General features: G+C 59.1%; 429 protein-coding genes, 8 tRNA genes, 3 rRNA genes, 1 other RNA gene, 1 riboswitch and 3 other annotated features (2 of these 445 only partly in view). Of the genes, 161 read left to right on the top strand and 280 right to left on the bottom strand.

The window, feature by feature from the left end; all coding sequences use genetic code 11:
- Both ybbP and ybbA read right to left on the bottom strand, forming a co-directional pair.
- Positions 1–234 carry the 5' portion of a putative ABC transporter permease subunit YbbP gene (gene ybbP, locus EGY12_RS12455; RefSeq protein ID WP_123893864.1) on the bottom strand. 2,199 nt of this gene lie to the left of the window's left edge, so only the first 234 of its 2,433 coding nucleotides appear in the window; it begins with the start codon at positions 232–234; its stop codon lies beyond the left edge, outside the window.
- The gene (gene ybbA, locus EGY12_RS12450; RefSeq protein ID WP_004940192.1) at positions 231–917 is read right to left on the bottom strand and encodes a putative ABC transporter ATP-binding protein YbbA; all 687 of its coding nucleotides are present in this window, start codon (positions 915–917) and stop codon (positions 231–233) included. Before ybbA ends, ybbP begins: the two co-directional genes overlap by 4 nt.
- Here ybbA and tesA point away from each other — a divergent pair.
- The 3 genes from tesA to EGY12_RS12435 all read left to right on the top strand — a co-directional run bounded on the left by tesA (position 888) and on the right by EGY12_RS12435 (position 3,261).
- Positions 888–1,526 carry a multifunctional acyl-CoA thioesterase I/protease I/lysophospholipase L1 gene (gene tesA / locus EGY12_RS12445; protein WP_172962957.1) on the top strand — a complete coding sequence of 213 codons (639 nt, stop codon included), beginning with the start codon at positions 888–890 and terminating at the stop codon, positions 1,524–1,526. The genes ybbA and tesA overlap by 30 nt on opposite strands.
- A gap of 26 nt (positions 1,527–1,552) precedes the next feature.
- The gene (locus tag EGY12_RS12440) at positions 1,553–2,329 is read left to right on the top strand and encodes an SDR family oxidoreductase (RefSeq protein ID WP_060423505.1); all 777 of its coding nucleotides are present in this window, start codon (positions 1,553–1,555) and stop codon (positions 2,327–2,329) included.
- A 77-nt stretch (positions 2,330–2,406) separates the two neighbouring features.
- Entirely contained in the window at positions 2,407–3,261 is an 855-nt protein-coding gene (locus EGY12_RS12435) for a co-chaperone YbbN (protein ID WP_123893860.1), read from the top strand.
- A gap of 130 nt (positions 3,262–3,391) precedes the next feature.
- Here the strand turns inward: EGY12_RS12435 and cfa are convergent, their stop codons facing one another.
- Positions 3,392–4,543 carry a cyclopropane fatty acyl phospholipid synthase gene (gene cfa / locus EGY12_RS12430; protein ID WP_123893858.1) on the bottom strand — a complete coding sequence of 384 codons (1,152 nt, stop codon included), beginning with the start codon at positions 4,541–4,543 and terminating at the stop codon, positions 3,392–3,394.
- A 319-nt stretch (positions 4,544–4,862) separates the two neighbouring features.
- Here cfa and EGY12_RS12425 point away from each other — a divergent pair, with 319 nt between their 5' ends.
- Both EGY12_RS12425 and EGY12_RS12420 read left to right on the top strand, forming a co-directional pair.
- The gene (locus EGY12_RS12425) at positions 4,863–5,768 is read left to right on the top strand and encodes an SPFH domain-containing protein (protein ID WP_004940203.1); all 906 of its coding nucleotides are present in this window, start codon (positions 4,863–4,865) and stop codon (positions 5,766–5,768) included.
- Between the two features lie 2 nt (positions 5,769–5,770).
- Positions 5,771–6,232, top strand: coding sequence for an NfeD family protein (locus EGY12_RS12420; RefSeq protein ID WP_123893856.1), 462 nt, complete (start codon positions 5,771–5,773; stop codon positions 6,230–6,232).
- Here EGY12_RS12420 and cueR read toward each other — a convergent pair.
- Together cueR and EGY12_RS12410 are read right to left on the bottom strand one after the other, a co-directional pair.
- Complete coding sequence (gene cueR, locus EGY12_RS12415; RefSeq protein ID WP_047728634.1) at positions 6,229–6,630, bottom strand: Cu(I)-responsive transcriptional regulator; 402 nt, start codon at positions 6,628–6,630, stop codon at positions 6,229–6,231. The two genes, EGY12_RS12420 and cueR, sit on opposite strands and share 4 nt — an antisense overlap.
- 159 nt (positions 6,631–6,789) lie before the next feature.
- Complete coding sequence (locus EGY12_RS12410; RefSeq protein ID WP_123893855.1) at positions 6,790–7,611, bottom strand: AraC family transcriptional regulator; 822 nt, start codon at positions 7,609–7,611, stop codon at positions 6,790–6,792.
- A 202-nt stretch (positions 7,612–7,813) separates the two neighbouring features.
- Here EGY12_RS12410 and EGY12_RS12405 point away from each other — a divergent pair, with 202 nt between their 5' ends.
- From EGY12_RS12405 to ybaK, 4 genes are all read left to right on the top strand, one after another.
- Positions 7,814–8,251: a DUF2000 domain-containing protein gene (locus tag EGY12_RS12405; protein ID WP_123893853.1), complete on the top strand. Its 438-nt coding sequence runs from the start codon at positions 7,814–7,816 to the stop codon at positions 8,249–8,251.
- A gap of 206 nt (positions 8,252–8,457) precedes the next feature.
- Positions 8,458–11,169: a copper-exporting P-type ATPase CopA gene (gene copA, locus EGY12_RS12400; protein ID WP_123893851.1), complete on the top strand. Its 2,712-nt coding sequence runs from the start codon at positions 8,458–8,460 to the stop codon at positions 11,167–11,169.
- A gap of 133 nt (positions 11,170–11,302) precedes the next feature.
- A complete protein-coding gene (locus tag EGY12_RS12395; protein WP_123893849.1) occupies positions 11,303–12,109 on the top strand; it encodes a TraB/GumN family protein in 807 nt (268 codons plus the stop codon).
- A 228-nt stretch (positions 12,110–12,337) separates the two neighbouring features.
- Positions 12,338–12,817 (top strand): Cys-tRNA(Pro)/Cys-tRNA(Cys) deacylase YbaK, encoded by a 480-nt coding sequence (ybaK, locus tag EGY12_RS12390; RefSeq protein ID WP_123893847.1) that lies wholly within the window; start codon positions 12,338–12,340, stop codon positions 12,815–12,817.
- Between the two features lie 10 nt (positions 12,818–12,827).
- Here ybaK and dacB read toward each other — a convergent pair whose 3' ends face one another.
- A complete protein-coding gene (gene dacB, locus EGY12_RS12385; RefSeq protein WP_123893845.1) occupies positions 12,828–14,294 on the bottom strand; it encodes a D-alanyl-D-alanine carboxypeptidase/D-alanyl-D-alanine-endopeptidase in 1,467 nt (488 codons plus the stop codon).
- Positions 14,295–14,444: 150 nt separating this feature from the next.
- The gene (ushA, locus tag EGY12_RS12380) at positions 14,445–16,097 is read right to left on the bottom strand and encodes a bifunctional UDP-sugar hydrolase/5'-nucleotidase UshA (protein ID WP_123893843.1); all 1,653 of its coding nucleotides are present in this window, start codon (positions 16,095–16,097) and stop codon (positions 14,445–14,447) included.
- Positions 16,098–16,275: 178 nt separating this feature from the next.
- Here ushA and EGY12_RS12375 point away from each other — a divergent pair, with 178 nt between their 5' ends.
- Both EGY12_RS12375 and ybaL read left to right on the top strand, forming a co-directional pair.
- Positions 16,276–17,496 (top strand): MFS transporter, encoded by a 1,221-nt coding sequence (locus tag EGY12_RS12375; RefSeq protein ID WP_123893841.1) that lies wholly within the window; start codon positions 16,276–16,278, stop codon positions 17,494–17,496.
- 245 nt (positions 17,497–17,741) lie between these two features.
- A complete protein-coding gene (gene ybaL, locus EGY12_RS12370) occupies positions 17,742–19,433 on the top strand; it encodes a YbaL family putative K(+) efflux transporter (protein WP_123893840.1) in 1,692 nt (563 codons plus the stop codon).
- Positions 19,434–19,491: 58 nt separating this feature from the next.
- Here the strand turns inward: ybaL and EGY12_RS12365 are convergent, their stop codons facing one another.
- The 3 genes from EGY12_RS12365 to EGY12_RS12355 all read right to left on the bottom strand — a co-directional run bounded on the left by EGY12_RS12365 (position 19,492) and on the right by EGY12_RS12355 (position 22,844).
- Positions 19,492–20,796, bottom strand: coding sequence for an inosine/guanosine kinase (locus tag EGY12_RS12365; protein WP_123893838.1), 1,305 nt, complete (start codon positions 20,794–20,796; stop codon positions 19,492–19,494).
- Positions 20,797–20,886: 90 nt separating this feature from the next.
- Positions 20,887–21,849 carry a ferrochelatase gene (gene hemH / locus EGY12_RS12360; protein ID WP_004940253.1) on the bottom strand — a complete coding sequence of 321 codons (963 nt, stop codon included), beginning with the start codon at positions 21,847–21,849 and terminating at the stop codon, positions 20,887–20,889.
- Positions 21,850–21,968: 119 nt separating this feature from the next.
- Entirely contained in the window at positions 21,969–22,844 is an 876-nt protein-coding gene (locus EGY12_RS12355) for a LysR family transcriptional regulator (protein WP_216641499.1), read from the bottom strand.
- 130 nt (positions 22,845–22,974) lie between these two features.
- Between EGY12_RS12355 and EGY12_RS12350 the strand changes: the two genes are divergently transcribed.
- On the top strand, positions 22,975–23,961 hold the full coding sequence (locus EGY12_RS12350) for an MBL fold metallo-hydrolase (RefSeq protein WP_123893834.1): 987 nt from the start codon (positions 22,975–22,977) through the stop codon (positions 23,959–23,961).
- Positions 23,962–24,002: 41 nt separating this feature from the next.
- On the opposite strand, the gene EGY12_RS12345 is transcribed toward EGY12_RS12350, so the two are convergent.
- From EGY12_RS12345 to EGY12_RS12300, 10 genes are all read right to left on the bottom strand, one after another.
- Positions 24,003–25,151, bottom strand: a complete 1,149-nt coding sequence (locus EGY12_RS12345; protein ID WP_123893832.1) for a glycerate kinase — start codon at positions 25,149–25,151, stop codon at positions 24,003–24,005.
- 9 nt (positions 25,152–25,160) lie between these two features.
- Positions 25,161–26,426 carry a GntP family permease gene (locus tag EGY12_RS12340; protein ID WP_015376868.1) on the bottom strand — a complete coding sequence of 422 codons (1,266 nt, stop codon included), beginning with the start codon at positions 26,424–26,426 and terminating at the stop codon, positions 25,161–25,163.
- A gap of 119 nt (positions 26,427–26,545) precedes the next feature.
- The gene (locus tag EGY12_RS12335; protein WP_123893830.1) at positions 26,546–27,679 is read right to left on the bottom strand and encodes a sugar diacid recognition domain-containing protein; all 1,134 of its coding nucleotides are present in this window, start codon (positions 27,677–27,679) and stop codon (positions 26,546–26,548) included.
- Positions 27,680–27,844: 165 nt separating this feature from the next.
- On the bottom strand, positions 27,845–28,489 hold the full coding sequence (adk, locus tag EGY12_RS12330) for an adenylate kinase (RefSeq protein ID WP_004940261.1): 645 nt from the start codon (positions 28,487–28,489) through the stop codon (positions 27,845–27,847).
- 202 nt (positions 28,490–28,691) lie between these two features.
- Positions 28,692–30,557 (bottom strand): molecular chaperone HtpG, encoded by a 1,866-nt coding sequence (gene htpG, locus EGY12_RS12325; protein WP_172962920.1) that lies wholly within the window; start codon positions 30,555–30,557, stop codon positions 28,692–28,694.
- Between the two features lie 144 nt (positions 30,558–30,701).
- On the bottom strand, positions 30,702–31,307 hold the full coding sequence (gene recR, locus EGY12_RS12320; RefSeq protein ID WP_004940263.1) for a recombination mediator RecR: 606 nt from the start codon (positions 31,305–31,307) through the stop codon (positions 30,702–30,704).
- The gene (locus EGY12_RS12315; protein WP_004940264.1) at positions 31,307–31,636 is read right to left on the bottom strand and encodes a YbaB/EbfC family nucleoid-associated protein; all 330 of its coding nucleotides are present in this window, start codon (positions 31,634–31,636) and stop codon (positions 31,307–31,309) included. The genes recR and EGY12_RS12315 overlap by 1 nt, the downstream gene beginning before the upstream one ends.
- A gap of 41 nt (positions 31,637–31,677) precedes the next feature.
- Positions 31,678–33,636, bottom strand: a complete 1,959-nt coding sequence (gene dnaX, locus EGY12_RS12310) for a DNA polymerase III subunit gamma/tau (protein ID WP_123893827.1) — start codon at positions 33,634–33,636, stop codon at positions 31,678–31,680.
- Positions 32,281–32,345 (bottom strand) — a sequence feature (DnaX frameshifting element). (Overlaps the previous gene by 65 nt.)
- Positions 33,637–33,728: 92 nt before the next feature.
- Positions 33,729–34,280, bottom strand: a complete 552-nt coding sequence (gene apt, locus EGY12_RS12305; protein WP_019454166.1) for an adenine phosphoribosyltransferase — start codon at positions 34,278–34,280, stop codon at positions 33,729–33,731.
- A 278-nt stretch (positions 34,281–34,558) separates the two neighbouring features.
- Positions 34,559–34,939: a DUF454 family protein gene (locus EGY12_RS12300; RefSeq protein ID WP_123893825.1), complete on the bottom strand. Its 381-nt coding sequence runs from the start codon at positions 34,937–34,939 to the stop codon at positions 34,559–34,561.
- A 133-nt stretch (positions 34,940–35,072) separates the two neighbouring features.
- Here EGY12_RS12300 and priC point away from each other — a divergent pair, with 133 nt between their 5' ends.
- Complete coding sequence (priC, locus tag EGY12_RS12295) at positions 35,073–35,609, top strand: primosomal replication protein PriC (RefSeq protein WP_123893823.1); 537 nt, start codon at positions 35,073–35,075, stop codon at positions 35,607–35,609.
- Positions 35,610–35,714: 105 nt separating this feature from the next.
- Positions 35,715–35,894 (top strand): pleiotropic regulatory protein RsmS, encoded by a 180-nt coding sequence (gene rsmS, locus EGY12_RS12290; protein ID WP_004940278.1) that lies wholly within the window; start codon positions 35,715–35,717, stop codon positions 35,892–35,894.
- A gap of 31 nt (positions 35,895–35,925) precedes the next feature.
- Here rsmS and mscK read toward each other — a convergent pair whose 3' ends face one another.
- The 3 genes from mscK to acrR form a co-directional block, all read right to left on the bottom strand.
- Positions 35,926–39,318, bottom strand: a complete 3,393-nt coding sequence (gene mscK, locus EGY12_RS12285; protein WP_123893822.1) for a mechanosensitive channel MscK — start codon at positions 39,316–39,318, stop codon at positions 35,926–35,928.
- A gap of 100 nt (positions 39,319–39,418) precedes the next feature.
- Entirely contained in the window at positions 39,419–39,772 is a 354-nt protein-coding gene (locus EGY12_RS12280; protein WP_033647269.1) for a DsrE/DsrF/TusD sulfur relay family protein, read from the bottom strand.
- Positions 39,773–39,783: 11 nt separating this feature from the next.
- Positions 39,784–40,458 carry a multidrug efflux transporter transcriptional repressor AcrR gene (gene acrR / locus EGY12_RS12275; protein ID WP_049199913.1) on the bottom strand — a complete coding sequence of 225 codons (675 nt, stop codon included), beginning with the start codon at positions 40,456–40,458 and terminating at the stop codon, positions 39,784–39,786.
- A 142-nt stretch (positions 40,459–40,600) separates the two neighbouring features.
- On the opposite strand from acrR, the gene sdeX reads away from it, so the two are divergent.
- From sdeX to ykgO, 4 genes are all read left to right on the top strand, one after another.
- On the top strand, positions 40,601–41,788 hold the full coding sequence (gene sdeX, locus EGY12_RS12270) for a multidrug efflux RND transporter periplasmic adaptor subunit SdeX (protein WP_123893820.1): 1,188 nt from the start codon (positions 40,601–40,603) through the stop codon (positions 41,786–41,788).
- A gap of 17 nt (positions 41,789–41,805) precedes the next feature.
- Entirely contained in the window at positions 41,806–44,952 is a 3,147-nt protein-coding gene (gene sdeY / locus EGY12_RS12265) for a multidrug efflux RND transporter permease subunit SdeY (RefSeq protein ID WP_123893818.1), read from the top strand.
- A gap of 186 nt (positions 44,953–45,138) precedes the next feature.
- The gene (locus EGY12_RS12260; protein ID WP_004940303.1) at positions 45,139–45,393 is read left to right on the top strand and encodes a type B 50S ribosomal protein L31; all 255 of its coding nucleotides are present in this window, start codon (positions 45,139–45,141) and stop codon (positions 45,391–45,393) included.
- A 12-nt stretch (positions 45,394–45,405) separates the two neighbouring features.
- The gene (gene ykgO, locus EGY12_RS12255; RefSeq protein WP_073529259.1) at positions 45,406–45,546 is read left to right on the top strand and encodes a type B 50S ribosomal protein L36; all 141 of its coding nucleotides are present in this window, start codon (positions 45,406–45,408) and stop codon (positions 45,544–45,546) included.
- Positions 45,547–45,652: 106 nt separating this feature from the next.
- On the opposite strand, the gene EGY12_RS12250 is transcribed toward ykgO, so the two are convergent.
- The 3 genes from EGY12_RS12250 to EGY12_RS12240 are packed head-to-tail and all read right to left on the bottom strand — an operon-like array spanning position 45,653 to position 48,124.
- Entirely contained in the window at positions 45,653–46,531 is an 879-nt protein-coding gene (locus tag EGY12_RS12250) for a metal ABC transporter substrate-binding protein (protein WP_123893817.1), read from the bottom strand.
- 25 nt (positions 46,532–46,556) lie between these two features.
- Positions 46,557–47,414, bottom strand: coding sequence for a metal ABC transporter permease (locus tag EGY12_RS12245; RefSeq protein WP_123893816.1), 858 nt, complete (start codon positions 47,412–47,414; stop codon positions 46,557–46,559).
- Complete coding sequence (locus EGY12_RS12240; RefSeq protein ID WP_123893815.1) at positions 47,411–48,124, bottom strand: metal ABC transporter ATP-binding protein; 714 nt, start codon at positions 48,122–48,124, stop codon at positions 47,411–47,413. Before EGY12_RS12240 ends, EGY12_RS12245 begins: the two co-directional genes overlap by 4 nt.
- A 406-nt stretch (positions 48,125–48,530) precedes the next feature.
- Here EGY12_RS12240 and EGY12_RS12235 point away from each other — a divergent pair, with 406 nt between their 5' ends.
- The 3 genes from EGY12_RS12235 to EGY12_RS12225 all read left to right on the top strand — a co-directional run bounded on the left by EGY12_RS12235 (position 48,531) and on the right by EGY12_RS12225 (position 49,665).
- On the top strand, positions 48,531–48,884 hold the full coding sequence (locus EGY12_RS12235; protein ID WP_123893814.1) for a hypothetical protein: 354 nt from the start codon (positions 48,531–48,533) through the stop codon (positions 48,882–48,884).
- Between the two features lie 158 nt (positions 48,885–49,042).
- Entirely contained in the window at positions 49,043–49,411 is a 369-nt protein-coding gene (tomB, locus tag EGY12_RS12230; RefSeq protein WP_004940312.1) for an Hha toxicity modulator TomB, read from the top strand.
- Between the two features lie 50 nt (positions 49,412–49,461).
- Positions 49,462–49,665: an HHA domain-containing protein gene (locus EGY12_RS12225; protein WP_004940313.1), complete on the top strand. Its 204-nt coding sequence runs from the start codon at positions 49,462–49,464 to the stop codon at positions 49,663–49,665.
- A 308-nt stretch (positions 49,666–49,973) separates the two neighbouring features.
- On the opposite strand, the gene ffs is transcribed toward EGY12_RS12225, so the two are convergent.
- Positions 49,974–50,070, bottom strand: an RNA gene (ffs, locus tag EGY12_RS12220) — signal recognition particle sRNA small type.
- A 156-nt stretch (positions 50,071–50,226) separates the two neighbouring features.
- Here ffs and EGY12_RS12215 point away from each other — a divergent pair.
- Positions 50,227–50,541, top strand: a complete 315-nt coding sequence (locus EGY12_RS12215; protein ID WP_033642088.1) for an MGMT family protein — start codon at positions 50,227–50,229, stop codon at positions 50,539–50,541.
- A 64-nt stretch (positions 50,542–50,605) separates the two neighbouring features.
- Here the strand turns inward: EGY12_RS12215 and EGY12_RS12210 are convergent, their stop codons facing one another.
- Positions 50,606–51,097, bottom strand: a complete 492-nt coding sequence (locus EGY12_RS12210; RefSeq protein ID WP_016928846.1) for a YbaY family lipoprotein — start codon at positions 51,095–51,097, stop codon at positions 50,606–50,608.
- Positions 51,098–51,328: 231 nt separating this feature from the next.
- Here EGY12_RS12210 and tesB point away from each other — a divergent pair, with 231 nt between their 5' ends.
- A complete protein-coding gene (gene tesB, locus EGY12_RS12205; RefSeq protein ID WP_123893813.1) occupies positions 51,329–52,192 on the top strand; it encodes an acyl-CoA thioesterase II in 864 nt (287 codons plus the stop codon).
- Positions 52,193–52,284: 92 nt separating this feature from the next.
- On the opposite strand, the gene amtB is transcribed toward tesB, so the two are convergent.
- From amtB to EGY12_RS12180, 5 genes are all read right to left on the bottom strand, one after another.
- Entirely contained in the window at positions 52,285–53,571 is a 1,287-nt protein-coding gene (amtB, locus tag EGY12_RS12200; protein WP_123893812.1) for an ammonium transporter AmtB, read from the bottom strand.
- 36 nt (positions 53,572–53,607) lie between these two features.
- Complete coding sequence (gene glnK / locus EGY12_RS12195) at positions 53,608–53,946, bottom strand: P-II family nitrogen regulator (RefSeq protein WP_004940327.1); 339 nt, start codon at positions 53,944–53,946, stop codon at positions 53,608–53,610.
- A 278-nt stretch (positions 53,947–54,224) separates the two neighbouring features.
- Entirely contained in the window at positions 54,225–56,003 is a 1,779-nt protein-coding gene (smdB, locus tag EGY12_RS12190; RefSeq protein ID WP_123893811.1) for a multidrug efflux ABC transporter permease/ATP-binding subunit SmdB, read from the bottom strand.
- A complete protein-coding gene (gene smdA / locus EGY12_RS12185) occupies positions 55,996–57,771 on the bottom strand; it encodes a multidrug efflux ABC transporter permease/ATP-binding subunit SmdA (protein WP_123893810.1) in 1,776 nt (591 codons plus the stop codon). Before smdA ends, smdB begins: the two co-directional genes overlap by 8 nt.
- A gap of 92 nt (positions 57,772–57,863) precedes the next feature.
- On the bottom strand, positions 57,864–58,325 hold the full coding sequence (locus tag EGY12_RS12180) for an Lrp/AsnC family transcriptional regulator (RefSeq protein ID WP_004940330.1): 462 nt from the start codon (positions 58,323–58,325) through the stop codon (positions 57,864–57,866).
- 122 nt (positions 58,326–58,447) lie between these two features.
- On the opposite strand from EGY12_RS12180, the gene EGY12_RS12175 reads away from it, so the two are divergent.
- The gene (locus EGY12_RS12175) at positions 58,448–59,488 is read left to right on the top strand and encodes a PLP-dependent cysteine synthase family protein (protein WP_123893809.1); all 1,041 of its coding nucleotides are present in this window, start codon (positions 58,448–58,450) and stop codon (positions 59,486–59,488) included.
- A gap of 60 nt (positions 59,489–59,548) precedes the next feature.
- Here the strand turns inward: EGY12_RS12175 and cof are convergent, their stop codons facing one another.
- Positions 59,549–60,373, bottom strand: coding sequence for an HMP-PP phosphatase (gene cof, locus EGY12_RS12170; RefSeq protein ID WP_123893808.1), 825 nt, complete (start codon positions 60,371–60,373; stop codon positions 59,549–59,551).
- Between the two features lie 104 nt (positions 60,374–60,477).
- On the opposite strand from cof, the gene EGY12_RS12165 reads away from it, so the two are divergent.
- Both EGY12_RS12165 and queC read left to right on the top strand, forming a co-directional pair.
- Positions 60,478–62,193 carry an SgrR family transcriptional regulator gene (locus EGY12_RS12165; protein ID WP_123893807.1) on the top strand — a complete coding sequence of 572 codons (1,716 nt, stop codon included), beginning with the start codon at positions 60,478–60,480 and terminating at the stop codon, positions 62,191–62,193.
- A 115-nt stretch (positions 62,194–62,308) separates the two neighbouring features.
- Positions 62,309–63,007, top strand: a complete 699-nt coding sequence (gene queC, locus EGY12_RS12160; RefSeq protein ID WP_123893806.1) for a 7-cyano-7-deazaguanine synthase QueC — start codon at positions 62,309–62,311, stop codon at positions 63,005–63,007.
- A 35-nt stretch (positions 63,008–63,042) separates the two neighbouring features.
- On the opposite strand, the gene EGY12_RS12155 is transcribed toward queC, so the two are convergent.
- The 9 genes from EGY12_RS12155 to bolA form a co-directional block, all read right to left on the bottom strand.
- On the bottom strand, positions 63,043–63,456 hold the full coding sequence (locus tag EGY12_RS12155) for a thioesterase family protein (protein WP_004940344.1): 414 nt from the start codon (positions 63,454–63,456) through the stop codon (positions 63,043–63,045).
- 154 nt (positions 63,457–63,610) lie between these two features.
- Entirely contained in the window at positions 63,611–63,994 is a 384-nt protein-coding gene (locus tag EGY12_RS12150; RefSeq protein WP_123893805.1) for a helix-hairpin-helix domain-containing protein, read from the bottom strand.
- 138 nt (positions 63,995–64,132) lie between these two features.
- Positions 64,133–66,016: a peptidylprolyl isomerase gene (gene ppiD, locus EGY12_RS12145; protein WP_123893804.1), complete on the bottom strand. Its 1,884-nt coding sequence runs from the start codon at positions 66,014–66,016 to the stop codon at positions 64,133–64,135.
- Between the two features lie 177 nt (positions 66,017–66,193).
- Positions 66,194–66,466 (bottom strand): nucleoid-associated protein HU-beta, encoded by a 273-nt coding sequence (gene hupB, locus EGY12_RS12140; protein WP_004940351.1) that lies wholly within the window; start codon positions 66,464–66,466, stop codon positions 66,194–66,196.
- Positions 66,467–66,682: 216 nt separating this feature from the next.
- Positions 66,683–69,037, bottom strand: coding sequence for an endopeptidase La (gene lon / locus EGY12_RS12135; protein WP_033647305.1), 2,355 nt, complete (start codon positions 69,035–69,037; stop codon positions 66,683–66,685).
- Positions 69,038–69,231: 194 nt separating this feature from the next.
- Positions 69,232–70,503: an ATP-dependent protease ATP-binding subunit ClpX gene (gene clpX / locus EGY12_RS12130; RefSeq protein WP_004940354.1), complete on the bottom strand. Its 1,272-nt coding sequence runs from the start codon at positions 70,501–70,503 to the stop codon at positions 69,232–69,234.
- A 142-nt stretch (positions 70,504–70,645) separates the two neighbouring features.
- Positions 70,646–71,269 (bottom strand): ATP-dependent Clp endopeptidase proteolytic subunit ClpP, encoded by a 624-nt coding sequence (gene clpP, locus EGY12_RS12125; RefSeq protein WP_016928858.1) that lies wholly within the window; start codon positions 71,267–71,269, stop codon positions 70,646–70,648.
- Between the two features lie 438 nt (positions 71,270–71,707).
- Positions 71,708–73,012, bottom strand: a complete 1,305-nt coding sequence (tig, locus tag EGY12_RS12120; RefSeq protein ID WP_004940358.1) for a trigger factor — start codon at positions 73,010–73,012, stop codon at positions 71,708–71,710.
- A 367-nt stretch (positions 73,013–73,379) separates the two neighbouring features.
- Positions 73,380–73,694, bottom strand: a complete 315-nt coding sequence (gene bolA, locus EGY12_RS12115) for a transcriptional regulator BolA (protein ID WP_004940361.1) — start codon at positions 73,692–73,694, stop codon at positions 73,380–73,382.
- Positions 73,695–74,008: 314 nt separating this feature from the next.
- On the opposite strand from bolA, the gene EGY12_RS12110 reads away from it, so the two are divergent.
- The 8 genes from EGY12_RS12110 (at position 74,009) to EGY12_RS12075 (ending at position 82,916) form a co-directional block, all read left to right on the top strand.
- The gene (locus EGY12_RS12110; RefSeq protein WP_123893803.1) at positions 74,009–74,587 is read left to right on the top strand and encodes a lipoprotein; all 579 of its coding nucleotides are present in this window, start codon (positions 74,009–74,011) and stop codon (positions 74,585–74,587) included.
- A 51-nt stretch (positions 74,588–74,638) separates the two neighbouring features.
- Positions 74,639–76,117: a muropeptide MFS transporter AmpG gene (gene ampG, locus EGY12_RS12105; protein ID WP_123893802.1), complete on the top strand. Its 1,479-nt coding sequence runs from the start codon at positions 74,639–74,641 to the stop codon at positions 76,115–76,117.
- Positions 76,118–76,557: 440 nt separating this feature from the next.
- Positions 76,558–77,508, top strand: coding sequence for a cytochrome o ubiquinol oxidase subunit II (gene cyoA, locus EGY12_RS12100; protein WP_049199884.1), 951 nt, complete (start codon positions 76,558–76,560; stop codon positions 77,506–77,508).
- 3 nt (positions 77,509–77,511) lie between these two features.
- Complete coding sequence (gene cyoB, locus EGY12_RS12095; RefSeq protein ID WP_038876177.1) at positions 77,512–79,503, top strand: cytochrome o ubiquinol oxidase subunit I; 1,992 nt, start codon at positions 77,512–77,514, stop codon at positions 79,501–79,503.
- Positions 79,493–80,107, top strand: a complete 615-nt coding sequence (locus tag EGY12_RS12090; RefSeq protein WP_004940367.1) for a cytochrome o ubiquinol oxidase subunit III — start codon at positions 79,493–79,495, stop codon at positions 80,105–80,107. The genes cyoB and EGY12_RS12090 overlap by 11 nt, the downstream gene beginning before the upstream one ends.
- Positions 80,107–80,445, top strand: a complete 339-nt coding sequence (locus EGY12_RS12085) for a cytochrome o ubiquinol oxidase subunit IV (RefSeq protein ID WP_019454195.1) — start codon at positions 80,107–80,109, stop codon at positions 80,443–80,445. The genes EGY12_RS12090 and EGY12_RS12085 overlap by 1 nt, the downstream gene beginning before the upstream one ends.
- A 17-nt stretch (positions 80,446–80,462) precedes the next feature.
- Positions 80,463–81,353: a heme o synthase gene (gene cyoE / locus EGY12_RS12080; RefSeq protein ID WP_049199881.1), complete on the top strand. Its 891-nt coding sequence runs from the start codon at positions 80,463–80,465 to the stop codon at positions 81,351–81,353.
- Positions 81,354–81,551: 198 nt separating this feature from the next.
- Positions 81,552–82,916, top strand: a complete 1,365-nt coding sequence (locus EGY12_RS12075; protein ID WP_172962919.1) for an MFS transporter — start codon at positions 81,552–81,554, stop codon at positions 82,914–82,916.
- 34 nt (positions 82,917–82,950) lie between these two features.
- Here the strand turns inward: EGY12_RS12075 and EGY12_RS12070 are convergent, their stop codons facing one another.
- Positions 82,951–83,442 carry a YajQ family cyclic di-GMP-binding protein gene (locus EGY12_RS12070; RefSeq protein ID WP_004940373.1) on the bottom strand — a complete coding sequence of 164 codons (492 nt, stop codon included), beginning with the start codon at positions 83,440–83,442 and terminating at the stop codon, positions 82,951–82,953.
- Positions 83,443–83,624: 182 nt separating this feature from the next.
- Between EGY12_RS12070 and panE the strand changes: the two genes are divergently transcribed.
- Together panE and yajL are read left to right on the top strand one after the other, a co-directional pair.
- A complete protein-coding gene (gene panE, locus EGY12_RS12065) occupies positions 83,625–84,536 on the top strand; it encodes a 2-dehydropantoate 2-reductase (RefSeq protein WP_123893800.1) in 912 nt (303 codons plus the stop codon).
- Positions 84,499–85,089 carry a protein deglycase YajL gene (yajL, locus tag EGY12_RS12060; RefSeq protein WP_123893799.1) on the top strand — a complete coding sequence of 197 codons (591 nt, stop codon included), beginning with the start codon at positions 84,499–84,501 and terminating at the stop codon, positions 85,087–85,089. The genes panE and yajL overlap by 38 nt, the downstream gene beginning before the upstream one ends.
- Positions 85,090–85,155: 66 nt before the next feature.
- Here the strand turns inward: yajL and thiI are convergent, their stop codons facing one another.
- Entirely contained in the window at positions 85,156–86,604 is a 1,449-nt protein-coding gene (gene thiI / locus EGY12_RS12055; RefSeq protein ID WP_123893798.1) for a tRNA uracil 4-sulfurtransferase ThiI, read from the bottom strand.
- 160 nt (positions 86,605–86,764) lie between these two features.
- Between thiI and xseB the strand changes: the two genes are divergently transcribed.
- From xseB to EGY12_RS12035, 4 genes are all read left to right on the top strand, one after another.
- Positions 86,765–87,028, top strand: a complete 264-nt coding sequence (gene xseB, locus EGY12_RS12050; protein ID WP_015376838.1) for an exodeoxyribonuclease VII small subunit — start codon at positions 86,765–86,767, stop codon at positions 87,026–87,028.
- 5 nt (positions 87,029–87,033) lie between these two features.
- Positions 87,034–87,954, top strand: a complete 921-nt coding sequence (ispA, locus tag EGY12_RS12045) for a (2E,6E)-farnesyl diphosphate synthase (protein WP_016928868.1) — start codon at positions 87,034–87,036, stop codon at positions 87,952–87,954.
- A 34-nt stretch (positions 87,955–87,988) separates the two neighbouring features.
- Complete coding sequence (dxs, locus tag EGY12_RS12040) at positions 87,989–89,854, top strand: 1-deoxy-D-xylulose-5-phosphate synthase (RefSeq protein WP_123893797.1); 1,866 nt, start codon at positions 87,989–87,991, stop codon at positions 89,852–89,854.
- Between the two features lie 107 nt (positions 89,855–89,961).
- Positions 89,962–90,936 carry an aldo/keto reductase gene (locus tag EGY12_RS12035; protein WP_123893796.1) on the top strand — a complete coding sequence of 325 codons (975 nt, stop codon included), beginning with the start codon at positions 89,962–89,964 and terminating at the stop codon, positions 90,934–90,936.
- Positions 90,937–90,968: 32 nt separating this feature from the next.
- On the opposite strand, the gene pgpA is transcribed toward EGY12_RS12035, so the two are convergent.
- The 6 genes from pgpA to nrdR all read right to left on the bottom strand — a co-directional run bounded on the left by pgpA (position 90,969) and on the right by nrdR (position 95,084).
- Positions 90,969–91,463, bottom strand: a complete 495-nt coding sequence (gene pgpA, locus EGY12_RS12030; protein WP_004940382.1) for a phosphatidylglycerophosphatase A — start codon at positions 91,461–91,463, stop codon at positions 90,969–90,971.
- Positions 91,456–92,448, bottom strand: coding sequence for a thiamine-phosphate kinase (gene thiL, locus EGY12_RS12025; protein WP_123893795.1), 993 nt, complete (start codon positions 92,446–92,448; stop codon positions 91,456–91,458). Before thiL ends, pgpA begins: the two co-directional genes overlap by 8 nt.
- A gap of 51 nt (positions 92,449–92,499) precedes the next feature.
- Entirely contained in the window at positions 92,500–92,916 is a 417-nt protein-coding gene (nusB, locus tag EGY12_RS12020; protein WP_004940384.1) for a transcription antitermination factor NusB, read from the bottom strand.
- Between the two features lie 20 nt (positions 92,917–92,936).
- Positions 92,937–93,407, bottom strand: a complete 471-nt coding sequence (gene ribE / locus EGY12_RS12015; RefSeq protein ID WP_004940385.1) for a 6,7-dimethyl-8-ribityllumazine synthase — start codon at positions 93,405–93,407, stop codon at positions 92,937–92,939.
- Between the two features lie 107 nt (positions 93,408–93,514).
- On the bottom strand, positions 93,515–94,624 hold the full coding sequence (ribD, locus tag EGY12_RS12010) for a bifunctional diaminohydroxyphosphoribosylaminopyrimidine deaminase/5-amino-6-(5-phosphoribosylamino)uracil reductase RibD (protein ID WP_123893794.1): 1,110 nt from the start codon (positions 94,622–94,624) through the stop codon (positions 93,515–93,517).
- Between the two features lie 10 nt (positions 94,625–94,634).
- Positions 94,635–95,084 carry a transcriptional regulator NrdR gene (gene nrdR / locus EGY12_RS12005; protein WP_004940387.1) on the bottom strand — a complete coding sequence of 150 codons (450 nt, stop codon included), beginning with the start codon at positions 95,082–95,084 and terminating at the stop codon, positions 94,635–94,637.
- Between the two features lie 175 nt (positions 95,085–95,259).
- Between nrdR and EGY12_RS12000 the strand changes: the two genes are divergently transcribed.
- On the top strand, positions 95,260–95,820 hold the full coding sequence (locus EGY12_RS12000) for a DUF3251 domain-containing protein (protein WP_123893793.1): 561 nt from the start codon (positions 95,260–95,262) through the stop codon (positions 95,818–95,820).
- A gap of 66 nt (positions 95,821–95,886) precedes the next feature.
- Here the strand turns inward: EGY12_RS12000 and secF are convergent, their stop codons facing one another.
- From secF to queA, 5 genes are all read right to left on the bottom strand, one after another.
- On the bottom strand, positions 95,887–96,855 hold the full coding sequence (gene secF / locus EGY12_RS11995) for a protein translocase subunit SecF (RefSeq protein ID WP_019454209.1): 969 nt from the start codon (positions 96,853–96,855) through the stop codon (positions 95,887–95,889).
- A gap of 10 nt (positions 96,856–96,865) precedes the next feature.
- Positions 96,866–98,713, bottom strand: coding sequence for a protein translocase subunit SecD (secD, locus tag EGY12_RS11990; protein ID WP_004940390.1), 1,848 nt, complete (start codon positions 98,711–98,713; stop codon positions 96,866–96,868).
- Positions 98,714–98,737: 24 nt separating this feature from the next.
- Positions 98,738–99,070: a preprotein translocase subunit YajC gene (gene yajC, locus EGY12_RS11985; RefSeq protein WP_004940391.1), complete on the bottom strand. Its 333-nt coding sequence runs from the start codon at positions 99,068–99,070 to the stop codon at positions 98,738–98,740.
- Between the two features lie 156 nt (positions 99,071–99,226).
- A complete protein-coding gene (gene tgt, locus EGY12_RS11980; RefSeq protein WP_123893792.1) occupies positions 99,227–100,354 on the bottom strand; it encodes a tRNA guanosine(34) transglycosylase Tgt in 1,128 nt (375 codons plus the stop codon).
- Positions 100,355–100,426: 72 nt separating this feature from the next.
- The gene (queA, locus tag EGY12_RS11975) at positions 100,427–101,497 is read right to left on the bottom strand and encodes a tRNA preQ1(34) S-adenosylmethionine ribosyltransferase-isomerase QueA (RefSeq protein WP_016928878.1); all 1,071 of its coding nucleotides are present in this window, start codon (positions 101,495–101,497) and stop codon (positions 100,427–100,429) included.
- 119 nt (positions 101,498–101,616) lie between these two features.
- On the opposite strand from queA, the gene EGY12_RS11970 reads away from it, so the two are divergent.
- The 3 genes from EGY12_RS11970 to ggt all read left to right on the top strand — a co-directional run bounded on the left by EGY12_RS11970 (position 101,617) and on the right by ggt (position 105,027).
- Entirely contained in the window at positions 101,617–102,198 is a 582-nt protein-coding gene (locus EGY12_RS11970) for an ACP phosphodiesterase (protein WP_046688353.1), read from the top strand.
- A gap of 229 nt (positions 102,199–102,427) precedes the next feature.
- Complete coding sequence (locus EGY12_RS11965) at positions 102,428–103,030, top strand: peroxiredoxin C (protein ID WP_004940403.1); 603 nt, start codon at positions 102,428–102,430, stop codon at positions 103,028–103,030.
- Positions 103,031–103,263: 233 nt separating this feature from the next.
- Positions 103,264–105,027, top strand: a complete 1,764-nt coding sequence (ggt, locus tag EGY12_RS11960) for a gamma-glutamyltransferase (RefSeq protein WP_123893791.1) — start codon at positions 103,264–103,266, stop codon at positions 105,025–105,027.
- A 53-nt stretch (positions 105,028–105,080) separates the two neighbouring features.
- Here ggt and malZ read toward each other — a convergent pair whose 3' ends face one another.
- Positions 105,081–106,904: a maltodextrin glucosidase gene (malZ, locus tag EGY12_RS11955; protein WP_123893790.1), complete on the bottom strand. Its 1,824-nt coding sequence runs from the start codon at positions 106,902–106,904 to the stop codon at positions 105,081–105,083.
- A gap of 247 nt (positions 106,905–107,151) precedes the next feature.
- On the opposite strand from malZ, the gene EGY12_RS11950 reads away from it, so the two are divergent.
- From EGY12_RS11950 to EGY12_RS11935, 4 genes are all read left to right on the top strand, one after another.
- On the top strand, positions 107,152–108,408 hold the full coding sequence (locus tag EGY12_RS11950; RefSeq protein ID WP_123893789.1) for a mechanosensitive ion channel family protein: 1,257 nt from the start codon (positions 107,152–107,154) through the stop codon (positions 108,406–108,408).
- A 132-nt stretch (positions 108,409–108,540) separates the two neighbouring features.
- The gene (locus EGY12_RS11945) at positions 108,541–108,810 is read left to right on the top strand and encodes a hypothetical protein (protein WP_123893788.1); all 270 of its coding nucleotides are present in this window, start codon (positions 108,541–108,543) and stop codon (positions 108,808–108,810) included.
- Positions 108,811–108,895: 85 nt separating this feature from the next.
- Positions 108,896–109,174 (top strand): type II toxin-antitoxin system RelE/ParE family toxin, encoded by a 279-nt coding sequence (locus tag EGY12_RS11940; protein WP_019454217.1) that lies wholly within the window; start codon positions 108,896–108,898, stop codon positions 109,172–109,174.
- Positions 109,174–109,461: a HigA family addiction module antitoxin gene (locus tag EGY12_RS11935; protein WP_025160069.1), complete on the top strand. Its 288-nt coding sequence runs from the start codon at positions 109,174–109,176 to the stop codon at positions 109,459–109,461. Before EGY12_RS11940 ends, EGY12_RS11935 begins: the two co-directional genes overlap by 1 nt.
- 45 nt (positions 109,462–109,506) lie before the next feature.
- Here EGY12_RS11935 and proY read toward each other — a convergent pair whose 3' ends face one another.
- The 5 genes from proY to phoB form a co-directional block, all read right to left on the bottom strand.
- Positions 109,507–110,913, bottom strand: coding sequence for a proline-specific permease ProY (gene proY, locus EGY12_RS11930; protein WP_028128209.1), 1,407 nt, complete (start codon positions 110,911–110,913; stop codon positions 109,507–109,509).
- Between the two features lie 73 nt (positions 110,914–110,986).
- On the bottom strand, positions 110,987–112,303 hold the full coding sequence (gene brnQ / locus EGY12_RS11925; protein ID WP_015376824.1) for a branched-chain amino acid transport system II carrier protein: 1,317 nt from the start codon (positions 112,301–112,303) through the stop codon (positions 110,987–110,989).
- Between the two features lie 484 nt (positions 112,304–112,787).
- Complete coding sequence (locus EGY12_RS11920) at positions 112,788–113,750, bottom strand: PstS family phosphate ABC transporter substrate-binding protein (RefSeq protein WP_123893787.1); 963 nt, start codon at positions 113,748–113,750, stop codon at positions 112,788–112,790.
- 14 nt (positions 113,751–113,764) lie between these two features.
- Entirely contained in the window at positions 113,765–115,081 is a 1,317-nt protein-coding gene (phoR, locus tag EGY12_RS11915; RefSeq protein ID WP_004940434.1) for a phosphate regulon sensor histidine kinase PhoR, read from the bottom strand.
- A gap of 24 nt (positions 115,082–115,105) precedes the next feature.
- A complete protein-coding gene (gene phoB / locus EGY12_RS11910; protein WP_004940438.1) occupies positions 115,106–115,795 on the bottom strand; it encodes a phosphate response regulator transcription factor PhoB in 690 nt (229 codons plus the stop codon).
- 215 nt (positions 115,796–116,010) lie between these two features.
- Here phoB and sbcD point away from each other — a divergent pair, with 215 nt between their 5' ends.
- The 3 genes from sbcD (at position 116,011) to licT (ending at position 121,571) form a co-directional block, all read left to right on the top strand.
- Complete coding sequence (sbcD, locus tag EGY12_RS11905; protein WP_123893786.1) at positions 116,011–117,243, top strand: exonuclease subunit SbcD; 1,233 nt, start codon at positions 116,011–116,013, stop codon at positions 117,241–117,243.
- Complete coding sequence (sbcC, locus tag EGY12_RS11900; RefSeq protein ID WP_123893785.1) at positions 117,240–120,491, top strand: exonuclease subunit SbcC; 3,252 nt, start codon at positions 117,240–117,242, stop codon at positions 120,489–120,491. Before sbcD ends, sbcC begins: the two co-directional genes overlap by 4 nt.
- Before the next feature lie 231 nt (positions 120,492–120,722).
- The gene (licT, locus tag EGY12_RS11895; protein ID WP_123893784.1) at positions 120,723–121,571 is read left to right on the top strand and encodes a BglG family transcription antiterminator LicT; all 849 of its coding nucleotides are present in this window, start codon (positions 120,723–120,725) and stop codon (positions 121,569–121,571) included.
- A 157-nt stretch (positions 121,572–121,728) separates the two neighbouring features.
- Here the strand turns inward: licT and mak are convergent, their stop codons facing one another.
- Positions 121,729–122,643 (bottom strand): fructokinase, encoded by a 915-nt coding sequence (gene mak, locus EGY12_RS11890; protein ID WP_123893783.1) that lies wholly within the window; start codon positions 122,641–122,643, stop codon positions 121,729–121,731.
- A 216-nt stretch (positions 122,644–122,859) separates the two neighbouring features.
- Here mak and rdgC point away from each other — a divergent pair, with 216 nt between their 5' ends.
- Positions 122,860–123,771, top strand: coding sequence for a recombination-associated protein RdgC (rdgC, locus tag EGY12_RS11885; protein ID WP_004940461.1), 912 nt, complete (start codon positions 122,860–122,862; stop codon positions 123,769–123,771).
- A gap of 65 nt (positions 123,772–123,836) precedes the next feature.
- On the opposite strand, the gene ppnP is transcribed toward rdgC, so the two are convergent.
- The 7 genes from ppnP to EGY12_RS11850 form a co-directional block, all read right to left on the bottom strand.
- Positions 123,837–124,127 (bottom strand): pyrimidine/purine nucleoside phosphorylase, encoded by a 291-nt coding sequence (gene ppnP, locus EGY12_RS11880; RefSeq protein WP_004940463.1) that lies wholly within the window; start codon positions 124,125–124,127, stop codon positions 123,837–123,839.
- Between the two features lie 211 nt (positions 124,128–124,338).
- Entirely contained in the window at positions 124,339–125,016 is a 678-nt protein-coding gene (locus EGY12_RS11875; protein WP_123893782.1) for an AroM family protein, read from the bottom strand.
- A gap of 4 nt (positions 125,017–125,020) precedes the next feature.
- The gene (locus EGY12_RS11870) at positions 125,021–125,950 is read right to left on the bottom strand and encodes a DUF1177 domain-containing protein (RefSeq protein WP_123893781.1); all 930 of its coding nucleotides are present in this window, start codon (positions 125,948–125,950) and stop codon (positions 125,021–125,023) included.
- 34 nt (positions 125,951–125,984) lie between these two features.
- Entirely contained in the window at positions 125,985–127,541 is a 1,557-nt protein-coding gene (locus EGY12_RS11865) for an OPT/YSL family transporter (RefSeq protein ID WP_123893780.1), read from the bottom strand.
- A gap of 219 nt (positions 127,542–127,760) precedes the next feature.
- On the bottom strand, positions 127,761–128,534 hold the full coding sequence (locus EGY12_RS11860) for an IclR family transcriptional regulator (RefSeq protein WP_123893778.1): 774 nt from the start codon (positions 128,532–128,534) through the stop codon (positions 127,761–127,763).
- A 302-nt stretch (positions 128,535–128,836) separates the two neighbouring features.
- A complete protein-coding gene (locus EGY12_RS11855; protein ID WP_004940491.1) occupies positions 128,837–129,037 on the bottom strand; it encodes a YaiA family protein in 201 nt (66 codons plus the stop codon).
- Positions 129,038–129,084: 47 nt separating this feature from the next.
- A complete protein-coding gene (locus EGY12_RS11850) occupies positions 129,085–129,489 on the bottom strand; it encodes a nuclear transport factor 2 family protein (RefSeq protein WP_123893776.1) in 405 nt (134 codons plus the stop codon).
- Between the two features lie 96 nt (positions 129,490–129,585).
- Here EGY12_RS11850 and EGY12_RS11845 point away from each other — a divergent pair, with 96 nt between their 5' ends.
- Positions 129,586–130,329, top strand: coding sequence for an AraC family transcriptional regulator (locus EGY12_RS11845; protein WP_123893774.1), 744 nt, complete (start codon positions 129,586–129,588; stop codon positions 130,327–130,329).
- A gap of 36 nt (positions 130,330–130,365) precedes the next feature.
- Here EGY12_RS11845 and aroL read toward each other — a convergent pair whose 3' ends face one another.
- The 4 genes from aroL to EGY12_RS11825 all read right to left on the bottom strand — a co-directional run bounded on the left by aroL (position 130,366) and on the right by EGY12_RS11825 (position 134,803).
- The gene (aroL, locus tag EGY12_RS11840) at positions 130,366–130,890 is read right to left on the bottom strand and encodes a shikimate kinase AroL (protein ID WP_033642032.1); all 525 of its coding nucleotides are present in this window, start codon (positions 130,888–130,890) and stop codon (positions 130,366–130,368) included.
- 109 nt (positions 130,891–130,999) lie between these two features.
- Entirely contained in the window at positions 131,000–131,518 is a 519-nt protein-coding gene (locus EGY12_RS11835; protein WP_123893772.1) for a GNAT family N-acetyltransferase, read from the bottom strand.
- Positions 131,519–131,571: 53 nt separating this feature from the next.
- On the bottom strand, positions 131,572–133,695 hold the full coding sequence (locus EGY12_RS11830; RefSeq protein WP_123893770.1) for a TonB-dependent siderophore receptor: 2,124 nt from the start codon (positions 133,693–133,695) through the stop codon (positions 131,572–131,574).
- On the bottom strand, positions 133,688–134,803 hold the full coding sequence (locus tag EGY12_RS11825; protein ID WP_123893768.1) for an ABC transporter substrate-binding protein: 1,116 nt from the start codon (positions 134,801–134,803) through the stop codon (positions 133,688–133,690). The genes EGY12_RS11830 and EGY12_RS11825 overlap by 8 nt, the downstream gene beginning before the upstream one ends.
- A 213-nt stretch (positions 134,804–135,016) precedes the next feature.
- On the opposite strand from EGY12_RS11825, the gene EGY12_RS11820 reads away from it, so the two are divergent.
- Positions 135,017–135,478 (top strand): GNAT family N-acetyltransferase, encoded by a 462-nt coding sequence (locus EGY12_RS11820; RefSeq protein ID WP_123893766.1) that lies wholly within the window; start codon positions 135,017–135,019, stop codon positions 135,476–135,478.
- On the opposite strand, the gene EGY12_RS11815 is transcribed toward EGY12_RS11820, so the two are convergent.
- The gene (locus EGY12_RS11815; RefSeq protein WP_060423257.1) at positions 135,479–136,036 is read right to left on the bottom strand and encodes a class I SAM-dependent methyltransferase; all 558 of its coding nucleotides are present in this window, start codon (positions 136,034–136,036) and stop codon (positions 135,479–135,481) included.
- Between the two features lie 239 nt (positions 136,037–136,275).
- Positions 136,276–136,560, bottom strand: coding sequence for a YdgH/BhsA/McbA-like domain containing protein (locus EGY12_RS11810; RefSeq protein WP_038873191.1), 285 nt, complete (start codon positions 136,558–136,560; stop codon positions 136,276–136,278).
- A 308-nt stretch (positions 136,561–136,868) separates the two neighbouring features.
- On the opposite strand from EGY12_RS11810, the gene EGY12_RS11805 reads away from it, so the two are divergent.
- On the top strand, positions 136,869–138,044 hold the full coding sequence (locus EGY12_RS11805) for a low temperature requirement protein A (RefSeq protein ID WP_123893764.1): 1,176 nt from the start codon (positions 136,869–136,871) through the stop codon (positions 138,042–138,044).
- A 33-nt stretch (positions 138,045–138,077) separates the two neighbouring features.
- Here the strand turns inward: EGY12_RS11805 and EGY12_RS11800 are convergent, their stop codons facing one another.
- Complete coding sequence (locus tag EGY12_RS11800; protein ID WP_123893762.1) at positions 138,078–139,439, bottom strand: esterase-like activity of phytase family protein; 1,362 nt, start codon at positions 139,437–139,439, stop codon at positions 138,078–138,080.
- 426 nt (positions 139,440–139,865) lie between these two features.
- Here EGY12_RS11800 and aqpZ point away from each other — a divergent pair, with 426 nt between their 5' ends.
- A complete protein-coding gene (gene aqpZ / locus EGY12_RS11795; protein ID WP_004940529.1) occupies positions 139,866–140,561 on the top strand; it encodes an aquaporin Z in 696 nt (231 codons plus the stop codon).
- 57 nt (positions 140,562–140,618) lie between these two features.
- On the opposite strand, the gene EGY12_RS11790 is transcribed toward aqpZ, so the two are convergent.
- Positions 140,619–141,389, bottom strand: coding sequence for a class I SAM-dependent methyltransferase (locus tag EGY12_RS11790; protein ID WP_123893761.1), 771 nt, complete (start codon positions 141,387–141,389; stop codon positions 140,619–140,621).
- 117 nt (positions 141,390–141,506) lie between these two features.
- Between EGY12_RS11790 and EGY12_RS11785 the strand changes: the two genes are divergently transcribed.
- The 3 genes from EGY12_RS11785 (at position 141,507) to EGY12_RS11775 (ending at position 143,805) form a co-directional block, all read left to right on the top strand.
- The gene (locus EGY12_RS11785) at positions 141,507–142,292 is read left to right on the top strand and encodes a helix-turn-helix transcriptional regulator (protein WP_123893759.1); all 786 of its coding nucleotides are present in this window, start codon (positions 141,507–141,509) and stop codon (positions 142,290–142,292) included.
- 125 nt (positions 142,293–142,417) lie between these two features.
- On the top strand, positions 142,418–143,161 hold the full coding sequence (locus tag EGY12_RS11780) for a DUF2076 domain-containing protein (RefSeq protein WP_123893757.1): 744 nt from the start codon (positions 142,418–142,420) through the stop codon (positions 143,159–143,161).
- A gap of 95 nt (positions 143,162–143,256) precedes the next feature.
- Positions 143,257–143,805 (top strand): GNAT family N-acetyltransferase, encoded by a 549-nt coding sequence (locus EGY12_RS11775; RefSeq protein ID WP_123893755.1) that lies wholly within the window; start codon positions 143,257–143,259, stop codon positions 143,803–143,805.
- Here EGY12_RS11775 and EGY12_RS11770 read toward each other — a convergent pair.
- The 5 genes from EGY12_RS11770 to EGY12_RS11750 form a co-directional block, all read right to left on the bottom strand.
- Positions 143,796–144,047 (bottom strand): ABC transporter ATP-binding protein, encoded by a 252-nt coding sequence (locus EGY12_RS11770; protein ID WP_123893753.1) that lies wholly within the window; start codon positions 144,045–144,047, stop codon positions 143,796–143,798. The two genes, EGY12_RS11775 and EGY12_RS11770, sit on opposite strands and share 10 nt — an antisense overlap.
- A gap of 86 nt (positions 144,048–144,133) precedes the next feature.
- Positions 144,134–144,586, bottom strand: a complete 453-nt coding sequence (locus tag EGY12_RS11765; protein ID WP_123893751.1) for a thiol-disulfide oxidoreductase DCC family protein — start codon at positions 144,584–144,586, stop codon at positions 144,134–144,136.
- Positions 144,587–144,661: 75 nt separating this feature from the next.
- Complete coding sequence (locus tag EGY12_RS11760) at positions 144,662–144,991, bottom strand: hypothetical protein (protein ID WP_123893749.1); 330 nt, start codon at positions 144,989–144,991, stop codon at positions 144,662–144,664.
- A gap of 154 nt (positions 144,992–145,145) precedes the next feature.
- Positions 145,146–145,772 carry an isochorismate family cysteine hydrolase YcaC gene (gene ycaC / locus EGY12_RS11755; protein ID WP_049202321.1) on the bottom strand — a complete coding sequence of 209 codons (627 nt, stop codon included), beginning with the start codon at positions 145,770–145,772 and terminating at the stop codon, positions 145,146–145,148.
- Between the two features lie 117 nt (positions 145,773–145,889).
- Positions 145,890–146,771: a pirin family protein gene (locus EGY12_RS11750; protein ID WP_038873171.1), complete on the bottom strand. Its 882-nt coding sequence runs from the start codon at positions 146,769–146,771 to the stop codon at positions 145,890–145,892.
- Between the two features lie 125 nt (positions 146,772–146,896).
- Here EGY12_RS11750 and EGY12_RS11745 point away from each other — a divergent pair, with 125 nt between their 5' ends.
- Positions 146,897–147,805 (top strand): LysR family transcriptional regulator, encoded by a 909-nt coding sequence (locus EGY12_RS11745; protein WP_123893747.1) that lies wholly within the window; start codon positions 146,897–146,899, stop codon positions 147,803–147,805.
- Here the strand turns inward: EGY12_RS11745 and EGY12_RS11740 are convergent, their stop codons facing one another.
- Together EGY12_RS11740 and EGY12_RS11735 are read right to left on the bottom strand one after the other, a co-directional pair.
- Positions 147,806–148,189 carry a VOC family protein gene (locus EGY12_RS11740; protein WP_123893745.1) on the bottom strand — a complete coding sequence of 128 codons (384 nt, stop codon included), beginning with the start codon at positions 148,187–148,189 and terminating at the stop codon, positions 147,806–147,808. It lies immediately after the preceding gene.
- A 2-nt stretch (positions 148,190–148,191) separates the two neighbouring features.
- Positions 148,192–148,974 (bottom strand): DeoR/GlpR family DNA-binding transcription regulator, encoded by a 783-nt coding sequence (locus tag EGY12_RS11735; protein ID WP_123893743.1) that lies wholly within the window; start codon positions 148,972–148,974, stop codon positions 148,192–148,194.
- A 139-nt stretch (positions 148,975–149,113) separates the two neighbouring features.
- Between EGY12_RS11735 and EGY12_RS11730 the strand changes: the two genes are divergently transcribed.
- Entirely contained in the window at positions 149,114–149,803 is a 690-nt protein-coding gene (locus EGY12_RS11730; protein ID WP_123893741.1) for a transporter, read from the top strand.
- Positions 149,804–149,909: 106 nt separating this feature from the next.
- The gene (locus tag EGY12_RS11725) at positions 149,910–150,527 is read left to right on the top strand and encodes a hypothetical protein (protein ID WP_123893739.1); all 618 of its coding nucleotides are present in this window, start codon (positions 149,910–149,912) and stop codon (positions 150,525–150,527) included.
- 35 nt (positions 150,528–150,562) lie between these two features.
- Here EGY12_RS11725 and EGY12_RS11720 read toward each other — a convergent pair whose 3' ends face one another.
- The 5 genes from EGY12_RS11720 to EGY12_RS23360 form a co-directional block, all read right to left on the bottom strand.
- A complete protein-coding gene (locus EGY12_RS11720) occupies positions 150,563–150,826 on the bottom strand; it encodes a DUF333 domain-containing protein (RefSeq protein WP_049235155.1) in 264 nt (87 codons plus the stop codon).
- A 48-nt stretch (positions 150,827–150,874) separates the two neighbouring features.
- A complete protein-coding gene (locus tag EGY12_RS11715) occupies positions 150,875–151,363 on the bottom strand; it encodes a DUF2501 domain-containing protein (RefSeq protein ID WP_015376789.1) in 489 nt (162 codons plus the stop codon).
- 126 nt (positions 151,364–151,489) lie between these two features.
- The gene (gene pagP / locus EGY12_RS11710) at positions 151,490–152,080 is read right to left on the bottom strand and encodes a lipid IV(A) palmitoyltransferase PagP (RefSeq protein ID WP_049202316.1); all 591 of its coding nucleotides are present in this window, start codon (positions 152,078–152,080) and stop codon (positions 151,490–151,492) included.
- A gap of 207 nt (positions 152,081–152,287) precedes the next feature.
- Positions 152,288–152,716 (bottom strand): universal stress protein, encoded by a 429-nt coding sequence (locus EGY12_RS11705; protein WP_123893737.1) that lies wholly within the window; start codon positions 152,714–152,716, stop codon positions 152,288–152,290.
- Between the two features lie 308 nt (positions 152,717–153,024).
- Positions 153,025–153,162, bottom strand: a complete 138-nt coding sequence (locus tag EGY12_RS23360; RefSeq protein ID WP_172962918.1) for a hypothetical protein — start codon at positions 153,160–153,162, stop codon at positions 153,025–153,027.
- A 226-nt stretch (positions 153,163–153,388) separates the two neighbouring features.
- Here EGY12_RS23360 and EGY12_RS11700 point away from each other — a divergent pair, with 226 nt between their 5' ends.
- Positions 153,389–155,068: an alpha-keto acid decarboxylase family protein gene (locus tag EGY12_RS11700; protein WP_123893734.1), complete on the top strand. Its 1,680-nt coding sequence runs from the start codon at positions 153,389–153,391 to the stop codon at positions 155,066–155,068.
- A 52-nt stretch (positions 155,069–155,120) separates the two neighbouring features.
- Here the strand turns inward: EGY12_RS11700 and EGY12_RS11695 are convergent, their stop codons facing one another.
- Positions 155,121–156,224, bottom strand: a complete 1,104-nt coding sequence (locus tag EGY12_RS11695; protein ID WP_123893733.1) for a DUF1615 domain-containing protein — start codon at positions 156,222–156,224, stop codon at positions 155,121–155,123.
- A 178-nt stretch (positions 156,225–156,402) separates the two neighbouring features.
- Here EGY12_RS11695 and tehB point away from each other — a divergent pair, with 178 nt between their 5' ends.
- Positions 156,403–157,266 carry an SAM-dependent methyltransferase TehB gene (gene tehB / locus EGY12_RS11690; RefSeq protein WP_123893731.1) on the top strand — a complete coding sequence of 288 codons (864 nt, stop codon included), beginning with the start codon at positions 156,403–156,405 and terminating at the stop codon, positions 157,264–157,266.
- Here tehB and EGY12_RS11685 read toward each other — a convergent pair.
- A complete protein-coding gene (locus tag EGY12_RS11685) occupies positions 157,261–157,383 on the bottom strand; it encodes a 2OG-Fe(II) oxygenase (RefSeq protein ID WP_253722796.1) in 123 nt (40 codons plus the stop codon). The genes tehB and EGY12_RS11685 overlap by 6 nt on opposite strands.
- Before the next feature lie 233 nt (positions 157,384–157,616).
- On the opposite strand from EGY12_RS11685, the gene leuE reads away from it, so the two are divergent.
- Together leuE and EGY12_RS11675 are read left to right on the top strand one after the other, a co-directional pair.
- A complete protein-coding gene (gene leuE, locus EGY12_RS11680) occupies positions 157,617–158,255 on the top strand; it encodes a leucine efflux protein LeuE (RefSeq protein ID WP_049273897.1) in 639 nt (212 codons plus the stop codon).
- A 159-nt stretch (positions 158,256–158,414) separates the two neighbouring features.
- Complete coding sequence (locus EGY12_RS11675) at positions 158,415–159,914, top strand: aldehyde dehydrogenase family protein (protein ID WP_123893729.1); 1,500 nt, start codon at positions 158,415–158,417, stop codon at positions 159,912–159,914.
- 33 nt (positions 159,915–159,947) lie between these two features.
- Here the strand turns inward: EGY12_RS11675 and feaR are convergent, their stop codons facing one another.
- The gene (gene feaR / locus EGY12_RS11670) at positions 159,948–160,847 is read right to left on the bottom strand and encodes a transcriptional regulator FeaR (RefSeq protein WP_123893727.1); all 900 of its coding nucleotides are present in this window, start codon (positions 160,845–160,847) and stop codon (positions 159,948–159,950) included.
- 223 nt (positions 160,848–161,070) lie between these two features.
- Here feaR and EGY12_RS11665 point away from each other — a divergent pair, with 223 nt between their 5' ends.
- Complete coding sequence (locus tag EGY12_RS11665) at positions 161,071–161,793, top strand: phosphatase PAP2 family protein (protein ID WP_123893725.1); 723 nt, start codon at positions 161,071–161,073, stop codon at positions 161,791–161,793.
- A gap of 35 nt (positions 161,794–161,828) precedes the next feature.
- Here the strand turns inward: EGY12_RS11665 and EGY12_RS11660 are convergent, their stop codons facing one another.
- Together EGY12_RS11660 and EGY12_RS11655 are read right to left on the bottom strand one after the other, a co-directional pair.
- Positions 161,829–162,470: a DsbA family protein gene (locus EGY12_RS11660; protein WP_123893723.1), complete on the bottom strand. Its 642-nt coding sequence runs from the start codon at positions 162,468–162,470 to the stop codon at positions 161,829–161,831.
- Positions 162,471–162,577: 107 nt separating this feature from the next.
- Positions 162,578–162,982, bottom strand: a complete 405-nt coding sequence (locus EGY12_RS11655) for an Exc2 family lipoprotein (RefSeq protein WP_123893721.1) — start codon at positions 162,980–162,982, stop codon at positions 162,578–162,580.
- A gap of 194 nt (positions 162,983–163,176) precedes the next feature.
- Between EGY12_RS11655 and EGY12_RS11650 the strand changes: the two genes are divergently transcribed.
- On the top strand, positions 163,177–163,425 hold the full coding sequence (locus EGY12_RS11650; protein WP_016928938.1) for a hypothetical protein: 249 nt from the start codon (positions 163,177–163,179) through the stop codon (positions 163,423–163,425).
- On the opposite strand, the gene EGY12_RS11645 is transcribed toward EGY12_RS11650, so the two are convergent.
- Positions 163,422–164,189, bottom strand: coding sequence for an NAD(P)H-dependent oxidoreductase (locus tag EGY12_RS11645; protein ID WP_123893719.1), 768 nt, complete (start codon positions 164,187–164,189; stop codon positions 163,422–163,424). The two genes, EGY12_RS11650 and EGY12_RS11645, sit on opposite strands and share 4 nt — an antisense overlap.
- 84 nt (positions 164,190–164,273) lie before the next feature.
- Here EGY12_RS11645 and EGY12_RS11640 point away from each other — a divergent pair, with 84 nt between their 5' ends.
- Positions 164,274–164,654, top strand: coding sequence for a helix-turn-helix domain-containing protein (locus EGY12_RS11640; RefSeq protein WP_123893717.1), 381 nt, complete (start codon positions 164,274–164,276; stop codon positions 164,652–164,654).
- On the opposite strand, the gene EGY12_RS11635 is transcribed toward EGY12_RS11640, so the two are convergent.
- Positions 164,651–165,232, bottom strand: coding sequence for a flavin reductase family protein (locus EGY12_RS11635; RefSeq protein ID WP_123893715.1), 582 nt, complete (start codon positions 165,230–165,232; stop codon positions 164,651–164,653). The two genes, EGY12_RS11640 and EGY12_RS11635, sit on opposite strands and share 4 nt — an antisense overlap.
- A 174-nt stretch (positions 165,233–165,406) precedes the next feature.
- Between EGY12_RS11635 and EGY12_RS11630 the strand changes: the two genes are divergently transcribed.
- The 5 genes from EGY12_RS11630 (at position 165,407) to EGY12_RS11610 (ending at position 171,059) form a co-directional block, all read left to right on the top strand.
- Positions 165,407–167,008 carry an ABC transporter substrate-binding protein gene (locus EGY12_RS11630; RefSeq protein ID WP_123893713.1) on the top strand — a complete coding sequence of 534 codons (1,602 nt, stop codon included), beginning with the start codon at positions 165,407–165,409 and terminating at the stop codon, positions 167,006–167,008.
- Positions 167,009–167,301: 293 nt separating this feature from the next.
- On the top strand, positions 167,302–167,826 hold the full coding sequence (gene cybB / locus EGY12_RS11625) for a cytochrome b561 (protein WP_123895591.1): 525 nt from the start codon (positions 167,302–167,304) through the stop codon (positions 167,824–167,826).
- A 53-nt stretch (positions 167,827–167,879) separates the two neighbouring features.
- Positions 167,880–169,166, top strand: a complete 1,287-nt coding sequence (locus EGY12_RS11620) for a hypothetical protein (RefSeq protein WP_123893711.1) — start codon at positions 167,880–167,882, stop codon at positions 169,164–169,166.
- Positions 169,167–169,204: 38 nt separating this feature from the next.
- Positions 169,205–170,338 carry a hypothetical protein gene (locus EGY12_RS11615; RefSeq protein WP_253722956.1) on the top strand — a complete coding sequence of 378 codons (1,134 nt, stop codon included), beginning with the start codon at positions 169,205–169,207 and terminating at the stop codon, positions 170,336–170,338.
- A gap of 16 nt (positions 170,339–170,354) precedes the next feature.
- Entirely contained in the window at positions 170,355–171,059 is a 705-nt protein-coding gene (locus EGY12_RS11610; RefSeq protein ID WP_123893706.1) for a hypothetical protein, read from the top strand.
- Between the two features lie 3 nt (positions 171,060–171,062).
- Here EGY12_RS11610 and EGY12_RS11605 read toward each other — a convergent pair whose 3' ends face one another.
- Complete coding sequence (locus EGY12_RS11605; RefSeq protein WP_253722954.1) at positions 171,063–172,178, bottom strand: hypothetical protein; 1,116 nt, start codon at positions 172,176–172,178, stop codon at positions 171,063–171,065.
- Positions 172,179–172,662: 484 nt separating this feature from the next.
- Between EGY12_RS11605 and EGY12_RS11600 the strand changes: the two genes are divergently transcribed.
- Positions 172,663–173,196: a hypothetical protein gene (locus EGY12_RS11600; protein ID WP_123893704.1), complete on the top strand. Its 534-nt coding sequence runs from the start codon at positions 172,663–172,665 to the stop codon at positions 173,194–173,196.
- 51 nt (positions 173,197–173,247) lie between these two features.
- On the opposite strand, the gene EGY12_RS11595 is transcribed toward EGY12_RS11600, so the two are convergent.
- The gene (locus EGY12_RS11595; protein ID WP_015376761.1) at positions 173,248–173,466 is read right to left on the bottom strand and encodes a TM2 domain-containing protein; all 219 of its coding nucleotides are present in this window, start codon (positions 173,464–173,466) and stop codon (positions 173,248–173,250) included.
- Between the two features lie 351 nt (positions 173,467–173,817).
- On the opposite strand from EGY12_RS11595, the gene EGY12_RS11590 reads away from it, so the two are divergent.
- The gene (locus tag EGY12_RS11590; RefSeq protein ID WP_032748131.1) at positions 173,818–175,101 is read left to right on the top strand and encodes a tyrosine-type recombinase/integrase; all 1,284 of its coding nucleotides are present in this window, start codon (positions 173,818–173,820) and stop codon (positions 175,099–175,101) included.
- 22 nt (positions 175,102–175,123) lie between these two features.
- Here EGY12_RS11590 and EGY12_RS11585 read toward each other — a convergent pair whose 3' ends face one another.
- The 12 genes from EGY12_RS11585 to EGY12_RS23355 form a co-directional block, all read right to left on the bottom strand.
- Complete coding sequence (locus EGY12_RS11585) at positions 175,124–175,582, bottom strand: hypothetical protein (protein WP_032748134.1); 459 nt, start codon at positions 175,580–175,582, stop codon at positions 175,124–175,126.
- 65 nt (positions 175,583–175,647) lie between these two features.
- Positions 175,648–177,504, bottom strand: coding sequence for a hypothetical protein (locus EGY12_RS11580; protein ID WP_045330361.1), 1,857 nt, complete (start codon positions 177,502–177,504; stop codon positions 175,648–175,650).
- Positions 177,504–177,692: a hypothetical protein gene (locus tag EGY12_RS11575; protein ID WP_072050011.1), complete on the bottom strand. Its 189-nt coding sequence runs from the start codon at positions 177,690–177,692 to the stop codon at positions 177,504–177,506. Before EGY12_RS11575 ends, EGY12_RS11580 begins: the two co-directional genes overlap by 1 nt.
- Before the next feature lie 110 nt (positions 177,693–177,802).
- On the bottom strand, positions 177,803–178,843 hold the full coding sequence (locus EGY12_RS11570; protein WP_008321365.1) for a major capsid protein: 1,041 nt from the start codon (positions 178,841–178,843) through the stop codon (positions 177,803–177,805).
- 16 nt (positions 178,844–178,859) lie between these two features.
- Complete coding sequence (locus EGY12_RS11565; RefSeq protein WP_123893702.1) at positions 178,860–179,237, bottom strand: hypothetical protein; 378 nt, start codon at positions 179,235–179,237, stop codon at positions 178,860–178,862.
- A gap of 3 nt (positions 179,238–179,240) precedes the next feature.
- Positions 179,241–179,462, bottom strand: a complete 222-nt coding sequence (locus tag EGY12_RS11560) for a hypothetical protein (protein ID WP_003026872.1) — start codon at positions 179,460–179,462, stop codon at positions 179,241–179,243.
- 644 nt (positions 179,463–180,106) lie between these two features.
- The gene (locus EGY12_RS11555; protein ID WP_045330364.1) at positions 180,107–180,439 is read right to left on the bottom strand and encodes a hypothetical protein; all 333 of its coding nucleotides are present in this window, start codon (positions 180,437–180,439) and stop codon (positions 180,107–180,109) included.
- Positions 180,429–180,638 (bottom strand): hypothetical protein, encoded by a 210-nt coding sequence (locus EGY12_RS11550; RefSeq protein WP_003026879.1) that lies wholly within the window; start codon positions 180,636–180,638, stop codon positions 180,429–180,431. The genes EGY12_RS11555 and EGY12_RS11550 overlap by 11 nt, the downstream gene beginning before the upstream one ends.
- Positions 180,631–181,014, bottom strand: coding sequence for a hypothetical protein (locus tag EGY12_RS11545; protein WP_064547687.1), 384 nt, complete (start codon positions 181,012–181,014; stop codon positions 180,631–180,633). The genes EGY12_RS11550 and EGY12_RS11545 overlap by 8 nt, the downstream gene beginning before the upstream one ends.
- 109 nt (positions 181,015–181,123) lie before the next feature.
- On the bottom strand, positions 181,124–181,405 hold the full coding sequence (locus tag EGY12_RS11540; RefSeq protein ID WP_008321362.1) for a hypothetical protein: 282 nt from the start codon (positions 181,403–181,405) through the stop codon (positions 181,124–181,126).
- 8 nt (positions 181,406–181,413) lie between these two features.
- Complete coding sequence (locus tag EGY12_RS11535) at positions 181,414–182,247, bottom strand: winged helix-turn-helix domain-containing protein (protein WP_045330366.1); 834 nt, start codon at positions 182,245–182,247, stop codon at positions 181,414–181,416.
- A 102-nt stretch (positions 182,248–182,349) separates the two neighbouring features.
- Entirely contained in the window at positions 182,350–182,517 is a 168-nt protein-coding gene (locus EGY12_RS23355) for a hypothetical protein (RefSeq protein WP_165602410.1), read from the bottom strand.
- 1,966 nt (positions 182,518–184,483) lie between these two features.
- On the opposite strand from EGY12_RS23355, the gene EGY12_RS11520 reads away from it, so the two are divergent.
- The 3 genes from EGY12_RS11520 (at position 184,484) to EGY12_RS11510 (ending at position 185,709) form a co-directional block, all read left to right on the top strand.
- The gene (locus tag EGY12_RS11520; protein ID WP_227658507.1) at positions 184,484–185,155 is read left to right on the top strand and encodes a tyrosine-type recombinase/integrase; all 672 of its coding nucleotides are present in this window, start codon (positions 184,484–184,486) and stop codon (positions 185,153–185,155) included.
- 5 nt (positions 185,156–185,160) lie between these two features.
- A complete protein-coding gene (locus tag EGY12_RS11515) occupies positions 185,161–185,364 on the top strand; it encodes a hypothetical protein (protein ID WP_032750067.1) in 204 nt (67 codons plus the stop codon).
- A gap of 75 nt (positions 185,365–185,439) precedes the next feature.
- Positions 185,440–185,709, top strand: coding sequence for a hypothetical protein (locus EGY12_RS11510; protein WP_032748138.1), 270 nt, complete (start codon positions 185,440–185,442; stop codon positions 185,707–185,709).
- Between the two features lie 44 nt (positions 185,710–185,753).
- Here the strand turns inward: EGY12_RS11510 and EGY12_RS11505 are convergent, their stop codons facing one another.
- From EGY12_RS11505 to gpt, 10 genes are all read right to left on the bottom strand, one after another.
- A complete protein-coding gene (locus EGY12_RS11505; RefSeq protein ID WP_123893700.1) occupies positions 185,754–185,942 on the bottom strand; it encodes a hypothetical protein in 189 nt (62 codons plus the stop codon).
- A 121-nt stretch (positions 185,943–186,063) separates the two neighbouring features.
- On the bottom strand, positions 186,064–186,537 hold the full coding sequence (locus EGY12_RS11500; protein WP_077254484.1) for a DUF1643 domain-containing protein: 474 nt from the start codon (positions 186,535–186,537) through the stop codon (positions 186,064–186,066).
- A gap of 96 nt (positions 186,538–186,633) precedes the next feature.
- On the bottom strand, positions 186,634–186,894 hold the full coding sequence (locus EGY12_RS11495) for a hypothetical protein (RefSeq protein WP_032748139.1): 261 nt from the start codon (positions 186,892–186,894) through the stop codon (positions 186,634–186,636).
- Between the two features lie 110 nt (positions 186,895–187,004).
- Positions 187,005–187,163, bottom strand: coding sequence for a hypothetical protein (locus EGY12_RS23350; RefSeq protein WP_162934431.1), 159 nt, complete (start codon positions 187,161–187,163; stop codon positions 187,005–187,007).
- Between the two features lie 641 nt (positions 187,164–187,804).
- Positions 187,805–187,880 (bottom strand) — tRNA-Thr (locus EGY12_RS11490).
- Positions 187,881–188,069: 189 nt separating this feature from the next.
- Positions 188,070–189,323 (bottom strand): glutamate-5-semialdehyde dehydrogenase, encoded by a 1,254-nt coding sequence (gene proA, locus EGY12_RS11485; protein WP_172962917.1) that lies wholly within the window; start codon positions 189,321–189,323, stop codon positions 188,070–188,072.
- A gap of 9 nt (positions 189,324–189,332) precedes the next feature.
- Positions 189,333–190,436 carry a glutamate 5-kinase gene (gene proB, locus EGY12_RS11480; protein WP_033634090.1) on the bottom strand — a complete coding sequence of 368 codons (1,104 nt, stop codon included), beginning with the start codon at positions 190,434–190,436 and terminating at the stop codon, positions 189,333–189,335.
- Between the two features lie 116 nt (positions 190,437–190,552).
- The gene (gene crl / locus EGY12_RS11475; protein WP_123893695.1) at positions 190,553–190,954 is read right to left on the bottom strand and encodes a sigma factor-binding protein Crl; all 402 of its coding nucleotides are present in this window, start codon (positions 190,952–190,954) and stop codon (positions 190,553–190,555) included.
- A 60-nt stretch (positions 190,955–191,014) separates the two neighbouring features.
- Positions 191,015–192,262 carry an esterase FrsA gene (frsA, locus tag EGY12_RS11470; protein ID WP_123893693.1) on the bottom strand — a complete coding sequence of 416 codons (1,248 nt, stop codon included), beginning with the start codon at positions 192,260–192,262 and terminating at the stop codon, positions 191,015–191,017.
- Between the two features lie 141 nt (positions 192,263–192,403).
- Positions 192,404–192,862, bottom strand: coding sequence for a xanthine phosphoribosyltransferase (gene gpt / locus EGY12_RS11465; protein WP_123893691.1), 459 nt, complete (start codon positions 192,860–192,862; stop codon positions 192,404–192,406).
- A gap of 338 nt (positions 192,863–193,200) precedes the next feature.
- Between gpt and pepD the strand changes: the two genes are divergently transcribed.
- On the top strand, positions 193,201–194,661 hold the full coding sequence (gene pepD, locus EGY12_RS11460; RefSeq protein ID WP_123893689.1) for a beta-Ala-His dipeptidase: 1,461 nt from the start codon (positions 193,201–193,203) through the stop codon (positions 194,659–194,661).
- 41 nt (positions 194,662–194,702) lie between these two features.
- Here the strand turns inward: pepD and dinB are convergent, their stop codons facing one another.
- Positions 194,703–195,764, bottom strand: a complete 1,062-nt coding sequence (gene dinB, locus EGY12_RS11455) for a DNA polymerase IV (protein ID WP_033641978.1) — start codon at positions 195,762–195,764, stop codon at positions 194,703–194,705.
- A 183-nt stretch (positions 195,765–195,947) separates the two neighbouring features.
- Here dinB and EGY12_RS11450 point away from each other — a divergent pair, with 183 nt between their 5' ends.
- A complete protein-coding gene (locus EGY12_RS11450) occupies positions 195,948–196,841 on the top strand; it encodes a glycerophosphodiester phosphodiesterase family protein (RefSeq protein ID WP_123893687.1) in 894 nt (297 codons plus the stop codon).
- Positions 196,842–196,873: 32 nt separating this feature from the next.
- Here EGY12_RS11450 and nqrM read toward each other — a convergent pair whose 3' ends face one another.
- The 8 genes from nqrM to EGY12_RS11410 are packed head-to-tail and all read right to left on the bottom strand — an operon-like array spanning position 196,874 to position 203,980.
- The gene (nqrM, locus tag EGY12_RS11445) at positions 196,874–197,101 is read right to left on the bottom strand and encodes a (Na+)-NQR maturation NqrM (RefSeq protein ID WP_016928987.1); all 228 of its coding nucleotides are present in this window, start codon (positions 197,099–197,101) and stop codon (positions 196,874–196,876) included.
- Positions 197,102–197,108: 7 nt separating this feature from the next.
- A complete protein-coding gene (locus EGY12_RS11440) occupies positions 197,109–198,140 on the bottom strand; it encodes an FAD:protein FMN transferase (RefSeq protein WP_123893685.1) in 1,032 nt (343 codons plus the stop codon).
- Entirely contained in the window at positions 198,141–199,364 is a 1,224-nt protein-coding gene (gene nqrF / locus EGY12_RS11435) for an NADH:ubiquinone reductase (Na(+)-transporting) subunit F (RefSeq protein ID WP_123893683.1), read from the bottom strand. It abuts the gene before it with no gap.
- Between the two features lie 15 nt (positions 199,365–199,379).
- The gene (nqrE, locus tag EGY12_RS11430; RefSeq protein ID WP_015376732.1) at positions 199,380–199,976 is read right to left on the bottom strand and encodes an NADH:ubiquinone reductase (Na(+)-transporting) subunit E; all 597 of its coding nucleotides are present in this window, start codon (positions 199,974–199,976) and stop codon (positions 199,380–199,382) included.
- A gap of 6 nt (positions 199,977–199,982) precedes the next feature.
- Positions 199,983–200,612 carry an NADH:ubiquinone reductase (Na(+)-transporting) subunit D gene (locus EGY12_RS11425; RefSeq protein WP_004930232.1) on the bottom strand — a complete coding sequence of 210 codons (630 nt, stop codon included), beginning with the start codon at positions 200,610–200,612 and terminating at the stop codon, positions 199,983–199,985.
- Complete coding sequence (locus EGY12_RS11420) at positions 200,605–201,396, bottom strand: Na(+)-translocating NADH-quinone reductase subunit C (RefSeq protein ID WP_123893681.1); 792 nt, start codon at positions 201,394–201,396, stop codon at positions 200,605–200,607. The genes EGY12_RS11425 and EGY12_RS11420 overlap by 8 nt, the downstream gene beginning before the upstream one ends.
- The gene (locus tag EGY12_RS11415; RefSeq protein ID WP_123893678.1) at positions 201,386–202,627 is read right to left on the bottom strand and encodes an NADH:ubiquinone reductase (Na(+)-transporting) subunit B; all 1,242 of its coding nucleotides are present in this window, start codon (positions 202,625–202,627) and stop codon (positions 201,386–201,388) included. The genes EGY12_RS11420 and EGY12_RS11415 overlap by 11 nt, the downstream gene beginning before the upstream one ends.
- A gap of 3 nt (positions 202,628–202,630) precedes the next feature.
- The gene (locus EGY12_RS11410; RefSeq protein ID WP_123893677.1) at positions 202,631–203,980 is read right to left on the bottom strand and encodes a Na(+)-translocating NADH-quinone reductase subunit A; all 1,350 of its coding nucleotides are present in this window, start codon (positions 203,978–203,980) and stop codon (positions 202,631–202,633) included.
- A 553-nt stretch (positions 203,981–204,533) separates the two neighbouring features.
- Here EGY12_RS11410 and dpaA point away from each other — a divergent pair.
- A complete protein-coding gene (gene dpaA / locus EGY12_RS11405) occupies positions 204,534–205,301 on the top strand; it encodes a peptidoglycan meso-diaminopimelic acid protein amidase (RefSeq protein WP_123893675.1) in 768 nt (255 codons plus the stop codon).
- Here dpaA and EGY12_RS11400 read toward each other — a convergent pair.
- Entirely contained in the window at positions 205,236–206,039 is an 804-nt protein-coding gene (locus EGY12_RS11400; RefSeq protein WP_004930222.1) for a class II glutamine amidotransferase, read from the bottom strand. The two genes, dpaA and EGY12_RS11400, sit on opposite strands and share 66 nt — an antisense overlap.
- Positions 206,040–206,136: 97 nt before the next feature.
- Complete coding sequence (gene lpcA, locus EGY12_RS11395) at positions 206,137–206,718, bottom strand: D-sedoheptulose 7-phosphate isomerase (RefSeq protein ID WP_004930220.1); 582 nt, start codon at positions 206,716–206,718, stop codon at positions 206,137–206,139.
- 246 nt (positions 206,719–206,964) lie between these two features.
- Here lpcA and fadE point away from each other — a divergent pair, with 246 nt between their 5' ends.
- Positions 206,965–209,421, top strand: a complete 2,457-nt coding sequence (gene fadE / locus EGY12_RS11390; RefSeq protein ID WP_123893672.1) for an acyl-CoA dehydrogenase FadE — start codon at positions 206,965–206,967, stop codon at positions 209,419–209,421.
- 283 nt (positions 209,422–209,704) lie between these two features.
- On the top strand, positions 209,705–209,857 hold the full coding sequence (locus tag EGY12_RS11385) for a Hok/Gef family protein (RefSeq protein ID WP_123893670.1): 153 nt from the start codon (positions 209,705–209,707) through the stop codon (positions 209,855–209,857).
- Positions 209,858–209,930: 73 nt separating this feature from the next.
- Here the strand turns inward: EGY12_RS11385 and EGY12_RS11380 are convergent, their stop codons facing one another.
- The 10 genes from EGY12_RS11380 to mtnK form a co-directional block, all read right to left on the bottom strand.
- Positions 209,931–210,974 (bottom strand): HoxN/HupN/NixA family nickel/cobalt transporter, encoded by a 1,044-nt coding sequence (locus tag EGY12_RS11380; RefSeq protein WP_123893668.1) that lies wholly within the window; start codon positions 210,972–210,974, stop codon positions 209,931–209,933.
- Positions 210,975–211,014: 40 nt separating this feature from the next.
- Positions 211,015–211,992 carry an urea transporter gene (yut, locus tag EGY12_RS11375; protein ID WP_123893665.1) on the bottom strand — a complete coding sequence of 326 codons (978 nt, stop codon included), beginning with the start codon at positions 211,990–211,992 and terminating at the stop codon, positions 211,015–211,017.
- A gap of 19 nt (positions 211,993–212,011) precedes the next feature.
- Positions 212,012–212,959 (bottom strand): urease accessory protein UreD, encoded by a 948-nt coding sequence (locus EGY12_RS11370; RefSeq protein ID WP_123893663.1) that lies wholly within the window; start codon positions 212,957–212,959, stop codon positions 212,012–212,014.
- Positions 212,956–213,591 (bottom strand): urease accessory protein UreG, encoded by a 636-nt coding sequence (gene ureG, locus EGY12_RS11365; protein ID WP_019454316.1) that lies wholly within the window; start codon positions 213,589–213,591, stop codon positions 212,956–212,958. Before ureG ends, EGY12_RS11370 begins: the two co-directional genes overlap by 4 nt.
- 18 nt (positions 213,592–213,609) lie before the next feature.
- The gene (locus EGY12_RS11360) at positions 213,610–214,296 is read right to left on the bottom strand and encodes an urease accessory protein UreF (RefSeq protein ID WP_123893661.1); all 687 of its coding nucleotides are present in this window, start codon (positions 214,294–214,296) and stop codon (positions 213,610–213,612) included.
- Positions 214,293–214,889, bottom strand: a complete 597-nt coding sequence (gene ureE, locus EGY12_RS11355; RefSeq protein WP_047572557.1) for an urease accessory protein UreE — start codon at positions 214,887–214,889, stop codon at positions 214,293–214,295. Before ureE ends, EGY12_RS11360 begins: the two co-directional genes overlap by 4 nt.
- Positions 214,890–214,901: 12 nt before the next feature.
- Positions 214,902–216,617 (bottom strand): urease subunit alpha, encoded by a 1,716-nt coding sequence (locus tag EGY12_RS11350; RefSeq protein ID WP_049271934.1) that lies wholly within the window; start codon positions 216,615–216,617, stop codon positions 214,902–214,904.
- Between the two features lie 3 nt (positions 216,618–216,620).
- Complete coding sequence (locus EGY12_RS11345; RefSeq protein WP_123893659.1) at positions 216,621–217,067, bottom strand: urease subunit beta; 447 nt, start codon at positions 217,065–217,067, stop codon at positions 216,621–216,623.
- A 55-nt stretch (positions 217,068–217,122) separates the two neighbouring features.
- Positions 217,123–217,425: an urease subunit gamma gene (locus EGY12_RS11340; RefSeq protein WP_123893657.1), complete on the bottom strand. Its 303-nt coding sequence runs from the start codon at positions 217,423–217,425 to the stop codon at positions 217,123–217,125.
- 510 nt (positions 217,426–217,935) lie between these two features.
- Positions 217,936–219,135 (bottom strand): S-methyl-5-thioribose kinase, encoded by a 1,200-nt coding sequence (gene mtnK / locus EGY12_RS11335; RefSeq protein ID WP_123893655.1) that lies wholly within the window; start codon positions 219,133–219,135, stop codon positions 217,936–217,938.
- A gap of 146 nt (positions 219,136–219,281) precedes the next feature.
- Between mtnK and mtnA the strand changes: the two genes are divergently transcribed.
- Positions 219,282–220,310 carry an S-methyl-5-thioribose-1-phosphate isomerase gene (mtnA, locus tag EGY12_RS11330; RefSeq protein WP_123893653.1) on the top strand — a complete coding sequence of 343 codons (1,029 nt, stop codon included), beginning with the start codon at positions 219,282–219,284 and terminating at the stop codon, positions 220,308–220,310.
- A gap of 15 nt (positions 220,311–220,325) precedes the next feature.
- On the opposite strand, the gene EGY12_RS11325 is transcribed toward mtnA, so the two are convergent.
- Genes EGY12_RS11325 through EGY12_RS11315 form a run of 3 tightly spaced genes read right to left on the bottom strand, consistent with a single transcriptional unit; the run spans position 220,326 to position 222,165 of the window.
- Positions 220,326–220,868, bottom strand: a complete 543-nt coding sequence (locus EGY12_RS11325; RefSeq protein WP_123893651.1) for an acireductone dioxygenase — start codon at positions 220,866–220,868, stop codon at positions 220,326–220,328.
- Positions 220,865–221,554 carry an acireductone synthase gene (gene mtnC, locus EGY12_RS11320; protein WP_123893649.1) on the bottom strand — a complete coding sequence of 230 codons (690 nt, stop codon included), beginning with the start codon at positions 221,552–221,554 and terminating at the stop codon, positions 220,865–220,867. Before mtnC ends, EGY12_RS11325 begins: the two co-directional genes overlap by 4 nt.
- Positions 221,551–222,165, bottom strand: a complete 615-nt coding sequence (locus EGY12_RS11315) for a methylthioribulose 1-phosphate dehydratase (RefSeq protein WP_123893647.1) — start codon at positions 222,163–222,165, stop codon at positions 221,551–221,553. Before EGY12_RS11315 ends, mtnC begins: the two co-directional genes overlap by 4 nt.
- A 164-nt stretch (positions 222,166–222,329) precedes the next feature.
- Between EGY12_RS11315 and EGY12_RS11310 the strand changes: the two genes are divergently transcribed.
- The 3 genes from EGY12_RS11310 to EGY12_RS11300 are packed head-to-tail and all read left to right on the top strand — an operon-like array spanning position 222,330 to position 224,925.
- Positions 222,330–223,490 carry a pyridoxal phosphate-dependent aminotransferase gene (locus EGY12_RS11310; RefSeq protein ID WP_123893645.1) on the top strand — a complete coding sequence of 387 codons (1,161 nt, stop codon included), beginning with the start codon at positions 222,330–222,332 and terminating at the stop codon, positions 223,488–223,490.
- Complete coding sequence (locus EGY12_RS11305) at positions 223,478–224,251, top strand: amidohydrolase (RefSeq protein WP_123893642.1); 774 nt, start codon at positions 223,478–223,480, stop codon at positions 224,249–224,251. The genes EGY12_RS11310 and EGY12_RS11305 overlap by 13 nt, the downstream gene beginning before the upstream one ends.
- A gap of 38 nt (positions 224,252–224,289) precedes the next feature.
- On the top strand, positions 224,290–224,925 hold the full coding sequence (locus EGY12_RS11300) for a LysE family translocator (protein ID WP_123893640.1): 636 nt from the start codon (positions 224,290–224,292) through the stop codon (positions 224,923–224,925).
- On the opposite strand, the gene EGY12_RS11295 is transcribed toward EGY12_RS11300, so the two are convergent.
- Together EGY12_RS11295 and EGY12_RS11285 are read right to left on the bottom strand one after the other, a co-directional pair.
- Positions 224,922–226,166: an alanine--glyoxylate aminotransferase family protein gene (locus tag EGY12_RS11295; RefSeq protein WP_123893638.1), complete on the bottom strand. Its 1,245-nt coding sequence runs from the start codon at positions 226,164–226,166 to the stop codon at positions 224,922–224,924. The two genes, EGY12_RS11300 and EGY12_RS11295, sit on opposite strands and share 4 nt — an antisense overlap.
- A 426-nt stretch (positions 226,167–226,592) precedes the next feature.
- Positions 226,593–227,471: a siderophore-interacting protein gene (locus EGY12_RS11285; RefSeq protein WP_123893636.1), complete on the bottom strand. Its 879-nt coding sequence runs from the start codon at positions 227,469–227,471 to the stop codon at positions 226,593–226,595.
- Positions 227,472–227,700: 229 nt separating this feature from the next.
- On the opposite strand from EGY12_RS11285, the gene EGY12_RS11280 reads away from it, so the two are divergent.
- The gene (locus EGY12_RS11280) at positions 227,701–229,941 is read left to right on the top strand and encodes a TonB-dependent siderophore receptor (RefSeq protein ID WP_123893635.1); all 2,241 of its coding nucleotides are present in this window, start codon (positions 227,701–227,703) and stop codon (positions 229,939–229,941) included.
- Between the two features lie 107 nt (positions 229,942–230,048).
- On the opposite strand, the gene EGY12_RS11275 is transcribed toward EGY12_RS11280, so the two are convergent.
- Both EGY12_RS11275 and dnaQ read right to left on the bottom strand, forming a co-directional pair.
- Positions 230,049–230,125, bottom strand: a tRNA-Asp gene (locus EGY12_RS11275).
- A gap of 144 nt (positions 230,126–230,269) precedes the next feature.
- A complete protein-coding gene (gene dnaQ / locus EGY12_RS11270; RefSeq protein ID WP_123893633.1) occupies positions 230,270–231,013 on the bottom strand; it encodes a DNA polymerase III subunit epsilon in 744 nt (247 codons plus the stop codon).
- Between the two features lie 72 nt (positions 231,014–231,085).
- Between dnaQ and rnhA the strand changes: the two genes are divergently transcribed.
- Positions 231,086–231,553: a ribonuclease HI gene (gene rnhA, locus EGY12_RS11265; protein WP_033649910.1), complete on the top strand. Its 468-nt coding sequence runs from the start codon at positions 231,086–231,088 to the stop codon at positions 231,551–231,553.
- Here the strand turns inward: rnhA and EGY12_RS11260 are convergent.
- Entirely contained in the window at positions 231,550–232,269 is a 720-nt protein-coding gene (locus EGY12_RS11260; RefSeq protein ID WP_123893631.1) for a class I SAM-dependent methyltransferase, read from the bottom strand. The two genes, rnhA and EGY12_RS11260, sit on opposite strands and share 4 nt — an antisense overlap.
- A 44-nt stretch (positions 232,270–232,313) precedes the next feature.
- Between EGY12_RS11260 and gloB the strand changes: the two genes are divergently transcribed.
- The gene (gene gloB / locus EGY12_RS11255) at positions 232,314–233,069 is read left to right on the top strand and encodes a hydroxyacylglutathione hydrolase (protein WP_123893629.1); all 756 of its coding nucleotides are present in this window, start codon (positions 232,314–232,316) and stop codon (positions 233,067–233,069) included.
- 71 nt (positions 233,070–233,140) lie between these two features.
- On the top strand, positions 233,141–234,523 hold the full coding sequence (mltD, locus tag EGY12_RS11250) for a murein transglycosylase D (protein WP_049288128.1): 1,383 nt from the start codon (positions 233,141–233,143) through the stop codon (positions 234,521–234,523).
- A 52-nt stretch (positions 234,524–234,575) separates the two neighbouring features.
- Here mltD and EGY12_RS11245 read toward each other — a convergent pair whose 3' ends face one another.
- Positions 234,576–235,370 (bottom strand): endonuclease/exonuclease/phosphatase family protein, encoded by a 795-nt coding sequence (locus EGY12_RS11245; protein ID WP_025160092.1) that lies wholly within the window; start codon positions 235,368–235,370, stop codon positions 234,576–234,578.
- 329 nt (positions 235,371–235,699) lie between these two features.
- On the opposite strand from EGY12_RS11245, the gene yafC reads away from it, so the two are divergent.
- Positions 235,700–236,584, top strand: coding sequence for a DNA-binding transcriptional regulator YafC (gene yafC / locus EGY12_RS11240; RefSeq protein ID WP_123893627.1), 885 nt, complete (start codon positions 235,700–235,702; stop codon positions 236,582–236,584).
- Positions 236,585–236,630: 46 nt separating this feature from the next.
- Here the strand turns inward: yafC and dkgB are convergent, their stop codons facing one another.
- From dkgB to rluD, 9 genes are all read right to left on the bottom strand, one after another.
- Entirely contained in the window at positions 236,631–237,434 is an 804-nt protein-coding gene (gene dkgB / locus EGY12_RS11235; protein ID WP_123893625.1) for a 2,5-didehydrogluconate reductase DkgB, read from the bottom strand.
- Between the two features lie 213 nt (positions 237,435–237,647).
- Positions 237,648–237,724 (bottom strand) — tRNA-Asp (locus EGY12_RS11230).
- A gap of 94 nt (positions 237,725–237,818) precedes the next feature.
- A 5S ribosomal RNA gene (rrf, locus tag EGY12_RS11225) occupies positions 237,819–237,934 on the bottom strand.
- 98 nt (positions 237,935–238,032) lie between these two features.
- Positions 238,033–240,933 (bottom strand): 23S ribosomal RNA (locus tag EGY12_RS11220).
- 239 nt (positions 240,934–241,172) lie between these two features.
- Positions 241,173–241,248 (bottom strand) — tRNA-Glu (locus tag EGY12_RS11215).
- An 87-nt stretch (positions 241,249–241,335) separates the two neighbouring features.
- A 16S ribosomal RNA gene (locus EGY12_RS11210) occupies positions 241,336–242,875 on the bottom strand.
- Together the 16S, 23S and 5S rRNA genes with 2 tRNA genes alongside form the textbook arrangement of a ribosomal RNA operon.
- 512 nt (positions 242,876–243,387) lie before the next feature.
- Positions 243,388–245,961 carry an ATP-dependent chaperone ClpB gene (gene clpB, locus EGY12_RS11205; protein ID WP_004932446.1) on the bottom strand — a complete coding sequence of 858 codons (2,574 nt, stop codon included), beginning with the start codon at positions 245,959–245,961 and terminating at the stop codon, positions 243,388–243,390.
- A 130-nt stretch (positions 245,962–246,091) separates the two neighbouring features.
- On the bottom strand, positions 246,092–246,823 hold the full coding sequence (gene yfiH, locus EGY12_RS11200) for a purine nucleoside phosphorylase YfiH (RefSeq protein ID WP_123893623.1): 732 nt from the start codon (positions 246,821–246,823) through the stop codon (positions 246,092–246,094).
- Positions 246,823–247,800: a 23S rRNA pseudouridine(1911/1915/1917) synthase RluD gene (gene rluD / locus EGY12_RS11195; protein ID WP_123893621.1), complete on the bottom strand. Its 978-nt coding sequence runs from the start codon at positions 247,798–247,800 to the stop codon at positions 246,823–246,825. The genes yfiH and rluD overlap by 1 nt, the downstream gene beginning before the upstream one ends.
- Before the next feature lie 131 nt (positions 247,801–247,931).
- Here rluD and bamD point away from each other — a divergent pair, with 131 nt between their 5' ends.
- The 4 genes from bamD (at position 247,932) to pheA (ending at position 250,766) form a co-directional block, all read left to right on the top strand.
- Complete coding sequence (gene bamD / locus EGY12_RS11185; RefSeq protein WP_004932456.1) at positions 247,932–248,663, top strand: outer membrane protein assembly factor BamD; 732 nt, start codon at positions 247,932–247,934, stop codon at positions 248,661–248,663.
- A gap of 312 nt (positions 248,664–248,975) precedes the next feature.
- Entirely contained in the window at positions 248,976–249,317 is a 342-nt protein-coding gene (raiA, locus tag EGY12_RS11180; RefSeq protein WP_123893619.1) for a ribosome-associated translation inhibitor RaiA, read from the top strand.
- A gap of 122 nt (positions 249,318–249,439) precedes the next feature.
- Positions 249,440–249,566 (top strand) — a sequence feature (Phe leader region).
- Positions 249,441–249,488 carry a hypothetical protein gene (locus EGY12_RS11175; RefSeq protein ID WP_101428074.1) on the top strand — a complete coding sequence of 16 codons (48 nt, stop codon included), beginning with the start codon at positions 249,441–249,443 and terminating at the stop codon, positions 249,486–249,488. It overlaps the preceding feature by 48 nt.
- 42 nt (positions 249,567–249,608) lie before the next feature.
- Entirely contained in the window at positions 249,609–250,766 is a 1,158-nt protein-coding gene (gene pheA, locus EGY12_RS11170; protein ID WP_123893617.1) for a bifunctional chorismate mutase/prephenate dehydratase, read from the top strand.
- 55 nt (positions 250,767–250,821) lie between these two features.
- Here the strand turns inward: pheA and tyrA are convergent, their stop codons facing one another.
- On the bottom strand, positions 250,822–251,943 hold the full coding sequence (gene tyrA / locus EGY12_RS11165; RefSeq protein WP_016929015.1) for a bifunctional chorismate mutase/prephenate dehydrogenase: 1,122 nt from the start codon (positions 251,941–251,943) through the stop codon (positions 250,822–250,824).
- Positions 251,944–251,946: 3 nt separating this feature from the next.
- The gene (locus EGY12_RS11160) at positions 251,947–253,023 is read right to left on the bottom strand and encodes a 3-deoxy-7-phosphoheptulonate synthase (protein WP_123893615.1); all 1,077 of its coding nucleotides are present in this window, start codon (positions 253,021–253,023) and stop codon (positions 251,947–251,949) included.
- 507 nt (positions 253,024–253,530) lie between these two features.
- Between EGY12_RS11160 and EGY12_RS11155 the strand changes: the two genes are divergently transcribed.
- The 4 genes from EGY12_RS11155 to EGY12_RS11140 all read left to right on the top strand — a co-directional run bounded on the left by EGY12_RS11155 (position 253,531) and on the right by EGY12_RS11140 (position 255,558).
- Positions 253,531–254,295, top strand: coding sequence for a YdiY family protein (locus EGY12_RS11155; protein WP_148085319.1), 765 nt, complete (start codon positions 253,531–253,533; stop codon positions 254,293–254,295).
- Positions 254,296–254,540: 245 nt separating this feature from the next.
- A complete protein-coding gene (locus EGY12_RS11150; RefSeq protein WP_038871804.1) occupies positions 254,541–254,762 on the top strand; it encodes an HP1 family phage holin in 222 nt (73 codons plus the stop codon).
- Positions 254,746–255,261, top strand: a complete 516-nt coding sequence (locus EGY12_RS11145) for a lysozyme (RefSeq protein ID WP_123893612.1) — start codon at positions 254,746–254,748, stop codon at positions 255,259–255,261. The genes EGY12_RS11150 and EGY12_RS11145 overlap by 17 nt, the downstream gene beginning before the upstream one ends.
- Before the next feature lie 69 nt (positions 255,262–255,330).
- Complete coding sequence (locus EGY12_RS11140) at positions 255,331–255,558, top strand: ogr/Delta-like zinc finger family protein (protein WP_016929021.1); 228 nt, start codon at positions 255,331–255,333, stop codon at positions 255,556–255,558.
- Positions 255,559–255,700: 142 nt separating this feature from the next.
- Here EGY12_RS11140 and rplS read toward each other — a convergent pair whose 3' ends face one another.
- From rplS to ffh, 5 genes are all read right to left on the bottom strand, one after another.
- Entirely contained in the window at positions 255,701–256,057 is a 357-nt protein-coding gene (gene rplS / locus EGY12_RS11135) for a 50S ribosomal protein L19 (protein ID WP_004932484.1), read from the bottom strand.
- A 48-nt stretch (positions 256,058–256,105) separates the two neighbouring features.
- Positions 256,106–256,873: a tRNA (guanosine(37)-N1)-methyltransferase TrmD gene (gene trmD, locus EGY12_RS11130; protein WP_123893610.1), complete on the bottom strand. Its 768-nt coding sequence runs from the start codon at positions 256,871–256,873 to the stop codon at positions 256,106–256,108.
- A 52-nt stretch (positions 256,874–256,925) separates the two neighbouring features.
- Positions 256,926–257,474: a ribosome maturation factor RimM gene (rimM, locus tag EGY12_RS11125; protein WP_019455135.1), complete on the bottom strand. Its 549-nt coding sequence runs from the start codon at positions 257,472–257,474 to the stop codon at positions 256,926–256,928.
- A gap of 18 nt (positions 257,475–257,492) precedes the next feature.
- The gene (gene rpsP, locus EGY12_RS11120; RefSeq protein ID WP_004932501.1) at positions 257,493–257,741 is read right to left on the bottom strand and encodes a 30S ribosomal protein S16; all 249 of its coding nucleotides are present in this window, start codon (positions 257,739–257,741) and stop codon (positions 257,493–257,495) included.
- Positions 257,742–257,955: 214 nt separating this feature from the next.
- Positions 257,956–259,317 carry a signal recognition particle protein gene (gene ffh / locus EGY12_RS11110; protein WP_004932504.1) on the bottom strand — a complete coding sequence of 454 codons (1,362 nt, stop codon included), beginning with the start codon at positions 259,315–259,317 and terminating at the stop codon, positions 257,956–257,958.
- A 169-nt stretch (positions 259,318–259,486) separates the two neighbouring features.
- On the opposite strand from ffh, the gene EGY12_RS11105 reads away from it, so the two are divergent.
- Together EGY12_RS11105 and EGY12_RS11100 are read left to right on the top strand one after the other, a co-directional pair.
- The gene (locus tag EGY12_RS11105; protein WP_048232699.1) at positions 259,487–260,278 is read left to right on the top strand and encodes an inner membrane protein YpjD; all 792 of its coding nucleotides are present in this window, start codon (positions 259,487–259,489) and stop codon (positions 260,276–260,278) included.
- A gap of 41 nt (positions 260,279–260,319) precedes the next feature.
- Entirely contained in the window at positions 260,320–261,609 is a 1,290-nt protein-coding gene (locus EGY12_RS11100) for an HlyC/CorC family transporter (RefSeq protein ID WP_148085318.1), read from the top strand.
- A gap of 66 nt (positions 261,610–261,675) precedes the next feature.
- On the opposite strand, the gene luxS is transcribed toward EGY12_RS11100, so the two are convergent.
- The 13 genes from luxS to pncC all read right to left on the bottom strand — a co-directional run bounded on the left by luxS (position 261,676) and on the right by pncC (position 271,485).
- Entirely contained in the window at positions 261,676–262,191 is a 516-nt protein-coding gene (luxS, locus tag EGY12_RS11095) for an S-ribosylhomocysteine lyase (RefSeq protein WP_004932513.1), read from the bottom strand.
- 165 nt (positions 262,192–262,356) lie between these two features.
- Positions 262,357–263,919: a glutamate--cysteine ligase gene (gene gshA / locus EGY12_RS11090; RefSeq protein ID WP_123893606.1), complete on the bottom strand. Its 1,563-nt coding sequence runs from the start codon at positions 263,917–263,919 to the stop codon at positions 262,357–262,359.
- 82 nt (positions 263,920–264,001) lie between these two features.
- Positions 264,002–264,430: a YqaA family protein gene (locus EGY12_RS11085; RefSeq protein WP_004932520.1), complete on the bottom strand. Its 429-nt coding sequence runs from the start codon at positions 264,428–264,430 to the stop codon at positions 264,002–264,004.
- Positions 264,427–264,993: a fructose-1-phosphate/6-phosphogluconate phosphatase gene (gene yqaB, locus EGY12_RS11080; protein ID WP_123893604.1), complete on the bottom strand. Its 567-nt coding sequence runs from the start codon at positions 264,991–264,993 to the stop codon at positions 264,427–264,429. The genes EGY12_RS11085 and yqaB overlap by 4 nt, the downstream gene beginning before the upstream one ends.
- Before the next feature lie 170 nt (positions 264,994–265,163).
- Positions 265,164–265,240 (bottom strand) — tRNA-Arg (locus tag EGY12_RS11075).
- 190 nt (positions 265,241–265,430) lie between these two features.
- Positions 265,431–265,507, bottom strand: a tRNA-Arg gene (locus tag EGY12_RS11070).
- Between the two features lie 58 nt (positions 265,508–265,565).
- Positions 265,566–265,642: transfer RNA gene (locus EGY12_RS11065), tRNA-Arg, on the bottom strand.
- A gap of 3 nt (positions 265,643–265,645) precedes the next feature.
- Positions 265,646–265,738: transfer RNA gene (locus tag EGY12_RS11060), tRNA-Ser, on the bottom strand.
- Between the two features lie 310 nt (positions 265,739–266,048).
- Positions 266,049–266,234 (bottom strand): carbon storage regulator CsrA, encoded by a 186-nt coding sequence (csrA, locus tag EGY12_RS11055; protein WP_004091602.1) that lies wholly within the window; start codon positions 266,232–266,234, stop codon positions 266,049–266,051.
- Between the two features lie 252 nt (positions 266,235–266,486).
- Positions 266,487–269,114 carry an alanine--tRNA ligase gene (gene alaS, locus EGY12_RS11050; RefSeq protein ID WP_123893602.1) on the bottom strand — a complete coding sequence of 876 codons (2,628 nt, stop codon included), beginning with the start codon at positions 269,112–269,114 and terminating at the stop codon, positions 266,487–266,489.
- A 133-nt stretch (positions 269,115–269,247) separates the two neighbouring features.
- Complete coding sequence (recX, locus tag EGY12_RS11045) at positions 269,248–269,760, bottom strand: recombination regulator RecX (RefSeq protein ID WP_123893600.1); 513 nt, start codon at positions 269,758–269,760, stop codon at positions 269,248–269,250.
- 60 nt (positions 269,761–269,820) lie between these two features.
- Positions 269,821–270,885, bottom strand: a complete 1,065-nt coding sequence (gene recA / locus EGY12_RS11040) for a recombinase RecA (protein ID WP_004932541.1) — start codon at positions 270,883–270,885, stop codon at positions 269,821–269,823.
- 111 nt (positions 270,886–270,996) lie between these two features.
- Complete coding sequence (gene pncC / locus EGY12_RS11035; protein WP_123893598.1) at positions 270,997–271,485, bottom strand: nicotinamide-nucleotide amidase; 489 nt, start codon at positions 271,483–271,485, stop codon at positions 270,997–270,999.
- 244 nt (positions 271,486–271,729) lie between these two features.
- Between pncC and EGY12_RS11030 the strand changes: the two genes are divergently transcribed.
- A complete protein-coding gene (locus EGY12_RS11030) occupies positions 271,730–273,109 on the top strand; it encodes an MFS transporter (RefSeq protein WP_123893596.1) in 1,380 nt (459 codons plus the stop codon).
- A gap of 9 nt (positions 273,110–273,118) precedes the next feature.
- On the opposite strand, the gene chbG is transcribed toward EGY12_RS11030, so the two are convergent.
- From chbG to EGY12_RS11000, 6 genes are all read right to left on the bottom strand, one after another.
- Positions 273,119–273,880 carry a chitin disaccharide deacetylase gene (gene chbG, locus EGY12_RS11025; protein ID WP_123893594.1) on the bottom strand — a complete coding sequence of 254 codons (762 nt, stop codon included), beginning with the start codon at positions 273,878–273,880 and terminating at the stop codon, positions 273,119–273,121.
- 148 nt (positions 273,881–274,028) lie between these two features.
- Positions 274,029–274,877, bottom strand: coding sequence for a transcriptional regulator ChbR (gene chbR / locus EGY12_RS11020; RefSeq protein WP_123893592.1), 849 nt, complete (start codon positions 274,875–274,877; stop codon positions 274,029–274,031).
- A gap of 15 nt (positions 274,878–274,892) precedes the next feature.
- Positions 274,893–276,278: a glycoside hydrolase family 1 protein gene (locus EGY12_RS11015; RefSeq protein WP_123893590.1), complete on the bottom strand. Its 1,386-nt coding sequence runs from the start codon at positions 276,276–276,278 to the stop codon at positions 274,893–274,895.
- A gap of 20 nt (positions 276,279–276,298) precedes the next feature.
- Positions 276,299–277,660: a PTS N,N'-diacetylchitobiose transporter subunit IIC gene (gene chbC / locus EGY12_RS11010; protein WP_123893588.1), complete on the bottom strand. Its 1,362-nt coding sequence runs from the start codon at positions 277,658–277,660 to the stop codon at positions 276,299–276,301.
- 12 nt (positions 277,661–277,672) lie between these two features.
- Positions 277,673–277,990 carry a PTS sugar transporter subunit IIB gene (locus tag EGY12_RS11005; protein ID WP_004932561.1) on the bottom strand — a complete coding sequence of 106 codons (318 nt, stop codon included), beginning with the start codon at positions 277,988–277,990 and terminating at the stop codon, positions 277,673–277,675.
- A 417-nt stretch (positions 277,991–278,407) separates the two neighbouring features.
- Positions 278,408–279,301, bottom strand: a complete 894-nt coding sequence (locus EGY12_RS11000; RefSeq protein ID WP_123893586.1) for a LysR family transcriptional regulator — start codon at positions 279,299–279,301, stop codon at positions 278,408–278,410.
- A 169-nt stretch (positions 279,302–279,470) separates the two neighbouring features.
- On the opposite strand from EGY12_RS11000, the gene EGY12_RS10995 reads away from it, so the two are divergent.
- From EGY12_RS10995 to mutS, 4 genes are all read left to right on the top strand, one after another.
- Positions 279,471–280,208 carry an SDR family oxidoreductase gene (locus EGY12_RS10995; RefSeq protein WP_330113563.1) on the top strand — a complete coding sequence of 246 codons (738 nt, stop codon included), beginning with the start codon at positions 279,471–279,473 and terminating at the stop codon, positions 280,206–280,208.
- A 12-nt stretch (positions 280,209–280,220) separates the two neighbouring features.
- The gene (locus EGY12_RS10990) at positions 280,221–281,192 is read left to right on the top strand and encodes an aldo/keto reductase (RefSeq protein WP_123893585.1); all 972 of its coding nucleotides are present in this window, start codon (positions 280,221–280,223) and stop codon (positions 281,190–281,192) included.
- 29 nt (positions 281,193–281,221) lie between these two features.
- The gene (locus tag EGY12_RS10985) at positions 281,222–282,214 is read left to right on the top strand and encodes a hypothetical protein (protein WP_253722952.1); all 993 of its coding nucleotides are present in this window, start codon (positions 281,222–281,224) and stop codon (positions 282,212–282,214) included.
- A 310-nt stretch (positions 282,215–282,524) separates the two neighbouring features.
- Entirely contained in the window at positions 282,525–285,080 is a 2,556-nt protein-coding gene (gene mutS / locus EGY12_RS10980; RefSeq protein WP_123893583.1) for a DNA mismatch repair protein MutS, read from the top strand.
- Between the two features lie 79 nt (positions 285,081–285,159).
- Here the strand turns inward: mutS and rpoS are convergent, their stop codons facing one another.
- From rpoS to ftsB, 8 genes are all read right to left on the bottom strand, one after another.
- Entirely contained in the window at positions 285,160–286,158 is a 999-nt protein-coding gene (gene rpoS, locus EGY12_RS10975; RefSeq protein ID WP_004932578.1) for an RNA polymerase sigma factor RpoS, read from the bottom strand.
- A gap of 54 nt (positions 286,159–286,212) precedes the next feature.
- A complete protein-coding gene (nlpD, locus tag EGY12_RS10970; protein WP_048232682.1) occupies positions 286,213–287,211 on the bottom strand; it encodes a murein hydrolase activator NlpD in 999 nt (332 codons plus the stop codon).
- A 325-nt stretch (positions 287,212–287,536) separates the two neighbouring features.
- A complete protein-coding gene (locus tag EGY12_RS10965) occupies positions 287,537–288,163 on the bottom strand; it encodes a protein-L-isoaspartate(D-aspartate) O-methyltransferase (protein ID WP_123893581.1) in 627 nt (208 codons plus the stop codon).
- A complete protein-coding gene (surE, locus tag EGY12_RS10960) occupies positions 288,157–288,918 on the bottom strand; it encodes a 5'/3'-nucleotidase SurE (RefSeq protein WP_172962915.1) in 762 nt (253 codons plus the stop codon). Before surE ends, EGY12_RS10965 begins: the two co-directional genes overlap by 7 nt.
- Entirely contained in the window at positions 288,899–289,945 is a 1,047-nt protein-coding gene (gene truD, locus EGY12_RS10955) for a tRNA pseudouridine(13) synthase TruD (protein ID WP_123893577.1), read from the bottom strand. The genes surE and truD overlap by 20 nt, the downstream gene beginning before the upstream one ends.
- 4 nt (positions 289,946–289,949) lie before the next feature.
- Positions 289,950–290,423 (bottom strand): 2-C-methyl-D-erythritol 2,4-cyclodiphosphate synthase, encoded by a 474-nt coding sequence (ispF, locus tag EGY12_RS10950; protein WP_004932594.1) that lies wholly within the window; start codon positions 290,421–290,423, stop codon positions 289,950–289,952.
- Between the two features lie 10 nt (positions 290,424–290,433).
- The gene (ispD, locus tag EGY12_RS10945) at positions 290,434–291,141 is read right to left on the bottom strand and encodes a 2-C-methyl-D-erythritol 4-phosphate cytidylyltransferase (RefSeq protein ID WP_123893575.1); all 708 of its coding nucleotides are present in this window, start codon (positions 291,139–291,141) and stop codon (positions 290,434–290,436) included.
- Between the two features lie 3 nt (positions 291,142–291,144).
- The gene (ftsB, locus tag EGY12_RS10940; RefSeq protein ID WP_016929043.1) at positions 291,145–291,465 is read right to left on the bottom strand and encodes a cell division protein FtsB; all 321 of its coding nucleotides are present in this window, start codon (positions 291,463–291,465) and stop codon (positions 291,145–291,147) included.
- Positions 291,466–291,868: 403 nt separating this feature from the next.
- On the opposite strand from ftsB, the gene EGY12_RS10935 reads away from it, so the two are divergent.
- From EGY12_RS10935 to EGY12_RS10925, 3 genes are all read left to right on the top strand, one after another.
- Positions 291,869–292,639: a basic amino acid ABC transporter substrate-binding protein gene (locus EGY12_RS10935; RefSeq protein ID WP_123893573.1), complete on the top strand. Its 771-nt coding sequence runs from the start codon at positions 291,869–291,871 to the stop codon at positions 292,637–292,639.
- Between the two features lie 114 nt (positions 292,640–292,753).
- Positions 292,754–293,473: an amino acid ABC transporter permease gene (locus tag EGY12_RS10930; protein ID WP_123895586.1), complete on the top strand. Its 720-nt coding sequence runs from the start codon at positions 292,754–292,756 to the stop codon at positions 293,471–293,473.
- Positions 293,457–294,179, top strand: coding sequence for an amino acid ABC transporter ATP-binding protein (locus EGY12_RS10925; protein ID WP_123893571.1), 723 nt, complete (start codon positions 293,457–293,459; stop codon positions 294,177–294,179). The genes EGY12_RS10930 and EGY12_RS10925 overlap by 17 nt, the downstream gene beginning before the upstream one ends.
- A gap of 52 nt (positions 294,180–294,231) precedes the next feature.
- Here the strand turns inward: EGY12_RS10925 and EGY12_RS10920 are convergent, their stop codons facing one another.
- The 5 genes from EGY12_RS10920 to cysG form a co-directional block, all read right to left on the bottom strand.
- On the bottom strand, positions 294,232–294,558 hold the full coding sequence (locus EGY12_RS10920) for a DUF3561 family protein (protein WP_004932611.1): 327 nt from the start codon (positions 294,556–294,558) through the stop codon (positions 294,232–294,234).
- Between the two features lie 84 nt (positions 294,559–294,642).
- Positions 294,643–295,332, bottom strand: coding sequence for an adenylyl-sulfate kinase (cysC, locus tag EGY12_RS10915; protein ID WP_077791524.1), 690 nt, complete (start codon positions 295,330–295,332; stop codon positions 294,643–294,645).
- Entirely contained in the window at positions 295,271–296,698 is a 1,428-nt protein-coding gene (cysN, locus tag EGY12_RS10910; RefSeq protein ID WP_123893569.1) for a sulfate adenylyltransferase subunit CysN, read from the bottom strand. Before cysN ends, cysC begins: the two co-directional genes overlap by 62 nt.
- A gap of 11 nt (positions 296,699–296,709) precedes the next feature.
- Positions 296,710–297,618, bottom strand: a complete 909-nt coding sequence (cysD, locus tag EGY12_RS10905; protein ID WP_004932620.1) for a sulfate adenylyltransferase subunit CysD — start codon at positions 297,616–297,618, stop codon at positions 296,710–296,712.
- A 22-nt stretch (positions 297,619–297,640) separates the two neighbouring features.
- Complete coding sequence (cysG, locus tag EGY12_RS10900; protein ID WP_123893567.1) at positions 297,641–299,071, bottom strand: siroheme synthase CysG; 1,431 nt, start codon at positions 299,069–299,071, stop codon at positions 297,641–297,643.
- A 261-nt stretch (positions 299,072–299,332) separates the two neighbouring features.
- On the opposite strand from cysG, the gene EGY12_RS10895 reads away from it, so the two are divergent.
- Positions 299,333–300,403, top strand: a complete 1,071-nt coding sequence (locus EGY12_RS10895; RefSeq protein WP_123893565.1) for an aminopeptidase — start codon at positions 299,333–299,335, stop codon at positions 300,401–300,403.
- A 55-nt stretch (positions 300,404–300,458) separates the two neighbouring features.
- Here EGY12_RS10895 and EGY12_RS10890 read toward each other — a convergent pair whose 3' ends face one another.
- The 3 genes from EGY12_RS10890 to cysJ all read right to left on the bottom strand — a co-directional run bounded on the left by EGY12_RS10890 (position 300,459) and on the right by cysJ (position 304,772).
- Positions 300,459–301,193 carry a phosphoadenylyl-sulfate reductase gene (locus EGY12_RS10890; protein WP_123893563.1) on the bottom strand — a complete coding sequence of 245 codons (735 nt, stop codon included), beginning with the start codon at positions 301,191–301,193 and terminating at the stop codon, positions 300,459–300,461.
- Positions 301,194–301,254: 61 nt separating this feature from the next.
- On the bottom strand, positions 301,255–302,970 hold the full coding sequence (gene cysI, locus EGY12_RS10885; RefSeq protein ID WP_060442158.1) for an assimilatory sulfite reductase (NADPH) hemoprotein subunit: 1,716 nt from the start codon (positions 302,968–302,970) through the stop codon (positions 301,255–301,257).
- Positions 302,970–304,772 (bottom strand): NADPH-dependent assimilatory sulfite reductase flavoprotein subunit, encoded by a 1,803-nt coding sequence (cysJ, locus tag EGY12_RS10880; RefSeq protein ID WP_123893561.1) that lies wholly within the window; start codon positions 304,770–304,772, stop codon positions 302,970–302,972. The genes cysI and cysJ overlap by 1 nt, the downstream gene beginning before the upstream one ends.
- Positions 304,773–305,208: 436 nt before the next feature.
- On the opposite strand from cysJ, the gene queD reads away from it, so the two are divergent.
- Complete coding sequence (gene queD / locus EGY12_RS10875) at positions 305,209–305,568, top strand: 6-carboxytetrahydropterin synthase QueD (RefSeq protein WP_004932638.1); 360 nt, start codon at positions 305,209–305,211, stop codon at positions 305,566–305,568.
- A gap of 29 nt (positions 305,569–305,597) precedes the next feature.
- On the opposite strand, the gene queE is transcribed toward queD, so the two are convergent.
- The gene (gene queE, locus EGY12_RS10870) at positions 305,598–306,269 is read right to left on the bottom strand and encodes a 7-carboxy-7-deazaguanine synthase QueE (protein WP_123893559.1); all 672 of its coding nucleotides are present in this window, start codon (positions 306,267–306,269) and stop codon (positions 305,598–305,600) included.
- A gap of 322 nt (positions 306,270–306,591) precedes the next feature.
- Here queE and EGY12_RS10865 point away from each other — a divergent pair, with 322 nt between their 5' ends.
- From EGY12_RS10865 to EGY12_RS10850, 4 genes are all read left to right on the top strand, one after another.
- Positions 306,592–307,932, top strand: coding sequence for an aromatic acid/H+ symport family MFS transporter (locus tag EGY12_RS10865; RefSeq protein WP_123893558.1), 1,341 nt, complete (start codon positions 306,592–306,594; stop codon positions 307,930–307,932).
- A gap of 374 nt (positions 307,933–308,306) precedes the next feature.
- The gene (gene hutU / locus EGY12_RS10860; RefSeq protein ID WP_025159649.1) at positions 308,307–309,998 is read left to right on the top strand and encodes a urocanate hydratase; all 1,692 of its coding nucleotides are present in this window, start codon (positions 308,307–308,309) and stop codon (positions 309,996–309,998) included.
- Entirely contained in the window at positions 309,995–311,530 is a 1,536-nt protein-coding gene (gene hutH / locus EGY12_RS10855; RefSeq protein WP_039568876.1) for a histidine ammonia-lyase, read from the top strand. The genes hutU and hutH overlap by 4 nt, the downstream gene beginning before the upstream one ends.
- Positions 311,531–311,632: 102 nt before the next feature.
- Positions 311,633–313,027 carry an amino acid permease gene (locus EGY12_RS10850; protein ID WP_123893556.1) on the top strand — a complete coding sequence of 465 codons (1,395 nt, stop codon included), beginning with the start codon at positions 311,633–311,635 and terminating at the stop codon, positions 313,025–313,027.
- Positions 313,028–313,064: 37 nt separating this feature from the next.
- Here EGY12_RS10850 and EGY12_RS10845 read toward each other — a convergent pair whose 3' ends face one another.
- From EGY12_RS10845 to rlmD, 8 genes are all read right to left on the bottom strand, one after another.
- A complete protein-coding gene (locus EGY12_RS10845; protein WP_123893553.1) occupies positions 313,065–314,261 on the bottom strand; it encodes a methionine gamma-lyase in 1,197 nt (398 codons plus the stop codon).
- 29 nt (positions 314,262–314,290) lie between these two features.
- Positions 314,291–314,695, bottom strand: coding sequence for a hypothetical protein (locus EGY12_RS10840; RefSeq protein ID WP_123893551.1), 405 nt, complete (start codon positions 314,693–314,695; stop codon positions 314,291–314,293).
- Positions 314,692–315,882 carry an FAD/NAD(P)-binding oxidoreductase gene (locus EGY12_RS10835; protein WP_123895585.1) on the bottom strand — a complete coding sequence of 397 codons (1,191 nt, stop codon included), beginning with the start codon at positions 315,880–315,882 and terminating at the stop codon, positions 314,692–314,694. Before EGY12_RS10835 ends, EGY12_RS10840 begins: the two co-directional genes overlap by 4 nt.
- A 309-nt stretch (positions 315,883–316,191) precedes the next feature.
- The gene (eno, locus tag EGY12_RS10830) at positions 316,192–317,487 is read right to left on the bottom strand and encodes a phosphopyruvate hydratase (RefSeq protein ID WP_004932670.1); all 1,296 of its coding nucleotides are present in this window, start codon (positions 317,485–317,487) and stop codon (positions 316,192–316,194) included.
- Positions 317,488–317,568: 81 nt separating this feature from the next.
- Positions 317,569–319,206 carry a glutamine hydrolyzing CTP synthase gene (pyrG, locus tag EGY12_RS10825; RefSeq protein WP_004932674.1) on the bottom strand — a complete coding sequence of 546 codons (1,638 nt, stop codon included), beginning with the start codon at positions 319,204–319,206 and terminating at the stop codon, positions 317,569–317,571.
- Between the two features lie 348 nt (positions 319,207–319,554).
- Positions 319,555–320,349, bottom strand: a complete 795-nt coding sequence (mazG, locus tag EGY12_RS10820; RefSeq protein ID WP_123893549.1) for a nucleoside triphosphate pyrophosphohydrolase — start codon at positions 320,347–320,349, stop codon at positions 319,555–319,557.
- A 103-nt stretch (positions 320,350–320,452) separates the two neighbouring features.
- The gene (relA, locus tag EGY12_RS10815; protein WP_123893546.1) at positions 320,453–322,684 is read right to left on the bottom strand and encodes a GTP diphosphokinase; all 2,232 of its coding nucleotides are present in this window, start codon (positions 322,682–322,684) and stop codon (positions 320,453–320,455) included.
- Positions 322,685–322,693: 9 nt separating this feature from the next.
- Positions 322,694–324,043 carry a 23S rRNA (uracil(1939)-C(5))-methyltransferase RlmD gene (gene rlmD, locus EGY12_RS10810; protein WP_123893544.1) on the bottom strand — a complete coding sequence of 450 codons (1,350 nt, stop codon included), beginning with the start codon at positions 324,041–324,043 and terminating at the stop codon, positions 322,694–322,696.
- Positions 324,044–324,109: 66 nt separating this feature from the next.
- Between rlmD and barA the strand changes: the two genes are divergently transcribed.
- Complete coding sequence (gene barA / locus EGY12_RS10805) at positions 324,110–326,836, top strand: two-component sensor histidine kinase BarA (protein ID WP_123893542.1); 2,727 nt, start codon at positions 324,110–324,112, stop codon at positions 326,834–326,836.
- Between the two features lie 66 nt (positions 326,837–326,902).
- On the opposite strand, the gene degP is transcribed toward barA, so the two are convergent.
- On the bottom strand, positions 326,903–328,342 hold the full coding sequence (gene degP, locus EGY12_RS10800; RefSeq protein ID WP_123893540.1) for a serine endoprotease DegP: 1,440 nt from the start codon (positions 328,340–328,342) through the stop codon (positions 326,903–326,905).
- Between the two features lie 179 nt (positions 328,343–328,521).
- On the bottom strand, positions 328,522–330,039 hold the full coding sequence (dgt, locus tag EGY12_RS10795) for a dGTPase (protein ID WP_123893539.1): 1,518 nt from the start codon (positions 330,037–330,039) through the stop codon (positions 328,522–328,524).
- A 129-nt stretch (positions 330,040–330,168) separates the two neighbouring features.
- Here dgt and mtnN point away from each other — a divergent pair, with 129 nt between their 5' ends.
- From mtnN to EGY12_RS10775, 4 genes are all read left to right on the top strand, one after another.
- Positions 330,169–330,870, top strand: coding sequence for a 5'-methylthioadenosine/S-adenosylhomocysteine nucleosidase (gene mtnN, locus EGY12_RS10790; RefSeq protein ID WP_123893537.1), 702 nt, complete (start codon positions 330,169–330,171; stop codon positions 330,868–330,870).
- Between the two features lie 22 nt (positions 330,871–330,892).
- Positions 330,893–331,678: a vitamin B12 ABC transporter substrate-binding protein BtuF gene (gene btuF / locus EGY12_RS10785; RefSeq protein ID WP_123895584.1), complete on the top strand. Its 786-nt coding sequence runs from the start codon at positions 330,893–330,895 to the stop codon at positions 331,676–331,678.
- Entirely contained in the window at positions 331,678–332,292 is a 615-nt protein-coding gene (locus EGY12_RS10780) for a TRIC cation channel family protein (protein WP_038873529.1), read from the top strand. The genes btuF and EGY12_RS10780 overlap by 1 nt, the downstream gene beginning before the upstream one ends.
- A 215-nt stretch (positions 332,293–332,507) precedes the next feature.
- Complete coding sequence (locus tag EGY12_RS10775; protein WP_123893534.1) at positions 332,508–332,741, top strand: hypothetical protein; 234 nt, start codon at positions 332,508–332,510, stop codon at positions 332,739–332,741.
- Positions 332,742–332,797: 56 nt separating this feature from the next.
- On the opposite strand, the gene erpA is transcribed toward EGY12_RS10775, so the two are convergent.
- Both erpA and clcA read right to left on the bottom strand, forming a co-directional pair.
- Positions 332,798–333,142, bottom strand: coding sequence for an iron-sulfur cluster insertion protein ErpA (erpA, locus tag EGY12_RS10770; protein ID WP_004932708.1), 345 nt, complete (start codon positions 333,140–333,142; stop codon positions 332,798–332,800).
- 89 nt (positions 333,143–333,231) lie between these two features.
- Positions 333,232–334,671 (bottom strand): H(+)/Cl(-) exchange transporter ClcA, encoded by a 1,440-nt coding sequence (gene clcA / locus EGY12_RS10765; protein ID WP_123893532.1) that lies wholly within the window; start codon positions 334,669–334,671, stop codon positions 333,232–333,234.
- A 174-nt stretch (positions 334,672–334,845) separates the two neighbouring features.
- On the opposite strand from clcA, the gene hemL reads away from it, so the two are divergent.
- Entirely contained in the window at positions 334,846–336,135 is a 1,290-nt protein-coding gene (gene hemL / locus EGY12_RS10760; protein WP_123893530.1) for a glutamate-1-semialdehyde 2,1-aminomutase, read from the top strand.
- 60 nt (positions 336,136–336,195) lie between these two features.
- Here the strand turns inward: hemL and ampE are convergent, their stop codons facing one another.
- A complete protein-coding gene (ampE, locus tag EGY12_RS10755) occupies positions 336,196–337,050 on the bottom strand; it encodes a beta-lactamase regulator AmpE (protein WP_123893528.1) in 855 nt (284 codons plus the stop codon).
- Entirely contained in the window at positions 337,047–337,646 is a 600-nt protein-coding gene (ampD, locus tag EGY12_RS10750) for a 1,6-anhydro-N-acetylmuramyl-L-alanine amidase AmpD (protein WP_123893526.1), read from the bottom strand. The genes ampE and ampD overlap by 4 nt, the downstream gene beginning before the upstream one ends.
- An 84-nt stretch (positions 337,647–337,730) precedes the next feature.
- Between ampD and nadC the strand changes: the two genes are divergently transcribed.
- The 4 genes from nadC to hofC all read left to right on the top strand — a co-directional run bounded on the left by nadC (position 337,731) and on the right by hofC (position 341,891).
- A complete protein-coding gene (gene nadC / locus EGY12_RS10745) occupies positions 337,731–338,621 on the top strand; it encodes a carboxylating nicotinate-nucleotide diphosphorylase (RefSeq protein WP_123893525.1) in 891 nt (296 codons plus the stop codon).
- Between the two features lie 188 nt (positions 338,622–338,809).
- Positions 338,810–339,247: a prepilin peptidase-dependent pilin gene (ppdD, locus tag EGY12_RS10740; RefSeq protein WP_123893523.1), complete on the top strand. Its 438-nt coding sequence runs from the start codon at positions 338,810–338,812 to the stop codon at positions 339,245–339,247.
- 5 nt (positions 339,248–339,252) lie between these two features.
- Positions 339,253–340,695 carry a type II secretion system protein GspE gene (gene gspE / locus EGY12_RS10735; RefSeq protein WP_123893521.1) on the top strand — a complete coding sequence of 481 codons (1,443 nt, stop codon included), beginning with the start codon at positions 339,253–339,255 and terminating at the stop codon, positions 340,693–340,695.
- Complete coding sequence (gene hofC, locus EGY12_RS10730; protein ID WP_123893520.1) at positions 340,692–341,891, top strand: protein transport protein HofC; 1,200 nt, start codon at positions 340,692–340,694, stop codon at positions 341,889–341,891. The genes gspE and hofC overlap by 4 nt, the downstream gene beginning before the upstream one ends.
- Before the next feature lie 52 nt (positions 341,892–341,943).
- Here the strand turns inward: hofC and EGY12_RS10725 are convergent, their stop codons facing one another.
- Complete coding sequence (locus EGY12_RS10725) at positions 341,944–342,987, bottom strand: GMP reductase (RefSeq protein WP_123893517.1); 1,044 nt, start codon at positions 342,985–342,987, stop codon at positions 341,944–341,946.
- 362 nt (positions 342,988–343,349) lie between these two features.
- On the opposite strand from EGY12_RS10725, the gene coaE reads away from it, so the two are divergent.
- Genes coaE through yacG form a run of 3 tightly spaced genes read left to right on the top strand, consistent with a single transcriptional unit; the run spans position 343,350 to position 344,965 of the window.
- The gene (coaE, locus tag EGY12_RS10720) at positions 343,350–343,964 is read left to right on the top strand and encodes a dephospho-CoA kinase (protein ID WP_123893515.1); all 615 of its coding nucleotides are present in this window, start codon (positions 343,350–343,352) and stop codon (positions 343,962–343,964) included.
- A gap of 5 nt (positions 343,965–343,969) precedes the next feature.
- Complete coding sequence (gene zapD / locus EGY12_RS10715) at positions 343,970–344,722, top strand: cell division protein ZapD (RefSeq protein ID WP_025301579.1); 753 nt, start codon at positions 343,970–343,972, stop codon at positions 344,720–344,722.
- Between the two features lie 51 nt (positions 344,723–344,773).
- Positions 344,774–344,965: a DNA gyrase inhibitor YacG gene (yacG, locus tag EGY12_RS10710; RefSeq protein ID WP_049200292.1), complete on the top strand. Its 192-nt coding sequence runs from the start codon at positions 344,774–344,776 to the stop codon at positions 344,963–344,965.
- A 39-nt stretch (positions 344,966–345,004) separates the two neighbouring features.
- Here yacG and mutT read toward each other — a convergent pair whose 3' ends face one another.
- From mutT to secM, 3 genes are all read right to left on the bottom strand, one after another.
- Complete coding sequence (gene mutT, locus EGY12_RS10705; RefSeq protein WP_123893513.1) at positions 345,005–345,409, bottom strand: 8-oxo-dGTP diphosphatase MutT; 405 nt, start codon at positions 345,407–345,409, stop codon at positions 345,005–345,007.
- An 80-nt stretch (positions 345,410–345,489) separates the two neighbouring features.
- Positions 345,490–348,198 (bottom strand): preprotein translocase subunit SecA, encoded by a 2,709-nt coding sequence (gene secA / locus EGY12_RS10700; RefSeq protein WP_123893511.1) that lies wholly within the window; start codon positions 348,196–348,198, stop codon positions 345,490–345,492.
- Between the two features lie 82 nt (positions 348,199–348,280).
- Positions 348,281–348,811, bottom strand: a complete 531-nt coding sequence (secM, locus tag EGY12_RS10695) for a secA translation cis-regulator SecM (RefSeq protein ID WP_033641259.1) — start codon at positions 348,809–348,811, stop codon at positions 348,281–348,283.
- A 26-nt stretch (positions 348,812–348,837) separates the two neighbouring features.
- On the opposite strand from secM, the gene EGY12_RS10690 reads away from it, so the two are divergent.
- Positions 348,838–349,353 carry a DUF721 domain-containing protein gene (locus EGY12_RS10690; RefSeq protein WP_033637110.1) on the top strand — a complete coding sequence of 172 codons (516 nt, stop codon included), beginning with the start codon at positions 348,838–348,840 and terminating at the stop codon, positions 349,351–349,353.
- A 102-nt stretch (positions 349,354–349,455) separates the two neighbouring features.
- Here the strand turns inward: EGY12_RS10690 and lpxC are convergent, their stop codons facing one another.
- The 16 genes from lpxC to mraZ form a co-directional block, all read right to left on the bottom strand.
- Positions 349,456–350,373 (bottom strand): UDP-3-O-acyl-N-acetylglucosamine deacetylase, encoded by a 918-nt coding sequence (gene lpxC, locus EGY12_RS10685; RefSeq protein WP_004932754.1) that lies wholly within the window; start codon positions 350,371–350,373, stop codon positions 349,456–349,458.
- A 103-nt stretch (positions 350,374–350,476) separates the two neighbouring features.
- The gene (gene ftsZ / locus EGY12_RS10680; protein ID WP_004932757.1) at positions 350,477–351,631 is read right to left on the bottom strand and encodes a cell division protein FtsZ; all 1,155 of its coding nucleotides are present in this window, start codon (positions 351,629–351,631) and stop codon (positions 350,477–350,479) included.
- A gap of 74 nt (positions 351,632–351,705) precedes the next feature.
- On the bottom strand, positions 351,706–352,962 hold the full coding sequence (gene ftsA / locus EGY12_RS10675; RefSeq protein WP_004932758.1) for a cell division protein FtsA: 1,257 nt from the start codon (positions 352,960–352,962) through the stop codon (positions 351,706–351,708).
- The gene (ftsQ, locus tag EGY12_RS10670) at positions 352,959–353,810 is read right to left on the bottom strand and encodes a cell division protein FtsQ (RefSeq protein WP_004932761.1); all 852 of its coding nucleotides are present in this window, start codon (positions 353,808–353,810) and stop codon (positions 352,959–352,961) included. Before ftsQ ends, ftsA begins: the two co-directional genes overlap by 4 nt.
- A 1-nt stretch (position 353,811) precedes the next feature.
- Positions 353,812–354,732 carry a D-alanine--D-alanine ligase gene (locus tag EGY12_RS10665; RefSeq protein WP_123893509.1) on the bottom strand — a complete coding sequence of 307 codons (921 nt, stop codon included), beginning with the start codon at positions 354,730–354,732 and terminating at the stop codon, positions 353,812–353,814.
- Positions 354,725–356,200, bottom strand: coding sequence for a UDP-N-acetylmuramate--L-alanine ligase (murC, locus tag EGY12_RS10660; RefSeq protein ID WP_025301571.1), 1,476 nt, complete (start codon positions 356,198–356,200; stop codon positions 354,725–354,727). The genes EGY12_RS10665 and murC overlap by 8 nt, the downstream gene beginning before the upstream one ends.
- An 83-nt stretch (positions 356,201–356,283) precedes the next feature.
- A complete protein-coding gene (gene murG, locus EGY12_RS10655; protein WP_004932773.1) occupies positions 356,284–357,348 on the bottom strand; it encodes an undecaprenyldiphospho-muramoylpentapeptide beta-N-acetylglucosaminyltransferase in 1,065 nt (354 codons plus the stop codon).
- A 3-nt stretch (positions 357,349–357,351) separates the two neighbouring features.
- Positions 357,352–358,554 (bottom strand): cell division protein FtsW, encoded by a 1,203-nt coding sequence (gene ftsW, locus EGY12_RS10650; RefSeq protein WP_123893507.1) that lies wholly within the window; start codon positions 358,552–358,554, stop codon positions 357,352–357,354.
- The gene (murD, locus tag EGY12_RS10645; protein WP_123893505.1) at positions 358,551–359,870 is read right to left on the bottom strand and encodes a UDP-N-acetylmuramoyl-L-alanine--D-glutamate ligase; all 1,320 of its coding nucleotides are present in this window, start codon (positions 359,868–359,870) and stop codon (positions 358,551–358,553) included. The genes ftsW and murD overlap by 4 nt, the downstream gene beginning before the upstream one ends.
- A 2-nt stretch (positions 359,871–359,872) precedes the next feature.
- Positions 359,873–360,955, bottom strand: coding sequence for a phospho-N-acetylmuramoyl-pentapeptide-transferase (mraY, locus tag EGY12_RS10640; RefSeq protein ID WP_004932782.1), 1,083 nt, complete (start codon positions 360,953–360,955; stop codon positions 359,873–359,875).
- Positions 360,949–362,310, bottom strand: coding sequence for a UDP-N-acetylmuramoyl-tripeptide--D-alanyl-D-alanine ligase (gene murF, locus EGY12_RS10635; protein ID WP_123893503.1), 1,362 nt, complete (start codon positions 362,308–362,310; stop codon positions 360,949–360,951). The genes mraY and murF overlap by 7 nt, the downstream gene beginning before the upstream one ends.
- Entirely contained in the window at positions 362,307–363,794 is a 1,488-nt protein-coding gene (murE, locus tag EGY12_RS10630; protein WP_123893502.1) for a UDP-N-acetylmuramoyl-L-alanyl-D-glutamate--2,6-diaminopimelate ligase, read from the bottom strand. Before murE ends, murF begins: the two co-directional genes overlap by 4 nt.
- The gene (locus EGY12_RS10625; RefSeq protein ID WP_004932790.1) at positions 363,781–365,544 is read right to left on the bottom strand and encodes a peptidoglycan glycosyltransferase FtsI; all 1,764 of its coding nucleotides are present in this window, start codon (positions 365,542–365,544) and stop codon (positions 363,781–363,783) included. Before EGY12_RS10625 ends, murE begins: the two co-directional genes overlap by 14 nt.
- Before the next feature lie 42 nt (positions 365,545–365,586).
- Positions 365,587–365,907, bottom strand: a complete 321-nt coding sequence (gene ftsL / locus EGY12_RS10620) for a cell division protein FtsL (RefSeq protein WP_033651674.1) — start codon at positions 365,905–365,907, stop codon at positions 365,587–365,589.
- A complete protein-coding gene (gene rsmH, locus EGY12_RS10615) occupies positions 365,904–366,845 on the bottom strand; it encodes a 16S rRNA (cytosine(1402)-N(4))-methyltransferase RsmH (protein WP_123893501.1) in 942 nt (313 codons plus the stop codon). Before rsmH ends, ftsL begins: the two co-directional genes overlap by 4 nt.
- 2 nt (positions 366,846–366,847) lie before the next feature.
- A complete protein-coding gene (mraZ, locus tag EGY12_RS10610) occupies positions 366,848–367,306 on the bottom strand; it encodes a division/cell wall cluster transcriptional repressor MraZ (protein ID WP_025159638.1) in 459 nt (152 codons plus the stop codon).
- A gap of 862 nt (positions 367,307–368,168) precedes the next feature.
- Between mraZ and EGY12_RS10605 the strand changes: the two genes are divergently transcribed.
- Complete coding sequence (locus EGY12_RS10605) at positions 368,169–368,609, top strand: L-alanine exporter AlaE (RefSeq protein WP_043148147.1); 441 nt, start codon at positions 368,169–368,171, stop codon at positions 368,607–368,609.
- Between the two features lie 37 nt (positions 368,610–368,646).
- Here the strand turns inward: EGY12_RS10605 and cra are convergent, their stop codons facing one another.
- From cra to leuO, 5 genes are all read right to left on the bottom strand, one after another.
- Positions 368,647–369,651: a catabolite repressor/activator gene (cra, locus tag EGY12_RS10600; RefSeq protein WP_004932801.1), complete on the bottom strand. Its 1,005-nt coding sequence runs from the start codon at positions 369,649–369,651 to the stop codon at positions 368,647–368,649.
- A gap of 218 nt (positions 369,652–369,869) precedes the next feature.
- Complete coding sequence (gene ilvN, locus EGY12_RS10595) at positions 369,870–370,361, bottom strand: acetolactate synthase small subunit (protein WP_004932806.1); 492 nt, start codon at positions 370,359–370,361, stop codon at positions 369,870–369,872.
- A 2-nt stretch (positions 370,362–370,363) separates the two neighbouring features.
- On the bottom strand, positions 370,364–372,082 hold the full coding sequence (gene ilvI, locus EGY12_RS10590; protein WP_123893500.1) for an acetolactate synthase 3 large subunit: 1,719 nt from the start codon (positions 372,080–372,082) through the stop codon (positions 370,364–370,366).
- A gap of 316 nt (positions 372,083–372,398) precedes the next feature.
- The gene (locus EGY12_RS10585; RefSeq protein WP_123893499.1) at positions 372,399–374,207 is read right to left on the bottom strand and encodes a long-chain fatty acid--CoA ligase; all 1,809 of its coding nucleotides are present in this window, start codon (positions 374,205–374,207) and stop codon (positions 372,399–372,401) included.
- A gap of 463 nt (positions 374,208–374,670) precedes the next feature.
- Positions 374,671–375,618, bottom strand: a complete 948-nt coding sequence (leuO, locus tag EGY12_RS10580; protein ID WP_123893498.1) for a transcriptional regulator LeuO — start codon at positions 375,616–375,618, stop codon at positions 374,671–374,673.
- A gap of 873 nt (positions 375,619–376,491) precedes the next feature.
- On the opposite strand from leuO, the gene leuA reads away from it, so the two are divergent.
- The 4 genes from leuA to leuD are packed head-to-tail and all read left to right on the top strand — an operon-like array spanning position 376,492 to position 381,174.
- Positions 376,492–378,066, top strand: a complete 1,575-nt coding sequence (leuA, locus tag EGY12_RS10570; RefSeq protein ID WP_004932820.1) for a 2-isopropylmalate synthase — start codon at positions 376,492–376,494, stop codon at positions 378,064–378,066.
- A 2-nt stretch (positions 378,067–378,068) separates the two neighbouring features.
- A complete protein-coding gene (gene leuB, locus EGY12_RS10565; RefSeq protein WP_123893496.1) occupies positions 378,069–379,160 on the top strand; it encodes a 3-isopropylmalate dehydrogenase in 1,092 nt (363 codons plus the stop codon).
- Between the two features lies 1 nt (position 379,161).
- A complete protein-coding gene (leuC, locus tag EGY12_RS10560; protein ID WP_033631780.1) occupies positions 379,162–380,562 on the top strand; it encodes a 3-isopropylmalate dehydratase large subunit in 1,401 nt (466 codons plus the stop codon).
- A gap of 9 nt (positions 380,563–380,571) precedes the next feature.
- Positions 380,572–381,174 carry a 3-isopropylmalate dehydratase small subunit gene (gene leuD, locus EGY12_RS10555; protein WP_025159634.1) on the top strand — a complete coding sequence of 201 codons (603 nt, stop codon included), beginning with the start codon at positions 380,572–380,574 and terminating at the stop codon, positions 381,172–381,174.
- 37 nt (positions 381,175–381,211) lie between these two features.
- Here the strand turns inward: leuD and EGY12_RS10550 are convergent, their stop codons facing one another.
- From EGY12_RS10550 to sgrT, 3 genes are all read right to left on the bottom strand, one after another.
- On the bottom strand, positions 381,212–382,684 hold the full coding sequence (locus EGY12_RS10550; RefSeq protein ID WP_123893494.1) for a DASS family sodium-coupled anion symporter: 1,473 nt from the start codon (positions 382,682–382,684) through the stop codon (positions 381,212–381,214).
- 144 nt (positions 382,685–382,828) lie between these two features.
- Positions 382,829–384,025, bottom strand: coding sequence for a sugar efflux transporter (locus EGY12_RS10545; protein ID WP_123893492.1), 1,197 nt, complete (start codon positions 384,023–384,025; stop codon positions 382,829–382,831).
- A gap of 154 nt (positions 384,026–384,179) precedes the next feature.
- A complete protein-coding gene (gene sgrT, locus EGY12_RS10540) occupies positions 384,180–384,353 on the bottom strand; it encodes a glucose uptake inhibitor SgrT (protein ID WP_074188579.1) in 174 nt (57 codons plus the stop codon).
- A gap of 90 nt (positions 384,354–384,443) precedes the next feature.
- Here sgrT and sgrR point away from each other — a divergent pair, with 90 nt between their 5' ends.
- The 7 genes from sgrR (at position 384,444) to ilvN (EGY12_RS10505) (ending at position 391,884) form a co-directional block, all read left to right on the top strand.
- Positions 384,444–386,105, top strand: a complete 1,662-nt coding sequence (sgrR, locus tag EGY12_RS10535) for an HTH-type transcriptional regulator SgrR (RefSeq protein ID WP_123893490.1) — start codon at positions 384,444–384,446, stop codon at positions 386,103–386,105.
- A gap of 37 nt (positions 386,106–386,142) precedes the next feature.
- Positions 386,143–386,261, top strand: a riboswitch (TPP riboswitch).
- Positions 386,262–386,318: 57 nt separating this feature from the next.
- On the top strand, positions 386,319–387,305 hold the full coding sequence (gene thiB, locus EGY12_RS10530) for a thiamine ABC transporter substrate binding subunit (RefSeq protein WP_123893488.1): 987 nt from the start codon (positions 386,319–386,321) through the stop codon (positions 387,303–387,305).
- Positions 387,281–388,888: a thiamine/thiamine pyrophosphate ABC transporter permease ThiP gene (gene thiP, locus EGY12_RS10525; protein ID WP_123893487.1), complete on the top strand. Its 1,608-nt coding sequence runs from the start codon at positions 387,281–387,283 to the stop codon at positions 388,886–388,888. The genes thiB and thiP overlap by 25 nt, the downstream gene beginning before the upstream one ends.
- A complete protein-coding gene (gene thiQ / locus EGY12_RS10520; protein ID WP_123893485.1) occupies positions 388,875–389,579 on the top strand; it encodes a thiamine ABC transporter ATP-binding protein ThiQ in 705 nt (234 codons plus the stop codon). Before thiP ends, thiQ begins: the two co-directional genes overlap by 14 nt.
- A gap of 88 nt (positions 389,580–389,667) precedes the next feature.
- Entirely contained in the window at positions 389,668–389,781 is a 114-nt protein-coding gene (gene ivbL / locus EGY12_RS10515) for an ilvB operon leader peptide IvbL (protein ID WP_154747116.1), read from the top strand.
- Between the two features lie 111 nt (positions 389,782–389,892).
- Positions 389,893–391,587: an acetolactate synthase large subunit gene (gene ilvB, locus EGY12_RS10510; protein ID WP_123893483.1), complete on the top strand. Its 1,695-nt coding sequence runs from the start codon at positions 389,893–389,895 to the stop codon at positions 391,585–391,587.
- A 3-nt stretch (positions 391,588–391,590) separates the two neighbouring features.
- Positions 391,591–391,884 (top strand): acetolactate synthase small subunit, encoded by a 294-nt coding sequence (gene ilvN, locus EGY12_RS10505; RefSeq protein WP_123893481.1) that lies wholly within the window; start codon positions 391,591–391,593, stop codon positions 391,882–391,884.
- A gap of 27 nt (positions 391,885–391,911) precedes the next feature.
- Here ilvN (EGY12_RS10505) and EGY12_RS10500 read toward each other — a convergent pair whose 3' ends face one another.
- Entirely contained in the window at positions 391,912–392,682 is a 771-nt protein-coding gene (locus tag EGY12_RS10500) for a DedA family protein (RefSeq protein WP_123893480.1), read from the bottom strand.
- Between the two features lie 214 nt (positions 392,683–392,896).
- On the opposite strand from EGY12_RS10500, the gene EGY12_RS10495 reads away from it, so the two are divergent.
- From EGY12_RS10495 to rluA, 3 genes are all read left to right on the top strand, one after another.
- On the top strand, positions 392,897–395,263 hold the full coding sequence (locus EGY12_RS10495; RefSeq protein WP_123893478.1) for a DNA polymerase II: 2,367 nt from the start codon (positions 392,897–392,899) through the stop codon (positions 395,261–395,263).
- A 246-nt stretch (positions 395,264–395,509) separates the two neighbouring features.
- On the top strand, positions 395,510–398,416 hold the full coding sequence (rapA, locus tag EGY12_RS10490; protein WP_123893476.1) for an RNA polymerase-associated protein RapA: 2,907 nt from the start codon (positions 395,510–395,512) through the stop codon (positions 398,414–398,416).
- A 57-nt stretch (positions 398,417–398,473) separates the two neighbouring features.
- Positions 398,474–399,124 (top strand): bifunctional tRNA pseudouridine(32) synthase/23S rRNA pseudouridine(746) synthase RluA, encoded by a 651-nt coding sequence (rluA, locus tag EGY12_RS10485; protein WP_123893474.1) that lies wholly within the window; start codon positions 398,474–398,476, stop codon positions 399,122–399,124.
- 143 nt (positions 399,125–399,267) lie between these two features.
- Here the strand turns inward: rluA and djlA are convergent, their stop codons facing one another.
- Positions 399,268–400,089 carry a co-chaperone DjlA gene (gene djlA / locus EGY12_RS10480; protein ID WP_123893472.1) on the bottom strand — a complete coding sequence of 274 codons (822 nt, stop codon included), beginning with the start codon at positions 400,087–400,089 and terminating at the stop codon, positions 399,268–399,270.
- A 228-nt stretch (positions 400,090–400,317) separates the two neighbouring features.
- Between djlA and lptD the strand changes: the two genes are divergently transcribed.
- From lptD to apaH, 6 genes are all read left to right on the top strand, one after another.
- Entirely contained in the window at positions 400,318–402,681 is a 2,364-nt protein-coding gene (gene lptD, locus EGY12_RS10475) for an LPS assembly protein LptD (RefSeq protein WP_123893470.1), read from the top strand.
- Positions 402,682–402,746: 65 nt separating this feature from the next.
- Entirely contained in the window at positions 402,747–404,048 is a 1,302-nt protein-coding gene (surA, locus tag EGY12_RS10470; RefSeq protein WP_123893468.1) for a peptidylprolyl isomerase SurA, read from the top strand.
- The gene (gene pdxA, locus EGY12_RS10465; protein WP_371415426.1) at positions 404,026–405,027 is read left to right on the top strand and encodes a 4-hydroxythreonine-4-phosphate dehydrogenase PdxA; all 1,002 of its coding nucleotides are present in this window, start codon (positions 404,026–404,028) and stop codon (positions 405,025–405,027) included. Before surA ends, pdxA begins: the two co-directional genes overlap by 23 nt.
- Positions 405,020–405,838 (top strand): 16S rRNA (adenine(1518)-N(6)/adenine(1519)-N(6))-dimethyltransferase RsmA, encoded by an 819-nt coding sequence (rsmA, locus tag EGY12_RS10460; RefSeq protein ID WP_049198132.1) that lies wholly within the window; start codon positions 405,020–405,022, stop codon positions 405,836–405,838. The genes pdxA and rsmA overlap by 8 nt, the downstream gene beginning before the upstream one ends.
- A gap of 12 nt (positions 405,839–405,850) precedes the next feature.
- A complete protein-coding gene (gene apaG / locus EGY12_RS10455) occupies positions 405,851–406,228 on the top strand; it encodes a Co2+/Mg2+ efflux protein ApaG (RefSeq protein ID WP_016929119.1) in 378 nt (125 codons plus the stop codon).
- Positions 406,229–406,230: 2 nt separating this feature from the next.
- A complete protein-coding gene (gene apaH / locus EGY12_RS10450; RefSeq protein WP_123893465.1) occupies positions 406,231–407,082 on the top strand; it encodes a bis(5'-nucleosyl)-tetraphosphatase (symmetrical) ApaH in 852 nt (283 codons plus the stop codon).
- A 46-nt stretch (positions 407,083–407,128) separates the two neighbouring features.
- On the opposite strand, the gene EGY12_RS10445 is transcribed toward apaH, so the two are convergent.
- The 4 genes from EGY12_RS10445 to EGY12_RS10430 all read right to left on the bottom strand — a co-directional run bounded on the left by EGY12_RS10445 (position 407,129) and on the right by EGY12_RS10430 (position 411,086).
- Positions 407,129–409,018, bottom strand: coding sequence for a PhoX family phosphatase (locus EGY12_RS10445; RefSeq protein WP_123893463.1), 1,890 nt, complete (start codon positions 409,016–409,018; stop codon positions 407,129–407,131).
- Positions 409,019–409,198: 180 nt separating this feature from the next.
- On the bottom strand, positions 409,199–409,681 hold the full coding sequence (gene folA / locus EGY12_RS10440; RefSeq protein WP_123893461.1) for a type 3 dihydrofolate reductase: 483 nt from the start codon (positions 409,679–409,681) through the stop codon (positions 409,199–409,201).
- 143 nt (positions 409,682–409,824) lie between these two features.
- A complete protein-coding gene (locus EGY12_RS10435; RefSeq protein WP_033637072.1) occupies positions 409,825–410,289 on the bottom strand; it encodes a threonine/serine exporter in 465 nt (154 codons plus the stop codon).
- Positions 410,286–411,086, bottom strand: a complete 801-nt coding sequence (locus tag EGY12_RS10430) for a threonine/serine exporter ThrE family protein (RefSeq protein WP_123893460.1) — start codon at positions 411,084–411,086, stop codon at positions 410,286–410,288. The genes EGY12_RS10435 and EGY12_RS10430 overlap by 4 nt, the downstream gene beginning before the upstream one ends.
- Before the next feature lie 127 nt (positions 411,087–411,213).
- On the opposite strand from EGY12_RS10430, the gene EGY12_RS10425 reads away from it, so the two are divergent.
- Positions 411,214–411,828, top strand: coding sequence for a LysE family translocator (locus tag EGY12_RS10425; protein ID WP_015376619.1), 615 nt, complete (start codon positions 411,214–411,216; stop codon positions 411,826–411,828).
- Positions 411,829–411,863: 35 nt separating this feature from the next.
- Here EGY12_RS10425 and kefC read toward each other — a convergent pair whose 3' ends face one another.
- The 8 genes from kefC to pvcA form a co-directional block, all read right to left on the bottom strand.
- On the bottom strand, positions 411,864–413,717 hold the full coding sequence (gene kefC, locus EGY12_RS10420) for a glutathione-regulated potassium-efflux system protein KefC (protein WP_123893458.1): 1,854 nt from the start codon (positions 413,715–413,717) through the stop codon (positions 411,864–411,866).
- Positions 413,710–414,267, bottom strand: coding sequence for a glutathione-regulated potassium-efflux system oxidoreductase KefF (gene kefF / locus EGY12_RS10415; protein WP_038873389.1), 558 nt, complete (start codon positions 414,265–414,267; stop codon positions 413,710–413,712). The genes kefC and kefF overlap by 8 nt, the downstream gene beginning before the upstream one ends.
- A 172-nt stretch (positions 414,268–414,439) precedes the next feature.
- Positions 414,440–417,664 carry a carbamoyl-phosphate synthase large subunit gene (carB, locus tag EGY12_RS10410; protein ID WP_123893456.1) on the bottom strand — a complete coding sequence of 1,075 codons (3,225 nt, stop codon included), beginning with the start codon at positions 417,662–417,664 and terminating at the stop codon, positions 414,440–414,442.
- A gap of 16 nt (positions 417,665–417,680) precedes the next feature.
- Positions 417,681–418,829, bottom strand: a complete 1,149-nt coding sequence (carA, locus tag EGY12_RS10405) for a glutamine-hydrolyzing carbamoyl-phosphate synthase small subunit (RefSeq protein ID WP_123893454.1) — start codon at positions 418,827–418,829, stop codon at positions 417,681–417,683.
- 470 nt (positions 418,830–419,299) lie between these two features.
- Entirely contained in the window at positions 419,300–420,121 is an 822-nt protein-coding gene (gene dapB / locus EGY12_RS10400) for a 4-hydroxy-tetrahydrodipicolinate reductase (RefSeq protein ID WP_123893452.1), read from the bottom strand.
- A 263-nt stretch (positions 420,122–420,384) separates the two neighbouring features.
- Positions 420,385–421,644 (bottom strand): glycosyltransferase, encoded by a 1,260-nt coding sequence (locus EGY12_RS10395; protein WP_123895582.1) that lies wholly within the window; start codon positions 421,642–421,644, stop codon positions 420,385–420,387.
- Positions 421,645–421,668: 24 nt separating this feature from the next.
- A complete protein-coding gene (locus tag EGY12_RS10390) occupies positions 421,669–422,532 on the bottom strand; it encodes a TauD/TfdA family dioxygenase (protein WP_123893450.1) in 864 nt (287 codons plus the stop codon).
- Positions 422,533–422,627: 95 nt separating this feature from the next.
- The gene (gene pvcA, locus EGY12_RS10385) at positions 422,628–423,593 is read right to left on the bottom strand and encodes an L-tyrosine isonitrile synthase (protein WP_123893448.1); all 966 of its coding nucleotides are present in this window, start codon (positions 423,591–423,593) and stop codon (positions 422,628–422,630) included.
- A 192-nt stretch (positions 423,594–423,785) separates the two neighbouring features.
- Between pvcA and EGY12_RS10380 the strand changes: the two genes are divergently transcribed.
- A complete protein-coding gene (locus EGY12_RS10380) occupies positions 423,786–424,712 on the top strand; it encodes a LysR family transcriptional regulator (protein WP_123893446.1) in 927 nt (308 codons plus the stop codon).
- A gap of 273 nt (positions 424,713–424,985) precedes the next feature.
- Here the strand turns inward: EGY12_RS10380 and ispH are convergent, their stop codons facing one another.
- The 5 genes from ispH to ribF form a co-directional block, all read right to left on the bottom strand.
- Positions 424,986–425,939, bottom strand: coding sequence for a 4-hydroxy-3-methylbut-2-enyl diphosphate reductase (gene ispH, locus EGY12_RS10375; protein WP_073529710.1), 954 nt, complete (start codon positions 425,937–425,939; stop codon positions 424,986–424,988).
- Positions 425,920–426,390 (bottom strand): FKBP-type peptidyl-prolyl cis-trans isomerase, encoded by a 471-nt coding sequence (fkpB, locus tag EGY12_RS10370; RefSeq protein WP_123895581.1) that lies wholly within the window; start codon positions 426,388–426,390, stop codon positions 425,920–425,922. The genes ispH and fkpB overlap by 20 nt, the downstream gene beginning before the upstream one ends.
- 1 nt (position 426,391) lies before the next feature.
- Positions 426,392–426,901, bottom strand: coding sequence for a signal peptidase II (lspA, locus tag EGY12_RS10365; RefSeq protein WP_123893444.1), 510 nt, complete (start codon positions 426,899–426,901; stop codon positions 426,392–426,394).
- 13 nt (positions 426,902–426,914) lie between these two features.
- A complete protein-coding gene (gene ileS / locus EGY12_RS10360; RefSeq protein ID WP_123893442.1) occupies positions 426,915–429,731 on the bottom strand; it encodes an isoleucine--tRNA ligase in 2,817 nt (938 codons plus the stop codon).
- Positions 429,732–429,887: 156 nt separating this feature from the next.
- Positions 429,888–430,826 (bottom strand): bifunctional riboflavin kinase/FAD synthetase, encoded by a 939-nt coding sequence (gene ribF, locus EGY12_RS10350; protein WP_123893439.1) that lies wholly within the window; start codon positions 430,824–430,826, stop codon positions 429,888–429,890.
- A 390-nt stretch (positions 430,827–431,216) separates the two neighbouring features.
- Between ribF and rpsT the strand changes: the two genes are divergently transcribed.
- Positions 431,217–431,480 (top strand): 30S ribosomal protein S20, encoded by a 264-nt coding sequence (gene rpsT / locus EGY12_RS10340; protein ID WP_004932960.1) that lies wholly within the window; start codon positions 431,217–431,219, stop codon positions 431,478–431,480.
- A gap of 71 nt (positions 431,481–431,551) precedes the next feature.
- Here rpsT and nhaR read toward each other — a convergent pair whose 3' ends face one another.
- From nhaR to dnaK, 4 genes are all read right to left on the bottom strand, one after another.
- Entirely contained in the window at positions 431,552–432,451 is a 900-nt protein-coding gene (nhaR, locus tag EGY12_RS10335) for a transcriptional activator NhaR (protein WP_004932962.1), read from the bottom strand.
- Positions 432,452–432,643: 192 nt separating this feature from the next.
- On the bottom strand, positions 432,644–433,810 hold the full coding sequence (gene nhaA / locus EGY12_RS10330; protein ID WP_123893437.1) for a Na+/H+ antiporter NhaA: 1,167 nt from the start codon (positions 433,808–433,810) through the stop codon (positions 432,644–432,646).
- A 236-nt stretch (positions 433,811–434,046) separates the two neighbouring features.
- Positions 434,047–435,171, bottom strand: coding sequence for a molecular chaperone DnaJ (gene dnaJ / locus EGY12_RS10325; protein WP_004932969.1), 1,125 nt, complete (start codon positions 435,169–435,171; stop codon positions 434,047–434,049).
- Positions 435,172–435,277: 106 nt separating this feature from the next.
- Positions 435,278–437,191, bottom strand: coding sequence for a molecular chaperone DnaK (gene dnaK / locus EGY12_RS10320; RefSeq protein WP_123893435.1), 1,914 nt, complete (start codon positions 437,189–437,191; stop codon positions 435,278–435,280).
- Between the two features lie 324 nt (positions 437,192–437,515).
- Between dnaK and satP the strand changes: the two genes are divergently transcribed.
- Positions 437,516–438,115, top strand: a complete 600-nt coding sequence (gene satP / locus EGY12_RS10315; RefSeq protein WP_148085317.1) for an acetate uptake transporter — start codon at positions 437,516–437,518, stop codon at positions 438,113–438,115.
- A gap of 44 nt (positions 438,116–438,159) precedes the next feature.
- Here the strand turns inward: satP and EGY12_RS10310 are convergent, their stop codons facing one another.
- The 3 genes from EGY12_RS10310 to tal all read right to left on the bottom strand — a co-directional run bounded on the left by EGY12_RS10310 (position 438,160) and on the right by tal (position 441,284).
- Entirely contained in the window at positions 438,160–439,467 is a 1,308-nt protein-coding gene (locus tag EGY12_RS10310) for an MFS transporter (RefSeq protein WP_123893431.1), read from the bottom strand.
- A 124-nt stretch (positions 439,468–439,591) separates the two neighbouring features.
- Positions 439,592–440,179 carry a molybdopterin adenylyltransferase gene (mog, locus tag EGY12_RS10305; protein ID WP_038873345.1) on the bottom strand — a complete coding sequence of 196 codons (588 nt, stop codon included), beginning with the start codon at positions 440,177–440,179 and terminating at the stop codon, positions 439,592–439,594.
- A 151-nt stretch (positions 440,180–440,330) separates the two neighbouring features.
- Complete coding sequence (tal, locus tag EGY12_RS10300; protein ID WP_004932982.1) at positions 440,331–441,284, bottom strand: transaldolase; 954 nt, start codon at positions 441,282–441,284, stop codon at positions 440,331–440,333.
- Positions 441,285–441,667: 383 nt separating this feature from the next.
- On the opposite strand from tal, the gene EGY12_RS10295 reads away from it, so the two are divergent.
- Both EGY12_RS10295 and yaaA read left to right on the top strand, forming a co-directional pair.
- Positions 441,668–443,104: a sodium:alanine symporter family protein gene (locus EGY12_RS10295; RefSeq protein ID WP_123893429.1), complete on the top strand. Its 1,437-nt coding sequence runs from the start codon at positions 441,668–441,670 to the stop codon at positions 443,102–443,104.
- A 106-nt stretch (positions 443,105–443,210) separates the two neighbouring features.
- Entirely contained in the window at positions 443,211–443,987 is a 777-nt protein-coding gene (gene yaaA, locus EGY12_RS10290) for a peroxide stress protein YaaA (RefSeq protein WP_123893428.1), read from the top strand.
- Between the two features lie 46 nt (positions 443,988–444,033).
- Here the strand turns inward: yaaA and thrC are convergent, their stop codons facing one another.
- From thrC to EGY12_RS10265, 5 genes are all read right to left on the bottom strand, one after another.
- Complete coding sequence (gene thrC / locus EGY12_RS10285) at positions 444,034–445,323, bottom strand: threonine synthase (RefSeq protein WP_123893426.1); 1,290 nt, start codon at positions 445,321–445,323, stop codon at positions 444,034–444,036.
- A gap of 3 nt (positions 445,324–445,326) precedes the next feature.
- On the bottom strand, positions 445,327–446,256 hold the full coding sequence (thrB, locus tag EGY12_RS10280; protein WP_123893424.1) for a homoserine kinase: 930 nt from the start codon (positions 446,254–446,256) through the stop codon (positions 445,327–445,329).
- Between the two features lies 1 nt (position 446,257).
- Entirely contained in the window at positions 446,258–448,717 is a 2,460-nt protein-coding gene (thrA, locus tag EGY12_RS10275; RefSeq protein WP_064290781.1) for a bifunctional aspartate kinase/homoserine dehydrogenase I, read from the bottom strand.
- A 24-nt stretch (positions 448,718–448,741) separates the two neighbouring features.
- Positions 448,742–448,859: a sequence feature (Thr leader region), on the bottom strand.
- The gene (gene thrL / locus EGY12_RS10270) at positions 448,798–448,866 is read right to left on the bottom strand and encodes a thr operon leader peptide (protein WP_086581142.1); all 69 of its coding nucleotides are present in this window, start codon (positions 448,864–448,866) and stop codon (positions 448,798–448,800) included. (Overlaps the previous feature by 62 nt.)
- Before the next feature lie 212 nt (positions 448,867–449,078).
- Entirely contained in the window at positions 449,079–449,765 is a 687-nt protein-coding gene (locus EGY12_RS10265; protein ID WP_123893422.1) for a tRNA/rRNA methyltransferase, read from the bottom strand.
- Between the two features lie 630 nt (positions 449,766–450,395).
- Here EGY12_RS10265 and arcA point away from each other — a divergent pair.
- A complete protein-coding gene (arcA, locus tag EGY12_RS10260; protein WP_004933003.1) occupies positions 450,396–451,112 on the top strand; it encodes a two-component system response regulator ArcA in 717 nt (238 codons plus the stop codon).
- A gap of 52 nt (positions 451,113–451,164) precedes the next feature.
- Here arcA and creA read toward each other — a convergent pair whose 3' ends face one another.
- Positions 451,165–451,644, bottom strand: a complete 480-nt coding sequence (gene creA, locus EGY12_RS10255; RefSeq protein ID WP_049198090.1) for a protein CreA — start codon at positions 451,642–451,644, stop codon at positions 451,165–451,167.
- Between the two features lie 342 nt (positions 451,645–451,986).
- Between creA and robA the strand changes: the two genes are divergently transcribed.
- On the top strand, positions 451,987–452,856 hold the full coding sequence (gene robA / locus EGY12_RS10250) for an MDR efflux pump AcrAB transcriptional activator RobA (RefSeq protein WP_123893420.1): 870 nt from the start codon (positions 451,987–451,989) through the stop codon (positions 452,854–452,856).
- On the opposite strand, the gene gpmB is transcribed toward robA, so the two are convergent.
- The gene (gene gpmB / locus EGY12_RS10245) at positions 452,853–453,500 is read right to left on the bottom strand and encodes a 2,3-diphosphoglycerate-dependent phosphoglycerate mutase GpmB (protein ID WP_123893418.1); all 648 of its coding nucleotides are present in this window, start codon (positions 453,498–453,500) and stop codon (positions 452,853–452,855) included. The two genes, robA and gpmB, sit on opposite strands and share 4 nt — an antisense overlap.
- A 101-nt stretch (positions 453,501–453,601) precedes the next feature.
- Between gpmB and yjjX the strand changes: the two genes are divergently transcribed.
- Positions 453,602–454,120 carry an inosine/xanthosine triphosphatase gene (yjjX, locus tag EGY12_RS10240; RefSeq protein WP_123893415.1) on the top strand — a complete coding sequence of 173 codons (519 nt, stop codon included), beginning with the start codon at positions 453,602–453,604 and terminating at the stop codon, positions 454,118–454,120.
- Between the two features lie 11 nt (positions 454,121–454,131).
- On the opposite strand, the gene trpR is transcribed toward yjjX, so the two are convergent.
- Both trpR and sltY read right to left on the bottom strand, forming a co-directional pair.
- The gene (trpR, locus tag EGY12_RS10235) at positions 454,132–454,461 is read right to left on the bottom strand and encodes a trp operon repressor (protein WP_016929152.1); all 330 of its coding nucleotides are present in this window, start codon (positions 454,459–454,461) and stop codon (positions 454,132–454,134) included.
- A gap of 54 nt (positions 454,462–454,515) precedes the next feature.
- A protein-coding gene (gene sltY, locus EGY12_RS10230) for a murein transglycosylase (RefSeq protein ID WP_371415425.1) crosses the window boundary here: on the bottom strand, positions 454,516–455,615 show its 3' portion. The gene runs 829 nt beyond the window's last position; the window shows 1,100 of its 1,929 coding nt (coding positions 830–1,929); its start codon lies beyond the right edge, outside the window; it ends in the stop codon at positions 454,516–454,518.

The following is a 455,615-nucleotide window of genomic DNA, read 5'->3' as shown; positions in this document are numbered from 1 at the left end:
CACCTTCAGCCCCTGCTGCTGCGCGTCCAGCAACCAGCCTTCCGGCACTGGATGCGCGCTGCGCAGCACCCGATCGCCGGCGATAAAATCGCGGCTCTGTTGGCTAAGCCCTTTGTCCATGCGATCGCTGATGCTGCCCAGCGCCAGCACACAGGCGACGGAGAGCGTCAGCGCCAGCCAAACGATCAGCAGCGACGGCGAGCGCCATTCGCGCCAAAACCAGCGCCAGATCATGCTTCCTCCCACAGCTTGCCTTCGCGCAGCCGCAGCCGCCGCTGGCAGCGCGCCGCCAGGGTTTCGTCATGGGTAACCAGAATCAGGGTGGTATCAAAATCACGGTTGAGAGAGAACAACAGATCGGCGATGCGGTCGCCGGTCTGGCGATCGAGGTTGCCGGTCGGTTCATCAGCGAACAGTACCCGCGGCCGGCCGCTGAAGGCACGCGCCAGCGCCACACGCTGCTGCTCGCCGCCGGACAGCTGCGCCGGCAGGTGATCGAGCCGTTTGCCCAGCCCCAGCTGTTCCAGCAGCTGCACCGCCTGCTCGCGGCTCTGCCTGTCGCTCTCGCCGCGCAGCAGCGCCGGCAACTGCACGTTTTCCAGCGCATTCAGCGTCGGCACCAGCATGAACGACTGAAACACGAAGCCGACGTTCCTGGCGCGCAGCGCGGCGCGGCCTTCTTCGTCCAGCGCGGTCAGCGACTCGCCGAGCAGGCGCACCTCGCCCTCGCTGCCGTCATCCAACCCGGCCAAAATGCCCAGCAGGGTCGATTTCCCCGATCCGGATTCGCCGATCAGGGCGATCGTCTGCGCGGGTTTGACAAGCAGCTCGACTCCGGTAAGGATGGTGAGCTGATGCTCACCCTGACCAACGTGTTTACTAAGATGATGAACTTCAAGAACGTTTTCCGCTGGCATCTTCCCTTCCTTTTGCTGTTGGGATTATTCAGTTTACGCGCTGTCGCCGCCGATACCTTGTTGATTTTGGGCGACAGTTTAAGCGCCGGTTACCGCCTGCCGATCGAGCGGGCCTGGCCGACGCTGTTGGCCGAACAGTGGCAGAAAAAACCGGGCGCGCCACAGCTGGTCAACGCCAGCATCAGCGGTGACACCGCCGCGCAGGGGCTGGCACGGCTGCCCGCACTGCTGAAACAACATCAGCCACGCTGGGTTCTGGTTGAGCTGGGCGCCAACGACGGCCTGCGCGGCTTCCCGGCGCAGGACGTGCAGCGCGATCTTGGCCAGATCATCACGCTGGTGCAACAGGCCGGCGCGCAGCCGTTGCTGATGCAGATCCGCATCCCGCCTAACTACGGCCGCCGCTATACCGAGGCGTTCAGCGCCGTCTACCCGGCGCTGGCCAAGCAGTTCAACATTCCGCTGCTGCCGTTCTATATGGAACAGGTGGTGGTGAAGCCGGAATGGATGCAGGATGACGGATTGCACCCCAATGGGGACGCCCAGCCGTTTATCGCCTCCTGGATGGCGGAGCGCCTGGAACCGTTAGTAAAACATGAGTCTCACTAAATTAGGGTCGTACACTAGGTAAAGTTATGCAAAAAGCAGTATTGATAACCGGCTGCTCCAGCGGGATTGGACTGATTGCGGCACAGGATCTGCGCAACCGCGGCTACCGGGTGCTGGCCGCCTGTCGCAAGCCGCAGGACGTGGAAAACATGCGCCAGCTCGGGCTGGAAGGCATCGAGCTGGATCTGGACGACAGCGCCAGCGTCGAGCGCGCCGCCGCCGAGGTGATCGCGCTGACCGGCGGCCGCCTGTACGGCTTGTTCAACAACGGCGGCTTTGGCGTTTACGGCCCGCTCAGCCGCATTTCGCGCAGCCAGCTGGAACGACAGTTCGCCACCAACCTGTTCGGCACCCACCAGTTGACCCAGCTATTGTTGCCCGCGATGTTGCCGCACGGCGAAGGGCGCATTATCCAGACCAGCTCGGTGATGGGCCTGGTCTCCAGCGCCGGGCGCGGTGCCTACGCCGCCAGCAAGTTCGCGCTGGAGGCCTGGTCGGACGCGCTGCGCATGGAGCTGCACGGCAGCGGCATTCAGGTCAGCCTGATCGAACCGGGGCCGATTTCCACCCACTTTAGCCAGAACGTCAACCAGGCGCAGAGCGACAAGCCGGTGCACAACCCCGGCATCGCCAAGCGCCTGACGCTGCCGCCGGAGGCCATTCTGCCCAAGCTGCGCCACGCGCTGGAAAGCCCGCGCGCCAAACTGCGCTACCCGGTGACCCTGCTGGCGCACGCGATGAGCGTGCTGCGCCGCATTTTGCCCGGCCGCTGCCTGGATTGGCTGCTGCGCAGCAACGCTTAATTCGTCCGCCGGGGTTGAAGAATGGCGGCGCGCCCCCATTTACACCCCATGGCTCCGCACGATCAGAGAGAAAAAAGATGCTAGCTCAAGCTGTTGTTGATATTAACGAAACTAACCTGCACCAGACGCTGGAACAGTCGATGTCCATTCCGGTGCTGTTCTACTTCTGGTCCGAGCGCAGCCAACACTGCCTGCAGCTCACGCCTGTGTTGGACAAACTGGCGGCGGAATACGCCGGTCAGTTCATTCTGGCCAAGGTGGACTGCGACGCCGAACAGATGATCGCCTCCCAGTTCGGGCTGCGTTCCATTCCGACGGTCTACCTGTTTAAAGATGGTCAGCCGGTCGACGGCTTCCAGGGCCCGCAGCCGGAAGAAGCGATCCGCGACTTGCTGCAGCGTTTCCTGCCGAAGGAAGAAGATCTGAAACTGGCGCAGGCGCAGGAATTGCTGGCCGCCGGCAACGCCGCCGAAGCGCTGCCGCTGCTGAAAGACGCCTGGCAGAGCAGCCAACAGCGCAGCGACATCGGCCTGACGCTGGCCGAAACTCAGATCGCACTCAACCGCAGCGAAGACGCCGAATCGGTGCTGGCGACCATCCCGCTGCAGGATCGCGATACTCGCTATCAGGGCCTGGTGGCACAGATTGAACTGTTGAAGCAGGCAGCGGACACGCCGGAAATCCAACAGCTGCAACAGCAGGTGCAGCAACAGCCAGGCAACGTCGAACTGGCGGTGCAGCTGGCGCTGCAGCTGCATCAGGTCGGGCGTAACGAAGAAGCGCTGGAACTGCTGATGGGACATCTGAAGAAAGATCTGGCTGCCGCCAACGGCAACGCGCGCAAGACCCTGATGGACATTCTGGCCGCACTCGGCACCGGCGACGCGCTGGCCGGTAAATATCGCCGCCAGCTGTACTCCCTGCTGTACTGATATATTCTTCGTCTTCCCAGCCGCATCGTTGTTGGCTGCACGTTCGTCAGTCCCGGGAACTTACTCAAGTAAGCGACCGGGGCGCGCAAACGCAGCCAACACAGATGCAGCTTGAAATATAACGGGGATATCAGCGATAAACCCGCACCCCACCCTCCACGCCCGCCGGGCTGAACAACACCTGCCACAGCTGAATGTTGCGCGAACGGAACGCGCCGGCGCAGGCGTTCAGGTAATAAGTGAACATGCGCTCGAAGCGTTCGGAATAACCGCCCGCCAGATCCGGCCACGCCCGTTTGAAGTTTTCCAGCCATGCCATCAGGGTGCGATCGTAATCGGCGCCAAAGTTGTGCCAATCTTCCATCACGAAACGCCCCTCGCTGGCCTCGGCGATATGCCGCACCGAAGGCAGGCAGCCGTTGGGGAAAATGTATTTGTCTATCCAGGCGTCGACGTTGAGATCGGTCTGATTGGATCCGATGGTGTGCAGCAAGAACAGGCCGTCCGGCTTCAGGTTACGCGCCACGACGCTGAAATAGGTTTCGTAATTTTTCGGCCCGACATGCTCGAACATGCCGACCGACACGATGCGATCGAACTGGCGATCCAGATCGCGGTAATCCTGCAGCAAGATCTCAACGTCCAGCCCGGCACAGCGCGCCTGCGCCAGCTTCTGCTGCTCGGCAGAAATCGTCACGCCGTGCACCGAGACGCCGTAGTTTTGCGCCGCGAACTGCGCCAACCCGCCCCAGCCGCAGCCGATATCCAACAGCGTCATGCCCGGTTTCAGCTGCAGTTTTTCGCAGATCATCCGCAGTTTGGCCTGCTGCGCCTGTTCCAACGTCTGCGCCTCTTTCCAGTAGCCGCAAGAGTATTGCATATAAGGATCGAGCATCGCCCGGAACAGGTCGTTGCCGATGTCGTAGTGCTCTTTGCCCACCTGCCAGGCGCGCTTGCGCGATTGGCGGTTGAACAGCCGGGCATAGGCGATGCGCGCGATGTCGCTCAGGCTTTTCGGCAGCCGCTCATCGACGCCGGCCTGCAGAATGCGGGTGAACAACACGTCCAACCGTTCGCACTCCCACCAACCGTCCATATAGCCTTCACCAAAGCCGAGCGAGCCTTCCTGCAAAATGCGTTTGAACAGCGCCGGGTTGTGCACCCGGATATCCCAGGCGCGCGGGCCGTTGATGGCGATGCCGGCTTCCGCCAACATCTCCTCCACAATGCGATACCAGCGATCCTTCTTCTGGGCGAGTTCATCAACACTGAGCGAATCCATAACAATCCTTGGCCGAAATGTCATTTCAAAAAGCATAGTCGCAAATAGAAATGACAAATTTTTGACGATAAACACGGGGGTGTTTTTACTCTAGCCAAGGCGAGCAACATCATGAAATGAATAAAAATTATTGAAATCATGCCATTTAGGCATACTTATTTTTTAGCTGTGCCACACTTGTCGTGATAGCACTCTGTTCCAGACGCAAGATCCGCTGTTCGCCGGTTTGGTCAACGCTCTGGATTAAGTCGCGGTAACGGTAGGCATTTTTCCGGCGCTGACGTAATATCTGTTTACATATGTCTGACAGGAGGTTTGCATGCTTACTTTTATTCCCATCGTGATCGTCGTCGCACTGATTGTGGTGTTCGCCGGCGTCAAAATTGTGCCGCAGGGGTTCCAATGGACGGTAGAACGCTTCGGCCGCTACACCAAAACGCTGATGCCGGGCCTGAACCTGGTGGTGCCGTTCATGGACCGCATCGGCCGTAAAATCAACATGATGGAACAAGTGCTGGACATTCCTTCGCAGGAGGTAATTTCCCGCGATAACGCCAACGTCGCCATCGACGCGGTGTGCTTTATCCAGGTGGTCGATCCGGCACGCGCCGCCTACGAGGTCAGCAACCTCGAACAGGCGATCGTCAACCTGACCATGACCAACTTCCGTACCGTGCTCGGTTCGATGGAGCTGGACGAAATGCTGTCGCAACGCGACAGCATCAACAGCCGCCTGCTGCACATCGTCGATGAAGCGACCAATCCGTGGGGGGTGAAAATCACCCGTATCGAGATCCGCGACGTACGCCCACCGGCGGAACTGATCGCCTCGATGAACGCCCAGATGAAGGCCGAGCGTACCAAGCGCGCCGACATCCTCGAGGCGGAAGGGGTGCGTCAGGCGGCCATTCTGCGCGCCGAAGGGGAGAAACAATCGCAGATCCTGAAGGCCGAGGGCGAACGCCAGTCGGCGTTCCTGCAGGCGGAAGCGCGCGAACGCGCCGCCGAGGCCGAGGCGCGCGCCACCCAGCTGGTGTCCGACGCCATCGCCAGCGGCAACATTCAGGCGGTGAACTACTTCGTGGCGCAGAAATACACCGACGCGCTGCAGAAGATCGGTTCCTCCAACAACAGCAAGGTGGTGATGATGCCGCTGGACGCCAGCAGCCTGCTTGGCTCGATCGGCGGCATTACCGAGCTGCTGAAAGAAAGCAAAGGCAAATAATCATGCTCGAACTGATCGCGGCGAATCCGCTGTGGTTTTGGCTCTCCCTCGGGGGCGTATTGCTGGCGGCGGAAATGCTCGGCGCCGGCGGCTACCTGCTGTGGAGCGGCGTGGCGGCGCTGTTGGTCGGCGCTCTGATCTGGCTGCTGCCGCCGCTCTCCTGGGAGTGGCAGGGCGTAATCTTCGCCGTCCTGACCGTCGTCGTCGCCTACCTTTGGTGGTACTGGCTGCGCCGGCGCCCCACGGCCGCATCCGGCGGCTCGCCGGTGCTTAACCAGCGCAACCGTCAGCTGATCGGCACCCGCGCCACGCTGACGGAGCCAATGCACAACGGTATGGGGCGCATCAATATCGGCGACAGCAGCTGGCGCGCTCAGGCGGCGGAAGATCTGCCCGCCGGCACCGAAGTGGAAGTGGTGGCCGTGGAAGGCGTGACGCTGGTGATCCGCGCCATCAAGCGTTAATTAGAACGGCAACACCCCGCCAGGTTGTTGATGATGGGGCACTCCGCCCCCTCGTCGCCCGGGCATTGGTCGGCCAGCGCCAGCAGGCGCTGGCGCATTTCGCCCAGTTCGCTGATGTGCCTTTCGATCTCCGCCACCTTCTGCAGCGTGCGCGCCTTCACGTCGGCGCTGTGGCGGGCCGGATCGTTGAACAACGCCACCAGCTCGCGGCACTCGTCCAGGTTGAAGCCCACCTGCCGCGCCTGGCGCAGCAGCGTCAGCTCTTCAACGTGCCTGGCGGAATAGTGGCGGTAACCGTTATCGCTGCGAATCGGGGCAGTAATCAGCGCTTTCTCCTCGTAAAAACGAATCGTTTTGCTGGTTAACCCTGTTTTTTTCGCGACGTCGCTAATATTCATGTTTACTCCTTGTCTATCCCACTGACCGGAAGGAAAATTCCTGCCATCCGAATCAAGTGCTTCACAGACCAGATGCTCGTTTAACCGCATTCCTGTCCCGTCATCACTCAATAACGACAAGCACAGCGCAGTTGCAACTGCCACCAGCATACAACGTGTTTATGAAATCACCGCTTTTTGATATTGCCCCGGCGTGATGCCCATAAAACGTTTAAACCAGCGTGTAAAATGAGCCTGATCAGAAAAACCCGACACCTCCCCGGCATCGATGAGCGAGATACCTTGCCTCAACAGCTGCATAGCATAGCGCACCCGAGCTTGGCGCTGATATGCGTGGGGTGTCATTCCATAGGTACGTTCGAAGGCGCGAAATAATTTGTACTGTGGAAGCCCCACCTCCCCAGCAATTGCAATCAAGCTGATATTGTCACATAAGTGAGCATCCAAAAAATCTCTGGCCATCTTAACCCGATTCAACTCCTTGCCTTCTCTTGTCACAACGTGGCGATGCCTTACATGCCGCTCAAACAGTTTATCGGCAAAGGAGAGATACGCCTGATCCCTAAACAGACGGGAACCTTCAACTTCTGAGCAGTGATGCAACGAGTAAAGATCAGCAATCACCTCAGGATCTTTGATGATAGGGCCGGCAAGCATAGGCAGCTGTGCGCCATGCCCTTCTCTGACCAACTGACGTAAATAGCCGACATCAACATACAGCGTGCGCAATCGCCAGCCATTTTCGTCAATTGCCCAACCTGCATGCGGCTCTTCGGCATCAATGGCATAGAGCTCTCCCTTATGGGCGACGAACTCGCTCCCACGCATTTTAATGCGAATGCTGCCTTCTGTAAGCAAAGCGAAGCAAGCCGTTTCATGAGTATGCACATCATATGCATAGTCTACAAAACGCCCATGAATCAGCTCTGCCTGCAACTCAGAAGAGCGCCAGATACTAATGTCCGATTGAATTGGTGTCATTTGGCAAACTCCAAAACCGCAATAAGTAACGTTTTTGCAATAGCGTTCAAGACAGGTTATTTCGATTCTAGCATAGTGTCTATTAACTTTACGTCCGCTCGCCGTACAAATTAGATATCGCGTTAAAGCCCCTCAACAGAAATAGGTTTTAATAGCGCACTGATGATAACGCTTTCGTTGATAAATAACATGAGGATAAACCATGACAGAAAATAAAGTCACCCAGAATATTAGCCAGGAAAAATGTGTGATTATTCTTAACAATGATCTGCCGTTAGGCCAGGCAGCCAATGCCGCAGCGGTTATTGCCCTCACCATAGGACAGCGCCACCCGGAGTTGGTCGGTTCCCCCTTGATCGATGCCACCAATGTCTCTCATCCTGGCCTTATCCCAATAGGCGTCACCGTATTATCAACCTCCGTCGAGACGATGCGTAACGTGCGTGAAAAGGCATGCGAGTTGCTCCATATTGATTTGATTGATTTTCCTATCCAAGGACAACAAACCAAGGATTATGATGCGTTTCTGCATGCCGTTTCAAAAACTCCATTACCCGACATGATTTATTCAGGATTGGCGTTGGTCGGCAATAAAAAAGCGATATCAAAATTGGTCGCGAAATTAGATCTATTTGGATAGTTGTCCAAAAGACTCAATCGATAAATACCCCCTCAAGGAATAAGGTGTCATCGCAAATTAAACATGCGGTCGCTGAGTTATTTTCATTATTAAAGCGTAAAAACAATTTGACCTTACCCTTGCTGGAAGGTTTAAGCTCCATTCTTAGTGAAAACAGGTCAGGCGGTTAACCTTTAAACACCGCCTTCTAAGCAAGGAGTCCAATCATGTCACACACCACTATGCTGGCATTGCAGGGGCTGTCCTGCATGAACTGCGCGCAGCGGGTGAAAAAAGCCCTGGAAAGCCGCAGCGACGTCGAACAGGCGGACGTTAACGTGCATTACGCCAAAGTGACCGGCGACGCGCCGGACAGCGCGCTGATCGATAGTGTGATCGCCGCCGGTTATCAGGCCGAAGTCGCGCCGCACGCCGATACCGAACTGCAACTGAGCGGCCTGAGCTGCATGCACTGCGTCGGCACCACCCGCAAGGCGCTGGAAGCGGTGCCGGGCGTGTTCGCCGCCGACGTCGCTATCGACGGCGCGAAAGTGTACGGCGATGCCGATCCGCAAACGCTGATCGCCGCGGTGGAAGATGCCGGTTATCACGCCAGCGTAGCGGACGCCGTCGCCCCAAAAACTGAGCCGTTGACTGACGCAACACCTTCGTTGCCGGACGTTCAGCCAGCGGCGCAATCCTCTCTTCCGGCAACCGATAACACGGACGACAGCGTGCAGCTGCTGCTCAGCGGCATGACCTGCGCCAGCTGCGTCAATAAAGTACAGCAGGCGCTGCAGAGCGTTCCCGGCGTAGAGCATGCGCGCGTCAACCTGGCGGAACGCAGCGCGCTGATAACCGGCGCCGCCGATGCGCAGGCGCTGGTGGCGGCGGTAGAAAAAGCCGGCTACGGCGCCGAAATGATTCAGGACGAGACCGAACGCCGCGAACGCCAGCAGCAGACCGCACGCGCCAACATGAAGCGCTTTAGCTGGCAGGCGGCGCTCGGGCTGGCGTTGGGTATCCCGCTGATGGCCTGGGGACTGTTCGGCGGCAGCATGACGCTGACGCCGGAAACCCAGCGCCCCTGGTTGCTGGTCGGCGTCATCACCCTGGCGGTGATGGTGTTCGCCGGTGGGCACTTCTACCGCAACGCCTGGCGCGCGCTGATGAACGGCAGCGCCACCATGGATACCCTGGTGGCGCTCGGCACCGGCGCCGCCTGGCTTTACTCGATCGCCGTCAACATTTGGCCCGATTTCTTCCCGATGGAGGCGCGCCACCTCTATTACGAGGCCAGCGCGATGATTATCGGCTTGATCAACCTCGGCCATGCGCTGGAACAGCGTGCTCGTCAGCGTTCTTCGCAGGCGCTGGAGCGATTGCTGGATCTGACGCCGCCCACAGCGCGGTTGGTAACCGACGACGGCGAGCGCGATATCCCGCTGGCGGAGGTACAGCTCGGCATGACGCTGCGGCTGACCACCGGCGATCGCGTGCCGGTCGACGGTGAAATCGTGCAGGGCGAAGTCTGGCTCGATGAAGCGATGCTGACCGGCGAAGCGGTGCCACAACAGAAAGGCGCCGGCGATACGGTGCATGCCGGGACGGTGGTCGACGACGGCAGCGTGCTGTTCCGCGCCGCCGCCATCGGCAGCCAAACCACGCTGGCGCGCATCATCAAACTGGTGCGTCAGGCGCAGAGCAGTAAACCGGCGATCGGCCAGCTGGCCGACCGCGTCTCGGCGGTGTTCGTGCCGGCAGTGGTGGCGATAGCCTTGTTCAGCGCGGCGATGTGGTACTTCTTCGGCCCGCAGCCTCAGTTGGTCTACACGCTGGTGATCGCCACCACGGTGCTGATCATCGCCTGCCCGTGCGCATTGGGATTGGCAACGCCGATGTCGATCATCTCCGGCGTAGGCCGCGCGGCGGAGTTCGGCGTGCTGGTACGCGACGCCGACGCCCTGCAGCAGGCCAGCCAGCTGGATACCCTGGTGTTCGACAAAACCGGCACCCTGACCGAAGGGAAGCCGCAGGTGGTGGAGATCCTGACCTTCAATCAGGTCAGCGAGCAACAGGCGATCGGCTGGGCCGCCGCGCTGGAGCAAAGCTCCAACCACCCGTTGGCGCGCGCCATCATGGAACGCGCCGCCGGGCAAACGCTGCCGCAGATAGCGCAGTTCCGCACCCTGCGTGGCGCCGGCGTCAGCGGGGAAATCGACGGCGCGCAGCTGTTGCTGGGCAACGCCGCGCTGCTGGAACAGCATCAGGTCGCGACCGCCGAACTGGAAGCGCCGATGCGCGCCCAGGCTGAACGTGGCGTGACGCCGGTGCTGCTGGCCATTGACGGTAAGCCGGCCGCGCTGTTCGCCATTCGCGATCCGCTGCGCGAGGACAGCGTCGCGGCGCTGCAGCGCCTGCACCAGCAGGGGTATCAGCTGGTGATGCTGACCGGCGATAACCCGGTGACCGCCAACGCCATCGCCAAAGAGGCCGGAATCGATCGGGTGATTGCCGGCGTGCTGCCGGACGGCAAAGCGGCGGCGATCAAGCAGCTGCAGTCACAGGGCCGGCGCGTGGCGATGGTCGGCGACGGCATCAACGACGCCCCGGCGCTGGCGCAGGCCGACGTGGGCATCGCGATGGGCGGCGGCAGCGACATCGCCATTGAGACCGCCGCCATCACCCTGATGCGCCACAGCCTGCACGGAGTGGCGGATGCGGTGGAACTGTCGAAGGCCACGCTGCGCAACATGAAGCAGAACCTGTTCGGCGCCTTTATCTACAATACGCTGGGTATCCCGATCGCCGCGGGCGTGCTCTACCCGCTAACTGGCACGCTACTCAGCCCGGTGGTGGCGGGCGCGGCGATGGCGCTGTCGTCCATTACCGTAGTCAGCAACGCCAACCGGCTGCTGCGTTTTAAACCCAGGAAGTAATCTCCGGGGCGCCGTCATGGCGCCCCGCTGTTTTCCGGGCTTTCCTGCGCGGCGGATAGCGTTTAGCATGAATGACGATTTTTCCTCATCTTTCATGCTTAAACGCACGCCCGTCATCCAGGAGTCACGCCGTATGGGTCAACTGTTACGCCGCCTCGCCGCCTTTCTCGGCCTGATCTCGCCCAAACGATACGCTTATCCGGCGCTGGATATCACCCTGCCGGGCGATCGTCGGCTGCATCTGGTGGGCAGCATCCATATGGGCACCGTCGATATGTCGCCGTTGCCGCCCCGGCTGGCCGCCCGGCTGCAACAGGCCGACGCGCTGATCGTCGAAGCCGATATCACCGATTCCGCCTCGCCTTTCGACCACGCCGAGCTGCAGCCGGTACTGGAACAGCGCCTGTCCGCCGAAGAATATCAACGGCTACTGGCGCTGTGCCGTGAGTTGAACGCCGACCCGCACGCCTTCGCCACCCTGCCCGGCTGGCAGGTAGCGCTGATGATGCAGGCGCGCCAGGCTCAGCGTCTGGGGCTGCGGGCGGAGTATGGCGTGGACTATCAACTGCTGCAGGCCGCCCGGGCACAGGACAAACCGGTGATCGAGCTGGAAGGGGCGCAGCAGCAGTTGGCGATGCTGGAACAGCTGCCGGAAGGCGGCATTGCGCTGCTGCGCGATACGCTGGAGCACTGGCACACCAACGCGCGGCTGCTGCAAACCATGGTGAGCTGGTGGCTGGACGCCAAACCGCGCGGCACGCTGGACACCCTGCCCGCCACCTTCAGCGCGGGGCTGTACGACGTGCTGATGCATCAGCGCAATCGCGATTGGCGGCGTCAGCTGGAGGCGCTGCCGGCCGGTGACTATGTGGTGGCGGTTGGCGCATTGCACCTGTATGGCGAGGATAACCTGCCGGCGATGCTGCAGCCGCAGGGCTAAAAAAGAGGCCAATATCGCTATTGGCCAGTCAAAGAGGAATTTCTTGTATTTTAGTTATACGCATAGCAACCGTGTTAACGGTTACAGTAAATAGGGTAGCAACCCGGTGAATATCTTGGCAACCCGCTTTATGTAACAGCCGCTCAGGTTGCCGCGCTGGGCGGATTTTTGTATTTTTAAGGCTGGTTATCACCCTTTCCCCGCAGGGGACATTCTGGACAACACATCATGACGCCCGCAGTCGTTCTGCTTGAGAAACAAAAGATCGCCTTTACCCTTCATCCGTATCACCACGACAGCGACGAAACTAATTTCGGCGACGAAGCGGTGAAAAAGCTGGGGCTGGATGCCGATCGGGTTTACAAAACGCTGCTGGTGGCGCTGAACGGCGACGCCAAACACCTGGCGGTGGCGGTCACACCGGTCGCCACCCAGCTGGATCTGAAAAAGGTCGCCCGCGCCCTCGGCGCTAAAAAGGCCGAGATGGCCGATCCGCAGCTGGCGCAGCGCGTCACCGGGTACCTGGTGGGTGGAATCAGCCCACTGGGGCAGAAAAAACGGCTGCCGACGGTGATCGACAGCCCGGCGCAAGCGTTCGCCACCATCTACGTTTCCGGCGGCAAACGCGGGCTGGACATCGAGCTGGCCGCCGCCGATCTGTGCCGCCTGCTGGCGGGCAGCTTCGCCGACATCGCCAAACGCGACTGACGCCGCGCTCTCAGCGGCACACTACCGTGGCGTCACAGGCCGCCAGCGTCTCGACCAGGCGGTCTTCCAGCGCCTTCACCTCCGCGCCGGGCACCAGATAGTTGTTGCTGATGATGGCGAACGCCAGCGGCCGCCCGGTCGCCGAGTCGACATAGCCGCTGAGCGACGACACCCCGGTCATGGAACCGCTCTTGGCGTGGGCGCGGCCCGCCGCCGCCGTCTTCACCATGCGGCTCTGCAGCGTCCCGCCCACCAGCAGCCCCGGCTGGCCCGCAATGGGCAAGGCGTTATACCAGTCGGCGAACCACGGCTGTTTCCTGGCCGCCAGCAGCAGCGTCGTCAGCTGCTGCGGCGTGACCTGATTCATGCGCGACAGCCCGGAACCGTCCACCTGGCGGTACGCGCCGGCCTCGACGCCCTGGCTTTGCACAAACCGGCTAATCGCCTGCAGACCGGCGGCCCAATCCCCCTTGCCCTGCGTCTTTCGGCCCATCGCTTTGGTCAATATCTCGCCGTAACCGTTGTTGGACACCTTCAGGAAGGTGACGGCCAAGCGGGAGAGCGGCGGCGAGGTTTTTTCGGCCAGCCGCTGTGCGCCTGCCGGCGTCACGCCCTCTTCAACGTTGCCACGCAGCGTGATGCCGTGCGCGCGCAGGGCATTTTGCAATAAGGCGCCGATCACGCGGGCCGGTTGATCGACGGTGATCAATCGCGAGCGGGTCTCCGCCTGCGCGGCGATGGTGCCGCTGACCACGATCCGGTTACTGCCCGGCTGGCGATCGAACGTCAGTGCGGTGTCGCCGCCGGTGGTGGTGTGGTTGACCAGCGTCACCGCGTCATTGGCGGGATAGAAACTCACCTGCCCTGGCGCACCGGCGCGGGCGCCCGGCTGCACGTCCACCCGCACCACGTTGATATCGCCGCCGGGGGTAAAGGCGTAGTTCAGCGCCGAGATCGGCGCGGCAAAGGCGAAGGGTTCGTCGTCCCAGCTCCAGCCGGCGCCGAAGGGCGTTTGATCGAACGCGTTGGCGTCCAGGATCAGCCGCCCATGAATATGGCGAATGCCGCGCTGCGCCAGCGTGGCGGCGAAAGTGTCGAGATCGTCTGGATGCAACGTCGGATCGCCGCTGCCCTGCAGATAGAGATCCCCTTGCAAGGTGTCGCCACGCTGCTCGCCGGTGGCCAGCAGCCGGGTTTCAAACCGGTAATCCGCCCCCAGCACGCCGAACGCCGCCAGAGAAGTGAACATCTTCATGTTGGAAGCCGGCGCCAGGCGCTGCTCCGCATGCGCCTGATACAGCACGGTTCCGCTGTCGGCATCGCGCACCATCACGCCGCTCGACGCGCCAACCAGCGCCTTGTCTTGGCCGATGGCCGCCAGCGCCTGGCTGAGCGTTTGCTCATGGCGTTGGCCGGATGACGAACACCCCGCCAACGCCAGGATGGCGGGCAGCAGCCAGCCTGCGGTTTTCAACATGTCATCTCCCTGCTTGCGTTATCAGAACAAAATTGTTGCTCAGGCTATCATTGGAAGGCGGCGGCGGCGACTTTTGCGTGCGTTTGAAGGAGGGTTTTCGGCGGGAAACAGGCGGCCCACCCACAGGGGAGCAGGCCGCTGCGGTGGCGATTAGCGATAAACGATCTCGCCCTTTGGCTCATAGGCCGCCGCATCCAGCGGTGAGTGTTTCTCGATGTACTGCTTCAGCACCTCGGCATCGATAAAGCCGGTGTTGACGTAGCTCGGCAGCCCGTCCAACTTCGGATAGCCGTCGCCGCCCAGCGCGTTGAAGTTCAGCGTCGCCATGCGGTAGGTTTTATCCGCCTGCAGCGGCTGGCCGTTGATCTTCACCTCGCTGACGCCCTTGCCGTCCGCCACCAGGCTGACGTTGGCGAACTGGGCGTAAGCGCCGGAGTCCGGCTTCATGTTGGCTACCACTGCCAGGTACTGCTCAATCTCGCTGCCTTTCATATCGACATGCACCAGGGTGTTGCCGAACGGTTGTACCTTGAGCACGTTTTTGTAGGTAATATCGCCGCTTTCAATGGAATCGCGCACCCCACCGCCGCTCATCACCGCGAAGTCGGCATCGGCGCGCTCCATCTGCGCGGCCAACATCACCCGCGCCAGGTTAGTCTGCACGAAGCGAACCTTGCTGCGATCGCCCTCCAGCTTGCCGTTAACGCTGCCGATCTTCACGCTCAGCTGCTCTTTGCCCTTCTCCTGGAACGGCGTCAACAGCTTCATCATGGCCGGATCTTCCGCGATCTGCTGGGTGTAATACACGCGCTCGCTGGTGCCGTCCGCCTTCTCCACTTTCTTCTTCAGGTTCACCGGTATCAGCTGATAATGCACCAGCTTCAACTCACCGTTGCGGAATTCGAAGTCGGCGCGGCCCACGTATTTGCCCCACTCATGTGCCTGCACGATCCAGGTGCCGTTCTGGCGATCCGGCGAGCACGGCGTACCAGGCACATAATCGACCTGCTTGCGGTTGTCACCGGCCATGCACACCGGATCCTGCGAGTGGCCGCCGACGATCATGTCGAGATATCCGGCCGGCAGGCTGCGCGCCATCTCCACGTCGCCCGGCGCGTTGGAGCCGTGTTCGCCGTTGTCGTAGTGCCCCATGTGGGTAGCGGCGATGATCACGTCCGGTTTCTCGTCTTTACGCAATTGCTCCACCACGCGCTTCGCCTCCGGCGCCGGCACGCGGAATTCAATGTCGGTAAAATACTCCGGGTTGCCCATTTTCGCGGTGTCGTCGGTCGTCAGGCCGATCACCGCGATCTTGATACCCTGCTTGTCGAACAAGGCGTAAGGCTTGAACAGCCGCTGGCCGGTACTTTTCTGATAGATGTTGGCGGACAGCAGCGGGAAGGTCGCCCATTTTTCCTGCTGGCGCAGTACGCTCAGCGGGTTGTCGAATTCGTGGTTGCCGATCGCCATCGCGTCGTAGCCCACCAGGTTCATGCCGCGGAAGTCCGGCTCGGCGTCCTGCAGATCCGATTCCGGCACGCCGGTATTGATATCGCCGCCGGACAGCAGCAGCAGGCTGCCGCCCTGCGCCGCCACTTCCTGACGAATGCCGTCCACCAGCGTTTTCTGCGCGCCCAGGCCATATTCGCCGTGATCGTTCTGCCAGAAATGACCATGATGATCGTTGGTGTGCAGAATGGTGATGGCGTAGGTCTTATCCTTTTCCCAGGCACTGGCGGCCCCCGACAGCAACGTCAGGGAAACGGCCAACGCGCATGCGGTGGTTTTCAGCGAAAAACGCATGGCGGATCTCCGTGTATTAAATGGCTTTTATGATGAGGGCGAAATTGTAGCGCGAATTAATGACAGCTGATTTCAAATTTTTGCGATGTGAGTCTGATTATTTCAGATATGGTAAAAATTAAGCGCCCTGCCTAAGATGTCATCTCTGTGCTCAACAACTTATCAGGCTAATAATAATATGACCGACAGTAGCCAAAGCGCGATGCCGCCCGCCAAGGGCAGTGCGGTGAAGGGAACCGCCTTTTCCATCCTTGGCGCCATCAGCGTGTCTCACCTGCTCAACGATATGATCCAGTCGCTGATCCTGGCGATTTACCCGATCCTGCAAGCCGATTTTCACCTCAGCTTCGTGCAGATCGGCATGATTACCCTGACCTATCAGCTGACGGCCTCGCTGCTGCAGCCGCTGATTGGCTATTACACTGATAAACACCCGCAGCCTTACTCGTTGCCGATCGGTATGGGCTTTACCCTGTCCGGCCTGCTGCTGCTGTCGGTAGCGAGCACCTTCCCGCTGGTGTTGCTGGCAGCGGCGCTGGTGGGCACCGGTTCATCGGTCTTCCACCCGGAATCCTCGCGCGTGGCGCGCATGGCCTCCGGCGGGCGGCATGGTCTGGCGCAGTCGCTGTTCCAGGTCGGTGGCAACTTCGGCAGCTCGCTCGGCCCGCTGCTGGCGGCGCTGATCATCGCGCCCTACGGTAAGGGCAACGTCGCCTGGTTCTCGCTGGCGGCGCTGCTGGCGATCGTGGTGCTGCTGCAGGTCAGCAAGTGGTATCAACATCAGCATCGGGCAACTAAAGGGCTGCCCAAAAGCCCGTCGATGCTGAAACCGCTGCCAAAACGTACCGTAGTCTACTCGCTCGGCATCCTGCTGGTGCTGATTTTCTCCAAATACTTCTATCTGGCCAGTATCAGCAGCTATTACACCTTTTATCTGATACATAAGTTCGGCGTTTCGGTGCAGAACGCGCAGATACACCTGTTCGCCTTTCTGTTCGCGGTGGCAGCCGGAACCATTATCGGCGGGCCTCTCGGCGATAAGATAGGGCGAAAATATGTTATTTGGGGCTCTATTCTTGGTGCGGCACCGTTTACCCTTGTTTTACCCTATGCATCTCTGTACTGGACCGGCATTTTGACGGTGATCATCGGGGTTATTCTCGCTTCGGCGTTCTCCGCCATCCTGGTCTACGCGCAAGAGCTGATCCCGGGAAAAGTTGGCATGGTTTCCGGCTTATTCTTCGGTTTTGCTTTCGGTATGGGTGGGTTAGGCGCGGCAGTTCTTGGTTATGTCGCTGATTTGACCAGTATCGAACTGGTCTACCAAATCTGTGCTTTCCTGCCGCTGATCGGCATTATCACTGCACTACTGCCCAATATGGAGCATAAAACGCAATAACCCCGCTGGCTGCCCGGATGAAATTATTTATTCATCCGGGTTATCCCACGGATAAACCAATGTTATTTGGTCTATCTGACACAAAATCCCCTCATTGCCGCGTCTTAAGTGAAATCCTCTGCTTTTTTACAAAAAAGGCCAAATTAGCCAAGCAAGCCGCGAACAAATGCAATAAACTAAATGTATCTTTTCGTAACTTTGTTGCGTTTCTCCCGTGCCGCGATGCATAGCCAGAAGGAGTATGGATGCATAATTCAACACCGCTCATCACCACCATCGTCGGAGGGTTAGTACTCGCCTTCCTCCTCGGCATGCTGGCGAACCGCCTGCGCATCTCCCCTCTGGTGGGGTATCTGGCCGCAGGGGTGCTCGCCGGCCCGTTCACTCCCGGTTTCGTCGCCGATACCTCACTGGCGCCGGAACTGGCGGAAATCGGCGTTATCCTGTTGATGTTCGGTGTTGGCCTGCACTTCTCTTTGAAAGACCTCCTCGCAGTAAAATCTATCGCCATTCCCGGCGCCGTGGCGCAAATAGCCGTCGCGACCCTGCTCGGTATGGGGCTGTCCAAACTCCTCGGCTGGGATCTGATCTCCGGCCTGGTGTTCGGCCTCTGTCTCTCCACCGCCAGCACCGTGGTGCTGCTGCGCGCCCTGGAGGAACGGCAGCTGATCGACAGCCAACGCGGGCAAATCGCCATCGGCTGGCTGATCGTCGAAGATTTGGCGATGGTGCTGACGCTGGTATTGTTGCCGGCCTTCGGCAATATGCTGGGCAACGACAACGCCAGCAGCAGCCAGCTACTGATGGAGCTGGCGCTGACCATCGGTAAGGTCATCGCCTTCATCGCGTTGATGATCGTGGTCGGCCGCCGCCTGGTGCCGTGGATCCTGTCGAAAACCGCCAGCACCGGCTCACGCGAGCTGTTCACCCTGGCGGTATTAGCGCTGGCACTCGGCATCGCCTACGGCGCGGTGAAGCTGTTCGACGTCTCCTTCGCGCTGGGCGCCTTCTTCGCCGGCATGGTGCTGAACGAGTCCGAACTGAGCCACCGCGCGGCGCACGACACCCTGCCGCTGCGCGACGCGTTCGCGGTGCTGTTCTTCGTCTCGGTCGGCATGCTGTTCAATCCGATGATCGTGATTAACGAACCGCTGGCGGTGCTGGCGACGCTGGCGATCATCGTGTTCGGCAAATCCGCCGCCGCATTCCTGTTGGTGAAAATGTTCGGCCACTCCAAGCGCACCGCGCTGACCATTTCCGCCAGTCTGGCGCAGATCGGCGAGTTCGCGTTTATTCTGGCGGGCCTCGGCATCGCGCTCGGCATGATGTCGGAACACGGCCGCAATCTGGTGCTGGCCGGCGCCATTCTGTCCATCATGCTCAACCCGCTGTTGTTCACCCTGCTGGAGCGCTATCTGGCCAAAACCGAAACCATCGAAGAGCAAATTCTCGAAGAGGCGGTGGAAGAAGAGAAGCAGATCCCGGTGGACATGTGCAATCACGCGCTGGTGGTCGGCTACGGCCGCGTCGGCAGCCTGCTGGGCGGCAAACTGGCCGAGGCGGGTATTCCGCTGGTGGTGATCGAGAACTCCCGCCCGCGGGTGGAAGCGCTGCGCGAACAGGGCATCAAGACAGTGCTGGGCAACGCCGCCAATCCGGAAGTGATGGATCTGGCGCGGCTCGACTGCGCACGCTGGCTGCTGCTGACCATTCCCAACGGCTATGAGGCCGGCGAGATCGTCGCTTCGGCGCGCGCCAAGCGGCCGAACATCGAGATCATCGCCCGCGCCCACTACGACGACGAAGTGGCCTACATCACCGATCGCGGCGCCAACCAGGTGGTAATGGGTGAACGGGAGATCGCCAACAGCATGCTGAACATCCTGCAGCTGGACACCCTGAGCGAAGAAGAAAAAATGGGCGGCTGCCCGATCTGAAGCGCCACGGGCGCATAAAAAAAGGTCCGGCATGCCGGACCTTTTCTTTTTCAACGAGTTAACGCTCCCAGTAGGACTCTTCCAGGCTGTCTTCCCGCTCCGGCAGACCGCGGGTGAGGCGCGGCGAATGCTGGTTCAACACCTGGTAGCTGACGCGGTTGGCGTATTTGCACACCTGCGCCAGGGAGGAGTAAGTCAGGTAGCTGCGCACGTGCTTGCTGGAATTGGGCACGTTATGGCGGTGATAGCCGTTGGCGGCAATATCGTGCAGCAACGCCGACAGCGCGCCGTCGCCGGCGCCGTTGGTGTTCATGATCCTCTCGGGGCCGCCCATATAAGGCGCGATGTGCGAATAAACGCGCAGCGGATTTTCACAGTGTTCGCGGCGCATGGCGCGGCTGAATTCGTAGCGGTTGAACTCGGCGATATGCCCCGGCAGCAGCGGGTGCTGGGTCTGGCGCTTGTTGGCTTCTTCGGTGTAGCCCGCCATATACAGGCCGTTCGGCCCGGCGGTGCACAGCACCAGATCCACCCACTCCAGCGCCATGTCCGAGGCGGTCAACGGATCGCTCAGCCCGGTCAGCTCCAGCGCTTCGTCTTCGTTCATCGCCAGAATCGTCACGTTTTCCTTCAGGAACTCGCGCCACCACTGCGGGTTGTCGGCGATCACGTACTTGGTGCCCAGCGTCAACACCACCGGCACATCATGCTTTTTGGCGTATTCGATCGCCTGCAGGGTGGCGGCCTTCATCGGCTCCCCTTCCTTGCAGCGCACCAGATAAGAGCTCAGCACCAGCGCCGACGCGCCGGCGATCACCTCTTCAGGAATGCTTTCCGGGCGCAGCTGGTTCATCTGGCCTGGGTTGATGGCGAAGGTACGCTCGCCGCTTTCGCCAATCAGCGTGAAACAGCGGCCGATGGCGCCGTCTACGCCCTGCAGATAGTTAAGATCGGTACGGCTGGAGGTATTGCACAGATAACGATAGGCATAGCTGCCGATTTTCACGTTGCTGCACATCACGCCGAGCAGCACCGAGCGATCGTCTGCCAGCACCGAATAGTTGTGCATGGTATTGCCGATGGTGCCGCCGGCGAACTGATGGGTAACCAGGTTGTTTTCATTCAGTTCCTGATACAGCGCCTCGGCGACGTCGTCTTCGATCACCAGAGAGTGGCCCAGACTCAGGCCGTAGCGCTGGACAAAAGCGTCGTCCACCTTCGCCTCGATATCCACCAGCGTCTGGTCGATGCCGACGATATACGAGGTGCTGATTTCACTTTCGGGCTGGGCCTGCTGCAGAAGCGGATCGCGGGCGCTCACCGGGAAATAGTGTTTAGACTTGCGTTTACCAGGAAATTTCATGTGATTGGCGGTGGTGACGGTTTAACAAGCGGAGAATGTTAACACATTCCCGCCCGATCACGATGATTCTAATATACAGATTATGGATGATTAGAGGCGCTGCGCCACCAGCTGCTGCATCATATCGATATGCGCCGGCTCGTCGTTCAGCGCAGAGATATATTCAAACTTCTCGCCGCCGGCCTTGAGGAAGATCTCACGGTTCTGTTCTTTAATCTCTTCCAACGTTTCCAGGCAGTCCGCCGAGAAACCGGGGCAAATCAGCTGAATGTGCTTCACGCCCTGCGCCGGTAGCCCTTTCAGGGTCTCATCGGTGTATGGCGTCAGCCATGGCTCGCGGCCAAAGCGCGATTGGTACGTCATCATCACTCGCTCCGGTGCCAGCGGCAGCGTGGCGCTCAGCGCACGCAGCGTATCCTCGCAGCGCTGTGGGTAGTCGTCGCCCAGGCGCGCGTAGCGTTTGGGGATACCGTGGAACGACAGCACCAGCCGGTCCGGCTGGCCGTGCTCAGCGAACGAACGTTCCACGCTTTGCTGCAGCGCGGCGATGTAGGCCGGATGTTCGGCGTAATCGCGGATGAAGGCCACAGAAGGCAAACGGCGATAGCCTTTCAGCACCCGCGCCACGCCGTCCCATACCGCCGCGCTGGTGGAACAGGAATATTGCGGATAGAGCGGCAGCACCACCAGGTTGGTCACACCCTGCGCCAACAGCTTGTCGATGGCTTCCGCCAGGCTCGGCGAGCCATAGCTCATGCCCAGCTCCACCGGCGTATTCGGCATGCGTGCCGCCAGCGCCCGCTGTTGGCGACGGCTGTACACCAGCAGCGGCGAGCCCTCTTCCATCCACACCGACTGATAGAGCTTCGCCACGCGCGGCGAACGGATCGGCAAGATCGCGCCGTTGAGGATCGGCCACCAGATCAGCGGCGCCGTGTCGACCACGCGATCGTCACTGAGGAATTCCTTCAGATAGCGTTTGACCGCCGACGAGGTCGGCGCATCTGGCGTGCCCAGGTTCACCAGCAATACGCCGTGTTTCTCTTGCTTCATCTCAGTTCCCCTCATTTCCTTTCCGGCCGGCATTCCGTTCTGGGTCGGGATGTCAGCAGCCATTAATGCCGGCTATTGTAACGGAAAAGTCCTGCGTCGAAACCGATAACAGCAACAGGCTATGCCTCGTGACCGTCGTTGAAGCAGCCACACACATAATCCATAAAGCTTCGTAGCTTAAGCGGCATTTTTTGATCGGGTAAAAACAGCAGGCTGACCTCTTTGACCGGAATGCGGTACGCCGGCAACAGCGGCACCAACTCCCCATCGGCGATCAAGCCGCTCACCTGCGAGAGCGGCTGCAGCGTAATGCCGCCGCCATGCCGCGCGGCATTGAGCAACGCCAGCCAGTTATTGATCTTGAGGCGGCTGTTCACCTTAATGCGATGAAGCCGATCTTCCCCCTGAAATTGCCAGACTTCGTTCGCACTCCAGTTGCCGTGCAAGCACTGGTGATCGGCCAACGCCTCGGGGGTCAAAGGCACGCCGTGCCGCGCCAGATACTCCGGTGAGGCGCACAGGCAAAAAGACTCCGTTTTCAGGCGTTTGCTTACCAGCAGCTCATCCCCGGCGAGCGGCACCCGAATAACCGCATCGAACCCCTCCTCCGCAACATCGACCAACCGGTTGGAAAGATGCAGGTCGATGTGTATCTCGGGGTAGGCTTCAAGAAAGCGCGGCAACAGCGGGACCAATTGATGATGTCCGAAACTCAAAGGGGCGGCGATACGCAACTGCCCTTTAGGCCTGGCGGAGAGTTCCTGGGCGACGGCCTCCGCGGCTTCAACTTCCATCAGCACCGCTTTGCAACGCTCATAAAATCGCGCGCCGACTTCGGTCAGGCTTTGTTGGCGGGTCGTCTTATGCAACAACCTGGCACCCAACCAGTGTTCCAGGGAACGCACATGCTTGCCCACGCCCTGCGGACTGATATGCAACGTTTCCGCCGCGCCGGCGAACGACCCCGCCTCGACCGCGCTGACAAAAATAGCCATGCTGGTTATTCGGTCCATCGCTCCACCACCATTAGAAACCAAACGTTTCGAAATAAACGCTTTTCGCTACATTTATCATCCAAATCCGCTCCAGTAAAGTGATGCGTACCGCCCTTCAAGGAATACCAACATGAAATACCGCACGCTCCCACACGCGCTGTTTGGCCTGGCGCTCGCACTATCGGCCTGGCACGCCTCAGCGCAAACGGCAGTACCTGGCGCCGCCGAAAATGCCATACGCGTCACCCTGCTGGGCACCGGCAATCCGGTGCCGCGCATCGCGCGTGCGGGCAACAGTACACTGGTGGAGGCCGGCAAACAGAAGCTGGTGTTTGATTTTGGCCGCAATGCCAGCACCCGGCTGTGGCAAGTGGGTATCCCGCTGGGGCGAATCGACGCCTTCTTTCTGACTCACTTTCACTCCGATCACACCATCGGCTTCCCCGATCTATGGCTGACGGGGTGGCTGCAACCCGCCTATGGCCGCCGCGCCGTGCCGTTGGAGCTGCATGGCCCAACCGGCACCGTCGAGTTCGCCGCCGGGCTACGGCAAGCGTTCGCCAGCGATATTGCGACACGGCAAAAGGATGAAGGCACGCCGCTCGACGGCGTGACGATCAACGCCCATGACGACGCACCCGGTCTGGTCTACGCCAAAGACGGCGTGAAAGTCTTCGCCTTCAACAACGATCATGGCGTCAACATCAAACCGTCGTTCGGCTACCGCATCGAGTATCGCGGACGTTCGGTGGTGATCTCCGGCGATACGCGCTACAGCGCCGAAGTCGTGAAACAGGCGACCCATGCCGATATGCTGGTGCATTGCATCTCCATCACCTCACAAGCGCAGATGAAAGCCAACCCGGGTTATCGGGCAATTGCCGCCCACCTTTCCTCTCCCGACGACGTGGCGCGCGTGCTCAACGCGGCGCGCCCCAAGCTGGCAGTCTTCAGCCATATCGGGTTGAACGGCGACGTCACCACCGGCGATATCGTGCGGCAAGTCGGCGCAAAATATGACGGCAGCTTCGTGGTCGGTGAAGATTTGATGCGATTTGAAATTTCAACCCAACCGGAACATAACGGCATCAGAATGTGGCAGGTAGAAAACAAATAGTCGGTATGTGACCACCGCCTGGCGGTGGTCATCCGGTCTCATCACGCCTGCGCCAGCCGCCACACCGCCGCCACGTTGCGCGCCGTCACCTGCAGATTGCGATCGGCGTCCGCCAACGCTTCTTCCAGCGTTACGATGCGATCAAGCACCGAAAACGCCGCGTCTATGCCGTGTTGATGCACCACCTGGTAATCCGGCGTCAGGCTGCCGGCGATGGCGATTACCGGCACGCCGTGGCGCTTGGCCACCCGCGCCACGCCGATCGGCGTTTTGCCGTGGATCGACTGGCTGTCCAGCCGCCCTTCGCCGGTGATCACCAGATCGGCATCGCGCACCGCCTCATCCAGACGCAGGGTTTCGGTGACGATCTCGATGCCCGGCCGCAAACGTGCGCTGAGCATGCCGAGCAACGCCGCCCCCATACCGCCCGCCGCGCCCGCGCCCGGCTGGGTGAGCACGGTGCGGCCGGTTTCCCGCTCCAGCAGTTCGCCATAGTGATGCAGTGCCGCATCGAGCTGCGCCACTATCTCCGGCGTCGCCCCCTTCTGCGGCCCGAACACCGCCGAGGCGCCCTTTTCGCCGCACAGCGGGTTATCGACGTCGCAGGCGGCGGTCACGCTTACCCGCTGCCAACGCGCATCCAGCCCGGTGAGATCGAGATGTGCCAGCTGTGCCAAGGCCGCACCGCCCACCGGCAGCGGCCGACTGTCCTTATCCAGCAACTTCACGCCCAGCGCCTGCATCATCCCAGCGCCGCCGTCGTTGGTGGCGCTGCCGCCGATGCCGAGAATGATCGCCTTCACACCGCGCTCCAACGCCGCCAGCATCAGTTCGCCGGTGCCGTAACTGGTGGTGATGCGCGGATCGCGCCGGCCGGGCGGCGCCAGGTGCAGCCCGGAAGCGGCGGCCATTTCAATCACCGCGGTTTCGCCGTCGCCCAGCAGGCCATAGAATCCCAGCACCGGCTCTCCCAGCGGCCCGGTGACCGTCACCTGGACGATTTCGCCGCCGGTGGCCGCCACCATCGACTCCACCGTGCCTTCGCCGCCGTCCGCCATCGGCAGCTTCACATAGTGTGCCTGCGGATAAATTTGGCGGAATCCCCGCTCAATGGCGTCGGCGACGCCGAGCGCGCTCAGGCTCTCTTTGAAAGAATCCGGAGCTATAACCACTTTTTTCAGCGCTTTCATCACTGTTCCTTATCCCGCCAGGTTAAATACGCCAAACATCAGCGCCGAGATTGCCGCGATGGTGAATCCCACCAACGTTTCATACGGCAACAGCTTCAGCCGCTCGTGCACCGCCATATTGACGCTGCCGCCGGTGGCGTGGAAGAAGCTACCGTGCGGCAGGTGATCCAGCACCGTGGCGCCCGCATGGATCATCGCCGCGCCGGCCAACCCGCTCACGCCCAGCTCGAGCAACGTGGAGCTGAACACCCCGGAAGCCACGGCGGTGCCGGCGGTGGTCGACGCGGTCGCCATCGACATCAGCGCGCCGGACAGCGGCGCCAGCAGCCAGGCCGGCAGCCCGGTGTGCGTTAAGCCGTTAATCAAGACATCCTTCAGCGCCGAGTTGGCGATAATGCCCGCCAGCGTGCCGGTGCCGAGCAGCATGATCGCCACCGGCGCCATGCGCGACAGGCCGGAGACCATAAACTGATTGCACTGGCGGATACGCCCCATCAGCAGCGCGCCCGCCAACCCACCGGCCGGCAGCGCGATCAGCGGATCGACGGCGATACCGGCGATCGGCCGCAGCGACAGCAGCAAGATCGCCACCAGCGGTGCGCTGATTGCCGCAGCGAAGCCCGGCCGCGCCCCTTCGGCATGCTGAGTCAGCTCTTCGGCCATCACTTTGCTGCCTTTATCGCTCAGGCGACGCGCCAGCAGATAGGCCACCACCAGGCCACACAGCCCCGGCACGATGCCGGCCATCATCACCGAAGTGAGCGGCACGTGGAAGTTGTCCGCCGCCGCAATGGTGTTCGGGTTAGGTGACATCACGTTGCCGGCCTTGCCACCACCGATCATCGCCAGCAGGATCGCCGCGCGCGAAATGCCGGCCTTCTGGGCGATCGACAGCGCGATCGGCGCGACGGTAATCACCGCCACGTCGATAAATACCCCCACCGCCGTCAGGATCAGTGTAGCCACCGCCAGCGCCAACAGCGCGCGGGTTTCGCCCACCTTACGCACGATGGTTTCGGCGATGGTGTGCGCCGCGCCGGATTCGATCAGCACCCCGGCCAATACCCCCGCCGCCAGAATGCGCATCACGGCGTTGGTGATGCCCTGCGCCCCGCCGATCATCAGCGTTACGGTCTGCACCAGGTCGGCGCCGCCGCATAGCCCGCCTGCCAGCGCGCCGGCGATCATGCCGTAAGCCGGTGGCACCTTGCGTAGGATCAGGACGATGGCGACGGCTAACGCCACCAGCGCCCCCAGAGTGGATACGGTTGTCATTGTTGTTTTCTCCGTGGTTGATGTGCAGGTCAACATATCCCGCGCGCCCGGCGTTGGCCTGAGGGGAAACAACAAAAAAACGCCGGGGGAACGGCGTGGAATTTGTGGGTTGGCACAACTCAATCGTGCATCAGCATGCCGATATACAACCGCAGAGCGTCAGTTAATTGATTGATTTTCATGCCGGTTATCGCTTCGATGCGCTGCAGGCGATAGCGCAGGGTATTGACGTGGATATGCAGCTGCGCGGCGGTCTGCGTCTGATCACAATTCTGCGAAAAATAGTGGCGCAACGTACTGCGCAGCACGCCTTTTTCATCCTGTTCACCCAGCGTCCGCCAGGGGCGCCCCAGCTCCTGTGCGCGCCAGTCCTCCCCCAGATCGCACAACAGCGACGGCAGCGGGTAGTCGTGGTAAAACAGCGTGGCGTGACGCAGTTTCAGGCGCTGCGCCATCGCCTGAGTGGCGCGCGCCGTCAGGCTGGAACGGTAGGCGCTTTGCGGATCGTCATAAAAACCACCGACGATCAAGCGCACCCGAAAGCGGTGTTTGAGTTGATTTTGCAAACGCTGCGCCTGCTGGCGCTCCAGCTTCAAACTCCATTCGCCCTGCGCCATACAGGCCGGGCGCAGCAGGGTCATTTCATTGAAGCCGGTAATGGCGATCAACGCGTCGCGCTGGGTGGCCTCCAGCTCCGCCAGCAGCTCGCGCAGCAGGTGCGGCTGCGCCTCTTGCAGCTCGACGATCCACACGATGCGCGCCTGGCGCAGATCCAATCCCAGATAGGCCGCCATCGCTTGCAGCGACGCGGTGTTCGGCTGCGGCTGCAGCAGCTGGTTCGCCAGCTCTTCCCGGTAGCGCTTTTCCCACTGGTGCTGATCCAGCAGCGCCGCCTGCTCCACCATCAACTCCGCCGCCATCTTCACCAGCTCGGCGTAGGCGCGCACCTCGGCCGGTTCGCCGGAGATGCCGATCACCCCCACCCGCTGGTTGCGAAAGCTGAACGGCAGGTTGATGCCGGGCCGCACGCCCTTCAGGTGCTCGGCGGTGGCGCGGTCGATTTCCACCACCCGGTTCTCGGCCAGCGCCAGCACCGCGCCTTCATGGCGCTGGAACAGGCGCTGCGGGTTGCCGGAGGCGATGATCACACCGTTGCTGTCCATCACGTTGACGGAATGGCTGATGATGCCCATCGCCCGCTGGACGATCTGGCGCGCGGTGGCTTCCGCCAGAAGATTGGTCTGTCTGAGCATGCCCGGCTCCCTGCTGAGGGTGAAAACGCAGGCTTGTTATACGCCATTTGGTGCGGGCGATTAACGGGCACGGCTGCAACAAGCTGCCGCGATCACAATTTGGCGGGAAAACGGCAAAAAAAACGCCGGGCCACAGGCCCGGCGTCATGCACAACCCGCTTGCGATCAACCGAGGATGGTCGCCAGCTCTGCGCTCACTTCGGCGACCTTGCGGGTGCCGTCGATTTTGCGGTATTGGGTGTTGCCCGCTGCCGCTTCTTTGCTGTAGTAAGAGATCAGCGGCGCGGTCATCTGATGGTATTCCACCAGGCGCTTGCGCACGGTCTCTTCCTGATCGTCCTTGCGCGTGGTCAGCTCTTCGCCGGTCACGTCGTCTTTACCTTCCACCTGCGGCGGATTGAACTTCACGTGGTATACGCGGCCGGACGGCGCGTGCACGCGGCGGCCAACGATGCGGTCAACGATCAGCTCGTCCGGCACGTCGAACTCCAGCACGAAGTCCACGTTGATGCCGGCTTCTTTCATTGCGTCAGCTTGCGGAATGGTGCGTGGGAAACCGTCCAGCAGGAAGCCCTTGCGGCAATCTTCCTGAGCGATGCGCTCTTTGACCAGCGCGATCACCAGCTCATCGGTCACCAGCTTGCCGGCGTCCATGATCTCTTTCGCCTGCTTGCCCAGTTCACTGCCGGCCTTCACGGCTGCGCGCAACATATCACCGGTGGAGATTTGCGGAATGCCGTATTTCTCCATGATGAATTGAGCCTGAGTACCTTTACCAGCGCCCGGAGCGCCCAGCAGAATGATACGCATTGCGTAAATCCCCTTGCTATGTAGTTTTTATAAAATTGCGAAAACGCTCAACGATACCATTTCAGGGGGGGCAGGCTCAAGGCGCGCGAAGGAAATCGATTGCGGAATGTGCAAAAAAACGGACAAGCAAAAGGCGAGAAAATGCGGGGAAAAATCGACAATGCGCCCCTAACGGAGCCGTTAAGGGCGCATATCTACAGCTTTAGGCGGACAGCAACTTATTCATGCGACGGATGAACAGGTTCGGATCCTCCAGCGTGCCGCGTTCGGCCAGCAGCGCCTGATCCAATAACAGGTCGATCCATTCGGCGAAATGTTCGTTATCGCCCACGTCGGATGCTCGTTTGACCAACGCATGCTCCGGATTAAGCTCGAAAATGTACTTCACTTCCGGTGCCTGCTGACCGGCGGCGGCAAACAGCTTGGCCATCTGGGTGCTCATTTCATCGGCGTCGGTCACCACGATCGCCGGCGTATCGGTCAGGCGGTGCGTCAGGCGCACATCCTTCACACGCTCGCCCAGCAGGGTTTTCACGCGCTCGATGAACGGCTCCAGCTGCTTCTCGGCGGCCTTCTGCTCTTCGGTTTCATCCGCCAGTTTATCCAGCGTTTCATCCGCTTTGCTGACCGACTGGAACGGCTTGCCGTCGAACTCAGTCAGGTAGCTCATCATCCATTCGTCGATGCGATCGGACAGCAGCAACACTTCAATGCCTTTCTTACGGAACAGCTCCAGGTGCGGGCTGCTCTTGGCGGCGGCGTAGCTGTCGGCGGTGATGTAGTAAATCTTCTCCTGCCCTTCCGCCATGCGGCCGACGTACTCTTCCAGCGACACCGTCTGCGCCGAGCTGTCGCCGTGGGTGGAGGCAAAGCGCAGCAGTTTGGCGATCGCTTCCTGGTTGCCGTTGTCTTCCGCCGGGCCCTCTTTCAGCACCAGACCGAACTGCTGCCAGAATTTCTGGTAGCCTTCGGCGTCGTCTTTGGCCAGCTTATCCAGCATCTGCAACACGCGCTTGGTCAGCGCGCCGCGCAGGTTTTGCGTTACGCGGCTGTCTTGCAGGATCTCGCGCGACACGTTCAGCGGCAGATCGTTGGAATCGATCAGGCCGCGCACGAAACGCAAATAGTTCGGCATGAACTGCTCAGCGTCGTCCATGATGAACACGCGCTGCACGTACAGCTTCAAGCCGTGTTTGTGATCGCGGTTCCACATGTCCCACGGCGCCTGCGCCGGGATGTACAGCAGGCTGGTGTACTCCTGCTTGCCTTCTACCCGGTTGTGGCTCCAGCTCAGCGGATCGGTGAAGTCGTGGGCGATATGCTTGTAGAACTCTTTGTACTCTTCGTCCGTCACGTCAGCCTTGCTGCGGGTCCATAAGGCCTGCGCCTTGTTGATCTTCTCCCAGGTGACGGTATCGTCTTCTTCGTTTTTGCTTTCGATCTCCACCGGCAGTGCGATGTGATCGGAATATTTGCCGATTATCGAGCGCAGACGCCAGGCGTCGAGGTACTCATCTTCGCCTTCACGCAGATGCAGGGTGATTTCGGTGCCGCGAGTCTCTTTGGTGATGTCGGCAATGGTGTAGTCGCCTTCACCGGCAGACTCCCAGAACACGCCTTCGTCATCGGCGGCGCCGGCGGCGCGGGTGCGCACGGTCACTTTGTCCGCCACGATGAACGCCGAGTAGAAACCGACGCCGAACTGGCCAATCAGCTGGCTGTCTTTCGCCTGGTCGGAGCCGATGGACTCCAGGAACGCTTTGGTGCCTGACTTGGCGATGGTGCCGAGGTTTTCGATCACTTCGTCGCGGCGCATGCCGATGCCGTTGTCGGCGATAGTCAGGGTGCGCTGCTCTTTATCGAAGGACAAACGTACGCGCAGCTCGCCATCGCCGGCGTACAGTTCTGGCGCAGACAGGGCGCGGAAGCGCAGCTTGTCGGCGGCGTCAGAGGCGTTGGAGATCAGCTCGCGCAGGAAAATTTCTTTGTTGGAGTACAGCGAATGGATCATCAGATGAAGCAGCTGTTTTACTTCAGACTGGAACCCGCGGGTTTCTTGACCTTTCATACTCATTGATTACCTCAAAAGACAATGGCTACCAAAATCGAACAATGAGAATCAGATGAGGGTCAGGGTCTTGTTTTTCAAGCGGACGGCGGGAAATTTTTGGCAAAAAAGCGACGGGGCCGAATGGCCCCGTCCGGGAAAACATCAGAACTTGATGGCGTGGCGCCCGGCCAGCGAATGCGACAGCGTGGTGCCGTCGACCATCTCCAGCTCACCGCCCACCGGCACGCCGTGGGCGATGCGACTAGCGAGCACGCCATACTGGCCGCACATCTCAGCGATGTAGTTAGCGGTCGCTTCCCCTTCCACCGTCGGGTTGGTGGCGAGGATCACTTCGGTGATGCTTTCCTTTTCCAGCCGTTGCTCCAGGCGATCCAGACCGATATCGCCCGGCCCGATGCCGTCCAGCGGCGACAGATGGCCCATCAGCACAAAGTAGCGCCCGGCAAACTGGCCGGTCTGCTCGATGGCGTGGATATCCGCCGGGCTTTCCACCACGCAAATCTGGCCGTTTTGCTGGCGGCGCGGATTGGCGCAGATGGTGCAGACGTCCTGTTCGGTGAAGGTGCGGCAGTCGGCGCAGTGACCGATCTCCGACATCGCGCGCGTCAACGCCTGTGCCAGGCGCATGCCGCCGCTGCGATCGCGCTGCAGCAGCTGAAACGCCATGCGCTGCGCCGACTTCGGGCCAACGCCCGGCAGGCAGCGCAACGCCTCCATCAGGGATTCAAGGAGCGGGCTGGTTTGCATCAGAACGGCATCTTGAAGCCAGGCGGCAACTGCATACCGCTGGAGACGGAAGCCATTTTCTCTTTCTGGGTCTCTTCGATGCGGCGCGCGGCGTCGTTAAACGCGGCGGCGATCAAATCTTCCAGCATCTCTTTGTCGTCTTCCATCAGGCTAGGATCGATCTCCACGCGGCGGCAGTTGTGCGCGCCGTTGATGGTGACTTTCACCAGGCCCGCGCCAGATTCGCCAGTCACTTCCAATTTGGCGACTTCTTCCTGCATCTGCTGCATTTTTTCTTGCATTTGCTGGGCTTGCTTCATCAGGTTGCCCAGACCGCCTTTACCAAACATAGTCGTCTCTCGTCGCTAGGGCCGCGCACCTCGCGCGGCGTTTAAAGGGGGCGAATACTCTCTTCATCCAGATCCGCGTCGAAGAACCGGCACAGCGTCTGAATATGGGTATCCGCAACGATGGACTGGCGCGCCTGCGCCAGCTTTTCTTCATAGATGGCTTGTCGCCACTCCAGCGGGGTGCGCTCCGCCGGATTATCGTCCTCTATCACGGTCAGCTCGATCGGGCTGCCGTACAGCTCACCGAGCGCTTCGGCCAACGTCTTCTGCGCCGAAGGCGAATTCAGATGACGCTGCGAAGAGCGCAGATGGAGGCAAATCTTGCCCGCTTCCGGCTGCTGCTTGAAGGCGTTCAACGCCAGTTGCTGCACCAGTTTCGGGATCTTCAGCTTGTCGATTTCCGCAGCCCAGGCATCGCGCTCCAGCGACTCCACCACCAGTTTGGCGGCCAGCTCCGGCGTTTTCTCGTGCTCCAACGCCGTGCGCAGCGCTTTCGGCGTCGCCAGCGGTTCCGGCGCCGCTTCCGGCTCGGTCTGTGCGCGCCAGCGATAAGCTTCCGGCTTAGCCGGTTTTTCCGGCACCTTCTTCTCTGCCAGACGCTGCTGGCTACGCTCGGTCACAGAAGCCAAACGCCCCAGCGCCGAGTTTGCCGGCCGCGCTATTCCTGGCGCCGCCGGCTCATTCTTTTTTGGTGTGGATGCTCCCTGCTGCCGCTGCAGCTGGGACCGCGCTTTCAAGAGCTGGGCGGTGGCATCCGGTAATGGCGTCGATGATTGTCGCTGTGGCGCGGCCGGTTGCCCTAACGGCGGCGGCGCGTCCTGAAACTGTGGCGGCTGTTGCGGTGCGGCGGCCTGCGGCTGCGCCATCGGTGCCGGAGCTGTCGGCACCAACGCCACCGGCTCCGGGATCACCGCTTTCGGATGAAACGCCAGCGCACGCAGCAGGGTCATCTCAACCCCCATGCGGCGATCCGGTGCATAGGCCAGCTCTTTGCGGCCCACCAACAGCGTCTGATAATAGAGCTGTACATCCACCGGCGGCAGGGTGCGCGCCAGCTCGCGCAGCCGTTGTTCCACGGCGGCGTAGTGGTTGTCGAGCATCGAAGGCAGCAGTTGCACCATCGCAATGCGGTGCAGCAATGCCAGCGTCTCCACCAGCAGGTTTTCCCAGTCCACGCCGCGCGAAGCGGCCTGCGCGACCTGCGCCATCACCTTTTCTCCGTCGGCGCTGACCAGCGCTTCGAGTATCGCCAGCGGCTGCTCGTCATCGAGCGTGCCGAGCATCTGGCTGACGGTGGCGGCGGTCACCTGCCCCTGCCCCATGGCGATCGCCTGATCGGTCAGGCTCAGCGCATCGCGCATGCTGCCGTCGGCGGCGCGCGCCAGCAGCTGCAGCGCGCGGGCGTCGCTGGTGATCTGCTCCGCCGTCAGCACCGTTTCCAACTGCTGGCGGATCTGATCGACATCCAGCGCCTTGAGATGGAACTGCAGACAGCGCGAGAGAATGGTCACCGGCAACTTTTGCGGATCGGTGGTGGCCAACAGGAATTTGACATGCGACGGCGGCTCTTCCAGCGTCTTCAGCAACGCATTGAAGCTGTGACGCGAGAGCATGTGCACTTCGTCGATCAGGTAGACCTTGAAGCGGCCGCGTGCCGGTGCGTACTGGACGTTGTCCAGCAGATCGCGGGTATCTTCCACCTTGGTTCGGGAAGCGGCGTCGATCTCGATCAGATCGACGAAGCGGCCCTGCTCGATCTCGCGGCAGTTGTCGCATTGGCCGCACGGCGTGGCGGTGATGCCGGTTTCACAGTTCAGGCCTTTGGCCAGCAGGCGCGCGATGGTGGTTTTCCCCACGCCGCGGGTACCCGAGAACAGATAGGCGTGATGGATCCGCCCCAGCGAGAGGCCGTTGGCCAGCGCGGTCAGGACATGTTCCTGGCCGACCACGTCTGCGAACGTTTGAGGGCGCCACTTACGGGCGAGAACCTGATAGCTCATTAATACCGGAGAAGTCGAGGAATCTGGAGGGTCATGCTAACACAGCCCCGCGGCGATCCGCGAGGCCGTTGTGCCCAAGGGGCGATGCCGCCTCAATGGCCGGCGAAGTCCACCAGGCAGTAGCAGTCGATGCCCAGCTTGTTCAAACGCGCTTCCCCGCCCAGATCCGGCAGATTGATGATGAACGCAGCGTCTTTCACTTCACCGCCCAGGCGGCGGATCAGTTTGGTGGTCGCTTCGATGGTGCCGCCGGTCGCCAGCAGATCATCTACCACCAGCACTTTATCACCCGCGGTGATGGCGTCGGTGTGGATTTCCAGCTTGTCGGTGCCGTACTCCAGCTCATAGCTTTCGCTGAGCGTGGCGCGCGGCAGTTTGCCCGGTTTGCGCACCGGCACGAAACCGACGCCCAATGCCAACGCGACGGGCGCGCCGAACAGGAAACCACGCGCTTCGGTACCCACCACCTTGGTCACGCCCGCTTCGCGATAGCGCTCAACCAGCAGCTCGATGCTGGCGGCGTAGGCCAACGGGTTTTCCAGCAGGCTGGTCACGTCGCGGAACAGGATGCCCGGCTTCGGATAATCCGGGATGGTTTTGATACTGTCTTTAATAAACTGAAGCTGCTGCGCAGTAGCGGTCATAATTGTTGCCTGATAAAACTGCCTGAAAACCGGCGCGCCGCTCACCCGCCGCCCCCGGGTGAAACACACCGGAGAAGAAATGACAGGCGATCCGCGCACGAAAACGCCCAAATCTATGCAAACTGGCGGACAAATGCAACTCTCCCCTGCATCTTTCAACCCGCAGCGTTGTTGACTGCACGCATTCCCCCCGGTCACTTACCTAAGTAAGCTCCCGGGGATGCCTGCGTTTGTCGCCTAGCTGCGGCTTGAAAGCTATTGGGGAGTTTAAGGCACAATCAGCGTTGTTTTTGTTGCGACAGGTCAATAACCGGCAGGCGCAGCATAAAGGTCAGCAAAATAGCCAACATCAGCAGCAACAGCCCGCGCACCCACCAGATTTTCACCAGCCACAGCGAGCAGGCAAAGGTAAGCACGATCACCAGCACCGCCCTCCACTTCGCCCCCGGCGGCAACGCGCGATGCTGCTGCCAGTGGCGCAGATACGGGCCGAACCAGGAGCGGTGCAGCAGCCAGTGATGAAAGCGCGGCGAAGAGCGGGCGAAACACCAGGCGGCCAACAGCAGGAATGGCGTAGTCGGCAGCAGCGGCAGCACCACGCCCAGCGTCGCCAGCACCACCGCCAGCCATCCTAAAATGATCAATAACCCACGCGTCATGCGGCTCTTCGCTCCTCAATCGGTTGCGGCCTACTGTAGCATCGGCGCCACACCGGCGGAATATGCATGCGGCGCTTGTTTCACGGCGGCATCGCGGGCAAGCTTACGCCTGTTGAAATCAAGAGGAGCTTATGTGAGCACTCAGCGTCTATTACAGGTGTTGGCACAACAGATCGCGGCGCTGGCAGCCGAAGTGACACCGCGCGGCGATGTACCCATCCCGCAGGCGCGCTTCGACGCCGCCCTGTTCGCCAATCGCGGCACGCGGCTGCGCGACTACCTGGCCGAGGTGGAGAAGAATTTCACCCAGCTGCAAAACGCCGCCAACGACAGCCGCACCAGCCAGGTGGCCTTTCTGGCCGAAAAACTGGTGGCTCAGATCGCCGCCCTGCAGCGCGAGCTGGCAACCCAGGCGCTGCGGCGCAAGAACCAGCCGAAGGAAGCCCCCGAACCCGATCTTTACCACAAACTGGCCGAGCATCAGGACTACGAACGCCGACTGATCGCCATGATTCAAGATCGGGAAAGCCTGCTCGGCCGCCAGACCACGCTGGCGGCGCAGCAAAAGCTGCAGCACGAACTGGCGGCGCTGGAGGGACGCTTGATGCGCTGCCGTCAGGCGCTGGCGCGCATCGAGCGCAATATCGAGCGCAAAGAAAACGGTTTTTGAAGATTTATCACAATATTTTAATGATTATTCCCGGTTGCGCGCCGGGTTCACTATACTCTGCCGATACGTGAGTTATTCATCCAATTATTAATAAGCGCAGGTGCTATGTCTCTGGAAAACGCCTCACCCGAACTGCAGCTGGCGGTAGACTTGATTTACCTGCTGGAGTGCAACGAGATCGATCCGGTCACCGCGCTGGCGGCGCTGGATATCGTCAAACGGGACTATCAGGAAAAACTGCAGCGCGCCGGCGTCACCTCTCCCTATCTGCCTGCCGGACAGTAACCAGGGACAGCGACGCTGTCCCTTTCGCCTCTCATTGCTTATCCGCCGCCGTCTGGCCGCCTTCATCCGGCGACAACGTTCTTTTCACTTCCTGCACTTCATTGCCCTGCTGGTTATGCAGATACACCTCCAACTGGTTGAAGGCGATGTCGATGTCGTTTTCCCGACACAAACGATCGATTGAGCGGTTCAGTTCATCCACGGTGTAGCTGCGATCGCGCAGTTCGCGCACGTACAGCCGCAGTTCGTGATCCAGCGTACTGGCGCCGAAGTTGAGGAAAAACACCTGCGGCTCGGGATCGGTCATCACCCGCGGGTTATCGTGCGCCGCCTGCAGCAGCACCTTTTTCACCTTGTCGAGATCGGAACCGTAGGCCACGCCCACCTTGATCAGCACGCGGGTGATGGTGTCGGACAGTGACCAGTTGATCAACCGTTCGGTGACGAACGCCTTGTTCGGAATGATGACCTCTTTGCGGTCGAAGTCGGTAATGGTGGTGGCGCGAATGCGGATCTTGCTGACCGAACCGGAGAAGGTGCCGATGGTGATGGTATCGCCGATACGGATCGGGCGTTCGAACAGAATGATCAGGCCAGAGACGAAGTTGGCGAAGATCTCCTGCAGGCCAAAGCCCAGCCCGACCGTCAGACCGGCGGCCAGCCATTGCAGTTTGTCCCAGGAAACGCCCAGCGATCCCAATGCGACCACCGCGCCCACGGCGGTGATCAGGTAAGTGAGCACGGTGGTGATGGCATAAGATGCCCCCTGCCTCAGCTGCAGCCGCGACAGCACCACCACCTCCAGCAAGCCTGGCAGGTTGCGGGTGAGCACGTAGGCGACGATCACCGCAGCAATCGCCACCATCATGTTGCCCAGCGTCACCGCCTGCGACACGCTGCTGCCTGCCACGGTGCTGGTGTAATGCCACAGCGTGATGCTGTCCAGGTAAGCGATGACCGTCACCAAATCTGACCAAATGGCGTAGAAGGCGCTGGCGAAAATGGCGAACAAAACCAGGGTGGTCAGGCGCAGCGACTGCTGGTTGATCTGGTCGAGCGCCAACGGCGGCTCTTCCACCACCGGCTCGCCGCCTTCGGCCCCCTCCTTCGCCACATTTTGCCGCCGCGCCAACGCACGCCGGTAGGCCAGACGCCGCGCCGCCACGCTCAGGCCGCGCAGCGCGGTCAGGTACACGATGTTCCACAGGAAGAACAGATACAGGCTGTCTATCCAGCGGCTGGCCAGCCGCAGCGTAGTATAGAAGTAGCCGGCGAACATCAACCCCAGCAGGATCAGCGGCGTGGCGGCGAGCGCGGTGACTACCACCAGCCGCACGGCATGCGAGCCCTTTTCACGCCAGCTGTCGCGGCACAGCGGGAACACCAGCACCGTGAGCAGCGCCAGCGTCAACATCACCACGATCTGGCCGATGACGTCTTCGACCAGACGCAGCGGCGCTTTCTCGCCCAATACCGACCAGAAGATCAGCGGCTGCAACGCCAGCCCCAGCCGCAGCGTCTGGCGGCGGTAATGCGCGCACAGATTAGCGCCGAAGTTGAAATGCCGCTCGGCGATGCCGCCCGGCTTCAGCATGCGATAGCTGAAACCGAATACCAGCCATGACAGCGCCAGCTGCTGCGACAGCGCCCAGATAAAGTCGCTGATGCCGAAATCCGCACGATACATCCAGAAACCGACGCCGAGCAGCAGCGCGGCGCCGGGCAGCACCTTCAGCAAGGTCAGCGCGATGGCCTTCGGCGTGTGCAGCTGGCCGTCGCGTTTAAGCTGCCCCACGTCATTGGCCAGCTTTTGCAGATGGCCATCGATCAGCCGGTAGCGCCAGCGCAATACGCCTATCGCCAGCAACATCGGGATCAGGAACACCAGCGCATTCAAACCGCCTTGCAATAGCTTGCCGCCGTCAAACTTGATATCGAGCCCGGCGAGCTGATCGCGCACCGCCTCCGGCATCGCCTTCAGCCACGCCAGATCGACCGGCTTGTTGCTGTTGACCCAGAAAATCTGCTGGGTCAGCGTATCCTGCAATGAACCGTAGACGCTGGTCAGCTGCTGCTGGTTGATCTGCAAATTGATCGACAGCGACAGCTGGTTACTGAGCTGCTTGTTCAACTGATCCAGCAACTCGCGGCGCATGTCGACGATCTCGTTCAACGCGTCGAGCACTTCCGGGCCGGCCTTTTCCTTGCTTTCGGCCACCAGCTGGTTGATGTAATCCTCACCCTTGAACAGATCGTCGCGTTGCTGATTGATATCGAACTGCTCCAGCCGCAGATCGGCGATGCGTGTGTCTATATCCGCCAGCAGCGTGCCCTGCGGCAGGCTTTGCTGCTGTTGATACAGAATGCGCGACAGCACCAGGCTGCCCTTCAGGACCTGGATCTGCTCTTTCAGGTTACGTTCCGCCTGCAGGCCGCGATCGAGCCAGTTTTTGACCCGAATATTTTGCTGGAACAGGGTGTTGCTCTCTTCGGTGGCGGCGATCAGCTGCTGACTCAGCTGGCGGTTGACGTCCAGCTGCTTGCTGACCAACTGATCGTGCTGGATATCAGTGGCATCTTCCGGGTTCTGCGCCTCTTTGGCGGTTTTTTCAGACAGCGTCAGGCGCTTGCTGTTGACAAGTTCCTGCAGCAGCTGCACCGACCGATCCAGCGCGTCGATATGCGCCGTGGTGTAATCGCGCTGTTTTTGCAGCAGATCTTGTAGCGTGGTGTTGGCTTCCAGGCTCTTGCGCTGCAGTTCCAGCTGCGCGTTAAGCAGCGCCTGCTCGGTGTTCAGCATCACCTGCTGGCTGTTGCGCAGTGAATCTTGCCCCGGCGTCTGACCGCTGAGCTGGCTGCGGATCTCCTGCAGGCGTTGCGAAGCGGCGTACATCGTGCTCTGCACCCGCTCGGGCTGCGTTTGCAGCGACACCAGTTGGCTGTTGTAAGTGGAGAGGCTCTCCTGCGCGCTTTGCAGCTCGTCGAGCGTCTGATACAGCCGGCTTTCCAGCTGGCGCAGCGACAGCGGCAACAGCGCGGCGCGCGCCGCCGCGTCGTCCCTCGGCCGTTTCAACGCATCCAGTTCGGCGGTGACCTGACTGAGCTTCGCCGGCGCCTGCTGCACCTGCTGTTTAAGCTGTGCAGCGTCCTGTCGGTTGCGCTCGATGGCATCCAGCAGCTCTAGCGTACGGGTTAAATCCTGTTGGGAGAGCTTTTCGACCGGCGTCAGGGCTTTTTGCTTGTTCAGCGTTTCCAGCTGGCTTTGCACTTCGCTACGCTGCGGCAGATCGCCGCTCAGCGCCGCCTGTGCCGGCAAGCAGCACGCAAAAATCAGGAAAAGGAGTGTCGCGGCGGCGATGCGCCGCCGGCATGCGCCGACAAACGTGAGCGGCGCCGGAGAAGGCAGAGTCAACCAGCGATGCATGATTTAGCTTCGGATCGGTAAAGAAGTCTGAAGATTATCACGATAGCCGGCGGGCAACGAACAACAAAAGCGTTGCCGGTGATGTCCCGTTGTCGCGAAATCAGAAAGTCAGCACTTTCTCCGCCGCCAGCGTCCACTGCGCCAGTTCGACCAGCGTGCCGATCGCTACGCCGTCCGCCAGCGGCAAGCGGCTAACGCCGCGCGCGTCGGCGCAGGTTTTGCACAGCTTAACCGGCACCTGCTGCGCGGTGAGGATCTCCAGCATCTGCTGCAGGTGATACCCTTCGTGCGGCTGCTGCCCGGCCAGCCCGGCCACCACCGCGTCGGACATCAGAAACAGCCGCAGATCGAGACTGCTCTGCTGCTCTTTCATGGCGATGGCCAACCGCAGCGCATTGAACAAGGATTCATGGCCATAGGCGGCACCATTGGCGATGAGAACGATGGATGACATGAAATCTCTCCTTATAAAGGAAGGCGGTCGGCGTCAGGCGTCGCCGCATCGGGTTTGAGGCGCAAGGTGGGGCAAAACTGCAGCATGTCCAAGAACGCGTCCACCAGCGCTTCGGCTTCGGCCCGCAGATCGAAACTTTCCGGCATAAACAGCCAGTTTTCCATCAGGCCGGTGATATAACCGTGCAAAATGATCGCCGCGCGGCGGGTGTGCAGATCGTCAGGGAGCTGATGCTGATGCATACAGTCGAGCAAGATGGCTTCAATACGTTCATAGCCGGCAAGATACAGCACCTTGCGCGAGTCCAGCAGCGGCACCATTTCACCGACAAATTCACACTTGTGAAAGATAATTTCCAGTAACGCTCGCCGACGGCAGTCTTCTACCGTAGACGTCAGAATGTAAATCAGAATTTCCTTGAGAACCCGCAGTGGATTATCGGGGAAATTTGCCCGATACTCTGTCGAGAGTTCGTCTATTTTCGGTTCAGTAGATTCCCAAACTTCATTAAACAGGTCTACCTTATTCTTGAAGTGCCAGTAAATTGCTCCACGCGTAACCCCGGCAGCGGTGGCAATATCTGTCAGTGACGTTGCGGCAACGCCACGTTCAGAGAATTCTCTCACCGCAGCGTCAAGAATTTGACGTCGGGTTTCTTGCGCCTGCTGTTTGGTTTTTCGTGCCATGGCATTGTTATTTGGGGGGAGTGTGATTTACATACATTCGCGAATGTATGTACCATAGCACGCACATATAATTAACGCAGCAATGGGTTTTAAAGCTTGTGATCCATTGATCATTTTGAAATCGGACACTTGAGGTTTTTCTATGAACAAAAACAGAGGGTTAACGCCTCTGGCGGCCGTTCTGATGCTTTCAGGCAGCTTAGTGCTAACAGGATGTAACGATAAAGAAACCCAACAGCAAGGCGCCCACCAGCAGGCTCCTGAAGTGGGCGTGGTGACCTTGAAGGCCGAGCCTCTCAACATCACTACCGATCTTCCTGGCCGTACCGCTGCGTATCGTATCGCCGAAGTTCGCCCTCAGGTCAGCGGCATCATCCTGAAGCGCAATTTCGTTGAAGGCAGCGATATCAAGGCCGGGACGTCCCTGTACCAAATCGATCCCGCAACCTATCAGGCCAGCTACGACAGCGCAAAAGGCGATTTGGCCAAAGCGCAGGCCAGCGCTTCCATCGCGCGCGTGACGGTAAACCGCTACAAGCCATTGCTGGGTACCAGCTACATCAGTAAGCAGGACTATGACAACGCCGTTTCTACGCTGCAGCAGGCGGATGCCGCCGTCGTGGCCGCCAAGGCCGCCGTGGAAACCGCGCGTATCAACCTGGCGTACACCAAGGTGACCTCCCCGATCTCCGGCCGCATCGGCAAATCCGCCGTGACCGAAGGCGCGCTGGTCAGCAACGGCCAGGCGACCGCCCTGTCCACCGTGCAGCAGCTGGATCCGATGTATGTCGACGTCACCCAGTCGAGCACCGACTTCCTGCGCCTGAAGCAAGAACTGGCCAGCGGCGCGCTGAAGCAGGAAAACGGCAAGGCCAAGGTGAAACTGATGCTGGAAAACGGCGCTGAATACGCGCAGGAAGGCACGCTGGAATTCTCTGACGTCACCGTCGATGAAACCACCGGCTCCATCACCATTCGCGCCCTGTTCCCTAACCCGAACGATACGCTGTTGCCGGGCATGTTCGTGCGCGCCCGTCTGGACGAAGGCGTGCGCAGCGATGCGCTGCTGGTGCCTCAGCAAGGCGTTACCCGTAACCCACGCGGCGACGCGACGGCGTTGGTGGTAGGGGCAGACGACAAAGTTGAGCTGCGTACGCTGAAGGCAGACCAGGCGATTGGCGACAAATGGCTGGTTACCGATGGCCTGAAAGCCGGCGATCGCGTGATCGTCTCCGGCCTGATGAAAGTGCGTCCGGGCGCGCAGGTAAAAGTGCAGGAAGTTGACACTCAGGCGCAAAAACAGCCGCAGTCTGAAGCGCAGAAGTCATAAAAAGGAGCCTGTAATACATGGCTAAGTTCTTTATAGATCGCCCAATTTTCGCCTGGGTAATCGCCATCATCGTCATGTTGGCGGGGGTGCTTGCAATAATGAAACTGCCAATCGCGCAGTATCCTACTATTGCACCGCCGGCGGTAAGTATTTCCGCCAACTACCCGGGCGCAGATGCCAAAACGGTGCAGGATACCGTCACGCAGATTATCGAACAGAACATGAACGGTATCGATAACCTGATGTACATGTCCTCCACCAGTGATTCCTCTGGTAGCGTCACCATTACCCTGACGTTTGAATCCGGCACCGATCCTGACATCGCGCAGGTTCAGGTCCAGAACAAACTGTCGTTGGCCACCCCGCTGCTGCCGCAAGAAGTTCAGCAACAGGGCCTGAAAGTAGAAAAATCCAGCAGCAGCTTCCTGATGGTGGCCGGCTTCGTTTCCGACGATCCGAACATGACTCAGGACGATATTGCGGACTACGTGGCGTCCAACATCAAGGACCCGATCAGCCGTTCGTCCGGCGTGGGTGAAGTGCAGCTGTTCGGTGCCCAGTACGCGATGCGTATCTGGCTGGATCCGAACAAGCTGAACAACTACCAGCTGACGACCACTGACGTGACCTCCGCCATCACCGAGCAGAACAACCAGATCGCCGCAGGGCAACTGGGCGGCCTGCCGCCGGTGCCGGGGCAACAGTTGAACGCCTCGATCATCGCGCAGACCCGTCTGACTTCGCCGGAAGAGTTTGGCAAGATCCTGCTGAAAGTGAATACCGACGGTTCCCAGGTTCGCCTGCGCGACGTCGCTCATATCGAGCGCGGCGCGGAAAGCTACGCCGTTACCGCTCGCTATAACGGCAAGCCTGCCGCCGGTCTGGGTATCAAACTGGCTACCGGCGCCAACGCCCTGAACACCGCCAAAGGTGTGAAAGACGAGTTGGCGAAGATGGCGCCATTCTTCCCGCAAGGGATGAAAGTGGTTTATCCGTACGACACCACCCCGTTCGTTAAGATCTCCATCAACGAAGTGGTGAAAACGCTGATCGAAGCCATCATCCTGGTGTTCCTGGTGATGTATCTGTTCCTGCAGAACTTCCGCGCGACGCTGATCCCAACCATCGCGGTGCCGGTGGTACTGCTGGGGACCTTTGCTATCCTCGCGGCGTTCGGCTTCTCGATAAACACCCTGACGATGTTCGGCATGGTGTTGGCGATCGGCCTGCTGGTGGATGACGCCATCGTGGTGGTAGAAAACGTCGAGCGCGTCATGGCCGAAGAGGGGCTGCCGCCGAAAGAAGCTACCCGTAAATCGATGGGCCAGATTCAGGGCGCGCTGGTGGGTATCGCCATGGTGCTGTCGGCGGTATTCGTGCCGATGGCATTCTTCGGCGGTTCAACCGGTGCCATCTATCGCCAGTTCTCGATCACCATCGTGTCCGCGATGGCGCTGTCGGTGCTGGTGGCCTTGATCCTGACGCCGGCGCTGTGCGCCACCCTGCTCAAACCGATCCCGAAAGGCGATCACGGGGTTAAAACAGGCTTCTTCGGCTGGTTTAACCGCATGTTCGAGAAGAGCACGCATCACTATACCGACAGCGTGGGCAACATCCTGCGCAGCACCGGTCGCTATCTGATCATCTACCTGCTGATCGTGGTTGGCATGGGCCTGCTGTTCCTGCGCCTGCCCTCCTCGTTCCTGCCGGACGAAGATCAGGGCATCCTGTTGACCATGGTGCAGTTGCCTGCCGGTGCCACCGAGTCCCGGACCAACAAGGTGTTGGAAGAAGTCTCCGACTACTTCCTGAACAAGGAAAAGGACAACGTAGTTTCGGTGTTTACCGTCGCGGGCTTCGGCTTCAACGGTAACGGCCAGAACAACGGCCTGGCATTCGTCAGCCTGAAAGACTGGGGCGAGCGTCCTGGGGCCGGGAACAAGGTCGAGGCGATCGCCGGTCGCGCCATGGGCGCGTTCTCGCAGATTAAAGAAGGCCTGGTGTTCCCGTTCAACCTGCCGGCGATTATCGAACTCGGTACCGCAACCGGCTTCGACTTCGAGCTGATTGACCAGGGCGGCCTGGGGCACGAAAAACTGACCGAAGCGCGTAACCAGCTGTTGGGCATGGTTGCTCAACATCCGGACGTGCTGGTGGGCGTGCGCCCGAACGGCCTGGAAGATACGCCGCAGTTCAAACTGATCGTCGATCAGGAAAAAGCCAAGGCGCTGGGCGTCAGCATCACCACCATCAACAGCACGCTGAGCACCGCCCTGGGTGGTTCGTACGTCAACGACTTCATCGACCGCGGCCGTGTGAAGAAAGTGTACGTACAGGCCGAGGCGCCGTTCCGTATGCTGCCGGAAGACATCAACAAGTGGTACGTGCGCGGCACGAGCGGCCAGATGGTGCCATTCTCCGCCTTCTCTTCGGCGAAATGGGAATACGGCTCACCGCGTCTGGAACGCTATAACGGCTTGCCGTCGATGGAGATTCTGGGCCAGGCCGCACCGGGCAAGAGTACCGGTGAAGCGATGAACCTGATGGAACAGCTGGCGTCCAAACTGCCAAGCGGCATCGGTTACGACTGGACCGGCATGTCCTATCAGGAACGTCTGTCGGGCAACCAGGCGCCGGCGCTGTACGCCATCTCGATTTTGGTGGTGTTCCTGTGTCTGGCGGCGCTGTATGAAAGCTGGTCAGTGCCGTTCTCGGTCATGCTGGTATTGCCGCTGGGGGTTATCGGTGCGTTGCTGGCCGCGACGATGCGCGGCATGAACAACGACGTTTACTTCCAGGTGGGGCTGCTGACCACCATAGGCCTGTCGGCGAAGAACGCCATCCTGATCGTGGAATTCGCCAAAGACCTGATGGAGAAAGAAGGCAAAGGCCTGATCGAAGCGACGTTGGAAGCGGTGCGTATGCGTCTGCGCCCAATCCTGATGACGTCCCTGGCCTTCATCCTCGGGGTTCTGCCGCTGGTTATCAGCAGCGGTGCAGGCTCCGGCGCACAGAACGCGGTAGGTACCGGCGTAATGGGCGGGATGATCACCGCTACCGTCTTGGCGATCTTCTTCGTACCGGTGTTCTTCGTAGTGGTTCGTCGCCGCTTCAGCAAGAAGAACGAGGACCTTGAACACAGCCATCCGGTAGAGCACCACTGATCGCTCAGTGATGTGAGCTCCACCCGATAATCGAAAAGGCCGCGCATGCGGCCTTTTTCTTTTGCTTCAGTTGTTTAATGCAAACCGTTCTCATTAATTTACTCGTGGGTGCAATTTACGCTTGATCGTGATGCCAGGTCGGCGCATAATTATTGTTATAGTATAACATTACACGAGAGAGCCATTATGAAACCCGGCATCCATCCCGATTACCGTACCGTGGTCTTCCACGACGTCAGCGCCAATGCCTACTTCAAAGTGGGATCGACCATCAAAACCGATCGCACTATCGAACTGGACGGCGAAAGCTGGCCTTATGTCACCCTCGACGTCTCTTCCGCTTCGCATCCGTATTACACCGGCAAGCAGAAAGACTATTCCAAAGAAGGCAGCACGGCGCGCTTCCAGCAGCGCTTTGGCCGCTTTATCGGCAATAAGTAACAAGGAATTCCCATGCAGGTATTGAGTTCATTGCGTTCGGCGAAAAATCGCCACCCGGATTGCAAAATCGTGCGTCGTCGTGGCCGCATCTATGTGATCTGTAAAAGCAATCCGCGATTCAAAGCGGTACAGGGACGTAAGAAAAAGCGTTAACTCCCAGTGTCATCTGTCGCAAAGCCCCGTTGCTGCTCAACGGGGCTTTTTTTATGGCGAGAAAGTGCCTGCAAGCTGTCCCCCGCCGGCAGGCGGGGGACAGAGATTACTTCATGCTGCTCAGCAGCACATCGACATTGTGCTTAAACGCCTGCTCATAGGTCGCCGCCGGGCCGTTCGCGCGGGAGAGCGCTTCTGGATACAGCTCGCCGCCCGCCTTGGCGCCGGTGGCGGCGGCAATCTGTTTCACCAGCCGCGGATCGGTCTGGTTTTCGATAAAGTAAGCGTTAACCTTTTCCTGTTTGATCTGCTTAATCAGGCCCGCCACGTCGCTGGCGCTGGCTTCTGCTTCGGTGGAAAATCCGACCGGGGCAAGGAAGGTGACGCCGTACTCTTGTCCAAAGTAGCCAAAAGCATCATGACTGGTCAGTACCTTACGTTTCTGTGGCGGCACTGCAGCGAACTGGGTTTTGGCCCACAGATCCAGTTTTTGCAGCTGCTGAATGTATTCGGCTCCGCGCTGGCGAAAATAGTTGGCATCCTCGGGATCGGCGGCAATCAGGGCGTTCATCACATTGGTGGCGTACTGCACACCGTTTTTCATGCTGTTCCAGGCGTGGGGATCGGTAATCGGTTTGCCGTCTTCTTCCATCTGGCGGGTGCTGATGCCCTGTGAAGCAGTGATCACCTGCCCTTTATAACCCGAAGCGCTGACCAGGCGATCGATCCACCCTTCCAGCCCCAAGCCGCTGACGAACACCACATCAGCCTGAGCCAGCTTTTTGCCGTCCTGCGGCGAAGGCTCGAAGCTGTGCGGATCGCCATCCGGCCCCACCAGCGTGCTGACCTTGACGTGATCGCCTCCCACCTGTTTGACGATATCGCCAAGAATGGAAAAGCTGGCGACGGCGTCAACGGTCTTCGCCATCGCCCACGGACTGGCCAGCAGAGCAGCAACTGCCAGCGATATAGGTAAACGTTTCATACTTTCTCCTTGCAAATGGCACTTCTCAACGGCGCGCGAAAGCGTAAATGCCTCCGCGCGTTCCAAACAGGATCGAGACGAAAAAGATAACGCTGGCGCTGAGCACGATCGCCGGGCCGGCAGGCAGCAAAGCGTAATAAGACCACACCAGCCCCATCACGCTGGAAAGCGCGCCGATGCCCATCGCCGTCGCCAGCGTCTGCGGCAGATTGCGCGCCCAGAAGCGCGCGCTGGCGGCGGGCAGCATCATCAGCCCCACCGACATCAGGGTGCCGAGGATCTGGAATCCCGCCACCAGATTGACCACCACCAGCGCCAGAAACAGGCCGTGGATCAACGCCAATCGGCGCGGCGCGTTGACGCGCAGGAAAGTCACGTCGAAGGATTCGATCACCAGCGCGCGGTACAGTGCCGCCAGCGCCAGCAGCGAAACCGAGGCGATCCCACCGACCATCAGCATGGCCCGTGCATCCACCGCCAGAATCGAACCAAACAACACGTGCAGCAGATCCACGCTGGAACCGCGCAGCGAAACCAGCGTAACCCCCAGCGCCAACGAGCCCAGATAGAACCCGGCAAAACTGGCATCCTCTTTCAGCGGCGTGCGGCGGCTCACCAGACCGGACAACATCGCCACCGCCAGCCCGGCGATAAAGCCACCCACGCCCATCGCCACCAGAGACATGCCGGAGATCAGATAGCCGATCGCCGCCCCCGGCAACACCGCGTGGGACAACGCATCTCCCACCAGGCTCATGCGGCGCAGCAGCAGAAACACGCCTAGCGGGGCTGCGCTGAGCGACAACGCCAGGCACGCCATGAGCGCGCGGCGCATAAAACCGAAAGAGAGGAAAGGATCGATAAGCCCATGCCACAACATCATGGGGCCACCGCCCGCAGCTCAGGCTGCCGTTCGGCGACGTAATACTTCGGCACCTGTTCCAACACACGCTCGGCTGCCCCCCAATGACACGCCTGCGGGGTCAACAGCAGTACCTGTGGAAAATGCTCGGCGACCATCGACATATCATGCAGCACGGCGATCACCGTTTTCCCCTGCCGATGCAGTTGCGCAATCACCTGAAGGAGAATCTGCGTGGTGGTGCTATCGATGCCGGTAAAAGGCTCATCCAACAGGATCAGCGGCGCCTGTTGGACCAACAGGCGCGCAAACAACACTCGCTGCAGCTGGCCGCCGGACAGCTCGCCCACCGGGCTGCGCGCGAGCGCACTCATGCCAACGCTCGCCAACGCATCATTGACCTGGCTCACCGCACGCTTGTTCATGCCGCCGAACATGCCGCTTTGCGGCCAACACCCCATCGCCACCAGATCGCTCACCGCAATGGGAAATTGCCGATCCAACTCCGCCTGTTGCGGTAGATAAGCCCTGCGCGGTGGCTTTCCACCGCTAAAATTCAGGCTGCCATCCAATGGCGGCAACAATCCGGCGAAAGTTTTCAACAGCGTCGATTTGCCTGCCCCGTTGACGCCCACCACCGCGGTTAACGATCCGGCGGTAAACTGCCCGCTCAGCGGCGGAAAAAGCGGCGTGGCCCCATAGCCTATCGCCAACTGACGCAAAGTGATCATGGCAGCGACACCGCCCAAAAGATGCCGAGCCACAGCAGGGCCAACAGTACAACGGCACCCGCACAGCGCACGGCGGCGGAGGCAGTAAACAATGAATTCAGTGACGACGCAGCGTTATGTTGTGAAGTGGGAGTCAAAGTCGTGACCAGTGCGATGGAATTATAGTTACAATATAACATCACAATAACTGCAGTGTCTCAATCCCTGCCTTGCCAATAATGCAACGGAACGTAACAGAGCTCGCACGGCGGCCCTTCCACCGCCATCCCCCTTATCAACCTCAGGGATATTCCCGTTCGACGCAAATGTTAGCGGAAGGTGAAAAACAGCAGTAAATCGAAAAATTTACCGGCGCGAGTGGAAAAGGAGTAAGATAAGCGGATAACATTGTTGTTGGCCGAGATTAATGCTTGTTACCCTTGCCTGTAACCTGGAAGTCAACGCACTTTCTGTAAAAAAATTAAAGAAAGTGATTAATGACAATATTGCGGAGTTAGTGCCGACGCTGACCAGTGGACTCAGTTTTTATTCTGAAAGCGCACGCTATGCCGAGGATTCATTAGAAATACTTGATATAGTGCAACAAGGTGACAGCGATTATTCAATGAGTTATCGCTATAAGTGGGGCATTTTTAATGCCTGTCTGGATATCAATAGCGAAGATACCATCAATGATAGCGCCCGGTTCCAAGTGACCGAGCAGGGTTTAATCTTCGACATCATTGATAACTCACGCCCATCAACTGCGGATGAATTGTAAGTTTACGTAATAACTACAGGCCAAACGCGAAAAAATGATTTATATTCATTTTACGGGAAGTTTATTTAACCACCGTTAAGCTGCCTCCGTTCATGATGTAAATCAGCTTACTCACATAGTGTTATCACACCGCAATTAAGACTTACGGAGGGGATGATATGGATGAGTATTCGCCTAAGCGACACGACATTGCTCAGCTCAAATTCTTGTGCGAAAATTTGTATGATGAAGGTATCGCTACCCTGGGTGACAGCCACCACGGGTGGGTCAACGATCCGACATCCTCCGTCAACCTGCAGCTTAATGAGTTGATCGAACATATCGCTTCGTTTGTGATGAGTTATAAAATTAAATACATGGACGAATCCGACCTGTCGGAGTTAGTCGAAGAATATCTCGACGATACCTATACGCTATTCAGCAGCTACGGTATCAATGATTCCGACCTGCGCCGCTGGCAAAAAACCAAGGCGAGATTATTCAGAATGTTCTCAGGAGAGGACATCTGTACGACAATGAAAACTTAGGGGATAATTATTCCCGAGCTATTTTACGGTTATTAAACTAAAAGGCCATCATGACTAAAACCGACTATCTGATGCGTTTACGTAAATGCACCACGATTGATACTCTCGAACGTGTTATTGAGAAAAATAAGTACGAACTTTCCGATGATGAACTGGAGCTGTTTTACTCAGCTGCCGATCACCGTCTGGCGGAGCTCACCATGAACAAACTGTATGACAAAATCCCCACCTCCGTTTGGAAATATGTCAGATAATCAGCCCCCAACGCGTTGAGCCGATGTCTTTATCGGCTTCAATGTCCAAGTTGAATACGTATTTTTCCTATTGACAGTGAAATTTCATTTGCGTTCCCCTCTCAATAATAATGAGTGTAAAAAATTCTCTTTAAAATCGAGATAAGTTACCTCACCGCGCCTCATTAGCCACTAATGCATTATCCAGAAAATTGATAGCAGGCAGTAAAGACGGGTTTTGTCACTCTCTCTGACGGCAGAAACGGGTAATCGTTGAGTGGGATGTGAGTAGCGAAAACACGGATTGGGAAGGCCCAAATGGGTGGGGACCCTGCCAGCTACATCCCGGCACACACGTCACCTGCTGCGGCTGCTTCCTTCCGGACCTGACCGAGTTCACAAGTTAGTGTTGCGGGAGAACCAACAGGGCCCCCATTGACGGCTTCTGTACTCTGAAGCGGTGGGCATTATCGGCGATGCCCCATCAAATAGCAAGCCAACCGGGACCAACCGCTGTTTTCTTGCCCACCTGCATTGTGGCACACTCTTCGCCTGGGTTTTGACTCGCGCAGGAACAGCAACATGCAACCAGAAGACGCTTCTTTCAGCCAGCGGGTATTCCATATCGTGGCCGCTATCCCGTACGGGAAAGTCACCACCTACGGCGAAGTCGCCCGGCTGGCCGGTTCGCCACGTGCCGCACGCCAGGTTGGCGGCGTGCTGCGGCGTTTGCCGGAAGGCAGCACGCTGCCCTGGCACCGGGTGATCAACCGCCACGGGCAGATCTCGCAGCAGGGGGAGGATTTTCAACGGCAACGGCAAGCATTGCTGGCGGAGGGAATTATTTTCGGCCCGCACAGCACGGTCGACTTCGATCGTTATGGCTGGCGCTGGTAAAACAAAACAGCCTTTGGCCGAAGCGCAAAGGCTGTTGATTTGGTCTTGCTGTACCGCAGTATGATTACTGCATAGCGGTTGGCGCAGCCTGAATCGGCACACCCTGAACCGGAACCAGCAGCAGATCGGCACGAGTACCGTTGCGATTAACCACTTCCTGGATGGTGTCGGTAATAAACATCAGTCGCCCGTTGACCGTCACCGCCGCACTCAGAATGATACGCGCATTCGGTTGGATGTCGGACGGGTTGTACGGCAGCGTAAAGCTGAACGGCGCCTGTTGGCCTTCAGTACGTACCGCGCGCTGTGCAATCACTTTGGACGGCGCATCCGCCAGCGAGGCGTCAGAGAGGGTGACCGTCAGTACGGCGTCCGGCGGCAGCGCAATGCGCTGACGTATATTAACCGAACCTGTCACCGCCGGGCCCTGAATCTGCGTTTGCGCAGCCGCCGGGTTACCGGCCGCCTGTGTAGGCACATCAGCACTCTTTTGCGCGCATCCTGCCAGCGTGATCGTCAGTGCCGCGGCACCGCCTACGATTTGCCAGAGTTTCATGGATCGGTCTCCTTTTTTATTATCAACATGTTGGTGGCTTTCACCACCGCACCTATTAAACTTAGCACAAAACACTGATAAATCCACTTTGCTCCGCCTATTAATCACTTAGCCTGGCCAAAGCGCCCACGATTAAGAGCATTCTCATCGCCCCCTTAACGCAAGATGTTGACGCCGCGCCGTGATATTCCGCACACTGCGCAAAATGATTATTAGAAAGGTAACAACTTTATGAGCCAGGCATTGCAAAACCTCCTTGATCTGCTGGATCTGGAGAAAATCGAAGAAGGGCTGTTCCGCGGCCAGAGTGAGGATTTGGGGCTTCGCCAGGTATTCGGCGGCCAGGTTGTAGGCCAGGCGCTGTATGCCGCCAAACAGACGGTGCCGGACGAACGCAGCGTGCATTCGTTCCACAGCTACTTCCTGCGCCCGGGCGACAGCGGCAAACCTATCGTTTACGACGTAGAAACCTTGCGCGACGGCAACAGCTTCAGCGCACGCCGCGTCAGTGCCATCCAACATGGCAAACCTATCTTCTATATGACCGCCTCCTTCCAAAGCCCGGAAGAGGGTTTTGAGCACCAAAACCTGATGCCGGATGTACCGCCGCCGGAAGGACTGCTGTCTGAATCAGAGATCGCCCAGAAGCTGGCGCACATGCTGCCGGAAAAAGTGCGCGAGAAATTTATCGGCCAGAAGCCGATCGAAATGCGCCCGGTAAAATTCCACAACCCGCTGAAAGGCAGCGTGGAAGAACCGTACCGCTACGTATGGTTTCGCGCCAACGGCAGCATGCCGGACGACCAACGCATCCACCAATACCTGCTGGGCTACGCGTCGGACTTTAACTTCCTGCCAACGGCGTTGCAGCCGCACGGCGTCGGCTTCCTCGAGCCGGGCATGCAGGTGGCCACCATTGACCACTCAATGTGGTTCCACCGTCCGTTCCGCATGGATGACTGGCTGCTGTACGCGGTGGAGAGCTCCTCCGCTTCCGGCGCTCGTGGCTTTGTACGCGGCCAGATCTACACCCGCGACGGCGTATTGGTCGCCACCACCGTGCAGGAAGGGGTGATTCGCCAACGCGACGCCTGAGCCGCCACATAACGAAAGGGGCGATGTTTCCATCGCCCCTCTTTTAGCTTCATCATTATTTTAGTCTTTAGCGCACTGCCCTGCTTCGAGTCTTATTGGTTGTAGGCGCTCTCACCGTGGCTGTTGACATCCAGCCCCTCGCGCTCCTGCTCTTCCGGCACTCTCAGGCCCACCATGGCGCCCGCGATCTTAAAGGCGATAAAAGCGGCGACGCTCGACCACACCAGCGTGATCAGCACGCTCACCAGCTGGATCCAGACCTGATGGCCCATCGTCACCCCTTCGGCATAGCCGGTACCGCCCAGTGAAGAAGCGGTGAACACGCCGGTCAGCAGACAGCCGACGATGCCGCACACCCCGTGCACGCCGAACACGTCGCAGGTGTCGTCCACCTTCAGCCATTTCTTCAGCGTCACGACGCCCCACAGGCCGGCGACGCCGCCCACCAGGCCAATGATCAACGCTCCACCCACGCCCACGGTGCCCGCCGCCGGCGTGACCGCAACCAGCCCGGCGATCATGCCGGAGCAAGCGCCCAGCAGCGAAGGCTTGCCACGCAGCACCCATTCCGCGAAGGTCCAGGAGAGAATGGCACCCGCTGTGGCAACCACGGTGTTGAGGAATGCCAAGGCAGCAATGCCGTTGGCCGCGCTGGCGGAGCCGGCGTTGAAGCCGAACCAGCCGATATACAGGATGGACGCCCCGGTAAACACCATCGGCAGGTTGTGCGGTTTGAAGGCCTCTTTACCGAAACCTGCACGCTTGCCGATCAGGTAGGCGCCGATCAGCCCGGCGCTGGCAGCGTTGATGTGTACCACGGTGCCGCCGGCGAAGTCCAATGCGCCGTCAGTGGCCAGGTAGCCACCGCCCCACACCATGTGTGCGATCGGCAGATAAGACAGCGTGAACCACACAATCGCGAAGATCAGCACCGCCGAGAAGCGAATGCGTTCGGCGAAGCCCCCCACCACCAGCGCCACAGTGATACAAGCGAAGGACGCCTGGAAAGCGACGTGGATCATCTGGCTGATGCTGCCGGTGACGCTGTCGATGCCGATGCCTTTCAGCATCACCGTCTCGAATCCGCCGAACACCGCATTGCCCTCGCTGAACGCCAGGCTGTAGCCATACAGCACCCACAGCACACAGACCAGCGCGAAGGTGACGGTGACCTGCGTCAGCATCGACAGCACGTTTTTGCCGCGCAGCAGGCCGCCGTAAAACAGCGCGATGCCCGGCAGCGTCATGAACAGCACCAACGCGGTGCAGATCATCATAAAGGCGTTGTCGGCCTTATCAGCGACCGCCGGGGCGGCCAGGGCCAAAGAAGGAACCAGGGTTACCGAACTCAGGCCCAACATGGATAACAGTCTTTTCATTATCAATCCATCCCCATCACTTAACTGAGTTCGTGGTTACAGTGCCGATTCGTCGGTTTCGCCGGTGCGAATGCGGATCACACGTTGCAACTCGGCAACGAAAATTTTGCCGTCGCCAATTTTGCCGGTGTAGGCGGCTTTGCTAATCACATCAACCACTTCATCCAACTGATCGTCGGCGATGGCGATATCGATTTTGACCTTGGGCAGGAAGTTGACGTTATATTCGGCGCCGCGATACAGCTCGGCGTGCCCCTTCTGGCGGCCAAAGCCCTTCACTTCGGTTACGGTCAACCCCTGAATGCCCACGGAGGACAGAGCCTCGCGCACGTCCTCCAGCTTGAACGGTTTGATTACCACGGTCACCAGCTTCATATTGCCCCTCCACGAATTAAGCCCAAACTCACCCCTGGTACGCCTCATATGTAGCAAGGCCTGTGCCAGATTTGATTTTGCATGACGATTCAGCGGATTAGCGGGAACGCGGGTGTCATCAGGCCGCGGCGCCATACCGACACCCTGAATTGATTAAATATCGCGCACTGATTTGGTGCGCATCGCGTCGAAAAAGTGCAGAAAGGGGGCATGGCGCAGGCGGGTTGCCTGCTTGTGGTGCGTGGGAAAAAAAGAAGGGCCGCGATCGCGGCCCATGCTCAGGCGGGTTGGCTCTCTTCGCGTACCGCTTCCGCCAACTGCTCGCCCGCCAGCTGCAGCTGGTACATCTGGTAGTAGCGCCCCTGCTGCGCCAGCAGCTGCTGATGGTTGCCCTGCTCTACCGCCTGGCCGCGATGCAGCACCAGGATGGAATCGGCATCGACGATGGTCGACAGCCGGTGGGCGATCACCACCAGCGTGGTGTGCTCGCGGATCGCACGCAGCGCGCGCTGGATCGCCTGTTCGGTGCCCGAGTCGATATTGGCGGTCGCCTCGTCGAGGATCAGGATCTGCGGCGCCTGCACCAAGACCCGCGCCATCGCCAGCAGCTGTTTCTGCCCAACAGACAGGTTATTGCCCTGCTCCCCCAGCCGGGTCTGAATACCCTGCGGGAAGCCGCGCACCAGACTCGCCAGCTGCACCGTTTCCAGCGCCCGCCACACGGCGTCTTCCTCGATGTTGCGCCCCAGTGTGACGTTAGCCAGCACCGAATCGGCGATCACCACCGGATCCTGTTGCACCATCGCCACGCCCTGGCGCAGCGTGCGGTGCGACAGGCTGGAGATCGGGCGACCATCGAGGCGCACCTCCCCCTCGCTGACCGGGTAATACCCCATCAGCAGGTTGGCCAGCGTGCTCTTGCCGCTGCCGGTATGCCCGACCAGCGCCACGAAGCCACGCGAAGGCACCGCCAGCGAAATGTGCTGCAGTACCTTTTTGTCCGCGCGGTAAGCGAAGCTCAGATCGGTGATGTCGATGCGGCCACCGGCCAGCGGACGATCGTCGGCGCCGTAGCTCTGTTGGCTGCGATCCATCAGCTCGAAAATGCGTTCGCCGGCCACCACCGCCTGCTGCAAGATCGACTGCTGCGAAGTCAGCTCAATCAGCGGTTCGTTCAGGCGCCCAAGGTAGTTAATGAAAGCGTAAAGCACGCCGACGCCAATCACGCCTTCGCCGCTGAAGCCGAACAGCATCAGCAGCCCGCACAGCACCAGCGCCGAAAACAGGCTGAGCAGCGGTCGCAGCAGGAAACCGTCGAGCCGCAGGGTCTGCATGCGCGCCAGATAGTGCGACTGGCTGGCGGCGCTCATGCGTTCGCCGAAGCGCACCTGCTGGCGGAACTGCTGAATCACGCCCATGCCGTTGATCACTTCGTTGAAACCGTCGTTGATGTCCGCCAGATAGCTGCGCACCCGGCGCACGATCGGCGTGCTGTAGTATTGATAGATGCCCATCACCACAAATACCGCCGGGAAGATGCAGACCGCCACCAGCGCCATGCGCCAGTCGAGGCTGAACATTGCCACCAGCATGGCGCCGATCAGCGCGGCGCTTTTCAGCACCGTGGAGACCACCATCACGTACAGATCCTTGATCACCTCTGTGTCGTTGGTGACGCGCGAGATCAATTGCCCGACCGGCTGCGTGTCGAAGGCGCTGAGCGGTTGGCGCAGCGCGGCGTCCATCACGTCGGTGCGCAGCCGCTGTACCACTCCCACTGCCACTTGGTTGAACAGCAGCGCCTGGAAGTAGTGCAGCGCCGCCGCCAGCAGCTCCAGCAGAATGTAAGCCGCCGCCAGCCCGCCGACGATCATTAGCGGCAGCTGCCCTTTGGCGACGTAGTTATCAATAAAATAGCTCACCAGGATCGGCCCGGCGACTTCCGCCGCCGCCGCGATCCACAGCATCAGCACCGCCAGCCCCAGCGGTTTGCGGTACGGCGAGCCATAGGCCAGCAGCCGCTTCAGCGTCGGCCACAGCTTTTGCACTTTATTCATCGGCCAACGCCTCCTCGCTGTTTTCCGGCGCTTCGTCCAGCGCCGCTTCCAGCTGCTGATAACGGTACATATCGCGATACCAGCCCGGCTGCGCCGCCAGCGCCGCCGGATCGCCGCGCTGCGCTACGCCGCCGTGCTGCATCACCAGGATCTCGCTGGCTTCGGTCAAGGCCGACAGCCGGTGCGCGCTGATGATCACCGTGCGGTCTTGCCCCCAGCTGCGCAGGTTGTGCAGGATTTGGTGCTCGGTACGGCCGTCCACCGCCGACAGCGCGTCGTCGAGGATCAGGATCTCCGCATCCAGCAGCAGCGCACGCGCAATGGAGATGCGCTGTTTCTGCCCGCCCGACAGCATCACGCCGCGTTCGCCCACCTCGGTGTCATAGCCCTGTGGCAGCCGCAGAATGTCCTCATGGACGCTGGCCAACCGCGCCGCCTGTTCGATCTGCGCCTGCGTCGCTCCCGGATGGCCCAGCGCGATGTTGTTCGCCACGGTATCGGAGAACAGGAACGGCGTCTGGCTCACCACCGACAACCGCGATCGCCAGTCGTCGAGTTTGACCTGCGGCAACGGCAGACCGTGATAACGTATCTGCCCTTGGTCGACGTCGAACTGGCGCTGGATCAGCGACAACAGCGTCGACTTGCCGGCGCCGGTCGGCCCGCACAGCCCCAGCATCTGCCCCGGCTTTAGCGTCAGCGCCACGTCATGCAGCGCAGGGTGTGGATTTTCCGGATAGTGGAACGCGCGAATATCCACGTCCAGCACGCCGCGCCCGGCCGGCAACGCCTGCGGGCCGTCCTGCACCGCCGGCGCCTCATCGAGCAGGCTGCGGATGCGGCTGTAGGCCGCGCTGCCGCGCTCGACGATATTGAACATCCAGGCCAACGCCAGCATCGGCCAGATCATCAGGCCGAGGTACATCACAAAGCTGGTCAGTTGCCCGAGCGTCAGCGAACCGTTCACCACCATCCAGCTGCCGCCGCCGATGGCCAGCAGGTTAGAGGCGCCGATGGCGATATAAATGGTCGGATCGAAGCGCGCATCTACCCGCGCCACGTGCATGTTCTTGGCGCCGGTCTGCGCCGCTACTTCGGCGAAGCGGTTGGATTGATGATCCTCCAGACCAAAGGCCTTGATCATGCGGATGCTGGTCATGCTTTCCTGCGCCTGATCGTTCAGGCTGGAAAACGCCGCCTGCGCTGATTTAAAGCGCTGGTGTAGCTGGTCGCCGTAATACTTGATGGCGATCGCCATCAGCGGCATCGGGATCAACGCCAGCACCGTCAGCTGCCAGCTGATTTGGGTGCTCATCACCACCAGCACCACCAACCCCATCACCAGCGAATCCACCAGCGTCAGCACGCCTTCGCCGGCGGCGAACACCACGCGATCCACGTCGTTGGTGGCGCGCGCCATCAGATCGCCGGTACGATGGCGCAGGTAAAACGCCGGGTTTTGCCGGCTGAGCTGGCGGTAAAAGTTTTCGCGCAGCTCGACCGCCAACTGGTAAGACGCGCCGAACAGCAATACCCGCCACACATAGCGCAGCAGGTAAACGACGATCGCAGTGCCGATCATCAGCCCGAGCCAAGCCATCAGCACGCCCGTAGACATTTGTTTTTCGGTGACGCCGTCCACGATGATGCCGACCAGCTTAGGCGGCAGCAGTTGCAGGATGGCGATGACGATCAGCAATACCACCGCCCCGAGGTAGCGGCGCCACTCACGGCGGAAATACCAGCCGATTTGTGCAAATAATCTCACGCAGTTTGATTCCAGGGTTTTATGGGATTTGTCTCTTTTTCTGCTTCAGCAGAGCAGGATACCACCGTTGAGCCGCCCGTCTGGTGAACTTTTCACTCCGGCACCGGCAGCGCGGTGGTGTATTTGATTTTTTCCATGGCAAAGCTCGAGGTGACGTCGATGAGGCCCGGTACGCCGTTCACCAGGCGCTTATAAAAGCCGTCGTAGCTTTTCATGTCCGCCACTTCGACCTGCATCAGGTAATCGTACTCCCCCGCCATGCGGTAGAACGCCAGCACCTCAGGCATCTGACTGGTCAATTGCACAAACGCCTGATACCACTCGCTGCTGTGCTGCTGGGTCTTGATCAGCACGAACGCCGTCAGCCCCAGACCGAGCTTTTCGTTATCCAGCAACGCCACCCGGCCGCGGATATAGCCCTCGTCTTCCAGGCGCTTCAGCCGTTTCCAGCACGGCGTCGAGGTCAAATTGACCGCATCGGCCAGCGCCTGCAGCGACTGGGTGCAGTCTTGCTGCAGCATGCACAGCAGCTTACGGTCTGTTTTATCTAGCATAGCGGACACCAGGAGAAAAATTTTCTCTCATTAGGCGATTAAACAGGAAAAATGGCAATCCTTTTTTCCTGCCGACAGGCTATGCTACGCCATAAACCAGCCCCCTATTCTGAGGCCAAATCATGACAAACTCTTGGGTAAAATATGCTATCGGTGAAATAGAAGCGGATTTTCAGCGCTCCGCCGATACGCACCTGATTCGCCTGAACCTGCCGGCGTTTCCCGGTATCTGCCTGTATCTGAAAGATGAAAGCACCCACCCGACCGGCAGCCTGAAGCACCGTCTGGCGCGTTCGCTGTTCCTTTATGGCCTGTGCAACGGTTGGATCACCGAGAACACCACCATTATCGAGGCCTCTTCCGGCAGCACCGCGGTGTCAGAAGCCTACTTCGCTCGTCTGATCGGCCTGCCGTTCATCGCGGTGATGCCGTCCTGCACCGCGCGCCGCAAGGTGGAACAGATCGCCTTTTACGGCGGCCGCTGTCACTTCGTCGATCATGCCGCCCAGATCTACGCCGCCTCCGAACAGCTGGCGAAAGAGCTGAACGGACACTATATGGATCAGTTCACCTACGCCGAACGCGCCACCGACTGGCGCGGCAATAACAACATTGCCGACAGCATCTTCCGCCAGATGGCGCGCGAACCCTTCCCGGTGCCGAAACACATCGTGATGAGCGCCGGTACCGGCGGCACCTCCGCCACGCTGGGGCGTTATATCCGCTATCAGGGGCACGACACCCAATTGACGGTGGTCGATCCGGAAAACTCAGTGTTCTATGACTGCTTCCACCACGGCGATCGCACCCTGATCGGCAGCTGCGGCAGCCGTATCGAAGGCATCGGCCGCCCGCGCGCCGAGCCGTCGTTCATTCCTTCGGTGGTCGACAACATGCTGCGGGTGCCGGATGCCGCCAGCGTCGCCACCATTCACTGGCTGGAAGGCGTACTCGGCCGCAAGGTCGGCGCCTCCACCGGCACTAACGTCTGGGGCGCGCTACAGCTGGCGAAACAGATGCGGGAAAACGGCGAACAGGGGTCGATCGTCACCCTGCTGTGCGATAGCGGCGAGCGTTATCTGGATACCTATTACAACCCGGAATGGGTCAGCAGCAACATCGGCGACCTGCAGCCGTATCTGGCGCAGCTGGCGGATTTGTAACGCCAGGCTCCGGGTAAAAAAAAGCCGGGTAGTCATACCCGGCCGGCTGTAAGGAGAACCTCATTCTTCGGGGGAATAGGTGAGGCAAGGTGAACGCAGCCAATGTTGTAAATAGTGGGCCACCGCCTGCTGTTGGCAATGGCCGATAACCGGTAGCTGCGGCAGCAGGGATTTCAACTGCGGCAGGGCATTGCCCATCACCACGCCGTGCCCCACCGCCCCCAGCATCTCTTTGTCGTTCATCGCGTCGCCGAACGCCATGCAGTCGGCCATCGTCAGCCCCAGATGGCGGCTCAGCCGGTCCAGCGCCGTGCCTTTGTTGCAACCGAGCGGCAGCACTTCCAGACAGTCGTAAGCGGAAAAGCACAGGTCTGCCTCGTCGCCCAGCTGTGCCCGCAGCTGCACCTGTAAAGCCAGCAGCTCCTCATGCGGCGCGACAAAGCACACCTTGCTGTTGCCGAACGCCGGCAGGCGACGCACGTCGGCCAATTGAAAACGAAAGCCGCTCAGGTGGTGCGCCCGCAGCATCTCTTCCGGCACGGGAAACTCGGTCAGCCAACCTTCATCGCGGAACACATGCATGCTGGCGCGGGTGCGCCAATGATGATGCAGCACCTCTTCGGCGATCTCCGCCGGCAGATCGGTGGCGTGCAGCTGTTGGCCGCGGTTATCATACACTCGCGTGCCGTTGCCGGTGATCAGGTAGCCTTGCAGCCCCAGCTGCGCCATGATCGGCTGCGCGTCGAGGTAGTGCCGCCCGGTGGCGAACGTCACCACCATCTCCCGCTCCACCAGCTGGTTCAGCACCGCCAGCGTTTCCGGGCCAACCCGGTGATCCGGCATCAACAGCGTGCCGTCCATATCGAAAGCTGCCAGGCGATACATAAAGACCTCTTGAATGTGAACGCGATTACAATCCGTGCAGTATGGGATGGTATTTGCGGAAGTAATAGTGAACAATTTGAGAAAACTGTTCCGGATTTCTGCCCATGCGCCTGGTTCACCGTCTCAGCCAATATCAACGCCTGTACCAACAGCTCGGCAGCGCGCCGGTCGCCGTGACCATCGGCGAGCTGGCGGCGATGTTCTACTGCAGCGAACGGCACGCCCGCACGCTGGTGCAACAGCTGCAGGATCAGGGCTGGCTGAGCTGGCATTCACAGCCCGGTCGCGGCAAACGCGCCCGCCTGCACTGCCTGAAAACCCCGGATGAACTGCGCGCTCAGCTGCTGCAACAGCTGCTGCAACAGGGCAACCATCAGGGGGCGCTGGAGATGGCGCAGCTCGATCCGCAGCACCTGCAGGATCTGCTCAGCCCGCACCTCGGCGGGCAATGGCAGGCCGGCAGCCCGACGCTGCGCATTCCCTATTACCGCACCCTGGAAACGCTCGATCCGCTCACGTTGACCGGCCGTGCCGAGCAACATCTGGTATCGACCCTGCACGCCGGGCTGACGCGCCTGATGACCGGTAACCCGGAACCACAGCCCGATCTGGCGCACCACTGGCAGATTGGCGATCACGGCCTGCGCTGGCGCTTCTTTCTGCGCAGCCAGCTGCGCTGGCACAACGGCGAACCGTTAACCGGCCCACAGCTGCTGCAAACGCTGGAAAAACTGCAGCACCATCCGCGCAGCCAACCCAGCCTGGCCAACGTCGCGCACATCAGCCTGCCGCATCCGCTGTGCATCCAGTTCGATCTGCACCTGCCAGACTACTGGTTGGCCCACCGGCTGGCGGAGCTGCCTTGCCTGATGACGCACCCGGAGCTGCCGGGCATCGGCGCCGGCCCATTCAAGCTGGCGTTGAATGAACCTCAACTGGTGCGGCTGGAACAACACGCCGGTTACCATCTGCAGCACCCATATCTGGACACCATCGAATACTGGATCACCCCCGACCTGCCCACCGCCAGCACCGACACCAGTTGCCAGCATCCGGTGCGCATCACCATAGGTCAGCAAGACGATTTGGCGCAGGCCCGGCCGGTGCAGCGCAGCATGAGCCTGGGCTGGTGTTATTTGGCGCTGAATCTGCGCCACGGCGTGCTGAGCGAAGCCCAGGGGCAAAAACTGCTGATGCTGATCCAGCAGTCCGGCCTGCTGAGTCATCTGCCGATCCCCAACAGCGTGATCACCCCCAGCCATGAAATGCTGCCCGGCTGGCGTATTCCCAGCCAGCAGATTGAGGATGATGTCCCGCTGCCCGCTCGGTTGACATTGCTGTATCGGCCGCCGGTCGAGCTGGAGACAGTGACGGTCGCGCTGCAACGGCTGCTGGCGCAGCACGGCTGCGAGCTGGAGGTGCGCTACTATGCCGGCAAGCGCTGGCAAAGCGAGGAACAGATCGCCCAAGCCGATCTGCTGCTGGCGGACAACCTGATCGGCGAGGCGCCGGAGGCGACGCTGGAGAGCTGGCTGAGGCAGGATACGCTGTGGCGCGGCATCCTGACGGAAAGCCGCTGGCGGCAGCAACAAGACACGCTGCGACAGATCCAACAGCTGCAGGCGCAGCAACCGCGCTTCGCACAGCTGCAGGCTTATTATCAACGGCTGATGGCCGCCGCCATCATCACACCACTGTTTCACTATCAGTATCAGATCAGCGCGCCGCCGCGTATGCATGGCGTCACGCTGACCGCCCACGGCTGGTTCGATTTTTGCCAGGCGTGGCTGCCGCCGCCGCTGGACGACGCACCGGCCTGAGCCGAACCGCCCTGCGCCTGGCGGCCCTTTCTGCTACTATTGTCGCCGCAACGCAATTTTTATCCTGCCGCCCGAATGTGTATCGGGAGAGGCCAAAGCCCAAAAAGGTGATTTTATGAAGCGCGCGGTTGTCGTTTTCAGCGGTGGACAAGACTCCACGACTTGCTTGATTCAGGCATTGCAACAGTATGACGAAGTTCACTGCGTCACGTTCGATTACGGCCAGCGCCATCGCGCCGAGATTGAAGTGGCTCAGGAGCTGTCGGTGGCCCTCGGCGCCAAGGCGCACAAGGTGCTGGACGTAACGCTGCTCAACGAGCTGGCCGTCAGCAGCCTGACGCGCGACAATATTCCGGTTCCCGCCTACGATCCCAATCAGAAGAATGCGCTGCCGAGCACCTTCGTGCCGGGCCGCAATATCCTGTTCCTGACGCTGGCGGCGATCTACGCCTACCAGGTGGAAGCGGAAGCGGTGATCACCGGCGTATGTGAAACCGATTTCTCCGGCTACCCGGATTGCCGCGACGAGTTCGTTAAAGCGCTGAACCAGGCGGTGACGCTGGGTATCGCCCGCGATATCCGCTTCGAAACGCCGCTGATGTGGCTAAACAAGGCCGAAACCTGGGCGCTGGCGGATTATTACCACCAGCTGGATCGCGTGCGCCAGGATACGCTGACCTGCTACAACGGCATCAAGGGTGACGGCTGCGGCGAGTGCGCCGCCTGCAACCTGCGCGCCAATGGCCTGACGCAGTACCGCGCCAACCAGGCAGAAGTGATGGCGGCGTTGAAACAGAAGGCCGGTCTGGCCTGAGGCAGTGAGGGCGGCAGCCTCTGCCGCCCGAGAGATTACTGCGGATTATCCTTCAGCGTGAGCGCCTCCAGGTGCTCGCGCAATTCCCCTTCGATCGGCAGCGCACGCTGCGTTTTCAGATCGACGCACACGAAAGTCAGCAGCGCGTCGGCCACCGGCGTCCCCGCCGGATCCTGCGTCACCTTTTGGCTCAACACTCCGCTCTTGCCGTTGAGCTGCACCATCTGGCTGTCGATACGCAACTTATCCCCCAATACCGCCGGGCTACGATAATTGATATTGATGTTCACCACGATGAAAGCGATGTTGTTTTCCGTCATCCAGCGGAACCCGGCCTCGTTCTCCAGCCACTCCCAGCGTGCCTCTTCCAGAAACTCCAGATAGCGGGCGTTGTTAACGTGTTGGTAGACATCAAGGTGATAACCGCGAACTTTGATAAAGGTCTGCATAGGGAACGATCGCTCCTGCCTGGTGATTACAGAAAGAGGGAGCCGCGAAGGCTCCCTCGCCCGTTTGGTCAACGCGCCAAACTGGTAAGACCTGTAAAATGTAGCAGAGGAGTCACGGCTTCAGCGGCATTTTGCCACGCAGCCGCGACCGGGATCACATTTTCAGCCGGGTGCGGTTCTTCTCAAACAGCGCCGGCCCGATCCCTGGCACCTCCTGCAACTGCTCAACCTGGGTGAACGGCCCGTTCTGTTCGCGGTAGCGCACGATGCCTTCCGCCTTCTTCAAACCGACGCCGCTCAAAGCGGAGGCCAGCTGTTCGGCGGTAGCCTGATTGATGCTGACCGCCGCCTCTTCGGTTGCCTTGGTCATCATCGCTTGCCCGCCATTGCTCGCCGGGGTTGAGAGCATAGGCGCCGGCGCATCGGCTTTATCCACCGCGGCGGCCGGCCCCGCCAGGCATAGCAACAGCGCGGTCAGCGCAGCTTTCATATGATGCTGATAACCTGATAACGCTGATTTTTTCTCTGTATGTTGCATGCTGTATCCTCCTTGTGTGTGACAGCACGGCTACCTTGCCGCGGCGGCGGATATTCAGCAATCGACAGATATCAGATGTGGAAAAGGCCGCGAAAGCGGCCTTTGTTTGTTGCACTGCGTTGCAGAAAAATGCGGCGATTACTGAGGCTGTTGCTCAGCGGCGCCCATTTTGATTTTGGCTTCTTTACGCAGGCTTGCCAGCAGCGAATCGAAGGAGACGCCGGTCGCGCCCTCTTCCATCTTGCCCACGAAGGTTTTCATTTCGTCTTCCGGCAGCGTGCCCGGCTTCACCGCATCGAGTGCGATCAGCACCACGTTATCCTGGCGATCCTGCGACATGCCATACACCGGTTTACCGTCCTGCGGATGCGGCAACGCGAACACGCTCTCCACCAGTTGGCTGTCTTCCGGCGCACGCGCCATCTTCTGCACGGCACCAAAGTTCAGGCCGGCGGCTTTCATCGCCTCGTCGCCCTTGCCCTGCTTCAGCTCAACCAACAGCTTCTCGCCCTGCAGCTTCGCTTCCTGCACCGCCTTGTTGCGCTTCACCAGCTCCGCCACGCGGTCTTTCACCTGGTCGAACGGCTCGATGCCTTCCGGCTTATGGCCGCTCACGCGCACCACGAAGGCGCGATCGCCGTCTACGGTGATCACGTCTGAGTTGCTGCCCGGCGCGCCGTTCTCGCCGATCAGCGAGCCGTCGAAGATCGCCTGCACGACCGGCTTGAAGTTCAGCGCGGCAGGAATGTTGTCACGAGTGAACCAGTCGCTTTGCGCCGCTTTCACGCCGGCCGCTTCTTCAGCCGAGGCCAGCGATTCGTTGTCGCTGGTCGCCGCTTCGCTCACCTTCTGCTGCAGCGCGTAATACGCGTCAACCGCTTTCTCCTGCTGCACCTGCTTGGCGATGGCATCATGCACTTCGCTCAGCGGCTTCACTTTCTCAGGTTCGATATCGTTCAATCGCACGATCAGGTAGCCGACGGAAGATTTCACCACGCCGGACAGCTGCCCTTTCTCGGTCAGGTTAGCCTGCTTCAGCTCGTCGGCGGTGGTTTCCGGCTCCAGCCAGCCCAGCTCGCCGCCGGTACGGCGTGAAATGATGTCAGTGGATTTCTCTTTCGCCAGGGTGGCAAAATCTGCGCCCTTCTTCAGCTCGTCCAGCGCCGCGTTGGCTTCCGCCTCGGTTTTCAGCTGGATCACACTGTAGTTCTTACGCTCCGGCTGGCCGTAGCTGCTCTTGTGCTGGTCGTAGTAAGCGCTGATGTCCTCTTCGCTCACTTTCACCTTGTCCTGCATGGACGCCGCGTCCAGCGGGATATAGCTCACCTTCACCTGCTCCGGCGCGATGAAGCTGTTTTTGTTCTGATCGTAATAGGCTTTCAGTTCGTCGTCACCGGCGCTCTGTTTCGCCTGCAGCGCCTTCAGATCGATGGTCGCCAGGCGCACGTCGCGCTCCTGCAGCACCAGCGCCGCCATGGCTTGCGATTCGGACGGCAGCACAAAGCCGGATTCGCCGAAGGCCTGGATCAGCTGCTGATTGACCAGTTGCTGACGCATAGATTGCGCGAAGTTGTCGGCGGTGTAGCCCATGCGGCCGATCAGGTCGAGGTATTTGGCGTTATCGAACTGGCCGTTGGTCTGGAAATAAGGCGCCTTGCGGATGGCGTCCTTGATCTGATCGTCGCTGACCGCCAGCCCCAGCTTCTTGGCGTATTGGTCGAGCAGCATGTTGTCGATCAACTGGGACAACACCTGGCGGCGCATCTGCTGCATATAGCCTTCGTTGCCGGCCAGCGCAGAGAACTGGTCACCCAGCTGCTGCTGCATGCGGCTGCGTTCGCTTTGGAACGCCTGCTCCAGTTGAGCACGTTCGATCGCCTGACCATTTACTTTCGCAGCATAATCGCCGGAGCCGCCGATCAGGTAGTTACCCACCCCGGTCAGAACGAATGACAGGATGATCAGGGCCAGGATGATTTTGAGCACGACGTGATTGGCAGCCGCGCGTAAATTGTCCATCATAGTGTGACAACACTCCGCTGTGATGTGGATTAACAACCCTTGTGCAGGCGCGTTCCCTGCGACAAAAATAAAAAAAGCGCATCAGTCCGATGCGCCTTGTATCTTACCTTACCAGCACCGCTGCGTCAGGTGATTGTTTATTACAAAACCCTGTACGCTAAACGGTTAGACGCTAAATCAGTTTACAGCGTCTTTCAGCGCTTTCCCTGCACGGAAAGCCGGTACTTTGGCTGCCGCGATCTTGATCTCTTTACCGGTCTGCGGGTTGCGGCCGGTACGAGCCGAACGTTCACGCACGGTGAAGGAACCGAAACCTACCAGAGCCACGTCATCCCCTGCTTTCAGAGAGTCGGTAACGGAAGCGATTACTGCGTCTAAAGCACGTCCCGCTGCCGCTTTGGAAATATCAGCACCTGCGGCAATCTTGTCGATCAGTTGTGACTTATTCACTCTATCATCCCCTCTAGAATTCTATCGTCGCACCGAAAAATCCCTACGGTTGCGACAGCGCAGCTGTTATATCAATCCCATCGAACCTTAGCAAGCCACCGACTGGGTGGCAAAACGCGGGCCGACAGAGATCTAACTTAGCGGTACAAAAAAATACTGGCAAGTCCGAAATGGCTTGCCAGTATAAGTTTTATCAATGGTTTTTGCGATTCGTCACTATTTTGCCGCTACCGGCAGTGCGCCGAAGGCCGGGTTTTGTAACGCAATGTTCAAAACTTCATCGATTCGCTGCACCGGATGAATCTCCAGATCGGCGATAACATTATCCGGAATCTCTTCCAGATCGCGCTTGTTCTCGTAAGGGATCAGCACGGTTTTGATGCCGCCGCGATGCGCCGCCAACAGCTTCTCTTTCAAGCCGCCGATCGGCAACACCTGGCCGCGCAGCGTGATCTCACCGGTCATCGCCACATCGGCGCGTACCGGATTGCCGGTCAGGCAGGAGACCAGCGCGGTGCACATCGCGATACCGGCGCTCGGACCGTCTTTCGGCGTCGCCCCTTCCGGCACGTGCACGTGGATGTCGCGTTTCTCGTAGAAATCGGCGTTGATGCCCAATTTCTCCGCGCGCGCGCGCACCACGGTCAGCGCCGCCTGAATCGATTCCTGCATCACTTCACCCAAAGAACCGGTGTAGGTCAGCTTGCCTTTGCCCGGCACGCAGGCGGTTTCGATAGTCAGCAGATCACCGCCCACTTCCGTCCACGCCAGCCCGGTGACTTCACCTACGCGGTTTTCGGTATCCGCACGGCCGTAATCGACGCGCTGCACGCCCAGGTAATCCTTCAGGTTGTCGCCGTTGATCTCGATATGCTTGAGCTTCTTATCCATCAGCAGCGTTTTCACCGCTTTACGACACAGTTTGGAGATTTCACGCTCCAGGCTACGCACCCCGGCTTCGCGGGTGTAGAAGCGAATGATACCGATGATGGCGCTGTCGTCGACCGTCAGCTCGCCTTTTTTCAGCGCATTGCGCTCAAGCTGCTTCGGCAGCAGGTGCTGCTTGGCGATGTTGAGCTTCTCGTCCTCGGTGTAACCCGACAGGCGGATCACTTCCATACGGTCCAGCAGCGGCGCAGGAATGTTCATCGAGTTAGAGGTGGCGACGAACATCACGTCGGACAGATCGTAATCCACTTCCAGATAGTGGTCGTTGAACGCCACGTTCTGTTCCGGATCCAGCACCTCCAACAGAGCGGAAGCCGGATCGCCGCGCATGTCGGAAGACATCTTGTCGATCTCATCCAACAGGAACAGCGGGTTCTTCACCCCAACCTTGGCCATCTTCTGGATCAGTTTACCCGGCATCGAACCGATGTAAGTACGGCGGTGACCGCGAATTTCCGCTTCGTCACGCACGCCGCCCAGCGCCATGCGCACGTACTGGCGGCCGGTCGCTTTGGCGATCGACTGCCCCAGCGAGGTTTTACCCACGCCCGGAGGCCCCACCAGACACAGGATCGGCCCCTTGATTTTGCTGACGCGGCTCTGCACCGCGAGGTATTCGAGGATGCGATCCTTGACGCGCTCCAGGCCGTAGTGATCGGTATCGAGCACTTCCTGCGCCTTGTTCAGGTCTTTTTTCACCTTGCTGCGCGCATTCCACGGTACCTGCAGCATCCAGTCGATGTAGCCACGCACCACGGTCGCTTCCGCCGACATCGGCGACATCATCTTCAGCTTTTGCAGTTCCGCTTCGGTTTTCTCGCGCGCCTCTTTCGGCATTTTCGCCGCATCGATCTTGCGCTTCAGCGCTTCGTGCTCGTCCGGCGCGTCGTCCATCTCGCCCAGTTCTTTCTGAATTGCCTTCATCTGCTCATTCAGATAGTACTCGCGCTGGCTCTTCTCCATCTGCTTCTTGACGCGGTTGCGGATGCGTTTCTCGACCTGCAGAAGATCGATCTCCGACTCCATCATCGCCATCAGGTATTCCAGACGCTCGGTGATGTCGGACATCTCGAGCACCGACTGCTTATCGCTGAGTTTCAACGGCATGTGGGCGGCGATGGTATCCGCCAGGCGCGCGGCGTCGTCGATGCTGTTCAGTGAAGTCAGCACCTCCGGCGGGATTTTTTTGTTCAGCTTGATATAACCTTCAAACTGATTGATCGCGGTGCGCACCAGCACTTCCTGCTCGCGCTCGTCGATCGCCGGCGACTCGAGGTATTCTGCCTGCGCGGCAAAATGCTCACCGCTGTCGGACAGCGTAGTGATACGCGCGCGCTGCAGCCCCTCGACCAGCACTTTTACCGTGCCGTCCGGCAGCTTCAGCATCTGCAGGATCGACGCTACGGTGCCAACCGAGAACAAGTCGTTAATGCCAGGTTCATCCGTTGAGGCCTCTTTCTGTGCCACCAGCATGATCTTCTTATCGTGATCCATTGCGGCTTCGAGGCACCGAATCGATTTTTCCCGGCCAACAAATAACGGGATCACCATGTGCGGATAAACCACCACGTCGCGCAATGGCAAGACGGGGATTTCAATGCGTTCGGAACGCTCAGGGTTCATAGAGCTCTCTCTTAGTTTAATTTCCGCCAGGTTGAGGGGGAATCTCATGAGACGCAAGCATCTAACGTTTCATAAAATCTGGTTAATGAGTATATGGGGATGAATCGCTTACATTCAACGGCAAGAATGCAGGAAAAAGAAATGGGGGATGAAATCCCCCATTTTGCTGATAACGCTCTGGTTTGACTGGTTAATTATTCGCCAGACGCCTGAGCTTCCGGCTTGCCGTAAATCAGCAGCGGCTTGGATTGGCCGGCGATCACCGACTCATCGATCACCACTTTGTCTACGCTGTCCATCGACGGCAGATCGTACATGGTGTCGAGCAGCGCGCCTTCCACGATGGAACGCAGGCCGCGGGCGCCGGTTTTGCGCGCCATGGCTTTTTTGGCGATGGCATTCAGCGCTTCGTCGCGGAACTCCAGCTCCACGCCTTCCAGATTGAACAGCGCCTGATACTGTTTGGTCAGGGCGTTCTTCGGCTCTTTCAGGATCTGAATCAGCGCATCTTCGCTCAGCTCGCTCAAGGTCGCCACCACAGGCAGACGGCCGATGAACTCAGGGATCAGACCGAACTTGATCAGATCTTCCGGTTCGGCCTGCAGCAGCAGTTCGCCTTCGGTAGCCTTCTCGGACTCGCCCTTGACGGTTGCACCGAAGCCGATGCCGGAGCCGGTGTTAACGCGCTGGCCGATCACCTTATCCAGGCCGGCGAATGCGCCACCGCAGATAAACAGGATCTTGGAGGTGTCGACCTGCAGGAACTCCTGTTGCGGATGCTTGCGCCCACCCTGCGGCGGAACCGCGGCGATGGTGCCTTCAATCAGCTTCAGCAGCGCCTGCTGCACGCCTTCACCCGAGACGTCACGCGTGATCGACGGGTTGTCGGACTTGCGGGAAATCTTATCGATTTCATCGATATAAACGATGCCGCGCTGCGCTTTCTGCACGTCATAGTCACATTTTTGCAACAGCTTCTGGATAATATTTTCCACGTCCTCGCCCACGTAGCCGGCTTCGGTCAGCGTGGTGGCATCGGCCATGGTGAACGGCACGTCCAGGAAGCGCGCCAGCGTTTCCGCCAGCAGGGTTTTGCCGCTGCCGGTCGGGCCGATCAGCAAGATGTTGCTCTTGCCCAACTCGATACCGTTGCTGGTATCGCCGTTGCGCAGGCGTTTGTAGTGGTTGTACACCGCAACCGCCAGCACTTTCTTCGCCTGCTCCTGACCGATGACATAGTCATCCAGGTGGTGGCGAATTTCGTGCGGCGTCGGCAGCGCACTGCGCTCACGATGCGGGGCAACTTCTTTAATCTCTTCGCGAATAATGTCGTTACACAGATCGACACATTCATCGCAGATATACACTGACGGCCCGGCAATCAGCTTACGCACTTCATGCTGGCTTTTGCCGCAAAAAGAGCAGTACAGCAGCTTTCCTGAACCGTCTTTGCGCTTATCTGTCATCAGTCAAACCTCTTCTTTAGTCTTGTCCCGCAGGAAAATCACGGCGGCAGTGCGCCCAAACTCATATCGGAACGCCGGGGGGCCACAACAGAGCGAGCCCCTGCCCACTCTGATTACTATAGTCCATCGGCGCCGCGTGGTTCTAGCTGCGGTGTGTCAGAATGCCGTCAACCAGGCCGTATTCCACGGCTTCTTCCGCGGTCATAAAGCGATCGCGCTCGGTGTCGCGCTCGATCTGCTCCAGCGGCTGGCCGGTATGCTCGGCCATCAGTTCGTTCATGCGCGCTTTCACCTTGAGGATTTCACGCGCGTGGATTTCAATGTCCGTCGCCTGGCCCTGGTAGCCACCCAGCGGCTGGTGAATCATCACACGCGAGTTCGGCAGGCAGAAACGTTTGCCTTTGGCGCCCGCGGTCAGCAGGAAGGAGCCCATCGAGCACGCCTGGCCCATACAGATGGTGCTGACGTCCGGCTTGATGAACTTCATGGTGTCGTAAATCGACATGCCCGCGGTGATCACCCCGCCCGGCGAGTTGATGTAGAGGAAAATGTCTTTTTCCGGGCTTTCCGCTTCGAGGAACAGCATTTGCGCCACGATCAGGTTGGCCATGTGATCTTCCACCTGGCCGGTCAGGAAAATGATGCGCTCTTTCAGCAGGCGGGAATAGATGTCGTAAGAACGCTCCCCGCGTGAAGTCTGCTCTACCACCATCGGCACCAGCGCCATGTTCGGTGCAAATTGATCTCGTTCGCCACTGTATGACATTACCGTCTCCTAATAGAAATTGCCTTGGCGGCCAGGGTGTCACCCTAATACGCCGATTCTACTTGAGAACGGCCATGATGACTATGCTCAAGCATTCGACCCGCGCCACACGTACCCGACGGTTATTTCATCCCGCGCACTTTGGCAAACAGCCCCAGAATTATTCTTTACAGATTGGGGGATCCCGGCGCGATTTCAAGCCCAGAGGCCGATTTTCTCCGCGCGCCGAAAACGATGCCGTTATTCTGACCGTTATCATGCCAGCCAGTTCCCCAGGCAACAGGGTAAATATAGTGCATATTGCATCGCTTAACCTGAGATTAATCAGCAACGTGGCAAAAAGAAAAGCCCGCAACCTGGGGTTGCGGGCTTTTTCATCGTGCACCGATTCGCCAGGCGAAACCGGGGGCGCCTTTCATCGCGCCCGGCACGCCGGCATTACGCCTGTTGAGTCTGGTTCATCAGCTCGCTGAAGGTAGTGGCTTTTTCAGTCACTTTCGCTTTTGCCAACAGGGCTTCAACCGCTTGCTCTTCCAGAGCCACGTTGCGCATGTTGTTCATCAGCTCTTTGTTTTTGCTGTAGAACTCGATGACTTCGCTCGGATCTTCATAGGCGGAGGCCATTTCTTCGATCAGCGTCTTCACGCGGTCTTCGTCAGCTTTCAGATCGTTGGTGCTGATCACTTCGCCCAGCAGCAGGCCAACCACTACGCGGCGTTTCGCTTGCTCTTCGAATAGCTCGCGTGGCAGTTCCAGCGCTTGCTTCTCGTTGCCGCCGAAACGCTGTGCAGCCTGACGACGCAGTACGTCGATTTCGCCGTCGATCAGGGCAGCAGGCACGTCGATTTCGTTCGCGCTCACCAGACCGTCGATCGCCTGAGACTTGATGCGGTTACGCACGGCGCCTTTCAGCTCGCGCTCCATGTTCTTGCGAACTTCGGTACGCAGGCCGGCAACGGAACCGTCCGCCACGCCGAAACGCTTGATGAACTCTTCGGTCAGTTCCGGCAGCTCGCGCTCTTCAACTTTCTTCAGCACGATAGCGAATTTGGCCGCTTTGCCCTTCAGGTTTTCCGCGTGGTAGTCTTCCGGGAAGTTCACGTCGATGGAGAACTCTTCGCCCGCTTTGTGACCGACCAGGCCTTCTTCGAAGCCTGGGATCATGCGGCCCTGGCCCATTGCCAGTACGAAGTCGGACGCTTTGCCGCCTTCGAACTCTTCACCGTCGATAGAACCGGTGAAGTCAACGGTCACGCGATCTTCAGCTTCCGCTGCGCGATCGGTTTCTTTCCAGGTCGCCTGCTGCTTGCGCAGGGTGTCCAGCATCGCGTCGACGTCTTCGTCGTTCACTTCAACCACTGGTTTTTCAACTTCGATGTTTTCCAGGCCTTTCAGCTCAACTTCTGGATACACTTCGAATTCAACGGCGAAAGTGAAGTCTTCACCTTCTTTGTACTCGCCTGGCACGTAGTTTGGTGCGCCGGCCGGATTAATCTTTTCTTTGATGATCGCGTCAACGAAGCTGCGTTGCATCGCTTCGCCCAGCACGTCCTGACGAACAGAGGCGCCATAACGCTGTTCCACGATGTTCATCGGCACTTTGCCTTTGCGGAAGCCGTCGATACGCACGCTTTTCGCTGCGTTGATCAGCTCTTTCTTCACCGCCTGTTTGATAGTATCAGCCGGTACAGTAATAGAGAGACGGCGCCCAAGGCCTTGAGTGGTTTCTACTGAAACTTGCATCTTGTTACCTCAAAAAAATCACAGTGCTCGGTCAACTCCGTTCCAAGAACCAGGACGGCTACAAATAAGAACCGAGTTCCCTGATGACAGAAGCGTCCCGAAACCATTCCGGAAAAATAAGACGCGACATTATAGCGGCGCATGCATGGCGAGTCGAGGAAAGCTAGGCGGCGCAGGCGCGCTAAAACTCACACTTTTGCCGATTCGATCGCCAAAAGGCCGCCAAAACAGACCGAACGTTGGCCATATTGCGCATCGGCCGTGTCGTCGTCAAAAACAGAAACGGCCCGCAGGCCGTTTCAAAATTCGTCAGTAGTAATACCCTAATTCAAGGGCAAAGTTCCACTGATACCTGAAAATTTCCCCCTCAGGCCAGCGTCCCGGCGCCGCGACACGGCGGCGAGGCCGGCACGGTATCCTGCAGCCCTTCCCACTCTTTGAGCGTATAGGTGTGCAACGCCAGCGCGTGTACGCCGTCCGCCAACTCCTCCGACAGCACGCCGTAGATGGAGCGGTGGCGCGTCAAAAAACGTTCGCCGACGAAGCGATCGCTGACCAATACCACTTTGAAATGGCTTTCTGAACCCGCCGGAACGTTATGACGATAGCTTTCATCAACGACTTCCAGATACGCGGGCTCAAACGCCGCCCTTAACTTTGCTTCTATTTGCTCGCGAATCATAGGATCTCCTTACAACACCGGCAGAGGACCATGCCCATCTAGTTCAATATTAGCCGGTTTTCCCCCATTTAGACCATCACCGGGACAAATTTCTGTTTTCTGCGGTCAAATGATGAGCGCCATCCCCACCGCTTGGGGGATTATCCGATTGAGCGGGCCAAAAAAGCGTGTTTTTATCAACGGCAGGTAAAAATTTGTCACTCATGCGCCTTCCGCGCTTCCACCCTACGGCGGCGATGCTATGATGTCGGCAATTTGTTATCGGCCATCCCGCTCTGATTATTGCTAAATCCATCGAGAATGAGACAGAAAACATGATAAAGAAACTTTGTCTTCCTTTGCTGGCCGCACTGCTGCTGGCCGGCTGTGCAACCAGCAGCAACACCCTGAACGTGACGCCGAAAATCGTTCTGCCGCAGCAGGATCCAACCCTGCAGGGCATCACCGTCAGCATCAACGGCGCGGATCAGCGCACCGATCAGGCGCTGGCCAAAGTGAACCGTGACGGCCAACTGGTCACGCTGACGCCATCGCGCGATCTGCGTTTCCTGCTGCAGGAAGTGCTGGAGAAACAGATGGGTGCACGCGGCTACATGATCGGCGCCGACGGCCCGGTGGCGCTGCAGATCGTCGTCAACAACCTGTACGCGGACGTCTCCGAAGGTAACCTGCGCTACAACATCACCACCAAAGCCGACATCTCGATCATCGCCCAAGCGAAGAACGGCAACAAGCAGGTGAAGAATTACCGCTCGACGTATAACGTGCAGGGCGCCTTCACGGCGACCAACGAGAAGATCACCGACGCCGTCAATACCGTGCTGGGCGACGTAATCGCCGACATGGCCCAGGACACCAGCGTCAACGATTTCATCAAGCAAAACGCGCGCTAATCGACGCGCCTTGTGCCGCCCGGCAGATCGGGCGGCGCAGACAGGGAACTCATGTCGAAACACTATCTGAACATCTTCACCCAGCGTAACTCCGCCATTCTGCTGTTGCTGGGCTTCGCGTCAGGTCTGCCGCTGGCATTGACCTCCGGCACGCTGCAAGCCTGGATGACCGTCGAAAATATCGATTTGAAAACTATCGGCATCTTCTCGCTGGTGGGCCAGGCCTACGTCTTCAAATTCCTCTGGTCGCCGTTTATGGACCGCTATACCCCACCGTTCCTCGGGCGGCGGCGCGGTTGGTTGCTGATTAGCCAGCTGCTGCTGGTGGCGGCGATCGTGGCGATGGGCTTTATGCAACCCGCGCAGCACCTGTGGTGGCTGGCAGCGTTAGCGGTGCTGGTGGCGTTCTGCTCCGCCTCGCAGGATATTGTGTTCGACGCCTATAAAACCGACCTGTTGAAAGCCGAAGAACGCGGGGCAGGCGCGGCAATCTCGGTGCTGGGCTACCGGCTGGCGATGCTGGTTTCCGGCGGCCTGGCGCTGTGGCTGGCGGATCGTTATTTCGGCTGGCAAGCCACCTACTGGCTGATGGCTGGATTGATGCTGATCGGCGTGGCCGCCACGCTGCTGGCACCAGAGCCGGACGAAAGCATCCCGGCGCCGCGCACCATGGAACAGGCGGTCGTCGCGCCGCTGCGTGATTTCTTCGGCCGTAATAACGCCTGGCTGATCCTACTGCTAATCGTGATGTACAAAATGGGCGACGCTTTCGCCGGCAGCCTGAGCACCACCTTCCTGATCCGCGGCGTGGGGTTCGACGCCGGTGAAGTCGGGCTGGTGAACAAAACCCTCGGCCTGTTCGCCACCATCGTCGGCGCCCTGTTCGGCGGTGTGCTGATGCAACGTCTCAGCCTGTTCCGCGCGCTGATGCTGTTCGGTGTCCTGCAGGCGGTCTCCAACCTCGGGTATTGGATCCTGGCGGTGACCGACAAGAGCCTGCTCACCATGGGCAGCGCCATCTTCCTCGAAAACCTGTGCGGCGGCATGGGCACCGCGGCCTTCGTGGCGCTGCTGATGACGCTGTGCAACCGTTCGTTCTCGGCCACCCAGTTCGCGCTGCTGTCGGCGCTGTCCGCCGTGGGGCGCGTCTATGTCGGCCCGATCGCCGGCTGGTTCGTCGAAGCCCACGGTTGGCCGCTGTTCTACCTGTTCTCTATCGCCGCAGCCCTGCCCGGCTTGCTGCTGCTCGGCATCTGCCGCCAGACGCTGGAACATACCCAGCAACATGGCGACTTTATGCCGCGCACCGAGTTTTCAGGATCTTACCGCTGGGCGCTGCACCTGTTGACGCTGGGCTGCTCGCTGTTGGGCCTGTGGTTGCTGCTGCTGATAGCCAATGCGCTCGACTGGACGCAGGCACCGCTGTTGGCAGAGCGGCTGCTGCAGGCAGGCGCCGCGCTGAGTTTGCTCGGCGTCGCGATGGGCAGCACGCTGGATTACCTGGCCCTGCGCCGCACCCGTTTGGCATAATCTGACCGGCCGGCGATTTCGCCGGCCGAAAAAAAAGCGATCCGGGGATATATTTATTTTGGTAAAAAAAGATAATCGACGCGGAAATTATTTTTTTATCCGACTACCGCACTCGGAAATAAAATTAAATTCACCTTTAAGACACAATTATTTTACATTAAATAAACCTTTTCTGCGTATTTCCCCGCCGCGCATTTCTTCACCAAATTCATCATACCTTTAGTTTTCCTTCACATACGGGCTGCTCGTCACGATTCAGCGTGCCAACGCGTTGTTGTCATTGGTAAATTGTCACGCAGGGTTACATCTGTGACCCCCTTAACAGAAAGTGTCAACAAGCCGCTGACACTCCCTTAAGCATGTTTACAGTACTGCAACCTTCCCGTAAAATGCCCGCACACATGAAACGACAATTGAGCCTTTGTTATTGAGGTCGTTAGATGAGACTTAAGAAATACAATAAAAGTATTGGGATGCTGTCATTAATCGCAGCCACTGTATTGCTCAGTGGTTGCGATATGGTTTTGATGAATCCCAAAGGAGCAATTGGTGTTGAGCAACGGACACTGATTATCACTGCAATCGCGTTGATGTTGATCGTGGTGGTGCCAGTTATCTTCATGGCGTTCGCCTTTGCCTGGAAGTATCGCGCTTCCAACAAAGACGCCAAGTACAGTCCGAACTGGGCCCACTCCAACAAGATCGAAGCGGTCGTCTGGACCATTCCTATCATTATCATCGCCATCCTTGGCACCATTACCTGGAAGACTACCCACGAACTCGACCCGTTCAAGCCGATTGTCACCGACAAGAAGCCGATGACGATCGAAGTGGTGTCGCTCGACTGGAAATGGCTGTTCATCTACCCGGAACAAGGCATTGCGACTGTTAATGAGCTGGCTTTCCCGAAAGATGTTCCAGTCGAATTCAAGATCACCTCTAACTCGGTAATGAACTCGTTCTTTATCCCGCAGTTGGGTGGACAGATTTATGCGATGGCCGGCATGCAGACCAAACTGCACCTGATCGGCAACGAAGCCGGTGCCTACAAGGGCATCTCCAGCAGCTACAGCGGCGCAGGCTTCTCCGGTATGAAATTCACCGCGATCGTTACCCCGACCGAAGGCGACTTCGATCAATGGGTGGCGAAGGTGAAGGCATCGCCTAAAAACCTGAACACCACCGACGACTTTAACAAACTGGCAGAGCCGAGTGAAAACAACCCGGTCGAGTACTTTGCCGCTGTCAAACCGAATTTGTTCAAAGAAACAATTGCCAAATTCATGGGCGACATGGATATGCACAAGGGCGCTGGTGCGCACGAAGGCATGGACATGAGCCAAGGTATGGACATGGGTGAACATGCTGCTCACGCCGGAGCCGAGGAATAACTGATGTTGGGAAAATTAACACTTGATGCGGTTCCGTACCACGAACCGATCATCATGGTCACCGTAGCCGCAATTATTGTCGGGGGCCTGGCAGTGCTGGCGCTGCTGACATATTTCGGCAAATGGAAGTGGCTGTGGAGCGAATGGCTGACTTCGGTCGACCATAAAAAAATTGGTATCATGTACATCATCGTGGCGATGGTCATGCTGCTGCGCGGCTTTGCCGACGCCATCATGATGCGTAGCCAGCAGGCGTTGGCGTCCGCCGGCGAAGCCGGGTTCCTGCCGCCGCACCACTATGACCAGATCTTCACCGCGCACGGCGTTATCATGATCTTCTTCATGGCGATGCCTTTCGTGGTCGGCCTGATGAACGTCGTGGTGCCGCTGCAAATCGGTGCACGCGACGTTGCCTTCCCGTTCCTGAACTCCCTGAGCTTCTGGTTCTTCGTGGTGGGCGTTGTGCTGATCAACATCTCCCTGGGGGTCGGTGAGTTCGCTCAGACCGGTTGGCTGGCGTATCCGCCGCTGTCCGGTAAAGAGTACAGTCCTGGCGTCGGGGTCGATTACTGGATCTGGAGTCTGCAGATTTCCGGTCTGGGTACCTTGCTGACCGGCGTGAACTTCTTCGCCACCATTCTGAAGATGCGTGCCCCTGGCATGCCTATGATGAAGATGCCGGTGTTCACCTGGGCGGCCCTGTGTACTAACGTCCTGATCATCGTTTCTTTCCCAATTCTGACCGTCACCATCGCGCTGCTGACCCTGGATCGCTATCTGGGCACCCATTTCTTCACCAATGATATGGGCGGCAACATGATGATGTACATCAACCTGATTTGGGCCTGGGGTCACCCAGAGGTGTATATCCTGGTTCTGCCGGTGTTCGGCGTCTTCTCCGAAGTCACCGCGACCTTCTCCAGAAAACGCCTGTTCGGCTATACCTCACTGGTATGGGCAACCATCGCGATCACCGTTCTGTCGTTCATCGTATGGCTGCACCACTTCTTCACCATGGGGTCCGGCGCGAACGTTAACGCCTTCTTCGGTATCGCCACCATGATCATTTCCATCCCGACCGGGGTGAAAATCTTCAACTGGCTGTTCACCATGTATCAGGGCCGTATCAAGCTCAACTCCGCGATGCTGTGGACCGTTGGCTTCATCATCACCTTCTCCGTGGGTGGTATGACCGGCGTTCTGCTGGCGGTGCCGGGCGCGAACTTCGTGCTGCACAACAGCCTGTTCCTAATCGCTCACTTCCACAACGTCATCATCGGCGGCGTGGTGTTCGGCTGCTTCGCTGGCCTGACCTACTGGTTCCCGAAATCCTTCGGCTTCACGCTGAACGAAAAATGGGGCATCCGCGCGTTCTGGTTCTGGATCATCGGCTTCTTCACCGCCTTCATGCCGCTGTACGCATTGGGCTTTATGGGCATGACCCGTCGTATCAGCCAGAACATCAACCCTGAGTTCCACCCTCTGCTGCTGGTTGCAGCCGGCGGTGCGGCGCTGATCGCCTGCGGCATCCTGTGCCAGCTGACCCAGATCTTCGTCAGTATCCGTGACCGCGAACAGAACCGCGATCTGACCGGTGACCCATGGGGCGCTCGTACTCTGGAGTGGTCAACCTCGTCTCCACCTCCGTTCTATAACTTTGCCGTAGTACCTAAAATTCATGACCGTGACGAGTTCTGGGACATGAAAGAAAAAGGCGAAGCGTATAAGAAACCGGCTAAATACGAACCGATTCATATGCCTAAGAACACCGGCGCCGGCGTTATCATCGCCTTCTTCAGCCTGGTCTTCGGTTTCGCAATGATTTGGGAAATCTGGTGGATGGCTCTGGCCGGCTTCATCGGTATGATCGTTGTCTGGATCGGCAAGAGCTTCGATCACGATGTTGACTACTATGTGCAGGTTGATGAAATCGAGCGCATTGAGAACCAACACTACGAACAAATCCGTAAAGCAGGCGTGAACCATGTCAACTGAAACTCTGACCAATCATAACGCAGCCCATGCAGAGCATGGGCACCACGATGCGGGTGAGACCAAAGTCTTCGGATTCTGGATCTACCTGATGAGCGACTGTATTTTGTTTGCGAGCTTGTTCGCAACTTATGCAGTCCTGGTGAACGGGACCGCTGGCGGTCCCTCAGGCAAAGACATCTTCGACCTGAAGTTTGTCCTGGTCGAAACTTTCCTGCTGTTGTTCAGCTCCATCACCTACGGCATGGCGATGATCGCCATGAACAAGGGTAAAGTTGGCGGTGTAAACACCTGGCTGTTCCTGACCTTCCTGTTTGGTCTGGGCTTCGTGGCGATGGAAATCTATGAATTCCATCACCTGATCGCCGAAGGCTTCGGTCCGGATCGCAGCGCGTTCCTGTCCAGCTTCTTCGCGCTGGTCGGCACCCACGGTCTGCACGTGACTTCCGGCCTGATTTGGATCATCGTACTGATGATTCAGGTGAGCAAGTTCGGCCTGACCGCGACCAACAAAACCCGCCTGATGTGCCTGAGCCTGTTCTGGCACTTCCTGGACGTGGTCTGGATCTGCGTATTTACCGTTGTCTACCTGCTGGGGGTTATGTAATGAGCCATTCATCCCATGAAACCTCTCACGGCGGCGCAAGCCACGGCAGCGTGAAGTCATACCTGGTCGGCTTTATCCTGTCGATCATCCTGACGGTAATTCCATTTGCGATGGTAATGAACGGCACCGCCTCTCATTCCACCATCCTGGCGGTTGTTGTCGGCATGGCGGTTATCCAGGTGATTGTTCACCTGGTTTACTTCCTGCACATGAACACCTCATCGGAAGAGCGCTGGAACCTGGTGGCATTGCTGTTCACCGCTATGATCATCGGTATCGTTGTTGTAGGTTCACTCTGGATTATGTACAACCTCAACATCAATATGATGGTCGATTAAGAGCTGAGCTGCACGTGATGATTAAGCAATACCTGCAAGTCACTAAACCAGGAATTATTTTCGGCAATTTAATTTCTGTCGTTGGGGGATTCCTGCTCGCTTCCAAAGGGAGCATCGACTATCCCCTGTTTCTCGCCACCCTGGTGGGTGTCTCGTTGGTGGTCGCGTCGGGCTGTGTGTTTAACAACTACATCGACCGCGACATCGACAAGAAAATGGAGAGAACGAAGAATCGGGTGCTGGTAAAAGGCCTGATCGCGCCGAGTGTCACCCTGGTTTATGCGACCGCTTTGGGTATTGCGGGCTTTGCGTTGCTGTATATCGCGGCCAACCCGCTGGCCATGTGGCTGGCGGTGATGGGCTTCGTGGTTTATGTCGGCGTTTACAGCCTGTACATGAAACGCCACTCGGTCTACGGCACGCTGATCGGCAGCCTGTCGGGCGCCGCACCGCCGGTTATCGGCTACTGCGCGGTGACCAACGAGTTCGACGCCGGTGCGTTGATCCTGCTGGCTATCTTTAGCCTGTGGCAGATGCCGCATTCTTATGCGATCGCTATCTTCCGCTTTAAAGATTACCAGGCGGCCAACATTCCGGTCCTGCCGGTGGTGAAAGGCATTTCCGTCGCCAAGAACCACATCACGGTCTACATCCTGGCATTTATGATCGCCACGCTGATGCTGACCCTGGTAGGTTATGCCGGCTACAAGTACCTGATCGTCGCTGCGGCGGTGAGCGTATGGTGGCTCGGCATGGCGCTGCGCGGTTACAAGACCGAAAACGACAGCGTCTGGGCACGTAAACTGTTCGTGTTCTCCATCGTCGCCATCACCTCACTGAGCGTGATGATGTCGATCGACTTCAGCGCAACTGCGGCGCCTGAAGCGCTGGTGACCTACGTTTGGTAAGCCAAATCATCTGTAAATGGGCCGCTTTTGCGGCCCATTTTATTTGTCACACCAAAAAGCGGCCGAACTGTAATATCTGTTAAACAACATTCGATTTACCCCCCCTGCCCTGCACACTAAAATGACGCAGTTTTACAGAAATCATGCCATCAGGCGCTGTTTCAACGTCTGATGGCATGGTTTTTACCGAGGTTTGATGTGAACGATAATTCAATGACCCCGCAGGAGCGCCGCGCCACCTGGGGATTGGGCACCGTATTCTCCCTGCGCATGCTCGGCATGTTTATGGTACTGCCGGTGCTGACCACCTACGGCATGGCGCTCAACGGCGCCAGCGAAGCGCTGATCGGCATCGCCATCGGCATCTACGGCCTGGCCCAGGCGGTGTTTCAAATCCCGTTCGGCCTGGTATCCGATCGCATCGGCCGCAAGCCGCTGATCGTCGGCGGCCTGCTGATCTTTGCCCTCGGCAGCGTGATCGCCGCCGTTACCGATTCGATCTGGGGCGTGATCCTCGGGCGCGCGTTGCAAGGTTCGGGCGCGATCGCCGCCGCGGTAATGGCGCTGCTCTCCGATCTTACCCGCGAACAGAACCGCACCAAGGCGATGGCGTTTATCGGCGTCAGCTTCGGCATCACCTTTGCCATCGCCATGGTATTGGGCCCCATCATTACCCATGCCTTCGGCCTGCATGCGCTGTTCTGGATGATCGCCGTACTGGCGCTGGCCGGCATCGTCATCACTCTGGCGGTGGTGCCCTCCGCCGACACTCACCTGCTGAACCGCGAGTCCAGCATCGTGCGCGGCAGCTTCAGCAAGGTGCTGAGCAACTCGCGCCTGCTGAAACTCAACTTCGGCATCATGTGCCTGCATATTCTGCTGATGTCGAGCTTCGTGGCGCTGCCGCTGGCGATGGAAAAAGCCGGGCTGGCGGCCAGCGAACACTGGATCGTCTATCTGGTCACCATGCTGGTGTCGTTTGCCGCCGTGGTGCCTTTCATCATCTATGCCGAAAAATATCGCCGCATGAAGCAGGTCTTTATGGGCTGCGTGGCGGTGCTGTTCTGCGCCGAAGTGCTGCTGTGGCTCTCCGGTGCGCACCTGTGGGGCATCATCGCCGGCGTGCAGCTGTTCTTCATGGCCTTCAACGTGATGGAAGCCATTCTGCCTTCGCTGATCAGCAAAGAATCGCCGGCCGGCTATAAGGGCACCGCGATGGGCGTCTACTCCACCAGCCAGTTTATCGGCGTGGCGATCGGCGGTAGCCTCGGCGGCTGGCTGTACGGTTTGCAGGGCGCAGGGCTGGTGTTTATCGCCGGCGCCGTATTGGCCGCGGTTTGGTTCCTGGTCAGCAGCACCATGAAAGAGCCGCCGTATGTCAGCAGCCTGCGCATTACGCTGTCGGAACTGGCGGTGAAGGATTCGGCGCTGGAAAGCCGCCTGAAGGCGCAGCCCGGCGTGGCCGAGGCGATCGTGGTGCCGGAAGAGCGCAGCGCCTACGTCAAGGTGGATACCAAGCAGACCAATCGCGGTCAGCTGGAAGCGCTGGTCAATTCGCTGTAAAGAATCAGGGCCGGCAATGCCGGCCCCGTAAAGATTAATCGCGGAAGTTCTTGAACTGGAACGGCTGCCCCAGATCGCCGCCGCGCACCAGCGCCATCACGCTCTGCAAATCGTCGCGTGACTTGCCGGTCACCCGTACTTCTTCGCCCTGGATCTGCGCCTGCACCTTCAGCTTGCTGTCTTTGATCAGCTTGACGATTTTCTTCGCCACAGAGGTTTCAATCCCCTGCTTCAGCTTGGCTTCCACGCTGTAGGTTTTACCGCTGTGGGTAAACTCTTCCGGGATCTCCAGCGCGGCGCCGTCGATGCTGCGCTTGCTCAGCTTTTCGCGCAGAATGTCGAGCAGCTGCTGCACCTGGAAATCAGACTCGGTGGCAACCTTGATGCTTTGATTCTTCTCGTTTAGCTCAAAGCTGGCCGGCACGTTGCGAAAATCCCAGCGGGTGCCGAGATCGCGGGTGGCATTCTCAACGGCGTTACGTACTTCCTGCATATCAATTTCGGAAACGATGTCGAAAGATGGCATACTTCTTCCTCCTGAATGAGTGCCTAATAGCTTAGGCGATTTTGATGCCGAGCATGATAACCGCTTTGCCGCCTCAGACAAAATCTGCCGAACGCACGCAGGGATAGCGCTTCGGGCTGCCATAAAGCCTATAGTTAATTCACGGTAATTGAGCGGTATTCCCGTGTTTCCAAGGAGACTGAATGAAAATAACCATTCTTGGTTGCGGCGCGCTCGGACAACTGTGGCTCTCCCGGCTGTATCAGCAGGGTCACGATGTACAGGGATGGCTAAGAGTGCCGCAGCCTTTTTGCGCCGTGAACGTGATAGAGCCGGAAGGCGTCTCGTTCAATCGCAACTTGCCCACCAACGATCCGGAGCACCTCGCGCAAAGCGAGCTGCTGCTGGTGACGCTGAAAGCCTGGCAGGTGTCCAGCGCGGTCAGCGCGCTGCTGCCGAAGCTGAACCCCCTGTGCGCCATTTTGCTGCTGCACAACGGCATGGGCACCCAGGAGGAGCTGCCGCCGAACGGCCAGCCGATCCTGCAGGGCACTACCACCCATGCCGCGCGCCACGAAGGCAGCACCATTATCCACGTCGCCACCGGCATCACCCACATCGGCCCGACCTCGCCGGCTGCCCAGCACCTCAGCCATCTGGCGGAAGTGCTGCATCAGGCGCTGCCCGACGTCGCCTGGCACAACAACATCGCCTCGGCCAACTGGCGCAAGCTGGCGGTCAACTGCGTGATCAACCCGTTGACGGCATTGTACGGCTGCCGCAACGGCGATCTCCAGCGCTACCCGGAACAGATCGAAACGCTGTGCCGTGAGGTTGCCGCCGTGATGGCGATGGAGGGCTACCACACCTCCTGCGAAGGTCTGATGCAATACGTGATGGACGTGATCCACAGCACCGCCGACAACGTTTCGTCGATGCTGCAAGACATTCGCAGCCAGCGGCATACCGAGATCGACTACATCACCGGCTACCTGTTGCGCCGCGCGCGCAGCCACGGCCTCACGCTGCCGGAGAATGCGCGGCTGTTTGAACTGATTAAACGAAAGGAAAATGAATATGAGCGTATCGGCGCTGGTCTGCCTGGCACCTGGTAGCGAAGAAACCGAAGCCGTCACCACCATCGATCTGCTGGTGCGGGCGGGCGTAAAAGTCACTACCGCCAGCGTTGCCGGCGACGGCGAGCTGACTATCGTCTGTTCGCGTGGCGTCAAACTGCTGGCCGACGCGGCGCTGGTGGCGATCGTTGATGAGCCGTTCGACGCCATCGTGCTGCCCGGCGGCCTGAAAGGCGCGGAATGCTTCCGCGACAGCCCGCTGCTGGTGGAAAAGGTGCGGCAGATGCATCTGCAGGGCAACATCGTCGCCGCCATCTGCGCGGCGCCGGCACTGGTGCTGCAGCACCACGATCTGTTTCCGGTTGGCAACATGACCGGCTTCCCGGGGTTGAAAGACCAGATCCCGGCGGATAAATGGATGGAGCGCCGCGTGGTGTACGACGCACGCGTCAACCTGCTCACCAGCCAGGGGCCGGGCACCGCGATGGAATTCGCGCTGAAGCTGATAGATCTGCTGCTTGGCAAGGCCAAAGCGGCGGAGATCGCCGCGCAGCTGGTGCTGATCCCAGGGATGTACGATTTCCGCGACTGAGCGGCCTGCCGATAAAAAAAGGGCTGAACACCGGTTCAGCCCTCGTTATTAATGCCGCTCCGCACTTTACGGGCGATAAACCTTCACGTTGCTGAAGCCCTGCTCCAGCAGGTACAGCGCCTGCAGGCGGCTCATCACGCCACGCTCGCAGTACAGCAGGTAGGTTTTACTCTGGTCCAGATCGCCGAACTGGGTGCTCAGCTTGTAGAACGGCAGCGCTTTCACTTCAACCTGTTCCAGCTGCAGCGGTTTTTCTTCCTGCTCGTCGTTGGAGCGGATATCCAGGATCACCTCATCGGCGCTAAAGGCCGCGACGGTTTCCACCTCGGTCACCTGCTCCTGCGCCTGTTCGGCGATGGAGCGGATATCGACGTTCTTCGCCTCGCTCACCACCCGGTCGAGAATGCTGAAATCGAAGTGGCTCTCTTCCTCTTCAATCTTGGCCTTGATCGCTTTCACCGTCGGGCTCTTCGAAATCACGCCGCAGTATTCCGGCATGGTTTTGGCGAAGTCTTCGGTGCCGATTTCACGCGCCAGTTTGATGATGTGCTCTTTATCGTGCGAGATCAGCGGACGCAGGATCAGGGTATCGGACGCATTGTCGATCAAACGCAGGTTGGTCAGCGTCTGGCTGGAGACCTGCCCCAGCGCCTCACCGGTCACCAGCGCCTGCACGCCGTAGCGTTCGGCCACCTGCGAAGCGGCTCGCACCATCATGCGCTTGAGCACTACGCCCATCTGGCCGTCGTCGACCTTCTCCAGGATCTCACCCACCACCGGCTCGAAGTCGATGGCGACGAAGCGCACCTTGTGCGAGCTGGCGAAGCGATTCCACAGGTAGTGCGCCACCTGCTTCACGCCGATCTCGTGCGCGGCGCCGCCCAGATTGAAGAAGCAAAAGTGCACGCGGCAGCCGCGGCGCATCAGCATATAGCTGGACACGCCCGAGTCGAAACCGCCGGAAATCAGCGACATTACGTCTTCCTGGGTGCCGACCGGGTAGCCGCCGATGCCTTCGAGGCGGCGTTTGACCAGCATCAGCTTGTCGTCTTCGATCTCCAGATTTACCGTGACCTGCGGGCGGGTCAGGTTAACGCGCGCGCTTTCGATATGCTGGTTCAGGCCGCCGCCGACGTAACGCTCCACGTCCTGCGAGTTGAACGCCTGCTTGCCGCGGCGTTTGACGCGCACGCAGAAGGTTTTGCCTTCCAGCTGGGCGCGATAGGCCTCCAGCGTCTGCTCGAAGATGTGGTGGATGTCGGTATAAGCGCGATCTTCCACTTCCAGAACATGGTGGATGCCGGGAATGCGCGTCAGGGCGTCGGCGATGATCGGCCGCTGGTTTTCATCTTTGGCGCGAACTTCGATATGATCCCAGTGACGGACGACCGCCAGCGTTTCATCATACTGCTTCAGGACGTTGCGAATATTGGTCGAGAGAATCTTGATAAAGCGCAAGCGCACAGATTGGCTCTTGATGGTGATTTCCGGGAACAATTTAATGATAAACTTCATGGCGGTCTTTGTTGTCAGATAAGAATTACGGCGCGGAGTATATCACCATATCGCCGTGCTCTGCGCACAAAACCACACATGAGCGCCATGATTTGCTAATCAAGATCCGCTAGGATAGGCTCTGGCGCCACGGTTCACATGATGACGTAAAAAGAAAATTATGCCGAAAAAACCAGCACAATCAGCCAGTACAGAGCAAACTGCCAGCTTTGAAAGCGCCCTCGGCGAGCTGGAAAGCATCGTGACGCGTCTGGAGTCGGGCGAACTGCCGCTGGAAGACGCGCTGAACGAGTTCGAACGCGGCGTACAGCTGGCGCGTCAGGGCCAGCAAAAACTGCAACAGGCGGAACAGCGTGTGCAGATACTTCTTAACGACAGCGCCGACGATGCGGCGCTGGCGCCTTTCACACCGGATGCCGAGTAACCGACATGTCAGAGATCGCTCCATCGGCCGCTTTTGCCGATCAACTGCAGATTTTCCGCCAGCGCGCCGATCGCGCGCTGCTGGACTTCATCGCCCCGCTGCCGTTCAACGACGGCAACATGGTGGCGGCGATGCGTCACGGCGCCCTGCTGGGCGGCAAACGCCTGCGCCCGTTCCTGGTGTACACCACCGGCCAGATGTTCGGCGTGTCGCTGGCCAACCTGGACGCACCGGCGGCGGCGGTGGAATGCATTCACGCCTACTCGCTGATCCACGACGATCTGCCGGCGATGGACGACGACGATCTGCGCCGCGGCCAGCCGACCTGCCACATTAAATTCGGCGAAGCCAACGCGATCCTGGCCGGTGATGCGTTGCAAACGCTGGCGTTCTCGATCCTGGCCGATGCAGAGATGCCCGACGTGGCGCTGCGCGATCGGCTGGCGATGGTCTCCGAGCTGGCGACCGCCAGCGGCGTCGCCGGCATGTGCGGCGGCCAATCGCTGGATCTGGAAGCCGAAGGCAAGCATGTCGACCTGCAGGCGCTGGAGCAGATCCACCGCCACAAAACCGGCGCGCTGATCCGTGCTGCAGTGCGCCTGGGCGCGTTGAGCGCCGGCGAAGCCGGGCGCGCGGCGCTGCCGCAGTTGGATCGTTACGCCGCCGCGGTTGGCTTGGCGTTCCAGGTGCAGGATGACATTTTGGACGTTGTCGGCGAGACTGAAAAAATCGGCAAGCGCCAGGGAGCGGACCAACAACACGGAAAGAGTACCTACCCGGCGTTGCTCGGGCTTGACAGCGCGAAAGCAAAAGCGTGGGATCTCTATCAGGAAGCATTAGCTGCATTAGACACTTTGGCAGCGCAATCTTATAACACAGCGCCATTGCGAGCGTTAGCCAGCTTCATTATTGAACGCGACAATTAACGTGTGACGTTAACTCCTCTGATATGAGTATCGAATGAGTCTTGATATAGCCAAATACCCAACCCTGGCGCTTGCGGAAAACCCCGAGGAACTCCGCTCACTGCCCAAAGAGAGTTTGCCGAAGCTGTGCGATGAGCTGCGGCAATACCTGCTGAACAGCGTCAGTCGCTCCAGCGGCCACTTTGCCTCCGGGCTGGGTACCGTCGAATTGACGGTGGCGTTGCATTTCGTCTACAACACGCCGTTCGATCACCTGGTGTGGGACGTTGGCCACCAGGCCTACCCGCACAAAATTCTGACCGGCCGCCGCGACCGGATCGCCACTATCCGGCAAAAGAACGGCCTGCACCCCTTCCCGTGGCGCGCCGAGAGCGAATACGACGTGCTGTCGGTCGGCCACTCGTCAACCTCGATCAGCGCCGGTCTCGGTATGGCGGTGGCAGCGGAGCGTGAAGGCAAAGGCCGCCGTACGGTGTGCGTCATCGGCGACGGCGCCATCACCGCCGGTATGGCGTTCGAAGCGATGAACCACGCCGGCGACATCAACCCGGATATGCTGGTGGTGTTGAACGACAATGAGATGTCGATCTCCGAAAACGTCGGCGCGCTGAACAACCACCTGGCGCAGCTGCTGTCCGGCAAGCTTTACTCCACCCTGCGCGAAGGCGGCAAGAAAGTGCTGGCCGGCGTGCCGCCGATCAAGGAGCTGGTGAAACGCACCGAAGAGCACCTGAAAGGCATGGTGGTGCCGGGCACGTTGTTCGAAGAGTTGGGCTTCAACTATATCGGCCCGGTAGACGGGCACGACGTGCAGGGGCTGGTCGCCACGTTGAAAAACATGCGCGATCTGAAAGGCCCGCAGCTGTTGCACATCATGACCAAAAAAGGCCGCGGTTACGCGCCGGCGGAGAAGGATCCGATCAGCTTCCACGCGGTGCCGAAATTCGATCCTGCCAGCGGTACGCTGCCGAAAAGCGCCGGCGGCCTGCCGACCTATTCGAAAATTTTCGGCGACTGGCTGTGTGAAACCGCCGCCAAAGACAGTTCGCTGATGGCGATCACGCCGGCGATGCGCGAAGGCTCCGGCATGGTGCAGTTCTCCCGCGACTACCCGCAGCAATATTTCGACGTGGCGATCGCCGAGCAGCACGCCGTCACCTTCGCCGCCGGGCTGGCGATAGGCGGCTACAAACCGGTGGTGGCGATCTATTCCACCTTCCTGCAGCGCGCCTACGATCAGCTGATTCACGACGTGGCGATCCAAAACCTGCCGGTGATGTTCGCCATCGATCGCGGCGGCATCGTCGGCGCCGATGGCCAGACCCACCAGGGGGCGTTCGATCTGTCGTTCATGCGCTGCATCCCGACCATGGTGATCATGACGCCGAGCGACGAGAACGAATGCCGCCAGATGCTGTATACCGGCTATCACTACAATGCCGGCCCGAGCGCCGTGCGCTATCCGCGCGGCACCGGCACCGGCGCGGCGCTGGAGCCGCTCAGCCTGCTGCCGATCGGCAAAGGTGTGGTGCGCCGCCAGGGGGAAAAGATCGCCATTCTCAACTTCGGCACCCTGCTGCCGGAAGCCGCTGCGGCAGCGGAAGCGCTCAACGCCACGCTGGTCGACATGCGCTTCGTCAAACCGCTGGACGAGCAGTTGGTGCTCGAACTGGCCGCCAGCCATGAAACGCTGGTCACGCTGGAGGAGAACGCCATCATGGGCGGCGCCGGCAGCGGCGTCAACGAACTGCTGATGGCCAAACGCCGTCCGGTGCCGGTGCTGAACCTCGGCCTGCCGGACAGCTTCGTCTCGCAGGGCACCCAGGAAGAACTGCGCGCCGAACTGGGGCTGGACGCCGCCGGCATTCAGCGCCAAATCGAAACCTGGCTGGCGCAGTAATCACCACTCGCGCCTGACAAAACGCCTCCGCCTTCGGGGGCGTTTTCATTTCCGCCCTCCGGGATCCGCGCTACAGTTACTGTCTGAGCTGTGAATGGGAGGCAAGCATGAAGTACCTGAAATTGGGCAACACCGATCTGAACGTCTCGCGTATCTGTCTGGGTTGCATGACCTACGGTGAACCGAACCGCGGCAATCACGCCTGGACGCTGCCGGAAGAGAGCAGCCGCCCGCTGCTAAAACAGGCGCTGGAAGCCGGCATCAACTTTTTCGACACCGCCAACAGCTATTCCGACGGCAGCAGCGAGGAAATCCTCGGCCGGGCGCTGCGCGATTATGCGCGTCGCGAAGATGTGGTGATCGCCACCAAGGTGTATTTCCCTCTGAGCAACCTGGAGCGCGGTTTGTCGCGTGCCAAGATCATGCAGTCCATCGACGACAGCCTGCGGCGTTTGGGCACCGACTATGTCGATTTGCTGCAGATCCATCGCTGGGATTACGAAACGCCGCTCGAAGAGACGCTGGAAGCGCTGCACGACGTGGTGAAAGCCGGTAAGGCGCGTTACATCGGCGCCTCCTCGATGTACGCCTGGCAGTTCGCCAAGGCGCTGTATACCGCCGATCTGCACGGCTGGACACGCTTCGTCAGCATGCAGGATCAATACAACCTGATTCAGCGTGAAGAAGAGCGCGAAATGCACCCGCTATGCGCCGCCGAAGGCATCGCCGTGCTGCCGTGGAGCCCGCTGGCGCGCGGCCGTCTGACCCGCCCCTGGGGCGAAACCACCGCGCGGCTGGTTTCCGACCAGTTCGGCAAGAGCCTCTATGAGGAAACTGAAGGCATCGACGCCATTATCGCCGAGCGCGTCGCCAGCCTTGCTGACGAACGCGGCGTTTCACGCGCGCAGATCGCGCTGGCCTGGCTGCTGAACAAACCGGCGGTCAGCGCGCCGATCGTCGGTGCTTCACGCAGCGAGCAGTTGGATGACGCCATCGCCGCGGTCGATTTGAGTTTGTCGCCGCAAGAGATAGCGGAACTGGAGACGGCTTACGTGCCGCATCGGGTGACGGGATTTGAATAAGAGAAGCAGGCGCGAAACACCGCGCCCGTCTGTCAGAACAGTCCGATCGGCCAGTGGTGCCCAATCAGGTAGATGATGCCGGCAGACAGCACCCCGGCGATGATATCGTCGACCATGATGCCCATGCCGCCATGCACGTTGCGGTCGAACCAGCGGATCGGCCACGGTTTCCACATATCCAGAATGCGGAAGATGACGAAACCGGCAGCGACCCAGCGCCAGTCGTTGACCGGTAGCGCCATCAGCGTGATCCACATGCCGACGAACTCGTCCCAGACGATGCTGCCGTGATCGTGCACCTTCATGTCTTTTGCCGTACGGTGGCAAATATAGACGCCGATACAGATGCTGAACATCACCGCCAGTGAGTAGAGCTGCCACGGCAGCTGGATCAGCAGCAGCCAGAACGGGATCGCCGCCAGCGATCCCATGGTGCCCGGCATCACCGGTGACAAACCGCTGCCAAACCCGGTGGCCAGCAGGTGCCACGGATTGCTCATCCGCAGCCGACGCTTGGCTTCATCCATGGGTGCCCGGCTCCGCGTTGAAATGATCGAACCCGACCCAGTCCAGCTCTACCGCTTCGTCGTTGCGATAATAGCGGATGCCTTCAGACAGCGGGCCAATTTGGCCGATGCAGGTGTAGTCGGCCCCGAGGTGGCTCAGCGCCACTTCCAACGCGCCGCGGTTGATCTCCGGCACGGTAAAGCACAACTCGTAATCCTCGCCACCCGCCAGCGCCCAACGCAGTGCCTGCTCGGCGTCGGCGTGACTGCTCAGCGCCTGCGACATCGGCAACTCGTCCAGCACAATGCGCGCGCCGCATTCGCTGGCCTTCAGGATGTGCTTCAAATCGGAGATCAGGCCATCGGAGATGTCGATCGCCGAGCTGGCGAGATCGCGCAGCGCCTGCCCCTGCAGCACCCGCGGCTGCGGCCTCAGATGGCGAGCGACCAGATAATCGCGCGCCGCCGTCTCCGTCACCGCCAGACGATCCTGCAGGATCGCCAGACCGGCGGCGCTGTCGCCCAGCGTGCCTGTCACATAGATCCAGTCGCCGATGCGCGCGCCGCTGCGGGTCAACGCCCGGCCGGCCGGGATCAGCCCCTGAATGGTCAACGTCATGCTCAGCGGGCCGCGTGTGGTATCGCCGCCGATCAGCTGCATGCCGTAATAGTTGAGCTGATCGAACAGGCTGTCGCTGAAGGCCTTCAGCCAGGGTTCGTTCACCTCCGGCAGAGTCAGCGCCAGCGAGAGCCAGGCCGGATCGGCCCCCATCGCCGCCAGATCGCTCAGATTGACCGCCAGCGCCTTATAGCCGAGATCGGCCGGATCGATGTCCGGCAGGAAGTGCACGCCCGCCACCAGCGTATCGGTACTGACGGCCACCAGCTGTTTTTCCGGCACTGCCAGCAGTGCGCAGTCATCTCCAATGCCCAACTGTACATCCCGGCGCACGCGCTTAAACCGGTCAAAATAGCGGGCAATGAGGTCAAATTCGCCGCATGCCATATCGATATTCCACTAGAAGAAATTAAGGCCGGGAATGCCGGCCTTAATGTTTTACTTTTTCTTGCGAAGGGTTGGCGCCACTTTATCCAGCACCCCGTTCACAAACTTGTGGCTGTCTTCCGCACCGAAGGTTTTCGCCAGTTCGATCGCTTCGTTGATAGCCACCTTATAAGGGACATCCTCGCGCATTTTCAGTTCAAACAACGCGACGCGCAGCACTGCGCGCTCCACCTGGCCCAGCTCTTCGAGCTGACGCGACAGGTAAGGCGCCATCAGTTCGTCCAGCATACCTGCATTCACTGCCGCGCCGGACAGCAACTCGCGAAAATAGGCGACGTCAACATCTTTGACATCCTGCTCCGTCAGGAACTGGTGTTCAACATCGGCAAGGTCGTTTTTAGACAACTGCCAAGAGTAAAGCGCTTGAACAGCGCACTCACGAGCGCGGCGACGAGCAGCAGGTTTCACGGAATTCCCCTTAACTAAATTCAGGCTTTAATAGCTTTGATAACATTAATCATTTCAAGTGCGGTCAGCGCGGCTTCAGCGCCCTTGTTACCCGCTTTGGTGCCGGCGCGTTCGATCGCCTGCTCGATGCTTTCGGTGGTCAGCACGCCAAAAGCAACCGGGATTTCGGCATTCATTGCAACGTTGCCGATACCGGAGCTGGCTTCGCCCGCCACATATTCAAAGTGCGCGGTGCCCCCACGGATAACGGTGCCCAGCGCGATAACCGCGTCGTATTTGCCGGTTTTGGCCAATACGCTCGCCGTCAGCGGCAGCTCGTAAGCGCCCGGGACCCAGACAACGGTGATGTTGTCGTCAGCAACCTGACCAATGCGTTTCAGCGCGTCGATGGCGCCTTCCAGCAGGCTGTCGTTGATGAAATTGTTAAAACGTGCAATTGCGATCGCCACACGGGCATTTGGAGTAGCAACAACACCTTCGATAACTTTCATGGGCTTTCCTTAAAAATGGGTTCAATACCCCGCAGGGGGGCGGATTCTATCATATTCTTTCATCGCCTGCGCGGCGCTTTTGTAAAACCGGCGCGCAGGCGCGAGATTCAGTGTTTCGCCCGCAGGCGCAAACGCAGATCGGGGCCGACCTGACGCACATCGCTAAAGACAAATTCCGGCGCGTCGGCCAACCGCTCCAGGCCCGGCAGATGACACAGGCCACGGCCATTATCGCCCAACAGTTTCGGCGCGATGTACAAAATGAGCTCATCCACCAGGCCGGCCTGCAGCAGAGCGCCGGCCAGCGTGGCACCCGCCTCCACCCAGATTGAATTCACCTGGCGCTTGGCCAACAACATCATCATCACCACCAGATCGACGCCGCCGCCGTGCGCCGGGCAGATAAACTGCTCAACGTCTTGCGGCCAGGCCTGTTCATCCGCCTGCAGGCGCGCCAGCCAAGTGGCACCCGGCTGCTGCACCACGCGGTGCTGCGGGGTAATGCGGTTTTGGCTGTCGAGCAGGATGCGCAGCGGCTGGCGCAGATTGTCGCGCGGATAGAGGCGCTGCGTCTCGGCGTCCAATTCATCCCAACGCACCGTCAGCGACGGATCGTCCGCCAGCACGGTGGCACTGGTGCTGAGAATGGCGGCGCTCTGCGCGCGCAGGCGCTGCACGTCCTGACGCGCTTCGGGTGAGGTGATCCACTGGCTTTCGCCGGAGGCCATCGCCGTGCGGCCGTCCAGCGACGCGCCCAGCTTCAGCTGCACGTAAGGGAAACCGGTGCGCATACGCTTGAGGAAGCCCAGGTTGACCGCTTCGGCCTCGGCCAGCATCAGGCCATGACGTACTTCGACGCCGGCTTGCTGCAGCTTGTACAAGCCGCGCCCCGCCACCTGAGGATTGGGATCTTGCATCGCCGCGACCACCCGCGTGACGCCGGCGGCCACCAGCGCATCGGCGCAGGGCGGCGTACGGCCGTGATGGCTGCAGGGTTCAAGCGTGACATAGGCGGTGGCGCCGCGCGCCTTGTCGCCCGCCATGCGCAACGCATGCACTTCCGCGTGCGGCTCGCCGGCGCGCAGATGATAGCCTTCACCGACAATTTCGCCGTCGCGCACGATAACGCAGCCGACGTTTGGATTGGGCGCGGTGGTGAAACGCCCCAGCCGCGCCAGTTCGAAGGCGCGCGCCATGTAAAATTCGTCGTGATGCATGAAAGATCCTTTAGTCTTGCAGGCGGGCGATCTCTTCGCCGAACTCGCGCACGTCTTCGAAGCTGCGGTATACCGACGCGAAGCGAATGTAGGCGACCTTATCCAGCTTTTTCAGCGCGTCCATCACCAGATTGCCCACCAGCTTGGTCGGCACTTCGCGTTCGCCGGTAGCACGCAGTTGGGATTTGATATGGTTAAGGGCGTTTTCCACGTCGTCCGAACTTACCGGGCGCTTTTCCAGCGCTTTCAGCATACCGCGGCGCAGTTTGTCTTCGTTGAACGGCTCGCGCACCTCATCGCTTTTAATCACTCGCGGCATCACCAGCTCGGCCACCTCGAAGGTGGTGAAGCGTTCATTGCACACCAAACACTGACGGCGGCGGCGCACTTGCGAACCGTCCCCCACCAGGCGGGAATCAATGACTTTGGTATCAACGGCGGCGCAGAAAGGGCAATGCATAACACGTCCTGATAAACGTTTTTTATAGATAAATGCAGTTTAACCCGAAGTGCAGCCACAACAAAGGGCGGCGGCCATTTGTTGCGACACGCGGCCGGGAGACGGCGCCAATATGACTTTCGCCTCCGGGCGGACTAAGCTGATAGCAGGAGATTCAGCATAGGAAATCGCCGTCATGACAACCTGTTACCCCAAAATCGCCCTGCTCACCGCCGCCATGTTACTGGCAGGCTGCGCGCACAACGCCGCCGTGCCTCAGCTGCGCCATCAGGTCGCCGCGCTGAACCAGAAAGTGAGCGTGCTGACCGACCAAACCACCGCGCTGGAGCGGCAGAATCTGCTCAATCAGCATTCCGACAACGGCGTCTACCTGCTGCCGGCGGCCCGGAGCGCTGCCCGTTTGCAGAGCAGCATCGGCGAGCTGAGCGTTTCACTAAGCCACATCAAGAGCGAAGCCAACGGCACGCAGGCGCAGCTGCATGTGCGCATCCTCTCGCAGGCCACGCTGCCGCCGTTCAACGCGGTGGTGGAATGGGGCCCACTGGATGAAGCCACCGGCCGGCCGTTGACCGCCGAGGCGCTGTCGCAACCGATCGCCAGCGCCGACTCGCTGCTGCCGAAACCCGGCCAGGACTTCGAGTTGCGTTTCAGCGGCTTGACGCCGGAACAGCTGGGCTATATCCGTCTGCACAGTCTGGTTTCGACCGCTCAACCGGCGGTGGTGCAGCAACATTAAAACCCCGAGGCAAAAAAAAGGAGCGCCTATTGGCGCTCCCTCTCATTTCGCTGAATACTGCGGCGGTTAAGGCAGAATCGAAGGCTGATCTGCGCCCTCTTTTTCCACTTTTTGCTGCAGCATGTGTTCGCGTTTCATCCCCAGTTTCAACGCCAGCGCGGACGCGACGTAGATGGAGGAGACGGTACCGATAGACACGCCGATCAGCATCGCCAGCGAGAAGCCTTGCAGCATCGCGCCACCGAAGATGTACAGCATCAGCACCACCATCAGGGTGGTCCCGGAGGTCATCAGCGTACGGCTCAGCGTCTGGGTCAACGACACGTTCATGATCTCATAAGGCGTGCCGCGGCGGATCTTGCGGAAGTTCTCACGAATACGGTCGGAAACCACGATGCTGTCGTTCAGCGAGTAGCCGATAACCGACATCAGAGACGCGACAATGGTCAGGTCAATCTCGATGTGGAACAGCGACAGCACGCCCAGCGTGATGATCACGTCGTGCGCCAACGCGATAACCGCCCCCAACGCCAGACGCCATTCGAAGCGAAAACCGACGTAGATCAGGATACAGATCAACGCGACCAGCAGCGCCATGCCGCCGGTTTGCGCCAGTTCGCTGCCCACGCTCGGGCCGACGAACTCGATACGCTTCACGGTGGCGTTTTTATCCACCGAGTCGTTGATCACGCCGATCACCTTGTTGCCCAGTTCCTGGCCTGCGGTGCCGGTCGCCGGTGGCATACGCACCATCACGTCGCGGCTGCTGCCGAAGTTCTGGATGATCGGATCCTGGAACCCGGCCTTCTCCAGCGTATCGCGCATCAGGTCGAGGTTAGCCGGTTTCTCCAGGTTGATTTCAATCACCGTACCGCCGGTGAAATCCAGACCCCAGTTAAACCCGCGCACCGACATGGTGGCGATCGACGCGACCAACAGCACCAACGAGATGCCGAAGGCCACGTAGTCCCAGCGCATAAAGTCATAGACTTTACGGCCGTAGTTGAGTTGCTCAACAGTATAATCCTGTGCCACAACGCACTCCTCAGATAGACAGCTTGTTAATGCGTTTGCCGCCGTAAAGCAGGTTGACGATGGCACGGGTACCGACAATCGCGGTGAACATGGACGTCGCCACACCGATAGCGGTGGTGATCGCAAAGCCTTTGATCGAACCGGTGCCCACTGCGTACAGGATGACCGCGGTGATCAGCGTGGTGATGTTGGCGTCGACGATACTGGAGAACGCGCCTTTATAGCCCTCATGGATCGCCTGCTGAACGGACCTGCCGTTCTTCAGCTCTTCCTTGATACGTTCGTTAATCAGTACGTTGGCGTCGACCGCCACCGCCAGCGTCAACACGATCCCGGCGATGCCCGGCATGGTCAGCGTCGCCCCCGGCAACAGGGACATCACGCCGACGATCAGCACCAGGTTGGCGACCAGCGCCGTGGTGGCGATCACGCCGAACTTACGGTACCAGACCACCATGAAGACGATGGACGCCACCAAGCCCCACAGACAGGCTTCCAGGCCTTGGGTGATGTTCTGCTGACCCAGGGTTGGACCGATGGTGCGCTCTTCGACAATCTGAATCGGCGCGATCAGCGCACCGGCACGCAGCAGCAGCGACAGCTGACGCGCTTCGTTCGGGTTGCCGATACCGGTGATACGGAAGCTGTTGCCCAGACGCGACTGAATGTTCGCCACGTTGATCACTTCTTCCTGTTTCACCAGCACCGCACGACCGTTGGCGTCTTTCTTGCCGCTGTCCTTATACTCCACGAACAGGGTCGCCATCGGCTTGCCGATGTTGTCCTTGGTGAAGTTGGACATGGACGTGCCGCCGGCGCTGTCCAGCGAGATGTTAACCTGCGGCTGGTTGTATTCGTCGGTGCTCGAGGTGGAGTCGGTGATGTGGTCACCGGTCAGGATCACGCGCTTGTACAGCACGATCGGCTGGCCGTCACGGGTGTATTTCACCTCGGAGTCGCCCGGCACGCGGCCGTTGGCCGCCGCAGTGGCGTCCGCATTGGTGTTCACCAAACGGAACTCCAGGGTCGCGGTGGCGCCCAGAATTTCTTTGGCGCGCGCGGTGTCCTGAATGCCCGGCAGCTCGACCACGATGCGATCGGCGCCCTGGCGCTGCACCAGCGGTTCGGCGACGCCGAGCTGGTTGACGCGGTTACGCAGGATAGTGATGTTCTGCTGTACGGCGTATTCGCGCGCTTCGCTCAGACGGGCGTCCGTCAGGTTGGCTTTCATGGTGTTGGCGCCGTTGGCGGACAGCACCAGATCGCGCTGACGCGGGCCGATGTAGCTGATCGCCTGGTCGCGGGCCGCATCGTCGCGGAAACGCACTTCCACGCCGTTGTTGTCCAGCTTGCGGATAGACGCGTAAGGAATGCCCTTCTCACGCAGCTCGCTGCGCAGGGTATCCATGGTCTGTTCCTGCAGCTTGCTCAGCGCGGTGTCCATGTCCACTTCCATCAGGAAGTGCACACCGCCGCGCAGGTCCAGGCCGAGCTTCATCGGCTCCGCGCCCAGCATGGCCAGCCAGGTCGGCGTGGCCGGCGCCAGGTTCAGCGCCACGACGAATTTGTCACCCAGCTCGGTCACCAGCGCTTCGCGGGCGCGCAGCTGAACGTCAGGATCTTTAAAGCGAGCCAGGATGGCGCCATTTTCCAGCGCAATCGACTTGCTCGCGATGTTGTCTTTTTCTAATACGGTACGGACCTGGTCCAGCGTAGTTTCACTGGCGGCGACGCCGCGCGCGCCAGTGATTTGTACGGCCGGATCCTCACCGTAGATGTTGGGAAGCGCATAAAGCAGACCGACGAGGATCACGACGATCAACATCAGATACTTCCACAAAGGATAACGGTTTAGCACGGCAATTCCCTTCGGGAAAAAAGATTACAGGGCCTTCATGGTACCTTTCGGCAGAACGGCCGCCACGAAGTCACGCTTGATCATCACTTCCGTGGTGTCGTTCAGCGCGATGGCGATGATGCCGGTGTCGGCCACTTTGGTCACGCGACCGATCAGGCCGCCGGTGGTCAACACTTCGTCGCCTTTACCGATGGAGTCCATCAGCTTCTTGTGATCTTTAGCGCGTTTCTGCTGTGGGCGCAGGATCATGAAGTAGAAGATCAGGCCGAACACCACCAGCATAATGATCAGAGAGTACGGGCTTCCCTGAGCCGGAGCCCCTGCGGATGCGACGGCGTCAGAAATGAAAAAGCTCATTGAAATTCCCTCATTAAGTTATCAATTATTAGATCAAGCGTTTCTACCCTTCATCTTTCAAACTGCAGCGGTGTTGGCTTCCCTTTTTCACCCCAGTTACTTGGCAATCCAAGCTCCTGGGATTCATGCGGTCGCCGCCTTGCTGCATCTTGAAATCTATTGGGTATTTAAAGGCGGAATCGGCTTGCCGATCCGACCATAGAAATCCGCAACAAACTGCTCTAATTTACCCTCTTCGATAGCCTGGCGTAAACCCGCCATCAGGCGTTGGTAGTGACGCAGGTTATGAATCGTGTTCAGTCGAGCACCCAATATTTCGTTGCAACGGTCGAGATGGTGCAAGTAGGCGCGGCTGTAATGGCGACAGGTGTAGCAATCACAGTCCTTATCCAGCGGAGAAGTATCATCCTTGTGCTTGGCATTACGGATTTTTACCACACCGTCAGTCACGAACAGATGGCCGTTGCGGGCGTTGCGGGTCGGCATGACGCAGTCGAACATGTCGATGCCGCGGCGCACGCCTTCCACCAAATCTTCCGGCTTGCCGACGCCCATCAAATAGCGTGGCTTATCTTCCGGAATTTGCGGGCAAACGTGTTCAAGAATGCGATGCATATCCTCTTTAGGCTCGCCTACAGCCAAGCCGCCCACAGCGTACCCGTCAAAGCCGATATCCACCAGCCCTTTGACGGAAACATCACGTAAATCTTCGTAAACGCCGCCCTGAATGATGCCGAACAGCGCATTTTTATTTTCCAGCTCGTCGAAACGCTTGCGGCTGCGCTCCGCCCAGCGCAGCGACATTTCCATCGAACGCTTGGCGTAGTCCCAATCGGCCGGGTACGGCGTACATTCGTCGAAGATCATCACGATGTCGGAACCCAGGTCATACTGGATTTCCATCGATTTTTCCGGGCTCAGGAAGACCTTGTCGCCGTTGATCGGGTTGCGGAAGTACACGCCTTCCTCTTTGATCTTGCGCATCGCTCCCAGGCTGAACACCTGGAAGCCGCCGGAGTCGGTGAGGATCGGGCCCGGCCACTGCATGAAGTCGTGCAGATCGCCGTGCAGTTTCATGATCTCCTGGCCCGGGCGCAGCCACAGGTGGAAGGTGTTGCCCAGCAGGATCTGCGCGCCGGTTTCTTTCACTTCTTCCGGCGTCATGCCCTTGACCGTACCGTAGGTGCCAACCGGCATAAAGGCCGGGGTCTCCACCACGCCGCGGTCGAAGATCAGGCGGCCGCGACGCGCGCGGCCATCGGTAGTTTGTAATTCGTACTTCACAAAGCCTCCAGCATCAGAGAAACAGTCTGATGTCGTTGAAACGGGGCCGCGCCGTGCGCGCAGCCCGGGAATTTAGCCGCCGACGGATTCGTTTTCCGCCTGCGGGTTACGGCTGATGAACATCGCATCGCCGTAGCTGAAAAAGCGATACTGCTCGGCCACCGCCTGCTGATAGGCGTTCATGGTATTTTTATAGCCGGCGAAGGCCGACACCAGCATGATCAGGGTGGATTCCGGCAGGTGGAAATTGGTCACCAGCGCGTCGATCACCTGATAGTGATAACCCGGATAGATAAAGATGCTGGTGTCACCGAAGAACGGCGCAATCAGCGCCTCTTTGCTGGCCGCCGCGGCGCTTTCCAGCGAACGCACTGAGGTGGTGCCCACCGCGACGACGCGTTTGCCGCGCGCCTTGCAGGCCAGCACGGCATCGACCACGTCCTGCGGCACTTCGGCGTATTCGGCGTGCATCACATGATCTTCGATGGTTTCCACGCGCACCGGCTGAAAGGTGCCGGCCCCGACGTGCAGCGTCACGAACGCCATTTCCACGCCCTTGGCGCGCAGCGCCGCCAGCAGCGGCTCGTCGAAGTGCAGGCCGGCGGTCGGCGCGGCGACCGCGCCGGGCTTCTCGCTGTAGACCGTCTGATACAGTTCGCGGTCGGCGTCTTCATCCGGGCGAGCGATATAAGGCGGTAGCGGCATGTGGCCGGCAGCGTTGAGGATGGTGAACACGTCGCGCTCGTCGTTGAAGCGCAGTTCAAACAGCGTCTCATGGCGCGCTACCATGGTCGCGGCGATGCTCTCGTCATCCCCCAGCAGCAGCTCGGCGCCCGGCTTCGGCGCTTTCGACGCACGCACGTGCGCCAGCACGCGATGGTCGTCCAGCACGCGCTCCACCAACACTTCAATCTTGCCACCGCTAACCTTGCGGCCGAACATGCGCGCCGGGATCACGCGGGTATTGTTGAACACCAGCAGATCGCCGGCTTCCAGTTTATCCAGCAGATCGGTGAATACGCCGTGCGTCAATGCCCCGCTCGGCCCGTCCAGCTGCAGCAGGCGGCATGCGCTGCGTTCGGCCTGGGGATAGTGGGCAATCAGGGATTCGGGAAGTTCAAACGAAAAATCAGCGACGCGCATGGGTATTCACTTCTTCAATTTGGGCTGGTTGGTAAAAAACAGGCGGCCTAGTCTAAAGCCGGGGGCGGTCAGCGGCAAGAAATAAGGAGGATTTGCCTGACTTCGGGTATAGTTGAGGGATGAATTTTCTCGCTCATCTTCACCTGGCCATGCTGGCGGACAGCTCGCTGCTGGGCAACCTGCTGGCCGATTTCGTGCGCGGCAACCCCGCCGCCGACTACCAGCCCGACGTGGTGGCCGGCATCATGATGCATCGCCGCGTCGACGTGCTGACCGACAGCCTGCCGCAGGTCAAAGCCAGCCGCGACTATTTCAGCGCCCCTTACCGCCGCGTGGCGCCGATCACCCTCGACGTGGTGTGGGACCATTTTCTGGCGCGCCACTGGCAGCAGCTGGAGCCCTCGCGCGATCTGCACCAGTTTACCCAGGAAGCGCGCAGTCAGATCGAACCTTTTCTGCCGCTCACGCCGCCGCGCTTTCAGAACCTGAACGGCTACCTGTGGCCGGAACGCTGGCTGGAGCGCTACGCCGAATTGCCGTTCATCGCCCGGGTGCTGCAGGGCATGGCCAGCCGCCGCCCGCGCCTCGATGCGCTGGCCGGCTCGTTCGCCGACGTCGAGCAACATTATCATCAGCTTGAAACACAGTTCTGGCAATTTTACCCGCAAATGATGCGGCAGGCGAAGGACAAAGCGCTCTGAGGTCAAGCCCAAGCCATTGAAATTGCAATGCCTTGCAAGAATTTACGTTTTGCCGCTTGCCCTTTTGTGGGAAAAGGTTATTTTTAAAGCTCGCTAAATTATATCAACGACTTTGATAGGTGAAAGCTATCTCATCGATTGGTCTTTTACCCTTTATTCACCAAGTCGCGGCCCCTATACTGGCCCTTGTTTTTACATCCACCCTTTAACACCTATTACAGGAGTAATTATGGTCCTGGTAACTCGTCAAGCCCCTGACTTCACTGCAGCTGCCGTACTGGGTAGCGGCGAAATCGTTGAAAACTTCAACCTGAAGAAGCACCTGAACGGCAAACCAGCCGTCCTGTTCTTCTGGCCAATGGACTTCACCTTCGTATGCCCTTCCGAGCTGATCGCTTTCGATCACCGCTATGAAGAGTTCCAGAAGCGTGGCGTTGAAGTGGTTGGCGTTTCCTTCGACTCAGAGTTCGTTCACAACGCATGGCGTAAAACCCCTGTCGACAAAGGCGGCATCGGTGAAGTGAAGTACGCAATGGTTGCTGACGTTAAGCGTGAAATCCAGAAAGCTTACGGCATCGAACACCCGGAAGCCGGCGTTGCGCTGCGCGGCTCCTTCCTGATCGACAAAGACGGCATCGTGCGTGCTCAGGTTGTTAACGACCTGCCAATCGGCCGTAACATCGACGAAATGATCCGTACCGTTGACGCGCTGCAATTCCACGAAGAGCACGGTGAAGTGTGCCCGGCTCAGTGGGAAAAAGGCAAAGCAGGTATGGGCGCTTCTCCAGACGGCGTTGCAAAATACCTGTCTGAAAACGCTGCCAAGCTGTAATTTCAGCCTGATAGTGAATCAACCGGCCCACGCGGCCGGTTTTTTTATGCCCCTTTATGGGGCAGACCGCCCACCAGCAGTGCTTTATTTCCCTGTTTCCGCTCACATTTCCCGCCCTGTCCGCCGCGCGTGCGCCCATCTGCGGCTACTATCAATAACGCTGGCTCGCGCTTTGCAAGCGAACAACGGCAAGCAAACACAACACAATAAAAACTGACAGGGTAGGAATAACTATGTTTTTACAGAAATGGAGCAAACCCCTGACCATGGCGGCGCTGCTGGTCAGCGGCAGCCTGTATGCGGCATCCAACCCGGCGGTGGAAGCCAAAAACGGCATGGTGGTCACCTCGCAACACCTGGCCTCGCAGGTCGGCGTGGATATCCTGAAGATGGGCGGCAACGCCATCGACGCCGCCGTGGCGGTGGGCTATGCGCAGGCGGTGGTTAACCCCTGCTGCGGCAACATCGGCGGCGGCGGCTTTATGACCGTCCACCTGGCGGACGGCACCGACACCTTCATCAACTTCCGCGAAACCGCGCCGGCGGCGGCCAGCGCCAACATGTATCTGGATGCCGGCGGCAAGGTGAAGAAAGACGCCAGCCTGTACGGCTATCTGGCCGCGGGTGTGCCGGGCACCGTGCTGGGGATGGAAACCGCGCGTGAGAAGTACGGCAAGTTGAGCCGCGAACAGGTGCTGGCGCCGGCTATCAAGCTGGCGCGCGAAGGCTTTGTGCTGACCCGCGCCGACACGGATATCCTCGACACCACCGTCGCGCGCTTCAAACAAGATCCCGAGTCGGCAAAAATCTTCCTGCGCCCGGACGGCAGCCCGCTGCAACCGGGGGATAAACTGGTGCAAACCGATCTGGCCAACACGCTGGAGGCCATCGCCAAAGGGGGAACCGACGCCTTCTATAAAGGCAAAATCCCGCAGGCGGTGGAGGCGGCGGCCAAACAGGGCGGCGGCATTTTGACCGCCGCCGACTTCGCCAATTACAAGGTCACCGAAACGCCGCCGATCACCTGCAGCTATCGCGGCTACAAGTTCGTGTCGGCACCGCCTCCCAGCTCCGGCGGTGTGACGCTGTGCGAAATCCTCAACGTGGTGGAAGGCTACGACCTGAAAAGCATGGGTTTCAACTCGGCGGCGGCCATTCACACCATGACCGAAGCGATGCGCCATGCCTATATGGACCGCAACACCTATCTCGGCGACCCGGAATTCATCAAGAACCCGATCGACCGGCTGGTGAGCAAGAGCTATGCCGAGCAAATCCGCAAGAAAATCGTCGCGGACCAGGCCACGCCGTCGGAAAACGTGCAGCCTGGCATGGAACCGCATGAGAAACCGGAAACCACCCATTATTCGATCGTCGACCATGACGGCAACGCCGTCTCCACCACCTATACCGTCAACGGCCGCTTCGGCGCCGTGGTGATCGCACCGGGCACCGGCTTCTTCCTCAATGACGAGATGGACGACTTCACGGTGAAAGTGGGCGAGAAAAACCTGTACGGGCTGGTGCAGGGCACCGCCAACAGCATTGCCCCCGGTAAGCGCCCACTATCGTCGATGAGCCCGACGCTGGTGACCAAGGACAACAAGATCTTTATGGTGCTGGGTTCGCCGGGCGGTTCGCGCATCATCACCATCACCCTGCAGACCGCGTTGAACGTGATCGACCACGGCATGGCGCCGCAGGAAGCGGTAGACGCGCCGCGCATCCACCATCAGTGGCTGCCGGATGAGGTGTACTACGAGCAGCGCGGCGTTTCTGCCGATACGCTGAAGCTGCTGAACGGCATGGGGTATAAGATGGTCGAGCAAACGCCGTGGGGCGCCGCCGAACTGATTCTGGTCGGTTTGCCGGGCGCGGCGGGCGTCAGCCCGGCCAACTCCGGCAACGACTCGGCGGTGTCCGGCAAGGTGCGCGAAGGCTATCTGTACGGCGCCAACGACGTGCGTCGCCCGGCAGGCTCCGCGGTCGGTTACTGATGTAAACGCCTACTCACCTTAATCGCGGGGGCCTTTAGGCCCCCGCAGTTTCTTTAGCCTTCATAACGCCACACGGTGGCCGACTCTTCCGCCAGCTGCAGGCGCAGCCCACCTGCTGTTTCGCTCAGCTCTCCTCGCCCTTCCACACGCCGCCATGGGCCGCGCGCCAACAGCGGGTTGTGCGGCAGCTGCGCCTGGCCGCTGCCGTCGCGCTGCAGCGCCACCAGCACCTGTTCCTGCTGATACAGGCGCACGAACACCAGCGTTTCCCCGCTGGCGTACAACACCTGGCAGCCGCCGCGGCGCACCGCCACGCTCTGTTTCCGCAGCGCCGCCATACGCTGGAACAGCGCCAACAGCGGCCGGTCCCAGTCGCCGACGTCCCACGGGAACGGCTTGCGGCAGAACGGATCGTTGCCACCGTCCAAACCAATCTCATCGCCGTAATAGAGACAAGGCACGCCAATCCAGCTCAGCAGCCACACCGCCGCCATCTGCATACGCGCCGCGTTCCCCTGCAAGAGCGTGAGGAAACGCGCGGTATCGTGACTGTCCAACTGGTTGAACTGGATCAGCTGGCGGCCGTGCGGCAGCCCGGCGCGGTAACCGTCCATCCACTGCGCGCACCCGGCGGCGTCCAGCCGCACCGGGTGATAGGCCACGTCCAGCCCCGCCAAAAATGCCCGCACCGGCAGCGCGAACCCCATGTAGTTCATCGCCGCGTCCTCCACGCCGGCGTGCAGCCAGCGGCGCGCGTCGCCGAAGTGCTCGCCCAAGACGTAGGCCTGCGGGTTCTCCTGCTTCACCGCCTGATAGATGCCAGCCAGGTGGTGCAGGTTGCCGGTGGCGCCGCCGTTCTCCCCCAGCATGTGCACCACGTCAAGCCGCCAACCGTCGATGCTGTACGGCGGGCGCAGCCAGTGGCGCACCACGCTGCCTTCCCCGCGATAGATCGCTTCCGCCACCTGCGGCTCGGCGAAGTTGAGCTTCGGCAGACTGGCATTGCCCTTCCAGTCAAGCGCGCGGCCGTCCGGGTAAAAGTTGAACCAGCTGCGATACGGCGAATCGGGGTGGTGACAGGCGCCGTTTTCGCCCTGACGATGGCGGTCGAACCATGGATGCGAGTCACCGGTGTGGTTGAATACCCCGTCCAACACCAGTTTCATGCCCACCTTGTGAGTGCTCACTCGCAAACGCTGCAGCGCCGCGTTGCCGCCGAAGTGCGGATCGACCTGGTAATAGTCCTCGGTATCGTACTTATGCACGCTCGGTGCGGTAAAAATCGGGTTCAGATACAGCGCCGTCACGCCCAGCTGCTGCAGGTACGGCAGTTTGGCGCTGATGCCGTCCAGATCGCCGCCGTAAAAAGTCGAGGCGGCGTGGCGATCCTCCAGCGGGTGCTGCCAGTCGCGCCGAATCACCTCGGCGCCGGCCGCGTGATGGCGGTAGCTGCCGCTCTGAATGCCGTGCTCGCCGCCGCTGCTGGCGAAGCGATCGGGGAAAATCTGGTAGAACAGCTGATCAGCCACCCACTCAGGAGCGTTGTCAGGTTCGTCGACGGCGAACTGCGCCAGCTGGCCCGGCGGCGTTGACGACCAGCCCTGCGGGCCGAACCACTGCTGACGATCGGCCCACAGCAGCTTGAAGCAGTAACGCCGCGTCGGCTCGCCCTCATTCAGCGTCAGGCTGGCCTGGTAGCGCCGCATCCCCTCGTGGCGCTGCGCTTTCATCGCCAGCAGCCACTCTTCGTTGTCCGGTTCGGCGCGCAAAAACACCCGTTCCGGCAGTTCATCCCCCTGTAACCACAGCGTGATATCCAAACGTTGCCCTTGTTTCACCACAAAAGGCGGGACCGGTTGATGCCAGGCGCTAAGCATACTGTTTCTCCTGCTGTACCAAACGAAATCGACGGCGTTCTTCAAGAAACGAACAATGCCACGTTAAGTGCAACTCCCCCTCCTCTCTGGCCGCAAAACCCGGGGATGAGCCGGGGGGCGGAGACCGAGAAATAACGCTAACACGATGTAAAAAAAGGTAAATAGGCACAAATCCTGCACGTTAACCCTTAGGCTAACGCGTTTTAAGTTTACAGGATATTTTTTGCGCATTTTTTAAGGAGCGGTAATGCAACAACAGATAACGCGCTGGCTGGAACAGTTTGGTTTGGAATTCGGCGGAGTGATGTCGCTGTTGATGGTATTGGGGTTGATTGTCCTGATCTCGGTCGCGATCCACCTGGTGCTGCACCGGGTGGTGCTGGCCGCCCTTCAGCGCCGTGGCCAGCAATCGCAGCGCGTCTGGCAACAGGCCATCACCCAATACAAACTGTTCCAGCGCGTGGCGCTGCTGCTGCAAGGGGTGATCATCAGCATCCAGGCGACGCTGTGGTTGCAAAGCGGCAGCCAGACCCAGGCGGTGATCGTCACCGCCGCGCAGGTGTGGATCCTCGCCTTCACCCTGCTGTCGCTGTTCTCGCTGCTGGATACGCTGCTGGCGCTGCTGCGCCAAAGCCCGATCTCCAATCAGCTGCCGCTGCGCGGCATTTTCCAGGGCCTGAAACTGGTGGCGGCGATCCTGATCGGCATCATGATCGTTTCGTTGCTGATGGGCAAATCGCCGCTGCTGCTGCTCAGCGGCCTGGGCGCCATGACCGCGGTCTTGATGTTGGTGTTCAAGGATCCGATCCTCGGGTTGGTGGCCGGCATTCAGCTCTCCGCCAACGACATGCTGAAGATCGGCGACTGGCTGGAAATGCCGAAATACGGCGCCGACGGTGCGGTCACCGACATCGGCCTGACCACGGTCAAAGTGCGTAACTGGGACAACACCGTCACCACCATTCCCACCTACGCGCTGATCTCCGACTCGTTCAAAAACTGGCGTTCGATGTCGGAATCCGGCGGGCGCCGCATCAAGCGCAGCCTGAATATCGACACCGGCAGCGTGCACTTCCTGTCGGAAGAGGAACAGCGCCGCCTGCAGCGCAACCCGTTGCTGCACAGCTACCTGGACGTCAAGACCCAGGAGCTGAGCCAACATAACCAGGAGATCGCCGTCGATCTGGCCTCGCCGCTCAACGGCCGCCGCCTGACCAACCTCGGCACGCTGCGCGCCTATCTGGAAGCCTATCTGCGCGCTCACCCGCGCATTCATCAGAACATGACGCTGATGGTGCGCCAACTGGCGCCGACGCCGGAAGGCCTGCCGCTGGAAATCTACGCCTTCACCAACACCACGGTTTGGGCGGAGTATGAAAGCATTCAGGCGGATATTTTCGACCATATTCTGGCGGTGATCGACGAGTTCGGCCTGCGCGTGCATCAAACGCCAACCGGCAATGACCTGCGCGGCATGCTGCTACAAAACGCGAACGCTTCCTGACGTCGGCTGACGTAACTGTGTCTGCTGGTAATGATGTTCTTTCAATTGCCAGCAGATATCTCCATCCCCTTCTTTTCCCCGGCGAAAACGGCGTTAATGCGCCATCACCTTCACCACCGAGAGGGAAAGCCCTTGCTGAAACGGTTACGTCATCGGCTGTTTACCCTGATGGCCACCCTGCTGTTTATCGGCTGCCTGCACAGCGCTTCGCTGGACGAAAGCCGCATGCCCCGCAATCTGCAACCTTCGCTGAGCGCCCTCAGCAGCAATATGCAGGACATTCGCGAAGTGCTGGCGCGCTGCGCCGGCGAGGAAGAGGAGGAACGCCTTAACGGCGGCGACATGCGTATCGAAGCGCGCGCCGCCGGGGAGGATGAAGTGGAAGACAAACGCTTGTCATAGTAGGTTAAAAAACGCCCCATTTTGTTGCGCAACACGCAACACCTGGCTATGATGCGTATAGCGCAACACTTATGGAGCCGTCAGGATGATAAGAAGCTTCAAGCATAAGGGACTCAAAAAGTTTTTCGAAACCGGTTCAACGGCGGGTATCGACGCCAAGCAGGCGAAGAAAATCGCGCTACGGCTGAGCGTGCTGGATCTGGCGAAAGTGATTGATGACGTAGATCTGCCTGGCTTCTTCTTGCACCCGCTAACGGGCGCTCGCAGCGGGCAATGGTCCGTCACCGTAACCGGCAACTGGCGTATCACGTTTGAACTGGTCGAGGGTGATGTTTATATCGTGAATTATGAGGACTATCACTAATGAACCGCATGCATAATCCCCCTCATCCTGGCGAGTTGATCAAAGAAACCATGGAAACGCTGAATCTCAGCGCGCGCGCGCTGGCTAAAGCGCTGGACGTCGCGCCCTCCACGGTTCAACGCCTGATCAGCGGAAAGTCCGATATCTCGCCGGAAATGGCCATCCGCCTGTCCATCGTGATAGGCAGTTCCGAACAGGTTTGGATGGGCATGCAGGATGCTTACGATCTGTGGCAGGCCAGGCAGTCCATCGACGTTTCGAAACTGCGCAAGCTGGACTTCGCTTGACGCCAGCCCCTAAAAAAACACCGGCCTTAGCCGGTGTTTTTCCATTTAGTCTTGCTGCGTCGCCAGCGGCACGCGTTTTTTCTGATGGTTGACCTTGAACCAGTATCCCGCCAGCAGCAATACCACCCAGACCAGGCCGGCGTACAGCGAAACACGCGTGGTCGGGAAGTAGCCGATAAGGCCGATGATGAACACCAGGAACACGATCGCCACCACCGAGGTGAACACCCCACCGCGCAGCGGGAACGCCAGCTGCTTCACCTGCTCTTTACTCAGGCTGCGGCGGAAGGCGATTTGTGAGAACAGGATCATGATCCACACCCATACGGTGGCGAAGGTCGCCAGGGAGGCGATCACCAGGAATACGCTTTCCGGCATGATGTAGTTGAGGTATACCGCCAGCAGCAGCGCCAGCATCATCACCACCACCGTCACCCAGGGAATGCCGCGTTTCGACACCTTGCTGAACATCTTCGGCGCGTGGCCCTGCTCGGCCATACCGTGCAGCATGCGGCCGACGCCGAAGACGTCGCTGTTGATCGCCGACAGCGAAGCGGTGATCACCACGAAGTTGAGAATGCCCGCCGCCACGGTGATACCCATATGCTGGAAGGTCAGCACGAACGGGCTGCCGTTGGTGCCCACCTGGTTCCACGGGTAGATAGACATGATGACGAACAGCGTGCCGACGTAGAACACCAGAATGCGCCATGGCACCGAGTTGATGGCCTTCGGAATCGATTTTTTCGGATCTTTGGCTTCGCCGGCGGTGATGCCGATGATTTCAATGCCGCCGTAAGCGAACATCACCAGCTGCAGCGACAGGATCATGCCGATAACGCCGTTGCTGAAGAAGCCGCCGTTCGACCACAGGTTATGAATGCCGGTCGGTTGCCCGCCGTTGCCGATACCCCAAATGATGATGCCGATGCCGGCCGCGATCATGATGATGATGGTGGCAACTTTGAAGAACGAGAACCAGAACTCCAGCTCGCCGAACACCTTGACGCTCATCAGGTTGATGGCGCCGATGATCAGCACTACGCTCAACACCCAGATCCAGTGTGGCACTTCCGGGAACCAGACCCCCATATAGATGCCGAAGGCGGTCACGTCAGCGATGGCGACGATCAGGATTTCAAAGCAGTAGGTCCAGCCGGTGATGTAACCCGCCATCGGGCCGAGGTAGTCCTGCGCGTAGCGGGAAAACGAGCTGGCCTGCGGGTTGTTGACCGACATCTCCCCCAGTGCGCGCATGATGATAAAGGCCACGATGCCGCCGATCAGGTAAGCCAGCAGCACGCTCGGGCCGGCCATTTTGATGGCGTCCGCCGAGCCGTAGAACAACCCGGTGCCGATGGCCGATCCCAGCGCCATAAAGCGGATATGACGCGTGCTGAGGCCGCGTTTCAGCTTATTGTCGGGGGCAGTGGTGGGTGACTGTTGTTGCATGAAGATGACCCATAGTTTTAAACGTAAAAAAGCCACGGACATGTCCGTGGCCCTAGATTAAGCCGGGGGATTATCAGTGCGCGGTCACTTGGGAACGCGTGCACACCCGATCATAAATCGCGACCAGCACCAGCATCAGCAGCGAAGGCGGCAACCATGCCAACCCCTGCTCCGCCAGCGGCAGGTGAGTAGTCCAGGCCGGCAGCAGCTGCTGGAAGCTGGACGCTTTCACCGCGTCAAGGATACCAAACAACAGGCTGACAAGCATCACCGGCGCGATGATGCGCGGCGCGCTGTGCCACCAACGCAGGGTGAAGCTCAGCACCACCAGCACGATGCACGGCGGGTAAATCGCGGTCAGCACCGGAATGGAGATCTGGATCAGGTGGCTCAGACCGAGGTTGGACACCACCATCGAGAACAGGCCCAGAATAAATACCAGCGTCTTGTACGAGAACGGCAGGTATTGCGCGAAGAACTCGGCACAGGCGCAGGTCAAGCCCACCGCAGTCACCATACAGGCGATGAAGATCAGCGCCGCCAGGAAGAAGCTGCCCAGGCCACCGAAGGTGTTCTGAACATAAGCATGCAGGATCACCGCGCCATTGGTGGCGTCAGGCACCAACGCGCCGCTGCCGGAACCCAGCTTGAACAGGCTCAGGTAAACCAGCGTCAGACCCACGCCGGCAATCAAACCGGCCAGAATGGTGTAACGGGTCAACAAACCGGCGTCTTTCACGCCGCGCGAGCGCGCCGCGTTGACGATAACGATGCCGAATACCAGCGCGCCCAGCGTATCCATAGTCAGATAGCCGTTAACGAAGCCGGAGGAGAAAGGCACGCTCTGGTAGGCCGTCGTCGCCGGAATCGGTGCGCCGGCAGGCCACAACAGCGCGGCGATACCCAAGACGGCCAGCGCGACGATCTTCAGCGGTGCCAGCACATGGCCGACGGTGTCGAGCAGGCGGCCCGGATACAGGGAGATGCCGATCACCAGCGCGAAGTACACCAGGCTGTAGATGAACAACGGCATGGCGCCGTCGCCGGTCAGCGGGGCGATGCCCACTTCAAAGGACACGGTGGCGGTGCGCGGCGTGGCGAACAGCGGGCCGACAGCCAGGTAGCAGACGGTCGCCAGCAGCAGGCCCGCGCCGCGGCCGATCGGCGAACTGAGGGCATCGATGCCGCCGCCGACGCGCGCCAGCGCGATGACGGTAATCACCGGCAGACCGACGGCAGTGATCAGGAAGCCCAGCGCCGCGGTCCAGACGTGTTCACCGGACTGCAAGCCGACCATCGGCGGGAAGATGATGTTCCCGGCCCCAACAAATAAGGCAAAGGTCATAAAGCCCAGTGCCAGGATATCTTTTGACGTTAAACGATGACTCATACGATGTCGTGTTGCCTGTTCAAATGAAAAAATTGTCCGATAGCGTGGTGGCGTGACGCCCCACCCGGTTGCCGGCATGCCCGATCATCGCAGCGCCAAAATAAGCACCGTAAACGCAATCGATCCGGCGTTTATGTCCCTATTCGAAAGTGGCCGCTCATGAGATGGGCAAAATTTTAGGAGTTATAAAAATGGAGGTTTAATCCGACAACGAAGGCTAAGGTAAACGTTTATAGCGCTTCAAGGCAAGACGCACGGCGAAAAGCAGAGCTATCGACCATATAAACTTTATCCACCAGTCGATCATATTGGCTATCAATAAATATACACTACATGATTTGTATCATTTTTGAACAATGAATTCACGAAACGTGAAGCATATATCACTTTACCGCGCGAAAACGCCAATAAATGCCCTATTTTCGCGTGGCATAAGCTCCGATCCGCCGCTAAAAAAGGCGAAAATTACGCCGCTTTTTGTCGTTTATTGCATCAGGGCCGGTGCGAGCGGCGGCAACCCAAGAGCCTGGCGAGTCTTTTGCAGGGCGCCCGGCGGCAGCGGCAGATAGCCGTCGTGATTGACCAGGCTCTGCCCTGCGGTCGACAGCACGCGATCGAGGAACGCGGCAGTCAGTGGTTCGAGCGGTTGATTAGGCGCTTTGTTGATGTAGATATAGAGGTAGCGCGACAGCGGGTAGCGATCGTTACGCACGTTGTCGGCGGTAGGTGCCACATAATCCTCCCCCGATTCCGCCAACGGCAGCAGCCGCACGCCGCTGGCGCGAAAGCCGATGCTGGCATAGCCGATGCCGTTGAGCGAACCGGCCACCGCCTGCACCACCGAAGCTGAACCGGGCAACTCATTGACGCGCGGCATAAAGTCGCCGCCGCACAGCGCGCGCAGTTTGAAATAGCCGTAAGTGCCGGAAGCCGAGTTGCGGCCGAAGCGCTGCAGCGAACGCGTCGCCCAGTCGCCGCTAAGCCCCAGCTCGCCCCAGCGCGTCAGCGGCTGGCTTTCACCGCAGCGCCGGGTGGCGGAAAAAATGCGATCGAGCTGCTGCAGATTGAGGCCGCGCAGCGGGTTATCCTGATGCACCAATACCACCAGCGCATCCACCGCCACCGGCACCGCCAGCGGCGCATAGCCATAGCGGTGTTCGAACGCCGAAACCTCGGCCGCTTTCATCGGCCGACTCATCGGGCCCAACTGCGCGGCGCCCGCCGCCAATGCGGTCGGCGCGGTAGAGGAGCCGGCGGCCTGGATCTGCAGGTTAACGTTGGGGTAATGCTGGCTGAAATCCTGCGCCCACAGCGCCATCAGATTCGCCAGGGTGTCGGAACCGACGCTGGACAGGTTGCCCGCCAACATGCCGTCGGGTTGCGCCAGCGCGCCGCGTCCGGCCAGCAGCGCCAGGCAAAGCAACAGCCCTCGGGTTATTCGGGTCATACCGGTGTCTCGCGTTAATTTTTCACCGCATTCTCTGATAAAGCGGCGGGAACAATCAACCGGTTGGGTAAGGTAAAGATAAAGCGGGTGCCGATCCCCGGCTCGCTAAGGATCTCCAACCGCGCGTCGTGATGGCTGAGCGCGTGTTTAACGATCGCCAGCCCCAGCCCGCTGCCGCCGGTCTGGCGCGAACGGGCCTTGTCGACGCGGTAAAAACGCTCGGTCAGGCGCGGAAGGTGTTCGGCGGCGATGCCCGGCCCGTTATCGCTGACCTGGAACTGCGCGCCATGCGCCGTCTGCTGCCAGCTCACTTCGATATGAGTGCCCTTCGGCGTGTGGTTGACCGCGTTGTACACCAGGTTAGACACCGCGCTGCGCAACTGGTCTTCATTGCCGAACACGTTGAGTTGTTCGTTCACCCGGAAGGTGATCTCGTGATTACCGCCACTCAGCGATTGCGCCTCGCGCTGCAACACCCGCAGCATCAGCGGGATATCCACCCGCTCGTTCATGTCGACATTGGGCGCCGCCTCGATGCGCGACAGCGTCAGCAGCTGCTTGACCAGCCCGTCCATCCGGCGGGTCTGCTCTTGCATGGTGCTAAGCGCCTTGCTGCGCAGCGAACCGTCCTGCTCTTCGTCGCCCATCATCTCCAGGTAGCCTTGCAGCACCGTCAGCGGCGTGCGCAGTTCATGGCTGACGTTGGCGAAGAAGTTGCGCCGCGCGCCCTCCAGCTGGCGCATCTGGGTGACGTCACGCGCCACCATCAGCAGCTGCCCTTCGGAATAAGGCATCACGCGGAATTCGACGTAGTGTTCGTTGTTCAGCTGCAGCGTCAGCGGGCGCGAGAACTCCTGCTGTTGCAGATAATGGCTGAATTCCGGATAACGCAGCAGGTTGAGGATGTGCTGGCCGTTGTCTTCCGGCCAGCGGAAGCCGAGCAGATGCTGCGCCAGCCCGTTGCACCAGAAAATGTTGCCTTCGACGGTGGTCATCACCACCGCGTCAGGCAGCGATTCGGCCCCGCTGCGAAAGCGCTTGATCAGCAGCGCCAGCTCGCGCCGGCGGCGGCGATTGCGCTGCTGCATCTGATACAGGCCATAGAACAGGGGCTCCCAGCTCCAGCGGCCGGGCGGCGGCGTCATGCTGCGGTCGATCCACAGCCAATGGGAGAGCTTGAGCTGGTTGTAGAAATTCCACACCAGCGCCGCCAGCGCGGAGGCCAGCAGGAACCAGGGCAAATAACCGAAAATCAGCCCCAGCAGTAAGGCGGGCAGACAAAAAAGAGCCAGCTCCAGAGCCAGCCTCTTCCACGACAGACGTTCTAACACGGCATATTCTCCAGCGCGGCGCGATCAGTAGCGCGTTGAGAACCGGTAGCCGGTGCCCCGAACGGTTTGAACCATTTTATCATGCCCACTGGTTTCTAACGCCTTGCGGAGCCGACGGATATGCACGTCAACGGTACGGTCTTCCACATAAACGTTAGTGCCCCAGACGTGATTAAGCAACTGCTCACGGCTATAAACCCGCTCCGGGTGGGTCATAAAGAAGTGCAGCAGCTTGAACTCGGTCGGCCCCATATCCAACGCCTGATCGTTAGCCATCACGCGGTGGGAGGACGGATCCAGGCTCAGCCCTTGCATTTCAATCACTTCTTCCACCGCCATCGGTGAAATACGGCGCATGACCGCCTTGATGCGCGCCACCAGCTCCTTGGGCGAGAACGGCTTGGTGATGTAATCATCCGCCCCCACTTCCAGGCCGCGCACGCGGTCTTCCTCTTCGCCGCGCGCGGTCAGCATCATGACCGGAATATCGCGGGTCAGCGCTTCGCGCTTCATATGTTTGATAAACTGAATGCCGGAACCGCCGGGCAACATCCAGTCGAGCAACACCAAATCAGGGAACGGCTCAGACAGGCGCGTCACGGCGCTGTCATAATCCTCGGCTTCCAACGGTTGGTAACCATTCTGTTCCAACACAAAGCACACCATCTCACGGATCGGCGCTTCGTCTTCCACCACCAGTATGCGTCTTGCCATCGTCAATCCTGCCAATGTGTTAGCGACTTTGCGGGCGCCATTATGCGTCAGTTTTGTGACACTTTTATGAAAAAAAGCGGCTGTTATAGGCAGTAAGCATAGCGATTATTTCCCGGCGCAAAGAAAAATCATTCCGTAGTCGTCGCCATTGCGCCGGGACAGCCGCCGCCGCGGCCTTTATAATCATCGCCATTACCTTTGCATCCGGGAGTGTCATGCGCCTGATCCACACCTCTGACTGGCATCTTGGCCAGTACTTTTTCACCAAAAGCCGCGCCGCCGAGCACCAGGCTTTTCTGAACTGGCTGATCGAACAGATCGAGCAGCAGCAGGTGGATGCGCTGATCGTCGCCGGGGATCTGTTCGATACCGGCTCGCCGCCCAGCTACGCCCGCGAGCTGTACAACCGCTTCGTGGTGGAACTGCAGCGCACCGGCTGCCAACTGGTGGTTTTGGGCGGCAACCACGACTCGGTAGCGACGCTGAACGAATCGCGGGAACTGCTCTCTTGCCTGAACACCACGGTGATCGCGAGTGCGCAGGGCGCCCTCGAGCAACAGATTGTGGTGCTTAACCAACGCGACGGCCAGCCGGGTGCCGTGCTGTGCGCCATTCCGTTTCTGCGGCCACGCGATCTGCTCACCAGCCGCGCCGGCGAATCCGGCGCGCAGAAACAGCAGGCGCTGCAGGAAGCCATCGCCGAACATTACCAAGCGCTGTATCAGGCGGCCTGCGAGCGCCGCGATCGGCTGGGCCAGCCGCTGCCGATCGTCGCCACCGGCCACCTGACCACCGTCGGCGTCACCACCTCCGACTCGGTGCGCGACATCTATATCGGCACCCTTGACGCCTTCCCGGCACAGGCTTTCCCTCCCGCCGACTATATAGCGCTGGGTCACATTCACCGCGCGCAGAACGTCGCCAAGTCGGAACATATACGCTATAGCGGCTCACCGATTCCACTCAGCTTCGATGAGCTGGGCAAAGCCAAAAGCGTCTTCCTGGTCGATTTCGCCGACGGCGCTCTTCAGCAGGTAAAAGCGCTAACGATCCCGCAGTTCCAGCCCATGCAGCTGATTAAAGGCGATCTGGCTGAGATCGAACGACAGCTGCAGCAATTTGCCGACTATGCCGGCGAGCTGCCGGTGTGGCTGGATATCGAAGTGGCGACGCAGGACTACCTCAGCGATATTCAGCGCCGCATCCAACTGATGGCGGATGAGCTGCCGGTGGAAGTCGTGCTGCTGCGGCGCAGCAAAGAGCAACGCCGCCAGGCGATCGCGCAGCAGGACAAGGAAACGCTGAACGAGCTGAGCGTCAACGAGGTGTTCGAACGGCGCCTGGCGCAGGAGGCCGACATGCCCGAAGCGCGCCAACGGCGGATGCATCAACTGTTCCGTCAGGTGGTCGATGCGGTGCAGCACAATCCTGAGGAGACCCAACCATGAAGATCCTCAGCCTGCGGTTAAAAAACCTCAACTCGCTGCAGGGCGAGTGGAAAATTGACTTCACCGCCGAGCCGTTCGCCAGCAACGGCCTGTTCGCCATTACCGGCCCGACCGGCGCGGGCAAAACCACCCTGCTGGACGCCATTTGCCTGGCGCTGTATCACCAGACGCCGCGCCTCAACGTCACGCCGAGCCAGAATGAACTGATGACCCGTCACACCGCCGAATCGCTGGCGGAGGTCGAATTCGAGGTCAAGGGCGTCGGCTATCGCGCCTTCTGGAGCCAGCGCCGCGCCAAAAACGCGCCGGACGGCAATCTGCAGGCGCCGAAGGTCGAACTGGCGCGCCGCGAGGACGGCAAGATCCTGGCGGACAAAGTGCGCGACAAGCTGGAGATCACCGCCGCCATTACCGGGCTGGACTTCGGCCGCTTCACCAAATCGATGATGCTGTCTCAGGGGCAGTTCGCCGCGTTTCTCAACGCCGATGCCAACGATCGCGCCGAGCTGTTGGAAGAGCTGACCGGCACCGAAATCTACGGGCGGCTGTCCGAACAGGTGTTCGAATCCCACAAGCAGGCCAAAACCGACCTGGATGCGTTGCACCAGCGCGCCAGCGGCATCGAGCTGCTGAACGATGAACAGCGCCACTCCCTGACTGAACGGCTGACGGCGCTGAGCGCGCAGGAAATCGCCCTCGGCGAACAAACCCAGCGGCAGCAACAGGCGCTGAGCTGGTTGCAACAATGGCAACGCCTCCAGCAACAGCAAAACGAGGGGCAACGGCGGCTGGAAACCACCCATCGCGAGCAGGCCGAGGCCGCCCCGCAGCTGCAGCGGCTGGCGCTGAGCGAACCGGCCGAGAAATTACGGCCGCTGCGCGGCGAACGCGATCGCTGCCGCGCCGAGCTGCAGACGATACAACAGCAGGCAGCCCAGCTGACGCAGCAACAGGAGCGGCACTCGGCGCAGCTGGCGCCGCTGCAGCAGGCGGTGGAAAAGGCCCGTCTGGCGCAGCAAGCTCATGCCGAGCATATGCGGCAGCAGCAACAGCTGATCGATGACCAGGTCGCCCCGCTCGACCATCAGATCGCCCAACTGCAGTCGACGCAGACCGAACGGCGACAGGCCGGCGATGCCGCCGCGCAGCAGTGCGCCCAGCAGCAAACTGCGCTGGAGCAGCTCACCGCTCAGCGCAGCCAGCTGACGGCTCAGGCCGGGCAGTATCAGCAACAGTTGAATGCGCTGAGTGAAGCGCTGACCGTTCAACAGCAACAGCAGCAGGCGCTGGAGGCGCAAACGCCGCTGGCCCCGCTGCGCCAGCGCCTGAGCACCCTGGCGGATCTGCGCCCAACGCGTCAGCAGCTGTTCACGCTCGCTTCCCTGTACCGGCAGACCCGTGACCGTCTTGCCCGGCAACAGGCGGAGCACGCCGAGCGGCAAACACAGCTCGCCGGACTGCAACAACAGCTGGAGAGCGCGCGTCAGCAATTCAAGCAGCACAAGGCGCAGCTACAGGAAGTGGAGCGGATCCACGAGCTGGAAAAACGCATCGTCAGCCTGGAAGCGGAGCGCGCCCTGCTGCAGAGCGGTGCCCCCTGCCCGCTGTGTGGCTCCCCCAACCACCCGGCGGTGGAGCAATATCAGGCGGTGCAGCCTTCGGCGACGGAACAGCGCTTGGTTGAGATGCGCACCCTCGCCGAGAAACTGCAAACCCAGGGCACCGAGCTGCGCACCCGCTGTGAAGGCCTGCAAGAGCAGCAGCAACGCCAGCAGCAGGCTATCGCGCAGGATGAGCAGCAGCTGGCTGCCCAACAGCAGCAATGGCAGCAGCTCAGCGCGCCGCTGGCGTTCGACTTTACCCTGGCGGAGGGCGAGCAACTCAGCGCCTGGCTGAGCGGCTGCGACGACGAAGAGCGGCGCGGGCAGCACGCGCTGCAGCAGCATGAACAGGCGGCGCAGGCGGTACAACAGGCAAAAGACGCGCTCGCCGCTCTGCAAACGCAGCAGCAGCAGGCGCAGCAACAGCTGGCGCTGCTCGAAGAGCGCTTTATGCTGTTGCAGAAAACTCATGCCGCCAGCCTGCAACAGCAGCAAGACCTGCTTCAACGCTGGCAGGAAGGCGAGAAGACCCTCGCCGAGCGGCGCGCGCAGCGGCTGGCGCTGTTCGGCGAACAGCGAGTCGCCGAGGTGCGCGAACAGCTGCGCGCCAAACAAATCGCCTGTGAACAGGCCAGCTTGCAGGCCGCCGAGCAGTGGCAAAAGGCGCAGGAACTGCGCGAGCGCCTGGCCGGCCAGCAGGCCGGGTTGCAACAACAGCACACCCAAATGCAGGAACGGCTGCAGCAGGCGGAGCAGCAATGGCTGCAGGCGCTGGCCGACAGCGAATTCGCCGATGAAACCACCTTCGCCGCCGCGCTGCTGGACGACGCCCTGCGCCGCGAATTGCAGCAGCGTAAAGAGCAGCTGCAACAGCGGCAGGTAGAGGCTGCGGCCCTGCTGGCTCAGGCGACGCAAACGCTGGAGCAGCATCGGCAGAACCGCCCGGAAGGGACGGATGAGGCCAACGCGGATCTCGACGCGCTCACCCAATCGCTGGCCGAACTGGCACAGCAGTTGAAGGCGCTGCAGCTGAGCCAGGGCGAGCTGCGCAACCAGCTGGAAAGCGACGCCGCCCGCCGTCTCAATCAACAGGCGCTGTTCGAGCAAATCGCCCGCAGCCAGCAAGACTACGACGACTGGAGCTACCTCAACCAGCTGATCGGCTCGAAAGAAGGCGACAAGTTCCGCCGCTTCGCGCAGGGGCTGACGCTCGATCATCTGGTTTATCTGGCCAACCTTCAGCTCGGCCGGCTGCACGGGCGCTACCTGCTGCAGCGCAAAACCAGCGACGCGCTGGAGCTGCAGGTGGTGGACACCTGGCAGGCCGACGCGCTGCGCGATACCCGTACCCTGTCCGGCGGCGAAAGCTTCCTGGTCAGCCTGGCGCTAGCGCTGGCGTTGTCCGATCTGGTCAGCCACAAAACCAGCATCGACTCGCTGTTCCTCGACGAAGGCTTTGGCACGCTGGACGCCGAAACCCTCGATACCGCGCTGGACGCGCTGGACAGCCTGAATGCTTCCGGTAAAACCATTGGCGTGATCAGCCACGTCGAGGCGATGAAAGAGCGCATTCCGGTGCAGATCAAAGTGAAAAAGGTCAACGGGCTCGGCGTCAGCCGGCTGGAGGCGCACTTCAGGCTGGAATGATCCCGCCGTGCGCGGCACAGAAGTGTGACCGCGGCGGCACTCCGCGGTGAAAAGCGTTGAGCCGCGGCGAGCACGGGTTATTATGCAGGCATAACAGGATTGTTACTGTATCCCCTCCGCCGCTCAGGCCGCAGGACAGAAACATAAAATACAGGCAAAACCTGACGCCCGGGATCGCTTCCGGGCGTCAGGTTTTTTCGTTTTCAGGATGCTGAAACACCGGGAAAAACCATGAGAATCGCTAAAATACTCAATAATAACGTGGTGATTACGCTGGATGACCGTCAGGAAGAGACGGTGGTAATGGGAAAAGGAATCGGCTTTAAAAAGAAGCCCGGCGACACGCTGGACGAAAGCCTGATCGAAAAGGTGTTCACCCATAACGGCGGCGAAATCGCCGAGCGCTATAAAGAACTGCTCTCCGAGATCCCGCTGGCCTGCGTCACCACCGCCGACAGGATTATTACCCTTGCCCGAGAACGCCTGCCGGGTAAATTGCATAACATCGTCTACATCACGCTGACCGACCACATCCACTTCGCCCTGCAGCGACACGCCGAAGGGCTGGATATCAAAAATGCGTTGCTGTGGGAGATTAAAAAGCTCTACCCGGCCGAGTTCGCCGTCGGCCTGGAGGCGCTGGCTCTGATCGCCCAGCGGCTGGATACCGCGCTGCCGGAAGACGAGGCCGGATTTATCGCCCTGCACCTGGTCAACGCCCAGCTTAACGACGAGATGCACAACACGCTGCACATCACCCGCGTGATGCAAGAGATCCTCAATCTGGTCAAATACCACTTCCGCTTTGATTACAACGAGGAAGCCCTGAGCTACCACCGTTTCGTCACCCATTTGAAATTCTTTGCCCAGCGCCTGCTGGGGAAAAACTACGTCGACAGCGACGACGACTCGCTGTATCAGGTAGTGAAAGAGAAGTACCGAGAGTCATTCGCCTGCGCCGGCAAGATCAACCGCCACATCGAAAAGCACTATCAGCATCAGCTCACCACGGAGGAGATGATGTTCCTGACCATTCATATCGAACGGGTACGCAGCGAAAGCGAGGAAAAACCGGCTTAACGGCGGGTGTCCGCCAGCTGGCTCAGATTGGATTTGGCTTCGTGCATATTGGCCCGAATTGCCATACGCGCCCTCCTTAGCTAAAGCATAAAGCGCCGTCCAGTTTTGTACAGGGAGTCGTTTAAAGCGCGAGCAGGCTCGCGCTTTGTTGCAACGCTTAGCGCTGCTGTTGCGGCCACAGCCAGGCCGCACCGCGTACGCCGCTGGAGTCGCCGTGCACCGCCTTGCGGATCGGCGTTTCACACTCGCCGCCGAACACCCAGCCTTTCACCAACGGCGGCACATTGCGGTACAAGCGATCCACGTTGCTCATGCCGCCGCCGAGCACCACCACGTCCGGATCCAGAATGTTGATCACGTGCGCCAACGCTTTCGCCAGTCGCATTTCGTAGCGCACGATCGCCTGCTCCGCCAGCGCATCGCCCCGCTCGCTCAGCGCCATAATCTCGTGCCCTTGCAGCGCGTTGCCGCTCAGGCGCGCATAGTCGGTGGCGAAACCGGTGCCGGAAATAAAGGTTTCGATACAGCCCGGTTTGCCGCAGTAGCACGGCACTTCGCGGGCGTAGCGCAGCTCATCGTCATCCTGCCACGGCAGCGGGTTGTGGCCCCATTCGCCGGCGATGCCATTGCCGCCGGAATGCGCCTGGCCGTTCAGCGCCACGCCGGCGCCGCAGCCGGTGCCGATAATGACCGCAAACACGGTTTTCGCGCCGGCGCCTGCGCCGTCGGTGGCTTCCGACACCGCCAGGCAGTTGGCGTCGTTAGCGATACGCACCTCGCGCGCCAGCAGCGCCGACAGATCCTTGTCCAGCGGTTGGCCGTTGAGCCATACCGAGTTAGCGTTTTTCACCCGCCCGGTAAACGGCGACAGCGTGCCGGGAATGCCGATCCCGACCGATCCCTGTTCGCCGGTATGATCTTCCGCCAGTTTCACCAGCCCGGCGATCGCCGCCAGGGTTTGCCCATAGTCATGGCGCGGCGTGGCGATGCGATGGCGAAACAGCTCTCGCCCGTCGTCCGCCAACGCAATCACTTCAATTTTTGTCCCACCCAAATCGATGCCAATGCGCACGTTTTTTTCTCCTCGATGCAGCGCAGCGTTGCCACAGCCTAATGTAAGCGCGCGGATGAATCACCTGTTTCCCTCTCCCCGGCCAGGCCTTTTCCGCTGCGTACGGCGACGCAATTCGGAGAGAATGGGGCGATTTTTCAGCGTCAATTCGTTATCATGCCGCCCTGCTTTTGACGAATCAGCGTGCCGAACGCACGCCCAGCCAGGGATAACATTATGCTGTGGTTTAAGAATTTGATGGTTTACCGTTTGAGCCGCGAAGTGGCGTTAAACGCGGATGAAATGGAAAAACAACTCAGCGCGTTCGCCTTCACGCCGTGCGGCAGCCAGGACATGGCGAAGACCGGCTGGGTCTCCCCGATGGGCTCGCACAGCGATGCGCTGACGCACGCGGTCAACGGCCAGATCGTCATCTGCGCGCGCAAGGAAGAGAAAATCCTGCCGTCACCGGTCATCAAGCAAGAGCTGCAGGCCAAGATTGAGCGCCTGGAGGCGGAACAACATCGTAAACTGAAGAAGACCGAGAAAGACGCGCTGAAGGACGAAGTGCTGCACAGCCTGCTGCCGCGCGCGTTCAGCCGCTTCAACCAGACCTTCATGTGGATCGACACCGTCAACGATCTGATCATGGTCGATGCCGCCAGCGCCAAACGCGCCGAAGATACGCTGGCGCTGCTGCGCAAGAGCCTCGGCTCGCTGCCGGTGGTGCCGCTGACCATGGAAAGCCCGATCGAACTGACGCTGACCGAATGGGTGCGTTCCGGCGAGATGCCGGCCGGCTTCGCCATTCAGGATGAAGCGGAGCTGAAAGCGATTCTGGAAGAAGGCGGCGTGATCCGCTGCAAGAAACAGAACCTGATCAGCGACGAAATCGCGGTGCATATCGAAGCCGGCAAACTGGTGACCAAGCTGGCGGTGGATTGGCAGGAACGCATTCAGCTGATGCTGTCGGACGACGGCTCGCTCAAGCGCCTGAAGTTCGCCGACACGCTGCGCGAGCAGAACGACGACATCGATCGCGATGACTTCGCCCAGCGCTTTGACGCCGACTTTATCCTGATGACCAGCGAGCTGGCGGCGTTGATCAAAAACACCATCGAAGCGCTCGGCGGCGAAGCCCAGCGTTAATCCCGCCTCAGAAATGACCAGGGCCCAGCATCCGCTGAGCCCTGCGTTCCCCTGACGAACAAAGTTTATTTGCTCAGGTAGCGGCACAGATAGGCGGTCGCGTCGGCCACCTGCAGGTTGAACTCGCTGTGCCCCGGCACGAAGAACTTCTCGCCCGGCGTAAACACCTGCCAGTCCGGCGCCCCCGGCAGCAGCACTTTCAGCGCGCCGGTGATCACCGTCATTTCTTCCGGCTGCGCGGTGGAGAAGGTATATTCGCCCTCTTCCATCACGCCCACGCTGGTAAGACCGATGCTGCTACTGTCAAAACCGATAGACTTCACTTTTCCGGCAAAATACTCATTCACTTTCAGCATAGACTGGCACCCGCGTAATCATCTTGATGGAAAATCCATATTGGGGGATTGCGGTTGATCTGTCACTGGTTTTTCGCGCGAAATGCGATCGCGGCGCAGTGAAAAACGCTGCCGGGCTTCTCACCGGTAGTCAGTGCTGCTGTAGCCCAAGGAGATGCACGGGTGCAAAGCGCCTGAGGCCGCGTCGAGAGCTTACTTATCGCTATTTGAATCAGTCGATTAACTCTGCAGCCAGCTTGGCGACCAGTACGTTGGACAGCAGCACCGGCACCGACAGACGCGCCTGCAAAAAAGCGCGATGGCGCTGGTGATAACCGATGCAATCGAGCACCACCACCTCCGCCCCCTGCCGCAGCAGCGCGCAAGCCGCCTGCTCCAGCGCGGCATCATCAGCCAGATAGGGGCTGGCGACAGCATAGCTCGGCGGCGTCGCCAGTTGCCGCCATTTACGCGCCTGCTGCCCAACCTGTTCCGCCATCGGCACCACGATGCCAACGCGGTGTTCACCGACGATCGCGGAGATCAACGGTGGGATAATGCGATCCGGCTCCAGCAACAGCGCCCGTTCCGTCTGCAATCGCTCGAACTCGCCGGTGCACAGCAGCAGGATCACCTGGCACCCCGCCGCCTCCAGCTCGCGGATCTTCTGCTGCAGTCCGCTTTCGACGCGAGCGGCACAGAGCGTCACCTGTGTACCGTCCAACAGGCGCGACACCAGCAGCTTATCGCCCTGTTGCGGCGCATAACGCTCGGCGATCTGCCCGGCATCCAGGCCATCCAGCAAACCGACGTGCCTCACCCGCTCCGCCGGCAGATAAGCAGACAGTAGCGGCATGATATCGCTGCGCGGCGCCTGACCGAGGGTCAGCGTGGCGAATGAGACCGTCATGGGTCTATCTCCTTTTTTGCAGGTGGCTCAGACTGCCGTACAGCGCCAACAGCCGGTCGTATTCGGCGGCATCGTAGAACCGGCAGGTGCCGCGGCCGAATTCTTTGGCGACTTCCACCGCGAATTTAACCGCCAGCGCAATGTCCGTTTCGTGGCTGGCGCCGGTCCCGCAGCCCGGCACCACCGATTCGCTGCAAATCGCCACGCCGACCACCGGCGCCGCAGTAGCGGTCGAGGGCTGCAGGATGCTGTTGAGGTGATGTACACCGTTGCCATAAGGGGTGATATCCTGCGTGGTGATTGGGAAGGTCACCGCCGGGCGGCCGCTGGTCATCTCCATGATGCGCAGCAGATCTTCCGCCACCCGCAGGATGTAGCCCTCTTTCACCGTCGGCGACAGCGCATAGCCTTTGTGGTTGATGATGCGGTTGCCTTTGGTGGTATCGATCGACAGGATGGCGTCAACCTCCGGTACCACTTCATTATCGTTCATCGTCACGTCATCGATCGGCGAATCCATAAAATCGACCGGGTCATGCGGCCGGGTGGGCGCGTTCGGGCAAATATGGGTGGTGACGATCACATCGCCCGGCAGCGTGTCGCCCTTACGCTGCATCTCCGCCAACTTCAGCGCGGCGGCAATGGCGGCGATCGCGCCATCGCCGTCGGACACCAGCCCGATACGCGTCGGCCGTGCGCCGATGCCGCCCAGGCGGCCGATAATGCCCAGCGTCGGCGCCGTACCGCCGCCGAACTTACCTGCGCTACCGGGGATCTCGATGCGCACGAAATCGGTGCCACCCTTCGGCCCGTCGGCGCGCAAGGTGCTGGCCCGGATCGCCGGGTAAGGCGCAAACAGATCGACGACGTCCTGGCCGCTGACGAATGCGCTATCAATCAATTCAAAAACCTGCAGCGTTTGTTGCAAACTCATGGTCGTTTTACCTCACCAATGTCATCGGCATGGGCTATTTGCCCTTGCTGGAAAAAATCGAGCTGAAGAAGTTGTAGAGCGCGTCGCCGGCGATAAACCCGGCCGCCATGATCTCCATCGGTGTGCGGCCGCGATCGCCCCAACGGCGCAGGATCGCCACACGCAGCGCGATGCCGACCAGCACCGCCCACCCGGCCAAGGCGTTGTTGATCAGTAAGCCGGTTGCCAGCAGTACGCCGAGCTGGCGCTTAGGACCGCCGATCAGCTGCACCACAGCGCCGGGGATCGCCCAGATCAAGAGGCTCCAGGCGATGCCCGGCTGCGCACCGGCCTCGATGGTCTTCGCGTAAACGCGCGCGACCGGCGGGATCAGGTCCTGTAGGAAATAGCTGTGATAAGAGAGGTAAACCACCGGAATGGCGATGAGAAAGGCGATCAGCGCCGCAAACAGCTGAATGCGGCGCCCCAGCAGTTCCTGCCGCAGATCTTGGCCGTAACCGCGCAGGATGAAGCCGGCTTTCAAATCAAAGCCCATGTCGGCGAAGGCCGGCCCGGTGGCGGCGGTAAAACCGGTCAGGATGCACAACGCCAGCGGTGGGAAACCGATCAGGATACCGACGATCAGAGTGATCAATGCCACCGCGAATGCCGGAAACCAGCCTGAGTGCATGGCGGCAATACCGACGATCAATTCATGAACGAAAGCAGCGAACGCCGCGTAAATCACGAACAGCGCCAACATCGGCAGCGACATCTCGCTAAACAGCCCGCCGACCAGAGCCAAAAACGCGGCGATGGCGATGTAGCCGACTGCGCCCAGGCCGAGCGCTTTGCTTACCGCACTGTCCGGCTGGGTATAACCGGCGCTATCGGCGCGGCGGCTGCGGATCACCTGGGCAACCTGGATCAGCGCCACCAGGCCGGCGCCGACCATCACGCCGTGCGGAATAAAATGGGCGTTGATATCCAAACCGGCCACCGGCTCGGCATAGGCCCGCAGCAATAGCCCGACGCCGAACATGCTCAGCGCCCAGATATTGCCGATAAAGGCGGTGCCGAAGGCCGCCATAGGGATCTTGAGCATTGAGCCGGCGATGCCCACCACGACGCCTACCACCAGGAGCCAGGCCTGCTTGCCGCCGCGATCGCCGGCTTTAATCGCCTCCGCGGCGGCGACGCCCGGCGGCCAGGCATTGGCGGCGGGGAACACTTTGGTATCGAACAGGCGATAAAGCAGATAGGCGTCGAGCAGCATCGCCGCCGCCACGCCGCAGAACATCGGCAAAATAAGCTGCGGTTGCCCCATCACATAAGGCACCGCAATCGGCATCAGCAGACAGTTGGCCGCGCCGAAGGTGGCGGAGGAGATCACCGTTTGCGCCAGGTTCTGGGTATGCACCGAGCGGTAGCGTTGGAACATCTGTAGCGGAATGCGTGCCAGCAGCATGGCGATCAGCGCACCGATGATCGAAGTGTTGGGCGTCACGCCCAGCGTGGTGATCAGCTGAACGCCGATGATCGCCCCCACCACCGAAAGCAACGCCATGACCAACAGCGTGCCGGCCTCTTTTAGCGGATTATTTGATTTCATTCTTGGTTTCCCTGAATATTTCCTGCCGCATGCCGGAAATAACGCCAGGCGATAGCTCGCCGCGGCAGTTCCATTATTTGGAACTGCCGGCGTCATAACGTGTTTATTTTCTTATTTACCCTATCTACTTCTCACCAATAAAATACGGTGAAATATAATTAATGAGCTCCCTGGTGTCGGCGCTCGTTAATTATGATGAAACGCGATAGCTCAGGCGCGTTATTTGATCTGTTGCCAATAATCATCGCCATATTTTTCCGCCAGTTGGCGGCTGACTGCGGTTAATTCGGCCAGGACTTCCGGCACAAACGGCTGCTCTTCTCCCTGCGAAGGGAAGGACAGGCACAGCCCTACCGTCTCGCTGCCGTGCTTGTTCACCAGCGCGGTCGCCAGCGAACTGATACTGTTTAAGGTTTCATTGCGCGCCAGCGACCATCCCTGACGCCTCACCTGCTGCAACTTCTGCAACAGCGCATCCAACGTTTGCGGCGCATTGGGCGAAGACGCCCGGTAACCGCCGGCGTAACGCGCCCGAACCTGCTCGTCGCTTTCACGCGCCAGTATCGCCCGCCCGACCGAAGTTTCCGCCGCCGGCGAACGGTAACCCGCCGGGGTGACCACCTGCAAAAAGTGGCGGCCGGGGAACATGCGCATTACCATGATCTCCTGCCCTTCCAATATCGAAAGGTAGCCGGTACACGCCGTCTGGCGGCACAGCTGCGCCATACTGGCCGCCAGGCTGTCCACCAACGGCATCGACAGGTAGTGGCTGGATGCCGCCAGCAACAGCGCGCCGATGCGATAACGCCGGCTATCGGGATCGCGCTCCAGCATGCCCTGGTTTTCCATGGCCTGCAGCAGGCGAGATACCGTGCTTTTCGGCAGCGCCAATTGGCCCACCACGTCACTGAATGCAATACCCGGTTGGCCATGCATCACGCGTTGTTGAGAAAAGAGTTTTAATACCGCAGCGGCATTTTCCAGCGTTGTCATGATTCGCCTTGTTCCACTATATGGAACTCAGTTCCTGTTTTATAATTAAAAACTAAAACCCGAACTGCGCAGCGTCAAGCTGTTTATTTTTTGTCAGCTGCAAAATAAAAGGCATTCGTGCTTTTTAAATGAAAATAATGCGCAGAACGCCAACTTCGCCACGTCGATTAAAATAACGATACGCTTTGAAAATAATGAATGGCAGGACAAGCTGCTAAATCAGCGCAGAAAGGGAATGAGGGGCGTCGATCCAAGCCATAAACAGGAAACCGGCCTGGCGCCGGTTTCCGCTGGGCTGCAGGTCAGAGCTCTAACGCCTCGTCCTCATAGCGGTGCTTGGCGTCGAGCGCTTCCTGCTCGGTTTCATGTTCACTGAGCAGCGTATTCGGCTCAATGTCGTCGGTGCGCACTTCAAAACGGCGCAGATGCAGGTTCGGGTCGCCCCGAAACACCTCTACGACGCGGGCGCTCCGTGGATAAGCAGGTTGATCATTTTCGCGCATGCCGTTCTCCCGTGTGTTTCACACAGTAGCAAGTATAGCAGCCGCCCTCATTCCGGCACGCGCGAGCCGAGATCGCGGTCGCCGGGGGCGCCCGCCAACAGCTCGGTCAGTTCGTCGCAGGCGCAAATGCGACCTTCACGTACGGTAAAGTGCGCCAACACTCGCACGCGGCTGCTGGAGCCGTCGCGCTTTTCCAGCTCGACCAGATGGTGGGTCAACACCGCCTCGCCCTGCTCCGCTGCCGCGATCACGCTCAGCGTCATGCGGCGAGTTTGCCGCTTCAGCAGCGCCATGTGTTGTTCAAACTGCTCGAAGTTCAGCACCTTGCCATCCACCTGCTGGCGGTAGTCTGCGCTGAAACGGGCGGCGAGCTGCATCGGCCGGTGCTCCGGGCTGGCGACCACCTGCCGCAGCGTATCGAGTACCAGATCCAGTGGGGTAAGTTGAGTCATCACGTTTCTCCGAAATAGGGTGAACGGCGATCCTATCCCGGTCAGGCGATGGCATAATAACCACATCAAGACTTTTAATAACGTTAAACGGCCAACATGACGCAGATCCGCAGCCAACGCCTTCAACATGAAAAAAAGCACCTGACGCCCTGGCACCGGCACGAAGGCGGCCAGATCTATCTCTTGACGCGCGGCATGCTGGCAATGGAACTCCCAGGCCGGCAATGGGCGATCACCGGCGGTACGCTGGGCTGGCTGCCGCCGGGATGCGCCCATCAGGCGCTGGCCTGCGGCGACGTGGCGGGCTGGAGTCTGTATCTGCCGGTGGAAAGCGTGCCGGAGATGCCGCCGCAGCCGCAGCTGTTCACGGCCTCTGCGCTGTTGCAGGCCCTGGTAGAGCGCATCGCGCAGTTCCCCGTCGGCCCGCTGAGTGCGCCGCAACGGCGGCTGCTGCAGGTGCTGCTGGACGAAATGCACACGGCAAGCCGCGCGCCGTTGCAATTGCCGCTGCCGCAGGACGACCGGTTGCTGAACATCGCCCGGGCGCTGCTGAACGATCCCGCCGGCCCGCGCAGCCAGCGCGACTGGGCCGCCTGGGCCGGGCTCAGCCCGCGCACCCTGAGCCGCCGCTTTCTGCAGGAAACCGGCATCAGCTTCGCGCTGTGGCGCCAGCAGGCGCGGGTGTTACGTTCACTGGAGGGATTATCACGCGGCGAAACGGTCGGCGAGGTGGCCGATGCCTGTGGCTACGACAACGTCAGCGCCTATATCGCCGCCTTTCGCCGCCGCTTCGGCGTCACCCCCGGGGCTTACTTTGCGCCGGCTCGGCAAACGGAATAGGAGAACGGGCGCCCAGCGCCCGAAGAGCAGAAAGGGTTATTTCACCGTCTCACGCGGCAACACCGCGAGAATTTGTTCCACCACACGCTGCGGATCGGCAGCGCCATCCATCACGTAATGCGCAGCGTCCTGATACAGCGCTTCGCGTGCCGCCAGCACCTCTAGCATCTCCTCGGCGATCGGCCTGCCGGTGAGCGTCGGGCGCTGCGCATCTTCCGGGTACTCTTCCAACCGCTGCGCCAACACGCTGGCCGGCGCACGCAGGTAGATAACGGTGCCATGCTGACGCATAAACTGACGGTTCTCCTCCGCCAGGATCGCGCCGCCGCCAGTGGCAACTATAGTTGACGGCTTGGTCACGGTTTGCAACGCGATGGTCTCACGGCGGCGGAACCCCAGCCAGCCCTCGCGTTCGACCATTTCCGCCACGCTCATCTGCGCCGCCTGCTGCATAAACAGATCGGTATCGACGAACTGATAGCCCAACGCCAGCGCCAGTGCGCTGCCTACCGTGGTCTTGCCGGCTCCGCGAGCGCCTATCATGAACAGGGTTTGTGTCATTACGGGTTGTCCCTTATGCGGTGACTTGAGTGCATTGCATACCAAAATACCGAGCGGGTGCGATGGCGTGGTGGTGGCATCATACCCTGACCACTCTGTATTTCAATATTTACGATAGTGTAAATTCCATGGCACAGCGACTGCCGACGGCAAAGCCGTGCGCCAGGTCCTCATCCAGATGCCGCCGCAAGGCGGCCGTGAGCCGCGCATCGTCAAGCGGCTGAAATCCCAGTCGCCGGTAGTAAGGCGCATTCCACGGCACCTCGATGAAGGTGGTAAGCGTCAGGCGGTCAGCCCCCTGCCGTTTGGCCTCTTCCGCCACCGCGCCGATCAGGCGACGGCCGACGCCCTGCCGCTGCCAGGTGCCGGCGACCGACAGTTCGGCGATGTGCCAATCTTTCCCCTGAGTCTGCACGGCGATAAAACCGGCGCACTCGCCGTTGTCGCTTTCCGCCAGCCATTCACGGCGCTCGGCGATAAACGCGGCATGCTGCTGCGGGGCCATCACCTCGCCTTCGGCGATAAAGCGCCATTCCGGCTGTTGGCGAAACAGCTGCGCCGCCGAACGTTCAACCGCCATCAGATGCACGATATCCCGTTGCTGCGCCAAACGAATCTGCAGGCTCATGGGTTCTCCTTAACGTTGGGGCGGTTATTTAAGCAAATTTCACCGCCCGTAGCTTAGAAATCGATACTGCCGCGCAGCACCACCTCACGCGGTTCCCCCACCGCCACGCGCAAATTGCCGCCGCTGGACGGGTAGTAGGTTTTATCGAACAGGTTCTTCACGTTCAGCTGCCATTTTACCCGATAGCCGTTGATCGGCATGGTGTAAGCGGCGAACGCATCGGCAACGGTGTAATTATCCAGGTAGAAACTGTTGGCAGCGTCACCCGGGCGGCGTCCTACGTAGCGCGCGCCGGCGCCGATGCGCACCTCATCGCCGCTGTAGAGACCCGGGCTGCCCAGGTTCTGGGTCAGAAACAGCGAGGCGGTGTGGCGCGCCACGTTGGTCATCTCTTTCCCCTTGTTATCCGGATCGTCCACTACCCGCGCGTCGGTATACGCATAGGAACCGATCAGGCTCAGCGAATCGGTGAGATTACCGGCCACGTCCAGCTCCACCCCCTGCGAACGCACGCGCCCGGCGGTGCGCGTCACGGTTTCGCCCTCCACCAGCTCATTGACCATCACGTTGCGCTTGGTGATGTCGAACAACGCCAGCGTGCCGGTGACGCCGTTCGGCAGCGCCAGTTTGCCGCCCACTTCCCACGACTTGCCCTGCTCCGGCGGCAGCGAATCAATTTGGGTGGCGATGGAGGAGTTCGGCTTGAACGACTCCGTATAGCTGCTGTACAGCGACACGTAAGGCGTCAGCTTGTACATCACCCCAGCGCGCGGCACCAACTTGCTGTCCGAGCTGTCGGTATTGGTCTGGAACGGTCGTCCTTTGCCGGCATAAACGTCGAAAGCGTCGTAACGCAAACCGCCCATCACCAGCCATTGATCGGTCAGTTGGATGGAATCCTGCATAAACCAACCGTAGCTGGTGAGGTTTTCCCGCTGGTCGCTGTCTTTGGCGCTGACCGCGGTCGACGGCGGCATCAGGCCGTATACCGGATGATAGATATTGAAATCGCTGTTCTTCTTGCCGCGGATCATGTCGCCGCGGAAGGTGCGGTTATCTTCAAAATCGAAGCCGAACAGCATCTGGTGGTTGATGCTGCCCCAGTCCACGTCGCCATTGAGCGTCAGCTGCACCGCGTTGGCGTGGCTGACGGCGTTGGCGGTCGAGTCGGCCTGGCGGCTCAACACGCCGGTCACCGGGTTCAACGCCGTGGCGCGCGCCTGATTATCGCTGTAGCTGTTGCGGCTGTAGGCGTAGGTCAGCGAGCTTTTCCAGCGCTCGTTGAGCGTTTGATCGATCTGCAGGGTAATGCTGTCCTGATCGCCACGGGTGGCGTTATAGGCTTCGTCGAAACGGCGATCGCGCGGCGTATTCACCGGTTTGCCGGTGCGCGAATCGATAATGGTGCCGCGATCGAACGGCACCAGATATTCCATATGCTCGTAGGCCAGCCGCACGGTGGTGTTCTCGCCGTACCACATCAACGAGGGCGCGATCACCGTCTGGCGATTACGGCCAAAGTTGCGCCAGTAATCGGTTTCATCGTGATCGACGATCATGCGATAGGCAAACCCCGACGTGCCGAGCGGCCCGGTAACGTCGAGTTGGCCGCCGCCGCCGTTGAAGCTGCTGCCCCAGCCTTCCACGTGGGTATGCTGCTGCAACTGGGGCTTTTTGGTGATCATGTTGATCATCCCGCCCGGCTCGCCCATGCCGTACAGCATCGAGGCCGGCCCCTTGAGCACCTCCACCCGCTCGGTGGTCGGCGTAAAGTTGCGCGCCTGCACCGAGCGCACGCCGTCGCGCAAAATGGAGCCGTCGCGGTTGTCGCCGAAGCCGCGCTTCATGACCGCGTCCTGGGTGCCGCCCAGCGTGTTGGCCTGGGTAATGCCGCTGACGTTGTACAGCGCTTCGTCCAGGCTGCTGACCGCCTGATCGGTAATCACCTGCGGCGGCACCACGTCGATCGCCTGCGGCACGTTCAGCAGGCTGGTTTCACTGCGGGTACCGGTGACGCTGGTCAACGGCTGATAGCTCTGCACGCCGTCGGCATCTTTGCGGCCGACCACCACCAGGCTCTCTTCCTGCGGCGCAGCTTTCTCCGCCGCCCACGTCGGCGATGTCGCGCAGGCCGCCAAAGGCAATGCGCACCACCAGCCGCGCTTGTTGTTATTCATTATCTAACTGACTCCAATAGGTCCCTGAAAAAGGTAACGGCAAAAACTGCTGATACAGCTGTTGGAAGGTCTGCTGCGGGTTAATGTCGGCGAACAGATCCGGGTAAAACGCTTTGGCGAACATCTCGACCAGCACCACGTGGTACGGGCTGAGGTAAAAGTTGTGCCAGACGCTCCAGGCGCGGTGATGCTTCACCGCCTGCAGGCTGGCCAGCATCGGCTGTTTGGCGATCAGCCGGCGGAAGCTGTCGGCGGCGTCCTGTTGGCTGACCTGCGGCCCGAGGCGTAGATCAGACAGCCGCTTGCCCTGTGGCCCGGCCATGCCGGTGGCGAGGTAAACGTCGGGATTGGCGCTCAGAATGGTTTCCGGGTTCAGCTCGCCATACACCCCTTTGACGCTGGCGTTGGCGATGTTGTCGCCGCCGGCGAAGGCCAGCAGATCGCCGAGGTTGCCGTGCGCGGCGGTGGTGCAGCAGGTATCGCGCCGCCCCAAATGCAGGTGCAGCATCACTTTGGGCTTCGGCCCCTGATAGCCCGCCAGCCGCTGCTGAATCACCGCCATATGCTGCTGATAAAACGCGATGAACTGCTCAGCACGCTGCTGGCGATTGAGCACTTCACCCAGTAGCCGCACGCTCGGCACGGTGTTGTTCAGCAGATCGATGCGCAGATCGACGTAGATCACCGCCACGCCGGCCTTGTTCAGCGCGGAAACCAGCAGATCGTTGTCGCCGTCTTCACGCGCGTAACGCGCCAGGATCACCAGATCCGGCTTCAGCTGCAGCAGGCTTTCAATATTAACCTGGCGGAAATTATTGCCGCTGATAACGGGGATCGCGGCGATCTGCGGGAACTTCTGCGTATAGAGCTGCCAGCTTTGCGCATCGAACCGCGCCAGATCCGCCGGCCAGCCGACGATGCGCTGCGCGGGGTTGCCCGGCTCCAGCAGTGCCAGCGTATACAGCATGCGGCTTTCCCCCACCACAATACGCTGCGGGTTGTCCGGCACCACGACCTGGCGGCCGGTGATATCGGTCACCGTTTTCGCCTGAGCGGAGAACGCGCCGAGCCATAAGGAAAGCAGCAGTAAAATAAGGGAATTGCGCATGATTAAGCCGACACGGAGGAATAGTGCGCGCATGATAATCACTCTCATTAGCACTTGCAATCCTGCGCGGCAATTGCCAAAAGAAATCCGGCAAATGGCGGCGGGTACGCAGTAAAACACCGCGAAAGCGCTAAAAGAACGGCTTTAAAAAGTTAAAAAAATGGCGGAGAAATCGGTTAAATAGAGTGGAAACCATAAAAATAGGGGACATCCATGGCTCAACGCATTATTCCGCTGTCAGAGTGCCCGCAGTTTGCCGATGTGTGTGCCGCCTGGGCCTTCGGCCAGTGGGGCTCACAGCACGGCGGATCGCTGGAGCGCACCCAGTTGCGCTTCGCCCAATGCAGCCGGCCTGGCGACGATCATCTGACGTTGATGATGATCGACGGCGATCGTCCGGTTGGCATGGCCAGCCTTTGGCCCAGCGACGATCACCAGCGCCAGGATCTCACCCCGTGGCTGGCCGGCGTGTTCGTTCATCCCGATCACCGCCGCAAGGGCATTGCCCATCGCCTGGAGATGGCGATCGTCGAAGCGGCACGGCAGCGTCATCATTCGGTTTTGCATCTCATCACCGACAAATCGGAAGCGCTGTACGCCGGCTGGGGTTGGCAGCCTCTGGAGCGCCGGCGGCAACATGACGAAGAAGTCGTAGTGATGGCGAAAACGCTGTAATTAACGCGGCGTACAGACATACACCAGCGCCGGCGGGAAGTTGCGCACCACCCGCAAACGCTTCCAATGAAAATAGCGGGACAGCAATTTTTCCGACAGGTGGCTGTATTGGAACAGCACCAGCGTGCCGTTGCGCGCCAGCAGCCGCTGCCGGGCCTGCTGAAGAATGCGCACGCTGATCCTGACCGGGATCGACAGCAGGGGCAAGCAGGAAAACACCACGTCGTAATCCGTCGCCATCTGGGTTGCCGAATGGGCCATCACCTGCAGCCGCCGATCGTCTATCCCACGCAGCCGATGCACGAAATGCGGTTGGATCTCGAAAGCCTCCAGCGCCGCATCGGCGCGCATCCGCCCCAGAATACGTTTGGTCAGTACGCCGTCCGCCGCACCCAGCTCCGCGATCGACAGCGCCCGGGTCCATTCAACCTGGTTCAGCATCGCCTGGCACAGCCACGGGGAAGAAGGTGCCAGCGTACCGACGGTGCGCGGTGAAGCCATGAATTGCTGCAGGTAAGCGAAGTGATTCATCAGTTGCAGCCGGGTCGCATTTAACATTGAGGCCTCCTTGGGTTAAGCCCTCAATGTGAGCTGAATTTCTTAAGTAATCATTAACATGATTCCGAAAGCGGCGGACACAGTTGTAATAAAATGCAACCTCAGCCGCAGCGGAAAAAGAAAACGGTCGTAATAATGACCTGAAAATAAGCCGCCCACGCGCGCCCTATCAGATAATTATTACGACCGTTTATTTTATTGGCCACGTTGCCGTGGCCAGAGGGTAAAAAAGCCAACGCTTAGCGGTAAATTTCCGCATTGCCGCGCCAATTGCTGGAATCCCCGGGGGTGTCCAGACCGATAATGCGATAATGGCCGGCGCCGTCCGCCGCGGCTTTTTCTTTCAGGGCATGAATGGCGTCATGCGGTGAACCGCTAATGCCGGAAACCGACACCACGCCGAGGCTTTGCAGATTGGCGGCCTGTTCGCTGTTGACCTGTTTCACCGACGACAGCGGCGCGGCGAAAGTGGAGAAGGAAGCGGCGGCGATCAATACTGCTGCGATGCTTGGGATAAGTTTCATGATTGACTCCAGGTGTTCTTGTTTATTAGCTCGTTGTCAGTGATGTTAATTATCCGCTAGCCAATGAAAACGGACGTCATGCAACGTAAAGAACATCAATCATTGTGAGGAGAATAAGGAGGAAGTAAGAGCGAGTGTGTATTTTAAGGCGGGGACGCTTTTAATAGAATTCACCTTACCCCTATTTGATGAACAATTAAAGACGGCGCGAAAGAAAGAACGCGCGCCGCCGCTATTTAAGATTTTTTACCCGCCGGGGCGCGCTGAGCTACGCTGATTTTGTGGCTTACCCTTTAGGAAGAACGCTTATGTCGCAAAACCTGCTGCGCGTGCGTGACGGTCAGGGCGCTTCGGTCTCATTTTCCGAGCTGCTGTTCGATCTGATCTACGTTTTCGCCGTGACTCAACTTTCCCACTATTTGTTGCATCACCTGACGTTGACCGGCGCGCTGGAAACCCTGCTGCTGTGGTTCGCCGTCTGGCTAGCCTGGCAATACACCGCCTGGGTCACCAACTGGTTCAATCCGGATACCCGTCAGATCCGCCTGCTGCTGTTCGCTATCATGCTGCTGGGGCTGTTCGCCGCCGCCGCGCTGCCACAGGCGTTTGGCGAGCGCGGCCTGATCTTCGCGCTGTTCTATGTCGCCATCCAGGTCGGGCGCTCCGTCACGGTGCTGCGCCTGCTGGCGCCCGGGCATCCGTTAGAACGAAACTTTCACCGCATTCTCGGCTGGCTGTGCATCTCCGCCGTCTTCTGGATCACCGGTGGGCTGGCGGAAGGCAATGCCCGCCTGGCGCTGTGGACGATCGCCGTGCTGTGCGAATACGTCTCGCCGATGTTCGGCTTCCGGCTGCCGGTGCTGGGGCGCTCGGACAGCAGCAGCGAATGGACCATCGAGGGTCACCATCTGGCGGAGCGCTGCCAGCTGTTCGTGATTGTGGCGCTGGGGGAAACCATTCTGATCACCGGCGCCACCCTGAGCGAGATGGAAAGCTGGAGCCTGCCGGTGCTCATCGCCTCGCTGGTGGCCTTTCTCGGCAGCCTGGCGATGTGGTGGGTTTACTTCGACACCAGCAGCAAAGCCGGCAGCCACGCCATCAGCCAGGCGGAAAACCCCGGCCAGCTGGGCGCTTACTTCCATTACGTGCACGTCGCGCTGGTGGGCGCCATCATCGTCTGCGCCGTGGCCAACGAGCTGGTGATCGCCCATCCCGACGGCCGCATCCAACACACCACGGCGGCGGTGTTGCTGCTCGGCCCGGCGCTCTACCTGTTCGCCAACGCGCTGTATAAACGGCTGGTGTATCATCGCTTCCCGCTGTCGCACCTGGTCGGGCTGCTGGCGCTGGCGGTATTGGCCCCCGTCGCCTATTTAACCGACCTGCTGATGGTTAATGGCGTGACGACGCTGATCATGGTGGCGGTAGCGGTGTGGGAGAGCATCTCTCGCGGCAGAGCGCCGCAGCGGCACGCGGAGGCCTGAAGCAAATGGGGGCGCTATCGCCCCCGATGTCGGTCACTTCAAGGGTTGCGGCAAGGTGAGCACCCAGAGCTCGCTCAGCGACTCCGGCTGCTCCAGAGGGCGCAATTCAATACGGGCGTCGGTCTTGTCGCCGTCGAGGCTTAACCGCCCTTCTTTCTCCAACTGGTAGTCGCCGATTTTCTTGCTCTTTGGCGATGCGTCCACCAGCTTGGCCTGCAGGCCGAAATCGTTGTCATTGATCACCGCCAGCGTGCGATCGTCAATCAGCGCCAATCCTTCCGCTTTCTCCTGGCGCCAACCCAACTGGCGCAGATCCGCCACTTCCCGTTTCTGTGCCAGCTTCACGCCGCGTTTGGCCAGCTCTTTCGCATCGTCGAACTCCAGCGCTTTCCCCTGGCCGTCAAACGCGCTCAGATCGCTGGCCTGCGCGAGATCCACCAGATAGATCTTGTTGATCATTGTTTTATCTTTACCGCTGCCCTGCTCAATCAACAGAATGCGCTGATTGTCCAACGCCACCACATCGCCAATTTTGGCGTCTTTGGCTTTTTTATAGCTGTCGATATCGATGGGATAGCCGTACATGGCGGTTTTGCCACTGCGCGGATCGAAACTCACCAGCCGGGTAAACTGCGCCTTGTTTTTGCTTTTACCATCGACATCCAGCGTGCTCTGCACCGCCGCCAGAATGCGCCCATCCGGCATTCGGGTCAGCCCCTCAAAACCGCGGTTGGGCTGGCGCCACTTCAGGATGTTCTGCAAACCGCCCGCCACTGCCTGCTCGCCGGCCTGCGGCGTTGGGCCGTATTTGGCGAGAATTTTACCTTTGCCGTCGATATGGATCAGAAACGGGCCGTACTCATCACACAGCCAATAGCCGCCGTTGCCATCACTGGTAATGCCTTCGGTATCCAACCCGCGGCGATCGCCGGACAGCGGCTGCAACGCGTCATTCAACGCCACTTCGTTCGTGGAACCAATCAGCTCGCCCGGCAGCGGCAGCCCGCTAATCGGCCCTTTTTCATCATGCAAGGGCCGCGCATTCTCGGCCACGGCCTTGCCGCCGCCGATACGAATGTCCATCAACAGAGGTACGAATTGCGGATTGGCGAAAATCTTGGCTTCTTGCTTGCCCACCGCAGGGGCATCAGCATTCGGGCCGCGATCGGTCAGCGTCGTCAGCACCAGATCGTCGCCCTGCTTGCTATTGAATGTCAGTCCTGAGCCGATCCCCACCGGCAGCCCCTGCGGGAAATTCTTGGCGAACCCCCCCTGATAGGCGACGCGTTCCCCGCCGGGGAAGCCGACCACATAGCGCGCCACCTCAATATCTGCAGCGTAGGTGAATACAGGAAACAGTGAAGCCAACAGCAGGGAGAGCGATTTTATTTTCATGGTTTTTACCCGAGGTTGAATGAAGCGTTATCAGGCAGAAGAAGATATTAATTTAGCATGACACTTAGATGACGATAGGCGCTTCGTCAAATGTGCAAAAGGCAATAAGGTTGACTGGCAAATAGAAATTAGCAATTAACCTGAGGATATTGAATGGAGAAAACCGCTGGAAAAAAACGCCCAAAAATAGCCGCTCATTTCGCTTAGGGTAAATTCTTATATCAAAGATAAAAAAATCGGCAAACGCGCGCCAACACGGCGAAAAACGGCGTTTTTCCCATAGACAAAATTAAATGCCGGGGATTTAATACCGCCGTTATTCAAGGTGCATTAAGAAAATTCTATAGAATATCTGCATGATCTGAAAAAGCTGTTCTATAGTTTTTAGTGCTAACGCCCGTTAGTCTATTCCGTAGGATGGAATCTATGTCAAAGCGACTTTTTGCTGAATTTTTTGGCACATTTTGGTTGGTGTTTGGTGGTTGTGGTAGCGCAGTATTAGCAGCAGCATTCCCACAGCTGGGTATTGGTTTCCTCGGCGTCGCGCTCGCTTTCGGTCTGACCGTGGTAACGATGGCTTATGCCGTCGGACATATTTCCGGCGGGCATTTTAACCCGGCGGTTACCGTTGGCTTATTCGCCGGCGGTCGTTTCGCGGCGAAAGACGTGATCCCTTACGTTATCGCTCAGGTGATCGGCGGTATCGCCGCAGCGGCGGTGCTGTATTTGATCGCCAGCGGCAAAGCCGGTTTCGACGCTACCGCAGGCGGTTTCGCCTCCAACGGTTACGGCGAACACTCACCAGGCGGTTATTCTCTGCAGGCTGCGATCGTGATTGAGCTGGTGCTGACCGCCTTCTTCCTGATCGTTATTCATGGCGTGACCGACAAACGTGCGCCGGCAGGCTTCGCCCCATTGGCGATCGGCCTGACGCTGACCCTGATCCACCTGATCAGCATCCCGGTGACCAACACCTCCGTCAACCCGGCGCGCAGCACCGGTGTAGCGATATTCCAGGGCACCTGGGCGCTACAGCAGCTGTGGGTCTTCTGGCTGGTGCCGCTGGTCGGCGGCATTATCGGCGGCCTGATCTACCGCTGCCTGCTGGAAGATAAAAAATAAGCGCATCACAGTCGATAGCGTTTCACGGGGCAGCCTTCATCGGCTGCCCCGTTGCTTTCAGCCCTTCGTCACTTCAAACATCATGATATCGCTGGTAAAGGAGCCGTCCGGCTGAATAGCGAAGTGCGTCGCCACCTCCTGCGACACGCTTTGCTGCAGCGCGCGGATCGCGGTAACGAAATGCGCCGGCGTGCGCATGCGCTCCACCCAACTGGCGAACTCCAGCATCAACCGATCCGACGTCACCTCGCGCACGACCAGCCCGGCCTCGGTCAACAGCGCCAGCCACTCGCCCGGCGCATAGTTGCGCACATGTGAGGTATCGCGCAGCACTTCCACGGTTTGCAGATAGATATCCAGCAGCGGATGTCCCGGCGAGACCACGTCCATAAAGATCGCTCTGCCGCCCGGCTTCAATACCCGCCTGACTTCGCGCAGCGCCTGGCCAACGTCGTGCCAGTGGTGCGCCGAATAGCGACTGATAACCAGATCGAAGCCGGCGTCCTCAAACGGTAAAGACTCCGCCACGCCCTGCTGTAGCTGAATGTTACTCAGGCCTTTCTCCGCCGCCGCCTGCTCCACCACCGCCAACATTTGCGCCGACAGATCGTAGGCCACCACCTGCGCCACCCTGGCCGCCGCCGTGAAACTGGCGTGCCCTGCGCCGCAGCCCAGATCGAGCAGGCGCGCGTCGGCGTGCGGTTCCAGTAACTGTGCAAGACGTTGCAAATCTTTGCCCTGCGCGTGCACCGCGCTGGTTAAATAGGCGTTGGCCTGCTCGCCGAACTGCCGGTCTACCGCGTTTTTATGGCTGTTGCTGATGCTCATGTTTGCTCCCATTATTATCCGGCTTTCGCCTGTGCCTGAAGGCTTTCGGCTACTATAATCAGGCTACTATACGGGTACAATATGAGCAGTTATCCTGGTATAAATAGGTACCACGCTATGTCATCAGAAGCCTTATCCGGGCCAAAGGCCCTCGGCGCGTTCCTGCGCGCGCACCGCGAACGCATCACGCCGGAAATGCTCGGCCTGCCGAGCTCTTCGCGCCGTCGCACCAGCGGTCTGCGGCGCGAAGAGCTGGCGCAAATCAGCGGTATCAGCGCCACCTGGTATACCTGGATCGAACAGGGGCGCGAAGTGTCCATTTCCCCCTATACGCTGGCACGCATCGCCAAGGCGTTGCGGCTCGGCCCCGCCGAACGCCACTATCTGTTTACCCTGGCGCGCGTCGCCGACCCCGAACAGGAAACGCACCGCGAAACGGCCAACGACGTAGTGCTGCAAAGCGTGCACCAGATGACGGTACCCTGCTACCTGCTGGACGTAACCTGGAACGTCGTCGCCTGGAACCCGCAGGCGGCGGCGCTGTTCAGCGGCTGGCTGGATGTGGCCAACAGCCCCAACCTGCTGCACTTCATGTTCTTCCACCCACTGGCGAAAACGCTGGTCAGCGATTGGGAAGAGCGTGCTCGCCGCGTGGTGGCCGAATTTCGCGCCGAAACCAGCCATCATCAAAATACCGAAGAGATGCGCGCCTTCGTGCGCAACATGACGCACAACAGTGCGGACTTTAACCACTGGTGGAAACAGCATGACGTGATGGCGCGCGAAGGCGGCGAGCGCGCATTCGATCACCCTCAGCAAGGTGCGCTGCGCTATCGCCAGCTCACCTTCCATCCGGCCGAGCACGGTGGTCTGAAGCTGGTGATGCTGATCCCGCTGCCGTAATTGGTAACAAATTCATAGACAGGTTTACCCGCCATTTATTTATTGGTTCATGTAAACGCGCTAGGGTGATGGTTACCGATGACAGCGATCATCCAGCACCGTTATTTATCTCCTGAGGTACTCCTATGCAATCCGAAGAACAACGCCTTATCGATGGTCTGTTTGGCCGCCTGAAAGAAGCCGAGACCAAGACTGGCCCACGGGATCTCCAGGCAGAGCAGCAAATCAATCAGCATATTCGCGAACAGCCTTCCGCCCCTTACTACATGGCGCAGGCGATGATCATTCAGGAAGCGGCGCTCAAGCAGATGGACCAGCGGGTCAAAGAGCTGGAGGCCCAAGTGGCGCAGCTGCAGCAAACCGCCAACGGCCAGCAGAGCAGCGGTGGCTTCCTGGCCGGCCTGTTCGGCGGCGGCAACCGCAGTACGCCGAGCCCGCGTGAACAGTATCAGGCGCAACAGCAAAATGCGGCGGCCTGGAATAACGCGCAGCAGGGGGGCTACTCACAGCCGCAGCAGCCAGCCTATGCCCAACCGCAACAGGCAGCGCCTTCGCGCGCCGGCGGCTTCCTGGGTGGGGCCTTGCAAACGGCGGCGGGTGTCGCCGGCGGCGTGGTATTGGCCGACATGCTGACCGGTATGTTCCGCCATTCGCAGCCGCAGGAAATCGTGAATATTATCGAAGAAAACCCGGCGCCGCTGGACGACAGCGCGATGCGCAATTTCGACGCCTCCAACAACCTTGATACCTTCAACAACGGCGACGGCGGCAGCTTCCTGAATCAGGACAACGGCTTCCAGAACGCCAACTACCAGGATGACACGGACTACGCCGACGATTACAACGACGACGACGACTCCTTCCTGTAATGCCCCTCGCCCCTCTCACCCGCAGAGGGGGGATTTCCCGTTTCGCCGATCTGGACTACAGTAAACGCTGTTCATTTATCCGGCCGGGAGAAACGATGCAGAGCTTTAATCCTTCAACCCCGTACTTCAGCGAACGCCTGCAGATGCGGCCGCCGGTGATGGCGGACCTCGAACGTTTCTACGCCATTTTTGGCGATCCGCAAACCCAACGCTTCAACCCCGCGGGCCCGCTCACCAGCGAAGCGCAGGCCGCCTCGGCGCTGCAGGAGCGGCTCGCCGGCTGGCGGCAACACGGCTACGGCTCCTGGGCGCTCGCCCTGCGCGAGCAGCCGGATTGGGTTATCGGTTTTGGCGGATTGTCCTGGAAACCGCTCGGCGGGCAGCGCACCGTTAACCTCGGCTATCGCTTCGACACCCGGGTATGGGGCATGGGGCTGGCCACCGAGATGGCGCGGGCTTCACTGCAATACGGTTTTATCGGGCTGGAACTGGGTGAGATTTCCGCCATTGTGCGCGCGGAGAATCAGGCTTCGTGGCGGGTGCTGGAAAAGATTGGTATGCAGCGGGTGGATACGCTGGATGACGTGCCCGGCGCGGCGCCGAGCCTGGTGTATACGCTAAAGCGCGGTGACTATCAGGGCTGATCGTCGCTGATTTTGGCCAACGCCATGCGGTAAGATTTGACCTTCTGACGTTTTTTCAGCCAGGTGGTCGTAGAGACGATGAACACCGCGCCCGACATCGCCAACACGCCGGTCGGGTGGCCGTAAAACACCATCAAGGCAAAGTAGACGGCGGAAACGATCGCCACCCATTTCGCCGCATTGCCCATGTCGTTCTTCTCCTGGGTCAAACGGCGGATGTGCTCTTCTTCACTGATTCCCATACGCGCTCCTTGTTGGCTGAACGTTCCATTATATGGAGCTGGAGTGTTGATATTTCAAGCGGTTGGATGGTAAAGAAGCGTAAAGCTCAGGCCGGCGGTTCCCGCCGCCGGGGCAGATAGCGCCCGGGTTGATCGGCGCCCGGCAGGCCGGTGCCCTCGTTGCGGCCAAACAGCCGGTAGCGATTGCCGGCGACCGCATCATAGACCCTGTCCGCCAGCCGCTGCGGCAGGTAACGCGCCAGCGCCAGCACGCGGTACGGCCCCCCCAACTGGCGCAGCGCCTGGAACAGCGCCGCCGAACGCAGCCAATAACGCCCCTGCTCAACATAGACCACGGAATCGAAACGATCGGTCGGCAACCCCAACGCCTGCAGGATCGCCTGTCCTTCGACGGATTGCACTGTCGCCAACAGAATGCGCCGCTGCCGATCGGCGCGAATAAGGTACCTCACCAGCCCGTGACACAGATTACATTCGCCGTCGAACAACAGCGCGCGCTCGCCGGGCTGGAGATAAGGCAATGGTGATAAAAGGGTCATCCCGCCTCCCGATAAACGCTCGCCTTAGCCTAACGCGCCTTGGACGTGCGAACCAGAGCGGGATGACATGGCCCGTTAACGCGCGGGCGGGGCGTCAGGCACGTCCACCACCGCGACGCGCACCTCGTAATGCTTGGCGCTACCCGCCGGGATCACCGCCGTCAGCTTGTTGATGGTTTCTACCGGATTGTCGCTGGCCGAGGTGGCACAGAACAGTTCGCCGCCGTGGCAGAACCCCGGCTTGGGCGGGTGCCCGCCCGGGAAAGGCGGCATGCGCATCGCTTCATCCGCCGCGGGCGGCAACGCGTTGGCCGCAGGCGCCTTGGGGGCCGACATCGCGCTCGCGCTGAACAACAGCGCCATGCCCATGCAGGGCAGCGCCAGGATCTTGATTGCTTGTTTCATTAAATTAGCCTCATTTGCCGGGTTCGGGATTACGCTACCCCGCCCCCGGCCAATGAGAAAGCCGCTTTTCGCTACCTTTTCGCCCCGCTACGTTTTGCTTACATCCCGCGTCTAACGTGATGAAAGGCGAAAGGTTGGGTAAAGGGCCGCCGTGTTACTTACCGTTCGTCAGCGTGCTATAGCTGGTCATCAGGTTACGGTAGTCCGGGATATGGTTGGAGAACAGCGTGCCCAGGCCTTCAATGTCGTTGCGCCAGTCGCGGTGCAGCTCGCAGGCGACGCCGAACCAGGTCATCAGCTGCGCGCCGGCGGCTTCCATGCGGCTCCAGGCCGACTGACGCGTCAGCTCGTTGAAGGTGCCGGAGGCGTCGGTCACCACAAAGACCTCGAAGCCTTCATTGAGCGCCGACAGCGCCGGGAAGGCCACGCACACTTCGGTCACCACGCCGGCGATGATCAGCTGTTTACGGCCGGTGGCTTTTACCGCCTTGACGAAGTCATCGTTGTCCCAGGCGTTGATTTGGCCGGGGCGAGGAATGAACGGGGCATCGGGGAATTGAGCCTTCAATTCAGGCACCAACGGGCCGTTGGGGCCGTTTTCAAAACTGGTGGTCAGAATGGTCGGCAGATTGAAGTACTTCGCTAAATCACCCAGCGCCAGCACGTTGTTTTTAAACCGATCGGGATCGATATCACGCACCAGCGAAAGCAGCCCTGCCTGATGATCCACCAGCAATACGGCGGCCTGGTCCTTGTCGAGGCGTTTGTAATTTGCAGTCATGGTTTTACTCCTGTGGGGTAGATGTTGCGGATGAAACGCCCCGCCGCTGGGACGGGGCGTTGAGGTTTAAGTGTAGCGCCTGAGCCGAAGAACGCTTCACGGCTCAGGTGCCTGCGATCAGCCGGCGCTCGCTTCGGCGTTCATGCTGCCGAACTTGCCGCTGTTGAAGTCGCGGAACGCCTGCTGGATTTCCGCGTCGCTATTCATAACGAACGGGCCGTAGCCGACGATAGGCTCATCGATCGGTTCGCCGCTCAGCACCAGCAGCGCGACGTCGTTGTTGGCTTCGATAGTGATCGAATCCCCCGCCCGGTCGAAACGCACCATTTGGGTTTCGCGCACCACTTCTTCACCGTTGACCAGGATCGCGCCGTGCAGCATCACCAATGCCAGCGTATGGCCTTCTTTCACCGTCAGCGTGGTGGTATGGCCGGCATTCAGCTTCATATCCCACACGTTGAGCGGGCTGAAAGTGCGTGCCGGGCCGGCATGGCCGCCGAAGTCACCGGCGATCACCCGCACTTGCCCGGCGCCGTCCGCCAGCGGTACCACCGGAATATCGGCGTTCAGCAGCGTCTGGTAACCCGGCTCGGCCATTTTGTCCTTGGCCGGCAGGTTGACCCACAGCTGCACCATTTCCATGGTGCCGCCCTTGCGTGAGAAGTCCCGCGAATGGAACTCTTCGTGCAGAATGCCGGAGGCGGCGGTCATCCACTGGACGTCGCCGGGACCAATCACCCCGCCGCTGCCGGTCGAGTCGCGGTGTTCCACTTCGCCCTGATAGACGATGGTCACCGTTTCAAAACCGCGATGCGGGTGCTGGCCCACGCCGCGGGTGCCGGAGGCAGAGCGGAATTTGGTTGGCGCCGCATGATCCAGCAGCAGGAACGGGCTCATTTCCGCCCCCAAATCGTTATAAGAGAACAGCGAATTCACCAGGAAACCGTTACCGACCCAATGTGCTTCCGGGCTGTTGTGAATACCGAGGATTTTTTTCATCTTGAACTCCCGTTTCAGACCTCACGGCCTTAAGTTGATGACAGAAGTTTAATCCGCCGGGATTTGCTGCAGTAGTAGGCAAGATGTACACTCAGCGTTCTACTGGTAGAACGATAAGGGATAAGATGCTGACCGATCTGAACGATCTGTTTTTCTTCGCCAGCGTGGTCGATCACCAGGGATTTGCTCCCGCCGGCCGGGCGCTGGGCATTCCCAAATCCAAGCTCAGCCGCCGCGTGGCGCTGCTGGAAGAGCGGCTGGGCGTGCGCCTGATACAACGCTCAACGCGGCGTTTCTCGGTGACCGAGCTCGGCCAAAACTATTACGCGCACTGCAAGGCGATGCTGGTGGAAGCGGAAGCGGCGCAGCAGGCGATCGAACAGACGCGCGCCGAGCCCTGCGGTACGGTGCGCATGTCGTGCCCGGTGGCGATCCTGCACACCCGCGTCGGCAGCATGGTGGCGGCCTTTATGGCCGACTATCCGAAGGTGACGGTGCATCTGGAGGCCACCAACCGCCGGGTGGACGTGGTGGGGGAAGGGTTGGATCTGGCGATCCGCGTGCGGCCGCCGCCGCTGGAAGACAGCGATCTGGTGCTGAAGATCCTGGCGCAGCGCACCTGGTGCGTCGCCGCCAGCCCGGCGCTGGTGCGCACCCTCGGGCCGGCGCACACGCCGGAAGACCTGCGTAAATACCCGACGCTCGATCTCGGCCCGGCGCGCGCTCAGCACCAATGGCGGCTGACCGGCCCGCAGGGTGAACGGGTCGAGTGGGAACACACACCGCGGCTGGTCACCGACGACATGCTGATGCTGCGCACCGCCGCCATCGCCGGCGCCGGCATCGTTCAGCTGCCGGCGATGATGATGCGTGACGACATGCTGCGCGGCGAACTGGTCCAGCTGCTGCCCGGCTGGCAGCCGCAGGGCGGCGTGGTACATGCGGTCTACCCGTCGCGCCGCGGTTTATTGCCGGCGGTGCGGCTGCTGCTCGATTATCTGGGTGAGCAGTTTGCCAGCATCGAAGAGGAGTGATCAGGCGGTGATTTCGATTGCGTTGCCGTCCGGATCGCGGAGGACGGCCTCATAGAAGCCGTCGCCGGTCCAGCGCGGCGCGGACTGCAGAATGCCCTCCTGCTGCGCGCGCTGCGCCAACCGGTCGACCTGCCCTTCATCCCCCAGCGACAGCGCGATGTGCGCCCAGCCCACCCGTTCTTCCTGGGGCTGCGCCGGCAACAGCGTCGGTACGCGCATGATCTCCAGCGTCGGCCCCGCCGCCAGGCTGACAAAGCGGGAAACGAACCCCGGCCGGTTGCGGCTGACGTACTCCTCGCCCGCTTTACCGTTGAAATAACGCTGCCAGAACGCCAGCTGCGCGTCGATGTCACGGGTCCACAGGGCAACATGGGCTATTTTCATCATCATTCTCCGGTCGGTAAATCGCTGTGCCAAACCTGGCCGCCGCCCTGCGCCACCTGCAGCTCGAGCTGCGGATGCGCGCCGCGCGCCGTCACCAGATGATCCACCCGCCCGGCGGGCAGGAAGGGGTAAGGAGCGTAGGTATTGAGCTTGTCGCGGGTACACAGCACCGCTACGCTGCCGGCGCGCGTCAGCAGCCGCTTTTTGAACGTGGCGTCCTGGTAGCTCAGTGCGGAGAAGCCGCCATCCGGGTCGTAGGCGCAAATGCCGGTGAACACCAGATCGAAATGAAAACCGTCTATCTCTTCCGCCGCCTTGGCATCTACGCAGCCGCCGACCTGCGCATCCAGCTCACCGCCGATCAGGATGGTGCGGAGCCCCGGCCGTTCCAGCATTTTTCCGGCGATGCTCAATGCATTGGTCACCACCGTCAAACGCCGATCGCGCGGCAACAGATCCGCCAGATACAGGTGGGTGCTGCCGGCATCGAGAAAGATCAGCTGCTCTTCACCAATCAACCCCAGCGCCGTCTGCGCCAACGCCAGCTTCTCATCGCCGCTGAGCGCAATGCGCGCCGCAACCGGGCCTTCGGCCGGCGTCGGCGCCAGCGCGCCGCCATAGATGCGTTTGCACAGGTTCTGCGCTGCCAGCTGGCGCAGATCGCGGCGGATGGTCGCTTCAGTGGTGTTCAACCGCTGCGCCATCTCCAGGGCCAGCACCCGGCCCTGTTGGCGAAGCGCGTCGAGAATGGCCTGGTGGCGTTCATTCGGTAACAGTTTGGACATCGCGTAAATCCGGTGATGCTAAAGTGATCATAAATGTACACAAACGTACATAATCGAACAAACACTTTTTTTCGCCACGCTGAAGCGGCGGCGCTCGTCTAGACTGAAAGGGACATCACAGATAAGGGATTATGACGCGATGACCTCCGCCGTGCTTTATACGCTGTTTCCCGCCGCAGCCACCGTCGTCGGCGCTGCGGTGGCGCTCTATCGCCGCCCAGGCGCCGCCGCGATGCGCGTCATCCATCACTTTACCGCCGGCATCGTTTTCGCCGCCGCCGCCACCGAAATCCTGCCCGATCTCAAGCAGCAATCGCCTGTGGCCGTGTTGCTGGGCGGCGCTGCGGGGGTGCTGTTAATGCTGCTGGTTCGGCAGTTGGGGGAAAAAGCGCAGGGGCCGGTCGGTTTTATCGCCGCGGTCGGCGTCGATATCTTTATCGATGGGCTGGTGCTGGGTATTGCCTTCGCGGCCGGTGCCAAAGCCGGCCTGCTGTTGACGCTGGCGTTAACGCTGGAAGTGCTGTTCCTGGGGTTGTCGATCGTTGGCGATTTGAAAGACTTTCTCGGCAGGCGGCTGCGTGCCATGGCGGCGATAGTTGGCCTGGCGCTGCTGCTGCCCATCGGTGGCCTGCTGGGCGCGCCGGTGGCCATGCTGGGCGCATTTTGGCTGACCGCCTTTTTGGCCTTTGGCCTGATCGCCCTGCTCTACCTGGTGACCGAGGAGCTGCTGGTCGAAGCGCATGAAGGCGGGAAAGAGACACCGTTCACCGCCGCGATGTTCTTTGTCGGTTTCCTGCTGCTGTTGCTGTTAGAGGAAGGTTTAGGGTAAAAAAACAGGAATTTCATGGCACATGCCGCCTGGAGGCAACGCTTTGGCTATACTGAGGCAAGCGAAGTTACCGCAGACGTAACGGCTTGGGCGTGAAGGGAAAACGATGTTATTGACGATCGCAAGGTGGCTGTTTCAACTCCCCGGGAAGCTGTTTGGGCTGATTTTTAAAAATCGCCTGAGAATATTTTTGTTCTTCATGCTGGTCGCCGTCGGGGTGCTCGGCGCCAAGCGCTATCTGCGCGCCCACCACTATGACGACGAGTTCAGCCTCGCCGCCCCCACCGATTACAATCGCGCGATAAAGCGCGAAATGCCGCTGCGCGAGGCGCGTGAGCAGTGCGGTGGGCCGCTGCATGACAATGCCGGACAACCGTGGCCCGCCTCAGCCGGTTATCTGCATCAGCCGACACGGCTGCCCGCGACCGGCCTGCATCGGCTGACGCTGGATAATCAAGGCAACGATTTCGCAGTGCTGGTCAAGCTGGAAACACCGGCGGCGCCGCAGCAGCTGGCGGAAGTCTTTATTCCGCCCGCCGGCAGCTTCGAGGTAAAAATCAATGCGGACGCGGAACACGTCATGAAAATCAAGAACATCAAGACCGGCTGCATGTTCCGTTCCCGGCCGTTCAACCTGGATAAACAGAGCGATTGGCGCATGCCGCTGACGCTACAGAAGGACGGCAGCCTGCAGCTGCAGTCGATAGGGGATCGCCAATTCTGATCGGCCGCCGGTCGGAAGCGCCGGCGCCGCGAGGGTTACTTTTTCACCGGGTGATCGCGGCGGAACAGCTCCCAGCTTTCAATTTCCTGCCCACTCGGCAAGGTACAGGTGGAATACTGGCCTGCCGCGTTCTCTTTGGCATTCAGCTTGCCGCCGATTTGGGTGCAATACACGTCGGCCGGGTTCGCCATGCCGATCGGTTTCACCTGCGGCGGCGGCGGCGCATCGTTGGATTTCACGGAACACCCCTGCAGTATCGTCATCCCTGCCAACAGGGAAAGCATCAACGTTTTTTTCATTTTTCCTGCTTATGCAAAAAAACGGCGGAGCGCTCCGCCGTTCGTTCATCATGAAATAAAGGATTTACCCTGTTTCAGCACCAGATCGCAGGCTTTTTGCTTCACCTTCTCGGTGATCTGCGAGGTGCCCAGGCTGTTCAGATCCAGGCTTTTGCCTTCGCCGGTCTGCAGCAAGCCGCCCAGGCCCTGCTGATAATCCTGGCTCTTGGCGTTTTCGGTGCTGGTGATGCCCAGCTTGCTGAGCAGCTGATCTTTCACCCCTTCGGCACCGTTAGCCGACAGCACGTTGTTTTTCACGCAGTACTGCAGGATACCGGCGGCATTGGTCATGCTGCTGGAGCTCAACGCCTTGTCGCCACCGTTCAGCAGGCCGGTTAGCGAGGAGAGCGACATGCCACCGCTGCTGTCGCCGCCCGATTTGCTCAGTTCGCCCGCTGCGCTGCTGAGCGAATCCATCAGTCCGGCGGCCTGAGTGGCGCCGCTGGCCAGGGTAGCGGACAGCGCCAAAGCCAGCAGTAAACGATGTTTGGTGATCATAGTGGTAAAACTCCTGTAATAACGGCATGCGATCGGCGCAACGCGCCGGGATACCCTTCCGACGCCGCCGGCGGCGACAAGTTCCTTTTATCTCGCCACCGCGCCGTTTTTCGGAATTCAGGAAATTTAGAACTGCCAGCGCAGCCAGGCGAAGAATACGTTGCCGTTGTTATAGGTGCCGGGAATGTAGGTCGCCTGGAACGTCAGCCGCTGATAGCCGATAGAGGCCAACGGCAGCGGGGCCGGGATAGGAATGTATTTCCAGTTGTCGCGCGCGGTGACGCTGGCGGTGAAGCCCAGCCCCAGGCGGAAATCCTTGTCATCCAGCGGGCGCCAGATCTTCTCGTAAGCGTAACCGCCGATCGGCTCCCACTTGTTGAAGGAATCCTTGAACGCCATGATGTAGATGCCATGCCAGTCACCGTCGCTGTCGTAGCGGGAGATGCCGTAGCCCGCCCCCCACGGGCGCTCGTTGTACTTATCGATATGTTCGTCATCGTAAGTCCAGCGGTTGTGCCAGGTAATGGCCGGGATATAGAGATCGTGGTTAGGCGAGTTGTTCCAGGTCTCCGCCACGTTATGGGTAAAGCGCTGCCATAGACCCGGTTTTTCAGCCTGCGCGGTATTGCCACTTTCTGTACCAACCTCAGCGTAAGAAGGCAGTGCAGGAAATATCAACGCCAGAGAACATGCCAAAAGAGTCCGTTTGAGAAACATCGTAAAGCTCCTGTAAAAATACGGCCGAAGATTCTTACCGATAGCCCAGGCAAGATCAAGCTGTATCTAATTTATCCAACGCCCGTTGTGCTGTGGTTAAGTTTAGCACCGGAAAATTCCCAATAACTTTTAACAGGTTGCACCGGTCTTCATATGCTATCGCTTTTCGGGCGGCAAAACCGTGGGAAAAGTCCGCTTTGTCGCACGCTATTCGCGGGAAAGGTGCTTGACCAACACATCGACATCGAGACGGTTCACGAACTCCAGAGAATAAGAGGAATAGAGACCGAACAGGCGGTTTTGGTGCCCGACCACCACCAGATCGATACCGGCCTGATGAATGAAATCGCTGACGTCTTTAAAGCGCCGGATGGTGACGATTTCCTTGACCGCCACCGGCGCATCGACCGCGCTCACCAGCCGGCTCAGCATCGCCTTGGCGGCGATCACCTCCTGCGCCTGACGATCTTTGACCAACGCATCGCTGCCGTACTCCAGCTCCGCATAGTCGGCGTTAAGGTGGCCGACGGTGATGGCGATCGGCAGCCCGTGCACCATCGCCACCGTTTGACGCAGCAACGGCCGCCCATCGCGTTCATCGTGAATCAGTACCAGAATGTGTCGATAGCTTTTCATCGCTCTTTCCCCATCGGTCAGTGCCACTGGGGCACCACCCTCTCTGGTAGGTATACGTCATTTGCGTGCACGTAGAGAAAAGTTTACGTATCACTTCCCACGGAATGTGATGGCCACCACGTTATATGAGTGCCCGTGTCGGCGTATTTTAACGCCGGCCCGACGTGGCGCGCACTGCCGCCCCGTAAAGCAAAGCTGACGAAAATCGACGAATAAAAAACGATCATTGTTAATTTTTGGTTTTTAATTGGTTGCAGAATGGTTTCTTGAAATAAGCGTGCGGCAGATCACTAAAATCCCCCTTTACGTCAGCTGCGGTTTTTCTTTTCCAGACCAACAGCCGGGTGTCCCTCGACAGGATTTAACGCGGCGTCAAAAGTACCGAGTGATTTCCCCTGCATCAGGATAAATGCCAACACGGCGCCGTTTTTCTGTCGATATGCCATCAATGAAAAATACCGCCATACGCCAACACGCAATAACCCTACTTTTTATGTATTACTCAATCGCGTAAAGCGCCGAATACAAACCGCCAATTTACCGGCTGCCAACTCTGTCTTGAACAAGCCGACGCTTTAAATAACTGTTAAAGCTAACGACACAACATCGCCAGCAATTTATTTTTGCTGATTTTCGCCTGACAAAATAAAGATAAATAATCCGGAGCAATCAATGAAAATAACTATCGGGTCATTCATTCTGCAACAGCTTCACGCCTTGAACGTCGATCGCATTTACGGCGTGCCCGGCGACTACAACCTCAGCCTGCTGGAACTGCTGGAAAGCGATGAACGGCTGGCGTTTATCGGCAATTGCAATGAGTTGAACGCCTCCTACGCCGCCGACGGCTACGCCCGAATGAAAGGCGCCGGCGCGCTGATCGTCACCTACGGCGTCGGCGATCTGGCCGCGCTGTCCGGCATCGCCGGCGCCTATGCCGAATCCTCGCCGGTGGTCTGCATCGCCGGCACGCCGCCGCTGCACGCGATGAAAAATCATCAGCTATTGCACCATACTTTGGGCGATGGCAATTTCGACAACGTCATGAACTGTTTTAAACAATTCACCGTTGCTCAAGCCTTGATTACGCCGGAAAATGCCGCACAGGAAATTCCACGCGTTATTTCCCGCGCCTGGATAGAGAAGAAACCGGTCTATTTACAGCTGCCTTCCGATATTTGCGACGTCGAAATTGAAGTTGCCGCAGCCGCAGCGGCACCGCAGTTGCCGGCCAGCGATAAATACAATGTGCAATTAGCGGCGATGGCGCTGTTAACCAAAATAAAACGCGCACAGCGCCCGATCATGTTGGTCGACCAAATGGTGGATCGTTATCAGCTGCAGCAGCAGGTTATCGACGTCGCTCACCGCTTTGCTATTCCGCTGACCAATATGCCGACCGCCAAATGCATTATTCCGGAAGATACCGCCGGTTGGATGGGCGGCTACAGCGGCAACCTGTCGCGCCCCGAACTGTATGAACGCATGGCCCACTCAGACTGCGTACTGAGCTTCGGCGTGCGTCTGGTGGACTCCACCACCGGCTATTTCTCGCAGCAAATTCCCGCCGCCGCTCAGGTGGATATCCAGCCGTTCTCGCTGAAGTTGGACAACACTTCCTACCCGGCGGTGGCGACGGCGGATCTGCTGCAGGCGCTGCTGGATCTGAGTGAAGACGCGCCGGTACAGCCCCTGGCGCCGCTGCCCGATCCGCGTGAGAAGCTGGCGACGCCGAGCGATACCCCCATCGACCAGGCCTATCTGTGGCAACGGATCCAGCGATTTATCCAGGCGGATGACGTGGTGGTGGTGGAAAATGGCACCTCGGGTGCCGCCATCGGCGGCATGCGCATGCCCGGCGGCGTCAAGGTAGTCAACCAACCGATCTGGGGGTCGATCGGCTATACCCTGCCGGCGCTGCTCGGCACCCTGATGGCGGCGCCGGAGCGCCGGCACCTGCTGTTCATCGGTGACGGCTCCTTCCAGCTCACCGCGCAGGAAGTATCTACCCTGCTGCGCTGCGAGCAAAAGCCGATCATCTTCCTGATCAACAACGATGGCTACACCATCGAGCGCTATATCCTCGGTGAAAACTCGTCCTACAACGACATCGGCCCATGGGACTACGCCAAGTTGCCCGCGGTGCTGAATACCCAGGCGCAGCCGTTCTGCGTGGCAGTGGAAACCACGCAGCAGCTGGAAATGGCCCTGGAGCACGCCTCGCGGCAGGATCGGCTGGCGTTTATCGAGGTGAAAGTGCCGATGATGGATACACCGCCGGTAATGAAAGAGTTCTGCAACCGCTGCAACAGCTTCAACTTCGGCCTGACTAACCCGCGCCGCAGCGTCTGAGGCGCAATCGCGCCGCCGGTGGTTCAGGCCACCGGCGGCGTTTTCTTTTGGGTTACCCGCCGGCGCGCGCCATGCAGCGCTGGCGGCGCTCATCCACCCGCTTGGCGAACCAGGCGGTGGTCAGCTTGCGGGTGATTTTCGGGCTCTCCAGCTGGATACCCGGCAGCATCTCGCGCGGCAGCTTGCCGCCCGCCAACGCAAAGACCTTCTTATACAGGTCGGTGTCGGCAAAGCCGGCCGTGTTGCCTTTCTCCAGCGCCCGACGAATGGCGCTGTCGCTCATGTTCAGGCGCTTGCCGAGCGTGCGCACCGCCAGTTCTGTCGAGCCGGGCTTATCGCTGCCGAAATCGATCAGGTCGCCGTCCAGCGCCAGCGGAATCGCACTCGCCCGGCTGACCGCGTTTTGGAACGCCGCGTTGCGGCTGGCGTACCAGCCGGCGTTGAAGTCGGCAAAGCGATAAATCGGCCGACTGTAATCGGCCGGATACCCCAGCAAATGCATAATGCCGAAGTACATGCCGCCGCGCCGGCTGAAGACTTCGCGCCGAATCGAACCGTCAACCGGATAAGGATACCCTTTGGCATGCGCCTCAGCGAAAGCGACGCTCACCTGCATCGGGCCGCCGGTATGTACCGGGTTTAAATGGCCGAACAGCTTCTGCCCCATCGGCACGCGGTCGATCATGTCATCGAAGATATCGCTCAGATCCTTTTCGGTGCGTACCTTATCCAGGCGCTCGCTGTAGCTCTGCCCGTTCGACGACGAAATCTTCAGCGCGGTGTGCACCAAAAAGTTCGGGATGTGCATCTGATCGGCACGGCGATCGATCTCCTTCCAGGCGATCTTCGGCAGCCCCGGCACCTGCGGGTTAGCCTGGAATGTCGACTCCTGTTCGGTCACCGCCAGCACCGAACACAGGTTCTCATCGCTCGGCTCGATGCCCTGCGCGGCGAACGCGGCGGTGATATCGGTGGCCCAGCCCTGACGATCGCCGGCGTTGGCCGGGATCAGCGTCATCAGTCGCGCTTTGACGTCGGCGGGGCGCGCCGCCGGCGCCGTGGTGGTGGTTTTACTGGTACAGCCCGCCAGCGCCAGCAGCGCGGCCAGGCTCAGCCAACGGAAGGGCGTCGGGTGAAATAAACGAGGTATCGGCATCTTTTCCCTGAACGTGATGACATGAACAGCACTGAAATTAGCCCAGCCGCCGCACACAATCCAGTATAAAGATATCGCCGCGCCTTTCCGTCAGGCCGCTATGTTCAAACGAACGATAAAAATGTATTTTATATACATCATATAAATCACTTTGCTTGCCCAGCCAGAGGAGCCCCCTATGGAGCAGCAGCTGCTTTGCTACAAAACCCTGCCGGAATGGAACAACGACACGCTGCCGGAGGCCTTCCGCCAGCGCCACAACACCCAGAGCGGCACCTGGGCGAAGCTTACCGTGCTGAGCGGCAGCCTGACGTTCGCCATGATGACCGAAGACGGCGCCACCACCGAGATCTGGCAATTCAGCCCCGAAAGCCAGCCGCCGTTTATCGAACCGCAGCAGTGGCATCGCATCGTTTCCTTCTCGGACGACATGACCTGCCGGCTGGCGTTTTACTGCACGCCGGAAGATTATTACCACAAGAAATACGAACTGACGCGCACCCACTCTGAAGTGATCGAGGCGGCGGCGCGCATCTCGCCGGGCAAGGCGCTGGATCTGGGCTGCGGCGGTGGCCGCAATTCGCTCTATCTCAATCTGAAAGGTTTCGACGTCACCGCCTGGGACAAGCACGCACCCTCGATAGACCGCCTCAATCAGATCATCGACGCCGAGCCGCTGACCCGCCTGAGCGCCAGGGTGCAGGATCTCAATACCCACCGCTTCAGCGGCGAATACGACTTCATCCTGTCCACTGTGGTGATGATGTTCCTCGAGCGGCAGCAAATCCCGCATATCGTGCAAAACATGCAGGACAGCACCGTGCGCGGCGGCCATAACCTGATCGTGGCGGCGATGGATACCGAGGATTATCCCTGCCCGCTGCCGTTCCCGTTCACCTTCAGCCCGGGTGAGCTCAAGCATTATTATCGTGACTGGGAGATCCTCAAATACAACGAAGACGTCGGCCAACTGCACAAGACCGACGCCGCCGGCAACCGCATCTCGCTGCGCTTCGCCACCCTGCTGGCGCGCAAGCTATAGCGCGTCGTGAAAGATCACCCCCAGCGTGTGGCGTTGGCCGGCACGTACCCGGCTGACGCCATGGCACAGATTGATCCGATAATGGCCTTTAGCCCGCCGTCTCCATCTGCTCTGCATCGTCAAACCGCATCACGTTTTACCGGTTCGGCGGTGTGACGGGCCGTTGGCGAAACACGCCGACTCTTGCTTTTTAATTCGGCGCCGACGTTTTCAACAATGTTTCGACAATTTTTAACCAACAACATGAAGTTTATTACGTTGCCAACCCGGTTGCACAGCGTTAGGATCGCGGCCGGCCACGGGCGTGGCCAGTGTTTTTGCCTGTTAGTTGCGCGCATGGAGAGGTTATTGTGTTAGAGAGTTTTGGCGTCCTGAATTTATGGACCTATTTGGCCGGGGTGGTCTTCATTATCATTCTGCCGGGGCCGAATACGCTGTACGTACTGAAAACCGGCGTATCGCGCGGCGTGCGCGCCGGCTACACCGCGGCGCTCGGCGTGTTCATCGGCGATGCGATCCTGATCTTCTGCGCCTATATCGGCGTGGCTTCGCTGATCCGCACCACGCCGTTCCTGTTTACCCTGGTACGTTTTCTCGGCGCGATTTATCTGCTGTTCCTCGGCGCAAAAATCCTCTACGCCACCTTCGTGCAGAAGGCGCAGGCGCAACAGCAGCAAATTGAAGGCAGCCACAGCATTCTGCGCAAGTCGCTGACGCTGAGCCTGACCAACCCGAAAGCCATCCTGTTTTACGTGTCGTTCTTCGTACAGTTCATCGACTTCAACTACGCGCACACCGGGCTGTCGTTCACCATTCTGGCGCTGATCCTCGAAGCCGTCAGCTTTATCTACATGAGCACGCTGATCTTCTCCGGCGCGATGCTGGCGCATTTCTTCAATCACAAGAAAGGCCTGGCGAAGCTCGGCAACGGCCTGATCGGCCTGCTGTTCCTCGGCTTCGCTACCCGTCTGGCGACCCTGAGCTCGTGATCCCTCCCGGCCGGCGCCCGCCGGCCGCTGTTTACTCGTTCGTCACGGCAAAATGACACGCAGGGCAAACCGAATGTCAGGCAGACCAAAGCCGCCGCTTTCCCACTGATCTAGACTTGCAGGGTTAACGATAACCTGATGAGCCTGATCGGAGGATGTATGTCTGACAATACCGTAGCCGTGCTGGATAGCGTGTCGCGTTTTCTCGATCGTCAGCATGGGCTGTATATCGACGGCCAGTGGCGCGCGTCCGCCGCGGAAGGCCGCCTGGCGGTGTATAACCCCGCCAATGGCCAGCAGATCGCCACCACCGCCGACGCCAACGAGCAAGACGTCGCGCTGGCGGTGCAGTCCGCCCACAAAGCCTTCAGCGAAGGCGTCTGGGCGCAGCGCCTGCCGGTAGAGCGCGAACGCATCCTGCTGCGCTACGCCGATTTGGTGGAGCAACACGCCGAGGAGCTGGCACAACTGGAAACCCTGGAGCAGGGCAAGTCCATCAACATCGCCCGCGCCTTCGAAGTCGGCAGTACCCTGAACTGGATGCGCTACACCGCCGGTCTGGCGACCAAAATCACCGGCCAGACGCTGGACGTCTCCATTCCGATGCCGCCGGGCGCCAAATATCAGGTTTATACCCGTAAAGAACCGATCGGCGTGGTTGCCGGCATCGTGCCCTGGAACTTCCCGCTGATGATCGGCATGTGGAAAGTGATGCCGGCGCTGGCGGCGGGCTGTTCCATCGTCATCAAGCCGTCGGAAACCACCCCGCTCACCCTGCTGCGCATGGCCGAACTGGCGAGCGAAGCCGGTGTGCCGCCGGGCGTGTTCAACGTGGTGACCGGCCGCGGCACCGTGTGCGGCAAGGCGCTGACCGAACATCCGCTGATCGCCAAAGTCAGCTTTACCGGCTCCACGCCGGTGGGCAAAAGCATCGCGCGCGCCGCAGCGGATCGCCTGACCCGCGTGACGCTGGAGCTGGGCGGCAAAAACCCGGCCATCGTGCTGAAAGACGCCGATCCGCAGCAGGTGGTCGAAGGCCTGATGCTCGGCAGCTTCCTCAATCAGGGGCAGGTGTGCGCCGCCAGTTCGCGGATTTATATCGAAGCGCCGATCTATGACCAACTGGTGGCCGGTTTCGAACAGGCGGTGAAATCGCTGTCGGTCGGGCCGGGCATGGACACCGGCGCACAAATTAACCCGCTGGTGTCGCTCGCCCACCGTAACAAGGTGGCGGCCTACCTGGACGACGCCCGGGCGAAAAACGCCGAGCTTATCGGCGGCGCGGCCGGGCCGGACACCAACGGCTTCTACATCCCGCCGACGCTGGTGATCAACCCGGACGACAGGCTGAACCTGACGCGCGAGGAGGTGTTCGGCCCGGTGGTTAACCTGATCCGGGTGGCGAGCGCCGAAGAGGCGCTGAGCAAGGCCAACGACACCGACTACGGACTGACCGCCAGCCTGTGGACCACCAGCCTGCAAAAAGCGATGGCGCTGACGCCGCGTATCCAGGCCGGCACCGTGTGGGTCAACACCCATACGCTTATCGACCCGAACATGCCGTTCGGCGGGTTCAAACAGTCGGGCAGCGGCCGTGACTTCGGCCCGGATTGGCTGGACGCTTACACCGAAACCAAATCGGTCTGCATCCGCTATTGAGTGAAGCTGCGCGGGCCTGGCCCGCGCCCTGACTTATTGATATTGCCGGCGGTACTCGCTCGGCGACATGCCGAAACGCTGCTTGAAAGCGGTCGAGAAATGGCTGTGATCGGCAAAACCCCAGTCGAGGCCGACTCCGGCCAGCTTTTCCTGCCCGGCGGCACTGCGCAGCGCCTGCGCGCACAGATCCAGCCGGCGGTTTCTGATGTACTGCGCCACCACCAGCCCCTGACGGGCGAACAGCCGATACAGGCTACGCAGCGACACCCCCAACTCGGCCGCCACCCATTCCGGGCGCAGCTGAGCCGACTGAATATGCCTGTCGATCAACGCCAGGGCCTTATCGAAAACCGGCTGTTGCCCCTCCGGGCGCGCCTGTTCGAGCGCCAGCGCCGGGCGCAGCAGCACCGCCAGTGCATTCAGCACCGCCTCGCTTTCCGCCGCGGCGAGCTGAGGATCCTGCATGCTGCTCAGCACCAGTTGGCGGCTGAGGCGCACCGCGCTGAGCTCTGCTCCAAGACGCTGGGCACAAGGCGGCGGCACCGGCAGGCAGCCGCGTGGCAACAGCAGGGAGATTTGGCGCGAATCGCGCTGGAAGGTGAAACTGCTGGGCCGTGAGGCGTCGATCAGCGTGATGTCGCCGGGAGAGAGCACCGTCTGGCGATCGCCTTGCTCCATCAACGCGCTGCCGCGCAGCTGGAAGACGGTAAAAAAATGCGCGCCGTCGCTGCGGGCAATCTCGCGCGGCGTGCGGTACAGCCGCGCCTGGGACACGTCGACCACGCTCAGGCGCAGCGCATGGGCGCGGAACTCCTGCATCGCACCGCTGAAGCCCGGCCCCAGCGTTTTCGCGCAGAATCTGCCGCAGGCGGTGTTGATTTTCCCCAGCCACTCTTCGAAGCCGACGTCCCGGAGCGTTGCCAATCCCGTCATGATCTCTCCCTTCAAACAGCTGCGATGCTGCGCCGTTGAACAGAAAAACACCATAACAATCCATTAACATACAATCAATGGCGAACGGGGGATTTGGCGCCGCGATCACAGTTCACCCGGCGCACCGTCATCAATCCGCCACGAAACCGTCATCTCATCGTCACAGGCCTCGCCAAAGATACAGGCTGCTCCCCTTTCACTTTGACACCCTGGACATGACCCGATGAAATCGTTGCAGAAATCCGTTTTAGCGCTGTGTTTGTTTACCACCAGCGCCCTGACCGCGTTCCACGCGCAGGCGGCCGAGGAGGCCCAACCGTTCACCACCGCGCAGCAGGTAGATCTGACCCACATCCTGCCGCCGCCACCGGCCAACGACTCGGCGCAGACCCAGCGCGAACTCCGGGAAGTGCTCGACATACAGCAAAAACGCACGCCGGAAATGGCCAGCCAGGCCAAGGCGGATGCGGAAGAGAACGTCTGGGTGTACAGCAACGTGATGGGGCCGAAGTTCAACGCCAAAGCGTTGCCGGCCGTGAGCGCCTTCTTCGATCGCATCGTCGCGACCGAAGCGGCGGTGGTCGATCCGGCGAAAGATTTCTGGAAGCGCCCGCGCCCGCATATGCTGGACAGCCGCATCGAGCCGATCGTCAAGCGCTCCAGCTCCGGCTCCTGGCCTTCCGGCCACACCACGCTGGGCACGCTGATGGGTATCACCCTGGCCAATATGGTGCCGGAAAAGCGCGCTGCCATCATGACGCGCGCCTGGCAATACGGTGACAACCGAGTGGTGGCGGGGATCCACTACCCTTCCGATATCGAGATGGGGCGCATCGCCGGCAGCGTAATCAGCCAACAGCTTTCACAGCAGCAGGATTTCCAGCAACAGTATCGGCAAGCGCGCGACGAGCTGCGCCAGGCGCTGGATTTGCCTGCGGAAAAATAGACCCGGCGGCTAGCACCGGGCCCTGACGGCCCGGTTTAGGGCTGTTTGTCCAACAGGTAACGCACCACCGCCGCGTACTCTTTGGCATAGCCTTCAACGCTGGTGCTGGCCATGCCGGCATTGTCTATCTTGTATTTGCCTGCCACGTAGAACGACGGGGTACCGCGCACGTCGAACGCTTTCACCGCTTCGTTCTGCTTGGCGATCAATCCTTTGACCAGCAGGCTGTGGCGCGCGTTTTCATAGGTAGCGGCATCGATGCCGGCCGCCGTGAACACCCGCTGAATATCTTCGGCGCTGTTGACGGCGCGCTGTTTCTGCACCGCATCGAACATCGCCCCTTCAATCTTGTCTTCTGCGCCCAGTACCGTCGCCACCGCCCAGGCTTCGGTCAGCTCATTGCCCAGTTTGCCCATCAGGCTGACGTGATACTTGGTGACTTTCTCACCGGCGGGCAGCGCCTGAGCAACGGTACTGCCTACGCGGTAGGTTTCGGCGAACTGATAGCAAGGGCCACAGTAGAAGGAGAAAAATTCCACCACCGCCGGCGCGGCGGCCACCGGCTTGTCCAGCCGGGTGTATTGCTCGCCCGCACGGTAATCCGCAGCCTGAACCGCAGGCAACGCCAACATCAATACGACGGCGGCGGCGAACGAACGCTTAACTTTTGCCAACATAAACACTCCTGGTTTCGATCATGAACATCGTCCTTAGCGACGGTTTTTATAATCAAATAACCGATGGAAGGCCAGTTTTTATTACCTTCTGTTTATGTGGGATTAAGTCAACGCCCTTCGTAACCGTCCCAATAGGCGCCCACCGCTTCCTGCGAGAGCACCTGGCGGCGTTTAGGATTGTCGGAACCGCTGTAGGCGCGATTGATGAAAATGGTTTTGTGTTCCATGTTCTGCTGGAACTCAGGGCTGGCCAGGTAATCGGCCTTTTTCTGCGCCTCGCTGCGCGCCAAGCCCGCCGCGCGATCCTTTTTTCCCTGCTGGTAGAACTGTTCGAACATCGGCACGGCGTTCTTAATGCTGCCGTTCACATCGGTGCGAAACCCCGGTTCGAAATCGTCGCGGGTTTGATAAATGTAATGCTTGGCATGCAGTTCCGCGCTGCTGAGGTGATGGGTACAGGCGCTAAGCGCCAACAGCGGCATCAACAGCGCCGCGCTTTTCTGTCTTTTCATGTCGTCTGTCCCTGTTCAGTGAGGAAGGTCCTTTAGCGCCACGAGCATAGCGCCGCGCCCCGCTGAACGTCAAACGACAAAAAAATGCATCACATTGTTTTATATTAATATTATATACATTGATTGGTATTCATTGCCTGAAACACTATGCTTTAACAGAACAGGGTAAACACTCACCGACAGCGAGGCGGCCAATGAAACCGATCGACAAAAACGTGGGGGAGTACGACCTCACGGCGGAAAAAAAAGCGGGCATGATCACCGGCACCATCCGCGGTGAACTGCCGGACAGCGATGCCAATCTGCCTCTGGTGCCCTTCTCCGGCACCTTCGCCGGCCCCAGCGTGGCCGAAGCCATCGCCGATATCCAACAGCAGTTCCCCGACATCGAGCCGGCGATTATCGACGACTTGCGCGAAGAGCTGCTGAAGGCCGGGTTCTAAGCCGGATCGCGGTGCCGCACGAACGGGCTGTAGACCGGCGCGCCGGGCTTCAGCGCCAGATCGGCGTCAAAATCTTCATTGCGGTTGAACGGCACCGCCGGCCAGGCGGCAAGATCGCTTAAGCCTTCCCGATACGCCTGCGTCACCTGCGCCAAAGCGGCGTTCTGCGTCTGCCGCTCCTCGCCCGCCAACCCGCCGCGCACGCCATAGACCAGAAACGGCTCCAGTACGCTAAAACCGATATAGTGCAACGCATGCATGATCGGCCACAGCATCAACCGCATATCACCGTCGCGTCCGTCCGGCGCACAGGCCTGAGCGGAGGCACCGGCGGTGACGGTCAACAGCGCCCGTTTGCCGCGCATCACGCCGTTTTCATGACGGTGACGGCTGTCGTACACCCCGCCGTACACGAAGACCCGATCCATCCAGCCCTTGATGATGGCCGGTGCGCCGAACCACCAGAAAGGGAACTGCAGCACCAGCGTATCCGCCCAGTGCAGCAGCTCGATATGTCGCCGGATCTCCGCCGGCAGCGCCTGGATCGTCCAGTGATGACGCTGCTCCTGCATCGCATCGAACCGGTCTGCCTGCTTTCTGCTGGGGTAATGGCCGGCGCCTTCGCGCGGATCAAATCCCTCCTGATACAGATCGACCACCTTCACCTGATGCCCCTGCGCCAGCCAGGCCTGGCGCGCCTGCTCGACCAGATGGGCATTGAAAGAATGCGGCTCGGGGTGAGCCAGCACAATCAGCACGTTCATCCTGTTTCTCCCGCTGTAAGGTTGTGCTGCTATGCTGTGGCTTTATCGCATCCTTGGCAATTACGCACCTGAAGGTAACCCCCAATGGCCTATCCCGGCGACGTCTATTCGAGTAAATGTTCCGCGCGCGATGCGCTGGCGCTGATTTCCGGCAAGTGGGTGATGCTGATCCTGCCCGCGCTGGCGCTGCGCCCGATGCGCAACGGCGAGCTGCTGCGCCGCATCGACGGCATTTCGCAGAAGGTGCTGACGCAAACGCTGCGCCAGCTGGAACGCAATGGGCTGCTCGAACGGCTGGATTTAAGTGAAAAGAATCAGGCGCATGTGGAATACCGGCTCAGCGCCGTCGCCTGCTCGCTGGTCGAGACGCTGACGGCGCTGGACAGGTGGGCAGAGTATCATTTCCCCGAGCTGGACGCCGCCCGCGAACGCTATGATGCAGAGCGCAGGCGCGCGGCCGATTAAAGCGGTTTGGCCCGCAGCGTCTCGCCGCTGCGCACGAAATTGCCCGCTCCCAGATGATGAATCGTATGCAGATCCGCATTGGCGGCGGTGAAGTTCCAGCGCCCCTGCTGGAACACCCGCTCATCCGCCGCGGCGCTCAGCACCTCGCCGAAGCAGGTATCGTATTTTTCCTGCGCGCCGCTTTCCGGCAATAAACGGCACTCCAGCCACGCCACACAACCCTGCTCGATCAACGGCACCTGCAGGGTGGCGCTCGGCACAGCGGCGATGTGGAAGCGGGCGAACTTGTCGTCATCCAGCCCGGACACGCTACCGACCGCGTAGGTGGCGTCGATGAACATGGCCGCCGGCACGCAAATGCCGAATGCGCCGCTCTCCTCAATCATTTGTCGGCTGTGCGCCCCTTTGTCCACCACGATGGCGATGCGCGGCGGACTGAACTCCACCGGCATCGACCAGGCGGCGGCCATCACGTTGCGTTTGGCGCCGTCGCGGCTGCGGCTGGTGATCAATACCGTCGGGCCGTGGTTCAGCAGGCGGCTGGCGTGTTCGAGGGCGACAGGGCGAAAGTGGCTCATCGGGAAATCCTTGCGAGTGACTCATTGCCCAGCAGTGTAGATCTGCGCCGTGAAGGCAAGCAATGCGGGGCGCACAGAATGCGCAGGTGAGACGCTTGTTCCCCGTCGCGCCATCCGTTATCTATAGTTAAATCAGTTCGCCGGTAACGGCCCACCCCACCTGAGGATCTTGCCTTGACGTTTTCAAAACACCCTATCGCCGCTCTGGCGCTGGCAGGCGCCGGCCTGCTGTCGGCGGGCAGTGCGCTGGCCGCTTCCGATGCGCTGGTGTACTGCACCGTCGCCTCACCGGAATCGTTTAACCCGCAGCTCTCCAGCTCCGGGCCAACCTTTATCGCCACCTCGCAGGTGCTGTACAACCGGCTGGTAACGCTGCGCGAAAGCGACAAAACGCCCGCCCCTTCGCTGGCCACCGAGTGGAGCGTCAGCCCGGACGGCAAGACGTACACCTTTACCCTGCGCCAAGGCGTGAAGTTCAACAGCAACAAGTACTTCACCCCAACGCGCGACTTCAACGCCGAAGACGTGGTGTTCACCGTGATGCGGCAGAAAGATCCCGCCAACCCGTATCACAAGGTCTCCGGCGGCAACTATGAATACTTCACCGACATGGGGCTGGATAAGCTGATCACCAAGGTGGAAGCGGTGGACGAGCATCACGTGCGCTTCACGTTGAGCCAGCCCAACGCCGCCTTCGTCGCCGACTGGGCGATGGATTTCGCCTCGATCCTGTCCGCCGAGTATGCCGACGCGATGCTGAAAAAGGGCACGCCGGAATACGTCGACAACTGGCCGATCGGCACCGGGCCGTTTGCGCTGCAACAGTACAAACAGGATTCGCTGATCCGCTACATCGCCAACCCGCACTACTGGCAGGGCGAAGTGGCCAGCAAACACCTGATCTTCTCGATTACGCCGGATCCGCAAACCCGGCTGGCCAAGCTGAAAACCAACGAATGCCAGATAATCCCCGCACCGCTGCCGGAACAGTTCGCCGCCATCAAAGCCGACGGCAACCTGCAGCTGCACGACATTACCGGGCTCAACGTCGGCTACCTGGCGTTCAACACCCAGAAAAAACCGTTCGACAACCTGTTGGTGCGCCAGGCGCTGAGCTATGCGGTGGATAAAAAAGCGATCGTCGCCGCGGTGTTCAAAGACAGCGGCACGCCGGCCAACTCGCTGCTGCCGCCGGGCATGCTGGGCTATAACGATAAACTGCCGGAATACGCCTACGATCCGCAGAAGGCGCGTGAGCTGCTGAAGCAGGCCGGGCTGGAGCACGGCTTTGAGACCGACATCTGGTCGATGCCGGTACAGCGCCCTTACAACCCGAACTCGAAGCGCATCGCCGAGATGATCCAGAGCGACTGGGCGAAGGTAGGCGTGAAGGCCAAGATCGTTACCTGGGAGTGGGGCCAGTATCTGGCCGGGCTGCGTAAAGGCGAACAGCAGAGCGCGCTGTACGGTTGGGTGTCGGACAACGGCGACCCGGACAACTTCGCCACCCTGCTCGGCTGCGCCGGGGTGCAGAGCGGCGCCAACGTGGCGCGCTGGTGCGATAAGAATTACGACAGCCTGATCCAGCAGGCGATTCAGGAGAATCAGCCGCAGGCGCGCGCCAAGCTGTATCAACAGGCACAGGTGATCTTCGCCAAACAGGCGCCGTGGCTGCCGCTGGCCACCGGCAAAGTGTTCTACGCCACCCGCAGCAACCTGAGCGGCTACGTGGTGGACGTGAACGGCAGCGACTTCGCCAAGGCCAAATTAAACTGATCCCAGGCGCCGCAGTGAGGGCTGCGGCGCTACCCGCTTCATCGCTTAGTAAGCTGCCAGCTTCTTAATTCATAGCTATTAACTTCGCAACTTACGATGCTATCCACCTATTTTGTTGATCAGCGGGGAGAGTGCCAACCACTTAGCCTACTAACCTCATAACTTAATAAGCTAAATAAGCCCTGGCATTTTGCTTAAACTGCGCACAGACACTTTCCTCACCTGTAACATTTCGTTACCATCGATACACAGATCCTTTAACATCAAAAGGTAACCCGGTGCAGAACACCTACATGCCGTGGCAAATTCGCCTGCACTGGCTGGTGGCGATCCTGCTGGTCATCACCTGCGTCACCATCGAGCTGCGGGGCTTTGCCGACCCCGGCAGCGCCCCCTGGTACGTACTGGTTGTCACCCACTTCAGCTGCGGCGTGACGGTGCTTGCACTGATGATCGCCCGCCTGTTCCTGCGTTGGCGCCACCCTTCGCCCACCATCGTGCCCAAACCGCCCAAGTGGCAAACCGGCATGGCGCATCTGACGCATACCCTGATTTACCTGCTGCTGCTGACGCTGCCGGTGCTGGGGGTGTACTCGCGCTATCTGGGCGGCAAGGAGTGGTATCTGTTTGGCCTGCCAATGCCGTTCACCGACGTGGCCGATCGATCGCAGGCGCGGATGATTATCGGCTGGCACAAAACGCTGGCGTCATTCGGCTACTGGCTGATCGGCCTGCATGCCGCCGCCGCGTTGTTTCACCACTACATCGTCAAGGACAATGCGCTGGTGCGCATGCTGCCGCTGATGAAAAAGCGCTGAATATCCCGCGCCAGGGATGAATTTTCGGGCTACGCCCGCTGACAGGGAATGACATGCAAACCCAATTTTTTAATGTGACCGTCGAACAATGCGCCTGCCAACAGACGGCGCCCGACAACCTGGTGAGGCTCATCGCCTCCGGCCAGACGTTCTTTTTTTACCGTGACGACTTCAGCGACAGCGAAGATCTGCTGGCCGGGCTCGCCGCCGGCGATCGGGTGAAGATCGGTGCCCACCGCCTGCAGGACGGCAGCTATTGGCTGCACTGGCTGCTGCACGAGACAAAGGGCCGGCTGGAGCCCGACAGAACGCTGAAATACAAGCTGAAATACTTCGCCCTGTTGGTGCTGGGCGCGGCGCTGGCCGGCGGTTTCCCGGCGGCCTTTTTCATCATGGACCGGGAGGATTCCTGGCTGACCATTGTCCTGTTCTTTATCGCCATCATCGCCGGCCTTATCGGCATCGGCATGGTGCTGTTCGTCGGTTCGGAGCTCTTGTTGATTGCACACCGCGGCCGCAGACGCCTGCTCAGAGCGCTGGATCGCGTGCTGCTGGGACAAGACGTCACACCGCCCGGCTCGCTCAGCCTGAAAATCCCCGGTATCAAATACCGGGCCGTCAGCGCAAATGCCGTACCGCTAAGCGCATCGCCGCAGACCGCGCCTCCCCTCCCAGACGGCGTCGAGGCCTCCGGCATCGAGACGGTCGACGCCCTGATTTACGAACTCCATCAATATGAACTCCGGCGGCAGGTTCAGTATTTGGACACTTACACGTGGCGCCAGAAGGATGCGCACTACGCGTTGACAACCCGCGCGTTCAACGTCCCCAATACCAAACTGCATCCGGTATTTCGTCGGCAACATCCGCTTTTCATCGCCAAAGGCGATCCGCTGCAGGTGCTGTATTGCGAGAACGACACCGTCCCCGAGTTGCCCACTGTACGAGGGATCATCAATCACCGCGATCGCCAGACCTATCTCATCGGCGGCAGCCGCTACTTCACCGAAGCCGGCCTTAACCTGTGCGCGCGCGTTGTCTTCATTTTTGGCGCGATCGTGACGTGCTTTGTGGTCGGTATAACGGTGGTGGATAACGCCGATACCCCGACCGGCTTTTACCTGGACGCCTGGACATTGAAGCGTCTCGGTAGCGAATTACCGCCGATTATTCTGCTGCTGATGCTGATAATCAGCGGCTTGGCGCTATTGATCGAGGGCTTCGCCCAGGTCTGCCGCCTTTACTCTTTTGACCAGCACCGCACATTTAAAACGTTTAAATACCTGCGAAATCTGCGCCGCAGGTTATGGCGGCAGGATCAGGTGACGGAGCTGAAATGATGACGCTAGCGCTTTATAAAAGACCCCTTATTATCCTGATGTTGTTTTTGACCAGCGCGCTGGGCTTCTATTTACTCGCCCCTGAGCAACGTTATGCGCAGTGGCATTGGACCCAAGGCGACGAGGCATTGCCGACGATAGCCCGTTACGATCTCGTCTACAGCTATCCGGCGCAGGACGGCGCCCTGTTGCTCACCAGCAAAAGGAGCGAGAGCGGGGCGTACAATAGCTTTTACGGCTGGGCGGCCAACTACCTCAGCCAGGTGTTATTCACCGGCCCGAAGGGACTGCAGATGCTGGGGGAGTTCGACGAATCGATCCACGATGCGGTGTGCGACGGACAAGAGTGCGTGCTTTTTCTTTCCAAAGGGCGCCGGCTGGTCGATGTGCAGCGTGGTACCATCGGGGCGCTGATCCCATGGCCCGAGGGCGACGATAGCCAGCCTTCCTTTATCGGCGGCAAACTGATGGCGCTGCCGGGAAAACGCGCGCTGTATCTCATCAGCCCCGAAGGCGTATTCTACAGCCCGGATTTTGGCGCCCATTGGCGGCAAACGCTGGATCTGCCGGCGCTGTTGGATGAGAGGCAACTGCTGGGCTTTGAGCGCGGCGAGGAAGACTCACCGACGGCTTACGCCTCCGGTAAGCGCAAATCCATGCCCGAGATCTTTACCGCCGTTGATGGCGAGCGCGTGCTGTTCTGGATGAACCCGGTGCTCGGTTCCGGCGCCTTGCACATCGCCGTTAACGGCAAAACCGGCGAGGTGGCCGAACTGCATTGGCTAACGGTGCGCGTCAAGGAAAGCGCTCAGGCTCCGGATGGTGGCATCTACCTGATCGCCCAGACGCTGGACAGAGGGCTGTATCAGCTCATGCGTTATCAATCCGATGGACAACTGGCGGTGCTGTTGGAAAACGGTGATAAATCGCTGTATCAGCTGTGGGCGGGCAACGACAAGCTGGTCGCCCAAACGGATAACGGCGATGCGCGCCTTTCGCTGATTTTCGATCTGCGCTCATCCGAAGTGCGCTACCGACAGCCGTTGGAGTACCGCTACAATGGGCGCGACGACGCACGCCAAACCGTGATCGAACCGGAAAGCCACTATGCCGATGAGGGGGAGGCCCCGGCGCTGCCCTACTTCGTTCGCTATCGCTCCACCACACCATGAACATGAGGAACTTGCCATGCTATTAGGTTATGGCGCCGGCGCCGCAGGACTGGTGGCGCTGTTGTTGGCGCTGCTGCCCACCGGCATCCTGCTCGCCTGGTGGGGCTGGCGCTACGCCGCCGCCCGCTGCGGCCGCCCGCGCCCACCGCTCTCCTGGTTCGGTTTTCTGCTGGCCTCGGCGCTGGCGGTCTACCCGGTGGCGTGCGTGCTGATGCTTATCGGCATCACCATCCAGGATTTCAAGAGCGAGCGGGCGGAAAAACGCTGGAATCAACGCAGCTACCTGACGCTCGACGAGGCAAAACCGTTCGGTGAAATCACGCTGCCGAAGGGAAGTTGGGTAAACCGCCAGGAACCACGCCTGCCCGGCACCGAAGACAGCCCTATCACAATGGACGGCGTGACCGCCGTGCGTTTTCCTCAGCCACAGAACGTGGCCGGCGTGCCGATCATCGCCTTCGAGGTTTTACCGCCGGTGATGGAGCTGGCAGGTGCGTATACCTTCATCCGTCCAACCGGCCAAAGGGTGCACTGCGAAGCCGGTTGGCTGGTCTCTTTCTCTTTACCGCCGGATCAGCCAACCCCGCAGTGGGAGGAGTGGCAGGCCGGGTTGCCTGCGGCGGCGTTTCGGCCCAGCGGTTGGGCCTTTAGGGAGTGCTTCTCCGGCAGCCCGATCGCCGTGCTGACCTTGCACAACGGCGAGGTCAGGGTGCTGCCTTAAGCATTACGCCGTGGCGTTGGGCAAGCGCACGGTCACGCGGTTATTGGCCGTGGGCAGTTGCAGCGGCGTTTCCTGCCAGCTCACCGCAATAGTCAATACCGGCGGAGCCGGCACGCGCGGCTCACGCCCGTCGGCTCCCACGCCGTAGGCATCCCATTCAATCACGAACCCCCCGCCGTCTTGCGGCTCTATACGTTCGACGAAAAACGTGGTGTCCGAACCGCGCCCGCACGCCGGTTTGTGCGCATAAGAGAGCAGGCTGAACCACTCGCCGGCGAAATACAGATGGTACAGACCGTCGACAATATGTTCGCCGCGGAACTGGCAGCCGCCGACGCTCAAGCCGTCACCCGCCGGGGATTCCGCCACGCGCTCGAGATCGCGCACGAAGAGATTGGTCGGCCGGTTATCCAGCAACAGCTCATAAGGCGGCGCGTGCAGCAGCGCGGCAGGATCGTTCGCATGGCGCAGATCCGTCGGCAACATCGAGCACGCCGCCAGCACCCGCCCACTGGGCAAGGTGATCTCCAGACGATCTGCCGGCTCCTCAGTCCACTGCGGCACCCATAAACCGCGCACTGGATGCAAGGGAGTGGCTTCCGCCTGCCGACATTTCGCCCGCAGCCGCGCCAGCGCCTCTGCGGAACCGGCGGCCAATGCCGCCTGCTCGCGATCGGTCAGTGCAGGCAGCGCGTACATCACCCGGGCGGCAGGCTCGTACACCGTCAGCCCCTCACCCTCGCGGCTACGGGTCGGGATCAGGCGCAGCTTGCCGCCGTCCACGTCCTGCGGCGCGGCACAGGCACCATGCACAATCGCCCCGTCGCGCAACAGCAGCGTCCAAAAATTGGGGCCGCCCATGCCCAGCTCCCCCACGCCGCCAATCTGCCGGTCACTGTCGCCGGCGTGCGCCATCTCAATCGGCTGCGAGCGCCAGTCGGTTTTGCACCACTCTGCGGCCTCTTCGGGTTCTTGCGCGCCTTTAGCAGCGTATTTCGCCCATTGCAGCACGGCGAACAGCGCGATGCACAGCACGCCGAAAATCGGGTAATCCCGCCAAATCAACAACCAACCGACGATCAAAAGGGCCCAGGCGGCCATGGCAATATCCTTTTCCACGAGAAAACCGCCTGATTCTAGCGCAGGCGGTTAGCGGGGTTGAAGCCTATGCAATGAATAATTAGCCGTCAAATAGAAAGATAATAATTTCAGCGTTATTTCTGTGACTATGAAGATCACATAAATAACGCTTCACAGTATGATTTTAACGTAAAAAGATAACTCCCTGTATCTCAATGCAATATTCTCAGCCTTATTAAAAACCAAAATATAAAGGAGGAAAAAAACGCAATAATTTGTGCATATTCTAAACATTGACTATGTTTATACATACTCTTCATATACAGGTAAAAATACTGAAAAACAAAAGAGCAAGATTCTCAATACAATTAAATAAGCCTCGCACATCGCGTGGGTGAAACACTATTTATTATAAAAATTCCGAGGGTATTTTATTTCCACGGAACGGGTAACCTTGCGTTTTATCAAGCCAATAGGCTACACACCGCAATTAATAACATTATTAGTATTCCGGAGAGCGACAATGAAAATCGTTACAGGCATTATCCTTACCTCTGTAGCCGCCTTCAGCGGCGCGGCTTACGCGGCCGATGCGCAGCCCACTACCGGCAGCGCGGAAGTGACGCTGGAACACGTGCACGCCGTGATGGAAAACGGCAGCCCGGCGCCGCAGCACGACGCCGCCTGCAAAAAAGAACTTTCCATGCCGGAATCTAAATATATCGGCATGAAGGTTAAAACCGATTACACCATCAACAGCAGCACCATGATGATGTCGGCCAAATCGATGTTCCCATCGCCAGATTCCATGAAACCCATGGAGCTGACGGTCGATCTCTCCGCGCTGGGCCTGGCGGATGTGTATGCCTTCGGCGCCTTTAAACCGGCCGCACTGCCGCAGGCCTATATTTATTTCACCATCGACAAGGATTTTAAAAATCCGGTCAGCACCTTTATGATCATTAACCAAGGCAAGCAATATAACTGCGTGATCTCCAGCTCGAATAAAATGATGAGCAAAGAGATGCGCGGCAAGATGATGATGAAAAAACAATAGCGGAATGAAAAGCGGCGCTCCCATTCGCAGGAAGCGCCGCCAGAAAACGCATTAAATCAGACCAGGGTTGTATTTCTGGTTGAACTTCTCTTCCGATTGGAACAGATAAATAATGCCTTCGATAAAGCCGACAATCGCCGGGATCCCCGTCCAGCAGAACAGCAGGTAGAACAGCCCCCACCACTTCATCCCTAAGTAAAACTTGTGAATGCCCAGCCCACCCAGGAAGATGGCCAACAGGGCCGCCGCGAGCTTGTCTTTTCTGCTCATAGTTCACTTCTCCTAACTTCTCACCGAACCACCGGCATGTCCAAAAACGGATGCCGCTCCAGAGAGCGCCGCATCGCAATGCTTGAGGGGAAAACATTCATCCATCAAGACTCAACAGGGGTAATTATAACAGCGGATGATTAAACGGTTGTTTAACCGGCGAAAAGGTAAGCAAAGGGAATCTGAAGGAGGGATGGTGCCGATAATAGGAGTCGAACACTCAATAAATTTCGTGTCTGGTCATCACCTGCCGACCTTCGCAACCGAATGATTTTTGAGCTATTTCACACTTTCTTAAAGGCCATTCATTCTTAGCAGAATAAACGCCCCGACACTTTAGACGGGGAAATCATGAAAGTAAACAAAGATGATCGCTATCTGATAACAGACGCTTACGGCGTGTATTACTGCCGGATAGTGCTTCCGGCGTATTTGCATGACGCTTTCGGAGGAAAGAAGACTCTTGTTCGAAGCCTCAAGACAAGCGATCTCCGTGTGGCACGACGCAAGCGGGATGCAATAGTGACTGAATACGAACGAGTGAGAGAGTTAGCCGCGCCGCCAAAGCCTGACAGCATTCAGGATACGATCAGCTATCTCCAAAGCGTGGCGAAGTATGCCAGAGCGTCACCAGTGGCACAAAGTGCAGAAACAAGAAATAGCAGGCGGGAACCTTCCGCAACACCCAATAATAACAAGGCTAACAAGCTCGCGCCCTCCTGCCCTTCACTGGTAGGTATGCTGGATGTGTATCTGTTACAAAATGCCGATGTTAAGAAGATTGGCACACTGTCAAAAGATAAACGAGCCGTTACTGTGTTTCTGTCTTATCTAAAACGCTCCGACATTCAGCTAAGTGACATTACCCGTACTACCGTAAGCGGATGGTGTGACTACATGAAAGAGAATGGTAGAGCCATACAAACACAGGCTAATTTCCTCTCTTCAATGGCTGGAATCCTCGATCTTGCCGCTGCCCGTTATCACGATGCCCCGCCGCTTGAAAAAAACCCTTTCAGAGGGCATAAGCTCAACACAGCAAAGAGCAGAGAAAGTTATGAAGCATTCACCGATCAGGATGTGATCGCCCTTCTGAGAGGCTTACAGGAAGCCGGAGAGGGGGAATTATTCGATGTGGCAAGCATTGCCGCTTACAGTGGGATGAGGCTTAATGAGATTTGCTCTATGAACGGTCACAGCATAGTGCAGATCGATAATGTATGGTGTTTCAAAATTTATGAAGGTAAGACTTCAAATGCCTGTAGGGTTATTCCTATACATTCTAAAATCCTGCCTATGGCTTTATCTCGAAGAGATAACCCCTACAACGGCTTTTTGTTCTATCGTGCCAGTATCACCAATCGTGAGGACGGCAAGCGCTCTACGTGGCACACACAGCGATTTACACGCATTAAACGGGCTATTCTGCCCGACGATGAAAACAAAGTGTTTCACTCGTACCGCCACACCTGGATCAGCAAGCTAAACGCCGCTGGAGTACCGGAGAGCCGTGTGGCAATTTTGGCGGGTCACGCACCAGGACAAACGGAGAGTTTCAAGACGTATTCTAAGAGTGTTCCTGATCGTATTGTGAAAGAATTGCAGAGTTATGTTGAGCTAATAAGCTACAAATGAAAAAAGGGGCGCAAGCCCCTTTTTAATCTTCTTGTTTGTCGAGGAGGTGTATTGCTTTCCAACATAAAAACATTGTGGCAATACTTGCGCCCTCGCCAATACTTTTCTCACATGCTACAGCGAATGCTTTATTCTGAACTTCTACCCAATCAAATTTGAAAGCATTCAATTCTTCAAGAGTGACTTTGTAATCATGTTTATGCGCATAATTATTTCTCACCTTGTTTATCGCTTTGAATGCAGAGTAGTATTTATTATTGAGCAAGCCCATAGCAAAAGCCAAATCTACTTTTAAATCATAAGAACGGGTAGATCTGAAAAATGCCTTAGGCTCAACAAGGTTCCTTGAAATTAATGTCTCAAGAACTTTTTCAATAAATAGATGCCCCTTCAAAATCGGAGATAATTCCTCTTCTGCAAATACAAGGCGCTCCATAACATGCTGGTCAAGTTCTTCGGAAGACAAATCATCAAAGTTCAATTTAGATTCCTTCAATTTAAATTCAGCACCGACATTTTAGCATAGCCTCCATGCGACAACACAAGTTAGCCACCCGTTGATGATTGACCGCTTAATGCTGACAACGTGAGCGATTGCATGAAGCTGGCTTGTGAAGCTCTCGCCTGGAAATCGACATAATCAGCAAGGCGCGAAGCGTCACTCTGAATTGTTAGCGGTACTTGTGGCGCTACTGTCAGATTAAACACTGGTGCAAGGTTGTACGCTGGCGCGTTACCGCTGGTTAGTGACATTGCAGAACCACGAAGAGAATCACCATTTAGGCTGTATTGATTTGCCGCTGTTCCAGCATTACCACCACCAACGCCCAACCAATCCATGATTGCAGGGCCAAAATCGCGAGTGTCCACGCCCGTCTTAGATTTAATCCAATCCGCTGTAGCATTCGCAGAACCACCCACAGCACCATCGTAGAGCGCCTGGGCCGCTGGCTTATCGCTATCATTGAACCACTGAGGGAAACGAGAACGAAGCCCTGCATTTAGATCAGACACTACGCCGGAAATCTCACCAACAAAGCCCGTCACCTGTTTAGCCAGATCTCCTAATCCCTCTCCAAGCATTCCAGCCGATTCGGTGATCACTTTGGTGTTCTTCACGAGGTCATCACCACCATCGGCGAAGCCTTTCATAAAGCCAGTAAAGAGGCTGTTATCAACGCCATTCATCAGATTACCCATAGCCACAGACAGATCGCCATACTCATAAACCTGCTTGATCATTTCGTCATTCAGCGTCTGACCACTATCAACGAGGCTTTTTAGCGTCTTGTTAAACTCTGCACCATTATTCAGGAATAGATCCGTGTAGTGCATCAGGTCATCACCTAATGATTCGATCAAATTACCAATCTGGGCCTGGCTAAAGCCTCTACGCTGCCCTTCATTCACAGTTGCCTGGATGAAGTCCAGAGGTCTATTTTGAAATTTCTTAACGTCCTCAATGTTCCAGCCAAACTTATTCATGATAGTTGTGATCCCGCCGTCGCCGCCTGTCCATTTTCCATCTTTGAACTGTCCATTTGTAACAGTCATAGCAAGGCGCTCACGTACATCTTTCATGTTATCGACGGCCTTAGACGTGTTAGCGGAGTCTACGCCGTGTTGCTGCCCCCATGCTACCATAGTCTTGATTGCATTAGGATTTGTCTTAACAAGAGCCGACTGTCGCACCAGGTCGAGATTCTCATTCCCTTTGTCAACAATTCGCTGCCCCACTCCGAGGGAGCCAGCCGTTAACGCAAGGCTTCCTAATACCCCACCGCCGATGATGCCGTTTATACCTCTTTCTTTAATGTTAGCCGCCGCCCCTTTATAATCCATTCTCTTCGCTTGACGCTGTGCAATCGCTTGTTGTTGTGTGCTGGCAGTGATACGGGCTTGTAATGCAGCAACACGGCGTAAATCGGTGATACGTTCACGAATGGTAAAATTCATTCTCTGAGAAGAGATAACCCCTTTACGGAATTGTTCAGTTTGTTCCTGAATGAACTTTAAAGCCTCGTATTGTTTTGCAGGGTCTACGCCGTATTTTCCAGCAATTCCGCGAAGCTGTAAGCCAGCAGATTTAAATTTAATGTCTGCTGTTTCATTACGTTTAGCTATTTTGGCTTGTTCCCTTGCCTGAGTTTTAGCAGCTTTATCTGCAATACGTTGTTGTTTAGATTCTGACGATTTAACAGCGTTTTTTAGTTTAGCATCATCGGAAAGGGCTTCCGCTCTTCGCTGATTCTGTTTAAATGTCTTAAATCTGATCTTAGGGTCTTGAATCTTAGCGAAGTGTTTTTGTAAGTCAGCAGCAGCTTTTTTAGCTTCTGCCATACTCGCTTTATCCACCGTAAACGTAACTACGTTTGAGATCTTACTTACATTCAGCTCTAACATTATTTGCTTTCCTTGCTGGTTAGATAATGTAGAGCATCACTAACACTCATCCCTTTATGTAAAAGCTGGCGTAAATGTGTCGGGCTTACTTCCAGCAAACGAGCTACAGCAGAGAGATTTAATAGTTGTTCTGCTGTTGAATTATCAAGGTGCAGATGAACACCTTTACTCTTTAAAATGATTTCCATTGTTTAAACTCCATAGAGGGAAGAATACAAAGTATTTCCCTCCTTACAAATAAAAAAGGGGAAAGCGTATTTCTACGCCCTCCCCTATGCTCATGATTTTCTATTTATGGTCAGCTTGCTGAAACGCTACCGAAAACAATAGCCGTAGGAATGTTGTTAATCGCTAAATAGCTGGTTTCCGTTGCAATAGATGGGAATTGCCATTTAGCATCTGAAACAACATACTGATTGTGAAGGGTGGCAGACTTGCCAAGCGTCAGATGACGAACACCAATACCAGTATGAAGAACAAGCGCGTTTGCAGTGTCAGCCATGCGTGGGATGTAGGCGAAGCCGTCCACACCGATCTTGTCACTAATGAGGCTATAGCCTGTCACATCGATCACCGTGATCCCGTTCAGAGTCCACACCTCGTAAGCAGGGTTACTCTCTACAGTTCGTGTATAGAAGTTGTCAGAACTATTTACGCTTAGGGTGTACACCATAAAATCTTTAATAGATGGATGGTAACGCAGAGCCTTAGCAGCAGCGCCAGAAGCCAGGATCACAGCACCTTGTTTCTGTTGTGCCAGCCCTTCACCAAGAGCCACATTCTGAATACGGGCAATCTCGCTTAGTTGTTCGAAGATGTTCGCAGTGTCGGAAGTGTCCAGGGTGTATTCTGTACGAGTACCGCCAGCAAGGAAATCAAGATCGCCTTGTCCTGCATAGTCGCTATTAACACGAAGTCCTAACAGAGCATTCACCAGATCAATTTCAACGGCGTTTTCTGCCATAGAATACTGGCTATCTGAGAAATCACTCAATGCAATTGACACCTGATCGGCAGTGTCAGCAATTCCACGCGCGGCGTATTGTTGCAGGTCAAGAGAGGTTACACTGTTTAGAATACCGTGGTATTTAAGCTGGTATAGTGCATTGCTAAATTCTGGACGTTGTGCAGAGTTCCAATCGCTTTGAGCGTATGGGCTATTTTCCTTAGCCACCAGATTTTTAACATCGGTAATCTTTTCGAGGGCGATCAGATTTACGTTGTGGGATTCCTGACGGAATAAGCCCAGATTTGAAATAATACGGTTTAGCTGAGTGCTGAAAGTGAACGGGCTTGTAAAACTGTCGTACACTACACCAGAGAATAAATCTTTAGACATTATTTTAATTTCCTTATTAGGTAGTGCGTAGTGCTACAGTGTCAAAATCAGTGAAAGTAAAGCCAAGGGTTGCTAATTGCGCTTGAGCCAGAGATTTATCCAGGCTTCCAAATTCAACGCCAACCAGGGCTAAAATAGTATGTTCTGGAGAAGCTACAATAAACGCCTTATCACCAGCGCGTGCAGGTTCTACGACAACATACGCAATGTCACCAGGGGTGGCAGCTTTTGCACCTGTTGCGGTTACGAGATCGCCAACAATGAGATCGGCAGGAATACCGGATTCCACACGGATCAGCTTGTCCTGCATAATTGCATCAGATGCGTAAGCCACCACTTTATAACGGGCGTGGCTGTTATCCCCGTTTAATTTTTGAAATGTTCCAAATTGCATTGGTTATTTTCCTTTTGCTATTGCTATTATTTTTAATCGTTTCTCAAGCCCTGATAATGGGTGAGGGGTATTTGATTTTGTGATCGTGGCGGTAGGCCAGAATTTTTCTGTAGCCGCTCGAATCTCTTCTACACTTACTCCGAATACATCAGCAGCTTGTTTAATCATCTTTTCAGTGAGGACAAGTGAAGAGGATTTGTGAGTGATCACACGGTCATAGTTCATTAGAAAAATTGCTTTGTTTCCTTAACAAATTTGTTACTACAGGGGTGAAATAAACCCCAATTAAGGGGCTTATTGGGAGGCTGGCAATCTTAGGAGGAAATCCAGCCGAGATTATTAAACGTGTTTCCACGCTGGCAATAATAATCTATGGAATCTCATTAGCTATTCAACCTTTCGGGAAGCTCAATAATTAATAAGAGGGGTGCTTACATTACTGTAAGCTACAGGCAAACCATTATTCAAACACTTGATCATGTAGACATGAAACAGTTTCCCATTCATTTAAATAATGTCGTCTGACAACTACACGTTGTTATAAACAAAGTAATAGCTGTAAAGAGCGGAATTGCTCTTCTATAAAATCACTCGTTGTGAATTATTGCTTTCAAAGGGAAGGTGTTCTCCACCGGATACCCCCTATTTATTGAGAAGAGGCAATAAATAAAGCAGTGGAGAATCCTTGCTAGAAACAAACGAAACGTAGCAATAAAGAACACAACCAAAAATCAAGAGGAATGATTTTAGAGAAGAGGACTATCCCTACAAGGGGAGGAATAGCCATCTATGGGAGAAGTGATTCGAATACTTACCCTATAACTTATTATGACATAAAAAGCACAAATTGTCAAGCTATTTCGTAACACTTATGTTATAGCGCATTCCTCTGTAATACCAGAGGATTTGAATTCTTCAATAATTTCATCCACTTGCTCTTTAACATCCTGAATGCTTGCTACAAGTTCGTTAAGCTCTTCCAGCAATGCCGGATCATCCTGTAGCCCTTCAACCTGCATACAAGCTGTAGAGATGCTCCCTAACTCGCTACAAGCCGTCATCATAAGCGCCACCACCTGCATCAGGCTTTGCGGTGTTCTGTCTCTCTGCATGGTGTTTACAGCTTCCAGGAGTGGGGCGTGATGTTCATAGTGGAATTGGTGCAGGACGTCTGTTAGCCATTCTGGGTGATTATTCTGCATCTTGCATACGCTCCTTAATAGCTTTGATAGCCTGAATCCCTGCCAGGAATGGCGCGGCCTCTGTAGCCAGTACATCAACGATAAGTGAGATCTCTTCTATTTTATTTTCTTTTTCGAGAGAGAGGGCTTGTCCGAATAGGTATTCTACGTATTCAACACGTTCTTTAAAATGTGGGTGTTGTGTGATTTCTTCAATCATAGTTGTCATTCTCCGTTAAAAATAAGCCGTCAAGTTCTCTCAATCCGGCTACGGTGTTATTTATCTGGTTATAAGTGATGTAATGCTCAAGGGATGAGAAGCCCAGGCATTGCCATTTCTTCAAATTTGAATCATCCCAACTATAAACTTTGCGTCTACGTGGTTTGTAATACAATCCGCTCGAACTTTCGAGAAGATCATTTAACGCGGCCCACTCTTCCACAGAGGGCGGTGTTGAATGTACTTCTGTCATTGTTTCAATTAATTCCCCTGGAATTTCTTCCAGAGATTTTACATAAAGACGGGTGTTTTTTTTGATTCTGCTTTTATTCTCTCGCTCAAGGCGGGAGAGCGTATTTCTTTCTTTTCGTCCCATTAATTCCTCGTAGAGGGAAACTTCCGTTTTTTCTCGTTAATGTCCATACTGCGTAAAATGCAAATAACCAATACATAGCGATGATCATAAAAGTTTCCCGTATTGTTTCTTAGTTGGTTGTAGTAATGAAGCTCACCGCTTCGTTTACGGTAATGTCGTAATACTTGCCGTGGCGTTCCATTGTAATAACGGCTGCATCGTGCATTAATAACATCCAATAACGCGCCCCGCTTTCGCTTATACCCACACCATCAGCAATGTGTTTCACGGTGGCTTTTATTGCTCCGCTTTCACGTTTAAGAGATGCAAGGTGATAATAAAGACGTTGGCAGACAGTGTTACATTCTATTTGATGATGTGTGGCTTCGTTCAATAGGTATAGTTTATTCAATGTTACTCCTAAGTTTGTTGTGATCGTTCGTATGCTCCGCGTTTGGTTTTAAGATACTGGATTGAATGTTGATTTATTAACTTCCCCTGACTCTCAAACATTGCCAGATAAGGCAAATCAAAGTCATTAAATCCAGTAAACTGATCTGCATCGTTGTAGCGTTCCAAATACCACCAATCCCGGTTTTCATCTCGTGGCGTTTTAAACTCGAACGGGGAGACGGTTTGCTGTTTGGAGGGTGCTTTCCTTGCCGCTGGTTTCTTCGTGGGCTTTGGCTTGGGTGCTGGCTTCACTTTTTCCGGCGCTGGCGCTTCCTCTTCCGGTGCTTCGTCAAGGTCACACATCGGATCGTCGCTTTGCTCCTCCGGCTGAACGGCTGGCGCGGATTCTTTGGCGTTACCAAACACGGGATGTTTCAGACAATCCACCCAGACAGGCTTTTTTGCCGTCCCGGTGTTACGTTCGAGAAGAAATAATTCTGGAGTGAGATCGACAACTGTCCATTCGTAAGTTTTTCCAAATCTCTTTTTGGTTAGCAGTCCGGCGGCTTCCATTCTGCCAATTGCACTGCTCACTGTACCAACGTCAGAAACACCGATTGCCTCAGCGATACTTTCAATGGTGTCGTAGTGCTTACCAGTTGTATAATACTTATTGTCTGTTGATTGGTCGGTGAATAAATGAAATCTCTTTCGGAGGATCATGTATGATAATTTATCGTTACCGATTAGCTTTACTGACTCGCCTGTTTTGAGATTTGTAATTCGAGTTGCTGATAATAATGCTTCTTCGATTGAGGCGTATTTGTATACTTCCCCGTCGATAAAGTTGTTCTTTGCCATCGTTGTTTGCTCCTATGTATGCTCAGTAAATTACGAATGCTCTTCATTTAGTTTTCTCCGCTTCTCATTCGTGGGGTGGGTGTTAACGCTGGAACGCTGCTATTACGCGCCAGCTTTCGAGTATTTGACCGCCAGACTTTGGCATTCTTCAAGAAGGAGTGCGCTTACGCTCATTTTTCGGCGCTTCGCTTCTTTGAATAAAATCTGAAATGTCTCATCCGGGATCATTAACGATGTGGACGGCGGTAGTTTGGTTTTCTTCTCGATCATTCTGGTTTCTCCTTCTGGGTTAGCTGGTCACTGGGGTGAAGTTTGGCGTTGCTCGCCATTCATCAAAGCGTCGGATCGCTTCTTCGAACATCTCCACTCTATCTGGCTGTTCTCGCTTACGTGCTCGGACAAGTGAACTGTAAACAAGTGTTCGTGTTGTTCGGCCTGTGATCAAATCCGCGTAGATTTGGTCAACATTGAAGTAACGCATGTTGTTTGCTCCTGTTTGGTTTTCTCCAGACGCAAAAAAGCCCCCGCACCAAAAAACCTGGTGGAGGCTGCAATTCATGCGTATGGAATGTTGTTAGATGAGGTAGATGATAATGATTATCACCATACTTTTAATAATACACTAAAAGCACACTTGCTGTCAAGCTATTTTTCAATAACTTCGAAAAAGTCAAGCGCATTACATGCTTTTTACCAAAAACCTGGAGTTGCTGTCAATCAAAATTTATGATAGAAATTGCCACCAGAGACGACAGCCATAATAAACACACAAAACAGTCTGTAACGCTCTCTGCGGCGTTCTAACGCATTCAGGCTACCAATACCAACCACCCTATTAAAATCGCTCTACGGGCTTCCTGTGCGTTCTGGTGACGTATGGCGCACCTCTGGCACTTACTCCCGAAACCAATAGCACAACTACAGAGGGATAACGGTAGTTATCAGGATAGTAGGTGTTGGTATTGGATTGAGGCTGGATGAACTGGAGCCATCAGCGAACAGTGAAGCCTTAGCCACTGACTTACTGAAACCTTGCATGGGTGAACGTTAGTTCATGAATGGATGGTTGAAGTTAGTCAGCTTATCAGATGGACAATCAACGGTAGTTGGTTGGTCAGATGGTAATTCCGCGCACAGCGCAATGGTATTCGCCCACGGCGAAAGCGATCTCTTGCCGATGGCAAATAATCGTTCGTGCCTGACTCTCGTCAGAAACGAAGTTTGCACGAGTTCAGAAGATACAGAGTAACGCTTTGCTGCGTCGTGAGCGGCTGACCGAGGAGCCACCCAAAGGCGAAACAGGTCACTTGCCAGGCGATACACGCCAGCAAATGATCTTTGCGACAAGCGCAAAACACAGATCTTTTAGAAATCTCTTTCTTTAGAATCGATTTCTAAAATCTCTTTCTATTGGGCGGGTTTTTCCCTGGTATCAGAGCCGAATACTTGGGTTTTTCCCGTGTATCCATTCTGAACAGTCGGGTTTTTCCCGTGTATCCTTCATCCTGCTAATTTCGATAGACGGGTTTTTCCCCGTGTATTACGAGAGTACCAAAACGTTACTTTCAGCCCTTCCCCCAACGGTAGACCGTCGCCCTGCTCACTACGAATCGCACATACAACAACACCTAAGATTAATCTTAGATTAACCAAAGGTTATCCCTATCAAACTGGAGCGTAATCCGCTGGTAATTCGCAGGTAAAGAAAGCCATTAATACGGGGGAAAGTTGCCATAGCCATCAAGATAGTAACAAATGAAACTATAACTCATGTTACATAAAACCTTACGCCGTGCGGCTCACAGCGATCATTGTCCACAATGAGCACTTCATGATAGGTGCAATGTGTTGAACGAGTTTTCTAAATTGAAACGATGTTTCTTTTTCCATGCTCAGAATCCATTCATTTGATAATCATTCTCAACAACTCAAATCACATCGCCACAAATGAGAAAGCTTCTCATTTACAGTGCAATGCCTCTACCTCAAGGTTGTGTAGTAATGTGAGATAGAACACCCAACCTATTGATTTAATTAACACACATCGCTTTACCTTCACCCTTCCTCTCTATGGTATGCAATGAATCTGCATAAACCGTGCATAGCCTCGCCAGTATTTGGCAACGTTCAAACATCTGTTTAGACTTGCCAACATTATGATTTTGTTAAGGATATTTCGTATTTGTGCGAGTTTTGAACAGGAGGCCGTGCTTCTTCGCGTTCAGTAGTGCTGGAAATGGCGCAACCTTCCACCACCTTCAATAAAAATGTGAGATTGAATAGTTGTAACTCACTGAAAATGATCATAATCTTATTTCACAGTTTCAAGATTGATGGAGATAAGTTGATGGCGACCACGAAGATAATCACCCAAGCAGAGGCGTTTAAGCTGATAAGCTGGCTTGAGAGTCATAACAAACAGCTATTCGCAGACGTAGCGGTAACAATGGCCTCTTTATGCTTACGTGTCGGGGATACGGTGAATTTGAAGTTCAGCCAGTTCAAGGAGGGAAATACGCTGGAAGTGCTGGAGAGTAAGACGGGCAAGAAGAAAGAAATCATCGTCCCTGCCAAGGTGTGGGAGATTGTAGAACGTCGCCGCCAGGCCTTCCCGAAAGACGAATACGTTTTCACGTCACACAGCAACCGTGCATCAGGAAAATCGCCTGTCAGCCGTGAACAGGTGAACCGTGAGATCAAACAGGCTGCGGAGAGTGTCGGGATTAAAGGAACGGTAGGCTGTCACAGCTTTAGAAAATTTGCATCTACACAAATTTTTGAGCAATCCAATGGCAACCTTGCCTTAGCAATGAAAGCGCTGAACCATTCAGATCCTAAAGTGACCATGAACTATTTGAAGATTGACGTTAAAAGCGTGGGCGCTGCCCTTGCAAACATTTGGGAGTGATCAACATGAAACGCTTACTTTACGTGCTGGTACTGCTGCCGCTGGCGGCTCATGCAGGACAAATTACGATGACTCACCCAGAGGAGGAACAGACGGAGAACGGAAAAACGCTATGCACGTATCAGAACAGCAATTACCTGTTCACCTACGTAACTGAGGGGAAATGTCCCTATACGAAAACCTTCAATACAGAGGATTCGGAAGAGTGAAAAAGGAAGAAGAGCTAATCACCAGCTTTATCTGGTGTGGTGCTACGGTGTGCGTTTATACGCAGGTAGTGAAGTTTGCAGGGACGACAATACAGCGTCACCTGTTACCAACAAACCTTAGAAGAGCAGTTGATCAGCAAGTGGCAGGGGCCGCCAACCACCAAGAAGCCAGCCCCCGCCGTATTCAACATTCCCAACGGAGAGAAGGAAATGCAGAACAGCAGCATTATGGCGTTAGCGCTCGCGCTGTGCAACGCAGAACGAGGTCAAGCGGTTAAAGTACCAGCAATGACAGGAAGCCAGCTTCATTTGCTTATGATGTGGCTACGGGCTTTACAGGAATGATACGAGGGGGCATGATGCCCCCTTTTTTATTGTTAGAGTAATTATCAATCAATAGGATAGGCATCATCAAAACAATCATCACACACCGGATGATCTTGTACATAAGAAGTTGCAGGGTTATCGCAAAATTCACACTGTTCACCTGGTGGTGGTGTAGACTCATCACAAGCTACGCAGTAACCATCTTCTTCGTTGTACTCAGCCCCGCACTCTTCACACGTAATCATACCCATTTCTAATCTCCCATTGCAGTAGGTTTCAACACCTGAGATCACCCAAGGTTAAAAGGGATTATGGGGTTAATGACGTTGTTTCACAATACGGAATAGGTAAACTCACCGGATACCTTACCAATTAAATAAAGGGAATTAGCGCTGTGTCACCATGTACATAGAGGGGGTGTTTAGGCTCACCTGTTGCATTGATTTTAAAGCATTTTGTATCAGCGGGCAGTAAAGCACGTATTGCAGCAGAACGTTGCAAATGCCGTCCCTCATTGCCCCATGCAGCAACCACTACGCCAGCATTAACTACCGTTTCAACTATGTAGAGATCATTATCAGCACCAACCGGATCAGCAGCTTTCATCATCTCAAAGCGGTTTGTATGTACGAATGCAAAGAGGTTAACGATGCGTACACCGCCCATCCCCCACCTTTGAGCAAACGAGATACAGCGCCCAAGCGTGGGATCATCTTGTTCAGCGTCAGCATAAGAAGGGTTCAGACCTATAAAGACCGCATAGGGCTTTGTTTCATCCCAAGTTCTGGCTATCGAATAGCGATACTGTTTGCAATCTGAGAACACTGCGTATTTTAACATTTCCATTTGAATACCTTTGTTTGAGTGGCTCTATTATCCATAACAGGTTTATCAAGTTGCTAAGCGCCAGGCCTCCGTTAATACAAGAAACTTCCGACGGCTTCATGCGTTAGCGACTGCGTACAGCACATCAACCAGCTTCACGGCATCCACATCATTCCAGACCCAATAAGATGGTAACTGATGATGGTTATCGCTATCAGGTTTCCCCAAAACACTCTGAACGATAGCTTGGTGATCTTGCGATGCGGTCACACGCACACTATGTGCCATTTGCATGAAACAAGTTAACCCTTTCAGGTCATCACGTCTGATGTTTTTCTTATGCGTGTCTACGTTCTGGGATGTGACAGTGATCTGCATAGTCTCTTCTCTCTGATGGTTAGGATTAATCTCAGGTTATCCAGAGAGCAGAAAATGTGCAACTAACAGATTTTGGACAATAGCAGCCAATAAGCCCATTGGTGATCGCCTTAAAACATAGCGTTAGCCGCTCGCGCTAATTTAATCTCTGCCTCTTCTTCCTGCTTCTTAGCAAGCCAGGCTTTACCCTCTGGCGTAGCCAGGAATTTACGGGCATGAATTTTACGGTTGTTGCGCTTTGTCGCGGCGCTTTTGGTAGCATTTGCCATGTTCTCACCTCGATTTGCTAATTTTCCTATACGGATCAGTACACTGGAGGCTATCCAAAATTGAGGAACAATGACAAATACAAAACCTTTGGGTAATACATCACCTTTACGTGCCGTGATGGGCACATAAGAGAAAGGGAGCGTAGCGACTTCATTAGAAGTTCCGGCAATGTATCAATAACGTGATTTATCAGGTGATCGTTGTGTTCCGGTGATCGCTACCGTGGCAGAGCCGGATTCTTTCCCGATCCGGTTAGTGTCCCATCATTTACGCCTGTTTATCCATCCATCCCAGCGCCACACAAAGCCCAGAGGCTTACGAATGGATCTGTTATGAACTGCCTGATCTTCGTGTTGCTTCACAGCAAGAATGATCAAGTAGCCCCCGCACGAAGGGGATCACGTTACAGCTTCGTTATCATGTTGTGTGGGCCTGGCTGCCCTATTAGCACGATTCAGTTTTACAAAGCAAGTGATGCTGGTCATGCAAGATTCACATGCTTCTACAGGTTGGACGCTTCGCACACCTGCCCATGCAATGTATACTGATAACCGCCCATACATCACACAGGCGTTTAGACGTGTTAAGGCAAAATCAAAAGTGACGGGGAAAATCACGTAAGCCTTTGATTTTGTTGAAATGGTGCCGATAATAGGAGTCGAACCTACGACCTTCGCATTACGAATGCGCTGCTCTACCAACTGAGCTATATCGGCATTGAGCCGGGCCTGCGGGGCAAGCCGGAAGTGCGTTGAACAAGGTAGACCTGTGCACGAAATGAGTCAATAGCCGCCGGGGCGTTTGGTTGTTTTGCAAGCAGTCGAACTGCCGCGCGTTGTCTTCTCCATAAAAAATCAGGGCGCAGCCTGCTGCGCCCTGACGTCTTTAATAACCGCAATCCGGCCTTAGCTGCGCACCAGATCGTCGCCGTAGCCAATCCACTTGTAGGTGGTCAGCGCGTCCAGGCCCATCGGGCCGCGGGCGTGCAGTTTCTGGGTGCTTACCGCCACTTCCGCGCCCAGGCCGAACTGGCCGCCGTCGGTGAAGCGGGTGCTGGCGTTGACGTACACCGCCGAGGAGTCCACCGCGCGCACGAAGTGCTCGGCGCTGCTCAGCGAGCGGGTGAGGATCGCGTCGGAGTGGTTAGTGCCGTGGGTGCGGATATGGTCGATAGCCTGATCGATATCGTCCACCAGCAGCACGTTCAGATCCAGCGACAGCCATTCGTCGTCGTAATCTTCCGCGTTCACCGGCACCACCGTCGCCGGGCCGCCCTGCAGCAGCGGCAGCGCGTTTTCCGCCGCGTGCAGCGTCACGCCCGCCGCCGCCATTTTGGCGCTCAGCGCCGGCAGGAACTCGGTGGCAATGCTGCGGTTCACCAACAGCGTCTCCAGCGAGTTACAGGCGCTCGGGCGCTGAATCTTGGCGTTTTCAATCACCGTCAGCGCCTTGTCGAAGTCGACGTCGGCATCCACGTAGGTGTGGCACACGCCGATGCCGCCGGTGATCACCGGGATGGTCGATTGCTCGCGGCACAGCTTGTGCAGGCCGGCGCCGCCGCGCGGGATCAGCATGTCGACATAGCGATCCAGGCGCAGCAGTTCGTTCACCAATGCGCGATCCGGGCTGTCGATCGCCTGCACCGCCGCCGCCGGCAAGCCGCACTGTTCCAGCGCCTGCTGGATCACTTTCACCGTCGCCTGGTTGGTGTTGTGCGTCTCTTTACCGCCGCGCAGGATCACCGCGTTGCCGGTTTTCAGGCACAGGCTGGCGACGTCAATGGTGACGTTCGGCCGCGCCTCGTAAATCACACCGATCACGCCGAGCGGCACCCGCCGACGTTCCAGCTTCAGCCCGCTGTCCAGCAGGTTGCCGTCCAGCACGTGGCCGACCGGATCGTTCAGGCGGCACACCTGGCGCACGTCGTTGGCGATCGCCGCCAGCCGCGCCGGGGTCAACAGCAGGCGATCGAGCAGCGCTTCGCTCATGCCGGTAGCGCGCGCCTGCACCATGTCTTGTTCGTTCGCCAGCAGGATCGCTTCGCTGTTGGCTTCCAGCATGTCGGCCATCACCGACAGCACCTGATTCTTCTTCGCCGTGCTCAGCACCGCCAGCTGCCAGGAGGCCTGCTTGGCGGCCTTCCCCATCTGCTCCAGCATGCTCACTCCTTAACTGACAATCATATCGTCGCGGTGCACTGCCACCGGACCGTATTCATAACCGAGGATTTCAGTGATTTCCTGCGAGTGGTGCCCGGCGATCATGCGCATTGCGTCACTGTTGTAGCGGCTGACACCGTGCGCCAGATCGCGCCCCGCCAGGTTGCGGATGCGGATCACTTCGCCGCGCGAGAAGTCGCCCTTCACTTCGCGAATGCCCTTCGGCAGCAGTGAGCTGCCGCGCGCCATCATCGCTTCCACCGCGCCGTCGTCGACGGTGATCTCACCGGCCGGCGGCGCGCCGAAGATCCAGCGTTTGCGGTTTTCCAGCGGGGTTTCCAGCGCGTGGAAACGGGTGCCCACCGGTTTGCCTTCGATCACATCCGCCACTACGCCCGGCTTACTGCCCGCGGCGATCACCACATCGATACCGGCGCGGCAGGCCACGTCGGCCGCCTGCAGCTTGGTGCCCATGCCGCCGGTGCCCAGACCGGAAACGCTGTCGCCGGCGATGGCGCGCAGCGCGTCGTCGATGCCGTGCACTTCACGGATCAGTTCGGCCTGCGGGTTGTTGCGCGGATCGGCGGTGTAGAGGCCCTGCTGATCGGTCAGCAGCAGCAGTTTGTCAGCCCCGGCCAGAATGGCCGCCAGCGCCGACAGGTTATCGTTGTCGCCCACCTTGATTTCGGCGGTGGCGACGGCGTCGTTCTCATTGATTACCGGCACGATGCGGTTGTCCAGCAGCGCCGTCATGGTGTCACGTGCGTTGAGGAAGCGCTCGCGGTCTTCCAGATCGGCGCGCGTCAGCAGCATCTGCCCGACGTGGATGCCGTAGATGGAGAACAACTGTTCCCACAGCTGGATCAGCCGGCTCTGCCCCACCGCCGCCAGCAGCTGCTTGGAGGCAATGGTGGCGGGCAGCTCGGGGTAGCCCAGGTGTTCGCGCCCGGCGGCGATGGCGCCGGAGGTGACGATGACGATGCGGTGGCCCGCAGCGTGTTGCTGCGCGCACTGGCGCACCAATTCGACAATGTGGGCGCGGTTCAGACGCAGCGATCCGCCGGTCAACACGCTGGTGCCCAATTTCACAACCAATGTCTGGCTGCCGTTCATAGTATTTCTGCCGTGTGTAATGATGAGAAGAAGAGTGCAAAGGTCTTTGTAACAGGAGAGACGCGTTATGCCAACAGGCACAACGCGAAATCAGCACAATACGTGGTCAAACGGGGTCAGGCGGAGAGTTTGATCAGTTTTTCTTTGAAATCGTCGGCGGGTTCCAGCCCCAGTTCCATGGTCGCCAGCAGCTCGCCCAGGCGGCGATGGAAGTCGCGCAGGGTGTCTTCCAGCTTGGCACTCACTTCATCATCCTTAATGTTTTGCGCCGTCCAATCGCCATCCTTGTCGAACAGACCGAATTGGTACGAATAGGTGAAGCGCGCCTCTTCCGCCTGCAGCTCCATCCACCAGCCCCAGAACTCGCGCTTCTCCGGAGCGGGCTTTACATTGACGCAGACGGCCAAACAATCAAAGAAAAAACGGTCGTTTTCACATTGCCCTTCACGCAGGTACGGCCCCAAGCTGGCAAAACGTTTCATTAGTCGGCTTTTAGGGTGACCACTCGGTAACGTCATTCTCTAACCTCCTCAATGTAGACCACTCTTTTTAACAAACTGTTAAAATTTAGCAACTAATTAACGCATTTTGTCCTTCAGCCAGCCGGACATCTGCTGCAACGCCCGGTGGAAGCTGTCGTAAACCGGGGTGCGTGGGATGGCGACCAGCTTACCGCTCACCGAAGAGGTGACGATCAGCTGCGACTCTTCTTTCGGGCTGAGCGTGTCGCGCTCCCAGTAGCCGGAGATCATCGGCGTCGGGCAGCGGCGTCCCAGCAGCCCCTGCATTTTCAGCGAGTAGCTGTTCAGCTCCACCTTCAGCACGTTGTCCGAGGCGTTAGCCATGCCCATGCGGCTGGCCAACACGTCCATATACATGTCCGGTACGTTCAGCTGGGTGCTGCTGTCACACAGCAGACGATGCACCACCGGCCCCAGGCAGGCTACGCCACGCAGCCGCTGCGGTTCCAGATAGGCCAGCCGCACCGCCACGTTGGCACCGAAGCGGAAGCCGAAGGCGCTCACCCGCTGATGGTCCACCCACGGTACCGAGGCCAGCTGGATCAGCACTTGCTGATGCAGGTAGCTGGAGTCCTGCGTCAGCTTCCATTTGCAGGAAGAGCCGATAGACGGCATGTCGAGCGTCAGCATGGCGATACCGTGCGGCGCCAGGTAGTCGCGGAACAGACGGTGGTAGTCGGTCTGCAGCGTGTCGAGGCTGCCGCACATCAGCACCGTCGGGAACGGCGCCTCACCCTTCTCCGGCATGTGCAGGAAGCCGGTGACGCTGCCGCCGCCTTCGATGCGGAACTCCAGCTCTTTCAGTTGATACGGCAGCAGCAGCGCCGCCTCTTCGTACGCACGGTTGGCGAGCATCTCCGCCTGCTCGGCCAGCTCGTCACCCTTCAGGTGCGGGTAACCGGCGATGCTGTACAGGCTCGCGGCCTTCAGCCAATACTCGCCGCCGCGCAGCGGGTCCTGCTGCTCCGTCGCCCGCTGCTGCCACTGCATGCCTTGGTGGATCCACTCATAGATCCAGTTGCCGTTGCGGTAGCCCACCACGGTATCCAGCCGCTGCGGATTGCTGCGCTCGGCGTCCGAGGCGGCGATGCGCGCCAGCACTTCGTGGATTTCGATCGGGCTGACGCCGCGCCAGGCCCACAGCAGCGGATTCAGCATGCGGTACCAGCTGCCGGTTGTGTCGCCTTCCAACGCGGAATGCATGGCAGCACTCACGTTGTTGCGCGCGCGCAGCACCAGCGTCGAGGTTTCAGGGTGTTTGAATTTGGGCTTGAAAAGAATTTCAGAAAGGTTGGCCTGTGCCATGGTAACAACAGCCTCCGTAAATCTGGCGATAGGCCGCAAAAGGCCTACTTAACTGGAGGTAGTGTACCTAACTCTGGCGGGATTAACCAAGATAACGCAAACGCCCGGCATAACCGGGCGTTTGGCTGGAACTGGCTGGGCTTAGCGACCGCCGATAGGGGGAACGAAGCTGACACCCATGTCCCACGGCTGTTCGATCCAGGTATCCTGCGGGATGTCGACCTCGTAGTCGTCCACCAGCGGACGGCCCGCCGGCTTGGCGAAGATGGTGACGAAATGCGCTTTCGGGTACATATCGCGGATCGCTTTCGCGGTGCCGCCGGTATCCACCAGGTCGTCCACCACGATGAAACCTTCACCGTCGCCTTCGGCGCGCTTGAGCACTTTCATTTCGCGCTGGTTGTCATGGTCGTAGCTGGAAATGCAGACGGTATCCACGTGGCGGATGCCCAGTTCGCGCGCCAGCAGAGCCGCCGGCACCAGGCCGCCGCGGCTTACGGCAATGATGCCCGTCCATTTGTCGGCAGGCAGCAGGCGGTGCGCCAGCTTGCGTGCGTGCATTTGCAGCATATCCCAGGTAACAACGTATTTTTCGCTCATAGAATCGTGTCCCAGCCGGCGGTGAGGCGGCTTACTTTATAGTTCAGGGGAAAAAAGGTTGCGCGAGATTATAGAGACTGGCCGCGTTGAATTCCAGTTGTACCGAGGAAAACCTCGCGATTTCCGCCGCGCGGCTTTTCGGTGATTGATGCTGAAAAAGCGAGCGTTCCCGCAGCGAAGCCGTGTGATCAAGCGCTTAAACCGCACAATACGGGGCGCGCACCGCCGGAAATAAAGTGATATTCTCTGATGATCGTGCCACGACGCACAGATGCCCACTCACCTTAACCGCGCGGCACGCCCGTCCTGTCGGAGCCTGCCGCCACAGGAGACTTATAGTGTCTGAATTGTCTCAGCTTTCGCCACAGCCGCTGTGGGATATTTTCGCCAAGATTTGCTCTATCCCGCACCCTTCTTATCATGAAGAAGCGCTGGCGCAGCACATCCTCACTTGGGCCAAAGAAAAGAACCTGCACGCCGAGCGCGATCAGGTCGGCAATATCCTGCTGCGCAAGCCGGCCACCAAAGGCATGGAAAATCGCAAGCCGGTCGCGCTGCAGGCGCACCTGGACATGGTGCCGCAAAAGAATAACGACACCGTGCACGACTTCGCCAAGGATCCGATCCAGCCTTATATCGCCGGCGAGTGGGTGAAAGCACGCGGCACCACGCTGGGCGCCGACAACGGCATCGGCATGGCCTCCGCCCTGGCGGTGCTGGCCGACGACAGCGTTGAGCACGGCCCGCTGGAAGTGCTGCTGACCATGACCGAAGAGGCCGGCATGGACGGCGCCTTCGGGCTGCAGCCGAACTGGCTGCAGGCGGACATCCTGATCAATACCGATTCCGAAGAAGAAGGCGAAATCTACATGGGTTGCGCCGGCGGTATCGACTTCATCACTACCCTGCCGCTGCAGCGCGAAGCGGTGCCGGCCGGTTACCAAACCCTGAAGCTGACCCTCAAGGGCCTGAAAGGCGGCCACTCCGGCGCCGAGATCCACGTCGGGCTGGGCAACGCCAATAAACTGCTGGCGCGCTTCCTGTTCGCCCATGCGGCGGCGCTGAATCTGCGTGTGCTGGATCTGAACGGCGGCACCCTGCGCAACGCCATTCCGCGTGAAGCCTCCGCAGTGATTGCGGTGCCCGCGGACAAGGCCGACGCCCTGAAAGCGCTGAGCCAGGAATTCCTGGCGGTGCTGCAGAACGAACTCTCCGCCAAAGAGAAGAACATCACCGTGCTGCTGGAGCCGACCACCAGCGCGTCACAGGCGCTGACCGCCGACAGCCAGCAGCGTTTCCTGGCACTGCTGAACGGCACGCCGAACGGCGTGATCCGCATGAGCGACGCGGTAAAAGGCGTGGTGGAAACCTCGCTGAACGTCGGCGTGGTCACCACCAGCGAAAACGAAGCGGAAATCATCTGCCTGATCCGCTCCCTGATCGACAGCGGCAAAGACTACGTGGTCGAGATGCTGACCGCGCTGGGCCAGCTGGCCGGCGCCAAGGTAGCGCCGAAGGGCGGCTACCCGGGCTGGCAGCCGGACGCCGACTCGCCGGTAATGCACCTGGTGCGCGAGCTGTATCAGGATCTGTTCAACAAGACGCCAAACATCATGGTGATCCACGCCGGTCTGGAATGCGGTCTGTTTAAAAAACCGTATCCAAATATGGACATGGTATCGATCGGGCCAACCATCACCGGCCCGCACTCGCCGGATGAGCAGGTGCATATCGAAAGCGTCTCTCTGTACTGGAAGCTGCTGACCTCGCTGCTGAAAGCGATCCCTGAGCGCGCGTAATCTGCACGCTTAATGCAAAAAGCCGGCGACCGCCGGCTTTTTCATTCCCAAGGCAGCGCCAGCTGCCGCTCCAGCTGCGGATCGAGCAGCGTCACGTGCAGCCCCACCAGCCGCACTCCGCGCCCTTCGCGCCGCTCGCGCCACGCCTGCCGCGCCACCTCCAGCAAATCCTGCCGGTTCAGCACCGGAAATACGTGCTCCTGGGTGGTTTGCTGGAAATCCTGAAACTTCAGCTTTACGCCCTGCCTGGCGATGTGCAGATCCGGCTTCACCTTGCGCAGCCGCATCTCCAGCTCGGGATAGAGTTTGTCGATAATCAGCGTTTCGCAGTCTTCCCAGTCGTGAATATCTTCCGCCAGTGTGCGCTCCACCCCCACCGATTTGCGCAGCCGCTCCGCTGAGATTTCGCGCCGATCTATGCCCTGACACCGCTCCCACAGCACCCGGCCGAACTTGCCGAAGCGCTTGAGCAGCTGCGCCAGATCATATTGCTGCACGTCGGCGCAGGTGATAAGCCCCACCTCTTCCAGGCGCTTGGCGGTCACCTTGCCGACGCCGGGGATCTTGCTGAGCGGCAGCTGCTGCAAAAACGCCGGCACCTGCGCCGGCGTGATCACGTATTGCCCGTTCGGCTTGTTCATCTCGGAGGCGATTTTGGCGAGAAACTTGATCGGCGCGACGCCGGCCGAGGCGGTGAGGTTCAGTTCGTCGGCGATCGCCTGGCGGATCTCCTGGGCGATCAGCGTCGCCGAGCCATTGCATTGCGGGCTGTCTGTCACGTCGAGATAGGCTTCATCGAGCGACAGCGGCTCGATCAGCGGGGTATAGCGGGCGAAGATTTCGCGGATGTGCAGCGAGGCCTCTTTGTAGGCCGCCATGCGCCCCGGCAACAGGGTAAGATGCGGGCACAGCTTGAGCGCCATCGCCGTGGACATGGCGCTGTGCACGCCGTAGCGCCGCGCCGGGTAGTTGGCGGTGCTGATCACCCCGCGCCGATCGGCACTGCCGCCAATCGCCAGCGGGATATCGCGCAGGCTGGGATCGTCGCGCATTTCCACCGCCGCGAAGAAGCAGTCCATATCGACATGAATGATTTTACGCATCGCACCCTCCAGTAACACTGTATAAGTATACAGTCACATACCGAAAGCTCAAGGCCGCAGGGTTCGACGAAAGCACCGTTTCCGCCAGATATTTCCGCGTTGTTAAAAAAGCTTAATTTTTCAATAGTATGATTTCCGCCATCCCGTGCGGCTCACCACAACGATAACGACAAGGTACCCTACATGATCAGATTTTCTTATTTGCTGCTGGCTTCCGCGCTGTCGCTGAGCGCGCTGGCGGCCAGCGCCGCCGGTCACGCGCCGGCGATCGTCGCCCACCGCGGCGGCACCGCCGATGCGCCGGAGAACACCCGCATCGCCATCGAAACCGCGCTGAAAAACGGCGCCGACGCCATCTGGATCACCCTGCAAGAATCCAAAGACGGCGTCATCGTGCTGTATCGCCCTTCGGATCTGAAAGCGTTGACTAACCGGCAGGGCCCGGTTTCTGCCTATACCGCAGCGCAGCTGGCCGAGACCGACGCCGGCTGGGCCTTCGCCAGGGGGGATGAGCACCCGTTCCGCAGCCAGGGCATCGGCATTCCGCGGCTGGACGAGGTGTTGAAGGCCTTCCCGCGCGTGACTTTCTATCTGGACATCAAATCCCCGGACGCCGACCCGGCGCAGTTTGGCCAGGCGCTGCTGGCGACGCTGGAAAGCACCGACAGCCTGAACCGCATCCGCGTCTACTCCACCGACGCCAAATACCTGCAGGCGCTGCCGCCGGCCATCCCGCGCTTCGAAAGCCGCGACGAGACCCGCACGCTGCTGGCCAATATCACTATGGCGCATCAGTGCGACGTCAAGCCGGATAACCGGCAGCCGCGCTGGTACGGGCTGGAACTGAAGCGCGAGGTGGAAGTGGTGGAGAAATATACCCTCGGTGAAGGGCGTTCGAAGGCGTTTCTGACCTGGGATAAAGAGTCGATGGACTGCTTCCGCTCGCAGGGCCCGGCGCACATCATCCTGTTCGGCGTCAACTCACCGCAGGAGTATCAGCAGGCGCTGGCGCTGGGCGCCGACGGCGTGATGGTCAACTCACCGGCCGAGGCGAAAAACTTCCGCAAGGCGAAGTAAAAAACCCGGCCAAGGCCGGGTTTTCGCTATAGCTATAGAATACGGTGCTTTTCCAGCTGCTCGCGCCGCTGTGCCGCTTTGGCTTCACGCTTTTTGCGCGCATCGCAGGGCTCCGGGCAGTCGCAGACTTTCTCCATCCCCAATGCGGTGATGCCGCCGCAGCTGCCCTGCAGGCTTTTGCGCTTGAACACGTAACCCAGCGACATCCCGCCGACGATCAGCAGGAACAACACGAAGGTGGCGGCGAATACCGTCAGCATAGCAACCTCACGAACTCTTTTTCAGATAGGGTTTGAACGCGTCCGAATAACGCTCCTCAAACCCGTCGGCGGTTTTCACGATCATGAACACCGGGATACCGAGCAGATTGGCCAGCGCCAGGCCGCGCTCCGGCCCCATCACGTTCAGGCCGGTGGACAGACCGTCGGCGGTCATACAGGTCGGGCTCAGCACGGTGATCGACACCAGGCGGTGGTTGATCGGCCGGCCGGTGATAGGATCGATGGTGTGCGAATAGCGCACCCCGTCCTGCTCGAAGTAGTTGCGATAGTCACCCGAGGTGGCGATCGACATCTCCCCTGGCTGGATCACCAACTGCGCCTGCTGCTGCGCACCGGCGGTCGGGCGCTCGATGGCGATGCGCCACGGCTTTTGCTCGCCGTTGCGCCCGCGGGTGCGGACTTCACCACCGATGTCCACCATGTAATTTTGCACATGTTGCGATTGCAGATACTCCGCCACCACGTCCACGCCGTATCCTTTGGCGATCGACGACAGATCGACATACAGCTCGGGGATACTTTTCACCAGCGCGCTGCCCTGCACCGTCAGTTTATCGGCGCCGGTCCAGGCGCGGCGGTGCGCCAGCTCCGCCTCGCTCGGCACTTTGTCCGGCCGCCCTTCCGGGCCGAAGCCCCACAGGTTGACCAGCGGCCCGACGGTCACGTCCAGCGCGCCATCGGTCACGCGGTTGATGCGCAACGCTTCGCGCACTACCACGGCGGTCGCCGGCGAAACCGGGAACGGCCGGTCAATATCGCGGCTGGCGTTGAAGCGGCTCAACTCGGAGTCCGGTCGGTAGGTGGACATCTGGTCGTTCACCTGTTCCAGCCGTTTGTCGATCTCCGCCTGCATCTCGCGCGCCGACGGCGTGTCGTCGCCGGTCACGTAACGGATCGAATACGAGGTGCCCATGGTTTTACCCGTCAGATCCACCTGTTCCGGCCCGCAGCCGGTCAGCAGCAGGGTGGCGCTCAGCGCCACGCCCGTCAGCCAGTTCTTCATCGCCAATGCGCGCATTTAGCCACCAAAGTCATCCAGCATGATGTTTTCGTCTTCGACGCCCAGATCTTTCAGCATCTTGATCACCGCAGCGTTCATCATCGGCGGCCCGCACATGTAAAACTCGCAGTCCTCCGGCGCCGGGTGGTTCTTCAGATAGTTCTCCAGCAGAACATTATGGATAAAGCCGGTGTAGCCGGTCCAGTTATCTTCCGGCTGCGGATCCGACAGCGCCACATGCCAGGTGAAGTTTTCGTTCTCCGCCTGCAGCTGGTTGAAGTCGTCTTCATAGAACATCTCGCGCAGCGAACGCGCGCCGTACCAGAAAGTGATCTTGCGCTTCGAGTTCAGGCGCTTGAGCTGATCGAAGATGTGCGAACGCATCGGCGCCATGCCCGCGCCGCCGCCGATAAAGATCATTTCGGCGTCGGTTTCCTTGGCGAAGAATTCGCCGAACGGCCCGGAGATAGTCACCTTGTCGCCCGGCTTCAGCGACCAGATATAGGAAGACATGATGCCCGGCGGCACGTCCGGATTGTTCGGCGGCGGCGTGGCGATACGCACGTTGAGCATGATGATGCCCTTCTCTTCCGGGTAGTTGGCCATCGAGTAGGCGCGCACCGTGGTGTCGTTCACCGTCGAACGGTAGCGGAACAGGTTGAATTTGTCCCAGTCGCCGCGATACTCCTGCGGCACGTCGAAGTCGGCATAGCTGATATCGTGCGCCGGCGCTTCGATCTGGATGAAGCCGCCCGCGCGGAACGGCACGTCTTCGCCGTCGGGGATCTTCAGCTTCAGCTCTTTGATAAAGGTGGCTTTGTTATCATTGGAGATAACCTCGCACTCCCATTTCTTCACGCCGAAAATCTCTTCCGGTAGCTCGATCTTCAGGTTTTGCTTCACGTTCACCTGGCACGCCAGGCGGCAACCCTCTTTCGCTTCGCGCTTGTTGATGTGCGAAAGCTCGGTCGGCAGGATATCGCCGCCGCCCTCTTTGATCACCACCCGGCACTGGCCACAGGAGCCGCCGCCGCCGCAGGCCGAGGAGACGAAGATCCCCTGGCTGGAGAGCACGTTGAGCAGTTTGTCGCCCGCCGGCGCATGGAAGCTCTTATCCAGATCGCCGTTGATCTCCACCGCGATGTCGCCGGTATTCACCAGCTTTGACTTGGCGAACAGGATCAGCAACACCAGCACCATCACAATGGCGGTGAACATGGCTACGCCTAAAATAATTTCCATAAATTCTTCCCGCCTTTACAACTGAACACCGGAGAAGGACATGAAGCCCAGCGCCATCAGTCCGGTGGTGATAAAGGTAATGCCCAGGCCGCGCAATCCCGCCGGCACGTTGGCATACTTGAGTTTTTCGCGGATCCCCGCCATGGCGACGATCGCCAGCATCCAGCCGGTGCCGGAACCGATGCCGTACACCACCGATTCGGCGAAGTTGTAGTCGCGCTGTACCATGAAGGACACGCCGCCGAAGATGGCGCAGTTCACGGTGATGAGCGGCAGGAAGATGCCGAGCGCGTTGTACAGCGACGGGAAGAAGCGATCGAGGATCATCTCCAGAATCTGCACCAGCGCGGCGATCACGCCGATGAAGGTGATGAAGTTGAGGAAGCTCAGATCAACGCCTTCCACCAGCGCGCCGTCGCGCAGGATCAGGTTGTAGACCAGGTTGTTCACCGGCACCGAAATGCCGAGGACGATGGTCACCGCGATGCCCAGGCCAAAGGCGGTCGACACCTTCTTCGAGACCGCCAGGAAGGTACACATCCCGAGGAAGAACGCCAGCGCCATGTTCTCAACGAACACCGCGCGCACAAACAGGCTGATATAGTGTTCCATCGGCCTTTACTCCTTTTCGATCTGCGCCGGCTTCAAGGTGCGCAGCACCCAGATCAGCAGGCCGATGATGAAGAACGCACTCGGTGCCAGCAGGAACAGGCCGTTCGGCTGATACCAGCCGCCGTTCTGCACCGTTTCCAGCACCGGGACGCCGAACAGCTTGCCGGAGCCAATCAGCTCGCGCAGGAAACCGACCAGCACCAGGATCACCCCGTAGCCCAGCCCGTTGCCGATGCCGTCCATAAAACTCTCGATCGGCGGCGACTTCATGGCGTAAGCCTCGGCGCGCCCCATCACGATACAGTTGGTGATGATCAGGCCGACGAACACCGACAGCTGCTTGGAGATCTCGAACGCATAGGCGCGCAACAGCTGATCGACCACGATCACCAGCGAGGCGATGATCGCCATCTGTACGATGATACGCACGCTGTTGGGAATATGGTGACGGATCAGTGAGATGAAGAAGCTGGAGAACGCCGTGACCAGCGTCACCGCAATGGTCATCACCACCGCCGTCTCCAGCTTGGTGGTCACCGCCAGCGCAGAACAAACGCCTAACACCTGCAGGGCGATCGGGTTATTGTCGAACAGCGGCCCCAGCAGGACCCGCTTTATCTCTTTGGAATCAGCCATTTTTCAGCGCTCCTTCACGAACTTTTTTCAGGAACGGGCCGAAGCCGTGCTCGCCCAACCAGAAATCAAACGTATGCTGCACGCCGTTGGAGGTCAGCGTGGCGCCGGACAGGCCGTCCACCCCGTGCACATCCCCCTGACGCGCGCCGCCTTTCACCACGCGGATCGCCGGCTGGCCGTTGTCGTCGAACAGCTGCTTGCCGACCCACTGCTGGCGCCAGGACGGGTTCTCGACCTCACCGCCCAGCCCCGGGGTTTCCCCCTGGTCGTAGTAGGTGATGCCTTTGACCGTATTGCCGTCGTTATCCAGCGCCACGAAAGCGTACATCATCGACCACAGGCCGGTGCCGTATACCGGCAGCACAATCTTGTTCACCTGGCCGCTTTCATCGCGCACCAGGTAGATTTCCGCCTGGTTGCTGCGGCGCTTGATGCCGGCCGGATCGTCGCCCGCCGCCAGCGCCACGCTTTTGGCGTCGTCGCGCAGCGCGGCGCCCAGATCGAACGCCGCCTTGCCGGCGACAAACTCGCCGCTGTTCAGATCCACCAGGCGCGGTTCGATGCGTTCGCTGTAAAGACTCTTGACCTGCTCGCTCTCCATTTTCGGCTGCAACAGGCCGGCTACGTCGAGAATATTGCGCTGCTTGTCGAGCAGCTTTTGCTCCTGCTGTTTGGACTTCAGGCCGACGGCGGAGCCCGCCACCACCACGGAACACACCAGACACAGCAGCAGTACTACCAGCAGCGTTTTACCGATGCCGTCGTTTTTCGCTTCATTCGCCACGGGCTTTTCTCCGCTTGATGTTGGCCTGCACCACCAGATAATCGAACAGCGGTGCGAACAGGTTGGCGAACAGGATCGCCAGCATCATGCCTTCCGGATAGGCGGGGTTGACCACCCGGATCAGCACGCACATCACGCCGATCAGAATGCCGTACCACCATTTCCCCTTGTTGGTGAAGGAGGCGGAAACCGGGTCGGTCGCCATAAAGATCATGCCGAAGGCGAAACCGCCCAGCACCAGATGCCAATACCACGGCATGGCGAACATCGGGTTGGTATCGGAACCGATAGCGTTGAACAACAGGGCGGAAGCCACCATGCCAAGCATCACGCCGGCGACGATGCGCCAGGAGGCCACGCGGCCGAACAGAATAATCGCCCCGCCGATCAGGATCATTAGCGTGGAGACTTCACCGATGGAGCCGGGGATGTTGCCCAGGAAAGCGTCCATCCAGCTGATGGACTGACCGGTGGCCACGTTGCTCAGGCTGTGCGCCCCGCCGGCACTCCACTGCGCCAGCGGCGTCGCGCCGGAGAAACCGTCAGCAGAGGTCCACACCAGATCGCCGGAGATCTGCGCCGGATAGGCGAAGAACAGGAAGGCGCGGCCGGCCAGCGCCGGGTTGAGGAAGTTGCGCCCGGTGCCGCCAAAGATCTCTTTGGCCACCACCACGCCGAAGGTGATACCCAGCGCGGCCTGCCACAGCGGCAAGGTCGGCGGCACGATCAGCGCGAACAAGATAGAGGTGACGAAGAAGCCTTCGTTCACCTCATGCTTGCGGATAATGGCGAACAGCACTTCCCAAAAGCCGCCGACGACAAACACCACGGCGTAGATCGGCAGGAAGTAACAGGCGCCCAGCACCATCTTGCTGATCCAGCCGGCGTCGGCCGCCAGCGAGGCGCCGAGCCACTGCGCCAGGCGATAATGCCAGTCGCCCGCCAGCACCTGTTGCAGCTCGTCGCCGCTGTACAGATGGTGCAACGCCGGGATCGCCTGCTGGCCGACGTTGTACATGCCCCAGAACATCGCCGGGAATACCGCCAGCCACACCAGGATCATCATGCGTTTCAAATCGATGGCGTCGCGCACGTGCGAAGCGCCGCGCGTCACCGTGCCGGGGGTATAAAACACCGTGGTGGTCGCTTCATACAGCGGATACCACTTTTCCAGTTTGCCGCCCGGCGTGAAGTGATGCTCTATCTTCTCAAAATAATTCTTCAGGCCCATCGGTTATCCTTCCTGCTCAATCTTGGTCAGCACCTCGCGCAGCACCGGCGCGTACTCATACTTGCCGGGGCAAACGAAGGTGCACAGCGCCAGATCTTCCTCGTCCAGTTCCAGGCAACCCAACGCCTGCGCGCTGTCGCTGTCGCCCGCCAGCAGATCGCGCAGCAGCAGCGTCGGCAAAATATCCAGCGGCATCACCCGCTCGTAGTTGCCGATCGGCACCATGGCGCGCTCGCCGCCGTGGGTGGTGGTCGAGAAGGCGAACAGTTTGTTCTTCAGGAAGTGACCCAGCGTAGTGCGGGTAATGGAGAACTTGTTCGGCGAAGGCACGATCCAACCGAACAGCTCTTTGTCGCGCCCTTCTTCCAGCACCGACACCTGCGAGTGGAAGCGGCCGAGCCAGGCGTTCGGCCCGGCGGCGTGCATGCCGTTCAACACCGAACCGGAGATCACTCGGTTCTCGCCGTTTTTCAGGCGGCCGGCGGTCAGCTCATCGAGGCTGGCGCCCAGGCGGGTGCGCAGCAGCGCCGGCTGCACCACCTGCGGCCCGGCCAGCGCCACGACCCGGCGGGTATCGAGCTTACCGGTGGTGAACAGCGTGCCGATGGCGATGACGTCCTGGTAGCCGATGTGCCAAACGGTTTTCTTCAGGCTGACCGGTTCAAGAAAGTGAATGTGGGTACCCACCAGCCCGGCGGGATGCGGGCCGGCGAATTCGCTGTAGGCGATCTGCGGGCTGCTCTGCTGGCCAACGGAGGCGCCGGCAGCGTGGCACACGTGCACCTTGCCCGCCGTCAGGCGCGCCAACACCACCAGCCCGGCGTTGAACGCCGCCTGCTGTTCGGCGATGATCACCTGCGGATCGGCAGCCAACGGTTGGGTATCCATTGCGGTGACGAAAATGGCGCGCGCTTCGCTGCCGGGACTCGGCGTTTTGCTGAACGGACGGGTGCGCAGCGCGGTCCACAGGCCGCTGGCGATCAGTTCGCTCTCGACCTGTTCGCGCGGCAATTGGGTCAATTCACCCGGTGGGTAGTGCGCAAATTCGAGCTGATCGTCGCCGCCGTTTTCCAGCGCAATCACCACCGATTGCAATACGCGCCGCTCGCCGCGGTTAATCGCGGCGATGCGGCCGCTGGCGGGAGCCGTGAAGAAAACCCCGGGGTTTTTCTTATCTTCGAACAACGCCTGGCCTTTCTTAACGGTATCGCCTTCCTGCACCAGCATGGAGGGACGCATTCCGACATACTCTTCCCCAAGCAGGGCGACATGCTGAATGTTCGGGCCATCTTGGATCGCCTGAACCGGAGCCCCGGCTATCGGCAGATCTAACCCTTTTCTGATCTTAATCATAGGATTTATACGATGTAGTTTGATTTACACGTCTGACCGGCCCCAGAGGCGGGTGCTGACGATGCCAGGATTGCCGGGCAGTGCGCATGGCGGCACACCCAACATGAACTTTCTCGCAGTGAAAAATTGGGGTAACGCGCATTCCCTTGATTCCCCCTTTCCGTTGTTTGCGCGGCAGTCGATGTGTTAACGGCATGTAGCTAAATAACCATCGAAACGGCCGGGTTATATGCAATAACTCTTGCCGCTTCAATCGCCACAGCGCGTTAAATTGAAGGGGGAATATTAACATTGTTCGCAACATTGTTCTGCGTTCCGTAGTGACTTGGGTCAAGCAAACGCAATTAAATTTCGCCTGTTTTTCACTACTTATCGTTAAAATCTGCCGGTCATTTCACTTTTATCGAGCTTTGTCGTTTTTTTATACATATCACGTATTGCTAAAAATAAACGCGCTGGTAATCTGGCGGTGTTTTGCAGCAGTAAAAACAATAATCAGTGGCATGCCGACCAACGTCATTGCGCCGGCAGATAAATATAAGCAGGAATAATAATGAGCAAAATCGCGCTGTTGTTTGCGATGCTTGTTTCTATGCCGATGATCACGGCCTGCAGCGCCAGCGAGCAGGTACCCGAAGCGCCGGTAGTTAAACAGCAATTATTGGGTTCGCCGGTCTATATTCAGATCTTCAAAGAGGAACGCAAGCTGGAATTGTATGCCAGAATGGGCAATGAATTCCGCTTGGTCAACACGTTCCCGATCTGTAATTTCTCCGGTGGGCTGGGTCCTAAACGCCGTGAAGGCGACTTTAAAAGTCCGGAAGGCTTTTATAGCGTTGACGCGCGCCATCTGAAACCCGACAGCAAGTATTATCGGGCAATCAATATCGGTTTCCCTAATGATTACGATAAATCGCAGGGTTATTCCGGCGCTTATCTGATGATCCACGGCGAATGTAAATCGATCGGTTGTTACGCGATGACCAACACCTATATGGATGAGATCTATCGCTACGTCGAAGCTGCCTTCGCCTATGGGCAAAGCCGCGTCGACATCAGCATCTACCCGTTCCGCATGACCGAGCAGAACCTTAAACGCCATGCGTCATCCAGCTATATCGCCTTCTGGCGCCAGCTGAAGCCGGGTTACGATTACTTCGCGAAGAACCACCAGCCGCCGATGATGACCGTGGACAACGGCCAGTATGTGCTGGGTCAACCGTTGATGAGCAGCGGCCAGATGACGCAGTACGCGTCAGCCAGCCCGACGCCCAACACCAACCCCTTCGCTCAGAACAAGCCGCTCACCGAAGTGAAATAACGCGAACTCGCCTGGCTCAATCTTGTGCCAGGTTTCGTTGGCGGTCAGCGGTTGGGTGGCGATCACCGTGACCACATCGTTCGGTGTGGTCTGCTGCTGAAAATCGATTTCCACATCCTGATCGAGCAGCGTCGCCTTGCCGAACGGCGCGCGGCGCGTGATCCAATACAGGTTGGTGGAGCAATAGGCCATCACGAAGCGCCCATCCGACAACAGCATGTTGAACACCCCTTTCTTGCGCAGCTGGCTCGCCAACAGACCGATGTAGCGGAAAACCGCCGGCCACTGGCTCGGGGTGCGCGGGTATTTCAGCGCCAGCTGATGCAGCAGCCAGCAGAACGCATATTCGCTGTCGGTCTGGCCGACCGGGCGAAACGTGCCTGTATCCAGTTGACGATAGCCTTTCAATTGGCCGTTGTGCGCGTAGGTCCAGTTGCGGCCCCACAGTTCGCGGGTAAACGGATGGGTGTTTTCCAACGCCACTTCGCCACGGTTGGCCTGACGAATATGGGACACCACCGCGCAGGATTTGATCGGGTAGTCCTGCACCAAGCGGGCGATCGGCGAGTTGAAGCTCGGCTGCGGATCCTTGAATGTGCGGCAACCGTTCCCTTCATAGAAGGTAATGCCCCAGCCATCCTTATGCGGCCCGGTACGGCCGCCGCGCTGTACCAGGCCGGTAAAGCTGAAGCAGATATCGGTCGGTACGTTTGCGCTCATCCCGAGCAGTTCACACATCGCCAGCACTCCTTAACCACACTGACACAGGCTGTGCGGGCGCGCCATGCAGCACCCGCAGTCTCATTCATGGGGAGCCGCAGCCCCCCAAAGGCTATCAAGCCTTAACCATCTCTTTTTCGATCAGCTGAATCAAGATGTGAATCGCTTTGATGTGGATTTCCTGAATGCGGTCAGCGTAACCGAAGTGCGGCACGCGAATTTCCACATCGGCGGAACCCGCCATCTTGCCGCCGTCCTTGCCGGTCAGGGTGATCACTTTCATCCCCTTGGCGCGCGCTGCGTCGATGGCCTTGATGATGTTGCCGGAGTTGCCGGAGGTGGAAATGCCCAGCAGTACGTCACCTTCGCGGCCTACCGCTTCCACATAGCGAGAGAACACGTACTCATAGCCGAAGTCGTTGCTGACGCAGGACAGATGGCTCACGTCCGAGATGGCAATCGCCGGGTAGCCCGGACGGTTTTCACGGTAGCGGCCGGTCAGCTCTTCGGCGAAGTGCATCGCGTCGCAATGGGAACCGCCGTTGCCGCAGGAAATCACTTTACCGCCGGCTTTGAAGGAATCCGCCAGCAGCACCGCCGCACGTTGTATGGCGTCGATGTTGGCGTCGTCATTAATAAATTTCGCCAGGGTATCAGCCGCTTCGTTCAGTTCACTGCGAATAAGGTCGTGGTACATGAGGAACCTCTTGTTATCGTCAAATCTTCCGCTCCGCAGTGTACCGGATCGCGGAAACAGCGAGAAGCATTCTCAGCCAAACAGCGCGCCGGTTAAGGAAGCGGAGAGGTTTTTGATGATTGGTGCTGTCAGTTTGTGACCTGAGTTGTAATTAAACTGTAAACGCATTGATAAAAATTCTGCCTTGTACTAAAACCTATTACATACACACAACAGGTCAGACCTCTTACTACTTCGGAGCTTCTTATGATGGTTCTTAGTATTGTCGTTTTACTGGCTCTCCTCGGCGTGGTGTTCTACCACCGAGTGAACCTTACCCTCAGCAGCCTGATCCTGGTGGCGTACACCGCCGCCATGGGTGCGATCGGCCTGTGGAGCTTCTGGCTGTTGCTGCCGCTGGCGATCGTGCTGCTGCCGCTGAACCTTTCCTCCCTGCGTCGCTCCCTGCTCTCCGCACCGGCGCTGCGCGCCTTCCGCAAGGTGATGCCACCGATGTCCACCACCGAGAAGGAGGCGATCGACGCCGGCACCACCTGGTGGGAGGGCGATCTGTTCCGCGGTGCGCCGGACTGGAACAAGCTGCACAACTACCCGAAACCGCGCCTGACGGAAGAAGAGCAGGCGTTTATCGACGGCCCGGTGGAAGAAGCCTGCCGCATGGCCAACGACTTCCAGATCACCCATGAACTGGCCGATCTGCCGCCTGAACTCTGGGCGTACCTGAAAGAACACCGTTTCTTCGCGATGATCATCAAAAAAGAGTACGGCGGTCTGGAATTCTCCCCTTACGCTCAGGCGATGGTGCTGCAAAAACTGGCCGGCGTTTCCGGCATCCTGGCTATCACCGTCGGCGTGCCGAACTCCCTCGGCCCAGGTGAACTGCTGCAACACTACGGCACCGAAGAACAGAAAAACCACTACCTGCCGGGCCTGGCGCGCGGCGACGAGATCCCTTGCTTCGCGCTGACCAGCCCGGAAGCGGGTTCTGATGCCGGTGCCATTCCGGACGTCGGCACCGTGTGCATGGGCGAATGGCAAGGCAAGCAGGTGCTGGGCATGCGCCTTACCTGGAACAAACGCTACATCACGCTGGCACCGGTCGCCACCGTACTGGGTCTGGCGTTCAAATTGCATGACCCGAACCGCCTGCTGAGCGACAACGAATCCCCGGGCATCACCTGTGCGCTGATCCCGACCAGCACGCCGGGCGTGGAAATCGGCAACCGCCATTTCCCGCTGAACGTGCCGTTCCAAAACGGCCCGACCCGCGGCACCGACGTGTTCGTGCCGATCGATTACATCATCGGCGGCCCGAAAATGGCCGGCCAGGGCTGGCGCATGCTGGTTGAGTGCCTGTCGGTCGGTCGCGGCATCACCTTGCCGTCCAACTCTACCGGCAGCCTGAAATCCATCGCCCTGGCGACCGGCGCCTACGCGCACATTCGCCGTCAGTTCAAGATCTCCATCGGCAAGATGGAGGGTATCGAAGAGCCGTTGGCACGCATCGCCGGCAACACCTATGTGATGGACGCCGCCGCTTCGCTGATCACCTATGCGCTGGTGCAGGGCGAGAAGCCGGCCGTGCTGTCGGCCATCGTCAAATACCACTGTACGCACCGCGGCCAGCAGTCGATCGTTGACGCCATGGACATCGCCGGCGGTAAAGGCATCATGCTCGGCGAATCCAACTTCCTGGCTCGCGCCTATCAGGGCGCTCCGATCGCCATCACGGTGGAAGGCGCGAACATCCTGACCCGCACCATGATGATCTTCGGTCAAGGCGCGATCCGCTGCCATCCTTATGTGCTGGATGAAATGGCGGCGGCGCAGAGCAACGATCTGAACGCCTTCGATAAATCGCTGTTCGGCCATCTGGGCCACGTCGGCAGCAACAAGGTACGCAGCTTCTGGCTGGGCCTGACCAACGGCCGCACCAGCGCCACGCCGACCAAGGACGCAACCCGTCGTTACTATCAGCAGCTGAACCGCCTGAGCGCCAACCTGGCGCTGCTGTCGGACGTTTCCATGGGCGTGCTGGGCGGCAGCCTGAAGCGCCGCGAGCGCATCTCCGCCCGCCTGGGGGACATCCTCAGCCAGATGTATTTGGCTTCCGCCGTGCTGAAACGCTTTGACGACGAAGGCCGTCAGAAAGAAGATCTGCCGCTGGTGCATTGGGGCGTGCAAGACAGCCTGCATAAAGCCGAACAGGCGCTGGATGACCTGCTGCGTAACTTCCCGAACCGCTTTATCGCCGGCGCGATGCGCTTCGTGGTCTTCCCGTTCGGCCGTGTGCATACCGCACCGTCCGATCGTCTGGATCACCAGTTGGCCAAGATCCTGCAGGTGCCTTCCGCTACCCGCAGCCGTCTGGGGCGCGGCCAGTACCTGACGCCGAGCGAACATAACCCAATCGGCCTGCTGGAAGCGGCGCTGGCCGACGTGATGGCCGCCGAGCCGATTCACGAACGTCTGTGCAAGGCGGTCGGCAAAAACCTGCCGTTCACCCGTCTGGATCGTTTGGCGGAACGCGCGCTGGAAGAAGGCAAGATCAGCGCCGACGAAGCGAAAATTCTGGTGAAAGCCGAAGAGAGCCGTCTGCGCTCCATCAACGTGGACGACTTTGCGCCGGATGCGCTGGCGGCCGCCAAGCCGGAAAAGCCGGCGGCGCACTCTAAGCGCCAACAGCAGACCGAAGCGGCTTAACGCCAATTCGAACTTCACGCATCCAAGGGGCGATCATCATCGCCCCTTTTTCTTTTCTTGCATCACAAACTGCGCAGCGCGCCGCAGGTTGACGCAGCGGCGGATTTCACGGGAAGGAAGTTCGAGTAGACTGCGCGGCGGGTGCTCTGGATCTTTCTGTCCGGAGCCTTGGCAAAGGAGAGAAAGGCCCCGAGTCGATATTATCAACCCGAGGCCACTCTGATGCCAAGCAACATCAGGTTAGCCTCTTACCCGCCGCAAGGCAAGGATAAGGAGGTCAAAAATGCAGCAAAAACGGGTCGTACTTAAGCTGGTGATCGTCTGTATGACGCTGATCGCGTTCATCTGGCTAACCCGCGGTTCGCTGTGCGAACTGCGCATCAGGCTGGGAGACTCGGAGGTTGCGGCCACTTTGGCTTACGAACCCGAACGGTAAGGCAACCCAACGGCGGGGTTCGCCCCGCCCGTTGGCTGATGGTGTCAGGCTGGATCCACGAGCACCCGCCTTTTCAACCGCTGACCGTCAGTTTGTCGTAGCCGCGCAGGCGGTAATTCACCACCGACACCAGCCAGCAGAAGATGAACACGGCGATCACCCAATAGCCCATTTCCCCCAGATGTTCGTTGAGCCGCGCGACGGCGTCCCACAGCGGGCCGGACAGCGCCAGCTTGTCGGCGATAAGCCCAAGCGCTTCGATACCGCCGATAAACACCGCGATGATCACCGACGCCGCCGTGATGGTCATGTTGTAGTACAACTTGCGGATCGGTTTGGAGAACGCCCAACCGTAAGCGCCAATCATCACGAAGTTGTCGATGGAGTCGATCAGCGCCATCCCGGCGGCGAACAGCGCCGGGAACAGCATGATGCTCCACAGATTCATGCCATGGCCCGCACCGGCGGCCGAAATCCCCAGCAGCCCGACCTCGGTGGCGGTGTCGAAGCCCAGGCCAAACAAGAAGCCCACCAGGTACATGTGCCAGCTCTGGTTCACCAGCCTGAACAGCGGGCGGAAACAGCGCGCCAGCACACCGCCGCCGCTCATCAGCAAATCCAGCGATTGATGCGCAGGCAACTCGCCCGCCTTCACCTGCCGGAAAGTACGCCACACGGAGATCAGCACCAGCAGATTGATAAAGGCCACCGTCAGCAAAAACAACGAGGACACCAGCGTGCCGATCAAGCCGCCGGTTTCGTGAAACCAGCCCATCTGGCGGCTGAACATCATCGCCGTTGCGGCAATCGCAGCCGAGGCCAGCACCACGATGGTCGAGTGGCCGAGCGAGAAAAAGGTGCCGACCGCCACCGGCGTTTTGCCCTGCTGCATCAGCTTGCGGGTCACGTTGTCGATCGCGGCGATGTGATCGGCATCCACCGCATGGCGCAGGCCAAAACTGTAGGCCAGCAAGGCGGTGCCCATCAGCGCGGCATTGTCTTTGAACACCGCCAGCGCCAGCAGCCAAACGATGACGTTGACCGCCACCAGCCCCAGCAACAGGGATACCGCCCGTCGCCGGGCCGCACCATGCAATCCTTCGGAAACTACCGCCATATCCACACTCCTGTTTTATCGTTATGTTCAAATCAATGGATTAGCGCCGCGCCGCGATCACCGCCGGATTGGCGCTCAAAAACAGCCAGGACGCGATCACGAACGGCATGGTCAACGACGGTATGCCCAGCGGGGCCAGCAGGGTATTGAACGCGCCCTGCACCAGCACCGTAAAAATCACGCCGAGCAGCGTATAGATCAGCACCCGCCGGCCGGGCGGGTTGAAGACGGATCCCAGCGCCACCGCCGTCAGCACTGCGCTGAAGGCGTACAGCCCAGCGAAAACCACCTGCGGATCGGCGCCGATCGCCAGCGATGTGGCCACCGCCAGCAACGCGCCGAAAAAACCCAGCAGCATCGCGCGCGGCGACGAAACCGCCAGCCCGATCAACAGCAGCAGGCCACCGCTCACGCTGCTGCACAAAAAGACCTGGGACACGCCGTGTAGCGCGCCGCTCAGCATTTCCGCCACGCCGGGATGTGCGTTGAACACAGCACCGGCGGCCGGGATAGCCGCCGCCGGCAACCGTACATGTCGCAGATGGCTGAACGGATAGCTGGCCAGCAGCACCGTCCAGGTGGTCAGCACGAAAGGCGCCGTCAGCGCCGCGATCTTCCAGGTGCGCAACAGCCGATTGAGGCCAACGGTGACGATCACCGAGATCGCACTGCTGAACATCACGCCGGTCCACAGCCAGGCCGAGGGCAGCAAAAAGGTCGGCAGCGCGGCACCGACCAGGCAACCGTTGTAGCCATACAGACCAGAGCGCAACGCCGTGCGATCGTCCACCAGCCACGCCGCGCTCAGCGTCGCCGACGCAGTGCCCAGCAGACAGCCGAAGGCCACCTGTGGCAACCCTTCCTCATAGGCGCCCACGAAAATGGCGATAAAAAACAGTAATCCTGTCAACGGATTATTTTGAAACATCACCTGCGAACAGCCGCGCAGCACCGCATCCGCCGCCGCCGCTATCCGGCTGTGGGCACACAGACCGCCCCAACTCCACCTTGTTGTCATGACCGCTTCCCGCTGCAGATTAGCGCCAGATAAAGGGCTCCGGCAGCGTCACGCCCAGGATCTCTTCCCGGGCGACGCGCCAGAAAACGCGAATGGCCGCCTTCACCTGGCGCGCCTCTTTGCCCAGGGCCTTAAAGATCAGCCCGCACTCGTTGGGCAGCCGGCTGACGCCGCTGGCGATCCCCTCAACCTCGTTATAATGGGGCGCGATGCGATCGAGGATCCGCTGATGGTGCTCGGGCGGCGTCAGCAGGATCACATTGCCGAACACGTCGAACGGCCCCATCACGCCGACCCCGTTCAGCGGGTGTTTATGCGGCTCCAGCACATAGCGTTCGACAAACAGCGTCTTGCCCTCGGGGCGGCAGGCGCTGATGCGCGAGGAGTACACGTCGAACCTGAACCCACGATCCGCCTGATGGTGTTTGCGCCCCGACATCAGGATCTCGCCGTAGAGCAGCGTCGCCGTCGGGTGCAGCGTAATGCGGGTATCGGTAATGAAGCGCGAACCGCAGTGGGGGATCACCGGATCGGGCATCATCTCCAGATAGCTGCCCTCTTCAAGCGTCAGCGTCTGCATCTGCGCCGCGTAATTATTTTCCATGGCGTGGATCTTGGTCGCCGACTGGGTGGTGACATGCCCGCAGGCCTGGGGAGCGACCTGCACCTCGAGCGTCAGGCGATCGCCCTGCAAGATGCACCCCGAGGTGGAGATGACGAACACACACGGCATCTGCGGCAGCGCTTCATCCCAATACAGCGCCCGCTGCACCAGAAACGGCACGCGCCGCTCCATCTGCCGCAGCACGCTGCGATGCCCGCTTAGCGCAAACCCCAGCCGCAGATAGCCGGTTTTGCCCACACCGCCGCTGGCCATCTGCGGCGGCTCATCCTGATAATCGGCCAGCTCCGGCGCGTCGGCACCGAGCTGCGCGACGCGCCTCGCGGCTTCGCTGACCGCTGTCATACCGCCGCCGACGGCGCATGGGTAAACAGGAAATCACGCATGATCATGTCCACCAGCTCGTCGATGCCTTCGCCGGTTTTGCAGTTGGTGAGAATATAAGGCCGCTCGCCGCGCACCACGCGGGTGTCGTGTTCCATCACCGCCAGGCTGGCACCGACATAGGGGGCCAGATCGATTTTGTTGATCACCAGGATGTCGGCCTGCACCAGGCCCGGGCCGTTTTTGCGCGGGATCTTTTCCCCTTCGGCGACGTCGATGACATAGATGTAAAAGTCCGCCAGCGCCGGGCTGAAGGTCAGCGTCAGGTTATCGCCGCCGCTCTCGATCATTACTACGTCGCTTTCCGGGAAACGGGCCTCCATCTCCTCTACCGCCGCGATATTCATGCTCGGATCCTCGCGCACGGCGGTATGCGGGCAAGCGCCGGTTTCCACGCCCAGGATTTTCTCCTCGTCCAGGATCCCCTTGAGCGTGCGCTTGACCTGTTTGGCGTCTTCGGTGGTGACGATGTCGTTGGTGATGATCAACGGGCTGATGCCCCGCTCGATCAAGCGCGGCGTGATGACTTCAATGATCGCGGTCTTGCCCGAGCCTACCGGGCCGCCGATACCGATGCGGGTAATTTTTTTCACTCTGATCGTTCCTTATTATCAGTTGCTGAACAGTCGGGTAAACGCGCCGACGTGCAGTGCGGCCAGGACATCGGTCACTGGCGCGTAAGAGGCCATTTGTTCAACGCCGCCGCGTTCGGCTTCGTCGCAAAAAACATCGATGTCCCGGTTGAGTTGAAACAGGATGCGTTGGGTGTCGATATGGGTGACGCGCATCAGGCGCATGGCGGCGCTGAGAATGGTCATCGCCACACCGTACTGATGCATCACCGCCACCTCGCGCGGGCCGGCGCCCAGCGCCGTCATCACCACCGCCTGCGTCACCGGATAGGTGCCGGCGGCGCGACCGGTTTTGATCTGTTCAAGCCACCAGGCCACCAAGGGTTCGTCGCAGATGGCCGCTGCCATTTCCGCCAGCTTTTTTCCCATCCGCACCACCATGTTGCGGCCCTCTTCGTTCAGCTTGCGGTTGAACAGCGCCCAGTCATGCCCAATCACCGCCTCGCGATCGCCGGCCTGCAGCGCCCGACAGGCCGCCGCCACCGCTCGGCCGTCGCCGCCCGCCGCCTGTTGCAAGGCGGTGCGGGTGAACGATTGCAGCGTGTCGGCATCGCGCACGATGCCGGCCTGGATCGCCGACTCGACGCCATTGGAAAAGGCGAACGCCCCCACCGGCAGCACCGAGTCGGCAAACTGCAGGATGCGAATCAACTGGATGGCGTTCATTTCAGTTTGATCACATGCTGACCGAGGAAGGGGCTGTCGACATGCACATGAGTGGCGGAATCCTCCGCGCCACCGAACAGCAGGCGCGCTTCGGGCTGGGTCAAATGCGGCAAAATGCTTTCGCCCTTCACGAACGAATAAGGCAACGCATGGAAACCGTGGGTTTTCATCACCGAATCCATCACCTTGGTCGCCACCGTCAGCGGAATAAAGATGCGATTCCCTTTGATGACCGATTTCCAGTGCTGGTTGCCCAGCGCATGCCCCAGTTCGAACGCGGTCTTCAACACCGTCGCCATATCGGTCGCCAACAGCGACTCAAGATGAATTACCATCACGTCGCGCAGGTTCATCTGCACCACTACCGCGCTGCGGTTCGCTTCGTCCCAGAGCAACACGTCGCCGTCGGCCAGCACCTGATGACGATCGAGGGAGATGCCGAGATCCTGGCCGTCGCGAGTGGTCTTGCGGCAGCGACTTTTCTGCGCCTCCCACTGCGAAAGCGCCAGCACGTCCAGAGAGGCGTGTTGCAAGCGCTCGCGCCAGTCGGCATCCCGTTTGATATTGCCGAGTATCTTTTCAATCACGATCATGAGCGGCAGTTCCTAGCTGAAGAAGTAGCGTTGATTAAGCACGGCGGTGGCGATCGGCTTCACCGTGGCGTGTTCGCCGTTGACCTTGACCGCGAAGGTTTCGGGATCCACCTCGATGTGCGGCGTTTCCGCATTGCGCACCATGTCCTGCTTGGAGATCGCCCGGCAGTTATGCACCGCCATCACCTGCCGCTCCAACCCCAGCTTCTCTTTGATGCCATCGTGCAACGCGGCGCCGGAGACGAAGGTGACGCAGGTTTCCTGCAGCGATTTGCCCATGGCGCCGAACATCGGGCGGTAGAACGTGGGCTGCGGCGTCGGCAACGACGCGTTGGGATCGCCCATCACCGCCCAGTTGATCATCCCGCCCTTGATCACCAGCTTCGGCTTGGCGCCGAAGAAGCGCGGTTCCCACAGCACCAGATCGGCCATCTTGCCGACCTCGACCGAACCCAGCACGTGGCTGATGCCCTGCGCAATCGCCGGATTGATGGTGATCTTCGCCACGTAGCGCAACACGCGGAAGTTGTCGTGCTCCGCAGCGTCTTCCGGCAGCTTACCGCGCGCGACTTTCATCGCGTGCGCCGTCTGCATCACCCGCAGCCAGTTTTCGCCGACCCGCCCCATCGCCTGGGAGTCACTGGAAAACATCGACAGCACGCCCATGTCGTGCAGCACGTTTTCCGCCGCGATGGTTTCCGGCCGCACCCGGCTTTCGGAGAACGCCACGTCGGCCGGCACATTGGGATTGAGGTTGTGGCACACCATGATCATGTCGAACAATTCGGCCTGGCTGTTGATGCCGAACGGCAGCGTGGGGTTGGTGGAGCTCGGCAACACGTTCATCTGCGCGGCGACCTTGATGATATCCGGCGAGTGCCCGCCGCCGGCGCCTTCGGTGTGGAAGGTGTGGATGGTGCGCCCTTCAAAGGCGTCGATGGTGTCCTCGACGTAGCCGCCTTCATTCAGGCTGTCGGTGTGCACCGCCACCTGAATATCCATGTCGTCGGCCACGCGCAGCGCGTGGCGCAGCGCGGAGTTGGTGGCGCCCCAGTCCTCATGCACTTTCAGCCCGGCCACGCCGGCGGCGATTTGTTCGACCAGCGGCGCAGCGTGCGAAGCGTGCCCCTTGCCGAGCATCCCCACATTGACCGGCATAGTCTCGAAGGCGCGCAGCATACGGTGGATGTGCCAGGGCCCGGCGGTCACGGTGGTGCCGTTGGAGCCGTCGGTCGGCCCGACGCCGCCGCCGAAGAATGTCGTCACGCCGTTGGAGAGCGCGTGCGCCGCCTGCTGCGGTGAAATGAAGTGAATGTGCGTATCGATGCCGGCGGCGGTCAGGATCAGGTGCTCGCCCGAGATGGCGTCGGTGCTGACGCCCACCACCATGCCGGGCGTGACGCCGTTCATCATCGCCGGGTTGCCGCTTTTGCCAATGCCGGCGATCAGGCCGTTTTTGATGCCGACGTCCGCCTTGATCACTCCTTGCCGGGCGTCCAAAATCGTTACGTTGGTAATCACCAGATCCAACACGTTATCGCTGGTTAATCGGTTGTCGGCGCCCATGCCGTCACGCAGCGACTTACCGCCGCCGTAGACCGATTCCTCGCCGTAGCCGCGCAGGTCTTTTTCTATTTCAATAAACAGTTGCGTATCGCCCAAACGAATTTTATCGCCGGTAGTCGGGCCGAACAGCCCGGCATATTCTTGCCTGGAGAGGGTTGGCATGCGTTATTCCTTGCTCGTCTTCGTCGGCGCCTGATCGAGGTTTTTATAACCCAGCTCAATAGCTCGCTTTACATCTATCGTTTTCTTTACTCTTTCACCGGCCGCAACCGGGCTGTCACCCGCCCAACCGTCCACCAGATTATTAAATCCGTAAACCGTTTGTTTGCCGCCGATGGCAATAAGCGCCACATCAATCTCATCACCGGGTTCAAAACGGATCGCCGTCGTGGCAGTGATATTCAAGCGCTTGCCGAAGGCAGCGGCGCGATCGAATTGCAATGCTTTATTGGCTTCAAAGAAATGAAAGTGCGAGCCAACCTGAATAGGTCTGTCGCCGGTATTACGCACCGTTAGAATAATGCTTTCGCGATCTTCATTGAAGGTGATGGGGCTTTCGGACAGGATATAGCCGCCAGGCGGCACGTGCTTTTCTTGGTCATGCTTTTTCATCGAAATACCTGTGCTGATAGGGTTTATTCGTGGCACTCAGGAACGCAAACCGCACTTATTGAATCGGATCGTGCACCGTCACCAGGCGGCTGCCGTCGCTGAATATCGCTTCGACCTGCACATGCGGGATCAGATCCGCCACGCCATCCATCACATCATCGCGGCTCAACACCTGCCGCGTGTCGCTCATGACTTCTTCCAGCGTTTTTCCCTCGCGGGCGCCTTCCAGCGCTGCGGTGGTGATAATCGCCACCGCCTCGGGATAATTCAGCTTAATCCCTCTGGACTTTCGCTTTAATGCGACGTCGGCCAGGGTATAGACCATCAACTTTTCAATTTCTCTTGGCGTTAATTGCATGGGGCGCTCCGTTCTCGATAGGAATAATCAGACAAAACGAGGCCAAAGGTAATTAATAGTTAATAACCTTGCGTTATTTATTTACGTTTATCTGACCCTCGAACAATCTAGGAGGTAATATCGAGATGATCAAGCCACAACTTTATTCACGTTAGAACATGAGCTATCTCACTCCATAAAAAAGTAACGGTGACGTGATAGTTTTTGTCGATAAAATTTCTTTTTTTCTCTTTATGTTTGCACAATAAAACGATCAAAAAAAGCACAGTCCAGCCTGTTTTGTTTTCACCACCTCAATAAAACCCAGAAAAATAACTCCTGCAGGTGCCAAACCATCAATATTTAAGACATGTAACCAACGGTCAGGAGATATAATTAAATTTACAAACAAGATGCGAACAAAAATATATTTTTAGTTAAAAATAATTTATCTATTCTGTTGCTGATACCAATAAGTTCTTAAAATTAAAAAAACCGGCCGCAGCCGGGTTTGCCTCATTGCCAGGTTATTCAACCTTGTTGACGAATGCGCGCCAACAGCGCGTCGATATGCTCGATCTGCGGCGCATTTACGATCAGCATGCGCCCCAATCCCAGCGCATGGCGCTGACAGCCGAGGCGCATGTCAGCATCGGCGATGCTGTCAAGATCGGCGACGTGCGCCAGGCCGATGGTGCGCCGAATCAGTTCGGCACCGCAATACCCTACCGCATCGGCCCAGACCTGTTGCAGGAACTGCTCGGCGTAACCCGGCGTCGCCAGCGCTGCATCCCGACTTTGCTGATGGCACAACGCCAGGAAACGGTCAGCGAAAATCAGCCACAGCTCACGCACATCCTGCAGCCGCTGTTCGCGCCCGGCGGCAGCGTCGCGCGGCCCGAACAGCCCCGGCAAACCGCAGTAGTTGAGCAGCAGGTTGCCTAATACAGTGCCGACATCGAAACCGATTGGGCCATAGAAGCCGAATTCAGCATCGATCGCTTTCAACCGCCCTTCCGCCACAAAGATCGAACCGCTGTGGATATCCCCGTGCAACAGCGCCTCCGCCTTGCTGAGGAAACGATGTTTCAGGCCGGCGACCGCCAACTTCAACGGTGCATCCTCGCGCAGCGCCTGCACCTGCGGCAATAACGCCGCCTCGAACTGATTGCGCTCATGGTCGATGTAGGGATCGGTAAAGAACAGATCTTCGGTGATCTGGCATAGCTCGGGGTTGGTAAAGCGGCTGACCTCCGCCTTCTTCTGCTGCGCCGACTGATAAAAGTCGGAGGTGTGGAACAGCGTCTGCGCCAGGTATTCCGCCAGTTGCCCGGCCGCCAGCGGGTGATAGTTGCCCTGCACCAGCTCACTGCGCCAAATGCGATGGTCGGAGAGATCTTCCTGCACCATCACCGCCAATTCGGGATCGTGATGCAAAACTTTTACCGTATGCCGTGGACAGAAGCCGCCGTGTACCAGCAGCGTTTCCGCTTCGATGCGCGCCCGATCCAGCGTCAACGGCCAGGATTCGCCCACGCAGCGCACATAGGGCAACGCCTGTTTGACGATCACCCGGCTCACGCCTTCGCGATCGCGGATCTTGAACACCAGGTTCAGGTTGCCGTCGCCGATCTCGTCGGCGCTCACCAGCGCCTGCGGATCGGCCACCTGCCCGTATTGGCGGGCGTATTCAACGGCATCGGCAGCCGTAAACGTACGATAAAGCGACATTCCCCAACCCCTCTGTTCTCTCTCGCTGCCCCCAGCGATTCTGTTTATTTAGACGTAAAAGCATTTGGACGTCTATACATCTGGAAGTCATGTTGGCAGAATAGCGTCTCAGATGCAATAACCACGCAACAAGGAATTAACCGCCGATGCAAGCGCTTAACACCACCAGTTTGACCCTGCAGGACAACCGCCTTTGGATCCTCGATCAGCAAGCCCTGCCGCAGGAAAAGCGGTGGCGCGCCTGCGACAGCGTGGAGGAGTTGGTCGGGCACATTCACAGCCTGCGGGTGCGCGGCGCGCCGCTGATCGGGCTGTCCGCCAGCCTGCTGTTGGCGCTGCTCGCGGAACGCGGTTTGCCGCGTGACAAGCTGGAACAAGCGCTGCACACGCTGCGCGCCGCCCGCCCGACGGCGGTCAACCTGATGAACAATCTGGATCGCATGAAGCTGGCGCTGGCGGAGCCTGACTGGGCGCCGGCGATGGTGAACGAAGCGCTGCGGCTGGTGGAAGAAGATCGCCGGCTGTGCGATCGCATTGCCGCTCACGGTGCGGAGTGGGTCAAGCCCGGCAGCCGCCTGCTGACCCACTGCAATACCGGCGGGCTGGCCACCGCCGGCATCGGCACCGCCATCGGCGTGCTGCTGCGCGCCCACCAGCAGGGCAAGGTGCAGCAGGTGTGGGTCGATGAAACTCGGCCGCTGCTGCAGGGTGGCCGCCTGACCGCCTGGGAACTGGGCGAGTTGGGCATTCCCTATCGCCTGATCTGCGACTCTATGGCCGCCAGCCTGATGGCGCAGGGCCAGGTCGATGCGGTGTGGGTCGGCGCGGATCGCATCGCCGCCAACGGTGACGTTGCCAACAAAATCGGCACCTACAGCCTGGCGGTGCTGGCGCACTATCACGGCATCCCGTTCTACGTGGCCGCCCCGCATACCACCCACGATCCACACTGCCCGGACGGCGCAGCCATTCCGATCGAGCAGCGCGCGGCGGCCGAAGTCACCGGCGTTTCAGGCAGCTTCGGCGCCTGCCAGTGGGCACCGAACGATGCACCGGTCTACAATCCGGCGTTCGACGTCACGCCGGCCAAGCTCATCAGCGGATGGGTATTCGACAGCGGCGTGATTACGCCGCAGCAGGTTGAAGCCGGGATTTTCCGGCGGGCGTTGGGCTAACGCCCGCATTCGCACTCAGTCCAGACGCGGGTAGCTATCGGCGATCGTGTCGCCGGTAAAATGCGCCACCCAGCCTTCTGGATTGTCGAACACCCGGATCGCGGTGAAATGGGGCGCCGATCCCATATCGAACCAGTGCCGGGTGTTGGCCGGCACCGAGATCAGATCGTTCTTTTCACACAGGATCTGGAAGATCTTGCCGTCCAGATGCAGGCAAAACAGCCCTGCGCCTTCGACGAAAAAGCGCACTTCATCTTCACCGTGCGTATGTTCGGACAGGAATTTTTCACGCAGCGCCTGGCGCTGCTCATGGTCCGGCCGCATGCTGATCACGTCCCAGCTCTGGTAACCCTTTTCTGCCACCAGCCGGTCTATCTCATGCTGGTAGGCGGCGATCACCGCCTCTGGCTGCGGGTTGTCGCCCAGCTCGCGATCCGCTTGCCAGCGCTCAAAACGCACGCCGATCTGTGCCAATTGCCGCTGGATCTCCTGCGCATCGCGGCTCTGCCACAGCGGTTGCTGCGGCGCTGTGTCGCTGAAAATGGTCAATCCACTCATGAGACGAACTCCCCTAAATCGATACGATCAAAACGGTTAACCTGCGGATGCCGGCTCTGCGCGTCCGGCTCATCGCGGATCAGCTGGCAGGTATGCCAGCCGGCGGCCTGCGCCGCATCCAGCTCCTGGTGGATGTCGGACAAAAACAGCAGCTCATCGGGCGCGATGCCGATAGCCTCTGCAATGTTGCGGTACGACGCGGTTTCACGTTTGGCGCCAACGTGCGTATCGAAATAGCCGCTGAACAGCGGCTGCAGATCGCCCGCGTCGCTGTGGCCGAACAGCAGCTTCTGCGCCTCCACCGAACCGGAGGAATAGACGTAGAGCTTCACTCCCTGCCGCTGCCAGGCGGCCAACTGCCCCGCGACTTCCGGGTAAAGATGCCCGCGGAAATCCCCTTCGCGGTAACCACTGCGCCAAATGATGCCCTGCAGCGCCTTGAGCGCGGTGGATTTGCGATCTTCATCCATAAAGCGGTACAGCACGGCGATCAGCGCGTCGAGTTCCGCCTGTGGCTGGCCAATTTCAGCGCGCAGCGCCGCCAGCGGTGCGGCGACTTCGCTCTCAGCGGCATGGCGGCGCACAAAATCCGCCAGCCGTTCGCGGGCGTAAGGAAACAGTACCTGATGCACAAAGCGAATATCGCTGGTGGTGCCTTCAATGTCGGTCACGATAGCGCGGATCATTTCGCCTCCAGTAAGCGGCGTTGCAGTTCACACTGGAATAGAAATTCCAGCCCTTCGAGATGGCGGCGGGCTTCCGCCACCTGGCTCCCCCAGCAATACAGGCCGTGGCCGCGGACCAGAAAGCCGTATTGCAGCGGCGTGCCCTCGGCATAGGCCGCCACGCGCGCCGCCAGCCGAGGGATATCCTGATCGTTGTCAAAAATGGGGATCGCCACGCTGTCCAGGTGGCTGCGCTGGCCGGCCAGCGACTTTTGCATTTCGTACCCCTGCAGCATCAGCGCATCGCCGCGCTCCACCCGCGACAGGACGGTAGCGTTGACGGAATGGGTATGCAGCACCGCGCCGATATGCGCAGACAGGCGGTAGAGCAGCGTGTGCAATCCGGTCTCCGCCGACGGCGTGCGGCCGCTCGGCACATGATTGTCGGCGATATCCACCCGCAGAAAATCGGTGGCGCTGAGGCTACCCTTGTCTTTGCCGGACTCGGTGACCAGGCACTGACGTTCGTCCAGGCGCAGCGACATGTTGCCGCCGGTCGCCGGGCACCAGCCTTTGTCGCCAATCCAGTGGCAGGCCGCCAGCAATGCGGTAAGTTGCGGATTCTCCGTCATTATTATCGTTTCCCGTTCGGTAAGGCGGCCGGCAGATGAGACTTGGCGTGCCGCGTGGCGGGCTAAGCACTTTTTCGCATTTAGCCATCTAAGCGTCTTGATTGCCAAATACTAGCATCGTGTTATATTGACGGCAATATAAGCGCCTGGAGTATTCACCTGCTATGAGCACTTCCGCATTGATTCCCGAAAGTAAACTGCCCTCATTGGGCACTACCATCTTTACTCAGATGAGCGCACTGGCGCAGCAGCACCAGGCGATCAACCTGTCGCAGGGCTTCCCCGACTTCGACGGCCCGGACTATCTGAAAGAACGTCTGGCCTGGCACGTCGCCCAGGGCGCCAACCAATATGCGCCGATGACCGGCGTGGCGCCGCTGCGCGAAGCCATCGCCGACAAAACCGCCGAACTGTATGGCTGGCAGCCGGACGCCACCGCCGAAGTGACCGTCACCGCCGGCGCCACCGAAGCGCTGTTCGCCGCCATCAGCGCGCTGGTGCGCCCTGGCGATGAGGTGGTCTGTTTCGATCCCAGCTACGACAGCTATGCGCCGGCGGTCACATTGGCCGGCGGCGTACTCAAACGCATCGCCCTGCAGCCGCCCGTGTTTGCCGTGGATTGGCCAGGGTTCGCCGCCGCGCTGTCGCCACGCACTCGCCTGGTCATTGTCAACACGCCGCACAACCCATCCGCCACCGCCTGGCAGGCGGAAGACATGCAACAGCTGTGGCACGCTATCGCCGAACGCGAAATCTACGTGCTCAGCGACGAGGTTTACGAACACATCTGCTTCGCCAAAGGCGGCCACGCCAGCGTGCTGGCCCACCCACAGCTGCGACAGCGCGCGATCGCGGTGTCCTCTTTCGGCAAAACCTTCCACATGACCGGCTGGAAAGTGGGTTATTGCGTGGCCCCCGCCGCGCTGAGCGCCGAGGTGCGTAAGGTGCATCAATACCTGACCTTTTCGGTCAATACCCCGGCCCAGTTGGCGCTGGCGGATAGCCTGCGCGCCGAGCCCGATCACTGGCGACAGCTGCCGGCGTTCTATCGCGCCAAACGCGACCGCTTTGTACAGGCGCTGGCGAGCAGCCGACTGGAAATTTTACCCTGCGCGGGTACATACTTCTTGCTGGCGGACTACAGCGCCATCTCCGATCTGGACGATGTAGCGTTCTGCCATTGGTTAACCGAGCACGTGGGCGTGGCGGCCATTCCGCTGTCGGTCTTCTGTGCCGATCCTTTCCCCCATAAATTGATCCGGCTGTGCTTCGCTAAACAGGACGCCACACTGGATGCAGCTGCGGAGCGGTTATGTCGACTTTAAAAATTACCCTGTTGCAGCAACCGCTGGTCTGGCGCGACGGCCCCGCCAACCTGGCGGCTTTCGATGCGTTGCTGGCGCCGATCGTCGGCCGAGATCTCATCGTCTTGCCGGAGATGTTCACCACCGGTTTCGCCATGGATGCCGGCGAGAGCGCCCTGCCAGAACAGCAGGTGATCGACTGGCTGCACGGTTGGGCGGTGAAAAGCCACGCGTTAATCGGCGGCAGCGTGGCGCTGAAAACTGACGAGGGCGCGGTCAACCGTTTCCTGTTGGTGGAGCCGGGTGGCCAGGTGCACGCCTATGACAAACGTCACCTGTTCCGCATGGCCGGCGAACACCTGCACTACCAGGCCGGCAACCGGCGTGAAATCTTCGAGTGGCGCGGCTGGCGCATCCTGCCGCAGATCTGCTACGACCTGCGTTTCCCGGTCTGGGCGCGCTATCAGCAGGATTACGATCTGGCACTGTACGTCGCCAACTGGCCGGCGCCGCGTAGCCGCCATTGGCAAACGCTGCTGGCGGCGCGGGCGATTGAAAATCAGGTGTATGTGGCGGGCTGCAACCGGGTGGGCGACGATCCCAACGGCCTGAGCTACAGCGGGGATAGTTTAATCATCAGCCCACAGGGCGAGATCCTGGCGGATGCGGAGCCCGGCGCGGCCACGCGGCTGGAGGCCGAGCTGTCGCTGGAAACCCTGCAGAGTTACCGCAGCGCCTTCCCGGCCTGGCGCGACGCCGACAGCTTTCTGCGTTTAGACTGAATTCCCGGCCCCAAGCCGATAACGCAAGGAGAAGTGATATGGATATGACAACGCTCTTGCTCTATATCGTGGCCGTCGCGGCGGTCACCATCACGCCGGGCCCAACCATGCTGTTGGCACTCAATAACGGCGCCACCAAAGGCAAACGCGTCGCCGCCTGCGGCATTGCAGGCGCGGCGCTGTCCGACCTGCTGTTGATTGGCGCCGTCGGCTGTGGCCTGGGGGCGATATTGCAAGCTTCCGAACAGCTTTTCACGCTGGTCAAATGGGCCGGCGCCGCTTATTTATTCTATCTCGCCTATCAACTGTGGCGTGCGCCGCTTGGTGCCCCGCAGGCGGCGCAGGACACCATGCCCGGCGCCCGTAACGGCCGCGCTGCGTTTATGCGCTCGCTGTTGGTCGCACTTTCCAATCCCAAGGGGCTGCTGTTCTTTTCCGCCTTTCTGCCACAGTTCATTCGGCCAGAGGACGATGTGGCGCTGCAATACGTCATTCTCGCTCTGGTGACGGCCCTGATCGATATCGCCCTGATGAGCCTCTACGCGCTTGGTGGCCACCATGCCATGCGTATCTTGTCCGGCCGCGCTCTGCGCTGGCTTAACCGGACCTGCGCCGGGCTGCTGGCCGGATTGGCCGTCGCCCTGAGCCTCTATCGCCGCAACGCGTCGTCTTAGGGATGCTGTCCTGCATCATAAACGTTCCAGGCGGCCTGCAACGCTTCGCCCTGCTTGCCGGCGAAACCGAGCCGGTTCAGCACGGCCTCCAGCGCCGCCAGGGTTTGCAGCACGCAATCCTTGCGCGCGTTGTAGCCCATGGTGCCAATACGCCAGATCTTACCCTGTAGCGGGCCAAACGAAGTGCCGATTTCAATGGCGAAGTCGTTCAGCATCATCTGACGCACCTGTTCGCCATGTACCTGCGGCGGGATCACCACGCCGAGCACGTTGTTCATGCGGTGTTCAAGATCGCCGAACACCGCCAGCCCCATGCCCCGAATGCCCGCCAGCATCGCCGCGCCGTGCAGCCGGTGGCGGGCGATGCTGTGATCCAGACCTTCTTCTAGGATCACCCGCGCGCATTCTCGCGCCGCGAACAGCATGCTGGTGGCTTCGGTATGGTGGTTCAGACGCTCCGGGCCCCAATAATCCATGATCATGCCGATATCAAAATAGTTGGAGTAGATCATCTCGTCGTCGCCGTCGGCATGCTCGGCGATACGGATCCCCTGCTCCACGCATTTACGGCGGCGCACGATCTCCTCAAACTGCGGACCAAGAGTGACCGGCGAACTGCCGGCAGGGCCGCCCAGGCACTTCTGCAGACCGGCGGAGACCGCATCCAGCCCCCAGGCATCGGTTTCCAATGGGTTACCGCCGAAGGAGGCGGTCGCATCGGTGTAAAACAACACGCCGTGGCGACGGCAGATATCGCCCAGCTCATGCAGCGGCTGCAGCATGGTGGTGGAGGTGTCGCCTTGTACCGTCAGCAGCAGGCGCGGGCGCACTCGCTTAATCGCGTCCTCGATGAGATCGGCGCTGAACACCTCGCCCCACGGCACCTCGATAGTGTGCACTTCGGCGCGGCAGCGGCGGGCGATCTCGCACAGCAGATGCCCAAAGCGGCCGAATACCGGCACCAGCACTCTATCGCCCGGACGAATGGCGGAAACCAGCAGCGCCTCGATACCGGCGCGTGAGGTGCCGTCCACCAGCATCGTCCAGCGATTCTCGGTGCGGAACAGCGCGCGATACAGCGCCATGACCTGATTCATGTAACCGGTCATCGCCGGATCATACTGACCGATCAGCTGGCTCGACATGGCTCGCAGCACGCGCGGATCGGCATTGATCGGCCCCGGCCCCATCAGCAAACGCGCCGGCGGGTTAATCTGATCGAATTGCGAGATATCCAACATGTTCATTCCCTGTCAGCTTAGTAAGTTATTGAGTTATGCCTTCAGCGTCGAAACGACGTTTGTTTGCTGCCCAACAGCCTACTCTCGATAAGGATTCTGTTGAAACAAAAGGTTCTTACGAATATTTAATGAAACCAAAATAATGCAATGAGATGACCGATCCGCCTTAAACAGCGGAAGGTGAAGGAAAGGAAATGATCTGCCGCGTTTAACGCAGCTCCAATTCGTGCAGCGCCTGCAACAGTTCGGCGACGTGATGAATACGTTGCCGCCTCTGCGCCAGCCTCTCATGCAGCAACGCATGACTAAGCAGGCTCATGGCGGCAGCATAGCAGTCGAACGCTGGCACGCTAGCGATTATTCGTTGATAGGACATGGCAACGGCATGCCCTTCTCCAGCGCCAATGTTGGAAAAGGGCTGCGCGGTCAGCACCAGTAGGCCATGAAGTTGACGGTAGCGCGATTCAGATCGCGTTCGCCGATCAGATAACGCCGCAGCGTTTTCACCGTGGAAGACTCGGCCGCCACCCAGGCATAAAAAGCGTTACCGCCGGCCGCACGCTCCCACAACACCTCATCGCTCAGGCTGCTTTCCGCCAGGGACTGCGCCTGCGCACACGCCGACGCGGGGATAACGACCCGCTGGCGCACCGCCTCCACCAGCAGCGTGCCATGCGCCATTTGGTGGCCCACGTCACGCGGCAGCCAGTAAACCTCGGCGAACGGGAAACGGGCCAAATCCAGGCAATCCCCCGCCACCGGCACCTCAAAAAATGCCTGCACTCGCGGCGGATTGGCCTGCTGCGCCAGCTGCTCCAGAATACCCATCGCCGCCGGCACCGCCGTCTCATCGGCGATCAACAGCGCCTGCTGCAACTGCGCCGGCGGCACCCATTCGTAGCCGCCGCTGTCGCCGTCGAAGTCAGCGTTGGGAGCGACCGTCTGAAGGGCGTCACCCGGCTCGGCGTGGGTCGCCCAAGCGGAGGCCGGGCCGTTCACGCCATGCAGCACGAATTCGACGTCCATCTGATTCTGCTCACAGCGCAGCGCACGCAGCGTATAGGTGCGCATCACCGGACGCTGTTCTTTGGGGATCGCCATGTAATCGCCGTACCAGTCCGGGCCGTTAACCAAATGCGAGATCTTGCCATCCGCCGCCGGGAACAACAGTTTGATGCGCTGATCCGGCGCTTCCAGCTTCATCCGATGAATATCCGCACCTTCAAACACACAGCGCACCAGCGAAGGTGAAATCAGCGTTTTGCTTTTCAAGGTGATATCAAAAATTCTGTAGCTGGCGGACATGTTCTCGATTCTCCGGCAACGGCTGTCGCTTGTACGTAAGGCCGATCGGCTGCCGTGTTGACGGCGTGGGTTGCACGATCGTGCAGCGGGTAAAATGTTAATAAAAATAATTAATTACGTTAATGTATCGCAAAAAATCATATCATGATTTCATTGATAACAAGAAACGTTATTGATAAAAGAATCATTCTCAAAAAAACGCAATAACAATATTACCTGGGAAATAACGATGAAACGCAAACACCTTTGGGTATTGAACCCTTGTCTGTTGGCAATGCTTGCTCCGGCGGCTTGGGCAGAGGATCAGAAAGCCGGCACCGAAGAGCAGTTGGTGGTCTCCGCCAGCCGTTCGCACCGCAGCGTGGCGGAAATGGCGCAGACCACCTGGGTTATCGAAAGCCAGGAGATTGAACAGCAGGTTCAGGGCGGCAAAGAGATCAAGGACATGTTGGCGCAACTGATCCCCGGCATGGACGTCAGCGGCCAGGGCCGCACCAACTATGGCATGAATATGCGCGGCCGCTCGATGATGGTGATGATTGACGGCGTACGCCTGAATTCATCGCGCAGCGACAGCCGCCAATTGGATTCTATCGATCCGTTCAATATCGATCATATCGAGGTGATTTCCGGCGCGACCTCGCTGTACGGCGGCGGCAGCACCGGCGGCCTGATCAACATCGTCACCAAAAAAGGGCAACAGGAACAGCAGGTCGAATTACAGATCGGCGGTAAAACCGGCTTTAGTGGCCATAACGATCACGACGAGAACGTGGCGGCGGCGGTCAGCGGCGGCAACGACAACGCCTCGGGGCGCCTGTCCGTTTCTTACCAGCGCTACGGCGGCTGGTACGACGGCAAAGGCAATGAAGTGCTGATCGACAATACCCAAACCGGCCTGCAGTATTCCAATCGCCTTGACGTGATGGGCACCGGCACCCTCAACATCGACGAACACCAACAGCTGCAGCTGACCACCCAGTACTACAAAAGCCAATCTGACGGCGACCACGGCCTGTTCCTGGGGGAAAACTTCGCGGCGGTGACCGGCAACGCCAAAGCTTACAACAACGGTAACTTAAATTCCGACCGCATCCCCGGCACCGAACGCCACCTGATCAACCTGCAGTATTCCAACACCGATTTCCTCGGCCAGGATCTGGTGGCGCAGGTCTATTATCGTGACGAAACCTTGACCTTCTACCCGTTCCCGACGCTGGCGGGTAAAGCGCCGAACTATTACGTCAGCAGCATTGGTGCTTCGCAGCAAAAAACCGATTTCTACGGCGGCAAGCTAACGTTAAACAGCAAGCCTGTCGATGCGCTGACGTTGACCTACGGCATCGACGCCGAGCATGAAAGTTTCAACGCCAACCAACAGTTCTTCAACCTGGCGAAGGCCCAACAGTCCGGCGGCATGACGCTGGAGAACGCCTACAACACCGGCCGCTATCCGAGCTATACCACCAGCAACCTGGCGTCGTTCCTGCAGGCCAGCTACGACATCAACCCGATCTTCACCCTGAGCGGCGGCGTGCGTTACCAGTACACCGAAAACAAGATTGACGACTTCGTCGGCTATAACCAGCAGCAGGCAATCGCCACTGGGGCCGCCACGTCCGCCGATGCCATTCCTGGTGGAAAAACCGACTACAACAACGCGCTGTTCAACGCCGGCCTGCTGGCGCACCTGACCGATCGCCAGCAAACCTGGTTCAACTTCTCTCAGGGCTTCGAGATCCCGGATCCTGGCAAGTATTACGGCAACGGCACCTACGCGTTGAACGGCGGCCATTACCAATTGCTGAAAAGCGTCAACGTCGGCGATTCCAAGCTGGAAGGCATCAAGGTCAATGCCTACGAGTTGGGCTGGCGCTATACCGGCGATAACCTGCGCACGCAAATCGCCGCCTACTACTCACTGTCCGACAAGAGCATCGCCATCAACAAAACCGACATGACCATCAACGTCAATGCGGATAAGCGCCGTATCTACGGGGTAGAAGGCGCGGTGGATTACTTCTTTGAAGACAGCGACTGGAGCGCCGGCACTAACTTCAACGTTATCCGTTCCGAAACCAAGGTCAACGGCGAATGGAAGAAGCTGGTGGTGGATACCGCCAGCCCATCGAAAGTCACCGCCTATGTCGGCTGGGCGCCGGGCGACTGGAATCTGCGCTTACAGTCGCAGCAAACCTTCGACGTGTCGGACGACGGCGATTACACCAAGGCTAACTCCACCCAAGGCCGCAAGATCGATGGCTATAACACCCTCGATTTCCTCGGCAGCTATGCCCTGCCGGTAGGGAAAATCAGCTTAAGCGTGGAAAACCTGCTGGATAAGGAGTACACCACCGTTTGGGGCCAGCGTGCGCCGATCCTGTACAGCCCGACCTACGGCTCGCCTGAGCTTTACAGCTATAAGGGGCGCGGACGCACCTTTGGCTTGAACTACTCGGTGTTGTTCTGAGGATAAGGGGCCGGCCTGCCGGCCCCGTTCATTCATTGGGCCGCGCCGTTTTAGAGAGCGGAAACGACGAAGCCCTGAGTTATCGCTAACTCAGGGCTTCTGAATAGTGGCGGAACGGACGGGGCTCGAACCCGCGACCCCCTGCGTGACAGGCAGGTATTCTAACCAACTGAACTACCGCTCCGCGCCATTCCCTCTTGCGGGGGAACGAGGCGCATATTACGGACGCCTCTCGGTTCCGTCAACGCCTTTTTCTCACCAAATGAACCGTTTGCACAGTTTTTCAACGAAGCGTCATCCCGCGCGTTTTTTTCGTGCAAAAACGCCGTTACTCGGCCGGCGCACCGCGCCACAGGCAGCTGCCGCCCTTTTTCGCTACCAGATCCAGGCGCGCCTCGTGCGCCTTCACTTCTTCGTCGCTGGCGTAGACCACTTTCATCGCCGTCGCCGGGCGAACGATGCGCTGAATTTCTTGCGCGGCGTCGTTTTGCTGGGTATCGCCTTCCATCTGGAACGCTATCGAGGTCTGACCGCCGGTCATCGCCAGATAGACTTCCGCCAGGATCTCGGCATCGAGCAATGCGCCGTGCAGCGTACGCTTGCTGTTGTCTATCTCATAACGGCTGCACAAGGCATCGAGGTTGTTGCGCTTGCCCGGGAACAGGCGGCGCGCCATCAGCAGGCTGTCGGTGATGGTGCAGAAGGTCTCGGTCTTCGGGATGCCCTGCTGCAACATGCGGAATTCGTGATCCATAAAGCCGATATCGAACGCCGCGTTATGGATCACCAGCTCGCCGCCGCGGATAAAGTCGAGGAACTCGTCGGCTACCTGATCGAAGGTCGGCTGGTCGGCCAGGAAATCGTCGCTGATGCCGTGTACACCGTAGGCTTCCGGATCCACCAGCCGATCCGGCTTGATGTAAACGTGGAAATTGCGCCCGGTCAGGCGGCGGTTAATCACCTCCACCGCACCGATTTCGATGATGCGGTGCCCTTCGTAGTGCACCCCAAGCTTATTCATACCGGTGGTTTCGGTATCGAGGACAATCTGTCTGGTGGTTGTAGAGATCATATTGCAGTGCTCACAGCGCTCGTTTATGTCAGACTTGGCTTTTATAAAACTGATAGGAAGAGTCTACCAGAGATGCTCAAACAGGTAGAAATTTTCACCGACGGCTCCTGCCTTGGCAACCCCGGCCCCGGTGGTTACGGCGCGATATTACGCTATAAGCAGACGGAAAAAACCTTCAGCGAGGGTTTTCGTCTGACCACCAATAACCGCATGGAAATGATGGCGGCGATCGTGGCGCTGGAAGCGCTGACCGTCCCTTGCGCCGTGACGCTCAGCACCGACAGCCAGTATGTGCGCCAGGGCATCACCAGCTGGATCCATAACTGGAAAAAGCGCGGCTGGAAAACCGCCGACAAAAAGCCGGTCAAGAATGTCGATCTGTGGCAGCGGTTGGATCTGGCCATTCAGCGCCACGAGGTAAAATGGGAATGGGTCAAGGGCCACGCCGGCCACCCGGAGAACGAACGTTGCGACGTGCTGGCGCGCGAAGCGGCCGGTAAGCCGACACAGGAAGACGTCGGTTACCAACCGGAAGCCTAAGGCAGCTTACGATAGCTCTTGGTCGCGCCCACCGCGCGGCTGAGAGAAGGTTTTCTCGCACCCAGCTTCATCGGCGTGGGCGTCAGCGGCAAGGTGCGTTTACGCGCCACAATCACGCTCATGCAACCCAGCGCCGGCAAATGGGTGCATAAAAACTTGCCGCCCTTGCGGTGCCACGGCAGCACGTGAAAACGCGCCTGGTGGAGCACCTCATAATTCAGCAGGCTGAGCCAATCCAGCAGCCGCATCTGGGTAAACATGCGGCTGACATAGGGCTGACGGCGACGCAGTCCGGGTACCAGCTTACCCAATCCCAGCAGGCTGAACGGGTTGAAGCTGCTGATAACCAACCAGCCGTCGTCGATCAACACCCTGTCCACCTCACGCAACATGCGGTGCGGATCGTCTGCATAGGACAGCGTATGCGCCAACAGGCAGGCATCCACCGACTTGGCGGCAAACGGCAGTTGATAAGCATCGGCGATCACCTGCAGCCCTTCGCCCTCCAGCCCTACGTTGACCTGATGGGAAATCGCGCATTTGTCCGTGGCCAACTCGGCGCTGAGCATGCCCATCTTCAGCAGATGGAAGCCAAACAGCTTCGGCCACCAGGGTTGCAACTGCCGCTCGAGCGCTTCACGATAGTACTCCCCCCACGGCAGCGCCGCCCAGGACTGCGGGCCGGTGAGCTTTTGTAGAGTATGGGCTGGTTTCATGATTTATTATCTTCTTTCAAGCCGTTGCCAACGAGAGGTACACCATGAATCTTATCAGCATTCCCGCCTTCCAGGACAATTACATTTGGTTATTGGATGACCGGCAGGGAGGCTGCATTATCGTCGATCCGGGTGAGGCGCAGCCGGTGCTCGAAGCGCTGCAGCGCCTGCAGCTGGTGCCGGCGGCGATCCTGTTGACCCACCATCATCACGATCACGTCGGCGGCGTAGCGCAGATCGTGGCGCACTATCCCGGCCTGGCCGTCTACGGGCCGCAAGAAACCGCAGACAAAGGCGCCAATCACATCGTTCGCGACGGCGACACCTTTAACATCGATGGGCGCCAGTACAGGACTATCGACGTCCCCGGCCATACGTTAGGCCATGTGGCATTCTATAGTGCCCCTTATCTGTTCTGCGGTGACACAATTTTCTCTGCCGGTTGCGGCAGGCTGTTTGAAGGCACAGCCAAACAAATGTACGACTCATTTCAACAACTCGCGCAACTTCCCGATAACACCTTAATTTGCTGTGCGCATGAATATACTCTTTCAAATCTTAAGTTTGCGCGGGCTATTTTGCCGGAAGATCGAGAGATTGAAACATATCAACAACATGTCGAAGCATTAAGGTCAAAAGGCCAAGCCAGCGTGCCGACCACATTGCAATTAGAGCGCAAAATTAACCTATTTTTACGTTGCCATGATGCTGATTTACAAAAGAAATTAGGCTTTAATTCGCCACCGGAAAGCCTTCATTCAGTTTTTTCCGAATTACGCCTGCGGAAAGATAACTTCTAAGCTTTTAGTTGTGTTATTTGGCGAAGCAAAGTATTATTGCTCGTCTTTTAAGCAACTACATTGACACACACATGAAGGCTAAAGCGATATTTCTCGCCTCAGTCTTGCTAGTGGGTTGCCAGTCGTCCAGGCAGGACGCACCGGCGCCAGAACAGCATGCACAGAGTTTGTCTTCGGCTGGTCAAGATGGTGAAGCAGGAGAGTACACAGCAAATGGCCGAGCGAGCTCGGCGCGGTGGTTGGATAACAACAGTCCCGCCGCGCAACAGGACCTGTGGAACTTCATTAGCGACGAGCTGAAGATGGAGGTTCCGGAAAATTCCCGGATCCGTGATCAGAAAAGAAAGTACTTAAAAAGTAAGAGCTATCTCCACGATGTAACATTACGGGCAGAGCCGTACATGTACTGGATAGTCGGGCAGATTAAGAAACGTAATATGCCGATGGAACTGGTACTGCTACCCATAGTGGAGAGCGCTTTTGACCCACACGCCACGTCAAGTGCCAACGCCGCAGGGCTATGGCAAATCGTGCCGCAGACGGGTCGCAATTATGGTTTGAAAAACAATCAGTGGTATGACGGTCGACGCGATGTCGTCGCCTCGACAACCGCTGCGCTTAACATGATGCAACGCTTGAACCGCATGTTTAACGGCGACTGGTTACTGACCGTAGCCGCCTATAACAGTGGTGAAGGCCGCGTTATGCAAGCGGTGAAGGCAAACAAACGCCAGGGTAAGCCAACCAATTTCTGGGCACTGTCGCTTCCGCGTGAAACGTCAATCTATGTCCCGAAAATGCTGGCGCTGAGCGACATCATCAAGAACAGCAAGAAGTACGGCGTGAAACTCCCGAAAACGGATGAAACCCGTGCACTGGCGCGTATCGATGTCGGACAGCAGATCCAGCTGACTCAGGCGGCTGAGATGGCAGGGCTTTCGGTCACCAAGATGAAAGCGTATAACCCAGGCTACAAAAAAGGCGTTACGGCACCCAACGGGCCCCATTACATCATGGTTCCCAAAGGCCATGCCGATCAGCTGAAAGACTCGCTGGCCGATGGCCAGATCGCCGTGACTCAGCCAACGACGCAGTTGGCGAAGAACAGCGGTTTGTCCGGTGGCAGTTCGTATAAAGTGCGCTCCGGCGACACCTTATCGGGCATTGCCAAGCGGCTGAACGTTAAGACCAGCGATTTGCAGAGTTGGAACAACTTACGCGCCAAGAGCGCCCTAAAAGTTGGGCAAACCCTGCAAGTGGCCAGCAATACTGGCAGTAACAGCAGTATCACCTATCAGGTTCGTAAAGGTGATTCGCTCGCCAGTATTGCACGTCGTCACGGCGTCGATATTAACGACGTGATGCGTTGGAATTCAACGCTCGCCAAAGGCAGTCTGCAACCCGGTCTGAAGTTGACCCTGTTTGTCGGCAACAAGCTTACGCCGGATACCTAAGTTTCCGGCACAAAAAAAGCACCCCTCGGGGTGCTTTTTTATTACCTGCGATTCACCAGACCGGAGAGTCTTTTTCCGGGTGGAACTCCACCAATAACGGATTGTGATCCGACGCGCTGGTCACCAGCACCGACGCCTCCACGACCCCCAGGTTACGGTAAAACACGAAGTCCAGCGGACGGCCAAAGGCCTTGCGGCGATGATCATCGGTGAAGCTAACCTCACGCAGCGCCATTTCGCCGGCAAAGTCATACAGCGCATTGATACGTTTACGGCTCCAGGCGTTGAAGTCCCCCGCCATGATCACCGGCCCCCGGTGGCTGGCGATCTGCTCGCCAATCGGCCCCAGCTGCTTGCTGTATACATCGACTCCCAGGCTAAAATTCACCGCATGGATATTCACCACCATCAACAGCTCGCCATTGTACAGCGGGTAAACGGTGATCAAGGCCGACTTGGACAGCCGCAGCAGCGGCTCACGTTCACGCAGCGGGCAGCAGTAAACCGGATGAGCGGCTGCCAGCGTCATCACGCCGGAAGGATGTTGCGGCAACACAAAGGCCGGCACCTGATCGGCCGCCAGATAGTTGGCGGTGGCGTAGCTCACCAGCTCCGGCGTGGTTTGCGCCTCTTGCAACAACACCAGTTGGGCATCTTTGCCATGATTTTTCAGCACCGAAAGCCAGTCGGCTCGCTGCTGTTTGAAAATATTCCATACCATGACGCGCAGAGCGCCGGTCGTCGGCAGCGCAGCCCCTGGTGGCAACGGCTGGTTAACGGCGCCAGGAAAGATTCGTTCAACTGGCTGGCCTGCAACATACCTCATTGCATAAGTTCGTTTCGGCACGCGATTCGCCTATTACCCATTAGCATGAAACTGGCGATAAAGACTTCGCCAACGGTGAATTGATTATACGCCTGCCCCGCACAGAGGGCATGGCTTTTACAGACATAACCTTTTCAGTTATAGGGGCCGTCTGCGGTGATTTCAATATTCTGAGGGTATAGCTGTGTAAAGGTGCCACATCAGAGGTGAGAAATGCGAAAAGGCCAGCAAAATGCAGATGGGGGCAAGAATGGATACGTTCACGCTCAAGTGGATGACGACGATGCCATGGCGTGATTAAATGACGAGAACGCTCAAAATTTCAAACAAAGTTTGCCTGTGGAGCAAAAATGAAAGCGAATTCGGACGAGCTTATCACCTTCGTCACCGTAGTGGAGAGCGGCAGCTTCAGCCGGGCGGCAGAGCGCCTGCAGCAGGCCAACTCCGTGGTCAGCCGTACGGTAAAAAAACTGGAGAGCAAGCTGGGCGTGACCCTGCTCAACCGCACGACGCGCCAAATCAGCCTGACTCAGGAAGGCGAAAACTACTTTCGGCAGGTGCAAAAGGTGTTGAGCGATATGGCCGCAGCGGAAAATGCGTTGATGGAAAGCCGCCAACGCCCGCAGGGGCTGCTGCGCGTCGATGCCGCAACGCCGGTCGTCTTGCATCTGTTGACGCCGCTGGTCGCCGAGTTTCGTGAACGCTATCCGGAAATGTCGCTATCGTTGGTCTCTTCGGAAAACTTCATCAATTTGATCGAACGGAAAGTGGATATCGCAATCCGCGTCGGTGAGTTGACAGACTCTACGCTGAAAGCGCGCAAGTTGATGGCCAGCTACCGGCGCATCCTGGCCTCCCCCGCCTACCTGGCGCAGTATGGCGTGCCAAAGACGGTAGCCGACTTGGAACACCATTGCTGTATCGGCTTTAACGATCTGCCTAACCTGAACCGCTGGCCGCTGGCCTGTGCCGATGGTCGCCAACTGGAGATCGTTCCGGGGCTGACCACCAACAGCGGCGAAACCCAGCGCCACCTGTGCCTGCACGGCAATGGCATCGCCTGCCTGTCGGACTTTATGAGTGATGAAGACGTGAAATGCGGGAACCTGGTCCCCATTCTGGTGGAAGACACGCTACCACTCGAAATGCCGATCAACGCGGTGTACTACAGCGATAGCGCCGTCAGTAATCGCCTGCGCAGCTTTATCGATTTTATTAGCGAGCGGTTAAAGTGATAAAAAAGGCGCTCTCTCGGGCGCCTGATGTCGTCATATCCGAAGATTAGTCCCAGTTGGGTGCCAATCCTTCCGGGCTGACCAATCGGCCGTTGCTTTCCAGCGCGGCAATCTGTGCCATATCTTCATCACTCAGCGTCAGCTGCTGCGCTAACAGGTTGCTTTCCAGGTTCTCACGCTTGGTCGAGGAAGGGATCACCGCGTAGCCGAGCTTCAGCGCCCATGCCAGGACCACCTGTGCCGGCGTCGCATTGTACCCCGCCGCGATACGCTTGATCGTCTCATCCTGCAACGCTTTGCCATACGCCAACGTCATATAAGAGGTGATGGCAATACCCTGCTGCCGTGCGAACGCCACCACTTTTTCATTCTGCAAGAACGGCGACAGTTCGATCTGGTTGGTTGCGATCTGATCGGCACCGACCGCATCAATCGCTTGCTGCATCAGGTCGATCGTGAAATTGGATACCCCAATCTGACGGGTAAGCCCCAGTCGCTTGGCTTCCAGCAGTTCAGTCATAAATTCGCCGACCGGCACTTCATCATTTGGTGATGGCCAGTGAATCAACGTCAGATCGACATACGAAGTCTGCAGCTTGGCCAAGCTGTCTCGCAGGCTGGGAATTAATGTCCCTTTAGCCAAATTCGCGAGCCAGATCTTGGTAGTGATGAACAGTTCGTCACGCGGCACACCGCTGGCGGCGATCGCCTGGCCGACTGCCGCTTCGTTTTCATAGATCTGTGCGGTATCGATAGCCCGATAGCCCAGTTCCAGCGCCGTGCTCACCGAGTCGATAACGGTCTGATCCTGAAGGCGGAAAGTACCTAAACCAAATGCAGGAATGCTCACAATATTTGCTCTCTCATTAGTGAATAAATAGCGATGCGAGAGAGTATGGCAATATTTTTAGTGAGCAAAAACGCCAGGTTCAGCATAAGACTTTTGACCAGCAGGCAACAATATTGAAGAAAAGCGGCAGAAACGGTGGCAAACTCGACGATATTTTGTGAATTTTGCATATGAAAAAGCCCTGAGTCAGAAACTCAGGGCTTATCAATTAAGTGGCGGAACGGACGGGGCTCGAACCCGCGACCCCCTGCGTGACAGGCAGGTATTCTAACCAACTGAACTACCGCTCCACCGATTCTTTTACGTTGCATCTCTCGATGCCGGCAAAATCGCGCTCTGCGATTTGCGCATTACCAGTCGTCACACTGATAACGTTTATTTGATGCCTGGCAGTGTCCTACTCTCGCATGGGGAGACCCCACACTACCATCGGCGCTACGGCGTTTCACTTCTGAGTTCGGCATGGGGTCAGGTGGGACCACCGCGCTATTGCCGCCAGGCAAATTCTGTTTCATTCCAACCGCGTCACTTTCGTGTCGCCATCAGAACCAATCTCGGAACTTCGCTGAAAATCTCTCTAAAACACCTTCGGTGTTGTAAGGTTAAGCCTCACGGATCATTAGTACTGGTTAGCTCAATGCATCGCTGCACTTACACACCCAGCCTATCAACGTCTTAGTCTTAAACGTTCCTTCAGGGGCCTTAAAGGCCCAGGGAAGACTCATCTTGAGGCAAGTTTCGCGCTTAGATGCTTTCAGCGCTTATCTTTTCCGCACTTAGCTACCGGGCAATGCCATTGGCATGACAACCCGAACACCAGTGGTGCGTTCACTCCGGTCCTCTCGTACTAGGAGCAACCCCTCTCAATCTTCCAACGCCCACGGCAGATAGGGACCGAACTGTCTCACGACGTTCTAAACCCAGCTCGCGTACCACTTTAAATGGCGAACAGCCATACCCTTGGGACCTACTTCAGCCCCAGGATGTGATGAGCCGACATCGAGGTGCCAAACACCGCCGTCGATATGAACTCTTGGGCGGTATCAGCCTGTTATCCCCGGAGTACCTTTTATCCGTTGAGCGATGGCCCTTCCATTCAGAACCACCGGATCACTAAGACCTACTTTCGTACCTGCTCGAGCCGTCACTCTCGCAGTCAAGCTAGCTTATGCCTTTGCACTAACCTCACGATGTCCGACCGTGATTAGCTAACCTTCGTGCTCCTCCGTTACTCTTTGGGAGGAGACCGCCCCAGTCAAACTACCCACCAGACACTGTCCTCACCCCGGATCACGGGGCCGAGTTAGAACATCAAACATTAAAGGGTGGTATTTCAAGGATGGCTCCACGCAGACTGGCGTCCACGCTTCAAAGCCTCCCACCTATCCTACACATCAAGGCTCAATGTTCAGTGTCAAGCTATAGTAAAGGTTCACGGGGTCTTTCCGTCTTGCCGCGGGTACACTGCATCTTCACAGCGAGTTCAATTTCACTGAGTCTCGGGTGGAGACAGCCTGGCCATCATTACGCCATTCGTGCAGGTCGGAACTTACCCGACAAGGAATTTCGCTACCTTAGGACCGTTATAGTTACGGCCGCCGTTTACTGGGGCTTCGATCAAGAGCTTCGCCTTGCGGCTGACCCCATCAATTAACCTTCCAGCACCGGGCAGGCGTCACACCGTATACGTCCACTTTCGTGTTTGCACAGTGCTGTGTTTTATTAAACAGTTGCAGCCAGCTGGTATCTTCGACTGGCTTCAGCTCCATCCGCGAGGGACTTCACCTACATGCCAGCGTGCCTTCTCCCGAAGTTACGGCACCATTTTGCCTAGTTCCTTCACCCGAGTTCTCTCAAGCGCCTTGGTATTCTCTACCTGACCACCTGTGTCGGTTTGGGGTACGATTTAATGTTACCTGGAGCTTAGAGGATTTTCCTGGAAGCAGGGCATCAACTACTTCTGCACCGTAGTGCATCGTCATCACGCCTCAGGGTTGGTATGCAACCGGATTTACCAGGTCACACCCCCTACACGCTTAAACCGGGACAACCGTCGCCCGGCTAGCCTAGCCTTCTCCGTCCCCCTTCGCAGTAACACCAAGTACAGGAATATTAACCTGTTTCCCATCGACTACGCTTTTCAGCCTCGCCTTAGGGGTCGACTCACCCTGCCCCGATTAACGTTGGACAGGAACCCTTGGTCTTCCGGCGAGCGGGCTTTTCACCCGCTTTATCGTTACTTATGTCAGCATTCGCACTTCTGATACCTCCAGCAACCCTCACAGGCCACCTTCAACGGCTTACAGAACGCTCCCCTACCCAACAACGCTAAGCGTCGCTGCCGCAGCTTCGGTGCATGGTTTAGCCCCGTTACATCTTCCGCGCAGGCCGACTCGACCAGTGAGCTATTACGCTTTCTTTAAATGATGGCTGCTTCTAAGCCAACATCCTGGCTGTCTATGCCTTCCCACATCGTTTCCCACTTAACCATGACTTTGGGACCTTAGCTGGCGGTCTGGGTTGTTTCCCTCTTCACGACGGACGTTAGCACCCGCCGTGTGTCTCCCGTGATAACATTCTTCGGTATTCGGAGTTTGCATCGGTTTGGTAAGCCGGGATGGCCCCCTAGCCGAAACAGTGCTCTACCCCGAAGATGAGTTCACGAGGCGCTACCTAAATAGCTTTCGGGGAGAACCAGCTATCTCCCGGTTTGATTGGCCTTTCACCCCCAGCCACAAGTCATCCGCTAATTTTTCAACATTAGTCGGTTCGGTCCTCCAGTTAGTGTTACCCAACCTTCAACCTGCCCATGGCTAGATCACCGGGTTTCGGGTCTATACCTTGCAACTAATCGCCCAGTTAAGACTCGGTTTCCCTACGGCTCCCCTATACGGTTAACCTTGCTACAAAATATAAGTCGCTGACCCATTATACAAAAGGTACGCAGTCACACCACGAAGGTGCTCCCACTGCTTGTACGTACACGGTTTCAGGTTCTATTTCACTCCCCTCGCCGGGGTTCTTTTCGCCTTTCCCTCACGGTACTGGTTCACTATCGGTCAGTCAGGAGTATTTAGCCTTGGAGGATGGTCCCCCATATTCAGACAGGATGTCACGTGTCCCGCCCTACTCATCGAACTCACGACCTGTGCATTTTAGTGTACGGGGCTATCACCCTTTGCTGCGCGACTTTCCAGACGCTTCCACTAACACACAAGCCGATTCAGGTTCTGGGCTCCTCCCCGTTCGCTCGCCGCTACTGGGGAATCTCGGTTGATTTCTTTCCTCGGGGTACTTAGATGTTTCAGTTCCCCCGGTTCGCCTCATGCCACTATGTATTCATGACATGATAGTGTGTCGAAACACACTGGGTTTCCCCATTCGGGTATCGCCGGTTATAACGGTTCATATCACCTTACCGACGCTTTTCGCAGATTAGCACGCCCTTCATCGCCTCTGACTGCCTAGGCATCCACCGTGTACGCTTAGTCACTTAACCTCACAACCCGAAGATGTTTCCATCGTTCGCGCTGCAAACATTTGAGAGACTCTATGACAGGTTACTCTTTATCCCAGTACATCTACGGAGGGACAAATTTCAGCCGTCATGTTTCAATTTTCAGCTTGTTCCAGATTGTTAAAGAGCAATATCTTAAACATGACTCGAAAGTCATCTTTAAGATATGGTGTATCGTCAGATACTGAGGACCGCCGCTTTCACCGGGTGGGTCGGAAGCTTGGCGTCCCCTAGGGGATTCGAACCCCTGTTACCGCCGTGAAAGGGCGGTGTCCTAGGCCTCTAGACGAAGGGGACACGACACCGTACTTTTATGACGCTTTTGCTCGTTACTTTTCATCAGACAATCTGTGTGAGCACGCCACTCGAACTAATATCTTTAGGTAAGGAGGTGATCCAACCGCAGGTTCCCCTACGGTTACCTTGTTACGACTTCACCCCAGTCATGAATCACAAAGTGGTAAGCGCCCTCCCGAAGGTTAAGCTACCTACTTCTTTTGCAACCCACTCCCATGGTGTGACGGGCGGTGTGTACAAGGCCCGGGAACGTATTCACCGTAGCATTCTGATCTACGATTACTAGCGATTCCGACTTCATGGAGTCGAGTTGCAGACTCCAATCCGGACTACGACATACTTTATGAGGTCCGCTTGCTCTCGCGAGGTCGCTTCTCTTTGTATATGCCATTGTAGCACGTGTGTAGCCCTACTCGTAAGGGCCATGATGACTTGACGTCATCCCCACCTTCCTCCAGTTTATCACTGGCAGTCTCCTTTGAGTTCCCGGCCGAACCGCTGGCAACAAAGGATAAGGGTTGCGCTCGTTGCGGGACTTAACCCAACATTTCACAACACGAGCTGACGACAGCCATGCAGCACCTGTCTCAGAGTTCCCGAAGGCACCAATCCATCTCTGGAAAGTTCTCTGGATGTCAAGAGTAGGTAAGGTTCTTCGCGTTGCATCGAATTAAACCACATGCTCCACCGCTTGTGCGGGCCCCCGTCAATTCATTTGAGTTTTAACCTTGCGGCCGTACTCCCCAGGCGGTCGATTTAACGCGTTAGCTCCGGAAGCCACGCCTCAAGGGCACAACCTCCAAATCGACATCGTTTACAGCGTGGACTACCAGGGTATCTAATCCTGTTTGCTCCCACGCTTTCGCACCTGAGCGTCAGTCTTCGTCCAGGGGGCCGCCTTCGCCACCGGTATTCCTCCAGATCTCTACGCATTTCACCGCTACACCTGGAATTCTACCCCCTCTACGAGACTCTAGCTTGCCAGTTTCAAATGCAGTTCCCAGGTTGAGCCCGGGGATTTCACATCTGACTTAACAAACCGCCTGCGTGCGCTTTACGCCCAGTAATTCCGATTAACGCTTGCACCCTCCGTATTACCGCGGCTGCTGGCACGGAGTTAGCCGGTGCTTCTTCTGCGAGTAACGTCAATTGATGAGCGTATTAGGCTCACCACCTTCCTCCTCGCTGAAAGTGCTTTACAACCCGAAGGCCTTCTTCACACACGCGGCATGGCTGCATCAGGCTTGCGCCCATTGTGCAATATTCCCCACTGCTGCCTCCCGTAGGAGTCTGGACCGTGTCTCAGTTCCAGTGTGGCTGGTCATCCTCTCAGACCAGCTAGGGATCGTCGCCTAGGTGAGCCATTACCCCACCTACTAGCTAATCCCATCTGGGCACATCTGATGGCAAGAGGCCCGAAGGTCCCCCTCTTTGGTCTTGCGACGTTATGCGGTATTAGCTACCGTTTCCAGTAGTTATCCCCCTCCATCAGGCAGTTTCCCAGACATTACTCACCCGTCCGCCGCTCGTCACCCAGGGAGCAAGCTCCCCCGTGCTACCGCTCGACTTGCATGTGTTAAGCCTGCCGCCAGCGTTCAATCTGAGCCATGATCAAACTCTTCAATTTAAAGCTTGATTTGCTTCCACTCGAGAAGCGATGCTCAAAGATTTACTGCATGAATTTTACTTCAGTTAGTCACTCTTCAAGACTTAATATTTTTTTTGCATCCAAAGATGCTGGATATCGTCTTGTGGAGTGCCCACACAGATTGTCTGATAAATTGTTAAAGAGCAGTGCCGAGAAACTCATCGGCGCGGGCTGCGTATATTACGCTTTTCGCCCTGAGAGTCAAGCGTTTATTTCGCTTTCCTCTCGCTGACCCGGCGGCTTGTCAGTCGTTGTTCCCGGTCAGTGGAGGCGCATTATAGGGAGTTCTCGGCGGGCCGCAACCCCTAAATGCAAAAAACTTTTCAAGCGCTCAAATAACCACCAAAAACGCCTTTTTAGGATATTTATTAGTCAAAAAATACCGGTTTTAGCGCAGCTATAGCGACAAACACCGTAAATATGAACAATCAAAGATAAAGAAAAGGGAGCGGTTGCCCGCTCCCTTTCATCTTCATTACGCTTGATTGGCGTTATTGGCGTGCAACGATATGGTCGTTTTCCACATCCAGCGTCACCAGCTTGCCGGGGATCAGCTTGCCGGACAGGATTTGCTGCGCCAGCGGGTTCTCGATCTCCTGCTGAATAGCGCGTTTCAACGGACGCGCACCATACACAGGGTCGTAACCGGTTTTGCTCAACAGCGCCAGGGCCGGTTCGGTCATGGTCACTTCGTAACCGCGCTCTTCCAAACGCTTGTACAGACGCGACAGCTGAATCTTGGCGATTGCAGCAATGTGTTTCTCGCCCAGCGGATGGAACACCACCACTTCGTCGATACGGTTGATGAACTCCGGACGGAAGTGGTGACTCACCATCTCCATCACCGACTCTTTCATCTGTGCATAGTTCATCTGACCGAAATGCTCCTGGATCAGATCGGAGCCCAGGTTGGACGTCATGATCACCACGGTATTGCGGAAATCAACGGTACGGCCTTGACCGTCGGTCAGTCGGCCGTCATCCAGCACCTGCAACAGAATATTGAAGACGTCCGGGTGCGCTTTCTCGACTTCATCCAGCAGGATCACCGAGTAAGGCCGGCGGCGCACGGCCTCCGTGAGGTAACCGCCCTCTTCATAGCCGACATAACCCGGAGGCGCGCCGACCAGACGAGAAACGGAGTGTTTCTCCATAAACTCGGACATATCGATACGCACCATGGCGTCGTCGCTGTCGAACAGGAACGAAGCCAACGCCTTGCAGAGCTCGGTTTTCCCCACCCCGGTAGGGCCGAGGAACAGGAACGAGCCGATCGGCCGGTTAGGATCGGACAACCCGGCGCGGCTACGGCGGATAGCATTAGAAACCGCGCTGACCGCTTCGTCCTGGCCGATAACCCGCGAATGCAGCTCTTGCTCCAGACGCAGCAGTTTGTCACGCTCTCCTTCCAGCATTCTGGCAACCGGGATCCCAGTCGCACGCGCCAGCACTTCAGCAATCTCCGCATCGGTCACCCGGTTGCGCAGCAGCTTCATGCTCTTGCCTTCGGCCTGCGTGGCGGCGGCGAGCTGTTTCTCCAACTCAGGGATTTTGCCGTACTGCAATTCCGACATCCGCCCCAGATCGCCGACGCGGCGCGCCTGCTCCAGGGTGATTTTGGCCTGCTCGAGTTCGGCCTTGATGTTTTGGGTGCCGGAGAGCGAGGCTTTTTCCGCTTTCCACTCTTCTTCCAGCTCCGAATATTCACGCTCTTTCTGTCCCAGCTCATCGCTGAGCATTTCCAGGCGTTTCTTGCTGGCGTCGTCAGACTCTTTATTCAACGCCTGTTGTTCCAGCTTCAACTGAATGATGCGACGTTCAAGCCTGTCGAGCGATTCCGGCTTGGAATCCATCTGCATACGGATGCTGGACGCCGCTTCGTCGATCAGATCGATAGCCTTGTCCGGCAATTGACGATCGGCGATATAACGGTGCGAAAGCGTTGCCGCCGCCACGATGGCCGGGTCAGTAATCTGCACGTGATGGTGCAGCTCGTAACGTTCTTTCAAGCCGCGCAAGATAGCGATGGTGTCTTCCACGCTCGGCTCCGCCACATACACTTTCTGGAAACGACGTTCGAGCGCCGCATCCTTCTCTATATACTGACGATATTCATCGAGCGTAGTCGCGCCGACGCAGTGCAGCTCGCCGCGCGCCAACGCCGGTTTGAGCATGTTGCCCGCATCCATCGCGCCATCCGCCTTACCGGCGCCGACCATGGTATGCAGTTCGTCGATAAACAGGATAACGCTGCCTTCCTGCTTGGCCAGATCATTGAGCACGCCTTTCAGGCGCTCTTCAAACTCGCCGCGGTACTTGGCGCCGGCGATTAAAGCGCCCATATCGAGGGACAATACGCGCTTGTGCTTCAGCCCCTCCGGCACTTCGCCGTTGATGATGCGCTGCGCCAGACCTTCGACGATGGCGGTTTTACCCACACCAGGTTCACCGATCAGCACCGGGTTGTTTTTGGTGCGGCGCTGCAGCACCTGAATGGTGCGACGGATCTCTTCGTCACGGCCGATCACCGGGTCCAGTTTGCCCTGTTCGGCGCGCTCGGTCAGATCGATCGTATATTTCTTCAATGCTTGCCGTTGGTCTTCGGCGCCTTGGTCTTCCACGCTGTCACCGCCTCTCATTTGTTCAATGGCTTTGCTGATTTTGTCGGCCGTTGCGCCGGCCGCTTTCAACAAGTCGGTCAACGAGCCGCGGTCTTCCAGCACCGCAAGCACAAACAGCTCGGAAGAAATGAATTTGTCCGCGCGCTTCTGCGCCAGCTTGTCGCACAGGTTCAAAACGCGCACCAGCTCGTGGGACGGTTGAACGTCGCCACCGGTGCCTTCTACCTGCGGTAAACGAGACAGCGCCTGTTCGATTTCGGTGCGCACGCGCCCGGCATCGATACCTGCGGAAGTTAATAGTGGACGAACCGTGCCCCCTTCCTGATTGAGCAGGGCGCTCATCAGATGTAGCGGTTCAATAAACTGGTTGTCGTGCCCAAGGGCTAGTGACTGGGCATCGGCGAGGGCAAGCTGGAATTTGTTGGTAAGACGATCCAGACGCATAACACCTCCAAGATGGGTCGAAATTGCTACTGGAGATTAAATGAGGTCATCCCTCAAATTTTCAAGGTTATCTCGACGCTAAATTTTCGGTACAACGCCATGCGTCGTTGGATCGTCCTAATTCAATAGGTTATATCAGCCAGATTAAACTTGCCAGACGTCCGGTTATTCCATCGCGTCGATAGGAGAAAAAATGACTCTTTTCGTTAACCGTGCAGTGGTCGCCGCCATAGATGGCCTGCACGCCTGCCCGCAACAAACGTTGGCGCGCCAGTAAGTAAATATTAGCCAAAAACTTATCGCCGTGCGGCATAAACGCCGCCGCGGCTTCGGCGTCTTCCGCGATAAAGGCGGCACGCACCTCCGGCCCGACTTCAAACTGCTGCGGGCCGATCGCCGGCCCCAGCCAGGCACGGATCTGGCCCGGTGTGGCGCTGAACGCCGCCACGGTTTGCTCCAGCACGCCGTGGCACAACCCGCGCCAGCCGGCGTGGGCGGCCGCCACTTCGTCGCCGTTCTGCGAGCAGAACAACACCGGCAGGCAATCCGCCGTCATCACGGCACACACCTGCCCTGGCACGTTGCTGTACACCGCATCCGCCCGCAGATCGGCGGGCGCTTGCCCCGTCAACGTCACCACGCGGGTGCCGTGCACCTGCTCGAGCCACACCGGCATCTGCGGCAAACCGGCGACGGTAACCAACCGTTCCCGATTGCGCTTCACCGCTTGCTCCTCGTCACCGACGTGGGCGCCGAGATTCAGCGAATCATAAGGCGGCAGGCTGATGCCGCCGCCGCGCGTGGTGCTGCAGGCCTTAACGCCGGGAGGCAACGGCCAGTCGGGCAGAATGAGCGAATTCATTACCAGTCCATCTGATCTTTGAATTCTTCGGTATCCGCCTTCAGCGCGTTGATCAAATCGACCATGTCCTGCGGCAGCGGCGCATGCCACTCCATCTGGATACCGCTGATCGGATGATACAAACGCAGCATGGTGGCGTGCAGCGCCTGGCGGTCAAAGCCGCGCAGCGTGTTGATGAAGGCTTCCGAAGCGCCTTTCGGCGGACGTGGACGGCCGCCGTACAGCGGATCGCCCACCAGCGGATGGCTGATGTAAGCCATGTGTACGCGGATCTGGTGAGTACGGCCGGTTTCCAGGCGCAGACGCAGGCGGGTGTGCGCACGGAAGTGTTCCATAATGCGGTAATGCGTCACCGCCGGTTTACCCATCGGGTGCACCGCCATGTGGGTGCGCTTGGTGGAATGGCGCGCGATAGGCTCTTCTACCGTGCCGCCGGCGGTCATGGTGCCGATCGCCACTGCTTCGTATTCACGGGTGATTTCACGCGCCTGCAGCGCTTCCACCAGCCGGGTTTGCGCCGGCACGGTTTTCGCCACCACCATCAGGCCGGTGGTGTCTTTATCCAAACGGTGCACGATGCCGGCGCGCGGCACGTCGGCGATTTCCGGGTAATGATGCAGCAGCGCATTGAGCACCGTGCCATCCGGGTTACCGGCGCCAGGGTGCACCACCAGATCGCGCGGCTTGTTGATCACCAGGATGTCGCTGTCTTCATAAACGATATCCAGCGCGATATCCTGCGGCTCCCAACGCGCCTCTTCTTCAATCTGTGCATCGATGGCGACTGTCTCTCCGCCCAGCACCTTCTCTTTCGGTTTGTTTGACGTTTTGCCATCGACCTTCACCCGATCGCCCAGGATCCACTCTTTTATGCGAGATCGTGAATAATCAGGGAACAATTCGGCCAAAGCCTGATCTAAACGTTGTCCGAGTTGAGATTCGGCCACCGTTGCGGTGAGTTGTACTTGTTGTGCCATATGCAGCTTCTTCGTTAACGTTGGGTTTTCACGGCGATGCCGTTTAATATAATGTGCTATTGTACCTGGTCTTTGTCGGGAGCTTAACGGACAGTCTCCCGGAATAACACCCTGAGGATAATCAAAACGTCATGACGCGTATGAAATATCTGGTGGCGGCAGCCACGTTGAGCCTGGCGCTGGCAGGTTGCTCCACATCCAAGGATGCGGTTCCCGACAACCCACCTTCGGAAATCTATGCTACCGCGCAGCAAAAACTGCAGGACGGTAACTTCAAGGGCGCGATTACGCAACTCGAAGCGTTAGATAACCGCTATCCTTTCGGGCCGTATTCCCAGCAGGTCCAGCTGGATTTGATTTACGCCTACTATAAGGCTGCCGACTTGCCGATGGCTCAGGCATCCATCGATCGCTTCATGCGCCTGAACCCGACGCATCCGAACATCGATTACGTGATGTACATGCGCGGTCTGACCGACATGGCGCTCGATGACAGCGCACTGCAGGGCTTCTTCGGGGTTGACCGTTCGGATCGCGATCCTCAGCACGCTCGCGCTGCGTTCCGCGACTTCAGCCAGTTGATTCAACAATACCCGAACAGCCAATACGCGACCGACGCCAACAAGCGTTTGGTGTATCTGAAAGACCGCTTGGCCAAGTATGAGCTTTCGGTGGCGGAATACTACACTAAACGCGGTGCTTACGTCGCGGTCGTTAATCGCGCCGAGCAGATGTTGCGTGAATTCCCGGATACCAAAGCGACGCACGACGTGTTGCCGCTGATGGAAAATGCCTACAAGCAGCTGCAGCTGAACGGCCAGGCTGACAAAGTGGCCAAAGTGATCGCTGCCAACCCGCAATAACCGCGCGTCGGCAACGACAGAAAAACAAAACGGCAGCCTCGGCTGCCGTTTTCATTGGCGTGGACCGGTTTTTTACTGGAAAAATACACAAGTAAAAACACGGTGTTAGCTAGTGCTCCTCACCGGTCAACTCATCGATAATGCGCCATCCGGCGGCAACTCTCAAGCATTAGATAACAAATTCAAATGCTGAATCACAGATTGAACTAACTTTGCAAAAAGTGACAAAAAATCGTGATTTACATCACGCATTTAAACAAAAAGCGGGGTATGCTGGATTCACCAAGACGGAAAGACAGAGAGGTAAGTTATATGACATTGAACATTACCAGCAAACAAATGGATATCACTCCCGCAATCCGCAATCACGTCGAAGACCGTCTCACCAAACTGGAAAAATGGCAGACCCAGCTGATAAACCCGCATATCGTCTTATCCAAAGAACCGCAGGGGTTTGTCGCCGACGCTACCATTACCACGCCTAACGGCCCGCTGGTCGCCAGCGCCAAACATGAAGACATGTATACCGCCGTTAACGAGCTGATCGCCAAGCTGGAGCGGCAGCTGAACAAGGTGCAGCACAAAGGCGAAGCGCGCCGCTGCAATGCCAGCATGAAAGACATCGTGCCGGAAGTCACGCAAGAGCAAGAATAACCGTCCGACTGCGATTGCCGCATCAAACGCGCCCGAGGGCGCGTTTTTTGTCGGGTATTTTTGTTGACGGGTTAAAAGCCAACGGTTACTTTAAAACCTGTTTACATCAACCTTAGGTAGACCATGCCACGTACACCGTTTTTCTTCGCATTCTTTTTTACCTTCCCCTGACTGGGAGGCGTTTCGTCGTGTGAGAAAGAATGCGAAGACGAACAACAAGGCCTCCTGGAAACAGGGGGCTTTTTTTATGGCTGTTATACAACGAATAAGAACTGAAGGCGGAAGCTGATTATGACTGACAACCCGTTATTGGTGCTGCGCGAGCGCATCAGCGCACTGGACTTGAAACTGTTGGCCCTGCTGGCGGAACGCCGTGAGCTGGCGATCGAAGTCGGCAAGACCAAACTGCACTCTCACCGCCCGATCCGCGACAAAGAGCGCGAACGCGATCTGCTGGATGCGCTGATCGCAGCCGCCAAGCCTTACGACCTGGACGGTTTTTACGTCACCCGCCTGTTCCAACTGATCATCGAAGACTCCGTCCTGACCCAGCAGGCGCTGCTGCAGCACCAGCTCAACCCCGTCAGCCAACACTCCGCCCGCATCGCCTTCCTCGGCCCGAAGGGCTCTTATTCACATCTGGCGGCGCGACAATACGCCGCACGCCATTTCGATCAGTTGATCGAATGTGGCTGCCAGAAGTTTCAGGATATCTTCGCCCAGGTGGAAACCGGCCAGGCGGACTACGCGATTCTGCCGATCGAAAACACCAGTTCCGGCTCGATTAATGAGGTGTACGACCTGCTGCAACACACCAGCCTGTCGATCGTTGGCGAACTGACCAACCCGATCAACCATTGCGTTCTGGTGGCCAGCGACAGTGATTTGAGCCAAATTGAAACCGTCTACAGCCACCCGCAGCCGTTCCAACAGTGCAGCCAGTTCCTGAACCGCTTCCCGCACTGGAAAATCGAATACACCGAAAGCACCGCCGCCGCGATGGAGAAAGTCGCCAAGCTGAATTCACCGAAGGTGGCGGCGCTGGGCAGCGAAGCCGGCGGCGCGCTGTACGGGCTTCAGGTGCTTGAACACAACCTCGCCAATCAACAGCAGAACATCACCCGCTTTATCGTCCTGGCGCGTAAAGCGATCGACGTCTCCGAACAGGTGCCGGCCAAAACCACGCTGATCATGGCGACTGGCCAGCAATCCGGCGCGCTGGTCGAAGCGCTGCTGGTACTGCGCGACAACGGCATCATCATGACCAAACTGGAGTCACGCCCGATCAACGGCAATCCGTGGGAAGAGATGTTTTATATCGATGTGCAGGCCAATCTGCGTGCCGACGCGATGCAAAAAGCGCTGCGCGATTTGACACCAATCACCCGCTCGCTGAAGGTACTGGGCTGTTACCCCAGCGACACCGTAGTGCCGGTCAACCCATCCTGAAACCATAAAAAAGGGTTCGGCCAAGCCGAACCCTTTACGTTTTATCGTCCGCGTTTTACTGCCGGCTGTCGTTAGCCTGCCGCAACAGCGTGCGGCTCTCCACCAGGAAGCGCTGGGCGTAATCGCCGAACCAGTGCTCAACCTTACGGAAACTGTCGATAAACGCCTGTTTGTCGCCATGCTCTAACAGCTTTATCGCCTCGCCAAAGCGCTGGTAGTAGCGTTTGATTAACGCCACGTTCTCCTCCGACGACATAATGATGTCGGCATACAGCTGCGGATCCTGCGCGAACAGGCGGCCGACCATCGCCAACTCCAGCCGATAAATCGGCGAGGAGAGCGCCAGCAGCTGCTCCAGCTGCACGTTCTCTTCCGCCAGGTGTAACCCGTAGGCGAAGGTGGCGAAATGCCGCAGAGCCTGAATAAACGCCATGTTCTGATCGTGTTCGACCGCACTGATGCGATGCAGCCGCGCCCCCCACACCTGCAGCTGTTCAAGCAACCACTGATAAGCCTCCGGCTGACGGCCGTCGCAGTAGACCACTACCTGCTTCGCCACGCTGCCCACGTCCGGGCCGAACATCGGGTGCAGCCCCACTACCGGGCCGCTGTGCGCCGCCAACATCGCATGCAGAGGACGATTCTTCACCGACGCCAGATCCACCAGAATGCAGTCGTCGGGCAATGGCGGCAGGCGGCTTATCACCTGCTCTGTCACATGGATCGGCACGCTGACGATCACCATGCCGGCGTCTGCCAACAGCTGTTCCGCCTGCGGCCAATCTTCCTGATCCAATACCCTGACCTGATAACCCGACAGCGTCAGCAGACGGTTGAACAGCCGGCCCATTTGGCCGTTGCCGCCGATAATGACGATCGGCCGCAGCTGCGGACACAGGGTTTTAAAGCCTTTATCGTTCTCGCTGACGTACGATTCACGCATCACGCGGCGCAAGACGTCCTCGATCAAATCCGGCGGCACGCCGAGGTTTTCCGCCTCTTGACGGCGCGAGGCCAGCATCGCCGCCTCGCGCTCCGGCACATAAACCGGCAAACCGTGGCGGCTTTTCACCTCCCCCACTTCCGCTACCAAATGCAGGCGCTTTGCCAGCAGATCCAGTAACGCTTTATCCACCTCGTCGATTTGATCGCGCAACGCGGTCAGTTCTGCCACCATAACTTACTTTTCTCCCGTGCGTGCCGTCAGCGCAGCGCCGAGTTCCTGATGCATATGACGCAGCAGCGTTTCCGTGCACTCCCAGTCGATGCAGGCGTCGGTGACGGACACACCGTAACGCATGTCTGCACGCGGCTGTTCGGAAGACTGATTGCCCTCATGCAGATGGCTCTCCAGCATAATGCCGGTAATCGAGCGGTTGCCTGCTTTGATCTGCTCCACCACGGACTCGGCCACCGCCGGCTGACGGCGATAGTCTTTATTTGAGTTGCCATGGCTGCAATCTATCATCAAGGATGGATGGAGTCCCGCCTCGAGCATCTGTTTTTCACAGGCCGCAACGTGCTCGGCGCTGTAGTTCGGGGTTTTACCGCCGCGCAGGATCACATGCCCGTCCGGGTTGCCCTGAGTCTGCAGCAGGCAAACCTGACCCGCCTGGTTGATGCCGACAAAGCGGTGCGGCATGGCGGCGGCGCGCATGGCGTTGATGGCGGTGCCCAAACTGCCGTCAGTGCCATTTTTGAAGCCGACCGGCATCGACAGGCCCGAAGCCATTTCGCGGTGGGTCTGCGATTCGGTGGTGCGTGCGCCGATCGCCGACCAGCTGAATAAGTCCCCCAGGTACTGCGGACTGTTCGGATCCAACGCTTCGGTAGCCAACGGCAAGCCCATGCCCACCAGATCCAGCAACAGGCGACGCGCGATATGCAAGCCTGCTTCAACGTCAAACGAACCGTCCATGTACGGATCGTTGATCAAACCTTTCCAGCCGACAGTGGTTCTGGGTTTTTCAAAATAGACGCGCATAACGATATACAGCTGATCGCTCAAGTCAGCCGCCAGGGTTTTTAAACGACGGGCGTAGTCCAGCGCCGCATCCGGATCGTGGATCGAACAAGGCCCGCACACCACCAACAGGCGATGATCGCGCCCCTGCAAAATGTTGGCGATGGTGTTACGCGCGGTGGCGATTTCATTTTCGTCGTCGGCGCTAAGCGGGAACTGGTTCTTCAGCTCCTCCGGGGTGATGAGAACCTGTTCTGCACTAATGTGTACGTTATTGAGCGCGTCTTTTTGCATGATGCTATTCCTGTCGTTTGGCGTTATGCGTTGAAATGGAACATTGAGCGTTACAGGGCTCTACCTTATCATGCAATGTAAAGTTTTCAATCCAATTTCCGTAAATAAAAAATTACCGTAACTTTTCCCGTGTAAACGCCTTTAAACAACCGCTGCCAAAAACATAAAAATAACAATAAATATAATAAGTTAATTAAAACAAGCATCATCACTTCATCGGTGAATGCCATTCGGGCAAAAAACCACTTAATGTAAAATAAATTGTACACTTAATTTTACATGAAAGGCACACCACCCGCCTGAGTGCCCAAAAACGGACAAAGGTCGCCCCCCGCCGAAATCAGCACGAAATGCTGCTGAAAGCGATGAGTTTAAGTAGAAGAAAAGCGAATAAATGAGGGATAAAATTTAAAAACTTAAGCTAATGGCGGCTATTTTTGTCGCCGAAATGAACCGATATAATGTGACCGACATCAACAATAACTCCCCTTAACTACTGGATCCAAAATGCTCTCTTCTCGCGCTCGTCGCGCTTTTCCGCTGTATATTTGCTGCTTAACGACTTTCACCAGTGTTTCAGCCCTCGCCGACAATACGCTTTTCACCGCGATGGACGATCCTGCCACCGCCAAGAAACCGTTCGAAGGCAACGTACAGGCGGGCTACAACGCCCAATCCGGCAATTCGCAGAGCTCCACCCTGCTGGCCAATACCAACATGACCTGGTTCAATACCGACGCGGCATATAGCCTGTGGGGGGCGGCCAACAACACCACCTCCTCCAACGTGCGCTCGTCCGAAAAGTACCAGGCCGGTGGCCGTACACGTTATAACCTGACCGATCGCAACTACCTGTTTGGCCAAGCCAGCTGGCTGAGCGACCGTTTCAACGGTTATGACTCACGCTCCACGCTGACCGGCGGTTACGGCCGTCAAATCCTCAACGGGCCGCTCAGCGACCTGCGGGTGGAATTCGGTCCCGGCGTACGGCATGACGAATACCACGGCGGCGGCCGTTCGACGAAAGGGCTGGCCTACGGTGCGGCCAACTATTCCTATCAGCTGACCGACAACACCAAGTTCATTCAGGGCGTTTCCGCGCTGGCGAACGAGGAAACCACGCTGAACTCGGAAAGCGCGTTGAACGTGGCGATCAACGATCGCTTCTCACTGCGCGTGGCCTACACCGTGACCTACAACAGCAAACCGCCGGCCTCAGCGCCGAAGAGCACCGATACCACCACTTCGGTCACGCTGGTCTACGGCCTGTAACCTCCCCCCAGACTCTCTCGAAGCCCATCATCGATGGGCTTTTTTTATGCCTGCAGCCCTCTCTTGCACAATCTGCTAAAAATATTCATCACACCCATTGACGACTTTAGCAAATAGCTTAATACTGTATGCATATACAGTAATTATCATATAGCCTTGGGGTATGCTGGATTTCGATAGCGAGTGGTCAGCAACGCATCGATAGCCCCAGTTCCGAGAGGCTGTAAACAAAGCGAGCATAAGCTATGGAGAAAATCACCTCATTCATCACCTACGCCATGGCGCTGTTTCTCGCCTGGCTCGGCAGACTCTCTCCGCAGGATATTGCCTTTTTAGTCGGTGCGGCGGTAGGAATCGGCACGTTTCTGGTGAACTGGTACTACCGGCGTAAAAGCCTGCAGATCTTGAAGGCCATCGAGCGCAATGCGGCATCACGGAGGAAAATTTACGATGAGTGCAATCGTTAAGCGCTGCAGCGTCGCCGCCGTTTTGGCCATCGCCGTGCTGTTGCCGTCATTTGGCGAGCTGCAAACCTCAGAAGCCGGCCTTAGGCTGATCGCCGATCTCGAAGGTTGCCGCCTGTCGCCTTACCAGTGCAGCGCCGGTGTGTGGACACAGGGCATTGGGCACACTGCCGGCGTCATCCCGGGCCAGGCAATCGATGAACGGAAAGCCGCGGTTAATTTGGTAGACGATGTTCGCCGCACCGAGCGCGGCATGGCCGCCTGCCTGCCGCAAACGCTCTCACAAGAAACCTATGACGCGGTGATCGCCTTCGCCTTCAACGTGGGCATCAGCGCCGCCTGCCACTCCACGCTGGTCACGCTGCTGCAGCAGCGCCAGTGGCAACAGGCTTGCGATCAGTTGCCGCGTTGGGTTTACGTAAACGGAAAGAAAAACAAGGGGCTGGAACAGCGACGCGCCACGGAACGCGCACTGTGCTTGCAAGGCATTGCCTCATCATGACGGGCTCGCTCGCCTAAGTGGTGTGGTGATGCCACAACAATTTCACTTAATTTGTTCAAGGGGGTTCTTATGATGCACTGTCCACTATGCGGTCACGTGGCCCACACTCGCTCCAGTCGCTATCTGAGTGAGTCGACCAAAGAGCGTTACCATCAATGCCGCAACATCAACTGCAGCTGCACGTTCGCCACGCACGAATCCGTTGCACGGGTAATCGTTAAGCCTGGCGATGATATTGTGCCGGCGCAGCCGCACCCGCCAGAGAATCAGCATAAACAAAGCGCCGCCGCGCTGTAATGCAAAAAGCCTGCTGATGCAGGCTTTTTAATGTTGCTACAACGTGGCCAACTCTCGCAAATGCAACTCGGCTCGATTTTCAGATAAAAAAAGGGGTTGGCATAAGCCAACCCCTGATAACTATTAACTTTTGGATGCAGCGTTAGCCAACGCGGTTCAGACGCTCTTTGATACGAGCAGCCTTACCAGTACGCTCACGCAGGTAGTACAGTTTAGCTTTACGAACGGCACCACGACGTTTAACAGTAATGCTGTCGATTACTGGGGAGTGAGTCTGGAATACGCGCTCAACACCTTCGCCGTTGGAAATCTTACGAACAGTGAATGCAGAGTGCAGACCGCGGTTACGGATAGCGATAACCACGCCCTCGAATGCCTGCAGACGTTTTTTGCTACCTTCAACGACCCATACCTTCACTTCCACGGAATCACCCGGACGGAATGCAGGTACGTCTTGTTTCATCTGCTCTTGTTCAAGTTGCTTAATAATGTTGCTCATAATATGTCTCTTACCCTAGGTAAACTGATATATCGGGCCCGTCTGATGTCAGACGTTTCCTTCATAGTCCTGTTGCCTGGCCTGATGTTCCCGTTGGAACTCAGCCAGCAACACCGCTTGCTCGTCAGTCAGAGCTAGGCTTTCTAGAAGTTCAGGTCTTCTAAGCCAGGTTCGGCCCAGCGACTGCTTTAAGCGCCAGCGACGTATCTCGGCATGGTTGCCCGACAGCAGAACCGACGGTACTTCCATCCCTTCCAACACCTCTGGGCGGGTATAGTGCGGGCAGTCCAGCAATCCATCGGCGAAGGAGTCTTCCTCCGCTGAGGCCTGATGGCCCAGCACACCCGGTATGAAACGGGCGACTGAATCAATCAGGGTCATCGCCGGCAGTTCCCCGCCGCTGAGAACGTAATCGCCGATTGACCATTCTTCGTCAATTTCGGTTTGGATTACGCGCTCGTCTATCCCTTCGTAACGGCCGCACACCAGAATCATCTTCTGATTGGCCGCCAGTTCGCACACGCCGGTTTGATCCAGCTTGCGCCCCTGAGGTGACAGATAAATCACCTTTGCTCCCTCGCCTGCCGCTGCTTTCGCCGCATGAATGGCTTCCCGTAAAGGTTGCACCATCATCAGCATTCCCGGGCCGCCGCCATAAGGGCGATCGTCCACGGTGCGATGCCGGTCGTAGGTGAAGTCGCGAGGACTCCAACACTGCACGCTCAGCAGGCCATTTTTTACTGCCCGGCCAGTCACCCCGTAATCGGTGATAGCGCGGAACATCTCAGGAAACAGGCTTACAATACCGATGAACACAAGCCAATCCCCTTACCGTTATTCCACTTGCTTCGACCGTTTGATCCGGGGGTCAAAAACCAGGATCCCAATCTGCCTCAATCACGCGGGCAGTGAGATCGACTTTCTTGATAACCTGCCCATGAAGAAACGGAATCAACCGCTCCTTCATGCCGAACGCATCTTTCAGGTTCGCTTTCACAACCATCACATCATTCGAGCCGGTTTCCATCATATCGATGACTTTACCCAGCTCATAGCCGGCGGTGGTGACTACCTGGCAGCCCATCAGGTCTTTCCAGTAGTAATCGTCACCCTCCAGCGGAGGAAGTTGCTCAGAATCCACCATAATCTCGCGATTAGTCAGCAGATTCGCCGCGTCCCGATCGTCAATGCCTTTGACCTTGATGATCAGATCCTGACTGTGGCGCTTCCAGTCTTCCAACTCGATATGCTGCCACTGACCCGCCTGCTGGATAAACCACGGCTGATAGTCAAAAATGCTTTCGGCGTTCTCGGTGGATGAAAACACTCTGAGCCAACCACGAATGCCGTAAGCGGACCCCATTTTACCGAGTACAATCGGCTGCTTAGGCGCTACCGGTTTGAGTTGCTTGCTCATTGCCACCACCGCGACAGATTAAGCTGCTTTCTTAGCGTCTTTGATCAGCGCGTGAACGCGATCAGAAACGGTTGCACCCAGACCAACCCAGTGCTCGATGCGGTCCAGGTCCAGACGCAGTGCTTCAGCCTGACCGGAAGCGATCGGGTTGAAGAAGCCTACGCGCTCGATGAAACGACCATCACGAGCGTTGCGGCTGTCGGTCACTACTACTTGATAGAACGGACGCTTTTTAGCGCCGCCACGTGCCAAACGAATTGTTACCATAACATCCTCTTTAGTTAATAAAACAGCCGGGCCCCATTGAGGGACGGGGCCCGGTTGCAATATAAAAAGCCCGAAAATTTTACTCATTTTGGCGCAAAAAGCAATCTAAAGCGTCGATCGCAGGGGACAACTTTTGCAGCCTGTCAAATTTCGGGCGGTTTTCACCGCGAACGGCGAATGCAGAAAGCGCCCGCACTCGGCGTGCGGAGGCTCATCAGCGGCCTGGGAAGCCCGGCGGCATCATGCCTTTCATGCCGCGCATCATCTTCGCCATACCGCCTTTCTTCATCTTCTTCATCATACGCTGCATTTCGTCGAACTGCTTAAGCAAGCGGTTGACGTCCTGCACCTGCATGCCGGCCCCCATCGCGATGCGGCGCTTGCGCGAGCCCTTGATGATTTCCGGTTTGGCGCGCTCTTTCAGCGTCATCGAATTGATGATCGCCTCCATGCGCACCAGCACTTTATCGTCCATCTGCGACTTGACGTTGTCCGGCAGCTGGCCGGCGCCCGGCAGCTTGCTCAGCATGTTGGCCATGCCGCCCATGTTGCGCATCTGCTTGAGCTGCTCCAGGAAGTCAGTCAGATCGAAACCGTCGCCCTTCTTCAGCTTGTTGGCCAGCTTCTCCGCCTGCTCGCGGTCGACCTTGCTTTCGATATCTTCGATCAGCGACAGCACGTCGCCCATGCCCAGGATGCGTGATGCCACACGATCCGGGTAGAACGGCTCCAGTGCTTCGGTCTTCTCGCCCACGCCGAGGAATTTGATCGGCTTGCCGGTAATATGACGGATGGACAGCGCGGCACCGCCGCGCGCATCGCCGTCGACCTTGGTCAGCACCACGCCGGTCAGCGGCAGCGCTTCGTTAAACGCCTTGGCGGTATTGGCGGCATCCTGGCCGGTCATGGCGTCGACCACGAACAGGGTTTCCACCGGCTTGATCGCCGCATGCACCTGTTTGATCTCGTCCATCATCGCTTCGTCAACGTGCAAACGGCCGGCGGTATCGACGATCAGTACGTCGTAGAACTTCAGCTTGGCCTGTTGCAGCGCGCGATTGACGATGTCGATCGGTTTTTCTTTGACGTCAGACGGGAAGAAGTCGATACCGACGCCTTCCGCCAGCGTTTCCAGCTGTTTGATCGCCGCCGGGCGATAAACGTCCGCGGAAACCACCAACACTTTCTTCTTCTGCTTTTCCTTCAGGAATTTGCCGAGCTTACCGACGCTGGTGGTTTTACCGGCGCCCTGCAGGCCCGCCATCAGCACCACCGCCGGCGGCTGGGCCGCCAGGTTTAGCTCGGTGTTCACTTCGCCCATCGCGGCGATCAGCTCGCCTTTGACGATCTTGACGAACTCCTGCCCCGGCGTCAGGCTCTTGTTGACTTCATGGCCGACCGCGCTCTCTTTGACGCGATTGATGAAGTCGCGCACCACCGGCAGCGCAACGTCCGCTTCCAGCAATGCCATGCGCACTTCACGCAGGGTTTCCTTGATATTTTCTTCGGTCAGCCGCCCGCGGCCGCTGATATTGCGCAACGTGCGCGACAGTCGATCGGTTAAATTTTCAAACATCGTCTCATGCTCAACGTGTAATGACAGGCCGCTCCGGCGACACAATTGCGCCGATGATAACACGAAGCGCGGCGGATCTCTGCCTCAGCGTTGGAGATAGGTTGGAGTGAAACGCGCGCAACGTTATACTGACACTCCAATTAACCACGCCGAAGCAAAATTAAACGCTATGCCAGTTTTCTCCATTGTGGCTTTGATGGCCTACCTGCTCAGCCTTGGACTGATCATTCCCAGCTTGTTGCGGAAGAACAGCGCATACCGTCGGCTTGCCCTCGTCTCGGCAGTGGTGGCGCTGATTTGTCACGCCATCGCGCTGCAGCAGCGCATCTTTGACGTCAGCGCCGGGCAGAATCTCAGCCTGCTGAACATTGGTTCCATCGTCAGCCTGATCATCTGCTCGGTGATGACCTTCGTCGCTTCGCGCGATCGCGGCTGGTTCCTGCTGCCAATCGTCTACAGCTTCGCGATGATCAACCTGGCCTTCGCCAGCTTTATGCCCGGCGAGTTCATCACTCACCTGGAAGCCAGCCCGGAACTGATGGTGCATATCGGCCTGGCGCTGTTCTCTTACGCCACCCTGATCATCGCCGCACTCTATGCCTTGCAGCTCGCCTGGCTCGACTACCTGTTGAAAAACAAGAGGCTGACCTTCAGCGCCGACATGCCGCCGCTGATGAGCATCGAGCGCAAGATGTTCCATATCACCCAGATTGGCGTGGTGCTGCTGACGCTCACCCTGTGCACCGGCCTGCTGTATATGGATAATCTGTTCAGCAAAGAGAACGTGCATAAAGCCGTGCTGTCGATCATGGCCTGGTTCGTGTATATCGTGCTGCTGTGGGGCCATTATCATGAGGGCTGGCGCGGCCGCCGCGTCGTCTGGTTCAGCTTCGCCGGCGCCTTCCTGCTGACGCTCGCCTACTTCGGCAGCCGTCTGATTCAGCAGGTAATGGTGCACTAAGCCAGCCCGGTTAATTCTCCCTCTCTATAAGGAATACTGCATTGGAGCATGTGTCGACGGGGACTCTCATCATTATCCTGGTGATCATGATCGTGGTCTCTGCTTACTTCTCCGCTTCCGAGACCGGCATGATGACGCTCAACCGTTATCGCCTGCGCCACCTGTCCAAACAGGGTAACCGTTCAGCACGTCGGGTGGAGAAGCTGCTGCAAAAACCGGATCGGCTGATCGGCCTGGTGCTGATCGGCAACAACCTGGTCAACATCCTCGCCTCGGCGCTGGCGACCATCGTCGGCATGCGGCTGTATGGCGATCTCGGCGTGGCGATCGCGACCGGCATACTGACCTTCGCCGTGCTGCTGTTCGCCGAAGTGCTGCCGAAGACCTTCGCCGCGCTCTATCCGGAACGCATTGCCTTCCCCAGCAGCGTCCTGCTGGCTCCATTACAAAAGGTGATGTTCCCGCTGGTCTGGCTGCTCAACGGTATCACCAGCCTGACCTTGCGCCTGTTCGGCATCCGCACCAACGTACGCATCAGCGACGCCGTCAGTAAGGATGAGCTGCGCACCATCGTGCGCGAATCCCAGTCGCAAATCTCTCGCCGCAATCAGGACATGCTGATCTCGGTGCTGGATCTGGAAAAAGTGACGGTTAACGACATCATGGTGCCGCGCACCGAGATCGTCGGCATTGACGTCAATGACGACTGGAAGTCGATCATGCGCCAGCTGACCCACTCGCCGCACGGTCGCATCGTGCTGTATCGCAGCTCGCTGGACGACGCGATCGGCATGCTGCGCGTGCGCGAAGCCTACCGCCTGATGACCGAGAAAAAAGAGTTCAACAAAGAGAACCTGCTGCGCGCCGCCGATGAGATCTACTTCGTGCCGGAAGGCACGCCGCTCAACGTGCAGCTGGTGAAGTTCCAGCGCAACAAAGAGAAGGTCGGTATCGTGGTCGACGAATACGGCGACATTCAGGGTCTGGTCACGGTAGAAGACATTCTCGAAGAGATCGTCGGCGACTTCACCACCTCGATGTCACCGACGCTGGCGGAAGAGGTCACGCCGCAGAGCGATGGCTCGGTCTTGATCGACGGCACCGCCAACGTGCGCGAGCTGAACAAGGCCTTCAACTGGACTCTGCCGGCCAACGAAGCGCGCACCGTCAACGGCATGCTGCTCGAAGAGCTGGAAGAGATCCCTGAAACCGGCACCCGGGTGCGTATCGGCCATTACGATATCGACATCCTCGACGTGCAGGGCAACATGATCAAACAGGTGCGGGTCACGCCGATCACCTCGCTGCAGTCCAGCGTCGGCCAGCACTGACCGCCGGCCTGAAAGTAAAAAAGACGCGAAATCGCGTCTTTTTTACTTTCTGCGGGAAACTCGCGGCTAGATATGCAGTTCCTGCAGCTTCTCTTTCGGCAGCGCCAGCTCGTCGTTGTGGTTAACCACCACGCCGTTATCCAGGATGTGCTTGGCGATCTCCTGCGCTTCTTCCAGCGAGTGCATATGGTAAGTGCCGCACTGGTATTCGTTCAGCTCAGGGATTTTGCGCTGGTCAGTCACTTTCAGCACATCGGCCATCGCCGCTTTCCACGCATCGGCTACGCGCTGCTCTTCCGGCACGCCGATCAGGCTCATGTAGAAACCGGTACGACAGCCCATCGGGGAGATGTCGATAATCTCCACGCCCTGGCCGTTCAGGTGGTCACGCATAAAGCCGGCGAACAGGTGCTCCAGCGTGTGAATGCCGCGCTCGGGCATCACTTCCAGGTTCGGGCGGCAAAAGCGCAGATCAAACACCGTAATGGTATCGCCATGAGGCGTTTTCATGGTTTTCGCAACGCGGACAGCCGGAGCTGCCATACGGGTATGATCGACGGTAAAGCTATCCAGCAATGGCATTTCGCTACCTCCTCGTAAAAGAGCATTTATTTCGAAACTTTTTTCCTAACCGGGAAACCTTTTCCAACCCTGCGAGTCTGAGTATGTGAAAGACGCGCATTTGTTATCATCATCCCTGTCATCAGAGATGCATATTTGGCCACATTGATGTGGCCTTTTCCTTTTTCAGCTTCCGCCGTTTTGCTTCAGGAACGCTTCAAAGCTTAGCGTATCATTGGCTTCTATGTCGCGTTGGCGCTGCCACGAGGCTTCCCGCTCTTTATCCAGCTCGGCTTCGTTCAGGATTTCCAAGGGCTCTTCCAGCAACGTCTGGCGATACTGCTCCGCCAGCTGCAAACCGACGCGCCCGGTGCCTTCCGCCTTCATCGCTTTCAGAATGCGCGCGGAGAAAGTCAACTCAGGATCGTCGAACGCGGCGACCAGCTCATCACACACCTGCTGGTATTGACGATTGCCGGCTTCGCCGTCCAACACTTCCGCCACCCGACGCAGATCGGCGAATAACGCCTTGCCCACTTTTTCGAGCGGTTCATGGCTGGCGCCACAGCCGATGCCGATGGTCTGACCCGGCTTGCGCCCTTCCAGGATCACTCGATTCCAGTTCTTGCGCGTGCACAGCAATTCATCGCTGCTCATCTCCGGCGCATCGGCCAGCGCGCACCACACCAGGAACAGATCCAGGAAACGTGCCTGCACCGCATCCACGCCGATCGGGGAGAACGGGTTGATGTCCAGCGAGCGCACTTCGATGTATTCGATGCCGCCGCGCAGCAGCGCGTCCGACGGCGTCTCGCCGCTTTTGGTCACACGCTTCGGCCGGATCGGCGCATACAGCTCGTTCTCGATTTGCAGCACGTTGCTGTTCAGCTGCAGGTAGCGATCGCCCTCTTTCACGCCCAGCTTGGCGAACTCTTCGGAAGGCGTAGCGATCGCCCGCTTCAGACCGGCTACATAGCTGTGCAGATCGTTGAAGGTGATGCCCAGATTGCTCTGCGACTTGTTGGTGTAACCCAGGTCGCTCAGACGCAGTGAGGTGGCGTACGGCAGGTAGCACATCCCCTGCTCGGTGCGCTCGAATGGCAGGCTGGTCTCGCGCCCTTTGAGGAACGAAGAACAAATGGCCGGCGACGCGCCGAACAAATACGGGATCACCCAGCCGAAACGGTAGTAGTTGCGGATCAGGCGGAAATACCCCGCCGAAATTTGCTCTTTACCGCTTTCTGCGTCCTGCACGCCGGCCCAGGCCTGCCAAAACTCCAGCGGCAGCGAGAAGTTGTAGTGCACGCCGGAAATGGTCTGCATCAGCGCGCCATAGCGATTCTTCAGCCCTTCACGGTACAGCGTCTTCATGCGGCCGATGTTCGACGAACCGAACTGAGCCAGCTCGATATCCTGCTCGGCTTCGATAAAGCACGGCATGCTGAGTGGCCACATACGCTCATCGCCGATATTGCGCGCCACGTAACGATGAATATCGCGCAGGAACGTCAGCAGGTGATCGATATTGTCATCAACCGGCGTAATGAACTCTAACAACGCTTCGGCGAAATCCGTGGTGATCCAGTGGTGCGTCAATGCCGCGCCCAACTTTTCCGGATGCCCGGTGGTCGCCAAGGTACCGTTCGGCGTGACCCGCAGCGTTTCACGCTCGATGCCGCGACGAATGCCTTTTAATGCCTGGGGATGGGCTTCCAACCAAGAAAGCGCCTGTGATACGTCCGGGATCAAATTGACCTCCCGCTTCTAAAAACAATAACTCGTAAGCATACTGAATCCGCACCCGAGAGAATATTGAGTTATATTCACTTGGTTACTGCCACCAGGCGATGCCCTGTACCGTTATCATAGCCAAAACGATGTAACGCAGCGCCTTTCCGATACACAGAAACAGCGCGACAGAGCCCCAGGGCATGCGCAGCCAACCTGCCAACACGCACAACAAATCGCCTACCACCGGCACCCAGCTGAGCAGCAGCGCAGCCGGGCCGAAGCGTTGCAACCACCCGAGCGCCGTAGCCAGCCCCCGCTGTGGTTTCAACGCCGGTAACAGGCGCCCGATAATGACATTGGTCAAGCCACCCAGCGTGTTGCCCAAGGTCGCGGCCAGCACCAGCAACTCCGGCGAGACGCGACTTTGGGTCAGCAAGGCGACCAGAACGATTTCTGAATTTCCCGGCAGCAGCGTCGCACTGAGGAAGCTACTGCCAAATAACGATATTACGGCTAGCGTACTACTCACAGCGTACGGACGTCTACCACGGCCATACCGGCACTTTTCGCCGCCTGAATGCCGAAATCGGCGTCTTCAAACACCACGCATTTTTCCGGCGCCACGCCGATCAGTTCGGCACAGCGCAGGAAGGTGTCCGGCTCCGGTTTATGGCGCTGCACGTCGTCCGCACCGACGATCGCGTCGAAGCAGTTGAACAGGCCGAGATGACGCAGCAGCATTTCCGCCATGCGGTGCTCGCTGCCGGTACCGACCGCCATCGGACGGCGGCCATGATAGGACTTCACCACCTCGATCAGCGGCAATGGACGCACGCTGTCCAACAGCATTGCTTCCACCGCGCGGGTTTTCTCCGCGGCCAGGTGATGGGGATCGAGGTCGGCCTGATGGCTGGCGATAATCGCCTGGGCGATGCGCCAGGTCGGTGAACCGCTCAACGCCACCATGGCCGCTTCATCAAACGTCATGCCATAACGGGACAGCACTTCACACCACGCTTTGCGGTGCGTTGGCTCGGTGTCCAGAATCGTGCCGTCCATGTCGAAAATAAGACCCTGATAACGGTCGTACATCGTTACTCCATGATCGTTGAGGAAAGAAAACTACTTTAGCGTAAAGCCGTTGGGTTGTCGCTGACTGCGTCATAACGGAATGTGCTGTGCCCGATAGGGTGCAAAGGAGGGAAGAGAGAATGGCTAAATACTGAAAAGCGAAAAACCCGCCGAAGCGGGTTTCTCTTAGATGGTGCATCCGGGAGGATTCGAACCTCCGACCGCTCGGTTCGTAGCCGAGTACTCTATCCAGCTGAGCTACGGATGCATGTCTGTTTTTACTGCTTGCCTGCTTCGCTAATGAAGCCAGACTGAAAGAATAGTGCATCCGGGAGGATGATTCGGCGCTAGCGCCTCACCCTTCGGGCCGTTGCTAAAGCAACGTTATCCTCCCTGAGGTACACTTTCTTTTTACTGCCCGCCTGAAGATTTCTCTTCGCGATACGGGAAGTGAAGAATGGTGCATCCGGGAGGATTCGAACCTCCGACCGCTCGGTTCGTAGCCGAGTACTCTATCCAGCTGAGCTACGGATGCACAGTAATTCTTTGATACCCTATGGTACTTTGTTCCCAACTCTACCATACGGCTAATATGGTGCATCCGGGAGGATTCGAACCTCCGACCGCTCGGTTCGTAGCCGAGTACTCTATCCAGCTGAGCTACGGATGCAAATGGCGGTGAGGCGGGGATTCGAACCCCGGATGCAGCTTTTGACCGCATACTCCCTTAGCAGGGGAGCGCCTTCAGCCTCTCGGCCACCTCACCAAACGCTTCTTTCGAATTGTGCCTAACTTGCTTTAGAGAAGCTCATCGGCACTGCGTGGCGCACATATTACTTTCTCCGACTTTTAAGTCAAACAATTTTTCCCAACTCATGCGCGTTTGCACAATTCGCACCCAACATGGGCGATTTCACGGCAAAAAGGGCGTTTTATCAACAGGCAACCGCAGCGTCTGTAGCAACAAAGCAGGAAACTAACCGGGAAAATAATCGCGAAAAAGAAGAGGGAAAGCGAAGGAAGTGGGTAAAACGATGCAGTAGCGTCTCGTCTGGCAACGAGACGCTGCTTCGGAATCAGTAAGTCGTCTGCTGAGACTTCTCTGCCTGAATGCGCTGATAGATTTCTTCACGGTGAACCGAAACCTCTTTGGGGGCATTCACACCAATACGCACCTGGTTGCCTTTCACCCCTAGCACAGTGACCGTAACCTCATCGCCAATCATGAGGGTTTCACCAACTCGACGAGTCAGAATTAACATTCTTTGCTCCTTGAAAGATTAAAAGAGTCGGGTCTCTCAGTTTCCCCGTCATTATCCATCATATGTGGTGAAAACGTAAGCCGCGCAACCCACAATAAGTGTAAGCAGACTTGGTCCCACCTCAGATAATGGTAAGTTTAGCCGACCTGAAAAACTTTGTTCCCGCAATTGTAACTAAATTGTGTTAGCACAGTATGAAAACGCCATAATCAACAAAGTATTATGGCGTTTGTCCGTGCTATTTATTTATATTCACAGCTTCGAGGCCACCCAGGCTTCTACGCTGTTTAACGCCGCTGGCAGGGCGTTGATATCCGTCCCCCCCGCCATCGCCATATCCGGGCGGCCACCGCCCTTGCCGCCTACCTGCTGCGCCACGTTGCCGATCAACTCGCCGGCTTTCACGCGGTCAGTCAGATCCTTGGTCACGCCTGCAACCAGGCTGACTTTGTCATCAGCCGTCGTTGCCAACACGATGATGGCCGAACCCAATTGATTTTTCAGGTCATCCACCATGGTGCGCAGCATTTTGGCCTCGACATTGTCCAACTGGCTGACCAACAGCTTCACGCCGTTAACCATTTTTGCCTGGCTGGACAACGACGCGCTTTCCTGCGCCGCCTGCTGGTCTTTCAGCTGCTGCAGTTCTTTTTCCAGCGCGCGGGTGCGATCGAGCACCGAGCGCACTTTATCGGTCAGATTGTTGCTGTCGCCCTTAACCAACTGCGCAACGTCTTGCAACAAATCGCTTTGCTGATGCAGCGTGGCGATAGCGCCTGCGCCGGTCACCGCTTCAATACGACGGATGCCCGCCGCGGTGCCAGACTCGCTCAGAATGCGGAACAGGCCGATATCACCGGTGCGGCTGGCATGAGTACCGCCACACAGTTCGGTGGAGAAGTCGCCCATGGTCAGCACGCGCACGTTGTCATCGTACTTTTCGCCGAACAACGCCATCGCGCCCTTCTCTTTGGCATCTTCCAACGCCATCAGCTCGGTCTGCACCGGCAGGTTACGACGCACCTGCTGGTTCACCAGATCTTCCACCGCGCGGATTTGCTCCGGTTTCATCGCTTCGAAGTGCGAGAAGTCGAAACGCAGATATTTGTCGTTAACCAGTGAGCCTTTCTGCGCGACGTGGTCGCCCAACGTTTGGCGCAGCGCGGCGTGCAGCAAGTGAGTCGCGGAGTGGTTCAGACGGATGCTGTTGCGGCGCTCAGCGTCGATCTGCGCATCCACGCGATCGTTCAGCTTCAGCGAGCCCTGCGCCAGTTTGCCCTGGTGGCCGATGGCCTGACCGTATTTCTGGGTGTCGTTGACCACAAACTCTACGCCGGCGGCTTTCAGCACGCCTTTATCGCCGACCTGGCCGCCGGATTCACCGTAGAACGGCGTCTCATCCAGCACCACCACCGCCTCTTCGCCGGCGTTGATCTGATCGACCGGCTGGCCGTCGCGGAACAGCGCGATGACCATCGCCTGCTGCTCATCGTGCTCGTAGCCGCTGAACTGGCTGCTGCCGTCCACGCGGATCAGGCTGTTGTAGTCAGCGCCGAAGCCGCTGGATTCGCGCGCGCGGCGGCGCTGCGCTTCCATCGCCTCTTCAAAGCCCGCTTCATCGACTTTCAGACCGCGCTCGCGGCAGACGTCAGCGGTCAGATCGACCGGGAAGCCGTAGGTATCATACAGACGGAAAGCGGTTTCGCCGTCCAGGGTATCACCCTGCAGTTTGGCCAGCTCTTCGTCCAACAGCGCCAAGCCACGCTCCAGCGTGCGGGCAAACTGCTCTTCTTCGGTTTTCAGCACCTGCTCCACCAGCGATTGCTGGCGTTTCAGTTCGTCGGCCGCCGGGCCCATCACTTCGATCAGTGGCGCCACCAGCTTGTAGAAGAAGGTATCTTTCGCACCCAACATGTTGCCATGGCGGATCGCGCGGCGAATGATGCGGCGCAGCACGTAGCCGCGGTTTTCGTTAGACGGGATCACGCCGTCCGACACCAGGAAGGCGCAGGAACGGATGTGGTCGGCGATAACGCGCAGCGATTTGTTGTCCAGATCGGTTGCGCCAGTCACTTTCGCCACGGCGGCGATCAGAGTACGGAACAGATCGATTTCATAGTTGGAGTTCACATGCTGCAACACCGCCGCGATGCGTTCCAGACCCATGCCGGTATCCACCGAAGGTTTCGGCAGCGGCAGCATGGTGCCGTCGGACTGGCGGTTGAACTGCATGAAAACGATGTTCCAGATCTCGATGTAGCGATCGCCGTCCTCCTCCGGGCTGCCAGGAGGGCCACCCCAGATGTGATCGCCGTGATCGTAGAAGATTTCGGTGCACGGGCCGCATGGGCCGGTGTCGCCCATCTGCCAGAAGTTGTCGGAAGCGAAAGGCGCGCCCTTATTGTCGCCGATGCGGATGATACGCTCGGCCGGTACGCCGATTTGCTTCTGCCAGATGTCGAACGCTTCGTCATCGGTTTCATACACGGTGACCCACAGCCGCTCTTTCGGCAGGTTGAACCAGTTTTCACCGGTCAGCAGTTCCCACGCGTAGCTGATCGCGTCGTGCTTGAAGTAATCGCCGAAGCTGAAGTTACCCAGCATTTCAAAGAAGGTGTGGTGACGAGCGGTATAACCGACGTTTTCCAGGTCGTTATGTTTGCCGCCTGCGCGCACGCAGCGCTGCGAGGTGGTGGCACGGGAATAGGCGCGTTTGTCCAGCCCCAGGAAAACATCCTTAAATTGGTTCATGCCGGCATTGGTAAACAGCAATGTCGGATCATTGTTAGGCACCAGGGAGCTGCTCGCTACAACCTGGTGACCCTTACTATGAAAGAAATCGAGAAACGCTTGACGGATCTCAGCGGTGCTCTTGCTCATAATTTTCCTGGAAAGGCTAGAATAACGACACGTGAGCCGGTGACGCGTCATCCCGACGATGACAACCAGCTCACGAACAAAAAGTGGGGATAAGATAAATTTTCTTCAGAGGGAAGTAAAACCCCGTGTGCGCTCATTGCGCAAAATCACGGTAAATTGACTGAATTTCTTCCTGGAAGAAGCCGCGATAGAGCAGATAGCGCTGCACTTTGGCTTTCTCTTTCCAGTCGGTTGGCAACGCATCGCCAAATTTTCGCTGCGCTACCTGTTTCGCCTGTTCACACCAGTCGATGTCACATTCCGCCAGCGCGTCCTGCACCAGCGCTTTGTCGACGCCCTTTTGCATCAACTCGCTGCGGATACGCTGTGCGCCATAACCTTTGCGGCTGCGGCTGCCGATGTAGCTGTAGGCGAAACGCTTATCGTCTAGCCAGTTATGCTGATAACAGTAGGCGATAACCTGCTCGATCAACGCAGGATCCACCGGCTCTTCAGCTACCGGCGGTGATGCCGGCGCATGTGGCACCTTGCCGCCAAAACGGCCTTTCGCCACAAACGGCTGCGCCGCAAGTTTGCGGCGCAGTTCAGCTTCACTATGATCGCGTTGCGACAGCAGGCGCATGGCACGGCTTAGCAAGTCATTCATCATTCAAGCCTGAATTTATGGGATATGCGCCACACGAACGGCGGCGCATATCTTCAGCGATTAGAACTGCTCGCTGGTTTCCGCTTCGTCGTCTTCGAAGTCGTCACCGGAAGCGGCCACCAGCTCACCGCCGCTGTGCAGCAGCAGATCGCGCAGCTTCTTATCCAGCTCGGCGGCGATAGCCGGGTTTTCTTTCAGGAAGTTACAGGCATTCGCCTTGCCCTGACCGATCTTCTCGCCGTTATAGCTGTACCAGGCACCGGCTTTTTCGATCATCTTGTGCTTCACGCCCAGATCGACCAGTTCGCCACGGCTGTTGATGCCTTCGCCGTACATGATTTGGAACTCAGCCTGCTTGAACGGCGCAGCAATTTTGTTCTTCACCACTTTCACGCGGGTTTCGCTGCCCACCACTTCGTCGCCCTCTTTGATAGCGCCGATGCGGCGGATATCCAGACGCACCGAAGCATAGAACTTCAGGGCGTTACCGCCGGTCGTGGTTTCCGGGTTGCCGAACATCACACCAATTTTCATACGGATCTGGTTGATGAAGATCAGCAGGGTATTGGCGTTTTTCAGGTTACCAGCCAGCTTACGCATCGCCTGGCTCATCATGCGCGCAGCCAGACCCATGTGCGAATCGCCGATTTCACCTTCGATTTCCGCCTTCGGCGTCAGCGCCGCCACGGAGTCGACGATGATGACGTCAACCGCGCCGGAGCGGGTCAGCGCATCACAGATTTCCAGCGCCTGCTCGCCGGTGTCCGGCTGGGAGCAAAGCAGGTTGTCGATATCGACGCCCAGCTTTTTCGCATAGATAGGATCCAGCGCGTGCTCGGCATCGATGAACGCACAGGTTTTGCCTTCGCGCTGTGCAGCGGCGATCACCTGCAGCGTCAGGGTGGTTTTACCGGAAGATTCCGGGCCGTAGATTTCGACGATACGGCCCATCGGCAGGCCGCCGGCGCCCAGGGCGATATCGAGTGACAGTGAGCCGGTGGAGATCGTTTCCACGTCCATGGAGCGGTCTTCACCCAGGCGCATGATGGAGCCTTTGCCGAACTGTTTCTCAATCTGGCCCAGTGCCGCAGCTAACGCCTTTTGCTTGTTCTCATCAATAGCCATTTTTGCTCCTTCGTTTCGCAATGCCGGTGTTACCCCACACTGCCACTGAATGTATGTTGTGCAGGAAATGTCACTAATTATACTGTATGGTCATACAGTATCAAGCCTAATTTACAAAAATTCGTCGATGGCGGTTTGCAACGCGAAAATCGTCGCCTGCAGCCGCACCGCGTCGCGGTCACCCTCGAATTGCATCTTGCGCGACAGCCCCCGGCCATCGCTGCCGGCGAAACCGAACCACACGGTACCGACCGGCTTTTCCGCGCTGCCGCCGTCCGGGCCGGCGATGCCGCTCACCGACAGCGCCAGGTCAGCCTGCGCCGCCCGCAGCGCGCCTATCGCCATCTCGCGCACCACCTCTTCGCTGACCGCGCCGTGCGCCGCCAGCGTGACTTCGCGCACCCCTAGCAGGTCATGCTTCGCCGCATTGCTGTAAGTGACGAAACCGCGATCGAAATAGGCGGAGCTGCCGGCGATATCGGTAATGGCCTTGGCGATGCCGCCGCCGGTGCAGGATTCCGCGCAAGTGATCCAGCGGCCCTGAGCCTTCAGTTTTTCCCCCACCAGCACGCTGAGCCGGCGCAGTTGGTCTTCACTCATAACCCCTCCCTCGCGAATTCAGGTATATGCGCCCGATAGTAGCATTTATCAAGGCGATGCGGCGGCCGACGCGTGGAAATGCGCAGCGCCTCGCAGGAGGTGCGGTTTTAAGCGCTCGGCCAAGCTGCTAGTATCAAAAGAAGCGCCCCATTGAGCGGCGGCGCACCAGCACAAGGAACATCACGGAGGCGGCACGCTACGGCGTGCGGCCTCAGGGCGCACCAGAAGAGATTAGGACGATAGAGTGAAAAAAACGTTGGGCGTATTCTTGCCGTTGTACACCACCACCCTGCTGCTGCTGTTGGGCTCGGGCCTACTCACCACCTACGTCTCGCTGCGGCTGGCCTCCATCCATGTCAGCAGCGCGCTGATCGGCGCCATCATCGCCGCCAACTACATCGGGTTGGTGATCGGTGGCAAGGTCGGCCACTTTCTCATCGCCCGCGTCGGGCATATCCGCGCCTACGTAGCCTGCGCCGGCATCATTACCGCTGCGGTGCTGGGGCACGGTCTGACGGAGTTTATTCCCGCCTGGGTCGCGCTGCGTCTGGTGATCGGGCTGTGCATGATGTGTCAGTACATGGTGTTGGAAAGCTGGCTGAACGACCAGGCGGAATCCAACCAGCGCGGTAGGGTGTTCGGCTTCTATATGGCGGCGACCTATCTCGGCATGTCGCTGGGCCAGATCGTGTTGATGCTGCAAAGCAGCCTGGGCATCGCCACGCTGCTGGTGATCGCGTTGTGCTTCGCGCTCTGTCTGGTGCCCATCGCCCTCACCACCCGCACCAATGCGCGCCACATGTCGCCGGCGCCGATGGAGCTGCGCTACTTTGTCGGCGCCATTCCCAAGGTGCTGGCCACCACACTGGTGATCGGCATGGTGGTGGGCTCGTTTTACGGCCTGGCGCCGGTCTACGCCAGCCTGCAGTCCTTAACCACTCAACAAACCGGCCTGTTCATGGCGCTGGCCATCTTCGCCGGGCTGGTGGCGCAGTTCCCGCTCAGCTGGCTGTCGGATCGCTATAACCGCCCGTTGCTGATGCGCCTCAACGCCATTTTGCTGATCGTAGCGGCGCTGCCGCTGGCGCTGCTGCCACACATCGATTTCCCATTGCTGCTGGCGGTGGGGTTCTTCGTCAGCATGCTGCAGTTTACGCTTTACCCGTTGGTAGTGGCGCTGGCCAACGATCTGATCGAGCCGGAGCGCCGCGTCTCGCTGGCCGCTTGTCTGCTGATGGCGTTCGGCGTCGGCGCCAGCATCGGGCCACTGGCAGTCGGCGCGCTGATCGAGCCGCTCGGCGGTAATATCCTGTACGCCTTCTTCGCCCTGTGCGGCGTGTTGCTGGCGGCCCTCAGCCGCACGGCAAAAGCGGAGGAACCGCAGTTGGCGCAAGACGCACCGGTGCCGCATATTCCGCTGCCGGACAGCCTCGCCAGCTCGCCGCTCTCGCCGGCGCTCAATCCAACCTTCGATGAGCAGATCATTCACGACACCATGCCGCCGCCGGAAGCGGCGCCCGATGTCGACGAGCCGCAGCCCGAAGAACAGGAGGCTGAGCCCCTGCCTCAGGGGGCCGATCCGCAAGAGGACACCGGCCTGAAAAAGGCGCACGCCATGCTGTAAACGGCGGCGCTACAGATCCTGGAAGGAGCCCAGCATAAAACCGCGTTCGGCGATCGCCGCTTTCAGCGTCGGCGCGGTCAACACATCCAGCTCAACGAGGCGCGGGTGGCAGTATTTACTCTGCAGGATTGTCGCGTCGAGGAACGCCGGGTGGCACATCATTTCCAATGACTCTACGCCCTGCTCGTCGGCGCGCGCCAGCCTCTGTAAAAACAAGGCTTCGGAAATCGTCTCGCCGTAGAATCCCGCGTCAAACGCGTCGGTGCTGTAGGGAGAATGCAACGCAATATCGCGCCGTTTCGCCTCTTCACGGTCGAGGCGCAGCGGCAGACCTTGCGCCTGCGCGAACGCTTCCACCAACGGGTAAATCTGCGGCTGCATATGCACATGGTGGTGGCTGTCGATATGCGTCGGCGGCCTGCCGAACAGCGTCAAAAACCGCGCGAACTGGCGCTGCAGCTCCTCCTGAATCTCGTCCAGCTGCAGCTCGCCGGCCTCGGCGCGGTGCCACAGCCATTTACCCAGTTCGCCATGCTCGTTGACCAGCGAAGGCATGGCGCCCAGCGGCCTGCCATGGGTCAACACGAAATGCAGACCGATCGGCAGCCCCGGGTATTGCCGGCTGAGCGCCGCCGCGTGCTGGGCGCCGCCGCCGTTCACCATCGCCGTGGTAGAGGAAACCACGCCATGCTGATACGCCTCGATAACGCCGTAGTTCTGTCCTTTGCTCAGGCCGAAGTCGTCGGCATTCACGATCAGTAGTTTTTCCATAGTGGCTCCCGCGAGATGGATTTTTGGCAAGGGAAGCCCGACCGACCGACGCGGCATTCCCCTTCGCTAAGGTAAAAATCGAATGATTAACCGGCCGGCGGCCTGAAGCTCATCGGCATATCGGCGTTGATACTGATCGGGAGCGGCCCTAAAGAGGGCCGTAGTACTTTTTTCGGTAGTTGCCTGGGGTCACATCGGTGAGCCGCTTGAAGTTCTTAATGAACAGGCTGACATCGCCATAGCCGGAATCAAAGGCAATATCGGAAACCGAAGAATTGGTGACTTCCAGCTGCGTCTTGGCAAAACTGATGCGGATCTCATTGATCACCTGCATTGGCGTCTTATGGTAGTAGCGCCGCATCGCCCGGGTCAGGTATTCCTGGGTTTTCCCCGACAGCGCCACCATGTTCGCCAACGCCCTTTCGCCGAACATCGCCTTGTCATGCATGCCGGCCAGGGTGTTCTTCAACCACTGCGGGATATCATCGCCGCCGTCGTTTTCTTCTTTATAGTGACGAATGCGGCTGATCACATAGAAGGTCAGCGTTTCGAGAAACTCGGCGAAATCATCCTCGCGAAACTGCGGCGAACTCACCACCGATTCGATATAGGCCAAAAACTCGCTTCTCAGGCTGTAGGCCTGCGAGGCGACGAAACAGCGCGGCAGCTGCTGCAAATAGTGCTCTTCAAAGAACGCTTTGCTGACCGCCACGTTGAATATTTTCGTCGCGCCGAACTCGTAAAAGCTCTGGTGGTAGGATCCGATAGGGATAAAGACGAAATCCCCGCGTTCCAGCAGCACCCGCTTGCCGTTGATCTCCTGATAGCACTTGCCGCTCAGCACGATGGTGAACTCGTAATAGTCGTGTTGATGCAGCCCGGTGGCGCTCTCCACCTTGTTGTAGATAAACAGGTGAAAATCTTTGCAGTTAAAGAAATCCTGCTCGCGAATCAGCTTCACGTCGTTCGCACTCAGCGAAATTCGGTTGTCGGACACGGCGCCGGCCTCCCGTTAGTCAAATCCGTTGCGTCTGGCCGCCTCGGCAAACCAGTAGCCGCTTTTCTTGATGGTGCGGCGCTGATCCGCCCGATCCAGCCGCACCAGCCCATAACGATTCTTGTAGGCGTTCAGCCAGGACCAGCAGTCGATAAAGGTCCACAGATGATAGCCTTTGCACTGCGAGCCTTCCGCCAACGCGCGATGCAGCCATTTCAGATGCTCGCGAATAAAGTCGATGCGGTAATCGTCCTCCACCCGCCCATCGGCGCCGATAAACGCTTCTTCGCCTTCAACGCCCATGCCGTTTTCCGAAATATAACAAGGCAGATTGCCGTAGTTCTCTTTCAGATCCATCAGGATGTCGTACAGCCCCTTCTCGTAAATTTCCCAGCCGCGGTGCGGATTGATTTTGCGGCCCGGCATTGCATAGTAACTGAACAAATCCTCCGGCGATGCGATCGGCCCCTCGGCACGACGCCCCTCTTTCGCCTGCACCCTGCGCGGTTGGTAATAGTTGACGCCGAGGATGTCCACCACGCCGCCTTCAATCAGCTGCGCATCCTGCGGCTCGCAGTAGGGCATCAGCCCATGCCGCTGCAGCAGCTGCAGCAACGCCACCGGATAACGCCCTTTGGCGACCGGATCGAGGAAACTGCGGTTGAGCAGCAGATCGGCGTCGTGCGCGGCCTGCCGATCCTCCGGCGCGTCGGAACGCGGATAGGTCGGGCTCAGGTTCAGGATGATGCCGATGCTCCCCGGCAGCTCACGTGCTCTGAAACGCTGCACCGCCATGGCATGCGCCAGAACGCTGTGGTACGCCACGGCGACCGCCCGTTTGAAGTCCACCACGCAAGGGTAGTGCAGGTCATTCAGGTAACCGGCTTCCACCGGCACGATCGGCTCGTTGAAGGTGAACCAGTGGGTGACCCGATCGCCAAACAGACCGAAGCAGACATCGGCGTAACGTGCATAGGCTTCAATCACCGCCCGGCTTTCCCAGCCGCCGCGCTGCTGCATGCACAGCGGCATATCGAAGTGGTAGAGATTGATAAACGGGGTGATGCCCTGCGCCAGCAGCTCGTCTATCATCGCGTTATAGAACGCCACCGCCTGCGGATTCACCTCACCGTCGCCGTCCGGGATCAGCCGCGACCACGAGATCGAGGTTCTGAAGGTATTGTGGCCCAACGTTTTTAGCAGCCCGATATCGGTGCGGAAATGGTCATAAAAGGTTGAGGCTACGGTCGGCCCCACCCGATCGTGAAAGCGCTCGGGCGCGATCTCGAACCAATAGTCGAAGATGTTGCGGCTCTTGCCGTCCCGCGCGGCCGCCCCTTCAGACTGTGGCGCGGAGGTAGCGCTCCCCCACCAGAACCCGTCGGCAAATTGATATTCCATACTCGCGCCCCGTTCCACAGTTAGAATTTCAGCGCCTTGGCGATGTCTTCTTCGCTTTCCGTCGCCGCGTCGATCTGGCTCTGCGCCTTGTTGGAGATCGCCACGAACGGCAGATAAATCACGGTGGCGACCGCCAGGTTGAACAAACTCAGCAACATCGCCATGATGCTGCCGTTGGTGTTGAAGAACGCCCCCAGGCCGACCGGCATGGTCCAGGGCGCGATGTTGGTGATCGGCGGGATCAGCCCGGAATAATAAGCCAGCGAGGTAATGATAGTCAGCACCGGCTGTACCAGGATGAACGGAATGAACATCACCGGGTTCATGATCACCGGCAGGCCGAACAGAATCGGTTCGTTGATCTGGAAGATGCCGGACGGCGTCGCCAGTTTGGCGACCTGGCGGTAGTCTTCGCGGCGCGAGGCGATGAAAATGGCGATGATCAGGCCCAGCGTCGAGCCGGTGCCACCGAGGTAGATATAGGAATCGACGAACGGTTTCGCCCACATGTGGAACTCTTTCCCCGCGGCCACCGCCGCTTCGACCGAACCGTACTGGTTATACAACTCCACGTTTTCCAACGCGAACGGCGTCATGATGCCGCTGTCCAACGCCGCCAGCGCCATGGAGCCGTGCACCCCAAAGAACCACAGCAGCGAAGAGAACAGCACGTATACCCAGCCCACCACGCTGCCCATTTTAGCCAGCGGCGCCGAAATGCCGTCCATGATGATCTGGTGGAAGTTGGTACCCCAGTGAGCCAGCGCAAACGCCACCAGCCCCATGATGGAGAGGATGACGAAGCCGGGGATCAGCGCCGAGAAGGAGCGCGACACCGAAGCCGGCACGCTGTCCGGCAGGGTAATCACCCAGTTGCGCCGCACGATGAAGGCGAACATCTCGGCCACCGCCAGCCCGATCACCATGCCGGAAATGATGTTGGCACCGCCCAGCCAGTTGGCGCCCACCGCATAGGCCTCGCCGACGTTGAACGGCGTGACGGTCATGAAGGCCGCCACCGCCAGCAGCGCCGAGGCCAATGGATCGACCTTGCGCTCTTCGGCCAACGCCATGCTGATAAAGAACGGCGTCATCAGGGACATGATCCCCAGCGTACCGTTGTAAACGCTGCCGCCGATGCTCTTCAGGCCGTTCAGCGTCTCTATGGTGGAGGCATCCAGGCGCACGCCCAACGAATAGAAGAACGATCCCTCGCCGAAGCTCAGGAACACATTGTTGATCAACACGAACATCGCCCCGGTCAAGGTCAGCGGCATCAGACGGATAAAACCGTTCTTGATGGCGTTGACGTGGGGCTGCTTACCGATTTTTACGGCGAAAGGCAGGATAACCTTCTCGAGCGAGGCAATGAGGGTATTCACGGCGGCCTCCTGTTATTGGTTGGCTTTCTTGATAGCGGCCACCGCGGCCTTCAGCACACCCAACCCATCGACCTTGCCGTACAGCAGCGGATCGATGACTTCAACAGGTTTGTTGGGCAGCTGTTTTTGCACTTCCGGTAAGGTGTAGGCAATCTGCGGCCCCAGCAGGATCAAATCCGCTTCAACGCCTTTCTCCGCGGCCAGCGCTTCCGGATAGGCGGCGATGATCACCGGCACTTCGTATTTCTCGGCCTGCGCCTTCATTTTTGATACCAACAGGGAAGTGGACATACCGGCAGAACAAAACAGATAGATTTTTTTCTTTTCCATACCAAGCACCTCAGATAATCAAAAAAACCCCGCGTTATTTGTATGCCAGACGCAATCACGATTGCTTCACGCACATTCCTTATGAAAATTTCCGTCACGTTGCCCTGGTTGCAGACAGTATACGGAGCATGAAAAACGGATCGGTAAGCCAGGGGGATTAATAACCGTCTCTCCTTGACCTGATGGCTTGACCCTCTTCACATTTCACATAAAAAAATAGTGTGACCGGGCTCTCAAATAACCGATAAAAATTCGGAATATTCGCAATAAACACTCAAATAACAATTATAAACAGCAAGTTATAAACTGGCCGAGAATTTAAGGGTTTATTTGCGCCCGAACAAACGAAGAAGGAATAAAAATAGTTCAAGCTTGATTCGCTTACTGCCATCCGAACGCGATGGTCGGTGAAGAGGATTAGGTAGGCAGACGCAGCAACTCGATCACCGTGCTCAGCGCCACGGAATGGTTCCTGCGGTTGGGGTAGTAAAGGTAAAAACCGGGAAACGGCGCGCACCAGTCGGCCAACACTCGCCGCAGACGCCCGCTCGCCAAATGTTCTTCCACCTCCTGCTCGATGGCGAAAGCGATGCCAACGTGCGCCAATGCCGCCTGCAGTAACAACCTGGCATCATCCACGATAAGCGGGCTGTTAACCGCCACGGAAAACCGCTGCTCGCCCTGTTGAAATGCCCATTTGTAGCGCTCCCCCGAAGAGGCCTTGCGCCAACCGATGCAGCGGTGCTGCAGCAAATCCTGCGGATGCCTCGGCTCGCCGTGCCGTTGAAAATAGTCGGGCGTGGCGACAATGGCAAAACGCAGGTCCGGCGTCAGACGCACCGCACGCATATCGTTGTGCAGATCCTCGCCGAGCCGGATGCCAGCGTCAAAGCCCTGCTCGACAATGTTGGCGAACCCCTCGTCCGCCACCACCTCCAGCGTAATGCCGGGGTATTCGCTGGCCAGCCGTCCCAGGTGCGGAACGATGGCGAGCTCGATCGCCGAACGCGGCGCGTTGATGCGCACCAGGCCGCGTGGCCCTTCGCGAAACGCATTCAGGCCCTCCAGCGCGGCGTCGATGTCGGTAAAGGCCGGCACCAGCTGTGCCAACAGATGCTCACCGGCCTCCGTCGGCGAGACGTTGCGGGTGGTGCGGTTCAGCAGGCGAATGCCCACCTGCGCTTCCAGTTCGCGCAGGGTGTGGGTCAGCGTCGGCGGCGTCACGCCCAATCGGGCGGCGGCGCGGCGGAAGCTGCGTTCACGGGCGATAGCCACGAAGGCCGCCAGGCCGGACAGTTCGGGTTTCTTCATGCTATTAATATAAATTATCTAATAGTGAGATGAATTTTTAGCGGATAGTTATCCGACATCTAACAACATAGCATTGCGATCGAACCCATTACCAGGTATCGATGCGATGATTAATGCTACAGCTCCAACTCATGAAACGCCGCGCCGTCTGGCTGACAAAGTCGTGCTGATAAGCGGCGGCGGCACCGGTATCGGCCGCGCAGCCGCGCTGGCCTATGCCCGCGAAGGTGCCAAAGTGGCGCTGGCCGGCCGGCGTGCGGCGGAAATCGAAGCCACGGCGCGCGACATCGCGCTCGCTGGCGGCGACGCTCTGCCCATTGTGGCCGACGTCTCCCAGGAAAACGACATCCGCAGGCTGCTCGCCACGGTGACCGCCCACTACGGCCGGCTCGACGTCGCCTTCAACAACGCCGGCATCATCGGCAACTTCGCCCCCATCACCGAACAGAGCAGCGAGGATTTTGACCGCGTGATCGCCATTAACCTCCGTGGCGTCTGGCTGGCGATGAAATATGAGATTGAAACCTTCCTGGCGCAGCATTCAGGCGGCGTGATCGTTAACACCTCCTCCTGGCTGACCCACGGTGCGTTGGCCGGCTCATCCAGCTACTCCGCCAGCAAAGGCGCGCTCGATGCGATGATCCGCGCGGTGGCGCTCGAATACAGCGGCCAGGGCATCCGCGTCAACAACATCAACCCCGGCATCATCGACACGCCGATGGCGCGCGGCAGCGTGGCCGACAGCGCAGCCTTCGCGCCCTTTATCGCCCACACGCCCGCCGGCCGCTTGGGCGAATCGGAAGACATCGGCGATGTGGCGCTGTGGCTGGCGACGGACGAAGCCCGCTTCATCACCGGCCAAAGCCTGCTGGTGGACGGCGGTTACACCATCGCCGGCATGCGCTGAGGAGACGACGCCATGAACTACGTTCGGCTTGGCGACAGCGGCCTGAAAGTGTCTCGCCTCTGTCTGGGCGGCATGACCTATGGCGATCCGGCCTGGCGGCCCTGGGTACTGAAGGAAGACGAAGCGCGCCCCTTTATCCGCGAAGCGCTGGAGGCGGGCATCAACTTTTTCGATACCGCCAACATTTACTCCGACGGAGAAAGCGAGCGCATTCTCGGCCGCGCGCTGAAGGCGTTCGCCCGTCGTGAAGACGTGGTGATCGCCACCAAGGCCTACTTTCCGATGGACGCGCAGCCGAACAGCCGCGGGTTGTCGCGCAAGCACCTGTTGCATAGCGTCGACGCCTCTTTACAGCGGTTGGGGACGGATTACCTCGATCTGTTCGTGCTGCACCGCTTCGACACCGAAACGCCGATCGAAGAAACTGCCGACACCCTCGACGGCTTGGTGCGAGCGGGCAAGATCCGCTATCTCGGCGCGTCTTCACTGCACGCCTGGCGCCTGATGAAAATGCTGGCCTTTCAACGTCAGCACCGCCTGGCACCGTTTATTTCGCTGCAAAGCCAATACAACCTGGTGACGCGTGAAGACGAAGAAGAGCTGATCCCGCTGTGCCTGGAAGAAGGCCTTGGCCTGACGCCCTGGTCGCCACTAGCCCGCGGTGTGCTGGCCGGCTCCGGCAGTGGCGGCACGCTGCGCGCCACCACCGACGAACAGGCACCCCGTTGGTACGGCGGCAGAAACGAGGTGGAACGCACCGTCACCGCGGTAGCGGAGGTGGCGGCCGCGTACGGCGTTCCACCGGCGCAGATCGCGCTGGCTTGGCTGTTGGCCAAACCCGGCGTGGCGTCGCCGCTGGTGGGCATGTCCAAGCCACACCATCTGCAGGATGCGCTGGCGGCGCTCGACCTCAGGCTATCGCCGGAAGACGTGGCCGCGCTGGAGGCGCCAATGGCGCACGCTGCCCGCCCCGAGCGCTGGTAGCCCCTTTTCCCTCATTCCCGGAGAGAAACATGTCATACGCTGTTACCGCGCGAGCGGCGTTGTTCACCCTCGCTGCCGCATTCACCCTTAGCGCGCCGGCGCAGGCCGCCGTCAGCGCAGACTGCACAGAAAGCAGCATGACGCTGCCGCCCGGCGCGCTTTACCCCAATGGCATCGCCCGCGCGGCGGACGGTACGCTGTATGTCGGGCTGATCACCAGCGGCAACGTGCTGCGCAAACGGCCAGGTCAGGCGTGGGAAACCTTCTTCCCAGGCGCTGACACGGTGTTCGCCTCAAACGCGCTGCGGCTGGACGAACGGCGCGGACTGCTGTGGGGCAATTCGCCGGACTTTCTCTCCGGCGGCAAAACGCGCGCCAACCGCATCTATGCGCTGAACGTCGCGGATGGCACCCTCAACCGCAGCCTGGCGCTGCCGACGGGGGAAATGGGCAACGATATCGTGCTCGGCACAGACGGTACGGTGTACGTGACGGAAACCCGCGGCGGCGGCATCTTGCGCCTGCGGTCGGGCGAACCGGCATTCAGTACGCTGTTTCAAGATTCGCGGTTGGCTGCCCCCAGCGGGCTGGGAGCAGCCGGGATCGTGCTGCTCGACGACCGGCTGATGGCTGTCGCCAATTTCGGCACCGGGAAGCTTTACACTCTCAGCTATAAAGAGCCGCAGCCGCAGCTGACGGAAATGCAGCTGCCGCGCCTGATTGAGAACCCGGACGGAATGGGATTGGCGCCGGATGGCGCACTGATCGTGCTGGAGAACGGGATCCAGAGCGGCCAAGGACGGATCCTGCGGATCCCATCCCCCAAGGCGGCAGGCATGCACCAGATTGAGATCTTGCGCGAAGGCATGGAATCGCCGGTCAATCTGACTATCACCCCACAAGGCTGCGCCTTCGTCAGCGAATCGCGCATCCGCCACCGCCTGCTGCCCGGCCATGAAACCGAAGTGCCCGACCGCTTCCGCCTCTATCAACTGCCCCTACCTCTCACCGCCGCGCAATAAATTCGCTGCCCCACTGCGGGCGGCGACACTTGCGTTGTTGCCCGCAGGCAAACAACAATCTCGCTGCGTTACAAACCGGCCTTGCGCAGCGCTTCCCATTTTTACCTGTGACAGCCGATTGCCCGCTGGGCTAGTATAAGCGTCTGTGCAAACCTCAGGTTTGAGCGCGCCGTCTGGCGTTTTGATGATTTGATTTGCGCCGCCCGGCAAGCGCTGAATGGGGCGGCGCCTGCTGAAACAATGTGATAGCGAATGACGACAATGAAAATCACAGTTCCCTTTACATTCAATGGATTGGAAAAATAATCGCATGAATAGCACCGATAAACTCGATTCGCATACGCCGATGATGCAGCAGTACCTGCGCCTCAAGGCCCAGCATCCTGAAATCCTGCTGTTCTACCGCATGGGCGACTTCTACGAGCTGTTTTACGACGACGCCAAGCGCGCTTCCCAACTGCTGGATATCTCGCTGACCAAACGCGGCGCCTCGGCGGGTGAACCCATCCCGATGGCCGGCGTGCCGCACCACGCGGTGGAGAACTACCTGGCCAAGCTGGTGCAGCTCGGCGAGTCCGTCGCCATCTGCGAGCAGATCGGCGATCCGGCCACCAGCAAAGGGCCGGTCGAGCGCAAAGTGGTGCGTATCGTCACCCCCGGCACCATCACCGACGAAGCGTTGCTGCAAGAGCGTCAGGACAACCTGCTGGCGGCGATCTGGCAGGATGCGCGCGGCTTCGGTTACGCCACCCTGGACGTCAGCTCCGGCCGCTTCCGCGTCGCCGAGCCGCAGGATCTGGAAACCATGGCCGCCGAGCTGCAGCGCACCAATCCGGCCGAGCTGCTCTACCCGGAAACCTTCGAACAAATGGCGCTGATCGAACAGCGCCACGGCCTGCGCCGTCGCCCGCTGTGGGAATTCGAGCTTGAGACCGCGCGTCAGCAGCTCAACCTGCAGTTCGGCACCCGCGACCTGACCGGTTTCGGCGTCGAACAGGCGCATCAGGCGCTGCGCGCCGCCGGCTGCCTGCTGCAGTACGTCAAAGATACCCAGCGCACTTCACTGCCGCACATTCGCGGCATCACCATGGAACGCCAGCAGGACGGCATCATCATGGACGCCGCGACCCGCCGCAACCTGGAACTGACGCAGAGCCTGTCCGGCGGCAGCGACAACACGCTGGCGGCGATCCTCGATCGCACAGTCACGCCAATGGGCAGCCGCATGCTGAAACGCTGGCTGCACATGCCGACCCGCGATATCAAGGTTCTCACCGCCCGCCAACAGGCGATCGGCGCATTGCAGGACCTGTTCACCGATCTGCAGCCTTCGCTGCGTCAGGTAGGCGATCAGGAGCGAATTCTGGCGCGTCTGGCGCTGCGCACCGCCCGCCCGCGCGATCTGGCGCGCATGCGGCATGCTTTCCAGCAACTGCCGGACATCCGCGCGCTGCTACAAAACGTGGATACCCCACACGTACAGCAGTTGCTGTCGCAGGTGGGCCAATTCGACGAGCTGCGCGAACTGCTGGAACGCGCGGTCATTGAATCGCCGCCGGTGCTGGTACGCGACGGCGGCGTGATCGCCCCCGGTTACAACAGCGAACTGGACGAGTGGCGCGCATTGGCCGACGGCGCCAGCGACTACCTCGACCGGCTGGAAATCCGCGAGCGTGAAAAGCTGGGGCTGGATACGCTCAAGGTCGGCTTCAACGGCGTACACGGCTACTACATTCAGGTCAGCCGCGGCCAAAGCCACCTGGTGCCGATCCACTATGTGCGACGCCAGACGCTGAAAAACGCCGAGCGCTACATCATCCCGGAATTGAAAGAGTACGAAGACAAAGTGCTCACCTCCAAGGGCAAGGCGCTGGCGATCGAGAAAAGCCTGTACGACGAGCTGTTCGATCTGCTGCTGCCGCACCTGGCGGAATTGCAGCAAAGCGCCGCCGCACTGGCCGAGCTGGACGTGCTGGCCAACCTGGCCGAGCGCGCCGATACCCTGAACTACGCTTGCCCGACCATGAGCGAGCAGCCGGGGATCCGCATTACCGAAGGCCGCCACCCGGTGGTGGAGCAGGTGCTGAGCGAGCCGTTTATCTCCAACCCGCTCACCCTGTCGCCACAGCGCCGCATGCTGATCATCACCGGCCCGAACATGGGCGGTAAAAGCACCTATATGCGACAAACGGCGCTGATTGTGCTGATGGCGCACATCGGCAGTTACGTCCCCGCCACCAAGGCCACCATCGGCCCGGTGGATCGCATCTTCACCCGCGTCGGCGCGGCGGACGATCTGGCTTCCGGCCGCTCCACCTTCATGGTGGAGATGACCGAAACCGCCAACATCCTGCACAACGCCACCGAGCACAGCCTGGTGTTGATGGATGAAATCGGCCGCGGTACCTCCACCTACGACGGCCTGTCGTTGGCCTGGGCCTGTGCCGAGAACCTGGCTAACCGCATCAAGGCGATGACGCTGTTCGCCACCCACTACTTCGAGCTGACGACACTGCCGGAGAAAATGGAAGGCGTAGTCAATGTGCATCTGGACGCGCTCGAACATGGCGACACCATCGCCTTCATGCACAGCGTGCAGGACGGTGCCGCCAGCAAAAGCTATGGCCTGGCGGTCGCCGCATTGGCCGGCGTGCCGCGCGACGTCATCAAGCGCGCCCGTCAGAAGCTGCGCGAGCTGGAGTCTATCTCCAGCCACACCGCCTCGGGCAGCGTCGATGCCACCCAGATGACGCTGCTGCAGGAAGAGACCTCGCCGGCGGTAGAAGCTCTGGAGGCGCTGGATCCGGATTCCCTGTCGCCTCGCCAGGCTCTGGAATGGATCTACCGGCTGAAAAATATGGTGTAGTCTGGCGCCAAACGCGGGCATAAAAAAACGGTGAGCATCATGCTCACCGTTTTTATTTGATGCGGTTCAACAACCGGCGTTATTCGCGGAACAGCGCCTCGATGCTCAAGCCCTGCATCTGCAGAATCTCACGCAGACGGCGCAGACCTTCAACCTGAATCTGACGGACGCGCTCGCGCGTCAGGCCAATCTCCCGGCCTACGTCTTCCAGCGTCGCCGCTTCATAGCCCAGCAGGCCGAAACGACGCGCCAACACTTCACGCTGTTTGGCGTTCAGTTCGAACAACCATTTGACGATGCTTTGCTTCATATCGTCGTCTTGCGTGGTGTCTTCAGGCCCGTTGTCCTTTTCGTCGGCCAGAATGTCCAACAGCGCTTTCTCAGAATCCCCGCCCAGCGGCGTATCCACCGAAGTGATGCGCTCATTCAGGCGCAGCATGCGGCTGACATCATCCACCGGCTTGTCGAGTTGCTCGGCAATCTCTTCAGCGCTCGGTTCATGATCCAGTTTATGAGAAAGCTCGCGCGCGGTGCGCAGATAGACATTCAGTTCTTTGACGATATGGATAGGCAAACGAATGGTACGGGTTTGGTTCATGATTGCCCGTTCAATCGTCTGACGGATCCACCAGGTTGCGTAAGTGGAGAAGCGGAAACCGCGTTCCGGATCAAATTTTTCCACTGCGCGAATCAGACCGAGGTTACCTTCTTCGATCAGATCCAGCAGCGCCAGACCGCGGTTGCTGTAGCGGCGGGCGATTTTCACCACCAGCCGCAGGTTGCTTTCAATCATGCGGCGGCGGGACGGCACGTCACCGCGCAGAGCTCGCCGCGCAAAATAGACTTCTTCCTCTGCGGTCAGCAGAGGTGAATAACCGATCTCACCCAGATAGAGCTGCGTCGCATCCAATACGCGTTGCGTAACGCCTTGAGACAACAGCTCTTCTTCCGCTAAATCGTTCTCGCTGGTCTCTTCTTCTACCAGCGCTTTTTCATCAAACGACTCGGCCTCAGCTCCATTCTCGTCGAAATCCGCATCATCATGTAACTCGTTAACTTTCAGCGTATTTTGGCTCATATGCTGCTCCTACCCGTGATACCGCGAGCAGAATCTCAGCGTATTCTGCCCAATCTATCGCTGCGGAAGATAACGCAGCGGGTTTACGGATTTCCCCTTGTAACGAATTTCAAAATGCAAACGTACTGAACTGGTACCGGTGCTACCCATGGTGGCTATTTTTTGACCCGCCTTCACTTCTTGTTGTTCCCGGACCAGCATTGTGTCGTTATGAGCGTAGGCGCTCAGGTAATCATCATTGTGTTTGATGATGATTAGATTACCGTAACCCCGTAAAGCGTTGCCTGCATACACTACGCGGCCATCGGCGGTAGCGAAGATAGGCTGCCCACGGGAACCGGCGATATCGACGCCCTTATTCCCACCTTCTGATGAGGAAAAGTTATCAATAATCTTACCGTCAGTCGGCCATCTCCAGGTACTGACCGGAGAACTGTTGCTGACGGTGCTGCTCACAGGTGGAGCGGCTTCCGGTGCGGTAACAGGTGCAGTCGCGGTCCCAACCGCTGCGGCACCCGCTGTAGGTAACATCTTACCTACATTCTGTTTACCCGAGTTTTCAGAATACGCGTTAGTTGATTGAGAATCAACCGTTGCCGTCTGGATCTGGGAGCTGGAAGGTGGCTTCGGAACACCGCCTTTGGTCGCGTCTGTCGTCGCCAGCATGCCGCCGCCGCCGTTGGCAGAACCATTACCAAGTTGAATGGTTTGGCCAACATTCAGGCTGTATGGCTCGGGAATATTGTTGCGCTGCGCCAGGTCGCGAAAATCGTTACCGGTGATCCAGGCGATGTAAAACAGCGTGTCGCCGCGCTTGACCGTATAAGTTTCGCCGCCGCTGTAGCTCCCTTTAGGGATAGCGTTATAACTGCGGTTATAGACAATGCGGCCCTCAGGGCTCACTTGCTGCGCCCCGCCATTATTATTGCCTGACGGAACGGCACCGCCGCCGCCCACGCTGCTGATAGGGGCCGACGTCGAGGCATTGTTCGTACAACCCGCCAACCACAAACTTACCATCGTACACACCGCTACGCGGCGTAACGTAATCATTGGGCTTCCCGTGCTCATGCTACCCCCATGACAGCAATATCAGTGATATATCCAAAATACCCTTTACATCGTAGCCGAGCTTTTGCCACTTCCCAGTCCCTGCGATGTAAAGGCGCCGCCGGCCGATCCCTGAACGCCAGGTCATCTCCCGCCGGAGCATCAAAACGCGCGCCAATGCTAACTACATTGGCGTTGCCGCACCATAAGACAACTACGTAGAAAGGCCAATTCTAGTGAAAATTAACCTGATTGGAACGAGAAAACCTTATCCGGACGTGATGAAAGTGCAACAGATTTTGCATACGGTCGAAAAATCAGACAATCGCTAGGCCAGTTCGCCTTTCACCAGCGGTACAAAGCGCACCGCTTCTACCGCATCGACAACGAACTCGTTGCCATGGCGCTGAATACGTTTGAGGGTTTGAGCCTGCTCGCCCACCGGCAGCACCAAAATACCGCCGTCGTCCAATTGTTCCACCAGCGCCTGAGGGATCTCCGGCGGCGCGGCAGTGACGATGATGGCATCGAACGGGCCACGCGACGCCCAACCTTGCCAGCCGTCGCCGTGGCGGGTGGAAACATTGTGAAGATCGAGCTGCTTCAGGCGGCGCTTGGCCTGCCACTGCAGCCCCTTGATGCGCTCGACGGAACAAACGTGTTGTACCAGATGTGCCAGGATTGCGGTTTGATAACCAGAACCGGTACCGATCTCCAGCACCCGTGAAGTGGGCTTCAGGTTCAGCAGCTCGGTCATCCGCGCCACCATATAAGGCTGAGAAATGGTCTGGCCGGAACCGATCGGCAGCGCAGTGTTTTCGTAGGCCTTATGATCCAGCGCTTCGTCAACAAAACGCTCGCGCGGCACGGCTTCGATCGCCCGCAGCAGCTTTTCGTCCCGGATCCCCTGCTGCCGCAGCTGCGCCAGCAATGTTTGCATACGCTTGTTCACCATTCCCCGCTAACCTCTGCCTTGGTTAACCATGTTTTCACGACTTCCTGCGCCGCGTAGGCGGTCAAATCCACCTGTAGCGGCGTGATCGCCACATAGCCTTGTTCCACCGCCGCAAAGTCGGTATCCGGCCCGACATCAAATTTATCACCAGGCGGCCCGATCCAGTAGAGATTTTGTCCGCGCGGATCTTGCTGGCAGAAGACCTTATCGGCGGGGTGACGGCTGCCGCAACGGGTAACGCGCAGGCCTTTAATCTCCGCCAGCGGCAGATCCGGAACGTTGATATTCAGAATTTTTCCGGTACGCAACGGTTCGCGCTGCAGCGCGCGCAGGATGCGGCAGGTAATGACGGCGGCGGTCGCATAATGTTGGTGGCCGTTCAGCGACACCGCCAACGCGGGCAGCCCCAGATGCCGGCCCTCCATCGCCGCTGCGACGGTGCCGGAGTAGATGACGTCATCGCCCAAATTCGGCCCGGCGTTGATGCCGGAGACCACGATATCCGGCGCCGGGCGCATCAGCGCATTGACGCCAAGATAGACACAGTCGGTCGGCGTCCCCTGCAGCACAGCGATATCACCGTTGTCCAGCGTCTGCGTGCGCAGCGGCGATTCCAGCGTCAGGGCATTGGAAGAGCCGCTGCGGTTACGATCCGGCGCCACGACCTGCACCTCGGCGAATTCCCGCAGCGCCGCCGCCAGCACCTGAATGCCCGGGGCGCTGACGCCGTCATCGTTACTCAGCAATATCCGCATCACTGTCATCCTGCTGCATGATCTCGCGAACTACGCTGGTGGCGAAGCTGCCTGCCGGCAGCCAGAAGCGCAGTTCCACGGTAACGTCATCCCACCAGTCCCACTGCAAATTTTGCGGCTGCAACAGCAGGGCCCGACGAGCGGGTTCGACACGCTCGCGCTTTAAAAGCGTAAGCAATTCCGGCTGCTCAGCCAAGCATTGCTGTTCAAATACCAACGCATCGCCGGCAGTACCCGGCTCGCCGTCGCCCGGCAAGGTCGCGGTGACAACCAGCTCACCGGCATCCAAGCGCTGTTGCAGCGTCACCAACTCATCAGCTTTGGCGACAAACCAGCTGCCGCGGCCGCTCAGCTGCAGGGCGTCACCTTCCAGCACGGTGCGCTGCAGGCCGTCGGCCAGGCGCCTGCTCGCGACCTGATTAAACAACGCGCTGCGGCTGGCGGACAGGTAGAAACTGCGCTTGCTGCGCTCTTTGACGCGAATTTCGTCATTCGCCCAGCGGCGCGCCATCACCAGGTTGTTGCCGCCACGACCGAAACGCTGGCTGCCGAAGTAGTTCGGTACACCCTGCGCGGAGATGGCCTGCAGGCGGCGTTCCACGTCCTGCCGATCGGAAATCTGGCGCAACACCAACGTAAAATGGTTGCCCTTCAGGTTGCCGATGCGCATTTTACGCAGGTGGCGGGCGTACGAGAGCACCTCGCAGCCTTCCAGCGTAAACCGGGAGAAATCCGGCGTGTCCTTACCCGGCATGTGCAAGCAGAACCACTGTTCGGTCACCGCGTGGCGATCCTTCAAACCGGCATAGCTGACGGAACGGGCGTGAATACCGGCGAAGCGCGCCAGGTAGTCGGCCACGAACTGGGTATTGCAGCCGTTTTTACGGATGTTCACCAGCACGTGCTCGCCCTCACCGTCCGGCGCGAAGCCCAGATCTTCCACCACCACGAAATCTTCCGGATTGGCTTTCAACACCCCGGAGCTCTGCGGCCGGCCATGCAGCCAGGTCAGATTCGCCATATCCATGCGGTTATTCCTTGATCAGCAAGGCGACCGCTTCACAGGCGATACCCTCGCCGCGCCCGGTGAAACCGAGCTGCTCGGTGGTCGTGGCCTTCACGTTGACGTCATCCATATGGCACTGCAGATCTTCCGCCAGGAAGACGCGCATCTGCGGGATGTGCGGCGCCATTTTCGGCGCCTGGGCGATAATAGTGATATCGAGGTTGCCGAGGCGGTATCCCTTGGCGCGGATGCGTTTCCAGGCTTCGCGTAGCAACTCGCGGCTGTCGGCGCCTTTGAAGGCCGGATCGGTATCGGGGAACAGTTTGCCGATATCGCCCAACGCCGCCGCACCCAGCAAGGCGTCGGTCGCGGCATGCAGCGCGACGTCACCGTCAGAGTGGGCCAGCAAACCTTTGTCGTAAGGGATGCGAACACCGCCGATCACCAACGGGCCTTCGCCGCCGAATTTATGTACGTCAAAACCGTGACCGATACGCATGATGCGCTCCTTAATTGTCTAACTGAGTCAAATAGAACGCCGCCAGCGCCAAATCCTCCGGCCGCGTTACTTTAATGTTGTCCGCCCGGCCTGCGATCAGCAGCGGATGATAACCGCAATGCTCCAACGCCGAGGCTTCGTCGGTGACGTTCGCACCTTCATCCAGCGCGCGCTGCAGACACTGCTTAAGCAGCGGCAGCGGAAACAGCTGCGGCGTCAGCGCGTGCCACAGATCCTGGCGTTCGACAGTATGAGCGATAGTTTCGCGGCCGGGTTCGGCGCGTTTCATGGTGTCGCGCACCGGCGCGGCGAGAATGCCGCCGACCTTGCTGTGTGCGGTAATCGCCAGCAGGCGCTCGAGATCGTCGGCGTGCAGGCAGGGGCGTGCGGCATCATGCACCAGCACCCAGTCCGCGTCGCCCGCCAGCTTCAGCCCGGCCATCACCGAATCGGCGCGCTGCTTGCCGCCCTCGGTGGCGATCACCCGCGGATCCTGAGCGATCGGCAACTGTTCGAACTGGCGATCTTCGGGGCCGATCGCCACGATCACCCGCTCAATGCGCGGATGGCGCAACAGGGCGTGGATGGCATGTTCAACGATGCTGTGTTGGCCGATGGTTAAATATTGCTTCGGGCATTCCGCCTGCATGCGGCTGCCGATACCGGCAGCGGGCAGGACGGCAATCACCGAGGGAAAGGTACCTGCGGAGTGATTCATGCGTTATTTTTGTGCGTTGTTTTGCGAGGAAGACGCCGCGTTGCGTCTGGATTGGTCAGGAACCAGACGATAGAAAGTCTCACCGGGCTTAATCATGCCCAGCTCATTACGCGCACGCTCTTCGATCGCTTCCTGTCCGCCGTTCAAATCATCGATTTCGGCAAACAGCTGATCGTTACGCGCTTTCAACTTGGCGTTGTTGCCCTGCTGGACCGCAACGTCTTCATTGACCCGCACGTAATCGTGAATACCATTTTTGCCCAGCCACAGTGAATACTGTAACCAACCGAGCAATGCCAGCAATAGCAGCGTAAGTTTTCCCATCTCCGCCCCCTGAAAAACCGACCAATCATCCCACAACTTTTCGTTGGACTCCACACTGAGAGCGGCATTTCAACGCCAAATTCAGAATACGGATGAAGAGTTCCCGAGTTTATCGCCTAAATCCGCGGCGAAAGCGGCAAAAAAAGCCCCTTGCACCCGATGCGCGCGACACGTTTTTCAATGAGACACACACTGCCCTTCACCCATTATGCAGCAAGAACCACTGCAACGCCGCTTCCTGACCCATCGCTTGCGCCACGGCAACGCATAAAGTGAATATTTAACACCATAGAGGGAATAATCCTGATGCAGGGGTTGTACTTTCATTCATTGAAGCTTATTTTTATGCACTACTAGTGCATAAATAATTCCAATATATAACCTTTCATTATCGGGGATCGCGATGTTAAAACGTTTAGTTCTGATCGGCGTCTGCCTGGCCGCCACCTTCTCCACGGCCGCGTTGGCGGCTGAACCTACCTACGTCGTCGGTTCCGGCGGCACCTATCGGCCGTTCGAATTTGAAAACAGCCAAAAACAGCTGGAAGGTTTCGACATCGATATCATCAAAGCGGTGGCCAAGGCCGAAGGCTTCCAAATCAAACTGATCAATACGCCGTGGGAAGGGATCTTCGCCACGTTGAATTCCGGCGATCGCGACATCATCATTTCCGGCATCACCATCACCGACAAGCGCAAACAAATGGTTGATTTTTCGGCGCCTTACTTCCCGGCCGAGCAGGCTATCGTGGTGCCGCAAGACTCGACGGTTGACTCCATCGCCGCGCTGAAAGCGCTGAAGGTCGGCGTGGTGAACTCCAGCACCGGCGACATCGTGGTGTCCGACGTACTGGGCAAAAACAGCACCGCCATCAAGCGCTTCGACAATACCCCGCTGATGCTGCAGGAACTGTATGAAGACGGCATCGGCGCGGCGGTCGGTGACGTCGGCGTGGCCAAATTCTATATCAAGACCCATCCGGAGAAAGCCTTCAAACTGGTGCCCGACGCCAAGTTCGAGCGCCAGTATTTCGGCATCGCCGTCGCCAAAGGCAACGACGAACTGCGTAACAAGATCAACGCCGGCCTGAAGAAGATCGTCGCCGACGGCACCTACGCCAAGATCTACCAAACCTGGTTCGATAGCAACGTACCGACGCTGCCGGCGGAATAATGCCTTGTCGCCGGCGCCCACCAGGCCGTCGGCGCACCACCGTTTCAGCCTACCAAGAAGGAATACCCTTTGAACTTCCGCTGGGAGATCATCCAGGAATACGCGCCGCTGTTTATGGAAGGCGCCTGGATGACCATCAAATGCACCATTATCTGCGTGCTGCTCGGCACCACCTGGGGATTGATCCTCGGGCTGGGCCGTTTGGCGCAGGCGCCGCATGGCATCTGGAAACCCATCCTGTATTACGGTATTCAGTGGCCGGTGCGCATTTACATCAGCGCCTTTCGTGGCACGCCGCTGTTCGTACAAATCATGGTGGTGCACTTCGCGCTGGTGCCGCTGTTCATCAACCCGCGCGACGGCCTGTTGGTCACCAGCGGCCTGATGAGCGTCGATTTTGCCCGCGCGCTGCGCGCCGACTACGGTGCCTTTCTCTCCTGCGTGGTGGCGATCACGCTCAATGCCGGCGCCTATGTATCGGAGATTTTCCGCGCCGGGATCCAGTCGATCGACCGCGGCCAGATGGAGGCCTCGCGCTCACTGGGCATGAGCTACGGCAAGACCATGCGCCAGGTGATCCTGCCGCAGGCCTTCCGCCGCATGCTGCCGCCGCTGGGCAACAATGCCATCGCCATCGTCAAGGATTCCTCGCTGGCCTCCGCCATCGGCCTGGCGGATCTGGCCTATGCCGCCCGCACCGTCTCCGGCGCCTACGCCACCTATTGGGAGCCCTATCTGACTATTTCGCTGGTCTATTGGGTCATCACCTTCCTGCTTTCGCTGCTGGTGCAACACATGGAAAAGAGGTTCGGTAAAAGTGATTCGCGTACATAACCTGCAAAAACAGTTCGGCGAAAGCCACGTGCTGCGCGGCATTTCCTGCCGGATCGCCGCCAACGAAGTGGTGTGCGTCATCGGCCCTTCCGGCTCGGGTAAAAGCACTTTCCTGCGCTGCATCAACGCGCTGGAAACGCTCTCCGGCGGCGAGATCGAGGTCAACGGCTTCGCCGGCCACGATCAAAAAACCGACCTGAACAAGATGCGTGAAAGCGTGGGTATGGTGTTCCAGCGCTTCAACCTGTTCCCGCACATGACGGTGTTGGAAAACATCATCATGGCACCGGTGAGCGTGAAGAAACGGCCGCGCGCCGAAGCCATCGCGCAAGCCGAGCAGCTGCTGCACAAGGTCGGGCTGCTCGACAAGATAGACGCCTACCCCAACAGTCTGTCCGGCGGCCAGCAGCAGCGGGTAGCGATCGCCCGCGCGCTGGCGATGGAGCCGAAGATCATGCTGTTCGACGAACCTACCTCCGCGCTCGATCCGGAGCTGGTGGGCGAAGTGTTGGCGGTAATGAAATCGCTGGCACACGAGGGCATGACCATGGTGGTGGTCACGCATGAGATGGGCTTTGCCCGCGAGGTGGCCGATCGGGTGCTGTTTATCGATCAGGGGATCATTCAGGAGGAAGGTACGCCGCAGCAGATCTTCAGCCATCCGGCCAATCCGCGCACTCAGGCATTTCTGAGCAAAGTTTTGTAACTTTCGGCACCGCTTTGCAATCCTTCGGGCGCCGGCATCGGCGCCCGCTCTCTCACCACCCGGTCAAGAAGCTGAACACCAGCCAGAACAGGCACAGCACGATGGCGCCGGTCAGCAGCAGCGTCAGGATCAGACGGCCGCGCAACAGCATGCTGAGGGTAATGCCGATCAGCACCGACAGCGGCATCAGCGCCAGGAAGAACGGCCAGGTATAGAGCAGGAAAAACAGCGTGTTGGAACCGTAAACCAGAAACGGCAACGCGAACGCCAGCCAGTAGAAAACAAAGCCGCTGACGCCGCCCAGGAAAGAATAAGAAGGCTCCTCTCTCTCCTGTTTTGACTGCTTGGAGTCGATCAAGATAGGCGTGACATTTTGCATAGTGATCCCTGGTTATTCGGCTCGCTCTGCGGCGGCTTAGAGTAAAAAGCGCATGGCGAAAAACGCCACACGCTTTTTTTGAATTCAGGGTTTGATAATAGCCTGACCACGCAACACGTCTAACAATTGCGCAATCAAATTTGTTACCAATTGTTGGCCATCAAGGTGGATTTCCGGCTGCTGCGGCGCCTCGTAAACCGCGTCGATACCGGTGAAATTGCGCAGCTCGCCGGCGCGCGCTTTTTTATACAATCCCTTCGGATCGCGCGCCTCGCAGATCGCCAACGGCGTGTCGACGAACACTTCGATAAAGCGATCGTCGCCGAGCATTTCGCGCACCATCTGCCGCTCGGCGCGGTGCGGCGAAATAAACGCGGTCAGCACCACCAGCCCGGCATCCACCATCAGTTTGGCCACTTCCCCCACCCGGCGGATGTTCTCGCGCCGATCCTCGTCAGAGAAGCCGAGATCGCGGCACAGGCCGTGGCGCACGTTATCGCCGTCCAGCAGATAGGTGCTGACGCCGAGCCCGTGCAGCGCCTGCTCCAGCGCGCCGGCGACGGTGGATTTGCCCGAGCCGGACAGCCCGGTAAACCACAGCACCACGCCGCGATGGCCGTTGCGCGCTTCGCGATCCGCGCGCGTCACCGCGTGCGGATGCCAAACCACGTTCTCATCGTCCGGCCCGGTCGCCCTCAGTTCGGCGGCCACCTTATCGACCACCGAGCAGATCGCGTGCGCCCCAGTGCGGGAAGTGCTTGCGCACCAGCGCATTCAGCTCCAGCTCGAAGGCGCTGAACTCACCGTGCGCCGCCGATGCGGCCTGCAGCGTTTCGCGCACCAGGCCGGCGCCCACCGTGACGTTGCTCATGCGATCGATGAAGATCAGCCCGCCGGTGTCGTGATTGCTCTGATAGCTGTCCAGCACCAGCGGCTCGTCGAAAGTCAGCTCCACCAGACCGATACCGTTAAGCGGCAGCGTGTCTGCCGGGTGCTGCGCCAGCGTATTGATCTCCACCTGATGGCGGATGCTCTCCACGCGGGCGCGGGTCTTTTTACCGGCGATCTTGATGTCGTAGCTCTGGCCCGGCACCAGCGGCTGCTCGGCCATCCATACCACGTCCACCAGCGCGCTCTGCGCCGCCTGCAGGCTTTCGCCGGCGTCGACCAGCAGATCGCCGCGGCTAATGTCCACCTCATCCTTCAGCACCAGCGTAATCGCCTCGCCCGGCACCGCCTCTTGCAGATCGCCGTCGAAGGTCACGATACGCGCCACGCTGGACTCTACGCCGGAAGGCAGCACCTTGACCCGTTGCCCCACCCGCACCACGCCGGCGGACAGCGTACCGGCATAGCCGCGAAAATCGAGGTTCGGGCGGTTGACGTACTGCACCGGGAAGCGCAGCGGCTGGTTTTCTCGCTCGCTGACCACGTCAACACTCTCCAGCACTTCCAGCAGCGTCGGGCCGCTGTACCACGGCATATGGGCGCTTTCGCTCGCCACGTTGTCGCCGTCCAGCGCCGACAGCGGCACGAATTTGATGTCCAGATCGCCTGGCAGCTGCTGGGCAAAGGTCAGGTAATCCTGTTTGAACTGCTCGAACACCGTTTCCTGGTAGTCCACCAGATCCATCTTGTTCACCGCCACCACCAGATGGCGAATGCCCAGCAGGGTTGCGATAAAACTGTGGCGACGAGTCTGGTCCAGCACCCCTTTGCGCGCATCGATCAACAGGATCGCCAGATCGCAGGTGGAGGCGCCGGTGGCCATGTTGCGGGTGTACTGCTCATGCCCTGGAGTATCGGCGATGATAAATTTGCGTTTTTCGGTCGAGAAATAGCGATAGGCCACGTCGATGGTGATGCCCTGCTCGCGCTCGGCCTGCAGACCGTCCACCAGCAGCGCCAAATCGAGCTTCTCGCCCTGGGTACCGATGCGTTTGCTGTCGCTGTGCAGTGTCGACAGCTGATCTTCATAGATCTGGCGGGTATCGTGCAGCAGGCGGCCGATCAGGGTGCTTTTGCCGTCATCGACGCTGCCGCAGGTCAGAAAACGCAGCAGGCTCTTGTGTTGCTGCGCGTGCAGGTAGGATTCGACGCCCCCCTGGTCAGCGATTTGTTGTGCGATTGCGTTGTTCATCCGGCGGCTCCTTAGAAATATCCTTGACGCTTTTTCAGCTCCATCGAGCCGGACTGATCGCGATCGATCATCCGCCCCTGGCGTTCACTGGTGGTGGAGACCAGCATCTCTTCGATGATCTCCGGCAGGGTTTGCGCCTGCGAATCCACCGCACCGGTCAGCGGCCAGCACCCCAGAGTGCGGAAGCGCACCATGCGCTGGCTGATCACTTCGCCCGGCTGCAGATCGATACGATCGTCGTCCACCATCATCAGCATGCCGTCGCGTTCCACCACCGGGCGCGGTTTCGCCAGGTACAGCGGTACGATGTCGATCTTTTCCAGGAAGATGTATTGCCAGATATCCAGTTCGGTCCAGTTCGACAGCGGGAAGACGCGGATGCTCTCCCCTTTGTTGATCTGACCGTTGTAGTTGTGCCACAGCTCCGGCCGCTGGTTCTTCGGATCCCAGCGATGGAAGCGATCGCGGAACGAATAGATACGCTCTTTGGCACGCGATTTCTCCTCGTCGCGCCGCGCACCGCCGAAGGCGGCGTCGAAACCGTACTTGTTCAACGCCTGCTTCAGGCCCTCGGTCTTCATGATGTCGGTATGCTTGGCGCTGCCGTGCACGAACGGGTTGATGCCCATCGCCACCCCTTCCGGGTTTTTATGCACCAGCAGCTCGAAACCGTACTCCTTCGCGGTGCGATCGCGGAATTCGTACATTTCGCGGAACTTCCAGCCGGTATCGACGTGCAGCAGCGGGAATGGCAGCGTGCCGGGGAAGAACGCCTTGCGCGCCAGATGCAGCATCACGGAAGAGTCCTTACCGATGGAGTACAGCATCACCGGGTTGGCGAATTCAGCGGCGACTTCACGGATGATATGGATACTCTCCGCCTCCAATTGCCGCAAATGAGTGAGTCGTTTTTCGTCCATAACAGGTCCTTAAAAGCCTTGCCTATGCCAAATTCACGACGGCCGGGCGCGCGGCCCCTTCCGTCTGCGATTGATGTCCGAACCAGGCGATTTGATGGTGAAGTTCCACCACTTCGCCGATCACCAACAGCGCCGGCAGCGGCGCCCGTTGGGCCAGGTGTTCCAGTTGTTCCAGCGTGCCGATCTGCACCTGCTGATCGGCGCGCGTGCCGCGGCTGATCACCGCCACCGGTGTTTCGGCAGCGCGGCCGTGGGCGATCAGGCGTTGGCTGATGTCCGCCGCCTTCATGGTGCCCATATAGATAGCCAGCGTCTGCCGCGCCCGGGCCAGATCGGCCCAGTCCAGGCCATCGCCGTCGGGGCGGCAGTGGCCGGTGATAAAGGTCACGCTCTGCGCGTGGTCGCGGTGCGTCAGCGGAATGCCGGCGTAGGCGGTTGCCCCCGCTGCGGCCGTGACGCCCGGCACCACCTGGAACGGAATGCCGGCAGCGGCGGCGACCTGCAGCTCTTCGCCGCCGCGGCCAAAGATGAACGGATCGCCGCCCTTGAGGCGCACCACGCGTTTACCCTGCTGCGCCAACGCCACCAGCAGCCGGTTGGTCTCTTCCTGGATCACCGAGTGTGCGCCGGCGCGTTTGCCCACGCAGATGCGTTCGGCGTCGCGGCGCACCAGATCGAGGATCTCGCCGCTGACCAGGTGGTCATACAGCACCACATCCGCCTGCTGCATTACCTGCAGCCCGCGCAGGGTCAGCAGCCCCACGTCGCCCGGCCCGGCGCCCACCAGGGCTATCTCGCCCTGCGCGCCTTCATCGCCTGCGGTGAAGCGTTGCAAATCCTGCTCCAGCTGCTGCTCCGCCTGCGCCGTCTGGCCGTTGGCCACCAGCGTGGCGAAACGGCCGCCGAAGGTTTTCTCCCAGAAACGGCGCCGCTCGCCGATCGAGGCCAGCCGCTGTTTGACCTGGCCGCGCCAGCGGCCCGCCACCTGCGCCATCTGCCCCAAACTGGCGGGTAGCAACGCCTCCAGCTTTTCACGCAGCAAGCGCGCCAGCACCGGCGCCTGGCCGCTGGACGATACGGCCACCACCAGCGGCGAGCGATCGATGATCGACGGGAAAATGAACGAGCAACGCGGCTGGTCGTCCACCACGTTGGCCAACACCCGGCGTTTATCCGCCTCGGCGAACACCGCGGCGTTCAACGCGTTGTCGTCCGTGGCGGCGATCGCCAGAAACACGTCGTCCAACTGCTGCGGGTCAAAGGTTTTCCCCAGCCAGAGCAGATGCCCTTGCTGACGTTGTTGTTCCAGTTCCGGTGAGAGCGACTGCGCAACTATCCGTATTTCAGCCCCGGCGCGCTGAAGCAGATCGACTTTGCGCGCAGCCACGTCACCACCGCCAACGACCAGCACCGGACGTTGTTTCAGGTCGGCGAATATTGGTAGATAGTCCACAACAGCCTTTTCATATAACAGAAAGATAGTGTGACTATACGGGCTGAGATTTAGCCTCTGAAATGACGAAAAGGAATGATTAGTTCCTTTATGGAATATAGGCTGCAACACCAGAGGCAAACGGTGATAACTGCGGCGGCGGTTTGCGCATTCGCGCGAAAATTAAGAGACGGGGAAATTGTGTAATGCCGCGCGGCGTCTCATACTGGGTGCCGCAGAAAAATGATCGGCAGCGCCGATAGCAAAGAAGGATTTTTCGGTATGTTTTCCCGTTTTTACCTGAAGACCAGCCTGCTGGCCCTCGCACTCGGCGGCGTCTTCAGCGTTTGTGCCGCACAGCCCGCAAAAGACGCGCCAATGGGCCGTTTCGCCGCCGAACAGACCCGCCACATCGCCACTTACTTCCCCGGCCGCATGGCGGGCAGCCCGGCCGAATTGCTCACCGCCGACTACCTGAAGCAGCAGTTCGCCAAGATGGGTTACCAAAGTGATATTCGCAGCGTCAACACGCGCTATCTCTACACCAGCAAAGACGGCAAGAAGAACTGGAACAACGTCACCGCCAGCTCGGTGATCGCCGCCCGCAACGGCGATAGCCCGAAACAGGTCGTGATCGTCGCCCACTTCGACACCTACACGCCACAGAGCGACGAGGATCTGGATAACAACCTCGGCGGCCTGACGCTGCAGGGCGTTGACGACAATGCCTCCGGCATCGGCGTGATGCTGGAACTGGCGGAGCGCCTGAAGAACATCCCCACCGCCTACGGCCTGCGCTTCGTCGCCACCAGCGCCGAAGAGATCGGCTCGCTGGGCGCACAGAACTACCTGCAGCGCATGAGCGCGGAAGAGAAAAGCAACACCGTGCTGGTGATCAACCTCGACAGCCTGATCACCGGCGATCGTCTGTACTTCAACGCCGGGCGCAACACGCCGCCGCAGATGGCGAAACGCTCTCGCGATCGCGCGCTGGATATCGCCCACCGCTACGGCATCGCCGCCGCCAGCAATCCGGGCAGCGCACAGCATCCGAAGGGCACCGGCTGCTGCTCCGATCAAGAGGTATTCGATGCGGCGGGCATCCCGGTGCTGTCGGTGGAGGCCACCAACTGGTCGCTGGGCGACAAGGACGGCTACCAGCAGCGCGCCGTGAGCCCGCACTTCCCGCAGGGCATCACCTGGCACCGTCCGCAGTATGACAACCTGCAGTACCTGGATCGCTACCTGCCGGGGCGGATCGACAAACGCAGCCGCGACAGCGTGCAGATCCTGCTGCCGCTGATCAAAGAGCTGGCGCAGGCGCACCCGCCGAAAGCACAGAAGAAAAAGTAGCCCGTAAAAAAACAGGGCCCAGCATTGCTGAGCCCTGTCATGTTGATCGCGCCGTTTAGCCTTCGTGCAGGCCGCACTCGCGCTTGAGGCCAAAGAAACGCGTCTCTTCCTCGCTCATGCCCGGTTCCCATTTTTGGGTGGTGTGGGTATCGCCTACCGACAGATAGCCCTGCTCCCACAGCGGGTGATAACTCAGCCCGTGTTCGGTCAGATACTGGTAAATCTTGCGGTTGTCCCAGTCGATGATCGGCAGGATCTTGAACACCCCACGCTGCACCGCCAGCACCGGCAGATTGGCTCGGCTGCCGGACTGCTCGCGCCGCAGGCCGGCGAACCAGCTCTGCGCCCCCAGTGTCTCCAGCGCGCGGTTCATCGGCTCGACCTTGTTGATCTGGTTGTACTTTTCAATCCCTTCCACGCCCTGTTCCCACAGCTTGCCGTAGCGCGCCTCTTGCCAGGCAGGAGACTGTTCGGCGCGGAACACCTGCAGATTCAACTTCAACTGGTCGGTCAGTTGATCGATAAAGCGGTAGGTTTCCGGGAACAGGTAACCGGTGTCGGTCAGGATCACCGGAATATCCGGCCGGATGCGCGTCACCAGGTGCAGACATACCGCCGCCTGAATGCCGAAACTGGACGAGAGTACGAACTCGCCGGGCAAATGCTCCAGCGCCCATGCAACGCGCTGTTCGGCGCTGAAGGTCTCCAGTTGGCCGTTGACCACCGCCAATGCCAGCGCCTGCCCGGATTTGGGCAACGCGTTCAGCGCCGCCAGATCGAATTCAGCCATGTTGTCTCTCCTGCTACTTGAAATTGCCTGTGCGGCCCCTCTGCCCAGGGGGCGCACGGCCTCACTCCCAGAAATCTCGCGCCGGATCCAGCACCGGTTTGACGATGCCCGCGCGGATGGTGAAGTCGCCGAAGCCTTCGCCGGCGTTGCGCTCCTTCGCCCAGCGCCCCACCAACAGGTCGATCTCGCTCAGGATCTCGTCTTCGTTGATGTTCTCGCGGTACATGCGCGGAATGCGCGTGCCTTCACGGTTGCCGCCCAAATGCAGGTTATAGCGGCCGACCGCCTTGCCCACCAGCCCCAACTCCGCCAGCAGTGCGCGGCCGCAGCCGTTCGGGCAGCCGGTGATGCGCAGCACGATATGCTCGTCGCCCACCCCGTGCCGATGCATGATCCCTTCCACCTTGGTGACGAACTGTGGCAGGAAGCGCTCGGCCTCCGCCATCGCCAGCGGGCAGGTCGGGAACGACACGCAGGCCATCGAGTTCTTGCGTTGTTCGCTGATCTCGTCGTCGATCAAGCCATGATCGCGCGCCAAGGCTTCGATCTTCGCCTTCTCGCTTTCCGGCACGCCGGCGATGATCACGTTTTGGTTCGCCGTCAGACGGAAGTCGCCTTTATGGATCTTGGCGATCTCCGCCATGCCGGTCTTCAGCGGGCGCCCCGGATAGTCCAGCAGGCGGCCGTTCTCGATAAACAGCGTCAGGTGCCATTGATCGTCGATGCCCTTCACCCAACCGATGCGATCGCCGCGGCCGGTGAATTCATACGGCCGGATCGGGGCGAAGGTGACGCCGGCGCGCTTTTCCACTTCGGCGCGGAAAACGTCCACCCCAACGCGCTCCAGCGTATATTTGGTTTTGGCGTTCTTGCGATCGGTGCGGTTGCCCCAGTCGCGCTGCGTGGTCACCACCGCTTCCGCTACCGCCAGCGTATGCTCGAGCGGAATGTAGCCGAACTCGCTGGCCTGGCGGGCGTAGGTTTTCTTGTTGCCGTGCTCGATGGACAACCCGCCGCCCACCAGCAAGTTGAAGCCCACCAGCTTGCCGTTTTCGGCGATCGCCACGAAGTTCATGTCGTTGGCGTGCAGATCGACATCGTTCTGCGGCGGGATCACCACCGTGGTTTTGAACTTACGCGGCAGGTAGGTCGGCCCCAGAATCGGCTCTTCGTCGGTAGTGGCCACCTTCTCCTGATCCAACCACACCTCGGCGTAAGCTCGGGTGCGCGGCAGCAGGTGTTCGGAGATCTTCTTCGCCCACTCGTAGGCTTCCTGATGCAGCTCGGACTCCACTGGATTGGAGGTGCACAGCACGTTGCGGTTCACGTCGTTGGCGGTCGCCAACGCGTCCAGCCCCAGGCGGTTCAGCAGCTGGTGCACCGGTTTGACGTTGCCTTTCAGGATGCCGTGAAACTGGAACGTCTGGCGGTTGGTGATGCGAATGCTGCCGTACAGCGTGCTCTCCTGCGCGAACTTGTCGATGCCCAGCCACTGCTGCGGGCTGATGATGCCGCCCGGCAGGCGGCAGCGCAGCATCATGGCGTGGCGCGGCTCCAGTTTCTGCTCGGCGCGTTCGGCGCGAATATCGCGGTCATCCTGCTGGTACATGCCGTGAAAACGGATCAACAGGAAGTTGTCGCCGTTGAAGCCGCCGGTCAAGCCGTCGTTCAAATCTTCGGCGATAGTGCCGCGCAGGAAGTGGCTCTCCTTCTTCATGCGCTCCGCATCGGCCAGTTTGCCTTCGACTACCAAAGGCCCGGGGTGTTTATCACTCATCAGTAAACATCTCGCTGATAACGGCGCTCAAGGCGCAGCTCACTTAAAAATTCATCCGCCTGCTCGGTATCCATGCCACCGTGCTCGGCCACCAGTTCCAGTAATGTGTTTTCCACGTCTTTCGCCATGCGATTGGCATCGCCGCAGACGTAAATGTGCGCGCCTTCCTGAATCCAGCGCCACACTTCCGCGCCCTGTTCGCGCAGTTTGTCTTGTACGTATATTTTATGTTGTTGATCACGGGACCAGGCCAGATCGATGCGGGTCAACAGGCCGTCTTTCACGTAGCGCTGCCATTCGACCTGATACAGGAAGTCTTCGGTAAAGTGCGGGTTGCCGAAGAACAGCCAGTTTTTGCCGCCGGCGCCGTCGGCGTCGCGCTGCTGCATAAAGGCGCGGAACGGCGCGATGCCGGTGCCAGGGCCGATCATGATCACCGGCGCTTCCGGATTGGCCGGCAGGCGGAAGTTGTCGTTGTGCTCGATAAACACCCGCACGTCGCCGTCTTCCTCCAGGCGATCAGCCAGGAAACCGGAGGCGCCGCCGCTGCGGGCACGCCCGTCGATGTCGTAACGCACCACGCCCACGGTGATATGCACTTCGCTTTCGTTCTCCGCCTGTGAAGAGGCGATGGAGTACAGGCGCGGCGTCAACGGACGCAGCAGACCGACCAGCTGTTCGGCGCTCAGATCCGCCGGCGCCTGACGCACCATGTCGACGATCGGCGTGTTGTGCGCGTACTGCTGCAGCGCGGCTTTATCCGCCAACAGACCGATCAACTTTTCATCGCGCGACAGCGCGGCGTATTTATCGACGATCGGCGTGGTGTTCTGCGTCAGTTCGAAATGGCTGCGCAGCGCCTGCGCCAGCGGCAGGGTCTGCCCTTCCACCTCGACCGGTTCGTCGCCTTTCAGCCACAATAGTTGCACCAGTTCGTCTACCAGCGCCGGATCGTTGTCGAACCATACGCCGAGCGCGTCGCCTGGCTGATAGCGCAGGCCGGAGTCGCCCAGATCGATTTCGATATGGCGCACGTCTTTATCCGACGCGCGGCCGGTAATTTTCTGCTTTACCGCCAGTTGGGCGGTGAGCGGTTGTTCCTTGCTGTACGGGCTGCTGTCGAGCAGATCGACCGCGCCGCTGGCCAACACGCCCGGCGCAGCGCTTTCCGCCGGCGCGCGCGCCTTCAGCACCGACACCACCTGTTTGCGCCAGGCGGCGGCCAGTTCCTGGTACTCCACGTCGGCGTCCACGCGCTCCACCAGGCGCTCGGCGCCCAGCTCGGCCAGCTTGCCGTCGAAATCTTTACCTGACTGGCAGAAATTCTCATAAGAGGTGTCGCCCAGCCCGAACACCGCAAAAGCGGTATCATTCAGCTTCGGCGCCTTCTTCGAGAACAGGAACTTATGCAGCGCCACCGCTTCTTCCGCCGGCTCGCCCTCCCCCTGCGTGGAGGCGACGATCACCAGCAGCCGTTCTTGGGCTATCTGCTTGAACTTGTAGTCGCCGGCGCTGATCAGCGTGGCGCTCAGATTGGCAGCCAGCAGATCGTCGCGCAGCTGCTCCGCCAGGCGGCGCGCATTGCCGGTCTGCGAAGCGGAAATGATGGTGATGCCGGCGGCAGCCGCAGGGGCGACAGGCGCAATGGCCACGGCTCCGGGCTGTTGATTGACCATGCCCCAAAAATAGCCGGACAGCCACGCCAGCTGCGTCGGCGAATAGTCGCCGATCGTCGCCTGCAAGCGCGCCAGCTGTTCGGGCGTCAGCGGGAGCAAAGATGTTGGAGGAGCCTGAGTCGTCATTGCTGTACTTATTTCCTATACTTAGCGCCTTTCCTGCCAGGCGCGCGCCAGTGTCAGTCGCTGTCTCTTCACTGCGTCGGGTGTGCGGAAAAGATCAGGAGAGTTTGTAAGGTTACCGAGCAGAATAGCAACGATTAAATAAGGGATAGCAATAAATCATAACCAAAATGACTAAGCTGTTTTTCTGGTAAGGGATAACGCTTAAACCGTTAAACAAACTTTTTTATCCAGATGAAATTAAAGCGCTTTTTTTCATCATTTTTTCACCGTTCGACATTTCGGCTCATTACCGCAGCCGATAGGTACCGCGAACACCAAACAAAAAAAGTGTTAACCGAGCGCGGTTGCCACGGCGCTAGACCATAACGGTATAAATGGCAAGCAGACGCGCTTTCCGGTACTATGCGGCGGTTTTTGAGTCAATGAGGCCGTAATAATGGCAACCACGCTGTTTAAAGATTTTCAGTTTGAAGCCGCACACCGTTTGCCGCACGTACCGGAGGGCCATAAATGTGGCCGTCTGCATGGGCATTCGTTTATGGTGCGTCTGGAAGTGACCGGTGAAGTGGACCCCCACACCGGTTGGGTGATGGATTTCGCCGAGCTCAAGGCTGTGTTTTCCCCGATCTGGGAGCGGCTGGATCACCATTATCTGAACGATATTCCAGGATTGGAAAATCCCACCAGCGAAGTGCTCGCCGCCTGGATTTGGCAGCAGCTCAAGCCCCAGTTGCCGGAACTGACTGCGGTGATGGTGAAAGAGACCTGTACCGCGGGATGCGTATATAAAGGTTAAAGAAAGGGCGCCGCAAAGGCGCCCTGATTTTAGGCGATGTTCAGATACTTGTGGGTCTGCATCGACAGCCGCCAGTTGCGCGCGATGCAGGTTTGGATGCACAGGCGAGTCGCCTCTTCTTTCTGGCTTATCGGCTGCAGCGCAATGATCCGCGCCTTATCGTCCTGCAGCGTCGCCAGCAGCGTGTCCAACGCCTCGATATCGCGCTCGCGCGCTACCGGATGCTTCACCTCGTCGGCGCGCCGCAGCGCCTGATCCAACACCTTCATACCACCGCGCATATTCACCTTCGGCGAAACCGTCACCCAGGTTTTGGCGGAACAGCGCACCTCGTGGGTGCCGCTGGTTTCAATCTGGCAGCCGTAACCATGCTGTTCGAACAGCTCAGTCAGCGGCGTCAGATCGTAGATGCAGGGTTCACCACCGGTGATCACCACATGCCGGGCGGTGTAGCCTTGTTGGCGTATCACTGCCAACAGCTGTTCGGCGTTGGCGTTGCCCCAGGCATCGCTCTCTTCTGTTTTGACCAGGATCCTTTGCAGGTCGACTTCCCGATTGGCTTCCTTTTCCCAGGTATGTTTGGTGTCGCACCAACTGCACCCTACCGGGCAGCCCTGCAAGCGGATAAAAATGGCCGGCACGCCGGTGAAAAAGCCTTCGCCCTGCAAGGTTTGGAACATCTCATTGATCGGGTACTGCATCGGTTTCTCAATCTGGAAAAGTAAAACGCGATTATCGCAGATTCCGGCCCGACGACCAAACGGCCAACATTGTATTAAATTTTATTCTCAGCGCCGCCACCAGCATATCTCACCGCCCATGGCGTTTATCTAATTTGTTCGACGGGTTCTGATCTTTCATTCACGGTGTAACCTGCTTCGCAAAAACAACATTTATTTAACGTATAAGATAAATATATTTGACATAAAGCCTCGACGCGCAGATGTATATACAAGCAAACACAAGCCGGGCGCCAGTTTCGGCCACGTTCCATCACGACTACATCTGCGTTTAGAGGGTGCCATGACTCATTCCACCAGCGAGTTAAACATTCAACAGGCCATCGACGACAGCAAGTTTTCGCTGTTTCACTGGACCCTGATCATTCTCGGATTCCTGATCCTCGCCATCGACGGTTTCGATACCGCCGCCATGGGCTATATCGCTCCCTCGGTCGCCAAAGACTGGGGCATCGTCAAACAGGATCTGGGGCCGGTGCTGAGCGCCGCGCTACTGGGGCTGTCACTCGGCGCGCTGATCGCCGGGCCGATCTCCGACCGCATCGGCCGCAAGCGCGTACTGGTGTTTTCCTGCCTGTTCTTCGGCCTGTCGAGCCTGGCCACCGCCTACGCCGGTTCACTCAATAGCCTGACGCTGTGGCGCTTCCTCACCGGCCTCGGTCTGGGGGCGGCGATGCCCAACGCCATCACGCTGATCTCCGAATACGCGCCACAGCGCTGCCGTTCGTTGGCGATCAACACCATGTACTGCGGCTTTCCGCTGGGCGCTGCCGGCGGCGGCGCCATTTCATCGTGGCTGATCCCGAGCTACGGCTGGCACAGCGTGCTGCTGCTCGGTGCCATTGCGCCGCTGACATTGACGGTCTTGCTGATCCTGCTGCTGCCGGAATCGGTCAAATACATGGTCAACCGCGGGCAGGATGCGGCGAAGATCAAGCGCATCGCGCAACGTTTCGTCAGCCAGAGCCTCGACGGCGTGACGCGTTTTTACCTGTACGAAGAGAAGCTGACGCAGACCAAGACCAGCATCGGCCTGCTGTTCAGCCGCCCTTATCTGCTCGGCACGCTGATGCTGTGGCTGACCTACTTCATGGGGCTGGTGATCTACTACGTGTTGCTGAGCTGGATGCCGATCCTGATGCAGGGGTTAGGTTATCAGTTGGAACAGTCGGCGATGCTCACCTCGCTGTTCACCTTCGGCGGCACGCTGGGCATTCTGGTGGCCGGATGGCTGATGGATCGCTGGAATGCGCATAAGGTGGTCTCGAGCGGCTTTGTCGCCACCGCCTTACTGATCGTGGCGATGGCCACCGAGGACAAGCATATCGTGTTGTTGGGCGCCTTCATCTTCCTGATGGGCGTCACCATGAACGGCGCGCAGTCCGGGCTGCAAACGCTGGCGGCCACCTTCTACCCCACCCACAGCCGCGCCACCGGCATCGCGTGGATGCAGGGCATCGGCCGCTTCGGCGGCGTCGCCGGTACCATGATGGGTGCCCAACTGCTGGCGATGCAGTGGGAAGTACAGAGCATCCTGATGTTCCTGTGCGTACCGGCGCTGATCGCCGCCATCGCCACGGTATGCAAGATGACCCGCAAGCCGGCGCTGCAACCGGCGGCCTGAGCCGTAAAGCCCGCCCCGGCGGGCTTATTCCCCGTGGCAACACGGGTTGGTTTATCCGCTGGCCGCAACTGTAATCAGTCTGTAAAAATATTGTGACTAGCCGCCCAAAAATGAGTCAATTTTAATTCATTTTTGCCGAACAGCTCACTTTTCTCCGGCTTTCCACACATGAAGCCGGCGATAAAAAATCGCATATCAACCTGATATAAAAAGAAAATAACTTTTTCTTATGCCACTTTTCAGCGGCAACTGGTCAGTGTTGCATATGCTTGTACATACAAGTATATGTTAATAAGCCCTACGCATTGTTATGCCGTGGTACTCATCCCCACCGCGGCATGAAATCTGCACCGATACTGTTTGAGGAAACTGCTGTGACTACAAATAACAAAGTTCGCAATGTCGATGTACGCGCGCCACGCGGCACACAATTAAACGCAAAAAGCTGGCTGACCGAAGCGCCGTTACGCATGCTGATGAACAACCTCGATCCTGAAGTTGCGGAGAACCCACACGAGCTGGTGGTGTACGGCGGCATCGGCCGCGCCGCGCGCGACTGGGATTGCTACGACAAGATCGTCGAAACCCTGAAAACGCTGGAAGAAGACGAAACCCTGCTGGTGCAATCCGGCAAGCCGGTCGGCGTATTCAAAACCCACAGCAACGCGCCGCGCGTGCTGATCGCCAACTCCAACCTGGTGCCACACTGGGCGACCTGGGAACACTTCAACGAACTGGACGCCAAAGGTCTGGCCATGTACGGCCAGATGACCGCCGGCAGCTGGATCTACATCGGCAGCCAGGGCATCGTCCAGGGTACCTATGAGACCTTCGTCGAAGCGGGCCGCCAGCACTACGACGGCAGCCTGCAGGGCCGCTGGGTGCTGACCGCCGGCCTGGGCGGCATGGGGGGCGCACAGCCGCTGGCCGCGACCCTGGCGGGCGCTTGTTCGCTGAACATCGAATGTCAGCAGAGCCGCATCGATTTCCGTCTGAAAACCCGCTACGTCGATGAGCAGGCTAAAGATCTGGACGACGCGCTGGCCCGCATCAAAAAATACACCTCAGAAGGCAAAGCCATCTCTATCGCCCTGTGCGGCAACGCGGCGGAAATCTTGCCTGAGCTGGTCCGCCGTGGCGTACGCCCGGACATGGTCACCGACCAGACCAGCGCCCACGATCCGCTGAACGGCTACCTGCCGAAGGGCTGGAGCTGGGAAGAATACCGCCAACGCGCGCAGACCGAACCGGCTAAAGTGGTCGCCGCCGCCAAACAGTCGATGGCCGACCACGTAAAAGCCATGCTGGCGTTCCAGCAGATGGGCGTGCCGACCTTCGACTACGGCAACAACATTCGCCAGATGGCAAAAGAAACCGGCGTCGACAACGCCTTCGACTTCCCGGGCTTCGTGCCGGCCTACATCCGTCCGCTGTTCTGCCGCGGTATCGGGCCGTTCCGCTGGGCGGCGCTGTCCGGCGATCCGCAGGACATCTACAAAACCGACGCCATGGTGAAAGAGCTGATCCCGGATGACGAACACCTGCACCGCTGGCTGGACATGGCGCGCGAGCGCATCAGCTTCCAGGGCCTGCCGGCGCGCATCTGCTGGGTTGGCCTTGGCCAGCGCGCCAAGCTGGGCCTGGCGTTCAACGAGATGGTGCGCCGCGGCGAACTGTCCGCCCCGATCGTCATCGGCCGCGACCACCTGGATTCCGGCTCCGTTTCCAGCCCGAACCGTGAAACCGAAGCGATGAAAGACGGTTCCGATGCGGTTTCCGACTGGCCGTTGCTGAACGCCCTGCTGAACACCGCCAGCGGCGCCACCTGGGTTTCCCTGCACCACGGCGGCGGCGTCGGCATGGGCTTCTCCCAACATTCCGGCATGGTGATCGTCTGCGATGGCACCGACGAGGCAGCCGAGCGCATCGCCCGCGTCCTGCACAATGACCCGGCTACCGGGGTCATGCGTCACGCCGACGCCGGTTACGATATCGCTATCGACTGCGCCCGCGAACAGGGCCTGAACCTGCCGATGGTTGCCGCGACCCAAGGAGAAAAAGCATGAAAGCGCTGACTATTCGCCCAGGCAAACTCACGCTGGCTCAACTGCGTGAAGTCTATCAACACCCGGTAACGCTGACGCTGGACGACAATGCGTACGCGCCAATCCAGCAGAGCGTGGCCTGCGTGGAACGCATCGTTGAAGAAAACCGCACTACATACGGCATCAACACTGGGTTTGGCCTGCTGGCTTCGACGCGCATCGCTCGCGACGATCTGGAAAACCTGCAGCGTTCGATCGTGCTGTCACACGCCGCCGGCGTAGGCGAGCCGACCGACGACAACCTGGTGCGCCTGATTATGGTGCTGAAGATCAACAGTCTGTCGCGCGGCTTCTCCGGTATTCGTCTGGAAGTCATCCAGGCGCTGATCGCGCTGGTCAACGCCGAAGTCTATCCGCATATCCCGCTGAAGGGCTCGGTCGGCGCCTCCGGCGACCTGGCGCCGCTGGCGCATATGAGTCTGGTTCTGCTGGGCGAAGGCCAGGCGCGCCATCAGGGCCAGTGGCTGCCGGCGACCGAAGCGCTGGCCAAGGCCGGCCTGAAACCGCTGACGCTGGCGGCGAAAGAGGGCCTGGCGCTGCTGAACGGCACCCAGGTCTCCGCCGCCTTCGCGCTGCGCGGCCTGTTCGATGCCGAAGATCTGTTCGCCGCCGCGACCGTGGCGGGCAGTCTGACGGTAGAAGCGGCGCTGGGCTCCCGCAGCCCGTTCGATGCGCGCATCCACGAAGTGCGCGGCCAGCGCGGCCAGATCGACGCCGCCCTCGCCTATCGCCACCTGCTCGGGGCGCGCAGCGAAGTCTCCGACTCGCACCGCAACTGTGAGAAAGTGCAGGACCCCTACTCCCTGCGCTGCCAACCGCAGGTGATGGGCGCCTGCCTGACGCAGATCCGCCAGGCCGCTGAAGTGCTGGAAATTGAAGCCAACGCCGTCTCCGATAACCCGCTGGTGTTCGCCGAACAGGGCGACGTGCTGTCCGGCGGCAACTTCCACGCCGAACCGGTAGCAATGGCCGCCGATAACCTGGCGCTGGCGTTTGCCGAGATCGGTTCGCTGTCCGAACGCCGCATCTCGCTGATGATGGACAAGCACATGTCGCAGCTGCCACCGTTCCTGGTGGAAAACGGCGGCGTAAACTCCGGCTTCATGATCGCCCAGGTGACCGCCGCGGCGCTGGCCAGCGAAAACAAAGCGCTGGCGCACCCGTCGAGCGTCGACAGCATTCCGACCTCCGCCAACCAGGAAGACCACGTTTCCATGGCGCCGGCCGCCGGTCGCCGCCTGTGGAGCATGGCGGACAACGTGCGCGGCATTCTGGCGGTCGAATGGCTGGCCGCCTGCCAGGGCCTGGATTTCCGTAACGGCCTGAAGACCTCGGAAGGTCTGGAGCAGGCGCGCCGTCTGCTGCGCGAGCATGTCAGTTTCTACGACAAGGATCGTTTCTTCGCCCCCGACATTGAAGCCGCCAGCCAACTCTTGGCGGCCGGTCACCTGACATCGCTGCTGCCTGCGGCGCTGCTGCCTAGCCAGGCATAATCATCACACTCTGAATCACGCAGTTTGTTCTGCCCCGCCGGGTGCGTTCCACCCGGCGCGGGCAGCGCGTGCCTGTTCGGCAAACACTTAACGGGAAGCAACATGCGTAACGAAACGACACAACTCAGACGCGGACTAAACGCGCGGCACATCCGTTTCATGGCTCTCGGCTCGGCGATCGGCACCGGCCTGTTCTACGGCTCCGCCGGCGCCATCCAACTGGCCGGCCCGGCCGTGCTGCTGGCCTACCTGGTGGGCGGCGCGGCGGTGTTCATGGTAATGCGCGCGCTGGGTGAAATGGCGGTGCACCAGCCGGTTTCCGGCTCGTTCGGCCACTACGCCAGCCACTATCTCGGCCCGCTGGCCGGGTTCCTCACCGGTTGGACCTATACCTTTGAAATGGTGATCGTCGCCCTGGCGGACGTCACCGCCTTCGGCATCTATATGGGACTGTGGTTCCCGGACGTCGCGCAGTGGGTCTGGGTACTCAGCATCATTCTGTTTATCGGCGCGCTCAACCTGTGCAGCGTCAAGGTATTCGGTGAACTGGAGTTCTGGCTATCGCTGGTCAAAGTCGCCGCCATCGTGGCGATGATCGTCGGCGGCGCGGCAGTGATGCTGTTCGGCTTTGGCCAAACCCAGCACGCCACCGGTATCAGTAACCTGTGGCAGCACGGCGGCTTTATGCCTAACGGTATCGGCGGCGTGGTCGCCTCGCTGGCGGTCGTGATGTTCGCCTTCGGCGGCATCGAGATCATCGGCATCACCGCCAGCGAGGCGAAAGACCCCGCTAAAGTGCTGCCAAAAGCGATCAACGCCGTACCGGTGCGCATCCTGCTGTTTTACGTACTGACGCTCACTGTGCTGATGGCGATCTACCCGTGGAACAGCATCGGTCAGAACGGCAGCCCGTTCGTGGAGATCTTCAGCAACCTCGGCATCAGCTCCGCCGCCAACGTGCTGAACGTGGTAGTGATCACCGCCGCTATCTCCGCCATCAACAGCGATATCTTCGGTGCCGGTCGCATGATGTACGGCATGGCGCAGGACGGCCAGGCACCACGTAGCTTCTCCAAACTGACCACCAGCGGCGTGCCGTGGATGACGGTGCTGGTGATGTCGGTCGCCCTGTTGTTGGCGGTGGTACTCAACTACCTGATCCCGGAGAAGATCTTCATGATCATCGCCTCGATCGCCACCTTCGCCACCGTCTGGGTGTGGCTGATGATCCTGCTGTCGCAGGTCGCCATGCGCCGCACGTTGTCGCCGGAAGAAACCCGTCAGCTGAGCTTCCCTGTGCCGTGGTGGCCGGTGGCGCCGGCGCTGGCGACCGCCTTTATGGTGTTCGTTATCGGTCTGCTCGGCTACTTCGAAGAGAGCCGCATCGCGCTGTACGTCGGGCTGGTGTGGATCGCTTTCCTCACCGTGGCCTACTGGCTGTGGGTGCGCAAGAAAGGCGGCGGTTCGCCGGTGACCGCAGCGACGCAACAGATGTAACGCTCGCTTCTGCTAAAACCCGCCGCGGCGGGTTTTTTTATTGCGCCTGCGCCAACGCTTGCAGGACATCCGCCCGCAGGTCCTCAAACTCCTCCAACCCCGCGGACAAACGCACCAGTCCTTCACTGATATGATGCCGTCGCCGTTCTTCCGGGCTGTAGGCCGAGTGAGTCATGCTGGCCGGATGCTGCGCCAGGCTCTCACAATCTCCCAGGCTGACCGCACGCAAGATGAGCTGCAGCGCGTTGAGGAAACGAATGCCCGCCGTCATGCCACCGCGCAATTCAAACGCCAGCATGCCGCCGTATCGCGCCATTTGCCGCTGCGCCAACGCATGTTGCGGGAAGCTTGCCAAGCCTGGATAGTAAACCCGCGCCACCGCCGGATGATCCGACAACACCTCGGCCAGACGCTGGGCGTTGTCGCAGTGCCGCTCCATACGCAGCGGCAGCGTCTTCAACCCACGCAGCACCAATGCAGCGTCCTGCGCCGACAACACAGCCCCGTTCATATCCTTCAGCCCCTCCAAACGTATCTCCTGCGCCAGCGCCTCACTCGTCACCGCCACTCCGGCCAACAGATCGCCGTGACCGCCAAGATATTTGGTGGCCGAGTGCACCACGATATCGGCGCCCAGCGTCAGCGGCCGCTGCAGGTACGGCGTGCAATAGGTGTTGTCCACCAGCAACAGCGCCTGATGCCGGTGGGCGATCTCCGCTACAGCGGCGATATCGATCAATCGCATGTTTGGGTTGGCCGGCGTTTCGCAATACACCAATCGGGTATGCGGGCCAATCGCCGCAGCCAGCTGCTCTGGCCTGGTCATATCAACGTGGATTACCTTGACGCCAAAACGCGCCAAACCGTGATGAAAATAGCTGAAGGTGCAACCATACACCGTTTCATCGACGATCAGCTCATCGCCCGGGTTGAGCAACGTCCAGCAACAGGCGGTGATCGCCCCCATGCCTGACGCGAACGCCACCGCCGCTTCCCCTTCTTCAAGGTTGGCGATGCGCTGTTCCAGCAGATTCAGGGTCGGGTTGGCGATACGTGAATAGAAATACCCCGGCTCGGTGCCGGCAAAACAAGCACCGCCATATTCCGCCGTGGGAAAAGTAAAGGTGGAACTCATAAACACCGGCGGGCACAGCGCCCCCTGATGCTGCAGAGGATCGTAGCCGTAATGAATGGCGCGGGTGGCGAAAGCGTGGCCAGTCGTGATGGCGGACATAACGCAACTCCTTACCTGAGTGGGAAAGCTTAATTCAATGGCTCATCCTGGAGCGAGAGCGGCAATGCGCTGTCCCGCGTGCGCTGGCCGATGATTTGCAGAGTACGCAGCAGCAACATGATGCCCAGCAAGGTGTCCGGATGCTTCAGCAAGGTGTAAGCCGCACGAAAATTGGCAGGCGGTGGGTTCAATTGCAGCTCGCTGTGCGCCATCTTCAACGCAGTCCCTCCCTCCCAACCGGCCGTAACCAGCCCTTCAAACACGCCGGCCAGTTTTTCTACCAGCGCGTTGTCGGCGATATCCACTAAGTCCGATAGCAACGACAGCAGATCGACCACGTTGTCCAGCCGCCCACCGGCCAGCAGCGGCCGCAGTTTTTCCAGCAACCCCGCCAGCGATTGGAGTTCGTCGCCATGTACCGTACTTTCCGTCATATCAGCCCCCTTACCGTGGCCCAATAAAGGCCGCGATTAAAGCCGTTACGCAGCATGCCCCCCACCTTGGTAGCCGGGGTCGGCAGTACGTCATGCCGGTAGTCGTAGACCAGCGGCATGCCCGCGTGCAGCCCCATTTGCGCTATCGCCTGCACTTTGCCATCGTAATGGCTGACCGTTTGCCCCAGCCGTATTTCCGCCACGATGTTGTCGGCGATCACCGGTGCCTGGTTGTGGCAAGAACCTCCTGCTTTGCTGACCGGCAGATCCACGGTGTCGCCGATCACGTATATGCCCTGTTGGCCGTACACCTGTAACGTTTGGTGATCGGTCGGCAACCAGCCCTCACCGTTTTGAATATCGCTCAGCCCGGTATTGCGCACCGCCTCCACCGCACGAATCGGCGGCGTCGCCATCAGGATGTCAAACGGCTGTTCCTCTCCCTCGGCGGAATAGGCGATATGGCGCTGCGCATCCACCCGATTGAGCGTAAAGCCACGCTGATGGTGGATATCGCGCGCCGCGAAAATGGCGGGCAGCGCTTCGCCGGTTGGCCGCTGCAAAAACAGGCAGTTGCGCAGCAGTTGGGAAATGGTCGGGTAGGTATAAACGATCTCCACCGCCTTACGTACACCGCGACGCCGCAGGTAGTCGTCCAGCATCAAGGTGGTTTCAATCGGTGCAATGCCGCACTGATGGGGCACATTGGGTGTTTCGGGGAAGGAAACAGTGATAAAGATACGCCCTTTCTCGATGGTAGCCAGTTTATGCGCCAACCGCCTGGCGGCCTGATACTGGTAAAAATGATCGCCCGCCTGCGCCAATCCCTCGATGCGCTCCGGCCAGGGGACACAGCCGGTCGCAAAGACCAGAAAGTCATAGGAATAATTTTTACCGCTTTGCGTGGCTATACTTCGCTGCTTTAAATCGAAAGATTCCGCTTTATCAACAATAAACTGTATTTCGGGCCGCAATAAACTCCGCTGTGAGCGCGTGAGCTCCGGTTTGAAAAAAGCATTGAACGCGACATACATAAACGCCGGCTTGTAATAATGCAGCGGCGAATCCGATATCATTAATAACTCAACTTTATTATTCAAGATCTCCCGGTGCAGTTTAGCGGCCAACAAATTGGCTAATATAGTGCCCCCGGTTCCACCGCCGACAATAACGATTCTCTGTCGCATCAAGCCCTCACCCAACCGGTTAGCAACCCGGCAGAATTTAAACAATATGCTAGTGAAAAGGTTAACCGGCAGGACGGCGATAAATAACTCTGCCTCATTGGCAGTCTAGTAACGAATAATTATAAAGCAAAGAAAATTGGAATATAAAAAGCTGGATTTCATTTTTATCGTAGCGTTATCGTTTTAAATAACCGCTAAAATACGCCCTTAAGTATAAATAGCTTATTATTTATAAGGCAATATTCCAGGCGTTTAGGATAAAAAAACCCGCCGCAGCGGGTTTTTATTTAGCAACCGAATCGGCTGAACTTACTGGCCTTTAACTTCTTTCAGGCCGTTGAACGGCGCACGGTCACCCAGCGCTTCTTCGATACGGATCAGTTGGTTGTACTTCGCAACGCGGTCAGAACGGCTCATAGAACCGGTTTTGATCTGGCCAGCCGCAGTCCCTACCGCCAGATCGGCGATGGTTGCGTCTTCGGTTTCACCGGAACGGTGAGAGATAACCGCGGTGTAGCCAGCGTCTTTCGCCATCTTGATAGCAGCCAGCGTTTCGGTCAGAGAACCGATCTGGTTGAATTTGATCAGGATGGAGTTAGCGATGCCTTTCTCAATGCCTTCTTTCAGGATCTTGGTGTTGGTAACGAACAGATCGTCGCCAACCAGCTGGATTTTGTCGCCCAGAACTTTGGTCTGGTAAGCGAAGCCCGCCCAGTCGGATTCATCCAGACCGTCTTCGATAGACACGATTGGGTACTGTTTGGTCAGCTCTTCCAGGAAGTGAGTGAACTCTTCGGAAGTGAAGGCTTTGTTGCCTTCGCCGGCCAGCACGTATTTACCGTCTTTGTAGAATTCGGAAGCCGCGCAGTCCATCGCCAGAGTCACGTCTTTGCCCAGTTCGTAGCCCGCCGCTTTTACCGCTTCAGCGATAACCGCCAGCGCTTCGGCGTTGGAACCCAGGTTTGGCGCGTAGCCGCCTTCGTCGCCTACTGCGGTGTTCATGCCTTTGGCTTTCAGAACTTTCGCCAGGTGGTGGAACACTTCAGAACCGATGCGCACCGCTTCTTTCAGGGTTTTCGCGCCAACCGGCTGAATCATGAATTCCTGAATGTCGACGTTGTTGTCAGCGTGCTCGCCGCCGTTGATGATGTTCATCATCGGCAGTGGCATGGAGAATTTGCCTGGGGTACCGTTCAGTTCAGCGATGTGCTCGTACAGCGGCATGCCTTTAGAGGCTGCGGCCGCTTTCGCTGCGGCCAGGGAAACCGCCAGAATGGCGTTGGCGCCGAAGTTGGATTTGTTTTCGGTACCGTCCAGCTCGATCATGATCTTGTCAATGTTCGCCTGGTCTTTGGCATCTTTACCCAGTACTGCCTGAGCAATCGGACCGTTTACTGCAGCAACGGCTTTCAGTACGCCTTTACCCAGGAAACGAGACTTGTCACCGTCACGCAGTTCCAGCGCTTCGCGGGAACCGGTAGAAGCACCTGACGGCGCAGCAGCCAGGCCTACGAAACCGCCTTCCAGATGAACTTCGGCTTCAACAGTCGGGTTACCGCGAGAGTCGATGATTTCACGACCGATGACTTTAACGATTTTGGACATTAGGTTTTCCTCAGTACAAGTTAAACTAAAACTCCAGACAAACAGCGCGCGGTTCTCACCGCGCGCCGCCTACCAAATATTTTATTTCACCTGGCGCTTCTGATGCTCGCCAGCGGCTTTCACGAAGCCGGCGAACAGCGGATGCCCATCACGCGGCGTAGACGTAAATTCCGGGTGGAACTGACAGGCTACAAACCACGGGTGATTCGGCAGTTCAATGATCTCGACCAGCTTGTTGTCGGCGGAACGACCGGCGACACGCAGCCCTGCGGCTTCGATCTGCTTCAACAGCATGTTGTTAACTTCGTAACGGTGACGGTGACGCTCGACAATGGTCGGTTCGCCGTACAGCTGACGCACCAGGCTGTTGTCGCTCAGGTTGCACTGTTGGCCACCTACGCGCATCGTGCCGCCCAAATCGCTTTCTTCGCTGCGCACTTCGACGTTGCCGTCTTCGTCGCGCCATTCGGTGATCAACGCCACCACCGGGTACTTACAGTCTGGCATAAACTCGGTGGAGTTGGCGTTTTCCATGCCCGCCACGTTGCGAGCGAACTCCATCAACGCCACCTGCATGCCCAGGCAAATACCCAGGTAAGGAATGTTGTTCTCGCGTGCATAGCGTGCGGTCATCACTTTGCCTTCCACGCCGCGGTAGCCGAAGCCGCCCGGGATCAGGATCGCGTCCAGCCCTTTCAGCACTTCCACGCCGCGGGTTTCCACGTCCTGCGAATCGATCAGCTTGATGTTCACGGTCAAACGGTTTTTCAGCCCGCCGTGCTTCAGCGCTTCAATCACCGACTTGTAAGCGTCCGGCAGCTCAACGTATTTGCCTACCATCCCGATGGTCACTTCGCCGCCCGGATTGGCTTCTTCGTAGATCACCTGTTCCCATTCGGCCAGGTTGGCTTCCGGTGCGTTCAAGCTGAATCGTTTACAAATATAATCGTCCAGCCCCTGAGATTTCAATAGGCCTGGGATTTTATAAATAGAATCAACGTCTTTCAGAGAGATAACCGCTTTTTCCGGTACGTTGCAGAAAAGCGCGATTTTAGCGCGTTCGTTAGCAGGAACCGCGCGATCGGAACGGCAAATCAGCACATCCGGCTGAATACCGATGGAAAGCAGCTCTTTTACGGAATGCTGGGTCGGCTTGGTTTTCACTTCACCGGCCGCCGCCATGTACGGCACCAGCGTCAGGTGCATATACAGGGTGTGCTCGCGGCCCACTTCCACCGCCATCTGACGGATGGCTTCGAGGAACGGCAGCGATTCGATATCGCCGACGGTGCCGCCGATTTCCACCAGCACCACATCGTGGCCTTCGCCGCCTTCGATGATGCGCTCTTTGATCGCGTTGGTGATGTGCGGAATGACCTGCACGGTCGCGCCCAGATAGTCGCCGCGGCGTTCTTTACGCAGCACGTCGGAGTAGATGCGGCCGGTGGTGAAGTTGTTGCGACGCGACATTTTGGTGCGGATGAAGCGCTCGTAGTGACCCAAATCCAGATCGGTTTCTGCGCCGTCTTCGGTGACGAAAACTTCCCCATGCTGAATCGGGCTCATGGTGCCCGGATCCACGTTGATGTACGGGTCCAGTTTCATGATGGTAACGTTGAGGCCACGGGCTTCAAGAATAGCCGCCAGAGAGGCTGCGGCAATGCCTTTACCCAGAGAGGATACGACCCCGCCGGTCACAAAAATATAATTAGTTGTCATGCTGAACCTGAGAGTTTAGGTTTAAAGACGATGGAAGAACCAGGACGGGAAAGTAGTATACCCGAACCTCTCCTGACCTACAAACGATCGTTTTGCTGTCCATCATCTCGGCCGCCCTCCCGTGTTCATCAGGGTTTACTCCGCCGGCGCCGCATAAACCCTCCAGGTAAAACAAAGAGTTAGCAGAGAAAGTTTCTTTTTACCGCCCCTCAGGAGCGATAAAACGCCTTAGATTTCAGTTTGTTGCCCTTTTGCTGCCGCTGGCAGCCATGCGTCTCTAACCTGATCGCAAGCTTAACCGTTTCAGCTTAAGCGAACCTTGTCGGCGATCAACATTGCGGCGGTGGCTTAGCTTTCCTGACGTTTCACCTGCTGCCAGGCCTCTTCCATTTGCTCCAGCGTGGCGTCTTCAAGCCGCAGCCCGCGCTGCTTGACGATCGCCTCCACCTGGCGGAAACGGCGCTCGAACTTGCGGTTCGCCGCCTGTAGCGCATTCTCCGCCTTGTGGCCCAAATGGCGCGACAGGTTCACCGTCGCGAACAGCAGATCGCCGATCTCCTCTTCCAGCTTGCTCTCGTCAACCACTGCCTGGCGGGCTTCGTGCATCACTTCGTCGATCTCTTCGTACACTTTGTCCAACACCGGCCCCAGCGTGTTCCAGTCGAAACCGACCGAGGCGCAGCGTTTCTGGATCTTGTGCGCTTTCATCAACGCCGGCAGCGCCTGCGGAATGTCGTCCAGCACCGAGTGCAGCGCTTTTTCGGCGCGCTCGCCGGCCTTCAGCTGCTCCCAGCGCGCCGCCACGGTTTCGCTGTCTCCGCCCTCAGCGTCACCGAAGATATGCGGATGTCGGCGTTCCAGCTTGTCGCTGATAGCGGTGCACACCTCATCGAAATCGAACAGTCCCTGTTCCTGCCCCATCTGGGCGTAGAACACCACCTGGAACAGCAAATCGCCCAGCTCGTCGCGCAGATCGGCGTAGTCCTGCCGTTCGATGGCGTCCAGCACTTCGTAAGTCTCTTCCAGCGTGTAAGGCGCGATGGTGGCGAAGGTTTGCTTGCGGTCCCACGAGCAGCCGGTCTGCGGATCGCGCAGCGTTTTCATGATGTTCAGCAGGTGCTGCAGCGGAGTGGATTGGGTCATAAAAAAATCTCTGAGAAAGAATGGAGGCGCATGGGGGCGCCCGCCGAATACATGGATTTCGGGCCGCATCCATTATCGATACGGCCCGAAAGGCGACGTGGGCTTAGTTGCCGTGCAGACGCTTGGCGTCTATCACGTCCGGCAGCTGGTTCAACTTCGCCAGCACCCGGCTCAGCACCTGCTGGTTGTAGATTTCGATATCCATGTCGATAGTGGCCAACTGCTTCTTGGTGTCACTGCGACTGGCTACCCCCAGCACGTTGACCTTTTCGTTGGCCAAAATGGTGGTAATGTCGCGCAGCAGCCCGCTGCGATCGTTGGCCATCACGCGCACCACCAGCGAATAACCGCTGGAGTAGCTTTCGCCCCATACCGCATCGACGATGCGCTCCGGCGCGTGCGATTGCAGATCGACCAGTTGATCGCAGTCCGCACGGTGGATCGAGATGCCGCGCCCCTGGGTGATAAAACCGACGATGTCGTCACCCGGGATCGGTTGGCAACAGCGGGCGATGTGGTGCATCAGATTGCCCACGCCCTCCACCACCACCCGACCGTTATCCTTGTTACGGGTCGGCGGTGGCGCTTTCTGCTGCACCAGCTGGCGCAGCGCCTCGCGATCCTGCTCTTCGGCGCTCGGTTTGTTGAACTTGCCCTGCAGGTAATTCACCATCTGGTTCAGGCGAATGTCCCCACCGCCGATCGCCGCCAACACCTCGTCCAGCGAGTTCATGTTGTAGCGCGGGATCAACAGCTTCTCGGCCTCTTTCAGGCTGATGCCGAGATGCTCCAGTTCGTTGTCCAACATCTGGCGTCCGGCGAGAATGTTCTTGTCGCGATCCTGCTTGCGGAACCAGTTGTGGATCTTCGAGCGCCCGCGGCTGGTAGTGACGTAGCCCAGGTTCGGATTCAGCCAGTCGCGGCTCGGGTTCGGCTGCTTCTGGGTGATGATCTCAATCTGATCGCCCATCTTCAGCTGATAGGTAAACGGCACGATGCGGCCGCCGATCTTGGCGCCGATACAGCGGTGACCGACGTCGCTGTGAATGTGGTAAGCGAAATCGAGCGGCGTGGAGCCGGCCGGCAGATCTACCACGTCGCCTTTCGGGGTAAATACATAGACCCGATCGTCGAACACCTGGCTGCGCACTTCGTCGAGCATCTCGCCGGAGTCCGCCATCTCTTCCTGCCAGGCGATCAGCTTACGCAGCCAGGCGATGCGCTCTTCGTAGCCGGAGCGCACGGTAACCCCCGCGCCCTCTTTGTACTTCCAGTGCGCGGCCACACCCAGCTCGGCGTCTTCATGCATTTGCCGCGTACGGATCTGAATCTCGACAGTTTTGCCGCGCGGCCCCAGCACCACGGTGTGGATCGACTGGTAGCCGTTGGGTTTCGGGTTGGCGACGTAGTCGTCGAACTCGTCCGGCAGATGGCGGAAGTGGGTATGCACAATGCCCAACGCCGCATAGCAATCCTGCAGGCGCTCCGCCACGATGCGCACCGCGCGCACGTCGAACAGTTCGTCGAACGCCAGGTGTTTTTTCTGCATCTTGCGCCAGATGCTGTAGATGTGTTTCGGTCGGCCGTAGATCTCCACCCGAATGCCTTCTTTAGCCATCTCGGCGCGCAGCCCGGCGACGAAATCGTCGATGAACTGTTCGCGATCGATGCGGCGCTCATGCAACAGCTTGGCGATGCGCTTGTATTCTTCCGGGTGCAGGTAGCGGAAGCAGAAATCCTCCAGCTCCCACTTCAGCTGGCCGATGCCGAGCCGGTTGGCCAGCGGGGCGTAGATGTTGGAACACTCTTTCGCCGCCAGCACGCGTTCGTCTTCCGGCGCATCTTTCACCTCGCGCAGGTGGGCGATGCGCTCCGCCAGCTTGATGACCACGCAGCGGAAATCCTCCACCATCGCCAACAACATGCGGCGCACGTTGTCGACCTGTTCGGAGGCCATCGAGTCGTTCTGGGTGGCTTTCAGTTGGCGAATGGCATCCATGTCGCGCACGCCGTGCACCAGCGCGACGATGCCCTTGCCGAACGCTTCGGTCAGGGTCTCTTCCTGCACGATGCCGGCGTCTACCAGCGGGAACAGCAGCGCGGCGCGCATGCTGTCGTTGTCCATGCTCAGCGTCGAGAGGATTTCCACCATCTCCAGGCCGCGCCACAACAACAGCGAGGCATCGGGATGGTTTTGGGTCTGCTGCTCACAATAACGCCAGGTTGCGGCCAATCGCTCACATGACTGCGGGTTAGGTAGCCCCAAGCTGGCGATCCACTCATCGAGAGCGAACTCACCCGCCGTATTCAGATGTGCACTTCTTACCGCAACCATAACTTCTCCCTACTTTGCAGCGACCTCTGGCGCGCGCTCGTTGATAAACAGCGCCATTGATTCAAGATGCCCCGTGTGCGGAAACATATCCAACATCCGCACGCGCGCAAGACGATAACCGGCGCTCAACAGCACTTTGCTGTCGCGAGCCAGCGTGGTGGGGTTACAGGAAACATAAACCACCCGCGCCGGCGCCAGTTTTACAATATGTGACATCACCCCGGCCGCACCGGCACGGGCGGGATCCAGCATCACCTTATCAAACCCTTGTGCTGCCCAAGGTTGCCGCTCAACGTCGTCCTCCAGATTCTCGTGGAAGAACGATGCATTATTCAGCTTATTCTTATGTGCATTATATTGCCCATTCGCTACCAGCGTGGCAACACCTTCGATGCCTACCACCGCTGCGGCGCGGCGCGCCAACGGCAGGGTGAAATTGCCCATGCCGCAGAACAGGTCCAGCACCCGATCATTGGGTTGAATATCGAGCCATTCAAGGGCCTGCGCCACCATTTGTTGGTTTACGGCGTCATTGACCTGAATAAAGTCGCGCGGACTGAAGTCTAAGCGTAGCCCGTCAACCTGATAATACGGCGTGTCACCGCACAGTTTCTCCACGCGATCGCTGTCCGGCGCCAGATAAACGGCGACGTTCTCCCGCTCGCCAAACGCCAACAGCGCCTGCCTATCCACCTCTTTCAGCGCGTCGAGATGGCGCAACACCAGCAGCGGGCCGTTGTCCGCCAGCACCAGCTCCACATGCCCCAGCCGCCGCACCGCCTGCAGCCCGCTCAGGCAGGCGCGCACCGGTGCCAGCAGCTGCTCCAGCTCAGGCCGCAGCACCGGGCAGTGCTCCACCGCCACCAGCTCGCTGGAGGCCGCCTGCCGAAAGCCCATCATCAGGCGCTGCTGCTTGGGTTGCCACGCCAGGCTCAGGCGGGCGCGGCGGCGATAGCCATATTCCGGGCCGGCGATCACCGGCTCCTGCTGCGGAGTCACCCCGGTTTCGCGGGCGATCATGCGCCCCAGCGCCGCCGCCTTGCTCTGCTGTTGCAGCGCCTCATCCGCATGTTGCTGCTGGCAGCCGCCGCACACGCCGAAATGCGGGCATCGTGGCGCCACCCGCTGCGGGCTGCGGCTCAGCAGGCGCTTGAGCTTGCCTTTGGCGAACTGGCGTTTGTCTTCGGTCAGCTGGATTTCCGCCTGCTCGCCCGGCAATACGCCCGGCACGAACACCGCTTTGCCGTCGTGGCGCGCCACGCCCTGGCCGAAAGGATCGAGATCGCTCACCGTCACGGTGAAGATTTGTGAGCTCTGCCGGGTCGTCACGCGGCGTTTGGGAGAGTAGAATTGCGCCATATTTGTCGATTGTGTGCTGGTTCATTAAGCTAGTGTCAGCTGTCAATTCTCCCACATTGGAATCCCATGACCAAATACAGCCTGCGTGCACGCATGATGATCCTGATTCTGGCCCCGACCTTGCTGATTGGTTTACTGCTCAGCACCTTCTTCGTGGTGCACCGCTATAACGAGCTGCAGGAGCAATTGGTCGATGCCGGCGCCAGCATCATCGAGCCGCTGGCGGTGGCCAGCGAGTACGGCATGACGTTCCGCAGCCGCGAATCGGTCAGGCAGTTGGTCAGCCTGTTACACCGACGCCATTCGGACATCGTGCGTTCGATCACCGTGTTCGATGCGCAGAACAATTTGTTCGTCACCTCCAATTATCATCACAACTTTGCTCAGCTGCAGCTGCCTAAAGGTGTGCCGTTGCCCACTGAGCTGATGCTTACCCGACGCGGCGATTCGCTGATCCTGCGTACGCCGATCCTGTCGGAAAGCCAGTATCCGGATGAAACCGCCGACGGCGGCAGCCACCCCGACAACAACCTAGGCTATGTGGCCATCGAGCTGGATCTGCAGTCGGTGCGGCTGCAGCAATATAAAGAGGTGTTCGTCTCGACCCTGTTGCTGCTGCTGTGCATGTGCATCGCCATCCTGTTCGCTTACCGGCTGATGCGCGACGTGACCGGCCCGATCCGCAACATGGTGAACACCGTCGACCGCATCCGCCGCGGCCAGCTCGACAGCCGCGTGGAAGGCTACATGCTGGGCGAGCTGCACATGCTGAAGAACGGCATCAACTCGATGGCGATGTCGCTCACCGCCTATCACGAAGAGATGCAGCAGAACATCGATCAGGCCACCTCCGACTTGCGTGAAACCCTAGAGCAGATGGAGATCCAGAACGTCGAGCTGGATCTGGCGAAAAAACGCGCGCAGGAGGCGGCGCGCATCAAGTCCGAATTCCTGGCCAACATGTCGCACGAGCTGCGTACCCCGCTCAATGGCGTGATCGGCTTCACCCGCCAGATGCTGAAAACCGATCTGAGCGCGACCCAAACCGACTATTTGCAGACCATCGAACGCTCGGCCAACAACCTGTTGACCATCATCAACGACGTGCTGGACTTCTCCAAACTGGAGGCCGGCAAGCTGGTGCTGGAGCATATTCCGTTCGCCCTGCGTGAAACGCTGGACGAAGTGGTGGTGCTGCTGGCCCCCAGCGCCCACGAGAAGGGGCTGGAGCTGACGCTGGATGTGCACAACGATGTGCCGGAGCAGGTGATCGGTGACTCGTTGCGCCTGCAGCAAATCATCACCAACCTGCTGGGCAACGCCATCAAGTTCACCGAAACCGGCAACATCGACATTCGCGTCGAGTTGCGCAAACAGCTGGATCGCCGGGTGGAAGTGGAAGTGCAGATCCACGACACCGGCATCGGCATCTCCGAACGCCAGCAGTCGCAGCTGTTTCAGGCGTTTCGTCAGGCGGACGCCAGCATCTCCCGCCGCCACGGCGGGACCGGGCTGGGGCTGGTGATCACGCAAAAGCTGGTAAAAGAGATGGGAGGCGATATCTGCTTCCACAGCCAGTTGAACCGCGGCTCGACCTTCTGGTTCCACATCACGCTGGATCTGAACGAGGGCATGCTGTCGCTGGCGCCGAGCCTGCCGGATCTGAACGGCAAAACGCTGGCCTACGTCGAATCCAACCCGACGGCGGCACAGGCGACGCTCAACATGCTCAGCGTCACGCAGCTGGTGATCACCCACTCGCCGACGCTGGGCCAGCTGCCGCCAGGCCACTATGACTTCCTGCTGGCCGGCGTGCCGATTCCGTTCCGCGCCAACATGGCGCAGCACGAAGACAAGTTGCTGGCTTCGCTGAAACTGGCCGATCGGGTGATTCTGGCGCTGCCGTGCCAGGCGCAGATCGACGCCGAGCTGCTCAAGCAACAAGGCGCGCTCGGCTGCCTGATCAAGCCGATCACCAGCACCCGACTGTTCCCTCTGCTCCGGATGGAAACGCCAGCACGCCTCACCGCGCAGCCGGTGCGTAAACGCCTGCCGCTGACGGTGATGGCGGTTGACGACAACCCGGCCAACCTCAAGCTGATCGGTACGCTGCTGGGGGAACAGGTAGAGAAAACCCTGCTGTGCGAGAGCGGTGAGGAAGCGCTGGCGCTGGCGCGCGACAACGTGCTGGATCTGATCCTGATGGACATTCAGATGCCGAAGATGGACGGCATTCACGCCAGCGAGCTGATCCGTCAACTGCCGCATCACAACTCCACGCCGATCGTCGCCGTCACCGCGCACGCCGCCAGCGGCGAGCGCGAGCATCTGCTGCAGGCCGGAATGGACGACTACCTGGCCAAGCCGATCGACGAAAAAATGCTGACCCGCGTGCTGTCGCGCTACCACAGCGGCGAAATGGAAAACGCCATCGCCGACGACACGCCGTTGTCGCTCGACTGGCCGCTGGCGCTGCGTCAGGCGGCCAACAAACCGGACCTGGCGCGCGATTTGCTACAAATGCTGCTCGATTTTCTGCCGCAGGTGCGCGAGCGGGTGCAGGCGCTGCTCGACGGCCAGCCTGACGACGAAATCCTCGATCTGGTCCATAAGCTGCACGGCAGCTGCAGCTACAGCGGCGTGCCGCGCCTCAAGCAGCTGTGTTTCTACCTCGAGCGGCAGCTGCGTCAGGGCATCACCAACGACGAGCTGGAGCCGGAATGGCTGGAACTGTTGGATGAGATTGAACTGGTGATCCACGCGGCGCGCGCGCATTTGGCGCAACCCGCCTGAATCCTCAGGCCATAACGCAAAAAGGCACGCCGCAGCGTGCCTTTGTTTTTTAACGACTGGCGCCTATCACTGCGCCAGCAGATACAGCTGGCTCTCGCCGCGCTGAATATTCAACGCCAGCACCGACGGCTTGCTGTCGAGGATTTTACGCAGCTCACCCAGGTTCTGGATCGGCTGCTGGTTCACGCCCAGGATCACGTCGCCCTTTTTCAGGCCGATGCGCGCCGCAGCGCTGCCGGCTTTCACGCTGTCGACCTTGACGCCCTTCACGTTGCCGACCTGGGTGTTGCTCAGCTCGGCGCCTTCGATGCCGGTGTAGATATTGCCCGAGGCCACCTGAGTCTGCGCGCTTTGCTCCAGCGTGACGTCAATCGTCACCGGCTTGCCGTCGCGAATGATGCCCAGCGACATCTTGCTGCCGACCGGCAGCGTGCCGATCTCCGCCCGGAACGAGGCGAAGCTGGAGATAGCCTTGCCGTTCATGGTGACAATTACGTCGCCGGCCTTGATGCCCGCCTTCGCCGCGGAAGACTTCGGCATCACCTGGCTGACGAAGGCCCCGCGCTGCGCATCAACCTTCATCGCCTTGGCCAGCTCAGAGTTCAGCTCGGTACCCATGATGCCCAGCTCGCCGCGTTTCACCTGGCCATATTCGACCATTTGCGCCGTCAGGTTTTTCACCATGTTGCTCGGAATGGCGAAGCCGATACCGATGTTACCGCCGTCCGGCGCCAGGATCGCGGTGTTGATGCCGATCAGTTCGCCGTTCAGGTTAACCAGCGCCCCCCCGGAGTTACCGCGGTTGATCGCCGCATCGGTCTGGATAAAGTTTTCGTAGTTTTCGATGTTCAGGCCGCTGCGCCCCAGGGCAGATACGATACCCGAAGTGGCGGTTTCACCCAGCCCGTAAGGGTTGCCGATCGCCACGGTGTAATCGCCGACGCGCAGCTGATCGGAGTCCGCCATCTTGATCGCCGTCAGATTCTTGAAGTCTTTCAGCTGGATCAGTGCGATATCGGAGCGCGGATCCTTGCCGATCACCTTGGCGTCGAAACGGCGACCGTCGCTCAGCTGCACCTGGATCTTGTTGGCGTTGTCCACCACGTGGTTATTGGTCACCACATAGCCCTTGGCGGCATCGATGACCACCCCGGCGCCCAGCGCCTGGAATTTCTGCTGTGTGCCCTGCGGCTGGCCATCCGGCCCAGGCTGTTCACCGCCCTGACACATCGGTGAGCCCTGGAACGGCGAACCGTCCTGGCAGAACGGCGAATCTTCGCCGAAGAACTGTTGGAACTGCTGCGGCATGCGCGGCGTATTGACCGTGGTGCTGCCCTCAACGTTAATGCTCACCACGGAAGGCATCACCTTTTCCAGCATCGGCGCCAGGCTCGGCAACTGTTGGGTGCTGGAAGAGGCGGTTTCGGCGGCGCTGGCCGTAATCGGGCCCATCGCCATACCGATGCTGAATGCCAGTGCGCTCAGAACTAATGCGGTTTTTTTCATCTGTGTGTCTCTTATAAAGTCGTTCAAAAGGAATGGCCGTCTTGCGTGCTTATTCAGAGTTAATTAATAGCCCGAAGTTCCGGCACAGATGATTGGCAATAGTAAACAAATATTGTCCGTCTTTACAAAACTCGAGACAGTCAACCGATTGGAATTGCTAAAATTATTCTTCAGATTAATTATTCCGCCGCCATCAATCGACGATATTCATCATAGGCGTAAAGGTCGGTCATTCCGCTGATATAGTCCTGCAATAAACGCGCGCGGAAATAATATTCCCGAATGGCTTGCTGCTCCGGCGATAAATGCTGCAGCCCCTCAACCGCCTCCGCATACGCCAGCCGATGCTTGGTGGACAGCTTATGGAACAGGCGCGTTTCGATCGGGTAAGCGCGATGGCTGTCCTCGCGCACCAGCTGGCTGAAGTCCGCCAGAGACATCGCCAACAGCGGGCTGTAAATATCCAGCAGGCCGCTGATCACCCGATAGCCTTGCAGCTCGAGCTGTTCGACCTCCGGGTGGTTGAACACGTGCTTGAACGCCACATTTTTAAATATTTTCAGCAGCCGGTACGCCGGGCTGAAGTCCTCCAGCAACGCCTGATTGAAACTGCCCTGATAGACCGCGTCCAGATTGTCGATAAAGCGCTGCGCCGCGTGCGGCACCAGCCGCGCCACGGTAAACACCCGCAGATACATGAAGAACTGATCTTCCGCGCTGCGCCGCGCGCCGCCGCGATCGATCTTGCGAAACGCGCTGGCGACGGTCTTGTCGAACAGGTCGCCCGGCACCACCTCGCCCCACTCCTGAATCAGGTGCTGATACAGCTGCTCGACGGTGAAAATGCTCTTCTCCACCGCGTCTTCCAGATCGGCCACGCAGTACGAGATATCGTCGGCGGCCTCCATAATATAGGTCAGCGGGAAACGATCGAACTCGCCCATGTGCAGCTCGCGCCGCAGCCGATCGACGAAGGCCTCTTCCGCCAGATAGTAGCCGGGCTTTTTCATCAGGTAACTGTGGCTGGCGGGGATGTCGCTCGCCCAGTAGGCCGGGCGGGTGTATTTCAAAATGCAGCCGACCTGCGCATAGGTCAGGTTGAGCTTGAGCAGACTGTACACCAGGCGGATCGCCTGGGCGTTGCCCTCGAAGTGGCTGAGATCCTGACGGATCCGGCTGCGCAGCCGGTTCAGATCGCTCTCCCCTTCATGCAGGCGCAGCGTCGCCACCTGGCAGCGATCGTGGCTGCCCGGCTCGCTGCCGCAGCTGGCGGGATCGAGCCGCTGGGCGAACCAGTCGTTGATCGCCGACTCGCCGAAGTGACCGAACGGCGGATTGCCGATGTCGTGCATCAGGCAGGCCATTTCCACGATGCTTTCAAACGGATCGAGCAGCCGGGTCAGGCCGAGCTCATCAATTCTCCCCGCCTGTTTGAAGCGGTTGAGGATTTCTTTGGCGATGTGGCGCCCAACCTGCTGCACCTCCATCGAGTGCGTCAGGCGGCTGCGTACCGCCGCGTTGCGCTCCAGCGGAAACACTTGGGTTTTTTGCTGCAGACGGCGAATGGCGGCCGAGTTGACGATGCGCCCGCGATCGCTCTCGAACTGCCGCACGATGTCGTACTCTTCCTCGGCCTCGATCGGTTTGCTGAAAGGCCGTTGGAAGCTGATTTTTTGCTTGAAGTCGATCCCGGACATCTGTTTCTCCGCCGTTGCGCCCTGCCCCCGTGATAACAATTCCCGGCAGAGGATGCAACGCATTATCTCTCATACACAGCCATGATAGACTATGCCGCAATTCTCACGGCCAATCAGCGAGTGTTATTTATGAAAGTAGGCATCATCGGCGCAATGGAGCAGGAAGTCACCCTGCTGCGCGATCAAATCGAAAACCGTCAAACCATCCAGCGCGCGGGCTGCGAAATCTACACCGGCCAGATCGGCGGCGTTGAAGTGGCCTTGCTGAAATCCGGCATCGGCAAAGTCTCTGCGGCCATGGGCACCACCCTGCTGCTGGAACACTGCAACCCGGACCTGGTGATCAACACCGGTTCCGCCGGCGGCCTGGCCAGCACGCTGCGCGTGGGCGATATCGTGGTGTCGGAAGAAGTGCGCTACCACGACGCCGACGTCACTGCCTTCGGCTACGAGCCGGGCCAGATGGCCGGCTGCCCGGCGGCGTTCGTCGCCGACGACGCGCTGATCGCGCTGGCGGAAAGCTGCATCAAACAGCTGGATCTGCACGCCGTGCGCGGCCTGATCTGCAGCGGTGACGCCTTCATCAACGGCGCCGAACCGCTGGCGCGCATTCGCACCACCTTCCCGCGCGTCGCCGCCGTGGAGATGGAAGCCGCAGCGATCGCCCACGTCTGCCATCTCTTCGGTACACCGTTTGTGGTGGTGCGCGCCATTTCCGACGTCGCCGACAGCGAGTCGCACATGAGCTTCGACGAGTTTCTGGTGGTAGCGGCCAAGCAGTCTACGCTGATGGTCAACGCCATGCTGCAAACCCTGGCCAAGCGCGGTTGATGTGAGGCTGCGCTTCACCTCGATGCTCTGTCTGTTGGCGCTCTGGCTGGCCATGCCGGCCGGCGCCGCTCAGCGGGTGATCAGCCTGGCGCCCAACGCGACCGAACTCGCCTATGCCGCCGGCATGGGCGATGTGCTGGTGGCGGCTAGCGCCTATTCCGATTATCCGCCGCAGGCTGCCAAGCTGGAGCAGGTGGCCTCCTGGCAGGGCATCAATCTGGAGCGGGTGCTGGCCTTGAAGCCGGACCTGATCCTCGCCTGGCGCGGCGGTAACCCGCAGCGCGTGCTGGATCAGCTCGCCGCGTTCGGCATCCCGATTTTCTATGCGGACGCGGACAACCTCGAAGGGATCGCCGGTTTGCTGGACAAGCTGGCGCAATACAGCCCGCACCCGGAGCAGGCGCATCAGGCGGCGGAAGGGCTTCGCCGCCAGTTCGTCGCTCTCAGGCAACAGTATGCCGCTAACCCATCGCGGCGCGTGCTGCTGCAGTTCGGCACCCAGCCGCTGTTCACCAGCGCCGGTGCCACGCTGCAAAGCCAGGTGCTGGCGCTGTGCGGCGGGCAGAACGTCTTCGCCGACAGCCGCACCCCTTGGCCGCAGATCAGCCGCGAGCAGGTGCTGGCGCGCCAGCCGCAGGCCATCGTCATCACCGGGGGCGCGAAAGAAGCCGCCAATGTGAAAGCCTTCTGGGCCCCGCAGCTGCAGGTGCCGGTGATCGCGCTGAACGAAGACTGGTTCAACCGCGGCGGGCCGCGCATTGTGTTGGCGGCGCAACAGCTGTGCCGCCAGCTGGCGGAGATTCGCTGATGCTGGTGTTCTGGTTGGATATTCTCGGCACGGCGGTATTCGCCGTCTCCGGCGTGCTGCTGGCCGGCAAGCTGCGCATGGATCCGTTCGGCGTGCTGGTATTGGGTGTGGTCACCGCGGTCGGCGGCGGCACCATCCGCGACATGGCGCTGGCTAATGGCCCGGTGTTCTGGGTCAAGGATCCCACCGATCTGGTGGTGGCGATGATCACCTGCGTCTTGACGCTGCTGCTGGTGCGCCAACCGCGCCGTCTGCCGAAGTGGGTGCTGCCGGTGCTGGACGCCGTCGGGCTGGCGGTGTTCGTCGGCATCGGCGTCAACAAGGCGTTCGCGGCCGGCACCGGCCCGCTGGTGGCAATCTGCATGGGGGTGATCACCGGCGTCGGCGGCGGCATCATCCGCGACGTGCTGGCACGCGAGATCCCGATGATCCTGCGCACCGAAATTTACGCCACCGCCTGCATCATCGGCGGCATCGTGCACGCCACGGCGTTTTACACTTTCCACATGCCGCTGCAACAGGCCATGATGCTGGGCATGATCATCACCCTGGCCATTCGGCTGGCGGCCATCCGCTGGCACCTCAAATTGCCCGCTTTTATTCTCGAACGCTGAGCCGTCGCCCTGCGGGGCGACGCTTTGCAACGCCGCATTTGGTGATTTATTAGACTACAAACGGGGTTGGTGGTATTCTTTTCGCCCGAAAAATAGCGCAGTGACGATGTAAAATTCTGTTATCTGCAGGTTAATCCCTTCCCCGCGCCGTTAAAACTTTTTAACTTTTTGCCGATAAGTCATCACAAGATGGCTTACGGATGACTATTTCCGCAATGATGAAAAAAACTCTGCTTGCCTGCTGTGGCGCCCTGCTGAGTGGCGCCGCGCACGCCGATGCCGTCAGCGGCCAGATCGGCATCAGCCTGACCATTGAACCGCAATGCGCCGTGCGCCTCGAGACCACCGTACCACAGGCCGAATGCAGCCACGCGACGGCGCAGCCGAACATCATCCACAGCCCACCGGCACAGGAGAACGGTGCGGAAGTGATCCTCGTGGAATGGTAGGCATAAAAAAACCCGCCGGCCGGAAGGCGAGCGGGTTGATATTCTGACAGATCAAATCAGATGCTGAACGACGAACCGCAACCGCAGGTGGTTTTGGCATTCGGGTTGGTCACCACGAAGCGCGACCCTTCCAGCCCTTCGGTGTAGTCCACCGAGCCGCCGACCAGATACTGCAGGCTCATCGGATCGACCACCAGCGCCACGCCCTGCTTCTCGATGGTCATGTCGCCATCGTTGACCTTGTCGTCAAAAGTGAAGCCGTACTGGAATCCGCTGCAGCCGCCGCCGGTAATGTAAACCCGCAATTTCAGGTTCGGGTTTTCTTCGTCAGCAATCAGGAATTTAACCTTGTTTGCTGCTGCCTCGGTAAATTGCAGGGGCAGTGCCGTTTGATCACTCATACTCTTTACTCCCAACATTGTTCAGCATCAGATCGCGACTATGGCTGCCTGATTAATATTAACGATTATCCGATACCTGAGTGTTGCGTTCAAGTATTCACCGCATTTGTTGTATTTTCCTTACCTGTTTTCTCCGCCACTTCCCGCGCCAGCTGCGCCTCCTGCCTTTGCAGCGTACGGGCCAGGATCGACGAATACAGCGGCTTGCCGCCGAGCAGCTGCGCCACCACCGTGGCGCCGAGGCAGGTGATGATCATCGGTAAAATGAGTTGGTAGTTGTCGGTCATTTCCAGCACCAGCACGATACCGGTCAGCGGGGCGCGCACCGTCGCGGCGAACAGCGCCCCCATGCCGGCGATGGCGAAGGTGCCCGCCTCGATGCCGTACTGCGGAAACAGATGCGCCCCCGCCAGCCCAAAAGCGGTGCCGAACAGCGTACCCAGCGCCAACATCGGCGCAAAGATGCCGCCCGGAGCGCCGGAACCGAAGCACAGCAGCGTAGTGAAGATGCGGGTGATAAAAATAAACATCAACATGCCGACGCTGTAATTGCCCGCTGCGGCGATCGGGATCAGCCCAAAGCCGCCACCCGCCGCCTCCGGCTGGATCAGCCCCAGAATGCCGCACACGCCGCCGAGCAACCCGCCCATCAGCAAGATATTGCGCATTCTGCCGCCGTGCAGGCGCGCGAACATGTCTTGGGTGCGGAAGATCAGCGCGTTGAACCCCACGCCCACCGCGCCAAATATCGCCCCCAGCACCAGATAAAGCCACAGGGTATTGATGGGCGCCGAAGACAGTTTGTCGACCGCGATCACCGATCCCTGGCCGTTAAACAGCTGGAACACCACGCTCGACATGATAACGCCGATAAACACCGCTTTAATCGAGATCAGGTTGTAGCGAAACTGCGGCCGCATCTCTTCGATGATGAACAAGATGCCGGCCAGCGGCGCGTTGAACGCGGCGGACAACCCGGCGGCGGCTCCGGTCGCCAGCAGCGTATGACGCGCCTCGGCGCCGCGAATGCGCAGCACATCCAATACCATGCGCCCGACGTTGCCGCCCATTTGCACCGTGGGCCCTTCGCGCCCCAGCACCATGCCCGCCCCCAGCGTGCCCATGCCGCCGATGAATTTCACCGGGATCACGCGCCACCAGCGCACCGGCCGCAGCTCTTCCAGCGCGCCTTCAATCTCCGGAATGCCCGAACCGCCCGCCTCAGGCGCAAAGCGCCGCACCAGGTAATAGCCCAACGCCGCCAGTGCGGCGGACAGGATAAACGCCAGCGGCCACACCAGGAGCCAGGAGTCGGCGACCTGCGCCAACGAAGCCAGCCGCTGCTGCTGCACCCACTCCACCGCCTTATCGAAGGCCACGCCGAGCAAACCGGCCAGCGTCCCCACCAGCGCGGCCATCACCAGGATCGCCACCGGGGTTTTATCGCGGCGAATAAACTGACGCACCGCATCGCTGCGGCTAAGACGCGGGCTCAACGTCCCGACTGGCTGTGATTGTGATTCCGTCATAGCGAGTAATTCGTCAGGTAATTTGTAATACAAATAGGCAAGGCGGTTATTCTACCCCAACCCGGTGGCGGGCGCTGCCGTTAATGGTATCTGACTGTGATCGTTTCATAACGCGGCGCTCTCCTCTAGAATAGCGCGGTCAAATCATTCAAAAGAGAATCCAGGAGCCGATTTATGAGCCTACACAGTAAGTCCGAAAGTCTGTACGCCCAGGCGCAACAGTTGATCCCCGGTGGGGTGAACTCTCCGGTGCGTGCATTCACCGGCGTAGGCGGGGTGCCGCTGTTTATCGAGCGGGCAGACGGGGCTTACCTGTTCGATGCCGACGGCAAGGCCTATATCGACTATGTCGGTTCCTGGGGGCCGATGGTGTTGGGACATAACCACCCGGCGATCCGCGACGCGGTAATCGAAGCGGCGCAGCGCGGCCTGAGCTTCGGCGCACCGACCGAGATGGAAGTCAAAATGGCGCAGCTGGTCACCGAGCTGGTGCCGACGATGGACATGGTACGTATGGTGAACTCGGGCACCGAAGCCACCATGAGCGCCATCCGCCTGGCGCGCGGCTACACCAACCGCGACAAAATCATCAAGTTCGAAGGCTGCTATCACGGCCACGCCGACTGCCTGCTGGTCAAAGCCGGTTCCGGCGCGCTGACCCTCGGCCAGCCGAACTCGCCGGGCGTGCCGGCCGATTTCGCCAAACACACTCTGACCTGTATCTATAACGACCTGGATTCGGTGCGCGCCGCCTTCGAGCAGTACCCATCCGAGATCGCTTGTATCATCGTCGAACCGGTTGCCGGCAACATGAACTGCGTGCCGCCGCTGCCGGAATTCCTGCCGGGCCTGCGCGCGCTGTGCGACAAATACGGCGCGCTCTTGATCATCGATGAAGTGATGACCGGCTTCCGCGTGGCGCTGGCCGGCGCACAGTCCTATTACGGCGTCGAGCCGGATCTGACCTGCCTCGGCAAAATCATCGGCGGTGGCATGCCGGTGGGCGCCTTCGGCGGCCGCCGTGACGTGATGGACGCGCTGGCGCCGACCGGCCCGGTCTACCAGGCAGGCACCCTGTCCGGCAACCCGATCGCCATGGCAGCGGGCTATGCCTGCCTGACCGAAGTCTCGCAGGTAGGCGTACACCAGACGCTGACCGAACTGACCGAAATGCTGGCCGCAGGCCTGCTGCATGCGGCGAAGGAAGAGAATATCCCGCTGGTGGTCAACAACGTCGGCGGCATGTTCGGCCTGTTCTTCACCGATGCGCCGGCGGTCACCTGCTATCAGGACGTGATGCAGTGCGACGTGGAACGCTTCAAGCGCTTCTTCCACCTGATGCTGGAGGAAGGGGTGTATCTGGCGCCGTCCGCCTTCGAAGCGGGCTTCATGTCCGTGGCGCACAGCAAGGAAGACATCCAGCGCACCATCGATGCCGCGCGTCGCTGCTTCGCCAAGCTGTAATCCCGGTCGAATGGCCAAAAAAACGGGCGCCTCGGCGCCCGTTTTGTTTTTCGCTGCCGCTTAAAGGAGCGTGCCGTAAATGGTCAACAGCGCTACCACCACCACGATGATCATCGTCACCTTGCGCGCCAGCGTCACCGCCGCCCGCGGCGTTTGCACCGGGTCCATATGCGGATCGCGCGCCAGCGAGAACTGCGCCAACCGGGTCAACACCTGATACGACGACGAATGCCGATCCCCCAGCGAGGCGAACCAGGCCGGCAACGCCCGCTCGCCGTGGCCGAACAACGCATAGGCCACCCCAGCCAAACGCACCGGGATCCAGTCCAGCCAGTTCAGCAGGTGATCGATGCCCGACTGCGAACGCTCCAGCGGCGTATTGTGGCGCGCCAGCCAGGTTTGATAGGCGCGCAGGAAGGCATACCCCGCCAGCGCGATCGGCCCGTAAGGCCCAAAGACCACGAACCAGAACAGCGGCGCCAGGTAATAGCGGAAGTTGATCCACAGCAGTGCGTTTTGCAGCTCGCGCAGGCGCACCTCTTCGCTGCAGTCCACCGGCAGACCGTGGATCAACGCCAGCTCTTCCGCCATCTGATCGCTGGCGTGGGTATCGCCCTGTCGCGCCGCTTTCAGGTAGGCGCGGTAGTGTTTGCGCTTGATGCCGGCGCCGACGCACAGCAGGTCGATGACGATCCACAGCAGCAGCGTCACCACGCCGAAGAACAACCCGTGCGACAGCCACAGAATGCCCCAGACGACAACCATCCAGGCGGCGGTCATCGCCAGCGTTTGCGCCAGCGAAACCCGATGCAGCCGCTGAAACACCACTTCAAGACGGTGGTCCAACTGCCAGTGTTCCCCCAGCTTGAACAGGCGCTCCCAGGCCAAAACCAGCAACAGCGTAAACAGCGTCATTTGCGATTTCCCTCCCTTTTTCTTGTCTCAAGCATAGCGTCGACGGGCGCGCCGCGTTGTTCCACAGATGCCAGATAGCGATCCCAATCGAATGCCGGCCCGGGATCGGTCTTGCGGCCGGGGGCAATATCGCAATGCCCGGCGATGTGCGCAGCCAGCGGCGGATAACGTTCGGCCAGCAGCGCAGTGACTGCCTGTAGCGTGCGGTATTGCGCCTCGGTATAAGGCACTCGATCGGTACCTTCCAGCTCGATGCCGATGGAGAAATCGTTGCACCGATCGCGCCCCTGATACAGGGAAACGCCCGCGTGCCAGGCACGCTGGTCAAAGGGCACGTACTGCACGATCGCCCCGTCGCGGCGGATCAGACAGTGCGCCGACACCCGCAGCTGATGGATTTCGGCGAAATAGGGGTGCTGCGCGGGATCGAGCGTGCCGGTAAACAGCTGGTCGATATAGGGGCCGCCGAACTCGCCGGGCGGCAGGCTGATATTGTGGATGACCAGCAGCGAGGGGGGCTCGTCATCCGGACGCCGATCGCAGTGCGGCGAGACCACTCGCGTCACCCCGACAATCCAGCCATTTTCCAACTGCATCAGACACCTCTCTGCGGTGGTACTTATTCCTGCAACAGAGTAGCATGTTCCCCTACGATCTAACCGTCCATTTCGGAGTTTTCCATGCCGACACGCCGCTACAGTGCCGACAGTCGCCGCACCGAGCTTCTTGAACGAATTGAAAGTGATATTCCCTATGCCGTCGCCCAGGCGCTGCGCGAAGACCTGGGGGGTGAAGTCGACGCCGAGCGCGATATTACCGCGCAATTGTTACCGGCGGACAAACAGGCCGAAGCCACCATCATCACCCGAGAAGCCGGCGTGTTCTGCGGCCGCCGTTGGCTGAACGAAGTCTTTATTCAGTTGGGCAACCAGGTGGAGGTAGAGTGGCTGGTGGCAGACGGCGACCGTCTGACGCCGAACCAACCGCTCTGCCGGCTGCGCGGCCCGGCGCGAGTCATGTTGACCGGCGAACGCACCGCGCTGAACTTCGTGCAGACGCTCTCCGGCGTAGCGACCGAGGTCAGCCGCTACGTAACCCTGCTGGCAGGCACCCGAACTCGCCTGCTCGATACCCGCAAGACCCTGCCCGGCCTGCGCACCGCGCTGAAATACGCCGTGCTGTGCGGGGGCGGCAGCAACCACCGGCTGGGGCTGTCCGACGCTTTCCTGATTAAGGAAAACCACATCATCGCGTCCGGTTCTATCAAAAACGCAGTGGAAAAAGCCTTCTGGCTACACGCCGACGTGCCGGTGGAAGTGGAAGTCGAATCGCTCGATGAACTGCAGCAGGCGCTGGACGCCGGTGCCGACATCATCATGCTGGACAACTTCAGCGTCGAGATGATGCGCCAGGCGGTCGCCCAAACACAAGGGCGCGCCCAGCTGGAGGTTTCCGGCAACGTCACCAGCGAGACACTGCGCACCTTCGCCGAGACCGGCGTGGATTACATTTCGGTCGGCGCGCTGACCAAACATGTGACCGCACTCGATCTGTCGATGCGCTTCAAGTGATTTCCTCTCCCCCGGCCTTTGCCGGGGGCATTACCGCAAAATTGCGAAGCCCCTCGCACCGTTTTTTTCACCGCTGCAAACAACATCATTAGCGATGGAAGCCCGCCGAGAAACGCGCAAAAGCCCCTCGCCGCGCCCCCAAGCAAGTCGCTACCGTTGTCTTCCACACCCTATGGAGGAGACAACGCATGGAAACGCAACGTGGCTTTACCCTGATAGAACTGATGGTGGTCATCGCCATCATCGCCATCCTCAGCGCCATCGGCATCCCTGCCTACCAGCGCTACATCCAGAAAGCGGCGATGACCGACATGCTGCAAACCATGGCGCCGTATAAACTGGCGGTCGAACTGTGCGTGCTGGACGAAGGCGCCCCCGCCAGCTGTGAGGCCGGCAGCAAAGGTATTCCCACCGGCGGCACGTCGCGTTACGTCAGCGGGGTGAAAGTTGTCAAAGGCGTGATCACTCTGACCGGCACCCAAACGCTGCAAGGGCTGGCGGTGGCATTAACCCCCAAAGCGAACGCCGATGGGCTGACCCGCTGGAGCCGGCTGTGCAGCAGCGAAAACGCAACGCTGGTTGAGGTGTGCCAGGAAGTCTTCCGCTTCGACAACGCGGCGGAGTAACAGCGATGAACGCACAAATCAGCGAAGAGGTTCACGCCCTGTGCCGGCGCTATCAAGCGCTGGCGCTGAACGAAGATCCGACCACCCTGACGATCGCACTCTGTGAAGAAGCGCCCCAAGGGTTGCTGGCGGCGTTGCGTTTCGCCACCGGTAAACGCATCCACCTGGAGCAATGGCCGGCGGCCAGGCTGGAATTGGCGCTGAACCAACGCCACGATTCGCTGCCTGCGCCGCTGGCAGCCGAAGAAGACACCGTTGACATCGCCTACCCCGACGACGGCGATGCGCCGGTGGTGCAGTTCATCAACCAGACGCTGCGCCTGGCCATCCAGCGCCGCGCCTCGGACATTCACTTCGAGCCCTTTCGACAGCATTTTCGCATTCGCCTGCGCATCGACGGCGTGCTGCAAACCCTCACCTCACCACCGCCGCAGCTGACCGCACGGCTCATCGCCCGACTGAAGATCCTCGGCCAGTTGGATATCGCCGAGCGCCGTCAGCCTCAGGACGGGCAACTCAGCCTGACGCTGGACAGCGCGCACTATGCCATGCGTATCGCCACCCTGCCGACGCTACACGGCGAAAAGGTGGTGCTGCGCGTTCAGCAGGGCGAGCAACAGGAACTCCCACTGGATCAACTGGGCATGAGCCGGGCGGATCTGGCGCGCTACGCGACGGCGCTGGCCTGCCCGCAAGGTTTGATCCTGGTAACCGGCCCGACCGGCAGCGGTAAGACGGTGACGCTATACAGCGGTCTGCGTCAGCTGAACGATGCGCAAAGCAATCTGTGCAGCGTCGAAGATCCGGTTGAGATCCCGCTGTTTGGCGTTAATCAAACTCAGATCAACGCCAAAACCGAGCTGAGCTTCGCCCGGGTGCTACGCGCCCTGTTGCGCCAGGATCCGGACGTCATCATGATCGGCGAGATCCGCGATGCTGAAACTGCAGAGATTGCGGTCAAGGCCGCGCAAACCGGCCATCTGGTGCTGTCGACGCTGCATACCAACTCCACCGGCGAAACCCTGACGCGCCTGAGGCACATAGGCATCCCCGGCTACCTGCTCGCCGGCTGCCTGAAGCTGGTCATCGCGCAGCGGCTGGTGCGCAGGCTGTGTCGTCACTGCCGCTATCCGCACAGCCAGCCGACGCATTTCCCCGCCGCGATCTGGCCGGAACCGCTGATTGCCTGGCGCGCCGACGGCTGCGAACATTGCTTCGGCGGCTACTATGGGCGCATCGGCGTGTATGAGCTGTTGGCCATTACGCCTGCAATACAGGCGGCGTTGCTGGCGAACGCCACTCCCAGCCAACTCGCGGATATCGCCTGCGAGCAGGGGCAGCAGTCGCTGCTGCAGGCCGGGCTGACGCTAGCCAGCGAAGGCACAACCTCGTTGGAAGAACTGTACCGCGTGGTCGACGTCGCCCAGCTCGGCGTAACCACACCATGAAAACGCACCGGCTGTTTCTTTGGCAAGCTTTCGACGCTCAGGGCGCCTTGCGCCGCGGCGAACTGATGAGCGATGAAAAACGGCAGGTGAGCCAGTTACTGATCGAACAAGGTCTGCAGCCTTGGCGGATCGGGCACGGTAAACGCATCACGCCCGGCCAGTGGCACGGAGAGCCCCTAATCCACTTCACCCGCCAACTTTCCACTCTGCTGCAAGCCGGGTTACCGCTGCTCAATGCGCTGCAGCTACTGGCAGCAGACCATCCTTCGGCGGCCTGGCGCTGTCTGTTGCGCCAGTTGGCTGAACAAGTGCGCGAAGGGCAGCCGCTCTCCGAAAGCCTCGCCGAACAACAGGGAATTTTTCCACTTATCTATCGTCAGCTGATCGCCATCGGTGAACTGACCGGCAACCTCGATCGCTGCTGCCTGCAGTTGGCGCAACAGCAGGAAGCCCAGCTACTGCTGCGCCGCAAGGTGACCAAAGCGCTGCGCTATCCCCTTTTCATCTGTGCGGTGGCGCTGCTGGTCAGCGTGCTGATGCTGGTGATGGTGCTGCCGGAGTTCGCCAAGGTTTATCAATCGTTCGATGCGCCGCTGCCCTGGTTTACCCGAGGGTTATTGGGGTTCTCCACGCTGCTGATCGCCGTTGGCCCCTACCTGGTGCTGCTACTCGGCACGTTGGTGTTCGGCTATTGCCGCTGGCTGCATCCGCGCCCACCGTGGCGCCGACGTGAACAGACGGCCTTGTTACGCCTGCCGCTGATCGCCCGGCTGGTGAGCGGCGGCGCGCTGAGCCAAACATTTCGCATCCTGAGTATGACCCAACGCGCGGGGCTGACGCTGGTGGAAGGCTTAAACGCGGCGGCGCTGGCGGCGGATCATCTGCTGTACAAACAGGCACTGGAGCAGGTGCAGCGGCAGATCGCCGAAGGCGAGGCGTTTCATCATGCCCTGGGCCTGCAACCGCTGTTTCCGCCGCTATGCCGGCAGCTGGTGCGGGTGGGCGAAGAATCCGGTTCGCTGGACGCCTTGCTGGATAAATTGGCGCAGTGGTACGAACGGCAAACGCATGAGTTGGCCGACACGCTGGCTCAAACGCTGGAGCCGCTGCTGATGCTGGTGGTGGGCGGGATTGTCGGCGCTTTGGTGATCGCCATGTACCTGCCTATTTTTCAACTGGGCAGCGTGCTGGGATAAAGCAGAGAATAGCGGGCGCCGCGAAGCGCTGCGCCCGAATGCAAGGTGCGGCTTATTTGCTGCCGAAGACCCGGTTTTCCTGTTCCGCGACGCGGATAAAGGTAGTGCGCTTGGTGAGCTCTTTCAGGCGCTCGGCACCGACGTAAGTGCAAGCGGAACGCAGGCCGCCGAGGATATCGCGCACGGTGAACTCCACTTCGCCCCGCAGCGGCAGCTTGACGGTTTTGCCTTCGGCCGCGCGATACTCCGCGACGCCGCCGACGTGGCGTTTCATCGCCGACTCGGAGCTCATGCCATAGAACAGCATGAACTTCTCGCCGTTTTCTTCCACGACAGTGCCTTCGCACTCGTCGTGGCCGGCCAGCATGCCGCCCAGCATCACGAAGTCAGCACCGCCACCGAAGGCTTTGGCGACGTCGCCCGGTACCGAGCAGCCGCCGTCGCTGACGATTTGGCCACCCAGCCCGTGGGCTGCATCGGCGCATTCGATCACCGCCGACAGCTGCGGGTAGCCTACGCCGGTTTTCACGCGGGTGGTGCAGACTGAACCCGGGCCGATGCCGACCTTAACGATGTCGGCGCCAGAGAGGATCAGCTCTTCCACCATCTCGCCGGTCACTACGTTGCCGGCGCAGATCACGTGATTCGGGCAGGCTTCGCGCGCTTTCTGCAGGAAGGCGACGAAGTGTTCAGAGTAACCATTGGCCACATCGATGCAGATGAATTTCAGCGCCGGAGACAGAGCCAGGATCTGCTGCATTTTGGCGAAGTCAGCCTCGGAAGTACCGGTGGACACCATCACGTGTCGCAGCACCGATTCCGGACTGCGCTGCACGAAGTCAGCCCATTGCTCGACGCTGTAATGTTTGTGTACGGCGGTGAGAACGTCGAAAGAAGCCAGGGCCTCGGCCATGCGGAAGGTGCCCACCGTGTCCATGTTGGCGGCGATAATCGGCACGCCGGACCAGCTGCAACCTGAATGCTTGAAGGTAAACTGACGTTCCAGTTCGACCTCGGAACGGCTTTTCAGCGTGGAGCGCTTAGGGCGGATCAACACGTCTTTAAAGCCCAATTTCAAATCTTCTTCAATACGCATGACTCATGATTTCCTGGTTAATGGCGACGGATCGCAAGGAGGATATTCGAACCTCTGCCCGACGGCTTTCCATTGACGCGAAAAGGCGGCGGCGAGATTAATGCCAGTTCCAGTGACGTTATAATACGCGCTAATAATCGCCGAACAAGACTGCGAATTCGCCTTTATTTACGCTACAATCCGACAAATTTACCTGCATAATCGCAGTGTGATTGCCCGCTCATTTTTGCCGTGCCGCTGCGCTTTTTCTCGCCGTCCGATCGGCGCCGACGCGTAAGCGCCGCCTGCCGACTTGCACTTCTGCGCGATCGCTTTATGATTCGTCTATTATTTTTTTATGAACATCGGATGCACCTAACACCATGGCCTACATTGTTGCGTTGACCGGGGGCATAGGCAGCGGCAAGACGACCGTCGCGAACGCTTTTGCGCGCCACGGCGCAACCCTTGTCGATGCCGACGTGATCGCCCGTCAGGTCGTCGAGCCGGGCACCCCTGCTTTGGCCGCGATAGCCGAGCGATTTGGTAATGAAATGTTGCTGCCGGACGGCGCGTTGAACCGCGCTGCGCTACGTAAGCGTATCTTTAGCCATCCCGATGACAAAACCTGGCTGAACCAACTGCTGCATCCGCTGATACACCGTGAAACCCAGCGTCAACTGGCGCAGACCACCAGCCCGTACGCGCTGTGGATCGTGCCGCTGTTGGTGGAAAACGGTCTGCAGGATCGCGCCGATCGGGTGCTGGTGATCGACGTTGACGCCGAAATCCAGTTGGCTCGCACCATCGCGCGCGACGGCGTCAGCCGTGAGCAAGCACAAAGCATTCTCGCCGCCCAGGCCACGCGCCAGCAGCGCCTCGCCGTGGCGGATGACATTATTGACAACAGCGGCGCCGCTCAGGGGATAGAGCCACAGGTCGCCGCACTGCATCGTCGCTACCTTGAACTGGCGGCAACAGCGCCCCAACAGGATTAAACTGCATGAGTGATGTTTCCCCAACCGTTCTCTTTGAACACCCCTTGAACGAAAAAATGCGCACCTGGCTGCGCATCGAATTCCTGCTGCAACAGCTGCACGGCCAACGCGCCCTGAGTGAAACCGCCATCGCCCTCACCTTCTTTCGCACCGTCTCCGACTTGCTGGACGTACTGGAGCGCGGCGAAGTACGCACCGAACTGCTTAAAGAGCTGGAACGTCAGCAGCAGAAACTGTTGGCCTGGGCCGATGTGCCGGGCGTGGACATGGCGCTGATCGATCAGCTGCGCGGCCAGTTGAAATCGCGTTCATCGGCGCTGATGGCGGCGCCGCGCCTCGGTCAGGCGCTGCGTGAAGACCGGCTGATCGGCCTGGTGCGTCAGCGGCTGAATATTCCCGGTGGCTGCTGCAGCTTCGATCTGCCGACCCTGCACATGTGGATGCACGCGCCGCAGCAGGATCGCGATGCCGACGTCGCCGCTTGGTTGCAATCGCTGGATCCGCTGAACCAGGCGCTGATCATGGTGTTGGATCTGATCCGCCAATCCGGGCCGTTCCGCAATCAAATCAGCCTGAACGGCTTTTTCCAGGACAATGCCGAAGGAGCGGATCTCCTGCGCCTGCGCCTCCATCTGGCGCCGCAGCTTTACCCGCAAATTTCCGGCCACAAGACGCGCTATGCCATTCGTTTCCTGCCGCTGGACAGCGAAAATGGCGTGGTACCTGAACGTCTGACGTTCGAACTGGCCTGTTGTTGAACTTGTGAAAGAAAGCCTTCTCAGCACTTACAGAAGGTGTAAGGAACCGTTATGACGACCGTAGTAAAATGCCCAACCTGTGGCACCGGCGTGGTTTGGGGCGAAGTCAGCCCGTTCCGTCCGTTTTGCAGCAAGCGCTGCCAATTGATCGATCTGGGCGAATGGGCCGATGAAGAGAAGCGCATTCCGAGTAACAGCGATCTGTCGGAAAGCGATGACTGGAGTGAAATGGACGATCGCTGATCGTCCGCTATTGGCCTGGCGCCCGCCAGGCCAATCTTGTTATTGCGCGGCGTTCGCCTGCGCCACCAACAGCTGAATAATGCCGATGTTGGCTTCCGGGAACTCGTCTTCACGCAGATCCGCCTGTTTTACCCAGCGCATCGGTTGCCCCTCACGACCGAACGGCTCACCCGCCCAGGCTTCCACCAGATAAAAATTCAGCGTCACGATGCGATCGCTGAAGCGGTGCTCCACCACCTCCAGCAGCTCGGCGCGTTCGGCTTCGATACCGGTCTCTTCTCGCAGTTCGCGGCTCAGCGCCTGCTCCGGCGTTTCACCCTGTTCGATCTTGCCGCCGGGAAACTCCCAGAATCCGGCCATGTGCGCGTCGGCGGCGCGGCGGGTAATAAAAATTTCCCGTTGCGCATTACGGATGATGCCCACGGCGATATTCAGATGTTTCATCTCACCCTCCTGATGGGTGTCAAAAAACAGGGGCTCAGCAAGCTGAACCCCTGGGTATTATCGGTTAACCGCGGCCGGCATTACTGCAGGCGACCGTGGCACTGCTTGTATTTCTTGCCGGAGCCGCATGGGCACGGATCGTTGCGGCCCACTTTACGCTCGGCGGTCGCCGGCGCGTTCGGATCTTCGGTCACCAGCGCGTTCTCGTCGTGGTGGCTCAGCTGTTGGTGCTGCGCCAGGCGCTCGGCCTCTTCACGGCGTTGCTGCTCCAGCGCTTCCACCTCTTCCGGCATCCGCACCTGTACCTTGCTCAGCACGCTGATCACTTCATATTTCAGCGATTCCAGCATGGTGGCGAACATGTTGAAGGATTCACGCTTGTACTCCTGCTTCGGATCCTTCTGCGCATAGCCGCGCAGGTGGATACCCTGACGCAGGTAGTCCATCGCCGCCAGGTGCTCTTTCCACAGGGAATCCAGCGTCTGCAGCATCACGCCCTTCTCGAAGTTGCGCATCATTTCGCTGCCGACCACTTCTTCCTTACGCTGGTACTGCTCTTTGGCGTTCTCCAGAATGCGTTCGCGCAGCGTCTCTTCGTGCAATTCCGGCTCTTTGTCCAGCCATTGTGCGATCGGCATCTCCAGATCGAAGTCGTTCTTCAGGCGCTCTTCCAACCCCTGAATGTCCCACTCTTCTTCCAGCGACTGCGGCGTGATGTAGTTGTCGATGGTGCTCTTTAACACGTCCTCGCGGATGCTGGCGATGGTTTCGCTCACGTCGGACACGTCCAGCAATTCGTTACGCTGGCTGTAGATGGCGCGGCGCTGATCGTTGGCGACGTCGTCGTATTCCAGCAGCTGCTTACGGATGTCGAAGTTACGGCTCTCTACCTTGCGCTGGGCGTTGGCGATCGCTTTGGTCACCCACGGGTGCTCAATCGCTTCGCCTTCTTTCATGCCCAGTTTACGCATCATGCCGGATACGCGATCCGAGGCGAAGATACGCATCAGGGCATCTTCCATCGACAGGTAGAAGCGGGATGAACCGGCATCACCCTGACGACCGGAACGGCCGCGCAGCTGGTTATCGATACGGCGCGATTCATGGCGCTCGGTACCGATGATATGCAGGCCGCCCGCCGCCAGCACCGCGTCGTGGCGCACTTTCCAGGCCGCTTTGATGGCCTCGATCTGCTCTTCGGTCGGCTCTTCCAACAGTGCCACTTCGGCCTGCCAGCTGCCGCCCAGCACGATATCGGTACCACGGCCCGCCATGTTGGTGGCGATGGTCACCGCACCGCTCTGGCCTGCCTGGGCGACGATGTCCGCTTCCATGGCGTGGAATTTGGCGTTCAGCACCTTGTGCTCGATACCCGCTTTGGTCAGCTCATGGGAAACCACTTCGGATTTCTCGATTGAGATGGTACCCACCAGCACCGGCTGGCCTTTGGCGGTACGCTCGCGGATGTCTTCGATGATGGCGCCGATCTTCTCTTTCTCGGTCATGTACACCAGATCCGGCATGTCCTTACGGATCATCGGACGGTTGGTTGGCACCACGATGGTGTCCAGCTTGTAGATCGAGCTGAATTCGAAGGCTTCGGTATCGGCGGTACCGGTCATCCCGGCCAGCTTCTCGTACAGACGGAAGTAGTTCTGGAAGGTGATCGAAGCCAGCGTCTGGTTCTCGTTCTGGATCTCCACGCCTTCTTTGGCTTCTACCGCCTGGTGCAGGCCATCGGACCAACGGCGGCCCTGCATGGTACGCCCGGTGTGTTCGTCGACGATGATCACTTCACCGTCTTTCACGATGTAGTCAACGTCGCGGGTGAACAGCACGTGGGCGCGCAGCGCGGCGGTAACGTGGTGCATCAGCATGATGTTGGTCGGCGAGTACAGCGACTCGCCTTCATCCATGATGCCGGCTTCCACCAGCATCTCTTCGATCAGGATCAGGCCACGTTCGGTCAGGTGGACCTGACGCGCCTTCTCATCCACCGAGAAGTGCCCTTCACCCTTGAAGGTGTCGGAGTCTTCTTTTTCCTGGCGGATCAGTTTAGGGATCAGCTTGTTGACCTTGATGTACATCTCGGAACTGTCTTCAGCCGGGCCAGAAATGATCAGCGGCGTACGCGCTTCATCGATCAGGATGGAGTCCACCTCATCCACCAGCGCATAGTGCAGTTTGCGCTGCACGCGCTCTTCCGGGCTGAACGCCATGTTGTCGCGCAGGTAGTCGAAGCCGTATTCGTTGTTGGTGCCGTAGGTGATGTCGGCGGCGTAAGCCTCACGCTTGGCCGGCGCCGGCATGCCCGGCAGGTTGATGCCGATGCTCAGGCCGAGGAACTCGAACAGCGGGCGGTTGTTTTCGGCGTCACGCTGCGCCAGATAGTCGTTGACGGTCACGACGTGCACGCCGCGGCCACTCAGGGCGTTCAGGTAGGCCGGCAGCGTCGCGGTCAGGGTTTTACCTTCACCGGTACGCATCTCGGCGATGCAGCGGTCGTTCAGCACCATGCCGCCCAGCAGCTGCACGTCGAAGTGACGCATGCCGAACACGCGTTTGCTCGCCTCACGCACCACGGCGAAGGCCTCTGGGATCAGGCTTTCCAGCGACTCGCCTTTCTCCAGGCGCGCCCGGAACTCGTTGGTTTTCGCTTTCAGCTCGTCATCGGACAGTTTCTCCATGTCCGGTTCCATGCGGTTGATCTGCTCAACCACTTTGCGCATGCGGCGCAGGGTACGATCGTTACGGCTGCCAAAAACTTTGGTTAATAATTTCACTAACATGATGTTTGATATCTCTGTCATGACGGCCGAATACGGCAGTCAACTTGCTATTATTTATGGTTTTTGTGCCCTGAGGGCGGAGTCAGACGAGCGCGGCAGGCCCGGCGCGAATGCCTTGTACCTGCGCCACCCACAGGCCGGTCTGATGCCGTGCCAGCGTTGGCAGCACCTCAAGGTGGGTATGGCGAATGATGGTCGGCGGCTTCGGCTCGTGCGTCAGCAGCGCGTTGAGGGTAGAAAGCAGCGCCAGTTGCGCTACCTGCAAAGGCGGTTCCGCTTCGGCTTCGCTCTCCTGCACCCGCGCATAAACCGCCTGCGGCGCCAGCGCGAAAGAGAGGTGACGAATGACGGTGCGCAGCGCATGTTGCTGCCAATAATCTACGCTGAAGGTAGGACGGCGATGCGCGTCCTGCAGCAGGGCCAGGCTGTTGAAGGTGCCGTTGGCCGAATTTTGCCGGTTAAGGCTGGATGACGTATTCGGCAGTGCGGCCTGATCGGGGGCGCCAGACAAATTGGAAGACGCGCCAAGCGTGGCCGCAACCATCCCTAACAGGAGATGGGGCCAGAAATAACGTCTGCCAAATTGTCGCCAACGATTTAGAATACCGATCACGAGTTTATAATCCGCCGGAGCCCATTATGCGCGATAGCCGTCCACAATTATTAGATGTCCTGTTCGACGACGCGTCTGCCGGCAGCAAAGGGCCGCTGCATAACGTCCAGCAACGCGCGGTGGCGCTGCTCAAGCTTAACCGTGCAGTGAAGGGTCTGTTGCCCGCTCCCCTGCATCCCTGGTGCCGCGTCGCGAATTTCCGACAGGGTATTTTAGTGCTCGAAACGGCAAATGCCAGTTGGATGATGCGCTTGCGCTACGAACAACCCGCTTTGCTGTCTGCACTACGAGCGCAAATTCTACCATCATTGTCGTCGATCGACATCAGGATTAATCCGGCCTTAATGGCGAAAGGCAGCCACCAGGTGCAAAACGCAGAGAAAGCGCCGGAAAAACCCGTGCCGATGCGTCATTTGAGTCTGGAAAGTGCGGAAGAGCTGAGAGGATTGGCGAGCCGTAGCCCAGAGAAACTGCGCAAGATATTGGAACGACTGGCTGCATTGGCCGGAGAGGGTACCAACACAACCAGTCGTGATAAGTAATCAGCGACACAACTGCACAACATTAGACGGCATCACGAGCCTGAATTCTCAGGCTCGCAGGATGCGCCTGCCGTTATTCGCAGCAGGCGAGGAATTCAGACCTTACGCCAATACGGTGGACGGTGCCTTGAATGCCAGCGGCATTTCGGCTTCGTCCTGGAAGGTAACGTATTCCCACGCTTCTTGCTTGGCCAGCACGGCCTGCAGCAGTTTGTTGTTCAGCGCGTGGCCAGACTTGAACGCGGTGAACGCGCCAATGATATTGTGGCCGCACATGAACAGGTCGCCGATGGCGTCCAGCATTTTGTGACGTACGAATTCGTCTTCGAAACGCAGGCCGTCTTCGTTCAGCACGCGGTAGTCATCCACCACGATGGCGCAATCGAAGCTGCCGCCCAGGGCCAGGCCGCGGGACTGCAGGTATTCGATATCACGCATAAACCCGAAGGTGCGCGCACGGCTGATTTGACGCACGAACGACTCAGCCGAGAAATCAAGACGATAGCGCTGAGAACTGGCGTCGATAGCCGGGTGGTTGAAATCGATGGTGAAGTCCAGGCGGAACCCGTTATGCGGGGACAATTCGGCCCATTTGTCGCCATCTTCAACACGCACGGTCTCTTTCAGACGCAGGAATTTCTTCGCCGAGTTCAGCTCTTCGATGCCGGCATCCAGCAGCAAGAACACGAACGGACTGGCGCTGCCGTCCATAATTGGGATTTCAGCGGCGTCGACTTCAATGACGATGTTGTCGATGCCCAACCCAGCCAGCGCGGCGTTGAGGTGCTCAACGGTCGAAATACGCACGTCATGCTCATTCACCAGGCAAGTACAGAGCATGGTATCACGCACGGATTTTGCATCAGCCGGAAAATCAACCGGTGGATTCAAGTCAGTGCGACGATAGATGACCCCGGTATTAGCCGGCGCTGGGCGCATTGTCAGCGTGACTTTCTTGCCGGTATGTAAACCGACACCAGTCGCCTGAACAATACGTTTTAATGTCCTTTGTTTGATCATCGTTTTATCTCGCAATGTTATCCATCCTACCAGCCAAGCATACAGCATGGCCGGCGGGACAGTTTAGCACAAAGAGCGGAGATTCCAAATTCTCAGGATATTCTTAGTCTGCCTGTTTACGCAGGAAGGCTGGAATATCAAGATAGTCGGGCTCTTTATTCGGCTGCGCAGCTTGGTCGTTGACCACCTTGGCGGCAGGTTTCACTTCCTGCGGCAGAGGCGACATGCCGTGCTGCTGATAACGGTGATCCATCACCGGCTGGCTGGCCTGCTTATTGGTCACCAGGGTGATTTCAGGACGCTTGTCCATACCGATACCGGTTGCAACCACGGTTACGCGCAGTTCGTCGTTCATTTCCGGATCCAGCGAGGTACCGATAACCACGGTAGCGTTGTCAGACGCGAACGCGCGGATGGTGTTACCCACGGTTTCGAACTCATCCAGACGCAGGTCGAAGCCGGCGGTGATGTTGACCAGCACGCCGCGCGCGCCGGACAGGTCGATGTCTTCCAGCAGTGGGCTGGAGATCGCCATTTCGGCCGCTTCTTCGGCACGGTCTTCACCGCAAGCCACGCCGGAACCCATCATCGCGTAGCCCATTTCGGACATCACGGTGCGCACGTCGGCGAAGTCGACGTTCATCAGGCCCGGACGGGTGATCAGCTCGGCGATACCCTGCACCGCGCCTTTCAGCACGTCGTTGGCCGCACCGAACGCGTCCAGCAGAGAGATGCCGCGCCCCAGAACTTTCAGCAATTTGTCGTTCGGGATGGTGATCAGCGAGTCCACGTGTTTGGACAGCTCAGCGATACCCTGCTCCGCGAATGCCATGCGTTTCTTGCCTTCGAAGTTGAAAGGCTTGGTCACCACGGCCACGGTCAGAATACCCAAATCTTTAGCCACTTCAGCCACCACTGGCGCCGCACCGGTACCGGTACCGCCACCCATGCCGGCCGCGATGAAGACCATGTCTGCGCCGTCCAGCGCTGCGCGCAGGGCTTCGCGGTCTTCTTCCGCTGAATTGCGACCCACTTCCGGGTTCGCGCCCGCACCCAGACCTTTGGTAATACCACTACCAATCTGGATGGTTTGGCCAACCGCCGTTTTGCGGAGCGCCTGGGCGTCCGTGTTCACAGCGAAGAATTCAACACCTTCGATGCGCTCGCGCACCATGTGTTCAACGGCATTGCCACCGCCGCCGCCGACGCCGATGACTTTAATCACCGCGTCATTGGTTAGTTCCATTGGTTCAAACATAGTTTCTCTCCGTTTTGTGCCTGTCGCTGCGAGATCATAAAAAGATTACTCAGCATGATCTCTTTGTTGAAACATTAAAACTCTTTTCTCAGCCAGCTATTGATACGTTTAAACCAATTGCCCACCGAGGCGCGTTTTTCTACTTCCGTCTCACCGCTCAGGTGAGACTCTTTTCCATAGTGCAGCAGACCTACCGCTGTCGAGTAGTAAGGCTCCTGCGCATAATCCGTCAGACCCGTGATGTTCAAGGGTTGGCCGATGCGTACCTGGGTGTGGAACACCCGTTGCGCACAGGCTGCCAGGCCATCAATCTGGGCGGCGCCACCGGTCAGCACGATACCGGCTGCCAGATGATGCTTCACCCCTTGCTGACGCAGTTGCTCCTGCAATTGCAAAATTTCATCGTTAACCAGATTCAACAGTTCGGTGTAGCGTGGCTCAATGACTTCAGCCAGCGTCTGTCTTTGCAGACTGCGCGGAGGACGTCCCCCGACGCTAGGCACCTCTACATTCTCATCCTTGCTAACAATCGACCCAAGCGCACAGCCGTGTCGAACTTTAATCGCTTCCGCGTCAGTCGGCGGTGTGCCGAAGGCGTAGGCGATATCGCTGGTGACCACGTTCCCGGCGTAAGGGATCACTTTGGTGTGGCGCAGCGCACCGCCGGTGTACACCGCCATATCCATGGTGCCGCCGCCGATATCCACCACGCAAACGCCGAGTTCGCGTTCATCTTCGGTCAGAACCGCATAGCTCGCGGCCAGACCGGCGAAAATAAGTTGGTCAACTTTCAGGCCGCAACGTTCCACAGCCTTGACGATGTTCTTCGCCATATCGTTATGACAGGTAATCAGATGCACCTTGGCCTGCATACGCACGCCGGACAGCCCAACCGGGTTTTTGATGCCTTCCTGATAATCGATGGCGTATTCCTGAGGAATCACGTGCAGGATGCGGTGTTCGTCGCGCACGCGCACTGATTTGGCGGTGTGCACCACGTTCTCCACGTCGTCCTGCGTCACTTCCTCTTCAGAGATCGGCACCATGCCGATTTCGTTCTGACAGCTGATGTGTTTACCCGACAGCGCCAGGTATACCGAGGAGATCTGGCAGTCCGCCATCAACTCGGCCTGATCGATGGCACGCTGTACGCACTTCACCACCGACTCCAGGTCGTTTACGCCACCCTTATCCATGCCGCGAGACGGGCAGCTGCCCACCCCGATAATGTTGACCATGCCATCGGGCAGAACTTCCCCTACCAACGCGGAGACTTTTGCAGTACCGATCTCCAGTCCAACTACCAGTTTTCTGTCCGTCGACTTGATCATTGTTGTTTTGCCTGTGCCTGATTCTGTTGCTGATTACTGTTTTGCTGACCGCCAAGCGCCTGCGGATCGACCAACACCGGAGCCCACCCTACCGAAGCGCCGGACTCGTAGCGCAGATCGACGTAGCTGACACGCTTGCTCTCCGCCTGGCCCTGCTGCTGCAATACCGGGTAAAGCTCGATAAACCGCTGCAAACGCCCATTGCGGTCATCGCGCCCCAGCTCAAGCCGGACATCGTTGTCCAGCGCCAGCTGCCAGGAATGGCGCGCGGTCATCGCCGCCATTTTCAGCGTATATTTGCTGGCCGCCAACGTGGCGCTCATCGCCCGATAGCCTTCCAGCACATCCTGCTCGCTCCCTTCCGGCCCGTAGAGCAGCGGTAGCTTCTGTTTGCCCGCCCGCTCCGCCGGCACGCTGAACGCTTTGCCTTCGGCATCCACCATGTGCAAATCGTTCCAGCGCGCCACCGGGACGTACTCCACCAGATGGATCTTCAGCTCATCCGGCCATTGTTTGCGCACGCTGGCCTGCTTGATCCACGGCAGACGTTCGATCTGCTGCTGGATGACGTCCACATCCTGCGTCATAAAGGTGCCGGGCGCGCCCAGCGCCAGGATCGCCTGACGAATATCATCGTTGGTGGTGTAGTGGCGTTCGCCGGTCACCACCAGCCTTGAGAGCGGCAGGCGACTGGCGTCTTTCATCCAGCCAAGCACCGCCCAACCGCTCCACACGACCGTTCCCAACACCATCAGCAGGAAAATCATTCCCGCCAACTGGGTTCCATTGCTGCGGCGCGGGCCGTTATCCACCTCGCGATCGCGCGCATTCAGGGCAGCTTGCGACATATCAGTCGGCCAACTCCAAAATTCTCGCCACCAACTGCGAGAAGCTTAATCCAAACTGGCGCGCCGCCATCGGCACCAGGCTATGACTGGTCATGCCCGGAGAGGTATTCACCTCAAGCAGATAGAAGCTGCCATCGCTGTCTTGCATCACGTCGACGCGGCCCCAGCCGCTGCAGTCCAGACCGCGGTAGGCGCGCAGCGCCAACGCCGCCATCTCGGCTTCCTGCTCGGCGCTCAAACCGCTCGGGCAGAAGTACTGCGTGTCGTCCGAAATGTACTTGGCCTGGTAGTCGTAAAACACGCCGGCCGGCTGGATGCGGATCGACGGCAGCACTTGGTCGCCCAGCATCGCCACGGTGTATTCCGGGCCGCTCAGCCACTTCTCCACCAATACGTCGTCGTCATGGCGGAAGGCCTCTTCCAATGCGGCTTCCAACGCGGCGCTTTCGGTGACCTTGCTCATGCCGACGCTGGAGCCCTCGCGGCTCGGCTTGACGATCAGCGGCAGACCGAGATCCGCCACGCGTGCCAGCAGCGCCGCTTTTTCGCCGCCGAGGTACAGCTGGCGATTCAACGCCACGTAAGGCGCCACCGGCAAGCCCATCGACTGCCACACCATTTTGGTGCGCCATTTGTCCATGGTCAGCGCCGAGGCCATCACGCCGCTGCCGGTATAAGGCAGTTCGAGGAACTCCAGCACCCCCTGCAGGGTGCCGTCCTCGCCGCCGCGGCCGTGCAGCGCGATAAATACTTTGGTGAACCCCTGCTCTTTCAGCTGGGTCACCGGGAAATCGCGTGTATCGACGCCGTGCGCATCGATACCGGCTTCGCGCAACCCGGCCAGCACCGCGGCGCCGGATTGCAGAGAAACGTCACGTTCGGCGGAGGTGCCGCCCAGCAGAACTGCAACTTTATCAGCCATGGTGCTCCTCCTCTTTTTTCGGCGGCTGCAGCTTCAGCTCGGCCAGTTTACGGGCGATTTTGCCCACGTTGCCGGCGCCTTGCACCAGCACCAGGTCTTCATCCTGCAGCAGCTGTGCCAGGGTTTCCGGCACGGTATCAGCATCGGAAACCAGGATCGGATCCAACTTGCCGCGGCTGCGGATGGTACGGCACAGCGAACGGCTGTCCGCACCCGGGATCGGCGCTTCGCCGGCGGCATACACGTCGAGCATCAGCAGCACATCCACCTGCGACAGCACGTTGGCGAAATCGTCGTACAGATCGCGCGTACGCGTATAACGGTGCGGTTGGAAGATCATCACCAAGCGCTTGTCCGGCCAACCGGCGCGCGCCGCTTTCAGGGTGGCGTCCACCTCGGTCGGGTGGTGGCCATAGTCGTCCACCAGCATCGCGCTGCCCGCTTTGCCGTTGACCGGCTCCAGCGGGAACTCCCCGAGGAAATCGAAGCGACGCCCGGTGCCCTGGAAGCCCGCCAACGCGCGCAGGATATCCTCGTCGTCAATGCCTTCTTCGGTCGCCACCGCTACCGCCGCCGCTGCGTTCAACGCATTGTGGCGGCCCGGCGCGTTCAGCGTCACCGTCAGTAACGGCTTGTCCTGACGGCTCAGGGTAAAGTGCCCCTGCGGCCCAATCTGCCGGTAGTCTTCGATCCGCACATCGGCATCTTCACTGAAGCCGTAGGTGGTGATGTGGCGACCCACGCGCGGCAACAGCTCACGCACCACCGGGTCGTCGATGCACATCACCGCGCGGCCGTAGAACGGCAGGTTGTGCAAGAAATTGATAAACGTCTGCTTCAAGTTCTCGAAGTCGCCCTGGTACGTGTCCATGTGGTCGGCTTCGATGTTGGTGACCACGGCCACCATCGGCTGCAGATGCAGGAAAGACGCATCGCTCTCATCCGCTTCCGCAATCAGATAACGGCTGGACCCTAGTCGTGCGTGGGTGCCCGCCGCCTTCACCAGCCCGCCGTTGACGAAGGTCGGGTCCAGGCGGGCTTCGGCGTAAATGCTCGAAACCATCGCCGTGGTGGTGGTTTTGCCGTGCGTGCCGGCGATAGCGATGCCGTGGCGAAAACGCATCAGCTCCGCCAGCATCTCTGCGCGGCGGATCACCGGGATGCGCGCTTCACGAGCGGCGACGATCTCCGGGTTGTCGGCGGAGATGGCGGTAGAGACCACCACTACGCTCGCATCCAGCACATTTTCCGGACGGTGATTGAAGTAAATCGTCGCCCCGAGCGCGCTCAGCTGTTGGGTGACCGGATTCGGCGCCAGGTCGGAGCCGCTGATCTGATACCCTTCGTTTGCCAACACTTCGGCGATACCACCCATGCCGGCGCCACCGATGCCGACAAAGTGAATGTGCCGGACGCGACGCATCTCGGGCACGATAGTACGTAGTTTCGCCAGTTGTTGTGTATTCATCACTCTCTCTAATCCGGATCCGGTACCCCGGCCCTACATCACATTGCTTTATTCAGGCTCGGCACACCGAACCCCTGCACTCGTTACTTGGCGAGCCGCACCAGTTCCGCCGCCACGCGCTCGGTGGCGTCCGGAATGGCGACCGCTCGCGCTTTCTCGGCCATGGCCAGCAGCGTCTTGCGATCCCAGCTCGCCAGCAGTTCGGCCACCACATCGGCGTTGAACTGCGGCTGTTCGATAATCTTCGCCGCGCCGGCTTCTTCCAGCGGACGCGCATTCCAGTACTGCTGACGGTCCTTGTGCATGAACGGCACGAAGATCGCCGGCAGCCCCGCCGCCGCGATTTCGCTGACGGTCAACGCGCCGGAGCGGCAGACCACCACGTCGGCCCAGGCGTAGGCGGCTGCCATGTCGTCGATGAACTCGGTCACCTTGTGCTGCGTCTGCCCTACCCTTTCGTAGTCGCGCAGCACCGTTTCCAGCGCGCCCTTGCCAACCTGATGCCAGAGCGTAATTCTATCGCCCAAACGCGCCGCGACTTCAGGAACTGTCTGATTCAGCACGCGCGCGCCCTGACTTCCGCCAATCACCAGCACGCGGATCGGGCCTTCGCGCCCTTGCAAACGCTCCGCCGGCAATGGCAGCGCCAACACGTCGGTACGCACCGGGTTGCCCACCACCTCGGCGTTCGGGAACGCGCCGGGGAAAGCCTGCATCACTTTGGCGGCGATGCGCGCCAGCCAGCGGTTGGTCAAACCGGCGATGCCGTTCTGCTCGTGCAACACCACCGGGATGCCGCACTGCCAGGCCGCCAGGCCGCCGGGGCCGGAAACGTAACCCCCCATCCCCAGCACCACATCCGGCTGATAGCTGCGCATGATGGCTTTCGCCTGGCGCACTGCCTGCCAGATCCGCAGCGGCGCAGTCAGCTGGGCCTTCAGGCCTTTGCCGCGCAGGCCGGAGATGCGGATAAAATCAATCTCGATCCCGTGCTTCGGCACCAGATCGGCTTCCATTCGGTCTGCGGTTCCGAGCCAGCGCACCTGCCAGCCCTGCGCCATCAGATGATGCGCGACCGCCAGCCCCGGGAACACGTGTCCGCCGGTACCACCTGCCATCACCATTAAACGCTTAGGTTTCCCGCTCATCCCTTACCTCTTCACAAACGCCTGAGCCTTGGTCAGGCGCGTTTCATAATCAATTCGCAGCAACAGCACGATGGCCGTCGACATAATCAGCAAGCTCGAGCCACCGTAACTGATCAGCGGCAGCGTCAGACCTTTGGTCGGCAGCATGCCCGCGGCGGCGCCAACGTTAACCAGCGCCTGGAAGCTGAACCAAACGCCAATCGCGCAGGCCAGGAAGCCGGAGAAGCGTTGGTCGATCTCCAGCGCGCGGCGCCCGATGGACATCGCGCGAAAAGCGACGAAGAATACCATTAACAGGGCTAAAACCACACCGATATAGCCCAGTTCTTCACCCAGAATGGAGAAGATGAAGTCGGTGTGCGCCTCCGGCAAATACTCCAGTTTCTGCACCGAGTTGCCGAGCCCCTGTCCCCAGAACTCGCCGCGGCCGAACGCCATCAGCGACTGGGTCAGCTGGTAGCCGCTGCCGAACGGGTCGGCCCACGGGTTCCAGAACGAAGTCACGCGGCGCATACGGTACGGTTCCGCGATGATCAGCAGCACCACGGCAAACACGCCAGAACCGATGATCGCCAGGAACTGCCACATTTTCGCGCCGGCCAGGAACAGCATCGCCAGCGTGGTGATGAACAGCACTACCACGGTACCGAGGTCCGGCTGCGCCAGCAGCAGTACCGCCAGCACCACCATCACGCCCATCGGCTTACAGAACCCCCAGAAGTTGCTGCGCACCTCTTCCACCTTGCGCACCAGATAGCTCGCCAGGTAGCAGAACAGCGACAGCTTGGACAGCTCCGCCGGCTGAATACGCAGCGGGCCGATCGCGATCCAGCGCGAGGCCCCGTTCACCGAGCTCCCCACCACCAGCACGATCAGCAGCATCACGATCGACATCAGCAGCATCACGTTGCTGTAGCGCTGCCAAACTTCCATCGGGACGCGCAGCGTCACCAGCGACAGGCCGAACGCCAGGCCGAGGTACAGCGCGTCACGTTTGGCGAACAGGAACGGATCGTCCGCCAGGCGTTGGCCGATCGGCATCGACGCCGAGGTCACCATCACGAAACCGATGATCGCCAACCCGAAGGTCAGCCACAGCAGGGTGCGATCGTACAGCACCATGTTGACCGCGTCGTTGTCACGCGCGCCGGTCACCCAGTCTTTCAGCCGTTCTGTCAGCCCGAAGTTCGGCAAGCGTAGTTTCATCCGCCAAGCTCCTGCGCCAGGCGGGCGAACTCATCGCCGCGCACTTCAAAATTACGGAACTGATCGAGGCTGGCGCAGGCCGGCGACAGCAATACCATATCGCCAGGCTGTACGCGGCCGGCGATGGTGCGCATCGCCTGCTCCATGGTTTCGGTCAGCGTCGCCACTTCCGGCCGCAGCCGCGCCAACTGGGCGCCGTCGCGGCCAAAGCAATACAGACGCACATTGTCGCCCTGCAGATAGCGCGCCAGCGGCGAGAAATCGGCGGACTTGCCGTCGCCGCCCAGCAGCAGATGCAGCGTGCCGTCCACCTGCAGGCCGTTCAGCGCCGCTTCGGTGCTGCCGACGTTGGTGGCTTTGGAATCGTTGATCCAACGCACGCCGTTATTCTCCCAGGCCAGCTGGAAGCGGTGTGCCAGGCCGGTGAAGGTGGTCAGCGCCTTCAGGCTGGACGCGCGCGGGATGTTGACCGCATCCGCCAATGCCAGCGCCGCCAGGGCGTTGGTGAAGTTGTGGCGGCCGGTCAGCTTCATCTCGCGCGTATTCAGCACCTTCTCGCCGCGCACCCGCAGCCAGGTTTCCCCCTGCTGACGGTTCAAATGATAGTCGCCCACGTCGGCACCAAAGCTGACGCAGCGCTCGTCGGCACCGCGCACCGGCATGGTCAGCGCATCGTCCGCGTTCACCACGCATACTGCGGCGTTTTCATACACGCGCAGCTTGGCGCCGCGATACTGCTGCAGGCCGAACGGATAGCGATCCATATGATCTTCGGTCACGTTCAGGATGGTCGCCGCCGCCGCCCGCAGGCTATACGTCGTTTCCAGCTGGAAGCTGGACAGCTCCAGCACGTAAAGCTGACATTCCTGGCGCAGCAGGCTCAGCGCCGGCAGGCCAATATTGCCGCCCACGCCCACCGCCCAACCGGCGGCTTTCGCCATCTCACCCACCAGGGTGGTGACGGTGCTCTTGCCGTTGGAGCCGGTGATCGCCACGATAGGCGCCTGCGCTTCACGGCAGAACAGTTCGACGTCGCCGACGATTTCCACGCCGGCTTCCGCCGCGGCGCTCAATGCCGGGGTCGCCAACGCGACGCCCGGGCTGGCGACGATCAGATCTGCCGCCAGCAGCCAGTCCTGATTCAGATCGCCCAGATGGCGCTCCACGCTTTCCGGCAGTTTGTCCAACCCTGGCGGCGCGATACGGGTATCCATCACGCGCGGCGTCACGCCGCGCGCCATGAAGAAATCGACACAGGACAGGCCGGTGAGGCCCAACCCGATGATGACGACTTTTCTACCCTGATAGTCTGCCATGATTAACGCACCTTCAGCGTTGCCAGGCCAATCAGCACCAGCATCAGCGAAATGATCCAGAAGCGCACGATCACGCGCGGCTCCGGCCAGCCTTTCAATTCATAGTGGTGGTGAATCGGCGCCATGCGGAAAATGCGTTGCCCGCGCAGCTTGAACGACCCCACCTGCAGGATCACCGACAGCGTCTCTACCACGAATACGCCGCCCATAATCACCAACAGGAACTCCTGGCGCAGCAGCACCGCAATGGTGCCCAGCGCGCCGCCCAGCGCCAGCGAACCGACGTCGCCCATAAACACCTGAGCAGGGTAAGTGTTAAACCACAGGAACCCGAGACCGGCGCCGACGATGGCGGTACACACGATCACCAGCTCGCCGGCATGACGCAGATACGGAATATGCAGGTAGTTGGCGAAGTTCATGTTACCGGTCGCCCAGGCCACCAGCGCGAAGCCGGCCGCCACGAATACCGTCGGCATGATCGCCAGGCCGTCCAGGCCGTCGGTCAGGTTGACCGCATTGCTGGTGCCGACGATCACGAAATAGGCCAGCAGGATGTACAGCAAGCCCAACTGCGGCATCACGTCCTTAAAGAACGGCACAACCAGCTCGGTGGCTGGCGTGTCTTTTCCTACGGCGTACATGGCGAATGCGACAATCAGCGCAATCACCGACTGCCAGAAATACTTCCAGCGGGCGATCAGCCCTTTGGTGTCCTTACGCACCACCTTGCGGTAGTCGTCGACAAAACCGACGATGCCGTAACCCACCAGCACGAACAGCACGCACCAGACATACGGATTGGACGGATAAGCCCACATCAGCACCGAAATGGTGATGGAGGTCAGGATCATGATGCCGCCCATGGTCGGCGTGCCGCGTTTGCTGAAGTGCGACTCGGGGCCGTCGTTACGTACCACCTGGCCAAAGGACATTTCTTGCAGACGCTTGATCACCCGCGGGCCCATCCACAACGACAGGAACAGCGCGGTCAGCAGGCTGACAATGGCTCGGAACGTCAGATAAGAAAAGACGTTGAAGCCTGAGTAATACTTGACCAAATGCTCGGCCAGCCAAACTAACATGGTGCTTTCTCCTGTAACGCGCGTACTACCTGCTCCATTGCGGCACTACGTGAACCTTTGATTAACACGGTAATTACCGCATGTTTCGACAGTAATTCCGCCACGCGCGCGATCACTGCTGTCTTGTCCTGATAATGTTCGCCGTTGCCGGACGCCTCGCTCAGCACGCGGCTCAAACCGCCGACGCTGATCACTTTGTCGACGCCGGCGAGACGGGTGGCTTCGCCCACTTGACGGTGGCACTCTTCCGCTTCTGCGCCCAGCTCGGCCATATCGCCGACCACCATCACACGGTAGCCCGGCATCTCTGCCAGCACCTGAGCCGCTGCGGTCATCGACCCAACGTTGGCGTTATAGCTGTCGTCCAGCAGCAGCTTGCCTTCGGCCAGCGCTACCGGGTACAGACGCCCCGGCACCGCCTGCAACTGTTTCAACCCCTGACGCACCGCTTCGAGGGTGGCACCCACCGACATCGCCAGCGCCGTTGCCGCCAGCGCATTGGCCACGTTGTGGCGCCCCGGCAGCGGCAGCGCGATCTCGGCGGTGCCGAACGGGCTGTGCAGCGTGAACTGCGTGCCTGCACCGTTCACCCGCACGTTATCCGCGAAGAAGTCCACGCCTTCGGCGGCCTGCGGCGAGAAGCGCCAGACGGTTTTGCCGCCCAGCATGCTTTGCCAGTGCGGCCAGTCGTTGTTATCGGCGTTGATGATCGCCACGCCGTCGGCCGGCAGGCCGGTAAAGATTTCACCTTTCGCCTGGGCGACGCCGGCCAGCGAGCCGAAGCCTTCCAGGTGCGCAGCCGCCAGGTTGTTCACCAAAGCGGTCTGCGGACGCGTCAATGCGGTGGTGTAAGCGATTTCGCCAATATGGTTAGCGCCCAGCTCTATCACGGCAAAATCATGCTGCGGCTCCAGACGCAACAGCGTCAGCGGCACGCCGATGTCGTTATTGAAGTTGCCGGCGGTATACAACACTTCGCCGCATTCGCGCAGAATGGCGGCGGTCATTTCTTTCACCGATGTCTTGCCCGAGGAACCGGTTAGCGCCACCACGCGCGCCGGCACCTGCTGACGCACCCAGGCGCCAAGCTGCCCCAACGCCAGACGGGTGTCTTGCACCACCAGCTGCGGCACGTCCACCAATAAGCGCTTACTGACCAGCAGCGCCCCGGCACCTGCGGCTACGGCATCCGCCGCGAAGTCATGAGCGTCGAAACGCTCGCCTTTCAGCGCCACAAACAGGCAACCGGCGGTCACCTTGCGGGTGTCTGTCGTCACCTCGACAATTTGGCAATCGGCGCCGATCAGTTCAGCGCTCAATACCTCAGCCAGTGTCTGAAGAGAGACAGGGATCATGCCAGCACCCCCAGCAGTCGGGCGACCGTCGTGCGGTCGGAGTAATCCAGGCGGCGGTTGCCTACCTGCTGATAATCTTCGTGGCCTTTGCCTGCCACCAACACCACATCCTGTTCCTGCGCCTGCATGATGGCGCTGGTCACCGCTTCGGCGCGGCCGTGGATCACCAGCGCCTGCCCGGCGTCCAGCAATCCGGTCAGGATGTCGTTGATAATCGCGCGCGGCTCTTCGGTACGCGGGTTGTCATCGGTGATCACCACGCGATCGGCGAACTGCTCGGCGATGCCACCCATCAGCGGACGCTTGCCCTTGTCGCGATCGCCGCCGCAGCCGAACACGCACCACAGCTGCCCCTGGCAGTGCAGACGCGCGGCTTCCAGCGCTTTCTCCAGCGCATCCGGCGTGTGGGCGTAATCCACCACCACCGTCGGTTTGCCCGGCGCGTTAAACACTTCCATACGGCCGCAGACCGGCTGCAGGCGGCTGCCGGTTTCCACCAACGCCTCCAGCGGATAGCCCAGTGACAACAGCGTCGCCAATGCCAACAGCAGGTTGCTGACGTTGAAAGCGCCCATCAGGCGGCTTTCGATCTCGCCGTCGCCCCAACTGGAGCTGAAACGAACGGTGGCGCCGTTGTCGTGATAGTCAACCGCCGTGGTTTTCAGCCAGCGGCCGTGACAGCCCGGCTGCAGGTTGCCCTGCATCGTCACCGCCACCGCATCCGGCAGCTTGCCGAGCCAGCGCTGACCGACTTCATCGTCCGCGTTGATGATCGCCTGCCCCACGCTGTGGGCAGCGAACAGCGACCATTTGGCCGCCTCGTAATTGGCCATGTCACCGTGGTAATCCAGGTGGTCACGGCTCAGGTTGGTGAAGACCGCGGCGGCGAACGGCAGCGCCGCTACCCGGTGTTGCACCAGACCGTGGGAAGAGACTTCCATGGCGGCGAAGGTCGCGCCCTGTTCCGCCAAATCGTTTAATACGTGTTGAACATCCACCGCAGAACCGGTGGTATTCTCGGTCGGACACACCTGGCCCAGCAGGCCGTTGCCGACGGTACCCATCACCGCGCTGGTTTCGCCCAGCAGTTGGCTCCACTGCGCCAGCAGTTGGGTGGTGGTGGTTTTGCCGTTGGTACCGGTCACGCCGACCAGACGCAGACGCTCGCCCGGCTGATGGTAAAAACGCCCGGCCAGCGCGGAAAGGCGCTGGTTCAGTTGGCTCAGGTAGATCACCGGCACGCCGTGCATTTCAACGATGGCGCCGTCTTCGGCCTGACCGTCAGCTTCGGCGATCACAGCGGCGACGCCCTGCGCGATGGCCTGCGGAATATAGCGGCGTCCATCCGTTTGATGGCCGACAACGGCGACAAACAGATCCCCGGCAGCCGCCACACGGCTGTCTAATGTCATTTCCCGCAGCGCGCGCCCGGGTGCCGTCGGCACCCACGGGGCGAGTAAGTCGCGCAAATTACGATCTGCCACCTGAACCCTCTTTCTTGTTAATCACTAATTCGCTTTTGTCACCGGTAGGCAACGCGTCAGGCTCGACGTTCATGGTACGTAATACGCCGCCCATGATGGCACCGAACACCGGCGCGGAGATTGCGCCACCATAGTATTTCCCACCCTGCGGGTCGTTGATGACGACCACCAGGGCAAAACGGGGGTTACTTGCCGGCGCGACGCCGGCGGTATAAGCGATGTATCGGTTGACGTATTTGCCGTCCGGACCCACTTTTTTCGCGGTACCGGTTTTGATGGCGATACGGTATCCCTTGATGGCGGCTTTCACGCCGCCGCCACCCGGCAAGGCCACGCTTTCCATCATGTGCACCACGGTGCGCACCAGAGGTTCAGGGAAAACGCGTTCACCGGCGACCGGAGGGTCAACCTTGGTGATCGACAATGGGCGATACACGCCCAGGCTGCCGATCGTTGCATAGACTCGCGCCAACTGTAACGGAGTTACCATCAGCCCGTAGCCGAAAGAGAAGGTGGCCCTCTCTATGTCAGACCACCGTTGTTTTTTTGGGTATATGCCACTGCTTTCTCCGACCAGCCCCAAATTGGTCGCTTTTCCCAGCCCAAAACGAGAGTAAGTATCTACTAACGCTGAGGACGGCATCGCTAACGCCAGCTTTGAAACACCGACGTTACTCGACTTCTGCAAGATCCCGGTCAATGACAGCTCCGAGTACCGCGCCACGTCTTTGATCTCGTGGCCCTGAATGCGGTACGGGATGGTGTTCAGCACGCTGTTTTCTCTCACCACGCCGTTTTGCAGCGCGGTCATCACCACCATCGGCTTCACGGTTGAACCGGGTTCAAAAATATCGGTGATGGCACGGTTACGCATGGTCTCTTTCGGCGTACCGGCCATGTTGTTCGGGTTGTAAGACGGGCTGTTGGCCATCGCCAGCACTTCGCCGGTGTTCACGTCGATCAGCACCGCAGTGCCCGACTCGGCCTTGTTGAACGCCACGGCGTTGTTCAGCTCGCGATACACCAGCGCCTGCAGGCGTTCATCGACGCTCAGTACCAGGTTGTGCGCCGCCTGGCTGTCGACGGAGGAGATATCTTCGATGACCCGGCCGAAGCGGTCCTTACGCACCGTTCTCTCACCCGGTTGCCCGGTCAGCCAGCGGTCGAAGCTCTTCTCTACGCCTTCGATACCTTGCCCGTCGATGTTGGTCACGCCGATGATGTGCGACGTCACCTGCCCCGCCGGATAGTACCGGCGTGACTCCTGCCGCAGGTAGATCCCCGGCAACTTGAGCTTGTGGATGTAGTCGCCGATCGCCGGGTTAACCTGGCGCGCCAGATAAACGAAGCGCCCTTTCGGGTTGGCGTTAATACGGTTGGATAATTGGTCCAGCGGGATGTTCAGCGCATCGGAAAGCGCTTTCCAACGGCTGTCCAGCGTGATGCCGCCGCGCTCGTTCAGCTCTTTCGGATCCGCCCACACCGCATTGACCGGCACGCTGACCGCCAACGGACGGCCGGCGCGATCGCTGATCATGCCGCGCGCGGTCGGCACTTCCTGCACGCGCAGCGAACGCATGTCGCCTTCTTTCACCAGACGATCGGGGTTGATGACCTGCAGGTACGCGACGCGCAGCATCAGGCCGACCATCGCCAGCAAAATGCAGCCGCACAGCAACGCAAAACGCCAGCTGACAAAGCTGGCCTGATCTTCCTGGCGTCTCAACTTACCGGGGCGCGCTGCTTTCATGCGTTTCCTTTCTACTCCGTGTCATTATTCCGGTTAAACCATTCATTGTTTAACTATGATATTTTCCTGCGATGGATCAACATGTTGCATCTGCAGTTTTTCTGTTGCGATACGTTCAACCCGGCTGTGATCGCCGAGGGCGTTCTCTTCTAAAATCAGGTTGCGCCACTCGATATCCAGCGCATCGCGCTCCAGAACCAGCTGCTCGCGCTCGGCGGTCAGCAGGCGGGTGCGGTGCGCGGTGGTCACCACGAAAATCGCGGAGACCAGTGACGCAATCAGTAAAATCATGGGGATCTTGGCGTTGCGCAGCAGGTCGCCGCCAATGACCCCGACCAAACCGTGGCGTTCGTTGCCGATCACGCGGGCATCCTCTCAGCAATACGCAGCACCGAGCTGCGCGCACGCGGGTTGTCCGCCACTTCCGCTTCCGAAGGCATCATTTTTCCCAGCGCTTTCAGCGTCCGGCCGCCCATGCCGCGCAGCTGTTCTTCGGTCAACGGAATGCCCGCCGGCACCTGGGCGCCGCGGCTATGGTGACGCATAAAGCGTTTGACGATGCGGTCTTCCAGCGAGTGGAAGCTGATGATCGACAAACGGCCCTGTGGGGCCAGCACTTCCAGCGCGCCGTCGAGCGCACGCTCGATCTCTTCCAGCTCGCTGTTGATATAGATACGAATCGCCTGGAAGCTGCGCGTCGCCGGATGCTTGTGCTTTTCACGGAACGGGCTGGCATCGGCAATCAGATCCGCCAACTCTTTGGTGCGCGTCATCGGCTCCACGCGGTTTCTTTCGACGATGGCGCGCGCGATACGCTTGGCGAAACGCTCTTCGCCAAAGGTTTTCAGCACCCAGGCGATGTCGTCCGCTTCGGCCTTCATCAGCCACTCTGCGGCAGACAGGCCGGTGGACGGATCCATGCGCATGTCCAGCGGCCCGTCGCGCATAAAGGAGAATCCGCGCTCCGCGTCGTCAAGCTGCGGCGAAGAAACGCCCAGATCGAGCAGAACGCCGTCGATCTTGCCCACCAGTTCGCGTTCCCGCACATAGTGCGACAACTCGGAGAATGGGCCGTGTACGATGGTAAAACGAGGATCTTCAATAGATTTGGCGGCTGCAATCGCCTGATGGTCACGGTCAATCGCCAGCAAGCGTCCTTCCGGCCCCAGTTGGGACAGAATCAGACGAGAATGGCCACCGCGACCAAAAGTACCGTCGATATATATGCCGTTGCTGCGGATGTTGAGGCCGTTGACGGCTTCGTCCAGCAGGACGGTGGTGTGTTTATAGTTTTCCAGCATGCTTATAGCGACAAGTCCTGTAGCCGCTCAGACAACGGTTCCTGAGTCGACTGTTCAGCGTCAATATCATCCTTGACTTGTTGATACCAGGTCTGTTCATCCCACAGTTCAAACTTGTTGAACTGACCGACCAGCATCACTTCTTTCGTGAGTCCGGCGTGCTGACGCAGCGTATTGGCTAACAGCAAACGACCGGCACTATCCATCTGACACTCACTGGCATGCCCCAACAACAGGCGCTGAACGCGGCGCTCGGCGGGATTCATGCTCGACAGACGTGATAATTTTTGTTCAATAATTTCCCATTCGGGCAAAGGATAAAGCAGCAGGCAGGGCTGATGGAGGTCAATGGTACAGACCATTTGGCCTTGCGATTCCTCGTTGAGCAATTCCCGATATCGGGTAGGTACGGCAAGCCGCCCTTTACTGTCGAGGTTGACCATCGTCGCTCCACGGAACATTCCTGAGCTACCCCTTAGTGACCGTTTTCACCACTTTACCCCACAAATTCCCACACAATGGAGTTTACGGAGGGTATGAAAACCTTGTCAAGCCAGAGCGCCAGCGCTTTGGCAATATTTCTCTGGTCATTTTGGGAGCTGACTCGCGAAAGAAACTCTGATTATTCGACGATTAAAAATTAACACCATGATAAACGGAGAGAATTTTCTAAGCGGAAAGAATCTGATTAAAAACCTGACGAACTGGCGATTAATTAACTCATTACTTCCTTCTGCAAGCCATGTCTCATTTTTCAGCTCGGCAATCTCAGGGCTGTAAGCGCTGGCGAGCCGCGCCCGCCAAGGCTCGGCGTTAGGCTATCCGCTCGCGGAATAAGGCCATAACTACTTGAGTTAATAACGCTCAATCGTTATTCACCGTAAAGCCGGGCGCTATTTTACTGCAATTTGCACCGCAGTGATGAGGCTGCGATAAAAATAAATGGCTCGGATATTACGAGCAGAAGTAATTTCGATTTAAATCAATTTGGTAAGATTATTCCCAAAATACCTGTTTACAATTATGGTTTCATTTTCTTACACCTTTATTTCCACAATTTTTACCGGAAAAAAATCCCACTCGATGTCAAAAATCGCAACCATATGTTTTTAATGAGTTTATTTCAAAACGCCGATTTTAATCTCTTCCCCCTCTCCCCTCCCCCGGTTCTGCAGGACAAAAACCGAACAAATGTTAAAAATAAAAATATAAATCTAGTTAAAAAATACAATGCAGATTAGTACACTACATAAAAGGCAAGAAACCAGAATTAACACCCATTAATTAATAATTTAACAGAATTATAACCAAAGGGGATGATACATGCTTTCGCCCGCCGCTCACTGGCGTAGCGCCGCTGCCGATACGTTCGCACTGGTGGTGTACTGCTTTATCGCCGGCATGGCGATAGAAGTGTTGATCTCCGGCATGAGTTTCCAGCAATCCCTCTCTTCGCGCCTGCTGTCGATCCCGGTTAACATCCTGATCGCCTGGCCTTACGGCCGCTATCGAGATCTGTTTATCCGCACGGCGCGCCGCTGCCCGCGCGGCCAGTTCGTGCTGCGCAACCTCGCCGACCTGCTGGCCTACGTCAGCTTCCAATCGCCGGTTTATGCCGCCATTCTGTGGAGCGTGGGCGCCGACGGCCAACAAATGCTGGCAGCAGTCACCAGCAATGCGCTGGTGTCCATGGCGATGGGCGTGGTGTATGGTTATTTCCTGGAATATTGCCGGCGGCTGTTCCGAGTAGCGGGCTACGTCTAAACCCGGAGCCCGACAAGGCGGGCTCCCGTGAAGCGAACTATTTGCGGCTCAGGCTGCCGCGGCGGAACAGATTGCGGCGAATACGCGTCAGTCCCGGCTTGGGTTTTCGCGGTTCGTCCAGGCTGGCCAACACCAGCTCCAGCACGCGCTCGGCCACGTCGCGATGGCGCTGCGCCACCGCAAGCACCGGGCACTCGAGGAAATCCAACAGTTCATGGTCGCCGAAGGTGGCAATTGCCAGGTCGGTCGGCAAACGGCCGCGTTGCTTCAGCGTCACGTCCATCACACCCTGCAACAGCGAGAACGAGGTGGTGAACAGCGCCTGCGGCATCGGGTGCGTTTTCAGCCATTCGGCAAACAGCGCGCCGGCTGCTTCACGTTCATAGCTGTTGGCATACAGGTAATCGACGTGGCGAGGATCCTCTTGCCAGGCCTGGCGGAAACCCTGCTCACGCAGGAAGCTCACCGAAAGCTCCGGCAAAGCGCCCAGGTACAGCACCGATTCCGCCGGGAAGGTGCGCAGCTCCTGCGCCAGCGCAAAGGCGTCTTCCTGATCGGCTCCGACGACACTGATGAAATGCTCGCGATCCAGCGCGCGGTCCAGCGCAATGATCGGCAGCGGATCGTTGGCCCAGCGTTGATAGAAGGGATGTTCCGGCGGCAAGGCGGTGGAGACGATGATGGCATCCACCTGGCGCTGCAGCAGGTGTTCGATACAGCGCATTTCGTTGTCCGGCTGATCTTCGGAACAGGCGATCAGCAATTGGTAGCCACGCTGACGCGCCTGACGTTCCAGGTAGTTGGCGATGCGGGTATAGCTGGTATTTTCCAGATCCGGGATCACCAGACCGATAGAACGGGTACGCCCGGCGCGCAGCCCCGCCGCGACGGCATTCGGGTGATAATTATGCTCCCTGACCACGGCCATCACTTTCTCGACGGTTTTATCGCTGACACGATACTGTTTCGCCTTGCCGTTGATGACGTAACTGGCCGTCGTGCGCGAAACGCCCGCGAGACGCGCGATTTCATCCAGTTTCACATTAACCCCTTAATGACGCTGAAAATAGAAGTGAAGGCTGTGCTCGGATTAACCATGACATCCCGTGCGGTTATTCAATCCAGCCTCTGCGATCTAACAGCAGAAAACACTGCCTAGCAACCGCTTTTGCCGAAAGGTGCCAGCATTCGGGCAAAAAATACCGAAAAACAAAGGGCGCAGCCACGCCGCGCCCCCGATTATTCGCCGACATACCGCGCTCAGCGCATGATTTTGTCGCCGCGCGACACGCCGACCACACCGGAGCGGGCCACTTCCACGATCTCCGCCACTTCGCGCACCGCGCTCAGGAAAGCGTCCAGCTTGTCGCTGGTACCGGCCAGCTGTACCGTATACAGCGTCGCCGTCACATCGACGATCTGGCCGCGGAAAATGTCGGCGCAGCGCTTCACCTCTTCGCGGCCGTAGCCGCTGGCCTGCAGCTTAACCAGCATGATCTCGCGCTCAACGTGAGCGCCCTGCACCAGCTCGCTGACGCGCAACACGTCCACCAGCTTATGCAACTGCTTCTCAATCTGCTCCAGCACTTTCTCGTCACCGACGGTCTGGATAGTCATGCGCGACAGCGTCGGATCGTCGGTCGGCGCCACCGTCAGGCTCTCGATGTTGTAACCGCGCTGGGAGAACAGCCCAACCACGCGCGATAAGGCGCCGGATTCGTTTTCCAGCAAGACAGATAAAATACGGCGCATGATCAGGTCCTCTCCGTTTTGCTAAGCCACATTTCGTCCATGCTTCCGCCACGGATCTGCATCGGATAAACATGTTCGGTTTCATCGACGGTCACGTCGACGAACACCAGCCGCTCTTTTTCTGCCAGCGCCTGTGCCAGCTTGCTTTCCAGCTCGTCTGGCGTGCGAATGGCGATGCCGACATGGCCGTAAGCTTCGGCCAGCTTGACGAAGTCCGGCAGAGAGTCCATGTAGGACTGCGAGTGGCGGCCGGAATAAATCATGTCCTGCCACTGCTTCACCATGCCCAGATAGCGGTTGTTGAGGTTCACCACCACTACCGGCAGGTTATATTGCAGCGCGGTGGACAACTCCTGAATGTTCATCTGAATGCTGCCGTCGCCAGTCACGCACACCACGGTTTCCTCCGGCAGCGCCAGCTTGACGCCCAGTGCCGCCGGCAGGCCGAAGCCCATGGTGCCGAGGCCGCCGGAGTTGATCCAACGGCGCGGTTTGTCGAACGGATAATAGAGCGCGGCGAACATCTGGTGCTGGCCCACGTCCGAGGTGACATACGCCTCGCCTTTGGTCAGGCGATGCAGGGTTTCGATCACCGCCTGCGGCTTGATGGTACCGCTGTTCTTGTCGTAACCCAGGCAGTCGCGGGCACGCCACTGCTCGATAGACTGCCACCAGTCGCGCAGCGCATCGTGATCCTGCGCTTTCTCGTCCTGCGCCAGCAGCTCCAGCATCTGCACCAGCACCTGTTTGGCATCGCCGACGATCGGAATATCGGCATCCACCGTTTTGGAGATCGAGGTCGGATCGATATCGATGTGCAGTACGGTGGCATCCGGACAGTATTTAGCGAGGTTATTGGTGGTGCGATCGTCGAAACGCACACCGACGGCGAAGATCACATCGGCATGGTGCATGGTTTTGTTGGCTTCATAGGTGCCGTGCATGCCGAGCATGCCGACGCTCTGGCGATGGGTGCCGGGGAAAGCCCCCAATCCCATCAGGCTGCTGGTCACAGGCAGGTTCAGTTGCTCCGCCAACGCCAACAGTTCGGCTTCACAGCCGGCATTGATCGCACCGCCGCCGACGTACATCACCGGTTTTTTGGCTGCCAAAATGGTTTGCAACGCACGTTTGATCTGCCCACGATGGCCCTGCACCGTCGGGTTATAAGAGCGCATGCTCACGTCCTGTGGGTAAGCATAAGGCATACGCACTGCCGGGCCGACGATGTCTTTCGGCAAATCGATCACCACCGGGCCGGGGCGACCGCTGGAAGCCAGGTAGAACGCCTTCTTCAACACTGCCGGGATGTCTTCGGTGCGTTTCACCAGGAAGCTGTGTTTCACCACCGGGCGCGAAATACCCACCATATCGCACTCCTGGAAGGCGTCGTAGCCGATCAGCGAGCTGGGCACCTGCCCCGACAGGACGACCATCGGGATCGAGTCCATATAAGCGGTAGCGATACCGGTAATGGCGTTGGTGGCGCCGGGGCCGGAGGTCACCAGCACCACGCCCACTTCGCCGGTGGCGCGCGCGTAACCGTCGGCCATGTGCACCGCACCTTGCTCATGGCGCACCAGAATATGATCGATCCCTCCGACCGTATGCAGGGCGTCGTAGATATCGAGCACCGCCCCGCCGGGGTAGCCGAATACATGTTTAACGCCCTGATCGATCAACGATCGGACGACCATCTCGGCTCCTGACAACATCTCCATGGGTTTGCCTCCAGGCTTGCTTATTCTTCTCTGGCGCCGGAACGTAGCGCCTGCTGCGGGGCAATGCCCCTAAATTTTTATGGGTTGTCGCTATCGAATTAACATAACGTCAGAATATGGGGCAGGCAAACGGCAAAATGGCTTAACGGCGGCGGGGTTATTGCCAAGCGGCTGGAGATCGCGACTTTATAAAAACAATGCGCTAGCCCCAGGGGCGTCAGGCTAGGCATTGTTTCGAACAGAGGGGAAATTACAGAACTAAATCAGGCGAAGAATATGCCGTTTTTTTCGCCGAACGCGCGGCCCGGCGGCGGCCTCAGCCCTGTTCCTGGTACATGGAGTCGATTTCACGCTGATAGCGCTGCAGGATCACTTTGCGGCGCAGCTTCAGCGTTGGCGTCAACTCCCCCAGTTCCATAGAAAAGGCCGCCGGCAGCAGAGTGAATTTCTTCACCTGTTCGAAGCGCGCCAGCTCCTTTTGCATCTCACGGAGGCGTTTTTCAAACATCTCAAGGATCTCACCGTTACGCAGCAGCTCCAGGCGATCCTGGTATTTCAGATTGACTGATTTCGCATACTCTTCCAGCGACTCAAAGCACGGCACGATCAGCGCGGAAACGAATTTACGCGCATCGGCGATGATCGCCACCTGCTCGATAAAGCGATCCTGCGCCAGCGTGCCTTCCAGCATCTGCGGCGCGATATATTTGCCGCCGGAGGTTTTCATCAAATCCTTCAGGCGTTCGGTGATGAACAGGTTGCCCTCTTCATCGATCGCCCCGGCGTCGCCGGTTTTCAGCCAGCCGTCCTCGGTAAAGGTCGCGGCGGTTTCCAACGGTTTGTTGAAATAGCCGCGCATCACGATCGGCCCGCGCACCTGAATTTCATTTTCCTCGCCAATGCGCACCTCGACCTCCGGCAGCGGTTTGCCGATAGAACCGAAACGGAAATGCCCCTCTTCCCAGCAAGAGACGGTCGCACAGGTTTCAGTCATGCCGTAACCGTACTTGATGTTGACGCCCATCGCCTGAAAGAACAGGATCACATTGTCGTCCAGCTTGGCACCCGCTGCCGGCAGAAAGCGCACCCGGCCGCCGAGGATACCGCGCAGCTTGCTCAACACCAGCTTATCAGCCCAGCGGTGGGTGAGTTCAAACACTTTACCCAACGGTTTGCCGGCGCGCTCCTGCAGGAATTTGCGTTCGCCGCAGACGATCGCCCAATGGAACAACGCACGGCGCAACCAAGGGGCGCGCGCCACCTTTTCATGCACCGCGCTAAAAATCTTCTCGTAGAAACGCGGCACCGCGCACATCAACGTCGGGCGCACCTGCCCCATCGCTTCCCGCACCCAGTCGGTATTCGGCAGAAAGACGTTCTGCGCGCCGGAATGCATCACAAAGAAGCTCCATGCCCGCTCGAACACATGCGACAAGGGCAGGAAGCTGAGCGACACATCCTCTTCGCCGACCGTCAGTCGTTCATCATGCAGATAGAGCTGCGCCGCCAGGTTGCGGTAGTCCAGCATCACCCCTTTCGGTTCGCCGGTAGTGCCCGAGGTATAGATCAGGGTGAAGAGATCCTGCAGGTCACACTCTTCCATGCGCTGCCGGCGTTGAGCGGCAAAAGCGGCCGGATCGGCAGCGCGCTCGAAGGCGCTCAGGTGCTGTGCGATCTCGCAGCCGCGCAGATCTACCCCCTCGTCGAAGACGACAATATGACGCAGTTGTGGGCAGACGCCGCGCAGCGCGATGGCGGCGTCAAGCTGCGCCTGCTCGCCGACAAACAGTATGCGGATATCGGCGTCGTTGGTGACGAACGCCGCCTGTGCCGGCGTATTGGTGGAATAGAGCGGAACGCTGATGCCGCGCAGGTGAAGGATAGCAAGATCGGTCAACGACCAGGCTAGCGTGTTATTGGCGAAAATACCGACACGCTCTTGCACTTCGACGCCCAGCGCCAACAGGCCGGCGGCAATGCGATCAATACGGGCGGCAGCCTCTCCCCAGGTCAGTTGAAACTCGCCGCTGGGCGACCATTGGCGAAAAGCTGTGCGATCGGCTCGGTGGGTGATTTGATGCTGTATACGATGGATCAGATGGTATTGCAGCAGATTAGTGATCATAGTGCTCTAAGCCTGAAATGAATCAAACAGTTAAGCCTGAACGACGCCTTACGGCCCCATCTCAGCTTACACGTGTTTACTTTTTTCTGCGCAGTCTACCTACTCTCATGCAGGGGGAAAAGCGATTTCAGCGTAGAAGTGTGAGCTAAAACTCAGCTCGACTTTCGCGCTGTCATGGCCTGGACAGATCGGGGAGGCAAAGGTTAGATGACGGCAATAAAACGCGGCCCCTCCGGGCCGCCGCATCGGGTTAGTTTAAAATTCCACCCGAAAAGTAAAAATCAGAATATAAATTCATATTAATTATTTTTGGTAAACGAACACGCTCACGTTGAAAATAAGTTATTCTATCGCCGCAAAACCAAGAAATATCTTAATAAAAACACAGATAGTTCTTAGTTTTTATTATGAGGAAAAACGCTCAGTTGGATATTATCTTTATATAACCCCGTTATTTATCGCTTTACATTGGATTGCCCGCTTCAATCAGGACGGATTTCATCCACTGGTGCCCCTTATCCCGCTCAGTGGACTCATGCCAGGAGAGGTAACAGGTAGCTTTATTATCGCTGCCGCATAAAGGCACCGCTTTTATTTTCAACGTCTCCGTCTGCTGTCGCACCAACCAGGCGGGAGCAATCGCCACCATGTCCGTTTGCGATACCATATTCAACACGCTGTAGAGATCCGTGCACTGTTGCGTTACGGCGCGCAGCATCGGTTCTTCTAAATAAAAAGGTTTACTGAACGATCCAAAGCTTTCCAGGGCAACAGCGGCATGCTGCTCGGCCAGCATTTGCTCCGGCGTCACCTCCTCACCCATTCTCGGATGTGTCTGCGCAACCGCCAGCACTAATTCGTCGTCAAACATCGCCAGGCTGCGAAACTCCGTCGATTCGAAACGGCTGTAGCCGATGACAAACTCGACGTCCTGATAACGCAATTGATGCTCAATATTATTGTTGATGTATGACTTTATTTGCAGGTTAAGCTGCGGCGAAATCTGTTTGACGTGATTGATTATCCCGGCGCCCAGACGCAGATCAAGCGGGCTGCACAGCGACAGCGAGAACGTTCGCGTGCTGGTCAGCGGTTCGAACTCGGCACCCGGCAACTCATTTTGCACCAGCTGCAGCGCTTGCCGCACCGGCCCAAAAAGCTGCCTGGCCCGCATGGTGGGCTGGATCCCACGCCCGCAGCGCACGAACAGTTCGTCGTTGAACATCACCTTCAAGCGCGCCACCGCGTTGCTCACCGCGGGCTGTGACATCCCTAACGAATTAGCGGCTCGCGTAATATTTTGCATTTGCATCACGGCGTCAAACACCGTCAGCAAATTAAGATCGACGCTGCGCAAATGAATGTCCGCCGGCTCTTTGACCGTGGCGATTTCTGAATCATATTCAGCCATATTTCACTCCACTAAATCCTGTGTAGAAAATCTAATCCTTATGCTCGACAAACAATGAAACACCGCATTGTCTTATCTTTGCACGACTCACTCTGCCATTACCGCCATCAGCCGATAAAAAACCTCGTGTTATCGTCACGATATAAGTCGTATATGGGATACATGTCAGCAGCTTCTCCCGTCAACGGGAAGAATACCACCTGGGTGGTACTAATAATTAGGTAGCAAAAATGATTAATACAATTAAACAACGCAACCGCACTGTATGAGACAAACTATAAAAACACATCACAAGCAATCAAACCATCTAAAAACACCGCTCACTTTGCGTAAAAACGCATTATTTTGTTATATTATGACTAAAACAATAAATTAATCGTATGAATTCAATTTAAAACATTTGTATTAAAAATGTTATTTTATTTACCCCTCCGCGATCACCTTCTCTTATTTTTCACCACAAATCTTAACCCAACGAAATCCAGAAGCAATTAGCGCAGTCTATATTCGATTCGTTTATGCTAAGCAGCACGCAAACAGCCCCGGTTTTTTCTCTAAGATGACGCTTTTTTGCCGAATGATCCTCTGTTTAGCCAATTAGCCGATGCATTGTCCCCGCATTCAATCAGGTGTTGACATCGCCAGGCCAATCACGTATCAAATTAGGCAGACACCCAATTTAAGAGAAGCTGAACCCTTATGATCCGTACTCACCGTCTACTAGGCCTACTACTCAACGCATCTTGTTTGCGCGGTATGCCTGTGGACGAAGTTCGGAGCTGACTCAGCCGATCACCCATAAGAAACCCGCGCTACTGCGCGGGTTTTTTTTTGCCCGCTTAGCGTGAAATCAACACGATAAGGAATGCACCGATGAGCCAACAAGTCATTATTTTCGATACCACGCTGCGTGATGGCGAACAGGCATTACAGGCCAGCCTGAGCGTAAAAGAGAAGATTCAGATTGCGCTGGCGCTGGAGAGAATGGGCGTAGACGTGATGGAAGTCGGCTTCCCGGTCTCTTCGCCCGGCGACTTCGAGTCGGTGCAAACCATCGCGCGCCAGATCAAGAACAGCCGCGTCTGCGGCCTGGCCCGCTGCGTGGACAAAGACATCGACGTGGCCGCCGAAGCGCTGCGCGTCGCCGAAGCTTTCCGCATCCACGTGTTCCTGGCCACCTCGACCCTGCACATCGAATCGAAGCTGAAGCGCTCGTTCGACGAAGTATTGGAGATGGCGGTGCGCTCGGTCAAACGCGCTCGCAACTACACCGACGACGTAGAGTTCTCCTGTGAAGACGCCGGCCGCACACCTATCGACAATCTGTGCCGCGTGGTCGAGGCCGCCATCAACGCCGGCGCCACCACCATCAATATTCCGGACACCGTCGGCTACACCACGCCGAACCAGTTCGGCGGCATCATCACCACCTTGTATGACCGCGTGCCGAACATCGATAAGGCCATCATCTCCGTGCACTGCCACGACGATTTGGGCATGGCGGTCGGCAACTCCATCGCCGCCGTACAGGCCGGTGCCCGTCAGGTGGAAGGCACCCTGAACGGCATCGGTGAGCGCGCCGGCAACTGTTCGCTGGAAGAGGTGATCATGGCAATTAAAGTGCGCCAGGACATCATGAACGTGCACACCAACATCAATCATCAGGAAATCTTCCGCACCAGCCAGATCGTCAGCCAACTGTGCAACATGCCGATCCCGGCCAACAAGGCGATCGTCGGCTCCAACGCCTTCGCCCACTCCTCCGGCATTCACCAGGACGGCGTGCTGAAGAACCGCGAAAACTACGAAATCATGACCCCGCAGTCGATCGGCCTGAAGGACGTGCAGTTGAACCTGACCTCCCGCTCCGGCCGCGCGGCGGTGAAGCACCGCATGGAAGAAATGGGCTACCAGGAACAGGACTACAACCTGGATACCCTGTACGCCGCCTTCCTGAAGCTGGCCGACAAAAAGGGCCAGGTGTTCGACTATGACCTGGAGGCGCTGGCCTTCATCAATAAACAGCAGGAAGAGCCGGAGCACTTCAGCCTGGGCTACTTCAGCGTGCAGTCCGGCAGCAGCATCATGGCCACCGCCTCGGTGAAACTGATCTGCGGCGGCGAAGAGAAAGCCGAAGCCGCCACCGGCAACGGCCCGGTCGATGCGGTTTATCAGGCGATCAATCGCATCACCGACTACCCGATCGAGCTGGTGAAGTACCAGTTGACCGCCAAGGGCCATGGCCGCGACGCGCTGGGCCAGGTGGATATCGTGGTCTCTTACAACGGCCGCCGTTTCCACGGCGTGGGCCTGGCGACCGACATCGTCGAATCCTCCGCCAAGGCGATGGTGCACGTGTTGAACAATATTTGGCGCTCACAGCAGGTAGAAAAAGAAAAGCAGCGTCTGCAGCAAAACAAACATCAAAATAATCAGGAAACGGTGTGAACATGACGAAGACTTATCACATTGCCGTCTTGCCCGGAGACGGTATCGGCCCGGAAGTAATGGCTCAGGCGCGCAAAGTGTTGGACGCGGTGCGTCAACGCTTTGATATTCGCATCACCACCGCCGAATACGACGTCGGCGGCATCGCCATCGATCGCCACGGCAGCCCGTTGCCTCAAGCGACCATCGCCGGCTGCGAGCAGGCCGACGCCATTCTGTTCGGCTCGGTGGGCGGCCCGAAATGGGAACACCTGCCGCCGGCCGAGCAGCCGGAACGCGGCGCGCTGTTGCCGCTGCGCAAGCACTTCAAACTGTTCAGTAACCTGCGTCCGGCGCGTCTGTATCAAGGGCTGGAAGCCTTCTGCCCATTGCGCGCCGACATCGCCGCCCGCGGTTTCGACATTCTGTGCGTGCGCGAACTGACCGGCGGCATCTACTTCGGCCAGCCGAAGGGCCGCGAAGGCCAGGGCATGCAGGAGCGCGCTTTCGATACCGAGGTGTACCACCGTTTCGAGATTGAACGCATCGCGCGCATCGCCTTCGAATCCGCCCGCAAGCGCCGCCATAAGGTGACGTCGATCGACAAGGCCAACGTGCTGCAAAGCTCCATCCTGTGGCGTGAGGTGGTCAATCAGGTCGCCAAGGATTACCCGGACGTGTCGCTGTCGCACATGTATATCGACAACGCCACCATGCAGTTGATCAAGGATCCGTCCCAATTCGACGTGCTGCTGTGCTCCAACCTGTTCGGCGACATCCTGTCCGACGAGTGCGCGATGATCACCGGCTCGATGGGCATGCTGCCATCCGCCAGCCTGAACGAGCAAGGCTTCGGTCTGTACGAACCGGCGGGCGGCTCCGCGCCGGATATTGCAGGCAAAGGCATCGCCAACCCGATTGCGCAGATCCTGTCCGCCACCCTGCTGCTGCGTTACAGCCTGGGCGCCGATGAAGCGGCCGACGCCGTGGAGCGCGCCATCAACCAGGCATTGGAACAGGGCTACCGCACCGCCGATCTGGCCGGTGACGGTAAAGCCGTCAGCACCGATGAAATGGGCGACATCATCGCTCGCTTTGTAGCTCAGGGGGCATAACATGGCTAAAACCTTATACCAGAAGCTGTACGACGCCCACGTGGTGCACGAAGCGCCGAACGAAACGCCGTTACTGTATATTGACCGTCACCTGGTGCACGAAGTCACGTCGCCGCAGGCGTTCGACGGCCTGCGCGCCATGGGCCGCAAGGTGCGCCAGCCAGGCAAAACCTTCGCCACCATGGATCACAACGTGTCGACCCAGACCAAAGACATCAACGCCAGCGGCGAAATGGCGCGCATCCAGATGCAGGAGCTGATCAAGAACTGCGCGGAATTCGGCGTTTCACTGTATGACCTGAACCACCCGTTCCAGGGCATCGTGCACGTGATCGGGCCTGAGCAAGGCATGACGCTGCCGGGCATGACTATCGTCTGCGGAGACTCGCACACCGCCACCCACGGCGCTTTCGGCTCGCTGGCGTTCGGCATCGGCACCTCCGAGGTGGAACATGTGCTGGCGACCCAGACCCTGAAGCAGGGCCGCGCCAAGACCATGAAGATTGAAGTCACCGGCGACGCCGCCGAGGGCATTACTGCCAAAGACATCGTGCTGGCGGTGATCGGCAAAACCGGCAGCGCCGGCGGCACCGGCCACGTGGTGGAATTCTGCGGCAAGGCAATCGAAGCGTTGAGCATGGAAGGCCGCATGACCCTGTGCAACATGGCGATCGAAATGGGCGCCAAGGCCGGGTTAGTCGCACCGGACGACACCACCTTCGCCTACCTGAAAGGGCGCCAGTTCGCACCTACCGGCGAAAACTGGGAGCAGGCGGTCGCCTATTGGCGCACGCTGAAGTCCGATGCCGACGCCCAATTCGATACCGTGGTGACGCTGCGCGCCGAAGAGATCGCGCCGCAGGTCACCTGGGGCACCAACCCCGGCCAGGTGATCGCCGTCAATCAGGCAATTCCGGCGCCGGAATCGTTCAGCGATCCGGTCGAGCGCGCCTCCGCTGAAAAAGCCTTGGCCTACATGGATTTGAAGCCGGGCATCAAATTGACCGAAGTGCCGATCGACAAAGTATTCATCGGCTCTTGCACCAACTCACGCATCGAAGATCTGCGCGCGGCGGCGGCGATCGCCAAAGGGCGCAAGGTCGCCAGCGGCGTGCAGGCCATCGTGGTACCAGGCTCCGGCCCGGTGAAGGCCCAGGCGGAAGCCGAAGGGTTGGACAAAATCTTTATCGAAGCCGGTTTCGAATGGCGTTTGCCGGGCTGCTCGATGTGTCTGGCGATGAACAACGATCGCCTGAATCCGGGCGAGCGCTGCGCATCCACCAGCAACCGTAACTTCGAAGGGCGTCAGGGCCGCGGTGGGCGCACCCACCTGGTCAGCCCGGCAATGGCCGCTGCGGCCGCCGTCGCCGGTCACTTCGCCGACATCCGTGATATTCACTAAGGGGCTAACGTGGCTAAATTTACTCAACATACCGGCTTAGTAGTGCCTTTGGATGCGGCCAACGTCGATACTGACGCCATTATTCCCAAACAGTTTTTACAGAAGGTCACCCGCACCGGCTTCGGCCAGCACCTGTTCAACGACTGGCGCTTCCTCGACGACGCCGGCCAACAGCCTAACCCGGAGTTCGTGCTGAACAAACCGCGCTATAAAGGCGCCAGTATCCTGTTGGCGCGCGAGAACTTCGGCTGCGGTTCCTCGCGCGAACACGCGCCCTGGGCCCTGACCGATTACGGGTTCAAAGTGGTGATCGCACCGAGCTTCGCCGATATTTTCTACGGCAACTCGTTCAACAACCAGCTGTTACCGGTGACGTTGAGCGAGCAGCAGGTGGATGAGCTGTTCAAGCTGGTGGACGCCAACGAAGGGACGGAGTTCGTGGTGGATCTGGAGAACCAGACGGTCAACGCCGGCGGCAAAAGCTATCCGTTCGAAATCGACAGCTTCCGCCGCCACTGCATGATCAACGGGCTGGACAGCATCGGCCTGACGCTGCAGCACGAAGCGGACATCTCCCGCTACGAAGCGCAGCAGCCGGCGTTTCTGAATTAATCCTCTTCACCCGCCGCCCGGCGGGTGAGTTTTTTCCTCACCAGTAGCCCAGCAGTTTCCACCATGCCCCGCCGATCAGCATCCAGATCAGCAGGTTAATCACGCTCATCACCAGCCCCGCTTTCCACCATTCTCCCAGCGTCACATAGCCGGAGCCGAAGATGATCGGCGCGGTGCCGGTACCGTAATGCGTCAGCGACATCATCAGCGAGGAAGAGAACGCCAGGATCAGGCCCAGCAGCGCCGGCGGCGCGCCGAGCGCGATGCCGGCGGCGAAGAAGGCGGCGAACATCGCCGTCACATGCGCGGTGGTGCTGGCGAAGAAATAGTGAGAATACAAATAGATGAGGGTCAGCAAGATCGTGCCGCCCACCCAGCTCATGCCCATATGGTCGATGCCGTTGCCTACGGTTTGCGACAACCAGCCGATCAGCCCCAGCTTGCCGAGGAAGCTGGCCATCATCACCAGCGCCGAGAACCACACCACGGTGTCCCAGGCACCTTTATGCTTGAGCACATCCTCCCAGCTCAGCACGCCGGTGGCCAACAGCACCGCCAGGCCGATCAGCGCCGCGGTGGTGGGGTTGACCGCCAGCGCCGGGCCGAAGATCATCGCCGGGATGCCGGCCCACAGCACCAGCAGCAGCGCGAACACCCCGAGGGTGATTTTCTCCGGCAGCGTCACCGGCCCCAGCGCCTGCAGTTTTTCGCGCGCGAAGCGCGGCGCGTCCGGGGTACTTTTCACCTCCGGCGGATACAGCAGATAGATGACCAACGGCATCACAATCAGCGAGCACAGCCCCGGCACCAGCGCGGCCACCGCCCACATCGACCAAGACAGCTCGAAGCTGCCGTGGGTGCCTTTGGCAATCAGGCTGACGATCAGCGGGTTAGGCGCGGTGGCGGTGATAAACATCGCCGAGGTAACGGGGTTAATATTGTAGTTCACCAACGACAGATAGCGGCCGATTTTACCGGAGGTATTGAGCTCAGGTTTGGAACCGAAGCTGTCGGCGATCGACTTCATGATCGGGTGAATAATGCCGCCGCCACGTGCGGTGTTGCTCGGCGTCACCGGCGCCAGCGTGGTTTCCGCCAGCGTCAGCGCATAGGCGATACCCAGCGTTTTTTTGCCGAACAGCGAAATGAAGTAGTAGCCGATGCGCGCGCCCAGCCCGGTTTTGTTCAGGCTGAGGGAGATCATGATCGAAAAACCGATCAGCCAGATCAACTGGTTGGAAAAGCCGCTGAGCGCGTCGTCCAGCGCGGCGCCCGGCTTGCCGGGATTGGTGACGCCGGTCACCGCCACCAGGGCGATGGCGATCACCGAGACCGCGCCGATCGGCATCGCTTTGCCGATGATGGCGATGATGGTGCCGATAAACAGCGCCAGCAGCTGCCAGGCGTTGGGCGCAACGCCCTCCGGGACGGGAATGAGGAACCAGATGATCAGCGTGGCGACGAGAGCGCACAGGGAAGGAAGCGGTTTGAGCGGTGTGAGTTTATCCATAACGTTCCCACTGTTCTAAACAACAAGGCGGCATCTCAATAGTGAGACGGGCGTGGGCGCAACGATCGCGCTCCATATGCCTTCAGCTTGGGCGTCCGGTTTCGCCTTCTCAATGACTTACATCAAGAATGCCGCCGTTTGACCTCACACTTCACGCACTTTGGCGCTCATCCAGAGCGCCGCCAGCGCCAACAGCGCCGCCATCCAATACACCGAGCCATGCCCGAAGTTCTCCACCAGCGCTCCCTGCAATACCCCGGCCAGGATCACCCCGGTAGAGATGCTGTTGGTGAACAGCGTGGTGGCAGCGCCCGGTCGGCCCGGCATCAAATCCTGAAAATAGAGCATGCCGATGCCGGCGACGATGCCGATAAACACCGCGTTCAGCAATTGCAGCGCTATCAGGGCCGGCTTGGTCGCCAACATCGTCAAGCCGAGATAAAACAGTACGCCCGCCGCCACCGCCAACAGCATCATGTTGCGCTTGCCGAAGCGTTTGACGTAATAACCGGCCAGCAGCATCGCCGGGATCTCCAGCCCGGCAGCGGTGCCCATCAGCACCCCGGCCAACCCTTCAGGCAGGCCGAGATCGGTGGTGATATACAGCGGCATATCAATGATATATAAGGTGTTGCAGGTCCACATCAGCATCGAGGCGATGAACAGTAACCGCACGTCGCGATTGCGCCAGGCACTGGCGGGCGCAATCGGCGCAGAACTCCCCCCCTTTAACCCCTCATTCTCCGCCGCACGCGGCACCGAAGGCAGCATAAATCCCACCAACAGCACGCAAACCGCGAACGTGGCGGCGGCGATCAGGAACATTACGGTGAATCCGTAATTCAGCGCCAACGCAAACGACAACGGTGGGCCGATTACCCACGCCAGCGAAAGCTGGGCGCGCATCACCGAGCTGAACATCACCACTTCACGCGCCTCGCTGTCGGCGTATTCCCGCGCCAACGCGAAAATCTGCGGCATGGCGGTGTTGGCAACGGCGGACATCAATACTCCCGCCGTGATCAGCGTCAGGTAATCGCGGTTAAACGCGAACAGCAGACAGTTGCCGACAGCCATCAGGCAGCACAGCAGGATCAGCCTGCGCCGATCGCCGCGGGTGTCGGAACGTTTGGCCAACAGGAAACTGACCACGATGCCGGCCACCGCATTGGCGGTATAGAACAGCCCGACCCACAGCGGCCGCACCTTGACCTCGGTGGTCAAAAACAGGCTGAGCGTCGGCGTCAACAACGCGCCGGCGATACCGGAGAGAAAAGCGATCAGCAGGAATGCGGCAAAGATAGGGTTGATGCGCAGTGACAACCGGCTCAGGCGTTGCATATCGTCTTCCCTGACCTCAAAGCAGAAGAAAGAACCTTAGGCCACGGCAAGAAAAATGCAAGCACATCGCCATGGTCACGCATAAAAAAACCAGTGGGTCACCCCACTGGCTGGTGAAACAGCACCATTACTCAGAAACTGGTTGCCGCGGCCCCTACAGGTGCTCGCGATACTGCTTATCAGTCATCTCTTTGATATCCCATTGGGTCAGGTGCGCCAGCATCGCCAGCCGCGCCTGTTCGGGCACCACGCTCAGCCAGTCGGCGTGCTGACGGCGCACCGCGCTGAAATAGCGCTGATAGAACTGTCTGGATAAGAAAGCTTTCATGATTACGCCCTCCCCTTTCATTGATGAAAATTATCGGCGTAATATAGGGAAAGAAAAATTGACGAGTTGAGGCAGGAGCGTTCCTCTTTTATGTCCACATCCCGATTGCAGCAGCAGTTCATCCGTCTGTGGCAGCGCTGCCACGGTGAAACCACCGACACCACGCTGCAGGCGCTAGCGGAGGTGCTGAGCTGCTCGCGGCGCCACGTGCGCTCTCTGTTGAGCGCCATGCAGCGGGAGGGCTGGCTTACCTGGCAGGCGGAGTCGGGGCGCGGCAAGCGTTCACGATTAACCTTCCATTACACCGGCCTGGCGCTGCAGCAACAGCGGGCCGAGGAGCTGCTGGAACAGGACCGCATCGATCAATTGGTACAGCTGGTGGGCGACAAAAACGTGGTACGCCAAATGCTGCTGTCGCAGCTGGGGCGCAGCTTCCGCCAGGGGAAACACATCCTGCGGGTGCTCTACTACCGGCAGCTGTACAACCTGCTGCCCGGATCGGCGCTGCGGCGTTCGGAGACCCATTTGGCACGCCAGATCTTCAATGGCCTGACGCGCATAAATGAGGAAAACGGGGAACTGGAATCCGATCTGTCTCACCATTGGCAGGCGCTGACGCCGCTGCACTGGCGGTTTTATCTGCGCCCGGCGATCCATTTTCATCATGGCCGCGAGCTGGAGATGGCGGATGTCATCACTTCCCTCTCGCGTCTGACCTCGCAACCGCTGTTCTCGCATATCGAGAGCGTCACCTCGCCGACACCGTTCGTTATCGACGTGCATCTGCGCAGCCCCGACCACTGGTTGCCCTGGCTGCTGGGCAGCGTGCAGGCCATGATCCTGCCGCGTGAATGGCGCGAGCTGCCGGACTTCGCCCGCCATCCGGTCGGCACCGGCCCCTACCGCGTGGTGCGCAACCATCCCAGCCAGATGAAGATCCACGCCTTCGACGACTATTTTGGCTACCGGGCGCTGATCGACGAGGTGAACATCTGGGTGCTGCCGGAGTTCTCCGAAGAGCTGGTACACTCGGGCGTGCAGCTGCAGGGCGATGAAACCGGCAAAAACGAACTGGAAAGCCGGCTGGAAGAGGGCTGCTATTTCCTGCTGTTCGATCAGCGTTCACCGCTGGCTGCCGACCCCGCCATTCGCAGTTGGCTATGCGAATTGATCAACCCCATTTCGCTGCTGAGCAACGCTGGGCCGCTGTACCAGCGCTATTGGTCGCCGGCGTACGGCCTGCTCCCGCGCTGGCACCACAACCGCACGCTGGCGCAGCAACCCAAACCCGCGGGCCTGACCGAACTGACGATGACCCACTTCAATGAACATTCGGAGTTTCACGCCATTCGCCAGGCGATCGAACCGCTGCTGGCGCAGCACGGCATCCGCCTGATCGTGCAAAGCGTGGATTACGCCATCTGGCACCAGGGCGACGCGCGCAGCGATCTGTGGCTTGGTAGCGCCAACTTCTATCTGCCGCTGGAGTTTTCGTTGTTCGCCACGCTGTACGAACTGCCGCTGATGCAGCACTGCATGAACGAGGATCTGGCGCAGGACGCAGCGCTGTGGCGCGCCAACCGCTTGCCGCTGGCGGAGTTCTGCCAGCGCCTGGTCAGCAATCACCAGCTGCATCCGCTGTTTCACCACTGGCTGCAGCTGCACGGCCAGCGCAGCATGCGCGGCGTGCGGATGAACACCCTCGGCTGGTTCGACTTCAAGTCCGCCTGGTTTGCCCCGCCGGAGGCATAAGCGCCTTTCGCCCGGGTCGGTTAATCTTTACAATAGCGCCGTCTCAACGGGGTGCGGTAAGTCGGGCCGCGTGATAAGCCCGATTTTCCGCTGAGAGCACACCCGTCGAACCTGATCCGGTCAATACCGGCGGAGGGATTTGAGCCCAGCGAACCGGCGACGCCGCCTCGCCCCCTCAGATGCCCTTGCCCCCTTATTTTTCAGGAGTGCAACGTGGTCAAAACATATCTGCCCTGCTTCTTGCTGCTGTGTGCCGCGCCGGTGTTCGCCAAGCCGACGCTGACGGTTTACACCTACGATTCTTTCGCCGCCGACTGGGGCCCTGGCCCGGCGGTGAAAAAAGCCTTCGAAGCCGAGTGCGGCTGTGAACTGAAGTTCGTCGCGCTGGAAGACGGCGTCTCGCTGCTGAACCGCCTGCGCATGGAAGGCAAGAACAGCGCCGCCGACGTGGTGCTGGGGCTGGACAACAACCTGTTGCAGGCGGCGCAGCAAACCGGCCTGTTCGCGCCGAGCGGCGTCGACACCGCCAAACTGACGGTGCCGGGCGGCTGGCAGGACACGACCTTCGTGCCTTACGACTATGGGTACTTCGCCTTCGTCTACAACAAAGAAAAACTGAAGAACCCACCGAAGAGCCTGCAGGAGTTGGTCAGCAGCGATAGCAACTGGAAAGTGATCTACGAAGATCCGCGCACCAGCACGCCGGGCCTCGGCCTGCTGCTGTGGATGCAAAAAGTGTATGGCGACAAGGCGCCGGCCGCCTGGCAGCAGCTGGCGAAGAAGACCGTCACCGTCACCAAAGGCTGGAGCGAAGCCTACGGCCTGTTCCTGAAAGGGGAAGGCGATCTGGTGCTCAGCTACACTACCTCTCCCGCCTATCACCTGATCGAAGAGAAAAAAGATCTCTACGCCGCCGCCACGTTCAGCGAAGGCCACTACCTGCAGGTGGAAGTGGCAGGCAAGCTGAAGGCCGCCAAACAGCCCGAGCTGGCGGAGCGTTTCATGCAGTTCATGGTCACGCCGGCGTTCCAGAACACCATCCCGACCGGCAACTGGATGTATCCGGTGATCAACACCCCGCTGCCCGCCGGCTTTGAACAGATGAACGTGCCGCATACCGCGCTGCAATACAGCGCCGAAGAGGTGGCCAAACAACGCGGCGGGTGGATCCGGGCATGGCAAGCCGCCGTCAGCCGCTGATCCCCCGCTGGCTCTGGCCGGGGCTGCTGGCCGCCGGCGTGATCCTGCTGGTCGCCGCGCTGGCGATGGGCTCGCTGTGGCGTCACGCGCCGGACAGCGACTGGCGCGGCCTGTGGCAGGACAGTTACCTGTGGCACGTGGTGCGTTTCACCTTCTGGCAAGCGCTGCTGTCGGCGCTGATTTCGGTGCTGCCCGCCGTTCTGCTGGCGCGCGCGCTCTATCGCCGCCGTTTCCCCGGCCGGCAGCTGCTGCTGCGGCTGTGCGCCATGACGCTGGTACTGCCGGTACTGGTGGCAGTGTTCGGTCTGCTCAGCGTCTATGGGCGCCAGGGCTGGCTGGCGGCGCTGTGCGGCTGGCTGGGCGTCGAGTATGGCTTCTCGCCCTATGGCCTGCAGGGCATTCTGCTGGCGCACCTGTTTTTTAACCTGCCGCTGGCCACCCGCCTGTTGCTGCAGGCGCTGGAGAATCTCCCGGTAGAGCAGCGCCAGCTGGCCGCCCAGCTGGGCATGAATGGCTGGCAGCAGTTCCGCTTCGTTGAATGGCCGGCGCTGCGCCGCCAGATCCTGCCGAGCGGCGCGTTGATCTTCATGCTGTGCTTCGCCAGCTTCGCCACCGTGCTGTCGCTGGGCGGCGGGCCGCAGGCCACCACCATCGAACTGGCTATCTATCAGGCGCTGAGTTACGACTACGATCTGGGCCGCGCTGCCATGCTGGCGCTGATCCAGTTAAGCTGTTGTCTGGGGCTGGTGTTGATCAGCCAGCGCCTAAGCCAGGCGCTGCCGGTGGGCCATACCCACGCCCAGCGCTGGCGCAACCCGGAAGACAGCCTGTGGCGGCGCGTCGGCGATTTTCTGTTGATCGCCGCCGCACTGCTGCTGCTGCTGCCGCCCCTGCTGGCGGTGATCGCCGACGGCGCCAATCAGGCCGTCGTCAGCGTGCTGCGCCAGCCGGTGCTGTGGCAGGCGCTGTTCACGTCGCTGCGCATCGCCCTTGGCGCCGGACTGCTGTGCGTGGCGCTCACGATGATGCTGCTGTGGAGCAGCCGCGAGTTGAAACTGCGGCAGCATCTGCGCGGCGGCCAGGCGCTGGAGCTGAGCGGCATGGTGATCCTGGCGATGCCCGGCATCGTGCTGGCTACCGGCTTCTTCCTGTTGCTGAGCGATACGATCGGACTGCCGCAGTCGCCCTATGCGCTGGTGATCCTCACCAATGCGCTGATGGCGGTGCCCTATGCACTGAAGGTGTTGGAGAATCCGATGCGCGACCTCGCCGAACGTTACAACCCGCTGTGCCTGTCGCTGGATATCCACGGCTGGCAACGGCTGCGGCTGATAGAACTGCGCGCGCTGCGCCGCCCGCTCGCGCAGGCGCTGGCCTTCGCCTGCGTGCTGTCGATCGGCGATTTCGGGGTGGTCGCCTTGTTTGGCAACGAGCATTTCCGTACCCTGCCTTTTTACCTGTATCAGCAGATTGGCGCCTATCGCAGCAACGACGGGGCGGTGACCGCGCTGCTGTTGCTGCTGCTGTGCTTCCTGTTGTTTACCCTGATCGAACGCTTACCGGGGCGCCATGCTGACGCTTGAAAAACTGACCTATCTGTATGAACACCTGCCGATGCGCTTTGATCTGCGCATCCGGCCGGGCGAGCGCGTCGCGGTGCTCGGCCCCAGCGGCGCCGGTAAAAGCACCCTGCTGAGTTTGATCGCAGGTTTCCTGCCGGCGGCCAGCGGCCGGCTGCAGCTGAACGGCGAAGACCATACCGCCACGCCGCCGGCCAAACGGCCGGTGTCGATGCTGTTTCAGGAGAACAACCTGTTCGCGCACCTGACGGTGGCGCAGAACATCGGGCTGGGGTTGGATCCCGGTCTGCGCTTGACTGAGCAACAGCGCCAACAGCGGGAGCATATCGCCCGTCAGGTCGGCCTGGAGGAGCACCTGGAGCGCCTGCCGTCGCAGCTTTCCGGTGGTCAGCGTCAGCGCGCCGCGCTGGCGCGTTGTTTGATTCGCCAACGGCCGATCCTGCTGCTCGACGAGCCTTTCTCGGCGCTCGATCCGGCGCTGCGCAACGAGATGCTGCAGCTGCTGCAGACGGTGTGCGAACAGCGTAACCTGACGCTGCTGATGGTGTCGCACAACCTCGACGACGCCGCGCGCATCGCGCCGCGCACGCTGCTGGTGGTCGATGGGCGCATCTACTACGACGGCCCAACGCAGGCCCTGCTGGACGGCAGCGCGCCGGAAGCGCGCGTGCTGGGCATTTCGGGTAAAGCGTGATCTAACGCGCGTTTTTTATGCTGCGCCGATAAACCTGTTGTGTGAATTTTGCGCCTGTGTTTTTATAAAAACCTGACTTTTTTTACTGATGATAAGGTTCCCTGTGATCGCATCTTCGCTGACTTCGACCCTACTAGTTACCGCGCTACCAGCCGCGGTGGTCGTCGTGCGTGTGGTGGTGGTCGTCGGCAATGCGCCGTAGGGTCCGAATCAACGCATCGATTCCCAAACCCCGCCGGCGCAAACCGGGCGGGGTTTCTTGTTTTAGCACCCTGCCCAGAAAAGCTCACCGGCCTTGAGAAAGGACAGGAACATGGCAACTTCGGGCTCACCTCAACCGGGCACCAGCTTCACCGGCGCACAATTGATCGTTCATCTGCTGGAGCGGCAGGGCATTACCACCGTCGCCGGCATTCCCGGCGGTGCCGCGCTGCCGCTGTATGACGCGCTGAGCCAAAGCACCCGCATACACCACGTGCTGGCGCGCCACGAACAGGGCGCGGGCTTTATGGCACAGGGCATGGCGCGAGCCAATGGCAAAGCGGCGGTGTGCATCGCCTCCAGCGGGCCGGGCGCCACCAATCTGGTCACCGCCATTGCCGACGCCAAGCTCGACTCCATTCCGCTGGTGTGCATCACCGGGCAGGTGCCTTCCTCAATGATCGGCACCGACGCCTTCCAGGAGGTGGACACCTACGGTATCTCCATTCCGATCACCAAGCACAACCACCTGGTGCGCGATATTCGCGAGCTGCCGCAGGTGATCGGCGACGCCTTCCGCATTGCCGAGTCCGGCCGCCCCGGCCCGGTATGGATCGATGTGCCGAAAGACGTGCAAACCGCCACCATCACCCTGGAAGCGCTGCCGCCGATCGCCGCGCCGGACGCCGCACCGACCTTCGATCCGGCGCTGGTTTCGCAGGCCGCCGCGATGATCAACCAGGCTAAACGCCCGATCCTCTACCTGGGCGGCGGCATCATCTGCGCCGACGCTCACCGACAGGCGGTGGAACTGGCCGAACGCGCCGGTCTGCCTACCACCATGACGCTGATGGCGCTGGGCGCGATGCCGGTGGAACACCCGCTGTCGCTGGGTATGCTGGGCATGCACGCGGCGCGCAGCACCAACTTCATTCTGCAGGAGGCCGATCTGCTGATCGTGCTGGGCGCGCGCTTCGACGATCGGGCAATCGGCAAAACCGAGCAGTTCTGCCCTAACGCCGCCATTATTCACGTGGATATCGACCGCGCCGAGCTGGGCAAGGTCAAGCAGGCCAACGTGGCGATCCATGCCGACGTCGGTCAGGTACTGCAACAGCTGCTGCCGCAGATCGACACACAGCCGCGCAGCGCGTGGCTGAACACCGTCAACGACCTGAAACGCGAGTTCCCGTTCAACATGCCGAACGCCGACGATCCGCTGAGCCATTACGGCCTGGTGCTGGCCGCCGCACGCTGCGTGGACGACAGCGCTATTATCACCACCGACGTGGGCCAGCATCAGATGTGGGTGGCGCAGGCCTATCCGCTGAGCCGGCCGCGTCAGTGGCTGACTTCGGGCGGCCTGGGCACCATGGGCTTCGGTCTGCCGGCGGCGATCGGCGCGGCGTTGGCGGAACCGGAGCGTAAAGTGCTGTGCTTCTCCGGCGACGGCAGCCTGATGATGAACATTCAGGAAATGGCCACTGCAGTCGAGCACGGTCTGGACGTGAAAATCATTTTGATGAACAACCAGGCGCTGGGGCTGGTGCACCAGCAGCAAACCCTGTTCTACCAGCAGCGCATTTTCGCCGCCGCCTATCCGAAGCGCACCGATTTCCTGAAGATCGCCGCCGGATTCGGGCTGGATACCTGCGATTTGAACGCCGCGGAAGATCCGCAGGCCGCGCTGGCCGAAGCGATCCAACGCCCGGGCCCCTGCCTGATCCACGCGCTGATCGACATTAACGAAAAAGTGTTCCCAATGGTGCCGCCGGGCGCCGCCAACATCGACATGATTGGAGAATAAGCCATGCTGCAACCGCAAGATAAACCCCAAGTGATCCTGGAGCTGGCCGTGCGCAACCATCCCGGCGTCATGTCGCACGTTTGCGGGCTGTTCGCCCGTCGCGCGTTCAACGTCGAAGGCATTTTGTGTCTGCCGTTGAAAGACGGCCAACAGAGCCGCATTTGGCTACTGGTCGCCGACGACCAACGGCTGGAGCAGATGATAAGCCAGGTGGAAAAGCTGGAAGACGTGCTGCAGGTGAATCGCCACAGCGAAGACGTGCGGGTATTTGAACAGCTCGAAGCGTTCTTCCAATAAAGTGAATGGGGGCTGACGCCCCCGTAATCATTGCCCGGACAGCACCTGCCACAGCAGGTGCCGATACACCGGCATCAGCGGCTGCTGGCTCAGCAGATAACCGACCGCCAACGCCGCCAGCCAACTCACGGCGCAAACTACGCGCAGCCGCAGCGGCGTCAGCCAGCGGCTAAGCCGATCGGCGTTGCGCTTGCCCTCACGCCACCAGCGCCAGCTCAGCCACACTGCCAGCCAGAGGGTGAGCGCCGCGGCGAGCAGCAGCCACTTGAACATCGCGCTGTTGGCGCCGGCAGGGATGTCGATCGCCACGCCCGCCAGGATGCCGGGGAAAAAATAGACCGGCGGCCAGGTCAGGCAGCCGATGATGTTCGGCAAGGCAAACTTGTACGGCGGCAGATCGAGCATGCCGGCCACCATCGGCACCAGCGGGCGCGTCGGGCCAACGAAGCGGCCGATCAGAATGGTCGCCATGCTGTGCTGATGCAAGGCGTGTTCGGTTTTGTCGAGCAGCGCCTTGTTCTTCTTCAGGAACGACCAGCGATGCAAGGGCCCCTTGAAGGCGCGGCCGACGAAATAAGAGATCCAGTCGCCGAGCAGGCAGCCGACGATGCCCGCCGCCCAGGCGTAGTAAAAGTCCACCTTGCCGCTGCCAATCAGAGCGCCGATGCTGGCCATCATCACCGTGCCGGGCAGCAGCAGCCCCACCAGCGCCAGCGATTCGAGAAAAGCGACCAGCAGAACGACCATCAGAGTGAAAGCCAGTGACTGGGTGATCAAATCTTGTAAATAGGCTTCCATTACACCTCTGCGGATTATTCGGCCAAACGGGGCGAAGGATTTTCCAGTGCCGCCGCAGACGAGTCAATCGATGAATTGTATGCGTATTTGGCAACGCCGCATGGCGATGGACAATTACTGTATAAAAACCCATACTATAATTTATCTATATTAGCGCCAAAACCGACATCTCGCTGAATGTCGCGCACGCCGCCCGGCGGAAGACGAAGGGGTTATGACAGCACTGCAACAGGGTTTCCTGCTCACTCGCCACTGGCGTGACACGCCTGCCGGCACCGAGGTTGAATTTTGGCTGGCGACCGATGCGGGCCCGCGTCAGCTGCGTCTGCCGCCGCAAACCTCGGTGGCGTTTATCCCTGCCGAGCAAAGGCAGCGTGCGGAACTGCTGCTGCGGGAAGAACGGCAGGCCGAGCTGAAACCGCTGGAACTGACGGATTTCCATCACCGCCCGATGCTGGGGCTGTACTGCCGCCAGCACCGTCAGCTCATCAAGCTGGAAAAACTGCTGCGGGAAGGCGGCGTTGCGGTCTATGAAGCCGACATTCGTCCGCCCGAACGCTATCTGATGGAGCGCTTCATCACCGCGCCGGTGTGGTTCAACGGCCAGGCCAACGGCGGCGGGCCGTTGCTCAACGGCCAGATGAAACCGGCGCCGGACTACCGCCCGACGCTCAGGCTGGTGTCGCTGGACATCGAAACCACCGCCCACGGCGAGCTTTACTCCATCGCGCTGGAAGGCTGCGGCCAGCGGCAGGTCTACATGCTGGGGCCGGCCAACGGCGGCGATGAGCCGCTGGATTTCGATCTGGAATACTGCGCCAGCCGCCCTCAACTGCTGGAACGGCTGAACGCGTGGCTGGAGCGCCACGATCCTGACGCCATCATCGGCTGGAACCTGATTCAGTTCGATCTGCGTGTGCTGCAAAAGCACGCCGAACGCTACCAGATCCCGCTGCGGCTGGGACGCGGCGGCAACCTGCTGGAGTGGCGCGAGCACGGCTTCAAACAGAACCACTTCTTCGCCGCCGCCGCAGGCCGCCTGATCATCGACGGTATCGAGGCGCTAAAATCCGCCACCTGGAACTTTCCCTCCTTCAGCCTGGAATACGTTTCGCAGGAGCTGCTGGGCGAAGGCAAGGCCATCGACAACCCTTATCAGCGCATGGCGGAGATCGACCGGCGCTTCGCCGAAGACAAGCCGGCGCTGGCCCGCTACAACCTGAAGGACTGCGAACTGGTAACGCGCATCTTCGCCAAGGCCGATCTGCTCAACTTCCTGCTGGAGCGCGCCACCGTCACCGGGCTGGCGGCCGATCGCAGCGGCGGATCGGTCGCGGCCTTCAGCCACCTCTATATGCCGCGCATGCACCGCCTGGGCTTTGTCGCCCCCAATCTCGGCGAACAGCCGGAGGAACACAGCCCCGGCGGCTTCGTGATGGATTCCCGGCCCGGCCTGTACGACTCGGTGCTGGTACTGGACTACAAAAGCCTGTATCCGTCGATCATCCGCACCTTCCTGATCGATCCGGTCGGGTTGGTGGAAGGCATGCGCCACCCAAACGACGCCGACTCGGTGCCCGGCTTTCGCAACGCCCGTTTCTCGCGCAGCAAACACTGCCTGCCGGCGATCGTCGAGCAGATCTGGCAGGGCCGCGAGGCCGCCAAGCGCCAACACAACAAGCCCCTGTCGCAGGCGCTGAAGATCATCATGAACGCGCTGTACGGCGTGCTGGGATCGAGCGGCTGCCGCTTCTTCGATCCGCGGCTGGCGTCATCGATCACCCTGCGCGGCCACGAGATCATGCGCCAAACCCGCGAGCTGATCGAAGCCGAAGGCTATCAGGTGATTTACGGCGATACCGATTCCACCTTCGTGTGGCTGAAACAGCCGCATGAAGAACAGCAAGCGGCGCAGATCGGCCAGGCGCTGGTGCAGCGGGTCAACGCCTGGTGGCAACAGCATCTGCAGCAGCAGTTCGGGCTGGAGAACGCGCTGGAGCTGGAGTTCGAAACCCACTATTCCCGCTTCCTGATGCCGACCATTCGCGGTGCCGAACAGGGCAGCAAAAAACGCTACGCCGGCCTGATCGCGCGCGCCGGCGGCGAGGAAGAGATGGTGTACAAAGGCCTGGAAACGGTGCGCACCGACTGGACGCCGCTGGCGCAGCAGTTCCAGCAGCAGCTCTATCAGCGTATCTTCAAACGGCAACCCTACCAGGACTACGTGCGCGACTACGTCGGCAAAACCCTGAACGGCGACTTCGACGATCAACTGGTGTACCGCAAGCGCCTGCGCAGAAAGCTCGACGACTATCAGCGTAACGTGCCGCCGCACGCCCGCGCCGCGCGTATCGCCGACGACTACAACCGCAGCCAGGGGCGACCGCTGCAGTATCAGAACGGTGGCTGGATCAGCTATGTGATGACCGTCGCCGGGCCGGAACCGCTGGAAACGCGCCATTCGCCCATCGACTATCAGCATTACCTCGAACGCCAGCTGCAACCGGTGGCAGACGCTATACTCCCTTTCTTGCACGACGATTTCACCACGCTGGTCACCGGGCAGATGGGGCTGTTTTGAGATTGCGCCAGGTTAAGAAAAATCATCCGGTTTTGCAGGTGACGAACGCGCCGCCTTCCATTACCATAGCGCCCTTCCCAAAACTGAACCACGCTTAGCCCTGCCGTCTCGCGACGTCTGCATGGCGTGAACGGCTATTGCCCGTCAAATTTAAAACAAACCGGGATAGCAGACGTTCAGTACAGGTGCCGCGGCCCTTCCCGCCCGGTAACAAGACTTACTTACAAAGAATCGAGCCGACAATATATGCCTTTTACTCTTGGTCAACGCTGGATCAGCGACACGGAAAGCGAATTAGGACTGGGCACCGTCGTGGCGCTGGACGCGCGCATGATTACCCTGCTTTTCCCCGCCACCGGTGAAAACCGCCTCTATGCCAGAAACGATTCGCCGATCACCCGTGTGATGTTCAACCCGGGCGATACCGTCAGCAGCCACGAGGGATGGCAGCTGCAGGTGGAAGAGGTGAAAGAGGAAAACGGTCTGTTGACCTATATCGGCACCCGCCTGGACACCCAGGAAAGCGGCGTGGCGATGCGTGAAGTGCTGCTGGACAGCAAGCTGACCTTCAGCAAACCGCAGGATCGCCTGTTCGCCGGCCAGATTGACCGCATGGACCGTTTCGCGCTGCGTTTCCGCGCGCGCAAATACCAGAGCGAGCAGTATCGCCTGCCGTTCGCCGGCCTGCGTGGCATGCGCGCCAGCCTGATCCCTCACCAGTTGCACATCGCCCATGAAGTCGGCCAGCGCCATGCGCCGCGCGTCCTGCTGGCGGACGAAGTCGGCCTCGGCAAAACCATCGAAGCCGGCATGATCATCCACCAACAGCTGCTGGCGGGCCGCGCCGAGCGCGTGCTGATCGTGGTGCCGGAAACGCTGCAGCACCAGTGGCTGGTGGAGATGATGCGCCGCTTCAACCTCTACTTCTCGCTGTTCGACGACAGCCGCTACGCCGAAGCCAAGCTCGACAGCAGCAACCCGTTCGAAACCGAACAGCTGGTGATCTGCTCACTGGACTTCGTGCGCCGCAACAAGCAGCGCCTGGAAGAGCTGGCGGACGCCCAGTGGGATCTGCTGGTGGTCGACGAAGCGCACCACCTGGCCTGGAGCGAAGAAGCGCCGAGCCGCGAATATCAAGTGATCGAACAGCTGGCCGAGCACATCCCCGGCGTGCTGCTGCTGACCGCCACCCCGGAGCAGCTGGGCCAACAGAGCCACTTCGCGCGCCTGCGCCTGCTCGATCCGAACCGTTTCCACGACTACGGCGAGTTTGTTGCCGAGCAGCAGAAATACCGCCCGGTAGCCGACGCCGTCACCCTGCTGCTGAGCGGTGAACGCCTGGCCGACGACAAGCTGAACCTGCTGGGCGAGCTGATCGACGAGCAGGACATCGAACCGCTGCTCAAAGCCGCCAACAGCGAAGGCGACAACGCCGAGCAGGCGCGTCAGGAGCTGGTTTCCATGCTGATGGATCGCCACGGCACCAGCCGCGTGCTGTTCCGCAACACCCGTAACGGCGTGAAGGGCTTCCCGCACCGCAACCTGCACCAGATCAAGCTGCCGTTGCCGACCCAGTACCAGACCGCGATCAAAGTCTCCGGCATCATGGGCGCCAAGAAGTCCGTCGAAGCGCGCGCGCGCGACATGCTGTACCCGGAGCAGATCTACCAGGAATTCGAAGGCGAGAACGCCACCTGGTGGAACTTCGACCCGCGCGTCGAGTGGCTGCTGGACTACCTGCTGGCCAACCGCAACGAAAAAGTGCTGGTGATCTGCGCCAAAGCCGACACCGCGCTGCAGCTGGAGCAGGTGCTGCGCGAGCGTGAAGCGATCCGCGCCGCGGTGTTCCACGAAGGGCTGTCTATCATCGAGCGCGACCGCGCCGCCGCCTACTTCGCCTCCGAAGAGGAAGGCGCGCAGGTGCTGCTGTGTTCCGAGATCGGCTCCGAAGGCCGCAACTTCCAGTTCGCCAGCCAGCTGGTGATGTTCGATCTGCCGTTCAACCCGGATCTGCTGGAGCAGCGCATCGGCCGTCTGGACCGTATCGGCCAGATGCACGATATCCAAATCATGGTGCCTTACCTGGAGCACACCGCGCAGGCGGTGCTGGGCCGTTGGTTCCACGAGGGGCTGGATGCCTTCGAACACACCTGCCCGACCGGCCGCACCATCTACGACAGCTGCTACGAGCAGTTGATCGGCTATCTGGCCGCACCGACCGAACAGGAAGGCTTCGACGAATTCATCCACGCCTGCCGCCAGCAGCACGATCAGTTGAAAGCCCAACTGGAACAGGGCCGCGACCGCCTGCTGGAGATGCACTCCAACGGCGGCGACAAGGCCCAGGCGCTGGCCGCCGCCATCGCCGAGCAGGATAACGACGTCAACCTGGTGGGCTTCGCGCTCAACCTGTTCGACATCGTCGGCATCAATCAGGAAGACCGCAGCGACAACCTGATCGTGCTGACGCCGTCCGATCATATGCTGGTGCCCGACTTCCCTGGCCTGCCGCAGGACGGCTGCACCGTCACCTTCGACCGCGACCAGGCGCTGTCGCGCGAAGACGCGCAGTTCGTCAGCTGGGAGCACCCGATCATCCGCAACGGCCTGGATCTGATCCTGTCCGGCGACACCGGCAGCTGTGCCGTGTCCCTGCTGAAAAACAAAGCCTTGCCGGTCGGCACCCTGCTGGTTGAGCTGGTCTACGTGGTGGAAGCCCAGGCGCCAAAACACCTGCAGCTGACCCGCTTCCTGCCGCCGACGCCGATCCGCATGCTGATGGATCGCAAAGGCACTAACCTGGCGGCGCAGGTCGAGTTCGAAAGCTTCAACCGCCAGTTGAACGCGGTCAACCGCCACACCTCCAGCAAGTTGGTCAACGCCGTGCAGCAAGACGTACACGCCATGCTGCAGCAGGCGGAAAGTCTGGTGGAAGCGCAGGCGCGCACGCTTATCGAACAGGCGAAGCAAGAGGCGGATGACAAACTGAGCGCCGAGCTGGCGCGTCTGGAAGCGTTGAAAGCGGTCAACCCGAACATCCGCGACGACGAAGTCGAAACGCTGGAGTTCAACCGCCGTCAGGTGCTGGCCAACCTCAATGAAGCCGGCTGGCGTCTGGACGCCATTCGTCTGGTGGTGGTCACCCACCAGTAACCGGCGCGACGCGGGGAGGCAACCGCCTCCCCGTTCGGCCCTTTTCGCGGAGCCAAGATGGAACCCTACAATCCCCCGCAGGACCCGCTGCACATCCTGTATCAGGATGAACACATCATGGTGGTCAACAAGCCCAGCGGCTTGCTGTCGGTGCCCGGCCGCGCGCCGGAAAACAAAGACAGCCTGATGACCCGCATTCAGACCGATCATCCGGCCGCCGAATCGGTGCACCGGCTGGACATGGCCACCAGCGGGGTGATCGTGGTGGCGCTCAACAAGGCCGCCGAGCGTGAGCTGAAGCGTCAATTTCGCGAACGCGAACCGAAGAAATCCTATATCGCCCGCGTTTGGGGGCATATGGCGCATGACGAAGGGTTGGTGGACTTGCCGCTGATCTGCGATTGGCCGAACCGGCCACTGCAAAAGGTGTGTTTTGAAACCGGCAAAGCGGCGCAGACGGAGTATTTGGTACTGTCGCGCGACGCCGACGGCAGCACGCGCGTAAAGCTGACGCCGATCACCGGCCGCTCGCACCAGCTGCGGGTGCACATGCTGGCGCTGGGACACCCGATCCTCGGCGACGGTTTCTACGCCCCGCCGGAGGCCAAGGCGATGGCGCCGCGGCTGCAGTTGCATGCGCAAGAGCTGCGCATCACCCATCCCGCCTTCCAAACGCCGATGCACTTTCGCGCCGAGCCGGATTTCTGAGCTCATCGCCCAGGGATACCCTAAATAATTCGAGCTGCAGAAAGGCGGCAACTAAGCGCAGTCCCGGGAGCGTACAAAAAGTACGTGACCGGGGTAAGCGCGGGCAGCCAACACACCTGCAGCTCGAAGTATGACGGGTATCGTTATTTAAAGCCTTTCTCGCGTTTGATCAGGTCGTACGCCGCCTGAATCTCCTGCGCTTTCTGCTTGGCCATTTCCATCATCTGCGGCGGCAAGCCTTTCGCCACCAGCTTATCCGGATGGTGTTCGCTCATCAACTTGCGGTAGGCGCGTTTGATGGTGGTAGCATCGTCGCTGCTGCGCACGCCGAGCACCTTGCACGCATCTTCAAGCGTCGGGCCACGCTGAGCCTGCTGATAGCCGCCCTGCGAATATCCGCCCTGCTGACCGCCGCCGAACTGGCGCCCACCTTCCATCATGCTGAGGAACTGATCGAACTGCGCGCGCGAAATGCCCAGCTCTTCGGCGATGACGTACAGCACCTGACGTTCGTTCGGATGCAGCGAGCCGTCGGCGAACGCCGCCTGAATCTGAATTTCCAGAAACATCCGAATCAAATCGAAGCGGCCGAAACAGATGCTGCGGAACTGCTGCAGTGTCTCACGCAGCGGGAACTGGCTCTGTTTGCCCTCGCGGAACGCCTGCTGCGCCGCGATGCGCGCTTCGCCGTGCAGCTGCAGGCGATCCATGAACAGGCTGGCGATCTGGATATCCGCCTCGGTAACGCGTCCTTTGGATTTGGTCAGGTGGCCCATCACCTGAAAAGTGGTGCGGAAAAACAGCGTTTGCCGCGTTTGCTGGTCGGTGAAGAACCCCCGGCTGCGCTTATTACTGCGCGCCGTATCGATCATATGACCGATAATCAGCCCCAGAACTACACCCCAGAATCCCGCGCCAGACCAAATGGCGACGATGACGCCGAGCAGTTTTCCCCAATACTGCATATACTCCTCAATTATCATGCCGAAAGCCGCCCACTCCCCTTCGCTTCAGGAAAGGGTGCAGGCGATTTTTCCCAGAATTTGGATTATCATACCTGTCATTTATCTTTGCGCCTAACGACGACGCAAGTAAACGGCTGGATTTAGCACTAGCGCAACGCAGATGAGTAATATAGTCTCTGACCGTTTGCCGGACATGACGCCTCTGATGACGGAACACCAAAACCGCGTATGAAAAAAAGTTTCCCAACACTGCTGGCCACGATGATTTGGACGGCACTCTACAGTCAGCATGCGCTGGCTGATCTGGCCGAGCAATGCATGCTTGGCGTTCCCGTTTACGACAAGCCTTTGGTCAGCGGCGATCCGAACAGCCAGCCGGTGACCATCAATGCCGATGACTCGCGCGCCGACTACCCGAAAAGCGCCCTGTTCAGCGGCAACGTGCGTGTCGAGCAGGGCAACAGCACCCTGACCGCCAAAGAAGTTGAGCTGAACCAGACGCAAAACCCTGGCCAGGCGGAACCGGTACGCACCGTCACCGCCACCGGCGACGTGCACTACAGCGACAATCAGATCAAACTGAAAGGCCCGAAGGCATGGTCGAACCTGAACACCAAAGATACCGACGTCTATGAAGGCGACTACCAGATGGTGGGCCGTCAGGGGCGCGGCGACGCCGACAAGATGAAAATGCGCGGCGCCAACCGTTACACCATTCTGGAAAACGGCACCTTTACCTCCTGTCTGCCGGGCGACGACAGTTGGAGCGTGGTCGGCTCCGAAGTGATCCACGATCGCGAAGAGCAGGTGGCGGAAGTGTGGAACGCCCGCTTCCGCATCGGCGGCGTGCCGGTGTTCTACAGCCCGTACCTGCAGCTGCCGGTCGGCGACAAGCGCCGTTCCGGCTTCCTGATCCCGAACGCCAAGTACGGCAGCAACAACGGCTTCGAGTTCATGTTGCCGTACTACTGGAACATCGCGCCGAACTATGACGCCACCATTACGCCGCACTATATGTCCAAGCGCGGCCTGCAGTGGCAGACCGAGTTCCGCTATCTGGTGCAACCGGGCCTTGGCCTGATGGAGTTCGACTGGCTGCCGGACGACAAGGAATACAGCAAGGAAGATCCGAACAACAGCACCCGTTGGCTGTTCTACTGGAACCACAACGGCGTGATGGACCAGGTGTGGCGCTTCAACGTCGACTACACCAAAGTCAGCGATTACAAATACTTCACCGATCTGGACTCCAAGTACGGCTCCACCACCGATGGCTACGCCACGCAGAAATTCAGCCTCGGCTACGCCAACGAGAACTGGAACGCCACGCTGAGCTCCAAACAGTTCCAGATTTATGACAATACCGACCGCACCCTGTCTGATACCTACAAGGTGCAGCCGCAGTTGGATCTGAACTACTACAAAAACGACCTCGGCCCGTTCGATTTCCATATTTACGGCCAGGCGGCCAAGTTCACCAGCGTCAACCCGTACAGCCCGGACGCCACCCGTCTGCATATGGAGCCGACGCTCAACCTGCCGCTCACCAACGGCTGGGCCAGCCTGAACACCGAAGCCAAGCTGATGGCGACCCACTACCAGCAGGATATTCCTGACGGTTTTGCTGCCAACTATCAGAGCCGCAAAGGTGCCGCTGCACCGGACCTTGATGATTCGGTCAACCGCGTCTTGCCGCAGTTCAAGGTCGACGGCAAGCTAGTGTTTGAGAGGCCGATGATCTGGGCCGAAGGCGCCACCCAGACGCTGGAGCCGCGCGTGCAGTACCTGTACGTGCCGTATCGCAACCAGAGCAACATCTACACCTACGACACCACGCTGCTGCAGACCGACTACTCCGGCCTGTTCCGCGACCGCACCTACAGCGGCCTGGATCGCATCGCTTCACAGAACCGCGTTTCCACCGGTTTGACCACCCGCATTTATGATGACGCGCTGGTTGAACGTTTTAATGCTTCCGTGGGTCAAATCTACTACTTCAGCCGTTCCCGTACCGGTGATCAGATGACCGGTTACGACAACAATGACGATACCGGCAGCGTGGCCTGGGCCGGCGATACCTATTGGAAAATCGACGATCGTTGGGGCCTGCGCGGCGGCCTGCAGTACGACACCCGCCTGAACAGCGTCTCGCTGGGCAACGGCGTGGTGGAATACCGCCAGGACGCCGAGCGCGTGGTGCAGTTGAATTACCGTTACGCCACGCCGGAATATATCCAGACGGCGCTGAACACCAGGCAGGTTCCGGCCTTCCAGGATGGCATCTCGCAGGTGGGCATCACCGGCAGCTGGCCGATCGCCGATCGTTGGGCGGTGGTCGGGGCGTACTATTACGACACCCGCGCCAAACAATCTGCCGATCAGTTGGTGGGGCTGAAGTACAACACCTGCTGCTGGGCGGTGACACTGGGCTATGAGCGCAAGATCACCGACTGGAATACCAGCAACAATACCAGCGTTTACGACAACAGAGTTTCGTTCAACGTCGAACTGCGCGGCCTGAGCAGCGATCATAGTCTCGGCTCCGCGGAAATGCTGCGCTCCGGCATTCTGCCGTATCAGCGCGCATTCTGACGCTTTGCAACACTTTGAAAACGAGAACTTTCACCCGCATTTGCGGATTACATAATGGGAAATGTATGAAGAACTGGAGAACGCTTATTCTCGGATTGGTGGTTTGCGCCAATGCCGCGTTCGCAGCACCCCAAGAAGTGGATAAAGTCGCCGCCGTCGTGGATAACGGCGTGGTACTCGAAAGCGACGTCAACGGTCTGTTGCAATCAGTGAAGCTCAACGCTCAACAAGCCGGCCAGCAACTGCCGGACGACAAGACGCTGCGCCATCAGATCATCGAACGCCTGATCATGGATAACATCCAGCTGCAGATGGCCAAGAAAATGGGCATCACCGTGTCCGACGCCGATCTGGACAAGGCGATCGCCAATATCGCCGCGCAGAACCGCATGAGCGTCGATCAGCTGCGTAGCCGTCTGTCGTACGAAGGGTTGAACTACAACACCTACCGTTCTCAGATTCGTAAAGAGATGCTGATCTCCGAAGTGCGTAACAACGAAGTGCGCCGCCGCGTTACCATCCTGCCGCAGGAAGTCGACTCGCTGGCGAAACAGGTGGGCGCGCAGAACGGCAGCGACACCGAAATGAACATCAGCCACATCCTGATCCCGCTGCCGGAGAACCCGTCTCAGCAGCAGGTCGACAAAGCCGAAGAGCTGGCCAAACGCCTGGTGGGTGAGATCAACAGCGGCGCCGACTTCGGCAAGCTGGCGATCACCTACTCCGCCGACTCTCAGGCGCTGAAAGGCGGCAACATGGGCTGGGGCAAGCTGCAAGAGATCCCGACCCTGTTCGCGGAACGTCTGGTAAGCGCCAAGAAAGGCGACGTCGTCGGCCCAATCCGTTCCGGCGTCGGCTTCCACATCCTGAAAGTGAACGACATCCGCGGCGCCAGCCAGTCAGTGTCGGTCACCGAAGTGCACGCCCGTCACATCCTGCTGAAACCTTCCGTGGTGCTGACCGACGATCAGGCGCGCGCTAAACTGCAATCCGTTGCGGAAGCGATCAAGAGCGGCCGCGCCAAGTTTGCCGACGAAGCCAAACAGCTGTCGCAAGATCCGGGTTCCGCCATGCAGGGCGGCGATCTGGGCTGGGCTTCCCCGGACATCTACGATCCGGCCTTCCGCGATGCATTGCTGAAGCTGAGCAAGGGTGAAATCAGCGCGCCGGTCCACTCTTCCTTCGGCTGGCACCTGATCCAGCTGCTGGATACCCGCCAAGTGGATAAGACCGACGCCGCGCAAAAAGATCGCGCTTACCGTATGCTGTTCAACCGTAAGTTCGCCGAAGAAGCGCAGACCTGGATGCAGGAACAGCGCGCCCAGGCTTACGTGAAGATCCTCGATGGCAGCGATGCACAGCAATAAACGCGTCGTCATTACCCCCGGCGAACCCGCCGGGGTAGGGCCGGATTTGGTGGCAGCGCTGGCGCAACAGGATTGGCCTGTTGAGCTGGTGGTGTGCGCCGATCCGGCCCTGCTGCTTGAACGCGCCAAGCGTTTAGGCTTGCCGTTGACGCTGCGCGACTACCAGCCGCAGCAGCCGGCCGAAGCGCAACGCGCCGGCACGCTGACCGTGCTGCCGGTTCAGCTCGCTCACCCGGTCACCGCAGGGGAGCTGAACGTCGGCAACAGCGCCTACGTAGTGGAAACGCTGGCGCGCGCCTGCGACGGCTGCCTGAACGGCGAATTCGCTGCGCTGATCACCGGCCCGGTTAACAAAGGCGTGATCAACGACGCCGGCGTGCCGTTTATCGGCCATACCGAATTCTTTGCCGATCGCAGCCGCTGCGATCGCGTGGTGATGATGCTCGCGACCGAAGAACTGCGCGTGGCGCTGGCGACCACCCACCTGCCGCTGCTGGCGGTGCCGGGCGCCATCACGCAACAGAGCCTGTTCGAAGTCATCCGCATCCTCGACCACGATCTGAAAACCAAATTTGGCATCGCCCGGCCGCACATTTACGTTTGCGGTCTGAACCCCCACGCCGGGGAAGGCGGCCATATGGGGCACGAAGAGATAGACACCATCATCCCGGCGCTCGATGCGCTGCGCGCTGACGGTATCCATCTTGTCGGCCCGCTGCCGGCGGACACCCTGTTCCAGCCCAAATATCTGCAAGATGCCGATGCGGTGCTGGCGATGTATCACGATCAGGGGCTGCCGGTGCTAAAATACCAAGGGTTCGGCCGCGCGGTGAATATCACCCTCGGTTTGCCTTTCATACGCACCTCGGTCGACCACGGTACCGCTCTGGAACTGGCCGGCACCGGCACCGCCGATGTCGGCAGTTTCCAAACGGCCCTGAATCTCGCCATTAAAATGATAATTAATTGTAATGAATAACAGAGTCCACCAAGGGCACTTTGCCCGCAAACGCTTTGGACAAAACTTTTTAACCGATCAGTTTGTCATCGATAGCATTGTCTCCGCCATTCACCCGCAGCCGGGCGAAGCGGTAGTCGAGATCGGCCCCGGTCTCGGCGCCCTGACCGAGCCGGTCGGCGCACGCATGGACCGCATGACGGTGATCGAGCTGGACCGCGATCTGGCTACCCGGCTGGAGAATCACCCGCAGCTGAAAGACAAGCTGACCATCCGCCAGCAGGACGCCATGACGGTGAATTTCGCCGAACTGGCCGAGGAAGCTGGCCAACCACTGCGCGTATTTGGTAACCTGCCGTACAATATTTCGACGCCTCTGATGTTCCACCTTTTCAGCTATACTCAGGCAATCCGCGACATGCACTTTATGTTGCAAAAAGAGGTGGTCAACCGTCTGGTGGCCGGCCCGAACAGCAAGGCCTACGGGCGTTTGACCGTGATGGCGCAGTACTACTGCAACGTCATCCCGGTGCTGGAAGTGCCGCCGACCGCGTTCGCGCCGCCGCCGAAGGTCGATTCCGCCGTAGTGCGTCTGGTGCCGCACAGCGTAATGCCGAACCCGGTGAGTGACGTGCGCATGCTGAGCCGCATCACCACGCAGGCGTTCAACCAGCGGCGGAAAACCATCCGCAACAGCCTGGGCGACCTGTTTACGCCGGAGCAGCTGACGGAGCTGGGCGTCGATCCTTCGCTCAGAGCAGAAAATATTTCTGTGGCGCAGTATTGCAAGCTGGCGAACTGGCTGTCAGCCAATCCGGCGCCGCAGCAATAAGGAGTTGTTGTCATGATTGATTCGCCCCGCGTGTGTATTCAGGTTCAGAGCATCTATGTGGAATCACAGTCGATCCCTGAAGAAGAGCGTTACGTCTTCGCCTATACCATCACCATCCGCAATCTGGGGCGGACCGACGTGCAACTGCTGGGCCGTTACTGGCTGATCACCAACAGCAACGGCCGCCAAACCGAAGTTCAGGGTGAAGGAGTGATTGGCGAACAGCCCGTCATTCCGCCCGGCGGAGAATTTCAGTATACCAGCGGCGCCATTCTGGAAACGCCGCTGGGCACCATGGAAGGCCATTACGAAATGGTTGACCATCAGGGTCAACCGTTCCGCACCGCTATTCCCGTGTTTCGCTTAGCCATTCCAACGCTGATCCATTAATTATGTCGACATACCTTATCGGCGACGTTCACGGCTGTTTTAATGAACTGAAGTCGCTGCTGGCTCAGGCTGCTTTCGATCCCGCGCGCGATCAATTGTGGCTGACCGGCGATCTGGTGGCGCGCGGCCCCGCCTCTCTGGACGTGCTGCGCTTCGTGCGCTCACTCGGCCCGGCGGTGCGCATGGTGCTGGGCAACCACGATCTGCACCTGCTGGCGGTCTACGCCGGCATCAGCCGCAACAAACCCAAAGATCGCATCACCCCTCTGCTTGAGGCGCCGGACGCCGACGAGCTGATCAACTGGCTGCGCCGCCAACCGGTGCTGCAGGTGGATGACGAGCAAAAGCTGGTGATGGCGCATGCCGGCATCACTCCGCAGTGGGATATCGACACCGCGAAAATGTGCGCACGTGAAGTGGAAGCGGTATTGAGCAGCGACAGCTACCCGCTGTTTCTCGACGCCATGTACGGCGACATGCCGAACAACTGGGCGCCGGAGCTGAGCGGCCTGGCTCGCCTGCGTTTCAGCACCAATGCGTTCACTCGCATGCGCTACTGCTTCCCCAACGGCCAGCTCGATATGATCTGTAAAGATGCGCCAGGCACAGCGCCAGCGCCGCTGAAGCCATGGTTCGATCTGCCGCGCCTGGTGGATCCGGAATATACCATCATCTTCGGCCACTGGGCCTCGCTGGAAGGCAAGGGCACGCCGGAGGGCGTGATCGGGCTGGATACCGGCTGCTGTTGGGGCGGCGATCTGACGATGCTGCGCTGGGAAGACCGCCGTTACTTCACGCAGCCCGCCAACCGTGGCGAGGCGCCTGGCCAAGCCGGCAGATTAGCCGCGTCCTGAAAACATAAAGGCGGCCCCGGAGCCGCCTTTGTTCTCTTTACCCGCCTTATGCTCCAATCACCCCGCCATCTTCACGCGTGATCATCAATACCGATGAACGCGGGCGTGGACTGTTGTTCGGAAAGTGCGAGTCCCCCTCTTCTCCCGGATGTTGCACGTTGACGAACATCGTCTTGTAGTCCGGAGTGAAGGTGATACCGGTCAGTTCACAGGACTTCGGCCCCACCATGAAACGGCGAATTTCACCGCTGACCGGATCGCCCACCAGCATCTGATTGTTGCCCTGTCCGACGTAGTCCCCCTTGTTGCTGTACTTGCCATCGGTGAGGATCCACAGGCGGCCGGCGCGATCGAAGCCCAGCCCGTCCGGGCTGTTGAACGTGTTGTCCGCCGTGATGTTCGGCGTGCCGCGGTTGACGCCTTCCGGGTGGGCTATCGGGTTGCCACACAGCGCATACATGTCCCAGGCAAAGGTGTCGGCGGTGGCGTCGCCGCCTTCATCCCAGCGAATGATCTGGCCATAGATATTGTTCGGCCGCGGGTTGGCGGCGTTCAGCGGCATCCCTTCCTCACCGCGCTTGCTGTTGTTGGTCAGCGTGCAGTACGCGCGGCCGTCATGCGGGTTCACCGCTATCCACTCCGGACGATCCATTTTGGTAGCCCCGACCTGCTGCGCCGCCTTGCGGGCGAAGATCAGCACTTCGGCCTCGTCGCGGAAGCCGTTCTCCGGCGTCAGGCCGTTCTTGCCGAATTCGAGCGCAATCCAGCGTCCTTTGCCCTTCAGCGGCGTGCCTGCTTCGTCGCCGTCGAACTGCGCCACGTACAGCGTCCCTTCGTCCAGCAGCGTGCGATTGTTGGCCGGATTGGCGGCGTCGACCACGCCTTTGGAAACGTACTTGTAGATATGTTCGCCTCGCTCGTCGTCACCCATGTACACCACCAGGCGACCGTCTTTGGCCACGATCACCGCCGCATTTTCATGTTTAAAACGGCCCAGCGCGGTGTGCTTGATTGGCGTCGAGGTTGGATTCAGCGGGTCGATCTCCACAATCCAGCCGTGGCGGTTGAATTCGTTGGGGTTCTTCGCCACATCGAACCGTTCGTCGTAGTCCGGCCAGTTGCGTTCCGGCTCGCTGACCTTCAGCGTGTAGCGTTTTTGTTCCGGCGTGGTTGGGTAATCGGCCTGACGGGTGCCGAAATAGGTATCGAAGTTTTCTTCGCAGGTCAGGTAGGTGCCCCACGGCGTCTTGCCGTTGGCGCAGTTGCCGAAGGTACCCAGCACCTTGCGCCCGCTCGGATCGGCGGCAGTCTGCAGCAGCGGATGCCCGGCGGCCGGGCCGCTGAACTGCATTTCGGTGTTGGCGGTGATGCGGCGATTATAGCGCGACGGGCGCTCCAATTCCCAACGCTGGCCTTCGCCGATACGCTTTACCGCCACGATGGAAACACCATGCGCCGCCTGCGATTTACGCACCTCTTCCAGGCTGGTGGCCTTGGCACCGCCATGGGCGAACAGATACTGTTCGTTAACGTATTCGTTATTGATGGCCATCACGCCGTGGCGATCGTCGATCGGGAAGAAGCTCATGCCGTCGTTGTTGTCGCCAAACTGCTTTTCCTGATCGGCGGCGCTGTTATTGCCCTGCGGATCGAAGGCCGGCGCGCCATCCACCAGCGGCTCGCCCCAGGAGATCAGCACCTCCGCACGATAACCCTGAGCGATGGTCACCTCGTCGGCGGTAGAGGCGGCGATACCCTGAAAGCCCAGCAGCTTGTTCGGCGGCAGATCATCGGCCAACGCCTCGGCGGAGACCGACCAGATACCGCCGCCGAGAAAACCGGCCAGGCCGACAGCGCCGGCGCTGCCGAGCAGCAGTTTGCGGCGAGTAGGATCGATCAGGCGGTCGGCGTCTAATTGCTCAATTTGCTTGGTCATAGCGTGGTTACCTTTTTAGTTATGGCGCCACGGTCAAGATTCACCAGAGTTGCCGGGGCGCTCGGAGTTGGGCTTCATACTAATCAGGTAATGTGACGGAAAGGTTACGAACGACAGGCGCAAAAAGGCCGGGGGCGCAATTGCTTGCGCCCCCGGGAAGAGTTGGCTAACGCGCGGAAATCAGCGGCGCTGCAGGATCTCGAAGCAATAACTGTGCGAGTTCAGATCGTCGGCGTCGTGGAACTCGCTGAACGTGGTTTCCCACTCGTCCGGCTCGTAGTCCGGGAAGTGAGTATCGCCGCCGACTTCGGCGTCGATGTGCGTCAGGTACAGACGATCGGCGCGCGGCAGCAACTGGGTATAGATGCGCCCACCGCCGATTACCATCACTTCTTCCACATCGCCGGCGGCGGCCAGCGCCTCATCCAGCGAGCTCACCCAGGTCACCCCGGCTTCGCTGCCCGGCCGGCTGCTCAAAACGATATTGTGGCGGCCCGGCAGCGGGCGGCCGATGGACTCAAAGGTCTTGCGGCCCATAATAACCGGCTTATTCAACGTGTTGCGTTTAAACCACGCAAGGTCCGCCGGCAGGTGCCACGGCATGGCGTTTTCCATGCCAATAACGCGATCCGCCGCCAAGGCAGCGATCAGGCTGATAATCATTGTTTAACCCTGTGTAGGCAGCAAAATTGGTGACACTATACGTAAAGGCCTGAGTGGCGTCGATAGGCTAATCAAGCAAGATGAATATATAAGATAGCTCTTATCAGCATATCTAATAACCAACGATCTCCCGCCGGGAAACTTCACACGCCGGGGCGTTTGCGGTACAGCCAAAGGCCCGGTAACGACAGGCCTATAGACAACGCGCCGACGATGAAACTGGCCTTGAGGAAGTTGGTGATCATGGTTTCCATCAGGGCTTCGCTATAGCCAAGATGCGAGATTTCCACCACCGTTATCATCGCGGTATAGGCGGAAATGCCGGGGAACATCGGGATCACTGCCGCCACGGTGAACACCTTCGGATGCGCCAGCAGCCAACGCGACCAGTAGATGCCGATGATACCGATCAGGATTGCCGCCAGCAGCGAGGCCCACTCGATGTTCATGCCGCCGTGCATCATCAACATGCGCGAACCGCGCCCGATTGCCCCGAGCAACGCGCAATAGCGCAGTGCGCGCAGCGGCACGTTGAACACCATGGCGAAGCCCAGCGCCGGCACCGCCGCCAACAGCATCTCCTGCAACAATGCCCACAGCAGACTCATGACCACCCCCGCAGATCCCACAGCGACATCGCCATCACCACCCCGATGCAGGTCGCCAGCGTCAGCAGGCTGGCCATCGCCCAGCGCGCCAGCCCGGTATTGACGTGCCCCTTGAACATGTCGGCCACCGCGTTGATCAGCGGGAAACCCGGCACCAGCAACAGCACGCTGGCGGCCATCGCCACGCTCGAGGTGTCTTTAAACGCCGGCAGGCGCAGCAGCAGTCCGGAGATCGACGTAGCGACAAACGCCGTCAGGCAAAAATTGATCAGCGGATTCATCTGGCGGGCGGTTAGGATTTGACGCACCAGCATCGCCGCGCCGCTGGCAATAAAGGTCACCAGGAAGGCATCGCCGCCGCCGCCGTTGAGCATGCTGAAGCATCCGCAGGACAACCCCACCATCAGCACCACCAGCCAGCGCGGGTAGCGCAACGGCCGGATCCTTTCAAAACGGCGCGCCACGTCGTGCGCATCCGCCAGGTGGTGCTCGGCGAGGATCACGATATGCTGCACTTCGGTCACCACCTGCATATTGATGCCGCGATCGACGTTCTTGCGGGTGGTGGTCAGACAGGCCCCGTGGCTGAGGGTGGTCAACACCACCGCATTGGCGGAGATCGAGCTTTCCACGCTGTCCATCCCCAGCGCCAGCCCCAGGCGGGTCGACAGCTGTTCCACCACCGTGCTCTCGGCGCCGTGCTGCAACAGCAGCAGCGCGCATTGAATGCACAGGCGGGTAATTTCACGCTGTTGCCGATGCGGCTCAGGCATGTCTGTGGCGTTAGTCTGCGGCATGATGCTCCATCGCTGGCGGTAGATGAATTATTATCATAGAGCCTAACAATACCTCATTGGGTTGATGCGCATCAGAGGAAGCGGCGTTATTATCGCCAGAACTCTCTCTTTTGCGCGAGACGCTCCCATGCTTGAAACTTCGCTGTTCGTCGCCGGCATTGCCGCCCTCGGCATGCTTTCCCCCGGCCCGGATTTTTTCCTGGTGATTAAAAACGCCGCCCGCTATCCGCGGTTGGCCGCCATGATGACCGCCTTCGGCGTGATCTGCGGCGTCGCTACCCACATGTCCTACTGCGTCGCCGGGCTGGCGGTGGTGATCACCACCACGCCGTGGCTGTTCAACCTGTTGAAATACGCCGGGGCGGTCTATCTGGTGTGGATCGGTATCCAGGCGCTGCTGTCGCGCGGCGGCGGCAAAATGAACGTCAGCAATTTGCCGCAGCAGCAGGTCAGTCTGAAGAGTGCCTTTGCGCAAGGCTATTTGTGCAACCTGCTGAACCCGAAGGCCACCCTGTTCTTCCTGGCGGTATTCACCCAGGTGCTGCAGATCGATTCCGGCCTGGGCGACAAGCTGTGGTACGCGGGGATTATTCTCGGCCTGTCGGTCATCTGGTGGCCGCTGTTGGTGTTCCTGATCCAGAGCGGGCCGGTGCGCCGCGGGCTGGAAAAGACCCAGAAGATTGTCGACAAGCTGCTGGGCGGTATGCTGATCGCCTTGGGCATCAAGGTCGCGCTGAGCTAAGCAAAAAACGGGGCGCCGATCTGGCGCCCCTGCTCTTATCCTTTGGCTTCCACCACTTCGTCCTCCGGCGCCTTGCCGTCGATACTGCCGCGCCAACCGGTCTGCTGCACCCGCGCCAACCGATTCTGATCCTGCTCGATAGCCGCGCTGAGCATCTCCTTGGCCCGCTGCAGGCTGGCGATGCGGAACTCGGTATCCTGATAGTTCTCCAGCGTGTCTTCCAGCATCTTCAGGTTATAGCGGCGGAACGTGTCCGCTTTCTCGCGCGCCTCATAGGCGTCCAGCCCCAGCAGCTCCAGCGTTTCGCGGCCGATGCGCAGCGAACTTTCAAAGGTTTCGCGCTCCGGTTTTTCCACCCCCAGCTGCCGCAGCTGATACCAGTGATCGACGTCGCGCGCCCGCGCCACCACCTTCAGATGCGGGAAGTGCTGCCTGGCCAGCTCGGTTAACGCCAGGCTGTCGTCCACGTCGTCGATGGCGTTGATCAGCACCTTGGCGTGGGCGGCGCCGGCGGCCTCCAGCAAATCGGCGCGCGTGGCGTCGCCGTAGAACACCTTGGTGTCAAATTTGCGCAGCGTTTCGATATGGTCAGGATCGTGATCCAGTACCACGGTGTGTACGCCGTTGGCCAACAGCAAGCGGCCGGCGATCTGGCCGAAACGGCCGAAGCCGGCGATGATCACGCTGGCATTTTCGTCGTCGATGACGTCAGCCGGGCGCTCCTCTTTCGGCGCATTTTTCTCCAGCTGCGCGGCGATCACCAGCAGCAGCGGGGTAGCCGCCATCGATAACGCCACCGCCAGCGTCAGCGACTTGGCCCATTCGACCGGCAATACGCCGGCCAGCTGCGCGGCGCTGAAGATCACGAAGGCAAACTCACTGCCCTGCCCCAGCAGAATGGCGAACAGGCCGCGCTGACGCTTCGGCACGCCGAGCAGCGGCCCAATCAGCCACAGCAGCGCCGCCTTGATCAGCATAAAGCCCAGCAGCAGCGAGGCGATCAGCAGCGGGTGATGGAACAGCGTGCCGAAGTCGATAGACATGCCGACGCCGATAAAGAACAACCCCAGCAGCAGCCCCTTGAACGGCTGAATATCGCTCTCCAGCGCGTGGCGGTATTCTGAGCTCGCCAGCAGCACCCCGGCGAGGAACGCCCCCATCGCCATCGACAGTCCGGCCATCTCCAGCAGGATGCCGAAACCGAACACCAGGAACAGCGCCACGGCGCTGAACACTTCGCGCATGCCCGAACGGGCAACGAAGTGCAGCAGCGGGCGGGTGACATAGCGGCCGAGCAGCACCACCATCGTCAACGCGCCCACCACCTTGGCTGCCGACAGCACAAAAGCGCCCAGCGTGGTGGTGGCGCCGCTGCTGGCCAACAGCGGGATCATCGCCACCAGCGGGATCGCCGCGATATCCTGGAACAGCAGCACCGCGAATGCGCTGCGGCCGATCGGCGACGGCGTCAGGTTGCGTTCGCTCATCGCCTGCATGGCGATGGCGGTGGATGAGAGCGCCAGCGTCAGACCGATCAGCAGCGCCACCTTCCAGTTGAGGCCGAGGAAGTAACAGAAGGCGCTCAGCGCCAGGCCACAGCCCACCATCTGAATGCTGCCGCCGCCGAAGACCGAGGCGCGCAGCGTCCACAGTCGTTTGGGATCCAGCTCCAAGCCGATGATAAACAGCATCAGCACCACGCCGATCTCGGCGAAGGTCAGGATCGACTCGGCGTCCGACACCAGCTTCAGCCCCCAGGGGCCAATGATGCAGCCGGCAATCAGGTAACCGAGCACCGAGCCCAGCCCCAATCGCACCGCGATCGGCACAAACAGCGCCGCGGAGCCGAGGTAGATCAGCCCCTCTATCATCATGTGGTGGTTATCCATGGCTGGCCTCCCGGGTTTCCGCTTCGGCATGTTCCATCAGGTAGTCGACCAACCGCTGACGATAGGCTTCGCCGGCGGCGAGCAGCGCCGGCTCATTGCAGGTAAAGGTATTGTGCAGGGCGAAATAAGGCTGCCAGTTCATGCCGCAATAGATCGCCGTGGCCTGCAGCGGCTGCGCCAGCGCGGCGAAGTTGGGAAAGTCGCCCAGCTCGAAGTGGTGCTCGTCGCCGCCGCTGGTCACCGCCCACAGGCAGTCTTTACCCACCAGTGCGTTGCCGTCGTGGCCGTAGGCCCAACCGTGCTCCAGCACTTTGTCGATCCACAGTTTCAACAGCGGCGGGAAGCTGTACCATTGCATTGGATGCTGCAGCACCACCAGGTCGGCGCGCTCCAGCGCCCGTTGCTCGGCGTTGATGTCGATATTGAAATCGGGGTACAGCTCATACAGCGAGCGCACCTCGACCTCGGGGAGATCCCTCACCGCCTGCAGCAGGCGCTGATTGGCATGCGAATGCCGGGGATACGGGTGAGCATAAATTATCAGAATCATTGTTATCGTCGTTCCTTCGTTCCTTGCCAATACACCAAGCATATACCAATCACACAGGGTGACAGTTTGCCCACTGATTGATAGCGGAAATTTTTAACGCCAGCCGACAAATTCGCTGAATAAAAAAGGGCGCTGCATCTGCAGCGCCCCCTGGCGTAGCGTTATCGCGCGGTTACTTGCTGATGCGCGCGTGCATTTCCTGCACCGACGTGACCTGTTCGGTCGGATCCGCTTTCAGCGCCATCGCGGTGGCGAAGCCGCCGTTCAGCGTGGTGTCGTAGTGCACCTTGTACTGCAGGGCGCTGCGGCGAATCAGCTTGGAGTCTTCAATCGCCTGACGGCCGGCCGTGGTGTTGACGATGTAGGTGTACTCGCCGTTCTTGATACGGTCCTGAATGTGCGGACGCCCTTCGTGCACCTTGTTGACCAGGCGCGGGTTGATGCCCGCTTCGCCCAGCACCACTGCGGTGCCGTGGGTGGCGTCCAGCTCGAAGCCCTGCTTCAGCAGGCTGGCGGCCAAATCAACCACGCGGGCCTTGTCGCCTTCGCGCACTGACAGCAGCGCGCGGCCCTGCTTCTTCATGCCCGAGTTGCTGCCCAGCATCGCTTTGGAGAAGGCTTCCGCAAAGGTGCGGCCCACGCCCATCACTTCCCCGGTAGAGCGCATTTCAGGCCCCAGAATCGGGTCGACGCCCGGGAATTTGTTGAACGGCAGCACCACTTCTTTCACCGAGTAGTACGGCGGGATGATTTCTTCGGTCACGCCCTGCTCAACCAGCGTTTTGCCCGCCATCACGCGCGCAGCCACTTTGGCCAGCGGCACGCCGGTCGCTTTGGAGACGAATGGTACGGTACGCGCGGCGCGCGGGTTCACTTCAATCAGGTAGACTTCGTTGTCTTTCACCGCGAACTGCACGTTCATAAGGCCGCGTACCTGCAGCTCGAACGCCAATTTTTCCACCTGGCGACGCATCACGTCCTGAATTTCCTGGCTCAGGGTATACGCCGGCAGCGAACATGCGGAGTCGCCGGAGTGCACGCCCGCCTGCTCGATGTGTTCCATGATGCCGCCAATCAGCACGCGCTCGCCGTCGCAGATAGCGTCGACGTCCACTTCCACCGCATCGTCCAGGAAGCGATCCAGCAGCACCGGTGCATCGTTGGACACGCTGACCGCAGTCTGGAAGTAACGGCGCAGGTCGGTTTCGTCATAGACGATTTCCATCGCCCGGCCGCCCAGCACGTAGGAAGGGCGCACCACCAGCGGATAACCGATGGCAGCCGCCTTCTCCACCGCCTGCTCGATGGCGGTAACGGTGGCGTTGGCCGGCTGCTTCAGGCCCAGGCGGTTGACCGCCTGCTGGAAGCGCTCGCGGTCTTCGGCGCGGTCGATAGCGTCCGGGCTGGTGCCGATGACCGGCACGCCTGCGGCTTCCAGCTCGCGCGCCAGCTTCAGCGGGGTCTGGCCGCCGTACTGGACGATAACGCCTTTCGGCTTCTCGATGCGCACGATTTCCAGCACGTCTTCCAGCGTTACTGGTTCAAAGTACAGGCGGTCAGAGGTGTCGTAATCGGTGGAGACGGTTTCCGGGTTGCAGTTGACCATGATGGTCTCGTAGCCGTCTTCGCGCAGCGCCAGCGAGGCGTGTACGCAGCAATAGTCGAACTCGATGCCCTGGCCGATGCGGTTCGGCCCGCCGCCCAGCACCATCACTTTCGGCCGGTCGTTGGTCGGGTTGGACTCGCACTCTTCTTCATAGGTGGAGTACATGTAGGCGGTGTCGGTGGCGAACTCCGCCGCGCAGGTATCCACGCGTTTGTATACCGGGTGCAGGCCGTGGCTGTGGCGCAGCTTGCGAATCTCGCTCTCGGCGACGCCGGCCAGCTTGGCCAGACGCGCATCGGCGAAGCCCTTGCGCTTCAGGGTGCGCAGGAACTCTTTGTTCAGGCCGTTGATGCCCGCTTCGGCCACCTGCTCTTCCAGGCGTACCAGCTCTTCAATCTGCACCAGGAACCAGCGGTCGACGTTGGTCAGGTTGAAGACGCCGTCAACCGACAGACCGGCGCGGAAGGCGTCGGCGATGTACCAGATGCGGTCAGAACCGGCGTCTTTCAGCTCGCGGCGGATTTTGGTCAGCGCTTCCGGATCGTCCAGGCTCACTTTCGGATCGAAACCGGTAGCGCCCACTTCCAGACCGCGCAGCGCTTTTTGCAGCGACTCCTGCTGGGTGCGGCCGATGGCCATCACTTCGCCGACCGACTTCATCTGGGTGGTCAGGCGATCGTTGGCGCCGGCGAACTTCTCGAAGTTGAAGCGCGGGATCTTGGTCACGACGTAGTCGATGGACGGTTCGAACGACGCCGGAGTGCGGCCGCCGGTGATGTCGTTCATCAGCTCATCGAGGGTATAACCCACCGCCAGCTTGGCGGCGATCTTGGCGATGGGGAAGCCGGTAGCTTTCGACGCCAGCGCCGAAGAGCGCGACACGCGCGGGTTCATTTCGATAACGATCAGGCGGCCGGTTTTCGGGTTGACCGAGAACTGCACGTTGGAGCCGCCGGTTTCTACGCCGATCTCACGCAGCACCGCCATCGAGGCGTTGCGCATGATTTGGTATTCCTTATCGGTCAGGGTCTGGGCCGGTGCGACGGTGATAGAGTCGCCGGTGTGGATGCCCATGGCGTCGAAGTTTTCGATGGAGCAGACGATGATGCAGTTGTCGTTCTTATCACGCACCACTTCCATCTCGTACTCTTTCCAACCGATCAGCGATTCGTCGATCAGCAACTCGTTGGTCGGCGACAGATCCAGGCCGCGTTCGCAGATCTCTTCGAACTCTTCGCGGTTGTAAGCGATGCCGCCGCCGGTGCCGCCCATAGTAAAGGAAGGGCGGATGATGCACGGGAAGCCAACGTCAGCGGCAACCGCCAGCGCTTCTTCCATCGTGTGCGCGATGCCGGAACGCGCGGTATCCAGACCGATTTTTTTCATCGCCACGTCGAAACGGCGACGGTCTTCGGCCTTGTCGATCGCGTCGGCGGTCGCGCCGATCATGGTAACGCCGAACTCGGCCAGCACACCCTGACGCTCCAGCTCCAGCGCGCAGTTCAGCGCCGTCTGGCCGCCCATGGTCGGCAGTACCGCATCCGGGCGCTCTTTTTCGATGATCTTGCGCACCACTTCCCAGTGGATCGGCTCGATGTAGGTCGCGTCGGCCATTTCCGGGTCGGTCATGATGGTCGCCGGGTTGGAGTTGACCAGAATGACGCGGTAACCCTCTTCGCGCAGCGCTTTACACGCCTGGGCACCCGAGTAGTCGAACTCACACGCCTGGCCGATAACAATCGGGCCAGCGCCGAGGATCAGGATGCTTTTTATATCAGTACGTTTTGGCATTTTTTACTGCTCCTGATTATTTGGCGTTAGAACGGTAAGTCTCAATCAGTTCGATAAAGTGATCGAACAGCGGCGCGGCATCGTGCGGGCCTGGGCTGGCTTCCGGGTGCCCCTGGAAGCTGAACGCCGCCTTGTCGGTGCGGTGAATGCCCTGCACCGTGTGGTCAAACAGCGATTTGTGCGTCACGCGCAGGTTCGCCGGCAGGTTGTTTTCATCGACGGCGAAGCCGTGGTTTTGCGCGGTGATCATCACAGTGTTGTTGTCCAGATCCTTCACCGGGTGGTTGCCGCCGTGGTGGCCGAGCTTCATCTTCATGGTTTTCGCCCCACTGGCCAGCGCCAGCAGCTGGTGGCCCAGGCAGATGCCAAACACCGGAATGTCGGTTTCCAGGAACTGTTTGATGGCAGCGATGGCGTAGTCGCACGGCTCCGGGTCACCCGGGCCGTTGGACAGGAAGATGCCGTCCGGATTCATTTTCAGCACGTCGGCGGCCGGGGTCTGCGCCGGCACCACGGTCAGGCGGCAGCCGCGATCCACCAGCATGCGCAGGATGTTGCGCTTCGCGCCGTAGTCGTAAGCCACTACGTGGAACGGCAGTTCCGCAGCGGTTTTGGCTTCAGGCAGGTCGCCTTCAAGCGTCCAGCTGCCTTGCTGCCAGCTGTAGGCCTCTTGAGTGGTGACCTCTTTCGCCAGATCCATGCCCTTCAACCCCGGGAAACCTTGCGCCTTGGCCAGGGCCAGCGCAGCGTCCGGCGAATCGGCGGCGATGATGCAGCCGTTCTGGGCGCCCTTCTCGCGCAGCAAGCGGGTTAATTTACGGGTATCGATATCGGCGATCGCCACGATGTTGTGACGCTTGAGGTAGTCGGACAGGCTTTCTTCGTTGCGATAGTTGCTGGCGATCAGCGGGAGGTCACGAATGACGAGGCCTTGGGCGTGTACTGCAGAGGATTCTTCGTCGGAAGCATTGGTGCCGACATTGCCGATATGAGGATAAGTAAGAGTAACGATCTGGCGGGAATAGGAAGGATCAGTGAGGATTTCTTGATAACCGGTCATCGACGTATTGAAGACCACTTCCCCCACTGCCGTACCCTCTGCCCCGATGGCCCGACCGTGGAATTGGGTTCCGTCTTCCAGAACCAATAGCGCTGACTTTATCAAAACACCCTCCGAGGAATAATCAATCACAATATTTGCATATTAATTCAGATATCGCGATCTAAATCAATGCAAAAACCGTCCGCGAGGCCAATTTTTGGCAAATTGGGCGCATTTTAATGATGAGTGCCTAACTTGTCTACCCAAACTGCCATTTTTTGTTTTATTTTTGCAGTTCTCAGCGTTCATGCGGCTTGAGCGGCGATAAAAACACATAAAACCGGGGCTGGAAAACGGTTGCGAGGCTGAATGACGGAAAATGGCGCCAGAATGGGCTCAAAAAGACGCTGAAATGGGATTCAGCGGATAAAAACGGGATGATTAGCAAGTTAAACACCATAAAACAACGATCAAATAAACAAAATTACGCCTACACTTCATTTTTCATGTTAAAAAAAAGGACAATAAAATTATTGCCCGATTATCATAGTATTATGATCAACACAACCACATCACAATGGTATGCAAATAAATTATAATTGGTCCAAATTCAACACGTCGCGCATATCAAACAGGCCTTTATCCCGGTTATGCAACCAGGCAGCCGCGCGCACCGCGCCGCTGGCAAAAGTCATGCGGCTGGAGGCCTTATGGGTGATCTCCACCCGTTCACCGATGTCGGCGAAAAGCGCGGTATGCTCGCCGACGATGTCGCCGGCACGAATGGTGGCAAAGCCGATGCTTTTCGGATCGCGTTCGCCGGTGTGGCCTTCGCGCGCATAAACCGCGCAGCTTTTCAGATCGCGCCCCAGCGCGCCGGCGATCGCTTCGCCCATCGCCAGCGCCGTGCCCGACGGGGCATCCACTTTGTGGCGGTGGTGCGCCTCAACGATTTCGATATCGGTATAGTCGCCCATCACCTGAGCGGCCTTCTCCAGCAATTTCAGCACCAGATTGACGCCGACGCTGAAGTTGGCGGCGAACACGATGCCGATATGCTGCGCCGCATCGCGGATCGCCTGTTTGCCGGCGTCATCGAAGCCGGTAGTGCCGATCACCATCGCCTTGTGGTGCGCCACGCAAAAATCCAGGTAGCCCCGGGTGCTTTCCGGGCGGGTGAAGTCGATCAAAATATCGAACTCGTTCGCCACCTTATCCAGACTGTCGCTTACTTTGACACCCAGCGCGCCGATACCCGCCAGCTCGCCGGCGTCGACGCCGACCAGGCTGGAGCCCGGGCGCGACAGCGCCGCCCCCAACACTACGCCTTCCGCCTGCTGCACCGCCTGGATCAATTGACGGCCCATCCGGCCGCCGGCGCCCGCAATCGCAATGCGGATTTGTGAATCACTCATGCTTGCTCTCTTCTTGATTTGACGCCTATCCCATTAGGCTATCGATTCAGGGTAACCGCCCCGCTTCAGCGTCGCCAGAGGATTCATTTCATAATTAGAAAATTATGATATTCCCCCATTTTCATCAGCGGCGCTGTCGCGAGATTAACATTCAACCAATTTGGCGGCCTGCAACGATTGTACATAATCATGCAGTTTCCATGGCAAAAAAATGCAGAAAAAAGGCGCCAAAAATGGCGCCAGGGGAAGGGAATACAGCGAAGTCAGGCGGTAATGGCGGCCACTTCGTTGGCGATCGCCGTCAGCGCATCGTGGCGGGCATAGTCCTCACGCACCAGCGCCGCGCGTTGCCGATAGATCGGCTGTTGCAGAATGCGCGTTGCCGCCGCCAGGATCTGTTCGGCGGTCGGCGTACTGGTGTGCAGGCTGATGCCGCAGCCGGCGGCCACCACGCGCGCGGCCGCCTCCAGTTTGTCTTCGCCGGTGCCGGCGACGATCAGCGGCACGCCGCTGTCCAGCGCATAGTTGATCGAGCCGTAACCGCCGTTGGTGATCAGCAGCGCCGCCTGCGGCAGCCAGCGCTCGAAGGAGATAAACTTCCGCACTCGGGCGTTGCCCGGCAGCGCCTCCATCAGCCCTTCGGTCGCGCGCCCACCGGTCGTGGCCAGCACCCGCACCGGCAAATGCGCCAGCGCCTGCAGCGTCGGCACGATCAGTTGGTGCAGATCGACATTGGCCAGCGTGCCCTGAGACACGATCACCAACGGCCGACGGTCGTCCGCCTCCCACAGTGCCTCTTCCGCTGCCGGCTGACCGCCGCTGCGCAAAGGGCCGACGAAGCGCACGCCGCTCGGCAGGTCGTCGCGCTCATATTCCAGCGCCGTGGTCGCCAACTGCAGGAAACGCTCGCAGCCGCCGATCAGCGCATCGGTGAACGGGCGATCCAGCGCCCGCCCGCCCGCCTGCGCCAGCGCCGCATCGAAGCTCTGCTGCACTTCATCGAGCAGCACGCGCGTTTCTTCATCCACCAACTGTTCGCGGGTCAGCGCCCGCGGCAGCAGCGCCGGCGGGATACGCGGGCCATAAAAAATGGCATCGCGCGAAGAATACGACAGTGGCGTAACGCCGATGCCGAAGACCGGCGGCCGTTCGGCGGACTGCAGCAGCGGCAGCACGCCGTAGAAGCAGTTCTCCACCATCAGCAGATCGGTCTTTTCGGCGGCAATGGCCGCACGCAGCTGCCGATCCAGCAGCGGGATCGGTGCGGCGAAGAAATCCTTCAGCGCCAGCGCCATCTGCGCATTGCCCGGCGGCAGCGCGGCGCGCGCCGGAAAGTGCTCTTCCAGGTGGCGATAATCGAAATCCACCTGTGGGTCGAACGGCACGAAGTTCGCTCCCACCGCCTCGGCGCGTTCGCGAAACAGCGCGCCGGTCATCACCCGCACCTGATGCCCTTGGGCAATCAGGTGGCGAGCGATGGCTAACATCGGGTAGACGTGCCCTGGAGTGGCGACCGCCGCCATCAGTATCCTTGCCATAATGCTCCTTTACGCTTCTGCGTTGACCGGCTTCAGCGCCAGATTGGCGCACACCGGGTTGCTCTGAATATGCACGCGCTGCAAATGACGCGCGGAACGGGCGGTAAAGCCCTCTCGGCCGTGCAGCAGCGAGAAGTTGTCCGCCACCACCACGTCCCCCTGTTGCCATTGGTGGGCATAATAGTGACGCGGATCGTACAGATGCTGCTGCAAAGTGTGATGGAACTGTTCCTGCTGTTGTTCCGGCACGCCGTGATATTCCAGCGCATGCTGGTTGAGGAATTTTTTTCCCTCCGTCGGCGGTTCATTGTAGCGCATGATCAATCCCCTGCCGTTCGGGTGCTGCACCACCAGCGGCGAACAAACTTCGCCGCCGTAATGCACCACCTGCTTGATGCGGTAGGTGATCGAGACCGACAGCCACTGCTCCAGCAGCGCTTCGTCCGCGTTGGCCAACAGCCGGGTGGTGTCAACGAAGGTGGTGCATCCGCCTTCGTTCTGAGAGGGTGCCGCCACGCAGTGGAACAGCTGGAACTCGGGAATGGTCGGCTTATACATGCCGTCCCAGTGCAGCGGGACGTAGCTGCTGTCGAAGATATGATCCTTGGCGTCCGGATGTTCCTTCACGTCCAGCACCGCACCGAACGGCCACATCATGATCTCGCCCCATTGTTCGGCATAGCGAGTCAGGACTTCCGCCTCGCTGAAACCGGAGTCGAATCCGCGCAGCACCAGCAAATGGTGCTCCTGCGCCAACGATCGCAGCGCCACTATCGGCAGCTCGTCGAGCTTTTGCCCCGGATGCTGCGGCGTCAGGATCGCGCCAAATGGGGTATTCAGTTGAATATGGCAATTAAGCGGTTGGTTGTTCATCGGTGATTCTCCTTGCATCGGATGTGCTGCTCACACGGCAACGTGCCGTCAAAAACGCGCCCGTCAGGATTTCGGGCGCAAAAGCCTGCGTAACCTCAGGCCATCTGCGGCTGTTCGATCAGGTAGTGGCTCGGCGTGCCGCGGATCTCCACCAGTTCACCGTCCAGGCTCTGCGCGTCTTTGCGCTTCATCAGCACGAACTGGCCATTCACGTTGGCCGCCACGCCGTGCCACGGCGTCAGCCAGTCGTCTTTGGTCGGCATCATATGAATGCCCATTTTCAGGCTGTCGACCGGTTGCGGGTGAATCGACAGGCGGATCGCCGCCGGGAAATGCTGGGCCAGCAGATTCCCCCAGGCCCAGCTGCGTTGGATCACCCCGCAGGCGCGCTGCTTGGCGTCTTTCTGCAGTGCGGCGTTGGAACCGCTGTACCCCGGCAGTTGGCTGTCTTCATACAGGAAGCGCGTGATGGCGCGGTACAGCAAGAGACCCTGTTCGTCCTGCATCAGCTGCTGCTTGATCGCCTCTTCCGATTCGGCGTAACCGTCCACCAACAGCCGGCGCAGCAGATCGTAATCATCGGTATGCTCCGCCAGACCTTTGACGTCGCCGAGGTTGAACACGCTCAGGTGTGTCGCCCCCACTTCATGCAGCAGGCTTTCAATCTCGCGCTGATAGTGGCTGATCGCTTCGTCGCTGACGCGGATCAGATCGCCGAACACGTGGCCGTCGGAACAGATAACGATATGCGCGCCCGGCGGGTAATAGAGTTGAATGCGCTGGCACAGCGAGTTGAGGAAGATCAGCGACAGCCGCTCCGCCATGTCCGGGACCGCGCCGATCACCTTGTTGGTGTTGGGCGACTTGGTCGGGAAGGCCGGCAGCACGAATTCGATGCGCTGCTCGTTTTCAATGAATGCCCGAATGCGCGGCAATTGCACTTGAGTGACCCGCTGCTCTTCTTCGGCAATCGAAGTGTCATCGCCGGGGAAACGGCGGCGGTATTGCAATAATTCACGTAAGACTTTTAACGCTATTTCATCTTTCTGAACGCTGTCCACAATGAGCTCCTGTTGCGATGTGGCGCGGGTGTATTATTGATAAGCGCAATAAGATTTATCAAAAAAAAGAAAAAACCTCTGCGAGATAATAATCAACCCGGCGTTTATATGCTTCAGGCAATATAGGAGAGATGGTGCTATATTATTAGCCCGTATAATTCGCAATCTTGGTTAAGTTGTGCTTAACAAACTATGAGCAATATTTTAAAACGTATGGCCATTTTCTCAAAAGTGGTCGATTGCGGCGCATTCAGCATGGCGGCAAAAGAATTGGGCATGACAACCTCCGCCGTCAGCCAACATATTCGCCAGCTGGAAGAGCATCTGGGCATTCAATTACTACTGCGATCGACGCGCTCATTGAGTCTGACCGAAGCCGGGTTGTGCTTTTATGAAGATTGCCTGTTGATGATCCACGCTGCCGAACGCGGCCAGCAGCGGATCGCCGCGCTGCGTGGGGAGTTGGTCGGCGAACTGCGCGTCGCCACCTCCACCGAATTCGCCACTCACTACCTGGTGCCGGCGCTGCAAAGCTTCCTCGACGAGCACCCGCGGCTCACGCTGCGGCTGGAGATCCACGATGAGAAGATAGACCTGATCGCACAACGCATTGATCTGGCGATTCGCGGCGGCGTGCTGGCCGACTCCAGCTACGTTTCCACACGGCTGGCGCGCTGCCGCGAAGTGTTGTGCGCCTCACCGGCCTATCTGGCGCATCACGGCGTGCCGGATTCGCCACAGGCGTTGATGCATCACCACTGGGTTACCTTCACACCGCTCGGCAACCCGCAGTTTGTCCGGCTGATCCATCGCGACGGCGGTGAGCACCGTCTGCGCATGACCGGGCGTTTGTTCACCAACAGCGGCATGGCGATGAAGGAGTTGGCGCTGACCGGCAAGGGTATCATTCGCAATTTCTTCGCCAACGTTGAACGAGAGTTGCGCAGCGGCGAGTTGATTGAAATATTGCCCGACTGGCGATTACCGGAAATAAATTGCTATGCCATTATGCCGCGCCGGGAGATCCAGCCATTAAAAGTCAGACGATTGCTTGAGCACATGAAACTCTATTTAAAGGAAAAAGGATTAAACGCCTTAGAACATATTCGGCAGAAATAAAATAAGAAACATCTGCAACGTCCATTATTGTAATTATTGTAACCACCTTGCCAACGCCAGATCTTATTTAGATTGCAGGCTAATGATATATTGATTAATGACTTTCTGTCAGCCTATATAAGTCATTACACCGACGCTATTTCAAATACTCAGAATAAATTTGACTTTAGTTAGCAGAAAATTTGAATATGCTCAGAGTTCTATTTTTAATGCCGTATGCATGCCAAAAAAAACGGGAAGCCTAAGCTCCCCGCTGTCATCCACCGGCGTATGTCAGTCGATCTGACGAACGTCCACGCGCAGCTCTTTCGGCACTTCGAACACGATGTTCTCTTCACGCCCGCTGATTTCATGCACGTCCACGCCGCCCAACGCTTTCAGGCGAGAGATCACCTCCTGCACCAGCACGTCCGGCGCTGAGGCACCGGCAGTGACGCCGATGTTGCGCGCTTCGCTCAGCCAACTTTCCTGAATATCCGCCGCCGAATCGATAAGATAAGCCGGTTTACCGACGCGCTGCGCCAGTTCCGCCAGACGGTTGGAGTTGGAGGAGTTCTTCGATCCCACCACCAGCACCACGTCCGCATCGCCGGCCAAATTACGCACCGCTTCCTGGCGGTTAGTGGTGGCGTAGCAAATATCGTCCTTACGCGGGCCGATAATGCTCGGGAAACGCTGACGCAGGGCATCGATCACGTCCGAAGTATCATCAACCGACAGCGTGGTCTGCGTCATGAAGCACAGGTTGTTTTCGTTCTTCACCTGCAGCTTCCACACGTCTTCCGGCGACTCGACCAGGTACATGCCGCCCTGCGGGTTGCTGTACTGGCCCATGGTGCCTTCCACCTCCGGGTGCCCGGCGTGGCCGATCAGAATAGCTTCGGTACCGCGGCGGCTCGCGCGCGCCACTTCCATATGCACCTTGGTCACCAGCGGGCAAGTGGCGTCGAACAGCATGGTCAGATCGCGCGCCTTGGCTTCGGCACGCACCGCCTGAGAAACGCCGTGCGCCGAGAAGATCAGGATAGAACCGTCCGGCACTTCCGCGATCTCTTCGATAAACACCGCACCGCGCTCACGCAGGCTGTCGACCACGTAGCGATTGTGTACCACTTCATGCCGCACGTAGATCGGCGCGCCATACAGCTCCAGCGCGCGTTCCACGATGCTGATCGCACGATCAACGCCGGCGCAGAAGCCGCGCGGATTAGCCAGCAATATTTGCATGCGTCTCCTCCTGCTGCGGATCGATCTCCAGCACTTCGATATCGAAAGTCACCGGATGGCCCGCCAGCGGATGGTTGAAATCGACGGTGATCGAATCTTCCGCCACCGCGCGCACCACGCCCGGCATTTCACTGCCGTCGATAGCGGTAAACAGCATGATGGTGCCCACGTCCGGCACGCCGGTTTCCGCGAAGTCGCGGCGCGAGAAGAACTGGACCAGATCCGGGTTCTCCGCACCGAACGCCGCTTCCGGCTGCAGGGTAAAGGCGCGTTTGTCGCCCGCGCGCAGGCCGAGCAGCTGCGCTTCCAGCGGCGCCGACAGGCTGCCGTCACCCAGGCGGAACAGCGCCGGTTTGCCGCTGCTGCGGGTGGATTCGGCGGTCGAACCGTCTTCCAGTTTCAGCGTAAAGTGAACCAGCACCGCGCTGTCACTGATAACCTGAGCCGTCATATTACTCACCTTTACTCTTTGCGCCTTTGTTCGCCGGCGACAGGAAACCTTCCAGCACGATCATCGCCGCGCCCACGCAGATAAAGCTGTCCGCCAGATTGAAGGTCGGGTAATGCCAGTCACCGACGTAGAAGTCGATGAAATCGACCACGAAACCGTGCCACAAGCGATCGAACAGATTGCCCAGCGCCCCGCCGATAATGAAGGCGTAGGCGATGTTGTTCAGCTTCTGCTGCGCGGTGCTGCGGTACATCATCACCAGCAACACCGCAACGATGGCGATGGCGATGCCGGCGAAGAACCAGCGCTGCCAGCCGCCATGGTCGGCCAGGAAGCTGAACGCTGCGCCGTAGTTGCGCGCGTAAAACAGGTTGAACGACGGGATCAACGGCTGGGACTGGCCCAGCGTAAAGTTAGCGAGGATCCACTGCTTGCTACCGAAATCCAGCGCCAGCACCGCCACCACAACCCACAGCCAACGCAGGCCGGTCGAACACATTGATTTACTCATCAGGCGCGAGTTCTCAGGCAAAGTTACGCTTCTCGCCGTCACCGGCGACGTTGCTCACACAGCGGCCGCAGATGTCTGCGTGTTCCGCCACCAGGCCGATATCGGTGGTGTAATGCCAGCAGCGCGGACACTTCTCACCCGGCGCCGTGCTGAAGGCGATCTTCAGCCCTTTCAGCAGCTCGGAAGCCTGCGCGTCGGCCGGCGCATCCGCCAATGGCGCAACGCTTGCCGCCGAGGTCAGCAGCACGAAGCGCAGCTCATCCTGCAGGCTGTTCAGGCGCGCCGCCAGCTCGCTGTCGGCATACAGCGTGACCGCCGCTTCCAGCGAACCGCCGAGGCGTTTGTCGGCACGCGCCTGCTCCAGAACCTTGTTCACTTCGCCGCGCACTTTCAGCAGCTCGGCCCAGAAAGCGTCGTTCATCGGCTCGCCTTCCGCCAGCCCGAACAGGCCGTCGTACCACTCTTCGGTGAACACGTACTGCGCGCGCTTGCCCGGCATGAAGCCCCAGATCTCGTCCGCAGTGAACGACATGATCGGCGCCATCCAGCGCACCAGCGCTTCCACGATGTGATACAGCGCGGTCTGGCAGCTGCGGCGGGCGACGCTGTCGCTCTTCGCGGTGTACTGACGATCCTTGATGATATCCAGGTAGAAGGAGCCCATCTCGACCGAGCAGAACTGCATCAGACGCTGCACCACTTCATGGAAATCGTAGTTGGCGTAAGCCTGCTCGATATCCTGCTGCGCCGCCAGCGCGCGACCGACCGCCCAGCGATCCAGCACCACCATATCTTCCGGTGCCACGCAGTCGGTGCTCGGCTCGAACCCGTTCAAGTTGGCCAGCAGGAAGCGCGCGGTATTGCGGATGCGGCGATAAGAATCGGCGGAACGCTTGAGGATCTCGTCAGAGACCGCGATTTCGCCGGTGTAATCGGTCGATGCCACCCACAGACGCAGAATGTCGCCGCCCAGCTTGTTCATCACGTCCTGCGGGCTGACGGTGTTGCCGATCGACTTGGACATCTTGCGGCCCTGGCCGTCGACGGTGAAGCCGTGGGTCAGCACTTCTTTATAAGGCGCCTTGCCTTTCATCGCGGTGGAAATCATCAGCGATGACATGAACCAGCCGCGGTGTTGGTCGGAGCCTTCCAGATACATGTCGGCGCCGTGGCCGTTGAACTCAGGGCGCACGTCAACCACCGAGGCGTGGGTGGAACCGGAGTCGAACCACACGTCCAGCGTATCCGGCACTTTCACGTAGTCGGCGGCTTCCGCGCCGAGGATGTCGGCCGCGTCCAGATCCCACCAGGCCTGAATGCCGTCTTGCTCGACGCGCTTGGCCACTTCTTCCATCAGCTCAACGCTACGCGGGTGCAGCTGTTCGGTCTCTTTGTGCACGAACAGCGACATCGGCACGCCCCAGGTGCGCTGACGCGAGATGCACCAGTCCGGGCGGTTGGCCACCATCATTTCGATGCGCGCCTGGCCCCAATCCGGGATCCACTGCACGCCTTTGATCTCTTCCAGCGACTGCTGACGCAGGCCTTTCTGATCCATGCTGATGAACCATTGCGGCGTGGCGCGGAAGATGATCGGCGTCTTGTGGCGCCAGCAGCACGGGTAGCTGTGCAGGAACTTCTCGACGTGCAGCAGCGCGCCTTTCTCGCGCAGCAGGTCGACGATCAGATCGTTGGCCTTGAAAACGAATTTGCCGTCCAGCAGCGGGTGCGTGCCGGTCAGGTAGCAGCCGTTCGGCCCCACCGGGTTGGCGATCTCCAGACCGTATTTTTGGCTGATGACGAAGTCATCCGGGCCGTGGCCGCCTGCGGTGTGCACCGCACCGGTACCGGCGTCCAGCGTCACGTGCTCGCCGAGGATCGCCGGCACGTCGAAGTCCATGAACGGGTGTTTGAAGCGCAGCAGCTCCAGATCGGCACCTTTGCAGCTGCCCAGCACCGTCCATTCGGTGATGCCTGCGCGTTTCATCACGCTTTCCACCAACTCGGCCGCCAGGATCAGGCACTGGCCGTCAACCTGCACCAGTTGATAGGTGAAGTCCGGGTGCAGCGAGATCGCGCGGTTGGCCGGCAGGGTCCACGGGGTAGTGGTCCAGATAACCAGAGAGATGGTGCCGCTGAAGTGGCTCACGCCGAACTTGGCCGCCACGGCGGCCGCGTCGGCCGCATGGAAGCTCACGTCGATCGACGGCGAAGTCTTGTCGTAGTACTCCACTTCCGCTTCCGCCAGCGACGATCCGCAATCGGTGCACCAGTGAACCGGCTTGGCGCCTTTCAGCAGGTGGCCGTTGCTGATGATCTTGCCCAGCGCGCGGATGATGTTGGCTTCGGTTTTGAAGTCCATGGTCAGGTACGGGCGATCCCAGTCGCCCAGCACCCCCAGGCGGATGAAGTCCTTCTTCTGGCCTTCAACCTGCTCGGCCGCGTACTCGCGGCACTTCTGACGGAATTCGGCCGCCGTCAGCTTCTCGCCCGGTTTGCCGTACAGCTGTTCAACCTTCAGTTCGATCGGCAGGCCGTGGCAGTCCCAACCCGGCACATAAGGCGAGTCGAAGCCGGCCATCCCTTTCGACTTGATGATAATGTCTTTGAGAATCTTGTTAACCGAGTGACCAATGTGAATGCTGCCGTTCGCATACGGAGGGCCGTCATGCAAAATGAAGGTTTTTTTGCCCTTTTTGGCAGTACGAATAATCCCGTACAGATCCTGTTCATACCAACGTTGCAGCATGCCAGGTTCGCGCTTGGCGAGATCGCCGCGCATCGGGAACCCTGTTTCCGGCAAGTTCAGGGTATTCTTGTAGTCACTCATGAGATTCTCGTTTCCGTTTTCGGCTATTTACCCGTCACACTTCAAGCTGCATCTTTGTCGGCCGCCCTTTCTCACCCGAATCACTTGCCTGTGCAAGTTCATCGGGATTCACGCGGTTACCGCCGCGATGCAACTCGAATTGTTTAGGGTAAACGATTAAACCAGTGTTTTTAACCCGAAGAACTTCCGGGCCGTCACCACATCATTGGCGATTTGCTGCTTCAGGGCATCGAGCGAAGCAAACCGTTGTTCATTGCGCAATTTTGCGCGGAGCACCACCTCAATATGGCGCCCGTAAAGATCCATTGTGACATCCAGCAGATGCACTTCCAGCTGCTGGCGCACGCCGGCGACGGTAGGGCGCGTACCGATATTGGCCACGCCCGGCAGCGGCTGCGGCCCCAGACCGTACACCTCCACCGCATACACCCCCTTCACCGGCGCCACCAGGCGCTTGAGCGGCAGGTTGGCAGTCGGGAAGCCAATGGTGCGGCCCAGCTCGTCGCCGTGCACCACGCGCCCGGAAATGCTGTACGGGTGGCCCAGCAGGGTCTCCGCCAGCGGCAGATCGTCCTCGCTCAGCGCGGTGCGGATCGCGGTGCTGCTAATACGCCGATCGCCTTCGCGGAAGGTCGGGGTGCTGACCACCTCGAAGCCGTACTCTTTTCCGGCCTGCTGCAATAGCGGAAAATCGCCCTGACGCCCGGCGCCAAAGCGAAAATCATCCCCCACCATCAGGAATTTGACGCCCAGTTTTTCCACCAGCAGCTCGGCAACGAACGCCTGCGCGGTGTTGGCGGCAAAACGCGGATCGAACTTGACGCACAGCAGGTAATCGACACCCGCCTGCGCCAGGTAGTTGGCCTTGTCGCGCAGGCGCGTCAAACGGGCCGGCGCCTTGTCTGCGGCGAACATCTCCAGCGGCTGCGGCTCAAAGATCATGACCATCACCGGCAGCCCGAGGCGTTGCCCTTGTTGCTTCAACTGCTCCAGCAACGCCTGATGACCGCGGTGTACGCCGTCAAAGTTGCCGATGGTGAGCACGCAACCATGGTGGCGCGCCCGGATATTGTGAATGCCGCGAATTAGCTCCATAGCTGGCTCAAAACAGTGGAAATCGGCGGATTATACCTTGTACAGCCGGTAAGGTTAACCCGCGATTGGTGCCTTTATGTAATAGACATACCATACCGGAGATAATCTGCGCGTGAAACGGCTTCGCCGCAGTTTATCCGGCGCCGCCGGGCCGATTCTCGACCGCGGCCAACGGCTTGCGTCCGCCGCGGCAAAACATTGGCGAATTTTCTCGCGAAACACTGTATTCCCAAGAGCGAAGCTGGTAAAATCCTGCGCCATCACAACGTAGCGAGTGCCGCCTGTACAAACGGCGCTTATTTGCACAAATCCATTGACAAACGAAGGCTAAAAGGGCATATTCCTCGGCCTTTGAATTGTCCTCAATAGAATATATTTGGGAGTTGGACCTTGGCTAATATCAAATCAGCTAAGAAACGCGCCGTACAGTCTGAGAAACGCCGCAAGCATAACGCAAGCCGTCGCTCAATGGTGCGTACCTTCATCAAGAAGGTAGACGCAGCTATCGCAGCTGGCGACAAAGAAGCAGCACAAAATGCATTCCTGGTAATGCAGCCACTGGTGGACCGTCAGGCAGCTAAAGGCCTGATCCACAAAAACAAAGCAGCGCGTCATAAGTCAAACCTGACTGCACGCATCAACGCAATGCAATAAGCATTTCGTTATCTGCTTGATAAAAAAACCGGCTTAGGCCGGTTTTTTTACGCCCTGCGTTCAGTGAACCGCTAGCAGGAAAACAGCGCCGAAAAGTCTTTGTTGCACACGCGCTGCACCGCCGGGTGCTGGATCATCCGCTCGGCGAAGATGATGTAATACTCCTCCTGCACGCTGTCGATGCGCCCAATCTCCACCACGTTGTCATCGTTATAGGTATCCTGCGCATACAGCGTCGGCGCCACGAAGATCGCATTATGGTACATGCCGAAGGCCTTCATCAGCGCCGCATCGTCGAACTCCCCCAGAATCTCTACCTGAATGCCCTGCGTATTGAACCAGTTGAGCAGTTTGCGCCCCAGCATCGAACGGCGGCCGGGGATCAGCAGCTTGCGCTGCTCCAGACAGGCCGGGAACGGCAGTTCCGGCGCCGGCTGGCGGCAAAAGAAGCTGATGCCGCACTCGCCCAACTTCAACGAGAACAGCCCTTCCTGCTGGCTGGAGTCTACCGGGCAATCCGACAGGATCATATCCAGCTTGTGCTGGCTGAGCTGCTCCAGCAGCATCTCATGCGTCGATTCAAAGCAGCGCAGGTGGATCTGTTCGTTGTCCACCACCACCGCCGTTTCCAACACCTGGCTGACCAGACGCTTCGACAGCGCATCCGCCACGCCGACGTCGAACAGCAGATTCGACTCTTTGCGGTAGTTGACGATATCCAGCATTTCCTGGCTGAGCATAAACATCTTGTCGGCATAGCGGAACACCAGCTGCCCCAGCTCCGAAGGTACCAACCCGCGCCCCTGGCGTTTGAACAGCTTACCGTCCAGCCGCTCCTCCAGCGCTTTGATCTGGCCGGTGATGGTCTGCGGCGTCAGGAACAGCGCTTCAGCAGCGCCGACCACGGAACCGGCCTTGCAGACCTGCCAGAAATAGTAAAGGTGATTAAAGTTGATATGCGACATCCTCACGAGCGGCTCTCCTTAACAACGTTTCGCAGCGGCAAACGGTGTGCCGTGACGAGCGACAAACTTCCTTTCCCTGCTTCAGACAACGTATAGCCCCATTAGTCCCAACGAAGAACGGCCGAAGCTGCACATATTTTATACCGCACAGCTCCGACCAGCCATTTTATTGTGTGCTCTTATCGGGCACACGCAGGATTAACGCACCCGCGGCAACGCCAGACGCAGCAATCCATACCCAGCCACCGCCGCAGCGGTGGAGCCCAGCAGGATCCCCAGGCGGGAATAGGTGCTGAGCGCCACATCGGCATCGCCGAACGCCAACGAGGCGATGAAAATCGACATGGTGAAACCAATACCACACAGCACCGAAACGGCAAACACCTGTTTGAAACCGATTCCCTCAGGCAAACGGGCGATGCCCATTTTCACCGCCAGTAGGCTGAAGAGGAAAATCCCCAGCGGCTTGCCGATGAACAGCCCGGCCGCAATCCCTACCGGCAACAGCGACGTCAACCCTTCCAGCGATACGCCTTGCAAAGAAACCCCTGCGTTGGCGAAAGCGAACAGCGGCAGGATCATAAACGCGACCCAAGGGTGCAACTCATGCTCCAGCGTTTCTGACGGCGATGGCCCCTTCTTGACGTTCAGCGGGATCATAAAGCCAACGATCACACCGGCCAGCGTCGCGTGCACCCCGGACTTGAGGATCGCGACCCACAGCACCAGGCCGACCATCATGTACAGCGAGGTTTTACCCACGCCGCGCCAGTTCATCACGGCCAACAGCACCGTTGCCGCCGCCGCCACGCCCAGCGCCACCATCGACACTTCGTGGGTGTAGAACAGCGCGATGATGATAATCACGCCCAGGTCGTCGATGATCGCCAACGCCAGCAAGAACACTTTCAGGCTGGTCGGCACACGGTTACCCAGCAGCGCCATTACGCCCAGCGCGAAGGCGATATCGGTCGCGGCCGGGATCGCCCAGCCCTGGCGGGTGACTTCATCCGCGCCGTTGAACAGCAGATAAATCAGCGCCGGCGCCAGCATGCCGCCCAGCGCAGCGATCGCCGGAAACACCGCCTTATCGCGCCCGGACAATGAGCCTTGCATCAGCTCGCGCTTGACCTCCAGCCCCACCACCAGGAAGAAGATGGCCATCAGGCCGTCGTTGATCCACAGCAGCAGCGGTTTGGCGATCTCCAGCGAAGCAATCTTCACCATCACCGGCAGGTTGAGGAATGCCTGATAGATCCCCTGCACCGGGGTGTTGGCCATGATCAGGGCGACGATCGCCGCCGCGATCAGAATGATGCCGCCCGCGGCTTCCTGACGTAAAAATTGACGAATGATGTTGGTCACAATACGTCTCTCCAAATCTGTGCAGGACGTATCGCCCTGCGAACCACAGTCATGAAGTGAGTATAGAGGGCCTTTTAGCTCGAAAAAATAAGTTTATAAATGCTAAATAGATCGACAAAACCGAATTAAAGCGCGAATAAGTCACACTACTTATGGGGAGTTAAGATTGTGGCGTGCAAATAAAAACCCCGGGACAGGCGCCCGGGGTTATAACATAAACCAGCAGAAACAGCAGGTTAGCGAGTCAGGTCGTCAAAGAACTTCTTCACCCCGTCGAAGAAGCTCTTCGAACGCGGGCTGTTCTTGTCACCGGACGGGCCGCCCAGGCTCTCTTCCAACTCACGCAGCAGCTGCTTTTGCTTGTCGTTCAGATTGACCGGCGTTTCCACCACTACGCGGCACAGCAGGTCGCCCTGGCTGCCGCCACGCACCGATTTCACGCCCTTGCCGCGCATGCGGAACAGCTTGCCGGTTTGGGTCTCCGAAGGCACCTTCAGTTTCACCCGGCCGTCCAGCGTCGGCACTTCAATCTCGCCGCCCAGCGCCGCCATGGCGAAGTTGATCGGCACTTCACAGTACAGGTTGTTGCCTTCGCGCTCGAAGATCGGGTGCGCCTTCACCTGCACCTGAACGTACAGATCGCCCGCCGGCGCGCCGTGTTCGCCGGCTTCGCCTTCACCCGCTAGGCGGATGCGGTCGCCGGTATCGACGCCAGCCGGAATTTTCACCGACAGGGTTTTGGATTTTTCTACCCGGCCGTGGCCGTGGCACTTGTTGCACGGATCTTTGATGATCTGACCGCGGCCATGGCAATGCGGACACGCCTGCTGCACGGTGAAGAAGCCCTGACGCATCTGCACCTGGCCCTGGCCGTGACAGGTTGGGCAGGTTACCGGCGAGCTGCCCGGCTTGGCGCCGCTGCCGTGGCAAACGTCGCACTCTTCCAGCGTCGGGATGCGGATCTCTTTGGTGACGCCACGTACCGCTTCCTCGAGGGTCAGCTCCATGTTATAGCGCAGATCGGAACCGCGGCTGGCACGCTGACGGCGGCCTCCGCCGAAGATGTCGCCAAACACGTCGCCAAAGATATCGCTGAAGTCGGCGCCGCCGCCGAAGCCGCCGCCACCCATACCGCCCTGTTCAAAGGCCGCATGCCCATACTGATCGTAGGCCGCGCGTTTCTGATCGTCGGTCAGGACTTCGTAAGCTTCTTTAACTTCTTTAAACTTGGTTTCGGCGTCTTGTTCCTGGTTGCGGTCAGGATGGTATTTCATCGCCAGGCGTTTGTACGCCTTTTTGATCTCACGTTCATCCGCCGTCTTGCTGACGCCGAGAATCTCGTAATAGTCTTTCTTCGCCATTCTTTCGCTTACCCTTAACATGCGTGCACGGGCGCAGAGTTGCCTCGACGCCCGTGCTGGTTTCCGGGAGCGGCATCTCGGCCGCCCCGTGCCCGCTTAAGGGCGATTATTTTTTGTCTTTAACTTCTTCGAACTCAGCGTCAACCACGTCGTCGTCTTTCTGCGCCGCGTTGTCCGCGCCGGCGTCAGCACCCTGCTGAGCCTGCTGCGCCTGAGCCATTTCCAGCAGTTTGCCGGAAACCTGCACCAAAGCCTGAGTCTTCGCTTCGATCTCGGCTTTATCTTCGCCTTTCACCGCCGCTTCCAGATCTTTCAACGCCGCTTCGATCGCTGTTTTGTCTTCCGCTGGCAGTTTATCGCCCGCTTCTTCCAGCTGCTTGCGAGTGCCGTGGATCAGGTGATCCGCCTGGTTACGCGTCTGTACCAGCTCTTCGAACTTGCGGTCAGCTTCAGCGTTCAGCTCGGCATCGCGCACCATTTTCTGGATTTCGTCTTCGTTCAGGCCAGAAGATGCCTTGATGGTGATCTTCTGCTCACGGCCGGTGTTCTTGTCTTTGGCGGACACGTGCAGAATGCCGTCGGCATCGATATCGAAGGTCACTTCGATCTGCGCCATGCCGCGCGGTGCCGCTTGGATGCCGTCCAGGTTGAACTGGCCCAGAGACTTGTTATCGCTGGCGCGCTTACGCTCACCCTGCAGCACGTGGATGGTTACCGCAGACTGGTTGTCTTCAGCAGTAGAGAACACCTGGCTGTGCTTGGTCGGGATAGTGGTGTTTTTGGTGATCAGCGGAGTCATCACGCTGCCCATAGTTTCGATACCCAGCGACAGCGGGGTTACGTCCAGCAGCAGAACGTCCTTCACATCACCGGCCAACACGCCGCCCTGCACCGCAGCACCCACGGCAACCGCTTCGTCCGGGTTCACGTCTTTACGCGGTTCTTTGCCGAAGAAGTCTGCGACTTTCTTCTGCACCATTGGCATACGGGTCTGGCCGCCCACCAGGATCACGTCCTGAATGTCGGAAACCGACAGGCCTGCATCTTTCAGAGCCACTTTCAGCGGTTCGATAGAGCGCGCAACCAGATCTTCAACCAGCGACTCGAGTTTGGCGCGAGTCACTTTGATGTTCATGTGTTTTGGACCGGTCGCGTCTGCCGTGATGTACGGCAGGTTAACGTCGGTCTGCTGAGCGGAAGACAGTTCGATCTTCGCTTTCTCAGCGGCTTCTTTCAGACGCTGCATCGCCAGCGGATCGTTGCGCAGATCGATACCCTGTTCTTTCTTGAACTCTTCCACCAGGTAGTTGATCAGACGGCTGTCGAAGTCTTCACCACCCAGGTGGGTGTCACCGTTGGTCGCCAGCACTTCGAAGGTTTTTTCGCCGTCAACGTCGTCGATTTCGATGATGGAGATATCGAAAGTACCGCCGCCCAGGTCATAAACCGCGATGGTGCGGTTGCCGACTTCTTTGTCCAGGCCGTAGGCCAGAGCCGCAGCGGTCGGTTCGTTGATGATGCGTTTTACTTCCAGACCCGCGATGCGGCCGGCGTCTTTGGTCGCCTGACGCTGGGCGTCGTTGAAGTAAGCCGGTACGGTGATAACCGCTTCAGTTACCGGTTCGCCCAAGTAATCTTCCGCCGTTTTCTTCATTTTCTTCAGCACTTCCGCAGAGATCTGCGGCGGAGCCATTTTCTGGCCTTTCACTTCCAGCCAGGCGTCGCCGTTGTCGGCTTCGACGATTTTGTACGGCATGATCGCTTTGTCGCGCTGCGCTTCTTCATCCTGGAAGCGGCGACCGATCAGGCGCTTGATGGCGAACAGGGTGTTTTCCGGGTTGGTCACTGCCTGACGCTTAGCCGGCTGGCCAACCAGAGTTTCACCGTCCTGGGTATATGCGATAATAGAAGGAGTGGTGCGGTCGCCCTCGGCGTTTTCCAGCACGCGTGCCTTGGCACCATCCATAATTGCTACGCAAGAGTTGGTAGTACCCAGGTCGATACCAATAATTTTGCCCATCTAAACGTCTCCACTAAAAAATTCATAATCAGTCAGGTTGCTAACCTATATGCGGGCGATTTTTTGCTTTTCAACTGCCCGATATCTCAGTGCGACCCGCGGTTAGCAACTGCGGTTGCAAATAAGATGGGGCCATCCAATCCGGCATCAAGGGGCAAGGCGAAAAAAATTTCTTTTTTTATCGTCATTCAGATCATTGTTTCCGGATGCGGGGATCATTATGATGCGCGCGCTCTGATGGAAAACTTCGATTTTTTGGCCATTCAGACCATTTATTATTTTACTTCGCTGTTTCCGTTAATTTTCTGTTATCGCAGAGGACTTATGCACACCAACAAGTTGGCGAATCCCGGCCCTCTCGGCCTGATGGGCTTCGGGATGACCACCGTCTTGCTGAACCTGCACAACGCGGGCTTTTTCCCACTGAACTCCGCCATCATCAGCATGGGGATTTTCTTCGGTGGCCTGGCCCAGATCCTGGCCGGTCTGCTGGAATACAAGAAGGGCAACACCTTCGGCATGACCGCTTTCACCGCCTACGGCAGTTTTTGGCTGAGCCTGGTCGGCCTGCTGCTGCTGCCGCGTCTGGGCCTGGCTGAGGCCACCGAGGCGCACGTGCTGGGCATCTATTTGGCGCTGTGGGGCGTCTTCACCCTGTTCATGTTCTTCGGTACCCTGGGCGCCAACCGCGTGCTGCAGTTCGTGTTCGCCAGCCTCACGCTGCTGTTCGCTCTGCTGGCCGTCGGCAACATCACCGGCAATCATGCACTGCTGACCTTCGCCGGCTATGAAGGCATCATCTGCGGCGCCAGCGCCATTTACCTGGCGATGGCCGAAGTGCTCAACGAGCAATACGGCCGCAAGGTGCTGCCGATTGGCGAGCCGGCTCCGGCCCGCGTCGCGGCCTCACCGGTCACGGCGTAATCGCCCTCCCCTGATGAAAAAGCCCTGCAGTGCAGGGCTTTTTTTTAGCTATAGGAATCAGCTCGCCGCTCCCCGGCTTCGCTGTTCAGATCGCGATGCAGGTAGAAGCCGAGCAGCAGCCCGATGAGCGACAGCGCCAACACGTAGTAAGCGGGCGCTAACGGGGTCAATTTCATGATCAGCGTCACAAAAATAGGGGTTAAACCGCCAAAAATAGCGTACGAGACGTTATATGAGAACGAGATGCCGGTAAACCGCACTTCCGCCGGAAACGCCCTCACCATCACGTACGGCACAGCCCCCACCACGCCTACGCTGAACCCCACCAGAGCATAACAGGCGAACAGCATTTCCGGATGCACGCCCACCGTCTGATAGAACAGCCAGCTGCAGCCGGCCAGCAACACACTGCCGACCACCAGCGTTTTGCTGGCGCCGAAGCGATCGGCCGATAAACCGGCGACGATGCAACCGGCGATCAACATGATGGTGGCGATGCTGTTGGCCTGCAGCGTCAATGCCGGCGCGATGCCAAACTGCTTTTGCAGATAGGTCGGGGTCATCAGGATCACCACCACGATGCCGGCGGAAAGCAGCCACGTCAGCAACATCGACACCACCACTTCCCGCTTGTGGTTGAGCACCACCGACTTCAGCGGCAGCTCCTCTGCCAGTGCTTTACGCGCCTGCATCTCGATGAAGATCGGCGTTTCCTGCAGCCAGCGGCGCAGGTACATCGCCACCAGACCGAAAATGCCGCCCAACAGGAAGGGAATACGCCAGCCGCCACCGGCGATGCTCTGCGCGCTGAGCGTAGTGTTGATCACCGTCGCCACCACCGAGCCCAGCAGAATGCCTACCGTCAGCCCGGCGGTCAGCGTGCCACAGGCGAAGCCGATGCGCCGGCGCGGCACGTGTTCGGCGACGAAGACCCAGGCGCCCGGCACCTCACCGCCGATCGCCGCCCCCTGCAGCACGCGCATCAGCAGCAGCAACAGCGGTGCAGCGATGCCGATGCTGGCGTAGGTCGGCAGCAGGCCCATCGCCAGCGTCGGTAACGCCATCAGCAGAATGCTCAGGGTAAACATCTTCTTGCGGCCGACCAGATCGCCGAAGTGCGCCATCACGATGCCGCCCAGCGGGCGTGCCAAATAGCCGGCGGCGAAGATGCCGAAGGTTTGCACCAGCCGCAACCACTCCGGCATGTCCGCCGGGAAGAACAGATCGCCGACCACGGCGGCGAAGAACACGAAGATGATGAAGTCGTAAAACTCCAGCGCGCCGCCCAACGCGGCCAACGTCAGCGTTTTGTAGTCTTGCCGGTTCAGCCGGCGATTATTGTCGTGAGGCATAGGGCACCGTCGGTAAAGGCTGTAAAAATAAAAGCCGCAGGCTTTCTGTAAAAGAATCCTTACTATAGCGGCAAATTATTTTCACACCAGACGGGCTGAAGCCGATCTCGCAGAATGCTGAAATTTAGAGGTTTATCTCGCGACGCGCGCTCTTTGGCCGAAATGCTGCTACCACCGCGGCGTGCGTTTCGACGTAAGGCCCGTCGAGCAGTTGAATGCAATAAGGCACGCTGGCGAAGATGCCGTGCACCACCGCATTGCCCTGCTCATCCTTTACCCCTTCCAGCGTTTCCTTGATCGACTTCGGCTGGCCGGGCAGGTTGATGATCAGCGCCTGTTTGCGGATCGCCCCCACCTGACGCGAAAGAATTGCCGTTGGCACATAGTGTAGGCTGATCTGACGCATTTGCTCGCCGAAGCCGGGCATCACGCGATCGGCGATCGCCAGCGTGGCGTCGGGGGTGACGTCGCGGCGCGCCGGCCCGGTACCGCCGGTGGTGAGCACCAGATGGCAGCCCATTTCGTCCACCAGCTCACACAGCGTCTGTTCAATTTGCGTCTGCTCATCGGGGATCAGCCGGGTTTCCAGCTTGAACGGCGTCGCCAGCGCACTGCTCAGCCACTCTTCCAGCGCCGGGATGCCTTTATCCTGATAAACGCCGCCGGAAGCGCGGTCGGAAACGGAAACCAAACCAATACGTAAAATATCCATGCGTAACCTCTACAGCCTGATGGGGTCCGAACGGGTTCGTCTCCCGTTCTGTTGTCATTGCCGAGAGTATAAGGGCTTCCCCCGGCGGCGGGAGCGTCGGGCATAAAAAAAGGTGGCCTGAGCCACCTTTTTACTGCGCGATCTGCGGGAATTACAGCAGGTCGGCGATCATTTTTTCCAGTTTGCCCTGGTCTACGGCGAACTTGCGGATACCGTCGGTCAGTTTCTCAACCGCCATCGGATCCTGGTTGTGCTGCCAGTAGAACTCAGGTTCGGTCAGTGCGGCAGGGCGCGCCTTCACTTCACCGGTGTAAGACAGTTTGCGCTCCAGCGCACCTTCGCTCTCTGCCAGCTCTTTCAGCAGCGCAGGGGCGATGGTCAGGCGGTCGCAGCCGGCCAGTTCGATGATTTCACCGACGTTACGGAAGCTGGCGCCCATCACCACGGTGTTGTAACCGTGCTGTTTGTAGTACTGATAAATTTCGGTCACGGAGATCACGCCCGGATCTTCGTGCGGGGCGAACTCTTTCTTGTCGCCGTTGGCTTTGTACCAGTCGAGGATACGGCCAACGAACGGCGAAATCAGGTAAACGCCGGCTTCGGCGCAGGCGCGAGCCTGAGCGAAGGAGAACAGCAGCGTCAGGTTACAGTTGATGCCCTCTTTCTCCAGCTGCTCCGCGGCGCGGATGCCCTGCCAGGTCGAGGCCAGTTTGATCAGAATGCGATCGTTGCTGATGCCGGCTTCGTTGTAAAGCTTGATCAGGCGCTTGGCCTTGGCCACGCTGGCGACGGTGTCATAAGACAGACGCGCATCCACTTCAGTGGAGATGCGGCCCGGAACCAATTTGAGGATTTCCAGACCGATGTTGACCGCCAGCTTGTCGGCGGCGTCGGCGATCTGCTGCTCGCGATCGCTGCTCTGGCCACGCGCCCAGGCGATGGCTTCGTCAATCAGTTTGCGGTATTCAGGAATTTGGGCTGCATTGAGGATCAGCGAAGGGTTGGTTGTGGCGTCCTGCGGTTGATACAGCTTCATTGCCGCGATATCACCCGTATCTGCAACCACCGTGGTCAGCTGGCGCAGGGAAGTTAATTTGTCGGTCATGTTGGCATTATCTCATCGTTTGTGCATGAACTTTTGGCATTGTTCAACCATGCCCTACCCTGATAATAACATGCGCCAAGCCCGGTGCAAGGCTGGAAAACCGCGGCGCGCAAGCATCTGTTTTATCCTTGGGCGAGCAACCGTTTACGCCAATATCTTTCGCCATAACCGAGCGGATGGAAAGGCAATAACGTGCTATTGTCCGAATAAATTATGTTAAATTCGAAAAAATTGATGCAATTCGTCCGCCAATCTGCGAAAAATCTTAATCGACTGACGCCGGACCGATTCCAGCTAAGCTCTTGTAAAAAATAGGCCAATGTTTTTCACCTGCGGTGGATGCTGCAAGGTGCGCATTAAATTTCGATAAGAGGAGGGATCCCTTGACGGACCTGATGAACTTTATAAACAATATTTTGTGGGGGTCGGTGCTGATTTATCTGCTGCTTGGCACTGGCGTCTACTTCACGTTGCGCACCCGCTTTATCCAGCTCCGCCACTTCAGCCACATGTTCTCGGTGTTGAAAAACAGCAATAAAAGCGACAGCGCCGGCATCTCCTCTTTCCAGGCGCTGTGCACCACGCTGGCGGCACGCGTCGGCACCGGCAACCTGACCGGCGTCGCCATCGCCCTGACCGCCGGCGGCCCCGGCGCCATCTTTTGGATGTGGGTGGTGGCGTTTATCGGCATGGCCACCTCCTTTGTGGAAAGCTCGCTGGCTCAGCTCTACAAAACCAAAGACGATAACGGCAACTACCGCGGCGGCCCGGCCTACTACATGGAAAAGGGCCTCGGCATGCGCTGGATGGGCGTACTGTTCTCGATCTTCCTGATCATCGCTTTCGGTCTGGTGTTCAACGCCGTACAAGCCAACTCTATCGCTCAGGCCTCCGCCGTCGCCTTCCATTTACAGCCGCTGCACGTCGGCATCGGCCTGGTGTTATTGAGCGGCGTGGTAATCTTCGGCGGCATTCGCTCCATTGCCAAAGTGGCCGAACTGGTGGTGCCACTGATGGCCGGCGCCTACCTGTTGCTGGCCCTCTGGGTGATTGGCCATAACATCGAACATATGCCGGCGATCCTGGCGCTGATTTTCAAAAGCGCCTTCGGCCTGCAGGAAGCCGCGGCCGGCGCCGTCGGTTACGGCATCTCCCAGGCGATGACCCAGGGCGTACAGCGCGGCCTGTTCTCCAACGAAGCCGGTATGGGTTCGGCGCCCAACGCGGCGGCGTCCGCTTCCCCTTATCCTCCACATCCGGCTTCGCAAGGCTACGTGCAAATGCTCGGGGTATTTATCGATACCATCGTCATCTGCAGCGCCACCGCGGCGATCATCCTCTCCTCCGGCATTCTCGATCAGCCGACCGACAGCATCAGCGGCATCGATCTGACCCAGCGCGCGCTGTCGACCGCCGTCGGCAGCTGGGGAACACCGTTCGTCGCCATCGCCATCTTTTTCTTCGCCTTTACCTCGATCATCGCCAACTACGCCTATGCCGAGAGCAATCTGGTGTTCCTCGAGCACAACCATCCAGGCGGTCTGATCATTTTCCGCTGCGTGGCGTTGGGCATGGTGATGTTCGGCGCGCTGGCGGAGCTGCCGCTGGTGTGGAAAATGGCGGATACCTCCATGGCGCTGATGGCGATCACCAACCTGACGGCAATCCTGCTGCTGTCACGGGTGGCGCTGAAGCTGGCCGACGATTACCATCGCCAGCGCCGCTTGGGCAAGCTGCCAACCTTCGACGCCAACCGTTATCCGGAGCTGAAGTCGCAGCTGGAGCCGGGCGTGTGGGATGGTAATCAACCGCCGCGCTGAGTTTTCCGGGGCGCGTACGAGACGCGCCCCCACCTATTGGACCGATTGCCCCTTTTTCCCGCGCTTTTTGCTACAGTATCCGCACTTGGATAAACAGGATCTGGCCATGCTCGTTATTATTTCCCCTGCAAAAACTCTCGATTACGAAAGCCCGCTGGCGACAGAACGTTTCACCCAGCCCGAACTGCTGGACAAGTCCCAGCGGCTTATCAAAATTTGCCGCGAGCTGACGCCGGCGCAAATCGCCAGCCTGATGAGCATCAGCGACAAGCTGGCCGGGCTGAACGCCGCGCGCTTTAGCGAGTGGCAGCCGAAATTTACCCCAGACAATGCCCGTCAGGCGCTGCTGGCGTTCAAGGGCGACGTTTACACCGGCCTGCAGGCGCAGGATTTCAACGAGGCCGACTTCGACTTTGCCCAGCAGCATCTGCGTATGCTGTCCGGCCTGTATGGCGTGCTTCGCCCGCTCGATCTGATGATGCCGTACCGACTGGAGATGGGCATCAAGCTGGAAAACCCGAAAGGCAAAGACCTGTACAGCTTCTGGGGCGATCAGATCACCCAGAAACTCAACGAAGCGCTGGAGCAGCAGGGCGACGACGTGGTGGTCAACCTGGCGTCCGACGAGTATTTCAAGGCGGTGAAGCCGGCCAAACTGCACGGCACGCTGATCAAACCGGTCTTCCTCGACGAGAAGAACGGCAAGTACAAGGTCATCAGCTTCTACGCCAAGAAAGCGCGCGGGTTGATGAGCCGCTTTATCATCAAGAACCGCCTGACGCGCAGCGAGCAGCTGGTGGACTTTAATCTGGAAGGCTACGCCTTCGACGAAGCCGCCTCACAGGGTAATGAACTGGTGTTCAAACGCCCGGAGCAGGCATAAAAAAAGCCGTCGCAAGACGGCTTTTCACATTTCAGCCTGCCGAAATTCAGGTCGGCAGTCCCATCAGGAACTTGCGCAGCTCGCCAAAATTGGCCGGCAGCGTGTGCGACAGCAACGGCAGATCGGCCCGCAGCGCCAGCGCTTTCGGCAACGGCAGTTCCTGGCCGAGGATCGCTTCTACGCTCTCTTTAAACTTGGCCGGATGCGCGGTGCCGAGAAACAGACCGAACTCCCCTTCCTGCAGCTGATCGCGCAGCGCGCGATAGGCAATGGCCGCGTGCGGTTCGGAGATATAGCCCAGCTCGGCCAGTTCACGCATCGTTTCCTTGGTGGTCTCATCGCTGACCGCCGCGTGGCCCAGCTCTTTCAGCTGCCAGACCTTACGACGGAACAGCTCTTCCACGCGCGGCCAGTTGTTTGGCTGGCTGACGTCCATGGCGTTGGACAGCGTCGCGACTGTGGCGTGCGGCTGCCACTGGCCGCTGGTCAGGAAGCGCGGCACGGTGTCGTTGGCGTTGGTCGCGGCGATAAAGCGCTTCACCGGCAGACCCAACGACTTGGCCAGCAGCCCGGCGGTCAGATCGCCGAAGTTGCCGCTCGGCACCGAAATCACCAGTTGATTGCGCGCTTCCTGCGGCAGCTGCGCCACCGCTTCGAAGTAGTAGCAGATCTGCGCCAGCAAGCGGCTGATGTTGATCGAGTTGGCCGAGTTCAGGTGCAACGCGTCTTTCAATTCTTGATCGTCGAACGCCTGCTTCACCAGCGCCTGGCAAGCATCGAAGTCGCCGTCGATCGCCACGGTGTGAATGTTGCCGCCCAGGGTGCAGAACAGCTTTTCCTGCAGCGGGCTGATTTTGCCCTGCGGGTAGAGGATCACCACCCGCACGTTCTTCAAACCGTAGAAGGCGTGCGCCACGGCGGCGCCGGTGTCGCCGGAGGTAGCGGTCAAAATGGTCACCGGCTGATCGCCGGCCACTTCCGCCAGCATCTGCGCCATAAAGCGGCCGCCGAAGTCTTTGAACGCCAGCGTCGGGCCGTGGAACAGCTCCAGGCAGGAGACATCTTCCGTCACTTTCGCCACCGGCGCCGGAAACTCAAAGGCAGCCTGCACGCGTTTCTTCAGCGCCGCTTCCGGCACCTCTTCGCCGATAAAGGCCGACAGAATACGGCTGCTGCGGGTGACAAAATCCTGCTCCAGCAGTTGGTCGATCTCGGTCAGTTCAAACTCCGGCAGCTCCAGCGGGAAGAACAGCCCCTGCTGCTTGCCCAGGCCTTGTTTGATCGCCTGCGCAAAGCTGACCTGCTCGTTGTGATCCTTAAGGTTGTACAGTTTCATGCGTTATCCCAGTAGTCGAGCGCCTGCGGTATCCAGACGGCAAATATGAACAAAACCTTCGTCGTTTTGCAGATAGTGTTGTTGCAGCCAGGCGGCCATGCGTTGCGCGGTGGCGCCGTCGTTACAGACGGCGAACAGCGTTGGGCCGGAGCCGGAGATGCCGCAGGCCAACGCGCCGATCTCCTGCGCCGCCTTGCGCGCTTGCGCGAAGCCCGGCAACAGGCGGGTGCGGTACGGTTCGGCGATCACGTCCTGCATCAATTTGGCGGCCAGCTGCGGCTGCCGGGTGTGACAGGCGTGAATAAAGCCGGCCAGGTAACGACCGTGGCTGATGCAATCCTGACGGCGGTATTGCGCGGGTAAAATGGCGCGCGCTTCGGCGGTCGAAACCTTGATGCCTGGATAAGCCATGACCCACAGCCAATCGTCGAAGCACGGCACCTCTTGGCTGATGATGCCTTCTTCTTCCAGCATCAGCTGCAGGCCGCCCAGATAGCACGGCGCCACGTTATCGTAATGCACGCTGCCGGAAATGCGCCCTTCCAGCTCGCCCATCAAGCCGAGCAGCGTCATCTTATCCAGCGGGCGATCGCAGAATTCGTTCATCGCCATCAACCCGGCGACCACCGAACAGGCGCTGGAGCCCAGCCCCGATCCGATCGGCATGTTCTTTTCCAACCGCATCGCCACCGGCACTTCGCGGCCGATCTCCTGGCAGAAGCGCTCCCAGCATTGATACACGATGTTCTCTTTCGGCTCGGCAGGCAGCTTGCTGACGAAGCGCCCGGCATTGTGCAAACTGAACGTTTCGGCGGCCTCTACGCTGACGCAGTCGCCCAGCAGCGTGCCGTCGATCGGCGAAACCGCCGCGCCCAACACATCGAAACCGACGCTGACGTTACCGATCGAGGCCGGTGCATACACCTTAACCATATTAAACTCCCAACTTCCATGACAGTGTGCGCAGCAGATCGGCGAACACGCCTGCTGCGGTCACATCGTTACCGGCGCCGTAGCCGCGCAGCACCAGCGGCAGCGGCTGATAGTAGCGGCTGTAGAAGGCCAGCGCGTTCTCGCCGTTCTTCACTTTATACAACGGATCGTTGCCGTCCACCGCCTCGATGCGCACCTTGCAACGCCCTTCGTCGATCAGGCCGACATAGCGCAGCACCTTGCCTTGCTCGGCGGCGTTGGCCACGTTGCGTGCGAACTCTTTATCCAGCTCCGGCAACCGCGCCAGGAAATCGTCCACGTCGCCCGACGCATCGAAGGACGGCGGCAGCACCGGTTCGACCTCGATATCGCTCAGCTCCAGCTTGTAACCGGCCTCGCGCGCCAGGATCAGCAGCTTGCGCGCCACGTCCATACCGGACAGATCGTCGCGCGGATCCGGCTCGGTGTAGCCGTTGGCTCGGGCCTGCAGGGTCGCCGCCGACAGCGATAGCCCTTCATCCAGCTTGCCGAAGATAAAGGACAGCGAACCGGACAGGATGCCGGAGAAGCGCACCAGCTCATCGCCGGCGTTCAGCAGGTTTTGCAGGTTCTCAATCACCGGCAAACCGGCGCCGACGTTGGTGTCGTAGAGGAACTTGCGGTGCGAACCGGCGGCGGCTGCGCGCAGTTGCTGATAATAGTTCATCGACGAGGTGTTGGCCTTTTTGTTCGGCGTCACCACGTGGAAGCCGTCCGCCAGGAAGTCCACATACTGATCGGCCACCGCCTGACTGGAGGTACAGTCGACGATCACCGGGTTCAGCAGGTGATACTCCTTCACCAGCCGGATCAGGCGGCCGAGATTGAACGGCTCCTGCGCGCCGGCCAGCTCGTCGCGCCAGCTGTCCAGCGCGATGCCGTGCACGTTGGTCAGCATCACGCGCGAGTTGGCGATGCCGCACACCCGCAGGTCAATATGCTTTTGCTTCAGCCACGGCTGCTGGCGGTAGATCTGCTCGATCAGCGCCCCGCCGACGCCACCGACGCCGATGACGAACACTTCGATCACCTGATCGGTGTTGAACAGCATCTGGTGGCTGACGCGCACGCCGGTGGTGGCGGAGTCATTGCTGACCACCACCGAAATGGAACGTTCGGAAGAGCCTTGGGCGATGGCGACGATATTGATATTGGCGCGCGCCAGCGCGGAGAAGAAGCGCGCGGAGATGCCACGCAGGGTGCGCATACCGTCGCCGACCACCGAAATGATCGCCAGGCGTTCCATCACGTCCAGCGGATCCAGCACACCGTCTTTCAGTTCCAGATAGAATTCCTCCTCCAGCGCGCGGCGGGCGCGCTGCAGTTCGCCCTGCGGCACGCAGAAGCTGATGCTGTATTCGGAAGAGGATTGGGTGATCAGCACCACCGAAATGCCGGCGCGCGACATCACGGCAAACACCCGCGCAGCCATGCCGACCATGCCTTTCATGCCCGGGCCGGAGACGTTGATCATCGCCATATTGTTCAGGTTGGTAATGCCTTTCACCGGCATCGCGTCATCGGTGCTGTCTTTGCCAATCAGCGTGCCGGGGGCCTGCGGGTTGGAGGTGTTTTTAATCAGACAAGGGATTTGGAACTGGGCAATCGGCGTGATGGTGCGAGGGTGCAGAACTTTGGCGCCGAAATAGGAGAGCTCCATCGCCTCCTGATACGACATCGATTTCAGCAGCCTGGCGTCCGGCACGGTGCGTGGATCGCAGGTATACACGCCGTCGACGTCGGTCCAGATTTCGCAACAGTCGGCGCGCAGGCAGGCGGCCAGCACCGCGGCGGAATAGTCGGAACCGTTACGGCCCAGCACCACCAGCTCGCCCTTATCGTTACCGGCGGTGAAGCCGGCCATCAGCACGATGTGATCGGCCGGGATCGCCGCCGCAGCGATGCGCAGCGTGGACTCGGCGATGTCCACGGTGGACTCCAGATAGTGGCCTTGCGCCAGCAGTTTCTCCACCGGGTTGATCACCGTGACCGGATAACCCTTGGCGCGGAACACCCCTTCCATGATGGCAATGGAAAGCTTTTCACCGCGACAGATGATCGCCGCATTCACGCTGTCCGGGCACTGCCCCAGCAGCGAGACGCCGTGCAGCACCTGCTTGAGCTGAGCAAACTCCTGATCGACCACGCCTTTCAGGCGATCGTATTCAAAGCCCGGCAGCGCCTGCGCCAAACCGCTCAGCAGATCGGCAAAGATCCGCTCGGCGTCGCTGATATTCGGCAGAATGTCCTGGCCCGCCACCGTTTTGTCGATCATCGCCACCAGATGGTTGGTGATCTTGGCGGGGGCGGACAAGACCGTGGCCACCTGTCCCTGACGCGCGTTACTCTCCATGATGTCGGCGACGCGCAGAAAACGTTCCGCATTCGCTACCGAGGTTCCGCCAAATTTCAGCACTCGCATGTGTGATCTCTCCGAATTTAAGCCGAAAAAAAAGCCCGCACTGATTAGGTGCGGGCTTTTTTCTGTGTTTCCTGTGCGCGTCAGCCCGCCCCGTTACCTGTGGTATCGGTGGTGGTAATAATTGTGGTTTTCAGGCTGATGTTGCGCATGTTGTCTGTCTGTCTCATGAAATACTCTGTCCCCTCTATTGGTTAAAGCAATCGCTATCCCAAGTCAAACTATTTCTTTTTTTTGCTTATTTTCCGCTCAGCGGCGACATTGCGCGATACCGGAGGTGAAAAGCAAAATGACAGAACAAAAAAACAACCTAAAGCCGGTTTAATAGTGGATCACACTAGGTAACCGCCTGATGAAGCCGCTATCACTTGGCGAGTTTTTTTTCGATGTCGTGCAGCAGCGTATGCAGCATTGCCGTATCTCGCTGTTGCAGCACGCCGAGCCGCTGGTGCAGCCAGTCGCGCAATTTTTGGTCATCGCCGACATCCAATGCGTTCAACAAGGCATCGGCACGCTGGCGCAACGCCTTGAGCTGCCCTTCCGACGCCGCCGTATCCTGCGGCGTGCTGACGCCCATCAGGCTCGCCAGCTGATAGCAGTACACCATCACCGCCTGCCCCAGATTAAGCGACGGATAGTCCGCCTGCATCGGCACGCCGGTCAGCAAATCCGCCAGCGCCAGCTCTTCATTGGTCAGGCCGGAATCTTCGCGGCCGAATACCAGCGCGGCCTGGCCGACCCACTGCCGGCGCTCGCTCAGTTGGGCCAACAGCTCAGGCGGCGTGCAGTAGTAATGAAAACGCGCGCGGCTGCGGGCGGTGGTGGCGACGGTGAAATCCACATCCGCCAGCGCCTGTTCCAGCGTGGCGAACGTTTGCACGCCGTCGAGGATCTCGCCGGCCCCGTGCGCCACCCAACGCGCCGCCGGCTGCAAGTGCGCCTCGCTGTCGACGATGCGCAACGAAGCGAAACCCATGGTTTTCATCGCACGCGCTGCCGCGCCGACGTTTTCCGGCCGCGCCGGAGCCACTAAAACAATATGAAGCTGCATCACTCTTCCACCGAAGGCGGGCCTGTGCTTTTGACGATGTCGCAGCGCCCGCTTATATTTACAATTGCGTAACAATAAACGTGTTAATAGCAACAAACAAGATTAAACGGCTCGTTGAGCTAATAAACCCGTCGTAATAGTCATTATTCGTGCTTATGTTTTACTGCATTTATTTATCAATGAGTTAAAACAAGGCGATGATCAATAAGCGAATAATTGTATCCCATCGGGCCGGATAATGCTGAATCGTTCACAGAATTTGAGGTTCTGTGACTTAAACTGGCATTTCTGTAAGTGTTTTTCACAAATCTGTTAACGTGCTACAATTGAATTTGATATATGTCAACAAAGCGTAGTTTTGTTGGGTGATGAATTCGGCACGCGCTGTTATATTGCTGTTAATGGGGTTAGGATATGCGCCGATTTGGCACCCCAAGGGGTTGTAGGGAACAGCATCCCCACCAGGCTAGCGATCTTGTTGACATGAGATGGAAAGTGCATCAAGAACGAGTTTACGTACTTTAGTCATTTGCTGAGAGGGAACGTGGCGCTATCTCTGCCCTCCTCTAAGAAAACAAAGACTTCTGTACTTCCGATTTTCTATTTTGTTGGCAATTTTAGGTAGCAAATATGCAGACCCCGCACATTCTGATTGTCGAAGACGAGTTAGTCACTCGTAACACCCTGAAGAGCATTTTCGAGGCGGAAGGCTACATTGTTCATGAAGCCAATGATGGTGCAGAGATGCACAATATCCTGTCTGAAAATGATATCAATCTGGTCATTATGGACATCAACCTGCCAGGCAAAAATGGCCTGCTGTTGGCGCGCGAACTGCGCGAACAAGCCAGCGTCGCCTTGATGTTCCTGACCGGCCGCGATAACGAAGTGGACAAAATCCTCGGCCTGGAAATCGGTGCCGACGATTACATCACCAAGCCGTTCAATCCGCGTGAGCTGACCATCCGTGCGCGCAACCTGCTGTCGCGCACCATGAATCTGGGCAGCCTCGGCGAAGAGCGTCGCCTGGTCGAAAGCTACAAATTCAACGGTTGGGAGCTGGACATCAATAGCCGCTCGCTGATCAGCCCGGCCGGCGAACAGTACAAGCTGCCGCGCAGCGAATTCCGCGCCATGCTGCACTTCTGCGAAAACCCGGGCAAGATCCAGTCCCGCGGCGAGCTGCTGAAGAAAATGACCGGCCGCGAGCTGAAGCCGCATGACCGTACCGTGGACGTCACCATCCGTCGCATTCGCAAACACTTCGAATCGACGCCGGACACGCCGGAAATCATCGCCACCATTCACGGCGAAGGCTACCGTTTCTGCGGCGATCTGGAAGAGTAATTCCGGCCTGCCGTCATGAAAACGGGGTTCAGCATGCTGAACCCCGTTTTTTTTATTTCGCCTCGGCCCACGGCATGATCGGCACCGCGCTCAGCGCGTTCTTCGGCGAACCGTCGATCACCTTGTCGGAGTAGCTCAGGTAAATCAGCGAATTGCGCTTGGCGTCGTAGAAGCGCACCACCTGCAGCTTCTTGAATACCAGCGAGGTGCGTTTCTGGAACACCACATCGCCTTCCGCCTTGCCGTTTTTGATCTTGTCGCTCAGCTCGATAGGCCCCACCTGCTGGCAGGAAATGGCCGCGTCGGCGGTGTCTTCCGCCAACCCCAGGCCGCCTTTGATGCCGCCGGTTTTGGCACGGCTGATATAACAAGTTACATTTTTAACATCCGGATCGTCGAACGCTTCCACCACGATTTTGTGGTCCGGTCCCAACAATTTAAACACCGTATCAACGGAGCCCACCTGCTCCGCCTGTGCGCTGCCAACGGTTGCGCAAACCAAACCGAATAAAAATATCCAGCCTTTTTTCATTTACTTAACTCCGATATAACCTTGCCGTAAAAATAGCTTCGGCGATCGCCATTGTTTAAGTCTAAGCTCACGGAATCGGTTTGTTACGGGTCCGCACCGTCCGTTTTAGCACAGAGCGTGACAAAAATCTTTGAGAGTCGCGGAGTAAAAAAATTGCTATGATGCGGCGTCGTTATTTCTTTGCGCCCACTAAGGTGTACCCCAATCCAACTCTGGCGCGGCATGCGCAGCAGAGGCAAAGAGTGCAACGCATAATGGCTCATGGATCGGTCTGATAGCGCAGCACCAGCGTGACGAATCAACAGTTCGGGTTCCTACCCCCAAGCTTTACGAGGAAGATCTATGGATCAAGCCGGTATCATTCGTGATCTGCTTAGCTGGCTGGAAAGCCATTTGGACCAACCCTTGTCGCTGGATAACGTGGCGGCCAAGGCCGGCTACTCCAAATGGCATCTGCAACGGATGTTCAAAGATATTACCGGTAACGCCATCGGTGCTTACATCCGGGCAAGGAGGCTGTCCAAAGCCGCCGTCGCGCTGCGCCTGACCAGCCGGCCGATTTTGGATATCGCCCTGCAATATCGTTTCGACTCGCAGCAGACCTTCACCCGCGCCTTCAAAAAACAGTTTGCGCAAACGCCGGCGCTGTACCGCCGCGCCGAAGACTGGAACGCGTTCGGCATCTGTCCGCCGATCCGCCTGGGGGCCTTCACCCTGCCGCAGCCGGAGTTCGTCTCGTTGCCGGATAAGCATCTGGTCGGCCTGACCCAAAGTTATTCCTGTACGCTGGAACAGATCACCACCGTGCGCACCGAACTGCGCTCGCAGTTCTGGCGCCAGTTCCTCGGTGACGTCGATACCCTGCCGCCGGTGCTGTACGGGCTGCACCACTCGCGCCCGAGCCAGGAGAAGGACGACGAACAGGAAGTGCTGTACACCACGGCGCTGGAGCCGGATCAGGTGCCTGACAAAGTACAAGAAGGCCAGCCGCTGGTGCTGCCGGGCGGTGAATTTGCGATGTTCAGCTATGAAGGGCCCACCGAGGGGCTGCAAGACTTCATCCTGACCGTGTACGGCACCTGCCTGCCGGCGCTCCAGTTGACGCGCCGCAAGGGGCACGATATCGAGCGCTTCTACCCGAAAGGCGAGCGCCGTCCGCATCAGGCGCCTGTCGAGATCAAGTGCGATTACCTGATCCCGATTCGACGTTAACGCTGCAGTTCGTCCAACGCGGGCATGTCCAGGTGCGTGACATCGCCCGCGGTTTCCACGATCCAGCCGGAAGCCAGCCACGGGCTCTGCTGGTGATCGACGCGCGACAGTGAACAGTTGCGCAAGCGCAAGCGGCGTTCCGCATAAGCCGGCAGCCCGAGCACCGTACTGATCAAACACCCTAACGCAATGCCATGACTGACGAGCAGCGGCTTGCTGCCTTCCGGCAGCATCAGGCAGCTCTCCAGCGCGGCGCGCATGCGCTCGCCCAGCTCCTCCATGGATTCGCCTTGAGGGATACGGCCGTCAGGAGTACCATCGACCATCTGTTTGCGCCACTGCTCTTCCTGCGGCGTCAAACTGTCGATCAGGCGTTCTTCCAGAACCCCCATGTGCAGCTCACGCAAACGCGGATCGCAAATCACTTCGCAGCCACAGGCTTCGGCGATGATCTGCGCGGTGCGGCGCGTGCGCCCCAGATCGCTGGTAATGATGTGCGTAATGCCTTCTTTTCCGACGCGTCTGGCGACCAGACGGGCCTGGTGTTCACCCATGGCGGTTAACGGGCTGTCGGACTGACCCTGGATGCGGCGAGCCGCGTTCCATTCCGTTTCGCCATGGCGAACGAGGTATACCTGTAACATTTTTGTTTTCCGTTATACTGCGTGAAATTTGCGTTTATCCCCGGCCCGGCGGCACCTTGGCCGCTGCCCGGCGTATCGGCCAGAAGGATATCAAACCCGTTATGTACCATGTTGTCGCTGCAACTACCAACCCGGCAAAGATCAAGGCTATTCAACTGGCCTTCGATGACGTCTTTGGCGCGGGCCAATATCGCATTGAACCCGTCGACGTCGCCAGCGGCGTCTCGCTGCAGCCGATAGGCAATCACGAAACCCGCACCGGCTCGCGTCAACGCGTCATGGAAGCACGCCAGGTCAGGCCCGAGGCCGATTTTTGGGTCGGCGTGGAAGCCGGGATTGAGGAGAATATGACCTTTGCCTGGATGACCATCGAGAACCCGTACATCCGTGGCGAATCCCGCTCAGCGAGCCTGATGCTGCCGGAAGTCATCTTACAAGGTATTCGTGACGGCCGCGAATTAGGCTGCGAAATGGCGGCGATCACCGGCAATGCCGAAGTGAAACGCCAGGGCGGCGCCATCGGCGTCTTCACCGACGGCCGGTTGAGCCGCACCAGCGTTTATCATCAGGCGCTGCTGCTGGCGCTGGTGCCGTTCCACAACGCCATCTATCAGCAATAACCCCGAGCCTGTTAGGGCGCGTCGTGCAGCAACTGCTGCTCAAGCCACTGTTTCAGCGCGGGTGAAGCCGCTTTCAGGCTGTTCGAACCGCGGGTGATGGTGGCAATCCCCGCGCCCAGTTCATTTTTCAGCTCACGCTGGCTCATCTCGCCACGCATCAGTTCCTGAATGATCCGCACCCGGGTGCCCAGCGCAGTGCGCTCATCCGGCGTCAGCATCAACTGCAGCAGCGGTTGATGCAGTTCTTGCGCAAACGAATTCTGCAGCAGCGCGACGAAGCGCAGCCAATCCTCATTGCCTTGTTCTGAAAGAGCGGGGTCGTTTAACGATAATTGCGTCATGGCAGCCACCATACTATTTAACTAGTACAGCAGCATACCATAGGGCCGTCAAAATCAATAACGTCTCTGCCACTCGGCGTCGGTCAGCACCTTGGCCGGTCGGTGCGTCAGATAGCGATAAAACGCGTCATAGGCCAGCACGTTCTTGACGTAGCCGCGGGTTTCCGAGAACGGAATGCTTTCGATGAACGCCACCGGATCGATCCGCCCTGCGCTGTTGCCCAGCCAGGTGTTCACCCGCGACGGGCCGGCGTTATAGGCGGCGCTCGACAGGATGCGGTTGCGGCCGAACTGCTGATAGACCGACTCAAGATAACTGGTGCCGATAGTGATGTTGGTCTGCGGATCGAACAGCTGGCTCGGGCCGACGTAACCGGGAATGTTGAACATCTGCACCGTATGCTGCGCGGTGCGCGGCATTACCTGCATCAGGCCGGCAGCGCCAACCGGCGACTGCGCCTTCGGATTCCAGGCACTCTCCTGACGCGCTATCGCCATCGCGTAGCTGCTGGTGATCCCCTTGTCATCGGTGGCGCGGCGGAACTCCTGTGGCCAGGCGACAGGGAAACGCTCTTCCAGGTGATCCCACAGCTTGCCGACGATGGTCGCCTGCACGCTCAGATCGGCCCATTTTTGCTCAAAGGCGTAACGCGCCAGCGCCTCTTGTTCAGGCCGGCTGCGGCTGGCGACATAGGACCCCCACTCGCTGCGGGCCAGATTGTCCATATTCCAGTACATCAGCTCGCGCACCCGGGCAATTTCCGGCCCGTCGGTCAGCGACGCGCGCGGCTTGGCCGCCACCGCCACCATCACCGGATAAGTGGCGTTCAGCTTCTGCGCCGCCACCATCGGATAGAAACCGCGTTCAGTCATCAGGTTGCGCAATATCTCCTCGCCTTCGGCGCGTTTGCCTTCGTCCATCAGTTGACTGGCACGCCAATAGCGCCACTCGTCCTTGTTGCGCGACTCCTCCGGCAGGCGGGCCAGCCAGGTCGCGACGCCCTGCCGATCGCCATTGCCCAGCGCCATGCGTACCCGGCGCTCCAGCAGCGACGGCGAACGGCTGCGCAGGATCACCTGATCGCGCCACTGCGCCTGTTCAAAGGTGGCATCGCTGCCCATCAGACGCCAGGCTACCGCCTCCTCCAGCCCCA

The sequence above is a fragment of the Serratia sp. FDAARGOS_506 genome (assembly GCF_003812745.1).
In the GTDB taxonomy this organism is placed as follows: Bacteria; Pseudomonadota; Gammaproteobacteria; order Enterobacterales; family Enterobacteriaceae; genus Serratia.
Note: the sequence above shows the minus strand (reverse complement) of the source record. Positions and strands in the feature narration are given on the sequence as shown.

Excerpts from the sequence above, each read along its gene's own strand:
- proB (WP_033634090.1), bottom strand. The coding sequence starts at position 190,436 with ATGAACGGCAGCCAGACATTGGTTGTGAAATTGGGCACCAGCGTGTTG.
- xseB (WP_015376838.1), top strand. The coding sequence starts at position 86,765 with ATGCCGAAAAAACCAGCACAATCAGCCAGTACAGAGCAAACTGCCAGC.
- EGY12_RS11845 (WP_123893774.1), top strand. The coding sequence starts at position 129,586 with ATGACGCAGATCCGCAGCCAACGCCTTCAACATGAAAAAAAGCACCTG.
- EGY12_RS11160 (WP_123893615.1), bottom strand. The coding sequence starts at position 253,023 with ATGCAAAAAGACGCGCTCAATAACGTACACATTAGTGCAGAACAGGTT.
- EGY12_RS11370 (WP_123893663.1), bottom strand. The coding sequence starts at position 212,959 with ATGACAGCGGTCAGCGAAGCCGCGAGGCGCGTCGCGCAGCTCGGTGCC.
- nadC (WP_123893525.1), top strand. The coding sequence starts at position 337,731 with ATGCCGACACGCCGCTACAGTGCCGACAGTCGCCGCACCGAGCTTCTT.
- ykgO (WP_073529259.1), top strand. The coding sequence starts at position 45,406 with ATGCAGGTATTGAGTTCATTGCGTTCGGCGAAAAATCGCCACCCGGAT.
- lpcA (WP_004930220.1), bottom strand. The coding sequence starts at position 206,718 with ATGTACCACGACCTTATTCGCAGTGAACTGAACGAAGCGGCTGATACC.
- EGY12_RS11145 (WP_123893612.1), top strand. The coding sequence starts at position 254,746 with ATGAGTGCAATCGTTAAGCGCTGCAGCGTCGCCGCCGTTTTGGCCATC.
- tomB (WP_004940312.1), top strand. The coding sequence starts at position 49,043 with ATGGATGAGTATTCGCCTAAGCGACACGACATTGCTCAGCTCAAATTC.
- relA (WP_123893546.1), bottom strand. The coding sequence starts at position 322,684 with ATGGTTGCGGTAAGAAGTGCACATCTGAATACGGCGGGTGAGTTCGCT.
- amtB (WP_123893812.1), bottom strand. The coding sequence starts at position 53,571 with ATGAAAAGACTGTTATCCATGTTGGGCCTGAGTTCGGTAACCCTGGTT.
- truD (WP_123893577.1), bottom strand. The coding sequence starts at position 289,945 with ATGGATATGGCGAATCTGACCTGGCTGCATGGCCGGCCGCAGAGCTCC.
- rdgC (WP_004940461.1), top strand. The coding sequence starts at position 122,860 with ATGCTGTGGTTTAAGAATTTGATGGTTTACCGTTTGAGCCGCGAAGTG.
- EGY12_RS11140 (WP_016929021.1), top strand. The coding sequence starts at position 255,331 with ATGATGCACTGTCCACTATGCGGTCACGTGGCCCACACTCGCTCCAGT.
- EGY12_RS10985 (WP_253722952.1), top strand. The coding sequence starts at position 281,222 with ATGTCATACGCTGTTACCGCGCGAGCGGCGTTGTTCACCCTCGCTGCC.
- EGY12_RS11325 (WP_123893651.1), bottom strand. The coding sequence starts at position 220,868 with ATGAGTGGATTGACCATTTTCAGCGACACAGCGCCGCAGCAACCGCTG.
- EGY12_RS10550 (WP_123893494.1), bottom strand. The coding sequence starts at position 382,684 with ATGGATAAACTCACACCGCTCAAACCGCTTCCTTCCCTGTGCGCTCTC.
- ybaK (WP_123893847.1), top strand. The coding sequence starts at position 12,338 with ATGACGCCCGCAGTCGTTCTGCTTGAGAAACAAAAGATCGCCTTTACC.
- EGY12_RS10380 (WP_123893446.1), top strand. The coding sequence starts at position 423,786 with ATGAGCAATATTTTAAAACGTATGGCCATTTTCTCAAAAGTGGTCGAT.
- EGY12_RS11565 (WP_123893702.1), bottom strand. The coding sequence starts at position 179,237 with ATGCAATTTGGAACATTTCAAAAATTAAACGGGGATAACAGCCACGCC.
- EGY12_RS10625 (WP_004932790.1), bottom strand. The coding sequence starts at position 365,544 with ATGAAAGCAGCGCGCCCCGGTAAGTTGAGACGCCAGGAAGATCAGGCC.
- EGY12_RS10780 (WP_038873529.1), top strand. The coding sequence starts at position 331,678 with ATGCTGGTGTTCTGGTTGGATATTCTCGGCACGGCGGTATTCGCCGTC.
- EGY12_RS11770 (WP_123893753.1), bottom strand. The coding sequence starts at position 144,047 with ATGGGAATCAGTGAAGAAGAGCACATCCGCCGTTTGACCCAGGAGAAG.
- EGY12_RS11345 (WP_123893659.1), bottom strand. The coding sequence starts at position 217,067 with ATGAAAAAGCATGACCAAGAAAAGCACGTGCCGCCTGGCGGCTATATC.
- EGY12_RS12300 (WP_123893825.1), bottom strand. The coding sequence starts at position 34,939 with ATGACGCGTGGGTTATTGATCATTTTAGGATGGCTGGCGGTGGTGCTG.
- frsA (WP_123893693.1), bottom strand. The coding sequence starts at position 192,262 with ATGGCACAGGCCAACCTTTCTGAAATTCTTTTCAAGCCCAAATTCAAA.
- EGY12_RS12240 (WP_123893815.1), bottom strand. The coding sequence starts at position 48,124 with ATGATCACTTTGCGTCAGTTGGCGATAGGCTATGGGGCCACGCCGCTT.
- ispA (WP_016928868.1), top strand. The coding sequence starts at position 87,034 with ATGTCAGAGATCGCTCCATCGGCCGCTTTTGCCGATCAACTGCAGATT.
- recA (WP_004932541.1), bottom strand. The coding sequence starts at position 270,885 with ATGGCTATTGATGAGAACAAGCAAAAGGCGTTAGCTGCGGCACTGGGC.
- carB (WP_123893456.1), bottom strand. The coding sequence starts at position 417,664 with ATGCCAAAACGTACTGATATAAAAAGCATCCTGATCCTCGGCGCTGGC.
- EGY12_RS12405 (WP_123893853.1), top strand. The coding sequence starts at position 7,814 with ATGACAGAAAATAAAGTCACCCAGAATATTAGCCAGGAAAAATGTGTG.
- tesB (WP_123893813.1), top strand. The coding sequence starts at position 51,329 with ATGAGCCAGGCATTGCAAAACCTCCTTGATCTGCTGGATCTGGAGAAA.
- hofC (WP_123893520.1), top strand. The coding sequence starts at position 340,692 with ATGAAAACGCACCGGCTGTTTCTTTGGCAAGCTTTCGACGCTCAGGGC.
- dnaJ (WP_004932969.1), bottom strand. The coding sequence starts at position 435,171 with ATGGCGAAGAAAGACTATTACGAGATTCTCGGCGTCAGCAAGACGGCG.
- ftsQ (WP_004932761.1), bottom strand. The coding sequence starts at position 353,810 with ATGTCGCAAGCTGCCCTGAATGCGCGCGATCGCGAGGTGGATAACGGC.
- ampD (WP_123893526.1), bottom strand. The coding sequence starts at position 337,646 with ATGCAGTTGGAAAATGGCTGGATTGTCGGGGTGACGCGAGTGGTCTCG.
- leuO (WP_123893498.1), bottom strand. The coding sequence starts at position 375,618 with ATGGCTGAATATGATTCAGAAATCGCCACGGTCAAAGAGCCGGCGGAC.
- EGY12_RS23350 (WP_162934431.1), bottom strand. The coding sequence starts at position 187,163 with ATGGCAAATGCTACCAAAAGCGCCGCGACAAAGCGCAACAACCGTAAA.
- yacG (WP_049200292.1), top strand. The coding sequence starts at position 344,774 with ATGACGACCGTAGTAAAATGCCCAACCTGTGGCACCGGCGTGGTTTGG.
- dnaX (WP_123893827.1), bottom strand. The coding sequence starts at position 33,636 with ATGAGCTATCAGGTTCTCGCCCGTAAGTGGCGCCCTCAAACGTTCGCA.
- EGY12_RS11155 (WP_148085319.1), top strand. The coding sequence starts at position 253,531 with ATGCTCTCTTCTCGCGCTCGTCGCGCTTTTCCGCTGTATATTTGCTGC.
- EGY12_RS23360 (WP_172962918.1), bottom strand. The coding sequence starts at position 153,162 with ATGGCATATCGACAGAAAAACGGCGCCGTGTTGGCATTTATCCTGATG.
- EGY12_RS12425 (WP_004940203.1), top strand. The coding sequence starts at position 4,863 with ATGCTTACTTTTATTCCCATCGTGATCGTCGTCGCACTGATTGTGGTG.
- EGY12_RS10890 (WP_123893563.1), bottom strand. The coding sequence starts at position 301,193 with ATGGCTGAATTCGATCTGGCGGCGCTGAACGCGTTGCCCAAATCCGGG.
- coaE (WP_123893515.1), top strand. The coding sequence starts at position 343,350 with ATGGCCTACATTGTTGCGTTGACCGGGGGCATAGGCAGCGGCAAGACG.
- mazG (WP_123893549.1), bottom strand. The coding sequence starts at position 320,349 with ATGACCCAATCCACTCCGCTGCAGCACCTGCTGAACATCATGAAAACG.
- pgpA (WP_004940382.1), bottom strand. The coding sequence starts at position 91,463 with ATGGATGAAGCCAAGCGTCGGCTGCGGATGAGCAATCCGTGGCACCTG.
- nlpD (WP_048232682.1), bottom strand. The coding sequence starts at position 287,211 with ATGATTACGTTACGCCGCGTAGCGGTGTGTACGATGGTAAGTTTGTGG.
- gpt (WP_123893691.1), bottom strand. The coding sequence starts at position 192,862 with ATGAGCGAAAAATACGTTGTTACCTGGGATATGCTGCAAATGCACGCA.
- EGY12_RS11965 (WP_004940403.1), top strand. The coding sequence starts at position 102,428 with ATGGTCCTGGTAACTCGTCAAGCCCCTGACTTCACTGCAGCTGCCGTA.
- EGY12_RS10690 (WP_033637110.1), top strand. The coding sequence starts at position 348,838 with ATGCGCGATAGCCGTCCACAATTATTAGATGTCCTGTTCGACGACGCG.
- thiP (WP_123893487.1), top strand. The coding sequence starts at position 387,281 with ATGGCAAGCCGCCGTCAGCCGCTGATCCCCCGCTGGCTCTGGCCGGGG.
- EGY12_RS11535 (WP_045330366.1), bottom strand. The coding sequence starts at position 182,247 with ATGGCAAAGAACAACTTTATCGACGGGGAAGTATACAAATACGCCTCA.
- thiL (WP_123893795.1), bottom strand. The coding sequence starts at position 92,448 with ATGGCATGCGGCGAATTTGACCTCATTGCCCGCTATTTTGACCGGTTT.
- EGY12_RS12280 (WP_033647269.1), bottom strand. The coding sequence starts at position 39,772 with ATGTCATCCATCGTTCTCATCGCCAATGGTGCCGCCTATGGCCATGAA.
- dpaA (WP_123893675.1), top strand. The coding sequence starts at position 204,534 with ATGAGCAAAATCGCGCTGTTGTTTGCGATGCTTGTTTCTATGCCGATG.
- creA (WP_049198090.1), bottom strand. The coding sequence starts at position 451,644 with ATGAAAAAAGGCTGGATATTTTTATTCGGTTTGGTTTGCGCAACCGTT.
- ftsW (WP_123893507.1), bottom strand. The coding sequence starts at position 358,554 with ATGAAACTACGCTTGCCGAACTTCGGGCTGACAGAACGGCTGAAAGAC.
- yqaB (WP_123893604.1), bottom strand. The coding sequence starts at position 264,993 with ATGTACGACCGTTATCAGGGTCTTATTTTCGACATGGACGGCACGATT.
- mtnC (WP_123893649.1), bottom strand. The coding sequence starts at position 221,554 with ATGATCCGCGCTATCGTGACCGACATTGAAGGCACCACCAGCGATATT.
- malZ (WP_123893790.1), bottom strand. The coding sequence starts at position 106,904 with ATGCTTAGCGCCTGGCATCAACCGGTCCCGCCTTTTGTGGTGAAACAA.
- EGY12_RS12225 (WP_004940313.1), top strand. The coding sequence starts at position 49,462 with ATGACTAAAACCGACTATCTGATGCGTTTACGTAAATGCACCACGATT.
- EGY12_RS10390 (WP_123893450.1), bottom strand. The coding sequence starts at position 422,532 with ATGAACAACCAACCGCTTAATTGCCATATTCAACTGAATACCCCATTT.
- surE (WP_172962915.1), bottom strand. The coding sequence starts at position 288,918 with ATGCGGATATTGCTGAGTAACGATGACGGCGTCAGCGCCCCGGGCATT.
- mtnN (WP_123893537.1), top strand. The coding sequence starts at position 330,169 with ATGAAAGTAGGCATCATCGGCGCAATGGAGCAGGAAGTCACCCTGCTG.
- phoB (WP_004940438.1), bottom strand. The coding sequence starts at position 115,795 with ATGGCAAGACGCATACTGGTGGTGGAAGACGAAGCGCCGATCCGTGAG.
- recR (WP_004940263.1), bottom strand. The coding sequence starts at position 31,307 with ATGCAAACCAGCCCGCTCCTTGAATCCCTGATGGAGGCGTTGCGCTGC.
- ribD (WP_123893794.1), bottom strand. The coding sequence starts at position 94,624 with ATGCATCACGACGAATTTTACATGGCGCGCGCCTTCGAACTGGCGCGG.
- EGY12_RS11440 (WP_123893685.1), bottom strand. The coding sequence starts at position 198,140 with ATGCGCGCATTGGCGATGAAGAACTGGCTGACGGGCGTGGCGCTGAGC.
- lptD (WP_123893470.1), top strand. The coding sequence starts at position 400,318 with ATGAAAAAAAGTTTCCCAACACTGCTGGCCACGATGATTTGGACGGCA.
- EGY12_RS11570 (WP_008321365.1), bottom strand. The coding sequence starts at position 178,843 with ATGTCTAAAGATTTATTCTCTGGTGTAGTGTACGACAGTTTTACAAGC.
- EGY12_RS11730 (WP_123893741.1), top strand. The coding sequence starts at position 149,114 with ATGACCTCCGCCGTGCTTTATACGCTGTTTCCCGCCGCAGCCACCGTC.
- EGY12_RS10840 (WP_123893551.1), bottom strand. The coding sequence starts at position 314,695 with ATGACGGAAAGTACGGTACATGGCGACGAACTCCAATCGCTGGCGGGG.
- sbcC (WP_123893785.1), top strand. The coding sequence starts at position 117,240 with ATGAAGATCCTCAGCCTGCGGTTAAAAAACCTCAACTCGCTGCAGGGC.
- pncC (WP_123893598.1), bottom strand. The coding sequence starts at position 271,485 with ATGAGTGAAGACCAACTGCGCCGGCTCAGCGTGCTGGTGGGGGAAAAA.
- leuC (WP_033631780.1), top strand. The coding sequence starts at position 379,162 with ATGGCTAAAACCTTATACCAGAAGCTGTACGACGCCCACGTGGTGCAC.
- EGY12_RS11595 (WP_015376761.1), bottom strand. The coding sequence starts at position 173,466 with ATGAGCAGAAAAGACAAGCTCGCGGCGGCCCTGTTGGCCATCTTCCTG.
- arcA (WP_004933003.1), top strand. The coding sequence starts at position 450,396 with ATGCAGACCCCGCACATTCTGATTGTCGAAGACGAGTTAGTCACTCGT.
- thiQ (WP_123893485.1), top strand. The coding sequence starts at position 388,875 with ATGCTGACGCTTGAAAAACTGACCTATCTGTATGAACACCTGCCGATG.
- nqrE (WP_015376732.1), bottom strand. The coding sequence starts at position 199,976 with ATGGAACACTATATCAGCCTGTTTGTGCGCGCGGTGTTCGTTGAGAAC.
- mltD (WP_049288128.1), top strand. The coding sequence starts at position 233,141 with ATGAAGGCTAAAGCGATATTTCTCGCCTCAGTCTTGCTAGTGGGTTGC.
- rsmA (WP_049198132.1), top strand. The coding sequence starts at position 405,020 with ATGAATAACAGAGTCCACCAAGGGCACTTTGCCCGCAAACGCTTTGGA.
- pyrG (WP_004932674.1), bottom strand. The coding sequence starts at position 319,206 with ATGACAACTAATTATATTTTTGTGACCGGCGGGGTCGTATCCTCTCTG.
- ftsZ (WP_004932757.1), bottom strand. The coding sequence starts at position 351,631 with ATGTTTGAACCAATGGAACTAACCAATGACGCGGTGATTAAAGTCATC.
- dnaK (WP_123893435.1), bottom strand. The coding sequence starts at position 437,191 with ATGGGCAAAATTATTGGTATCGACCTGGGTACTACCAACTCTTGCGTA.
- EGY12_RS11295 (WP_123893638.1), bottom strand. The coding sequence starts at position 226,166 with ATGTTGGATATCTCGCAATTCGATCAGATTAACCCGCCGGCGCGTTTG.
- gspE (WP_123893521.1), top strand. The coding sequence starts at position 339,253 with ATGAACGCACAAATCAGCGAAGAGGTTCACGCCCTGTGCCGGCGCTAT.
- ispF (WP_004932594.1), bottom strand. The coding sequence starts at position 290,423 with ATGCGTATCGGTCACGGTTTTGACGTACATAAATTCGGCGGCGAAGGC.
- mog (WP_038873345.1), bottom strand. The coding sequence starts at position 440,179 with ATGGATATTTTACGTATTGGTTTGGTTTCCGTTTCCGACCGCGCTTCC.
- thrC (WP_123893426.1), bottom strand. The coding sequence starts at position 445,323 with ATGAAACTGTACAACCTTAAGGATCACAACGAGCAGGTCAGCTTTGCG.
- pheA (WP_123893617.1), top strand. The coding sequence starts at position 249,609 with ATGACTGACAACCCGTTATTGGTGCTGCGCGAGCGCATCAGCGCACTG.
- hutH (WP_039568876.1), top strand. The coding sequence starts at position 309,995 with ATGAAAGCGCTGACTATTCGCCCAGGCAAACTCACGCTGGCTCAACTG.
- gloB (WP_123893629.1), top strand. The coding sequence starts at position 232,314 with ATGAATCTTATCAGCATTCCCGCCTTCCAGGACAATTACATTTGGTTA.
- EGY12_RS11280 (WP_123893635.1), top strand. The coding sequence starts at position 227,701 with ATGAAACGCAAACACCTTTGGGTATTGAACCCTTGTCTGTTGGCAATG.
- satP (WP_148085317.1), top strand. The coding sequence starts at position 437,516 with ATGCACACCAACAAGTTGGCGAATCCCGGCCCTCTCGGCCTGATGGGC.
- EGY12_RS11400 (WP_004930222.1), bottom strand. The coding sequence starts at position 206,039 with ATGTGTGAACTGCTCGGGATGAGCGCAAACGTACCGACCGATATCTGC.
- EGY12_RS12110 (WP_123893803.1), top strand. The coding sequence starts at position 74,009 with ATGATAAAGAAACTTTGTCTTCCTTTGCTGGCCGCACTGCTGCTGGCC.
- EGY12_RS11300 (WP_123893640.1), top strand. The coding sequence starts at position 224,290 with ATGGATATGACAACGCTCTTGCTCTATATCGTGGCCGTCGCGGCGGTC.
- mscK (WP_123893822.1), bottom strand. The coding sequence starts at position 39,318 with ATGCATCGCTGGTTGACTCTGCCTTCTCCGGCGCCGCTCACGTTTGTC.
- acrR (WP_049199913.1), bottom strand. The coding sequence starts at position 40,458 with ATGGCACGAAAAACCAAACAGCAGGCGCAAGAAACCCGACGTCAAATT.
- erpA (WP_004932708.1), bottom strand. The coding sequence starts at position 333,142 with ATGAGTGATCAAACGGCACTGCCCCTGCAATTTACCGAGGCAGCAGCA.
- yut (WP_123893665.1), bottom strand. The coding sequence starts at position 211,992 with ATGACAACAAGGTGGAGTTGGGGCGGTCTGTGTGCCCACAGCCGGATA.
- EGY12_RS11835 (WP_123893772.1), bottom strand. The coding sequence starts at position 131,518 with ATGAGCCTGCAGATTCGTTTGGCGCAGCAACGGGATATCGTGCATCTG.
- lon (WP_033647305.1), bottom strand. The coding sequence starts at position 69,037 with ATGAACCCTGAGCGTTCCGAACGCATTGAAATCCCCGTCTTGCCATTG.
- cysD (WP_004932620.1), bottom strand. The coding sequence starts at position 297,618 with ATGGACGAAAAACGACTCACTCATTTGCGGCAATTGGAGGCGGAGAGT.
- EGY12_RS10605 (WP_043148147.1), top strand. The coding sequence starts at position 368,169 with ATGCTTTCGCCCGCCGCTCACTGGCGTAGCGCCGCTGCCGATACGTTC.
- brnQ (WP_015376824.1), bottom strand. The coding sequence starts at position 112,303 with ATGAGTCATCGTTTAACGTCAAAAGATATCCTGGCACTGGGCTTTATG.
- dinB (WP_033641978.1), bottom strand. The coding sequence starts at position 195,764 with ATGCGTAAAATCATTCATGTCGATATGGACTGCTTCTTCGCGGCGGTG.
- EGY12_RS10865 (WP_123893558.1), top strand. The coding sequence starts at position 306,592 with ATGACTCATTCCACCAGCGAGTTAAACATTCAACAGGCCATCGACGAC.
- hemL (WP_123893530.1), top strand. The coding sequence starts at position 334,846 with ATGAGCCTACACAGTAAGTCCGAAAGTCTGTACGCCCAGGCGCAACAG.
- EGY12_RS11640 (WP_123893717.1), top strand. The coding sequence starts at position 164,274 with ATGGCCTATCCCGGCGACGTCTATTCGAGTAAATGTTCCGCGCGCGAT.
- EGY12_RS12035 (WP_123893796.1), top strand. The coding sequence starts at position 89,962 with ATGAAGTACCTGAAATTGGGCAACACCGATCTGAACGTCTCGCGTATC.
- dnaQ (WP_123893633.1), bottom strand. The coding sequence starts at position 231,013 with ATGATCTCTACAACCACCAGACAGATTGTCCTCGATACCGAAACCACC.
- cybB (WP_123895591.1), top strand. The coding sequence starts at position 167,302 with ATGCCGTGGCAAATTCGCCTGCACTGGCTGGTGGCGATCCTGCTGGTC.
- copA (WP_123893851.1), top strand. The coding sequence starts at position 8,458 with ATGTCACACACCACTATGCTGGCATTGCAGGGGCTGTCCTGCATGAAC.
- EGY12_RS12210 (WP_016928846.1), bottom strand. The coding sequence starts at position 51,097 with ATGAAACTCTGGCAAATCGTAGGCGGTGCCGCGGCACTGACGATCACG.
- ivbL (WP_154747116.1), top strand. The coding sequence starts at position 389,668 with ATGATAAGGTTCCCTGTGATCGCATCTTCGCTGACTTCGACCCTACTA.
- EGY12_RS11780 (WP_123893757.1), top strand. The coding sequence starts at position 142,418 with ATGCAATCCGAAGAACAACGCCTTATCGATGGTCTGTTTGGCCGCCTG.
- EGY12_RS11850 (WP_123893776.1), bottom strand. The coding sequence starts at position 129,489 with ATGACTCAACTTACCCCACTGGATCTGGTACTCGATACGCTGCGGCAG.
- EGY12_RS11425 (WP_004930232.1), bottom strand. The coding sequence starts at position 200,612 with ATGGCTGATTCCAAAGAGATAAAGCGGGTCCTGCTGGGGCCGCTGTTC.
- EGY12_RS12245 (WP_123893816.1), bottom strand. The coding sequence starts at position 47,414 with ATGATGTTGTGGCATGGGCTTATCGATCCTTTCCTCTCTTTCGGTTTT.
- tig (WP_004940358.1), bottom strand. The coding sequence starts at position 73,012 with ATGCAAGTTTCAGTAGAAACCACTCAAGGCCTTGGGCGCCGTCTCTCT.
- EGY12_RS11015 (WP_123893590.1), bottom strand. The coding sequence starts at position 276,278 with ATGGAATATCAATTTGCCGACGGGTTCTGGTGGGGGAGCGCTACCTCC.
- glnK (WP_004940327.1), bottom strand. The coding sequence starts at position 53,946 with ATGAAGCTGGTGACCGTGGTAATCAAACCGTTCAAGCTGGAGGACGTG.
- EGY12_RS11415 (WP_123893678.1), bottom strand. The coding sequence starts at position 202,627 with ATGGGCCTGAAGAATTATTTTGAGAAGATAGAGCATCACTTCACGCCG.
- apaG (WP_016929119.1), top strand. The coding sequence starts at position 405,851 with ATGATTGATTCGCCCCGCGTGTGTATTCAGGTTCAGAGCATCTATGTG.
- cfa (WP_123893858.1), bottom strand. The coding sequence starts at position 4,543 with ATGGATTCGCTCAGTGTTGATGAACTCGCCCAGAAGAAGGATCGCTGG.
- chbG (WP_123893594.1), bottom strand. The coding sequence starts at position 273,880 with ATGGAAAAACTACTGATCGTGAATGCCGACGACTTCGGCCTGAGCAAA.
- EGY12_RS11520 (WP_227658507.1), top strand. The coding sequence starts at position 184,484 with ATGGCGCAACCTTCCACCACCTTCAATAAAAATGTGAGATTGAATAGT.
- dxs (WP_123893797.1), top strand. The coding sequence starts at position 87,989 with ATGAGTCTTGATATAGCCAAATACCCAACCCTGGCGCTTGCGGAAAAC.
- EGY12_RS12165 (WP_123893807.1), top strand. The coding sequence starts at position 60,478 with ATGCGCCTGGTTCACCGTCTCAGCCAATATCAACGCCTGTACCAACAG.
- yaaA (WP_123893428.1), top strand. The coding sequence starts at position 443,211 with ATGCTCGTTATTATTTCCCCTGCAAAAACTCTCGATTACGAAAGCCCG.
- mtnA (WP_123893653.1), top strand. The coding sequence starts at position 219,282 with ATGCAAGCGCTTAACACCACCAGTTTGACCCTGCAGGACAACCGCCTT.
- clcA (WP_123893532.1), bottom strand. The coding sequence starts at position 334,671 with ATGACGGAATCACAATCACAGCCAGTCGGGACGTTGAGCCCGCGTCTT.
- EGY12_RS11830 (WP_123893770.1), bottom strand. The coding sequence starts at position 133,695 with ATGAATAACAACAAGCGCGGCTGGTGGTGCGCATTGCCTTTGGCGGCC.
- cyoA (WP_049199884.1), top strand. The coding sequence starts at position 76,558 with ATGAGACTTAAGAAATACAATAAAAGTATTGGGATGCTGTCATTAATC.
- EGY12_RS11685 (WP_253722796.1), bottom strand. The coding sequence starts at position 157,383 with ATGCAGAGCAGATGGAGACGGCGGGCTAAAGGCCATTATCGGATCAAT.
- ftsA (WP_004932758.1), bottom strand. The coding sequence starts at position 352,962 with ATGATCAAGTCGACGGACAGAAAACTGGTAGTTGGACTGGAGATCGGT.
- alaS (WP_123893602.1), bottom strand. The coding sequence starts at position 269,114 with ATGAGCAAGAGCACCGCTGAGATCCGTCAAGCGTTTCTCGATTTCTTT.
- EGY12_RS11820 (WP_123893766.1), top strand. The coding sequence starts at position 135,017 with ATGGCTCAACGCATTATTCCGCTGTCAGAGTGCCCGCAGTTTGCCGAT.
- zapD (WP_025301579.1), top strand. The coding sequence starts at position 343,970 with ATGAGTGATGTTTCCCCAACCGTTCTCTTTGAACACCCCTTGAACGAA.
- EGY12_RS11760 (WP_123893749.1), bottom strand. The coding sequence starts at position 144,991 with ATGAAACAAGCAATCAAGATCCTGGCGCTGCCCTGCATGGGCATGGCG.
- EGY12_RS10310 (WP_123893431.1), bottom strand. The coding sequence starts at position 439,467 with ATGCCTCACGACAATAATCGCCGGCTGAACCGGCAAGACTACAAAACG.
- recX (WP_123893600.1), bottom strand. The coding sequence starts at position 269,760 with ATGAATGACTTGCTAAGCCGTGCCATGCGCCTGCTGTCGCAACGCGAT.
- ribF (WP_123893439.1), bottom strand. The coding sequence starts at position 430,826 with ATGGAGCTAATTCGCGGCATTCACAATATCCGGGCGCGCCACCATGGT.
- EGY12_RS12340 (WP_015376868.1), bottom strand. The coding sequence starts at position 26,426 with ATGACAACCGTATCCACTCTGGGGGCGCTGGTGGCGTTAGCCGTCGCC.
- cyoE (WP_049199881.1), top strand. The coding sequence starts at position 80,463 with ATGATTAAGCAATACCTGCAAGTCACTAAACCAGGAATTATTTTCGGC.
- cof (WP_123893808.1), bottom strand. The coding sequence starts at position 60,373 with ATGTATCGCCTGGCAGCTTTCGATATGGACGGCACGCTGTTGATGCCG.
- ppdD (WP_123893523.1), top strand. The coding sequence starts at position 338,810 with ATGGAAACGCAACGTGGCTTTACCCTGATAGAACTGATGGTGGTCATC.
- EGY12_RS10725 (WP_123893517.1), bottom strand. The coding sequence starts at position 342,987 with ATGCGTATTGAAGAAGATTTGAAATTGGGCTTTAAAGACGTGTTGATC.
- EGY12_RS10835 (WP_123895585.1), bottom strand. The coding sequence starts at position 315,882 with ATGCGACAGAGAATCGTTATTGTCGGCGGTGGAACCGGGGGCACTATA.
- murD (WP_123893505.1), bottom strand. The coding sequence starts at position 359,870 with ATGGCAGACTATCAGGGTAGAAAAGTCGTCATCATCGGGTTGGGCCTC.
- EGY12_RS11775 (WP_123893755.1), top strand. The coding sequence starts at position 143,257 with ATGCAGAGCTTTAATCCTTCAACCCCGTACTTCAGCGAACGCCTGCAG.
- EGY12_RS10965 (WP_123893581.1), bottom strand. The coding sequence starts at position 288,163 with ATGGTGAACAAGCGTATGCAAACATTGCTGGCGCAGCTGCGGCAGCAG.
- EGY12_RS10775 (WP_123893534.1), top strand. The coding sequence starts at position 332,508 with ATGATGAAAAAAACTCTGCTTGCCTGCTGTGGCGCCCTGCTGAGTGGC.
- EGY12_RS11855 (WP_004940491.1), bottom strand. The coding sequence starts at position 129,037 with ATGCGCGAAAATGATCAACCTGCTTATCCACGGAGCGCCCGCGTCGTA.
- csrA (WP_004091602.1), bottom strand. The coding sequence starts at position 266,234 with ATGTTAATTCTGACTCGTCGAGTTGGTGAAACCCTCATGATTGGCGAT.
- EGY12_RS11935 (WP_025160069.1), top strand. The coding sequence starts at position 109,174 with ATGAACCGCATGCATAATCCCCCTCATCCTGGCGAGTTGATCAAAGAA.
- bolA (WP_004940361.1), bottom strand. The coding sequence starts at position 73,694 with ATGATTCGCGAGCAAATAGAAGCAAAGTTAAGGGCGGCGTTTGAGCCC.
- EGY12_RS12435 (WP_123893860.1), top strand. The coding sequence starts at position 2,407 with ATGCTAGCTCAAGCTGTTGTTGATATTAACGAAACTAACCTGCACCAG.
- leuA (WP_004932820.1), top strand. The coding sequence starts at position 376,492 with ATGAGCCAACAAGTCATTATTTTCGATACCACGCTGCGTGATGGCGAA.
- EGY12_RS11940 (WP_019454217.1), top strand. The coding sequence starts at position 108,896 with ATGATAAGAAGCTTCAAGCATAAGGGACTCAAAAAGTTTTTCGAAACC.
- thiI (WP_123893798.1), bottom strand. The coding sequence starts at position 86,604 with ATGAAGTTTATCATTAAATTGTTCCCGGAAATCACCATCAAGAGCCAA.
- EGY12_RS10585 (WP_123893499.1), bottom strand. The coding sequence starts at position 374,207 with ATGATCACTAATCTGCTGCAATACCATCTGATCCATCGTATACAGCAT.
- EGY12_RS11825 (WP_123893768.1), bottom strand. The coding sequence starts at position 134,803 with ATGCGCAATTCCCTTATTTTACTGCTGCTTTCCTTATGGCTCGGCGCG.
- mtnK (WP_123893655.1), bottom strand. The coding sequence starts at position 219,135 with ATGTCGCTTTATCGTACGTTTACGGCTGCCGATGCCGTTGAATACGCC.
- aroL (WP_033642032.1), bottom strand. The coding sequence starts at position 130,890 with ATGACACAAACCCTGTTCATGATAGGCGCTCGCGGAGCCGGCAAGACC.
- EGY12_RS11000 (WP_123893586.1), bottom strand. The coding sequence starts at position 279,301 with ATGAAGAAACCCGAACTGTCCGGCCTGGCGGCCTTCGTGGCTATCGCC.
- surA (WP_123893468.1), top strand. The coding sequence starts at position 402,747 with ATGAAGAACTGGAGAACGCTTATTCTCGGATTGGTGGTTTGCGCCAAT.
- EGY12_RS11310 (WP_123893645.1), top strand. The coding sequence starts at position 222,330 with ATGAGCACTTCCGCATTGATTCCCGAAAGTAAACTGCCCTCATTGGGC.
- EGY12_RS12395 (WP_123893849.1), top strand. The coding sequence starts at position 11,303 with ATGGGTCAACTGTTACGCCGCCTCGCCGCCTTTCTCGGCCTGATCTCG.
- EGY12_RS11305 (WP_123893642.1), top strand. The coding sequence starts at position 223,478 with ATGTCGACTTTAAAAATTACCCTGTTGCAGCAACCGCTGGTCTGGCGC.
- ilvB (WP_123893483.1), top strand. The coding sequence starts at position 389,893 with ATGGCAACTTCGGGCTCACCTCAACCGGGCACCAGCTTCACCGGCGCA.
- ybaL (WP_123893840.1), top strand. The coding sequence starts at position 17,742 with ATGCATAATTCAACACCGCTCATCACCACCATCGTCGGAGGGTTAGTA.
- ycaC (WP_049202321.1), bottom strand. The coding sequence starts at position 145,772 with ATGACTGCAAATTACAAACGCCTCGACAAGGACCAGGCCGCCGTATTG.
- rlmD (WP_123893544.1), bottom strand. The coding sequence starts at position 324,043 with ATGGCGCAATTCTACTCTCCCAAACGCCGCGTGACGACCCGGCAGAGC.
- kefF (WP_038873389.1), bottom strand. The coding sequence starts at position 414,267 with ATGATTCTGATAATTTATGCTCACCCGTATCCCCGGCATTCGCATGCC.
- rsmH (WP_123893501.1), bottom strand. The coding sequence starts at position 366,845 with ATGCTGGAAAACTATAAACACACCACCGTCCTGCTGGACGAAGCCGTC.
- EGY12_RS11505 (WP_123893700.1), bottom strand. The coding sequence starts at position 185,942 with ATGGGTATGATTACGTGTGAAGAGTGCGGGGCTGAGTACAACGAAGAA.
- lspA (WP_123893444.1), bottom strand. The coding sequence starts at position 426,901 with ATGAGTAAATCAATGTGTTCGACCGGCCTGCGTTGGCTGTGGGTTGTG.
- EGY12_RS10895 (WP_123893565.1), top strand. The coding sequence starts at position 299,333 with ATGTTTTCCCGTTTTTACCTGAAGACCAGCCTGCTGGCCCTCGCACTC.
- yjjX (WP_123893415.1), top strand. The coding sequence starts at position 453,602 with ATGTACCATGTTGTCGCTGCAACTACCAACCCGGCAAAGATCAAGGCT.
- aqpZ (WP_004940529.1), top strand. The coding sequence starts at position 139,866 with ATGTCAAAGCGACTTTTTGCTGAATTTTTTGGCACATTTTGGTTGGTG.
- EGY12_RS11805 (WP_123893764.1), top strand. The coding sequence starts at position 136,869 with ATGTCGCAAAACCTGCTGCGCGTGCGTGACGGTCAGGGCGCTTCGGTC.
- clpB (WP_004932446.1), bottom strand. The coding sequence starts at position 245,961 with ATGCGTCTGGATCGTCTTACCAACAAATTCCAGCTTGCCCTCGCCGAT.
- clpP (WP_016928858.1), bottom strand. The coding sequence starts at position 71,269 with ATGTCATACAGTGGCGAACGAGATCAATTTGCACCGAACATGGCGCTG.
- eno (WP_004932670.1), bottom strand. The coding sequence starts at position 317,487 with ATGTCCAAAATCGTTAAAGTCATCGGTCGTGAAATCATCGACTCTCGC.
- queD (WP_004932638.1), top strand. The coding sequence starts at position 305,209 with ATGGCAACCACGCTGTTTAAAGATTTTCAGTTTGAAGCCGCACACCGT.
- EGY12_RS11790 (WP_123893761.1), bottom strand. The coding sequence starts at position 141,389 with ATGAGCATCAGCAACAGCCATAAAAACGCGGTAGACCGGCAGTTCGGC.
- tal (WP_004932982.1), bottom strand. The coding sequence starts at position 441,284 with ATGACCGACAAATTAACTTCCCTGCGCCAGCTGACCACGGTGGTTGCA.
- yafC (WP_123893627.1), top strand. The coding sequence starts at position 235,700 with ATGAAAGCGAATTCGGACGAGCTTATCACCTTCGTCACCGTAGTGGAG.
- EGY12_RS12175 (WP_123893809.1), top strand. The coding sequence starts at position 58,448 with ATGACAAACTCTTGGGTAAAATATGCTATCGGTGAAATAGAAGCGGAT.
- EGY12_RS11515 (WP_032750067.1), top strand. The coding sequence starts at position 185,161 with ATGAAACGCTTACTTTACGTGCTGGTACTGCTGCCGCTGGCGGCTCAT.
- EGY12_RS11700 (WP_123893734.1), top strand. The coding sequence starts at position 153,389 with ATGAAAATAACTATCGGGTCATTCATTCTGCAACAGCTTCACGCCTTG.
- EGY12_RS10430 (WP_123893460.1), bottom strand. The coding sequence starts at position 411,086 with ATGCCGCAGACTAACGCCACAGACATGCCTGAGCCGCATCGGCAACAG.
- robA (WP_123893420.1), top strand. The coding sequence starts at position 451,987 with ATGGATCAAGCCGGTATCATTCGTGATCTGCTTAGCTGGCTGGAAAGC.
- raiA (WP_123893619.1), top strand. The coding sequence starts at position 248,976 with ATGACATTGAACATTACCAGCAAACAAATGGATATCACTCCCGCAATC.
- ribE (WP_004940385.1), bottom strand. The coding sequence starts at position 93,407 with ATGAAAGTTATCGAAGGTGTTGTTGCTACTCCAAATGCCCGTGTGGCG.
- sgrR (WP_123893490.1), top strand. The coding sequence starts at position 384,444 with ATGTCCACATCCCGATTGCAGCAGCAGTTCATCCGTCTGTGGCAGCGC.
- cysJ (WP_123893561.1), bottom strand. The coding sequence starts at position 304,772 with ATGACGACTCAGGCTCCTCCAACATCTTTGCTCCCGCTGACGCCCGAA.
- EGY12_RS10265 (WP_123893422.1), bottom strand. The coding sequence starts at position 449,765 with ATGCAGCTTCATATTGTTTTAGTGGCTCCGGCGCGGCCGGAAAACGTC.
- EGY12_RS12085 (WP_019454195.1), top strand. The coding sequence starts at position 80,107 with ATGAGCCATTCATCCCATGAAACCTCTCACGGCGGCGCAAGCCACGGC.
- EGY12_RS11360 (WP_123893661.1), bottom strand. The coding sequence starts at position 214,296 with ATGAACGCCATCCAGTTGATTCGCATCCTGCAGTTTGCCGACTCGGTG.
- pagP (WP_049202316.1), bottom strand. The coding sequence starts at position 152,080 with ATGTTTCTCAAACGGACTCTTTTGGCATGTTCTCTGGCGTTGATATTT.
- EGY12_RS11590 (WP_032748131.1), top strand. The coding sequence starts at position 173,818 with ATGAAAGTAAACAAAGATGATCGCTATCTGATAACAGACGCTTACGGC.
- EGY12_RS12000 (WP_123893793.1), top strand. The coding sequence starts at position 95,260 with ATGACAACCTGTTACCCCAAAATCGCCCTGCTCACCGCCGCCATGTTA.
- nqrF (WP_123893683.1), bottom strand. The coding sequence starts at position 199,364 with ATGGAAATTATTTTAGGCGTAGCCATGTTCACCGCCATTGTGATGGTG.
- EGY12_RS11650 (WP_016928938.1), top strand. The coding sequence starts at position 163,177 with ATGAAACCGATCGACAAAAACGTGGGGGAGTACGACCTCACGGCGGAA.
- bamD (WP_004932456.1), top strand. The coding sequence starts at position 247,932 with ATGACGCGTATGAAATATCTGGTGGCGGCAGCCACGTTGAGCCTGGCG.
- EGY12_RS11810 (WP_038873191.1), bottom strand. The coding sequence starts at position 136,560 with ATGAAACTTATCCCAAGCATCGCAGCAGTATTGATCGCCGCCGCTTCC.
- EGY12_RS11340 (WP_123893657.1), bottom strand. The coding sequence starts at position 217,425 with ATGCAATTAACGCCAAGAGAAATTGAAAAGTTGATGGTCTATACCCTG.
- nqrM (WP_016928987.1), bottom strand. The coding sequence starts at position 197,101 with ATGCTGACGGTATTCGCCGCCACCTTCGTGTTGTTCCTGCTGATCGTC.
- EGY12_RS11105 (WP_048232699.1), top strand. The coding sequence starts at position 259,487 with ATGCCAGTTTTCTCCATTGTGGCTTTGATGGCCTACCTGCTCAGCCTT.
- EGY12_RS10435 (WP_033637072.1), bottom strand. The coding sequence starts at position 410,289 with ATGAGTCTGCTGTGGGCATTGTTGCAGGAGATGCTGTTGGCGGCGGTG.
- fkpB (WP_123895581.1), bottom strand. The coding sequence starts at position 426,390 with ATGACGGCTCAGGTTATCAGTGACAGCGCGGTGCTGGTTCACTTTACG.
- rpoS (WP_004932578.1), bottom strand. The coding sequence starts at position 286,158 with ATGAGCCAAAATACGCTGAAAGTTAACGAGTTACATGATGATGCGGAT.
- EGY12_RS12070 (WP_004940373.1), bottom strand. The coding sequence starts at position 83,442 with ATGCCATCTTTCGACATCGTTTCCGAAATTGATATGCAGGAAGTACGT.
- cysC (WP_077791524.1), bottom strand. The coding sequence starts at position 295,332 with ATGCGCTGGTGCGCAAGCACTTCCCGCACTGGGGCGCACGCGATCTGC.
- mraY (WP_004932782.1), bottom strand. The coding sequence starts at position 360,955 with ATGTTAGTTTGGCTGGCCGAGCATTTGGTCAAGTATTACTCAGGCTTC.
- dgt (WP_123893539.1), bottom strand. The coding sequence starts at position 330,039 with ATGTCCGGGATCGACTTCAAGCAAAAAATCAGCTTCCAACGGCCTTTC.
- EGY12_RS12365 (WP_123893838.1), bottom strand. The coding sequence starts at position 20,796 with ATGAAATTTCCTGGTAAACGCAAGTCTAAACACTATTTCCCGGTGAGC.
- panE (WP_123893800.1), top strand. The coding sequence starts at position 83,625 with ATGAAAATAACCATTCTTGGTTGCGGCGCGCTCGGACAACTGTGGCTC.
- EGY12_RS11560 (WP_003026872.1), bottom strand. The coding sequence starts at position 179,462 with ATGAACTATGACCGTGTGATCACTCACAAATCCTCTTCACTTGTCCTC.
- rimM (WP_019455135.1), bottom strand. The coding sequence starts at position 257,474 with ATGAGCAAGCAACTCAAACCGGTAGCGCCTAAGCAGCCGATTGTACTC.
- EGY12_RS10845 (WP_123893553.1), bottom strand. The coding sequence starts at position 314,261 with ATGTCCGCCATCACGACTGGCCACGCTTTCGCCACCCGCGCCATTCAT.
- EGY12_RS10545 (WP_123893492.1), bottom strand. The coding sequence starts at position 384,025 with ATGCAACGCCTGAGCCGGTTGTCACTGCGCATCAACCCTATCTTTGCC.
- ilvI (WP_123893500.1), bottom strand. The coding sequence starts at position 372,082 with ATGGAGATGTTGTCAGGAGCCGAGATGGTCGTCCGATCGTTGATCGAT.
- EGY12_RS11635 (WP_123893715.1), bottom strand. The coding sequence starts at position 165,232 with ATGAGCCACTTTCGCCCTGTCGCCCTCGAACACGCCAGCCGCCTGCTG.
- EGY12_RS11765 (WP_123893751.1), bottom strand. The coding sequence starts at position 144,586 with ATGACCCTTTTATCACCATTGCCTTATCTCCAGCCCGGCGAGCGCGCG.
- EGY12_RS11260 (WP_123893631.1), bottom strand. The coding sequence starts at position 232,269 with ATGAAACCAGCCCATACTCTACAAAAGCTCACCGGCCCGCAGTCCTGG.
- htpG (WP_172962920.1), bottom strand. The coding sequence starts at position 30,557 with ATGAAAGGTCAAGAAACCCGCGGGTTCCAGTCTGAAGTAAAACAGCTG.
- EGY12_RS10930 (WP_123895586.1), top strand. The coding sequence starts at position 292,754 with ATGGAAGGCGCCTGGATGACCATCAAATGCACCATTATCTGCGTGCTG.
- queA (WP_016928878.1), bottom strand. The coding sequence starts at position 101,497 with ATGCGCGTCGCTGATTTTTCGTTTGAACTTCCCGAATCCCTGATTGCC.
- gpmB (WP_123893418.1), bottom strand. The coding sequence starts at position 453,500 with ATGTTACAGGTATACCTCGTTCGCCATGGCGAAACGGAATGGAACGCG.
- EGY12_RS10500 (WP_123893480.1), bottom strand. The coding sequence starts at position 392,682 with ATGGAAGCCTATTTACAAGATTTGATCACCCAGTCACTGGCTTTCACT.
- cueR (WP_047728634.1), bottom strand. The coding sequence starts at position 6,630 with ATGAATATTAGCGACGTCGCGAAAAAAACAGGGTTAACCAGCAAAACG.
- EGY12_RS11970 (WP_046688353.1), top strand. The coding sequence starts at position 101,617 with ATGAATTTTCTCGCTCATCTTCACCTGGCCATGCTGGCGGACAGCTCG.
- EGY12_RS11385 (WP_123893670.1), top strand. The coding sequence starts at position 209,705 with ATGCAGCAAAAACGGGTCGTACTTAAGCTGGTGATCGTCTGTATGACG.
- EGY12_RS11665 (WP_123893725.1), top strand. The coding sequence starts at position 161,071 with ATGAAATCGTTGCAGAAATCCGTTTTAGCGCTGTGTTTGTTTACCACC.
- ureE (WP_047572557.1), bottom strand. The coding sequence starts at position 214,889 with ATGATCGTGATTGAAAAGATACTCGGCAATATCAAACGGGATGCCGAC.
- cyoB (WP_038876177.1), top strand. The coding sequence starts at position 77,512 with ATGTTGGGAAAATTAACACTTGATGCGGTTCCGTACCACGAACCGATC.
- proY (WP_028128209.1), bottom strand. The coding sequence starts at position 110,913 with ATGCAACAACAGTCACCCACCACTGCCCCCGACAATAAGCTGAAACGC.
- pdxA (WP_371415426.1), top strand. The coding sequence starts at position 404,026 with ATGGCAGCGATGCACAGCAATAAACGCGTCGTCATTACCCCCGGCGAA.
- EGY12_RS12260 (WP_004940303.1), top strand. The coding sequence starts at position 45,139 with ATGAAACCCGGCATCCATCCCGATTACCGTACCGTGGTCTTCCACGAC.
- EGY12_RS12250 (WP_123893817.1), bottom strand. The coding sequence starts at position 46,531 with ATGAAACGTTTACCTATATCGCTGGCAGTTGCTGCTCTGCTGGCCAGT.
- EGY12_RS11285 (WP_123893636.1), bottom strand. The coding sequence starts at position 227,471 with ATGTCCGCCAGCTACAGAATTTTTGATATCACCTTGAAAAGCAAAACG.
- EGY12_RS12335 (WP_123893830.1), bottom strand. The coding sequence starts at position 27,679 with ATGCTCAGACAGACCAATCTTCTGGCGGAAGCCACCGCGCGCCAGATC.
- EGY12_RS12355 (WP_216641499.1), bottom strand. The coding sequence starts at position 22,844 with ATGGCTATTTTTGTCAGCGCGGTCGAGGCGGGGTCGTTCGCCGGCGCG.
- EGY12_RS12345 (WP_123893832.1), bottom strand. The coding sequence starts at position 25,151 with ATGAAAGCGCTGAAAAAAGTGGTTATAGCTCCGGATTCTTTCAAAGAG.
- cysN (WP_123893569.1), bottom strand. The coding sequence starts at position 296,698 with ATGAACAACGCAATCGCACAACAAATCGCTGACCAGGGGGGCGTCGAA.
- kefC (WP_123893458.1), bottom strand. The coding sequence starts at position 413,717 with ATGGATAACCACCACATGATGATAGAGGGGCTGATCTACCTCGGCTCC.
- EGY12_RS11705 (WP_123893737.1), bottom strand. The coding sequence starts at position 152,716 with ATGAAAAGCTATCGACACATTCTGGTACTGATTCACGATGAACGCGAT.
- lpxC (WP_004932754.1), bottom strand. The coding sequence starts at position 350,373 with ATGATCAAACAAAGGACATTAAAACGTATTGTTCAGGCGACTGGTGTC.
- sdeY (WP_123893818.1), top strand. The coding sequence starts at position 41,806 with ATGGCTAAGTTCTTTATAGATCGCCCAATTTTCGCCTGGGTAATCGCC.
- adk (WP_004940261.1), bottom strand. The coding sequence starts at position 28,489 with ATGCGTATCATTCTGCTGGGCGCTCCGGGCGCTGGTAAAGGTACTCAG.
- EGY12_RS11550 (WP_003026879.1), bottom strand. The coding sequence starts at position 180,638 with ATGATTGAAGAAATCACACAACACCCACATTTTAAAGAACGTGTTGAA.
- ppiD (WP_123893804.1), bottom strand. The coding sequence starts at position 66,016 with ATGATGGACAATTTACGCGCGGCTGCCAATCACGTCGTGCTCAAAATC.
- EGY12_RS12440 (WP_060423505.1), top strand. The coding sequence starts at position 1,553 with ATGCAAAAAGCAGTATTGATAACCGGCTGCTCCAGCGGGATTGGACTG.
- dapB (WP_123893452.1), bottom strand. The coding sequence starts at position 420,121 with ATGAGTGATTCACAAATCCGCATTGCGATTGCGGGCGCCGGCGGCCGG.
- EGY12_RS11815 (WP_060423257.1), bottom strand. The coding sequence starts at position 136,036 with ATGTTAAATGCGACCCGGCTGCAACTGATGAATCACTTCGCTTACCTG.
- luxS (WP_004932513.1), bottom strand. The coding sequence starts at position 262,191 with ATGCCATTGCTGGATAGCTTTACCGTCGATCATACCCGTATGGCAGCT.
- EGY12_RS11860 (WP_123893778.1), bottom strand. The coding sequence starts at position 128,534 with ATGACAACGCTGGAAAATGCCGCTGCGGTATTAAAACTCTTTTCTCAA.
- ushA (WP_123893843.1), bottom strand. The coding sequence starts at position 16,097 with ATGCGTTTTTCGCTGAAAACCACCGCATGCGCGTTGGCCGTTTCCCTG.
- rapA (WP_123893476.1), top strand. The coding sequence starts at position 395,510 with ATGCCTTTTACTCTTGGTCAACGCTGGATCAGCGACACGGAAAGCGAA.
- crl (WP_123893695.1), bottom strand. The coding sequence starts at position 190,954 with ATGACGTTACCGAGTGGTCACCCTAAAAGCCGACTAATGAAACGTTTT.
- ggt (WP_123893791.1), top strand. The coding sequence starts at position 103,264 with ATGTTTTTACAGAAATGGAGCAAACCCCTGACCATGGCGGCGCTGCTG.
- EGY12_RS11620 (WP_123893711.1), top strand. The coding sequence starts at position 167,880 with ATGCAAACCCAATTTTTTAATGTGACCGTCGAACAATGCGCCTGCCAA.
- EGY12_RS12155 (WP_004940344.1), bottom strand. The coding sequence starts at position 63,456 with ATGCAGACCTTTATCAAAGTTCGCGGTTATCACCTTGATGTCTACCAA.
- EGY12_RS11645 (WP_123893719.1), bottom strand. The coding sequence starts at position 164,189 with ATGAACGTGCTGATTGTGCTGGCTCACCCCGAGCCGCATTCTTTCAAT.
- trpR (WP_016929152.1), bottom strand. The coding sequence starts at position 454,461 with ATGACGCAATTATCGTTAAACGACCCCGCTCTTTCAGAACAAGGCAAT.
- queC (WP_123893806.1), top strand. The coding sequence starts at position 62,309 with ATGAAGCGCGCGGTTGTCGTTTTCAGCGGTGGACAAGACTCCACGACT.
- EGY12_RS11380 (WP_123893668.1), bottom strand. The coding sequence starts at position 210,974 with ATGGCGGTAGTTTCCGAAGGATTGCATGGTGCGGCCCGGCGACGGGCG.
- EGY12_RS11610 (WP_123893706.1), top strand. The coding sequence starts at position 170,355 with ATGCTATTAGGTTATGGCGCCGGCGCCGCAGGACTGGTGGCGCTGTTG.
- EGY12_RS11600 (WP_123893704.1), top strand. The coding sequence starts at position 172,663 with ATGAAAATCGTTACAGGCATTATCCTTACCTCTGTAGCCGCCTTCAGC.
- feaR (WP_123893727.1), bottom strand. The coding sequence starts at position 160,847 with ATGACGGGATTGGCAACGCTCCGGGACGTCGGCTTCGAAGAGTGGCTG.
- sgrT (WP_074188579.1), bottom strand. The coding sequence starts at position 384,353 with ATGAAAGCTTTCTTATCCAGACAGTTCTATCAGCGCTATTTCAGCGCG.
- proA (WP_172962917.1), bottom strand. The coding sequence starts at position 189,323 with ATGCTGGAGCAGATGGGGAAGGCCGCCAAGCAGGCCTCCTGGCAGCTG.
- sdeX (WP_123893820.1), top strand. The coding sequence starts at position 40,601 with ATGAACAAAAACAGAGGGTTAACGCCTCTGGCGGCCGTTCTGATGCTT.
- EGY12_RS11735 (WP_123893743.1), bottom strand. The coding sequence starts at position 148,974 with ATGTCCAAACTGTTACCGAATGAACGCCACCAGGCCATTCTCGACGCG.
- EGY12_RS10425 (WP_015376619.1), top strand. The coding sequence starts at position 411,214 with ATGCTTGAAACTTCGCTGTTCGTCGCCGGCATTGCCGCCCTCGGCATG.
- licT (WP_123893784.1), top strand. The coding sequence starts at position 120,723 with ATGAGAATCGCTAAAATACTCAATAATAACGTGGTGATTACGCTGGAT.
- clpX (WP_004940354.1), bottom strand. The coding sequence starts at position 70,503 with ATGACAGATAAGCGCAAAGACGGTTCAGGAAAGCTGCTGTACTGCTCT.
- EGY12_RS11745 (WP_123893747.1), top strand. The coding sequence starts at position 146,897 with ATGCTGACCGATCTGAACGATCTGTTTTTCTTCGCCAGCGTGGTCGAT.
- EGY12_RS11950 (WP_123893789.1), top strand. The coding sequence starts at position 107,152 with ATGCAACAACAGATAACGCGCTGGCTGGAACAGTTTGGTTTGGAATTC.
- rplS (WP_004932484.1), bottom strand. The coding sequence starts at position 256,057 with ATGAGCAACATTATTAAGCAACTTGAACAAGAGCAGATGAAACAAGAC.
- mutT (WP_123893513.1), bottom strand. The coding sequence starts at position 345,409 with ATGAAACATCTGAATATCGCCGTGGGCATCATCCGTAATGCGCAACGG.
- EGY12_RS12315 (WP_004940264.1), bottom strand. The coding sequence starts at position 31,636 with ATGTTTGGTAAAGGCGGTCTGGGCAACCTGATGAAGCAAGCCCAGCAA.
- EGY12_RS11150 (WP_038871804.1), top strand. The coding sequence starts at position 254,541 with ATGGAGAAAATCACCTCATTCATCACCTACGCCATGGCGCTGTTTCTC.
- ispH (WP_073529710.1), bottom strand. The coding sequence starts at position 425,939 with ATGCAAATATTGCTGGCTAATCCGCGCGGCTTCTGCGCCGGCGTTGAT.
- cysI (WP_060442158.1), bottom strand. The coding sequence starts at position 302,970 with ATGAGTGATAAACACCCCGGGCCTTTGGTAGTCGAAGGCAAACTGGCC.
- dacB (WP_123893845.1), bottom strand. The coding sequence starts at position 14,294 with ATGTTGAAAACCGCAGGCTGGCTGCTGCCCGCCATCCTGGCGTTGGCG.
- secA (WP_123893511.1), bottom strand. The coding sequence starts at position 348,198 with ATGTTAGTGAAATTATTAACCAAAGTTTTTGGCAGCCGTAACGATCGT.
- EGY12_RS12350 (WP_123893834.1), top strand. The coding sequence starts at position 22,975 with ATGAAATACCGCACGCTCCCACACGCGCTGTTTGGCCTGGCGCTCGCA.
- ileS (WP_123893442.1), bottom strand. The coding sequence starts at position 429,731 with ATGAGTGACTACAAGAATACCCTGAACTTGCCGGAAACAGGGTTCCCG.
- mraZ (WP_025159638.1), bottom strand. The coding sequence starts at position 367,306 with ATGTTCCGTGGAGCGACGATGGTCAACCTCGACAGTAAAGGGCGGCTT.
- EGY12_RS11920 (WP_123893787.1), bottom strand. The coding sequence starts at position 113,750 with ATGACCCGAATAACCCGAGGGCTGTTGCTTTGCCTGGCGCTGCTGGCC.
- EGY12_RS11580 (WP_045330361.1), bottom strand. The coding sequence starts at position 177,504 with ATGTTAGAGCTGAATGTAAGTAAGATCTCAAACGTAGTTACGTTTACG.
- djlA (WP_123893472.1), bottom strand. The coding sequence starts at position 400,089 with ATGCAGTATTGGGGAAAACTGCTCGGCGTCATCGTCGCCATTTGGTCT.
- EGY12_RS11655 (WP_123893721.1), bottom strand. The coding sequence starts at position 162,982 with ATGAAAAGACAGAAAAGCGCGGCGCTGTTGATGCCGCTGTTGGCGCTT.
- btuF (WP_123895584.1), top strand. The coding sequence starts at position 330,893 with ATGCTCTGTCTGTTGGCGCTCTGGCTGGCCATGCCGGCCGGCGCCGCT.
- EGY12_RS10920 (WP_004932611.1), bottom strand. The coding sequence starts at position 294,558 with ATGCAAAATGTCACGCCTATCTTGATCGACTCCAAGCAGTCAAAACAG.
- fadE (WP_123893672.1), top strand. The coding sequence starts at position 206,965 with ATGATGGTTCTTAGTATTGTCGTTTTACTGGCTCTCCTCGGCGTGGTG.
- tehB (WP_123893731.1), top strand. The coding sequence starts at position 156,403 with ATGGAGCAGCAGCTGCTTTGCTACAAAACCCTGCCGGAATGGAACAAC.
- EGY12_RS11720 (WP_049235155.1), bottom strand. The coding sequence starts at position 150,826 with ATGAAAAAAACGTTGATGCTTTCCCTGTTGGCAGGGATGACGATACTG.
- smdB (WP_123893811.1), bottom strand. The coding sequence starts at position 56,003 with ATGAATAAAGTGCAAAAGCTGTGGCCGACGCTGAAGCGGCTGCTGGCC.
- EGY12_RS11545 (WP_064547687.1), bottom strand. The coding sequence starts at position 181,014 with ATGGGACGAAAAGAAAGAAATACGCTCTCCCGCCTTGAGCGAGAGAAT.
- EGY12_RS10495 (WP_123893478.1), top strand. The coding sequence starts at position 392,897 with ATGACAGCACTGCAACAGGGTTTCCTGCTCACTCGCCACTGGCGTGAC.
- ybbA (WP_004940192.1), bottom strand. The coding sequence starts at position 917 with ATGCCAGCGGAAAACGTTCTTGAAGTTCATCATCTTAGTAAACACGTT.
- nrdR (WP_004940387.1), bottom strand. The coding sequence starts at position 95,084 with ATGCATTGCCCTTTCTGCGCCGCCGTTGATACCAAAGTCATTGATTCC.
- leuB (WP_123893496.1), top strand. The coding sequence starts at position 378,069 with ATGACGAAGACTTATCACATTGCCGTCTTGCCCGGAGACGGTATCGGC.
- EGY12_RS11495 (WP_032748139.1), bottom strand. The coding sequence starts at position 186,894 with ATGCAGATCACTGTCACATCCCAGAACGTAGACACGCATAAGAAAAAC.
- EGY12_RS12090 (WP_004940367.1), top strand. The coding sequence starts at position 79,493 with ATGTCAACTGAAACTCTGACCAATCATAACGCAGCCCATGCAGAGCAT.
- EGY12_RS11315 (WP_123893647.1), bottom strand. The coding sequence starts at position 222,165 with ATGACGGAGAATCCGCAACTTACCGCATTGCTGGCGGCCTGCCACTGG.
- EGY12_RS10395 (WP_123895582.1), bottom strand. The coding sequence starts at position 421,644 with ATGGCGGCGGTCGCCACTCCAGGGCACGTCTACCCGATGTTAGCCATC.
- yajC (WP_004940391.1), bottom strand. The coding sequence starts at position 99,070 with ATGAGCTTTTTCATTTCTGACGCCGTCGCATCCGCAGGGGCTCCGGCT.
- EGY12_RS12235 (WP_123893814.1), top strand. The coding sequence starts at position 48,531 with ATGCTTGTTACCCTTGCCTGTAACCTGGAAGTCAACGCACTTTCTGTA.
- EGY12_RS11715 (WP_015376789.1), bottom strand. The coding sequence starts at position 151,363 with ATGATCACCAAACATCGTTTACTGCTGGCTTTGGCGCTGTCCGCTACC.
- ampE (WP_123893528.1), bottom strand. The coding sequence starts at position 337,050 with ATGACGCTGTTTACGCTGTTGCTGGTTTTGGCCTGGGAGCGCCTGTTC.
- EGY12_RS10665 (WP_123893509.1), bottom strand. The coding sequence starts at position 354,732 with ATGGCTGATAAAGTTGCAGTTCTGCTGGGCGGCACCTCCGCCGAACGT.
- folA (WP_123893461.1), bottom strand. The coding sequence starts at position 409,681 with ATGATTATCAGCCTGATCGCTGCCTTGGCGGCGGATCGCGTTATTGGC.
- EGY12_RS10850 (WP_123893556.1), top strand. The coding sequence starts at position 311,633 with ATGCGTAACGAAACGACACAACTCAGACGCGGACTAAACGCGCGGCAC.
- barA (WP_123893542.1), top strand. The coding sequence starts at position 324,110 with ATGACCAAATACAGCCTGCGTGCACGCATGATGATCCTGATTCTGGCC.
- tyrA (WP_016929015.1), bottom strand. The coding sequence starts at position 251,943 with ATGGTGGCAGAACTGACCGCGTTGCGCGATCAAATCGACGAGGTGGAT.
- EGY12_RS11785 (WP_123893759.1), top strand. The coding sequence starts at position 141,507 with ATGTCATCAGAAGCCTTATCCGGGCCAAAGGCCCTCGGCGCGTTCCTG.
- EGY12_RS11410 (WP_123893677.1), bottom strand. The coding sequence starts at position 203,980 with ATGATTAAGATCAGAAAAGGGTTAGATCTGCCGATAGCCGGGGCTCCG.
- EGY12_RS11450 (WP_123893687.1), top strand. The coding sequence starts at position 195,948 with ATGATCAGATTTTCTTATTTGCTGCTGGCTTCCGCGCTGTCGCTGAGC.
- ffh (WP_004932504.1), bottom strand. The coding sequence starts at position 259,317 with ATGTTTGAAAATTTAACCGATCGACTGTCGCGCACGTTGCGCAATATC.
- murC (WP_025301571.1), bottom strand. The coding sequence starts at position 356,200 with ATGAATACACAACAACTGGCGAAACTACGTACTATCGTGCCCGAGATG.
- rluA (WP_123893474.1), top strand. The coding sequence starts at position 398,474 with ATGGAACCCTACAATCCCCCGCAGGACCCGCTGCACATCCTGTATCAG.
- ampG (WP_123893802.1), top strand. The coding sequence starts at position 74,639 with ATGTCGAAACACTATCTGAACATCTTCACCCAGCGTAACTCCGCCATT.
- EGY12_RS11870 (WP_123893781.1), bottom strand. The coding sequence starts at position 125,950 with ATGAGTTTGCAACAAACGCTGCAGGTTTTTGAATTGATTGATAGCGCA.
- ispD (WP_123893575.1), bottom strand. The coding sequence starts at position 291,141 with ATGAATCACTCCGCAGGTACCTTTCCCTCGGTGATTGCCGTCCTGCCC.
- yfiH (WP_123893623.1), bottom strand. The coding sequence starts at position 246,823 with ATGAATTCGCTCATTCTGCCCGACTGGCCGTTGCCTCCCGGCGTTAAG.
- EGY12_RS12420 (WP_123893856.1), top strand. The coding sequence starts at position 5,771 with ATGCTCGAACTGATCGCGGCGAATCCGCTGTGGTTTTGGCTCTCCCTC.
- EGY12_RS23355 (WP_165602410.1), bottom strand. The coding sequence starts at position 182,517 with ATGATCGAGAAGAAAACCAAACTACCGCCGTCCACATCGTTAATGATC.
- EGY12_RS11005 (WP_004932561.1), bottom strand. The coding sequence starts at position 277,990 with ATGGAAAAGAAAAAAATCTATCTGTTTTGTTCTGCCGGTATGTCCACT.
- murF (WP_123893503.1), bottom strand. The coding sequence starts at position 362,310 with ATGATCCCTGTCTCTCTTCAGACACTGGCTGAGGTATTGAGCGCTGAA.
- EGY12_RS11695 (WP_123893733.1), bottom strand. The coding sequence starts at position 156,224 with ATGCCGATACCTCGTTTATTTCACCCGACGCCCTTCCGTTGGCTGAGC.
- EGY12_RS12150 (WP_123893805.1), bottom strand. The coding sequence starts at position 63,994 with ATGCAACATACAGAGAAAAAATCAGCGTTATCAGGTTATCAGCATCAT.
- yajL (WP_123893799.1), top strand. The coding sequence starts at position 84,499 with ATGAGCGTATCGGCGCTGGTCTGCCTGGCACCTGGTAGCGAAGAAACC.
- EGY12_RS12215 (WP_033642088.1), top strand. The coding sequence starts at position 50,227 with ATGCAACCAGAAGACGCTTCTTTCAGCCAGCGGGTATTCCATATCGTG.
- rnhA (WP_033649910.1), top strand. The coding sequence starts at position 231,086 with ATGCTCAAACAGGTAGAAATTTTCACCGACGGCTCCTGCCTTGGCAAC.
- murG (WP_004932773.1), bottom strand. The coding sequence starts at position 357,348 with ATGAGCGGGAAACCTAAGCGTTTAATGGTGATGGCAGGTGGTACCGGC.
- EGY12_RS11660 (WP_123893723.1), bottom strand. The coding sequence starts at position 162,470 with ATGTTGGCAAAAGTTAAGCGTTCGTTCGCCGCCGCCGTCGTATTGATG.
- ilvN (WP_123893481.1), top strand. The coding sequence starts at position 391,591 with ATGCTGCAACCGCAAGATAAACCCCAAGTGATCCTGGAGCTGGCCGTG.
- thrB (WP_123893424.1), bottom strand. The coding sequence starts at position 446,256 with ATGGTTAAGGTGTATGCACCGGCCTCGATCGGTAACGTCAGCGTCGGT.
- EGY12_RS11675 (WP_123893729.1), top strand. The coding sequence starts at position 158,415 with ATGTCTGACAATACCGTAGCCGTGCTGGATAGCGTGTCGCGTTTTCTC.
- EGY12_RS11725 (WP_123893739.1), top strand. The coding sequence starts at position 149,910 with ATGTTATTGACGATCGCAAGGTGGCTGTTTCAACTCCCCGGGAAGCTG.
- mutS (WP_123893583.1), top strand. The coding sequence starts at position 282,525 with ATGAATAGCACCGATAAACTCGATTCGCATACGCCGATGATGCAGCAG.
- EGY12_RS11615 (WP_253722956.1), top strand. The coding sequence starts at position 169,205 with ATGTTGTTTTTGACCAGCGCGCTGGGCTTCTATTTACTCGCCCCTGAG.
- apt (WP_019454166.1), bottom strand. The coding sequence starts at position 34,280 with ATGACCGCTACTGCGCAGCAGCTTCAGTTTATTAAAGACAGTATCAAA.
- EGY12_RS11500 (WP_077254484.1), bottom strand. The coding sequence starts at position 186,537 with ATGGAAATGTTAAAATACGCAGTGTTCTCAGATTGCAAACAGTATCGC.
- ppnP (WP_004940463.1), bottom strand. The coding sequence starts at position 124,127 with ATGCTGAAAGTGAATGAGTATTTTGCCGGAAAAGTGAAGTCTATCGGT.
- hemH (WP_004940253.1), bottom strand. The coding sequence starts at position 21,849 with ATGAAGCAAGAGAAACACGGCGTATTGCTGGTGAACCTGGGCACGCCA.
- queE (WP_123893559.1), bottom strand. The coding sequence starts at position 306,269 with ATGCAGTACCCGATCAATGAGATGTTCCAAACCTTGCAGGGCGAAGGC.
- EGY12_RS10445 (WP_123893463.1), bottom strand. The coding sequence starts at position 409,018 with ATGACCAAGCAAATTGAGCAATTAGACGCCGACCGCCTGATCGATCCT.
- EGY12_RS12375 (WP_123893841.1), top strand. The coding sequence starts at position 16,276 with ATGACCGACAGTAGCCAAAGCGCGATGCCGCCCGCCAAGGGCAGTGCG.
- degP (WP_123893540.1), bottom strand. The coding sequence starts at position 328,342 with ATGAAAAAAACCGCATTAGTTCTGAGCGCACTGGCATTCAGCATCGGT.
- ftsB (WP_016929043.1), bottom strand. The coding sequence starts at position 291,465 with ATGGGAAAACTTACGCTGCTATTGCTGGCATTGCTCGGTTGGTTACAG.
- thrA (WP_064290781.1), bottom strand. The coding sequence starts at position 448,717 with ATGCGAGTGCTGAAATTTGGCGGAACCTCGGTAGCGAATGCGGAACGT.
- apaH (WP_123893465.1), top strand. The coding sequence starts at position 406,231 with ATGTCGACATACCTTATCGGCGACGTTCACGGCTGTTTTAATGAACTG.
- rluD (WP_123893621.1), bottom strand. The coding sequence starts at position 247,800 with ATGGCACAACAAGTACAACTCACCGCAACGGTGGCCGAATCTCAACTC.
- EGY12_RS11350 (WP_049271934.1), bottom strand. The coding sequence starts at position 216,617 with ATGCCAACCCTCTCCAGGCAAGAATATGCCGGGCTGTTCGGCCCGACT.
- EGY12_RS10935 (WP_123893573.1), top strand. The coding sequence starts at position 291,869 with ATGTTAAAACGTTTAGTTCTGATCGGCGTCTGCCTGGCCGCCACCTTC.
- EGY12_RS12410 (WP_123893855.1), bottom strand. The coding sequence starts at position 7,611 with ATGACACCAATTCAATCGGACATTAGTATCTGGCGCTCTTCTGAGTTG.
- rsmS (WP_004940278.1), top strand. The coding sequence starts at position 35,715 with ATGTCTCTGGAAAACGCCTCACCCGAACTGCAGCTGGCGGTAGACTTG.
- EGY12_RS11865 (WP_123893780.1), bottom strand. The coding sequence starts at position 127,541 with ATGAAATCAAATAATCCGCTAAAAGAGGCCGGCACGCTGTTGGTCATG.
- tesA (WP_172962957.1), top strand. The coding sequence starts at position 888 with ATGAACTTCAAGAACGTTTTCCGCTGGCATCTTCCCTTCCTTTTGCTG.
- rpsP (WP_004932501.1), bottom strand. The coding sequence starts at position 257,741 with ATGGTAACAATTCGTTTGGCACGTGGCGGCGCTAAAAAGCGTCCGTTC.
- EGY12_RS11750 (WP_038873171.1), bottom strand. The coding sequence starts at position 146,771 with ATGAAAAAAATCCTCGGTATTCACAACAGCCCGGAAGCACATTGGGTC.
- EGY12_RS11875 (WP_123893782.1), bottom strand. The coding sequence starts at position 125,016 with ATGACGGTCTCATTCGCCACGCTGACCCTCGGTCAGGCGCCGCGCAGC.
- EGY12_RS12180 (WP_004940330.1), bottom strand. The coding sequence starts at position 58,325 with ATGCTAGATAAAACAGACCGTAAGCTGCTGTGCATGCTGCAGCAAGAC.
- ilvN (WP_004932806.1), bottom strand. The coding sequence starts at position 370,361 with ATGCGCCGTATTTTATCTGTCTTGCTGGAAAACGAATCCGGCGCCTTA.
- EGY12_RS11575 (WP_072050011.1), bottom strand. The coding sequence starts at position 177,692 with ATGGAAATCATTTTAAAGAGTAAAGGTGTTCATCTGCACCTTGATAAT.
- EGY12_RS11800 (WP_123893762.1), bottom strand. The coding sequence starts at position 139,439 with ATGAAAATAAAATCGCTCTCCCTGCTGTTGGCTTCACTGTTTCCTGTA.
- EGY12_RS11740 (WP_123893745.1), bottom strand. The coding sequence starts at position 148,189 with ATGAAAATAGCCCATGTTGCCCTGTGGACCCGTGACATCGACGCGCAG.
- EGY12_RS10990 (WP_123893585.1), top strand. The coding sequence starts at position 280,221 with ATGAACTACGTTCGGCTTGGCGACAGCGGCCTGAAAGTGTCTCGCCTC.
- sbcD (WP_123893786.1), top strand. The coding sequence starts at position 116,011 with ATGCGCCTGATCCACACCTCTGACTGGCATCTTGGCCAGTACTTTTTC.
- EGY12_RS11555 (WP_045330364.1), bottom strand. The coding sequence starts at position 180,439 with ATGCAGAATAATCACCCAGAATGGCTAACAGACGTCCTGCACCAATTC.